Source organism: Type-E symbiont of Plautia stali (genome assembly GCF_059731115.1).
This window is the reverse complement of the sequence record NZ_AP035907.1, coordinates 172,001-630,420: the sequence shown is the minus strand read 5'-3', so window position 1 is coordinate 630,420 and position 458,420 is coordinate 172,001. Positions and strand designations below refer to the sequence as shown.

General features: G+C 52.5%; 439 protein-coding genes and 9 pseudogenes (1 of these 448 cut by a window edge). 235 read left to right on the top strand and 213 right to left on the bottom strand.

What is annotated here, in order from left to right; genetic code table 11:
- Positions 1-300, bottom strand: partial view of a maltose/glucose-specific PTS transporter subunit IIC gene (locus tag AC6I8L_RS22925; RefSeq protein ID WP_058960977.1) — the start only. Its footprint begins 1,257 nt before the window's first position; only the first 300 of its 1,557 coding nucleotides appear in the window; the start codon lies at positions 298-300; its stop codon lies off the left edge, out of view.
- A gap of 174 nt (positions 301-474) precedes the next feature.
- On the opposite strand from AC6I8L_RS22925, the gene AC6I8L_RS22920 reads away from it, so the two are divergent.
- A complete protein-coding gene (locus AC6I8L_RS22920) occupies positions 475-1,302 on the top strand; it encodes a MurR/RpiR family transcriptional regulator (protein ID WP_058960976.1) in 828 nt (275 codons plus the stop codon).
- Positions 1,303-1,378: 76 nt separating this feature from the next.
- On the opposite strand, the gene AC6I8L_RS22915 is transcribed toward AC6I8L_RS22920, so the two are convergent.
- A complete protein-coding gene (locus AC6I8L_RS22915) occupies positions 1,379-3,313 on the bottom strand; it encodes a MacB family efflux pump subunit (protein WP_058960975.1) in 1,935 nt (644 codons plus the stop codon).
- Entirely contained in the window at positions 3,310-4,485 is a 1,176-nt protein-coding gene (locus tag AC6I8L_RS22910; RefSeq protein ID WP_058960974.1) for an efflux RND transporter periplasmic adaptor subunit, read from the bottom strand. The genes AC6I8L_RS22915 and AC6I8L_RS22910 overlap by 4 nt, the downstream gene beginning before the upstream one ends.
- Positions 4,486-4,657: 172 nt before the next feature.
- Here AC6I8L_RS22910 and AC6I8L_RS22905 point away from each other — a divergent pair, with 172 nt between their 5' ends.
- The 4 genes from AC6I8L_RS22905 to AC6I8L_RS22890 all read left to right on the top strand — a co-directional run bounded on the left by AC6I8L_RS22905 (position 4,658) and on the right by AC6I8L_RS22890 (position 7,143).
- Entirely contained in the window at positions 4,658-5,254 is a 597-nt protein-coding gene (locus tag AC6I8L_RS22905; RefSeq protein WP_058960973.1) for a cytochrome b, read from the top strand.
- Positions 5,255-5,257: 3 nt separating this feature from the next.
- Positions 5,258-5,794: a tetratricopeptide repeat protein gene (locus AC6I8L_RS22900; RefSeq protein WP_082678128.1), complete on the top strand. Its 537-nt coding sequence runs from the start codon at positions 5,258-5,260 to the stop codon at positions 5,792-5,794.
- Between the two features lie 75 nt (positions 5,795-5,869).
- Positions 5,870-6,337 carry a sigma-70 family RNA polymerase sigma factor gene (locus tag AC6I8L_RS22895; RefSeq protein ID WP_230599210.1) on the top strand — a complete coding sequence of 156 codons (468 nt, stop codon included), beginning with the start codon at positions 5,870-5,872 and terminating at the stop codon, positions 6,335-6,337.
- Positions 6,334-7,143, top strand: a complete 810-nt coding sequence (locus AC6I8L_RS22890; RefSeq protein WP_058960972.1) for an anti-sigma factor family protein — start codon at positions 6,334-6,336, stop codon at positions 7,141-7,143. The genes AC6I8L_RS22895 and AC6I8L_RS22890 overlap by 4 nt, the downstream gene beginning before the upstream one ends.
- Before the next feature lie 76 nt (positions 7,144-7,219).
- On the opposite strand, the gene AC6I8L_RS22885 is transcribed toward AC6I8L_RS22890, so the two are convergent.
- Entirely contained in the window at positions 7,220-8,935 is a 1,716-nt protein-coding gene (locus AC6I8L_RS22885; protein WP_058960971.1) for an ABC-F family ATP-binding cassette domain-containing protein, read from the bottom strand.
- Positions 8,936-9,290: 355 nt separating this feature from the next.
- On the opposite strand from AC6I8L_RS22885, the gene AC6I8L_RS22880 reads away from it, so the two are divergent.
- On the top strand, positions 9,291-9,992 hold the full coding sequence (locus tag AC6I8L_RS22880; RefSeq protein WP_058960970.1) for an alpha/beta fold hydrolase: 702 nt from the start codon (positions 9,291-9,293) through the stop codon (positions 9,990-9,992).
- Positions 9,993-10,005: 13 nt separating this feature from the next.
- On the opposite strand, the gene AC6I8L_RS22875 is transcribed toward AC6I8L_RS22880, so the two are convergent.
- From AC6I8L_RS22875 to AC6I8L_RS22865, 3 genes are all read right to left on the bottom strand, one after another.
- Positions 10,006-10,554 carry a hypothetical protein gene (locus AC6I8L_RS22875; RefSeq protein ID WP_058960969.1) on the bottom strand — a complete coding sequence of 183 codons (549 nt, stop codon included), beginning with the start codon at positions 10,552-10,554 and terminating at the stop codon, positions 10,006-10,008.
- Between the two features lie 458 nt (positions 10,555-11,012).
- Positions 11,013-11,540 (bottom strand): lipocalin family protein, encoded by a 528-nt coding sequence (locus AC6I8L_RS22870; RefSeq protein ID WP_058960968.1) that lies wholly within the window; start codon positions 11,538-11,540, stop codon positions 11,013-11,015.
- A gap of 100 nt (positions 11,541-11,640) precedes the next feature.
- The gene (locus AC6I8L_RS22865) at positions 11,641-12,324 is read right to left on the bottom strand and encodes a RipA family octameric membrane protein (RefSeq protein WP_058960967.1); all 684 of its coding nucleotides are present in this window, start codon (positions 12,322-12,324) and stop codon (positions 11,641-11,643) included.
- A 178-nt stretch (positions 12,325-12,502) separates the two neighbouring features.
- Between AC6I8L_RS22865 and AC6I8L_RS22860 the strand changes: the two genes are divergently transcribed.
- On the top strand, positions 12,503-12,856 hold the full coding sequence (locus tag AC6I8L_RS22860; protein ID WP_034829871.1) for a DUF1428 domain-containing protein: 354 nt from the start codon (positions 12,503-12,505) through the stop codon (positions 12,854-12,856).
- 56 nt (positions 12,857-12,912) lie between these two features.
- Here AC6I8L_RS22860 and AC6I8L_RS22855 read toward each other — a convergent pair whose 3' ends face one another.
- A complete protein-coding gene (locus AC6I8L_RS22855; protein WP_374754041.1) occupies positions 12,913-13,080 on the bottom strand; it encodes a hypothetical protein in 168 nt (55 codons plus the stop codon).
- Between the two features lie 119 nt (positions 13,081-13,199).
- Here AC6I8L_RS22855 and AC6I8L_RS22850 point away from each other — a divergent pair, with 119 nt between their 5' ends.
- The 3 genes from AC6I8L_RS22850 (at position 13,200) to AC6I8L_RS22840 (ending at position 15,338) form a co-directional block, all read left to right on the top strand.
- Complete coding sequence (locus AC6I8L_RS22850) at positions 13,200-13,646, top strand: NUDIX hydrolase (protein WP_306301160.1); 447 nt, start codon at positions 13,200-13,202, stop codon at positions 13,644-13,646.
- Between the two features lie 67 nt (positions 13,647-13,713).
- On the top strand, positions 13,714-14,355 hold the full coding sequence (locus AC6I8L_RS22845) for a LysE family translocator (RefSeq protein ID WP_058960965.1): 642 nt from the start codon (positions 13,714-13,716) through the stop codon (positions 14,353-14,355).
- A 119-nt stretch (positions 14,356-14,474) separates the two neighbouring features.
- Positions 14,475-15,338 carry a substrate-binding domain-containing protein gene (locus AC6I8L_RS22840; protein ID WP_058960964.1) on the top strand — a complete coding sequence of 288 codons (864 nt, stop codon included), beginning with the start codon at positions 14,475-14,477 and terminating at the stop codon, positions 15,336-15,338.
- Positions 15,339-15,373: 35 nt separating this feature from the next.
- On the opposite strand, the gene AC6I8L_RS22835 is transcribed toward AC6I8L_RS22840, so the two are convergent.
- Both AC6I8L_RS22835 and AC6I8L_RS22830 read right to left on the bottom strand, forming a co-directional pair.
- Entirely contained in the window at positions 15,374-15,916 is a 543-nt protein-coding gene (locus AC6I8L_RS22835; RefSeq protein WP_058960963.1) for a YbhB/YbcL family Raf kinase inhibitor-like protein, read from the bottom strand.
- A 57-nt stretch (positions 15,917-15,973) separates the two neighbouring features.
- Positions 15,974-17,506, bottom strand: a complete 1,533-nt coding sequence (locus tag AC6I8L_RS22830) for an MFS transporter (protein WP_479400199.1) — start codon at positions 17,504-17,506, stop codon at positions 15,974-15,976.
- 178 nt (positions 17,507-17,684) lie between these two features.
- Between AC6I8L_RS22830 and AC6I8L_RS22825 the strand changes: the two genes are divergently transcribed.
- The gene (locus tag AC6I8L_RS22825; RefSeq protein ID WP_058960962.1) at positions 17,685-18,557 is read left to right on the top strand and encodes a LysR family transcriptional regulator; all 873 of its coding nucleotides are present in this window, start codon (positions 17,685-17,687) and stop codon (positions 18,555-18,557) included.
- Here the strand turns inward: AC6I8L_RS22825 and AC6I8L_RS22820 are convergent, their stop codons facing one another.
- Entirely contained in the window at positions 18,558-18,734 is a 177-nt protein-coding gene (locus tag AC6I8L_RS22820) for a DUF1289 domain-containing protein (RefSeq protein ID WP_034829866.1), read from the bottom strand.
- A 12-nt stretch (positions 18,735-18,746) separates the two neighbouring features.
- Entirely contained in the window at positions 18,747-19,682 is a 936-nt protein-coding gene (locus tag AC6I8L_RS22815) for a nickel/cobalt efflux protein RcnA (RefSeq protein WP_058960961.1), read from the bottom strand.
- A gap of 115 nt (positions 19,683-19,797) precedes the next feature.
- Between AC6I8L_RS22815 and AC6I8L_RS22810 the strand changes: the two genes are divergently transcribed.
- Complete coding sequence (locus AC6I8L_RS22810) at positions 19,798-20,073, top strand: metal/formaldehyde-sensitive transcriptional repressor (RefSeq protein ID WP_058960960.1); 276 nt, start codon at positions 19,798-19,800, stop codon at positions 20,071-20,073.
- A 9-nt stretch (positions 20,074-20,082) separates the two neighbouring features.
- On the top strand, positions 20,083-20,433 hold the full coding sequence (locus tag AC6I8L_RS22805; protein WP_034824206.1) for a DUF3147 family protein: 351 nt from the start codon (positions 20,083-20,085) through the stop codon (positions 20,431-20,433).
- A 172-nt stretch (positions 20,434-20,605) separates the two neighbouring features.
- Here the strand turns inward: AC6I8L_RS22805 and AC6I8L_RS22800 are convergent, their stop codons facing one another.
- Positions 20,606-21,142, bottom strand: coding sequence for a cysteine hydrolase family protein (locus AC6I8L_RS22800; RefSeq protein WP_058960959.1), 537 nt, complete (start codon positions 21,140-21,142; stop codon positions 20,606-20,608).
- A 352-nt stretch (positions 21,143-21,494) separates the two neighbouring features.
- On the opposite strand from AC6I8L_RS22800, the gene AC6I8L_RS22795 reads away from it, so the two are divergent.
- The 3 genes from AC6I8L_RS22795 (at position 21,495) to AC6I8L_RS22785 (ending at position 23,245) form a co-directional block, all read left to right on the top strand.
- Positions 21,495-22,241 carry a helix-turn-helix transcriptional regulator gene (locus AC6I8L_RS22795; protein ID WP_236699755.1) on the top strand — a complete coding sequence of 249 codons (747 nt, stop codon included), beginning with the start codon at positions 21,495-21,497 and terminating at the stop codon, positions 22,239-22,241.
- 77 nt (positions 22,242-22,318) lie between these two features.
- The gene (locus AC6I8L_RS22790) at positions 22,319-22,933 is read left to right on the top strand and encodes a LysE family translocator (RefSeq protein ID WP_058960957.1); all 615 of its coding nucleotides are present in this window, start codon (positions 22,319-22,321) and stop codon (positions 22,931-22,933) included.
- Positions 22,934-22,957: 24 nt separating this feature from the next.
- Entirely contained in the window at positions 22,958-23,245 is a 288-nt protein-coding gene (locus AC6I8L_RS22785) for a chorismate mutase (RefSeq protein WP_058960956.1), read from the top strand.
- Positions 23,246-23,340: 95 nt separating this feature from the next.
- On the opposite strand, the gene AC6I8L_RS22780 is transcribed toward AC6I8L_RS22785, so the two are convergent.
- Together AC6I8L_RS22780 and ycgZ (AC6I8L_RS22775) are read right to left on the bottom strand one after the other, a co-directional pair.
- Entirely contained in the window at positions 23,341-23,631 is a 291-nt protein-coding gene (locus tag AC6I8L_RS22780; protein WP_058960955.1) for a hypothetical protein, read from the bottom strand.
- Positions 23,632-23,756: 125 nt separating this feature from the next.
- Entirely contained in the window at positions 23,757-24,002 is a 246-nt protein-coding gene (gene ycgZ, locus AC6I8L_RS22775; protein WP_058960954.1) for a regulatory protein YcgZ, read from the bottom strand.
- Positions 24,003-24,284: 282 nt separating this feature from the next.
- On the opposite strand from ycgZ (AC6I8L_RS22775), the gene AC6I8L_RS22770 reads away from it, so the two are divergent.
- Both AC6I8L_RS22770 and AC6I8L_RS22765 read left to right on the top strand, forming a co-directional pair.
- The gene (locus tag AC6I8L_RS22770; RefSeq protein WP_058960953.1) at positions 24,285-24,668 is read left to right on the top strand and encodes a type II toxin-antitoxin system RelE/ParE family toxin; all 384 of its coding nucleotides are present in this window, start codon (positions 24,285-24,287) and stop codon (positions 24,666-24,668) included.
- Positions 24,661-24,987 (top strand): helix-turn-helix domain-containing protein, encoded by a 327-nt coding sequence (locus AC6I8L_RS22765; RefSeq protein WP_058960952.1) that lies wholly within the window; start codon positions 24,661-24,663, stop codon positions 24,985-24,987. The genes AC6I8L_RS22770 and AC6I8L_RS22765 overlap by 8 nt, the downstream gene beginning before the upstream one ends.
- 91 nt (positions 24,988-25,078) lie before the next feature.
- Here AC6I8L_RS22765 and AC6I8L_RS22760 read toward each other — a convergent pair whose 3' ends face one another.
- Entirely contained in the window at positions 25,079-25,915 is an 837-nt protein-coding gene (locus tag AC6I8L_RS22760; protein ID WP_058960951.1) for an oxidoreductase, read from the bottom strand.
- Between the two features lie 108 nt (positions 25,916-26,023).
- Here AC6I8L_RS22760 and AC6I8L_RS22755 point away from each other — a divergent pair, with 108 nt between their 5' ends.
- A complete protein-coding gene (locus AC6I8L_RS22755; RefSeq protein WP_236699754.1) occupies positions 26,024-26,962 on the top strand; it encodes an AraC family transcriptional regulator in 939 nt (312 codons plus the stop codon).
- A 3-nt stretch (positions 26,963-26,965) separates the two neighbouring features.
- On the opposite strand, the gene AC6I8L_RS22750 is transcribed toward AC6I8L_RS22755, so the two are convergent.
- Complete coding sequence (locus AC6I8L_RS22750; protein WP_058960949.1) at positions 26,966-27,547, bottom strand: XRE family transcriptional regulator; 582 nt, start codon at positions 27,545-27,547, stop codon at positions 26,966-26,968.
- A gap of 55 nt (positions 27,548-27,602) precedes the next feature.
- Here AC6I8L_RS22750 and AC6I8L_RS22745 point away from each other — a divergent pair, with 55 nt between their 5' ends.
- Complete coding sequence (locus AC6I8L_RS22745; RefSeq protein ID WP_058960948.1) at positions 27,603-28,109, top strand: GNAT family N-acetyltransferase; 507 nt, start codon at positions 27,603-27,605, stop codon at positions 28,107-28,109.
- A gap of 102 nt (positions 28,110-28,211) precedes the next feature.
- Here AC6I8L_RS22745 and AC6I8L_RS22740 read toward each other — a convergent pair whose 3' ends face one another.
- Positions 28,212-29,174: an AraC family transcriptional regulator gene (locus AC6I8L_RS22740; RefSeq protein ID WP_072226572.1), complete on the bottom strand. Its 963-nt coding sequence runs from the start codon at positions 29,172-29,174 to the stop codon at positions 28,212-28,214.
- 58 nt (positions 29,175-29,232) lie between these two features.
- Here AC6I8L_RS22740 and AC6I8L_RS22735 point away from each other — a divergent pair, with 58 nt between their 5' ends.
- From AC6I8L_RS22735 to AC6I8L_RS22725, 3 genes are all read left to right on the top strand, one after another.
- Positions 29,233-30,267, top strand: coding sequence for an SDR family oxidoreductase (locus tag AC6I8L_RS22735; RefSeq protein ID WP_058960947.1), 1,035 nt, complete (start codon positions 29,233-29,235; stop codon positions 30,265-30,267).
- A 123-nt stretch (positions 30,268-30,390) separates the two neighbouring features.
- On the top strand, positions 30,391-31,590 hold the full coding sequence (locus AC6I8L_RS22730) for an FAD-dependent oxidoreductase (protein ID WP_058960946.1): 1,200 nt from the start codon (positions 30,391-30,393) through the stop codon (positions 31,588-31,590).
- 455 nt (positions 31,591-32,045) lie between these two features.
- Complete coding sequence (locus AC6I8L_RS22725; protein ID WP_058961009.1) at positions 32,046-33,242, top strand: cupin domain-containing protein; 1,197 nt, start codon at positions 32,046-32,048, stop codon at positions 33,240-33,242.
- A gap of 39 nt (positions 33,243-33,281) precedes the next feature.
- Here AC6I8L_RS22725 and AC6I8L_RS22720 read toward each other — a convergent pair whose 3' ends face one another.
- On the bottom strand, positions 33,282-33,743 hold the full coding sequence (locus AC6I8L_RS22720) for a YlaC family protein (RefSeq protein WP_058960945.1): 462 nt from the start codon (positions 33,741-33,743) through the stop codon (positions 33,282-33,284).
- A gap of 116 nt (positions 33,744-33,859) precedes the next feature.
- On the opposite strand from AC6I8L_RS22720, the gene AC6I8L_RS22715 reads away from it, so the two are divergent.
- Positions 33,860-34,402, top strand: a complete 543-nt coding sequence (locus tag AC6I8L_RS22715; RefSeq protein WP_058960944.1) for a DUF924 family protein — start codon at positions 33,860-33,862, stop codon at positions 34,400-34,402.
- A 225-nt stretch (positions 34,403-34,627) separates the two neighbouring features.
- On the opposite strand, the gene AC6I8L_RS22710 is transcribed toward AC6I8L_RS22715, so the two are convergent.
- From AC6I8L_RS22710 to AC6I8L_RS22695, 4 genes are all read right to left on the bottom strand, one after another.
- On the bottom strand, positions 34,628-35,341 hold the full coding sequence (locus AC6I8L_RS22710) for an ArsR/SmtB family transcription factor (protein ID WP_058960943.1): 714 nt from the start codon (positions 35,339-35,341) through the stop codon (positions 34,628-34,630).
- A complete protein-coding gene (locus AC6I8L_RS22705; RefSeq protein WP_058960942.1) occupies positions 35,317-35,712 on the bottom strand; it encodes an amino acid-binding protein in 396 nt (131 codons plus the stop codon). Before AC6I8L_RS22705 ends, AC6I8L_RS22710 begins: the two co-directional genes overlap by 25 nt.
- Positions 35,705-36,022, bottom strand: a complete 318-nt coding sequence (locus AC6I8L_RS22700; RefSeq protein WP_058960941.1) for an antibiotic biosynthesis monooxygenase family protein — start codon at positions 36,020-36,022, stop codon at positions 35,705-35,707. The genes AC6I8L_RS22705 and AC6I8L_RS22700 overlap by 8 nt, the downstream gene beginning before the upstream one ends.
- Before the next feature lie 107 nt (positions 36,023-36,129).
- Complete coding sequence (locus AC6I8L_RS22695) at positions 36,130-36,771, bottom strand: HD domain-containing protein (protein WP_058960940.1); 642 nt, start codon at positions 36,769-36,771, stop codon at positions 36,130-36,132.
- Positions 36,772-36,885: 114 nt separating this feature from the next.
- Between AC6I8L_RS22695 and AC6I8L_RS22690 the strand changes: the two genes are divergently transcribed.
- Positions 36,886-37,839: a GlxA family transcriptional regulator gene (locus tag AC6I8L_RS22690; protein WP_058960939.1), complete on the top strand. Its 954-nt coding sequence runs from the start codon at positions 36,886-36,888 to the stop codon at positions 37,837-37,839.
- Positions 37,840-38,018: 179 nt separating this feature from the next.
- On the opposite strand, the gene AC6I8L_RS22685 is transcribed toward AC6I8L_RS22690, so the two are convergent.
- Positions 38,019-39,479 carry a UbiD family decarboxylase gene (locus AC6I8L_RS22685; RefSeq protein WP_058960938.1) on the bottom strand — a complete coding sequence of 487 codons (1,461 nt, stop codon included), beginning with the start codon at positions 39,477-39,479 and terminating at the stop codon, positions 38,019-38,021.
- Positions 39,480-39,489: 10 nt separating this feature from the next.
- On the bottom strand, positions 39,490-40,062 hold the full coding sequence (locus AC6I8L_RS22680) for a non-oxidative hydroxyarylic acid decarboxylases subunit B (protein WP_058960937.1): 573 nt from the start codon (positions 40,060-40,062) through the stop codon (positions 39,490-39,492).
- A gap of 203 nt (positions 40,063-40,265) precedes the next feature.
- Here AC6I8L_RS22680 and AC6I8L_RS22675 point away from each other — a divergent pair, with 203 nt between their 5' ends.
- Positions 40,266-40,613 carry a MarR family winged helix-turn-helix transcriptional regulator gene (locus AC6I8L_RS22675; RefSeq protein WP_236699753.1) on the top strand — a complete coding sequence of 116 codons (348 nt, stop codon included), beginning with the start codon at positions 40,266-40,268 and terminating at the stop codon, positions 40,611-40,613.
- Position 40,614: 1 nt separating this feature from the next.
- Positions 40,615-41,643, top strand: a complete 1,029-nt coding sequence (locus tag AC6I8L_RS22670) for a GlxA family transcriptional regulator (protein ID WP_058960935.1) — start codon at positions 40,615-40,617, stop codon at positions 41,641-41,643.
- Between the two features lie 23 nt (positions 41,644-41,666).
- Here AC6I8L_RS22670 and AC6I8L_RS22665 read toward each other — a convergent pair whose 3' ends face one another.
- Complete coding sequence (locus tag AC6I8L_RS22665; protein WP_058960934.1) at positions 41,667-43,043, bottom strand: MFS transporter; 1,377 nt, start codon at positions 43,041-43,043, stop codon at positions 41,667-41,669.
- Positions 43,044-43,337: 294 nt separating this feature from the next.
- Positions 43,338-44,252, bottom strand: a complete 915-nt coding sequence (gene yddG, locus AC6I8L_RS22660) for an aromatic amino acid DMT transporter YddG (RefSeq protein ID WP_058960933.1) — start codon at positions 44,250-44,252, stop codon at positions 43,338-43,340.
- A gap of 383 nt (positions 44,253-44,635) precedes the next feature.
- Here yddG and AC6I8L_RS22655 point away from each other — a divergent pair, with 383 nt between their 5' ends.
- From AC6I8L_RS22655 to AC6I8L_RS22645, 3 genes are all read left to right on the top strand, one after another.
- Entirely contained in the window at positions 44,636-45,535 is a 900-nt protein-coding gene (locus AC6I8L_RS22655; protein ID WP_498014758.1) for a dihydrodipicolinate synthase family protein, read from the top strand.
- A gap of 9 nt (positions 45,536-45,544) precedes the next feature.
- Positions 45,545-47,041: an aldehyde dehydrogenase gene (locus AC6I8L_RS22650; protein WP_058960932.1), complete on the top strand. Its 1,497-nt coding sequence runs from the start codon at positions 45,545-45,547 to the stop codon at positions 47,039-47,041.
- A gap of 202 nt (positions 47,042-47,243) precedes the next feature.
- Complete coding sequence (locus AC6I8L_RS22645) at positions 47,244-47,966, top strand: GntR family transcriptional regulator (RefSeq protein WP_182057531.1); 723 nt, start codon at positions 47,244-47,246, stop codon at positions 47,964-47,966.
- A gap of 81 nt (positions 47,967-48,047) precedes the next feature.
- On the opposite strand, the gene AC6I8L_RS22640 is transcribed toward AC6I8L_RS22645, so the two are convergent.
- Positions 48,048-48,293 (bottom strand): DUF2543 family protein, encoded by a 246-nt coding sequence (locus AC6I8L_RS22640; RefSeq protein ID WP_058960931.1) that lies wholly within the window; start codon positions 48,291-48,293, stop codon positions 48,048-48,050.
- 13 nt (positions 48,294-48,306) lie between these two features.
- A complete protein-coding gene (locus AC6I8L_RS22635; protein ID WP_064511353.1) occupies positions 48,307-48,789 on the bottom strand; it encodes a cold-shock protein in 483 nt (160 codons plus the stop codon).
- Between the two features lie 202 nt (positions 48,790-48,991).
- Between AC6I8L_RS22635 and AC6I8L_RS22630 the strand changes: the two genes are divergently transcribed.
- Positions 48,992-49,690 (top strand): RluA family pseudouridine synthase, encoded by a 699-nt coding sequence (locus AC6I8L_RS22630; RefSeq protein ID WP_058960930.1) that lies wholly within the window; start codon positions 48,992-48,994, stop codon positions 49,688-49,690.
- A 15-nt stretch (positions 49,691-49,705) separates the two neighbouring features.
- Here AC6I8L_RS22630 and AC6I8L_RS22625 read toward each other — a convergent pair whose 3' ends face one another.
- The 5 genes from AC6I8L_RS22625 to AC6I8L_RS22605 form a co-directional block, all read right to left on the bottom strand.
- Entirely contained in the window at positions 49,706-50,245 is a 540-nt protein-coding gene (locus AC6I8L_RS22625) for a DUF2058 domain-containing protein (protein ID WP_058960929.1), read from the bottom strand.
- A 94-nt stretch (positions 50,246-50,339) separates the two neighbouring features.
- Positions 50,340-50,690: a DUF1304 domain-containing protein gene (locus AC6I8L_RS22620; protein WP_058960928.1), complete on the bottom strand. Its 351-nt coding sequence runs from the start codon at positions 50,688-50,690 to the stop codon at positions 50,340-50,342.
- A gap of 60 nt (positions 50,691-50,750) precedes the next feature.
- Positions 50,751-51,020: a hypothetical protein gene (locus AC6I8L_RS22615; RefSeq protein WP_479403173.1), complete on the bottom strand. Its 270-nt coding sequence runs from the start codon at positions 51,018-51,020 to the stop codon at positions 50,751-50,753.
- A 64-nt stretch (positions 51,021-51,084) separates the two neighbouring features.
- A complete protein-coding gene (locus AC6I8L_RS22610; protein WP_058960926.1) occupies positions 51,085-51,510 on the bottom strand; it encodes a GNAT family N-acetyltransferase in 426 nt (141 codons plus the stop codon).
- Between the two features lie 122 nt (positions 51,511-51,632).
- The gene (locus AC6I8L_RS22605) at positions 51,633-52,844 is read right to left on the bottom strand and encodes an MFS transporter (RefSeq protein WP_058960925.1); all 1,212 of its coding nucleotides are present in this window, start codon (positions 52,842-52,844) and stop codon (positions 51,633-51,635) included.
- A 92-nt stretch (positions 52,845-52,936) separates the two neighbouring features.
- On the opposite strand from AC6I8L_RS22605, the gene AC6I8L_RS22600 reads away from it, so the two are divergent.
- Positions 52,937-53,830 (top strand): LysR family transcriptional regulator, encoded by an 894-nt coding sequence (locus AC6I8L_RS22600; RefSeq protein WP_058960924.1) that lies wholly within the window; start codon positions 52,937-52,939, stop codon positions 53,828-53,830.
- Positions 53,831-53,927: 97 nt separating this feature from the next.
- On the top strand, positions 53,928-54,275 hold the full coding sequence (gene yajD, locus AC6I8L_RS22595) for an HNH nuclease YajD (protein ID WP_058960923.1): 348 nt from the start codon (positions 53,928-53,930) through the stop codon (positions 54,273-54,275).
- Positions 54,276-54,338: 63 nt separating this feature from the next.
- Here the strand turns inward: yajD and AC6I8L_RS22590 are convergent, their stop codons facing one another.
- Complete coding sequence (locus tag AC6I8L_RS22590; RefSeq protein WP_153012305.1) at positions 54,339-55,010, bottom strand: DUF3313 domain-containing protein; 672 nt, start codon at positions 55,008-55,010, stop codon at positions 54,339-54,341.
- Positions 55,011-55,182: 172 nt separating this feature from the next.
- Here AC6I8L_RS22590 and AC6I8L_RS22585 point away from each other — a divergent pair, with 172 nt between their 5' ends.
- Positions 55,183-55,404, top strand: coding sequence for a hypothetical protein (locus tag AC6I8L_RS22585; RefSeq protein ID WP_058960922.1), 222 nt, complete (start codon positions 55,183-55,185; stop codon positions 55,402-55,404).
- Here the strand turns inward: AC6I8L_RS22585 and AC6I8L_RS22580 are convergent.
- Both AC6I8L_RS22580 and AC6I8L_RS22575 read right to left on the bottom strand, forming a co-directional pair.
- On the bottom strand, positions 55,392-56,012 hold the full coding sequence (locus AC6I8L_RS22580; protein ID WP_058960921.1) for a TetR/AcrR family transcriptional regulator: 621 nt from the start codon (positions 56,010-56,012) through the stop codon (positions 55,392-55,394). The two genes, AC6I8L_RS22585 and AC6I8L_RS22580, sit on opposite strands and share 13 nt — an antisense overlap.
- Before the next feature lie 100 nt (positions 56,013-56,112).
- Complete coding sequence (locus AC6I8L_RS22575) at positions 56,113-56,985, bottom strand: EamA family transporter (protein WP_058960920.1); 873 nt, start codon at positions 56,983-56,985, stop codon at positions 56,113-56,115.
- Between the two features lie 68 nt (positions 56,986-57,053).
- On the opposite strand from AC6I8L_RS22575, the gene AC6I8L_RS22570 reads away from it, so the two are divergent.
- Positions 57,054-57,575 (top strand): MarR family winged helix-turn-helix transcriptional regulator, encoded by a 522-nt coding sequence (locus tag AC6I8L_RS22570; RefSeq protein WP_058960919.1) that lies wholly within the window; start codon positions 57,054-57,056, stop codon positions 57,573-57,575.
- 356 nt (positions 57,576-57,931) lie between these two features.
- Positions 57,932-59,251: an NAD(P)/FAD-dependent oxidoreductase gene (locus tag AC6I8L_RS22565; protein ID WP_058961007.1), complete on the top strand. Its 1,320-nt coding sequence runs from the start codon at positions 57,932-57,934 to the stop codon at positions 59,249-59,251.
- Between the two features lie 47 nt (positions 59,252-59,298).
- Here AC6I8L_RS22565 and AC6I8L_RS22560 read toward each other — a convergent pair whose 3' ends face one another.
- The gene (locus AC6I8L_RS22560) at positions 59,299-60,150 is read right to left on the bottom strand and encodes a Vmh family MBL fold metallo-hydrolase (protein WP_058960918.1); all 852 of its coding nucleotides are present in this window, start codon (positions 60,148-60,150) and stop codon (positions 59,299-59,301) included.
- A 120-nt stretch (positions 60,151-60,270) separates the two neighbouring features.
- Here AC6I8L_RS22560 and AC6I8L_RS22555 point away from each other — a divergent pair, with 120 nt between their 5' ends.
- The gene (locus AC6I8L_RS22555) at positions 60,271-61,149 is read left to right on the top strand and encodes a LysR family transcriptional regulator (RefSeq protein WP_058960917.1); all 879 of its coding nucleotides are present in this window, start codon (positions 60,271-60,273) and stop codon (positions 61,147-61,149) included.
- Positions 61,150-61,257: 108 nt separating this feature from the next.
- Positions 61,258-62,409 carry a dienelactone hydrolase family protein gene (locus AC6I8L_RS22550; RefSeq protein ID WP_058960916.1) on the top strand — a complete coding sequence of 384 codons (1,152 nt, stop codon included), beginning with the start codon at positions 61,258-61,260 and terminating at the stop codon, positions 62,407-62,409.
- Positions 62,410-62,413: 4 nt separating this feature from the next.
- On the opposite strand, the gene AC6I8L_RS22545 is transcribed toward AC6I8L_RS22550, so the two are convergent.
- A complete protein-coding gene (locus tag AC6I8L_RS22545; RefSeq protein WP_058960915.1) occupies positions 62,414-63,388 on the bottom strand; it encodes an AEC family transporter in 975 nt (324 codons plus the stop codon).
- Between the two features lie 166 nt (positions 63,389-63,554).
- On the opposite strand from AC6I8L_RS22545, the gene AC6I8L_RS22540 reads away from it, so the two are divergent.
- The gene (locus AC6I8L_RS22540) at positions 63,555-64,367 is read left to right on the top strand and encodes a LysR family transcriptional regulator (RefSeq protein ID WP_479403306.1); all 813 of its coding nucleotides are present in this window, start codon (positions 63,555-63,557) and stop codon (positions 64,365-64,367) included.
- Positions 64,368-64,681: 314 nt separating this feature from the next.
- Positions 64,682-66,019 (top strand): DUF4105 domain-containing protein, encoded by a 1,338-nt coding sequence (locus AC6I8L_RS22535; protein WP_058961326.1) that lies wholly within the window; start codon positions 64,682-64,684, stop codon positions 66,017-66,019.
- A gap of 17 nt (positions 66,020-66,036) precedes the next feature.
- Here the strand turns inward: AC6I8L_RS22535 and modA are convergent, their stop codons facing one another.
- Together modA and AC6I8L_RS22525 are read right to left on the bottom strand one after the other, a co-directional pair.
- Complete coding sequence (gene modA, locus AC6I8L_RS22530; RefSeq protein ID WP_058961327.1) at positions 66,037-66,750, bottom strand: molybdate ABC transporter substrate-binding protein; 714 nt, start codon at positions 66,748-66,750, stop codon at positions 66,037-66,039.
- A complete protein-coding gene (locus AC6I8L_RS22525; RefSeq protein WP_058961328.1) occupies positions 66,719-67,789 on the bottom strand; it encodes an ABC transporter substrate-binding protein in 1,071 nt (356 codons plus the stop codon). The genes modA and AC6I8L_RS22525 overlap by 32 nt, the downstream gene beginning before the upstream one ends.
- Positions 67,790-68,008: 219 nt before the next feature.
- Here AC6I8L_RS22525 and leuE point away from each other — a divergent pair, with 219 nt between their 5' ends.
- The 8 genes from leuE (at position 68,009) to AC6I8L_RS22485 (ending at position 75,995) form a co-directional block, all read left to right on the top strand.
- Positions 68,009-68,647 (top strand): leucine efflux protein LeuE, encoded by a 639-nt coding sequence (gene leuE, locus AC6I8L_RS22520; RefSeq protein ID WP_058961387.1) that lies wholly within the window; start codon positions 68,009-68,011, stop codon positions 68,645-68,647.
- A 334-nt stretch (positions 68,648-68,981) separates the two neighbouring features.
- Entirely contained in the window at positions 68,982-69,968 is a 987-nt protein-coding gene (locus tag AC6I8L_RS22515) for an ABC transporter substrate-binding protein (protein WP_058961329.1), read from the top strand.
- Between the two features lie 60 nt (positions 69,969-70,028).
- Positions 70,029-70,874 (top strand): ABC transporter permease, encoded by an 846-nt coding sequence (locus AC6I8L_RS22510; protein ID WP_058961330.1) that lies wholly within the window; start codon positions 70,029-70,031, stop codon positions 70,872-70,874.
- Positions 70,874-71,635 (top strand): ABC transporter ATP-binding protein, encoded by a 762-nt coding sequence (locus AC6I8L_RS22505; protein ID WP_058961331.1) that lies wholly within the window; start codon positions 70,874-70,876, stop codon positions 71,633-71,635. Before AC6I8L_RS22510 ends, AC6I8L_RS22505 begins: the two co-directional genes overlap by 1 nt.
- Before the next feature lie 18 nt (positions 71,636-71,653).
- Positions 71,654-72,982 (top strand): histidinol dehydrogenase, encoded by a 1,329-nt coding sequence (hisD, locus tag AC6I8L_RS22500; RefSeq protein ID WP_058961332.1) that lies wholly within the window; start codon positions 71,654-71,656, stop codon positions 72,980-72,982.
- Positions 72,975-74,270, top strand: a complete 1,296-nt coding sequence (locus tag AC6I8L_RS22495) for a hypothetical protein (RefSeq protein ID WP_058961333.1) — start codon at positions 72,975-72,977, stop codon at positions 74,268-74,270. The genes hisD and AC6I8L_RS22495 overlap by 8 nt, the downstream gene beginning before the upstream one ends.
- 1 nt (position 74,271) lies before the next feature.
- Positions 74,272-75,237, top strand: a complete 966-nt coding sequence (locus AC6I8L_RS22490) for a zinc-dependent alcohol dehydrogenase (RefSeq protein ID WP_058961334.1) — start codon at positions 74,272-74,274, stop codon at positions 75,235-75,237.
- On the top strand, positions 75,234-75,995 hold the full coding sequence (locus tag AC6I8L_RS22485) for an SDR family NAD(P)-dependent oxidoreductase (RefSeq protein ID WP_097119118.1): 762 nt from the start codon (positions 75,234-75,236) through the stop codon (positions 75,993-75,995). The genes AC6I8L_RS22490 and AC6I8L_RS22485 overlap by 4 nt, the downstream gene beginning before the upstream one ends.
- On the opposite strand, the gene AC6I8L_RS22480 is transcribed toward AC6I8L_RS22485, so the two are convergent.
- Both AC6I8L_RS22480 and AC6I8L_RS22475 read right to left on the bottom strand, forming a co-directional pair.
- Positions 75,988-77,124 (bottom strand): alpha-hydroxy acid oxidase, encoded by a 1,137-nt coding sequence (locus tag AC6I8L_RS22480; protein ID WP_058961335.1) that lies wholly within the window; start codon positions 77,122-77,124, stop codon positions 75,988-75,990. The two genes, AC6I8L_RS22485 and AC6I8L_RS22480, sit on opposite strands and share 8 nt — an antisense overlap.
- Before the next feature lie 104 nt (positions 77,125-77,228).
- Complete coding sequence (locus AC6I8L_RS22475) at positions 77,229-78,065, bottom strand: undecaprenyl-diphosphate phosphatase (protein ID WP_058961336.1); 837 nt, start codon at positions 78,063-78,065, stop codon at positions 77,229-77,231.
- Positions 78,066-78,503: 438 nt separating this feature from the next.
- On the opposite strand from AC6I8L_RS22475, the gene AC6I8L_RS22470 reads away from it, so the two are divergent.
- Genes AC6I8L_RS22470 through biuH form a run of 3 tightly spaced genes read left to right on the top strand, consistent with a single transcriptional unit; the run spans position 78,504 to position 81,955 of the window.
- Positions 78,504-79,952 carry an amidase gene (locus tag AC6I8L_RS22470; RefSeq protein ID WP_058961337.1) on the top strand — a complete coding sequence of 483 codons (1,449 nt, stop codon included), beginning with the start codon at positions 78,504-78,506 and terminating at the stop codon, positions 79,950-79,952.
- Positions 79,945-81,255 carry a purine-cytosine permease family protein gene (locus AC6I8L_RS22465; protein WP_058961338.1) on the top strand — a complete coding sequence of 437 codons (1,311 nt, stop codon included), beginning with the start codon at positions 79,945-79,947 and terminating at the stop codon, positions 81,253-81,255. Before AC6I8L_RS22470 ends, AC6I8L_RS22465 begins: the two co-directional genes overlap by 8 nt.
- The gene (biuH, locus tag AC6I8L_RS22460) at positions 81,248-81,955 is read left to right on the top strand and encodes a biuret amidohydrolase (RefSeq protein ID WP_058961339.1); all 708 of its coding nucleotides are present in this window, start codon (positions 81,248-81,250) and stop codon (positions 81,953-81,955) included. Before AC6I8L_RS22465 ends, biuH begins: the two co-directional genes overlap by 8 nt.
- Here biuH and AC6I8L_RS22455 read toward each other — a convergent pair.
- Together AC6I8L_RS22455 and aptA are read right to left on the bottom strand one after the other, a co-directional pair.
- On the bottom strand, positions 81,944-82,846 hold the full coding sequence (locus AC6I8L_RS22455; protein ID WP_058961340.1) for an alpha/beta hydrolase: 903 nt from the start codon (positions 82,844-82,846) through the stop codon (positions 81,944-81,946). The two genes, biuH and AC6I8L_RS22455, sit on opposite strands and share 12 nt — an antisense overlap.
- A gap of 98 nt (positions 82,847-82,944) precedes the next feature.
- Positions 82,945-84,276, bottom strand: a complete 1,332-nt coding sequence (gene aptA, locus AC6I8L_RS22450; RefSeq protein ID WP_058961341.1) for an omega-aminotransferase AptA — start codon at positions 84,274-84,276, stop codon at positions 82,945-82,947.
- A 98-nt stretch (positions 84,277-84,374) separates the two neighbouring features.
- Between aptA and AC6I8L_RS22445 the strand changes: the two genes are divergently transcribed.
- Positions 84,375-85,274, top strand: coding sequence for a LysR family transcriptional regulator (locus AC6I8L_RS22445; RefSeq protein WP_058961342.1), 900 nt, complete (start codon positions 84,375-84,377; stop codon positions 85,272-85,274).
- A gap of 300 nt (positions 85,275-85,574) precedes the next feature.
- Here AC6I8L_RS22445 and betA read toward each other — a convergent pair whose 3' ends face one another.
- The 3 genes from betA to betI are packed head-to-tail and all read right to left on the bottom strand — an operon-like array spanning position 85,575 to position 89,363.
- Entirely contained in the window at positions 85,575-87,254 is a 1,680-nt protein-coding gene (gene betA / locus AC6I8L_RS22440; protein WP_058961343.1) for a choline dehydrogenase, read from the bottom strand.
- Positions 87,255-87,280: 26 nt separating this feature from the next.
- Entirely contained in the window at positions 87,281-88,753 is a 1,473-nt protein-coding gene (gene betB / locus AC6I8L_RS22435; protein WP_058961344.1) for a betaine-aldehyde dehydrogenase, read from the bottom strand.
- A 13-nt stretch (positions 88,754-88,766) separates the two neighbouring features.
- On the bottom strand, positions 88,767-89,363 hold the full coding sequence (gene betI, locus AC6I8L_RS22430) for a transcriptional regulator BetI (RefSeq protein WP_058961345.1): 597 nt from the start codon (positions 89,361-89,363) through the stop codon (positions 88,767-88,769).
- Positions 89,364-89,616: 253 nt separating this feature from the next.
- Between betI and AC6I8L_RS22425 the strand changes: the two genes are divergently transcribed.
- Both AC6I8L_RS22425 and uvsE read left to right on the top strand, forming a co-directional pair.
- Positions 89,617-91,647, top strand: a complete 2,031-nt coding sequence (locus AC6I8L_RS22425; RefSeq protein ID WP_058961346.1) for a choline transporter — start codon at positions 89,617-89,619, stop codon at positions 91,645-91,647.
- 86 nt (positions 91,648-91,733) lie between these two features.
- The gene (gene uvsE, locus AC6I8L_RS22420) at positions 91,734-92,708 is read left to right on the top strand and encodes a UV DNA damage repair endonuclease UvsE (protein ID WP_058961347.1); all 975 of its coding nucleotides are present in this window, start codon (positions 91,734-91,736) and stop codon (positions 92,706-92,708) included.
- On the opposite strand, the gene yfiB is transcribed toward uvsE, so the two are convergent.
- From yfiB to ascF, 5 genes are all read right to left on the bottom strand, one after another.
- Positions 92,695-93,168 (bottom strand): outer membrane lipoprotein YfiB, encoded by a 474-nt coding sequence (gene yfiB, locus AC6I8L_RS22415; protein WP_058961348.1) that lies wholly within the window; start codon positions 93,166-93,168, stop codon positions 92,695-92,697. The genes uvsE and yfiB overlap by 14 nt on opposite strands.
- Entirely contained in the window at positions 93,165-94,379 is a 1,215-nt protein-coding gene (dgcN, locus tag AC6I8L_RS22410) for a diguanylate cyclase DgcN/YfiN (RefSeq protein ID WP_058961349.1), read from the bottom strand. Before dgcN ends, yfiB begins: the two co-directional genes overlap by 4 nt.
- A gap of 1 nt (position 94,380) precedes the next feature.
- Positions 94,381-94,965, bottom strand: a complete 585-nt coding sequence (gene yfiR / locus AC6I8L_RS22405; RefSeq protein ID WP_058961350.1) for a regulatory sequestration protein YfiR — start codon at positions 94,963-94,965, stop codon at positions 94,381-94,383.
- Between the two features lie 195 nt (positions 94,966-95,160).
- Entirely contained in the window at positions 95,161-96,594 is a 1,434-nt protein-coding gene (locus tag AC6I8L_RS22400; RefSeq protein ID WP_480344116.1) for a 6-phospho-beta-glucosidase, read from the bottom strand.
- A 16-nt stretch (positions 96,595-96,610) separates the two neighbouring features.
- Entirely contained in the window at positions 96,611-98,050 is a 1,440-nt protein-coding gene (gene ascF, locus AC6I8L_RS22395) for a PTS cellobiose/arbutin/salicin transporter subunit IIBC (RefSeq protein WP_058961351.1), read from the bottom strand.
- Between the two features lie 254 nt (positions 98,051-98,304).
- Between ascF and AC6I8L_RS22390 the strand changes: the two genes are divergently transcribed.
- The 4 genes from AC6I8L_RS22390 to AC6I8L_RS22375 all read left to right on the top strand — a co-directional run bounded on the left by AC6I8L_RS22390 (position 98,305) and on the right by AC6I8L_RS22375 (position 103,974).
- Positions 98,305-99,318: a LacI family DNA-binding transcriptional regulator gene (locus AC6I8L_RS22390; protein ID WP_058961352.1), complete on the top strand. Its 1,014-nt coding sequence runs from the start codon at positions 98,305-98,307 to the stop codon at positions 99,316-99,318.
- A 129-nt stretch (positions 99,319-99,447) separates the two neighbouring features.
- Positions 99,448-101,562, top strand: coding sequence for a TonB-dependent receptor (locus AC6I8L_RS22385; protein ID WP_058961353.1), 2,115 nt, complete (start codon positions 99,448-99,450; stop codon positions 101,560-101,562).
- Between the two features lie 11 nt (positions 101,563-101,573).
- The gene (locus AC6I8L_RS22380) at positions 101,574-102,581 is read left to right on the top strand and encodes an ABC transporter substrate-binding protein (RefSeq protein WP_058961354.1); all 1,008 of its coding nucleotides are present in this window, start codon (positions 101,574-101,576) and stop codon (positions 102,579-102,581) included.
- 334 nt (positions 102,582-102,915) lie between these two features.
- Positions 102,916-103,974, top strand: coding sequence for an acyltransferase family protein (locus AC6I8L_RS22375; RefSeq protein WP_479400147.1), 1,059 nt, complete (start codon positions 102,916-102,918; stop codon positions 103,972-103,974).
- A 40-nt stretch (positions 103,975-104,014) separates the two neighbouring features.
- On the opposite strand, the gene AC6I8L_RS22370 is transcribed toward AC6I8L_RS22375, so the two are convergent.
- On the bottom strand, positions 104,015-104,338 hold the full coding sequence (locus AC6I8L_RS22370; RefSeq protein ID WP_058961355.1) for an AzlD domain-containing protein: 324 nt from the start codon (positions 104,336-104,338) through the stop codon (positions 104,015-104,017).
- Position 104,339: 1 nt separating this feature from the next.
- Complete coding sequence (locus tag AC6I8L_RS22365) at positions 104,340-105,080, bottom strand: AzlC family ABC transporter permease (RefSeq protein WP_058961356.1); 741 nt, start codon at positions 105,078-105,080, stop codon at positions 104,340-104,342.
- A gap of 104 nt (positions 105,081-105,184) precedes the next feature.
- Here AC6I8L_RS22365 and AC6I8L_RS22360 point away from each other — a divergent pair, with 104 nt between their 5' ends.
- The 23 genes from AC6I8L_RS22360 to AC6I8L_RS22250 all read left to right on the top strand — a co-directional run bounded on the left by AC6I8L_RS22360 (position 105,185) and on the right by AC6I8L_RS22250 (position 129,378).
- Positions 105,185-106,018: a helix-turn-helix transcriptional regulator gene (locus tag AC6I8L_RS22360; RefSeq protein WP_058961357.1), complete on the top strand. Its 834-nt coding sequence runs from the start codon at positions 105,185-105,187 to the stop codon at positions 106,016-106,018.
- A gap of 18 nt (positions 106,019-106,036) precedes the next feature.
- Complete coding sequence (locus tag AC6I8L_RS22355) at positions 106,037-107,089, top strand: GlxA family transcriptional regulator (RefSeq protein WP_034824021.1); 1,053 nt, start codon at positions 106,037-106,039, stop codon at positions 107,087-107,089.
- A 293-nt stretch (positions 107,090-107,382) separates the two neighbouring features.
- Positions 107,383-108,684 carry a serine hydroxymethyltransferase gene (gene glyA, locus AC6I8L_RS22350; RefSeq protein WP_058961358.1) on the top strand — a complete coding sequence of 434 codons (1,302 nt, stop codon included), beginning with the start codon at positions 107,383-107,385 and terminating at the stop codon, positions 108,682-108,684.
- Between the two features lie 41 nt (positions 108,685-108,725).
- Entirely contained in the window at positions 108,726-109,976 is a 1,251-nt protein-coding gene (locus tag AC6I8L_RS22345; protein WP_058961359.1) for a sarcosine oxidase subunit beta family protein, read from the top strand.
- A gap of 23 nt (positions 109,977-109,999) precedes the next feature.
- Positions 110,000-110,368, top strand: coding sequence for a sarcosine oxidase subunit delta (locus AC6I8L_RS22340; RefSeq protein ID WP_034824015.1), 369 nt, complete (start codon positions 110,000-110,002; stop codon positions 110,366-110,368).
- Positions 110,365-113,403, top strand: coding sequence for a sarcosine oxidase subunit alpha family protein (locus AC6I8L_RS22335; protein WP_058961360.1), 3,039 nt, complete (start codon positions 110,365-110,367; stop codon positions 113,401-113,403). The genes AC6I8L_RS22340 and AC6I8L_RS22335 overlap by 4 nt, the downstream gene beginning before the upstream one ends.
- A complete protein-coding gene (locus AC6I8L_RS22330) occupies positions 113,396-114,034 on the top strand; it encodes a sarcosine oxidase subunit gamma (RefSeq protein WP_058961361.1) in 639 nt (212 codons plus the stop codon). The genes AC6I8L_RS22335 and AC6I8L_RS22330 overlap by 8 nt, the downstream gene beginning before the upstream one ends.
- An 81-nt stretch (positions 114,035-114,115) precedes the next feature.
- Positions 114,116-114,982 carry a formyltetrahydrofolate deformylase gene (gene purU / locus AC6I8L_RS22325; RefSeq protein ID WP_058961362.1) on the top strand — a complete coding sequence of 289 codons (867 nt, stop codon included), beginning with the start codon at positions 114,116-114,118 and terminating at the stop codon, positions 114,980-114,982.
- A gap of 12 nt (positions 114,983-114,994) precedes the next feature.
- On the top strand, positions 114,995-116,029 hold the full coding sequence (locus AC6I8L_RS22320; RefSeq protein WP_058961363.1) for a GlxA family transcriptional regulator: 1,035 nt from the start codon (positions 114,995-114,997) through the stop codon (positions 116,027-116,029).
- A 325-nt stretch (positions 116,030-116,354) separates the two neighbouring features.
- Entirely contained in the window at positions 116,355-116,597 is a 243-nt protein-coding gene (locus tag AC6I8L_RS22315; RefSeq protein ID WP_153012315.1) for a hypothetical protein, read from the top strand.
- 187 nt (positions 116,598-116,784) lie between these two features.
- On the top strand, positions 116,785-117,831 hold the full coding sequence (locus AC6I8L_RS22310; RefSeq protein ID WP_058961364.1) for an NAD(P)H-dependent flavin oxidoreductase: 1,047 nt from the start codon (positions 116,785-116,787) through the stop codon (positions 117,829-117,831).
- 388 nt (positions 117,832-118,219) lie between these two features.
- The gene (locus AC6I8L_RS22305; protein WP_058961365.1) at positions 118,220-119,737 is read left to right on the top strand and encodes a BglG family transcription antiterminator; all 1,518 of its coding nucleotides are present in this window, start codon (positions 118,220-118,222) and stop codon (positions 119,735-119,737) included.
- Entirely contained in the window at positions 119,724-120,200 is a 477-nt protein-coding gene (locus AC6I8L_RS22300; protein WP_236699770.1) for a PTS sugar transporter subunit IIA, read from the top strand. The genes AC6I8L_RS22305 and AC6I8L_RS22300 overlap by 14 nt, the downstream gene beginning before the upstream one ends.
- A gap of 23 nt (positions 120,201-120,223) precedes the next feature.
- The gene (locus AC6I8L_RS22295; protein ID WP_058961367.1) at positions 120,224-121,678 is read left to right on the top strand and encodes a PTS fructose transporter subunit IIC; all 1,455 of its coding nucleotides are present in this window, start codon (positions 120,224-120,226) and stop codon (positions 121,676-121,678) included.
- A complete protein-coding gene (locus AC6I8L_RS22290) occupies positions 121,641-122,501 on the top strand; it encodes a ketose-bisphosphate aldolase (RefSeq protein WP_058961368.1) in 861 nt (286 codons plus the stop codon). Before AC6I8L_RS22295 ends, AC6I8L_RS22290 begins: the two co-directional genes overlap by 38 nt.
- A 222-nt stretch (positions 122,502-122,723) precedes the next feature.
- Entirely contained in the window at positions 122,724-123,158 is a 435-nt protein-coding gene (locus AC6I8L_RS22285; RefSeq protein WP_045815588.1) for a RidA family protein, read from the top strand.
- 2 nt (positions 123,159-123,160) lie between these two features.
- Positions 123,161-123,835 (top strand): DUF1028 domain-containing protein, encoded by a 675-nt coding sequence (locus AC6I8L_RS22280; protein WP_058961369.1) that lies wholly within the window; start codon positions 123,161-123,163, stop codon positions 123,833-123,835.
- A gap of 14 nt (positions 123,836-123,849) precedes the next feature.
- Entirely contained in the window at positions 123,850-125,001 is a 1,152-nt protein-coding gene (gene argE / locus AC6I8L_RS22275; protein WP_153012316.1) for an acetylornithine deacetylase, read from the top strand.
- A gap of 230 nt (positions 125,002-125,231) precedes the next feature.
- A complete protein-coding gene (locus tag AC6I8L_RS22270; RefSeq protein WP_058961371.1) occupies positions 125,232-126,380 on the top strand; it encodes an ABC transporter ATP-binding protein in 1,149 nt (382 codons plus the stop codon).
- A gap of 3 nt (positions 126,381-126,383) precedes the next feature.
- The gene (locus tag AC6I8L_RS22265; RefSeq protein ID WP_058961372.1) at positions 126,384-127,379 is read left to right on the top strand and encodes an NAD(P)H-quinone oxidoreductase; all 996 of its coding nucleotides are present in this window, start codon (positions 126,384-126,386) and stop codon (positions 127,377-127,379) included.
- The gene (locus AC6I8L_RS22260; RefSeq protein WP_058961373.1) at positions 127,376-127,990 is read left to right on the top strand and encodes a glutathione S-transferase; all 615 of its coding nucleotides are present in this window, start codon (positions 127,376-127,378) and stop codon (positions 127,988-127,990) included. Before AC6I8L_RS22265 ends, AC6I8L_RS22260 begins: the two co-directional genes overlap by 4 nt.
- A gap of 12 nt (positions 127,991-128,002) precedes the next feature.
- Positions 128,003-128,452 carry a type II 3-dehydroquinate dehydratase gene (locus AC6I8L_RS22255; protein WP_058961374.1) on the top strand — a complete coding sequence of 150 codons (450 nt, stop codon included), beginning with the start codon at positions 128,003-128,005 and terminating at the stop codon, positions 128,450-128,452.
- Positions 128,449-129,378 carry a 2-hydroxyacid dehydrogenase gene (locus AC6I8L_RS22250; protein ID WP_058961375.1) on the top strand — a complete coding sequence of 310 codons (930 nt, stop codon included), beginning with the start codon at positions 128,449-128,451 and terminating at the stop codon, positions 129,376-129,378. The genes AC6I8L_RS22255 and AC6I8L_RS22250 overlap by 4 nt, the downstream gene beginning before the upstream one ends.
- A 6-nt stretch (positions 129,379-129,384) precedes the next feature.
- Here the strand turns inward: AC6I8L_RS22250 and AC6I8L_RS22245 are convergent, their stop codons facing one another.
- Positions 129,385-130,347, bottom strand: coding sequence for a LysR family transcriptional regulator (locus tag AC6I8L_RS22245; RefSeq protein WP_045815580.1), 963 nt, complete (start codon positions 130,345-130,347; stop codon positions 129,385-129,387).
- 344 nt (positions 130,348-130,691) lie between these two features.
- Between AC6I8L_RS22245 and AC6I8L_RS22240 the strand changes: the two genes are divergently transcribed.
- The 5 genes from AC6I8L_RS22240 to AC6I8L_RS22220 all read left to right on the top strand — a co-directional run bounded on the left by AC6I8L_RS22240 (position 130,692) and on the right by AC6I8L_RS22220 (position 136,056).
- Entirely contained in the window at positions 130,692-131,723 is a 1,032-nt protein-coding gene (locus AC6I8L_RS22240; protein ID WP_058961376.1) for an ABC transporter substrate-binding protein, read from the top strand.
- A gap of 64 nt (positions 131,724-131,787) precedes the next feature.
- Complete coding sequence (locus tag AC6I8L_RS22235) at positions 131,788-132,642, top strand: ABC transporter permease (RefSeq protein ID WP_058961377.1); 855 nt, start codon at positions 131,788-131,790, stop codon at positions 132,640-132,642.
- Between the two features lies 1 nt (position 132,643).
- Positions 132,644-133,462, top strand: a complete 819-nt coding sequence (locus AC6I8L_RS22230) for an ABC transporter permease (protein ID WP_058961378.1) — start codon at positions 132,644-132,646, stop codon at positions 133,460-133,462.
- Between the two features lie 124 nt (positions 133,463-133,586).
- The gene (locus AC6I8L_RS22225) at positions 133,587-134,837 is read left to right on the top strand and encodes a flavin-containing monooxygenase (RefSeq protein WP_058961379.1); all 1,251 of its coding nucleotides are present in this window, start codon (positions 133,587-133,589) and stop codon (positions 134,835-134,837) included.
- A gap of 79 nt (positions 134,838-134,916) precedes the next feature.
- Complete coding sequence (locus tag AC6I8L_RS22220; protein ID WP_072226584.1) at positions 134,917-136,056, top strand: alpha-hydroxy acid oxidase; 1,140 nt, start codon at positions 134,917-134,919, stop codon at positions 136,054-136,056.
- Between the two features lie 45 nt (positions 136,057-136,101).
- Here AC6I8L_RS22220 and AC6I8L_RS22215 read toward each other — a convergent pair whose 3' ends face one another.
- The 4 genes from AC6I8L_RS22215 to AC6I8L_RS22200 form a co-directional block, all read right to left on the bottom strand.
- Positions 136,102-136,821, bottom strand: a complete 720-nt coding sequence (locus AC6I8L_RS22215; RefSeq protein ID WP_058961380.1) for a dienelactone hydrolase family protein — start codon at positions 136,819-136,821, stop codon at positions 136,102-136,104.
- Between the two features lie 128 nt (positions 136,822-136,949).
- On the bottom strand, positions 136,950-138,164 hold the full coding sequence (locus AC6I8L_RS22210) for a multidrug effflux MFS transporter (protein ID WP_058961381.1): 1,215 nt from the start codon (positions 138,162-138,164) through the stop codon (positions 136,950-136,952).
- 209 nt (positions 138,165-138,373) lie between these two features.
- On the bottom strand, positions 138,374-139,063 hold the full coding sequence (locus AC6I8L_RS22205; protein WP_058961382.1) for a type 1 glutamine amidotransferase domain-containing protein: 690 nt from the start codon (positions 139,061-139,063) through the stop codon (positions 138,374-138,376).
- A 13-nt stretch (positions 139,064-139,076) separates the two neighbouring features.
- On the bottom strand, positions 139,077-140,495 hold the full coding sequence (locus AC6I8L_RS22200; RefSeq protein ID WP_058961383.1) for a coniferyl aldehyde dehydrogenase: 1,419 nt from the start codon (positions 140,493-140,495) through the stop codon (positions 139,077-139,079).
- Positions 140,496-140,598: 103 nt separating this feature from the next.
- On the opposite strand from AC6I8L_RS22200, the gene AC6I8L_RS22195 reads away from it, so the two are divergent.
- Positions 140,599-141,489 carry a LysR family transcriptional regulator gene (locus AC6I8L_RS22195; protein WP_058961384.1) on the top strand — a complete coding sequence of 297 codons (891 nt, stop codon included), beginning with the start codon at positions 140,599-140,601 and terminating at the stop codon, positions 141,487-141,489.
- Here the strand turns inward: AC6I8L_RS22195 and AC6I8L_RS22190 are convergent.
- The gene (locus AC6I8L_RS22190) at positions 141,486-142,232 is read right to left on the bottom strand and encodes a Fic/DOC family protein (RefSeq protein WP_058961385.1); all 747 of its coding nucleotides are present in this window, start codon (positions 142,230-142,232) and stop codon (positions 141,486-141,488) included. The genes AC6I8L_RS22195 and AC6I8L_RS22190 overlap by 4 nt on opposite strands.
- Entirely contained in the window at positions 142,229-142,492 is a 264-nt protein-coding gene (locus tag AC6I8L_RS22185; RefSeq protein ID WP_058961386.1) for a hypothetical protein, read from the bottom strand. The genes AC6I8L_RS22190 and AC6I8L_RS22185 overlap by 4 nt, the downstream gene beginning before the upstream one ends.
- A 185-nt stretch (positions 142,493-142,677) precedes the next feature.
- Between AC6I8L_RS22185 and AC6I8L_RS22180 the strand changes: the two genes are divergently transcribed.
- Positions 142,678-144,006: an IS4 family transposase gene (locus tag AC6I8L_RS22180; protein ID WP_058962542.1), complete on the top strand. Its 1,329-nt coding sequence runs from the start codon at positions 142,678-142,680 to the stop codon at positions 144,004-144,006.
- A gap of 52 nt (positions 144,007-144,058) precedes the next feature.
- On the opposite strand, the gene mqo is transcribed toward AC6I8L_RS22180, so the two are convergent.
- The 3 genes from mqo to AC6I8L_RS22165 all read right to left on the bottom strand — a co-directional run bounded on the left by mqo (position 144,059) and on the right by AC6I8L_RS22165 (position 148,380).
- Positions 144,059-145,705, bottom strand: a complete 1,647-nt coding sequence (gene mqo, locus AC6I8L_RS22175) for a malate dehydrogenase (quinone) (RefSeq protein WP_034823997.1) — start codon at positions 145,703-145,705, stop codon at positions 144,059-144,061.
- A 306-nt stretch (positions 145,706-146,011) separates the two neighbouring features.
- Complete coding sequence (locus AC6I8L_RS22170) at positions 146,012-147,400, bottom strand: APC family permease (RefSeq protein WP_058962177.1); 1,389 nt, start codon at positions 147,398-147,400, stop codon at positions 146,012-146,014.
- Between the two features lie 149 nt (positions 147,401-147,549).
- Complete coding sequence (locus AC6I8L_RS22165; protein ID WP_034823993.1) at positions 147,550-148,380, bottom strand: helix-turn-helix domain-containing protein; 831 nt, start codon at positions 148,378-148,380, stop codon at positions 147,550-147,552.
- A gap of 231 nt (positions 148,381-148,611) precedes the next feature.
- Here AC6I8L_RS22165 and AC6I8L_RS22160 point away from each other — a divergent pair, with 231 nt between their 5' ends.
- The 7 genes from AC6I8L_RS22160 to AC6I8L_RS22130 all read left to right on the top strand — a co-directional run bounded on the left by AC6I8L_RS22160 (position 148,612) and on the right by AC6I8L_RS22130 (position 155,609).
- The gene (locus AC6I8L_RS22160; protein WP_058962176.1) at positions 148,612-149,751 is read left to right on the top strand and encodes an ornithine cyclodeaminase family protein; all 1,140 of its coding nucleotides are present in this window, start codon (positions 148,612-148,614) and stop codon (positions 149,749-149,751) included.
- Between the two features lie 25 nt (positions 149,752-149,776).
- Positions 149,777-150,199: a RidA family protein gene (locus AC6I8L_RS22155; RefSeq protein WP_058962175.1), complete on the top strand. Its 423-nt coding sequence runs from the start codon at positions 149,777-149,779 to the stop codon at positions 150,197-150,199.
- Positions 150,200-150,215: 16 nt separating this feature from the next.
- On the top strand, positions 150,216-151,511 hold the full coding sequence (locus AC6I8L_RS22150) for an NAD(P)/FAD-dependent oxidoreductase (protein WP_058962174.1): 1,296 nt from the start codon (positions 150,216-150,218) through the stop codon (positions 151,509-151,511).
- A 147-nt stretch (positions 151,512-151,658) separates the two neighbouring features.
- A complete protein-coding gene (leuC, locus tag AC6I8L_RS22145; RefSeq protein ID WP_058962179.1) occupies positions 151,659-153,080 on the top strand; it encodes a 3-isopropylmalate dehydratase large subunit in 1,422 nt (473 codons plus the stop codon).
- A 1-nt stretch (position 153,081) separates the two neighbouring features.
- Positions 153,082-153,708: a 3-isopropylmalate dehydratase small subunit gene (leuD, locus tag AC6I8L_RS22140; protein ID WP_058962173.1), complete on the top strand. Its 627-nt coding sequence runs from the start codon at positions 153,082-153,084 to the stop codon at positions 153,706-153,708.
- Positions 153,705-154,619 (top strand): alpha/beta fold hydrolase, encoded by a 915-nt coding sequence (locus AC6I8L_RS22135; protein ID WP_058962172.1) that lies wholly within the window; start codon positions 153,705-153,707, stop codon positions 154,617-154,619. Before leuD ends, AC6I8L_RS22135 begins: the two co-directional genes overlap by 4 nt.
- A 30-nt stretch (positions 154,620-154,649) precedes the next feature.
- A complete protein-coding gene (locus AC6I8L_RS22130) occupies positions 154,650-155,609 on the top strand; it encodes a LysR family transcriptional regulator (protein WP_058962171.1) in 960 nt (319 codons plus the stop codon).
- Positions 155,610-155,636: 27 nt separating this feature from the next.
- On the opposite strand, the gene AC6I8L_RS22125 is transcribed toward AC6I8L_RS22130, so the two are convergent.
- Together AC6I8L_RS22125 and kup are read right to left on the bottom strand one after the other, a co-directional pair.
- Positions 155,637-155,942 carry a YdgH/BhsA/McbA family protein gene (locus tag AC6I8L_RS22125; RefSeq protein WP_045815559.1) on the bottom strand — a complete coding sequence of 102 codons (306 nt, stop codon included), beginning with the start codon at positions 155,940-155,942 and terminating at the stop codon, positions 155,637-155,639.
- A 279-nt stretch (positions 155,943-156,221) separates the two neighbouring features.
- On the bottom strand, positions 156,222-158,090 hold the full coding sequence (gene kup / locus AC6I8L_RS22120; RefSeq protein ID WP_058962170.1) for a low affinity potassium transporter Kup: 1,869 nt from the start codon (positions 158,088-158,090) through the stop codon (positions 156,222-156,224).
- A gap of 355 nt (positions 158,091-158,445) precedes the next feature.
- On the opposite strand from kup, the gene AC6I8L_RS22115 reads away from it, so the two are divergent.
- A complete protein-coding gene (locus AC6I8L_RS22115) occupies positions 158,446-159,555 on the top strand; it encodes an SDR family oxidoreductase (RefSeq protein WP_058962169.1) in 1,110 nt (369 codons plus the stop codon).
- A gap of 46 nt (positions 159,556-159,601) precedes the next feature.
- Here the strand turns inward: AC6I8L_RS22115 and AC6I8L_RS22110 are convergent, their stop codons facing one another.
- Positions 159,602-160,402: a MetQ/NlpA family ABC transporter substrate-binding protein gene (locus AC6I8L_RS22110; protein ID WP_058962168.1), complete on the bottom strand. Its 801-nt coding sequence runs from the start codon at positions 160,400-160,402 to the stop codon at positions 159,602-159,604.
- A gap of 403 nt (positions 160,403-160,805) precedes the next feature.
- Here AC6I8L_RS22110 and AC6I8L_RS22105 point away from each other — a divergent pair, with 403 nt between their 5' ends.
- Positions 160,806-161,012 carry a hypothetical protein gene (locus tag AC6I8L_RS22105; RefSeq protein WP_153012345.1) on the top strand — a complete coding sequence of 69 codons (207 nt, stop codon included), beginning with the start codon at positions 160,806-160,808 and terminating at the stop codon, positions 161,010-161,012.
- Between the two features lie 19 nt (positions 161,013-161,031).
- Here the strand turns inward: AC6I8L_RS22105 and AC6I8L_RS22100 are convergent, their stop codons facing one another.
- A complete protein-coding gene (locus AC6I8L_RS22100) occupies positions 161,032-161,604 on the bottom strand; it encodes a TetR/AcrR family transcriptional regulator (protein WP_034823968.1) in 573 nt (190 codons plus the stop codon).
- Between the two features lie 90 nt (positions 161,605-161,694).
- Between AC6I8L_RS22100 and AC6I8L_RS22095 the strand changes: the two genes are divergently transcribed.
- Positions 161,695-162,591 carry an ABC transporter six-transmembrane domain-containing protein gene (locus AC6I8L_RS22095; RefSeq protein ID WP_479400113.1) on the top strand — a complete coding sequence of 299 codons (897 nt, stop codon included), beginning with the start codon at positions 161,695-161,697 and terminating at the stop codon, positions 162,589-162,591.
- Here the strand turns inward: AC6I8L_RS22095 and AC6I8L_RS22090 are convergent, their stop codons facing one another.
- Both AC6I8L_RS22090 and AC6I8L_RS22085 read right to left on the bottom strand, forming a co-directional pair.
- Positions 162,592-163,380, bottom strand: coding sequence for an MBL fold metallo-hydrolase (locus tag AC6I8L_RS22090; RefSeq protein ID WP_058962167.1), 789 nt, complete (start codon positions 163,378-163,380; stop codon positions 162,592-162,594).
- Between the two features lie 170 nt (positions 163,381-163,550).
- Positions 163,551-163,883 (bottom strand): gamma-glutamylcyclotransferase family protein, encoded by a 333-nt coding sequence (locus tag AC6I8L_RS22085; protein WP_058962166.1) that lies wholly within the window; start codon positions 163,881-163,883, stop codon positions 163,551-163,553.
- A gap of 156 nt (positions 163,884-164,039) precedes the next feature.
- On the opposite strand from AC6I8L_RS22085, the gene AC6I8L_RS22080 reads away from it, so the two are divergent.
- Positions 164,040-165,059, top strand: coding sequence for an MBL fold metallo-hydrolase (locus AC6I8L_RS22080; RefSeq protein WP_058962165.1), 1,020 nt, complete (start codon positions 164,040-164,042; stop codon positions 165,057-165,059).
- Between the two features lie 78 nt (positions 165,060-165,137).
- Here the strand turns inward: AC6I8L_RS22080 and AC6I8L_RS22075 are convergent, their stop codons facing one another.
- The 11 genes from AC6I8L_RS22075 to AC6I8L_RS22025 all read right to left on the bottom strand — a co-directional run bounded on the left by AC6I8L_RS22075 (position 165,138) and on the right by AC6I8L_RS22025 (position 176,294).
- Positions 165,138-165,686 carry an RNA polymerase sigma factor gene (locus AC6I8L_RS22075; RefSeq protein ID WP_058962164.1) on the bottom strand — a complete coding sequence of 183 codons (549 nt, stop codon included), beginning with the start codon at positions 165,684-165,686 and terminating at the stop codon, positions 165,138-165,140.
- Between the two features lie 5 nt (positions 165,687-165,691).
- Positions 165,692-166,126, bottom strand: coding sequence for a hypothetical protein (locus AC6I8L_RS22070; protein ID WP_034823957.1), 435 nt, complete (start codon positions 166,124-166,126; stop codon positions 165,692-165,694).
- A gap of 220 nt (positions 166,127-166,346) precedes the next feature.
- Complete coding sequence (locus tag AC6I8L_RS22065; RefSeq protein ID WP_058962163.1) at positions 166,347-167,633, bottom strand: MmgE/PrpD family protein; 1,287 nt, start codon at positions 167,631-167,633, stop codon at positions 166,347-166,349.
- On the bottom strand, positions 167,630-168,553 hold the full coding sequence (locus AC6I8L_RS22060) for a serine hydrolase domain-containing protein (protein WP_058962162.1): 924 nt from the start codon (positions 168,551-168,553) through the stop codon (positions 167,630-167,632). Before AC6I8L_RS22060 ends, AC6I8L_RS22065 begins: the two co-directional genes overlap by 4 nt.
- Positions 168,554-168,588: 35 nt before the next feature.
- A complete protein-coding gene (locus AC6I8L_RS22055) occupies positions 168,589-169,353 on the bottom strand; it encodes an ABC transporter ATP-binding protein (protein WP_058962161.1) in 765 nt (254 codons plus the stop codon).
- Positions 169,350-170,213, bottom strand: a complete 864-nt coding sequence (locus tag AC6I8L_RS22050; RefSeq protein WP_058962160.1) for an ABC transporter ATP-binding protein — start codon at positions 170,211-170,213, stop codon at positions 169,350-169,352. Before AC6I8L_RS22050 ends, AC6I8L_RS22055 begins: the two co-directional genes overlap by 4 nt.
- Positions 170,206-171,141, bottom strand: a complete 936-nt coding sequence (locus tag AC6I8L_RS22045) for an ABC transporter permease (RefSeq protein ID WP_058962159.1) — start codon at positions 171,139-171,141, stop codon at positions 170,206-170,208. Before AC6I8L_RS22045 ends, AC6I8L_RS22050 begins: the two co-directional genes overlap by 8 nt.
- A complete protein-coding gene (locus tag AC6I8L_RS22040) occupies positions 171,138-172,208 on the bottom strand; it encodes an ABC transporter permease (protein WP_058962158.1) in 1,071 nt (356 codons plus the stop codon). Before AC6I8L_RS22040 ends, AC6I8L_RS22045 begins: the two co-directional genes overlap by 4 nt.
- 12 nt (positions 172,209-172,220) lie before the next feature.
- Positions 172,221-173,813, bottom strand: coding sequence for an ABC transporter substrate-binding protein (locus AC6I8L_RS22035; protein ID WP_498014746.1), 1,593 nt, complete (start codon positions 173,811-173,813; stop codon positions 172,221-172,223).
- A gap of 17 nt (positions 173,814-173,830) precedes the next feature.
- Positions 173,831-175,258 (bottom strand): M20 family metallopeptidase, encoded by a 1,428-nt coding sequence (locus tag AC6I8L_RS22030; RefSeq protein WP_058962157.1) that lies wholly within the window; start codon positions 175,256-175,258, stop codon positions 173,831-173,833.
- A gap of 121 nt (positions 175,259-175,379) precedes the next feature.
- On the bottom strand, positions 175,380-176,294 hold the full coding sequence (locus AC6I8L_RS22025; protein ID WP_058962178.1) for a LysR family transcriptional regulator: 915 nt from the start codon (positions 176,292-176,294) through the stop codon (positions 175,380-175,382).
- A gap of 259 nt (positions 176,295-176,553) precedes the next feature.
- Between AC6I8L_RS22025 and AC6I8L_RS22020 the strand changes: the two genes are divergently transcribed.
- The gene (locus tag AC6I8L_RS22020) at positions 176,554-177,126 is read left to right on the top strand and encodes a flavin reductase family protein (protein ID WP_058962156.1); all 573 of its coding nucleotides are present in this window, start codon (positions 176,554-176,556) and stop codon (positions 177,124-177,126) included.
- A gap of 11 nt (positions 177,127-177,137) precedes the next feature.
- Here AC6I8L_RS22020 and AC6I8L_RS22015 read toward each other — a convergent pair whose 3' ends face one another.
- Entirely contained in the window at positions 177,138-177,584 is a 447-nt protein-coding gene (locus AC6I8L_RS22015; RefSeq protein WP_058962155.1) for a DUF4174 domain-containing protein, read from the bottom strand.
- Positions 177,585-177,891: 307 nt separating this feature from the next.
- Between AC6I8L_RS22015 and vapB the strand changes: the two genes are divergently transcribed.
- The gene (gene vapB / locus AC6I8L_RS22010; RefSeq protein WP_045815538.1) at positions 177,892-178,122 is read left to right on the top strand and encodes a type II toxin-antitoxin system VapB family antitoxin; all 231 of its coding nucleotides are present in this window, start codon (positions 177,892-177,894) and stop codon (positions 178,120-178,122) included.
- Positions 178,119-178,535 (top strand): type II toxin-antitoxin system VapC family toxin, encoded by a 417-nt coding sequence (locus AC6I8L_RS22005; protein WP_045832538.1) that lies wholly within the window; start codon positions 178,119-178,121, stop codon positions 178,533-178,535. Before vapB ends, AC6I8L_RS22005 begins: the two co-directional genes overlap by 4 nt.
- Positions 178,536-178,660: 125 nt before the next feature.
- Here the strand turns inward: AC6I8L_RS22005 and AC6I8L_RS22000 are convergent.
- Positions 178,661-178,862, bottom strand: a pseudogene (locus tag AC6I8L_RS22000) (helix-turn-helix domain-containing protein); the annotation flags it as partial.
- Between the two features lie 100 nt (positions 178,863-178,962).
- Complete coding sequence (locus tag AC6I8L_RS21995) at positions 178,963-180,495, bottom strand: IS3 family transposase (protein WP_498014742.1); 1,533 nt, start codon at positions 180,493-180,495, stop codon at positions 178,963-178,965.
- A 355-nt stretch (positions 180,496-180,850) separates the two neighbouring features.
- Between AC6I8L_RS21995 and AC6I8L_RS21990 the strand changes: the two genes are divergently transcribed.
- Entirely contained in the window at positions 180,851-182,335 is a 1,485-nt protein-coding gene (locus tag AC6I8L_RS21990) for a sensor domain-containing diguanylate cyclase (RefSeq protein WP_058961012.1), read from the top strand.
- A 46-nt stretch (positions 182,336-182,381) separates the two neighbouring features.
- Here AC6I8L_RS21990 and AC6I8L_RS21985 read toward each other — a convergent pair.
- Positions 182,382-182,726, bottom strand: a pseudogene (locus AC6I8L_RS21985) (Xaa-Pro aminopeptidase); the annotation flags it as partial.
- Between the two features lie 292 nt (positions 182,727-183,018).
- On the opposite strand from AC6I8L_RS21985, the gene AC6I8L_RS21980 reads away from it, so the two are divergent.
- The 4 genes from AC6I8L_RS21980 to AC6I8L_RS21965 all read left to right on the top strand — a co-directional run bounded on the left by AC6I8L_RS21980 (position 183,019) and on the right by AC6I8L_RS21965 (position 187,448).
- Positions 183,019-184,011 carry a sugar phosphate isomerase/epimerase family protein gene (locus AC6I8L_RS21980; protein WP_058961014.1) on the top strand — a complete coding sequence of 331 codons (993 nt, stop codon included), beginning with the start codon at positions 183,019-183,021 and terminating at the stop codon, positions 184,009-184,011.
- A 424-nt stretch (positions 184,012-184,435) separates the two neighbouring features.
- Complete coding sequence (locus AC6I8L_RS21975) at positions 184,436-185,083, top strand: N-acyl amino acid synthase FeeM domain-containing protein (RefSeq protein WP_058961015.1); 648 nt, start codon at positions 184,436-184,438, stop codon at positions 185,081-185,083.
- A gap of 378 nt (positions 185,084-185,461) precedes the next feature.
- The gene (locus AC6I8L_RS21970) at positions 185,462-186,385 is read left to right on the top strand and encodes a substrate-binding domain-containing protein (RefSeq protein WP_058961016.1); all 924 of its coding nucleotides are present in this window, start codon (positions 185,462-185,464) and stop codon (positions 186,383-186,385) included.
- Positions 186,386-186,620: 235 nt separating this feature from the next.
- Positions 186,621-187,448, top strand: coding sequence for a creatininase family protein (locus tag AC6I8L_RS21965; protein ID WP_058961017.1), 828 nt, complete (start codon positions 186,621-186,623; stop codon positions 187,446-187,448).
- 37 nt (positions 187,449-187,485) lie between these two features.
- Here AC6I8L_RS21965 and AC6I8L_RS21960 read toward each other — a convergent pair whose 3' ends face one another.
- A complete protein-coding gene (locus tag AC6I8L_RS21960) occupies positions 187,486-188,385 on the bottom strand; it encodes a LysR family transcriptional regulator (protein ID WP_058961018.1) in 900 nt (299 codons plus the stop codon).
- Positions 188,386-188,491: 106 nt separating this feature from the next.
- Between AC6I8L_RS21960 and AC6I8L_RS21955 the strand changes: the two genes are divergently transcribed.
- Genes AC6I8L_RS21955 through AC6I8L_RS21925 form a run of 7 tightly spaced genes read left to right on the top strand, consistent with a single transcriptional unit; the run spans position 188,492 to position 195,685 of the window.
- Entirely contained in the window at positions 188,492-189,502 is a 1,011-nt protein-coding gene (locus AC6I8L_RS21955; RefSeq protein ID WP_034830133.1) for a BMP family protein, read from the top strand.
- A 16-nt stretch (positions 189,503-189,518) separates the two neighbouring features.
- On the top strand, positions 189,519-191,069 hold the full coding sequence (locus AC6I8L_RS21950; RefSeq protein ID WP_058961019.1) for an ABC transporter ATP-binding protein: 1,551 nt from the start codon (positions 189,519-189,521) through the stop codon (positions 191,067-191,069).
- Complete coding sequence (locus AC6I8L_RS21945; RefSeq protein ID WP_058961020.1) at positions 191,053-192,168, top strand: ABC transporter permease; 1,116 nt, start codon at positions 191,053-191,055, stop codon at positions 192,166-192,168. The genes AC6I8L_RS21950 and AC6I8L_RS21945 overlap by 17 nt, the downstream gene beginning before the upstream one ends.
- Positions 192,165-193,103, top strand: coding sequence for an ABC transporter permease (locus AC6I8L_RS21940; protein ID WP_058961021.1), 939 nt, complete (start codon positions 192,165-192,167; stop codon positions 193,101-193,103). The genes AC6I8L_RS21945 and AC6I8L_RS21940 overlap by 4 nt, the downstream gene beginning before the upstream one ends.
- Positions 193,104-193,105: 2 nt before the next feature.
- Positions 193,106-193,528, top strand: coding sequence for a cupin domain-containing protein (locus AC6I8L_RS21935; RefSeq protein ID WP_034830140.1), 423 nt, complete (start codon positions 193,106-193,108; stop codon positions 193,526-193,528).
- Between the two features lies 1 nt (position 193,529).
- Complete coding sequence (locus AC6I8L_RS21930; protein WP_058961022.1) at positions 193,530-194,300, top strand: cysteine hydrolase family protein; 771 nt, start codon at positions 193,530-193,532, stop codon at positions 194,298-194,300.
- The gene (locus tag AC6I8L_RS21925; RefSeq protein ID WP_058961023.1) at positions 194,300-195,685 is read left to right on the top strand and encodes an amidohydrolase family protein; all 1,386 of its coding nucleotides are present in this window, start codon (positions 194,300-194,302) and stop codon (positions 195,683-195,685) included. The genes AC6I8L_RS21930 and AC6I8L_RS21925 overlap by 1 nt, the downstream gene beginning before the upstream one ends.
- 75 nt (positions 195,686-195,760) lie before the next feature.
- Here AC6I8L_RS21925 and AC6I8L_RS21920 read toward each other — a convergent pair whose 3' ends face one another.
- The 7 genes from AC6I8L_RS21920 to AC6I8L_RS21890 form a co-directional block, all read right to left on the bottom strand.
- Entirely contained in the window at positions 195,761-196,999 is a 1,239-nt protein-coding gene (locus tag AC6I8L_RS21920) for an aromatic amino acid transporter (RefSeq protein ID WP_058961024.1), read from the bottom strand.
- Positions 197,000-197,112: 113 nt separating this feature from the next.
- A complete protein-coding gene (locus tag AC6I8L_RS21915) occupies positions 197,113-197,901 on the bottom strand; it encodes a hypothetical protein (RefSeq protein ID WP_058961025.1) in 789 nt (262 codons plus the stop codon).
- A 9-nt stretch (positions 197,902-197,910) separates the two neighbouring features.
- Positions 197,911-198,162, bottom strand: a complete 252-nt coding sequence (locus AC6I8L_RS21910; RefSeq protein WP_236699759.1) for a hypothetical protein — start codon at positions 198,160-198,162, stop codon at positions 197,911-197,913.
- A gap of 233 nt (positions 198,163-198,395) precedes the next feature.
- Complete coding sequence (gene iolG, locus AC6I8L_RS21905; protein WP_058961026.1) at positions 198,396-199,406, bottom strand: bifunctional inositol 2-dehydrogenase/D-chiro-inositol 1-dehydrogenase; 1,011 nt, start codon at positions 199,404-199,406, stop codon at positions 198,396-198,398.
- Between the two features lie 33 nt (positions 199,407-199,439).
- Complete coding sequence (locus tag AC6I8L_RS21900; RefSeq protein ID WP_058961027.1) at positions 199,440-200,261, bottom strand: TIM barrel protein; 822 nt, start codon at positions 200,259-200,261, stop codon at positions 199,440-199,442.
- 144 nt (positions 200,262-200,405) lie between these two features.
- Positions 200,406-201,851 carry a sugar porter family MFS transporter gene (locus tag AC6I8L_RS21895; protein WP_058961028.1) on the bottom strand — a complete coding sequence of 482 codons (1,446 nt, stop codon included), beginning with the start codon at positions 201,849-201,851 and terminating at the stop codon, positions 200,406-200,408.
- Positions 201,852-202,171: 320 nt separating this feature from the next.
- Positions 202,172-207,718 (bottom strand): autotransporter outer membrane beta-barrel domain-containing protein, encoded by a 5,547-nt coding sequence (locus tag AC6I8L_RS21890; RefSeq protein ID WP_064511354.1) that lies wholly within the window; start codon positions 207,716-207,718, stop codon positions 202,172-202,174.
- A gap of 580 nt (positions 207,719-208,298) precedes the next feature.
- On the opposite strand from AC6I8L_RS21890, the gene AC6I8L_RS21885 reads away from it, so the two are divergent.
- Both AC6I8L_RS21885 and AC6I8L_RS21880 read left to right on the top strand, forming a co-directional pair.
- Entirely contained in the window at positions 208,299-209,642 is a 1,344-nt protein-coding gene (locus AC6I8L_RS21885; protein WP_479400092.1) for an MFS transporter, read from the top strand.
- A 135-nt stretch (positions 209,643-209,777) separates the two neighbouring features.
- Positions 209,778-210,935 (top strand): alpha-hydroxy acid oxidase, encoded by a 1,158-nt coding sequence (locus AC6I8L_RS21880; RefSeq protein WP_058961030.1) that lies wholly within the window; start codon positions 209,778-209,780, stop codon positions 210,933-210,935.
- Positions 210,936-211,021: 86 nt separating this feature from the next.
- Here AC6I8L_RS21880 and arnF read toward each other — a convergent pair whose 3' ends face one another.
- From arnF to arnB, 7 genes are read right to left on the bottom strand one after another with little or no spacing between them, the layout of a single operon-like run.
- Positions 211,022-211,396, bottom strand: coding sequence for a 4-amino-4-deoxy-L-arabinose-phosphoundecaprenol flippase subunit ArnF (gene arnF, locus AC6I8L_RS21875; RefSeq protein ID WP_058961031.1), 375 nt, complete (start codon positions 211,394-211,396; stop codon positions 211,022-211,024).
- Positions 211,393-211,725: a 4-amino-4-deoxy-L-arabinose-phosphoundecaprenol flippase subunit ArnE gene (arnE, locus tag AC6I8L_RS21870; protein ID WP_058961032.1), complete on the bottom strand. Its 333-nt coding sequence runs from the start codon at positions 211,723-211,725 to the stop codon at positions 211,393-211,395. Before arnE ends, arnF begins: the two co-directional genes overlap by 4 nt.
- Complete coding sequence (gene arnT / locus AC6I8L_RS21865; protein WP_058961033.1) at positions 211,722-213,383, bottom strand: lipid IV(A) 4-amino-4-deoxy-L-arabinosyltransferase; 1,662 nt, start codon at positions 213,381-213,383, stop codon at positions 211,722-211,724. The genes arnE and arnT overlap by 4 nt, the downstream gene beginning before the upstream one ends.
- 31 nt (positions 213,384-213,414) lie before the next feature.
- Positions 213,415-214,299 carry a 4-deoxy-4-formamido-L-arabinose-phosphoundecaprenol deformylase gene (gene arnD, locus AC6I8L_RS21860; protein WP_058961034.1) on the bottom strand — a complete coding sequence of 295 codons (885 nt, stop codon included), beginning with the start codon at positions 214,297-214,299 and terminating at the stop codon, positions 213,415-213,417.
- Complete coding sequence (gene arnA / locus AC6I8L_RS21855; RefSeq protein WP_058961035.1) at positions 214,296-216,275, bottom strand: bifunctional UDP-4-amino-4-deoxy-L-arabinose formyltransferase/UDP-glucuronic acid oxidase ArnA; 1,980 nt, start codon at positions 216,273-216,275, stop codon at positions 214,296-214,298. Before arnA ends, arnD begins: the two co-directional genes overlap by 4 nt.
- Positions 216,272-217,258, bottom strand: coding sequence for an undecaprenyl-phosphate 4-deoxy-4-formamido-L-arabinose transferase (arnC, locus tag AC6I8L_RS21850; RefSeq protein WP_034829843.1), 987 nt, complete (start codon positions 217,256-217,258; stop codon positions 216,272-216,274). Before arnC ends, arnA begins: the two co-directional genes overlap by 4 nt.
- A gap of 5 nt (positions 217,259-217,263) precedes the next feature.
- On the bottom strand, positions 217,264-218,400 hold the full coding sequence (gene arnB / locus AC6I8L_RS21845) for a UDP-4-amino-4-deoxy-L-arabinose aminotransferase (protein WP_058961036.1): 1,137 nt from the start codon (positions 218,398-218,400) through the stop codon (positions 217,264-217,266).
- 527 nt (positions 218,401-218,927) lie between these two features.
- Between arnB and AC6I8L_RS21840 the strand changes: the two genes are divergently transcribed.
- The 5 genes from AC6I8L_RS21840 to AC6I8L_RS21820 all read left to right on the top strand — a co-directional run bounded on the left by AC6I8L_RS21840 (position 218,928) and on the right by AC6I8L_RS21820 (position 223,831).
- A complete protein-coding gene (locus tag AC6I8L_RS21840; protein WP_034829841.1) occupies positions 218,928-219,137 on the top strand; it encodes a hypothetical protein in 210 nt (69 codons plus the stop codon).
- Between the two features lie 306 nt (positions 219,138-219,443).
- The gene (locus AC6I8L_RS21835) at positions 219,444-220,208 is read left to right on the top strand and encodes a prepilin peptidase (RefSeq protein ID WP_058961037.1); all 765 of its coding nucleotides are present in this window, start codon (positions 219,444-219,446) and stop codon (positions 220,206-220,208) included.
- Positions 220,209-220,423: 215 nt separating this feature from the next.
- Positions 220,424-221,806 (top strand): diaminobutyrate--2-oxoglutarate transaminase, encoded by a 1,383-nt coding sequence (locus AC6I8L_RS21830; protein ID WP_034829839.1) that lies wholly within the window; start codon positions 220,424-220,426, stop codon positions 221,804-221,806.
- A 12-nt stretch (positions 221,807-221,818) separates the two neighbouring features.
- Positions 221,819-223,285, top strand: coding sequence for a pyridoxal phosphate-dependent decarboxylase family protein (locus AC6I8L_RS21825; protein WP_058961038.1), 1,467 nt, complete (start codon positions 221,819-221,821; stop codon positions 223,283-223,285).
- Between the two features lie 345 nt (positions 223,286-223,630).
- Complete coding sequence (locus AC6I8L_RS21820) at positions 223,631-223,831, top strand: hypothetical protein (RefSeq protein ID WP_479400088.1); 201 nt, start codon at positions 223,631-223,633, stop codon at positions 223,829-223,831.
- Between the two features lie 35 nt (positions 223,832-223,866).
- On the opposite strand, the gene AC6I8L_RS21815 is transcribed toward AC6I8L_RS21820, so the two are convergent.
- Positions 223,867-224,259: a RidA family protein gene (locus AC6I8L_RS21815; RefSeq protein WP_058961040.1), complete on the bottom strand. Its 393-nt coding sequence runs from the start codon at positions 224,257-224,259 to the stop codon at positions 223,867-223,869.
- Between the two features lie 129 nt (positions 224,260-224,388).
- On the opposite strand from AC6I8L_RS21815, the gene AC6I8L_RS21810 reads away from it, so the two are divergent.
- Positions 224,389-224,997 (top strand): TetR/AcrR family transcriptional regulator, encoded by a 609-nt coding sequence (locus AC6I8L_RS21810; RefSeq protein ID WP_034829835.1) that lies wholly within the window; start codon positions 224,389-224,391, stop codon positions 224,995-224,997.
- Here AC6I8L_RS21810 and AC6I8L_RS21805 read toward each other — a convergent pair.
- The gene (locus AC6I8L_RS21805; protein WP_058961041.1) at positions 224,972-225,889 is read right to left on the bottom strand and encodes a LysR substrate-binding domain-containing protein; all 918 of its coding nucleotides are present in this window, start codon (positions 225,887-225,889) and stop codon (positions 224,972-224,974) included. The two genes, AC6I8L_RS21810 and AC6I8L_RS21805, sit on opposite strands and share 26 nt — an antisense overlap.
- 97 nt (positions 225,890-225,986) lie before the next feature.
- Between AC6I8L_RS21805 and AC6I8L_RS21800 the strand changes: the two genes are divergently transcribed.
- The gene (locus AC6I8L_RS21800) at positions 225,987-226,850 is read left to right on the top strand and encodes an aldo/keto reductase family oxidoreductase (RefSeq protein ID WP_058961042.1); all 864 of its coding nucleotides are present in this window, start codon (positions 225,987-225,989) and stop codon (positions 226,848-226,850) included.
- A 49-nt stretch (positions 226,851-226,899) separates the two neighbouring features.
- Here AC6I8L_RS21800 and pdxR read toward each other — a convergent pair whose 3' ends face one another.
- The gene (gene pdxR, locus AC6I8L_RS21795; protein WP_058961043.1) at positions 226,900-228,393 is read right to left on the bottom strand and encodes a MocR-like pyridoxine biosynthesis transcription factor PdxR; all 1,494 of its coding nucleotides are present in this window, start codon (positions 228,391-228,393) and stop codon (positions 226,900-226,902) included.
- Positions 228,394-228,502: 109 nt separating this feature from the next.
- Between pdxR and gabT the strand changes: the two genes are divergently transcribed.
- Together gabT and gabP are read left to right on the top strand one after the other, a co-directional pair.
- The gene (gabT, locus tag AC6I8L_RS21790) at positions 228,503-229,765 is read left to right on the top strand and encodes a 4-aminobutyrate--2-oxoglutarate transaminase (RefSeq protein ID WP_058961044.1); all 1,263 of its coding nucleotides are present in this window, start codon (positions 228,503-228,505) and stop codon (positions 229,763-229,765) included.
- Between the two features lie 96 nt (positions 229,766-229,861).
- Positions 229,862-231,256 (top strand): GABA permease, encoded by a 1,395-nt coding sequence (gabP, locus tag AC6I8L_RS21785; RefSeq protein ID WP_058961045.1) that lies wholly within the window; start codon positions 229,862-229,864, stop codon positions 231,254-231,256.
- Between the two features lie 35 nt (positions 231,257-231,291).
- On the opposite strand, the gene AC6I8L_RS21780 is transcribed toward gabP, so the two are convergent.
- Positions 231,292-231,618: a hypothetical protein gene (locus AC6I8L_RS21780; RefSeq protein WP_045815361.1), complete on the bottom strand. Its 327-nt coding sequence runs from the start codon at positions 231,616-231,618 to the stop codon at positions 231,292-231,294.
- A gap of 138 nt (positions 231,619-231,756) precedes the next feature.
- On the opposite strand from AC6I8L_RS21780, the gene AC6I8L_RS21775 reads away from it, so the two are divergent.
- Positions 231,757-233,094 carry a glycoside hydrolase family 10-like protein gene (locus AC6I8L_RS21775; RefSeq protein ID WP_058961046.1) on the top strand — a complete coding sequence of 446 codons (1,338 nt, stop codon included), beginning with the start codon at positions 231,757-231,759 and terminating at the stop codon, positions 233,092-233,094.
- 91 nt (positions 233,095-233,185) lie between these two features.
- Here AC6I8L_RS21775 and AC6I8L_RS21770 read toward each other — a convergent pair whose 3' ends face one another.
- The 3 genes from AC6I8L_RS21770 to AC6I8L_RS21760 form a co-directional block, all read right to left on the bottom strand.
- On the bottom strand, positions 233,186-235,042 hold the full coding sequence (locus AC6I8L_RS21770; protein WP_058961047.1) for a putative phage tail protein: 1,857 nt from the start codon (positions 235,040-235,042) through the stop codon (positions 233,186-233,188).
- A gap of 343 nt (positions 235,043-235,385) precedes the next feature.
- Entirely contained in the window at positions 235,386-237,356 is a 1,971-nt protein-coding gene (locus tag AC6I8L_RS21765; protein WP_058961048.1) for an autotransporter outer membrane beta-barrel domain-containing protein, read from the bottom strand.
- A 354-nt stretch (positions 237,357-237,710) separates the two neighbouring features.
- A complete protein-coding gene (locus tag AC6I8L_RS21760; RefSeq protein WP_058961049.1) occupies positions 237,711-238,601 on the bottom strand; it encodes a LysR family transcriptional regulator in 891 nt (296 codons plus the stop codon).
- A 114-nt stretch (positions 238,602-238,715) separates the two neighbouring features.
- Here AC6I8L_RS21760 and AC6I8L_RS21755 point away from each other — a divergent pair, with 114 nt between their 5' ends.
- The 3 genes from AC6I8L_RS21755 to AC6I8L_RS21745 all read left to right on the top strand — a co-directional run bounded on the left by AC6I8L_RS21755 (position 238,716) and on the right by AC6I8L_RS21745 (position 243,125).
- Entirely contained in the window at positions 238,716-240,014 is a 1,299-nt protein-coding gene (locus AC6I8L_RS21755) for a serine hydrolase domain-containing protein (RefSeq protein ID WP_058961050.1), read from the top strand.
- A 266-nt stretch (positions 240,015-240,280) separates the two neighbouring features.
- Positions 240,281-241,594 (top strand): MFS transporter, encoded by a 1,314-nt coding sequence (locus AC6I8L_RS21750; protein WP_058961051.1) that lies wholly within the window; start codon positions 240,281-240,283, stop codon positions 241,592-241,594.
- A gap of 244 nt (positions 241,595-241,838) precedes the next feature.
- On the top strand, positions 241,839-243,125 hold the full coding sequence (locus AC6I8L_RS21745; protein ID WP_058961052.1) for a methyl-accepting chemotaxis protein: 1,287 nt from the start codon (positions 241,839-241,841) through the stop codon (positions 243,123-243,125).
- Positions 243,126-243,212: 87 nt separating this feature from the next.
- Here AC6I8L_RS21745 and AC6I8L_RS21740 read toward each other — a convergent pair whose 3' ends face one another.
- Genes AC6I8L_RS21740 through AC6I8L_RS21730 form a run of 3 tightly spaced genes read right to left on the bottom strand, consistent with a single transcriptional unit; the run spans position 243,213 to position 245,966 of the window.
- On the bottom strand, positions 243,213-244,541 hold the full coding sequence (locus AC6I8L_RS21740; protein WP_058961053.1) for an NAD(P)/FAD-dependent oxidoreductase: 1,329 nt from the start codon (positions 244,539-244,541) through the stop codon (positions 243,213-243,215).
- An 18-nt stretch (positions 244,542-244,559) separates the two neighbouring features.
- Positions 244,560-245,165 (bottom strand): cupin domain-containing protein, encoded by a 606-nt coding sequence (locus tag AC6I8L_RS21735; RefSeq protein WP_058961054.1) that lies wholly within the window; start codon positions 245,163-245,165, stop codon positions 244,560-244,562.
- Between the two features lie 51 nt (positions 245,166-245,216).
- Positions 245,217-245,966, bottom strand: a complete 750-nt coding sequence (locus AC6I8L_RS21730; RefSeq protein WP_058961055.1) for an ABC transporter substrate-binding protein — start codon at positions 245,964-245,966, stop codon at positions 245,217-245,219.
- Between the two features lie 288 nt (positions 245,967-246,254).
- Between AC6I8L_RS21730 and AC6I8L_RS21725 the strand changes: the two genes are divergently transcribed.
- The 10 genes from AC6I8L_RS21725 to AC6I8L_RS21680 all read left to right on the top strand — a co-directional run bounded on the left by AC6I8L_RS21725 (position 246,255) and on the right by AC6I8L_RS21680 (position 255,047).
- Entirely contained in the window at positions 246,255-246,905 is a 651-nt protein-coding gene (locus tag AC6I8L_RS21725) for an amino acid ABC transporter permease (RefSeq protein ID WP_058961056.1), read from the top strand.
- A gap of 1 nt (position 246,906) precedes the next feature.
- Positions 246,907-247,674 (top strand): amino acid ABC transporter ATP-binding protein, encoded by a 768-nt coding sequence (locus AC6I8L_RS21720; protein WP_058961057.1) that lies wholly within the window; start codon positions 246,907-246,909, stop codon positions 247,672-247,674.
- A gap of 287 nt (positions 247,675-247,961) precedes the next feature.
- Entirely contained in the window at positions 247,962-248,318 is a 357-nt protein-coding gene (locus tag AC6I8L_RS21715; protein WP_045815471.1) for a cupin domain-containing protein, read from the top strand.
- Between the two features lie 212 nt (positions 248,319-248,530).
- Positions 248,531-249,241, top strand: a complete 711-nt coding sequence (locus tag AC6I8L_RS21710) for a FadR/GntR family transcriptional regulator (protein ID WP_058961058.1) — start codon at positions 248,531-248,533, stop codon at positions 249,239-249,241.
- Complete coding sequence (locus AC6I8L_RS21705; protein WP_058961059.1) at positions 249,228-250,394, top strand: PLP-dependent transferase; 1,167 nt, start codon at positions 249,228-249,230, stop codon at positions 250,392-250,394. Before AC6I8L_RS21710 ends, AC6I8L_RS21705 begins: the two co-directional genes overlap by 14 nt.
- 25 nt (positions 250,395-250,419) lie before the next feature.
- A complete protein-coding gene (locus tag AC6I8L_RS21700) occupies positions 250,420-251,691 on the top strand; it encodes an ABC transporter substrate-binding protein (RefSeq protein ID WP_058961060.1) in 1,272 nt (423 codons plus the stop codon).
- Between the two features lie 24 nt (positions 251,692-251,715).
- Positions 251,716-252,639, top strand: a complete 924-nt coding sequence (locus tag AC6I8L_RS21695) for a carbohydrate ABC transporter permease (protein WP_058961061.1) — start codon at positions 251,716-251,718, stop codon at positions 252,637-252,639.
- Between the two features lie 9 nt (positions 252,640-252,648).
- Positions 252,649-253,473, top strand: coding sequence for a carbohydrate ABC transporter permease (locus AC6I8L_RS21690; protein ID WP_058961062.1), 825 nt, complete (start codon positions 252,649-252,651; stop codon positions 253,471-253,473).
- 2 nt (positions 253,474-253,475) lie between these two features.
- Positions 253,476-254,543, top strand: a complete 1,068-nt coding sequence (locus tag AC6I8L_RS21685; RefSeq protein WP_058961063.1) for an ABC transporter ATP-binding protein — start codon at positions 253,476-253,478, stop codon at positions 254,541-254,543.
- 120 nt (positions 254,544-254,663) lie between these two features.
- Positions 254,664-255,047: a RidA family protein gene (locus tag AC6I8L_RS21680; RefSeq protein WP_058961064.1), complete on the top strand. Its 384-nt coding sequence runs from the start codon at positions 254,664-254,666 to the stop codon at positions 255,045-255,047.
- Between the two features lie 36 nt (positions 255,048-255,083).
- On the opposite strand, the pseudogene AC6I8L_RS21675 reads toward AC6I8L_RS21680, so the two are convergent.
- Positions 255,084-255,254, bottom strand: a pseudogene (locus AC6I8L_RS21675) (flavin reductase); the annotation flags it as partial.
- Between the two features lie 630 nt (positions 255,255-255,884).
- Here AC6I8L_RS21675 and AC6I8L_RS21670 point away from each other — a divergent pair.
- Positions 255,885-256,121: a hypothetical protein gene (locus AC6I8L_RS21670; protein WP_058961066.1), complete on the top strand. Its 237-nt coding sequence runs from the start codon at positions 255,885-255,887 to the stop codon at positions 256,119-256,121.
- 208 nt (positions 256,122-256,329) lie between these two features.
- A pseudogene (locus tag AC6I8L_RS21665) lies at positions 256,330-256,461 on the top strand (DUF2000 family protein); the annotation flags it as partial.
- A gap of 41 nt (positions 256,462-256,502) precedes the next feature.
- On the opposite strand, the gene AC6I8L_RS21660 reads toward AC6I8L_RS21665, so the two are convergent.
- Positions 256,503-257,405, bottom strand: coding sequence for an AraC family transcriptional regulator (locus tag AC6I8L_RS21660; RefSeq protein ID WP_058961067.1), 903 nt, complete (start codon positions 257,403-257,405; stop codon positions 256,503-256,505).
- Between the two features lie 99 nt (positions 257,406-257,504).
- Here AC6I8L_RS21660 and AC6I8L_RS21655 point away from each other — a divergent pair, with 99 nt between their 5' ends.
- The 3 genes from AC6I8L_RS21655 (at position 257,505) to AC6I8L_RS21645 (ending at position 259,184) form a co-directional block, all read left to right on the top strand.
- Positions 257,505-258,251, top strand: a complete 747-nt coding sequence (locus AC6I8L_RS21655; RefSeq protein WP_058961068.1) for an SDR family oxidoreductase — start codon at positions 257,505-257,507, stop codon at positions 258,249-258,251.
- Positions 258,252-258,361: 110 nt separating this feature from the next.
- Positions 258,362-258,802: a GNAT family N-acetyltransferase gene (locus tag AC6I8L_RS21650; protein WP_236699761.1), complete on the top strand. Its 441-nt coding sequence runs from the start codon at positions 258,362-258,364 to the stop codon at positions 258,800-258,802.
- A gap of 10 nt (positions 258,803-258,812) precedes the next feature.
- Entirely contained in the window at positions 258,813-259,184 is a 372-nt protein-coding gene (locus AC6I8L_RS21645) for a RidA family protein (RefSeq protein WP_058961070.1), read from the top strand.
- Here the strand turns inward: AC6I8L_RS21645 and AC6I8L_RS21640 are convergent.
- Both AC6I8L_RS21640 and AC6I8L_RS21635 read right to left on the bottom strand, forming a co-directional pair.
- Positions 259,171-259,599, bottom strand: coding sequence for a nucleotide triphosphate diphosphatase NUDT15 (locus AC6I8L_RS21640; RefSeq protein ID WP_058961071.1), 429 nt, complete (start codon positions 259,597-259,599; stop codon positions 259,171-259,173). The genes AC6I8L_RS21645 and AC6I8L_RS21640 overlap by 14 nt on opposite strands.
- 74 nt (positions 259,600-259,673) lie before the next feature.
- Positions 259,674-260,822 (bottom strand): MFS transporter, encoded by a 1,149-nt coding sequence (locus AC6I8L_RS21635; RefSeq protein ID WP_236699762.1) that lies wholly within the window; start codon positions 260,820-260,822, stop codon positions 259,674-259,676.
- Between the two features lie 98 nt (positions 260,823-260,920).
- Between AC6I8L_RS21635 and AC6I8L_RS21630 the strand changes: the two genes are divergently transcribed.
- Both AC6I8L_RS21630 and cybB read left to right on the top strand, forming a co-directional pair.
- Complete coding sequence (locus tag AC6I8L_RS21630) at positions 260,921-261,415, top strand: MarR family winged helix-turn-helix transcriptional regulator (protein ID WP_058961073.1); 495 nt, start codon at positions 260,921-260,923, stop codon at positions 261,413-261,415.
- 93 nt (positions 261,416-261,508) lie between these two features.
- Positions 261,509-262,048: a cytochrome b561 gene (gene cybB / locus AC6I8L_RS21625; RefSeq protein WP_034829799.1), complete on the top strand. Its 540-nt coding sequence runs from the start codon at positions 261,509-261,511 to the stop codon at positions 262,046-262,048.
- Between the two features lie 64 nt (positions 262,049-262,112).
- Here the strand turns inward: cybB and AC6I8L_RS21620 are convergent, their stop codons facing one another.
- Positions 262,113-263,003, bottom strand: a complete 891-nt coding sequence (locus tag AC6I8L_RS21620; RefSeq protein WP_479401667.1) for a DUF6216 family protein — start codon at positions 263,001-263,003, stop codon at positions 262,113-262,115.
- Positions 263,004-263,212: 209 nt separating this feature from the next.
- Positions 263,213-264,055, bottom strand: a complete 843-nt coding sequence (locus tag AC6I8L_RS21615) for a helix-turn-helix domain-containing protein (protein ID WP_058961075.1) — start codon at positions 264,053-264,055, stop codon at positions 263,213-263,215.
- A gap of 109 nt (positions 264,056-264,164) precedes the next feature.
- Between AC6I8L_RS21615 and AC6I8L_RS21610 the strand changes: the two genes are divergently transcribed.
- Complete coding sequence (locus tag AC6I8L_RS21610) at positions 264,165-265,163, top strand: class I SAM-dependent methyltransferase (protein ID WP_058961076.1); 999 nt, start codon at positions 264,165-264,167, stop codon at positions 265,161-265,163.
- Here AC6I8L_RS21610 and AC6I8L_RS21605 read toward each other — a convergent pair.
- The 8 genes from AC6I8L_RS21605 to AC6I8L_RS21570 form a co-directional block, all read right to left on the bottom strand.
- Positions 265,147-265,500: an MmcQ/YjbR family DNA-binding protein gene (locus AC6I8L_RS21605; RefSeq protein WP_034829796.1), complete on the bottom strand. Its 354-nt coding sequence runs from the start codon at positions 265,498-265,500 to the stop codon at positions 265,147-265,149. The genes AC6I8L_RS21610 and AC6I8L_RS21605 overlap by 17 nt on opposite strands.
- Before the next feature lie 114 nt (positions 265,501-265,614).
- Positions 265,615-267,555 carry a methyl-accepting chemotaxis protein gene (locus AC6I8L_RS21600; protein WP_058961077.1) on the bottom strand — a complete coding sequence of 647 codons (1,941 nt, stop codon included), beginning with the start codon at positions 267,553-267,555 and terminating at the stop codon, positions 265,615-265,617.
- A gap of 240 nt (positions 267,556-267,795) precedes the next feature.
- The gene (locus AC6I8L_RS21595) at positions 267,796-268,263 is read right to left on the bottom strand and encodes a GlcG/HbpS family heme-binding protein (RefSeq protein ID WP_058961078.1); all 468 of its coding nucleotides are present in this window, start codon (positions 268,261-268,263) and stop codon (positions 267,796-267,798) included.
- Positions 268,264-268,328: 65 nt separating this feature from the next.
- Positions 268,329-269,723, bottom strand: coding sequence for a cytochrome c (locus AC6I8L_RS21590; protein ID WP_058961079.1), 1,395 nt, complete (start codon positions 269,721-269,723; stop codon positions 268,329-268,331).
- A 2-nt stretch (positions 269,724-269,725) separates the two neighbouring features.
- Entirely contained in the window at positions 269,726-271,318 is a 1,593-nt protein-coding gene (locus AC6I8L_RS21585; protein WP_058961080.1) for a GMC family oxidoreductase, read from the bottom strand.
- Positions 271,319-271,339: 21 nt separating this feature from the next.
- Positions 271,340-271,996 (bottom strand): sugar dehydrogenase complex small subunit, encoded by a 657-nt coding sequence (locus AC6I8L_RS21580; protein ID WP_058961081.1) that lies wholly within the window; start codon positions 271,994-271,996, stop codon positions 271,340-271,342.
- Positions 271,997-271,998: 2 nt separating this feature from the next.
- Positions 271,999-272,475: a GlcG/HbpS family heme-binding protein gene (locus tag AC6I8L_RS21575; protein WP_034829790.1), complete on the bottom strand. Its 477-nt coding sequence runs from the start codon at positions 272,473-272,475 to the stop codon at positions 271,999-272,001.
- A 39-nt stretch (positions 272,476-272,514) separates the two neighbouring features.
- Positions 272,515-272,913, bottom strand: a complete 399-nt coding sequence (locus AC6I8L_RS21570) for a DoxX family protein (protein WP_058961083.1) — start codon at positions 272,911-272,913, stop codon at positions 272,515-272,517.
- 479 nt (positions 272,914-273,392) lie between these two features.
- Between AC6I8L_RS21570 and AC6I8L_RS21565 the strand changes: the two genes are divergently transcribed.
- The 3 genes from AC6I8L_RS21565 (at position 273,393) to AC6I8L_RS21555 (ending at position 276,616) form a co-directional block, all read left to right on the top strand.
- Positions 273,393-274,370, top strand: coding sequence for a hydroxyacid dehydrogenase (locus tag AC6I8L_RS21565; protein WP_498014718.1), 978 nt, complete (start codon positions 273,393-273,395; stop codon positions 274,368-274,370).
- 3 nt (positions 274,371-274,373) lie between these two features.
- Positions 274,374-275,066: an RraA family protein gene (locus AC6I8L_RS21560; protein ID WP_480344157.1), complete on the top strand. Its 693-nt coding sequence runs from the start codon at positions 274,374-274,376 to the stop codon at positions 275,064-275,066.
- 89 nt (positions 275,067-275,155) lie between these two features.
- Positions 275,156-276,616, top strand: a complete 1,461-nt coding sequence (locus AC6I8L_RS21555; RefSeq protein ID WP_058962358.1) for an MFS transporter — start codon at positions 275,156-275,158, stop codon at positions 276,614-276,616.
- An 81-nt stretch (positions 276,617-276,697) separates the two neighbouring features.
- Here the strand turns inward: AC6I8L_RS21555 and AC6I8L_RS21550 are convergent, their stop codons facing one another.
- Positions 276,698-279,154, bottom strand: a complete 2,457-nt coding sequence (locus tag AC6I8L_RS21550; RefSeq protein WP_082678160.1) for a membrane-bound PQQ-dependent dehydrogenase, glucose/quinate/shikimate family — start codon at positions 279,152-279,154, stop codon at positions 276,698-276,700.
- Positions 279,155-279,896: 742 nt separating this feature from the next.
- Between AC6I8L_RS21550 and AC6I8L_RS21545 the strand changes: the two genes are divergently transcribed.
- Positions 279,897-281,003, top strand: a complete 1,107-nt coding sequence (locus AC6I8L_RS21545; protein WP_479401671.1) for a Fic family protein — start codon at positions 279,897-279,899, stop codon at positions 281,001-281,003.
- A gap of 140 nt (positions 281,004-281,143) precedes the next feature.
- Here the strand turns inward: AC6I8L_RS21545 and AC6I8L_RS21540 are convergent, their stop codons facing one another.
- The 3 genes from AC6I8L_RS21540 to AC6I8L_RS21530 all read right to left on the bottom strand — a co-directional run bounded on the left by AC6I8L_RS21540 (position 281,144) and on the right by AC6I8L_RS21530 (position 282,944).
- Positions 281,144-281,518, bottom strand: coding sequence for a YebG family protein (locus AC6I8L_RS21540; protein ID WP_058962359.1), 375 nt, complete (start codon positions 281,516-281,518; stop codon positions 281,144-281,146).
- 74 nt (positions 281,519-281,592) lie between these two features.
- Positions 281,593-282,387, bottom strand: coding sequence for an SIR2 family protein (locus tag AC6I8L_RS21535; RefSeq protein WP_034829783.1), 795 nt, complete (start codon positions 282,385-282,387; stop codon positions 281,593-281,595).
- Positions 282,384-282,944 (bottom strand): non-canonical purine NTP pyrophosphatase, encoded by a 561-nt coding sequence (locus tag AC6I8L_RS21530; protein ID WP_058962360.1) that lies wholly within the window; start codon positions 282,942-282,944, stop codon positions 282,384-282,386. The genes AC6I8L_RS21535 and AC6I8L_RS21530 overlap by 4 nt, the downstream gene beginning before the upstream one ends.
- 412 nt (positions 282,945-283,356) lie before the next feature.
- Between AC6I8L_RS21530 and AC6I8L_RS21525 the strand changes: the two genes are divergently transcribed.
- The gene (locus tag AC6I8L_RS21525; RefSeq protein ID WP_058962361.1) at positions 283,357-284,718 is read left to right on the top strand and encodes a putative bifunctional diguanylate cyclase/phosphodiesterase; all 1,362 of its coding nucleotides are present in this window, start codon (positions 283,357-283,359) and stop codon (positions 284,716-284,718) included.
- Positions 284,719-284,763: 45 nt separating this feature from the next.
- Here AC6I8L_RS21525 and AC6I8L_RS21520 read toward each other — a convergent pair whose 3' ends face one another.
- The 12 genes from AC6I8L_RS21520 to AC6I8L_RS21465 all read right to left on the bottom strand — a co-directional run bounded on the left by AC6I8L_RS21520 (position 284,764) and on the right by AC6I8L_RS21465 (position 295,768).
- Entirely contained in the window at positions 284,764-285,192 is a 429-nt protein-coding gene (locus AC6I8L_RS21520; protein ID WP_058962362.1) for a hypothetical protein, read from the bottom strand.
- 345 nt (positions 285,193-285,537) lie between these two features.
- Positions 285,538-286,443 carry an ABC transporter substrate-binding protein gene (locus tag AC6I8L_RS21515; RefSeq protein ID WP_160867694.1) on the bottom strand — a complete coding sequence of 302 codons (906 nt, stop codon included), beginning with the start codon at positions 286,441-286,443 and terminating at the stop codon, positions 285,538-285,540.
- Positions 286,443-287,237, bottom strand: a complete 795-nt coding sequence (locus AC6I8L_RS21510; protein ID WP_058962363.1) for an amino acid ABC transporter ATP-binding protein — start codon at positions 287,235-287,237, stop codon at positions 286,443-286,445. The genes AC6I8L_RS21515 and AC6I8L_RS21510 overlap by 1 nt, the downstream gene beginning before the upstream one ends.
- Positions 287,221-288,141 carry an amino acid ABC transporter permease gene (locus tag AC6I8L_RS21505; protein WP_479400062.1) on the bottom strand — a complete coding sequence of 307 codons (921 nt, stop codon included), beginning with the start codon at positions 288,139-288,141 and terminating at the stop codon, positions 287,221-287,223. The genes AC6I8L_RS21510 and AC6I8L_RS21505 overlap by 17 nt, the downstream gene beginning before the upstream one ends.
- Positions 288,142-288,150: 9 nt before the next feature.
- Positions 288,151-288,663, bottom strand: a complete 513-nt coding sequence (locus AC6I8L_RS21500) for a GNAT family N-acetyltransferase (protein ID WP_058961713.1) — start codon at positions 288,661-288,663, stop codon at positions 288,151-288,153.
- Positions 288,664-288,672: 9 nt separating this feature from the next.
- Entirely contained in the window at positions 288,673-289,605 is a 933-nt protein-coding gene (locus AC6I8L_RS21495) for an ABC transporter substrate-binding protein (protein ID WP_058961714.1), read from the bottom strand.
- Between the two features lie 19 nt (positions 289,606-289,624).
- The gene (locus AC6I8L_RS21490; RefSeq protein ID WP_058961715.1) at positions 289,625-290,938 is read right to left on the bottom strand and encodes an LLM class flavin-dependent oxidoreductase; all 1,314 of its coding nucleotides are present in this window, start codon (positions 290,936-290,938) and stop codon (positions 289,625-289,627) included.
- A gap of 81 nt (positions 290,939-291,019) precedes the next feature.
- A complete protein-coding gene (locus AC6I8L_RS21485; RefSeq protein WP_058961716.1) occupies positions 291,020-292,156 on the bottom strand; it encodes an amidohydrolase in 1,137 nt (378 codons plus the stop codon).
- Positions 292,157-292,169: 13 nt separating this feature from the next.
- The gene (locus AC6I8L_RS21480; protein WP_058961717.1) at positions 292,170-293,165 is read right to left on the bottom strand and encodes an MsnO8 family LLM class oxidoreductase; all 996 of its coding nucleotides are present in this window, start codon (positions 293,163-293,165) and stop codon (positions 292,170-292,172) included.
- Positions 293,166-293,481: 316 nt separating this feature from the next.
- Positions 293,482-294,225: a carboxymuconolactone decarboxylase family protein gene (locus AC6I8L_RS21475; RefSeq protein WP_082678143.1), complete on the bottom strand. Its 744-nt coding sequence runs from the start codon at positions 294,223-294,225 to the stop codon at positions 293,482-293,484.
- A gap of 10 nt (positions 294,226-294,235) precedes the next feature.
- The gene (locus AC6I8L_RS21470) at positions 294,236-294,646 is read right to left on the bottom strand and encodes a (R)-mandelonitrile lyase (protein ID WP_498014711.1); all 411 of its coding nucleotides are present in this window, start codon (positions 294,644-294,646) and stop codon (positions 294,236-294,238) included.
- 228 nt (positions 294,647-294,874) lie between these two features.
- A complete protein-coding gene (locus AC6I8L_RS21465) occupies positions 294,875-295,768 on the bottom strand; it encodes a LysR family transcriptional regulator (RefSeq protein ID WP_058961719.1) in 894 nt (297 codons plus the stop codon).
- A gap of 605 nt (positions 295,769-296,373) precedes the next feature.
- Here AC6I8L_RS21465 and AC6I8L_RS21460 point away from each other — a divergent pair.
- The 11 genes and pseudogenes from AC6I8L_RS21460 to AC6I8L_RS21410 all read left to right on the top strand — a co-directional run bounded on the left by AC6I8L_RS21460 (position 296,374) and on the right by AC6I8L_RS21410 (position 309,305).
- Positions 296,374-297,996 (top strand): TIGR04028 family ABC transporter substrate-binding protein, encoded by a 1,623-nt coding sequence (locus AC6I8L_RS21460; protein WP_058961721.1) that lies wholly within the window; start codon positions 296,374-296,376, stop codon positions 297,994-297,996.
- A gap of 12 nt (positions 297,997-298,008) precedes the next feature.
- The gene (locus AC6I8L_RS21455; RefSeq protein WP_200573092.1) at positions 298,009-298,953 is read left to right on the top strand and encodes an ABC transporter permease; all 945 of its coding nucleotides are present in this window, start codon (positions 298,009-298,011) and stop codon (positions 298,951-298,953) included.
- A complete protein-coding gene (locus AC6I8L_RS21450; RefSeq protein ID WP_058961723.1) occupies positions 298,950-299,807 on the top strand; it encodes an ABC transporter permease in 858 nt (285 codons plus the stop codon). Before AC6I8L_RS21455 ends, AC6I8L_RS21450 begins: the two co-directional genes overlap by 4 nt.
- Positions 299,804-301,414 carry a dipeptide ABC transporter ATP-binding protein gene (locus tag AC6I8L_RS21445; RefSeq protein WP_058961724.1) on the top strand — a complete coding sequence of 537 codons (1,611 nt, stop codon included), beginning with the start codon at positions 299,804-299,806 and terminating at the stop codon, positions 301,412-301,414. The genes AC6I8L_RS21450 and AC6I8L_RS21445 overlap by 4 nt, the downstream gene beginning before the upstream one ends.
- Positions 301,411-302,415: a putative FMN-dependent luciferase-like monooxygenase gene (locus AC6I8L_RS21440; RefSeq protein ID WP_058961725.1), complete on the top strand. Its 1,005-nt coding sequence runs from the start codon at positions 301,411-301,413 to the stop codon at positions 302,413-302,415. The genes AC6I8L_RS21445 and AC6I8L_RS21440 overlap by 4 nt, the downstream gene beginning before the upstream one ends.
- A 12-nt stretch (positions 302,416-302,427) precedes the next feature.
- Positions 302,428-303,530: pseudogene (locus AC6I8L_RS21435) on the top strand (alkylhydroperoxidase domain protein).
- 2 nt (positions 303,531-303,532) lie between these two features.
- Positions 303,533-303,904 carry a peptidase dimerization domain-containing protein gene (locus AC6I8L_RS21430; RefSeq protein WP_058961726.1) on the top strand — a complete coding sequence of 124 codons (372 nt, stop codon included), beginning with the start codon at positions 303,533-303,535 and terminating at the stop codon, positions 303,902-303,904.
- A gap of 23 nt (positions 303,905-303,927) precedes the next feature.
- Positions 303,928-304,782, top strand: a complete 855-nt coding sequence (locus AC6I8L_RS21425; protein WP_058961727.1) for a VOC family protein — start codon at positions 303,928-303,930, stop codon at positions 304,780-304,782.
- 528 nt (positions 304,783-305,310) lie between these two features.
- Positions 305,311-306,399, top strand: a complete 1,089-nt coding sequence (locus tag AC6I8L_RS21420) for an ABC transporter substrate-binding protein (RefSeq protein WP_058961728.1) — start codon at positions 305,311-305,313, stop codon at positions 306,397-306,399.
- A 73-nt stretch (positions 306,400-306,472) separates the two neighbouring features.
- The gene (locus AC6I8L_RS21415; RefSeq protein WP_058961729.1) at positions 306,473-308,242 is read left to right on the top strand and encodes an ABC transporter permease; all 1,770 of its coding nucleotides are present in this window, start codon (positions 306,473-306,475) and stop codon (positions 308,240-308,242) included.
- Complete coding sequence (locus AC6I8L_RS21410; RefSeq protein WP_479400045.1) at positions 308,235-309,305, top strand: ABC transporter ATP-binding protein; 1,071 nt, start codon at positions 308,235-308,237, stop codon at positions 309,303-309,305. Before AC6I8L_RS21415 ends, AC6I8L_RS21410 begins: the two co-directional genes overlap by 8 nt.
- A 73-nt stretch (positions 309,306-309,378) precedes the next feature.
- Here AC6I8L_RS21410 and AC6I8L_RS21405 read toward each other — a convergent pair whose 3' ends face one another.
- Positions 309,379-309,891, bottom strand: a complete 513-nt coding sequence (locus AC6I8L_RS21405; RefSeq protein ID WP_058961767.1) for an SRPBCC family protein — start codon at positions 309,889-309,891, stop codon at positions 309,379-309,381.
- 156 nt (positions 309,892-310,047) lie between these two features.
- Between AC6I8L_RS21405 and AC6I8L_RS21400 the strand changes: the two genes are divergently transcribed.
- Positions 310,048-310,947 (top strand): LysR family transcriptional regulator, encoded by a 900-nt coding sequence (locus AC6I8L_RS21400; RefSeq protein ID WP_058961730.1) that lies wholly within the window; start codon positions 310,048-310,050, stop codon positions 310,945-310,947.
- Here the strand turns inward: AC6I8L_RS21400 and AC6I8L_RS21395 are convergent.
- Positions 310,944-311,720, bottom strand: a complete 777-nt coding sequence (locus AC6I8L_RS21395; protein WP_058961731.1) for an ABC transporter ATP-binding protein — start codon at positions 311,718-311,720, stop codon at positions 310,944-310,946. The genes AC6I8L_RS21400 and AC6I8L_RS21395 overlap by 4 nt on opposite strands.
- A 208-nt stretch (positions 311,721-311,928) precedes the next feature.
- On the opposite strand from AC6I8L_RS21395, the gene AC6I8L_RS21390 reads away from it, so the two are divergent.
- From AC6I8L_RS21390 to AC6I8L_RS21380, 3 genes are all read left to right on the top strand, one after another.
- Positions 311,929-313,002 (top strand): ABC transporter substrate-binding protein, encoded by a 1,074-nt coding sequence (locus tag AC6I8L_RS21390; RefSeq protein ID WP_058961732.1) that lies wholly within the window; start codon positions 311,929-311,931, stop codon positions 313,000-313,002.
- A 10-nt stretch (positions 313,003-313,012) separates the two neighbouring features.
- Complete coding sequence (locus tag AC6I8L_RS21385; RefSeq protein WP_058961733.1) at positions 313,013-314,020, top strand: ABC transporter permease; 1,008 nt, start codon at positions 313,013-313,015, stop codon at positions 314,018-314,020.
- A 105-nt stretch (positions 314,021-314,125) separates the two neighbouring features.
- Complete coding sequence (locus AC6I8L_RS21380) at positions 314,126-315,175, top strand: PLP-dependent cysteine synthase family protein (protein WP_058961734.1); 1,050 nt, start codon at positions 314,126-314,128, stop codon at positions 315,173-315,175.
- Between the two features lie 119 nt (positions 315,176-315,294).
- Here the strand turns inward: AC6I8L_RS21380 and AC6I8L_RS21375 are convergent, their stop codons facing one another.
- Positions 315,295-316,353 (bottom strand): ABC transporter substrate-binding protein, encoded by a 1,059-nt coding sequence (locus AC6I8L_RS21375; RefSeq protein ID WP_058961735.1) that lies wholly within the window; start codon positions 316,351-316,353, stop codon positions 315,295-315,297.
- 211 nt (positions 316,354-316,564) lie between these two features.
- On the opposite strand from AC6I8L_RS21375, the gene AC6I8L_RS21370 reads away from it, so the two are divergent.
- Together AC6I8L_RS21370 and AC6I8L_RS21365 are read left to right on the top strand one after the other, a co-directional pair.
- Positions 316,565-317,713, top strand: coding sequence for an acyl-CoA dehydrogenase family protein (locus AC6I8L_RS21370; RefSeq protein ID WP_058961736.1), 1,149 nt, complete (start codon positions 316,565-316,567; stop codon positions 317,711-317,713).
- A 188-nt stretch (positions 317,714-317,901) separates the two neighbouring features.
- On the top strand, positions 317,902-318,864 hold the full coding sequence (locus AC6I8L_RS21365) for a nickel/cobalt transporter (protein WP_058961737.1): 963 nt from the start codon (positions 317,902-317,904) through the stop codon (positions 318,862-318,864).
- Between the two features lie 123 nt (positions 318,865-318,987).
- On the opposite strand, the gene fhuE is transcribed toward AC6I8L_RS21365, so the two are convergent.
- Positions 318,988-321,183 carry a ferric-rhodotorulic acid/ferric-coprogen receptor FhuE gene (fhuE, locus tag AC6I8L_RS21360; RefSeq protein ID WP_082678145.1) on the bottom strand — a complete coding sequence of 732 codons (2,196 nt, stop codon included), beginning with the start codon at positions 321,181-321,183 and terminating at the stop codon, positions 318,988-318,990.
- A 362-nt stretch (positions 321,184-321,545) separates the two neighbouring features.
- Positions 321,546-322,427, bottom strand: a complete 882-nt coding sequence (locus tag AC6I8L_RS21355; RefSeq protein WP_058961738.1) for a LysR family transcriptional regulator — start codon at positions 322,425-322,427, stop codon at positions 321,546-321,548.
- Between the two features lie 136 nt (positions 322,428-322,563).
- On the opposite strand from AC6I8L_RS21355, the gene AC6I8L_RS21350 reads away from it, so the two are divergent.
- From AC6I8L_RS21350 to AC6I8L_RS21340, 3 genes are all read left to right on the top strand, one after another.
- Entirely contained in the window at positions 322,564-323,694 is a 1,131-nt protein-coding gene (locus AC6I8L_RS21350) for an L-dopachrome tautomerase-related protein (RefSeq protein WP_058961739.1), read from the top strand.
- Between the two features lie 240 nt (positions 323,695-323,934).
- The gene (locus AC6I8L_RS21345; protein WP_479400390.1) at positions 323,935-325,323 is read left to right on the top strand and encodes a CitMHS family transporter; all 1,389 of its coding nucleotides are present in this window, start codon (positions 323,935-323,937) and stop codon (positions 325,321-325,323) included.
- A gap of 217 nt (positions 325,324-325,540) precedes the next feature.
- Positions 325,541-325,942: an H-NS family histone-like protein gene (locus AC6I8L_RS21340; protein ID WP_058961741.1), complete on the top strand. Its 402-nt coding sequence runs from the start codon at positions 325,541-325,543 to the stop codon at positions 325,940-325,942.
- Positions 325,943-325,994: 52 nt separating this feature from the next.
- On the opposite strand, the gene AC6I8L_RS21335 is transcribed toward AC6I8L_RS21340, so the two are convergent.
- From AC6I8L_RS21335 to AC6I8L_RS21325, 3 genes are read right to left on the bottom strand one after another with little or no spacing between them, the layout of a single operon-like run.
- Positions 325,995-327,194, bottom strand: a complete 1,200-nt coding sequence (locus AC6I8L_RS21335; RefSeq protein WP_058961742.1) for an aminotransferase class I/II-fold pyridoxal phosphate-dependent enzyme — start codon at positions 327,192-327,194, stop codon at positions 325,995-325,997.
- An 18-nt stretch (positions 327,195-327,212) separates the two neighbouring features.
- A complete protein-coding gene (locus tag AC6I8L_RS21330; protein WP_058961743.1) occupies positions 327,213-328,511 on the bottom strand; it encodes an LLM class flavin-dependent oxidoreductase in 1,299 nt (432 codons plus the stop codon).
- A gap of 31 nt (positions 328,512-328,542) precedes the next feature.
- Positions 328,543-329,613, bottom strand: coding sequence for an iron-containing alcohol dehydrogenase family protein (locus tag AC6I8L_RS21325; protein WP_058961744.1), 1,071 nt, complete (start codon positions 329,611-329,613; stop codon positions 328,543-328,545).
- Between the two features lie 329 nt (positions 329,614-329,942).
- Here AC6I8L_RS21325 and AC6I8L_RS21320 point away from each other — a divergent pair, with 329 nt between their 5' ends.
- From AC6I8L_RS21320 to AC6I8L_RS21305, 4 genes are all read left to right on the top strand, one after another.
- Entirely contained in the window at positions 329,943-330,488 is a 546-nt protein-coding gene (locus tag AC6I8L_RS21320; protein ID WP_058961745.1) for a GNAT family N-acetyltransferase, read from the top strand.
- Positions 330,485-331,633, top strand: a complete 1,149-nt coding sequence (locus tag AC6I8L_RS21315; protein ID WP_058961746.1) for an amidohydrolase — start codon at positions 330,485-330,487, stop codon at positions 331,631-331,633. The genes AC6I8L_RS21320 and AC6I8L_RS21315 overlap by 4 nt, the downstream gene beginning before the upstream one ends.
- Positions 331,630-332,946 carry an MmgE/PrpD family protein gene (locus AC6I8L_RS21310; RefSeq protein ID WP_058961747.1) on the top strand — a complete coding sequence of 439 codons (1,317 nt, stop codon included), beginning with the start codon at positions 331,630-331,632 and terminating at the stop codon, positions 332,944-332,946. Before AC6I8L_RS21315 ends, AC6I8L_RS21310 begins: the two co-directional genes overlap by 4 nt.
- Positions 332,947-333,117: 171 nt before the next feature.
- Positions 333,118-333,813, top strand: coding sequence for a helix-turn-helix transcriptional regulator (locus AC6I8L_RS21305; RefSeq protein WP_058961748.1), 696 nt, complete (start codon positions 333,118-333,120; stop codon positions 333,811-333,813).
- 5 nt (positions 333,814-333,818) lie between these two features.
- On the opposite strand, the gene AC6I8L_RS21300 is transcribed toward AC6I8L_RS21305, so the two are convergent.
- The 4 genes from AC6I8L_RS21300 to AC6I8L_RS21285 form a co-directional block, all read right to left on the bottom strand.
- Complete coding sequence (locus AC6I8L_RS21300; RefSeq protein ID WP_058961749.1) at positions 333,819-334,463, bottom strand: anti-sigma factor; 645 nt, start codon at positions 334,461-334,463, stop codon at positions 333,819-333,821.
- The gene (locus tag AC6I8L_RS21295) at positions 334,460-335,014 is read right to left on the bottom strand and encodes an RNA polymerase sigma factor (RefSeq protein WP_058961769.1); all 555 of its coding nucleotides are present in this window, start codon (positions 335,012-335,014) and stop codon (positions 334,460-334,462) included. Before AC6I8L_RS21295 ends, AC6I8L_RS21300 begins: the two co-directional genes overlap by 4 nt.
- Before the next feature lie 43 nt (positions 335,015-335,057).
- On the bottom strand, positions 335,058-335,621 hold the full coding sequence (locus tag AC6I8L_RS21290) for a fasciclin domain-containing protein (RefSeq protein WP_058961750.1): 564 nt from the start codon (positions 335,619-335,621) through the stop codon (positions 335,058-335,060).
- Between the two features lie 148 nt (positions 335,622-335,769).
- Complete coding sequence (locus AC6I8L_RS21285; RefSeq protein WP_058961751.1) at positions 335,770-335,994, bottom strand: hypothetical protein; 225 nt, start codon at positions 335,992-335,994, stop codon at positions 335,770-335,772.
- A 158-nt stretch (positions 335,995-336,152) separates the two neighbouring features.
- On the opposite strand from AC6I8L_RS21285, the gene AC6I8L_RS21280 reads away from it, so the two are divergent.
- Entirely contained in the window at positions 336,153-336,536 is a 384-nt protein-coding gene (locus tag AC6I8L_RS21280) for a VOC family protein (protein ID WP_058961752.1), read from the top strand.
- A gap of 37 nt (positions 336,537-336,573) precedes the next feature.
- Here AC6I8L_RS21280 and AC6I8L_RS21275 read toward each other — a convergent pair whose 3' ends face one another.
- The 5 genes from AC6I8L_RS21275 to AC6I8L_RS21255 all read right to left on the bottom strand — a co-directional run bounded on the left by AC6I8L_RS21275 (position 336,574) and on the right by AC6I8L_RS21255 (position 342,909).
- Positions 336,574-338,862 (bottom strand): molybdopterin-dependent oxidoreductase, encoded by a 2,289-nt coding sequence (locus tag AC6I8L_RS21275; RefSeq protein WP_058961753.1) that lies wholly within the window; start codon positions 338,860-338,862, stop codon positions 336,574-336,576.
- A 35-nt stretch (positions 338,863-338,897) separates the two neighbouring features.
- Entirely contained in the window at positions 338,898-339,659 is a 762-nt protein-coding gene (locus AC6I8L_RS21270) for an amino acid ABC transporter ATP-binding protein (protein WP_058961754.1), read from the bottom strand.
- Entirely contained in the window at positions 339,652-340,575 is a 924-nt protein-coding gene (locus AC6I8L_RS21265; protein WP_034827514.1) for an amino acid ABC transporter permease, read from the bottom strand. The genes AC6I8L_RS21270 and AC6I8L_RS21265 overlap by 8 nt, the downstream gene beginning before the upstream one ends.
- Complete coding sequence (locus AC6I8L_RS21260; RefSeq protein ID WP_058961755.1) at positions 340,572-341,468, bottom strand: ABC transporter substrate-binding protein; 897 nt, start codon at positions 341,466-341,468, stop codon at positions 340,572-340,574. The genes AC6I8L_RS21265 and AC6I8L_RS21260 overlap by 4 nt, the downstream gene beginning before the upstream one ends.
- Positions 341,469-341,796: 328 nt before the next feature.
- Entirely contained in the window at positions 341,797-342,909 is a 1,113-nt protein-coding gene (locus AC6I8L_RS21255) for a cellulase family glycosylhydrolase (RefSeq protein ID WP_082678146.1), read from the bottom strand.
- A 420-nt stretch (positions 342,910-343,329) separates the two neighbouring features.
- Here AC6I8L_RS21255 and AC6I8L_RS21250 point away from each other — a divergent pair, with 420 nt between their 5' ends.
- The 3 genes from AC6I8L_RS21250 (at position 343,330) to AC6I8L_RS21240 (ending at position 347,819) form a co-directional block, all read left to right on the top strand.
- Positions 343,330-345,498, top strand: coding sequence for a TonB-dependent siderophore receptor (locus tag AC6I8L_RS21250; RefSeq protein ID WP_201785690.1), 2,169 nt, complete (start codon positions 343,330-343,332; stop codon positions 345,496-345,498).
- A 205-nt stretch (positions 345,499-345,703) separates the two neighbouring features.
- Entirely contained in the window at positions 345,704-346,627 is a 924-nt protein-coding gene (iolE, locus tag AC6I8L_RS21245; protein ID WP_058961757.1) for a myo-inosose-2 dehydratase, read from the top strand.
- A 10-nt stretch (positions 346,628-346,637) separates the two neighbouring features.
- A complete protein-coding gene (locus tag AC6I8L_RS21240; protein ID WP_058961758.1) occupies positions 346,638-347,819 on the top strand; it encodes a Gfo/Idh/MocA family protein in 1,182 nt (393 codons plus the stop codon).
- Here AC6I8L_RS21240 and AC6I8L_RS21235 read toward each other — a convergent pair.
- The 3 genes from AC6I8L_RS21235 to AC6I8L_RS21225 all read right to left on the bottom strand — a co-directional run bounded on the left by AC6I8L_RS21235 (position 347,816) and on the right by AC6I8L_RS21225 (position 349,921).
- A complete protein-coding gene (locus AC6I8L_RS21235; protein WP_479400037.1) occupies positions 347,816-348,730 on the bottom strand; it encodes an alpha/beta fold hydrolase in 915 nt (304 codons plus the stop codon). The genes AC6I8L_RS21240 and AC6I8L_RS21235 overlap by 4 nt on opposite strands.
- A gap of 218 nt (positions 348,731-348,948) precedes the next feature.
- Entirely contained in the window at positions 348,949-349,392 is a 444-nt protein-coding gene (locus AC6I8L_RS21230) for a GNAT family N-acetyltransferase (RefSeq protein WP_058961759.1), read from the bottom strand.
- Positions 349,376-349,921: a GNAT family N-acetyltransferase gene (locus tag AC6I8L_RS21225; protein ID WP_058961760.1), complete on the bottom strand. Its 546-nt coding sequence runs from the start codon at positions 349,919-349,921 to the stop codon at positions 349,376-349,378. Before AC6I8L_RS21225 ends, AC6I8L_RS21230 begins: the two co-directional genes overlap by 17 nt.
- A gap of 120 nt (positions 349,922-350,041) precedes the next feature.
- Here AC6I8L_RS21225 and AC6I8L_RS21220 point away from each other — a divergent pair, with 120 nt between their 5' ends.
- Positions 350,042-350,959 (top strand): DMT family transporter, encoded by a 918-nt coding sequence (locus tag AC6I8L_RS21220; RefSeq protein ID WP_058961761.1) that lies wholly within the window; start codon positions 350,042-350,044, stop codon positions 350,957-350,959.
- 2 nt (positions 350,960-350,961) lie between these two features.
- Here AC6I8L_RS21220 and AC6I8L_RS21215 read toward each other — a convergent pair whose 3' ends face one another.
- Positions 350,962-351,849: a MurR/RpiR family transcriptional regulator gene (locus tag AC6I8L_RS21215; RefSeq protein ID WP_058961762.1), complete on the bottom strand. Its 888-nt coding sequence runs from the start codon at positions 351,847-351,849 to the stop codon at positions 350,962-350,964.
- Positions 351,850-352,266: 417 nt separating this feature from the next.
- On the opposite strand from AC6I8L_RS21215, the gene AC6I8L_RS21210 reads away from it, so the two are divergent.
- The 4 genes from AC6I8L_RS21210 to AC6I8L_RS21195 all read left to right on the top strand — a co-directional run bounded on the left by AC6I8L_RS21210 (position 352,267) and on the right by AC6I8L_RS21195 (position 357,119).
- Entirely contained in the window at positions 352,267-354,396 is a 2,130-nt protein-coding gene (locus AC6I8L_RS21210) for a TonB-dependent siderophore receptor (protein ID WP_058961763.1), read from the top strand.
- A 49-nt stretch (positions 354,397-354,445) separates the two neighbouring features.
- A complete protein-coding gene (locus AC6I8L_RS21205; protein WP_058961764.1) occupies positions 354,446-355,546 on the top strand; it encodes an ABC transporter substrate-binding protein in 1,101 nt (366 codons plus the stop codon).
- Between the two features lie 240 nt (positions 355,547-355,786).
- Positions 355,787-355,957 carry a KGG domain-containing protein gene (locus AC6I8L_RS21200; protein ID WP_058961765.1) on the top strand — a complete coding sequence of 57 codons (171 nt, stop codon included), beginning with the start codon at positions 355,787-355,789 and terminating at the stop codon, positions 355,955-355,957.
- A gap of 268 nt (positions 355,958-356,225) precedes the next feature.
- Positions 356,226-357,119 (top strand): SDR family oxidoreductase, encoded by an 894-nt coding sequence (locus AC6I8L_RS21195; protein WP_058961283.1) that lies wholly within the window; start codon positions 356,226-356,228, stop codon positions 357,117-357,119.
- A gap of 43 nt (positions 357,120-357,162) precedes the next feature.
- On the opposite strand, the gene AC6I8L_RS21190 is transcribed toward AC6I8L_RS21195, so the two are convergent.
- Together AC6I8L_RS21190 and AC6I8L_RS21185 are read right to left on the bottom strand one after the other, a co-directional pair.
- Complete coding sequence (locus tag AC6I8L_RS21190) at positions 357,163-358,029, bottom strand: DMT family transporter (RefSeq protein ID WP_374754043.1); 867 nt, start codon at positions 358,027-358,029, stop codon at positions 357,163-357,165.
- A 216-nt stretch (positions 358,030-358,245) separates the two neighbouring features.
- On the bottom strand, positions 358,246-359,151 hold the full coding sequence (locus tag AC6I8L_RS21185; protein WP_058961281.1) for a LysR family transcriptional regulator: 906 nt from the start codon (positions 359,149-359,151) through the stop codon (positions 358,246-358,248).
- Positions 359,152-359,282: 131 nt separating this feature from the next.
- Between AC6I8L_RS21185 and AC6I8L_RS21180 the strand changes: the two genes are divergently transcribed.
- Together AC6I8L_RS21180 and AC6I8L_RS21175 are read left to right on the top strand one after the other, a co-directional pair.
- Positions 359,283-360,032, top strand: coding sequence for an SDR family oxidoreductase (locus AC6I8L_RS21180; RefSeq protein WP_058961280.1), 750 nt, complete (start codon positions 359,283-359,285; stop codon positions 360,030-360,032).
- A gap of 269 nt (positions 360,033-360,301) precedes the next feature.
- On the top strand, positions 360,302-360,844 hold the full coding sequence (locus AC6I8L_RS21175; RefSeq protein WP_058961279.1) for a carbapenem self-resistance protein CarG family protein: 543 nt from the start codon (positions 360,302-360,304) through the stop codon (positions 360,842-360,844).
- A gap of 29 nt (positions 360,845-360,873) precedes the next feature.
- On the opposite strand, the gene AC6I8L_RS21170 is transcribed toward AC6I8L_RS21175, so the two are convergent.
- The 3 genes from AC6I8L_RS21170 to AC6I8L_RS21160 form a co-directional block, all read right to left on the bottom strand.
- Entirely contained in the window at positions 360,874-361,506 is a 633-nt protein-coding gene (locus AC6I8L_RS21170) for an alanyl-tRNA editing protein (RefSeq protein WP_058961287.1), read from the bottom strand.
- A gap of 69 nt (positions 361,507-361,575) precedes the next feature.
- Positions 361,576-361,950 carry an NUDIX hydrolase gene (locus tag AC6I8L_RS21165; protein ID WP_058961278.1) on the bottom strand — a complete coding sequence of 125 codons (375 nt, stop codon included), beginning with the start codon at positions 361,948-361,950 and terminating at the stop codon, positions 361,576-361,578.
- Positions 361,947-362,537: an NUDIX domain-containing protein gene (locus tag AC6I8L_RS21160; RefSeq protein WP_058961277.1), complete on the bottom strand. Its 591-nt coding sequence runs from the start codon at positions 362,535-362,537 to the stop codon at positions 361,947-361,949. Before AC6I8L_RS21160 ends, AC6I8L_RS21165 begins: the two co-directional genes overlap by 4 nt.
- A gap of 82 nt (positions 362,538-362,619) precedes the next feature.
- On the opposite strand from AC6I8L_RS21160, the gene AC6I8L_RS21155 reads away from it, so the two are divergent.
- The 5 genes from AC6I8L_RS21155 to AC6I8L_RS21135 all read left to right on the top strand — a co-directional run bounded on the left by AC6I8L_RS21155 (position 362,620) and on the right by AC6I8L_RS21135 (position 367,351).
- Complete coding sequence (locus AC6I8L_RS21155; RefSeq protein WP_058961276.1) at positions 362,620-363,369, top strand: DeoR/GlpR family DNA-binding transcription regulator; 750 nt, start codon at positions 362,620-362,622, stop codon at positions 363,367-363,369.
- 155 nt (positions 363,370-363,524) lie between these two features.
- Positions 363,525-364,415, top strand: coding sequence for an oxidoreductase (locus AC6I8L_RS21150; RefSeq protein ID WP_058961275.1), 891 nt, complete (start codon positions 363,525-363,527; stop codon positions 364,413-364,415).
- Positions 364,416-364,596: 181 nt separating this feature from the next.
- The gene (locus AC6I8L_RS21145) at positions 364,597-365,568 is read left to right on the top strand and encodes an ABC transporter substrate-binding protein (protein WP_236699765.1); all 972 of its coding nucleotides are present in this window, start codon (positions 364,597-364,599) and stop codon (positions 365,566-365,568) included.
- Position 365,569: 1 nt separating this feature from the next.
- Positions 365,570-366,592, top strand: a complete 1,023-nt coding sequence (locus AC6I8L_RS21140) for a FecCD family ABC transporter permease (RefSeq protein WP_058961271.1) — start codon at positions 365,570-365,572, stop codon at positions 366,590-366,592.
- Positions 366,593-366,595: 3 nt separating this feature from the next.
- Positions 366,596-367,351, top strand: coding sequence for an ABC transporter ATP-binding protein (locus AC6I8L_RS21135; protein WP_058961270.1), 756 nt, complete (start codon positions 366,596-366,598; stop codon positions 367,349-367,351).
- Positions 367,352-367,603: 252 nt separating this feature from the next.
- On the opposite strand, the gene AC6I8L_RS21130 is transcribed toward AC6I8L_RS21135, so the two are convergent.
- From AC6I8L_RS21130 to AC6I8L_RS21115, 4 genes are read right to left on the bottom strand one after another with little or no spacing between them, the layout of a single operon-like run.
- The gene (locus tag AC6I8L_RS21130; protein ID WP_058961268.1) at positions 367,604-368,773 is read right to left on the bottom strand and encodes a dihydrodipicolinate synthase family protein; all 1,170 of its coding nucleotides are present in this window, start codon (positions 368,771-368,773) and stop codon (positions 367,604-367,606) included.
- Positions 368,774-368,789: 16 nt separating this feature from the next.
- Complete coding sequence (locus AC6I8L_RS21125) at positions 368,790-370,031, bottom strand: MFS transporter (RefSeq protein WP_058961267.1); 1,242 nt, start codon at positions 370,029-370,031, stop codon at positions 368,790-368,792.
- A gap of 59 nt (positions 370,032-370,090) precedes the next feature.
- A complete protein-coding gene (locus AC6I8L_RS21120) occupies positions 370,091-370,924 on the bottom strand; it encodes a sugar phosphate isomerase/epimerase family protein (protein ID WP_058961265.1) in 834 nt (277 codons plus the stop codon).
- A 10-nt stretch (positions 370,925-370,934) separates the two neighbouring features.
- On the bottom strand, positions 370,935-372,086 hold the full coding sequence (locus AC6I8L_RS21115) for a Gfo/Idh/MocA family protein (protein WP_058961263.1): 1,152 nt from the start codon (positions 372,084-372,086) through the stop codon (positions 370,935-370,937).
- Positions 372,087-372,333: 247 nt separating this feature from the next.
- Here AC6I8L_RS21115 and AC6I8L_RS21110 point away from each other — a divergent pair, with 247 nt between their 5' ends.
- Entirely contained in the window at positions 372,334-372,969 is a 636-nt protein-coding gene (locus AC6I8L_RS21110; RefSeq protein ID WP_236699764.1) for a TetR/AcrR family transcriptional regulator, read from the top strand.
- 4 nt (positions 372,970-372,973) lie between these two features.
- On the opposite strand, the gene AC6I8L_RS21105 is transcribed toward AC6I8L_RS21110, so the two are convergent.
- From AC6I8L_RS21105 to AC6I8L_RS21085, 5 genes are all read right to left on the bottom strand, one after another.
- Positions 372,974-373,744, bottom strand: a complete 771-nt coding sequence (locus AC6I8L_RS21105) for a 3-hydroxybutyrate dehydrogenase (protein WP_058961260.1) — start codon at positions 373,742-373,744, stop codon at positions 372,974-372,976.
- A 14-nt stretch (positions 373,745-373,758) separates the two neighbouring features.
- Complete coding sequence (locus AC6I8L_RS21100) at positions 373,759-375,150, bottom strand: GntP family permease (RefSeq protein ID WP_058961258.1); 1,392 nt, start codon at positions 375,148-375,150, stop codon at positions 373,759-373,761.
- A gap of 66 nt (positions 375,151-375,216) precedes the next feature.
- Entirely contained in the window at positions 375,217-376,401 is a 1,185-nt protein-coding gene (locus AC6I8L_RS21095) for an acetyl-CoA C-acetyltransferase (RefSeq protein WP_058961256.1), read from the bottom strand.
- A complete protein-coding gene (locus AC6I8L_RS21090; RefSeq protein ID WP_058961255.1) occupies positions 376,398-377,066 on the bottom strand; it encodes a CoA transferase subunit B in 669 nt (222 codons plus the stop codon). Before AC6I8L_RS21090 ends, AC6I8L_RS21095 begins: the two co-directional genes overlap by 4 nt.
- Entirely contained in the window at positions 377,053-377,772 is a 720-nt protein-coding gene (locus tag AC6I8L_RS21085; protein ID WP_058961253.1) for a CoA transferase subunit A, read from the bottom strand. Before AC6I8L_RS21085 ends, AC6I8L_RS21090 begins: the two co-directional genes overlap by 14 nt.
- 146 nt (positions 377,773-377,918) lie before the next feature.
- Between AC6I8L_RS21085 and AC6I8L_RS21080 the strand changes: the two genes are divergently transcribed.
- The 7 genes from AC6I8L_RS21080 to AC6I8L_RS21050 all read left to right on the top strand — a co-directional run bounded on the left by AC6I8L_RS21080 (position 377,919) and on the right by AC6I8L_RS21050 (position 386,068).
- Positions 377,919-378,818: a LysR family transcriptional regulator gene (locus tag AC6I8L_RS21080; RefSeq protein WP_058961251.1), complete on the top strand. Its 900-nt coding sequence runs from the start codon at positions 377,919-377,921 to the stop codon at positions 378,816-378,818.
- A 648-nt stretch (positions 378,819-379,466) separates the two neighbouring features.
- Positions 379,467-380,165 (top strand): LuxR family transcriptional regulator, encoded by a 699-nt coding sequence (locus tag AC6I8L_RS21075; RefSeq protein WP_498014689.1) that lies wholly within the window; start codon positions 379,467-379,469, stop codon positions 380,163-380,165.
- An 18-nt stretch (positions 380,166-380,183) separates the two neighbouring features.
- Positions 380,184-380,726 (top strand): fimbrial protein, encoded by a 543-nt coding sequence (locus tag AC6I8L_RS21070; protein WP_058961250.1) that lies wholly within the window; start codon positions 380,184-380,186, stop codon positions 380,724-380,726.
- Positions 380,727-380,786: 60 nt separating this feature from the next.
- Positions 380,787-381,524, top strand: a complete 738-nt coding sequence (locus tag AC6I8L_RS21065) for a fimbria/pilus periplasmic chaperone (RefSeq protein ID WP_058961248.1) — start codon at positions 380,787-380,789, stop codon at positions 381,522-381,524.
- Positions 381,496-384,060: a fimbrial outer membrane usher protein gene (locus AC6I8L_RS21060; protein ID WP_374754042.1), complete on the top strand. Its 2,565-nt coding sequence runs from the start codon at positions 381,496-381,498 to the stop codon at positions 384,058-384,060. The genes AC6I8L_RS21065 and AC6I8L_RS21060 overlap by 29 nt, the downstream gene beginning before the upstream one ends.
- 36 nt (positions 384,061-384,096) lie before the next feature.
- Positions 384,097-385,383: a fimbrial usher protein StbD gene (stbD, locus tag AC6I8L_RS21055; protein ID WP_058961285.1), complete on the top strand. Its 1,287-nt coding sequence runs from the start codon at positions 384,097-384,099 to the stop codon at positions 385,381-385,383.
- Positions 385,384-385,387: 4 nt separating this feature from the next.
- On the top strand, positions 385,388-386,068 hold the full coding sequence (locus AC6I8L_RS21050; protein ID WP_167347125.1) for a fimbrial assembly chaperone: 681 nt from the start codon (positions 385,388-385,390) through the stop codon (positions 386,066-386,068).
- A gap of 43 nt (positions 386,069-386,111) precedes the next feature.
- Here the strand turns inward: AC6I8L_RS21050 and AC6I8L_RS21045 are convergent, their stop codons facing one another.
- The 4 genes from AC6I8L_RS21045 to AC6I8L_RS21030 all read right to left on the bottom strand — a co-directional run bounded on the left by AC6I8L_RS21045 (position 386,112) and on the right by AC6I8L_RS21030 (position 390,066).
- Positions 386,112-387,431: an MFS transporter gene (locus tag AC6I8L_RS21045; RefSeq protein ID WP_374754044.1), complete on the bottom strand. Its 1,320-nt coding sequence runs from the start codon at positions 387,429-387,431 to the stop codon at positions 386,112-386,114.
- Positions 387,432-387,494: 63 nt separating this feature from the next.
- The gene (locus tag AC6I8L_RS21040; RefSeq protein ID WP_058961243.1) at positions 387,495-388,427 is read right to left on the bottom strand and encodes an SMP-30/gluconolactonase/LRE family protein; all 933 of its coding nucleotides are present in this window, start codon (positions 388,425-388,427) and stop codon (positions 387,495-387,497) included.
- On the bottom strand, positions 388,424-389,374 hold the full coding sequence (locus AC6I8L_RS21035) for a hydroxyacid dehydrogenase (protein WP_058961242.1): 951 nt from the start codon (positions 389,372-389,374) through the stop codon (positions 388,424-388,426). Before AC6I8L_RS21035 ends, AC6I8L_RS21040 begins: the two co-directional genes overlap by 4 nt.
- The gene (locus AC6I8L_RS21030) at positions 389,374-390,066 is read right to left on the bottom strand and encodes an RraA family protein (protein ID WP_058961240.1); all 693 of its coding nucleotides are present in this window, start codon (positions 390,064-390,066) and stop codon (positions 389,374-389,376) included. The genes AC6I8L_RS21035 and AC6I8L_RS21030 overlap by 1 nt, the downstream gene beginning before the upstream one ends.
- 168 nt (positions 390,067-390,234) lie before the next feature.
- Between AC6I8L_RS21030 and AC6I8L_RS21025 the strand changes: the two genes are divergently transcribed.
- On the top strand, positions 390,235-390,966 hold the full coding sequence (locus tag AC6I8L_RS21025; RefSeq protein WP_034822708.1) for an IclR family transcriptional regulator: 732 nt from the start codon (positions 390,235-390,237) through the stop codon (positions 390,964-390,966).
- Between the two features lie 63 nt (positions 390,967-391,029).
- Here AC6I8L_RS21025 and AC6I8L_RS21020 read toward each other — a convergent pair whose 3' ends face one another.
- Both AC6I8L_RS21020 and AC6I8L_RS21015 read right to left on the bottom strand, forming a co-directional pair.
- Entirely contained in the window at positions 391,030-392,370 is a 1,341-nt protein-coding gene (locus AC6I8L_RS21020) for an MFS transporter (RefSeq protein ID WP_058961239.1), read from the bottom strand.
- 334 nt (positions 392,371-392,704) lie between these two features.
- Positions 392,705-393,178 carry a DUF1203 domain-containing protein gene (locus AC6I8L_RS21015; protein WP_058961237.1) on the bottom strand — a complete coding sequence of 158 codons (474 nt, stop codon included), beginning with the start codon at positions 393,176-393,178 and terminating at the stop codon, positions 392,705-392,707.
- A gap of 198 nt (positions 393,179-393,376) precedes the next feature.
- Between AC6I8L_RS21015 and AC6I8L_RS21010 the strand changes: the two genes are divergently transcribed.
- The 5 genes from AC6I8L_RS21010 to glgX all read left to right on the top strand — a co-directional run bounded on the left by AC6I8L_RS21010 (position 393,377) and on the right by glgX (position 402,029).
- Complete coding sequence (locus AC6I8L_RS21010) at positions 393,377-393,619, top strand: hypothetical protein (RefSeq protein ID WP_058961235.1); 243 nt, start codon at positions 393,377-393,379, stop codon at positions 393,617-393,619.
- A gap of 334 nt (positions 393,620-393,953) precedes the next feature.
- Entirely contained in the window at positions 393,954-395,393 is a 1,440-nt protein-coding gene (gene proP, locus AC6I8L_RS21005) for a glycine betaine/L-proline transporter ProP (protein ID WP_058961233.1), read from the top strand.
- A 242-nt stretch (positions 395,394-395,635) separates the two neighbouring features.
- A complete protein-coding gene (treZ, locus tag AC6I8L_RS21000; protein WP_058961232.1) occupies positions 395,636-397,420 on the top strand; it encodes a malto-oligosyltrehalose trehalohydrolase in 1,785 nt (594 codons plus the stop codon).
- A complete protein-coding gene (gene treY, locus AC6I8L_RS20995) occupies positions 397,417-399,912 on the top strand; it encodes a malto-oligosyltrehalose synthase (protein WP_058961230.1) in 2,496 nt (831 codons plus the stop codon). The genes treZ and treY overlap by 4 nt, the downstream gene beginning before the upstream one ends.
- Before the next feature lie 41 nt (positions 399,913-399,953).
- Positions 399,954-402,029, top strand: a complete 2,076-nt coding sequence (glgX, locus tag AC6I8L_RS20990) for a glycogen debranching protein GlgX (protein ID WP_058961228.1) — start codon at positions 399,954-399,956, stop codon at positions 402,027-402,029.
- Positions 402,030-402,062: 33 nt separating this feature from the next.
- On the opposite strand, the gene AC6I8L_RS20985 is transcribed toward glgX, so the two are convergent.
- Positions 402,063-402,401, bottom strand: coding sequence for a helix-turn-helix domain-containing protein (locus AC6I8L_RS20985; protein ID WP_034822694.1), 339 nt, complete (start codon positions 402,399-402,401; stop codon positions 402,063-402,065).
- Positions 402,373-402,779, bottom strand: a pseudogene (locus AC6I8L_RS20980) (type II toxin-antitoxin system RelE/ParE family toxin). Before AC6I8L_RS20980 ends, AC6I8L_RS20985 begins: the two are co-directional and overlap by 29 nt.
- Before the next feature lie 290 nt (positions 402,780-403,069).
- Here AC6I8L_RS20980 and AC6I8L_RS20975 point away from each other — a divergent pair.
- Both AC6I8L_RS20975 and AC6I8L_RS20970 read left to right on the top strand, forming a co-directional pair.
- Entirely contained in the window at positions 403,070-404,707 is a 1,638-nt protein-coding gene (locus AC6I8L_RS20975; protein ID WP_058961227.1) for a methyl-accepting chemotaxis protein, read from the top strand.
- 71 nt (positions 404,708-404,778) lie between these two features.
- Positions 404,779-405,981 carry an MFS transporter gene (locus AC6I8L_RS20970; RefSeq protein ID WP_064511357.1) on the top strand — a complete coding sequence of 401 codons (1,203 nt, stop codon included), beginning with the start codon at positions 404,779-404,781 and terminating at the stop codon, positions 405,979-405,981.
- Positions 405,982-406,052: 71 nt separating this feature from the next.
- Here AC6I8L_RS20970 and AC6I8L_RS20965 read toward each other — a convergent pair whose 3' ends face one another.
- The 4 genes from AC6I8L_RS20965 to fliD all read right to left on the bottom strand — a co-directional run bounded on the left by AC6I8L_RS20965 (position 406,053) and on the right by fliD (position 408,898).
- Entirely contained in the window at positions 406,053-406,388 is a 336-nt protein-coding gene (locus AC6I8L_RS20965) for an SRPBCC family protein (RefSeq protein ID WP_058961225.1), read from the bottom strand.
- A complete protein-coding gene (locus tag AC6I8L_RS20960) occupies positions 406,385-406,699 on the bottom strand; it encodes an ArsR/SmtB family transcription factor (RefSeq protein WP_034822684.1) in 315 nt (104 codons plus the stop codon). The genes AC6I8L_RS20965 and AC6I8L_RS20960 overlap by 4 nt, the downstream gene beginning before the upstream one ends.
- A gap of 25 nt (positions 406,700-406,724) precedes the next feature.
- Positions 406,725-407,333 carry an ATP-dependent Clp protease proteolytic subunit gene (locus AC6I8L_RS20955; protein WP_058961223.1) on the bottom strand — a complete coding sequence of 203 codons (609 nt, stop codon included), beginning with the start codon at positions 407,331-407,333 and terminating at the stop codon, positions 406,725-406,727.
- A gap of 146 nt (positions 407,334-407,479) precedes the next feature.
- Entirely contained in the window at positions 407,480-408,898 is a 1,419-nt protein-coding gene (gene fliD, locus AC6I8L_RS20950) for a flagellar filament capping protein FliD (RefSeq protein ID WP_058961221.1), read from the bottom strand.
- A gap of 340 nt (positions 408,899-409,238) precedes the next feature.
- Between fliD and licT the strand changes: the two genes are divergently transcribed.
- Positions 409,239-410,102, top strand: coding sequence for a BglG family transcription antiterminator LicT (licT, locus tag AC6I8L_RS20945; RefSeq protein ID WP_058961220.1), 864 nt, complete (start codon positions 409,239-409,241; stop codon positions 410,100-410,102).
- A 30-nt stretch (positions 410,103-410,132) separates the two neighbouring features.
- Here licT and AC6I8L_RS20940 read toward each other — a convergent pair whose 3' ends face one another.
- The 4 genes from AC6I8L_RS20940 to AC6I8L_RS20925 form a co-directional block, all read right to left on the bottom strand.
- Complete coding sequence (locus AC6I8L_RS20940) at positions 410,133-411,527, bottom strand: glycoside hydrolase family 1 protein (protein WP_058961218.1); 1,395 nt, start codon at positions 411,525-411,527, stop codon at positions 410,133-410,135.
- 15 nt (positions 411,528-411,542) lie between these two features.
- Positions 411,543-413,411, bottom strand: a complete 1,869-nt coding sequence (gene bglF, locus AC6I8L_RS20935; protein WP_058961217.1) for a PTS beta-glucoside transporter subunit IIABC — start codon at positions 413,409-413,411, stop codon at positions 411,543-411,545.
- Positions 413,412-413,616: 205 nt separating this feature from the next.
- Positions 413,617-414,339 carry a YoaK family protein gene (locus tag AC6I8L_RS20930; RefSeq protein ID WP_058961215.1) on the bottom strand — a complete coding sequence of 241 codons (723 nt, stop codon included), beginning with the start codon at positions 414,337-414,339 and terminating at the stop codon, positions 413,617-413,619.
- A 134-nt stretch (positions 414,340-414,473) separates the two neighbouring features.
- Entirely contained in the window at positions 414,474-415,076 is a 603-nt protein-coding gene (locus AC6I8L_RS20925; RefSeq protein ID WP_082678133.1) for a LuxR C-terminal-related transcriptional regulator, read from the bottom strand.
- Between the two features lie 198 nt (positions 415,077-415,274).
- Between AC6I8L_RS20925 and AC6I8L_RS20920 the strand changes: the two genes are divergently transcribed.
- The gene (locus AC6I8L_RS20920) at positions 415,275-415,460 is read left to right on the top strand and encodes a con-10 family general stress protein (protein ID WP_072016973.1); all 186 of its coding nucleotides are present in this window, start codon (positions 415,275-415,277) and stop codon (positions 415,458-415,460) included.
- 41 nt (positions 415,461-415,501) lie between these two features.
- Here AC6I8L_RS20920 and lepB read toward each other — a convergent pair whose 3' ends face one another.
- Positions 415,502-416,437 (bottom strand): signal peptidase I, encoded by a 936-nt coding sequence (lepB, locus tag AC6I8L_RS20915; RefSeq protein ID WP_058961212.1) that lies wholly within the window; start codon positions 416,435-416,437, stop codon positions 415,502-415,504.
- A 225-nt stretch (positions 416,438-416,662) separates the two neighbouring features.
- On the opposite strand from lepB, the gene AC6I8L_RS20910 reads away from it, so the two are divergent.
- On the top strand, positions 416,663-416,914 hold the full coding sequence (locus tag AC6I8L_RS20910) for a hypothetical protein (protein ID WP_034822671.1): 252 nt from the start codon (positions 416,663-416,665) through the stop codon (positions 416,912-416,914).
- Between the two features lie 69 nt (positions 416,915-416,983).
- Here AC6I8L_RS20910 and AC6I8L_RS20905 read toward each other — a convergent pair whose 3' ends face one another.
- Entirely contained in the window at positions 416,984-417,109 is a 126-nt protein-coding gene (locus AC6I8L_RS20905; protein WP_255492405.1) for a hypothetical protein, read from the bottom strand.
- 263 nt (positions 417,110-417,372) lie between these two features.
- Positions 417,373-417,573: a hypothetical protein gene (locus tag AC6I8L_RS20900; protein ID WP_058961210.1), complete on the bottom strand. Its 201-nt coding sequence runs from the start codon at positions 417,571-417,573 to the stop codon at positions 417,373-417,375.
- 250 nt (positions 417,574-417,823) lie between these two features.
- On the opposite strand from AC6I8L_RS20900, the gene AC6I8L_RS20895 reads away from it, so the two are divergent.
- Positions 417,824-418,021: a hypothetical protein gene (locus AC6I8L_RS20895; RefSeq protein WP_058961208.1), complete on the top strand. Its 198-nt coding sequence runs from the start codon at positions 417,824-417,826 to the stop codon at positions 418,019-418,021.
- Positions 418,022-418,810 carry a hypothetical protein gene (locus AC6I8L_RS20890; protein WP_058961206.1) on the top strand — a complete coding sequence of 263 codons (789 nt, stop codon included), beginning with the start codon at positions 418,022-418,024 and terminating at the stop codon, positions 418,808-418,810.
- Here AC6I8L_RS20890 and AC6I8L_RS20885 read toward each other — a convergent pair.
- On the bottom strand, positions 418,802-420,574 hold the full coding sequence (locus tag AC6I8L_RS20885) for a sensor domain-containing phosphodiesterase (protein WP_058961205.1): 1,773 nt from the start codon (positions 420,572-420,574) through the stop codon (positions 418,802-418,804). The genes AC6I8L_RS20890 and AC6I8L_RS20885 overlap by 9 nt on opposite strands.
- 752 nt (positions 420,575-421,326) lie before the next feature.
- Here AC6I8L_RS20885 and AC6I8L_RS20880 point away from each other — a divergent pair.
- From AC6I8L_RS20880 to msrA, 3 genes are all read left to right on the top strand, one after another.
- A complete protein-coding gene (locus AC6I8L_RS20880; RefSeq protein ID WP_034822655.1) occupies positions 421,327-421,572 on the top strand; it encodes a ParD-like family protein in 246 nt (81 codons plus the stop codon).
- On the top strand, positions 421,569-422,357 hold the full coding sequence (gene map / locus AC6I8L_RS20875; RefSeq protein WP_058961203.1) for a type I methionyl aminopeptidase: 789 nt from the start codon (positions 421,569-421,571) through the stop codon (positions 422,355-422,357). The genes AC6I8L_RS20880 and map overlap by 4 nt, the downstream gene beginning before the upstream one ends.
- A 106-nt stretch (positions 422,358-422,463) precedes the next feature.
- On the top strand, positions 422,464-422,997 hold the full coding sequence (msrA, locus tag AC6I8L_RS20870; protein WP_058961201.1) for a peptide-methionine (S)-S-oxide reductase MsrA: 534 nt from the start codon (positions 422,464-422,466) through the stop codon (positions 422,995-422,997).
- Here msrA and AC6I8L_RS20865 read toward each other — a convergent pair.
- Positions 422,994-423,900, bottom strand: a pseudogene (locus AC6I8L_RS20865) (LysR family transcriptional regulator). The gene msrA and the pseudogene AC6I8L_RS20865 overlap by 4 nt on opposite strands.
- 145 nt (positions 423,901-424,045) lie before the next feature.
- On the opposite strand from AC6I8L_RS20865, the pseudogene AC6I8L_RS20860 reads away from it, so the two are divergent.
- Positions 424,046-424,138: pseudogene (locus AC6I8L_RS20860) on the top strand (hypothetical protein); the annotation flags it as partial.
- 72 nt (positions 424,139-424,210) lie between these two features.
- Here the strand turns inward: AC6I8L_RS20860 and AC6I8L_RS20855 are convergent.
- A complete protein-coding gene (locus AC6I8L_RS20855; RefSeq protein WP_034822646.1) occupies positions 424,211-424,618 on the bottom strand; it encodes a hypothetical protein in 408 nt (135 codons plus the stop codon).
- An 80-nt stretch (positions 424,619-424,698) separates the two neighbouring features.
- On the bottom strand, positions 424,699-425,307 hold the full coding sequence (locus tag AC6I8L_RS20850) for a LysE family translocator (RefSeq protein ID WP_058961200.1): 609 nt from the start codon (positions 425,305-425,307) through the stop codon (positions 424,699-424,701).
- 113 nt (positions 425,308-425,420) lie between these two features.
- Here AC6I8L_RS20850 and AC6I8L_RS20845 point away from each other — a divergent pair, with 113 nt between their 5' ends.
- Positions 425,421-426,317: a LysR substrate-binding domain-containing protein gene (locus AC6I8L_RS20845; RefSeq protein ID WP_058961198.1), complete on the top strand. Its 897-nt coding sequence runs from the start codon at positions 425,421-425,423 to the stop codon at positions 426,315-426,317.
- Between the two features lie 31 nt (positions 426,318-426,348).
- On the opposite strand, the gene AC6I8L_RS20840 is transcribed toward AC6I8L_RS20845, so the two are convergent.
- Together AC6I8L_RS20840 and AC6I8L_RS20835 are read right to left on the bottom strand one after the other, a co-directional pair.
- Positions 426,349-427,914: a methyl-accepting chemotaxis protein gene (locus AC6I8L_RS20840; protein ID WP_058961196.1), complete on the bottom strand. Its 1,566-nt coding sequence runs from the start codon at positions 427,912-427,914 to the stop codon at positions 426,349-426,351.
- A gap of 410 nt (positions 427,915-428,324) precedes the next feature.
- Positions 428,325-428,831, bottom strand: a complete 507-nt coding sequence (locus tag AC6I8L_RS20835; protein ID WP_058961195.1) for a YciE/YciF ferroxidase family protein — start codon at positions 428,829-428,831, stop codon at positions 428,325-428,327.
- 453 nt (positions 428,832-429,284) lie between these two features.
- On the opposite strand from AC6I8L_RS20835, the gene AC6I8L_RS20830 reads away from it, so the two are divergent.
- The 3 genes from AC6I8L_RS20830 to AC6I8L_RS20820 all read left to right on the top strand — a co-directional run bounded on the left by AC6I8L_RS20830 (position 429,285) and on the right by AC6I8L_RS20820 (position 431,776).
- Positions 429,285-429,488, top strand: coding sequence for a con-10 family general stress protein (locus AC6I8L_RS20830; RefSeq protein WP_034822638.1), 204 nt, complete (start codon positions 429,285-429,287; stop codon positions 429,486-429,488).
- 548 nt (positions 429,489-430,036) lie between these two features.
- On the top strand, positions 430,037-430,612 hold the full coding sequence (locus tag AC6I8L_RS20825) for a TetR/AcrR family transcriptional regulator (protein WP_058961193.1): 576 nt from the start codon (positions 430,037-430,039) through the stop codon (positions 430,610-430,612).
- A 687-nt stretch (positions 430,613-431,299) separates the two neighbouring features.
- The gene (locus tag AC6I8L_RS20820; RefSeq protein ID WP_034822635.1) at positions 431,300-431,776 is read left to right on the top strand and encodes a nuclear transport factor 2 family protein; all 477 of its coding nucleotides are present in this window, start codon (positions 431,300-431,302) and stop codon (positions 431,774-431,776) included.
- A gap of 188 nt (positions 431,777-431,964) precedes the next feature.
- On the opposite strand, the gene AC6I8L_RS20815 is transcribed toward AC6I8L_RS20820, so the two are convergent.
- Entirely contained in the window at positions 431,965-432,087 is a 123-nt protein-coding gene (locus tag AC6I8L_RS20815; protein WP_286119899.1) for a hypothetical protein, read from the bottom strand.
- A 337-nt stretch (positions 432,088-432,424) separates the two neighbouring features.
- Between AC6I8L_RS20815 and AC6I8L_RS20810 the strand changes: the two genes are divergently transcribed.
- Positions 432,425-432,817 (top strand): YgiW/YdeI family stress tolerance OB fold protein, encoded by a 393-nt coding sequence (locus tag AC6I8L_RS20810; RefSeq protein ID WP_058961192.1) that lies wholly within the window; start codon positions 432,425-432,427, stop codon positions 432,815-432,817.
- 447 nt (positions 432,818-433,264) lie between these two features.
- Here AC6I8L_RS20810 and AC6I8L_RS20805 read toward each other — a convergent pair whose 3' ends face one another.
- The 5 genes from AC6I8L_RS20805 to AC6I8L_RS20785 form a co-directional block, all read right to left on the bottom strand.
- On the bottom strand, positions 433,265-433,420 hold the full coding sequence (locus tag AC6I8L_RS20805) for a hypothetical protein (protein ID WP_167347124.1): 156 nt from the start codon (positions 433,418-433,420) through the stop codon (positions 433,265-433,267).
- 168 nt (positions 433,421-433,588) lie between these two features.
- Positions 433,589-434,011, bottom strand: coding sequence for a translesion error-prone DNA polymerase V autoproteolytic subunit (gene umuD, locus AC6I8L_RS20800; RefSeq protein WP_058961188.1), 423 nt, complete (start codon positions 434,009-434,011; stop codon positions 433,589-433,591).
- Between the two features lie 1,519 nt (positions 434,012-435,530).
- Positions 435,531-435,710: a hypothetical protein gene (locus AC6I8L_RS20795; RefSeq protein WP_058961187.1), complete on the bottom strand. Its 180-nt coding sequence runs from the start codon at positions 435,708-435,710 to the stop codon at positions 435,531-435,533.
- 642 nt (positions 435,711-436,352) lie between these two features.
- Entirely contained in the window at positions 436,353-436,538 is a 186-nt protein-coding gene (locus AC6I8L_RS20790) for a con-10 family general stress protein (protein ID WP_072016972.1), read from the bottom strand.
- A gap of 407 nt (positions 436,539-436,945) precedes the next feature.
- A complete protein-coding gene (locus AC6I8L_RS20785; RefSeq protein WP_058961183.1) occupies positions 436,946-437,185 on the bottom strand; it encodes a hypothetical protein in 240 nt (79 codons plus the stop codon).
- Positions 437,186-437,657: 472 nt separating this feature from the next.
- On the opposite strand from AC6I8L_RS20785, the gene AC6I8L_RS20780 reads away from it, so the two are divergent.
- Together AC6I8L_RS20780 and AC6I8L_RS20775 are read left to right on the top strand one after the other, a co-directional pair.
- Positions 437,658-438,986: an IS4 family transposase gene (locus AC6I8L_RS20780; RefSeq protein ID WP_058962542.1), complete on the top strand. Its 1,329-nt coding sequence runs from the start codon at positions 437,658-437,660 to the stop codon at positions 438,984-438,986.
- Between the two features lie 639 nt (positions 438,987-439,625).
- A complete protein-coding gene (locus AC6I8L_RS20775; protein WP_058960703.1) occupies positions 439,626-440,315 on the top strand; it encodes a DUF421 domain-containing protein in 690 nt (229 codons plus the stop codon).
- Between the two features lie 817 nt (positions 440,316-441,132).
- Here AC6I8L_RS20775 and budC read toward each other — a convergent pair.
- Both budC and AC6I8L_RS20765 read right to left on the bottom strand, forming a co-directional pair.
- Positions 441,133-441,897, bottom strand: coding sequence for a meso-2,3-butanediol dehydrogenase (budC, locus tag AC6I8L_RS20770; RefSeq protein ID WP_058960704.1), 765 nt, complete (start codon positions 441,895-441,897; stop codon positions 441,133-441,135).
- 181 nt (positions 441,898-442,078) lie between these two features.
- A complete protein-coding gene (locus AC6I8L_RS20765) occupies positions 442,079-443,212 on the bottom strand; it encodes a glutathione-independent formaldehyde dehydrogenase (RefSeq protein WP_058960705.1) in 1,134 nt (377 codons plus the stop codon).
- Positions 443,213-443,443: 231 nt separating this feature from the next.
- On the opposite strand from AC6I8L_RS20765, the gene AC6I8L_RS20760 reads away from it, so the two are divergent.
- The 3 genes from AC6I8L_RS20760 (at position 443,444) to AC6I8L_RS20750 (ending at position 444,767) form a co-directional block, all read left to right on the top strand.
- Positions 443,444-443,611 (top strand): con-10 family general stress protein, encoded by a 168-nt coding sequence (locus AC6I8L_RS20760; RefSeq protein ID WP_182058582.1) that lies wholly within the window; start codon positions 443,444-443,446, stop codon positions 443,609-443,611.
- Positions 443,612-443,753: 142 nt separating this feature from the next.
- Positions 443,754-444,227 (top strand): YciE/YciF ferroxidase family protein, encoded by a 474-nt coding sequence (locus AC6I8L_RS20755; protein WP_479400001.1) that lies wholly within the window; start codon positions 443,754-443,756, stop codon positions 444,225-444,227.
- 24 nt (positions 444,228-444,251) lie between these two features.
- Positions 444,252-444,767 (top strand): ferritin-like domain-containing protein, encoded by a 516-nt coding sequence (locus tag AC6I8L_RS20750; protein ID WP_058960708.1) that lies wholly within the window; start codon positions 444,252-444,254, stop codon positions 444,765-444,767.
- A 91-nt stretch (positions 444,768-444,858) separates the two neighbouring features.
- Here the strand turns inward: AC6I8L_RS20750 and AC6I8L_RS20745 are convergent, their stop codons facing one another.
- From AC6I8L_RS20745 to AC6I8L_RS20735, 3 genes are all read right to left on the bottom strand, one after another.
- A complete protein-coding gene (locus tag AC6I8L_RS20745) occupies positions 444,859-447,210 on the bottom strand; it encodes a phosphoketolase family protein (RefSeq protein WP_058960709.1) in 2,352 nt (783 codons plus the stop codon).
- Positions 447,211-447,280: 70 nt separating this feature from the next.
- The gene (locus tag AC6I8L_RS20740) at positions 447,281-449,062 is read right to left on the bottom strand and encodes a thiamine pyrophosphate-requiring protein (protein WP_479401718.1); all 1,782 of its coding nucleotides are present in this window, start codon (positions 449,060-449,062) and stop codon (positions 447,281-447,283) included.
- Positions 449,063-449,279: 217 nt separating this feature from the next.
- Positions 449,280-449,801 carry a type 1 glutamine amidotransferase domain-containing protein gene (locus AC6I8L_RS20735; protein ID WP_058960710.1) on the bottom strand — a complete coding sequence of 174 codons (522 nt, stop codon included), beginning with the start codon at positions 449,799-449,801 and terminating at the stop codon, positions 449,280-449,282.
- A 482-nt stretch (positions 449,802-450,283) separates the two neighbouring features.
- Here AC6I8L_RS20735 and AC6I8L_RS20730 point away from each other — a divergent pair, with 482 nt between their 5' ends.
- From AC6I8L_RS20730 to AC6I8L_RS20695, 8 genes and pseudogenes are all read left to right on the top strand, one after another.
- Positions 450,284-451,294: a TIGR04086 family membrane protein gene (locus AC6I8L_RS20730; RefSeq protein WP_058960711.1), complete on the top strand. Its 1,011-nt coding sequence runs from the start codon at positions 450,284-450,286 to the stop codon at positions 451,292-451,294.
- Positions 451,295-451,700: 406 nt separating this feature from the next.
- Positions 451,701-453,965 (top strand): annotated as a pseudogene (gene katE / locus AC6I8L_RS20725) (catalase HPII).
- 637 nt (positions 453,966-454,602) lie between these two features.
- On the top strand, positions 454,603-454,848 hold the full coding sequence (gene ycgZ / locus AC6I8L_RS20720; protein WP_058960712.1) for a regulatory protein YcgZ: 246 nt from the start codon (positions 454,603-454,605) through the stop codon (positions 454,846-454,848).
- Positions 454,849-454,906: 58 nt separating this feature from the next.
- On the top strand, positions 454,907-455,281 hold the full coding sequence (locus tag AC6I8L_RS20715) for a hypothetical protein (protein ID WP_153012299.1): 375 nt from the start codon (positions 454,907-454,909) through the stop codon (positions 455,279-455,281).
- A gap of 57 nt (positions 455,282-455,338) precedes the next feature.
- On the top strand, positions 455,339-455,602 hold the full coding sequence (locus AC6I8L_RS20710; protein ID WP_058960713.1) for a biofilm development regulator YmgB/AriR family protein: 264 nt from the start codon (positions 455,339-455,341) through the stop codon (positions 455,600-455,602).
- A gap of 223 nt (positions 455,603-455,825) precedes the next feature.
- Positions 455,826-456,188, top strand: a complete 363-nt coding sequence (locus tag AC6I8L_RS20705; RefSeq protein WP_058960714.1) for a hypothetical protein — start codon at positions 455,826-455,828, stop codon at positions 456,186-456,188.
- A gap of 481 nt (positions 456,189-456,669) precedes the next feature.
- Positions 456,670-456,960: a hypothetical protein gene (locus AC6I8L_RS20700; protein WP_058960715.1), complete on the top strand. Its 291-nt coding sequence runs from the start codon at positions 456,670-456,672 to the stop codon at positions 456,958-456,960.
- Positions 456,961-457,220: 260 nt separating this feature from the next.
- Complete coding sequence (locus AC6I8L_RS20695) at positions 457,221-457,427, top strand: hypothetical protein (RefSeq protein WP_058960716.1); 207 nt, start codon at positions 457,221-457,223, stop codon at positions 457,425-457,427.
- Positions 457,428-457,990: 563 nt separating this feature from the next.
- On the opposite strand, the gene AC6I8L_RS20690 is transcribed toward AC6I8L_RS20695, so the two are convergent.
- Entirely contained in the window at positions 457,991-458,239 is a 249-nt protein-coding gene (locus tag AC6I8L_RS20690) for a hypothetical protein (RefSeq protein ID WP_058960717.1), read from the bottom strand.
- Between the last annotated feature and the right edge of the window lie 181 nt (positions 458,240-458,420).

Below are 458,420 nucleotides of genomic sequence, written 5' to 3'. Positions count from 1 at the left end.
CAGTCCTGCTGTGCCCTTGTCGCTTTTCGCGAGACCTACCGCCACGCCCACCGCAAACAGCACTGCGAGGTTGGCGAAGACCACCGAACCTGCGCTGGCCATGATGGTGAACACCCCTTGTAGCCAGGCGATATCCAAAAACGGATAGGCTTTAACAGTGTTGGGATTGGATAACGCGCCGCCTATGCCCAATAGCAAGCCGGCGGCAGGTAATACCGCGATCGGCAACATAAAGGATTTTCCAAAACGTTGCGCTTTTTCAAACCAGCTTCCAGAGGAAGCGCCACTGAACATTGACATAAATTTTCATCCCCGAATGATTGTTGTGGTAAAAATTATTATCACAACATACTTCATTTGATGAAAATAACTACCATTAGTGTGATAGCTTTCACTTATAATCAATTCTGCTGGCACAAATCAGGGCCTTTACGCACACTAAGCGCCATCAATATTGGCTAATGGAGAGGTGTCATGACGGACAATGGAAATATTTTGCTGCATCTGAAGCAGGGCCTGCCGGGTTACAGTCCGGCGCTGCAAAAGCTGGGCGATTTCATCCTGACCGAACCGCAGCGAGTGCTGTATCTCACTATTACCGAGTTGGCGAAAGAAACGGATACCAGCGAAGCCAGCGTGACACGCTTGTGCCGCAACCTGAGTTGCAAAGGCTACACCGAATTTAAGATGGCGCTGGCGCTGGATGTGCAGCAGAGTCAGCCCGCGCTGGCAGCAACGGGCGATCCGGTTGATGCGCTGGTGGAAGAGTCGGTGCAGGCGCTGCGCGATACCGGAAAATTTATTGATCGCGAGGTCTTACAGCAGGCAGGTGCGGCGGTGCATCAGGCGCGTTCTATCCAAATCTATGGCGTGGCTGCCAGCGCGATAACCGGCGAATATTTGCATTATCGTCTACTACGGCTGGGCAAATCCGCGCAGCTGTTTGGTGATATGCATCGTGCGGCCATGAATGCTTCGACCCTGGGTGAAGGTGATTTGGTCATCGCGATCTCTGCTTCCGGTTCCACCAAAGATCTGATGCATGTGGTCAATGTGGCGAAGAAGCGCAAAGCTCAGGTGCTGATGCTAAGTAATACGCTGCGCAGCCCGATGGGCAATCTGGCGGATATGTTGCTGGTCGCGGCGCGACCGGAAGGTCCACTTAATGCCGGAACGTTGAGTGGGAAGGTAGGGGCGATGTTGCTGGTTGAGGCGTTAATGGGGGAGCTGATGGCACATGATGCGCATTACGCCACAGCCAGTCAGCAAACGGCCAGTGCAACGTTGCCGATGTTAATCTGACCGCTGGGTCATTCGCTCTTAATTCCAACATGACGGAAAAATCGGTGCGCAGCGATGCGCACCCGAGAAGATACATTTACTCACTCGCCAGCGCGGCGACCGGATCCATACGGGCAGCTTTGCGCGCAGGCAAATAACCAAAAATCATGCCGATAATAGTGGAGCAGGCGAAAGCTGCCCCCGCGGATTCCCATGAGTAGATGGCTGTCAGTACACCGCCTGCCATCAGGCTAATCAGCGGACCGATCACCAGTGAGAGTGCCACGCCGAGTGAACCGCCAACCAAACATACCAGCACCGCCTCAATCATAAACTGCTGCATGATATCACCACGCCGCGCACCCACGGCCATACGCACGCCAATCTCATGCGTTCGTTCGGTGACGGACACCAGCATAATATTCATCACGCCGATGCTGCCGATCATCAGCGCAATCGATGCCACCATCAAAATCAGCAAGGTCAAGGTGGCTGCTGCCCCTTCAATCGCTTTGCGGTACTTATCGCGGTTAAACATCAGGAAGTCTTTGGTGCCATGGCGCGCAGTCAATAGTTGCGTGAGAGATTCCACCGCCGGACCGCTGACCACATCATCTTTGAGTTTAACGCTGATACTTGTGAGCGCTGTTTGCCCACTGATGCGGTACATCATGGTGCTCCAGGGCAGCCACACGCTGAGACGATTGGGCGAAATGCCGTTATCTTCGTGCGCCACACCAATGACTCGCACCGGCACAGACCCTAACACGATCATTTTTCCGATGGGGTTTTCATTGGCTGCAAACAGCTTATTGCGCGTATTGGTATCAATGATGATCTCTTGCCGGGCATGGCGTTCATCACTGAAGTTGCTGCCTTCGGTGAGTTTGATGCCCTGAATCTCAAAGTAATCTTTGCCGACGCCCGATACGGATGCTTTCGACGAGTTGGAGAGATAACGGATCGGCTGCGTCGAGAGCAGCTCAGGGCTGACTTTGTCGACAAACTGCTGGCGAGCAATCACATCGGCATCCGCCATCACCAGCGTCAACACCGGATGCGCATCATCTTCGGCGAAATCACCGCCGGCATACACCGAAACCACATTGGTGCCGAGTCCGGAGATGCTCTCAAGCGTTTTTTCTCGTGCGCCTTGTCCGAGCGCCACCACGGTGACCACGGCAGCGATACCAAAAATGATGCCGGTCATGGTCAATGCGGTACGCAAGCGGTGGGTGTTCATGGCATTCAGCGCCATGCGCATAGATTCGCGCAGGCGATCAACAAATCCGCGCAGCTTGCTCTGACTTCTGCTCACCATTGGCTGATAGCGCGATCGCGTCGCCTCTGTTTTTGGCCCGCTGTCAGCAAAAATTTCGCCGTCCTGGATTTCGATGATGCGGTCTGCGTGTTGCGCCACTTTCATATCGTGTGTGACGATAATTACCGTATGACCATCACGATTCAGGTCATGAAGAATGCGTAACACTTCCTCGCCAGAATGCGAATCCAGCGCGCCGGTGGGTTCATCGGCAAGAATAATTTCAGCGCCGTTGATGAGTGCGCGCGCAATACTGACGCGCTGTTGCTGGCCACCAGAGAGTTCACCCGGTTTATGATGTTCACGGCCTTTGAGACCGAGTCGTTCCAGTAATTGAGCAGCACGCGCCCGCCGCGCATGCCCCGGCAAATTGGCATAAATCGCCGGGATTTCGACGTTGCTTAATGCGGTCAGGTCCGGCATTAAGTGGTAGCGCTGAAAAATGAAACCAATATGTTCACGACGGACTTTCGCTAGCGCGTCCGGAGAGAGTGAAGCGGTATTCTGGCCTGAAATAAAATAGTGACCGCTGTCGGCGGCATCCAGGCAGCCGAGAATATTTAGCAATGTGGATTTGCCCGAGCCGGAAGGGCCAATGATCGCGACCATTTCGCCACTGGCGATCTGCAAATTGATATTTTTCAGCACACGCAAAGATTCTGAACCGTTAACATAGCTGCGCTGAATGTTTTTCAGTTCGATCAAGCTCACATCACCACCTTGTCCGCACCGACGGCTTGGGTAGCAAGGATGACTTTTTCACCGGCTTTCAAGCCGCTGAGAACCTGAATATCAACGCTGTCTGAAATACCGGTGGTGATAATACGTTTCTCAGGCTGATTCTCCTTGTTCGCCACCTCGACAAAGGTCTTGCCTTCCGCGTCTTTTTTCGTTGCCTGTACCGGAATCAACAGCGCGTCTTTCGCAGTGTCGCGCAGCAGATTAACTTGCGCGGTCATTGAGATGCGCAGGGTGTTATCGGGATTGGGAACATCGAGTAACGCATTGTAATAAATGGCGGCATTGGTACTGCTGGCCGGCGTACTTTCACTGTTGCCCATCAAGGCATCATCTTTCATCACCGATTCGGGTGCCAGTTCAATGCTACGCAGCGTCGCGCTGTAGCGTTTATCGGGATTGGCGAAGGTGGTAAACCAGGCTTGCTGGCCGGGGTGGATGTTGGTGATGTCCGCTTCGGAAACCTGCACTTTAATGGTCATGGTGCCCAGTTGCGCCAGCTTGGCGATGGTCGGCGCGCTCTGCGCGGCGTTAACCGTCTGGCCCTGTTTGGTCACGATGGCGATCACCGTGCCATCCATTGGTGCCATGATGCGAGTATAGCTGAGATCGAGCTGCTTCTTGTCCACCTCAATTTGTGCCTGAATGACGCGCGCTTTTTGCGCCGTCAACTCAGCACGCGCGGTGCTCCACGCTTCTGCCGCTTCGTCAAAATCCTGGCGCGACACCAGATTGGCTTTGATCATTTGCTGCAAACGTTTGAACTGCGCATCCTGTCGGACTAAGGTCGCTTCGCGTGTCTCCAAATCGGCTTGCGCCACGCTAAGCGCGGCCTGCGCATTGCGTAAATCACTGCGCTGTGGCTGATCGTCAATTTCAGCGATCAGTTCGCCCTTACTGACGTTATCGCCCGCTTTGATATAGAGCTTTTTCACCTGCCCCGATACCTGTGCACCGACGTTGACGCGTTCGATTGCGTCCATTTTGCCCGTCGCAGCGATGACGTTCTCGATGTTGCCTTGACGCACAACGGCGGTGACCAGTGGGTTCGGTTTTGGTCGTGAACTGCTGTAGGCCCAGACCAGAATAATGATCGCCAAAATAACGATCGCGACCAAAAGCCGCTTTTTAGAGGTATTCAACATAAGCATCCCTTTAATGAAGCGAGAATAGTAATCACTAAATGCAACAAACAGGAGAAAATTCGTCGGGATTTCTGCATTAAGTTGGGTACGTTGAGAAAAAAATGAAAATTTTTCGAATAGAAATCGTCGTTGAGTTGTTTACCTCTAAACCACTCACTATTTGGGAAATGCTATGTCCGCTCCGGCCCGCCAAAACTCACGTCAACGCTATGACGCTTTCAGCATGACGCTGCACTGGATCACTGCGTTTAGCGTCATTTTTCTGTTTGCCTCGGCGCACATTTGGGAACAACTGGAAAAGGGCACACCGCTGCGCAAGGGTTTACAGGCGTGGCATATCTCTTTTGGCATTTTGCTGGCTTTGGTGATGATTGTGCGCCCACTGTGGCGTTTCTATTGCCAACGTCAGCCGCATTTGGCCGTGGCGCCAGCTGAAAGCAGCACGTCGATGCGCATCATCGCGCATGCCGTTCATGGCTCGTTGTACCTGTTGTTATTCACTCAGGTTGTATTGGGTTTTCTGTTTCGTTGGTCGCAACAGGAACCGTTTAATTTCTTTGGCCTGTTCGATATTCCAACCTTTATTCATGTCGACACCGCACTGCGTCACACGCTGGCGGGATTACACAATAACGTTGCCTGGCCGCTGATTAGCCTGACAGGCGCGCATGCGCTGGCGGCGTTACTCCATCACTACGTTCTGCGTGACAACGTGCTGCGCCGTATGCTGCCGTTGCGCGATTCGATGCCCCTCCGCGAGGATAAATGAATGATGAAGATGATGAATCAGGTTCGCTGGTTTGCCGTGCCGGTATTGCTGATGGTGTTACATGCACCGACTGCATTCGCCATGGGTGATGACGACAGTGACAAGAAAACCCCGGATTGTCCGAAAGGGCAAGTGTATGACAGTAAAACCAAATCCTGCGTGCCGGAAAAAACCAGCATGCTTAGTGATGAGGATAAGACGAATTACGCCTACCACCTGGCGAAAAAAGGCGAGTATCAAGCTGCGCTGACGTTACTGGATACGTTGCACAATCAGAACACCAAAGAGGCATGGAATTATCGCGGCTACGCCACACGTAAACTGGGCCGCACCGACGAAGGGATGCGTTACTATCAGAAATCGATCGCACTAGACCCCAAATATGCCAAAGTGCGTGAATATTTAGGTGAAGCCTGGATGATCAAAGGCCGTCCGGATCTGGCTAAAGAGCAGCTCACTATCATCAAATCGCTGTGCGGTGTGAAGTGTGAAGAGTATCAGGATTTGCACGCGGCCATTAATGGTCATCCTGAGTCCTGATGACCGCTGTTGACGGAGGATAGAAATATTACCAGCACTGAAGTCCGTCAACATCTGGCGGCGCATCTGACGCGTATGTGGCGTTACGCGATGGTGTTATCGCGTAATAAAGATGTGGCCGAAGAGTTAGTGCAGTCCACTTGTGTGCGGGCGCTGGAACGCAGCGCCCAGTACACACCGGGCACACGCATCGATCGCTGGCTGTTTACCGTGCTGCACTCCGTGTGGATCAACGAACTGCGCGCGCAGCGGGTGCGCATGGGGCAGGGATTCGTCGAGAGTGATGAATTGCTCGCTCCCGACCATCAGCAACACAATGAACAGCGCATGCAATATGCCAAAGTGATGCAACGGGTTGGGCAGTTGCCAGAGGCACAGCGCAACGCGGTATTTTTAGTTTATGTCGAGGGTTTTACCTATCAGGAAGCCGCCGACACGCTGGCCGTGCCGATTGGAACCATCATGAGCCGCCTCGCTGCGGCACGCACTACTTTAGCCAGCGCAGTGACAGCGCGGCCTGCGGTACAGGAGAAACGCTTGTGAATGCACCACGATTTACCTCGCCCTATGCCGACGAAGCTATCGTTGCCTGGCTGGATGGTGAAATGCGCGCGGAGGATGCGCAGGCGTTTGAAACCGAATTAAAGCGCAGTGAAACGTTGTCAGCACGGACGGCTGAGCTAATGAAAAGCAATCAACCTTTTGCGGATGCGTTCGCGCCAATGCTGGATGAGGCGCCGCTGGAGCGTATGGAGTCACGACTGGCGTACCTGCTGGACAACACGCCGTCCGCACCGATAAAAGAGGCTGTTCAGGTTAGCCGCCGTGCGTTGATCGCGGCATCAGTCAGTTTTCTGCTGGTGGGCAGCGGGATTGGGTTTTGGGCGCGACCGCGATTTGTGGCAACCAGTGAGCAGGGCGAAAGCGCGCACATTCGGGAACTTGAAGCGCAATACATGTCGCTCTATAGCCCAGAAACACTGGCCGATGTCGACAGCTCTCCACAAGTGCTGGCACGCTCATTACAACGTACCGCACGTGACCTCGATCTGCATTTAACGGCAGAGCAATTGACGCTTCCTGAAGCGAGCTTGAAAAGTGTGCGTATGTTGCGCTACGACGATTCACTGATCACTCAAATCGCCTGGAATCACAGCAATTACGGTCCGATGGCACTGTGTATTTCGCGGGAAGAGCATGCTCAGCAGAGTGCATTGGCGCAGGAAAAGCGGCACGGTATGAATCTGGTGTGGTGGCATCGCAGCGGATATCAGTACGTGTTGATTGGGCGCAATCCTGCTGATCAGTTAAAACGAGCGGCGCAGGTGTTGAGCGCCGCTCTGGTGTAATTTATCAGTGATCACTCATTATGCCCCTGGGATGCAGGATACAAAAATCGCAGGGGCGTATTGATAGGAAGTTCGCTTAAAGGATGCCCAACTGCTGTTTCAGTTGCGCAATCTCATCGCGCCATTGTGCCTGCAACGCCGGTTTTTGATGTTTGGGCTTACGCTCTCTATCTTCATCTAGCTTGCTTTCCAGATCACACAACGCCAGCAGCAGCGCATCTTCATCGTTGTACGATTCAGACGTCACGGACAGAACATTTACGGTCTCGCTGTCTGACGGTTGTTTGGCACTCAGTTGCTCAATCACCGGTTCAAAGTCATGCCACTCGCTCAGTTGCTGATCCTGAATCAGCCAGAAACGGTTACAGCTGCTGGCGATCAGATTGCGATCGTGCGACACCAGCAACACCGCGCCCTCGAACTGATTGAGGGCGGCTGCCAACTCCTCTTTGCCCAGCATATCCAAATGGTTGGTGGGCTCATCCAGCAGCAATAAGGAATAGCGCGCGAGTGTCAGCCCGACAAACAGCAGGCGTGAGCGTTCACCGCCACTCAGCGAGCCCACTAATTGCTGATGACGGAGATAAGGGAACCCCGCACCTATCAGAGCCATCTTTCGCTGGTCGTCACTTAGAGGGGCAAAATGTGCCAGTGCCTCGTTGAGGCTCTCCTCATCATGCAATTGCGTGAGGCTTTGATCGTAATAACCTAGCTTTGCACGCGGATGAAACAGTGTGGTGGTCTCACGCTGGTATTCCAGCCAGAGTTGGCGCAGCAGCGAAGATTTCCCGCTGCCGTTGCGGCCCACTATGGCGATGCGGTCGCCGCTTTTAACCTGCAGGCGGGGTAACGAAAACAACGCAGGCGCGTTCTCCGCTGGGCGAATGTGCATTTCAGTCAGCGCCAGCACCCGATCGGCATCCAGCGCTTCTCCCAGCAGTTGAAGGCGCCATAAGCTGCCTTCGGTCAAAGTGGTTTGTGCCTCTTTCAACCAACTGGCGCGTTTCTCCATTTGCTGCGCTTTACGCGACAGACCTTCGTTGTCGTAGGTACGTCCCCAAATTGCCAGCCGTTTGGCACTTTTTTCGACGCGCTCAATCTCATTCTGTTCTGCCTGATAACGTTGTGCATCGGTTTCATCCTGCTGGGCCAGCGCTTGTCGGGCCGCAGAGCAGGGCAGGCGGAAGAATTGCAGGGTTTGATCGCGCAGGATCCAGCTGCAATTGGTGACCTGATCCAGCAAGGTGCTGTCATGTGAGACCAGCACAAAGCTGCCTTTCCAATTTATCAGGAACTGTTCCAGCCAAAGCAGCGTTGGAAGATCCAGATGGTTGCTGGGTTCATCCAGTAACAGCAGGTCAGGCTGGAGAATAAGTGCACGCGCCAGCAGTAACCGCACATGTTGACCGCCACTCAACGTGGCTGCCGTTTGGGTACGCTGTTCAGCATCGAACCCCAGCGAAGAGAGTAGCGCTTCCGCTCGCCAGGCTTCACTGACCTGTTGCTGTTCTGGCAGACGCGCAATCACGCTTGTCAGCAGCGTGGCTTGCTGGAGCTCAGGGGGAAGATGTTGCTCAATTCGCGCCAGCAAACAGTGGTTGGCTAACGTAACGCTGCCCTGACTGCTTGCAAGTTCACCGCTGAGGATTTTTAGCAGGGTACTTTTTCCCGTGCCGTTATCACCGAGCAGCCCAATGCGATCACCTTTTTTGAGGCTGAAATTGATGTCGTGAAATAGGGTACCGAAGGCGTTATCAAAGCCGACAGCGTGTGCGGATAGTAATGTGCTCATGTGCTTACTCATAAGTTGCAGGCATGCGAACGCCTGACGTCAAAAACTGCTGACGACAACCCGGTAAGCCGGAGGAAGGGATGAGAATTTCAGTAGACTTCGCTCAGGCGGATTATCGCAGCACGAATGCAGAGATAGCTGAGCGCGGCCAATTACTATAAAAGTGTGAGTAAATAAACAATTCACACGATGGCATAGTAATCCTCCTTATTTATCAGTAGTGAGTAGGGTGGGTTGATGATAGTCACCTTGGCTGGCATTATCCACAGAATATTGCGATGTTGTGAAGCCACAGCCTTTATACGGACTTGATGTCACACATTCTCATTAATTCCCCACACTGAAGGATTCACGGATGAACAATACAACTTTACCTCTCGTACTCATTCCAGGATTTATGCTGGATGAAACACTTTGGGATGATTTTGTGTGCGCCTATCCAGATGACAGAACCTGTATCAGAGCCAGCTTGAGCCACGGCGAAAGCTTCACCGAATATGCTGACAATATCGTGGCAACCTTACCGCCGCGCTTTATTTTGGTCGGTTTCTCACTAGGAGGCTATGTGGCAAGAGCCATCGCCGAAGCCTTTCCCGAGCGTACTGCAGGAATGGTTTTGGTTGCCACTTCACTTCGTGAAGATCCTCCTGAACAACGTGAGTTACTGGATAAGGCATCACAAACGGCCTTAATGGGTGATTTTAATGGCTTTAGCCAGGCGGTGCTGAAGCCATCGTTACATTCCTCGCGACAGAATGATGCTCAACTAATTGATAAAATTCGTGTTATGGGGAAACATCTCGGTGCAAATGTTTTTCGAACACAAGCCATGCTTGATCGCAGTGGTGTCACGCAGCAACCGATTCGTTGCCCAATATTGGTCATTGCATCTGAAGGAGATGGCCTGCGCGGTCTTGAAGAGTCCCGAGAGATTGTCACTTTATTGGGGGGCGATATGGTAATTATCGGTGAAAGTGGTCATATGTTGCCCCTTGAGCAACCTGTTCGACTCACTTCTGTCATCGCCGATTGGCTTGAAAAACAGCACTTTGAATAAAAAAGTGCAGAGCTTATCTAAAGCTCCATTGAATGGTGATAACAAATACCGAGGGGATAATAATCCCCGATTCAATGCCGAAATAGGGTGTGAAATTATATTGAAAGCCATGATAAATATAGGGTGAGAATCCTATTCCGGTGGCCTTTTTAAAGTCGTGATAGGAACCGTGATCGCCACAATCCTTAAAGGCATCGAAAAAAAACTCACCGGTGTAGCCGTAGATACCTTTAAAGGTCCAGCCATCATCCCAGGTTTTCCAGTCTTTTCTCACCCCTAACGCAAGACAGCGATCGTCAAAGCTGTTTTTCATGGTGCCGACCAGTACGCTATAGGTGGAATCTTCGGACAATTTTCTTTCTACCGAAAAGAAATTATTCTCAAAATTTTCAGTATATTGCCCATGATTCCCGGTCAGATGATAAACGTAGGAACCCGTGTTGATGGAATATAGGTTAATTTCGCTCGCTGGGCACTGCAGCGAAATGAGTGTTAATATAATCAGTAAGCCCCATAATAATCTGAGATTTGTTCTGGGGGATTCTTCTGTTATTTCATTCATTTTTCCCTCACCACTGGCAATGCGATAATGAAAAAAAAAGCGAACAGCAGCCTGATGGGTTGACTCAATATGTTGATTGATAAGTCAGAATGATCAGAACTTTGAAATTTCAGATAAAGATATTTTATACTGATAAAAACATAGACGATGACGTATTTTAGCAGGTTTTTTGAAAGGGCAATATTGCGAAGAGAAGCGCATTATAAACATGACTGGTTATATGATTAATAAATAAGGGATTCGTTTAAATGAATCATTTATGTGCAGTTTTCACGGAATGATGTGTTCCTCATCCAATAAGGGGTAACCCGTGATAGGTTGCAAGCCTGCAAGTTATTGGTCATAAGCCGATTGAAGATTCTCCACCCCAACGCTGCAGCATAACCAGAATCTCACGCCCGGTTATGCTGAACTACACAAGAATGGAAAGTAGAATGACTTCATTCCTGAGTGCAGTTTTAACCTTGATCCACCCAGATGAGCTTATCCACATCAAACCCCAGCCTTTGCGCGATAGCCAGGTACTGTTTTTTCACTTGATTCGGAAGCTTCGGCTCTCGCGACAAGATCCATAAATAACCCCGATTTGGACCGCACACTAGCGCGTATTGATAATCATCATCCAATGCGATCACGTTATAGCCGCCATAGAACGGGCCAAAAAAGGAGACTTTAAGCGCTGCGGTATCCGATTTGCCGGTGAAATAGGCCTTGCCCTCACTCTCACTCCACTCTTTTTTCACCGGATCATATCCACGATTCAGCACGTTTATGCCGCCATCGTTGCGTTGAGTATAAGTGGCTGTGACATGATCTTTGCCGCGCTCAAAGCGGTGATCCAGGCGGGCGATTTCGTACCATTTGCCCAAATAGCGGTTGGCATCAAAAGGGCTGATAGGCGTGACACCTTTTGGTGGCGTCGGGGATTTACAGGCAACCAGCGTTAACGATAACGCGGCAACTGCGGCGATGGGCCATATTTTCATTACTGCTCCTTTATCGATCCTGATCCGTATTAAAGGGTATGTCAGCATGATTATAGGCCAGAAATATCGAGGCGGCCCTTAGGCCACCTGCTGCAGGGGATTATTTCTTCTCTTTATCTTCGTCAGCCGGAATCAGTGGCTCATCAATCGCAATAGAGGTGCCTGACTTTAACAACTGAATATCGAGTATCACGTAGGTCATGGTGGTGATAAACAAAGAAATCACGCTGCCAATCACGCCGCTGGTGGTAAAGGTGAAGTAGTTGTACATCACCACCCAGGTCACACAAATAAACAGGGCAAGCGCAACGTTAATGGCTGACTGTGAATAGTTGGTGGTGCGAGCGCCCATCTCATTGATTTGCTTATAGAGGTTGGTGCCAACGTATTTCTCCAGCACAAAAATGCCTTGATCCCAACTGCGCAGGCGTCGCGCGCTGCTGCGGGTGAAGAACAGGAATAACAACGAGACAAACAGACCGGAAAAGGCGATCAGCACGGGGACAGCTTCTAATGCATACACCAAACTTTTGTGGCTGGGTGCTTGTGCGGTGAGATCCAGCGTCAGCGAGGCGCCCAGGACGGCATAGAGGAAAATAAACAACGCTAAAAACACCGCATTGCGTTTCCAGTCGAGTTCCGCTTCGTGATTTTTCTGCTGCCGAGCGATGTCGAGGGCGTGTTGTAAACGCGTGTCGCTGGATTGGGTATCCACTTGTCCTATCTCTTCTCCGAGCAAACGGTGAATAAACGGCTGATCGGCCGAATCAATGGTGATGCGCATAACTATCCTGATGGCGTAACTATCGAGGTGCACAGTGTAACGCAATTTCGGCCGCAGGCAGGAATCTGCGAGACAACACGCAGTTTCAGTGCTGCAGTTGCTCATGATTTGCACATCATTTGTACACTTTACTCTGCGGTCACTGTCGGCCGTGTACAGCACGACGGAGGAATAGCCTATGTCGTACGTAGATGGTTTTGTCGTTGCGGTGCCTGAAGTTAATAAAGAGGATTACCGTGCCATGGCGGCCAAAGCAGCGCCGCTGTTTAAGGAGTTTGGTGCCACCCGCATCGTGGAATGCTGGGCAGATGATGTACCTGAAGGCAAGCTCACGGATTTTTATCGGTCGGTGAAAGCGGAAGAGGGAGAAACAGTGGTGTTCAGCTGGATTGAATATCCCTCACGTGAAGTGCGTGATGCGGCCAATCAGAAAATGATGTCCGATCCGCGGATGAAAGAGATGGGCGAAAACATGCCGTTTGATGGCAAAAGAATGATTTACGGCGGTTTCTCGATTCTACTCGAGGAGTAATGTGCAGGGCGCGTCGGCGCCCTGCACATTTCTGTCGCGGTCAGGCATGCGAGAGGTTACGGCCACTGCTGACACTGTATGACGGTTCGATAACCATCGTGATCTTGATACGTTTTTCCGTTTTGATCCCAATATGGGTTGAACGAATCAATCTGTACAAATCCCGCCAATACCATTTGCTGGCATGTTTGCTGCCACCGATCACGCTCGGGTAAATACAGCACCAACAGATGTTCTGATGACGGTGAAGGGATGACCGGATGCGAAGTGCATTGTGTATTGGCGTTGCTAAATCGTCATGAATTAACGCTATTTTTTCGTAATTCTAAACGGGATGGAGAGCATGATGAGCTATGTCAGTGAGATGAGAACCTTAGTTGGACATCGTATGTTGCTGCTTGCGGGAGCGAACGTCATCATCCTTGACGATAAGCAACGTATTTTACTACAGCAGCGATTAGACGGAAGCTGGGGACTACCCGGTGGGTTGATGGAACCGGGTGAAAGCCTCGAACAAACCGCTGTGCGTGAAGTGAAAGAAGAGACGAACATTGATATCGATGAACTTCATTTTTTGAAAGTCTTTTCTGGCAAAGAATTTACTTTTACGCTTAACAATAACGATGAAATCAATGTTGTCACCGCCCTTTACTGGTCAAAAAAATGGCATGGTAATTTAATAAATGATAAAAGTGAGGGGTTGTCATTGGCATTCTTCACCACTGATGATATGCCCGATAATATGAGCGAAGAGTATCAGCTCTACCTTCGTTACTTTGTATCAAAATAAATCGTCATCAGATTGGATTACGTGGCCATGCTCAGTACAACAAACGCCACGTCAACAAGGAGTTAGCATGCTGGATATCATCCATTTCCCCCTGTTCCTCATTTCGGTATTCCTGCTGTGTATCACGCCGGGGCCGGACCTCGCTTATGTGATCGGGCAAAGCGTGGCCAATGGGCGACGCAGCGGCGTGATATCTGCGAGCGGTGTGGCGCTCGGCAGCTGTACTCATGCGTTGGCCAGTGCAATAGGCTTAACGGCGTTAATTACCGCCTCGCCGATGTTATTCACAGCGATTAAATATATCGGGGCTGCTTATCTTATTTATTTAGGTGGCAAGATGGTGTGGGAAACGTTTATTGCCAAACCTCAGGGATGTCGCTCACAGACTCAGGTGCCACGCTCCAATACACGTAATCTTTTAGTACGCGGTTTTATTACCTCTATCACTAATCCCAAAGTGTTATTGTTTTTCATTTCGTTCTTCCCACAATTCGTCGTGGTAGAGGGTAACTATCATGCGAGTTCCTTCCTGCTGCTGGGACTAACATACGCGGTGATTGGGTTGATCACTGATGTGACGTTTGCCCTGCTGGCGGGCGGTGCTGCGAGTGCAGTATCGCGCAACATTACGCTGCAAAAGCTGCTGGATCGTATCGTCGGTATGACATTTATTGGCCTGGGAATTCGCCTGGCCCTGACCCGACGTTAAAAATGCAGAAGAGACAGCAAGTCTGATGATTGGCGATAGCGACCTAATCGGGTAACGTGAAGTGTCTTACGTTACCTACAAAATAATGACCGCACGCTAAGTTGCAGGAGAGCCCGTTCATGGCAGTTAATCCCAATATCATCGGTATCATCAGCGATGAATTCACCAACCCTAATACCGTCACGCTGCTGAATGAAATGACGCGCCAGTTGAATGCGCGTAGTTTAGTGACGCTGTTGCTGAATGTCGATTCGCCCGAAAACTATCAACGTATGTTGCAGAATGCTGCATCATTGCCGCTGGCGGGGTTAGTGTTTCTGACTTCCCAGTTTGATGATGAATTGCATATCGCAGCTAACATTTTGCCTGGCGTGGCGACAGTGCACCTAAGCCAAAGTCGTGAGGCTAATGCTAAGGTCGTTATGGCCGATGGTTTCGATGCGGGTGCCGAGATGGGGTTATTGTTACTGTCTCAAGGACATCAACGCTTTGGCTTTATGCACAGTCAGCAGCAGGCCGATCCCTCGCGTCAAATGGCAGGCCTGGTGTCCAGCCTTGAGGCAGAACATAAAACGCTGAACATTCAGCTGGTGGCCGGGGCTAACGATCGAGAACTGGCTTATCAGACCATGATGGCCTACCTGAAGAAAACCCGTGCAGCGGAGCGCATTAATGCACTGTTCTGCGAAAGCGATGTGCTGGCCTTTGGTGCATTGCAGGCAGTGCGCGATTTTGGCCAGGGCGCACACGTGGCAGTCGTAGGTTTTGATGATGTGGATGAAGCCCGCGCCTCAACCTGGCATCTGACCAGTTGGGCACAGCGTCGTGACTTGCTGGTCAACGAAGCACTGAATCGTTTACTGGAAAACCGTGCTGATACAGGCAACGCCTGGCAGCAAGGTGAGTTGCAGGTGCGTCACTCCCATCACGGCAAATATGTGCCGGGTGAAATGTCGCAGTGTGGTTGTGCGATTCGACACTAATTTTATTGGGTCGCCAGGCCGGCGACCCGCTGCAATCAATTCTCTAAACGCCCGACCAGGCTAGCAGAACCCAGCGCGTGACCTTTCAATTTTGCGACTAACTCAGTGTGACTGAGTCCTGCGGGTAAAGTGCCGTTCGCAAGGTCGGTCGCCACCAGCACAAAGTTGTAGTGGTGATAGCCCGCGCCTGTGGGTGGACAAGGGCCATAATAGTTTTGCGTGCCGGGCGTATTGGTGCCATAGCTAAAATTTCCCCCTTTGCTTAACTCACCCTGTTGGAATTTATTACGCGTAGCATCAATGTTGTACGCCAGCATATGCGTCACCCCCAAGCCTTTGGCGCCAGCCGGATCGGTCAGCAGTAGCACATAACTCTGGGTGCCCACGGGCGGATTGGCCCAGCTAAGCGCGGGCGACAGGTTTTTGCCGCTGCAGGAGAGATTGTTCTTATCATTGCCACCCAATGCTTTCTTCATCACGCCATTATCGGCGAAGTCTGCTGACTTAAGCGAAAACGCCGCCGCATGGGCAAACAGTGGCAGGCTGCTTAAGCAGAGTAGGGTCATTAACTTCTTCATTATTGCTCCTCAACAAGGACGGGTTGTGCGTGCGACAGTCGATCCCACGCGTGAAAATTAGCGCTGGGCTAGTGCCGTTGGCTGACGCGCCGAATAGAGCACAACGATGGCGGAAAACAGGGCAAATGCGGCAGCACACAACAACATGCTGGCAAATCCATCGGCGTAGCTGGTAATGATGAGTGGTTGTAAAGAGACCTGATGAACGGCGTCATACATCGCCAGTGCATGGCGGAAATCGCCGGCGATAACCTGCGCGCTAAAACCGGGTTGAAGGGGCAACGGCGCGTGTAGCATCGCTGATTGTAATTGCCACTGTGTGCTGGCCGCCAGAATCGCGCCCAGCGTGGCAAATCCTAACAAAATGCCGGAAAAACGGGCTGTTGTGCTGATACCCGATGCCATTCCTGCCTGCTGCGGCGGTACGGTTGCCATAATCGCCTTTTGGGTTTCGCCATTGAGCAGCCCACCGCCACTGCCGAGTAGGGCCATACCCGCCAGGGTCAGCAGCAAATGGTGTTGGTACACGGCAGTCGCAATCATCATGTTGCCAAAGGAGACGGTGACCAGGCCAAGAGCCAGTAAAGTGGCGGCATGCAGGCGTTTGCCGAGCCAGCGCGCCACAACAGGAAACAGCAGCATTGCCAAAGCGAAAGGCAGCATACCCGCTCCGGCCATTAACGGCGTCATTCCCTCAACATTCTGTAATAACAGCGGCAGTAATGAGGTCATAACTTGCGCGGTGGCAGCGTAAGCAAACATCGCTAATACTGCGCCAATAAAGGGGAACGAGCGGAAAAGTTGCAGATTCAACATCGGCCTGCTTTTGCCACTTTCCACACGGATAAACAGGCCAAACCACAACGCGCCGAGACACAATCTGCCCACCACTTCACGGCTCAACCAGCCATGTTGCGGCGCTAATATTAATGCCCAGGTCAAACAGAACATGCCTGCGATAAACAGCGCGATCCCAGGTAAATCGAGTTTACCCGCGTGTTCATGCCTGGATTCCTCAATGTGGCGAGTGACGGCCAGCATCAGCAGGGCACAAATAGGAATATTGACAAAAAATGTCCAGCGCCAGCCAAGCAACGTACTGATCATGCCACCGGCCAACGGTGCCAGCACCATGGTTAATCCCATCACACCGCCCCAAATCGCCCATGCCCGGTTACGTGCCTGACTATCGCGAAAGCTGTGCGCGATAATTGCCAGTGCTGGCGCCAGCAGAAATGCGGAGCCAATACCCTGAACCGCACGGGCAATATTGAGTGCCAAAACGCTGGTCGCCATGCCACAGGCGAGTGAGGCCAGTGCAAACAGTAAAATGCCGCCGAGAAAGAGTCGGCGTCGGCCAAATTTGTCTGCCAGCGACCCTGCCGGCAAAAGGAGTGAGGAAAAGCTCAGCACGTAAGCGCCAATGACCCATTCCATGTCTGCAAAAGAAGCATGCAGACCTTTAGCGATGGTTGGCAACATAACGCCGACGATATTGGTGTCGATTACCGTCAATGCGCACCCGGTTGAGGCTACGAGTAAAACACGATTCAGATGGCGATGGTCGAGCGCGATGGTAGCAGTGGACATCTTTTCTCCCGTGAGCAAGGTAGTGAATGCTTTACAGCTTGAATCCATCACGGAAGTCATTCAATAAACAGTACTGGAGTTATTGTTAGGCAAAAACTAACAACATTTATATTGCTGGTGTTTCCGTTTCAGGTAATGATCGACATTTTCATCACACAAGATAAGTAGGAGGTCAAACGTGGAATTACGCCATCTACGCTATTTTCTGGAACTGGCAAAAACGCTGCATTATGGCGTGGCGGCTGAGAATCTTAATATATCCACGCCGACGCTGTCGGTGCAGATTAATCAATTGGAAGAAGAATTAGGTGCGCCATTATTTTATCGTACTCAACGTAAAGTCGAGTTGACGCAGATTGGAGAAATTTTCCAACAGGAAGCGCGCGAGACTCTACAACATGCCGAGCAGGCCAAATCCCGAGTACGTAGTGCCGCTCGCGGCGAACGCGGTTATATCCGCGTGGGCTATGTGGCATCCGCACTATTATCAGGCATTTTAACCCGGTTATTGACGAGCTTTAGCGCCAGCGCACCTGATATCTCAATCAATGCACGTGAATCAGTCATGGATACACTGGCCACTCAGGTCAGTGAACGTACTATTGATGTTGCCTTTGTGCGCGGTCCTGTGCCGTTACCTGCCGATGTCGGATACATTGAAGTCGAGCAAGATCACTTCGCACTGGCACTGCCGGATAACCACCCGCTGGTTGCGCAGGAACAACCCATCGAACCTGCGCAACTTAAAGGGGAAAACTTTATTTTGCCCGAACAAGTGTCTGGCACCGTGACCTTTGCACAGCGTGGTGGGTTTATTCTTAGTCGTAGCTGGTCGGCGGGCAGTTTAAATGAAGTGCTGGCCAATGTCGCATTAGGTAATGGTGTCGCGGTAATACCGGCTATTCTGGTGACTCAATTAAAATTAACCGGTATCACTTATCGCGAAATACCCGGAGCCGTTATTCCTTCATCCATTTGGTTCTTATATCGTAAACGTGAACGTACTCCCGCAGTGAATAAGCTGGTGCGCATGATTGAACGAAGCACCTGACTATTTTATTTGCAACGTCGCAACGCGATCTTTCAATGCGCGTTCAATCGCCTTGCGGTGATAGGGTGACATTTTGCGCCACTCCTGTGCCTCTTTACGCGTACGGCCACAGGCGCGGCACCAGCCATTTTTTCCCTCAAAAATACAGACATCAGTACAAGGCGATTTTACAGAAATGGAAATAATTCCTTATTGGGTGAGGCCACTGTAGCCATGGAACATCATATAGACGCCCACGATGGCAATCAGGGCACTAGAGAAGTAAGGTGCGCGGCGTGCAATATCGGCGAAACCTCTCCATCGACGTGATACATGCCGAACACTTAGCGCCGCACCTACGCCGACGGTCACCAGCGTAAGCGCCAGGCCGATGCTGAAGCAGACCACCAGCGCCGCACCAAGACTAAACTGCTTCACCTGCAGGCAGAGAAGGAGGACCGTGATCGCTGCGGGACAGGGAATTAATCCCCCCGTCAGGCCGAAGAGAAGAATTTGCAGATTGCTGATTTCACGGCCATCAAAGCGTCGGCGTATGTCTTCCGCGTGCGCGCGCTCGTGTGCATCCTGATATTCCTGAGAACCTTCCGCGAACCTGGCCAATTCGCCATGATGTCCGTGTTCATGATGATGCCCGTGCCCATGATGATGTTCATGCTCATGATGATGCCCATGCTCATGATGATGCCCATGCTCATGATGATGCTCATGTTCATGATGATGCCCGTGCTCATGATGATGATCCTGCGTATGTTCATGATCGTGGTGCTGATGCCACGCTTGTGCTTCAGACCAGGTACGCCAGAACATCCAGGCAGCTGTTGCAATGATAATGAGGCCTGAAATCAGCTGCAGCCAGGGTTCGGCAGCTTCGGCAGTAAACTGCCGACTGATATACATTCCGCCCATCGCAATCAGCCATACCACCGCAGTGTGGGAAAAAGTGGCTGCCAGACCCAGCATCACCGCCTGGCGAACACTGCCACGGATGGCGACGATAAATGCCGCCATCATCGTCTTAGAGTGACCCGGCTCCAGGCCGTGCAACGCCCCAAGCAAGATGGCGCTGGGGATAAACAGCAACGCGCTAGACGTGCCCTGACTCAGCAGGGCAGCGAAATCATTCATGGTGTGCATCTCGTGTCGTGATAAGTTGAAAGCGGCATTGCAGTGCCGTAAAATCAAAAAATTCAAAGAAAATATACTATACCCCAGTATACATTAAGATCAACAGGAGCCGAGAATGGGCCATACACTCAAGCATCAGAAAAGCCTGTTAACCCGCGTACGTCGTATTAAAGGGCAGGCAGCTTCGCTCGAGACCGCATTAGAATCGGGTGAGGAGTGCCTAAAAGTGTTGCAGCAGGTAGCAGCGGTACGCGGGGCAGTTAATGGTCTAATGGCAGAACTGCTGGAGGGGCATATCAGAGAGCACCTGATGAATGAATCTGCCACCGAAGCGGAGCGCGCTCAGGATTTGGAAGAGATTGTCAGCGTTATTCGTTCATATCTGAAGTAGGAGCAAACCATGCTGTGGCTCATCGTAAAATACGCCATCACGGCGGGCATGGTGGTGCTGATTTCTGAAGTGGCGAAACGCAGTGACCGTCTCGGAGGGTTGATTGCGGCGCTGCCATTAGTGACGATATTGGTGCTGATCTGGATGAAGCTGGAAGGTCAGAGCCAGGCAAAGATCGCCAGCCACGCCTGGTATACCTTCTGGTACGTGGTGCCAACCCTGCCGATGTTTGTCGCCTTTCCATTTCTCTATCAGCGCTGGGGATTTTGGCCCACGCTGGTGGCGAGTTGCCTGTTAACTATCGTGCTTTTTGTCCTGTGGGCAACGTTGCTAAAGCGCTTTGGCATACAATTGATGTAGTCTGATTTTTTATGCCTGCACCCGTTTTCTTTACCCCTTTTTTATCTCGCGCTTGATGAATGAGGAGGGAGAATCCAGCACACAGGTTTATCAAAGTATTTTACTGGGTGCGGGATTCAGCGGGCGCGCGCGGTACTGAGGTCAGGGCGCGATATTGACCGCGCCCAAACATTCAAATAAGCGCGTCAGCCGTAGCCGCCAGTTGGGCAAACGGACCCGATAGCGTTTGGTTATGATGGGCAATGATCTGGGATGCACTCATCTGCCCGTTGTCTGTCGTGCTATGTGCATCGCTCATTAATACCACGCGAAAGCCTAAGTCTGCCGCTGCCCGGCAAGTCGTATCCACGCAATATTCTGTTTTCATACCACAAATCACCAACTCTTCAACTCCGGCGAGTTGTAGCGAAGCCAGGAGCGTCGTGCCACGGAAACAGTTGGGGTAGCGTTTCACAAACACACCATCCAACTCGGTATCTATCGCCAACTGTGGAATAAGCTGCGTGAGCGGACTGCTCTCGGCAAGAGGTGTTCCCTCAGGCCCGGTATGGCGAGCAGCAAAGATCGGAGCTTTTGCGTCGCGTGCACGGGCAATCAACGTGTTGATATTGTTCAGCAAAGTTTCTGCGGCAAATGGCTGCTGCGGCGCAAAAAACAAGCCGTGCTGCATATCGACAATCAATAGCGCTTTTTTACTTGAGGATGGCATGGTGTGTCTCCTTTCACTGGGTGATGAACGGAGACAATCCCCGTCCATTGGCTGACGGGGTGAGGATTCTGTACGCTTACGTTTTTGCTACAGATACACTCACGCCGCCGACGAATGCGGTGGTGGTTGTCACTGTGGTCAACGGAATGAACCAAGACATCATCGGCTCGCGGCAGATTGGGGAATAAATCTGACGTTAGCACAACATCGTACAAAATCCCTGCGGTTTTTTTTCTGCTGAGAGGAAAAGGCGCTAAAGTAGAGGGCAGTGTGTATCTGCGGAGAAACGACGTTGGTAAAGCCCGTCCACTTGTCACGCGTTCTGCATAGCCCCATGGCGGGTACAGAGGCCATGGCGCTGCAGAGCGAACATACCTTTCCGCGCCATTCCCATGATCACTTCGGGATTGGTGTCATCTCGCAAGGTGCACAGCGCTCATGGAGCCTGCTGGGGCAGATAGAGGCCGGTCCTGGAGATGTGATTATTGTCAATCCGGGAGAAGTGCACGATGGTATGCCGCTAAAGGGCGCGCGTAGCTGGCAGATGGTCTATCTGGAACCTGAACTGTTGTGGCAGGAGTTACGGATGGAGAGGAGTGATGCCGATGCAGTGCTCAAGCCGTTAGTCAGAGACAACTCTCTGAGCCATCGTCTGTTTCAGCTATTTTTCGCCCTAAATCAGACCAAGGTTGAACCGGGTTTTCTGGAAGAGACGTTATTACAATGCTTAATGCACCTCTGTCATCACCACCTTCTGACCTTGGCTTTCCCGCCCAACATGACACCCACGATACAAAGGGCAAAGCAATATTTAGATGATGCTCCATCACGTCAGACGAGCCTGAGTGAATTGGCAACGTTGTGTGGGCTAAGTCGATTCCAACTTTTGCGCAGTTTTGCTCGTGAAGTTGGAATGACGCCCCATGCCTATCTCATGCAGTTGCGCGTCCGTAATGCAAGACAATGGCTGGCAAAAGGGAATAGTGTGGCTGATGCCGCTGTTATGAGTGGTTTTGCCGATCAAAGCCACCTCACGCGTGCATTCTCGCGCCAAATGGGTATCACGCCGGCACGCTATCAAAAAGCCATTCAGCTGTAATCCTCTGCAATTTTGTTCAAGACGCTGGCATTTCGTGAATTGATACTCAGGCGATACATTCGACTGAGGGATTAAAAATGCACGCTGGAATAGAGTTTTATGTCACTACTTTGGTGGTGGTGATGTCACCGGGCCCTGGGGCTATGTTAACTATCGCCAGCGGTCTGAATCGAGGAATGCGTGTCAGTTTTATTACGGCTTTAGGGTGCACGCTCGGTATTGTGCCGCATCTACTCGCTGCATTGCTGGGATTAGCCGTTATTTTTCATACCAGTGACTTCGCATTCAACATGTTGAAGCTAATCGGCGTTGGCTACCTGCTCTACATGGCGTGGATGGCGCTACGTGAGCGGACGTCACTGACCACGGAGGTGGAGAGTAAAAAATCCGCATTGCGTATTATTAACCATGCTCTGTTACTCAATCTCTTTAACCCTAAGTTATCGCTGTTTTTTCTGGCTTTTTTACCGCAATTTATCGCTTCAGAGAGTTCGACGCCGACACAAGATATGTTAGTACTTAGTGCTATTTTTATGTTGCTCACGCTTTTCATCTTTATGTTGTATGGCGCTTTTGCCGCGCTGATGAGGCGTCGGGTGCTCGAAAAACCGCGCGTGATGCGCTTTTTGAACCGAATCTTTGCGTTGAGCTTTGTTTGCCTGGGCATCAAATTGCTCATCAGTTCGCGATAACCCATTTATAAAGGAGAAATCTTGATGGAATTTGACTCTATTGATGCAGTCAGGGAAGAAATTGATCAAGTGGATCAACAACTGGTGGCACTGATTGCCCGGCGTGGAGAGTGTGTTAAGGCCGCTGCACAGTTTAAACAAGACCGCGCCGCAGTACGCGCTCCCGATCGTGTCCAACAGGTGATTGATAAAGTGAGAGGTCAGGCAAAAGCGCAGGGGTTATCTGAGGAAATTATTGAGCAGGTTTACCGTGCGATGATTACGGCTTTTATCGATTATGAGCTGCAACAGCATGGTGAATTGAAAGCGTAGTGAAGCGTCCGACAAAAAAGGGCTGCAATGGGTTAAAATTGCAGCCTTAAGTTATGAAAATTTCATTAACAAGAGGGTGCCTTGAGGCCCCGATTTCAATGCTGTGTGTCTTTGCCCGTATTATCGCGGTTGCGAAAAATGTGTGTGACGTTATTGGTATCTTTGAGTGCCATGCTTTGCTGAGTAGCGGATTGCATGTTGTTCAGAACTTCTGCCATCGCTCGGCTAAGTGCTTTTTGGCGGCCAGAATCGGGCTCAATGGACGCCATCAAACGAAGCTTATCGAGCAGGGCGCTGTTCGTCACCGGCCCCTTTTTTTTCAGCAGCTGCAGTACGGCATCGCCCATGACGATATCAGTTAATCGTTCATCTTTACTTCTGTTCATACACGTTCTCTGGTTACCGCAACAGACCTGCGACAGGTAACAAAGTGGATTCAGTCTAACGTGAAATAACCTATGAGGCGGAAGCCACTTTGTTCGATGTCAGATCGGTGCGTAAGTTCTCAGGATCATCGCTCGGAGGTAAACATCAGGCCAATTAACTGTTGGTAGTGCAACTCTTCTTCCGGGCTGTTTGCCTGTTCCAGTCGGCAAATCAGCTTGGTGCAGATCGTTTTGCGACTCAGTGAACGGCCTGAGCGCAGTATTTCTCCAACGATTTTACCCAGGATTTCCTGCTGAGAAGGCAGGGAAGCCTCATTAAAATAACGCGTAATCGCATCCGACGTTGATAGCAGGTTTCTACCCTGACGCATGGTTCCATCCTCCAGGTTAACTAATGAGCACCAGGCCCACTAAAGTTATACAAAGAAAAGCCTGTTGTACAGGAATAAGGTTATCCATCAGGGGAGCTGTTTTTGCAAAAAGTGCTAGTCTATTAATTACAAATGCTTATGTAAAAGCACTCTTTTCGGGGCATTTAAACTTGATGTCTGGGCTAATAAGAGAGAGGTTGAGTTAACCTATGGTACTTAGTACTATAGATATTGCATGTGTGGACAAGGAGCGTCCTTATCGAATCACAGTCAGGAGACACCATGGCAATTTATGTTTTAAAACCATTCGACAGAAATACCAAAGCTGATGGGATTGACGACGGCAAGCTATGCATTGCAGCGTTAGAAGTTATCGCGGGTCGATATGAAGCTAATTTAGGCGGTGGGGTATATAAGAAACGCATTCCCTTAACCAAAGGTAAAAGTAGTGGTGCCAGAGCTGTCATTGCTTTCAAAATTGATAAGCACCTCTTCTTTGTAAATGGGTATGCAAAGTCAGCAGTCAAAAGCACAATACGAGAAATGACCGAAACTGAACTGCTACTTTATAAGCAAGTTGCCAAAGAGTTATTCAATCTCACCAGTGAACAAGCAAGACGAGCGATTAGGGCGGGGAAAATGCGAGAGGTGCAGTGTGATGGTTAATTACCTTAAGGATCTTCAGGAAATCGCACATGATTTCAATGAAATTGGCGTTATCTCAGATGATCTTAAAGAAAAAATTGACTCCAGGGTAAGATTGCGCGAGTTGCGAGCGACACTGCCTGTTCTGCCTATGATGTCGGGCCAGGCTATTAGAGAATTGCGTGAGCGCTTGGGCTTAAGTCAAGCAATGCTGGCGGCTTGCGTTGGAATGTCAGTCGCAACGGTAATCAAATGGGAACGTGAAGAGAAAAAACCTAACGGCGCGGCGCTGCGTTTGCTCAATATTATTGATCGTAAAGGTTTGAGTGTTCTTCAGTAATACTAAAGCCCCTAAATTGGGGCTTTAAATTCAATGTTAATCATTTGATCCCGCCAATATTTTAATTGCTATTACATTCCTGCAAAGGTCACTAATCACCATCTGTTGAACGTGTCAGCGTTTCCCACGCCTCGATCTCTGCATTCAACGCCACAAGTTTATCCTTCACCAGCTTTAATGCATCGCTGCCGAGCAGCAAATGCGCAGGTGGGATATCGCTTTCAATAATAGCCAGCATCGCGCGGGCGGCTTTCTGTGGGTCACCAAGCTGCTTACCACTTTTCTCCTCTCGTGCCTGTCGAATAGGATCGAAGAGCGCGTCATAATCACTGATGCTGCGTGCGCTGCGCACCATGGAGCGGCCAGCCCAATCAGTACGGAATGAACCGGGGGCAACGGCCGTTACATGAATATTAAATGCGGCGAGTTCTTTGCTAAGAGTTTCTGAGATTCCTTCCAGCGCAAACTTACTCCCACAGTAATAACTAATGCCCGGCATGGTGATAAATCCGCCCATCGACGTGATGTTAAGGATATGCCCGCGACGCCGTTGGCGCATGAAGGGCAATACGGCTTTGATCATCGCCACGGCACCAAATACATTAACGTCAAATTGGTGGCGCATCTCCTCCAGCGAGGACTCCTCCATAATCCCTTCGTGTCCATAACCCGCGTTATTGACCAAAACATCAATTGGACCCTGATCAGCTTCAATGTCGGCTATAAGGTCATCAATAACAGCGAAATGAGTGACATCGAGTTCAAACGCCAGCGCATTTTGCGGATGGAGTTGTTCAAATGCCAATTTAGCTTCTACATTTCGCACCGTCCCGATCACGCGATAACCTTTGGCTAAGGCCTCCAGCGCCAGCGCACGACCGAAACCGCTGCTTACACCAGTAATCAAAAGTGTTTTAGAGGTAGACATCGTTTTTCTCCCTACATGAATGATGCATGCATAATATTCTCTGGAGGTCAGCGCTATAAGGCCGTATCTTCTGCTTTTATTGCCTAATCTTATGAGTGAGGAGGAGTGGTGGTAGATTCAGAGGTACAACAACGTACGGTGGAATTGCTTAAATCGCTCGCGCCGCATGAGGGCTACAACCTGACGGCACTTTCTGATGTGCGTATTTTGCGTTCAGATCGCCCACTAGCGCGCACGCCGGTGCTTTACGATCCCGGCATTGTGATTGTCTGCCAGGGCACTAAGCGTGGTTTCTTTGGCGATCAAATCTACCTCTACGATGAGCAACATTATCTGGCGGTTTCTGTGCCAGTTCCCTTTACCATGGAAACCGCGGCGAGCGCAGAACACCCGTTGCTGGCGATCTACATGCATCTTGATTTCAGTGTGGCGACAGCATTGTTGCTGGAACTAGAGCAACAGCAAGTGCCTTTCACGGCGAAAGCGGCGCAGAGCATGATGTCGAGTCCCATGGATCAGCCGCTCCGTGATTCAGTGCTACGTTTCCTGACGGCCCTGAGTCATCCTTTGGATGCACAGATCCTCGGCCCCGCACTGGTGCGTGAACTCTATTATCGTGTGTTAACGGGTGCACAAGGTCAGGCACTGCGTGCCGCGCTGACGTTGCAGGGGCAATTCGGCAAGGTGGGTAAAGCGCTGCGCCATATTCATGCCTGCTATGCCCAGACGCTCAATCTGGCGCAGTTGGCGGGTGAAGCAGGCATGAGCGTGCCAACCTTCAGCGCGCATTTTAAAACCATCACCCAGCAGTCACCGATGCAATACGTGAAATCGGTACGCTTACATCAGGCGCGAATGCTGATGGTGCGTCAGGAGATGACGGCGGCCTCGGCGAGCCTTGCGGTGGGTTATGAAAGCGCATCCCAATTTAACCGGGAATTCAAACGTCTGTTCGGGCTGCCACCGGCGGAGGAGATCAAGCGCATGCAGCGCAACTTCGCGGTGGCGCCTGCACAGCAGGCTTCTGCATATGTCTCTTCGCATTAGGGCTCACACAGTGGTTTTAAGCACCATTACCGCATAACAACAAATGTCATCAGTCGCATTGGTAAACACGCAATCCGTGGGATCGCCCAATTCCAGGCAATCACCGACGTTCATTTCAAACAGATTGTCGCCCTCCTGAAAGCGCAAAGTGCCTTCCAGCACCCAGATCAACTGACGACGTGAAAGGTAGGAAATCGCTGGCATTGGCACGTCAGTGTGCGGAGGGAGCTCTACACTCACGACATCCAACGGGATATCGCCAGGTGAAATATGGCGGCGAATGTAGCCGGTTTCTGGGTCTTGCCACACCGGTTGCTGTGCATGACGCAGCAACGTCCCGGGTTGAACTTCCGTGAGGGCGATGAGCTGCGACATGCTCATAGCAAACGAGCCGGCGAGGCGAGCGAGAGACGTCGCAGTTGGGCTGCTCTCACCCCGTTCTATTTTATGGATCATCGCCCGTGAAACACCGGACTGTTCTGCCAGGTCGGTTAAAGACCAGCCGCGCTTCTCACGTTCGATTTTAATGTTCTGACCAATGCGCGCATTGATGTCATCTTCTTTACTGGACAATTCATCTAACATAATGGATAACTACAATAGTAAACGAAACATCCACTATAGTGACGAGGCGGAAATCATGCAAATACGAGCAGCAGAAGAGGGCGATGCCGGGGCGATCGCGGACATCTACAACGACGCACTACTCAACACCACCGCGATTTGGAATGAGAATACCGTGGATATTGCTAACCGCATCCAGTGGATGGCCACACGGCAGGCTGCGGGGTTTCCGGTACTGGTAGCGGTTAATGAACATGGCGTGATCGGTTATGCCTCCTATGGTGACTGGCGCCCCTGGGATGGATATCGTCATACCGTGGAACATTCAATCTATGTTCATAAAAACGGGCGCGGCCAAGGGGTGGGCGGCATGCTGATGACCGCCTTGATTGAGCGGGCGCGCGAGCAGGGCAAACATATGATGATTGCCGGGATTGAGTCAGAGAACAGCGCTTCAATCGCGTTGCACAAGAAGCTGGGTTTCAGTGATGGCGGCAGATTAAATCAGGTAGGCTGCAAATTTGGCCGATGGCTCGACCTGACCTTTTTGCAGCTTCAGCTTGATGCAAGGCCGCAGCCTTAACTTAGTGTTTCTGCAAAACGTATTCACTGGGTAAGCTGTCGATATCCTGCATGATCCGCGATACATGCTTGCGCATGCGATTACGTGCTAAGGCGGCGCCTTTTATCCCATCGAACGTTCAGCCAGTCGCCACGCTTTTGGCGACATCCCCGTCTCGCGTTTAAAGGCATGGCTGAAGGCACTTTCTGAAGTGTAACCCAGCGACTGCGCCACCACGGCCACCTGATCGCACTCCTCACGTAAGGCGCGTTCGGCTAATCGCATGCGCCATTGTGTCAGATAGGCAACCGGTGTCACACCCGCAACAGTACGAAACTGCTGAGCAAAGGTGGTGCGTGACATGGCGCAGGCTTTTGCCAACTCTTCCAGATGCCAATTTCTTGCCGGATCGCCATGCATCAGTTGCAGCGCAGGCGCGAGACGTGCATCGCCAAGGGCTCGCAGCCAACTGGCGGGGAGTGCATCACAGGTTTGCAGATGAGCACGCAAAATCTGAATAAACAGCAGTTGCGCCAACTGTGACGAGGCCAGTTGCGAACCCGGCTGTGTGGTACGACGCTCTTGTACTAAGTGATCCAGTAACCAACGGAACGAGGCCGCTTGCGGTGAGGCGGCAGGGACATGAATCCATGGCGGCAAAACGTGCGTCAATAAACGGCCACTGGTGGGATTCAGCAGGACATGCCCACCGATATGCGCAAAATCATCCCCTTCACCAATGGGGGCATGAGGTTTTCCGGCACCGAAAAACACACTCATGGCATCAACCGGCTCTACGCCGGGCTCGCTGGACAGCACAAAGGCGCGTTTTGCACTCAGTAAACCAACATCGCCGGTTGAGAACAGAATTGGCCTGGCGTCGTCGTCAAACTGAACCCAGCATTGTCCTTTCAGAACGGCGAAAAACTTAATCTTCTCGGGCGCAGGGAAACGTAACGCCCAGCGGCCGCCCGCGCTAAAGCCTCCTGTCACCAGGGATTCCGCGTGGACGAATTTCAGGATGTCAGAAAAAGGGTCGTTTTGCATTTCCGTACTATCACGCAACATACACGCACTATCAAGCATTCACAGTCCGGTCATGGCTGTTTACTCTGTTCAGTATCACAACAGCGAGGCATTTTTCATGACTAAAGAAACCGTTTTGGTGACGGGTGGTACCGGTTTTATCGCGCAACATTGCATTATTTCCCTGCTTAAACAGGGATACAGAGTGCGCACGACGGTGCGTTCAGCCCAGCGAGAGAATGAAGTGCGACAAAATTTACAGCAAGGAGGTGTAGAGCCAGGTGAAAACCTGACATTTGTCGTGGCAGATTTAATGGCCGATCAGGGTTGGGATGCGGCCACTCAAGGCTGTACTTATGTGCTGCATGGCGCATCACCTACACCATCCGGTGAGCAGGCCACCGAGGCCGATTGGATCAACCCCGCGATTGAGGGAAATTTGCGCGTTCTGCGGGCGGCGAGGGATGCAGGCGTTAAACGCGTGGTGTTAACGTCGGCATTTGGTGCGGTCGGAGTCGGTCACGCGGCGGACTACCCGCGCCCATTTAAGGAGACGGACTGGACGAACCTGGACAGCGATTTATGGCCGTATCAACGTTCCAAAACCTTATCGGAACGGGCAGCCTGGGCCTTTATTGAGAAGGAGGGGCGGGGTTTAGAGCTGTCAGCTATCAATCCCGTGGCTGTACTCGGACCTGTGCTGGGCGCAGACTACTCACACTCAACCCGGATTATCAAAGAGATGTTAGAAGGGCAGCCGGGTTGCCCTGATATCAACAGCTGTTTTGTGGATGTACGGGATGTCGCCGATTTACACGTCATCGCCATGAAACACCCAGCAGCCAGAGGGGAGCGATTCCTTGCCAGTTCGGGCCATAGTTTGCGTCTGGTGGAGGTAGCCCATACCTTGAAAACGTCACTGGGTGAGGCCGCCCACTACGTATCAACGATCGAACTCACGGATGAGAGTGTGCGGGCTGCTGCAGATACGAATCCAGTGATGATTGGGATGGTGAAATTGTTGGGGGTAGATATGAACGTCACGGCAGAGAAAGCGATGTCTGTGTTGGGCTGGCAGCCGCGCACACCCCAACAGGCGATTATCGCGACGGCCCAGAGCTTGATTGAGCTGGGTTTGATCTCGCACAGCTAACGTCTGCGGGCAGCATGCAGCGGTGTACCGACAGATACTGCGGCATTTATTCCCACTTAAATCTCATCATGATGCTATATAAATGATAACGATTATCATCAATTGCTTTGTGCTGAGGTCAGGATGCAACCAACAGAACTCACCGCCGACTGTTGTATCGTCGGCGGCGGACCAGCAGGATTAATGCTGGGTTATTTACTGGCGAGATCAGGATTAAGTGTCGTGGTGATTGAAAAACATCCCGACTTCCTGCGCGATTTTCGTGGCGATACCATCCATCCCTCGACGCTGGAGATCATGCGCCATCTCGGGTTGCTGGATGAGCTACTGACCTTACCGCATCAGAGAGCCGAAAAATTACAGGCAGAAGTGGCTGGTCAGGAGATCACGATGGCTGATTTCTCGCGCTTGCCGGTGCAGTGCCGCTTTATTGCCTTTATGCCGCAATGGGAATTCCTCAATTTTCTCGCGAGCAAAGCGGCCGCTTTTCCCGGCTTCACGCTCTTACAATCCACCGCTTTTGATGATTTGATCTATGCAGAGGGTGAGGTATCGGGTATTAAAACGTTACAGGGTAACGATACGCGCATCATTCATACCTCGCTGGTGATTGGCGCGGATGGGCGTAACTCGCAGGTACGTGCCAAAGCCGGACTGCAGAGTAAAAGCTTTGGCTCATCCCGTGATGTGCTGTGGTTCCGGTTGGGCAAACAGGGAAGCGATCCCGAATGGGGTATGGGCCACAAAGGGCCAAAGCAGAATTTCATTGTGATTGATCGCGGTGACTACTGGCAGTGCGGCTACACCATCCAAAAAGGAGAGTTTGACGCATTAAGGCTTGCCGGTCTGGAGACGCTAAAGCAGGCTATGGCTGAAGTGGCGCCCTTCAGCGCTGAGCGTATGGCGGATCTCGACGGTTGGGACAAATTGAAGCTGTTGTCGATTCGCATTGACCGGCTGGATCAGTGGATGAAGCCCGGCGTGCTGTGCATTGGTGATGCAGCCCATGCGATGTCGCCGATTGGTGGCGTTGGCGTCAATCTGGCGATTCAGGATGCGGTGGCAGCGGCCAATTGCCTGACTCTTCCACTGAAAAAAGGTCATGTCACACTACGTGACCTGCAGAAAGTGCAACAGCGCCGACAGTTTCCCACCGTTGCCACGCAATTCCTGCAAATTAAAATGAGCAGTAATAAACGTAAGCGCACTACGCCGAGTAAGGTGCCGCAGATGATCAGCCGTTTCCCGTTCTTGCGCCACCTGTTCGGTCGTTTAATTGGTTTAGGCTTTCGAACTGAAAAACCAGAACATCTCAATGAGTAAGTTTGGCTTTCCAATCCTGAAACCTGCTTCCATTTATCCCGATGCCTCCAGCGGCAACAATAGATTCACAGAGCAGACAACAGTGGGTTGTCTGCTAACCCTCATCAAATTGCAGGTGGGTATAAGCGATCTGTTTGTCATTTGTAACATTTCATTAACTTTATGATGGGTTTTTGATAATTTTTTCTAATGGTTTTTTGGCTGAGTTAACCTCTTCGTGCCTTTTATTCATTTGGATGCGCGCCAGAACCTCAATGTTTAATCAACAATTTGTTTATTTTAACTTGTTGATGAGATTAGTTTCTGTCCTCGATTAAATCCTTGATTTGAAATGACCAGCACGCTGTTACATCGCAATACCACAGTTTCACTATGGTTAATGAGCTCTTTTAAGACCATATGAAACTGAGGAAACAGCAGGTATGAAATTAGAAAACTTATCTCGTCGAACCTTCATGGCATTTGCAGCGGGTGGCACCGTGGCGCTGGCAGCAGGTAAAGTTCATGCCCACGAGGCAACAGTGGCTACTTACCCAGCAAACGATCCCCGCCATCCCCGCGACCCCGGTCCACACGATCCTATCCGTGAGGGGCTCAATCCCGATATTGTCGATCCACCCGCAACAGACAGCGGTACATTACCGAATCTGCGCTTCTCTTTTAGCGATGCACATGTACGCAAAGGCAGCGGAGGTTGGACGCGGCAGGTGACACAACGCGAATTAGGGATTTCCACTACCATCGCTGGTGTAGATATGCGGCTTGATAATGGCGGCATTCGTGAATTGCACTGGCATAAAGAGGGCGAGTGGGCGTACATGCTCTATGGCAATGCACGTATCACTGCACTGGACACCCAAGGTGGATGGTTTATGGATGATGTTGGCGTGGGTGACTTGTGGTATTTCCCGCCCGGTGTGCCGCACTCTATCCAGGGGCTCGGTCCGGACGGCTGCGAGTTTTTACTGGCCTTTGATAACGGTAACTTTGATGAGGACAGTACTTTCCTGCTTAGCGACTGGTTTAAACACATTCCGCCTGAAGTGCTCGCCAAAAATTTTGGCGTATCAGCGAACGTTTTCAACACGCTGCCATCACCGGCCGACGAGTATATTTTTGCCGGGAAAGCGCCGGAGGGCGGGGATTCTGCAGCTGTGAAAGGTGGCGTGAAATCTGTGTTGAATTTCTCGCATAAAATGCTGGCGCAAAAACCGATTACCCTGCCGGGTGGCACTGTACGCATTACCGACACCAGTAATTTCCCCATATCAAAAACCGTCGCCGCTGCATTGGTGGAACTTGAGCCCGGCGCTATGCGGGAATTGCATTGGCATCCAAACAACGATGAGTGGCAATACTATCTGGAAGGTGAAGGGCGCATGGGCGTGTTTGCCTCATCGGGGCAGGCTCGGACCTTCGATTTCCGCGCGGGCGATGTTGGCTATGTTCCTTTCGCCATGGGGCATTACATTGAAAATATCGGTGATAAGCCGCTGCGGTTTTTAGAATTATTTAAAAGCGATTACTACGCGGATATTTCATTGAATCAATGGTTAGCCAGTACGCCAGCAGATTTGGTGCGGCAGCATCTGCATCTGGATGACAAATTTATGCAGGCGCTGCAGTTTGCTAAGCATCCGGTGGTGAAATAGCATTGAAAGCGCGTCGCGGGAGCGGCGCGCAATAAGGGTTTAATGCCTTAAACGATAGATATCAGCAAAGTACAGATAGCCTTTTCTGGCGCGCATCTCGTTTAGCCGTGTTTTTTCACTCTCGGTCAGAATGGCGCTGCCCAGCAGTTCATCGACAAAATCGTCCCGAACATGGACTTCCATATACCAGTCGCCGGTGTAGCAATTCTTCCAGGCACCTTTATCGATATCCTTCGCTTTGTACGACGGATTGACATGGAAGAAGAAGAAGAAATTACACACCGCAAAAATCAGAATGCAAACCACATATTCGATGGTGCCGAAAGAGTCGGAGTACAACAGCAGCGCCATGGTAAGAACAAACAGTATCCACATCAGGCTGAATAAACCGGGATAATTTTTGATAAAGGAGATATCAAAGTAGGGGCGGTCATTACGCTGCTCTTCTACGTTGATTCTATCCAGCTCGGTTTGTAGTCGCTCATCCAGTTGATTACTCATGCATTCACCTCAGTGGTTTCGTTATCCATACTGCGCCCGCGCGAGTCTAACAGATAACCACCACGATTTTAGCCTAACCTTGATGGTGATTAGGGGAATTATCTGTGGGGAAGAGAATGGAGTATGAAACCGTATTGGCATTCTGGTTTAACGCGCGCCATGAAAGCTATTGGTTCAAACAGAATGACGGGTTTGATGAAGCGATACGAGATGGTTTTTATGATAGCTGGGAAGCGGCTCGTCGCGGTGAGCTATCGGCCTGGCGGAAAGACATTCGGGGACGATTGGCAGAAATCATCGTGCTGGATCAATTCTCCCGCAATCTTCACCGGGACAGTGCTCTCGCCTGGCAGCAGGATGGCATGGCGCTATTGCTCGCGCAGGAAGCGGTGAAAATTCCGGGCTATGCGTCACTGAACCTGGATGAAAAAGGCTTTCTCTTGATGCCCTGGATGCATGCCGAGTCTCGTGTTATCCATCAACAAGCCGAAGTGTTGTTCGATGCGCTGAAAGGATCGTCTTACTATCAGAGTGAGTTAGAGCATCGGCAGATTATTGAAGTGTTTGGTCGCTATCCACATCGTAATCAGCGCCTAAATCGCCCATCAACGCCGGCAGAGCAAGCGTTTCTTAATGAGAGGAAACGCTCCTTTTATTGACTCAACATCTGCCTCAGCTATTGGGATGGGGCATACATGGACAAAAAAAAGCCCGCTAAGCGGGCGGGGTAATTAAACCAAGGAAAAATTCTCGTAGGCAACGCATTGCTGTGTGTTGCGTCACTATATTAGCAACGATAAGTGACCAGTACATAAAATGATCGATGATTAAATTTTGCTGATTTGATAAAGGTTATATTTGTGACGAGCGTGTTATTTTGATGTTTACAACTGCACGCAAAATAGGCGTTGAAGCGCCTTTTTCCCGGCTGGTGTGACATTTATCTCTCGATAGCCTGCCGTGCGGCTTAGCCATTGTTTATCAATTAGCAGACTAAGAAGCGCGGCTCCCGCTGCGCCACCGAGATGCATGCGGCGTTCACTCCAGTCGAGGCAGGCACAACAAGGTTTACGTTTACTACGAAGATTTCGCTGCATGCCGATGCTCTCTAACTGCTGTTGGCCTAAGGGGGTAAGAGCACTACCATCGGCAACAACCCACTCGTTTTCTTGCATAAAACTGTATATCTCAACCGCCAGTTCACCTGCCAAATGATCATAACAGGTGCGGGCATGGCGCAGATGGAGGGGTGTAGCGGAAACCAGTGCTCGCTGTGGCTGCATCGATACCCCCATAAGGGTTTCAAGCAGGTGCGCAATTTCGCTGCCCGCCAAACGGAAATAGCGATGGCGGCCCTGAGATAAACACGTCACAAGGCGGGCATCCAGTAGTTTGCCCAGATGTCCGCTGGGGGTGGAAGCGGCGATATCGGCGACGCCGCTTAATTCTGTGGCTGTCCAGGCACGGCCATCCATCAGCGCGCACAAAATGCTGACACGCGAAGGGTCGGCCAGAGCGGCAGCCACAGCAGACATCGCCTGCTGCAAGCCTTGTTCCGCCGTCTCATTGGTGATTATGGGGCTGCTACGGCTTGCCATGCGGTGGTTACCTCTGCTGCACGTTCAGGATTATCGGTAATCAGGATCAACTGGTTGTTGTGGTCACTGTATTGAAGCTGAATGTTAACGCCATTGCGTGCTAGCACGTCAGCAATTTCGCCAAGCTGTCCTGGTCGATCCTGTTTCAGCTTGCGGATCAGCGGCTGTTGTACTGAAACCACCTGAAAACCGGCCGCCATGAGCACTTGTCTGGCTTGCTCCCCTTGCACAACTAAAAAATGCGCGTGACTTTGTTCACCCACCGTGAACACGCCGCCTCCTTCAAGTCCTACACCATGCTTGCCAAGGGTCAAACCTAATGCGGCTAACTCGCCTGGGATATTATTGAGCATCACGTGAATATCAAACATGTTGGCTTGCCTCGTGCGCATATTCCCGCAGTACAGCGGCGATACGGATGTGGTAGAAAGAAAACAAGCTGTTTCGACCTTCCTGTTGAGCCTTTTGGTGCGAGATATTTCTCTTCCATGCCAGCACGGCCTCTTCGTTTTCCCAGTAGGAGAGGGACAGGATCTTTCCAGGATCGTTGAGGCTTGAAAATCGCTCTACTGAAATAAACTCAGGCAAACGGGTAAGTTGAGATTTCAGTGGTGCGGCGAGTTCAAGATAGCGGGCTTGGTGCTCAGGTTGGGTGCGTGCTTCAAACAGGACAGCAATCATGGTTCAGCTCCATCAGTCAGTGATGGCAGCAGTGTAGCGAGTGGAGATGAAGATGCTTCGGCGAACAACGAAGTATGGCGCAGCGCGAGTTCGCTGCGCCAGCCCACTCATCCCACCCAGCTTGACTGACGGATGACGCGACAAAAGTTCATTGGTGAAAAACCAGGCTGCTTATCGGCAATGACTTCGGCTTTGACATTGCCGAAGGTGGTATCAGGCTTGTTTTTAATCCCATCGTAGAAAGCCTGAATAATCTCCTCCTTAAATTGGGCTGGGCGTGGATGCTGTTCTACCACGGCTTCACGCTCCGCATCGCTGAAGTGATCATAGTTGATGCCCAATACATCCATTTCCACGCCAGCGGTGACTAACGCAATTTCCGGGGCCATAAATTGCGGAATGCCCGGGGTGGTATGCAGCGCAATCGCGGTCCAGACTTTATCGATATCGGCCTGCTCTACACCATACTGTTGCAAGAAATCGCGCGCCGCATCGGCGCCATCCACCTCAAAGCGTTTGTCGCAGCTGCAGTGTTCGTGCGTCAGGCCAACATCATGGAACATACAGCCGACATAAAGCAGCTCAGCATCCACCTTAAGATCTAAGCGGCGTCCTGCGAGTGCGCCCCAGTAATAGACGCGGCTGGAGTGGTGAAACAGCAAATCGGATTCGGTATCACGGACGAACGTCGTCGCGTCACGGGTCATTGCAGTATCGGGAATAGTGATGCCGTTAATGGAAAATTTCATGGGAGGTTCTCCGCTCGGTTAAGTTGCAATCAGCTTAATGCCGAGGCAGAATGTCTTAAATAAGCTTTTAGCGACCTTTTAAGACATTAAGACTTTTACAGACGGGAATAGCGCATGAATCACCATCTTGCGATTTTAGCGGTGCCGGGGGCGCAATTGCTCGATGTCTCTGGACCGTTGGATGTGTTTGCCGAAGCTAACCGACTGCTCAATCGTGCCGTTTACCAGCTGCAAGTCATGTCACTGGAAGGGGAACATATTCGTTGTTCCTCGGGCGTGCGCCTGATGGCGGATATCACACTGCACGATATCCAGCAAACTGACACGTTTCTGATCGCGGGGGCACCTGAGGCGCGGGATATGCAGCTAACTGCGCAGCAAACCGCTCGTCTGATTGAGCTATGCCATCACAGCCAGCGCTTTGGCTCGATTTGTACCGGTGCGCTGCTGCTGGCACAAACCGGGTTGCTGAGTGGTAAAAAAGTGACGACCCATTGGGCCTGCGCTGACGCACTGATGGAACAGGTACCGGATGCGCAGGTGGAGGCCGATGCGCTTTATATCGCTGATGGACGATTGCGTACCGCCGCTGGCGTCACGTCGGGGCTCGATCTTGCCCTGAGGTTGGTGGAAGAAGATTTGGGGCGCGAATTGGCTCAGGATATCGCTGCCAATTTGGTGATGTTCTTTCAACGGCCAGTGAATCAAGGGCATTTTGTTCGCAAACAACCACTTTCGCTGGGTGGGCGCAGTGCGTTTCAGGAGATGCAGAGATGGGCTTTGGCCAATCTGGCACAGGTGAGTTCACTCGATGATCTTGCCGCACATATGCAAATTAGCACACGGCATTTAGCGAGGCTTTTCCGTCAGCATATGGATGTACAGGCGGGCAATTGGCTGGAGAATGCGCGAATTGATCAAGCGCGTAAGTTGCTGGAAGCAGGATCAATGCCGCTGAAAGCCATTCCGGCCGCCTGTGGTTACCGCAGTAACGATGTTCTACGACGGGCTTTTGTTAAGGTGACGGGCATGACGCCATCGATGTATCGCAAGATGTTTATGCGCTAGCGGCGCGGCTCTTAGCGCATGCATGAGACGTCAATACTGGCAATATATTGCGTCGCTACGTTTCATGAGTAGAAGAGGCGTTGAGCACCTTAGCGGCGTGATTTATCACGCGTATTCAAAGCCAGGGTGGCACTGGAAGATGCGCAATAAATGTGGCCGCTACGGTTGGTGTGTATTATTTATTCCGGCCAGTTATCCAGAATGCGCTGACGTACTTCTTCCGGATAGCCTTGCGCGAACGACGCATGCAGATGACGTTTGGTCTGCAAGGTATCAAACACCACTTTCGCCCCTTTTCCGGCAACGTACTCTGCTTCGTCGTAGCACTGCGGAAGGCGGATGACACGTTGGTCATCAAACACGGCACGACGTCCGACCGGATGCACGCGCGTTGACAATGCCCAAACCACTTCGCGCAGGTTGGTGGGATCAAAGTCATCATCCACCACGTAGACTTTCGGGATAAATACCATCGCATCGGTTTTGAACAGCACTTCACCAATGCGTTGGGTCAACTCTTCACTGCTGATACCCGGCAGCAGTTCGCGCCAGTTTTCTGGCATCACCACCAGCAACCAGTGAACGGTGGAATCTTCCGGAATCCAGGTTGTTTTGATTGGCAGTTCCGCTTCACGCAGATAAGTCAGCGCATCCGCCGCTAAGCCCATCGCCCATAAGGTGTGCGATTCATCGGTGGGGCGACCGGTAATCGACATCGGCCAGATCGGATCGTCGCGATGGGTAATGGTTTCCACGTGGAACGTGGGCTGAGCCGAAGAACCTTCGCCGAGGTAGCCGCCGTACTCGCCGTAGGGGCCTTCCTGACAATCACGCTCAATCGAGACATGGCCTTCAATCACAATTTCGGCCGTCGCGGGCACATCAAGATCGAGGCTAATGGCTTTCACTACCGGCACTGGCTCTCCCGCCAAAGTGCCAATGTAATCCGCTTCATCCGCGTGGGCTGGGATCGGAATCCCTGACACACATGAGATCGCCGGTGCAGGACCTTGCACGAGTGCATAAGGCATCGGCTCACCGCGCGCTACCCACTGCGTCCAGATCTGACCAATATGCTGACTTGGTACAATCAGACCAACCATGCGCTTGCCATCCACCTTCATCACACGAGCGATCGACCAGTTGACCCATTTTCCATCCGGGGTTTTCACAATCAGCGTGCCCCAGGTGTTGGCGTAACGACCGCCGTCTTTGTCATGAGCGAACGGGATAGGGAAGCGGTCAAGATTCGCCGCATCGCCACGTAAAATATTCTGCTGGCACTCTGCCTGAGCAGACTTAACGCGCAAAGGTGGAATACCGGGCTTAAAGCGGGCAGCGGATAGAGCTTCGATAATCTCCGGGCCGTTGGACTCAGGGGCTAAGCCCAGTGACATCGCGACGCGTGCGTAGGGCATATCGCTGCGCGACGATAATGCCGCAGGCGCACCAAACAGACGAAAACCCGGTGCGACCCCGGCAACATTGTGAAACAGCGGCGCAGGTGACTGGATTTCATAGCTGCGGCGCGTGATGGCGCTGGGTTCGAAATCACCATCCACCTCACGGTGCACGTGCATGATGTCGCCCATTTCATCGAGGGCAGTGATAAAGCTGCGTAAATCGCCGTAATATTTCATCAGGCTCTCCTTAAGCCAGGGTAGATCGTGGACCCGTCCAGCGATGGGTAATGTCGTTATCCAGGCCGAACTGATCAAGAATGCGAGAAACGGTGTGGTTAATGATGTCGTCAACGGACTGCGGGTTGTTGTAGAAGGCAGGCATTGGCGGCAGCATCAACGCGCCCGCGCGAGTGAGCGCCAGCATGTTTTCCAGATGAATGGCGTTGAGCGGGGCTTCGCGAGGCACCAGCACCAGCTTGCGTTGCTCCTTGAGCGTCACGTCAGCAGCGCGTGTGATGAGGCCGTCGCCGTAACCGCTGCGAATCCCGGCCAGGGTTTTCATGCTGCACGGCACCACGATCATGCCATCCACGCGAAATGATCCGCTGGAGATGGCCGCAGCCTGATCGTGTTCGCTGTAAGTCCTGATCGCGAGGGCAGCGACCTCCTGTACACTGTAAGATGTTTCCATTTGAATGGTGGCGCGCGCCCATTTGGAGATGACTAAATGGGTTTCGACTTCAAGTTCACGCAACGCAGACAGCACTCGGACGCCGATTGCTGCACCCGTTGCGCCAGTCATCCCGATAACTAGCTTCATATGTATCCCGAATTATTATATAGTTTAAGTTCAAACTGTTTGTGTTCGAACTATAAGTTCGACGATTTAAGGAGTCAAGTGCACCGATGTCACAAAATCCTGACTTAATTCTTGCCGCCCCCTTGTGGCCGCACGGCGATTGTTCGTTAATGCACCTTGTAAGGCGTGCCGGACAACACTCGACTTTTTGCTGGTCTCAATGTGTGGATACCGGCCTGTCAGCCGTGCAATACGCGATTCTGGTGGTATTGGCTGAGGAGTCAGCCTGTGATCAGCAAACGCTGGGTCAGCGTGCCGGGTTTGATAAAGCCACCGGCACCTATGTTATTGATCGCATGAATAAAAGTGGTTTGCTGAATGTAGTGACAGATGTGAACAACCGTCGTCGTAAACGGGTGTCGATGACCGCAGAAGGGGAAGTGATGCTGAATCGCATGATTGAGCAGGCAAAAAGCGCGGAAAAGATGATCACCACCGGCCTCGACAGCCAGGATATCGCCGATTTGAAGCGCTTATTAAGCAAACTGGGTGGATTGCAGGAACCTGAATAACATGCCGCAAACAGCTTTCGCCGAGCAACCTGGCGAACCGAAACCGGATCTCACCATCGGCTTTTTGCTGATGAAAAGTTTTACCCTGGCCTCTGTCGCGGGGCTGGTAGAGTCACTGCGTTTTGCGGCAGACGAATCGTTTACCAGTCGCCAAATCTTTTGCCGCTGGGAGTGGATGACCTGTGATAACCAGCCGATCACGGCCAGCTGCGGATTACCGGTTTCGCCAACAGCTGACCTCGATTTCACCAAACGCTGGGATTATTTTGTCGTGGCGGGAGGATTGCTGGAAGAAACGCGCCAGTCGCCTCCGTGGCTATTACAGGCGTTACGCGACTTGCATGCGCGAAATATTCCGATCATCACGCTGTGTAGCGGCGCTTTTGTCGCAGGCAACGCAGGCCTGCTGGATGGACGGCATTGCGCGATTCATTTCACCACGCGCGATGAATTTCGTCTGCGATTCCCGAAAGCGATTCCGGTTATCGACAAGACCTATATCAAGGATGGCGGCATCATTTCCTGCCCCGGTGGCACGGCGATCGATCTCGCTGCCGATCTGATCCGCCAGCATTGTGGGCTGGTGCGTTCACAGAAAGTCTTAAAGTATTTGCTGGTGGAAGAACCCGCTGCACCGATCAAAAAGACACAGCAAAAGAACACGCTTAACGAGCCGGATGTGTATGAAAACGAGCTGGTGAATAAGGTCATCGAATTTATGAAACATCATCTCGATTCACCGGTTCCACTGGCCGATGTGGCTGAATTTGCAGGCGTTACCTTCCGTCAGCTCAACTTGATTTTCACTAAATGCACTGGCCATTCGGCTGCCGTTTACTGGCGGCGTATGCGTCTGGAGCAGGCGCGCAAGCTGATGGCGGATTCCAGTAACAGCATCAATGCGATTGCCACCGCGACGGGATTTGCCGATGCCTCACATTTGATTGCCTGGTTCCGTAAGCAGTATGGCGAAACGCCCAGCTCGTTTCGTAAACGGCGGCGTGTGGTGGAGAGATTGGTTAAGGAGTAGGGGCCGAAATGGCCCCTTTTTACTTAGTGCGAATGCTTAGAGAGTTTGCCAGAAACGGATGGTGCTGGGCTTTCTTCCTCCAGTGAGGCTGCATCATCCAGATTGCGCGATGCGGTTTCTGGTGCCAGGAACCACGACACGATCAGGCCGATAAACGTAATGCCTGCAGCAATGTACATCGTGGAACCAATGCCGATGGTTTGCAGTGAAATCGGCACCAGATATGTTCCCACCGCCGCGCCAATGCGCGACATTGAGGTGCCAATGCCGACGGCTCCGGCGCGAATTTCAGTCGGGAAGATCTCATTTGGATAGACCAGCTGCAGCACCTGCGCGCCGCCGATAAACAGGGCGTAAGCACCAAACATCAGCAGGATGATCATTGAAGGACCATCACGCAAGGCACCGAGTAACAGCAGTGCCAGACCTGACCACAAGAAACTGTGCAACAGCAACTTACGGCGTCCCAGTGAGTTCACCAAACGCGTGCCGATCATGCAGCCCACCACGAACAACAGAGTAATCGCGATGGAACCGTATGATGCCCAATCACCACTGAGATGTAGCGCCTGCAAAACTTTGGGTGCAAAGGCGTATACGGCGAACACCGGAATAACCGAGCAGGTCCAGAAAATGGTCACAAACGCCATGCGTTTGCCATAGCCAGAATGCAGCAAGCTACCAAATGACAGGTGATTGTTTTCAGGTTGTGCGGGCAGGTTTTTTAGACTAAAACGGTCGCCATAGACGCGGCGGATAACAGCTTCTGCTTCCTGATGTCGTCCTTTGCTAATCAGCCAGCGCGGTGATTCAGGTGTGCCCATTCTGACAATGAAGAGCAGCGCGCCGATGACTGCCGTGCTCGCCAGCGTATAACGCCATGCTTCTACACCGCCAAAATTCAGCAAAGCTTCACCCACCAGATACGCGGTGGCCGCCCCGGCAAACCACAGAATGGTGAGCGTGGCGAGGCAGGGACCGCGCGACTTCTTCGGCATAAACTCAACCAGAAAAGCGGTAGCAACCGGGTATTCAATGCCCACTGCGACGCCCGTCATAAAGCGTAAGGCAAAGAGCGTTTCTCCGCTTTGTACCCAAAACTGCGCCAGCGAACAGACAATAAAGAGGGTGGGGCCGACGAAGTAGATCATGCGGCGACCCAGGCGATCGGTCAGTACGCCACCCATGAAGCCACCAAAGAAAATCCCGATCAGGGCGGAAGCCGCAATCAGACCTTCCCATAATGGGCTGAGACCCAAGGCCGGCGACACTTTCGTCATGGCTATACCAATAATACTGAGCACATAGCCATCGACGAAAGAGCCGCCGCCTGAGCGCACCGTTAATAAGCGGTGGAAACGGCTGATAGGAACATCTTCAACAGACATGTTATTGGACATGTTTTACTCCTGTTTCTTTTCGGCGTGAGGGAACTTCACTACGCCAATGCGACTGAATTAAGCACAATCTGCGATGGGTGCTTAACATCATCAGGACGCCAGATAAATTTAAACCTGTAGCGGTGATTAAAATGTTATTCAGAACAGAAATTAAAAAAGAAGTGCGTCGATAACGCTAACGGGATTGTTTCATATATCATTTCCTCCGGTGCAGGATAGTCGGATAAATACAACTGAGAGCTTTATCATTTTGATGTGGCTTTTTTGCGGGAGGCGACCATGCCTCCCGAAGCATTATTCAGAAATCTTACTGCTGACACTTTTGGTGGCAACGGTACGTGTTGACCACCAGCAGACTAATGACCCAAGACTGACCATCGCCGTGCCTTGCCAAAACGACAGGGTAAGGTGCGAACTGAGAATAAAGGCCGCTAAAATCGACGAAATGATCGGGATAAAGTAAGACGCGGCAGCTAATACCGTTACATTGCCATGCAAAATGCCGACGTTCCACGCCGCGTAACCGAATCCCATCGCCATCGCCGCCAGCGCCAGTGAAATCCACGTATTAAAAGAGGGTGCAAATTCGGGTTGCGGCGAAATAAGGTATTTAACCAATAATGTTAATGCTGTTAAAACAAAGAACAGCGTAATACCGTTATTACCGTTGGCAATTCTTTTGGTGACCACGCAATAAATGGCCCAAATGATGGCGCCGGTAAATGCCATGCCATAGCTTAACGGGTTTTCCATTATATTGCTCGTCATCTCACTGAGCGAAAACCCTTGATCACCACCCAGTACGCGGCATATTCCTGCCACGGCTAAAATCACGCCCGGAATAATCAGCGGGCTGACTTTTTGCCGGTTAACAATCACCGCCAGCACAATCGTCATACTTGGCCATAGATAATTCACCATGCCCACTTCAATTGCCTGCCGTCCGCTATGGGTAAATCCGAGTGAGAGCGACAGGCAAAGTTCGTAGCAGACAAACAGCACGCTGCCGATAATCACATAACGGCGGGGGAATTTTTTCAGGTTGGGAAATCCGACGCTGAACAGCAGCAATATGGCACTGCAGCTGTAGATCAACGCCGCTCCAGCGATCGGACCGAAGCCTTCGCTGACACTTTTGATTAATCCAACAATCGCGCTCCATAACAGGATGGCAATCAAACCTATGAGCGTCGCTTTCTTTTGGGGCATCACCCGCTACCTCTTCTACACAATGTTCACCTGAAATGCCGGTGCAAGCTAACCTGTTAAATTCAGGTTAAAACCAGCATAAAACTATGCCGCCTGACGCGCAGTGTAAATACGTCAGAGGGGACGATAGTTGTGGAATGTGATCGTTATCTGAATTCATTTAGAAAATTATTACGTCACTAAAAATAATTTAAATTGTTGATTAATAGTGAATATAAGTTAATTCCTGGTAGGAATGTTCCATCTGATAGTATTTCCTTTGTATTTTTCACGTATACAAAAAACTTATCCCGATTGACCTCTCTCCATGCGATATGCAAATTGTTAACAAACGCAACCATACGGCGTTGCATTTGGTCCTGAATTCACCTGGAGATTTCGTGATGACATTTGAAGGTATCTACACCCCGGCAATTACCCCTTACGCAGCAGATGGCAGCGTTGATTTCGCGGCGTTCGCCAACGTCCTCGAATCGCTGATCGAAGCGCGCGTGCACGGCATTATCATCGGTGGATCAACCGGTGAGTATTATGCACAAAGCGCAGAAGAGCGTCTGTCTCTGGTTGAACATGCATGTAAAGTGATTGGCAATCGTCTGCCACTGATTGTGGGTACCGGCGCGATTCGCACTGAAGACGCGGTGGCTTTCGCAACCCACGCTCGTGAGCATAAAGCCGATGCCATTTTGGTGACGTCACCGCCGTATGCGCTGCCAACCGAACTGGAAAACGCCCACCATGCGCTGACTGTCGACAAGGCCGCTCAGCTGCCGATCATGCTGTACAACTATCCGGGCCGTATGGGCATCTCCATGGGAGAAACTTACTTCCGCGAAGTGAGCCGTTCGAAAAATGTGGTGGCGATTAAAGAGAGTTCAGGCGACTTCAACAATCTGCATCTGCTGGCCTGTCAATTCCCGAACATCGCGCTTTCTTGTGGTTGGGATGATCAGGCGCTGGAGTTCTTCGCCTGGGGCGCGCGTAGCTGGGTGTGTGCGGGCTCTAACTTCATTCCACGTGAGCACGTCGCGTTGTACAACGCCTGCGTCGTGGAAAAAGATTTTGATAAAGGACGTAAGATCATGGCTGCGATGATGCCACTGATGAACTTCCTGGATGGCGGAAAATTTGTCCAGTCCATTAAGTACGGTTCAGAACTGGCAGGATTGAAAGCAGGCCCGGTGCGCGCACCACTGCAGGGACTGGAAGAAGATGAGAAAGCGCAGTTGCAGGCCGTGATCGACGGTGTGAAACGCAATGTGGCAGCCGTTGCAGTGCTTTAAGGAGTGCGCATGAAACAGGTACAAACGCTGAGCGATGTGGTGAACGTGGCGCGAGAACTGCGGTTCCCGGATCAGGCGTTCATTAACGGACGTTTTACTGCGGCGGTCTCCGGCAAAACACTGGAAACCACCAATCCTGCGACGGGTGAGATTCTGACGCACATCGCTGCTTGTGAAAGCGCGGATGTGAACCTGGCGGTACAGGGCGCACGCAGTGCCTTTGAAGCCGGCAGCTGGAGCCAGCTTCATCCCGGCGAGCGCAAAGCCGTACTACTCAAGCTGGCTGACTTACTGGAAAACGAAGTCACGCAACTGGCGGTAATGGAAAGCCTCGACAGCGGCAAACCGGTTAGCGAATGCCTGGCAGTCGACGTGCCAGAGACGATTCACGTGATTCGCTGGCATGCTGAAGCCATCGACAAGCTGTACGACCAGACCGCGCCAACCGGCAACGGGGCGATGGCGATGATCGTTCGTGAGCCGATTGGTGTGGTGGGCTGCGTGCTGCCATGGAATTTCCCGCTGCTGATGCTGGCGTGGAAAATCGGCCCAGCGCTGGCTGCTGGCTGCTCGGTGATTGTGAAGCCGGCGGAGCAAACTTCGCTAACGGCATTGCGCGTGGCTGAACTGGCGCATGAAGCGGGTATTCCAGCCGGCGTGCTCAACATCGTCACCGGTACCGGGAAAGAGGTGGGGGAACCCATCGGCCTGCATCCTGATATTGATATGGTGAGCTTCACCGGTTCAACGGCGACCGGACGCCGTTTCCTGCACTATTCCGCGGAATCGAATCTGAAGAAGATTGTGCTGGAATGCGGCGGGAAAAACCCGGCGCTGGTGTTCGATGATGCCGAAGATCTGGCCAGCGTTGCCGCCAATGTGTTAAACGGCGCATTCTGGAATATGGGTGAAAACTGTTCTGCAACTTCCCGACTGCTGGTGCAGGAAGGGGTTAAGGATAAATTACTCGCTCAGATCGCGGAGCAGATCGGTGAATGGCGTATGGGCAATCCGCTGGATCCAGAGAATCGTCTGGGCACCATGATCACCACCGATCATTTCTGCAAAGTCAGTGACTATCTGAAAACCGCGCGCAAAGAAGGATTACGCATCATTCAGGGCGGATTCACCGATCGCGGTATTTACGTGCAGCCGACCATTGTGGATGGCGTGACGCCGAAAAGCGCACTGTTCCGCGAGGAGATCTTCGGGCCGGTGCTGTGTGTCACCACCTTTAAAACGGAAACCGAAGCCATTGCACTGGCAAATGACACTGATTACGGTCTGGCGGCATCGGTTTACACTGGCAAACTAAGCCGTGCTATTCGCGTATCACGTGCAGTGCGTGCGGGAACGGTGACGGTTAACTGTTTCGGTGAAGGTGATGCAACCACGCCATTTGGTGGTTATAAACAGTCTGGTTTTGGTGGACGTGATAAATCTGTATACGCACTTGATCAGTACACCGAGCTGAAAACCATCTGGATTGATGTGCCTGCTGAGTAAGCTTAATGCCCGCCACGGATGGCGGGTATGCCCTGGATATAGGATAATTCTCTGCAGATGACGACTCGTTTTTTCTTCTGTAACTCCTTGTAATATCATCATTCCCTTTTCTGTGATCCACCGCAGAATGCAAAAAATATCCCATAATTATTTTTGCTGTATACACACTTTTTCTGTAGGTTAAGCAGGAATCGCATGCGGAATGTCATCACAGGAGGTCACTTTGAGATCGGGAAAAGCAGCGTTATACGAAGATTTAAAACGCCTAATTTTGACCATGGAACTGGACCCAGACGAGTTGCTGGATGAAGCCAGCCTGACGGGACAATACGGTTTATCTCGCACGCCTGTGCGTGAAGTTTTCCAGCGACTGGCAGGAGAGGGTTACTTAGAAATCGTCGAAAAACGCGGCGTGCGCGTCATCCCGATGAGCCATTCCACATTGCGCAATTTCTTCCTCGTCGCACCGATGATTTACGCCGCTACCGGTCGCCTGGCGGTACAGAATTTTAAACCTTCCCAGCTGAAATCGCTGAAAGAGACGCAAAAGCGCTTCCGTAAAGCGGTGCAGACGCGTGATGCCGAAGCGCTGGCACTGGAGAACAATCGTTTCCATGAGATCATGGGCGAGATGGCTGCCAATCCCTATTTACAGCCTAGCCTGGGGCGCTTACTGATCGACCATTGCCGCATCGGCCACACCTTCTTCCGCCCGCAAAATGAAGACATGGAACGGCGCCTGCAGCTAGCCGCCGAACATCACGATGCCTTTATCAGCGCGATTGAAGCGCGAGATGAGCAGAAGGTGGTGGATCTGGTGTTCGAACATTGGGAACTGTCACGCGAAAATATGGAGATCTTTATCGCGCCGCAGGGGTTAAAAGCGGACGATCTGGTGCAGTCACCGGAAGGGGATAAGCTGTAGTTTCAGGGTTGTCGATTTTGATACGATAAGGCGGCCTTTTGACCGCCTTGAAATGCGCAGAGTATTTTTAAACAACAGGGCTTACTCGTTGCCCCACTCATTCAAAAAATTGGCAATCTCATCGATTCGCACCGCTTGAATACCCGCTTCACGGGCCATCTCTTGCTGCGACTCTTCGCTAATCTCTTCGTTATTGCTAAGACGAGTCAGTAACAGCTGGAAGTAGTGCGCCAGTGCATCGAGTTCTGCTTCGCTCACATCGTGTTCAGATTCCGAAGCGTATTCTTCAGCAATGTCATAATACTTCAGTGGAATATTGTTATTCATTATCAGCTCCCCTTTAAACTTTGAGCATTTTCACTGCGGCATCAATGTCGATCTCATCTTCAGTAAAGATCAGCGTCGTCCCCTGGAAAGTGGTCACCGCCAGTTTTTTCACTGAGCGCATTTCATCAGGCTTTACGTCTGTCTTGGGTTTGATGTTGTTCATCAGAAGGCCCACCGACAGTACGGTGTTTTCTTTATCAATGCGGGTATCAACCGGCTCTTCTTCACTGTAAACCACGAAGGATTTAATCGATGTGAGCTTCAGACGCTCACCGGCGATAAAGATGTATTTGCTGTCCGGTATCACTTTCACCGAAAAGGCCGATAAACCTTTGTTATTGGTGGTCGGTTCGAACGTCACTGCCGCGTCTTTTTTAATCAGATCAGGGTTGGCGACCTTAATCACATGGAAATAACGGTTGTCTCCGTTTTCATCTTTGATAAATCCAAAACCTTTGTCTTCAAACCAGGTTGTGATCGTTCCGTTCATCGCCATTACCGCCTACTTAATCGTTAATCTAATCAGTTTTTTGCAGCGCGCAGTGTAAAGCACATTGCCTGCGCAGACTACGCCTTTGCTGTAAGTCTGGACGATAAATTTCTGCTGTGCGAGCGCGAGCCTGTGAGAAGAGGGCAAAATTCGTCAGCCCGATGAAAATTGGTTATCATCCGCACCCACTTCCCAGCCTGGCAGTCCGATGTCCACCATTAACGATACCTTTATAGCTCCGCCGTGTTCTGAAGAGATCTCGATTCACTATCAGGATGAGCATCTGGTATTGATCGATAAACCCACGGGGCTGCTCAGCCTTTCAGGTAAAAATCCGCAAAATCTGGATTCCGTACACCATCGGTTGGTGAAGTTGTTCCCCGGCTGCACCTTAGTGCATCGCCTCGATTTCGGGACATCCGGATTAATGGTGGTGGCGCGCAACAAAGCGATCAACGCTCTGTTGTGCCAGCAGTTTAGCCAGCGCAGCGTGACTAAAGTCTACACGGCGCTATTATGCGGGCATCTCAACCACGATGAAGGGGTGATTGACGCCGCGATAGCAAAAGACCCGGCGCTGTTTCCGTTGATGTCGATTTGTGCCGAGACGGGGAAGCCTGCGCGTTCGCGCTATCAGGTAATAGAACGGTTAACTCGTGAAGGGGATAATGGCGTGGTATTGCCGGTTACGCGGGTGCAGCTATTGCCAGAGACGGGCCGCACCCATCAATTGCGTATCCATTGCCAGCAATTGGGCCATCCGATTCTTGGCTGTGATCTGTATGGAGGATTGCTGCAGCCGGGTACGGAAAAAACACCCCGGCTGATGCTGCACGCCAGTGAATTGCATTTTGTCCATCCCATTAGCGGGGAGAACATCACTGCGCGTCATGCCAGCCCGTTTTGACACGGGCGGCATGTATTACCACATCAAATCATCAGGCACTTTGAAGTCTGCATACGGATCGTCTTCATCCTGCTCTTCCTGACTCAATGCACTGTTCAATACAATGCTATCTGCGTCACGCTGCGCAATTTTATCAGCCACGCTGGCGGGAATAATCGCGTATTTGCTTTCGCCACTGCTATCCGCCGCCAGGCGCGCAATTGCCAGACGGCCGTTGATCAACTGTGTTTGCGTGGTTTTATCCACGGCGATTTTTTTGATTAAGTTGTTATCGGTGAAGTTGAAATCAATCGTCCCTTTGGCAACGGTGATCGCGTTCATTTCGATCAGTTGCTTAACCTGCGCTTTGTACTCTTTGGACAAAGTGGCTTGCTTCTGCTGCTCACTTAGCTGCTTATCACGCTCAATTTGCGCTTTTTTATTCTCTTCCACCGCTTCGCGCGCTTCACGTGCCTGCACACGAGACTTCTTGGCAGTGCGCTGCACTTTGGCCATTTTCTTGGTGGAAACTAATCCAGCTTTGAGCATCTGCTCTTGTAAGGTGAGTTTTGTCATCTTCGTCTCTAAAATCCGTTAAAACCTGGCCGGATTATACCTGTAATACGAAGGCTGATCACGGCGAGGTTCGAGATCCTGATAAATCGTCGTATCAGCGCAGGAGTACTGCGATCAAGGCAATCAGAGCTGGAAGGGCCTGCACGTAAAGAATTTTCCGGCTGGCGGTCATCGCGCCGAAGATTCCGGCAATCAACACACAGATGAGGAAAAACAGAGTGACAGGCACTCCGTTTTCTCCCAGCCATAACCCCCAGAGTAAACCCGCCGCCAGAAAGCCGTTATAAAGGCCTTGATTGGCCGCGAGCACACGGGTTTCGCGCGCAAAGTCGACGCTGAGTTTGAAGGCTTTCCGGCCCGTTTTCGTCTCCCACAGAAACATTTCCAGCACCAGAATGTAGATGTGAATCACGGCGACGAGAGCAACAAGGATATTGGCTAACACGGAATTCCTTAATTGAGCGTTCTTAAAATGTATGGAAAGTTTAAGCCAGATTAGCGCCGGTTATTTTTTCCGGAAAAAAAGATTAGCGATAGCAGTTAATATCCCAATGAATGGCATCGTGATAGCCCCCGCTCGAAAATTATGCTGATCTATGTGTTTTTCTTTACGGATGTCATTAAAACGTGAAAGTGCTGCCTTTTCATCGGCCGCGCTGACTTCTTCAAACTGTTTTTCGAATCCCTGACGGGTTAACAGAGTAGCTCCTTTAATGTCTGACTTTCGCAGCGCCACGATCTGATTTCCTTTTTTATAAAAAAAATATTCAGGCATTCGATATTCCTTATCAAAAGAGGTAACAGCAACTTATCAGCAGTCGCGAATGTGTACCAATCTTCTAAAGCGTTTTTTTCATGAAAATGCGACTTGCGCCTGCCGGTAGGCAGGCAATGCGGCCAAACTCCTCCCAGCCGTGTTTTTTATAAAACTCAGGAGCCTGAAAACTAATGGTATAGAGAAAAGCTGAAATGCAGCCTCGATTTCTGCCTTCTTCTTCAGCATGTGTAAGAAGTTTTTCTCCTAAACCTTTCGATCTCAGTTCTGAGGGTAAATAAACAAGGTCGATAAACAGTATCCCAAGATAGGTACGCCCGAGTATTCCTCCCAAGACCTCTTGCGTTTCATTGCAACGTATTACCACTGATAGCGGCAAATGGTCATTGTAACCTGTCATATCCGTATTAAATGCCGTCAGCCCAGCATCAATGGGTTGTAAATGTTCTGGCTCGATAACGGCGGATACTTTAACTGAAAAATTTTCCATATATCACCTGATAGGTCAGTTTAAATGCCTTTTAATTTGATGGTCTGGCCCGAACCAGAAAAAAGAAACGGTCAGGGCCTTGCGGTAAAGTTTTCTTCTAGAAGCAAAGATTGCCAGTTCAGTTATCTTACCGACTCTTTTAACCTTATGACCAGAACAACGCTTGCCAGGATGATACCCGATGCAACCAGAACCATCTCTTTCAAGCCCACAGCGGATAACAACATGCCACCGACCAGCGCACCCGTTCCAATAGCTGCATTGAAAATCGCAACATAGATTGCTGACGCAGGTTGCGTAGCATCAGCGGCACTGCGTAGCAGCCAGGTTTGTAGTCCTACGAAAACAATGGCGATACCTGCACCCCAAATGGCGAGTAAAGTGCCAGTCATTGTGACGGGTAGTGATGCGATAAAAGGCATGCCCAGCACGGACATTGAGAGCGAAGATAATATCAGTGAGCCGATGATGAGTTTTTTAAGATGTAGGTCAATCAGTTTACCCGCGACGATATTGCCGCCCAATCCCGACAGGCCTGAAACCAGTAACAGCAGGGAAACAGAGGTTGACGGCACACTCAGCTCTTTAGTTAGTAAAGGCTCAAGATAAGTAAAAGCGGCGAAGTGGGCTGTGATGATGCAAGCTGTAGCAGCATAGAGTGATAGTAAAATTGGATTTTTGACAATACGGTAATAAATACTGACGGATAGGGTGCCAGGTGCTTTCAAGCCAGGAAGCGTCCATAACAGGGCGCAAGCTGTCGCGAGAGAAAGCATTGAAATGGCCATAAATGCGGTTCTCCAACCAGATAAGTCGGCAATCAAACTCGATAATGGCACCCCCAGTACGCTGGCTGCAGAAACACCGCCAAAAACCACAGACGTTGCTAGCCCCAGCTTTTCAACAGGGACGAGTTGAGCGGCTACTGTTCCGATTAACGCCCAGAACGCCCCATGTGCGAGTGCACCGACCATGCGAGCACTCATAAAGGTGTTCATCGTAGTAGCATGAGTCGCCGCCATGCAGGAAAGCGCCAGAATGAGCATCAGCCCCACCAGCAGGCCTTTCCGGGAAATTGTTGTGGGTATTGCCCCGGATAACAGGGCTGCCACAGCAGCAACCCAGCCATAAGCCATTACCACCCGGCCAGTACCTGCTTCGGTCTGATGAAGATCGGCTGCCAGTGAACTCAGCATGCCAACCGGCGCAAGCTCACTGGTGACGATGGAAAATGCGCTTACGCCTAATGCTATAACGGCTAACCATGTGCGCGATGACGTTGAATTTTGAGTCAGTGCAGTGTTGTTCGTGGAACTCAATTTTCGTGATTGCATATTTATCTCCTGTGTTGAGCTGCAGTATCATCTTCTCTAAATTGATAAAAAAGACACGAAAACGGAGAGCCGTTTTCCATAAATGGAAAATCATGAAAACTGAGTTCAACTGGGATGACGCAAGAATTTTTCTGGCTATAGCACGCGCGGGCACGTTAAGCGGTGCGGCAAATGCAATGGACATGGGCATAGCAACGGTGTCGAGAAGACTGGACAGACTCGAACAGACTTTGGCTATGCCGCTGTTTAGCCGACACCAGAATGGGTATCGACTTACCGATGATGGTGAAGCCATGTTGGAAAGAGCAGAGGCTTTGGAACATGCCGTCATTGCATTTGGCGAAACGGCTAAACTTCAGGGGAGCGTTTCGGGGCTCGTTAGGTTGGCGACATCAGATAATCTGGCCACACATTTTATCCTGCCTTCGCTACCTGTATTGTTGGAAACTCATGCGGACCTTCGGATAGAGGTGCTAAGCGGCATTCAATCTCTCAACCTGCATCGCCGTGATGCCGATTTGGCCATCAGAATGGTTAAACCTGATGCAGGAAATTTAACTTTAAAGCGTATCGGTACAGTAGGATTTGGCGTGTACGGTTCTCAGCCTTATCTCGATGCAATAAGCGTTAAGGGCGTTGGCTTTTCGCTTAGTGATGCGCAGTATGTAGGTTGGTCTGAATCTCATCAGCAGCTACCCGCGGCAAAGTGGATCAGCCGAACACTTCGAGGAAGGCCTTGTAAAATTGAAGCCAATACGCTGGTTGCGCAGGTTGCTTCGGTTTCCGCTGGCCTGGGTTTGGGCGTTTTACCGCATTTTATGGCGCGCCAGAAGGGGCTTAAATGTATCGATTTGGACATCGACGTCGAACAAGGTTTATGGCTGGTGATGCATACCGATTTAGCGGGTTCCAGACGTGTCAGAGCAGTCGCTGATCATCTAATCGCACTGTTCGAGGTTAATCAGCATTCACTGCAGCAACCCTGAAACAGCACGGCGAAATCAGCACACGCCTGGCGAAGGTTTTGCGCTATATTGGCAGCACTAACACCCGAATATCTCTGCGAAACAGGTAACATTGGCAATGGCTCTGATCCCGAAAAACTATGCACGGCTGGAAAGCGGCTACCGTGAGAAAGCATTAAAAATCTATCCTTGGGTTTGTGGACGCTGCTCACGTGAATTTGTTTACTCCAACCTGCGTGAACTCACCGTGCATCATATCGATCACGATCATACTAACAACCCGGAAGATGGCAGTAACTGGGAATTGTTGTGTCTCTTTTGTCACGACCATGAGCACTCTAAGTACACCGAAGCTGACATATACGGCACCCGAGTGGTGGCCGGGGAAGATGCGCAGAACGATGTAGAAGCAGCAACCTATAATCCCTTTGCTGATTTAAAATCGATGTTAAATAAGAAGAAATAATCGGCACTGATCATTGATGCTGCCAGCATGCCGAACAGAGGCTGGCAGCCTTTACCGTTTGATTTACTGGCGTAACTTCTCTAAAAGTTGCTCAGCCCCTTTATCAATTCCTGTCTCTGCTGCACTAAGTGAACCAAAAGTCGCACCCACGTTCATCGCATTTGGATATTGTTCCGCAACGTACGCCAGTAAGAGTTCATTCGATCCCGCATCTTTCACCTCCACGGCGAAATTCACGTAGCCACTCATCAAGCCACGCCCTCCACGTACCGACTGAACGATATTGTAAGGGCCGCCGGCTAAATCAAACTTTGTGAATGTACCAATCACTTGCGGCGTGGTATCGGCGCCGGTCAGCGTCAGTTTCAATTTGAGCGCAGGAGCCGCCCCGGCAGGGGGATTGGTGATGAATTTCTCCGCTAGCACGTCTTCAAACTTCTTACGCATATATTCAGCGAGTTGACGACGATCATCCACAGACAAGTCATTGAATTGCGCATCATTGCCGCTGTAAATGTCGACCGGTTCAATGCTGATACTGCGATATTTGCTCCAGTCTACGGGAGCGGCATAACGAAAGGGAATGCGATCGCTATCGTCAGACGTATTCGGCGACATGCGTGATGCTGACGCGATACCAGCATATTTCACCGGGCTGGTGGAGGAACAACCGACAGCGGTAAAAGCGGCCGCTAATACAAGGCTACGACACAACGGGCTGAACAAACGACTCATCTTGATACTCTCCGATAGAAGACATAAATGAACTGTACGGTTTAGTTAATATCAGTTAGCATAAATCTGTCAAGAAGAGGTTTCAGGGTGTGACATCGTGATGCGGGGGCAGAGAGGTGAATGAAAGACGTTCGTTAGTGTCGAGTGAAAGGTTTACCGGAGACCTGGTGGAATGATGGCCGGATTTGCGGCAATTGTATTTTTGCTCATCCGCGCCATCCGCAATCTCGTGGAGTTAATTTATCTATGGCAATCAAGCATAAAACAAAGCCGTTTTTATGCGGTCAGGGTTTGGGGGGCGCGCCGCAAACCCTTAGTGATGCTGCTGATTATCGACACCATTGTGGTGGTGGCGCTTATTTGCATTCTGTCAGCCAGAATTCAGATGTTGTGAGCAGCACCTCTGAGGAACAACGAAACGGCGTTTTGCACCATAGTCGTCACCTCACTTTTGGTATAATTCGGCAACGTTCGCTGAAGGAATAATTCATCGACTTCAGCTTTTACTAAAGCTGAAAATTGTTTGGCGCGTAAGGCTGGTGTGCCGCCAATTAATTCCCCGCTGGCGACGTGATGCTCCATTACCGCCGTCAGGGCGTTCATACTCTCACGTACCCCGGACTCATGAAAAAGCACGCCGATATCGGAATGGCCCGCTTCACCGACCACCATTCTGTACAACTGCAGAGCCTTCCAGTCTGATGTCAGCGCGCCCAGCATACCTTCACCAAAACGCTGCAACTTCTCACTTAACAACAGGGATTGAGTCTCCGGGTGGTTAAGTTCATCAGCCGCACGCATCAGAAAATTTGTACTAAAACATCTGACAACGGCTTCAAACAGGCTCTCTTTAGAAGCGAAGTAATTATAGAGTGTCGCCTTCGAGCAACCGGCCTGCTTTGCTACGCCATCCATTGAGGCTCGCTCATATCCTTGTTCCAGGAACACGGCTGAAGCGGCGTTGATAATGTCAGTTCTCTTTTGTTCGGTTAGCGTGCGCATCACTCTCTCCTCTGTCGGCGATAAATATTAACAAAACCGGCTGGTTCATTAAAGGAGAGAGGATGGTGGATTCGACGTCTGGAAAATGTCGAGTGAAACCTTAACTGCCACGAAGGGATGTGCGCTGCACGAGCAACACGCTGATTAAAACGATGACCAGTCCGACAAAAGCCGTACCGCTCATCACCTGAGATAGCACTATCCAGCCGAGCAGCACGGCGGTGATCGGGCTGAGTAATCCGAGCGATGCCACCGCAACGCTGGGCAGGCGGCCAATTCCCCTGAACCATAACCCATATGCCACGAATGCACCGGCCAGGGAGAGATAGGCATAAGCCGCCCACTGCGGCAGCGTCAGTGTGGGCAGTGGGGCGTCGATCAACCACGCTGCGGGTAGCAACATTATTCCACCCAGTATCAGCTGCCAGCCAGTGAGGTCCATCACCGGCAAATCCATTTTCCAGCGGCGTGTCAGCCATACGCCTGTGGCCATACAGGTCGCGCCCAACAACGCTGCCACAATGCCGACGGGTTCGAACACCGTTTGTGGAGAGAGTAATAGCAAGGCCATACCGACAACCCCGGCCAGCGCTGCCCATAAAGTGATTCTTGCTGGCGCCCGATGTTCAACTCCCCATGCCAGTAACATCACCAGCAGCGGTTGTATCGCGCCTAAGACGGCAGCAAGCCCGCCAGGCAGTCGATAGGCAGCGACAAACAACAGCGCCTGGAAAACACCGATATTCAGCGCACTAAGAATAATGAGCCGTCCAATATCGCGGCTGGCGGGCAGGCGACGAGTGAACAGCAACAACAATACCCCTGCCGGAAGTACCCGAATCAGCGCCGCCGTAAAAGGACGGTCGGGTGGCAGAAATTGTGTTGTGACGATGTAGGTCGATCCCCAGATAGCCGGGGCCAGGGCAGTCAATATCACATCACGCCAGTACGAAAGTGAGAAAGAGGATTGCATCATTTTGCCTTTATCTTCAATTCAAGATAAAATTAGTGTGTCCACCTATTACCTTGAAGTCAAGATAAATGAATAATCTATCTGAAACCCGATCTGATGCCGTCGATCTCATCCTTCAGCAGTGGCAGCGCGAGCGGCCAGATTTAGACTGCAGCCCGATGGGGCCGATTGGACGTCTCAAGCGTTGCACGGCGCTGATTGAACAGCGACTTGAAGAGGCCTTTGCCGAGTTTGAATTGAGCATGTGGGAGTTTGATATGCTGGCAACGCTGCGCCGTGCCGGAGCACCTTACAGTCTGAGTCCCACCGAGTTGTTTTCGACGCTAATGGTCACCTCGGGCACCATGACCCATCGCCTAAAACGTCTTGAATCCAGAGGGCTGATTACCCGACAGGTAAATGCAGAGGATGCACGAAGCATGCTGGTGCAATTAAGTCAGGACGGGCTGGCGTTAATCGACCGTGCGGTAGAAAAACACGTTGATAACGAAAGAAAGATTTTGTCTGGGCTCTCTCCTGAAGTGCTGATGGCACTGGATAGCCACCTGTCGGGCTTGCTGCAATCGCTTGAAGGATCCCATCAGCGCTAGTTGCCCCATTCTCACGCGTCAGCGTTGTGACGTCGTAATGAGTATTCCCCCTTTCAGGCCACCAAATTTATTTCAGGTCCGGTGCTGTGGCGTAAGTTGAGCACACCGGATCCCTCTAACACTTTCATGCCAATCCCCGCGCCTGAACCCCCGATTTTTTGCGATCCATAACACAATCGTATCGTGAACATATTGACAACATTTCATGAGATTCAGTAAAACTTTATACATCAGGTATACATGATAAATACCCGTGAAATGCATTAAATACTTACGCTTTACACCGCTAAAAAACCCTACGTTGTACGGGCAATCCGCCAGTACAAACAATGAAAACGTGTATTGGAGTAACGGAATTGCAAAAGATCACCTCACTGCCTGCCGATGATTCGATGCCGGGTTGGTTTCATACCAGTGCCGCTCGTACGCCACGCCCGGCGCATATTGGTCAGAAAAAAGTACGCTTCGCGATTGTGGGGGCGGGCTTAACAGGTCTGGCAGCTGCGCGACAATTAGCGCTCAATTTCCCCAATGATGAAGTGGTGCTGATTGAGGCGCAGGAAGTGGGATATGGATCGGCAGGACGTAACGCCGGTTTTGCCATCGATGTACCGCATGATATCGGCGCGAAGGATTATATTGGCGACGTCACCATTGCGAATAAAGTCCTCAAGCTGAATACATTAGGGCAAAACTATCTGCGTCAGATTGTGCAGGAACACGGCATCGAATGTCAGATGACCGAATCCGGTAAATATCAGGCATCAGTCGGTGAGCAGGGCACAGCGATTCTCGAAGCCTATCATAGCGGATTGGCAAAGATCGGGCGCGAATCCGAAATGATCTCGGGTAAAGATCTACCGGATCACATTGGCACTTCTTATTACAAGCAGGCGCTGTTTATTCCCGGCACCATCTTGTTGCAGCCTTCAGCATTGGTAAAAGGTCTGGCGGATAATCTGCCCGCGAACGTCACGCTGTACGAGTACACACCCATCACGTCGATTGACTACGGTGACAAAGTGACGTTGGTGCATGACAAAGGGAGCATCACCGCTGATACGTTGATCCTGGCTAATAACGGTTTTGCGTCGCACTTTGGTTTCCTGCAGCGCCGTTTGCTACCGACTTTCCTTTACGGCAGCCTGTCACGTCAGTTGACTGAAGAAGAGCAGGCACGATTGGGTGGCAAAGCGGTGTGGGGGGTGATTCCGGCGCATCCGTTTGGCAGCACCATTCGTCGTACAGTGGATAATCGTATTCTGGTGCGTAACAGTTTTAGTTTCCACCCGGATGGACGACCGCGCGAGAAATACCTTAAGCAGTATCTGGAAAACCATCGCAAATCGTTTGAACGCCGTTTCCCAATGCTGCCGCAGGTGGATTTTGAATACACCTGGAGCGGCGCGATTTGCCTGTCGGAAAACCACGAAGGCTTCTTTGGCAAACTGGCACCGAATGTTTATGGTGCGCTGTGCTGTAACGGATTAGGCATAACGCGCGGCACGGCAACCGGCAAATTGATTGCCGATATGATCGCAGGTGAGAAAAACGAACTGATCGATTTCCTCACCCAATCACCGGGTCCAAACCGCACGCCAGCTGAGCCTTTCCTGTCGATTGGCGTGAACTCGGTGTTGAGGTGGGGCCAATACCGCGCGGGCATGGAAGTTTAAGAAGGATATCGCCGCCATCACTAATGGCGGCTTTTACCCTTGGCTGCCTACCACTTCATCTCGCCAGTATTAACTTTCGCACTCAGCTCCAGTGAACTCTCATCCGGCAAATTCGGATAGGCTTTTTTCATCGCTTCAATCACTTCTGCTGACCCTTTGTGCTGCTGAAGTGCTTTTTCAAAGGTTTGCAGATAATCAAGGGTAAATGTCACCGCGCCATCGCCCGCCGGACGAGCGCCAATGTAGTGTCCTGGAATCACGACTTTCGGCTTAAGCTGCTGAATTTCTTTGAGCACGCTGCGCCACTGCTCACGGCTGGCTGGCGTTTGCGTATCTGCGGTCCAGACGTGGATGCCCGCTGCCACGGCGGTGCCACCCAGCACGGCCTTATTGGCTGGGATCCACAGATAAGCGGATTTATCCCCCGCATGGCGCAGTTCAATACGTTCACCATCCACGCTAAACGAAGTCTGATGGGTGGTCTGTGGTACATAAAGTTGGGTAGGCGCACCACCCGGCATTTTCGGGCCCCAATACGCTAACTTGGCGGCTTTAGTGGCTTCGATATGCTCAACCACTGTTGGTGCTGCGACAATTTTCACCTGAGGGAAAGCTTTGACGATGGGCTCCAGTCCAAAGTAGAAGTCAGGGTCACCTGAGGTAATCAGGATTTGTGTGAGTTTTTTACCGCTGGATTTGATCATCTCCACCAGTTTCTCGCCATCTTTCGGGCTGAACTGTGCATCGACCAGCAGCGCTTCATGTGGCCCGGTAATCAGCGTTGACGATACCGGAAACACCCCTTGTTCCTGTGGATTGTAAACTGCCAATTGCAATGGGGCAGCAAACGCCGGGCCGGCTGCCAGTGCGAGCACCAACGTCAGTGACTTCATCTTCATCTCATTTTCCTTTCAGTGCCAACATGGCTGGTAAGCACATCATTGTAAGGATTTTGCTGTCTGCTAGAATTCCCGCAAATAGAGATGATCAGTTTCATAAAACGATCAGATGGAGAGCAGATGGACAGAGTCACAGCCGCTTCAGTATTTAATCGCATTTGCGAATTAGGCAGCCTGAGCGCCGCAGCGCGGGCGCTGGATATCTCCCGGCCGATGGTCAGCCGTTATCTGGATGAAATGGAGAAATGGGCAGGCGCACGTTTACTACACCGTTCATCACGTCGCCTGACCATCACCCCGGCCGGGGAAAAAGTGCTGGAAAAAACCCGCATGCTGGCACGGCTGGCCGATGAGATAACCGGACAGGGTGAACCGGGAGAACCGCAGGGCACATTGCGCGTCGCCTGTGCGCACTCCACCGCGACCCATATTCTGGGGCCGATGATCTCGGCATTTCTGGCGCGCTATCCATTGTTGCGAATTGAATTAGAAATCAACAATCAGCCGGTGAGCTTAGTGGGAGAGCGCATCGATGTAGCAGTCAGGATCACGGACAATCCGGAACCGGGCGCGATTGCCCGCCGTCTTGGCGAATGTGCTTCTGTGGTGTGCGCATCACCCGATTATTTGCGCAAGCATGGCAATCCTGAAACGCCGCAGGATTTAAGCCAGCATAATTGCCTGCACTATAGCCGCTTTGCCGGGCAGAGTTGGCAGTTCAACGATGCCAATGGCGATGCCCTGAGCACAGCCGTAAGCGGCAATTTCAGTGCCGGCATCTCATCGGTATTGTGCGATGCCGCCATCGCCGGATGTGGGCTGGCCATGGTGCCAGAAATGGAGGCGCGCGCCGGGATAGCTAACGGTCAGTTGCAATGTGTACTGCCGGACTTTACGCCGAAAACCCTCGGCATTTATGGATTGTATATGTCGCGCGAACGCCAACCCGCCGCGCTGCGACTGTTTCTTGATGCGGTGCAGCAACAGCTGGCTTCATAAAATATGGGGTTTGATCTCAAGCAGGGCGTTGTACAGGTTTTAACTCCAGATTAGGTGATAGTATCTCCCGGTAAACATCACCTGGTGTTAATAAGGGAGTATTAACTGATGCGCCGGTATTTTATCCGCAGTTTTCTCATCATCGGTCTATTGGGGAGCAGTTGCCTGAGTCTCGCCGAACAGACAGGCGGCGCTTCGCAACTCGCGGGATTGATACGTGAGCCGCTCTCATTAACCATAACCTTCCCCAACGGGCAACACGCGGTGCTGGATGCGTATGTTACACGACCCGACATACCCGGTGTATTTCCCATCGCGCTGATCACCCACGGCACCGATGGCAGCGAGCAAAGCGATCGCCAGCATCTCACGCCGAACCGTTTCTCAGCTGCCGCCATCACCTTTGCCCGACATGGTTATGCCGCTGTGGTGGTGATGCGACAGGGCTATGGTCAATCCACCGGCCGTAACGATTATCAAGGGAACAGCTGTGCCCAACCGCAGCATGCACTGGCAGGCGAGATGGCACGAAACGATATCCTTGCTGCACTGACGGCGATACGGGTACAGCCCTGGGCGGCAAAACATCAAGCGGTGCTGGTCGGCCAATCATCTGGCGGATTCAGCGTGCTCGCCGCCAGTGCCCTGAATCCACCGGGTGTACAGGCTATCATCAGCTTTTCAGGTGGACGCGGAGCCATGGGTGAAGGCCAGGTTTGTGATAAAACCTCACTGCTGGCGACGCTGAAATCTTATGGTCAAACCGCACGAATCCCAACACTCTGGCTTTACACTGCCAATGATCAGTCGTTTTCACCCCAGCTTGGCGAGGAGATGTTCAAGGCTTACCATCACGCAGAGGCTAAGGGTAAGCTGATCACTCTGCCGGCTTACGGTAACGATGGGCATGATTTACTGATTTCAGCACCGGAAGGATTCTGGTGGCGCAGCGTCTCGTCGTTTCTTAGCCAGCAACATTTGCCGAGCCATGGTGTCGTGTCCCTTGCTGAGGCCGAGCTTGCTGCACCGGCAGGATTAACGTCATCAGGTCTACAGGCTTTCAAACACTATCTGTCAGATCTCGGCTATGAGAAAGCGTTCGCGACCAACGGCGAAGGTGTGTGGGGCCGCGCGTACTGGGCTCGCACCCAGCAGGATGCGAACCATGAAGCTCTGGCAAATTGCGAGCAGTATCGTGAGAAGGAAGAGGCGGCGTGCACCATTTACGCCGCTGGAGATCAACGCTCAGCGGCGAAATGACGCGCTAGGCGATGGGCGTGACTTGCATAAAGTGCATGATCGCCACCAGTGTAACGATCGACAGCACCGTGGAGATGAGGATCGCGCCAGAAGTGATTTGCGCATCACGCCGATAATACTCAGCCAGCATAAAGGGCCCGGTGCCGGTGGGCAGTGCCGCCAGCAGAATCGCCATGTTGGTGAGATCCTGCGGCAGGTGAAACAGCCAGACGGCTAAAATCCAGGTCAGCAGCGGCTGCATCACCAGCTTGGCCACCACGACCAGGCCCACCGTGGTGAAACTCATTTTCGCCGCGGTGGGCAATTCGCTGGCTTTGGCTTTTTGTCGGCTGGCTTGAAACACCCCTAAACACACCAGCGCGCAAGGGCTGGCCGCACCGCCGAGCAGTTTCAGGAAGGTTTCAACGCTGCCGGGCATGGTCAAACCCGCGCTGGAGCAAGCTGCCCCCAACAGCGGTGAGATAATCAGCGGGTTCTTTAAAATGGCGCGCAGTACTTTAATCGCCAGTCGATGAAATTCACGTTCACTCTGCAAACCAATCTCGATCATCGCGATGGCAATCGCGAACAGGATACACGCCACCACAATAGTCGCCGTGGTGGTGGGGATCAGGCTGCTTTTACCAAAAATCAGTAACAACAGCGGAAAACCCAGATAACCGGTGTTGGGATAGGCGGCGGCAACGCCATCGACGCTGGCATCGGCAGTGGATTTGCCTTTGAATTTTTGGCAGGCAAAGACGATAACAAATGAGGCGGCGCAGGAGAGGGCAAACGCCCAGAAGAATCCCGGTTGATAAATGGTGTGCCACGGCGTGTGTGCCATGATGTCAAACAGCAGCGCAGGCAGCGCAAGCCATACCACAAATTTATTCAGTTCCGTCGCCGAGGTTGGCCCTAATACACCTAGCATGCGGCAAGCATATCCCGCCACAATTAAGCCGAAAACCGGCAAAAGAATCAGAAACGTCGCTATCATTGTGTCCTCCCAGTAAGCTGAAGGACTCTAGTGCCTTTAGTGATGCAGATCCAATAGCAAATTTGGCCGGGATTGATACGGAAAATGAATCATGCTTGATATGAAGCCGCTGCGGTACTTTATCGCGCTGGCAGAAGTGAAAAATTTCCACCGTGCCGCGTAGCGTCTGCATCTGTCACAGCCGTCCTTAAGTCGTCACATCGCTGCACTGGAAAAAGCGGTGGGTACACAGCTGGTGGAACGCAATACGCGCCAGCTAATGCTGACGCCCGCCGGTGAGAGCTTCTACCAGGATGCACGTAAGATCCTCGAATCACTCCAGCAGGCGCAACAACTGGCGCGTGACACCGCCGCGGGCAAATCGGGTTTATTGCGCGTGGGTTTCACTATGTACTCTGCACATAGCGTGATCCCGGAGTATGTGCGATTGATTCGCCATCACTTCCCCAACATTGCTCTGGAGTTGGAAGAGGCGGTCACTGAAGACCTGCCGGATAAAGTGCTGGCAGGTGAAGTCGATTTAGCGGTACTGGTGGAAGGAACTGCACGCGTGGGCATGCAGACATTGACCGTGTTAACCGAGCCTTTATGTGTGGCCATGTCGCGCACACATCCTAAAGCGAGAAGTCGGAAATTGCAGATCGAAGATCTGCGCGACGATCCTTTTGTGATGACCTCCGCCAGCGCCGGGAGCCGGTTAACCGCGGTAATTATGGATTATTGCCGGGCTCATGGTTTTGAACCTATGGTCAGTCTGCAGGTTCGTCTGCAACACACCATGCTCAGCCTGGTGAATGATGCCAGCTATGTGGCGCTGGTGCCTTCTTCGGTTCAACAACTCAAAATGGACGGCATTGTCTTCAAACCGCTGGCGGATGCGCCGCAGGTTAATCTTGCCGTTGCCTGGAGCAGCGATAACCGCAATCCCTGCCTTAACAGTTTTATAAAACTGCTGATTCAACGACACGCAGCAGTGTGAAACCTACGCCAGCCGCATAATCATCTGCGGAGCGATAACTACAATGAATTAAATCAATCAGTTAAGATGGGTTGGCCCCACGAGTCAGTGGCGGTTTCAGCCTGAAATCGCCACAAATTCAGCATTGTGTTGTTCAAAAAATAAGCCAATATTTACTTTATCGTTAAGCCAATTTTAATCTTCGCCACGTAGAGTGCCCTCACAGTCACAACCATCAGTAAACGAAGTCAGAATTGCCGAGGCGTAACAGAACTCCTGTTATTTGCCCGCGTCTATAGACCGTGCTGAGCTGTGTTATCCGCTGGAGAGTACCTTTGCTGCGACTATTATTTCTGTTGATGGGTGGACCGGCGCTAAGAGCGGGTTGGCCTTATCTGACCGGGCTGGGCCTGCTGTGTGCTGGTGCGAGTGCCGGGATCCTGATGGATCTGTTGCAACATGGAAGTTTATCGTTCCCCTTGCATGTGTTAGGGGTATTCCTTGCGGTCGAAGGGCTGGCGGAAGCGATGAGTGCAATCTATTCGCCTGCCGGCATTGCCTGGCCACCTTTGATGAAATCTGCAGGGCTGATGCTGTTTGGCCTGTTGGTATTCATTGCACCGCATGATAGCAGCCTCTGCTTCTCACTGGGTTTTGCCTTGATTTTTTTACTGGATGGCGGGTTCCGTGTCATTTCATGCAGCCTGATGCGCTGTCGGCGATGGACGCGGAAATTCAGCCTCGGATGCGCGGAAATCCTGTTCAGCCTCCTGATTGCCATCCATTGGCCGCTGGCTCCGCATGTGATCGTGCCGCTGTGTTTTGCACTTATGCTGGCGGGATGGGGCATCAATCTCTTGTTTATGGGAGCGCAAATTCATGCGCTGCCAGAGAACACCAGTGTCACCGCACTGCCTATCTTTACCCGCAAAGGGCTGCGTGCGCCGCATGGATTGAATTATGAACATCCGCCGCTGCAGGCTGGGCATACCAGTGTGCCGCTCAATGTCTACATCTGGACGCCGTTGGGTTCGGGCGATGTCGCCGGACGTCGTCCATGGTTTGACCGTTGGGTCGCAGCGATTGACCATCGCGGTGAAGTATCAACCGGCCATACATCGTTAGAGATGGGTGATGAACTCTATATCAGCCTCTACCCGGTTGATGACGTTTCACGCAGCTTGCGCGGTTTCCTGAAAACGCTGCGCGCAAAAGAGGAGTTCGACGTTGAGGGTTGTTTGCTGCCATCACTGGAAAGTGAGATCAAAAGGTGGTGTCGTCCGGATAAACGTCTGGTTCTCACGCATTACAATCAGGCAGCCTTGCGCAATTACTGGCGCGCGAATGCAACCGATACCCGCTATAACCTCACATCACGTAACTGTTCGACCAGCGTAATGCAGGCGCTGGACGTTGCTACTGAAGGCTTGTTGGGTGAACACGGTTTGAAAGGGCTTTGGGTCATCCTCAACCCCGATTTTTGGTTGTTGAGTCTGGTACGCAGCCGCGCAGAAGGCATGACGTGGACGCCAGGACTGGTGATGGATTACTGCATTTTGCTGCGCCGTGTGCTGGAAACTCAACAGCGAACCAGCCGCTATCGCAAAATTATTCATCGTTTAAGAGTCGAACTGCTCGGCGCACGCATGGTCGTGCGCAGTTTGTTACGTTGACCGTTTTTGAACAGCATTCAGGCAAAACCATTCTGTTGCAGAATGGCTCTGGCCGCTGTTGTACTGAGAAAGGCGGCAAGGGGATTAGCAGAGTGGGTGAAAGTCGCCCATCCATATTCCGCCTGAATGTTGAACGGTTCCGGGATGCTCAATACCTGCAAATGCGGATGATTTATTAGACGTGGAGCATAGCTGGCGTAGCCAATGAAGAGATCTGCGTGCTGTTGGTCGATTAACCATTGTGCTGCCAGTTCGCCCGTGGGGACAGCCAGGCTATCGATGCCACCCACCAGCTGACGCGCGCGCTGTTTCAACCTTTCACCGCAGTCTGGATAAACCTGTCCGATATTGTCAAACAGCTGCCAGGTGTAATCGCCGGAAGGGTCGCTTAACGGCGTCGATGTTGCCAGCCGCAGGTCGTCACGTTGTAAAAGTGTAAGCCAGGTGTCGTTTTCGGTGACAACGTCACGTCTTGCGGTCAAACATAAGCTGTTAGCGGCAAATTTTCCGGTGCGCATTGCCAGACCGCGCTGTAACAGCGTGGCCGGGTGCTTAAGATTGGCGGATGCAAACAGATCGCAGCGTGCACCTTGTTCAATCCTCTGCCGAAGTAAGCCTGCAGGGCCAAAGTGGGTGTCGGTCGTCAGGCCAGACTGATGATGAAAGGCTGCTATCAGATCCGGCCAGACACCGCGCAGACTACCGGCTGCCAGAATGTGCAGCGTTGTCATGATAGGCGGTCCGATAAAAATGCTGATACCAGCGATCAGCCTGCTGTTGCATATCAATATCGCGGAATTTGTCCGGATAGAGTTTCTTCGCCATCCAGAGCTCACCTAAGCCGATAGCTTCTGGCATTGGATATCCCCAGGCTTTGGCATATTCCGGCATCAGCCAGACCCGATGATGCTTCACCGCGTCAATGGTGCGCCAGCGTGGATCTTGTTGGATCTCATCCACCACTTGAGGATAGCGATCCTGGACAAAAATCACCTGAGGATTCCATGCCACAACTTGCTCCATGCTGACTTGCTTGAAACCCTGAACGGTCGATGCCGCAACGTTGTAGGCGCCCGCGTGCAACATCATCAAACCGGTGTATTTGCCAGAACCATAAGTGGTGAGGTCCGGATTGGCCATGTAAGCACGAACACGCTGTTGCTCAGTTAAACCTTGCAGACGATCGCTCACCAGTTTACGTCCGGCAAACGCCGCGGCAATCAGCGCTTTGGCCTGTTGCTGCTTATTCACCACCTCACCAATCAAGGTAATCCCTTCTTTGATGCCGAGATCGTAAGCTTGATTCTCATTCTGCATGCTGGGGTTAATCTTGCCTTGTTCCCCTGCATCGTCATGGCGTAAGGAAATAGCCAATACCGGAATGCCCAGCGCCGAAATCTGGTCAATCATCTCTTTTGGCGCGTAGTTAGTGACAAAAACCACCTGCGGATGCAGCGCCACCAATTTTTCTAAATCCACATGGGTAAGATCGCCCAGCATGGCTTTCTGTGTCAGTTCAGGCACCAGCTGCGCGTAGCCATCACCCAACTGTTGCTTCCAGTTCGCGAGGATGCCGACGATCTTATCGGTCGCGTTGAGTTGCACCAGCAGGTTCAGCGTTTGGTGCTGTAGCACCACCACGCGATCGACCTGATCGGGGATCGTCACCTGACGACCAATTTGGTCGGTCACCACACGGCTGGCGAAGGTGTTCAAAGAGGTGAAGGTGAGTAAGCCTGCCAGAATCAGGCGGTTAAGCGTTATGTTCATGAGTTATCCCTGCAGCGTAATGCAATGGATTATATAGCGCTAATTGGCAGGCGCCTATGACTCTTTCAGTGATACGCAGTCGTCGGACGACATGGCACAGCGTCATCTGCTACTATATCGGCCCAATTGCAGCGCGATCCGCTGTCAATTTTCACCTGTCAAATCAAAACAAAAGCCATCGGGCGAATCAACCTGCATGGCGGTGGAGTAGTGGTTGTTATGTTGCACGATGTAGGAATTATTAATGTCTGGACGTTTCTGGCGGGTGCGCTGGTGATTATTCTGCTGCCCGGCCCAAACAGTTTATACGTGCTGCGTACCGGGATGAGCCGCGGTGCTAAAGCGGCGTCTAAGGCGATAGCAGGGGTGATGATGGGTGATCTGATTCTGATCTTCCTTGCCTGGGCCGGTGTTGCGACGCTGATTCGCACCAGTCCGCACATTTTTATGGTGGTGAAGTATCTGGGCGCGATGTTCCTGCTCTACTTAGGCGTAAAAATCATTCTGGGTGCATTGCGCAAGCGCGAAGGTAACCAGCCTGCTGAAGCCGTTAAAATAGAAAATTATTTCCTGCGCGCACTGCTGCTGGGCGTGACCAACCCGAAAGCCATTCTGTTCTACGTCTCCTTTTTCATCCAGTTTATTGATCCAGCAGTCACTCACACTGCGCCTGCCTTTGCAGTGCTGGGCTCGATGATTCAACTGATCAGCCTGAGCTATTACCTGATTTTGCTGATGGCGGGCAACGTGATGGTTCGCTTTCTGAAAAACCGCACTCGTCTGGTAAAACTGGGGAATATGCTCACGGGCATGTTGTTCTTTGGTTTTGCTGTGCGCTTAATGAGTGCACAAAGTTAATTTTATCCCCAGCGCTAATATCCAGGAAACAGCAGGAAAACCTGCTGTTTCCCTTTTCGGGTAGCATTTAAATCATCCCGGCTTTCTACTCCCACCAAAATTTGTTGTGACCCGCCCAGCTTTTTTCTTTTAATTTATTCGACGTTCTTAATGAGCAGGATATTGTTTGCCATAGTGCAGTGCACTATTGGCGTGCACCGTTAAGGCGCAGAAAAGATTAATGACTGCGGACACAAGCGGATATTTAACTGGCACCACTCTTGCATACTCTTGTATATACATGAGTGTATCACTTGTCGCTAACACCCCATAATCATAACAGAAGGAAATAACTATGTTTTCTCTCCATGCTGTGAAGAAATCAGTTTCTCATGTTTGCTGCTTAGGTTTATTCACACTCGCGGCACACTCTGTTTATGCAGCGGAAGCAGCGCCTATCAAAATGGGGGTTGAACCCTGGTTGGGCTACGGCCAGTGGCACATAGCCTCGGCAAAGGGCCTTTTTGCCAAATCTGGGTTGAACAAGGTTGAAGTGATTAACTTCGCCGAAGATAAAGATATCAATGCGGCGCTGGCGAGTGGTCAGATTGATGCCGCCAATATTGCTACCCACACCGCTATGGGGATGATCTCCGCCGGGCTGCCGGTAAAAATCGTCCTGGTGCTGGATCAGAGCAACACGGCAGACGCCATCCTGGCGAGCAAAGAGGTCGGCAGCGTTAAGGAGCTCAAAGGCAAGCAGGTCGCATATGAAGAGGGCACCACCAGCGATATCTTGCTGCGCAGCGCGCTGGCATCGGCAGGATTATCCTTTAGTGATATTAAACCGGTGCCGATGCCTGCAGCTTCGGCTGGTAGTGCCATCCTGGCTGGAAGAGTACCCGTAGCAGTCACCTACGAGCCGTATCTCAGCGTGGCGAAGAAATCAGACCCGAGTATTAAAATGCTGTATAGCGGATCTTCCGATCCAGGATTAATCAGTGATGTGCTGGTCGTGCGTGATGATTTTATTAAAAGCCACCCGGATGAAATCAAATCATTAATTAAAACCTGGGGTGCGGCGCTCGATTTTTATAACGCCAATACCACTGAAGGTCGCGCCATTATTTCTAAAGCTGTGGGGGCTACGCCTGCGGATTTAGATACCGCCTTTGATGGGGTTAAATATTTCACCTTGAGTGAAAACAAAGCCTACCTTTCACATGATTTTACCAGCAAGACGTTCCCGCATATTTTAAAAGCGGCAACCGAGGCCGGAATTGTGACCCAACCGGTGACGCCTGCTCAAATCATTGATGCAGAGTTTGCCAATCAGCAGTAAGCGTTAATAGCGCCTCTCTGCCGCACCTGTCAGCGGAGAGGCATGAAAACAGGAGGGGGCATGAGTTCAGTTGAGTTGCAGCGGGTTAATCGGCAGGCGAAGAAAAAACGCCGTCGGAGTCACCTATTAACCATTGGTAAAGAGCCAACGAGGGCGCAATTTTTAACTATCGCGATTCTGGTTTTCGTGTGTCTGATTCTGGCCTGGTGGCTGGCCACCTCCTCAGGGGCCATCAAGCCTATTTTTCTGCCTGGCATTGAGCGCGTCTGGCATCAGATGGTGACGCTGGCACAGAACGGCACTTTGCAAAGTGATATTGCCAGCAGCCTGTATCGCATGGTGATTGCGTTCGCTATCTCTTCGGCGATGGCCATTTTCATTGGTGTTCTGGCGGGTTGCTACGGTTTGTTTAAAGCCATAGTTGAACCTCTGGTCGATTTTATTCGCTATATGCCGGTGGTGGCGTTTGTCCCTCTCACCATTTTATGGACGGGTACTGACGATATTCAGAAATTCCTCGTGATCTGGATTGGTACCTTCTTTCAGCAGGTGCTGATGATGATCGATGCCATCAAACGCGTGCCACCTGATTTCGTCGGGCTGGGTCGTACCCTTGGCTTATCCGATCGCAAAATCTTACTGCGAATTGTCATTCCCTCAGCTTTACCCGCAATTTGGGATGCATTGCGCATCAGCCTCGGTTGGGCATGGACATGGTTAGTGCTGGCCGAATTGGTGGCTTCAACTTCGGGTCTGGGCTATCGCATTGTGGTCTCGCAACGCTATTTCCAGACCGACACTATTATTGGCTACATCCTGTTATTAGGGCTGCTAGGCCTGATTACCGACCAAATCATGCGCGCCGCTGAGCGTGTGTTATTCCGCTACAACCGGAGACGTTCCTGATGGCGAGCTTAACAATAAATCAACTGGAGAAGAGCTTCGCACAGGGCAAATCCCGACGCCGCGTGTTGCACGGTATCGACCTGACGCTCAACGACAACGAGTTTGTCTCGATTGTTGGGGCTTCCGGCTGCGGCAAAAGTACATTGCTATCGATTGCGGCCGGTCTGGACGATTTTGACAGCGGCGATGTGCTGGTGGATGGGCAACCGATTCCCGGCCCAGGACTGGACCGCGGCGTAGTGTTTCAATCTTACACTTTGCTGCCGTGGCTGACGGCGCGCGGCAATATTGAATTTGCCCTGAAAGCCGCAGGCACACCAGCCAGCCAGTGCCGGGAAATCGCGCAGCAGCATCTGGAACTGGTGAAACTGGGTGATGCCGCCGATCGCTGGCCCAGTGAACTCTCGGGAGGGATGAAGCAGCGTGTGGCCATCGCCCGAGCGCTCTCGTATCGCCCCAAAATTCTGTTAATGGATGAGCCTTTTGGCGCGCTGGATGCCATGACGCGTCACCAGATGCAGCAGTTACTGATTGAGATTTGGGAAAAGCATCGCCTGACGGTGATGTTTGTTACGCACGATATTGAAGAAGCCGTCAGGCTGTCGGACCGCATTGTGGTGATGGGCCCAGGAAAAATCGATACCACTTTCGCGGTGAACTTACCGCGCCCCCGTCATGAGGGGATCAATCGCGTACCTGAATTTATCGAGCTGCAGCATCAGGTGCTGAGCCGCATTCACCAACACGAATTCACGCACTGACAATATTGAGGATTTACTATGGCCGTTTCATTTCATGATCTGTCAACGTCTGACGTATTACCTGAGCAGCTATTCAAACGCACCGAATCTGACCTGTCGAGTTTTGCCGAGAAGGTGAAGCCGATTATTGAAGCAGTCAGAACTGAAGGGGATCAGGCGTTAATTCGCTTTGCCCGTGAATTCGATGGCGTGCAGCCAGAAACCTTTACCATCAAGGCTGACGAACAGGAGTTCGATGCGGCATTCGAACGCGTTGATCCGCAGGTGATCGACGCGATCCGTTTCGCGGTGGAGAATATCCGAGCGTTCCATGAAGCACAGAAGCCCGAGGAGATGTGGTGGAAAGAGATGCGTCCTGGCGCTTTTGCCGGTGATCGCCATGTTCCGATTGATGCCGTAGCCTGCTATGTCCCGCGCGGTAAGGGCTCATTTCCCAGCGTGTTGCTGATGACAACCATTCCCGCCATTGTCGCCGGTGTGCCGCTGCCCATTGTGATTACGCCCCCAGGCCCGGATGGCACTGTGGATGATGCGACGCTGGTTGCTGCGCGACTGGTGGGGATTGAGCACGTTTATAAATGTGGCGGTGCACAAGGGGTGGCGGCAGTGGCGTTCGGCACCGAATCCATTCCGAAATGTTTGAAGATTGTCGGCCCCGGCAGTCCCTGGGTGGTAGCGGCCAAACGTCAGCTTGCGCATTTGATCGATCCCGGTGTGCCTGCGGGTCCTAGCGAAAGCCTGATCTTAGCGGATGATTCGGTGAATGGGGCATTGGCGGCGCTCGATCTGATAATTGAATCCGAACACGGCCCGGATAGCTCGGCTTATCTGGTGACGTCCAGCCGTCGCGTGGCGGAAGAGGCCATCGCCGCGCTACCGGGCTACTGGCAGCAGATCGGTGAAAAAAGGGCAGATTTCTCCCAGCGCGTACTCTGTGGCGACCACGGTGGCGTGATCCTCACCAAAGACTTCGCCACGGCGATTGAATTCGTCAACGCGTACGCCCCGGAACATCTCGAAGTGCTGGCACACGAACCGATGGATGTGATGATGAAAATCCGCAATGCGGGTGAAATTCTGCTGGGAGAGCATTCGCCGATTGTGCTGGGTAACTTCGTGCTCGGGCCTAATGCGGTGTTACCAACCAACGGGGCGGCGAAAACCGCAGGACCGCTCTCGGTGTTTGACTATATGAAGCGTATGTCTATCGCTTATGTCACCAGCCGGGGCTATCAGGAATTGGCTCCTAAAGCCAAACGCTTTGCGGAATATGAAGGGTTCCCCGGCCATGCATTGGCGGTGTCAGATATCCGACAGACCTTACTGAAAGGTGGGCGCGATGAATGATCGCCTGCGTCCTCCACTTGCGGCAGAAGCGCGTCGTTTAACCAAAGAAAACCAGTGGGAACGTGCCAGCGAGAAACTTCAGCAGTTGATCGCAGATGTCACCGGGATCGAGGCGATCAGCCTGCAGATCAACCGCGATCAATACAGCCTGAACTCTTTAAATGGTCGCGTGCTGCTCGCGGATGGGCGCACGCTGTTTTTCAAATTCCATCACGAAGAAGGGGAAGAGCACACCATTGATGAGTATTACCGCGCTGAACTGCTGCGTGAGCATGGCTTCGCTGTCGATGTGCCGGTTTACACCTGCGGTGAACCGGGGCGACAAATTCTGCTGTACAGCTTACGCAACGATCAGCGTCTGGCGGATGTGTGCCGTGCAGTGGAATCCACAGCGGACTGGAAGCAATCAGCAGCGATTATTGAGGCTCAGCGTCGCGCCGATAGCGATATTCTCGCTCACACGCTGCCCACGTTGCGTATGGCAACGGCGGCAGAAGTGGCAGCTGAATCTATTCATCAATTGTTCTGGAATCGACTGGTTTCCGAGGGTGATCCGGATGACTTGGGTGGACGAGTAGCGCAGTTCTATATTAGGCAGCGCTTCACGCTGGGTGAGGTGCAGCTCGATTGGGAAACTCTGAGCCAGATGCATTGGCAGGTCAACGGCGTGTTATATCCCCAGACTCTTCACCAGCTGTTCCTGGCTGCGGGAGAAGTGTTGAAACCTGCTGCGCTGGCGTCTCACGGTGTCGTGGTGGCACATGGTGATGCACACAATGCCAACGTATGGTACGAAACGCAGCACGGTGAACCTGAACTGGTGAGTTTCGACCCTGCTTTTGCGGGCAGCAATATTCCCGCTTTACTGGCTGAAATTAAAGCCACGTTCCATAACATTTATGCGCATCCGTGCTGGTTGTATGAACCTGACGATGCCGCCGCCCGCTATCAGGTCAATGTGCGGTGCGATGGCAACACGCTGATTGTTGAACATGACTGGCAACTCAGCCCGCTACGCCGCGCATTTCTGACCAGTAAAGGAGAGCTTTACTGGAAGCCTTTGCTTGCAGCCCTGCAGGAGAAAGGCTGGCTGCCCGGCAACTGGCAACAGATTATGCGGCTGGCGTTGTTCTGCTGTCCGACGCTGGTGATGAATTTACGTGCCGGCTCATCCAGTAACCATAATCCGACAAGCTCAGCGATTGGCTTCTCGGTTGCCGTGATGCTGGCGTGCGGCGGAGAGGATGAATTCACCCACTGGATCAACAGCCTGATCACGGAGAACTGAGATGAAAGCGGTACGCCTCAAAGGTATTGGTCAGGTCACTGTTGAAGAGCGCTCCTCACCCGATTTGCCCGCCGGATGGGCCAGTATCAACGTGCACTCAGCAGGAATCTGTGGCTCCGATTTACATAATTTCAAAACTGGAAAGTGGATTGCTCATCTTCCGGTAACACCGGGACATGAACTATTCGGCGTCATTAGTGAAATCAACGGCGAAAGCGATCGCTTCCAGCCAGGCATGCGCGTGGTGGCTGATTCGCGCGTGTATTGCGGCCATTGCGCATTTTGTTCGTCGGGCGCAATGAACCTGTGCGAGTCCCTGGGCTTTGTTGGAGAAGTGTTTGACGGTGGTTTTGCTGAACAGGTGGCGTTGCCGCTAAGTAGTTTGCTGGCGGTACCCGATGCGATTCCTGATGAGATAGCGGTATTGAGTGAACCGCTAGGCGTGGCGTTGCGAGTGGTGAATCAACTCAATCCCGCAGAAGGTGATGCTGTGTGTGTCACGGGCGGCGGAACCATCGGAGGTTTGACAGCGTTACTTCTGCATCGCTTGAAAAAATGTCAGGTGCAGTTAATCGAACCGAATGCGCAGCGCTATAAATTGATCGCTTCTGTCGTGCCGCTGTCCACGCCCCAAAAATATGCCTTGGGTGTTGAAGCCTCAGGATTTCCTGCCGCACTCTCGCAGCTGATCGCAGGGATAACTTCGGGTGGTCGCATTGCGATGGTCGGAATATTTCACCATACGGACGGCATTGATCTGAATGCTTTAGTGGAGCGGGAGATCACGCTGGTGGGTTGCAGTGTCTTCCAGCATGAACAGCAGGCGGCACTGGATATCATGGCCTTGCTGGCGGACGACTTAACAAGGCTTATCGCGCCACCGGTGCAGCTGGATGATGTGCCTGAAACCTATCAGACGCTGATTGAGGGCAAATCGGCCTTCCTGAAAACGGTAATCAAATTATGAGTGTCATGACGTCATTTTCCTTACAAGGTAAAAACGCATTGGTCACGGGCGGGACACGTGGCATTGGTTATGCGCTGGCACAGGCGTTGGCTCAGGCCGGTGCGCGTGTGACGATCACCGGTCGTGATGCGGTTACACTAAAAGCCGCGGTGGCGCAGTTGCGCGCCTCTGGCGTAGAGGCACAGGGACTGATTCTGGATGTCACTCAGGTTGAAAGCATCCAACAGACGCTAGCCGCTGCGGGGCGGGTGGATATTTTGATTAACAATGCAGGCACCGAACAGATTCGCCCTTCGCTCGAAGTGGATGAAGCGTTGTGGGATACCATTGTTGGCACTAACCTCAAGGGCGCATTTTTTTGTGCTCAGGCGGTGGCGAAAAACATGGTTTCTGCGGCATCCGGCGGTGCGATCATTAATGTGTGCTCGCTGACCACCTGTGTGGGCGTGCCCGGCGCCGTTGCCTATGCCAGCTCCAAGTCAGGATTGGCGGGGATGACGCGCACGCTGAGCGCGGAATGGGCGGCGCATAACATCCGCGTGAATGGCATCGGTCCCGGCTACTTCGAAACGGAAATGACTCAGGTGTTTTATCAGGATGACGCGTGGCGCGACGCGATGCAGAAAAAAATCCCGCTTGGTCGATTTGGTGAATTCGACGATCTGGCCGGCAGTGTGGTTTTTCTTAGCTCGGAGGCTGCCCGATATATCACCGGGCAGATTCTGTATGTCGATGGGGGATATCTGGCCTCTATCTGATCTGCAGCATCTCTTGCCGCAGGTCTGCAAGGGTGTTGCAGCCTAATTGGGCCAGCGTGCGGTCAACTTCCTGAACCAGCGCAGTGATCACCTCGTTCGCCAGTGCTTCGCCACCTGCGGCCACCGCATACAATAAGGGCCGTCCAATCAATACGGCATTAGCCCCGAGGATCAGCGCTTTAATCACATCGGTGCCGCGGCGGAAACCGCTGTCGATCAGAATGATAAATTCATCACCGACCGCCGCACGCACGCTGGCAAGCACAGACATCGGGCTGGCGGTGCCATCCAGTTGTCTGCCGCCATGATTCGACAGGACAATGCCTTGAGCACCGATTTTTTGCGCCATGAGGGCATCGTCAACGGTCATGATGCCTTTCACATACAACGCGCCGTCCCACAGTGAACGAATCCACGCCAGCGTTTCCCAGCTCAGGGTCTGATCCATTTGCTGAGCGAAGTAAGTGGCACCGCCGGCTCCTTGCTGCTGTTCAGCGGGCAGGTAAGGCTTAAGATTGCCGAAGCCCGGCATACCGTGTGGCACCAGAGTGCGCAGCACCCAGCCCGGTTTCATCGCCACGTCACAGAGTGCCGGGAATGAGAGTTTCATGGGCCGTCGATAGTGCTGCTTATCGCGCTCACGATGACCAAAATGCACCGCATCAACGGACACCACCAAAGCAGTACAGCCTGCGTCTTTGGCGCGACTGATCAAATTCTCAGTTACTTGCTTATCTTTAAGGACGTAAAGTTGAAACCAACGTTCCTGATGACCAGTCGCTTGTATATCCTCAATAGAAGCGGTTGAAACGGTGCTCTGAATATGGCCAATGCCCGCCTGAGCCGCAGCGCGGGCGAGCATGAGATCGGATTGATTTCTCAGCATGCCGTTATAGCCAGTGGGAGCAACAAGAAGGGGGGCAGCCAACTGCGTGCGGCCAAGGGCAACACCGATATTCCGCTGACTGGAATCGCGTAATACTGAGGGTAAAAATCGCCACTGTTGAAAGATAGCCCTATTGTGATTGAGCGTCACTTCCCCCTCTGCGCCACCATCAATATAGTCGAAAGCGAAATGGGGCAGTGTGCGTCTCGCTTTTGCGCGCAGTTGTTCTGGATTGAGCTTCATCTTTATCCCTGTCTGTCATTCGAGGTTACCTACCTGTATAGACAACCTGCAAGCAGCATGCCAATGATTTCACTGCTGAGGTTCAGAGAAGCTCAATCCGCGAGTCAGCCCAACCAACCAATCAGTGCCGCAGCGCACAAGCAATAGCCACCGAACAGATGCCAGCGATCATGCTCCAGCCAGCGGGAAAGCCAGCGTAGCGCCAGAAGTCCGGCGACAAAACTCAGTATCATGCCCACCAGGCTGGGCAGAAGCACGCCGCTGCTCACTGCGACCGTACCAGCAGAGCCTGAACTGAAAGCACGCAGGCCCTCTTTAACGATCACCGCCGGTGTCAGCACCACGGCTAACGCAAAACTAAATTCTTCCGCACGTTTACGGGCCACACCCAATGAAAGACCGGTAGAAATCGTGGCGCCAGAACGAGAAAAACCGCGAAATGGCAGGCATAAACCCTGAACGAAACCAATACCTGCAGCGCTTAAGGGCGAAAGTTCGCCGCGATCTTTTTCTTTCAGGCGTGAAGAGAGGATAATTAATAAGCCTGCGGCAGCGAGACCACTGGCGATTATTTTACTATTACTAAACAACGACTCTATTTCAAACGTGTCGGCGTTTGCGGCAAAGAAATATTTAATCAGCTTCATCAGCGCCAAACCCACTACGCCGGTCACTGCGGTGGCGAGAATAATTAAAAATACATTCTTATTAAATGCACGGCCCGAACTGAAATAGGTCTCCCGCCAGTTATTCCAGAAGTAAACAATCACCGCGAACATCGTGCCGGTATGCAGCATCACCAGCAACAGTGTCATATCGGGGGCCGCAGGGTCCAGCCCCAGGAGTTTCTCCGTCATAATGACGTGTGCAGAGCTGGAAACCGGCAGTAACTCTGCCAACCCCTGTATTACGGCCAGAATGGATACATCGAAATAATTCACCCGTTCGCCCTCAGATAAAATAATGGGAAATGAGACCTGACTTAACCTCGCACACCCTGACACATTTCTCATTTTAGCCGTGATAAGTATTATCCTATTCGTGATGTCGTTTATGAAATGTTTACTGAATTAAAAATCGAATAATACGCAGGTTACAACAGCATGACGTGGCGCTGTATTTTCCGATGATGTTTTATCCATCCAGTGACATTTAGCAACGCTGAAAGCAGCCTGCATCGGTGATGACCAAAATGGCGCATTGCTGCGCTATTTTTGTGCTTCCTGTTAAACCGAATGCATTAAAACGAAACATAAGTATTCGATCTTGTATCCAAGTCCGTATCCCATCAGGCGTTATCTCCTCGCCGCTGATTGTTGGCACCTTCTGGCACGCAAACTGCATTAATCCCGTTAAGTGACCAAATCGGGAGATGAATCATGTTTGAGGCTTTACTGGATGAGGATGCTACTACATTGGCAGCGTTGATCCGCAATGGCGAAGTGTCTGCCCGCGAATTGACGCAAGCCGCGTTGGATCGTATGGAAAAACGCGAACCACTGATTCGGGCTTTTTGTACGGCATCACCCGAATTGGCGTTACAGCAGGCATCAGTGGTGGATGCGAAGCGTGCACGCGGTGAAGCGCTGGGGGCTTTTGCGGGTGTGCCATTGGCGGTAAAGGATCTCATTTGCACGGCGGGTGTGAAAACCACCTCCGGTTCGGCAGCCTATGCCGATTTCATTCCTGAAGATGACGACATCACCGTCGAGCGCCTGCTGGCTGCTGATGCTGTGCTGCTGGGGAAAACCACTGCGCCCGAGTTTGGTTATAGCGGCGTTGGGCACAATCCGCTGTTTCCTTCACCGCGCAATCCCTGGGATTTGAGCAAAACGCCCGGCGGTTCCAGTGCCGGATCCGGCGCGGCGCTCGCCGCTCGCCTTTGCCCGATGGCATTGGGCAGTGACGGCGGCGGATCGGTACGTATTCCAGCGGCGCACTGCGGCGTTTATGGATTCAAGGCCTCGATGGGGCGGGTGCCGTTATGGCCTGGCTGCCGCGATGAACGCTTTCCCGGCGTCTCTAGCTGGGAATCACTGGAGCATATTGGCCCCATGACACGCACGGTGCGAGACAGCGCACTGATGATGTCAGTGATGGCAGGCCCGGATATGCGCGATCGTCACTCCATTCCCTGCAGCGACGTGAACTGGATTTCTTCTCTGGAAAAACCCTTAAACGGGCTGCGCATTGCGTTTAGTGCCGATTTTGGCTACATCGCCGTCGATAAAGAGGTGCGTGACGTTGTCACTAAGGCCGCTCGACATTTCGCCCGTGAACTGGGGGCGGAATTAGAAGAGGTTGATCCAGGGATTGCCGATGAAGGCGCCACCTTTGCCGCGCTGGTGGCCTTTGAAAGCGATCTCACAGGCATGCGTCAGATGCAAAGCGAACTGGGCTCACGCATGTCACCTCATCTGAGCGCCATGCTGCAACGCGAATGGCGCGCTGAACACTTTACCGACGCCAATACCGCACGCAAGAAGATCTGCAATCAGCTGTGGCGATTTATGCAGCGTTACGACTTGCTGTTGACGCCAACGCTGGCAGTGCCGCCGTTCCCGCTCAATATGCAGGGACCGGAAATCATCGATGGGCGCATGGTGCGCAGCGATCATTGGTTGTCGTTCTGTTATCCCTTCAATTTCACTGGCCAACCGGCGGCCTCAATCCCTGCGGGCTTCACCGCCAGTGGCTTGCCGATTGGTCTGCAAATCGTGGGTCGTCATCTGGACGATGGCCTGGTGCTGGCGGCAAGTGCCGCTTTCGAGCGCATCCAACCGTGGAATCACCTTTATCCTGACTTAATCGGAGTTGCCCATGAGTAACAAATCCTCCCCTGCGCTGGAGCAGGAATTTGAACACGAACCGGTACCTTTAAGTCACCGTCACTCGACGCGGTCGGTATCAGCTGTCTGGTTCGGTTTCCCGATGATCCTTACCAACGCGTTGTTTGGTGGCATTATTACCTGGCATTTGGGTTTCTGGCCCGCGCTGATTGCCATCCTGCTCGGCAATCTGGTGCTGTTCGCTTATGTTGGCGCACTGAGTTGGTTTGCAGGTAACACCGGGATGAACTTCGCCCTGCAGGCAAAGCGTACCTTTGGCACTAAAGGCTATATCCTCGTTTCCGGTTTTCTCTCGACCGTCGTGATTGGCTGGTATGCGTTTCAAACGGGTTTAACTGGTACAGTCATTAACCAAACCTTTGGCTGGAACGCACTCGCGGTGACCGCTATCGCCATGGTGCTGTATACCGGCGTCACCTTCCTCGGCGTGCGTGCGTTGTCGATCCTGGGCATGATTGCCGCACCGTTGTTTGTGGTGCTCGGTTTGGTCGCACTGTGGTTGATTGGGCAGGATCACGATTTCAGCACCATCACTCAGTTCAAAGGCAGTACTGGTGCAGTCGGCGCCATGAGCATGGGAACGGCGGTGACCATGGTGGTGGCAGGATTCGCCGATTCGGGCACCATGACCGCGGATTTTACCCGCTGGTCGAAAGACGGCAAATCAGCAGTTATCGCCGCGTTTTCCGCCTTTCCTATGGCGAACGTCATCTCATATCTGTTCGGTGTGGTGATTGTAGCGGTGGGCGCGGCGATTGATCCGGTCAATAATGGCGGTAATTTCCTGCCAATGCTGATGAACCATGGCACGTTACTCTCCATCATCGCTTTCCTGTTTGTTTTCATTAACCTCGGCTCTGTTTGTACCCATTGTTTGTACAACGGCGCCGTTGGCTTCAGCCATCTGTTCAGCAGCAAGATGCGAGTCTGGACGTTGATTCTCGGGGCGATCGGCGGAGCGCTGGCGCTGGCGGGCGTGTGGTCCTACTTCCTCGAATGGCTGAGTTTGCTCGGCATCGTGGTACCGCCGTTTGGTGCGGTCATGATCGTTGACCTGATCTTCATGGCAAAAATCAGCGAGCAGCGCAAAACCTGTCGTCTGCGCGGTAGCGCTTTTGCCGCCTGGGCGGTTGGCAGCTTGTGTGCGGTGATTGCCCACATTGAATTCCCGCAGTTTGGTGAAGCGGTGATTGGCCTGGTGACGGCTGCTGCCAGTTACACTTTGATTGTCAAACTGAAACGTGAAAACGCAGCGAGCCTGATGGAGCAGAAAAATGCCTGAATTCACCATTGATTCAACACCTTATCCCTGGCCCTTTGATGGGCGGTGTACGCCTGCGGATACCGCACTGATCATTATCGATATGCAGACCGATTTTTGTGGCAAGGGCGGCTACGTCGAGAGCATGGGGTATGACATCGCACTGACCCGCGCTCCGATAGCGCCTTTGCAGCGCGTGCTGGCACGCATGCGGGAGTTAGGCTTCCCGATCATCCATACGCGTGAAGGCCATCGTCCTGACCTGAGTGATTTGCCGGCCAATAAACGCTGGCGTTCAAAGCGGATGCAGGCGGAAATTGGTGCGCCGGGTCCCTGTGGTCGCATTTTGGTGCGCGGTGAGCCGGGCTGGGAAATTATCCCGGAGCTGGCGCCACTGGCGGGTGAAACCATCATTGATAAGCCAGGCAAAGGCTCTTTTTATGCCACCGATCTTGAACTGATCCTGCGCAGTCGGGGGATGCGTAATCTTATCATCTCGGGTATTACCACCGATGTCTGTGTGCATACCACGCTGCGCGAAGCCAACGATCGCGGCTTCGAATGTCTGGTGCTGTCCGATTGCTGCGCCGCGACCGAGCTAAAACACCACGAAGCGGCACTGAGCATGATTCACATGCAGGGCGGTATTTTTGGTGCGGTGGCCAGTTCGGAGACGTTGCTGGCGGGCCTGGCTCAACCTTCCGCCGCGTTAAGCGTTTAACCATTGCAGATAATGCCCCGGCCACTCAGTCGTTTGTGTGCCGGGCTTACCCAATCCAAAACCATGCCCCCCGCTGGGATAGCGATGCATCTCAACCGGCACATGCTGTTCCTTACACGCGGCAGCCATGATCAAAGTATTGTGCGGATCGGAAACAGGATCGTCTTCGGCCTGAACCAGGAAAAACGGCGGTGATTGCGGATTAACGTAGGATTGAACCGACCAGGCGGTATCCGCGCTGAGTGATGCGTCTTTCCCGACCAACACTTTATGCGTGGAGGTGTGCGTGTAAGGCGGCTCTAGCGTGATAATGGGATAGATCAGCGCGGCACGATCGACCGTCGCGGGGAGATTGTCCAACGCATCACTGGCCTGATAAGCATGAAAATCCGCGCGGTTCGCCGCCATTCCCAGCAGGTGCCCGCCAGCCGAAAAGCCCAATACGCTGACATTGTTCTCACGGTGGCGCACGATACGCAGTGCGCGCTGTGCATCCTGAAGTGACACTAACGCACCATCTTTCCAGCCTTCCTGCGGCAGGCGATAACTCAGCACATACGCTGTGTAGCCTTGAGCCGCCAGCCACGCGGCAGCGGGCCAGGCTTCTTTGCCCATTTCGATACGCGTATAGCCGCCGCCAGCCGCAATCAGTACAGCGCGTCCCTTCGGCTGAACAGGCTTGAAGACGGTGAGCGTCGGCATGGCAATATTCCGCTGCGCGCCTTTGGCACTAAACGTCATCGCCCCTAAAGGTCCACCGCCACCAGGCGGTTGTTTTGGCCACAAGGGCAATACCTGTGCGGGTTTTGCCGCGGAAGCGGCCAGACTAAAGCCGCTGCGTGCGACTAAGGGGGAGAGCAGTAAACCGGTAAGAAAGTGGCGACGGAGCATGGCCGATCCAGACTGAATGCAAAAAGGTATTGAATCAGAAGAATCGGCAGAGAGTATGAAGAAGATGTTGTTAAGTATGACCAATCAACTCATTTTCCTCACGCTATGTGATGCAACGTCTCACCTACAGCGTCAAACAAGCGATCCAACTCGGCAGGCTGTGTATTGAACATCGGGCCAAACTGCAGCGTATCGGCACCGAAGCGCACATAAAAACCAGCTTTCCATAGTGCCATGCCCGCATCAAACGGTCGAATGGTGGCATCGCCGTCGCGCGGAGCAAGCTGGATGGCACCCACCAGACCGCAGTTGCGGATATCGATGACGTTCGGGCAATCACGCAGCGCATGCAGTGCATGGGCAAAATGCGGTGCCAGCTCGGCGGATTGCGCAATCAGCGCGTCATGTTCCAGTAACTCCAGCGTCGCCAGGCCCGCCGCACAGGCCACCGGATGGGCAGAGTAGGTGTAGCCGTGAGCAAATTCAACCGCGTGTTCTGGCAGTTTTTGCGCCATAAAGGTGTTGTAGATTTCGCTGCTGGCGACCACGCCACCCAGCGGCACCGCGCCATTGGTGATCTGCTTGGCGAAATTGAGAATATCGGGCATGACGCCAAAATACTCAGCGCCGCTCCAGCGGCCCATGCGGCCAAAACCGGTAATGACCTCATCGAAGATCAGTAAAATATCGTGCTGGGTGCAGATTTCACGCAAGCGTTGCAGATAGCCTACCGGTGGGATAATCGCCCCCGCAGAGCCGGAAAGAGGCTCAACAATCAGGGCGGCGATGTTAGAAGCATCATGCAGCTCAATCAGTTTCAGCATCTCATTAGCCAAGGCCACACCGCCGGTTTCGGCCTGGCCAGCAGTGAAGGGCAGATCGGTTTGCAGCGTGTGTGGAATATGGTCAACGTCCATAAACTGACCGAACATCTTACGATTGCCGCCAATGCCGCCCAGGCTGGTTCCGGCGATATTTACGCCGTGGTAACCTCGCGCGCGTCCGATAAATTTGGTTTTCGCCGGCTGGCCTTTGATGCGCCAGTATGCGCGCGCCATCTTCACCGCCGTGTCTGCTGATTCCGAGCCCGATCCGGTGAAGAACACATGGTTTAGATCACCCGGCATATGCTGGGCAATCTTGTCTGCCAGCTGAAATGACAGCGGATGGCCGTACTGGAAGCCGGGCGAATAATCGAGCGTACCCAGTTGTTTCGCCACCGCCTGCTGGATTTCACTGCGGCAGTGGCCCGCGCCACAGGTCCATAAACCGGAAAGGCTATCAAAAATCTGCCGTCCTTTATCATTAGTCAGCCAGCGGCCTTGAGCGCCGACAATGATACGGGGATCGCGCTGGAAATTCCGGTTGGCAGTAAACGGCATCCAGTGCGCTTGCAGATTGAGATCGGTAGTGTTGACAGCATCAGACATGATGTTTCTCCAGACAGGTGTATGAAGAGTTTGCATTTAACGGTTAGTTAAGTTAAATCCCTATTAATTCATCTTCAGTTATTGATTTACTCACCTATATGAAAAGCAAATCGCTCGCGCAGGTCACCGACTTTGATCTCAAATTATTGCGCCTGTTTAAAACTGTGAATGAGAGCGGCAGCTTCTCTGCAGCAGAAAGTTTGTTGGGCATGACGCGATCGGCCATTAGCCTGCACATGGGCGATCTTGAAAAGCGACTTGGCATGCGATTGTGTCAACGCGGACGGGCGGGTTTTGCCTTGACCGAAGAAGGGCGTGAGATCCTGCGACACAGCGAAAGTATGATGGCGGCTATCGAGCAGTTTCGCCTGCAGGTTAATCAGATGCATAAGCAGCTGCGCGGGGATTTGAATATCGGGATTATCAATAATCTGGTCACGCAACCACGCATGAAAATTACCCATGCGCTGGAGAAACTGCATGAGATAGGTCCGGATATTCGGCTGAATATCAGCATGATGACGGCCGCAGAGATTGAAAGAGGGCTGATGGATGGTCGCTTGCACGTCGGTGCGCTGCCAGTCACTTCGCCGATTTCCGGCCTGGATTACATGCCGTTATATGATGAGCGGTCGCAGCTTTACTGTAGCAACACCCATGCGTTGTTTTCCCTCGAGCCAGATGAAGCGCAACTGAAGGGATGTGATGCCATCGCACCCGCTTTTCGCATGACGGCAGAAGCGATTGCCATGCACCAGAAACTCAATTGCAATGCCACGGCAACCGACCGCGAAGGCATTGCCTTTTTGATTCTCACCGGCCGCTTTATCGGTTTCTTGCCTGACCATTATGCCGCACAGTGGGTGGAGAAAAAGATGATGCACGCCATCGCACCGGAACGTTTCCACTTCACCAGTAAGATCGCCGTGGTGACACGCAAAGGGCGCAGCCATAATGCCATTCTTGAACGATTTTTACAGGCGATTGATTGGGAATGAGTTTTACCACAAGGCGTAAAAAGAACACGTTACTAGTTACAACATACTTTAAAGCTGCATCAATACGCTAAATGCCGGCTATTGTGCGTCATCAGTCTACAGGAAAGAAGGGAGCGTCAGTCACTGCAGAATATGACGAACCTCCCTGCTTTAAGTTGTAAAAGGGGGTGCATGATGCCGCAAGACGTGATCAACTGGGCTCAGATGACATTAAGCTTGAGTTACAGCGGCTGATTATGGCTTATCTGTAAAGCTAGCCAAAGAAGAGCAGGGTGACGAGAGCCACCCTGATATATACGGTTAGGCGCGCTTCGGCTCACCACGCACCGGCAGATCGCCAGCGACGAAATAATCTGCTTCGCTGCGCGGCAACGGCTGACGTCCACGAATGTTATCCGCGATCTTTTCACCGATCATAATAGTGGTGGCATTCAGGTTGCCAGTGATGATCAGCGGCATAATTGACGCATCTACCACGCGCAACGCCTGCAATCCATGCACACGACCTTCACCATCAACCACCGCCATGCTATCGCTGCCCATTTTGCAGGTGCCGCAGGGGTGATAGGCGGTTTCCGCATGGTTTCGCACAAACTCATCCAACTGTTCATCAGTCTGGCAATCGAGGCCTGGACTGATTTCTTTGCCGCGATACTTATCCAGCGCGGGCTGATTGATGATCTGGCGCGTAATACGAATCGCATCACGAAATTCCTGCCAGTCCTGTTCATGCGCCATGTAGTTGAACAAAATAGCCGGATCACGACGCGGATCGCGCGATTTAATCTGCACATGCCCACGGCTCGGTGAACGCATTGAACCTACGTGACACTGGAAACCGTGCGCTTCAACGGCGTTAGAGCCGTTGTAGTTAATCGCTACTGGCAGGAAGTGATACTGAATGTTCGGCCAGGTAAACTCTTCGCGGCTGCGGATAAAGCCACCACCTTCAAAGTGGTTGCTGGCACCGACGCCAGTGCCGTTGAACAGCCACTCTGCACCGATTTTCGGCTGGTTCCACCATTTCAACGACGGATAGAGTGACACCGGTTCTTTGCACTCGTACTGCAGGTACATTTCGAGGTGATCCTGCAGGTTTTCGCCGACGCCCGGCAGATCATGTACCACCGGAATGTCGAATTTGTTCAGCAGTGCAGCAGCGCCCACGCCAGAACGTTGCAGAATCTGCGGCGAGGCGATGGCACCGGCGCACAGCAACACTTCACGTCGCGCATGCACCTGATGTGGCGTGTTGCCCGATCCCTGCAAATATTCCACGCCCACCGCGCGCTTGCCTTCAAACAGGATGCGATCGGTGGTGGCATGGGTAACGATTTTCAGGTTCGGACGAACTTTGGCGGTATCGAGATAGCCGCGCGCGGTGCTGGATCGACGACCTTTCGGCGTGACGAAGCGATCCATTGGACCGAAGCCTTCCTGCTGGTAGCCGTTCAAATCTTCCGTGCGCGGATAACCTGCTTCAACACCGGCTTCGATCATCGCAGCAAACAGCGGATTATTATCAGGCTTACAGGTGGTGATGCTGACCGGGCCTTCGCCGCCGTGATAATCATTGGCGCCAATATCGCGGGTTTCTGACTTGCGATAGTAGGGCAGGCAGTTCAGGTAGCTCCAGCTTTCCAGCCCAGGCTGCTGAGCCCAGTTATCGAGATCCATCGCGTTGCCGCGGATATAGCACATACCATTGATCAGCGATGATCCGCCCAGACCTTTACCGCGTCCGCACTCCATGCGGCGGTTATTCATATGTGGCTCAGGCTCGGTTTCATACGCCCAGTTATAGCGTTTGCCCTGCAACGGATAAGCCAGCGCGGCTGGCATCTGCGTGCGGAAATCGAAGCGGTAGTCAGGGCCACCCGCTTCTAAAAGCAGCACATTCACGCTGCTGTCTTCGGTCAGTCTTGTTGCCAAAACGTTCCCTGCGGATCCGGCTCCGATAATGATGTAATCAAATTCCATTAGTCGCTCCTCAGGTTAAAGCTCAATTAAAATACGGACTGAAAACGAGATAACTCGACCTGCACCGACTTCACCTGGGTGTAGTTTTGCAAGGTCATCAGGCCATTTTCACGGCCAATACCGGAGTGCTTGTAACCTCCCACCGGCATTTCGGCGGCAGATTCACCCCAGGTGTTGATCCAGCAGATACCCGCTTCGATCTGGTGAATCACGCGGTGTGCGCGGTTCAGGTCTTGCGTGACTACGCCCGCAGCCAGACCGAAATCGGTGGCATTGGCGCGACGTACCACTTCTTCTTCGCTTTCGTAAGTCAGAATCGACATCACCGGCCCGAAGATCTCTTCACGCACGATGGTCATCTCATCGCGGCAATCGGTGAATACGGTCGGTTCAACCCAGGCACCGTTATCAAACCCGGCACCGCTCAGGCGTTTGCCGCCGCACAGCAGACGCGCACCTTCGTTGATACCGGATTCGATATAGCGCATCACGTTGTCACGATGCGGGAAGCTCACCAGCGGACCGAAATTGGTGTCGGGATCGTTGAGATCACCCGCTTTAATGCGTGCAACACGCTCAGCGATTTTCGCTTCAAACGTGGCCTGGAATTTAGCCGGGATAAACACGCGCGTACCGTTGGTGCAGACCTGGCCCGAGCTGTAGAAATTGGCCATCATGGCGATGTCAGCGGCCAGATCGAGATCGGCATCATCAAAAACGATCAGCGGTGACTTGCCACCCAATTCCATAGTGACTTCTTTCAGCGTGGAACCTGCGGCATTCGCCATCACTTTTTTGCCGCTGGCCACGCCGCCGGTAAAAGAGACTTTATCGATGCCCGGATGGTCAGTCAGCAGTTGACCAGTGACCGCGCCACGACCGTTCAGCACATTGAATACGCCGGCAGGCAGGCCCGCTTCGGTGTAAATTTCTGCCAGTTTTAATGCTGTAAGTGGGGTGACTTCGCTCGGCTTAAAGATCATCGCATTACCCGCTGCCAGCGCAGGCGCGGATTTCCACAAAGCGATCTGAATCGGGTAGTTCCACGCACCAATACCAGCGACCACGCCGAGCGGTTCACGGCGGGTATAAACAAACGCCGTGTCGCGCAGCGGGATCTGCTGGCCTTCCAGCGTCGGGATCAGCCCGGCGTAATATTCCAGCACGTCAGCACCGGTCACGATGTCAACATATTGGGTTTCGCTCAGCGGCTTACCGGTGTCGAGGGTTTCCAGCGCGGCCAACTCGTCGTTGCGCTCACGCAGAATATCGACGGCACGGCGCAGAATGCGTGAGCGCTCCATGGCGGTCATCGCGGCCCAAACTTTCTGGCCTTTTTGCGCGGCAGCGACGGCGCGATCAACATCTGCCTGTTCCGCCTCATGTACTTCGGCCAGTACTTCGCCATTGGCCGGGTTGATGGTCTGGAATGTATTACCTGCGCTCGCCGCAATGAACTGACCATCGATATACAGCTGCTGTTCGGTGAATCGGGACATGATTTCTCCTTCCTCAGTGATTCAGTGCGCCAGCAAGTTGCTGACGGATAAATTGGGTGGTGAGCGTTTTGGCCACATCCAGATTGAACGGTTTCCCACTCAAGGCGGCGCGAAGCCAAAGGCCATCAATCAGGGATGCCAAACCGTGTGCCGCTAAGCGTGCCTGCTCACGTGGCAACTCACGACGAAACTCGGCAGCCAGTGTCGAAAACAAACGACGGCTGCTGACGCGCTCTAAACGACCGAGCTGCGGCTGATGCATGCTGCTGGCCCAAAAATCCAGCCAGGCTTTCATTGCTGCGCTGTGCACCTGGGTGTCATCGAAGTTGCCTTCGACAATTGCCAGCAGGCGCGCTTCGGTCTTCGCGCCAGCCAATGGTTTCAAGCGGGCAGCCACGGCATCACGTAATTGACGCGTAATGTCGCGCATCGTTGCTTCCAGCAAACCGTTCTTGTCTTTGAAGTAGTGGCTGATGATGCCGGTTGAGACGCCAGCCCGGCGCGCAATTTGCGCAATGGTTGCGTCGTTGATACCCACTTCGTTGATGGTATCGAGGGTTGCATCAATCAGCTGCCGACGACGAATCGGCTGCATTCCCACCTTTGGCATGACTCCAGCTCCACCACAATGTCAGAGGACTATTTAAACTTTTTTTGATTGCACGTTCAATATAAAAAAGAATTTTGTTAGGATACTGTGCTTCGATTGTTACAAAAGCGCAGCGGTGATCCGGGCTATGCGGCTCATCGTCAGAAGAAAGCACTACAGGGAGGGACAACAGGGGTACTGATAACAACAAGGCCTGGCAGACAGGTCACGCTAATCCATTGAGTCATTACAGGAAATTAACCAGAGGTCATCGATGATTAATCCACCTGCCAGTGAAAAAGACAGAATCAATCCTGTGGTGTTCTACACCTCAGCCGGACTGATTCTGACATTTTCACTTGTCACTATTTTTTACAGCGAGCTGGCTGCCAGCTTAATTCAGACTGCGGTTAACTGGGTTACCGCTACATTTGGCTGGTACTACATGCTGGCCGCGACGCTGTATATCGTGTTCGTTATCTACATGGCCTGTTCACGTTACGGCGCCATCAAGCTCGGGCCAGAGCAATCCAAACCAGAATTCAGCTTATTAAGCTGGTCAGCGATGCTGTTTGCGGCCGGTATCGGAATTGATCTGATGTTCTTCTCGGTGGCCGAACCGGTCACGCAGTACATGCAACCGCCTGAAGGCGCCGGACAAACCATGGAAGCCGCCCGGCAAGCCATGGTGTGGACGTTGTTCCACTACGGCGTAACTGGCTGGTCAATGTACGCGCTGATGGGGATCGCGCTGGGGTACTTTAGCTACCGCTACAATCTGCCGCTCACCATCCGTTCTGCGCTGTATCCAATCTTTGGCAAACGTATTAACGGGCCGATTGGCCATACCGTGGATATTGCAGCGGTAGTGGGGACCATCTTCGGCATCGCCACCACCTTAGGGATTGGCGTGGTTCAGCTCAATTATGGCCTGAACGTGTTGTTTGATATTCCGGAAGGCTTTACCGCGCAGGCGGCGTTGATTGTGCTGTCGGTGATTATCGCCACCATTTCCGTGACCTCTGGCGTGGATAAAGGCATCCGTATTCTGTCGGAACTCAACGTTGCGCTGGCATTGGGGCTGATTCTGTTTGTGCTGTTCATGGGCAAAACCGACTTCCTGCTGAATGCACTGGTGCTCAATGTCGGTGATTACATCAACCGCTTTATGGGCATGACGCTGAACACCTTTGCGTTTGAACAGCCAAGAGAGTGGATGAACAGCTGGACGTTGTTCTTCTGGGCATGGTGGGTCGCCTGGTCCCCGTTTGTTGGCTTGTTCCTGGCGCGCATTTCACGCGGTCGTACTATCCGTGAGTTCGTGCTCGGTACGCTGATTATTCCGTTCACCTTCACGCTTTTGTGGCTGTCGGTCTTTGGTAACGCCGCGCTGTATGAAATTATCCACGGTGATGCCGGCTTTGCTCAGGAAGTGATGGCGCATGCAGAACGTGGCTTCTACAGCCTGCTGGCGCAGTATCCGGCGTTTAAGTTCAGCGCTTCGGTCGCGACCATTACCGGCATGCTGTTCTACGTCACCTCAGCGGATTCCGGTTCACTGGTGTTGGGTAACTTCACTTCGAAGCTGAAAGACATCAACAGTGATGCACCGAACTGGCTGCGTATCTTCTGGTCAGTGGCGATTGGTGTTCTGACCATGGGTATGTTGATGACCAACGGTATCTCTGCGCTGCAGAATGCCACGGTGATCATGGGACTGCCGTTCAGCTTTGTGATCTTCTTTGTGATGGCCGGTTTGTATAAGTCTCTCAAAGTGGAAGACCATCGCCGCGCCAGCGCCAGTCGTGAAACGGCACCGTACATTCCGGCCAGCAACGATCGCCTGAGCTGGAAGAAACGTCTGTCGCGTCTGATGAACTATCCAGGCACACGCTACACCCAGCAAATGATGGAGAACGTCTTGTTCCCGGCAATGCAGGATGTAGCGAAAGAACTGGAGTTGCGCGGCGGTCGGGTTTCACTGGACCGCGTGGAGCCGGAAGAGGGCCATCCGTTAGGTTATCTGGATTTGCGCGTGCTGCTGGGTGAAGAGCAAGACTTCGTGTATCAGATCTGGCCGCAGCAGTATTCGGTGCCGGGCTTTACCTATCGAGCGCGCAGTGGTAAATCGACCTATTACCGTCTGGAGACATTCCTTCTGGAAGGTAGCCAGGGCAACGATTTGATGGACTACAACAAGGAGCAGGTGATTATCGATATTCTCGATCAGTACGAACGTCACCTGAACTTTATCCATTTGCATCGCGAAGCACCGGGCAGCAATATCACTTTCCCAAGCGTATAAGCCCACGGACAGCGGCAGCCCTGCCGCTGTCCGTGCACTTTCCCTGGAGCAAGCTACACTTTCAGCCTGCTCTAAGGGAGACTGAAATGAAATTGGGTTTTGCGTGTAAGTACTTCGATGCACAGGCTAAGCAGCCGTTTCCGTTTAAAATCACCACGCGTACGCGTTTCCTGAGTCTTGATCGCGAGGAACAAGCGCGTTTACTGGCGCAGTTGGCAACCAACAACCTCGAAAACCAATTCCTCACGCTGCAGCAACTGGCAAAACTGCCGGATGCGATGCGCATGATGCGGATTGGCAGCGACCTGTTGCCGCTGTATACCGTGCCAGAGGCCACCGCCATCTACAGCGAATTAATGCCCGATTTAAAACCGTTGTTTGCCGGGTGTGGCGAGATAGCGCGCGCAAACAACATCCGTCTCTCATTCCATCCCGGACAATATTCCGTTCTCGCTTCGGATAATGAAGGGGTAGTGGATCGGGCGATTGAGGATGTGGAGTATCATGCACTGTGTGCCGTGTTAATGGGGTATGGTCGCCAGTTCCAGGATTTCAAAATCAATATCCATATGAACGGCAAAAAAGGCATCGAGGGGTTTCGCGCGGCGTTTCAGCACCTCTCTCCTGAAGCACGCAATATGCTGACGGTTGAAAATGATGAAATCTCTTGTTCGCTGGATGATGTATTACAGGCGCGCGATCTCTGTCCGGTGGTGCTGGATATTCACCATCACTGGGTGAAAGAGAATCAATTTATCAAAGCGGATGATGCGCGTATCCCGTTAATTATCGAATCGTGGCGCGGTGTGCGTCCGGTATTACATTATTCGATTGCGCAGGAAGGATTAATCCCAGAACATGGCTTCCCGGATCAGCACGATTTAACGGTGGCAAAAACCAAACTGCGTGCGCATTCTGAATACTACTTTAATCAGGATTTAAACGACTGGGCGTTATCATTTACTGACTTCGACATTATGTGCGAAGTGAAAATGAAGAATCTGGCGGTCGAGCGCTTATACCGTTATGCGCTCGACCAGGGTGAGATTAAGGCGAGGTAATCACAATCGCCACACGGCGATTCTGCGCGCGGCCTTGTGCACTGTTATTGCTGGCAATGGGGGCGCTCATGCCCAGACCTCGGGTGGTGATGTTGGTTCGCGGTACATCCGCACCCAACGCCCATTGTGTTGCCACAGCATCAGCACGTTTCAGTGACAACTGCTGGTTATAATCCGCCTTGCCGTAATTATCCGTATGACCGTCAATGCGGACATGCTGAATGCCCGTCGCTGAGAGGTTTTTCGCCATATTGGCGATATTGGCTTTACTGGCCGCGGTGAGTTCAGACTCATTTACCCCAAACAGGATTTTGTCGGATAAACCTAATCCCCAGCCTTCCATATTTTCAGTAAAACCTGCGCTTTGCATCGCCGCAATCTGTGCGGCGGAGAAACGACCTTTTGACTGACAGCCCGCACAAGCCAGAATACACAGCAGCAGAAAGAGTTTAATTTTCATACCCGTACCTTACTTATCCCTTTGTTTTTGTACATATGCATATCTGCACGTTCCAGAATTGATTGCACCGTATCGCCATGCTGCGACCAGGCGTAACCAATAGTGACCGAGGTGGTTATCGGTGTGCCTTCCGCGATCATAATCTTCTGCGCAATGGCTTCCCTGATCTCCTCTGTCAGTTGCAGCAGCTGTTTCTCAGTCGCGCGGCTGGTTATTAACATCGCAAACTCATCACCGCCGAGGCGCGCGACCATATCCTGTTTATAGGCCAGTGCAAGCAGGCGGGAACCGATGGCTTTCAGCACCTCATCGCCCGCCGCATGTCCCCAGTTATCATTGATGCTCTTGAATCGATCGCCATCCAGGAACAGCAACACAAAGCGCTCATGAGCGAATTGGCCATCAAGCAATCGGGTTAACTGCGTGACAAAGGCGGCGCGGTTGGCCAGTCCGGTGAGCGGATCTTCCAACGCTTTCGCCGCTAACGACCGGTTATCACGCAGTAACGAAGCCTGTAGTGATTGCATCTCTGCGAGCAACGAGTTGAGATCGTCCGAAAACAGCTGAAACTCTTTGGTCGGGCTTTCGGGAATACGCAGCGAAAAATCACCCGAGCTGATGACGTAATGAATCGAGCTGGTGATATTGCGTAGCGTCTGCAAAATTCCCCGATGCAGAAAAGCGCTCAGCATAAAGGCAACAATCAGTACGCAAAGCATACCGCTGGATAAAATCATCACTGAGTAACGGATAAAATCCGTCGCCCCTTTGACCGTACCCGCCAGCGTCAACGTCCCGACGACATTTTCCGCATGATTAATATTGACGCTCAGCGGGCGCGCGTAGATCCATTCGCGTAAGAAGTTCTCATACCAGCCATCCTGCTGCTGTTGATCTTGCCAGTTAACCAACACGGTTTGATCGTCCGTTACCAGTTTCGCCGTAGCAAACATGCCTTCGTTGCCCAACATGGCAATTTTTTTGTGGGCGTCATAACTGTCTTCAAATACGGTGGCAGCGGTCAGGCTGTTGCTCAGCGTTGCGGCAATCAGCTCCAGGTTGCGCTTTTCATAACGCTTGATGAAAAGTAACGAAGTGGAGGTCAGCAGCAACCAGCACAGCAACAAGATAACGGCGGAGTTGATGATGCTGATCTTGCGCAGCCTGATGCGGATAGATGATTTTTCATTTTTGATTTTTTCAAATTTCATCTTATTGGCTTCCTTTGCGCGACAGCAATAACACATCCGGACTCACGCGAACGCCACTGCGAGCCAGTGAATCAAGGTTTACGGCAAACATCGGATGATCGGCATTAAAAATAAGACAGAAAGCGGCTCCAATGGCGCAATCGGTATTATTTTCAGCCAGAGAGAGAACGGCGTGGCCTTTCTCCAGGCTGAGCAATTCGGTCTGTTGCTGCGGCGACTGATCGCCGAAATAGACGGCATCACAGCGATTGCTGGCTAACTCGGTTTCACTGTTGAGATAGACCACGCTAAAGGGCAGCGATGTCGCGGTGGCGCTGGCAGGAAAATTGACATGGCGCGCAGAATTGAACACACACAACTGTGGAGCGTCGTGCAACGCCGGCCAGCGGGTGAAGCTAATGATACCGCTGACAATACGGTTGGCTTTGTCATCTTTCGTCGCGGGGTTTTGCGCCGCAGCAGCAGGCAGGGATAGCGGCAATATCAACAGTGCCAGCGAACCGATGCAGATCAGCGCGGCTTTAAGCTGAGCCAAAAGCAGAAATAAAACTTCACGAGGGTGAAGACGAGGTTCAAAACGTAACATGCCGCTATTCCGCTGGGTTCAACCCGTAAATAGTACCATCGGCATTTATAAAAGAGTACAGGTGTTCAATAGCGGAAAACGCGGACTATTTACTCTGGCAGGATAATCAGATCCAAACATTAATAGAGAATTTAATGCGGTATTTATATAAACATGCCGGGCGAACTGACATCGCCCGGCAGTGAATCGCAAAGATTATTCACTTAAATCGCGGCCATTGCTGGCAATCACTTTTTTATACCACCAGAAAGATTTTTTGCGAGTGCGTGCCAGTGAGCCATTGCCTTGATCATCACGATCGACGTAAACAAAGCCGTAGCGTTTACTCATCTCGCCCGTTGAGGCTGCGACCAAATCAATGCATCCCCAGGTGGTGTAACCTATCACCGGGATGCCATCGGCTATCGCTTCGCCCATTGCCTGGATGTGCTGCTTCAGGTAGCTGATACGGTAATCGTCATGAATCTCGCCGTTGGCATCGATTTCATCGCGCGCCCCCAGGCCGTTTTCCACCAAAAATAGCGGCTTTTGATAACGGTCATACATCATGTTCATGGTGATGCGCAGGCCTAAGGGATCGATGCCCCAGCCCCAGGCGCTACGGGGAATGTGCGGATTGGTCAGCGATTTCACCACGTTCGCCGCACTGCTGTTTTTCTCGTTCATATCGGCTGAGGCACAGCGCGACGCATAGTAGCTGAAGGAGACAAAATCCACGGTATGACGCAGGAGTTCTGCATCACCGTCCTGCCACTCAATCTCAATGCCTTTCTCGCGGAACACGCGAGCTGCGTAGGAAGGATAAGCACCGCGCGCCTGCACATCGATAAAGAACAGGTTCTCGCGATCTTTTTCCATCGCCGCCCAGACATCTTCAGGGTTACATGACCACGGATAGAAATTGCCGCCCGCCAGCATGCAGCCGACCTGATTTTCGGGGTCAATCTCGTGTGCAATTTTCGTCACCAGCGCACTGGCGACCAGTTCATGATGCGCCGCCTGGTATTTAACCTGCTCTCGATTATCCTTTGGTCCGAAGACCAGGCCAGCGCCAGAGAACGGGCTGTGCAGCAGAATGTTGATCTCGTTAAACGTCAGCCAATATTTCACCAGCCCGTTGAAAGCTTCAAAGCAGGTGCGGGCATAGCGGGCGAAGAATTCAATCATCTTGCGGTTGCGCCATGAACCGTACTCGGTAACCAAATGCATCGGTACGTCAAAATGGCATAACGTCACCAGCGGCGTGATGCCATATTTTTGGCACTCTTCGAACAGGCTGCGATAGAAAGCGATACCTTCAGGATTTGGCGTTAACTCATCACCTTTCGGGTAGATGCGGCTCCAGGCAATGGACGTGCGAAACACCGTGAAGCCCATTTCCGCCATCAACGCGATGTCATCTTTATAGCGACGATAAAAATCGATGGCATCATGGCTCGGATAGTATTCATCATCACGCAAGGTGAAGCGCGGTTCCAGCCCGAGTTTGACCGGCATACGGTGTTCGCCCTGCGGGATCATATCCACCGTGGTTAAGCCTTTACCGCCCGCCAGATAGCTCCCCTCCGACTGATTAGCGGCTAACGCGCCGCCCCATAAAAATCCCTCTGGAAATGTCACTTCAGACATAAAAAACCTCAGTTAATCAATTCACATTGACGGCTTTAGCAGGATCCACAACCGGTTTAGGCTGCGCTGTTTCACTCACCGGAATATCTTCAAAGCCAAGAATCAGGGTCAGAACAAATGAAAGCACCACCGACAACACCATCACACCGCCGACCCATACAATGCTCATCGGATTAGCCGGATCAAAGAATTGTACGCTGGTGAACAAGCCGGGTGAGGCCATGGAGTGACTGGCGAGCCCGCCGATGCCGGCTACCGCGCCACAGATAAATCCGCTGATCAGGCTGGCGATCAGTGGTCGTTTGAGTCGCACCGCAACACCATAGAGAGCGGGTTCCGAGATCCCAGCAACAATCGCTGAAGCCGCTGCGGCAAAAGCGGTCTGACGCAATTCCGGATTCTTGGTTTTAAAGGCTACGGCCAGCGATGATCCACCGAGTGACAGATTGGCGCCGATTTCAGAGGGCATTACCATGCCTTCTTTGCCGGTTTCCGCAATAGTCTGAATGATGGTCGGAGTGAACACACGGTGCATGCCGGTCATCACCAGCAGTGGCCATAACGCCCCCATAATCGCTACGGATAACCAGCCGAGATAGCCATGGATGGTGTAAACCAGCGCAGAAATACCGCTACCAATCCAGATGCCGAGTGGGCCAATCAGCAGAATGGCAATCGGTGCGGCGATCAGCACAATCAACATCGGTTTGAGGAAGTTTTTGGTGACCGCAGGGGTAAAGCGATCCACCCAGTATTCGATGTGCGACAGGATCCAGGTCATCACCAGCGCCGGGATGACGGTGTAAGTGTATTTCACCGCCGTCACCGGGATATAGGCGAACTCCACGGCCTGGCCTTGTGCCGCTTTGGCCATCAAATCAATAAAGTTGGGATGCACCAGTACGCCGGCAATCGCAATCGCCAATGACATATTGGTTTTGAATTTCAGCGCTGCCGAAGCCGCCACCATTACCGGCAGGAAGAAGAAGGCACCATCACCGATCACATTCAGGATCACCAGCGTAGACGAACCTTTCTCCAGTACGCCGCTCATCTCCAGCACCATTGCCAGCAGCTTGACCATCGATCCCCCGATGATCGCCGGGATCAGCGGCGACATGGTGCCCACCAGCGCATCAAGAATGCCCGCGCCAATGCTACGCAGGGTGATTTTGCGTTTCACTGGGGTGCTGTTGTCGCTATTCGGTGTGCCGAGTTTAAGCACTTCCTGATACGCGAGATTAACGTTATTGCCAATGATCACCTGGCATTGCGTATCGGTATGTACCACGCCCATCACGCCTGGAATCGCTTTCAGCGTGGCGTTATCGATCAGGGCAGTGTCGCGAAGTACGAAACGCAGGCGCGTCATGCAGTGCGTAACGGCTTCGATATTGTTCAAGCCGCCGAGCGAAGCCACGATGTCGCGTGAAACGTCAGCATAATTTTTAGCCATGGATTGTAGGTCTCTGATTTTTTTGAGTAGGGGTACGTTTGCCCGCATATCTATTGCGAGTCATGAGAAACCGGTTTCACAAAATCATGAATATGAAATCCTTACCAGGCAAGGAGTTTAAAATTTGATGTTTAAAAGTGTGATAGTGATCGATAACGAAGTGAGGAGCGGGCAAACATTACGGTGAAAAAATTCTCCGCATAATTCGCGACTTAGGTACACTTTAGCGATACGAGCGCAAATCAGAGTGAAATATGGCAACCATTGTTGAGGTGGCGAAGGTCGCAGGCGTATCGAAAGCCACGGTGTCACGTGTGCTGTCCGGCAACGGTTATGTCAGCGAAGAGAAGCGGGAATTGGTGTTTAAGGCCATCGCGGCAACCGGCTTTCGCCCCAATTTACTGGCGCGAAATCTGGCAACCAAGTCGAGCCAGACTATTGGCCTGGTGATCACCAACACCCTCTATTCCGGCAGCTATTTTACTGAGCTCATGCAGCATTCCGCCCGACTGATGGAGCAGCAGGGGCGACAACTGCTATTGGTGGATGGCAAACACAGTGCGGAAGAGGAGCGTGCTGCGATTCAATTTTTGCTCGATTTGCGCTGTGACGGCGTCATCATCTATCCGCGCTTTCTCACCATTGAAGAAATGGACGCTATCATCGATCAGCACTCGCATCCGATTCTGGTGATCAACCGTCGTCTGCGGCAACACGACAGCTACTGTATTTACGCCGATCAACAACGCACCAGCGCCGACGCCGTTGAAGCGTTAATCAAACTGGGGCATCGTGACATTGCCTTTATTACCGGGTCGCTCGATTCGCCCACCGGCCGTGAGCGCCTGGCGGGCTACCAATCGGCGCTGGCAAAACACCAGATTCCGGTTCAGCAAGCGTTGATTATTGAAGGGAAGTGGCAGGCGCAAAACGGCGTAGCGGCGGTAGAAACCTTGTTAAACCAGGGCAGTCCGTTTAGCGCACTGGTGGCCAGTAATGATGATATGGCGGTAGGAGCGTTAAAAGCGTTGGCATCGCACAACATTGCGGTTCCGGCTCAGGTCTCCGTGCTGGGATTTGATGATATTCCGCTGGCCCCCTTCACCGTTCCATCGCTCTCTAGCGTGAAAATGCCGGTGACGGAGATGATTCAGGAAACGCTTGCAAGGCTGATATCGATGCTCGACGGGGGCGAAATGCGCAATCGCCAGCGCTTCTCGGGTGAAGTGATGATGCGAGAATCCGTCGGCCCAGGACCTTTCGCCTGATAAAAAACAGTGACGGTTCAGTAATATAACGCTGATAAACAAGAGGTTGGCAAATCTTATCGATATATAATCGAAAATATAGCGCTAGCTTAATGCGCGCATCCTTTCGTCAGTCATCCTGGAAATGTCATGTTTATCAAGCGTATCACCCTGGTGAAAACAGGTTTCACCAGTGCCATGTTATTGTACGCCGTTCCGCTGTATGCCACATCCGAGCAACCGACCATTGCAGTGACTGCCTCGCCGAATCAACCCCCTGCAGAAACCGATAAAAAAGCCACGCTGGGCAATCTCGGTAAACAGGAAGTGCGCAACACGCCGTGGTCGGTGCAAACCCTGTCACCTGAGTTGATGAAGCGCCAGCAGTTGAAAAGCGTCAGCGATCTTTATCGTTACATGCCATCGGTGCAGGGGGATGGGGCACGCCCGCAAACGCGGGGTATGCAGGGCAGTGTGGTGCAGAACAGCATGATCGATGGGCTGAATGTGGTATCGACCACCGACTACGCCGCTGAACAGTTTGATCAGATTGAGGTGCTGAATGGTCTCGCCGGATCCTTATATGGTCCGGCCAATCCGGCAGGTCTGTTCAATTTCGTGAACAAACGCGCCAGTGACACACCGCAGCACTCCATTACTGTGGGCGCGGGGACCGGGTTAAGCCATCAGCTGGCCGGTGATTTTAGTGGGCCGCTGGATAGCAACGACCGTCTGCGTTATCGCCTTAATTTCCTTGATGATGAGGGCGATGGCTATGTGAAAGGCAGCAAAGTTCGCCGTCAGCTTTTCAGCCTGGCACTCGATGCGAATCTGACCGATCAAACGGTGCTGGAAACCAACTTCAGCTATTACCATTTCTACGACAAAGGCCTGCCGGGCAAATTTGCGCTTGGCAAGGGGTTGTCATTCCCCTCTGCGCCCAATCCGAAAACGGCGCACCTGGGGCAATCTTATGCGGGTGATGATAATCACACGCTGACTGCTGGCCTGCATCTCAAACATGACTTCGACGGAAACTGGCAGGGTGAAATCGGCGTTTTACGTCAGATTGCCGATCGCGAATCCACGGCGGTAACCAACACCTTCACCGACAGCCACGGCGACTACACCGCCACCACTTCATCTGCCACCGCCAGCCGCTTTACGATTAATAGCTACATGGCGAATTTAAATGGGGAAGTGGATACCGGTTGGATTCATCATCAAATTTCAACCGGGCTGCGCGGTTTTGTCTGGAAGAATTACAACCCCCGCAACGGTGCTTCCTCGACCCTGGGCAGCGCTTCGCTGGATAATCCCCAGGCTTTCGCTGAACCGGACTACCCTGATTTTACCGACCGCTATCATTCCGCCACTGCCAGCCAGCATGCATTTCTGCTCAGCGATAATCTGCAGTTTTCCCCGCAATGGAGCCTGTTACTGGCGGGCAGTGAGAGCCTGCTGAGTTCGTCCAACTACAGCAAAACGGGCAGTCGCAGCAGTGATTCTGCTAATAGTGGATTCAGCGGTTCCGCCAGCCTGGTGTATAAGCTGATTGATCCCATGACGCTTTATGTCACTTATGCTGATAGTCTGCAACAAGGGGACACCGCACCGGCCACGGCCAACAATGCCGGTGCGATATTGGCGCCGTATCGTAGCCGTCAGGTGGAAGTGGGCAGCAAGCTGGCGGTTAATAAACTGCTGCTGACCGCCGCGCTGTTCCAGATTAAACGCCCGTTTGCCTACACCCACGCCAGCGGCGATTACGCTATCGATGGCGAACAGCGTAACCGTGGGCTGGAATTGATGGCGGATGGTGACCTCACCAATCGTCTGCATCTGTTTGGCGGCATGACCTGGTTAGATCCGCGTCTGCTGGACACCGCCAGCACACAAACCGATGACAAACAGATTGTCGGCTTGCCTCGCTATACCGCCAGCCTGTTTGCCGCTTACGATTTACCGATGTTCAGCGGTACCGATATTCACGGCGGCATTCACTATGTTGGTCGTCGCACTACCGACAATCAAAATGACGGTTGGGTGGGCAGCTATACCACGCTGGATGCCGGTGCAGCTTACAAGACCCGGCTGTTTGATACCGCCACCACCTTCCGACTTGATGTCACGAACCTGACCAACCGCCATTACTGGACCAATATCGTGCCCGGTGGTCTGAACGGTTACAGCGGTGCAGGCTATGCCAGCGCTTCTCTCGGCGCGCCGCGTATGGTGCAGGTCTCCATGCAACTTAACTTCTAAGGGAGTGAATGATGAGCAAAATGTGGCGTCGGTTATTACCGATGTTGATGGTGAGTACACTGGCTTCAGCCCAAACGGTGATCGATGACACTGGCCATCATGTCGAAATCAGCCAACCGGCGATGCATATTGCTGACGCCTGGTTTGCGCATCACTCGTTGTTGATGACGTTGGGCGCGGGGGATCGCATCGTGGCGACGGTGAATCATCCCGCCGATCGTCCGTGGATGTTTAAGGTTCAGCCATCCCTCAATCAGGCACTGCAGGCGAAGGGGAAAACCTTTGCCAGTGAAGCACTGGTGGTGCGCCATGTTGACGCTATCTTTGTGCCAGCGAATGATCCTGATGCGGAATCGTATCGACTTGCAGGTATTCCGGTACTGGCAATGAACTTCGATGATTTTGCTTCGATGAAGCGTTCACTGATCACGACGGCGCAAGTGCTGGGTACGCCCGAGGCGGCGAAGCGAGCAGAAGCTTATAACCGCTACCTTGATCAGCACATTGCTGACATCAGCGGGAAAACGGCGGGTTTAAGTGAGGCACAACGACCACGGGTGTTGCACATCCAGTCGCTGCATCCATTGAAAGTCGATGGGCGCGATACGCTGATTGATACCTGGATTAATCTCGCCGGTGGTCGAAATGTCGCTGCAGGCATTGTCGGCAATATGAAGCCCATCTCCCTTGAAGACGTGATTCGCTGGAATCCTGATGTGATTATCATCGGTGCGGGCGCCGGATCGCTGGCAGATTCCGACTTTAAGACGTTGTTTGCCAGTGTGAAAGCCGTCCAGCAACATCGTGTGTGGCAGAATCCGGCAGGAGTGTTTCCGTGGGATCGTTATGGCACCGAGGTGGCGTTACAGATTCAATGGGCCGCAAAACAGTTGCATCCGGCGTTGTTCCCACAACTAGATTTAGTGAGTGCTACGCAGGCGTTTTATCAACAATTTTATGACTACTCGCTGACGGCGAATGACGCGCAGCGAATTTTACAGGCGTTGCCACCGGAATAAATCGGGCTTTTTTAAATATGTCATTTTAAATTCATTAGCTCCACTGTTGGAGAATCATGAACAAACCCGTTTAAGCTTTACTTAAAACGGGTTTGTTCAATATCCAGTCAAAGGTTTTTTAAGAAGGTGAATGGTCTTAAGTGCCGGGTAATAATAGGATTAGGATTTGCTCCATCCTGGATTGGTAAGTCCAGTGGAAATTAATGCTTGATGCCTTGAAGCATTAAAAAACGTGGATTAAGAAAAGTTTTAATCAGAATAAGTCTTATTGTGAGTAAATAATTGTCAGTGCTAAGTTGAATTTACACATCCGGACATCTTTCCTGAGGGAATTATGCACGCACGCATCAAGCATCTTGACGGAATGCGCGGTCTTGCCATCTTAATGGTGATTGGTTACCACGCCTATGCACGTTGGCCAGAACTCTTGCCCTATGTAAACCTCACACAACATATTCCAGTTTTTTCTTTCGGCTGGCTTGGTGTTGAGTTGTTTTTCATGATCTCCGGCTTTGTCATATTTATGACGCTGGATAAGTCTGAGAGCTATATCAGCTTCCTGAAAAAACGCTGGCTGCGACTGTTTCCGGCGATGCTGATTGCCAGCTTGTTACTCTATGCTGTGGGTGGTTTTTTCCCGGAATGGTCCGCTATGACGCCCTATGTCAGGAATCTGCTACCTGGGCTGATCTTCACCAATCCTGAAACGTTGGCACAAATAACCGGTATTGAATTTAAATCGATGGCGGGCTCATTTTGGTCGCTGTACGTTGAAGCGGTATTCTATCTGATTATTGGTGCCATCTATTTTACCCTGGGACGGAAATATTGCCTGCCGGGCTTGCTGGTGCCGATGTTACTGCTGTCCGCCTCCTCGGTGTTAAAATCTTTAGGTCATCCCATTTTCATTGATGTTATTTCTAAGTTTGGTTTTATTCACTACGCGTGGTTTATGATCGGCTGCCTGGTGTATGAAAGAATGCATGGCCGTGACAAAGGCTTTCATTATGCGGTTGTGGTTGTCGCGATGCTCATTAACTTCAGCTACTACGTTAAAAATGCGGGCGCCCTAACGGTCATTCCCTTACTGCTGGTCATGCTTTTCTTTATTGCCAGTTTTTATTCAAAACAATTGGAACGTTTGTTATCCGTTCGATTTTTCACTGCGATAGGTTTTGCCAGTTACGCCTACTATCTGATACATGAAAACCTCATGATTGCCATACTGATAAAAATGAATGTGCAGATCAAAAGTGAAACAGTCATGCTGCTCATGCCGATTGTGGTCGCCGCAGGGCTCTATTATTTGGCCTGGTTTATGACTAAATATCTCGAACCAGCGTTGAGAAATATGTTGAAGGGAAAACGGACACCTGCAGCAGAGGCGGGTTGATATCATGGTGCGGAATTCATTCCGCACCCGATGTTTCACGTTACAAACCAAACCCATAACGCAGCGCAGTATACGCCACCATGCCAGCCAGCACGGTGGCGAACAAACCGCGCGTCACGATGCCGGTGATCGCCGCAATCAGCGCCGCCAGTAACGATAAACTCAAACCTGAAGCGGTTAACGCCGGCTTTTCCATCAACTCGGCCGTGACAATGGCCGCCATAATGCCCGCCGGGATAAAGCTCAGCCACTGTTGCGCCAGCGGGGCGAGTCGGAAGCGGGAAAGCAGCAGAATCGGGCCAACGCGCATCACCGCTGTGATCAGCGCGGCAACCACAATGGTCAACAGGACATTACGCTCCATGTTATTTCCCCTCCTTGTATTTCATGCGTAACAGCAGCGTGGCCAGACTGGCGGCAATCGAGGCGGCGATGATCACCACTACGCTGAGATCCAGATGTCCCGCAGAAAAATAGGTCACCAGCACCGCAACCACAATCGCCAGCGTCTCCAGCCATTTGCGTCGGCTGGCAAACCACGTCATTAGAATCAGCCCGATAAACATCGATACCAGACTAAAACTCAATCCGGCCATCAGCGATTCAGGGACGGCAGATGCGGCATAAGCGCCAATCACACAGGCAATAACCCAGTTCAGCCAGGCGGGCAGGTTAAGACCAAACATCCAGGCAAAGGCGATTTTGCCGTGCTGGCTGCCGTGCTGTACCGCGACGCCGAAGGTCTCATCGGTGAGCAGCAGGCCGCTGACGACTTTCTGCCAGCCACTTTGGCCACGGAAGAACACGCTAATCGCTGAACTCATCAGCAAATAGCGCAGATTAACCAGCATCACGCTAAGCACCACCGAGGTCATTTCCGCGCCTGCTGCCCATAGCGAATAAAATAAAAACTGCGCCGAACCGGTGTAGAGCAGCGTCGCCAGCAGCGCGGTTTGCAATACGGAGAAACCGGCCAGCGTGCCAATGGCACCCGCAGCAAAACCGATGCTCAGGTAACCGGGCACGGTAGGTAAACAGGCGATAAAACCCGCGCGAAAACTCAGTGGATCGCTGTGTTTCGGCAGGGTGTGACTATTCAACGACATGACAATTTTCCAAAACCTTCTCAACAGATGCACCAATTTTAAGCCACGATGCGCAAGGCTATAGTAAAATCCTGCTCCCGGAGTACATCAGCGAAGGATTTGTGATGCAGGAAAAACGTGATGACATCAAATTGTGGCGTGACCGTGGTATGCACGGCGGCATGGAAATCCTGCGCGCACGCTGCTACGAGCACAGTTATCCGGCACACTTCCACGACGAATTCGTGATCGCGGCGTTTGCCCGAGGGGCACAACGTACCCGCATTTGCCGTCAACAGGGCATTGCCGCCGCTGGCACGGTGATGGTGATTTTGCCGGGAGAAGTGCACACCGGTGAAGCGGTCCAGCGTGAGGAAGGCTGGGATTACTGCGCGTTTTATCCTTCTGCCGCACTGGTCAATGAGATTGCGGAGTCACAAATCGGCGGCAAAGGTGAACTCAATTTTGGTGCGGAAGGGATGCGTTACGATCCGCTGCTGGCGCAGCAGATGTTGCAGGCTTCCGCCGTGATGCAAGAAAGTCCGGACGCAGTGGAAAAAGAGTGTGCGCTGTTTCAGGTGCTGAGCACGTTAATCCGTCAACACGGCGAACGCACGTTAAAAGGCGGTGAGCGGCATGCGTTACGCGCCGATATTCGGCAGGCGATCGATTATCTGCACAGCGATTACCATCAGCCGCTGGCGGTCAGTGAAATCGCCGCCGTCGCCGGGCTAAGCGAATACCATTTTATGCGCACCTTCCAGAAGCTGACCGGCTTATCGGTACATCAATACCTCACGCAGATTCGTCTGATGCGCGCAAAACGACTGCTGTCGCAGGGCTTCGATGCCGCACACACCGCCAGTGAAGTGGGCTTCTTCGACCAAAGCCACTTCATCAAGAAATTCCGCGCCCATTTTGGCATTACACCGGGTGCATTTGCGGCGGCATCGCAATGATGGAGCGAGGATCTTGCCATGACTTCCCGTAACAAACCCAATGAACAGGCGACGCCGCTGTCGGTCGGTTTCGTCCTGCTGAACCGCTTTACGCTGCTGCCGTTTGCGGCTTTTGTTGACTGCCTGCGTCTCGCCGCCGATGAAGGCGATCGCAGCCGTCAGCTGCGCTGTAGCTGGACGTTTATGTCCAGCTCAGGCAGTGAAGCCACTTCAAGCTGTGGCGCGGTGATCTCGCCCTGTGAAGCCCTAAAGAACCCGGAACATTTTGACTACATCGTGGTGATTGGCGGGGTGCAGGATGAGAAGGACAAAACCGATCATCGCGCGCTGGATTATATTCGCCTCGCCGCGCAGTTTGGCACGCCATTGGTCGGTTTATGTACCGGTGTCTTTGCATTGATTCAGGCTGGCGTGATGAAAGGAAAAGAGTGTTGTGTCAGCTGGTATCACCATGGCGATTTACAGCGGCGTTTTCCCGATATCACCCCGGTAGCCGATCGCATCTTTGTCGATGAAGGCAAGCTGATTACCTGTGCCGGTGGCGTGGCGGCGGCGGATGTTGCCGCGCATCTGATTGAACGCCATCTGGGCCGCGCATGGGCGATAAAAAGTCTGCATATCATGCTGATTGATGAAGCGCGCACCACGCATCATCCGCAGCCGCAACCGGTGATCTTCGAAAAAATAAAAGATCGCATGGTGCGTAGTGCCGTTGATGTGATCTCCCAACATATGGGCGAGGTGATTTCGGTTGAGCAACTCGCGCAACGCCTCAATACCTCGCGGCGCAATATTGAGCGTAAATTCAAAGATGAGCTGGGTGTCAGTCCGCAACGCTTCGCGCGTGACTTACGACTGCGTTATGGTCTTTGGCTACTGCTGTACAGCGCGAAAACAGTGACAGAAATTGGCGAGCGCTGTGGCTTCTCCGATACCGCGCATTTTTCCCGCCATTTCCGCGATGCCTTTGGTTATCCTCCCAGCCTGGCACGCAAGCAGGCCGCATTGCGCGATCAGCAGCATGTCGATCCATTCTTTATTCATATTGATAGTGCAATTGAAGGGCGTTGATTTCAGCGCTCTCGTTATTTCATTGTTGCTGCATAAAATGATTACCCACTGATTTACTTAATTTTTTCCGCCCGCCCGATTTAAGCCTTTCCAATCAGACATCACATTTTCTTATCCAATCGTGATGCACCTCAAACAATACAAATCACCTTCAAAAATTAAATCATTGATAAATAAGGGTTGTCGCGATTTTGTCATATTAAATGTCGCAAACGTTCAAGCTTACACCCGGCGATATTCAGTAGTGTGAAAACGTACTGAATTTGGCCACTAATCCTGATGAGGGTGTAGCAATGAATGCAAATGATTTGAACAGTGCCGATCCACAACTGTTTGCCGCCGTAGTGGGTGAGCTGGTGCGACAGGAAACACACATCGAATTAATCGCCTCGGAAAATTATGCCAGCTCCCAGGTCATGTCGCTGCAGGGCAGCCAGCTCACCAACAAATATGCTGAAGGCTATCCGGGGAAACGTTACTACGGCGGCTGCGAACATGTCGACACCATCGAGCGTTTAGCGATTGAACGTGCCTGCCTGCTGTTTGGTGCGGATTACGCCAACGTGCAGCCCCATTCCGGTGCTCAGGCGAACGCCGCGGTGTTTATGGCGTTGATCAAACCCGGCGACACCATTCTCGGCATGAGCCTGGCGCACGGCGGTCACTTAACCCATGGCGCCGCACCGAATGTCTCCGGTAAGCACTACAACGCCGTGCAATACGGTTTGAATGCTGAAACCGGTGAGATTGATTATCAGGAAGTGGAGCGCCTGGCAAAGGAGCACCATCCGAAACTGATTGTGGCCGGTTTCTCCGCTTATTCGCGCATCGTTGACTGGAAACGCTTCCGCGAAATCGCCGATAGCGTTGGCGCCTGGCTGATGGTGGATATGGCGCACGTGGCGGGTCTGGTCGCTGCGCGCTGTTATCCCAACCCGTTACCGCATGCACATGTGGTGACCACCACCACGCACAAAACCCTGCGCGGTCCGCGCGGTGGTCTGATTCTTTCAGCGAACGGTGATGAAGCGCTGTACAAAAAACTCAACTCCGCGGTGTTCCCTGGCCAGCAGGGCGGCCCGTTGATGCACGTGATTGCTGCCAAAGCGATGGCCTTCCGTGAAGCGATGGAGCAGGACTTCATTCACTACCAGGCCAAGGTGATCGATAACGCCAAAACCATGGCGAAAGTGTTCATCAAACGCGGCTACGACGTGGTGTCAGGCGGCACTGACAACCATCTGTTCCTGGTCTCATTGATTGGTCAGGAGATCACCGGCAAAGAAGCCGATGCTGCCCTGGGCCGCGCGCATATCACCGTGAATAAAAATTCCGTGCCCAACGATCCGCAAAGCCCGTTTGTGACCTCCGGTTTACGCATCGGCACGCCAGCCGTGACCACGCGCGGCTTTGGCGAGAAAGAGTGCGAGACCCTGGCGGGCTGGATTTGCGACATCCTTGATGTGCTGGCGCTGAAACAGAACAGCGACAACATCGAAGCCTGGGTGCGTTTCAACGTATCAGAGCTGTGTGCCAGACATCCGGTGTATGGCGAACATTCACCGCAGGCTATCGCCAAAAAAGCCATTGCCTGACCATTTTTCCCGGCTCAGGCCGGGAGTTTTAGGAGACGAGTATGCAACGTTTTTCTGGTTTCGGGCTGATTAGCCACGGACTGAGTTATCACGAAAACTGGCAGCGCATGTGGCGCAATCCCACGCCGAAAAAGTCCTACGACGTGATCATCATCGGCGGGGGCGGACATGGCTTAGGGACGGCTTATTACCTGGCAAAAGAGTTTGGTATCCGCAATGTAGCAGTGATCGAGAAAGGCTGGCTGGGCGGCGGTAACACCGCGCGTAATACCACCATCGTGCGCTCGAACTATCTGTGGGATGAAGCTGCCGCACTGTTCGAGCATTCCGTGAAATTGTGGGAAGGGCTGACACAGGAGCTGAACTACAACGTGATGTTCTCGCAGCGTGGCGTGTTGAATCTTGGACACACCCTGCAGGACATGCGTGATATCCAGCGCCGCGTCAACGCCAACCGCCTGAATGGCATTGACGGTGAAGTGCTGGATACTCGCGGGGTACAGGATCTTGAACCGCTGCTGGATTGCTCTGCTCGCGCACGTTTTCCGATCATGGGCGCTTCCTGGCAACCGCGCGGCGGTGTGGCGCGCCATGATGCGGTGGCGTGGGGCTTTGCTCGCGGCGCAGATGCGCATGGCGTGGATATCCTGCAACAGACCGAAGTCACCGGCATGATGATCCGTGATGGCCAGATTTACGGCGTGCACACCAATCGCGGTGATATCGAAGCGAAGACGGTGGGCTGTGTGGTGGCGGGTAACTCGGGCGTGCTGGCCAATATGGCCGGTATCAAACTGCCGCTGGAATCTCATCCTTTGCAGGCGCTGGTCTCCGAACCGCTCAAACCGGTGGTGAACACGGTCGTCATGTCGAACCACGTACACGGTTACATCAGCCAGTCCGATAAAGGCGATCTGGTGATTGGTGCGGGCATTGATGGTTACACCGGTTACGGCCAGCGCGGCAGCTATCCGATTATCGAACACACCCTGCAGGCGATTGTTGAGATGTTCCCGGCCTTCTCGCGCGTGCGCATGAACCGCCAGTGGGGCGGCATTGTAGATACCACGCCAGATGCCAGCCCGATCATCTCGAAAACCAAGGTGAACGGCCTCTACTTCAACTGCGGCTGGGGCACCGGCGGCTTCAAAGCGACACCGGGATCGGCGCATGTGTTTGCCGCCAGTCTGGCTAAACGTGAGATGCATCCTCTGGCGGCACCGTTCTCTATTGACCGTTTCCACACCGGTGCTCTGGTGGATGAGCACGGCGCTGCAGCCGTTGCGCACTGATTATTGTTCGGGAGAAAGACAACATGTTTCATATTTATTGCCCGTGGTGCCAGGAGCATCGCGAAGAAGAAGAGTTTCATGCCAAAGGCCCGGCACATCTGGCGCGCCCTAAGGATCCGGAAGCCTGCAGTGACGAAGAGTGGGGCGACTATTTGTTCTTCCGTGATAATCCACGCGGCGTGCATCACGAACTCTGGGTGCACGCGGTGGGTTGCCGAAAATTCTTTAATATCACGCGCAATACCGTGACCTACGAGATCCTGGAAACCTACAAAATCGGTGAGCAGCCAGGCAAAAACGTGCAGGCAGAAGTGGTGACCTTACCGGTGCGCCAGGAAGCACGAGAAGCGGCCAATGAGAACGTAAAAGTGCAGGCCGGAGGCGCATCATGAGCCAGGTCAATCGCCTCAAACAGGGCGGTCGCATCGATCGCAGCCGCAAAATCACTTTCACTTTCAATGGCAAAACGCTGGAAGGTTTTGTCGGGGACACCCTGGCATCAGCGCTGATCGCCAACGGCATTGATGTGGTCAATCGCAGCTTCAAATACTCCCGTCCACGCGGCATCGTTGCGGCTGGCGCGGAAGAGCCTAATGCAGTGGTACAGCTCGGTGGCGCAGAGCAGGAACAGATCCCCAACGTGCGTGCCACTCAGCAAGCGCTTTATCAGGGGCTGGAAGCCGTCAGCACCAACGGCTGGCCGAATGTCGATCGCGATTTGATGGGCGTAGTAGGCAAAATCGGTGGGCGTTTTATGCCGCCAGGTTTCTACTACAAAACCTTTAAACAGCCGGCATCGATGTGGAAAACCTACGAAAAATACATTCGTAAAGGGGCCGGTCTGGGTCGCAGCCCAACCGTCGCCGATCCCGATATTTATGATCACTTCAATCAGCACTGCGATGTGCTGGTGATTGGCGCTGGTCCAGCCGGACTGGCTGCGGCGCTGGCCGCAGGGCGCAGTGGGGTGCGCGTGATCCTGGTGGATGAGCAGGAAGAGATGGGCGGCAGTCTGCTGGATAGCCGCGAAATCATTGATGAGAAAGGTGCCGCGCTGTGGGCCCGCGATGTGCTGCAAACCTTGCAGGCGCTGGACAATGTGCAGCTGCTGGCAAAAACCACCGCCAACGGCTATCACGATCACAACTTTGTCACGCTGCTAGAGCGTCGCACCGATCACCTGTCGATCACTGCGCCAGTTATCAAGGGGCACAAACAGGCGCGTCAACGTATGCACCGGTTACGTGCCGGGCGGGTGGTGCTGGCCACCGGCGCGCATGAGCGTCCATTGGTGTACAGCGTCAACGACATTCCCGGTAACTATCTGGCGGGTGCGGTTTCCACCTATATCCATCGCTATGGCGTCGTGCCGGGCAACAAACTGGTGGTCTCCACCAGCAATGATGACGGCTACCGTGCAGCGCTGGACTGGCTGGATAGCGGGCGTGAAGTGGTGGCAATTGCCGATGCGCGTCTGAGTCCGGACGGCGAGTTGGTGAAACAGGCGCGTCTCAAAGGCATCACCATCATGACCGGCAGCGCGGTAATCGAAGCGCAAGGCGCAACACGCGTGCGCAGTGTCGATATCGCCCGCATCAACAGTGAGAGCTTTGTGGTGGTTGGTAGCGCCACGCGTCTGGTGTGCGACACCGTCGCCAGCTCGGGTGGCTACAGTCCGGTCATCCATCTCGCATCACATACCGGCGGGCGCCCGCAGTGGCGTGACGATATCCTCGGTTTTGTGGCGCCCCAGGTAAAAGGGATGAGGGTAGTGGGAGGCGCGCAGGGCATCTATAGCTTGCCTGACGTGCTCAGCAGCGGTTTCGAGGCGGGAAAACGTGCTGCTGAAGAAACCGGAGGCACACCGCAACCGATGGCGCTGCCGCAAACACGGGCGCGTCGCGATGGCCCGGCGCTGGCGCTGTATCAGGTGCCGCACATGAAAACCACCATGCGCGCACCGAAACAGTTTGTCGATTTGCAGAATGACGTAACGGCCGCTTCCATTGAGCTGGCTACGCGTGAAGGCTTTGAATCGATTGAACATATCAAACGTTACACTGTCATGGGTTTCGGCACTGATCAGGGCAAATTGGGCAATATCAATGGCCTGGCGATTGCGGCGCGGGTATTGAATCACAGCATTCCTGAAGTTGGCACCACCATGTTCCGCCCCAACTACACGCCTGTGGCCTTTGGCGCAGTGACCGGACGCCACTGCAACGAGCTGTTCCAGCCGGAGCGCTTTACCGCGTTGCATCAGTGGCACGTGGAAAAGGGTGCGATATTTGAAGATGTCGGGCAGTGGAAGCGCCCCTGGTATTTCCCGCAGCGCGTCAACGGGCAACTGGAGACGATGCATCAGGCGGTGGTACGTGAATGTCGCGCAGTGCGGGAAAGCGTTGGCGTGCTCGATGCCTCAACCCTCGGCAAAATCGATATTCAGGGGCCGGATGCGCGTGAATTCCTCGAACGCGTCTACACCAACAAATGGGCCAAACTGCCGGTGGGCCGTGTGCGCTACGGCCTGATGTGTCGCGACGATGGCATGGTGTTTGATGACGGCACCACCAGCTGCCTTGGCCAGAATCACTTCCTGATGACCACCAGCACCGGCAATGCCGCCACCGTGCTGGAGTGGCTGGAACTCTGGCATCAAACCGAGTGGCCGGAACTGCAGGTTTACTTCAACTCGGTCACCGATCACTGGGCCACCATCACTGTCACCGGGCCTAAAGCCCGCGATCTGCTGGCGGAGTTCAGCGATATCGATTTAGCGCGAGACAGCTTTAAGTTCATGGACTGGCGTGAAGGCAAGGTGGCGGATGTTCCGGCTCGCGTGTTCCGCATCTCGTTCACCGGCGAGTTGGCGTATGAAATCAACGTGCAAGCCAACTATGCGTTGCATGTCTGGCAGGTACTGTTCGCGCACGGCAAGAAATACAACCTCACCCCTTATGGGACAGAAACCATGCACGTATTGCGTGCGGAGAAGGGGTTCATTATTGGCGGTCAGGACACCGACGGATCAATGACACCGCACGATCTCGGCATGGAGTGGTGCGTGGGTAACGACAAACCGTTCTCGTGGATCGGTAAACGATCGCACACCCGATCCGATGTGCTGCGCGAGGATCGTAAACAGCTGGTGGGGCTGTTACCGAAAGATCCTAAAGTGGTGCTGGAAGAGGGTGCGCAGGTGGTGTTCGATCCACAGCACGCGGTGCCTGTGCCGATGTATGGCCACGTCACCTCCAGTTACTACAGCCCGACGCTGGACAGCGGCTTTGCCATGGCCGTGGTGACACGCGGACATCACCGCATGGGCGAAACCGTCTGGCTTGCCAGTTCAGACGGCCAATTCACTGAAGCCAAAATTGTTAGCTCCGTGTTTATCGATCCAAAAGGAGAGCGCCAGAATGTCTGAGACCCTCACTGCCAACCTCTTTAATGCACATCCTGCGACGCCGGAGATGGGCGAATCTCCGCTGGTGTGGAGCTATATCAAAACGGGTGTTCCCACGGTAGCGGGCGCCTCGGATATCACATTGCGCGAGCGCGCAGACCTCGGTCATCTGACGCTGCGCGGATCGGCTATCGAGTTGGATAAAGCGCTGCGCGCCGTATTACAGCTCTCTCTGCCCGCGCAGCCTTTATCCCTGACGCAAGCCGGTGCATACAGCGCGCAGTGGATGTCACCGGACGAGTGGCTGCTGATTGTGCCGCAGGGTGAAGAGTATGCCATTGAGCAGCAGTTACGCGCTGCGCTCGGCGATGCGCACTACGCGATTGTGAACATTGGCGGCGGGCAAACCTTGCTGGAGTTGCGCGGTGAACAGGTGATCAATCTGCTGAAAAAATCGGTGGTGTATGACGTTCATCCGCAGAATTTCCCGGTAGGTAAAGGTGTGATGACCTGCTTTGCCACCATCACGGTGATCCTGCGTCGCCCAACAGAAGATCGTTGGGAACTGGTGGTGCGCCGCAGTTTTGCGGACTACAGCTATCGCTGGCTGCTGGATGCCGGCGCGGAATATGGCATTAGCGTGCTGTCCTGAGGTGACATCGTCGCCCATTTTACGCGGTGGCCTGCAGGCCGCCGCCATTCGGCTCAGTTGCCAATGATGTGAGGGTCTTTTATGAGTCGTAGTAATGCCAACTGGATTTTGACCGCCCAATGCCCGAGTAAACTGGGCAGCGTGGACGTAGTCACGCGCTTTCTTAAGGAACAGCGTTGTTACATCAATGAGCAGCATAGTTTTGATGACAAATGCGCGCAGCGATTTTTCATCCGCACTGTATTTGAACCGCAGACCGAAAGCTTTGATGCGGCGGCATTTCGTGATGAATTCAGCACGCGCGCGGCTGACTTTGACATGTCATTCGAACTCACCGAACCCGGCTATAAAGTGCCGGTGGTGATCATGGTGTCGAAAACCGATCACTGTCTCAACGATCTGTTATATCGCCATCGCGCCGGTAAGCTGGCGATTGATATCAAAGCGGTGATCTCTAACCATCCGCTGCTGGAGCCCATCGTGGCCTGGCATGGTTTGCCTTACCACTATTTCCCTGTCTCTGCGGCGAATCGTGCGGAACAGGAGCAACAAATCTGGCAGGTGGTGCAGGAGACGGGAGCGGAACTGGTGGTGCTGGCGCGTTACATGCAGGTGATGTCGGCGGAGATGTGTCAGAAGCTGTCGGGTCGTGCCATCAACATCCATCACTCCTTGTTACCCGGGTTTAAAGGCGCTAAGCCTTATCACCAGGCCTACGACAAAGGGGTAAAACTGGTGGGGGCCACCGCGCACTTCATCAATGAAGATCTCGATGAAGGGCCAATCATCAGCCAAAAAGTCGAGGTGGTGAGTCACGCCGATTACGCTGACGATCTGGTGGATAAAGGGCGCGATATCGAGCGCTTAACGCTGGCACATGCGGTCTCGTGTTATGCCGAGCGCAGAGTGTTCCTGTATGAAAATCGCACCGTGGTGTTCTCACGGTAAGGTGCAGTGGAGATGGACAATTATCCGAATCCAGCCACTGACGAACCGGCATTGCCGCTGCGGCCTGACATTCGCATCGGCTTTGTGCTGATCAACAAGTTCACGCTGCACTGCGTGTCAGAACTGATCGAACCCATCCGCTTTGCGGCGGATGTGTCTTTCCTCAGTCGTCAGATTTTCTGTCAGTGGGAGTGGATGAGCAGCGATAATCAGCCCGTGACGTCCAGCTGTGGCTTGCAGATTACGCCAACCGCGCCTTTTAACCTGGACGATCAGTGGGATTACGTGGTGTTTGCCGGTGGCCTGCTCGATGAGACGCGCGATTCGCCAGCGTGGCTGCTGGAGACGATGCGGTCACTACAGGCGCGACGTATCCCCATTATTACCCTTTGCAGTGCGACCTTTATGGCGGCCCAGGCTGGCTTGCTGGAAGGCAAGAAGTGTGCGATTCACTTTACGACGCGCGATGAATTTCGACAGCGCTTCCCTTCGGTGACGCCGGTGATCGATCAAACCTACCTGAGTGACGGCGGGGTCATTTCCTGTCCGGTTGGCACCGCGCGCGATTTGGCCATGGATATCATCCTGCAGCATTGTGGTGAGTTGCGGGCGAAGAAAGTGCAGAAGTACCTGTTGATGGAAGAGAGTAAAAAGCGGCAAGTCTCCACAGCACGCTCCAGCATGGGCGGGGAGCTAAAAAACTATGATGACGAGTTGGTGAAGCGCACCGTTGCGTACATGCAGCAGCATCTGTCTTCGCCTGAGCCGTTGCAAACCCTGACGCATGCCATGCAGATTAACCTTCGTCAGCTGAACCAGGCATTTTTGCACAGCACCGGTGATACCGCAGCCGTTCACTGGCGTAAAATGCGGCTAGAGCATGCGCGAAAATTAATGACCAGCAGTAATGTGAGTATTAACAGTGTCGCGAAATCATGCGGTTTTTCTGATGCTTCACATCTTATTTCCTGGTTCCGAAAACAGTATGGTGAAACGCCCGCCGATTATCGCAAACGACGGCGGGATGTTGAGAGATTAATTCAATAATCCTCACTTTTTTGATGTAAAGCCCACACGCTATCAATGCGGGATGGGCTTTATTATTTTCACCGCTTATCTGAATTTCAAAGCGTGAGATTCGGTATAAAGAAAAACATCAATCATGTCCCATTTCACAAAAATAAGAAAAGGATATGAATGAATTGTTAATTAATTATCTTGTTGATTACGCTGATTTTTACGTGGCAGTGGGTGATAAACATTATATTGATGTGAATTTTTATATTATTTCCACTTTGGTGTCAGGTTGACCAACATTGCGTGCTGGTGCAATTATTCCCTTACGAATTCACGGATATACTGTGAGGCTGAAATGAAAGGGTCAACCTGTAATCTGATAGCGCGCACGGCACTCCCGCATAAGGCATATGGAAGGCATCGCGCCAAAGGAAGTGTGAAGAAAATTGATGTGATATTCTGCGCGGTAAGTAATGGCATCATTGAAAATTCCTACATCAAACCGGGTAAAAGTCTGTTGCGTCTCGGCAAAGCGTTGTGGAATTTAATTGCCGCGCCCAATGCAAAAGATGAAGAGAAACGTAAATTCAATTATTAACTCTCCAGAGGGCGCAACTTGCCCTCTCTGTTTATCTCCTGCGAATTAGTCTCATTCCCTCGTTTGGTTTACCGTTCTACGTTGCACGCTGTGCTGTTGAGGTTCCTGGTCTACATTTGGGGTTGATTTCTCTGCCGCAGAAGGGGACTTTAGGTTTGCCCAACTGCAAAATCAAAGGAATAGCAACATGACGAACGCCCTGTGTCAGGCGCTTCAGCTGGAATACCCGCTTATTCAGGCACCGATGGCGGGCGTCTCCACCCCTGAAATGGCCGCCGCCGTCACCAATGCCGGTGCGCTAGGTTCTATCGGTGTGGGGGCCTCCACTCCGGAACAGGCAGCTGTGATGATCGCGCAAACGCAGGCGCTCACCCGAGGCCCCATCAACGTCAACCTCTTTTGCCATGCGCCAGCGGTACGCGACGTTGAACGCGAGCAAGCGTGGATTAATCGCTTTGCGCCGTTGTTTGTGCGTTATGAAGCCGAGTTACCTTCGGCTCTCTCGGAGATCTATCAAACCTTCCTGAATAATGACGCGATGCTCAGTGTGATTGAGCAGGCGGCCCCGGCAGCAGTGAGCTTTCATTTTGGCATCCCTTCCGCGGCAGTGATTCAACGATTCAAGGAGCGTGGGATCGTGTTGCTGGCCACCGCGACCAGTGTGGCAGAAGCATTGACCATCGCGCGCAGCGGCATTGATTTCATCGTGGCGCAGGGGATTGAAGCAGGCGGGCATCGAGGACATTTTGATCCTCAGGCTTTCGACCATCAAATGTCGACCTTCACCCTGGTGCAGGCGATCCGTCAGCAAACTGCGCATCCGGTGATTGCGGCGGGTGGCATCATGGAGGGTTCAGGTATCGCTGCCATGTTGCAACTGGGCGCAAACGGTGTGCAGTTGGGTACCGCCTTTGTGTTATGCCCGGAATCGGCGGCAAACGCGGCATATCGCGCGGCAATGAAACAGGCCAGAGCAACCGGCACCGAACTTACTGCTGCGATTTCTGGACGTCAGGCGCGCTGTTTACGCAATGATTTCTGCGATTTTAGTCGTGACTTCGCCAACAGTGATGTACCGGATTATCCGTTGACCTATTCGCTGGGCAAAGCGCTTGCCGCTGTCGCTGCGGCGAAACAGCACCACGGCTTTGGCGCGCAGTGGGCTGGGCAGGGAGCGGCGCTGGCACGTGAAATGCCTGCGGGTGAGCTGGTCAGGTCGTTAATGCGTGCATAGCCTGCTGTCACTCTCTGTATCTGACCGCGTAATGGCGGTCAGATTTTCGCAAATCAGCTGAACTATTTGGTTAACGATATTAATGTCACCTGATTCGGCAGGTTGAAAGGTGTAGTGCGGAAACGATGCATTGCCAGTTTGAATGTCACATTTTTAAAATTTAGAGACGCTTTAAAGCGACAAGATTTCTCAAATTGATAACCCCGTCATTATTAATCCTTCATCCGCAATTCCTGAGTACGCCAACAACTTTCTTTTATCGGGAACACCCACAAAAAGAAATTTAAGTGTTCAACGATATGTCCACAATCTGTCCATCATTTAGTATTTAAGCCAGGATCAAAACCTTTTATAAAGCTATTCATGGAATGGCGCAGGGTCTTCAATAATGACAACACTGAACAAGAGACAAAGCGGAATTATCGATTATCTTGCGGCTGAAAATGATTGGGTAGCCGCTAATCGTGTTGCGGAATCATTTGCGATCTCAGTGAGCACCTTACGTCGTGATATTGAAGTGATTAATACGTCTCTTGGTGATCAGAATAGCCACATTAAAAGTAAGCCAGGCCTTGGGCTGCGTTATGATGGCGGTTCGCCATTTAATCGTGTCTATGTCAGTGTGACAGGAATAGAGGGTGAGATTTTTACGACCAAGCGTTTAGTAGGCATTGCGACGGATTTATTAACGCAGTCGCCTCAGCCGATTTCCATCAGTGCGTTGGCCGAAAAGTATTACGTGAGTCGCTCTTCCATTGTCGAAGACCTGAAGAAAGTTGAGCTTTGGGTTGCTGGTTTTGCTTTGAGGATGGTGAAAGACCACTCCGGCACGCATCTCTGCGGTGACGACCTGAATATTCGGATGGCGTTAAAAGAGATTATTACTAATAGTGTATTCAGCCACTATCAAATGGTAGATAGCCGCATTGACCGCTTTTCTCGCACAAAATTAGTGGATCAGTTTGGGAAAGTGAATGTCGAAAATTGTACCTCTTTAATTGGCTTTATTGAAAGCGAACTCTCAATAGCCATCAGTGAGCCTTACTACACTAATTTGTTCTCTCATCTGTTGGTCACTATTCAGCGCGTCTCTGGTTTAGCGGAGCAACCCACGATCACAAGCTTTCATCGACACAGTTGTAAAGAGTGGATGATCGCAGAGAAAGCCGTGTCATGGCTGGAACAAGAGTACAATTTACGCCTGCCAGAAATCGAAGTCAGTTATATCTATCAATATATTATTTCATCCGGCCATCATGTATTAAAGGCTGATGCAGGAAATTCATTACCGCAACACAGTGAAGCAGATGAATATGCTAGCAGATTTATCGCTGCCTGCTCGCAGGAGCTCGGTCTCAATCTTATCCTGGACGCAAAACTACGCCGTGATTTGGCTCAGCATATTAAGCCGATGCTCAACCGCCTCGCATATGGCATCGCTATTCATAATCCTCTATTAGAGGACATCAAATTGGAATTTGGCCGCGCGTTTGAAACTGTCAGATGTGCCACGGAAAAACTCAGCGTGAATTTTGATTATCCGGCCACTTCTGACGATGAAGTCGCTTACCTTACGCTTTATATTCAGACTGCGTTAGAGAAATTCAGTGCCTGTAAGAAAATCATTATTGTTTGTTCCAGCGGCGTCGGCACCTCTCAGCTATTAGCCAGCCGTATTAATCGTGCATTCCCTGAGTGGGAAATCGTCGACATTGTGCCTGGAAGCCAGTTAAGTGCCACGTTAGGCATAAAAAACTGCGATCTCATTGTATCAACCATCAAATTAGAAGGCGTTGAGTTACCCATTGCCTATGTCTCAGCGCTTTTTTCAAAAAAAGATATTGCAAGAGTTTCTGAAAAGATAATTTTCACTAAAATTATAAAGGAGAGTGATGATGCTCGATAAGGTGGTAGTCTCAGATATTCTTAGCCGCTCCTGTGTTGTTACCGATTTAGTGGCAGGCAATAAGGTAGAGGTGATCGAGTATCTGTCACAATTGCTATTTGCAGAGAATATTATTAGCGATAAAGCCCTCTTTATTCGCGATGTCCTGGCACGTGAAGAACTTGGCCCAACCGGCTTTGATAATCAGGTTGCCATCCCCCACGGTAAGTCACCAGCCGTGCGCGAAACGCGAATGGCGGTGGCCCAATTACGGCACCCTGTTGACTGGGAAACAGAAGATGAGGTTGCCGTCCGGCTGGTTATTCTGTTTGCCGTCAGAAACGCGGATAGCGGCATCGGGCATATCAAAGTATTAGCCAGTGTATCAGTCGCACTTGGTGATGATGAAATTGTTGAGCAACTTATGCAGGCTGAGAGTCGTGAAGCGTTGTACCGCTTAATTGTCAACAATACCGGATTATAAACTTATCTATCTGGAGTTTTCTCATGAGACTCATTGCAATTACCGCCTGTCCAACAGGCGTAGCACACACCTATATAGCTGAAGCGAATCTGAAAAAGAGCGCGGCTAAAATGGGCATAGATATCTTAGTGGAAACCCATGGAGCAGTGGAGAGTGAATACCATTTCACTGACGAGGATATTAATAATGCCGACGCGGTGCTGATTGCGGCAGATAAAATGATTGATACCGGAAGGTTTAAAGGAAAGCGTATATTCAAAGTTCCGGTGGCACGTGCGGCCAAGGATGCCACTGGCTTGTTGAATAATATTGTGAACGGTGCACTAAAACCCGAATTAGCCGGGGAGACCTCCTCAGTCAGGATTGATGATGCCCCCAATTTCTCTGGTGGAAAGTCATTAGCCTCTCAACTTTATATCCATCTGATCACCGGCGTGAATCTGATGATCCCCTTTGTGGTGGCCGGCGGAATATTGATTGCACTCAGTTTCTCATTCGGCATCACGGCCGCTACGCCGGGTGATGCGAATTTCAGCCCCATCGCCAAAATGTTATCCGATGTCGGAGGCGGCGCGGCTTTCGCGCTGATGCTGCCGATATTGTCCCTCGGGATCAGCAAATCCATCAGCGGTAACCTCGGTATTGTTTCTGGCGCGGTAGGCGGCATGTTAGCGGTGCATACCGGTGCGGGTTTTTTAGGTGCCTTGTTTGCAGGGTTCCTCGCCGGGTATATCACGTTATTTGTAGTAAAATATATTCAATTGCCAAAAGCACTGGCCGGGCTCAAACCTATTCTGATCGTACCATTATTGACGGTGCTGCTGACCGGAGCACTGATGATTCTGGTTATTGGTCAGCCTATCAAATTGTTGCTAGAGGCATTAACCACCTTCTTGCAAACCATGGGAAATATGAATGCTGCGGTGATGGGCTTAATGATTGGCATCATGGTGGCATTTGATATGGGGGGACCGTTAAATAAAACCGTCTGCATGTTTGCTATCGGATTAATGTCGACCGGAATCTATGAACCCATTGCGGCCTGCATGGCAGCGGGCATGGTTCCTCCAATCGGTATTGCGCTGGCGACCACGTTATTCAAACGTAAATTTACCGCGCAAGAGCGTGAAACCGGAAAAGTCACCTATGTATTAGGGCTCTCATTTATCACCGAGGGGGCCATTCCCTACGCTGTTTCTGATCCTCTGCGTGTGATTCCTGCTATCTGTGCGGGTTCTGGCTTGGCCGGGGCACTTTCGATGGGGCTCGGCTGTGCTTCTCGCGCACCGCACGGTGGGGTGTTCGTGCTGTTTATCCCCAATGTGATTACACATGTATTGGCTTATATCTTCGCAATTGCTGCCGGTGCGTTATTCACGGCAGTGATCCTACGTGTCATCAAAAAAGACGTTAATCAGACCCTGACTGAAGGAGTGAAAGATGTTAATCAACATGAAGAATCTTTTGAGCGTGGCTAAAAATAATAAGTTTGGCGTAGGCGCTTTTAATATCGCTTCAGCAGAATTCGCGCGCCTGGTGATTGAGGTTGCAGAAGAGTTACGTTCCCCCGTGATTCTTGAAGTGCATCCGGTTGAGCATGATTTCTGTGGTGATGCCTTTATTGTTTATTTACGCGAATTAGCCGCCAAAGCCAGCGTGCCGGTGGTTATTCATCAGGATCATGGTCAGTCACTGGAACACAATATCAAAGCGATTCAGACCGGTTATACCTCGGTGATGATTGATGCCTCTTTGCTGGCATTTGAAGACAACATCGCCCTGACGCGAAAAATGACGGAAATAGCGCATGCAGCAGGGGTTTCTGTCGAAGCGGAGTTGGGCACCATCGGTGTTGCTGAAGGCAGTTCAGAAGGGGGGCACAGTGAGATCCTCTATACCGATCCTGACCAGGCCGCGCGATTCGTCAAAGAAACAGGCGTTGATACCCTTGCAGTCGCTATTGGCACCTCACATGGCCTTTATCCTGTGGGCAAACAGCCGAAACTGGATATCCCACGACTCAAAGAGATCGCTGCACGGGTGGATATTCCCCTGGTATTACATGGCGGGTCGGGCAATAAAGACAGTGAAGTGGCAGAAGCTATTCAGCACGGTGTAGGAAAAATTAATATCTCAAGCGATATGAAGAAAGCATTCTTTGTGGCGCTCGAAGATGAGATTAAACGCGGCAGTCATGAACCCAGTGAATTGTTCCTGAAACCGATGGCGGCAGCGAGAGAAGTTGTCGCTCACAAAATGCGCTTATTCTCTTCGGCGGGTAAAGCAGAGCTTTACGCTTGAGCGATGGTAATCAGTGAAGGGTAATGCATCACTCTTCACATTATTCACTAAGGCCGTAGCGAAAGGTACGGCCCCCTCAAATTATTGATGGCAGATGCCTGCCTGCATAACGAAATAAACGGGTTAGGATTTACTTAACCAACACCTCGGTTAATGCTGTTTTGTCTGCTGCGCGTCGCGCGGTATACCTTGCGGGACATCCATTCATCTCCGCAGGCAGACATGAGCACACATACACGCATCCGCAAATTCAACACCAAAGAAACGTACCCTAACCAAAACCTCGACAACGATCTTTGCCAGGCTGTGCGTGCCGGGAATACCGTTTACGTACGCGGTCAGATTGGCACTGACTTCGAGGGCAATCTGATTGGGCTTGGCGATCCGGCTGCACAGGCCGATCAGGCGATGAAAAACGTCAAGCAGCTGCTGGAAGAGGCGGGCAGCGACCTGTCACACATCGTCAAAACCACCACCTATATTATTGACCCGCGTTATCGTGAGCCGGTTTATCAGGTCGTGGGTAAATGGCTGAAGGGTGTGTATCCGATCTCAACCGGACTGGTGATTTCAGGGCTGGGTCAGCCGCAGTGGCTGATGGAAATTGATGTAATCGCGGTTATCCCGGACGACTGGCAGCCACAAGCAGGAGCCTGATCATGACGTTATCAATTGTAGGACGCTGTGCCGAGACCGGTCAGATGGGTATCGCCATTAGCTCATCCAGTATTGCCGTCGGCGCGCGCTGCCCTTGGTTACGCACCCAGGTGGGCGCCGTTTCCACACAGAACATCACCTTACCGGCGCTGGGCCCGCGCATTCTTGACCAGTTGCAGCAGGGAAAATCTGCTCAGGCCGCCTTAGCCGCCGGGCTGGCGTCTGACGAATATCATCAATATCGCCAGGTCACCGTGCTGGCGGCTGATGGGCAAAGTGCCTGCTTCAGCGGAGAAAAAACCTTGGGAGTGAACCATGCGTTGAGTGGTGTGGATTGCGTGGCGGCAGGAAATTTACTCGCCAATCCCGAGGTAATCGTCGCGATGGTAAACGCCTTTGAGCGGAGCGAGGGGCACCTCGCCGATCGCCTGATCTGTGCCATGCAGGCAGGTATGAAGGCGGGAGGTGAGGCCGGGCCAGTACATTCGGCTGCGCTGTCGATAATAGCTGAACCAGTCTGGCCTATTGTTGATCTGCGCGTTGACTGGACCGAGGCCGATCCCATCGAGGAGCTCAACACCCTGTGGCAGGCTTATCAGCCTCAGATGCAGGATTACGTGATCCGCGCATTGGATCCCACCAAAGCCCCCAGCTATGGCGTACCCGGCGACGAGTGATGCAAGGAGCTTCTATGGTGACCAGCCGTACGTTACTGGCTCAGTTGGTGGCCTTTGATACCACCAGCCGTGAGTCCAATCTGGCGCTGATCGATTTTGTCTGGCGCTATCTGACCGATCTGGGTGTGAACTGCGAACTGATTCATAACGCTGAGCGCAGCAAAGCCAATCTGTATGCGAGGCTCGGTCCCGCAGGCAAGGGCGGCGTGATGCTCTCAGGGCACAGCGATGTGGTGCCTGTAGATGGGCAAGCGTGGAGCGTTCCGCCTTTTGCGCTGACCGAGCATGACGGCAAACTCTACGGGCGCGGCACCGCGGATATGAAGGGATTTATCGCCTGTATGCTGTCGGCCGTACCGCATTTTCTGGCACAACCTCTCACTCAGCCGCTGCATCTGGCGATCTCTTATGACGAAGAAGTGGGTTGCCTCGGCGTCAGAACCTTGCTGGATGCGTTAGCGCAGCGCCCGGAAAAGCCGGACATTTGCCTCATCGGCGAACCCACCGAGCTGCAACCGGTTTTAGGCCACAAAGGCAAACTGGGCATGCGATGTGAAGTGCAGGGCGCGGCGTGCCACTCTGCTTATGCGCCACAAGGCGTGAATGCTATCGAGTACGCAGCGAAATTGATTCATCGACTAACCGAGATGGGTGAGCGACTGGCTGCTGCGGAAAATCAGGATGCGCGTTTTGATCCGCCTTATACCACCGTGCAAACCGGCGTGATTCAGGGCGGGCGGGCGCTGAATATTGTGCCTGCAGAATGTAGTTTTGATTTTGAAGTTCGCACCTTACCCAAAGATGATGCGCAACAGGTAGCAGACGAACTGGAGCGTTACGCACAGCGCGACCTGTTGCCCCTTATGCAGGCCGTCAATCGCGACACGTCGATTCGTTTCACATCTATCAGTGGTTATCCCGGTTTATATACTGACGCGGAGAGTCCCGCAGCGCGTTTGATTGCGCACCTGACCGGTACCGACAGCTTTAGCACGGTGGCCTTTGGCACCGAGGGCGGCTTGTTCCATCAGGCTGGTATCCCAAGTGTTATCTGCGGTCCTGGCAGTATGGCGCAAGGGCACAAACCCGATGAGTTTATCAGCCTGGAACAGCTAACCGCCTGCGATGCCATGTTGCGGAGGTTAGCGGAGTGGATGTGTCTATAAAGTGACACTGTCACTCATTGCACGTGCTTATTGAGCCGCACCCTTCATTTATCTCGTTCTTGTTTTCATCAATCACACATCAGGCTGAAGGGCGCGGTTATCAGGCCGCGCCCAGTCAATTTGCCTGCTTTAACTTTTCCAAACACCAGCTTCAGGAAGCACTAACCGCATGATGCACGCATTCACCGTATGCTGGTGGTAAGCAAAGATAGCCCGTTTCTGGAGAGTCCATGGTCAGTGCAGAAGTCACCCCGTTCCCGCAGCCCGATGTGCTGCATCCTGTAGCCCACAAAGCCAACGTTGCCGTGCAACTGGATGGCGTACTTAAACGCTTTGGCGATGCCATAGCGCTACACAAAATTTCATTAACCATCGAAGAGGGTGAGTTTATTACGCTGCTCGGCCCATCAGGCTGTGGCAAAACCACACTGTTAAACCTGATGGCAGGCTTTGCCGAAGCAGATGGCGGAGAGATCTTTATTGATGGCGATCTGGTCACCGAGATCCCTCCTTACCAGCGTGAAATCGGTATCGTCTTCCAGAACTACGCACTGTTCCCGCATATGACCGTGGAGAAGAATGTTGGCTATGGTTTGCGTATGCGCGGTGTGCCCAAGGCGGAAATCGCTGAGCGTGTAGAACAGGCATTAGCGCTGGTTAAACTGGCGGGCTACGGTCAGCGTAAGCCGCGTGAACTTTCTGGTGGGCAGCAGCAGCGTGTTGCCCTGGCGCGCGCTCTGGTGATTCGCCCGAAAGTGCTGCTGCTGGATGAGCCGTTTTCCGCACTCGATAAAAATCTGCGTTTATCGATGCAGGTTGAGTTAAAAGCTATTCAGCGCAAACTCGGCGTCACCACGGTATTTGTCACCCACGATCAGGGCGAAGCGCTGAGCATGAGTGACCGGGTAGTGGTGATGTCTGCTGGACACGTTCGCCAGATTGGTACCCCGGATGACATCTATCGCCGTCCGCAGGATCCTTTTGTCGCGGGATTTGTCGGCGATGTGAATATCTTGCCAGGCCATTACGCTGGCCGCGACAGCACCGCCGTTATTGAGCTAGGTGGCAATAAACTGCGCCTGCCGGCAGAGCGAGTAAATGCCCATGTGGGCGAACGTCTTGATGTCTACATGCGCCCAGAAAACCTGCAACTGGCACCGCTGAGCCCCCACTCCCTGTTCAGTGCCACGGTGATTACCCATGTTTTCCAGGGTGATCATGTGGATGTACATCTTGATGCGCCAGCACTGGGCAGCGCGGCATTATTTGCGCGCCAATCGGGACTCGAATCCCTGACGCGCTGGCCGGTAGGCAGTGTGGTGGGCGTGAGCGTTGATGATGAAGGTGTTTGTGCGTTTAGCGCGGCGAAGCAAGGATAATCGATGTTACCTGAAATGATGAACGCCGTAATAGCACGCCAGCCCGGCGGTCCTGAAGTACTGGCATCAGTCAGCCGTCCTGTGCCGCAACCGGCGGCTGGAGAAGTGTTGATTCGCGTCAGCTGTGCCGGCGTTAATCGCCCGGATATTATGCAGCGTAACGGTATGCCGCTACCGCCAGGCACCACCGATATTCTCGGGCTGGAAGTCTCAGGCACCGTGGTCGCACTCGGCGCGGGTGTCGAATACCCGAGAATCGGGAGCGCCGTGATGGCGTTACTCAACGGTGGCGGATACGCCGACTATTGTGTCGCGCGTGCCGAACTCTGCCTGATCGTCCCGCATACCTTGCCGCTGAATCATGCCGCTGGCGTGCCGGAAGCCGCATTTACCGTCTGGCATAACCTGTTTGAGCTGGGCCGTCTGCAACCGGGGGAAACGGTATTGATCCATGGTGCTGCCAGCGGCGTCGGGACCTTTGCGATTCAATGCGCTCAGGCGTGCGGAGCAAAGGTATTCGCCACCGCAGGCGGTGCCGATAAAATCGCCGCGCTACAGCAACTCGGGGTTTGTCGTGCCATTGACCGACATCACGAAGACTTTGTTTCCGTTATTGAGGATGAAACCCAGGGCCGCGGTGTGGATGTGGTGCTGGATAACGTAGGCGGCGATTACGTGGTGCGTAACCTCAGCGCTCTGGCACCAGGCGGACGCCACGTGAGTTTGTCGTTTATGCAGGGGGCGAAAGTTGAGCTCGACTTACAGCTGGTGATGCGCAAAGGGTTAAGCCTGACGTCATCCACGTTGCGTCCCAAAAGCGCCGCAGAGAAAGCACGGCTGGCGCAAAACATCAGCAAACACCTGTTGCCACTGATGGCGAGCGGAAAAATTTCCCCGATCATTCATACGACATTACCGCTGGCACAGGCCGCCGACGCCCATCGCATTCTTGAAGCCAACGCCAACATCGGCAAAGTGCTGTTAAAGGTGGCGCCATGATGCAGCTCTTCTACGCCAGCACCTCGGCGTATGTACGTAAAGTCATGGTCTGTGCGCAGGTGCTGGGGTTAGCTGACGCGATCGCGTGGCTGGATTCGGCGGCACATCCTGTCGAACGGGATGAACGCATCGCGGCATTTAATCCTCTGGCGAAAGTGCCCGCATTGCGAACCCATCATGGACTTTGTCTGTATGACAGCCGCGTCATTTGTGAATATCTGAACACGCTGTCACAAGGCGCGCTGTTCCCCGCAACCGGGGATGCACGCTGGCAAAGCCTGACAAGACAGTCATTGGGCGATGGCTTAATCGATGCCGCTTTATTGGCACGCTATGAATTTAGCGCGCGTCCGGAAGAGAAACAGTGGCAAAACTGGGCCGACGCGCAGTTAAAAAAAGTCACCGCCGCTCTGGCAGAAATCGAACGACAGGTTTCGCAATTCAGCCCGCAGCCTGATGATATTGGTTTGATTGCGATTGGCTGTGCACTGGGCTATCTCGATTTTCGTTTCGCAACGCTTAACTGGCGTGATAGCTATCCGCTGACTGCCGCATGGTTCGCCGGTTTTGATGCTCATCCGGCAATGGCCGCAACGCGTCCGCACGTTTAATCAGGAGTTTTCATGTCACAGCAAATCTATTTTCTGAATGGACCCAATGCCAATTTGTACGGCCTGGATAAAAACGGCACCTACGGCAGCGAAAGTTTTGTCAGCATCGGTGAACGTTGCCAGCGCCGCGCAGCATCACATGGCGTGGAATTGCACTTTCGTCAAAGTAACCATGAGGGCGTACTGGTCGACTGGATTCAGGAAGCGCGACAAAACGCCGCTGGGCTGATCATCAATGCCGCCGGTTTGACCTACAGCTCAGTGCCAATTCTGGATGCATTGCTGATGTTTGATGGCCCGATCATCGAAGCGCACATGAGCAATATCTGGAAGCGTGAGCCGTTCCGCCATCACTCCATGGTGTCAAAAGCGGCAACCGGTGTGATTGCTGGACTCGGCGTGTTGGGCTACGAACTGGCCATTGATGCGGTGGTTACGCTAATTAAGGCGGATGTGGCATGACAACTCTGGTGTTTTACAGCGAGTTTGACAGTTTCTCCGAGTGGTCAGCACTGCTGGCCCCACATCTCCCCGGTGTCACAATTTGCCGAGCAGAGGAGGTTTTGGACGCCAATGACGTGCATTTCGCGCTGGCGTGGAAACCGCCGCACGGTTTTTTTGCCCCGTACCGCAATCTTAAGCTGTTGGTGAATCTCGGTGCGGGTGTTGATTCGCTGGTAGGTCGCGATGACCTGCCGGATATCCCGATTATCCGCCTGTCCGATCCTGATATGGCCAGGATGATGGCTGGCTATGTGCTGTTCGCGGTGCTGCGCTATGCGCGCGACATCCCGGCATTTGAACGGGCGCAACGCCAGCGGCGCTGGCACTACCTTCATCCTCGGGTGCCATCAAGCGTACGGGTTGGCGTGATGGGTTTGGGAGAGTTGGGGGCTTTTGCGGCGCAGGAATTAGCACGGCAGGGGTTTGCTGTGCGCGGCTGGTCACGCTCACAAAAAACCATTGCCGGTATTGAATGCAGCAGCGGGCTGGCATCGCTGGATGATTTCCTCAATCAGAGCGACATTTTGGTCGTGATGTTGCCATTAACGCCGAGTACCACCGGTTTGCTCAGCCAACAACGGCTGGCGCAACTGCCAAAGGGGGCGGCCTTTATTAATGTGTCTCGCGGCGCGATTGTTGATCAGGCTGCGCTGACCTGCGCGCTGCAATCGGGAGATATTGCCCAAGCCACGCTGGATGTGTTTGACCGCGAACCGTTGCCGCCGGAAGATCCGCTGTGGCGTATGGAGAATGTGTTAATTACCCCCCATCTGGCCTCGGTCGCCATTCCGGCCAGCGCAGCGTTACAGGTTGCTGAAAATATTCAGCGTGCTGCGCGAGGGGAAGCGGTATCCAATCAGGTGTTCCCGGAACGCGGTTACTAAGCGGGTTCAGGCCACGCGCACCACTTGCGGGTCGAAATAGCTCGGGGCTGCCATGCCCGGAATGTATTGATCGGAGATGAACATCTGGCAACGTTCGGCAAAGGCGTTCACCACCATGGATTGCTGGGTGTTAGCCATGGTGGCATAGCCGAGTTGCATCGGCTTGTTCACGCCTGCCAGACGCACGCGGATCAGCCGTTTGCCATCCTGTGACAGGTGCGCTTTCGGGCGCACGTTGGCAATGCCAAATCCGACGCCGTTGGCCACCATGGCGCGCACCACTTCCATATTGCTCGAGCGCATCACCACATTCGGCGCCACACCCGCTTCACTGAACAGGCCGAGGAAATATTCGCGGCTCCATGGCATATCCAGCAACACCATCGGCATCGTTGCCAGGTCCTGAATGGTTACCGCCGATTGTGTCGCCAATGGATGATGTTCGCCCACCATCACATACGGCGGCAACTGCGCCAGGGATTTAAACGCCACGTCATTGGCCGGCACTAAATCATAAGTGAGGGCGATGTCGATATCTGCCGAGCGTAATTGCTTCAGCAATTGCTCGTGGTTGCCTTCGACGAGGGTGATACGTACGCCAGGAAATGCGCGACCAAAGCCAAACACCAGTTCCGGCGTCAGCATCGGTGCCAGCGTATCCAGACAGCCCACACGCAGAGGACCACGCACGTTGTTGAGTGACTCAGAGGCGATGGTATAGAGATTGTTCATCTGATCCAGAATCAGCTTGGCCTCTTTTAACACTTGATGACCAATAGCCGTCAGGGAGACGCCCTGAGCATGGTGGCGGACAAACAGCTGCACCCCCAGCTCAGATTCAATATGTGTAATAGCTGCGGAAATCGACGGTGATGAAACGTGAATACGTTCCGAGGCACCAATAATGCTTCCGGCCTCACCTGACGCGACAAAGTATTCCAGCTGACGCTGGGTGATGCGACTGAGCATGCAGATTCTCCTGGGATCGCCGACGCGATCATGTCGCGCCAGTCATTCTAATAGTCCCGATGACCCTGCATTAATCATGCCAGAGGCCGGTTAACAGCATAATCGCCTGACCGCTCTGTCACGCCCATTCGCTTCTGCCTCATCACTGGTTAAGAAAATCCGTTGTAAAGCAGCGTCCTTTTTAGCCTCAGAAATTCTGATGCAAGGGCGAGGAAAAGGCTGTTTTACCGAATCACCTCGCGACGGCATTATCCCAGCAACACCAGAAGAGTCCGATAGCACTGTTTTGGTGCATCGCGTTTCACATTGCTGTTACAGCCATTTCATTCATTGGGGACGAGAATATGTTGCGTAAGATTTTTGCCTTAACGTTGCTGACGACGAGTGTATTAACTGCAGGTAATGCAATGGCCGCCGACAAGCTGATTGTCAGCACCTGGGGCGGCAGCTTTAAAGACCTGATTGATGAAACCATCGCCAAAGAGTTCACCAAAGAAACCGGCGTCGAGGTGCAGTTTGTCACCGGCGGCACCATTGACCGTTTGAACAAAGCCAAGCTGGCGGGTGGCACTCCGGAGACGGATGTGACCTTTACCACCGCGCACGTCGGCTATCTGTATGCCAACAGCGGCCTGTTTGAAAAGCTCGATATGAGCAAAATTCCTAACGCGGTGAATCTGGTTGAGCAGGCGAAGGTCAGCCCGTATCACCTTGGCGTGTGGGGCTATGTCTATACCATCGGCTATCGCCCGGATCTGGTACCGAAAGGTGAAACCTTCACCAGCTGGAATGACCTGTGGAAACCAGAGCTGAAGGGCACGCTGGCCCTGCCAGATTGGGACCCAAGCCATATCATTGCCGTTTCCGCCAAACTCTCCGGGGCTGATGCCGCACACTGGCAGCAGGGCGAAGCGAAGATGAAAGCGCTGATTCCGAACATCAAATCCTTCTATACCGATGACGCCAACAGCCAGCAGTTGATCTCCACCGGTGAAACACCAGTGCAGGTGATGCTGTCGATGAATGCCTACAGCATGATGGCCGAAGGGGTGAACATCAAACTGGCGATACCGAAAGAGGGTGCCATTTTGGGTGTGGACACCGTGGGCATCAACAAAGGGACCAAACACGCCGATCTGGCCTACAAGTTTATGAATATCGCGCTGAAACCGGAAATTCAGGAGCAGGTGGCGAAAATCTATCGTGGCAGCCCAACGGTGACCAACGCGCATATCGATCCAGAACTGGCGAAATTGCCTGGCATGTTGACCACGCCAGCGCAGTGGAATGCCACCATCAACACCGATCCACAACTGCGTGCCGAGAAAACAGCCGAATGGCGCCAGTGGTTCTCTGAAAACATCATGTCTCACTGATTGGTTCATCACGGGCGGCCACCAGGCCGCCCACAAGCAACACTTTATTCAGGCAGCAACGTCTATGACGAGAAAACCGACATTCTTACCCTGGTTCATTATTCCCGCCACACTGACAGCACTCGGACTGGTTGTGGCCATGTTCGCGGTGATGCAGTTTAGCGTGCGGGCTTATATTCCCGGTTCGCTCGACGTGGGCGGATTTACCCTGGCTAACTTTAACGGACTGCTGAAAAGCATTTACGCCGATGCTTTTATTAACACGGTGATGTTAAGTGCCAAAACTGCCATCTTTGGCCTGCTGATGAGTTACCCATTGGCCTATGCGCTGGTGCGCACGCGCACCACTTGGATCAAATCGACGATTCTGATTATCGCGATTACGCCGCTGTTTCTCGGTGAAGTGGTGCGTACCTACTCGTGGATTATCGTGTTGGGAAACAGTGGCTTCCTGAACAGCCTGCTGCTGGCCCTCGGCATCATCTCAAAACCGATTCAGTTTATGTTCACCCAGAGCGGCGTGGTGGTAGCACTGGTGCACGTCACCATGCCGATCATGGTGCTGATGCTGGCCACTGCGCTGTCACATATCAACCCTGACTATGAAAAAGCAGCAACCAGTCTCGGTGCCGGACCCGTTCGTACCTTATTGACGGTGACGATTCCCTTATCAATCCCGGGTATCGTGGCCAGTCTGACCACGGCATTTGCCTGGACCTTCAGTGCCTTCGCCACGCCTCAGTTGATTGGTGGCGGACGTGTGAGCACCGTGGCAACCATGGTTTATCAACTTGGTTTCTCGTCAATGAACTTCCCGTTTGCCGCCGCGCTGAGTATTGCCGGCTTGATTCTGACCATCCTGCTGCTGATGACATTGAAACGCCTGACCCGCTTCCTGCACGCTATGGGAGAACATTAATATGACCCGTTCGATGAACGATAAACTGGTGACGCTGGCCGGACGTTTGCTGGTGGCCGCCATCCTCATTTTTGTCATGCTGCCCACCATTGTGGTGTTTATCTCTTCGTTCAGCAGCACTGCGGTGCTGTTCTTCCCGCCAAAGGGGTGGTCGCTGCGCTGGTTCGAGCGAGCGGTGAATTACGATGATTTTCGTCACGGCTTTTATTCCGGACTGATCGTCACCGCGTGGGCATCTTCGCTGGCAGTGATCATTGGTGCAACGCTGGCGATTGCCATTGAGCGCTATTCCTTTCCGTGTAAGCGCGTGCTGGAAGGCATTTTACTGTCGCCACTGTTTATCCCGCATTTCACTATCGGTTTAGGACTGCTGATGCTGGTCTCACAGCTGGGCCTCGGGCGCGGCTATCCGCTGGTGATTTTCTGCCATATTGTGCTGGTGCTGCCATTTGTATTGCGCAGCGTCTACGTTTCGCTCAAGAACCTCGAACAGCGTATTGAAATGGCGGCAGCCAGTCTGGGTGCTTCGCCACTGCGGGTGGTGTGGACCATTACGGTGCCGTTGATTTTACCGGGCCTGTTTGGTGGCTGGATGTTTGCTGCGATTCTCTCTTTTAATGAATTTACCGCGTCGCTGTTTATTACCACCCAGGCAACACAAACCTTGCCGGTCGCCATGTACAACTATGTGCGTGAATTTGCCGACCCAACGCTGGCCGCGCTGTCAGTGATTTATATTGCGGTAACGGCAGCCATGCTGATTATTGCGAATAAGTTTTTGGGCCTTGGGAAGATATTAAACGTTGAAGCCCGCCACTAATCATGAATCTGTGCGCTTTGGTTTTACCGAAGCGCTGAATTAAAAAAGCTTGCTTAGCGTTAACACGAACAATGATTACGATGATGAATAACCCATCGCGTTAAAATCTATTTAGGGATTCCACATGTCAGTAGAAAAAATTAATACCGTAATTGTCGGTGCAGGTCAGGCGGGCATTGCAATGAGTGAACATCTTTCATTGATGGGTGTCCCGCATATTGTATTTGAGCGTAACCGCATTGCAGAGCGCTGGCGTTCAGAGCGTTGGGATTCACTGGTCGCCAATGGCCCCGCCTGGCACGATCGTTTTCCTTCAATGAAATTCGATAATATTTCTCAGGAAGCTTTTCCTCCTAAAGAGCGCATGGCTCAATATTTCGAAGATTATGCCAAAATGCTCAATGCGCCGGTGCGCACTGGCGTTGAAGTGCATCAGGTTGAACGTCTGCCGGGACGTAGCGGCTTCAAAGTGCTGACCTCTATTGGAGAATTTGAAGCAGATAATGTGGTGGCGGCAACAGGGCCGTTCCAGAAGCCTTCATTCCCGCAAATCGTGCCGGACAGTGCCAACCTGCATCAGATTCATTCCTCTTCCTATAAGAACCCGCAGCAGTTGCCAGAAGGCGGCGTGCTGGTGGTGGGCGCGGGGGCGTCAGGCTCACAAATCGCTGAAGAGCTGGGTAAAACGGGCCGCAAAGTCTATCTGTCGGTCGGCGAACATTATCGTCCACCACGCTCTTATCGTGACCGAGATTACTGCTGGTGGCTGGGTGCTTTAGGCTTGTGGGATGAAGTGAAAATCAAGCCGAAAAAACAGCACGTTGCCTTTGCCGTGAGCGGCTATGAAGGCGGTAAAACGGTTGATTTTCGTCGTCTGGCTCATATGGGCATTACCCTGGTGGGTATTACTCAGAAATGGGATAACGGCGTGTTGAGCTTTGCTGATGGCCTGGCTGAGAATATTGCAGAAGGTGATAAAGCTTATTTCGACGTACTACGTGATGCCGATGCTTATATCGAGCGTAATGGTCTGGATCTGCCGCTGGAGCCACAGGCCTGGGCATTATTATCCGATCCAGACTGCCTGATTAATCCTTTAACGAAATTAAACCTGGCCGAGGCCGGTATCACTTCTATTATCTGGGCGACAGGGTTTAAATTTGATTTTAGCTGGTTGCAGGCGGATGCATTTGATGAGAAAGGCGTGCCTTTCCATAAGCGTGGTATTTCTGCGGAGCGGGGTGTTTATTTCCTTGGTTTACCGAATCTGGTGAATCGCGCCTCCTCCTTTATTTATGGCGTGTGGCATGATGCAAAATATATTGCCGATCATATCGTGCTACAGAATGCCTATACCGACTACGAGAAATCGTAAGTTATCTGTGTGTGTATTTGCGTGATCGCAGGCGGCTAAATGTTATTTTATTTGGCCGCTTTTTTTATCAGGTGGAAAAGTGACCATTACCTGTATTGAAGAATTGCGGCAACTGGCGCGAAAACGTGTGCCAAAGATGTTTTATGACTATGTCGATGCAGGTTCCTGGACGGAATATAGCTATCGCGCCAACGAAGCTGATCTACGCCGCATCGAATTTCGTCAGCGTGTCGCGGTGGATATTGCGGAACGCAGCACGGCAAGCCGAATGATGGGGCACGATGTCGCGATGCCGGTGGCGATTGCCCCCACCGGACTGACCGGCATGATCCATCCCGATGGTGAAATTCATGCGGCACGCGCAGCCAAAAAATTTGGTATTCCCTTTACGCTCTCTTCCATGAGCATCTGTTCGCTGGAAGCTGTATCTCAGGCCACGCAGGGGCATCCATTTTGGTTCCAGCTCTATGTATTGCGTGACCGGCAGTTTGTGGCAAATCTGATCGATCGCGCTAAAGCGGCTAACTGCAGCGCGTTGGTGGTGACCATGGACTTACAGGTCTTCGGTCAGCGTCATAAAGACATCAAGAATGGCCTCTCCACGCCGCCCAAAATGACGCTGCGCAATGTGCTCAATATTGCCACTAAACCGCGCTGGTGCTGGCAGATGCTGAATACGAAGCATCGTAATTTTGGCAATATTATCGGGCATGTAAGCGGTGTGGATAACATTGACTCGATGGTGGAGTGGACGGCACAACAGTATGATCCGCGGCTCTCCTGGAAAGATATCGAATGGATTAAACGGCACTGGGGCGGCAAGTTGATTGTGAAGGGCATAATGGATGCCACTGACGCGCAACTGGCGATCGAAGCGGGTGCCGATGCGTTGATTGTTTCCAACCACGGTGGGCGTCAGCTGGACGGCGTGTCTTCGTCAATTACACTGCTGCCGGAAATTGTGGCGGCGGTCGGCGATCGAATAGAAGTGCATTTTGATGGCGGCATTCGTTCCGGGCAGGATGTATTAAAAGCCATAGCGTTAGGCGCCAAAGGCACCTACATCGGGCGTAGTATGCTGTATGGATTGGGGGCGCTAGGTGAAGAAGGGGTGACCACAGCGCTAAGCATCATCCGTAACGAGTTTGATCTGTCGATGGCGTTTTGTGGCAAAACCAGTGTAGCGGCCATTGATGGCGGGATTTTACGCGTGCGCTGAAAGACGGGGAAATAGCGGGAGGCTAGTCATCCTCCCGCCGCGTCATTAAAACACTTCATCCAGCAATTGATACAGGCGTTTGAAGGCACGCTGCGTCACTTCCGGATGATACTGCGATACGCCAGCATTATCGGCTTTTGGATCGGTGAAGGAGTGCACCGCACCGGCAAAGCTCACCAGCTGCCAGTCAACGCCTTTGCTGTTCATCTCATTGGCGAAGGCGGCTAGCTGCTCGCGCGGCACAAGAGGATCGGCCGCGCCGTCCAGTACCAGCAGTGAAGCCTGGATAGTATGACTGTCATAAGCGCCCTGGGTATCCAGCGTGCCGTGGAAAGAGGCGGCCGCTTTGATGTCCGCGCCGCTACGTGCCAGTTCAAGCGCACAATGGCCGCCGAAGCAGAAACCGATAGCCGCAACCTTATCCGCGTTGACGGGGGCGGTGGTTTGGGTGCGCAATGCGCTGAGGGCTGCCTGCATGCGCGCCACTTCGGCGGGGGTGTCTTTCACTGCCATCATCATCGCACCCGCTTCTTCGCCGTTAGTGGGGCGTTGACCCTGACCGTACAGGTCAGCTACCAGCACCACATAGCCGTGGGCGGCAATGGCTTTGGCTTGTTCAGCAGCATCAGTAGTGGCCCCCATCCAATTGGGCGCAATAACAATGCCCGGTTGAGCAGTGTTATTATCAGCCTGGTAAACTAAATAACCTTCAAATGTCTCGTTGTCCACGGTGTAAGAAAGGAATGAAGACTGGATGTTGCTCATTAATTAAGCTCGCTTATTTTTATTAGCAGAGGAAGCCACGACGTTACCGACTATTTTGAATTTAGCAATTGCATGCTGGGCTCACCGCACCAAATGTTTAATGTCATATTTAACATTTCACTTCAGCATTAAATTTCTGCCATTTTTGGCTGGGCTTTTCCTCCGCCAAGCGTGCTAAGAAAACTGAGCAGGGTGAATACCGTCATAATGCTCACCATAATCCAGGGCGTACCGTTGTTAAGCCCTGCCAGCAGCAGTGAGGAAACAATCCCGCTGCCGTATTGCAATGAACCTATTAGCGCGGAGGCTGAACCGGTGGCATTCGGCACGGCATCCAGCGCGGCTGCGGTAGCGGAGGCGGCAATAATTCCGTTCATTGAGAAGAAAATGAAGATGCAGATGACCAATCCTGCCAACGCTGCCGGATGCGTTTTCAGTACAAAACACATCACGAAAGTCATCAGTGCGGCGATAAAAGAGGCGGATTTCAGCAGCGTCTCAAGCCGTACCTTTTGCACTAAACGTTTATTGACGGTGCTGACCGTCACCAGTCCAAGGATATTAATGGCGAACAGCCAACCATAATGTTGCGGATCGATACCGAAATAGCTGATATACACCGCGGGCGATCCGACAATAAAGGCGTAAGCGGCAACGTAATAAAAAGTCACGCATAAGGTAAAACGTATAAATTTTTTATTTTGCAACAATGCGCGATAATTACCCATTATTTGCCGAGGTGACGCCGTTACCCTTTTTTCTGCCGGCAGTGTTTCAGGAGGCCAGAGCAGTGATATGAACATCAATGCGCCGACTACCGCCAGAAACCAGAAAATCACCGGCCATTGCGAGTAACGAATGATTTGCCCACCCATTAATGGCCCCGCGATAGGGGCAATTGCCATGACAATGATCAGCGTCGACAGCATTTGCGCAGCACGCGTGCGGCTGAAAAGGTCGCGGATCATGGCACGCGCCAGCATCGGGCCGGTGCAGGCGCCAGCGGCCTGAATGACACGCCAGAAGACAATCTGAGGCATGTCGCTGGAGAGTGCGCATCCCGCTGAGCCGACAGCAAAGATAATCATCCCGATATATAGCGGTGTTTTTCGGCCGAGTTGATCGCTAATCGGACCCCAGATTAGCTGCGCGATGGCAAAGCCAATCAGAAATCCGGTGACCGTCAGTTCCGAATCGCCGTGTAACGCGGCTGACATCGCGGGCATCGCCGGAAGATAGATGTCGGTTGAGAGCGAGGTAAATGCCATCAGCGCGCTAAGAATAATAATAAAAGCGATGCCGGTTTTCATATCCGGAGGATGCGTTGCAGTTTTGATATCCATAGTGTCTTTTTATAAGAAAAGGATGGGGCCTGTGCGGTGCCAGGGCTTGAATACAGTGATGGAAAAGGGACTGCGGGGTAGCTTAACAAAGGCGGAAGGGATTGATTAGGTGCGCCAGTCTACTAGCACCTATGAGCAAAATTCATTAATGGGAGGGTTAATAAGACGAGGGCGCATCACCGCCAGAGCAGTGATGCGCTTTAACGCGATTAAGGCTGTTGTGCTGCCAGTTGCAGCAGCAGCGCTTTCGCCACATCTTCTGAGCTGGCCGGATTTTGCCCGGTGATCAACTGACCGTCTTGTACGACAAACGGTGCCCAGTCCGTGCCTTTTTGATAATGCGCGCCCAGTTTGATGAACTCATCCTCAATCAGGAAAGGCACCACGTCGGTCAGCTCAACGGCTGCTTCTTCGCTATTGGTAAAGCCGGTGACCTGCTTACCCTGAATTAACGGGGCGCCGCTCGCAGCTTTCACATGGCGCAATGCGCCAGGTGCATGGCAGACAAAACCCATCGGCTTACCCGCACGATCGAAAGATTCGATCAACTGGATGGAGTCTGCTGACTCCGCCAGATCCCACAGTGGACCGTGGCCGCCAGGATAAAAGACCGTATCGAAATCCTGCTGATCAATGCTTGCCAACTTCACGGTATTGGCCAGCGCCTGCTGTGCCGCCGCATCGGATTTGAAACGTTCGGTCATAGCAGTCTGAAATTCAGGTAAATCACTTTTTGGATCCAGCGGCGGTTGTCCACCCGCCGGAGAAGCCAACACCACTTCGGCACCCGCATCTTTAAACACGAAGTAGGGTGCGGCGAACTCTTCCAGCCAGAACCCGGTTTTTTTGCCGGTGTTGCCCAACGCGTCATGTGATGTCAGAACCATCAAAATTTTCATTGTCTGTCCTCGATTAATGTTGGTTATTCAGTAATGCAGTCAATGCTGCGCTTTTGTCCTGATAGGGCGCACGCAGCCGTAAATTTGTGGTGCCCGCCTCATCCTGGATCACAATCGGCTTGGCGTGGCTGAAACGACGGAATCCATGAACCCCGTGATACGCGCCGATACCGGATGCGCCCACGCCACCAAATGGCAGGCTGTCTAGAGAAGCATGGGTCATGACATCATTTATCACCAGTGCGCCAGAAGTGGTGTGCTGAGCCATCAGCTTTTGACGCTGTTCATCGTGGCCAAAATAGTAGGCGGCCAGTGGACGTGGATGCGCATTGATATAACGAATCGCTTCCTCTACCTCTCCGTTATAGCTTTTGACTGGCAGCAGCGGGCCAAAAATCTCTTCCTGCATGACCGTCATCTCTTCGGTGACATTGAGGATCAAATGCGGCGCGATTTTGCGGCTTTGCGCATCAAAGTCCGGCTCACCCGCAGGGGCCAGGCTAACGATCCGGGCTCCTTTAGCTCGGGCATCTTCGATCAGATCGATCAATCGCTGATAATGACGAGCACTGATTATGGCGGTGTAATCCTCGTTGCTTTGCAGCGTTGGGTACGTCTGCTGCATGAACTGCTGTGACGCGGTGATAAATTCCGCTTCAGCGGCATACGGAAGTAATAGGTAATCCGGTGAGATACAAATTTGCCCGGCGTTGAAGGTTTTTATGGTCAGGGTTCGGGCTGCTGCCATTGCCACATCCGCATCAGCGTCAATCACCACCGGCGACTTTCCACCCAGTTCCAGCGTAACAGGCACCAGATTCTCTGCCGCTGCACGCATCACATGCTTACCGACGGCGGTGCTGCCGGTGAAGACCAGATGGTCGAATGGCAGAGCGCTAAACGCTTGTCCCACGCTGGCGTCACCCAGAACCACGCTGAGTTCATCGGCGGCGAAGTAACGCGGCACTAACTCCGCCAGTAATGCGGAGGTGTGGGGTGTCAGCTCAGAAGGTTTCAGCATCGCGGTGTTACCCGCAGCAAACACACCGGCCAATGGGCCAAATGCCAGGTTAATCGGGAAATTCCACGGGCTGATAATGCCAACGACACCTAAAGGTTGAGCTTCGATACGCGCCTGCATACCCGCAACCGGGACTTCGGCGATCTCCGGCTGCATCCACTGCTCCAGATGTTCAGCGGAGTGCTGCAACATATTGATGGTGGTCATCAGGTCGGCCGCCTGGGTTTGATAGGCACTGCGATGACCAAAATCGGCGCTGATAGCCGCAGTAAACGCGGCATGATTCTCGCGAATTAATGCCACGCTGCGTAATAAGCGATCGCGGCGAAGTTCGGCGCTAGCAGGTTCGTTCTGTAGATGAGCCTGTTTCATTGTGTGCAGCACATGCAGTAATTCTTGCTGAAGTGACATGATTTTTCCCGTGCGTTTCAAGATGTGGGCAGCTTACTCGCGCTGGTGTTTGACGGCTAACAAGGCTATTTTGGCAGGGGTATAAAATAATTTATGGAGCACTATGTCACTGGTTCGCTTACGAACGTTTATGGAAGTGTATCGCCAGCGCTCAATTTCCGGTGCGGCGCGCGCACTGAATCTGACGCAGCCTGCGGTTTCGCAACATATTAGCGGCCTGGAAGTCGCAGTGGGTCGACCGCTGTTTGAACGTCAGGCCCATGGCGTAATGCCGACGGCCGCTGCCGACGATTTGGCCGCTGATATAGGCAACTCTCTGGATACCGCAGAGTCCGCTTTAGCATCCGCGCGTGCCCGATCGATGGATGTGAGTGGAACGTTGCAGATTATTGGACATGCTGATTTTATGGCGGAGAAATTATCGGCTGAATTGCTGCCACTGCTTGAAAGCGGCATTCGCGTGCATATGCACAGCGGTGATGGTCCGCTCGTTGCGCAGATGGTGATTGAAGGGCACTGTGATCTTGGCGTGACGGCACATCCGGTGACCGATCAACGTTTAAAGGGGGAAGTGATTTTTCAAGACCGAGTGATTGCTGTGGCTGCACCGGTCGTGGCGGCTCGCTTACACAACAGTGCAGATTTTTCCGCGGATTTGATTAAAGAACCTCTGCTGGCTTATGACCTGAAACTGTCATTAATTGATCATTGGCTGGATAAAAATCGCATTAAATACCAGACGCTGTTACCTGCGGTAGTTGGGCAGGATTTACGTGGTTTGCGAAGTTTACTCTGCGGCGGATTTGGCTGGTCGGTGATGCCAGCATTTTTATGTCAGGCGCAAATCGCGCAAGGGGAGTTGGTGGTGCTGGACGCGCCGGTGGGGGATACGGAAATTCGTTATCACCTTATCTGGTTACCCAGCGCTCTGCGCCAACCGCGTATTGCCCATGCAAGACAGGCACTGGTTTGGGGGATGAATAACAGCCATTAAGATTTATTATCTAAATGTTGTGACTGGTAGCTTTTATAATGTTTCCTGACTAACGGATCGTCAATGTCGCTATAACTGATTTGCCCTTTATCCAATCCATCCAGGCCTTTAATACTACCGATGGTTAAAGGCCATTCGTCCCTGCTATGAATCTCGATAATGAACGGTTGGAGATAACGATCCAGATGTCCTTTCCCAGGTTCACGAATTTCTCTACTCAATGTGCGAAGGTAATCGTCTTTATTTGTTTTAGACCAGTCGACAGAAAAACCTGCACGGAAACTTAATTCCATGAAAGTTAGCAAAATTGTACGTCCGTTACCATCAAGAAAAGGGTGAGCAAAAGCCAGCTGCCCCATCACTTCTCCTGGCTTTTGTCGAAATTTGTCCCTGTCACTGGCAAGCTTAAGCGCATACTCCACTGCACGCTGAATAAGATGTGGATATTCAAATACCGTAAAGTGTTCGTCTTCACGCGCGCCTTTAAAGATCGATAGGTGAGGAACTAACTCGTTTCGGTCTTTTCCTGCCCAGTGATAGAAGTCACCGAAAAGAATTTCGTGAACTTTAAGTATGGAAGAATATTTTACGTGTTTTAGCGTTGATAGGTACAGCAGCGCATCTTCCAGACTCAGTTCGAATGAAAGATGTTCAGAAGCTTTAACTTCATCAGGATCTTTTAAATGTAAGGCATTCTGTAAATAACCCGCTGTTTCATAGTCGCCGAAAGGATCAAAAATCATGCAGAAAAATTCTGTTTAATTTGTCTTTTCTCACGCAGATAGTCGCCTTGCATCTCCAGCGTTTCTGCCTTGGTTAAAATGCCTTTTTTCTTCAGATTAACCAGAAGTTGTTCGATGACATCAAGTTCTACGATGTCATCGGCCAGGCGAGTAATTGCAACAGCCATGCGACTCATACCATCACGGTCAGCCGTTACGTGGTGTACTTTAGCCAGTTCACGTACCTGATTAGCAACACTTAATGATGCAGATTTATTCATGTCTTTGCCTCATTCAATGATACCCAATTTTAGCACGCAGAAGGTTGAGTGTCTGCTATGCGATTTGACCTTATTCCAGACACAAAAAAAGCCGGACATTGTCCTAATGCCGATCAGTTAAGGATCAGTTGAACGATCCAGTGGCTGTGTAAGAATCCGGAAACGCTTCGTTTCCGGATTTTTTTATGCAGCTCAGTCAGGCCCTTGATATCGTCTCTCGTTACGATTCTCTTCGTAATCCTCTGAATACGCTCGCGGATGTTCTTGACCCTGCGCTCATCAGCCGCTGCCTTGAGGAAGCTGGCACGGTCACGCTCCGTAAGCGCAGACTCACTACAGATATGATGGTCTGGTGTCTCATCGGCATGGCCCTTGAGCGCAAAGAACCCCTTCACGCCATCGTTAATCGCCTTGATATTCTTTTACCGGGAAACCGTCCTTTCGTTGCGCCCAGTGCCGTAGTGCAGGCAAGGCAGCGGCTGGGGGACGACGCTGTACGGCGGGTTTTCGAACAGAGCAGCGAGCTCTGGAATGCACAGACTTCCCACCCTGACTGGTGTGGTCTGACGCTGTACGCTGTTGACGGCGTTGTCTGGCGCACGCCAGAAACACCTGATAATGAGAAGGCTTTCGTCCGTTCAGGCACGGTGGCAGGCGCCTCTCCTTATCCGCAGGTTCGCATGGTCTGCCTGATGGAACTCACCAGCCATCTTATCAGCGGCGCCGCGATGGGCTGCCAGAACGAGAATGAGATGGTGCTGGCAGAAGGTCTCATTGAACGCGCGTGCGACAACAGCCTGACCCTCTTCGATAAGGGCTACACGTCATTCGGTCTGCTTAGCGCCTGGCATGAGGCCGGCGAAAATCGTCACTGGATGATAGCGGCACGTAAAGACCTGCAGTACGAAGAGGTACGTCGTCTGGGGAAGGGAGACATACTTATCCGGGTAAAAACCTCCGCTCATTCACGGAAGAAATGGCCACATCTGGCGGCGCACACAGAGATGAGGATGATAAGCCGGGAAATAAAAGGCCGGACGTGGCGGTTCCTGACGTCGATGACGGATGCGATGCGTTACCCGGGTAAAGAAATAGCGGATCTCTACAGTCATCGCTGGGAGATAGAGCTGGGATATCGTGAAATAAAGCAGGGTCTCCAGGACAGCAGGCTCACGCTTCGCAGCAGGAAGCCGGAGATGATAAGGCAGGAGCTGTGGGGCGTGCTGCTGGCCTACAATCTGGTGAGATATCAGATGATAAGAATGGCCTCAACGCTGAAGGGATACTGGCCTAACCAGCTCAGCTTCAGGGAATCGACAGCGTGGGTGATGAAACTGCTCTGGACACTTGAAGGCGCATCGCCTGGGCGTATCCCGGAACTGGTAAAGGACGTAAGTTCGATAGCAGAGATGGTCAGACTACCGGGACGACGGGAGCGCTCGTTCCCAAGGGTGGTGAAAGAGAGACCCTATAAATATCCGACAGCCAGAAGAAAAAATGCCAGTCAGGCTTAACTGACTGGCATTACGGACATTGTCCGGCTTTCTTCATTAGCGCGAGGGAGAATTACAGCGCCATATCCTGCTTAGCGGATTCTGCGCGGGGCTTAGCCTGCGTAGGGGCAACTGACTGATCACCCATGTTGATGACCGGTGGTTTAGTCAACTGCAGCGTGGCTGCGGTGTTGTCCCAAACCTGCTGAGTCAATGCGGTGTTGCCATTCAGTTTCTGACCGAAGCTTGGGATGATGCCACGGATCTTCTCTTGCCACTCAGGAGAAGCAAACTGCTCCGGGAACAACTTCTTCATCACGTCGAGGGTGATTGGCGCAGCAGTTGAAGCACCTGGTGATGCACCCAACAGGGCCGCCACGGTTTTCTGCTGATCGGTCACGATTTCGGTGCCGAGTTTCAGCACGCCGCCTTTATCCGCATCTTTCTTGATGATCTGTACGCGTTGACCCGCCTGGATCAGTTTCCAGTCTTCTTTACGTGCGTTCGGGTAGTACTCTTTCAGCGCGGCAAAACGATCGTCGTCGTTCAGCATCACCTGACCAATCAGGTACTTCACCAGGTCAAAGTTATCGATACCGACGTGAGTCATCGGCATGATATTGCTGGTGGTAGTAGCGCTTAACAGATCGAACAGTGAGCCATTTTTCAGGTATTTGGTGGAGAAGGTCGCGAACGGCCCAAACAGCACCACGCGTTTACCGTCCAGATTACGGGCATCGATGTGTGGAACAGACATCGGTGGCGCACCGACTGAAGCCTGGCCGTACACTTTTTCCAGGTGACGACTGGTCACTTCTGGATTCTCGGTCATCAGGAACGAACCACCGACCGGGAAGCCGCCGTAGTTATCCGCTTCAGGAATACCGGTTTTCTGCAGCAGTTTGATGGCCGCGCCGCCTGCACCGATAAACACATATTTCGCGTCAACCGAACGGTTCTCACCGCTCTTCACATCTTTGATGGTGACGTGCCATGAATTATCGCTGTTACGTTTGAAATCAGTAACTTCTGAAGAGGTTTCTAATTTGAAGTTCTGATCTTTCTTCAGGCTTCCAATCAACTGACGGGTGATTTCACCGTAGTTAACGTCAGTACCGACTGGCGTCCAGGTGGCTGCCACTTTCTGATTAGGATCGCGACCTTCCATCACCAGCGGAGCCCACTGCTCAATCTGCTTGTGATCGGTTGAGAACTTCATGCCCTGGAACAGGGTGGTTTTCTGCAGTGCATCGTAACGCTTAGTCAGATACTCAACGTTTTTATCGCCCCAGACAAAGCTCATGTGCGGGGTGGAGTTGATGAATGAACGCGGGTCATGCATTACGCCGCGCTGTACCTGAGAGGTCCAGAACTGACGGGAAATCATGAAAGCTTCGTTAATTTCCAGCGCCTTGCTCACGTCGATTGAACCGTCTGCACGCTCTGGCGTGTAGTTCAGTTCCATGTTCGCAGAGTGACCGGTACCGGCGTTGTTCCAGCCGTTAGACGATTCCAGTGCGACGCCATCCAGACGCTCAACCATCAGCTGCTTCCAGCCTGGTTGCAGTTCCTGTAGCCAGGTTCCCAGTGAGGCGCTCATGACGCCGCCGCCAATCAACAGAACATCGGTTTTTTCTGGTGCGTTTTCAGCGTGGACCACTGAAGAAACAAGCAGCGCTGCCAGTGAAAGGGCAGACACGATTTTTTTAGAGTGAGTCATTCTGATCCTGATCTTTGTACTTTGCAGGTGAACGTTAAAATTTCGGTTTGCAAATTAAAAGATTGTTACGAAAAGATTAACTTGTTTTTAGTTAATAAAGTATTGGTGTTAATTACTTAACTTACATAAAACCAATATGGCGGGAATTTAAGCAATGAATGCGAAAGGTAGGGAGATATATCCGTGAGTACTGCGCGGTTATTCTTTATAGCGAGCATCGCGACTTAGGTCAAATAAAACACCATAACGCCAGGTTAAATATTTACTTGCTAACTGGGTGCGCATGGCTGCGCACCACGACGATGACTAAGCGCGAGCTTTAAAATTGCGTTTCAGCGACATGCCGTATCCCATCAATGCGCAGCCAGCAATGAACCAGGGAATCATCTTCACCACGCTGGAATCACTGCCGCTTAAGGATTGCAGATTATTAACCACCAAAATAATCGTCACGCTCATGCACACCATTGACAGTAACGGTGCCCAGAATACGGTGAATGGATTTTCGCTATTCTCCATCCGACGGAAGAACAGTATCACGGCAGCGGAAACGCCCAGTTGTAAAATCAAAATACACAGTGTGGCGACGGCAGAACCGATAGCGAAGATGTGCACCATCGGGTCCAATCCCGCGCTGCCCATACCTGCCAGTAGCATCAGCATGATCACGCTGTGAACGTGGCTGGCATTATGTGGCGTGCCGTTAGTGGGATGAGTTTTGCACAACTCTTTCCAGATCAGACCATCACGGCTAATGCTGAACAAATACCGTGAAATATTGTTATGAAACGCCAGCGCCGCTGCAAATAAACTGGTGATCAGCAATACCGACATGGTTTCTACAGCCCACTGTCCAACATATTGTCGGGTAATGTTAAACACGAAGTTGCCGGGATCTTTGCTGGCAATCGCGACAATCTGATCAAAACCGTATGCCTGCACCAGTGACCAACTGGTGAAACAGAAAAATGCCGTGATCAGTAACAAGGCACAAACTGTGGCACGCGGCACAGTTTTATGTGGGGCACGGCACTCTTCCGCATATATGGCGGTAGATTCAAAACCGATAAAAGCGGCGATGGTGAAAATAAAGGCGATGCCAAGGTTGCCCTGCATAAACACTGACGGCTCGAACGATTGGAAGCTGTAAGGACCGACTTTTTTGATTAACAGCATCACGTCGGTGAGTAACACAATAGCCACTTCCGCCAGCATTAATATGCCGAGTAATTTTCCACCGACTTCGACGCGTTTAATGCTCAATACCCAGCATACCAGCACAAATAGCATGCTCAATGCCCACCAGGGAATATGGGCTGAAAAGTGCTCTTCAATAAATAACTGCGTGAAGAATCCCAGCATTGCGACGATGGCTATCTGAATAGAGATATACGCCATCAACGCTAATACTGACGCGGAAGCGCCCCAGTTTTCGCCGATTCCTTTAGAGATATAGGTATAAAAGGCCCCCGCATTATTGACATGACGGCTCATGGCAATAAAGCCCACGGCGAATAACATCAAAATAATACACGAGAGAATATAAAACACCGGAATGCCACCGCCGTTGCCAGAAATAATCGCCTCCGGCAAGCCGCCCACCACGCCTGTCAGCGGCGAGGCTGCCGCGACGACAAAAAAGACCAGAGAAAACAAACCCAACGTATTTTTGCGTAAGCCGGAATCCTTATTCATCGCCAAAGCCCTCAACCGCTAAGAGAAAGTTCTCAGGCAATCTGTGCCGCCTGAGGCCGGTAACATAGCGGCATCATTTCTCAGCTGAGCATCTGGCGGATAGAAAAAATCGGACAGCGTCACAGTGCAACGCTGCACCCTTTTAGTGCTCAGTGGAAACGCAAACGATGGAAATAGGCATCATGCGAAATACGCCGCTGATAATCACAGGGCGTGGTGCTGACAAACTTTTTAAACTCGCGCAGGAAGTGCGACTGATCGCTAAATCCAAGATCAAAGGCCAGATCGCTAAACGATACTTCCTGCTGTAAGTGAATGCTGCCCAGCGCCGACTGGCAGCGCAAAATGCGGCTAAAAGCCTTGGGTGACATCCCGGTATCCTGGCGAAACTGGCGCTGGATAGTGCGGCAGGTGTAGCCGGTCAGCGCTTCCAGTTGATCAATGCGAATGTTGCCTTTCTGCTGGCGCATGGTGTGGATGATCAAGGATGTGACGGCGGAAGCTTTGCGCACCAGGCGCGGCGTGAAACTGGCGTTGAACAAAGCAATCTGCCGCGAAAAATCGCGCGTCTGCACGATCTGTTCAAAGGCTAACCGTGCATCCGGCACCACATCGAGGAAATTAAACTCACGATCGGGAATCTCTTCTGCCATCACATCGAGGAAATCAGGAATGATGCCCGGTGCGAAGCGCACACCAAAATAGTGGTGGTTATGCTGCATATCGGCACCGCGCGCTTCCAGCGTGGTGCCACACACGCGTGCTGCAGGCCGCTGCGCATCGCAATCAAACACGATATCCACGCAGCCGTCGGGAATCGCCAGCGTCATGCTGGCACTCTGCGCCACATCAAAACTGTAGAAATGGGAAATAGCCGGGTTGTCTGACGCAATCAGCGAATAATGCTGCGCGGCGTTCAGCACAAACCATGGCTGCTCGGGTTGAAATCCACTGTGGCGATAGAGAGGCAATTGTGTCATGGCGGGCTCCGCTGCGGGCTATTTACTGTCTGTGTGATGCAAGGGCTGTGCCACGCACGAATTTCGTCATGTCGCAAATATTCAATACAGCTCGACAACTGACGCGCTATTTCTATTTCACCCAGCGAAGACCATCGACACCTAAGACGGTTTTAGCCAGTGAAATCGCTAGTTATGGCAGCGCTCGCCACGGCGGGAAATAGACCAAAAGACTGATTGATGAGGCGACTTATGAGTGATTCAACCCGGATTGATTTTATTTACCTGTCGGAGCAAGACATGATTCGTGCGGGCGTGACCGATATGGCCGCCTGTGTCGATACCATGGAAGAGATGTTTGGCCTGTTGTATCACGGCGACTATCGCATGGCCGGATCCAACAATGATTCACACGGCGCGATGGTGACCTTCCCGGAAAATTCGCCGTTCCCGACGATGCCAAAACCCACTGCCGATCGCCGCATGATGGCGATGCCTGCCTACCTTGGCGGCAATTTCGGCACGGCTGGGGTCAAGTGGTATGGCTCCAACATCGCCAACCGTGAGAAAGGGCTGCCACGCTCGATTCTGATGTTCACCCTCAATGATGCGGATACCGGCGCGCCGCTGGCGCATATGTCAGCCAATCTGCTGTCGGCGTATCGCACCGGGGCGGTGCCGGGCGTCGGCGCACGTCATCTGGCGCGAAAGGATTCTCGCGTGATCGGTTTGCTCGGACCGGGCGTGATGGGAAAAACCGCTGTAGCGGCATTTATTGCTGTGTGCCCACACATCGACACCATCAAAGTCAAAGGACGCGGCCAGCGCAGCCTCGATAACTTCATTACCTGGGTGCAGGAGACCTATCCGCAAATTAAGCAGATAGAAATTGTCGACTCGCTGGAAGCGGTAGTGCGCGACAGTGACATTGTCACTTATTGCAGCTCAGGTGAAGTCGGTGATCCCGCCACTTATCCGCTGGTGAAACGTGAATGGGTGAAAGCTGGCGCGTTCCTCGCCATGCCCGCGCTGTGCAATATCGATGAAGGCATGGAACTACCCGATGTGCGCAAGGTGCTGGATAACACCGGACTCTATCATGCCTGGTTTGATGAAGTTCCCAAGCCTGCGCATCGCTGCGTGCCGATTATCGGTGTGCGCTTTATGGATATGGTCGCTGAAGGGCAGCTGCAGGCGGAGCAACTGGAAGATATCGGCAAGATCGTCGCCGGCGAGGCGCCAGGCCGCCAAAACGATAGCGAGATCATCATCATGTCTGTCGGTGGTATGCCGGTGGAAGATGTGGCCTGGGGCACGGTGTTGTATCGCAACGCACTGGAAAAAGGCATTGGCGTCAAACTCAACCTGTGGGAATCACCGGTTTTAAGCTAAATCATTCATTAATAGAGAAAACATCATGACCAATATCATTAAAGTAAAAACCGGTTCGAAATTTGAAGAGCAGGCGAGTTATTCGCGCATCGTGGCCGTGGATAACTGGATTTATGTCTCCAACACTGCCGGTCGCAACCCACAAACCAAAGAAATTCCCGAAGACCTGCGCGAGCAGACTTTGCAGGTGTTTGCCAATATCGAAGCCGCACTGGCAGCCATCGATGCCTCATTACAGGATGTGGTGTGCTCGCGCGTGTTTATTCAGGATCCGGCGGATGTACCTGCAGTGATGGCGATCATTGGTGAGAAGTTCCGCGGAATTAATCCCGCCTCGACAGTGACTTGCCCGCCGCTGGGATCGACCGTTTATAAAGTTGAACTGGAAGTTACGGCCTATCGCGGGGCCGGTAACGCTCAGGTTCAGGAAATTACCGTAGCCCTGTAAGGGTGGGAGACGCGCTATGGCACCTGTTATTTCTCCGGTTACGCCTTCGCCAACGTTGCCGGATGCCACCACGGTGGTCGTTATTGGCGGCGGGATGGTAGGGTTGACCGCCGCACTGACGCTGGCGGAGCGCAATATTCCCGTCGTGGTGTTGGAAAAGGGGCGGATTGCGGGCGAACAGTCTTCCCGCAATCTCGGCTGGATCCGTAAAACCAGCCGTGCGCTGGAGGATATCCCGCTGGCGCAGGCCGCCGATCGTCTGTGGGCGGGGATGGCCGCGCGGGTTGGCAGCGATGTAGGCTATCGTCAGGCTGGCATTATGTTTGTGGCACGCAACGAGCAGCAGATGTCACTGCATGAAAAATGGTTAAGCGGGGTTAGTGCCGCTGGCCTGGATACGCGCTTGCTCAGCCACGCACAAATTGCAGCACAAGTGCCAGGCGGTGCGGAGAAATGGGCAGGCGGGATTTACACTGCTTCCGACGGGCGAGCCGAACCCACGCTGGCGGCCAGCGCGATGGCGAATGCCGCCATCGCCAGGGGGGCGATTATCATGGATCACTGTGCGGTGCGTGGCCTGGTCACCAGCAACGGCAAGGTCAGTGGTGTGATGACCGAACGCGGTGAGATTCGTTGTGACCAGGTGTTGCTGGCGGCAGGTGCCTGGTCGCGTCGTTTCCTTGGCAATCACGGTATTAATCTGCCGACGCTGCCGCTGATTTGTTCGGTGATGCGTACCAAACCGCTGGAAGGACCGGCCAATATAGCGGTGGGCGCTCCTGACTTCTCATTCCGAAAACACCAGGACGGTGGCTTTATCATCACTCAACGCGGTGCGCTGGATGCGCCAATAACGCTTGATCATCTATTGATCGGCACACGTTATATGCCTCAGCTACGGCAGGCGCGTGACAACCTGCGGATTTCGCTGGGCAAATACTTTGTGAAGGATCTTGCACTGGCACGTCGCTGGCGCAACGATCGGCGTTCACCTTTTGAGCAGGTCCGCACGCTGGACCCTCTTGCCAATCCAGCACTGAACCAGGAAGCGATGCGCAACCTGCGCGCGGCGTGGCCGGTGTTCCAGCAGGCGGAGATGGCGGAGTCATGGGCTGGCGTGATAGATGTTACCCCGGATTCGAACCCGGTGATTGGCCCAGTGGCATCGATACCTGGGCTAACTTTGGCGACGGGCTTTTCAGGGCATGGTTTCGGGACATCACCCGCAGCCGGGCAGTTAGCCGCAGATTTGGTGACCGGGCATACGCCGCTTATCGATCCCGCACCTTATCGCTTCGAACGCTTGCAGTAGCATCATACTTCTATCGGCGGCTGTGAGGTCGCCCATTAAACACACTTCATAAACCATCACTTCACGTACTGTGTTCATAGTCTTAACCACAACTGTATTACCCTAGAGTCTCTAATGACTTGTTGATACTTTTATGTGGGCAATCGCATGGCTAACAAAACACTGTATGAAAAACTGATCGATCAGCATGTGGTACGTCAGTTAGACGATGAAGGGCATGTGTTGCTCTATATTGATCGATCAATACTCAACGAATACACCAGCCCGCAGGCCTTTAGCGGGCTGCGTGAACATCATCGCCCGGTACGTCGTCCGGCGACTATCTTATTCAATGTCGATCACGTAAATCCCACGCGTCCTGAGCGTGACGATGCGATGACCGATGCCGGCGGGCAGCTGCAGGTGGATTACTTCCGTCAAAATGCCGCCCATTTTGGCATCGAACTGTTTGATGTCATGGACCCGCGCCAGGGCATCGAGCATGTGGTTGCGCATGAGCAGGGGCTGGTCATGCCCGGTATGGTGATTGCCGCCGGTGACAGCCACACCACCACCTATGGCGCATTTGGTGCGTTGGGTTTCGGCATCGGAACGTCAGAAATTGAACATCTTCTCGCTACGCAAACTCTGATTTATCGCACGCTGAAAACCATGCGCGTCACGGTAACGGGTGAGCTGCCTTATGGCTGTTCGGCTAAAGACATCATTCTGGCGTTGATTGAAGATATTGGCGCCTCAGGGGCAACCGGTTATGCCATCGAGTTTGACGGCCCGGCGATTGACGCGCTGAGTATGGAAGGGCGCATGACGCTGTGCAATATGGCTGTCGAGGCCGGTGCACGCGGAGCGATTATTGCGCCAGATGAGAAGGTATTCGCCTACATCCAGGGCAAACCGCAAATGCCAACGGGTGCATTGTGGGAGCAGGCAAAGGCCGAATGGATGACTTTGCGCAGTGATGACGGGGCCAAATTCGACCGTGCGATTGAGCTGGATTGCAGCGACCTTGAACCTAAAGTGACCTGGGGCATCAGCCCGGATCAGACCTGTGCTATTGGCGGCTGTGTACCTGATCCGCAATACGAACCCGATTTGATTAAACAGCAGGCAATACAAGCCGCACTGAAATATATGGGGCTGGAACCTGGCATGCGCCTGTCTGACATCGCCATCACCCATGCGTTTATTGGCTCCTGTACCAACGGCAGAATCGAAGATTTGCGCGCTGCAGCAGCGGTGATTGGCGAGCGCAAAATCGCCCGACACGTGCGCGGGATCATCGTGCCAGGCTCCACACAGGTGCGTCAGCAAGCAGAGGCTGAAGGCTTAGCCGACATTTTTATCAATGCAGGTTTTGAGTGGCGGCAGTCGGGGTGCTCAATGTGCCTGGCAATGAATGAAGATGTCCTGGAACCCGGCGATCGCTGTGCTTCAGGAACCAACCGCAATTTTGCGGGCCGCCAGGGTGCAGGAGCACGAACCCATTTAATGAGCCCGGCGATGGTCGCCGCCGCTGCGGTGGCCGGTCATCTGGTCGATGTACGCAACTTCACGACAGTAGAGGTTTAATATGGACGCTTTTCACAGCATCACCGGACGCATTGCCCATTTACCGGCGGCCAACATTGATACGGATGTGATCATGCCAAAGCAGTTTCTGAAAGGCATCGATCGCCAGGGTTTGGATCGGGGCGTGTTCTTTGACCTGCGATTTTTGCCCGACGGCAGTGCGAATCCCGCGTTTATCCTCAACCAGCCTGCCGGAAAGAACGCGGCATTCTTGCTGGTAGGACCCAACTTTGGCTGTGGTTCCAGTCGCGAACATGCGGTGTGGGGACTCAATCAGCTGGGCATTCGCGCCATCATCGGCACCAGTTTTGCCGGCATCTTTGACGATAACTGCCAGCGCAACGGCGTATTGACGCTAACGCTAAGTGAGGAGGCGTATCAGCAGCTCAGCGCTGCTAGCGCTGATGCAGAACACAACCAAATTACGGTTTCTCTGGAAGATAAGACCCTCACCTTCAATCAGCAGGTGTTGCATTTTGAGGTCAGCGCGCTCAAACGTGAGATGTTAATGGGCGGCGGCAGCGCGGTAGACTGGACGCTCCAATACGAGACTGACATTACGCAGTTTGAACATCGGCACTTTGCTCAGCGCCCCTGGCTGCAGCGGGTTAAAGGACCAACAGCATGAGTGATATCAAGGATTGCGGCGCATCGCCGTTTATCGACGGATTTGCCTTGAAAGCGGTCACGCTGAGCAACGGTATCACACTACGCGTGGCAATCGGGGGCGAAGGACCGCCGTTGCTGATGCTGCACGGGCATCCACAAAATCATCTGGCGTGGCGTAAAATCGCTCCGCAGCTGGCGCAAAAATACCAGGTGATCCTGCCTGATCTGCGCGGCTACGGCGACAGCGACAAACCCGCCAGCGACGAACGCCATCTGGCCTATTCAAAACGCGCCATGGCTGAAGATATCAGCCAGTTGATTGATGCACTGGGTCTTTCGCGTGTGGCGTTTGTCGGACACGATCGCGGTGCGCGGGTGGGTCATCGTCTGGCGCTTGACCATCCGGAGAAAGTGGCTTGCGGCACTTTCGTCGATATCGCCCCGACTGCCACCATGTATGCGCAGACCGATAAGGCGTTTGCTACGCGCTATTTTTGGTGGTTCTTTCTGATCCAGCCTTATCCACTGCCGGAGACAATGATCGGACACGATCCGGCTTTCTTCCTGCGAAAACATATTGATGGTCAACTCAAGACAGCGGGGGCGACTTCAGAAGCGGTATTCAATGATTATTTGCGCTGCTATCAGCAACCCGAGATGATCCACGCCGTCTGCGAAGATTATCGCGCGGCCGCCACGGTGGATTTAGAGCACGATGCAGAGGACAGCGACAAACGCATCGCTTGCCCATTGCAGTTGCTGTGGGGGGAAAAGGGCACGGTCGGTCAGCTATACGATGTAGTTGTCACCTGGCAGGACAAGGCCATCAATGTGCAGGGCAGTGCGCTGCCTTGCGGACATTCTCCTCAGGAAGAAGTCCCTGAGGTGTTTTTAATGCAGCTTCAGGGCTTTCTCGATTCTGTGCTATAACCGCTCGATGTTGGCTTACCGCGTGATGATATGAAGCTATTGCTTGCTGGAAAAAATGTCCAGAAACCGCTGCAGGGCTGGCCCTCTGTCGAAGATCTCTATGTATTTATCAGCGTGGCGCGCCATGGCGGCTTTGCTCGTGCTGCCGTGGAGCTGGGCCAGTCTCCCTCGTACATCAGTAAGCGTATTGCCATTCTTGAGAAGCAACTCGACACGCGGCTTTTTTTCCGTACTAACCGCGTGATGCGACTCACACCGGAGGGTGAGAAAGCGCTGGAGGGCGCGCGGCAAGTGGTGCAAGAGATGGATGCGTTTCTAAGCAATTTTCAGCAATGGCGTGGTGAATTAAGTGGTGAGTTGACCGTCGGCTGTTCGTTGGGTTTTGGTCAGGCCTATCTTTCAGATGCCATTTCGGCGTTTATTACTCAGCATCCGTCTTTAAATATCAAACTAATTCTGAGCGATCGAGAGATTGATCTGATGCAGTCCGGTACCGATGTGGATATTCAGGTCGGCGATAATCTGAATCACTCTTATATTGCGCGTAAACTGGCCGTGAATCGGCGTATTCTTTGCGCATCCTCTGAATATTTAGCCCGTTCAGGTGCCGTCAATTCGCTGGATGACTTAATTAATCACAGCTGTCTTATTATTAATGAAAAGAACAATTCCTTCGGCAATTGGGCGCTGACTGACGGTGAGCAACAGGTATTGTGCCGCCTTAATAGCCATTATTCTTCAAACAGTGGCAAGGTCATTTTAAACTGGGCGTTGAAGTCACACGGGATTGCGCTCCGCTCGGCATGGGATGTAACGCCTTATCTCAGCACTGGCGAATTGGTCCATGTTTTACCGCAGTGGTATCAGCAGGCGAATATCTGGGCGGTGTATACGCAACGGACATCGGAATCGCCGCGCATGAAAGTGTTTATTGATTTTCTCGCCGAATACTTTGCAGATAAAAGCCTGTCACAAGAGTGGCAGGCTTAAATGCAACAGCGAAGGGGGTGGTTAACATCAGCCGTACGCCACTTTGCTATTGATATGGTACAGGGTTGCGGTAGCCGCCATTACATGTTGACCATCGTGGCCCGGCTCATGGGATTCAACATCAGTGATGTGATAACCCACGGCCCCTGCAGCGAGCGTTTTTTTCACAATCGCATCAGTCAGTTCTTCCATCGAAGTGGCCCAGCTCACGGAAGTAAAGCCCACAGGATGAATCGATGATAATTCACGATGGGTCAAATCCGCACGGACTAAAACGGGTTTAACATTTTGCGGTGTGAAAATAGAGATAACGTCATTAATAAGTTCTTTCATGGTCTTACTCCTCAAAATAACTGCTGAGCCGATTTCGAAGCTATGCATTTTATTGTTGATGGTGATTTTATACATTCCGACAGTTGCGCACGGCAGGTAATGAGTGCCGGTAGGCTTAATAAACACCTTTTGAGGTTATGCGTTTTAGCTTTAATTGCTAATTAGTTGTTAAGAAAAGTTCAGGCACAACTCCGTTAAACTTTCGGGAATATTCTTTCATCTGGTTACATTTGTGGCAGGGCAATAAGTTGATTGGGGCGTCATGCACGCCCCATTTTGTTAAAACTCGCGTTGTCCACCCAGTTCGATAACGCGATTGGGTGGAATATTAAATTGCTCATGCGCACGCAGCGCATTGCGTTGGCAGAAGTGAAAGATGCCGCCTTTTATTCTTGCCAGTCCGCGGCGTTTTTTCATCACCAGGGTGTCGTGTGAGGTAAAGAAAGACGCTTCATTCAGCGTGCAGCCAAAACCTTCCAGTCCGCACAGGTGTAAAACCTCCGCCATTGAAGGGACTTCTCGCCAGCCGTATGCCGCGGTTACCTGCCAAAAGGACGGCGAAAGTTGGGTGATGGTGATGCGCTTCTGATTGTGCACGCGTGGCGTATCTGTCGTGCGGATGTTCAGCAACACCACGCGCTTATGCAGCACCCGGTTATGCTTGAGGTTATGCAGCAGCGCCTGTGGAATCTCAAACTCTTTACGCGCCAGGAAGATGGCAGTACCCGGTACACGACTGGGCGGATTGGTTTCCAGTGATTTCACCAGCGCCTGCAGGCTTTCCGGATCGTTGTTCAATTTTTTGATTAACCGATTACGCTCGGTGCTCCAGATCAGCATCAACCCCATCATGGTCAGCGCCATCAGTACCGGAACCCAACCGCCTGACAGCAGTTTCATCAGGTTCGCCGCAAACAGCGGCACGTCAATGCTCAGCATACATAGCAGGAAAATCACCGCCAGCGGCAGTGGCCATTTCCAGTTACGCAGCGCCACCACGCCGGCCAGACAGGCGGTGATCACCATAGTGCCGGTCACCACGATACCGTAAGCGGAGGAGAGGGCCGAGGACTGACGGAACGCCAGCACAATCACCGTTACCGCAACAAACAGCAGCCAGTTCACCACGGGAATGTAGATTTGGCCAGATTCAGTATGCGAGGTGAACACAATACGCATGGGTGGCAGAAACCCCTGACGAATCGCTTGATGCGTCAGGGTGTAAACGCCGGTAATCACCGACTGGGCTGCGATCACCGTGGCGAGCGTTGACAGCACAATCAAGGGTATCTGTCCCCAGCCCGGCGCGAGGTTGAAGAACGGGTTATTGATCGTCTTCGCATCCGCAATCACCAGTGCACCCTGGCCAAAGTAATTGAGCACCAGGGCAGGCATGGCAATTACTAGCCACGCCAGGCGGATCGGCGCTTTGCCGAGATGTCCCATATCCGCATACAGCGCTTCAGCACCGGTGACGGCCAGCACCACCATGCCCATCGCGGCAAAGGCGAGAGCCTCGTGCGTCATTAAGAAGGTCAGGGCATAGCTGGGGTTAAGCGCCTGCAATACTGTGGGATTGAGTGCGATACCACGAATGCCCAGTAAGCCAATCGAAACAAACCAGATAAACATCACCGGCCCAAACACCTTACTGACTTTTTCCGTACCGTGTTTCTGGATGAAGAACAACAGCGTGAGTATGAGTACCGCCAGTGGGACCACGTATTTGTCGAGATGCGGAGAAACCACCTCAATCCCTTCAATGGCGGAGAGCACCGAAATCGCCGGCGTGATGATGCCATCACCGTAAAAGAAGGCGCCACCCGTCAAACCGGCCAGAATGATGATGTGACCAATCTTCGGACCGACGTTACGACGCGCCAGTGACATCAGCGTTAAAATACCGCCTTCACCATCATGGTCGGCACGCATGACAAAGCAGACATATTTCAGGGTAACGATCAGGGTTAACGCCCAGAAAATCAGTGACAGAAAACCCATCACGGCAGTGGTTGAGATTGATCCATCCGGTAAGATCGACAGGCACTCTTTCAGGGTGTAAAGCGGGCTGGTACCGATATCCCCAAACACGATCCCTGCGGCGGCCAACATGCCAGCAGGCAGAGACTGTTTCTCGGTCTGACTCATATATTTCCTGTTTCTTATCAGCGTGGAACGGCGATGGCTGTGTCTATGACGGCGAACATACCTGTTTACCCGAATGGTTAATAGCGGGTGGTGGTTTTGTGACCTGCATTTTTACGCCTGGCGGCGAAATTTTTACGACATTTTTATATCGCGGCGGTTTTTTAATCTCAGAATAGACGAACGGTGAGAAATAAAATGACGGAGGGTTATCAGAGATAAACGAAAGCTAACTGGACCGCTTTTTCCCTCACCTTGTGCAGATCGCATTTATTCGCCATTTATCTTCGCTGGCATACATTCGAAGCCACGCTCAATGGACCGTTTTCGTCCAGAAACCAACTGATAACTGAATACTATGAATACGATTTTAATTACTGGCGCAACCGGATTTTTAGGCGGAGCAGTAACGGTTAACTTATTGAAGAAAAGCGAGAATAATCGACTGTTACTGCTGGTGCGCGGTGATTCACCCGCCGAAGGACTGAGTCGGTTGCAATCCAATCTGGCTAAATTTGGCGTGGCACAAAATCTGTTGGATACACTGACCACAGATAATATTCTTATTGGCGATCTCGCGGAACCAGAGCGGTTTACTGCCGACCCGCGTCTGGATAGCGTTACACATGTGCTCAACTGTGCGGCTGTGGCTTCGTTTGGGGCGAATCCTTACATCTGGAAAGTTAACGTTGAAGGAGCTTTCACCTTCGCGAGTCGTATGAATCAGGTCAGCGGACTTAAGCGCTTTATTCATGTCGGAACGGCAATGTCTTGTGCGCCGGAAGCTAACACCCTGGTGACCGAGAGCAAACTGAATACGCTGCGCGATCAGCACATAGTTGAGTACACCTGGAGTAAAGCCACGGTGGAAAAAATGATGAGCGAGATGTTGCCCGAACTGCCGCTGGTTATTGCGCGTCCCTCTATTGTTGTGGGCCATTCCGATCATGGCTGCACGCCATCGCCGAGTATTTTCTGGGTGTTCCGCATGGCACTGACATTGGGTAAGTTTATGTGTGAGCTGGACGATCGTATTGATGTGGTGCCTGTGGATTATTGTGCAGATGCGCTGGAGCTGTTGTTGACCGCTGAAAACGTCGATAAAAGCATTATTCACATTTCGGCGGGCCTCAACAGCAGTGTCACCTTCGCGGAGATTGATAAAGCGATGGCGAAAGCCTCAGGCAATGTGCCCGTGGGCGAGAGTTATCAGAAAGTGAATTATCGCGAACTGGCCGAAAGTAAGAAAAACTTCGCGTCGTTATTTGGGCCGTGCAATGAGCGGATTGTGTTGCGCGCCATGAATCTTTACGGCCATTTCTCCAAACTCAACGTGGTGTTCTGCAATGAGAAGTTGCTGGAGTTAGGCATGCCGCCCTCTTCGAAATTTACTGATTACCTGCACCGCTGCGTGACCTCGACACAGGATTCAACCATCGCTGAATTGATGGCAGTGGATTTTAAATAATAAAAAGCCGAGCAACACGCCTGTTGCGCGGCTTATTAAGCGGCTATTACCAACCCTTAATAATGTCGCCTTTGTAAATCTCGTTAGCTTTATCCAGCACTTCCTGCGACTGGAAAGCCTCTTTCAGCTTCTGCACATTCGCGCTGTCTTTGTTATCTTCGCGCGCCACAATCGCATTCACATACGGCGACGCTTTGCCTTCCATAAACATGCCATCCTTCGACGCGGAGAGGTTAACCAGCGCGGCAAAGTTGTTATTGATGATGGAGATATACACCTGCGGATCGTCGAGAGTGCGGGCCAGTTGCGGGGTATCCACTTCAACGATTTTAAGCTTCTTCGGATTATCCGTGATATCCAGCGTGGTAGGCAGCAGGCCGGCTTCAGGTTTCACCTTGATTAGTCCCTGAGCTTGTAACAGCAGCAGGCTGCGACCGAGAGTGGTCGCTTCGTTAGAGATGGTGATGGTCGCGCCATCTGGCAGTGCATCGAGCGCTTTGATCTTGCGGGAATAGCCGGCAATAGGGAACACAAACGTGTTGGTGACCACGTCGAACTTATAGCCACGCTCTTTCGACTGCATCTTCAGATAAGGCAGGCTCTGGAAGGCGTTGGCATCGACATCTTTATTGAACAGGGCTTCGTTCGGTTGTACATAATCGTTAAATGCCACCACATCGACATCCAGATGATATTTATCATGAGCGACCTGTTTAACGGTCTGCCAGAGCGCTTCGTCAGGACCGGTGTTAATGGCGACTTTGATGGCATTGTCTTTGTTGTTGTCGCAGGCGCTCAGCAGTGAAACCGCAGCGGCGAGAAGGGTGGTAACGAGTAATTTGTTCATAGTACGAGTCCCTGGGTAACGTAGGAGACGGACTATAATATACGTCTGGACGTCTGTACATCCGTGATTGATTCGTTCGTCGAAATTTCGTCCGGTCTAAAAAGCACCGATGTATAGCAAATAATAATTAATATCGGTGAGTGACGTTGTGCGTTGTTGATATATCCAGCAAGCAATCATCAAGAAAACCCGCAGTTTTTACGTTTCGCTTTAAGGGTAAATTGCACTCTTCAGAGCTGAGATCGATCTCATTAATCAGAGAATCTGCGGGTTTTAAAGCGGGTGACCGCAATCCTTCATCGGATTTTTTGCAGATTGTAATATTAATATAACTGCATTGTGCATCAAGAGACTTACAAGATAATCTGTTGAAGCAGATTATCTTGTTATAGATCGGGAGAAGATGATGGAGTCTGTTAAAGCGTTGGATATGGAGCAGTTAAACTCGTTTCTGAGTAGCGGTAAACACCCTTCAGTTATTATTGGCTTCAATTTAACCAGTGATGCGTTTTTCAATATGGCAGCATACTGGCGTGAACGCGGCGTCACGATTGAAAAACACGATAACTATTTTGTCGCCAAATCGGACAGTTCAGTGACCACGTCCTGAATCGAAAAATTTCTATTATTCAAAGCGCGAGTTTAATAAAGGCATGCAGATCGCTGATTGCCTGTTCCCGCGCTTCAGCTTCCTGCACCACAATGAGTAAATCCGCATAGCCGTTCAGCATAGCACTGAGCTGCCGCGCTACCTGTTCTGCATCAGCCTGACGAAAAACACCTGCATTTATCCCATCACGTATGATGTCGGTCATCAGTGCATGCCACTGCTTTGTTACCTGAGTGGCCAGTTCGGCATAGTCGACTTCCGTAGTGGCTTTTCGCCAAAGTGAGCTGTAAAGCTGCCATACCGCATCCGGTTCCAGCGGCAGATAATCGGCAATAAAGGCTTCCAGTCTTTCATGAAAGGGCAGCATTCCAATTTGCTGCGTAAATTCCTGAAGATCTTTTTGTGCGAAGCGCGCGCACGCCTCCAGACTCAATGACGCCCAGCCTGAAAAGTAGTGATAAATGTGGCTACGGGATAATCCCAACTGTGTCGTCAGTTCGCGGGTTTTCACATTCTCTAAACCTTTTTCGATGAACAGTGCCACCGCTGTATCCAGAATCTTTTCACGCAATTCTGCTGTTGTCTCTTTCATCACCACCGCCGTTGACTTTGAGCAAGTGCTCAAATACACTTTTGCCACTTTTGAGCAACCGCTCAAAAGTATCAATTTGAACGTAATCTAATGCAAATCATACCTGAAAATATATCAAGCGGGGCCTCACGCAGCGCCCTTAATACACTGAAAGTGCTGGCGAAACGTAATAAGAAAAAATTACTGCTAACCCTGATGCTGGTGATCGCTGAAAATGTGGTTTACCTGCTTTACCCGTTGCTGGCGGGTTTCGCGATCAACGCCATCATGCATGGCAACGCACTTCACGGCCTGTTTTATGCCGGTTTAGTGATGATTATGTGGTTGATTGGCGCAGCGCGCCGCACCATGGACACCCGCACTTTTGCACGCATTTATGCCGGTCTGGCAGTGCCCGTGATCCTCGCTCAGCGTGAAGAGGCGCACAGCCATTCCGCCATTGCGGCAAGGGTGACGCTTTCACGCCAGTTTGTGGATTTTTTTGAAACGCATCTTCCGATGTTGATCACCTCCGCGGCCTCGATGTGTGGTGCCGTGGTGATGTTACTCACCATTGAACCCTGGGCCGGATTGGCGTGTTTAGCGGTTTTGCTGCTGTTTGCCGGATTCTTGCCGGGCTACACACGAAAAAATGAATCGCTTATCGGGCGGATGAATGATCGACTGGAGCGGGAAGTGGGTTTTGTCAGTACCGCAGGCAAACAGAAGCTTAATCGCCATTATCACTTTCTGGCGCAAGTGCGGATTCGTTTGTCTGACCGCGAAGCGATTGGCTATTTGTCGATTGGTATTGCCTCCGCACTGCTGTTTGGCATCACGATCAGCGTGATGGCGTTAAAAGGCGGTATGAGCGCAGGCCATATTTATTCGGTCATGACCTATTTATGGATGTTTGCCATGAGCCTTGATGATGGCCCGTCCTTGCTGGAAAAGTATTCTCAGCTAAAAGAAATCGGTAAACGGGTGAATACCGGGCTGGCAGGTTAATTATTGCAGGCAGCGGATATAACGTTTAGCTGCCTGTCTGACAATGGATTGTGCCTGCTGTGTCATTTCCCGACCGGCAAAAGCGCCATAAATCTGCGAGAAGGTGACCTTATCCAGTCGGTGAATCAGCTTATTCACCGTAGCTGCTGAAAGCGGCAACATGTTGGGATAGCTCCACATAAATGACACGGAATTTGCACCGGGTGTCACTTGCACAACATCACCACTCAACAGCACGCCATCATGTTGCGACCAGTGCAGTACACAGCCTCCTTTAAAATGCCCACCCAGGCGTAATAACGTGACATCGGGCAGTAAATCCAATTCGTCACCTTGCCAGAGATGAATATGCGAGCTCTGGCGCATAATCCATTCCCGATCATCCTCATGCAAATAGATGGGCGCATCAAATGCCGCAGCCCAGTCTTGCATGGTGCTGTAGTAATGGGGATGAGAAATGGCAATGGCATCAATACCGCCGAGTGCGTGTATCAATGATTCCGTGGCGTCATCCAGATTCGCAATGCAGTCCCAGAGAATATTCCCCTGCGCGCTTTGCAGTAAAAAAGCACGTTGGTTGATGGCGAAACTCGGGACAGTTTGCAGGCTGAATAATCCCTTTAGATGCTGCTGCCATTTATTTTGATGTGTGGCACGCAGAGCCGAGAATGCCAACCATTGCTGCCCTTTGACAGGCACAAACTGCCGATCGTCTTCGCAAATTTTGCAATTTGAGATGCCTGGATCATCTTCATAAGAAGTACTGCAGGCGGTGCAGAGTTTGCTCATCTGAATGCTCCTTGATGCGGTTTGCATTCATTTTAGCCTGGCTTATTAAGTGCGAGCGTGCTGCAACCCATACCGCAGAGAATACCTGTGCCACAGTAGCCAGATGTATTCTCATTTCGCAAGGTATCGTGGGTATTGCGCTTGCTTTGGCTGGAAAAGAGCAGGGCAGATTAGGCCTGTGGCGGCTGTAACTGATAAATCCACGCTGTGATTTTCTCTCCTTCGAGGGTGGTGACTTCAACATCAACACGATCATAGCCCTCCTCGAACTCATCCAGCATTGGCCAGTGCGCGGTCAGATGCTCTGAGAAGAAGAGTGAGCCTTTGACAAGGCCCGCATTGTTGTCCAGCACAATGCCGGGAAAATCCGCTGCCGCGCCCCAACCGCGTTCATAGAAGATGCCGTTGACCGTTCCGGGCAGCCACTCTCCACCGATACTGTCCAGAATATGCGCATTTGAATGACCTGGTTGCAAGGTGCCGTATACAAATAAAGGTTTCATTTTCCCTCGAAAAATCAAACAAAAGAGTGACTTTAGCGCTCAGGAAATGAAAAGTCATCTGAAGGTTGAATATCATGACCAGACCGCCCGTTATGCCATATAGGGTTCACTAAAACACGGTATTGTGAGCCATCGTATCCGGCCAGGAAAAGATCAATGTTGAATTGTTCAGGCATCTCCCGCAGTGCCATCAAGGGTTATCCGCAATCCGCACAGTTCGATGGCAAGCGTTTCACCAATGCTGCTCCCCGGCAGCCGTTGAAATTCAGCGAATATATGAAGATGTTCTGGGATTTGGCGTTCAACAAGCCAAAAGAAACGGTACCTCAGCAGCAATTACCTGTGCAGCCCATCACGTCCGAGGCGCTCGCCATTGCAGCCGACAACAGTGTGTTTCGACTGGGGCATTCATCGCTGCTGCTCAAATTGAAAGGCAAGTATTGGCTTACTGATCCAGTATTTAATCTGCGAGCGTCTCCCTTTAAGTGGCTCGGGCCAAAGCGTTTTCAGGCTGCACCCATCGAGCTGAGCGATTTACCGCCTATTGAGGGCATTATTTTATCCCATGACCATTATGATCATCTGGATTACCAGACGATCATGCAGTTGAAAGATCGTGTTCGCTATTTCCTCGCTCCGCTGGGCGTCGGCGATTTGCTGGCGAAGTGGGGAGTGGCTGAGGAGAAGATCACCCAACTGGATTGGTGGCAATCTACGGAGGTGGGCGAGGTGCATTTTGTCGCCACACCGTCGCAGCACTTTTCCGGACGTGGTTTGTTTGACGGCAATAAACGTTTGTGGTGTTCATGGAGCATCATCACCGATGAATTTCGTTTATTTTTTGGCGGTGACTCCGGCTATTTTCCGGGCTTTAAAGAAATCGGTAATAAATACGGTCCATTTGATGTTGCCTGCCTTGAAAATGGGGCTTATGACAGCCGATGGGCGGATATTCACATGATGCCAGGGGATACCATCCGTGCGTTTCAGGATCTAAAGGGAAAATGGTTAATGCCCATTCATAACGCGGCCTTCGATCTTGCTTTCCATCACTGGAATGACCCCCTGATACAAATAGCGGCGCTGGCGCGTGAGCAAAAAATTAAATTATCTTTACCGGTCATCGGACAAGCCGTGAACATTGTGCAACCAAGGGAAGAAGCGGTCTGGTGGTAGCTGGAAATATAGGCTGCTATTTACGATAAGTAGCAGCCATTCTGTTTACGATTCAGTCAGTAAAACGCCATGTTTTCATTACTCAGCGGTAAGCTCATCATAAAGACTGCGCAATCGCGTACGCAGAGAAAGCACCGCTTTGTGTTTGCGTGATAACAGCGCCTGGACGCTGATGCCGCTCTCTTCAGACAGCTCGTTGTAGCTGTAACCCAACAACTCCGTTTTTTCGAACACTTTGCGCTGAGCGAGTGGCAGTTCCGCTAAGGCTTCCTCCAGTTCTTCCCATAGCAGTGCTTTGAGATACTCATCTTCCGGCGTTTCCGGCACGCCAAATAGCGTTTCAGCCAGCTCATCTTCGGGAAAATCCGCCTCCTCATCGCCGTTCATCAGATCGGCTAGCGGCAGTTCACGCTTCTTTCGCGCCCGGTCGGTCATTTCATTGCGTGCGGCACGGAATAACCAGGCCGCGACATTTTCCACCGGTTGCTCAACCTGCATGAGCTTATAGGTCACTTCCTGCAGGATATCGTCGGCATCTTCACGGATCGAGGTGCGGCCGCGAATAAATGCGCTCAATTTTGCCCGACAGGCGTTCAACGCGGACATCAGCAGAGAATCCTGCGCCATGTCGTTTACTCTGCGTCTGACGATTTAGCGGGAGCCTCGTCGGAGGGTGAGCGCGCATCATCGCGACGGCCATGCCAGTCACAGCGATCGCGGCGTCCACGGTGCGAACGTTCACGGCGGTGTTGCATAAACTCTTCGCGCTGTTCTGGGGTCATCTGCATCCAGCGTTCGTGCATGCGACGACGTGCCATACCGAACATGCCGGGGCGGAAACCTAAGCCACCAAACAGTATGCGGCACAATACCAGTAGCCCGATCGCCTGCCAGAACCCAATCGCCTTCACGCCGATGATGGCTGGCAGCACGGCATTCCACAGCGACATCACCAGCAGCCCAAGTGCCGCGATGATCACCACGCCGAGCAACAAGGGTTTCATCATGCGATGACCACCAAAATGGTGGTCACGGCGGTGTTGTCTGCGCATATCGAAATCTCTCATTGTTGTTATTCCTCATTACAGTAGCCGATATTGGCTCGTACTGAGGTAGACGAATGAGCGATGTGAATATTGCCAAAGAAGTGAAAATATTTTCCGAGCTTATAAATTTAGCGGTGATTCGGTGTTGTTCTACCGATCCGATTCACCGCTGCTCCCGAAGCGTATTCTCCTGCGATGAACGGGATCCATCCAACGATGGCTGCTACCCATACTGTCAGGGTTAAACCATAAGCTGACGTATAAACGTTAAATCAGCTTGCTGCGCTAATTCCTTCAGGCGCTGATAAAGCAATTCTGCCTGGGGTAGCGCTGCACAACAATCTAAGAACTTTGCCTGGCGATCGTCGGTGCTGAAAGGTTCGTCTAACGCACCACGCGCCCGCAATCTGGCGTGGACAATTTCCTGACCATTCCTGAAACGCAAAGTGAGGATATGCGGCAAGTTTCTGTCTTCAGCCTCCTGTTCCGCTGTCCAGGGCGCAAGGGTAATCATCGCCAACAGTTGTGCATCTGCCTGTTGTTTTACGCTGGCGGCGGTAAAGTCCTGCACGCTCAACGTGCCATTCCTGAGCATCATGGCAACGCAATATTGCATTGAGAAGCGCGCTTGCATTTCATCCTTCGGCTGGTGGTAGGCAAGATTGCGCCAGTTGGCGATCCCCACCTGGCAGTGCACGCTTTCAATGTCGTCAATCTGCAATGTTTGCTGTTGCTGGATATCGGCAATCGCATCGAGAATGCGGTGGGTAGACCCGCAGCACGGATATTTTTTCGGCATCACACCGATTTGTTCAATGACATGCTGCTCAGCGCCGGGCAGCGACGGTTGGCTTAACAGACCGGCATAGAGTTCCGCAAAACCCTGTGCGCACTCAAGAATATCCAGACGACCTTGCATGCCGGTTTGCGCCAGCGTCGCGGCTTCAACGGCATTGCGCGCCGCCATTCCGGCATGAAACGGTTTCAGAGGCGTGCCAAACTGGCCTTTGACCCCACTGGCCAGACTTACCGCAATGCTCAACGTACGGGCAATCCCTGCTGCATCCTGGCCGAGCAGGGCAGCAACACCTGCCGCGCTGCCAATGCAACCCACGGTGGATGTACCATGCCAGCCAGCAGTGTAGTGCTGATAGCCGATGGCTTCGCCTATATAGGCTTGTGCCTGCAGACCAATTAAATAAGCGTGTATCAACGATGCGCCGTCGCTGTTTTGCGCCACGGCCAGCAGGGCCGGTACCAACACGGCCGATGCGTGACTCATGCCCGGTGCAAAGTTGTCGTCAAAGTCGATAGCGTGAGCGGCCGTGGCGTTGAACAACGCATCGAGCGCCTGGCTACGGGGTATCTGAGGCCATGCCTGCTGCACCGCCTGGGTAGAAAAGTCGCTACGGCCAGCTACCATGCAACCCAGGGAATCAATGATGGCGTCAATCGCCAGTTCACGAGCACGAAGAGTAAAGGGCGGTGGATTGGCACACCACTGTGCCAGAGATTCGATGAGCGTCATGATGATGTCTCCCTGTCCAATACGGTGAGCAGCCTGTGCAACAACGAGCCAATCTGGAAACGATTCACCTCTTGCCCCGGTGTGCGGGTGTCAACACGATGTACGATCACCCTATTCTGTTGCGGCATCACCAGGCAGAAGTGACCTCCTGCACCACGCGCTGAGTAACTGCCCGCTGGCAGGATCACCTCTGGCCAGGCCACGCCATCGCGCGTGATCCACCACATATTGCCGTAGCCCCCGCGATCGCCCGCATGCGAAACAGGCAAGGTGCTGGTGCGAACCCACTGTTGCGGGATGATTTGTCGATCGCCCCAGCGCCCCTGCTGCAGAAAGAGCTGGCCGAATCGCAGCAGGTCGCGACTTGAGAGCGTAAAGGGATAGGCAGGGTGATCAGAAAATTCTCCGGGTTCCAGCCAACTGTCCTGATCAACGCGATAATCCTGCATCCCCAGCGGGTCGGCAATGCGCTGCGCAAACGCCTGGTTGATCTCCTCTCCCGTGAGCTGACGGTAGGCACTGCCCAGCACATTAAAATCCCAGTTGCTATAGCACCAGTTCTCGCCTGGCGCATGCAGGTGGCGCGGGGGTTTAATACGCTGCATCCAGGCGGTTTCATAGTTCGCCGGATGATAAATGCCAGAACGGGCGGTCAACAGATCGTATAGCGTGGCCTGTTTCTCGCTGACGCTCAGTCCTTCACGGTCATCGATTCCCAGCGTCTGCAAGGTTAAGGAGAGATCAAAACGGCCTTCTGCCACTGCGCAGCCGATCAGCGCACTAAGAAAGCTTTTGCGCATCGAGTGGCAGGGGTAACGCTGGGCAGCATCGCCGTAACTGAACAGGATTTCATCACCCTGCGCCACCAGCAGCACGGCAGTGGCCTGGCCTTCAAGTTGTTGCTGAAGTGATTCAAACATGGCAAAGCCTCATCGTTTTAGTGTGGATCAGAGGTTCACGCCTCACTCGCCGCCAGAAACTCGCGGGTATAGATTTCCCGTGCTCCGCCCTGACGCACGCTATCCGCACTGAGTTCTTCCAGCAATTTGCCGTGATGCATGATGCCGATGCGACGGCAAAGGTGTGTCACGACCGCCAAATCATGCGTCACCATTAAATAAGTGAGGCTGCGCTGCCGTTGCATGCTGCTGAGTAAATTGAGGATTTCAGCCTGAACTGAGACGTCCAGTGCTGAGGTCGGCTCATCCAGTAACAGCACGGAAGGTTCCAGAATGAGGGCCCGCGCGATGGCCACACGCTGACGTTGACCACCAGAAAGTTGATGGGGATAACGATAACGGTAGGCATTGGAAAGTCCGACCGCATGCAGCACATCGCTGATGCGCGCTTCATGGTGGTCCATAGCATGCAGCTTCAGCGGTTCACGCAGACTGGCCCACACCATTTTTCTCGGATGGAGCGAGGCGTAAGGGTCCTGAAACACCATCTGCACCTGGCGATAAAAGGCTTTATCTCGCTGCGGCTGCTGTTCACGATTATTGAACAGAATATGGCCCTGATAATCGTGATTCAGGCCAGCCAGTGCGCGTAAAATGGTGGATTTTCCGCAGCCCGATTCCCCAATCAGGCCGTAACAATCTCCTTGTGCCAGCGTCAGGCTAACGTTATCAACCACCTGTCGCCGATGTGCTCCCTGACCGAATGCGATACTGACATCCACCATTTCAATGCTGCGTTGTGCGGTTGGAATGGGATTCATAATGCGACTCCATCACGAAAACAGGGGCCGGTGAGCCAGCTGGCATCTCGGGTCGGCACACGCAGCGTATCAAGGGGATGATGCAGACGTGGCTGACTGGCAAGTAATGCCTGCGTGTAAAGATGCTGCGCCTGTTCCAGACGTTCGGCACGAATCTCTTCGACAATACGCCCGGCGTACATCACCAGCACGCGATCGCAGAAACGAGAGACCAGATTAAGGTCATGACTGATAAACAGCAGGCCGGTTTGACGCCGCGCCAGCTGTTCATTCAGGATGTTCAGCACCTGCTGGCGCACCGTCACGTCCAGTGCGGAGGTGGGTTCGTCGGCGATGATCAAATCCGGCTCGGGGATCAGCATCATCGCGATCATCACGCGCTGGCCCATACCGCCAGAAATCTCGTGGGGATAGAGGCGTGCCACTTTCGCCACGTCGCGAATATGCACCGATTCCAGCATCGTTAGCGCGCGATCTCTGGCTTCGCGTTTACTCACCCGGCGATGCAACCTGAACGCTTCCGCCACCTGATCGCCAATGCGCATTAGCGGATTAAGCGAGAAGCGGGGATCCTGCAGGATCATTGAAATACGATTTCCGCGAATCTGGCGCATCTGCTTTTCACTGCTATTGAGCAGATCAATATCACCGAAATGCATCTGATCGGCGGTGACGCGACCGATTTTGGGCGTCAGCTGTAGCAATGCACGGCAGGTCTGTGATTTTCCCGAACCGGATTCACCGACAATCGCCACTTTCTCACGTCCAACATGAAAAGAGACGTCACGTACCGCGCGGTGCTCCCCGTGCGCGCTGCGAAATACGATATTGAGGTTTTTCACCTGAAGCAGATTATTCATGGCGGATATCCATTACGTCGCGCAGGCCATCACCCAACAGGTTGAAGGCGAGACTGGTGAACAATATTGCTAATCCAGGGATGGCAGCGATCCAGCCATTGTTCAGCATGAACTCGCGGCCGGAAGCCAGCATTGCGCCCCATTCCGGACTAGGCGCTTGAGCGCCAAGCCCCAGGAAACCCAGTCCAGCGGCGGTAAGGATAATCGCCGCCATGTTAAGGGTGACGCGCACGATGACAGAAGGCAGGCACATGGGGATGATATGTCGCACGATGATGTGCCAGGCGGATGCCCCTTGTAAGCGTACCGCCGCGATGTAATCCATCTTACGGATGGCCAGAGTTTCGGCGCGCGCAAGGCGGGCAATCGGCGGCCAGGCGGAGAGAGAAATCGCGATGATCGCATTCTCGATGCCTGGCCCCAATGCCGCGACAAACGCCAGCGCCAGAATCAAACTGGGGAAGGCAAGGAAGATATCCACCAGACGCATGAGCAGCGTATCGACCCAACCGCCGAGATAACCTGCACTGGTGCCGACCAGTAAGCCAATCGGTGTGATGATCAGCGCGGTTAAGCCTGCGATATATAGTGTGATGCGCGCGCCATACAGCAGACGGCTGTAAATATCTCGTCCCAATTCGTCGGTGCCCAGCCAGTGCTCAGCAGAAAACGGTTGCAGGCGGAAGGCGAGGTTTTGGGCATAGATATCGTGAGTGGCTAACCAGGGCGCGAACACCGCCGCGCCAGCAATCATCAACAGCACCAGCAAACCAAAGAGCGCTGAGTGGTTAGCGCAAAAGCGTTGCCACTGAATCCATAACAGCTGCATGTGCGCCTGAAACGGTGACTGTGGCGCAGGATCGCGCAGCCAGGCGCGTAAGTGACGCGAAGGATTAACGCGCATCGATTTGTTGACGGAATCGGTCATGCTTCCTCCTGACGCGTGCGCGGATCGAACAGACGATAAAGCAGATCGCACAGCAGATTGATTGCGACAAAAATTGCGCCGATCAGCAGTGTGCAGCCCACCACCGCATTCATATCGCCCGCCAGCAGTGCGTTGGTCAGATAGCGGCCAAAACCGGGCCAGGCAAATACGGTTTCGGTGAGTACCGCGCCTTCCAGCAGCCAGGCCCAGGAAAGGGCCACCACTGTCAGCGTGGGCACGGCGATATTGCGCAGAGCATGCACCCAAACACATCGCGCCCACGACAAACCCTTCACGCGAGCGGTAATGATGTATTCCTGCGACAGTTGTTCCAGCATGAAGCTACGCGTCATACGGCTGATGTAAGCCAGCGCGCTCAAGCCAAGAATCGACGCGGGCAAAATGATGTGACCAAACACGTTGCGGAACATTTCCCAGTTTCCGCTCAGCGCGCTGTCGATCAGCCAGAATCCCGTCACCGGATGTAAATCGAACTCGTAGATAAAATCGATGCGTCCTGGTCCGCCAATCCAGCCGAGCGTGGCGTAAAACAGCAGCAATCCCATCAGACCCAGCCAGAAGTGCGGGGTGGAATAGCTGAGTAGCCCCACGAAGCGGATCAGATGATCGAACCAGGTGTTGCGGTACATTGCCGCCAGCACGCCCGCCGGAATACCGAAACCGACGCCGATAATGGCCGCCACGGTGGCCAGTTCCAGCGTAGCGGGGAAGACGCGCGCGATATCTTGCGCCACCGGATGGCTGGTGGTCAGAGCGATACCAAAATCGAGGTGCAGCAGTTGCCAGACGTAGTCGGCAAATTGGTGCCACAACGGTTGATCCAGCCCCAACTGATGAAACATCTTGTCGTAGGCTTCCTGACTGGCGTTATCGCCGATGATCGCGACCACCGGGTCGATAGGCAGTAAGCGACCAATAAAGAAGGTCAGGGCCGCTAACCCCAGTAGCGTGCAAACAATCGAGATAAGCCCACGAGCAAGGCGTCTTATCAGACGCCAGCCAGCGGAAGGGGGGTTGTGTGCAACGGGTATCATGACCTGTGACATCTGCCACCTCCGTTATTTACTTGCGGCACCGTACCAAACGCGAAAACCGTTCCAGGTCCAGTTTTTCACCGTGGGGCTAATTCCCGCGGTGTTGTACATCTGGAACATGATCGCCATAGGCCCTTTTTGCATCTGCTCTTTCTGCAGATCGCCATAGAGTGCAGCGCGTTTGGTGTCATCCGGTTCTAACAGTGCGGTTTCTACTTTCTGATTCATCTGCGGATCGTAATAAGCGGCACGCCAGCTTGGATATTGCGTGGCACGCGCTTCTTTACGATTGTCAGGGTTATAAACCAGACGCGAGGCATTGCCGTAGGCATCGGGCACCGAGGTTTGCCACGCCATCATTGCGCTCTGGAATTCCCGGCCACGTACCCGGCTGAACAACTGCGCGTTAGCCATGCGTTCCAGATTGAGTTTCACGCCGATTTTGGCGGCATTCTGCTGTACGCTTTGCGCGATTGGCGCCGAATGCGGCAGGGTGCCAAACAACACCGCCGTACTGAAACCATTGGGATAACCGGCTTCCGTCAGCAACTGTTTGGCTTTATCCAGATCGAGATGGAAAGGCTGACCTTGTTTGGCATCCAGCGCACCAAACGACCCTTGTTGAACGAAACTGGCGCGCGGCACGCCGAGATAAGGCATGACGCTCTTCGCTAACCCGTCGTAATCGATCAGATAGCGCATAGCGAGACGGACTTTTTCGTTTTGGAAAATGGGGTCTTCATTATTGAAGGTCCAGAAAAACAGCTGTGGCTTCAACACTTTTTCCACTTTCACTTTGCCGCCCTGATCCAGCGTTTTCAGATCGTCAGCTGAGAGATCGCGAGCGATATCCACATCGCCCTGCGTCACCAGCAGACGCTGAGTGCCGGTTTCAGCCACATGACGAATCAGAATGCGCTTCAGTACCGGCGCTTTTCCCCAGTAGTTTAGGGTGGCCTGGAGCACCACACCTTCACCGGCATTCCAGCGCACCAGTTGATAAGGCCCAACACAGGCGGTATGAGTGGAAAGGTATTTGTGACCCAGATCGCCATCCACTGCCTGTTTTTCGACTTCTTTGCGGTTAAGCAGGGAAGAGACGTTATTGGCGGCAATCGCCTGCAACACCAGATTGGTGGGATAAGCTTTATCGAAGCTCATCACCAGCGTTTTGTCATCGGGCGCGCTAATGCGTGAGTCGACGTTATCTTTATCAAAGCCATACTCCTTGATAGCGGCTGCATTGCCGTAGCCCAGTTTCACTACGCGCTGCATCGACCACGCCAGGTCGCTGGCAGTTGCGGCTGAGCCATCGGCAAATTTCAGGTTGTCCTGTAAATGAAAGGTGATGGTCTTGCGATCGGCAGAGACATCCCAACTTTTGGCCAATGCGGGATCGAGTTGCGTTTCATCACTGACACGAAAATCAACCAGTGTGTCACAGGTGTTTGAATAGATTTCACTGGTGACCACTTCACCAATCTGCGCCGGATCCCAGGTACTGATGGCATCAATGTTCCACGCCATCACTAAAGAATCGGCGGGCGTTGCGGCCTGTGCTGAAGCGCAGCAGGTCGCTGCCAGCGTCAATGCGGCAGTTAACATCTTGTTTTTCATCTATCTCTCCTGAGGCGTTACAGAGTATCCGGGCGCGGCTGAATGGGTGGTTTCACCTCAGCTGGAATAGGGCAGTGATAGGGTTTTTCACTGACCTGCTCGAAATGGGCTTTCTTCATCTGGGCCATCAGTATTTTGTCGGTTAGCACGTCCACCGCCGTCGCGGCCATGACTTTCGCGACATGGCCCAGCGCTTTGTGTGCGGCCGGCATTTTGCCTTGCGCGGTCAGTTGCCATGAGTGACCAGGGGTTCCAATAGCCATGGTGGGTACGTGCGCCTGCACTGTCGGGATCACCCAACTGACATCACCGACATCGGTCGAGCCAATCATGACCTCTCCGTGGGTATCGAGCGGAATGATGTAATCGCTGAGGGGTTTAGGATCGGCGGGTTTCACACCGGTTTTGCGGTAGCAGTTATCAATCTCTTCCGCTGTTAGCGTGGCCTGAATTTCAGCTGCAAAGGCGAGGTCAGCCTGATCAAATGGCACCGGACCAAGCGCTTCCAGATTCCGCTGCATCGCTTCTTCTAACGGACGATTGCCAAGCAGGTTGGATACCGCGCTCATGATGCTGATATCCACTTCGGTATCGGTCATGATGGCGGCACCCTGAGCCACGCGCTTGACCCGCTCATTCAGTTCAAACATCGCGTGGACATCGCGCGAGCGAATGGCATAGCGCACGGTAGATTTTGCCTGTACCACATTGGGAGCCACACCACCGGCATCGAGGAAGGCGTAATGGATGCGGGAATCTTGCGGCACGTGCTCGCGCAGGAACTGTACGCCAACGTTCATCAATTCGGCGGCATCCAGCGCACTGCGCCCAAGATGTGGTGAAGCCGCAGCGTGTGATGAGCGGCCACGGAAAGCGAAATCCATGCGGGTGTTAGCGAGAGAAAGCGGTTTCGCCACTTCATGATGCGCGCCTGGATGCCAGGTGATGGCGACATCGACGCCATCGAATGCGCCAGCACGCGCCATAAAGGATTTGGCCGCACCGCCTTCTTCTGCCGGACAGCCATAATAACGAACGCGGCCCGGTGTGCCGCTCTCTTCAAGCCAGGACTTCAACGCAGTAGCCGCCAGCATGGCAGCCGATCCCAGCAAGTTATGCCCGCAGCCATGACCATGGCCGTTGCCCGGCAGTGGAGAATAACGCGCCACGCCTGCTTCCTGACTCAACCCTGGCAAGGCATCATATTCTCCGAGGAAAGCGATGATGGGACCGCCTTCACCGGCTTCACCCATCACCGCCGTGGGGATATCGGCCACGTTTTCTGTGACGCGGAATCCTTGCTGTTTTAGCATCGCGGTGTGTTCAGCCACCGAACGATACTCGGTATAGCAAATTTCCGGCATGCCCCAGACGCGATCGCTCAGTTCACAAAATACCCCTTGATATTCTTCTACCCACTTCCAGACTAACGCTTTGTTTTCCATGATAGTCCCCAGCTTGATTGATCAGGTTTTCGTCTCTCTGAAGCCCCAGCATGGAGTAAATCATCAGCGTAAGGCCAATGAGCAATTCACACTCCCCATTCCAAAACGGCATAGTTTTATGTCAGGCCGCATTAGCCGTCTCGCTGGCACATGCTCGCAGCCACAGTTGTTCAGCCTGAGAATTTTGCAGAATCGGTTGACGATAGAGCCGAATCGCCAGCGACATATCCCAGCTGCTGTCATCGGCGCGCACTAAACTGCCGCTGGCCAGTTCTTCATGTACCAGACTCAGAGGCAACCACGCCACGCCGCCACCGGCCAGGACCATGGCTTTGAGATTCACCGACATACCATTTTCATATACCGCTTCAAGAGGAAGCGGGCGTTTGCTGAGCATTTGCGCCAGCGCATGAGCAAAGAAGGTATGTTGTCCATAGCTCAACCACGGAATCGGACCGCCATCCGCGCGCACCGGATAGAGTGGCTTGCCACTGCTATCCGGGCGACACACGGCAATGGCACGCTCACGGCCCAGTTGCACCATGGGATACGCCGCCAGCTGATGTATTAGCGACACCGCATCGTGCGCGTAAGTCAGTAGAAAATCGGTTTCACCGCTGTGTAAGGTGGAGATGTGCTCAGCGAAAGTCGGTTTTTGATTACACAGGCGGATATAGCTGAGATTGGGCTGCAGATTTAATCGCTGTATCCAGTCAGGGAAGAACGTCAGAGAAAGGGTATTTAGCATCGCAAAACGTAACACCGCAGTGCGCGAACTGTAGCGCTGGTGCAGATCATTGCGCAGATGCGACATGGAAAATACCGTTTCGCTGGCGGTTGCGAGGAAGGTTTGTCCCTCTGGCGTGAGCGTAACCGGATAGGTTTTACGATCGAATAACGGCACACCCAGCCACTCTTCCAGTTGCCGGATGCGCCGACTGAGCGCCGATTGCGTGATATGCCGCTCATCCGCGGCACGGGTAAAACTATAACAGCGTGCAACACTGAGAAAATCTTCAAACCATTTCAATTCCATAGCAAAGACCTCTTTGGATGAATGGGAAAGCAACGTCAGCGGTGGGAAACCTTTTGTTACACGCAAGAAACGCGCCATGCTGAATTACAGCGTTACAGGCACTGGCACAGCCATGACGCCGTCATAAACGCTTAAGATGGAGCAACCACTGCACTCGTGGGGTGCAGTGGATTTGCCCTGATGATGGCTGGAGATTGGCAAAGTCGAATTGACCAGGCGACAATAAAGGCCTTTGAAATTTGAGCGATGAAATGAATCTATGAATGCCAATATTGAATCTGTTGAGCTGGAAAAAGCCTATCGCCTGATCAACCATGGCCCAACGACCTTGGTTTCCTCCCGCCATGACGGGATTGACAATGTGATGTCTGCATCCTGGGTATGTGGATTAGAGTTCAAACCGGCAAAATTGACGGTTGTGCTGGATAAATCCACCTTCACGCGTAAGTTGATTGAGCAAAGCCTGAAATTCGTTATACATGTCCCAACCGTCAGCCAGGCGCAGATGGTTCATTATCTCGGTACGCATTCCCGCACTGAGCAGTCAGATAAGCTAGCCACAGCTGGCGTCGAGTTCTTCCAGTTACCGGAAAGTCATCTCCCTTTGGTGGTTGGCTGTGCGGCTTGGTTGTACTGCGAGTTGATACCTATCGAACAAAATCAGATCGACCACGATTTGTTCATCGGTGAAATCAAGGGTGCCTGGGCGGATAGCCGGGTGTTTAAAGAAGGGCGCTGGTTATTCGAGGACGCACCAGACGAGATGCGCAGTTTGCATTACATCGCCGGGAAACGTTTTTATAAGACGGGCTCACTGCTGGACGTCGAGTGAACCCGTCCAATTCATTCATTGAGTTTGGCCTGGCGCATGGGCATTTTATCAATGGTTGAGAGCAACACCTCAGTATTCAGAGGTGTTGTTTCACGTAGTTTCATTCCACCATCTTTTCCAACCAGCACCACTTCAAATCCTTTCGGATTGAGTTGCTTACGCAAAGTGCCATTGGCTGTGGGTGAAGTATCACTGAACACAATGATATCGCGATCGGCCAGTTCCGCTTTCTGCTTCTCCAGCATCGCCATCTGCGCGACATAAGCAGGATCTGTTTTTGATGGGGCAAAGATCACCAGAGGGCGGTTGTGCCAGCGATATTGAGTGAGGTCTGAGACCTTCGGCGATAAAGGCTGGAACAGGGGCTCTTCAGCCGCACGAACGTTGTTAAGGCTCATTATTGAACAAATGGTCAACAGCAGCAGTGGCGTCTTCAGCAGTAAACTCGTCTTCGACATGATGGTTTCCCCGGCAGGTTAAAGATCGCGTACTACCAAGGTTAGTGGAACCGTGCGCGTGCGTAAGTTACTTCACGTTTCTTTACCCACAGTGGTAAAAATGAAAACAAGAAATGTCTTTCGTGTTGCTAATGTCACCCGGAACTTAAGGCTTCGTATGTCACATTCTGATGTTTTTCTAAAGAAGAGAACAGGGCATATACATATGTCAAAGCTGGGCATATACTAGACATATGCTGAGTGATAAAGCTCAAAACATAAAGCCGGAGACGGCACCGTGCCGGAAGTCCGTTCAGGAGGATTGATCATGCGAACTGTTTCTGTATTTAAAAATGGCAATAACCGCGCCATTCGCTTGCCACGCGATATGGATTTTGAAGGGGTGAGTGAGTTAGAGATTGTCCGGGAAGGTGACAGCATCATACTGCGTCCCGTACGGCCGACCTGGGGCTCATTTATGCAGCTTGAGAAAGCGGACCCGGATTTTATGATGGATCGCGGGGATGTTGTCAGTGATGAGGGAAGATTTGATCTGTGAACAAAACCTACATGCTGGATACTTGTATCTGTTCGTTTATTATGCGCGAGCAACCGGAGGACGTGATCAGACGGCTTGAACAAGCGGTGCTGCGCAACCATCGCATTGTAGTTTCGGCTATTACTTACGCAGAAATGCGCTTTGGTGCTATTGGAAAGAAAGCCTCGCCGCGTCATGGTCAACTGGTTGACGAATTCTGCGCCCGACTTGATGCGATTGTGCCCTGGGATCGGGCGGCGGTGGACGCCACTGCTGTAATTAAGGCCACCCTAAGCGCAGCCGGAACACCGATAGGCCCAAATGACACGGCGATTGCCGGCCATGCCATTGCGGCCGGCGTTATCTTGGTGACAAATAATACCAGGGAATTTGCGAGGGTACCGGGTTTGGTGCTGGAAGACTGGGTGAAGTAAGCCGCTTATCAATCTCGGAAAGTACCTGAAGCATTTCTGCGGTAATTTGTGGGCAAAACCCACGTAATTTACACGTAGCAGCGTCAGGATGTGGTGGCGCAGACTCTCATCGATGCGATGTGTGCCGGGCTTTCCACGCCGTGCATCGGTTAGACCGGCTGCACCAGACTCGCGGTAGCGCGCAAGCAGACGCCGGCAGTGGCGGTCCATGAGGCCAAGTCGTTGTGATGCAAGCGAAGTGGTGAGCCTGCCATCAATGACATCCTGCAGGATCTTGAGGCGGTCAACTTCATTCATCGTAAAGCACTCCGAACCGTAAGCCGTCATCAGTTGCGTCCTCAGCCGGGAAACCCTGAAAAAAAGGACGATAAAGCGGACCTCTCAAAATAGCCAGAGGGGGGTGCGGACGATTTCCTGGACTGATTTATTATAATAACCCCAGTTTTTGCCGGTACATATCTGGACTCACTCCACCCAGCGACAGCTTGATCCGATGACTATTGTACCAGCGGATGTAACCATCCACCTTCTTCATGAAGTCTTCAAGCGTTACACCAGACCAGTTGCGACCATAATACATCTCGTTTTTCAGCCGCCCGAAGAACCCTTCACATGCCGCATTATCTGGCGAGCACCCTTTACGAGACATTGAACGAGTGAGCCCCGAGGAGGATATTTGCTGTAACCACCCCGGCCACCGGTAATGCCCGCCACGATCGCTATGTATGATCGGGCGTTCGTTGGGTTGTAGCGTCTCGATCGCACTTTCCAGCATGCTGTTTGCAAGCATTGCGTCTGGCCTTGTGCCTACCGACCAGCTAACCACTTTACCGTCAAAGCAGTCCACCACCGGTGACAGCCACACTTTACCCGCAGGCAGCTGGAACTCCGTGATATCCGTCAGCCACTTCTGATTGGGCAGCACTGCATTAAAGTCTCTCGCAAGAAGATTATCAGGGGCTGGGCCGATTTCTCCACAGTACGAGCTGTAGCGTCGGCGGCGTGCTTTGCTCACAACAAGTGTTTCTTCTGACATCAGCCTGCGTACGACTTTTTCAGAGAGCCGGACGCCTTCATGACGGAGCATGGCGTGCAGGCGGCGGTAGCCGTAACACCGGTAGTTGGTGTGGAAGAGACCGGCCAGGGTCACACGAACAACAGCGTGCTTATCACCGGCCTGCAGCGCAGCGCGGTGATAAAAATAGCTGCTACGGGCGAGCCTCAGTGTGCTTAGCAGCGCCGACAGCGGATATGTTTCTCTCAGGGCATCAGCGACCTTAGTCTTTTCCCTGTTTGTCAGGAGACCTGCGCTGATGCCCGGGTCTTTTTTTATTATTTCATCCGCTTTCTTCAGGATATCGTGTTCCATCTGTAACCGCTGGATTTCCTGCCTGAGCCTGTCCCGCTCATTTCGCAGCTTATCGATATCTTCTGTTTCGGATGCTGTTTTGAGTTTGCGCATTGAACGATAGGCCTCGTCACCAACAAGTTCATCCTTCCACATATACAACAGTTGGCGGCTGACACCCACATGCTGAGCGATTTCCCGGGCGGGTTTGTTACGCGTGCACAGCTCACCAACGGCTTTACGCTTAACCTCTGATGTAAAGGGCGCTGCAGGATTTGAGGTGCTGGTCATGATACGACGCTTTCCCGGCAGAAGTTCATCCAGCCAGCAGTTGAGTATTGCGGTGCAGGGGTAGCCCAGCTCACGGCACGTGAAGGCCAGGCAACGCCCGTGTGTTAGATAATGATCAATAGCAGCCTGTTTTTGCGCAGTGGAGTAGCGTGGTTTGCGCTTAACACTCTTTATAGTACCGTCACCTGCCTTCCATGCTTCTATCCAGCGTCTGAGATGACGTTCTGTGGGATAACCCAGCTCACGAACAACGGCTACGATCTTTTTGCCATATTTAAAGTACAGCTCGATTGCACGAAGGCGATCCGCTTCGGAATACATAACTTATCTCCTGAGAGTCCAGGAAATCGTCCGCACCCCCGAGGCGGACATCTGAATTTAGCCACTACAATCAAAGTGCGCATAATCATGATTATGTTAAATTGTATGTTTTGATGCACACCACACATCATGCTGGGCTTTCTGATGCTCACTTCTACGGCGCCAATTCTCGCTCATCAGATTTATTCCACAAATGCATAAAATTTTCTTTACTCAGCTTATGACAGTTACATGAATCCTGTAATATCCCTATCCACTCTGCCCACCTTTTCAGCATGCACAAAGAGTATCAATGCGTAAAAGTGTCCTCTCAGATAGCACCCCTCGTCTGCTAAAGACTTCTCTTGGAAGAAGTATGGCCGTATTTCTGCTTTCCATCAGTTTACTGGTGGTGGCTATTAATGCCTGGTCTCTTTGGCACTCCTGGCAGCAACACCTGACAGAAAAAGAAGAGGATGCACGCAATCTCTCGCTCTCATTAGCCAAACAAGCTGAAGATGCCTTTTTACAGGTTGATATTACCCTCGCGGATGCTGTGCGCCAGTTACGTCAAAACGGCAACAGCTTTGCTGCAACACCGCAGTTCCTGCATCAAATCAAAGACCAGCAAAGCAAGCTCCCTCAGCTGCACGGACTGTTTGTTTACGATACCAAGGGACATTGGGTGGCTTCATCGGGCAACTTCACGCCAACCAATGCCAGTAACGCCGATCGTGATTACTTTGTCTGGCATCGGACGCATCCCAGTCTGGATATCCATATCAGCCATGTCATCCGCAGTCGCTCCACCGGTGATCTGGTGATTCCTGTTTCGGTACGCCTAAATGATAATGCGGGGAATTTTGCTGGTGTCGCCCTTGCGACGGTCAAAGTGGATTATTTCCGGCAGTACTACAGCTACTACACGCTTGGCGATAAAGATGCGTTGGGATTGATCCTGGCGGATGCCACGGCCCTTTATATTCGCCCTTTTCCTGACTCTTATATTGGCCGGACCCTTTCCGGCAGCCCGCTGTTTCAAACCGAGCTTAAATCGGCGTCGAGCGGCAGCGCGACCTGGCGTTCGACGCTCGACGGTGTTGAACGTGTGTTCGGCTATGCTCGACTAGAGCGTTATCCACTGATTGTGACGGCTGGCTATGACCGTGACCGGCTTCGCATGGAGTGGATGACGGCCAACCTGACGAATGTTTTGCTCAACATTGTGCTGCTCTTAACCATTACCGGCATGGGCGTCTTTGTATTGCGTCAGGTGGGTACCAATGTGCGTAATCAAATTGAACTGACCCATGTTCGTGATGAACTGACCACCATCAACCATACGCTGCAATCCCTGGCGTTGGTCGATGGTTTGACCGGGCTGGCGAATCGCCGTCAGTTCGATGCTCTGCTGGAGCAAGCCCTGCTTCGTTCAGAAAAGCACGCTGAGCCGCTCTCGCTGGTGATGATCGATATCGATTATTTCAAACGCTATAACGACACCTACGGGCATGTTGCGGGTGATGAGTGTTTGCAGGATGTCGGCCTGGCGTTAAAGGATAGCGTGCATTATCAAGGCGATATCGTGGCACGTTATGGCGGTGAAGAGTTTGCGATCATTCTGCCCAGCACCTCAGCCTTTGATGCCAAAAAAGTGGCTGAGCGCGCGGTCAGATTTGTTGCAGAAACCGGCATTGCACATGAAAGCTCAGATGTTCCAGCTGGCGTAGTGACCATCAGCGCTGGCTACAGCACGCTGACGTCAACTGGTAAAACAGGCGAAGCAGACCAGCTGAAACAGGACGCCGACAAAGCTCTTTATCTGGCAAAACGCAGCGGGCGTAATCAAATTAAGCCCTGATGTTCGCTATCAGTGCGCTCTATTTCTTCACGCTGAGAGACAGGTGGTTAGGCAGCGAAAACAACGGGCAGTGAAGCAACGTGACAGATACGCGTGAAAAGCGAGCCAGTTTGAGATTCTCATTCCCGAGAATAGCGGTACATTTTCCATTGGCATCAACGATCAACAGCCCCTCTTCAAAACGCGGGATAAACCCTGTTAAGTATTCAAAATTCCCGCCGTGTTCTTTGTCTGCATAAATGACCAGCGCATCAAAACCGCCGTCGACCATCCCTTGTATAACCTTATTTTTTCGCTCCAGCATAGTTTCGTCGGAGAGAAAAACGGGTTCAACCTGGGTAAATTTTATCGGTGCTTTAGTCGGGCCAAGCTGAATTGGGGGAGACATCATGATGAATGACCTCAGGTTAACGTGTTTAAGGCTGGAGTGGCGGAAACTGATTGCCGCAGGATTAAGCAAGGTAGCACCTGTTGATTTTAATTGTGCACGGATAATGTCTTTCCCGATTCCTTTATCACTTCAGACACACAAATTTTGTGTGAGGCCACCCTCAATTTTTTCACTCAATGCTGGTTAAGCAAGAAGCTCAAGGCGCAGAATGGAATATATAACCGTTAGTGAATATATATTCATACATTATTGTAGCGCCTCGGATTACCCTAATCCCTAAGGAGAATGTCTTATGAGTGGTTACACCTACCCGAAATTTGGTGCCGGTTTGTGGCATTTTGCTAACTACATAGATCGTTATGCCGTCGACGGATACGGTCCGGCGCTCAGCACGCTAGACCAGATCAAACTGGCTGGCAGTGTTGAAGACTTATCGTATGTTGATGTGCCCTATCCCTTTACTGAAGGTGTTACCGTTGCTCAGGTTAAAGAAGCCTTAGGCCAGGCTGGGCTGAAAGCGATTGGCGTGACGCCTGAAATCTATCTGCGCCGCTTTTCTCGCGGTGCCTTTACTAATCCTGATCCCGCACTGCGCAAACAGGCCTTCGACCTGATGCATGAAGCGGCCACAGTCGTGCGGGAATTGGGTGCTAATTATGTGAAAATCTGGCCGGGACAAGATGGATGGGATTATCCCTTCCAGGTTGATCATAAAAATCTTTGGAAACTGGCGGTTGATGGCATGCGCGAACTGGCGAGTGCCAATCCTGATGTCAAATTTGCCATCGAGTATAAACCGCGTGAACCACGCGTTAAAATGACCTGGGATTCCGCTGCACGCACCTTACTAGGGATTGAAGATATTGGACTCGATAACGTCGGCGTGTTGCTGGACTTTGGCCACGCGCTATTTGCCGGTGAATCACCAGCGGACTCAGCCCAGCTGATTATTGATCGTGGAAGACTGTTTGGGATGGACGTGAACGATAACTTACGTGGTTGGGATGACGATCTCGTTGTCGGCACAGTGCACATGACAGAAATTTTTGAGTTCTTCTATGTGCTCAAAATCAATAATTGGGATGGCGTATGGCAACTGGACCAATTTCCCTTCCGCGAAGACCATGTTGAAGCCGCCAATCTGTCGATTCGATTCCTGAAGCATATTTACCGTGCCCTGGATAAGCTGGATATTGCCGCATTGCAAGCGGCGCAAAGTGAACAAAATCCACTCAAAGCCCAGAAAATCATTCAAAATGCGCTGTTAAGCAGTATTGAAGACTAGCCATGTAGTGCCCGGCACTTTTTTGCCGGGCAACCCTATAACCTCCGCTCGCCACCACCAAAATCAATAAACCCTGCTAATATGTAAACCCACTAAAATGTAGGGCTTCATCACATTTATCTCGCGAATCAGTCCAATTCTTCGTTTAAGCCATATCCAACTAGCAAAACACATAAGTGGATCTAAATTTTCATCTCAAAGTAATTCCATTGTTCACTTTTGTTTATTATATTAGCGATACTTTAACGTGGATAGGTTGAGGTATACCGTGTATTTATCAAGGAAATCAGTTATTAGCAGTGCGATATCTGATGGCGTACTTAATAAGAGAACGCATAAAATCTGCAAAATACTTAATGATATTGATGACAGGATCAGCATTGCACCTGCCACCGGTTTTATAGAGTTTCTCAAAGGAATGGAAATGACCAACGGCGAGTATCGCCGCACTGGCATAGTTAAAGACAGCCGCTCTATTTTCCTCTACAACGAAGGTCTTCTTAATCCTAACAGCACCCTATTCCTCGCGAGAAAAGAACAAGATATTTTGGGCACCATCAGCGTGATAGGCCGCCATGAAAACAACATCCCTTGTGCCACGTTGTTTCGTGAAGAACTTGACGCGTTGCGCCTGGAACAACGCAAAGTGGTTGAGTTAGGCACCCTCTCAGTAAAATACCAATCAGATAGCGACAATTTGGTGTTTATGCTTTATCTCAAGATCATGATTTACACCATATTTGTTGAAAAAGTGGATGATATATTCATTCAGGTTAAGGCAAATGTGGCCTCATTTTATGTGCGTAATTTCTTGTTCAAAAAGGTAGGGAAGAACAAGCTGCATCCGGATTACAGCAATCTTGAAGCCTCCCTACTACGTGTGGACGTGAAAAGCATTCGCGAAAAAATCTATGAGCAGAAGTGTTATGGCTCAAGGGGTTGGCTGCGCATCCTGAACGAACTTGGGTTGTTGAAGCAATATCGGGTTATCTCTCACCAATGCCGGCAGTGCTCTCGATTCACGCCAGATAAACGCGATGCTGAAGTTTATCAATACCTATGTAATCTTTAACTGCCCCCCGATGACAGATCTTTAGATGCGCGCGATAAACTGCTGTTTAGCTTCAATCGACGCAGTGGCTTACTGATGCGCATCTTTCAGTGATTTTATTGGATGTTGTAACTTAAGCCCGTCATAAACAAACGGAGCATTGCCAGAAAAATTTGCACCCGGTAGCATTTCTATTCTCTTTTTAGGATGCTTCGCCCAAATTTTGTGATCCAGATGAAGGAATCAATTTTTAGCGCGTTGACTAATTTCTAACCTCATCTGAAAGTAATGTTAAGCGCTCAGGGTCACAGCGAAAAATATACACAGCACTGTGTGTTGATACGCAATTTATTGCACCCGGGTGCACAAATGCCCTATCCACCTTACAGAGATACAAACATGAATATAATCAAAGCAATAATAATCGCCTGTGGTTTGCTCAGTGTGTTTGTCGTGCAAGCCAAAACGTATATGGTGGGCGTTGCTCTGGCTAATCTGGATCTTAACTTTGTTTCAATCCTTCGCAGTCAAATGGAAACGCAGTTGAAAGAGAAAGGATTGAATAGCCAGTTTGCCGATGCCAAAGGCGATGTTTCACTGCAAATCCAGCAGGTTGATGATTTTATTAATCAGGGTGCCGACGCGATTATCGTGAACCCGGTAGACACGCAAGGTGTTATGCCTGTGATTGCGGCAGCAAAGAAAGCCAACATCCCTCTGATTTTCGTCAACCGTAAACCTGAAGTGCCCCTGAGCGGTAAGATGGCTTACGTTGGCTCCGACTCTGCTTTGAGTGGAAAAATGGAGATTGAAGCGCTGGCAAAACGCATGAACAACCAGGGGAACATCGCCATCCTGATGGGTTCACTCTCTACCGAGGAAGCTCGCCAACGCACTAAAGCCGTTGAAGATTATGTCAGCGCCCATCCAGGTCTTAAAGTCATTCAAAAGCAGACCGCTAACTGGCAACGCAATGAAGCCGTCGATAAAACCCTCTCCTGGTTACAGGATGGCAATTCGATCAACGCCATTGTTGCTAACAACGATGAGATGGCAATCGGTGCGATTATGGCACTGGATCAGCTGAAGAAGAGCGATGTGTTAGTGGCTGGCATTGATGGCACACCGGATGGTTTGCAATTCATCAAGAATGGCAAAATGGCGGTGACCATTTTCCAGGATGCGAAAGGCCAGGCCATTGGCGCAGTTAATGTGGCAAGCGATATGCTAACCGGCAAGAAAACCGAAGCCTATAACTGGGTGCCCTATCAGACCGTCACGAAGGAAAATTACCAGGCGTTTACAGACAAGAATCAAAAATGAAACTGAAGGCGGCCCGCAGGGCCGCCGGGAATGACCTTCGCTTCCGCAGGCAGAGTTTATCCTGCTTCAGGGGCCTGATCATGACAGCAGCAAAGCCAAAACGTGTGCCGCTTTCAGTGAGATTTTGAAGAGCACCTTGTCAGGAAGGATGACTTAAAGGCAACGATCAGTACGAATTTTGTTGCTTCCATTGCAGTGGCAACCCGCTATGTTGAGCTAAAAAATGGAGGTTAACATGGTAAAACCGTCTTCGCCCTGGTGGTGGGATCTTTCCACTCGGGAATTTAGTGAACTCGATATGGCAAACATAGTGGCTGTCTTACCGATTGGAGCCGTTGAGCAGCATGGTCCACATCTGCCGGTACGCGTGGATGCCGCCATAAATGCGGGCATAATTCAACGCGCCGTTAAACTCATGCCCGACGACCTGCCAATGTTGGTGTTACCCGCCCTGCCGATTGGCAAATCAGACGAACACCTGGCTTATCCTGGTACGCTTTCACTGCCGTATGAAGTGCTGGGCAAAGTGTGGTTTGAAGTAGCAAAAAGCGCCTGGCGGGCGGGCATTCGCAAAATCATTTTCTGGAATTCCCACGGCGGCCAACCGCAATTAATGGAGATTGTTTGCCGTCAACTGCGCATCGAACTGGGGATGTTTGCCGTTGGGGCCAGCTGGTTCCGGACAATTGATGCATCAGACCTGTATAGCGAAAAAGAGATGCAGCACGGCATTCACGGTGGAGAATCAGAGACCAGTATGATGCTGCATCTGCATCCCGAATTGGTGCAGATGGCATATGCTGATGATTTCGTCTCAACCTCAGTGGCGTTGGAGGCCAGTGGCGGGATACTCAAACCTGAAGGCGGTATAGGATTCGGCTGGATGGCACAAGACCTTCATCTCTCAGGCACCACAGGCAATGCAGCCGCTGCAGATGCGGAACGGGGTCAGATTGCCACCGACCGTGCAGCACAAGCCTTAATCACCCTGGTTCGTGAGGTGCAAGCGTTTAACCTGGACTTCCTCAAAGGTGAAACTGCCTTCCGATCAAAGAAGGTTTAAGCAGACGTTGAGGGCAAACAGACGGATGCCCTCAACGCTAACGCAACGTCGACATCATACCTTTTAGTGTCTCCGCAAATACGCTACCAATAGCGCTTGTTCCGCGATCGTGACCAATCAACATCAGCGTCTGTGTATGCTGCGCAAGCTCACGGACCGGGATATAGATCAATCGCCCGCTTCGTTGATCTGATTCGATATCAATCGGTGTCAGGAAAGTCAGCGTCTGGTCCATCATCGCTGACTGGCGCATCACCTCAATGGAATTAGTTTCGATGACTGTTTGCAGATTGATCGATGCTCGCGCGAAAACCTCATTCAAGTATGGCCTGATGACCATAGATTTATCAGCAATCACCACGGGATAAGGCAGACAGTCACTAAGACGTAGGCTGGCTTTTTCAGCCAGTGGATGACCGGTGCCCACCACGGCCCCCAGTCGCACCGGTACACTGGCAAGTTTTCGATGCACAGGCTGCAGTTCAAAATCAAACCCAATCCCCAAATCTGCTTTACCGCTTGCTACTGCATTGGTGATGTTTTCACCCGTGGTGAGTTGCTGAAGATGCAATTTCACTCGTGGATTAGCACGGCGAAACTCCGCCGCCGTAAGGGGGATGAGATTGGCTGCCAGCCCGCTCATCATTGCTACTGTGACTTCACCGCGCCGCAGTCCTTTCAATTCCTCAATCTTCATCTGCGCTATTTCAATTTCTTTAAAACTCTGACGCACGTGATGAATCAAGGCTTCGCCCGCTGCGGTTAGCACCATCTTACGTGGCAGTCTCTTGAACAAGGGTGTGCCTAGCTCTTCTTCCAGCGCAATCAGTTGGCGATTAATGGCTGAGGCCGAAATATGTAAACGCTCAGCGGCTTTGCGAATCGAACCACTGCGCGCTATTTGGTCGATATAGATAAACAAACGGTGCTGAAGCATGCTTTCCTCTGCGTTGCCTTTAAGTCATCGGTAAGTGCGAAAAATGATGCTTTTAAGATAATGCTCTTCCGGTAATTAATACAACAAAACCACACCAGGAGAACACATGATGGCAGACGTATCCCGCAGAAAATTTGCGAAATTAGTGGCTGGCGCGCTGTTGTTACCGGCTCTGGCTCCCATGCTGTCGCGCAGCGCAATGGCTGCGAATAACACCATAAAAATTGCCCTGCTGCTGCCAGGCTCTGTTGCCGATGGTGGCTGGAGTTCACTGGCATTTGCTGGATTACAGAGCCTGAAAAAGGCCGGTTTTAGCGTCGCCTACAGTGAAAGCGTACCGCAAGCTCAAATGGAACAAGTGATCCGAGGTTACGCTGACGATGGTTACACCCTGATCATTGGTCACAGCTTCGAATACGGTTCCGCATTTGCCGAAATTGCGCCGGAATACCCAGAAACCTACTTCTTCGCCTCAACGTTCAAACCTGGTGAGAAATCACCTGGTAACGTTGAATACGTCAACCTCGCGTATTTACAAGGCGCCTATGCTGCAGGGGCACTGGCGGCACTGATCTCCGATAAAGGTAAAGCCGTCGGCTTTGTTGGCGGAGGCGATAACCCCACTCAGCAAGCCATGATGCGGGCCTTCATTCAGGCTGCAGAAAAGACCCGCCCCGGCATCAAAGGTATGGGTGTGGTCACTGGCGATTATGACAACGCCGCCAAAGGCCGTGAAGCGGCCACCACCATGATTGGCAATGGAGCAGATGTCATTTGGCATGCCGCTGATGTGACCGGCTTAGGCGCAATGCAAGGCGCTGCCGCGGGTAAAGTGAAGGCCATCGGTTGTTATGTCGATCAGCGTGATGTCGCACCAGATTATGTCGCGTGCAGCTTCCGTCAGAACCTCGACTGGATGGTTGAACAAGTCGGAGAGTCAGTCGCCAATAAAACCTTCAAAGGGGGTGATGAATGGCATCCAACGGTGGGTAAAGCCTGGTCGGTGGTCAGCGGCAATGAACACTACAACAGCAAACTCGTCAGCGCGGATGCATGGGCTAAATTCCAGACCATTTGGCAGCAGCTCGACAGTGGCGCGTTGAAACCAACTGTTTAATCGGCGGGAACTTGTTATGACAGCAACAGCACCTGTTCGCGTGGCACTCAATCACATCACCAAACGCTTTGCTCGCGTCGTGGCCAACGATGGCGTTTCACTCAGCATAAAAGCCGGTGAAATCCACGCCTTGCTGGGAGAAAACGGTGCAGGTAAAAGCACCTTGATGCAGATTCTGTATGGCCTGTATCAGGCAGATGAAGGTGAGATTGTCGTGGATGGATTACCCCGGCGTTTTCGCGATCCAAGTGATGCCATCCACTGCGGCATCGGTATGGTTCACCAGGAATTCATGCTGGTACAGCCAATGACCGTGGTCGAGAACGTGGTGCTGGGGTTGAAAGAGAATCGTAGTGGTGCGCTCAATCTGCAAGCCGCGGCTCAGAGGTTACAGGCGCTATCTGACAAACACGGTCTGGCCATCGATCCCTGGGCGAGCGTGCAACATTTACCCATTGGCGTGCAGCAGCGCGTTGAGATCCTCAAATTATTGTACCGCGACGCCCAGGTACTGATTCTTGATGAACCCACTGCAGTGCTTACGCCACAAGAAAAAGAAGGCCTGTTTGCCACGTTAAAATCACTGTGCGCTGAAGGGCGTTCCGTCGTGATCGTGACACATAAATTGTATGAAATCATGGCTATCGCCCATCATGTTTCGGTGATGCGCGGCGGCAGGATGATCGATTCGGTCGATATCAATGACACTTCAGAGCGCGATTTGGCCCGCCGCATGGTGGGCCGTGATGTGATACTTCGCGTGGAGAAATCCCCCTGTCAGCCGGGTAAAACGGTATTGCATGTCGACAATATTGCGGTCCGGGATGCCAGCGGTCAGCAAAAAATCTGGCGCGTTTCTTTGCAGGTTGCAGCCGGAGAAATTCTGGGCATTGCTGGGGTCGAAGGTAACGGCCAGTCCGAGCTTGCTGAAGCATTACTCAATCTGCGCAAGCTGGAGGCCGGGCGCATTTTGTTAAATGGGGCCGATATCAGCGAGGATTCCCCGGCAGTCCGTCGTCATAAAGGGATGGGATTTATCCCCGCCGATCGTCGTGGCGTCGGTTCAGTCACAGCGTTATCAATCACTGACAACGCCTTGTTAGGCCGCCAACACCGTTTCACTCGGGCAGGTGGTTGGTTGCTGGACCGACAGCGCATCAGCCAGCATGCCCGCGATATTATTGCACGTTTCGCTGTACGCACACCCGATGCGGATTTCGAAGCGGGAAAACTCTCTGGCGGAAATTTGCAGAAATTAATACTAGGACGAGAAGTAGCGAGCGATCCCTGCTTACTGGTGGTTGAACAACCGACACGTGGATTGGATGTCGGAGCGATTGAGAGCGTGTGGCAAGGGTTAATTGCGGCGCGCGATCGCGGCTGCGCCATTCTGATGATTTCCGCAGAACTGGAAGAGATTCTTAACCTGTCCGATCGCATCGCCGTGATGTACAGCGGACAAATCGCGGGCGAACTACCTGCTCATGAAGCAACAGCAGAAAAACTGGGTGAGCTTATGGCGGGCGCTCATCTGCAAAAAGGAGGCGAACGTGAAGAAGCTGCTTGAGAGACGTCTCGCCCCTGCAGAATCGACTGGCGCGCTGATGCTGACCAGTATCTGCGGCATTATCGCCGCTTTCGCTATCGTGGGATTGTTGTTTATCCCCTTCGGCGGTAACCCGCTATCAGCTTATGGTTTCCTGTTCAATGAAGCATTCGGCTCTCTGCGCAGTCTTGGTCTGAGCATAGTCCAGGCCACGCCACTCATGCTCATCGCGCTGGCGACCATTGTGGTATGGCGAGCTGGACTGGGTTATATCGGCTTTGAGGGTTGCTTTTTACTGGGCGCTGCAGCAGCCAGTTGGATCGCGCTTTCAGGTACACCACAGGGTTTTCCGTGGGCCATCCCCCCTCTGTTGTATTGGCCGATGGTTTTATTGGCCGCGTTTCTAGCGGGTGCCATTTGGGCCGGATGGGTCGGTGCGCTTCGCGTCAAATTCGGCGGCAACGACGTCCTGATTTCATTAATGGCAAATTACGTTGCGTTATTCATCGTGCAATTCCTTGTTTCCGGACCGATGCGTGCCCCGGGCGACCTTCCACAAACGCCACGTTTGCCCGCCGATAGCTGGTTACCCTTTGTGATGAACGGTATGCGTGCGCATTGGGGAATCGCCATTGCTCTGGTCGCTAGCCTGTTTGTTTACTGGCTGTTGCGTGCCACGCCGGCGGGCTTTGAAATAAAAATTGCTGGCCTGAATCCACGTGCTGCACGCTATAGCGGAGTTGATGTTAACCGTCGTCAGATGGGGGCCGTATTGCTCGGCGGAGGATTAGCTGCGCTTGCCGGGTTGTGTGCGGTGCTTGGCGTTCAACATCGCTTAATGGATGGCATTTCCGGAGGGGTGGGTTTTATCGGCGTGGTCGTCGCTTTGCTGGCGCGTCTGAATCCGTTGCTGGTGATCCCTACTGCGATTTTATACGGCGGGCTCGAAGTGGGCGGCAGTGCCATGCAGCGCCAAACCGGTTTACCCACATCGGTGGTGTTGATCCTGCAAAGTCTGGTGGTGTTACTAATCCTTGCCGGTGATTTGCTGCGCTACTACCGCATTAACTTACCGGGTTTACGCAGATCCAGCCGTCCATTTGTGGAGGAGCAATCATGAATTTGCTGGCTAATCTCGATACCGCGTTCTTTATCAGCTGGCTTGCCGCCGCGGTACGACTTGCCGGACCGGTGCTACTTGCTGCGCTAGGTGAAATCTACTCCGAACGTTCCGGCGTGCTCAATATTGGCATTGAGGGCACCATCTTACTTGGCGCGCTGGCCAGTTACATGATGGCGGTTGAAAGTGGTTCCACGGCGCTGGGTTTTATCGCGGGTGGCGTTGGCGGCTTGATCGTTGGCTGTGTGCTGGCCGCGCTCTATCTGCGCGCACATGCCAGCCAGGTCGTGGTTGGCATTGTGTTTAATATTCTCGCTGCCGGGCTTGCATCGTGGATCTATGCCTTGGTGATGGGCAATGGGTCGTCGCCAACCATTCCTATGCTGGAGCCCTGGCATATTCCGGTGCTCTCATCCATTCCCGTCGTTGGACCGATTCTGTTCCAGCAGCCGCTGCCCCTTTACCTCACGCTGATTCTGGCCGTATTGGCACAGTATTGTCTGTTTCATACGCGCTTTGGTCTTTCGCTGCGCGCCGTTGGAGAAAACCCGCGAGCTGCACATGCTGCCGGCCTGAACGTACTGAAAATCCGAACCTGGGGCGTGCTGTTTTCCTGTGTCGGAGCGGGTTTAGCAGGTGGCTATCTGGTCACCGCGCAAATTGGCCTGTTTCGCGACAATATCGTCAGTGGTCAAGGGTTTATCGCGCTTGCTATTGTGATTTTTGGCCGCTGGAGCCCACTAAAAGCCCTGCTCGCCGCCTTTATCTTTGGTGCGGCTGATGCACTGCAACTCTCTTTACAGCTGTTTGAAAACACGCTGCCACCGCAGGTGCTGCTCGCTCTGCCTTATCTGCTCACGATTCTGGCGATGTCAGGTGTCGTGGGACGCACATTACAACCCGGCGCACTGACGCAGCCTTATCGAAAGGAATAATGATGAAAACGTTTCGTTTCAATAATCTGAAAGATGTTCAGGCTTTCCGTATTAGTCCGGACAGCACCAACTACTTCGCCATCCTGTGCGATAAAACCCTCGATGGCATTGAGAATATCTTTGTTGTAGAGATCTTTAACGTCGGCGGCGCGACGCCTCCTAATGAACATGCCACTGCCCATGAGTTTTTCTATGTTCTTCATGGCGAAGGCGTGGCGCGCTGTAATGATGACGAGTTGGTGATCAGGAAAGGTGATTCACTGCTGTTACATCCAGGTAACGATCATGCCATACGTAATACGGGAACTGAAAAGCTGTATACGCTGACGGTCATGACACCAAACGAGGGCTTTTCCGAACTGATTCGCAGCGGTGACCCTGTCACATTAGACAGTGAAGATTTGCGTATTCTGACGGGAGCCTGAAATGGGGTTAAACGTATTGGGCAGCAACCGATTTAACCAATGGCGTGTTTCAAAAGAACTCATTGATACACGTCGACCAACGCAAGTTTCACGCCCGGTCGAGCTGAGCACTGGCGAAAGGTCTGTGATTTTTGATTTGCAGCACACCGCGATCGTCGTGATTGATATGCAGAACGATTTTTGTCATCCCAATGGCTGGCTTGGCCACATCGGGGTTGATATCACGCCTGCACGCGCGCCCATCGCGCCGCTACAACATTTGCTACCGGTACTGCGTCAAGCTGAGGTGCCGGTGATCTGGCTTAACTGGGGTAATCGACCCGATAAGCTCAATCTCAGCCCTGCGCTATTGCATGTTTATAACCCCTATGGCGATGGCGTTGGCTTAGGTGATCCTCTCCCCCTTTCCGGTGCGCCTGTGCTGGAAGCCGGCAGTTGGGCGGCTGAAATTGTTGAAGAGTTAACGCCGGACTCACGCGATATCCGCATCAACAAATATCGTATGTCCGGCTTTCATGACAGCGAACTCGACAGCATTCTGCGTAACCTTGGCATGACAACACTGCTGTTTGCTGGCGTGAACCTCGATCAATGTGTGCTTTGCACCCTTCAAGACGCTAACTTCCGGGGTTATGACTGCCTGCTTCTTGAGGATTGCAGCGCAACCACTTCACCCTCTTATTGCCGCGACGCCACGCTGTACAACGTGCAACAGTGCTTCGGTTTTGTCGTTCAGGCATCGCAATTACAACAGCAGTTGGAGTGTGATTGATGAGTTATTTATTGTCCGACGGCTGGATTATCACCATGAACCCACAGCGTGAAATCCTGGAACAAGCCAGTTTGGTGATTGAAGGCCAGCATATCCGTGCCATCGGAACACGCGAGACGCTCAGCCTGCAATATCCTGAGGCAGAGGTTATCGATTGCCGTCAACGCATTATTATTCCGGGTATGGTCAACACGCATACGCACCTGTTTCAGACGCTCATAAAAGGGTTGGGCGACGACATGGTGCTGAAAAAATGGTTTACCTGTATGACCGGACCGAGTGCTGTCGCGTTAACGGAAGAGGATGTTTATGCCGCAGCCCTGCACGGCTGCATGGAGTCTCTGCGCTCAGGCGTCACTTCTCTGGTCGATTTTATGTATGCTCATCCCCGGCCGGGTTTGACCGCAAAAGTCATTGAAGCTTTTGAGGTCAGTGGTATTCGCGGTCATGTATGCCGTGGATTCCTGACCACTGGCGCTGAACATGGCATCCCTGAAGCACTTATCGAAACGCCGGAAGCCGCGCTGGCAGACGCACGTCAGGTTATTCATCGATATCATAAAGCCGACGGCCGCGTCAAAGTGGGCCTGGCACCCAGTATGATTTGGGCTCTGGATGAGAAAGTGCTGCGCGGTACCCGTGAGCTAGCCAATGAAACTGGCGTACTCATCACTACGCATGTGGCGGAAACTGATTTTGAAATTGAACAAGCCAAACTGCGTTTTCAGGGAACAGACACCGAATTCCTGAGTGATATCGGTTTCCTTGGTTCTGATGTATTGGCCGTGCACTGTGTGCAGTGCAGTTCTCGTGATATCCGCGCGCTAAAACATCACGACACACGCGTCTCGCACAATCCATGCAGTAACTTATATCTCGCGTCCGGCGTGCCTCCCATACCTGAAATGCTGGCGGCTGGATTGACGGTGGGACTCGGCTCCGACGGCCCTGCCAGTAGCAATAATCACAGCCTTTTTCAGGCGATGAAAGTTGCCGCACTCCTGCAAAAAGGGGTACACCGCGATCCCACCATTATGACCGCGGAGAAGGTGCTGGAGATGGCCACCATTGATGGTGCCCGAGCCATTGGTCTTGATCATCTGGTCGGTTCATTAGAAGTCGGTAAGCGCGCGGATGTGGTTATTGTTGATACTTCGCATCCGGCGATGACACCCATCCACCACCCAGTCTCATCGCTGGTATATTCCGCATTAGGTCATGAAGTCAGTGATGTATTTGTTGACGGTGCGCATTTGCTGCGAAATGGCGAATTTACTCAGATCAACCAGCAAGCCGTAATGGCGCGTTCACAACGTGCGGCACAATCACTGGCCGCACGAACCGGCAATGACACGCCACGAGGCTGGCGTTCAATGGCATTTTAATCGGTGTTTCTTTTGGCTTTGAATGACCCAATAAACACCCCCTTCAATCAGCAGGTGAGATTGAATTGCGTTAAATCAAGCGCCACCGAAGGTGGGCAGCCAGCCCACCCAGCTCAGTAACCAGGCGACGATATTCAGCACACCGAAAATCATCACAAGCACAATCGGAAGCGTGGAACGCGGCATCCCGGCAAAACGCTGTTGTGCTTTCCATGCCAGCATTGCCGGGATAAACACGGCCCAAAGCGTAGCAAACAGTCCTGCGAAGCCAATCGCGGCGACAAAGCCATGTGGCCAGAGTAATGACGCCATCAAGGGTGGCAGAAAGGTCAGGCAGGCGGTTTTCAGCCGTGCAGCTGGAGAATTGCCCCAGCCTAAACGATCGGCGATGAAGTCAAACAGACCGGCTGTAACGCCGAGAAAGGACGCAATCACAGCGAAATGCGAAAAGATCGACATCATCAATGCCAGTGCGCTGACGTGCAGATGATTGCTCAGCGCCGCCATAAGCGCGGCGATATCGCCACCCTGCTGCACGATTGCAGGAAATGCCGCGCGCGGCAAATTGCCCATGGTGCTGGTAACCCAGAATAGATAGAGTGCCAGCGACATTAGGGTGCCGAGCACCAGCGCTTGAGTGATATGCCGTTTGTTACCATCGTAATAACTCACCAGCCCGGTGATATTGCCGTGATAACCAAAAGACGCCAGACAAAACGGTAATACGCCGAGAGCATAAGGCCAATAGCTTTCCCCAACTGGCGCCGCGCTGATCAACGAAGGCAAACTGACCTGCGTGAGCAAACCACCAAAGAGCAGGATCAATAGCAGGATTTTCGCCAGTACGCAGAAGGTCATTAAACGACTCACGCCAGTGGTACCGAGCCACACCACGGCGGCAACGCAGAGCGTTAGCGTGATTTTCGCACCGGCGGTGGAGAGCGGCAACCCCGCCAGGTTGAGCGAGTGCTGATACACCGGACCGCTGGCGGAAATGTAGGCATAGGTCAGGATGCCCAGCACAAACAGAATACTGAGACCGTTAAGCGTTGCCCAACCGCGACCCAGCAGGTCTTTAGTTAAGGTGTCATATCCCGAACCCTGTGGGTAATGCAGGCTGGTGCGCATAAACAGCAAACCGGATAGCAACATCGCGCCCCACGTCACCAATAACAGCAGCAGCGCCCAACCAAACCATGCACCGGCCATCACAATTGGCAAGGTGAACATACCCGCACCCACCACCGTGCCGCAGATAATCATCGCGCCCCACCAAACAGAGGGTTGGCGACGGCTCAAGGTTAAATCCGTCATTATGTAAAATCCCTGCAAACATCAAAGGCGGCGATATTACACGGAAAGCGGCGTGAGGGAGAGGCTACGGCAGCAGGTCGTGGTGCGGTGAGTGTCAGCTTAGGGTGACAGCGTCATTCGTCAGAGAGGTGTTCAGACTTGTTGTTGATGAATTCATCGAAACATTGGTAAGTGCTGGTATCAAATAACGAAATGGCCTCTACTTCATTCATTGGTATCACATGTCGGAAATGTTGCAGGTTCAATCCCTTTGAGTCCGCCGTAATCCCCTTCTTCAGATAGAGTTCGTAATAACGATGTTGTTCGTGATAATACAACGTGTCCTTATCCCGGTAGCCACTGATACAAGGGATGATAGACAGGTGCTGGGTGAGACTGTGCTCTATACGAGGTGCGGCGACATAACCAATGTAGACCTTGCGTGATTTAAGCGTAACGAAAATCAACATGTCCTCATCAATAGCCTGAACCAGCAGGGATTCAATCGCATCCAGGGCTGCCATTTCACGATAGGCGGCCTGACGGACGCGTTCGTCACGCAATGATTTTTGTGCGGCATCACCTGCCCTCCAGGCGATAAAACACCCTGCACACAAAGAGAGAATGAAAAACAGTGGATATGAGAGAGCCGTTTTGTTCGTTAACCACGAATAGAAGTCTTGGATGCCATAGGTGGACACAAACAGATGGGGGATTGAAATAATGAGACTAACAATGAGTAAAAACAGGTAGATGAACAGAACCAGGCAAAATCCCTGAATGACAAACTTGCAACCATGCATGGCAACATAAAAGTACGATGTCCAGCCATTAGTTCTGGCCTGGCGTATGCGTGATTGATAATGATTTTCTGTAAACCAAAAGCCACAGACCAATACCACCATAATCACCAACGGACCCATCGTTAATCCTTAACGTTTCGCGGCCAATTCCTTCATGCGAGCCTGCATGGAATCGCGGACCTGAGGATTACTCATATTTAACCAGGCATTACCGTTCGCATCAGTGATAATTTTACTGTCATTTGACTGCTCAATATCCTGCTGGTTGATTGATTGCATCAATCGCCCCGGCATGCTGAGAAAACGCTCCAGAAATTTTGGCATATGATCTCCTGACTTCACGAAGTTTAAACCGTCAACGGGCATCAACCGTTTCAACATGATGCCTCCTCAAAGTAAAAACTCAACCTTTCCTGAAATTTCGACATTTAAATGTGGGCAACATTCAATTCAAGTCTGAAAAAGTAGCCCTTTTAGAAGGCAAAACAAGCCATCTCGCTTTAAATGAACTGAATATTTATACAGCACTTAGCGGTGAATCTCCAACGATAAATCAAGCACACTTTCTGACGCTGGCTACTGACACGGGCGCATCTGGTGCACCCGTGTATCCATCATTGATAAAACGCAGGGCGTGGTGGCATGGTAATCGGCACAATCTCACCGTTGTTCTGCGCGGCAACACAAGCATCGGCAGCAACCGCCGCAGCATAGCCATCCCAGGCCGATGGGCCCGTCATGTTGTCAGACAACACATTATTAATGAAATCCTGCAATTCCACATCATAGGCATCGATAAAGCGCTTTTTCCAGTCGGTCAGAATTCCCGTGGAGAGTTTAGCCGCGCTTCGCGTCTGAACGGACATCGGCTCAGGTAAGCTCGCAATCCCGGTCTCACCCACCACTTCACACTGGATATCATAGCCATAGGCACAGTTGACGAAAATTTCGACGTCAATACGCACACCTTTCGCCGTTTCCAGCAGCACTATCTGTGGGTCTTTCAGATGCGATGAGGCTTTACGGGTTTTACGCGGATAAATCACCTGAGCACTGACGTAATCGTCTTTCAGCAACCAGCGCAGAACATCCAGTTCATGGATCAGCGTATCGGTAATCGCCATGTCCGTGGTGTAGGCATCGCCGACTTCCGGGTTACGGTGTGCGCAGTGCAGCATCAAGGGTTCGCCAATGTCTCCGCTATCAATAACGCTTTTCAATGCACGATAGCCGCTATCGTACGGGCGCATGAAGCCAACCTGCACGCGCTTTTTACCACTCGCGATCTCCGCCTCCACAATGTTCATACAACCCTGCGCCGTCACCGCCAGCGGCTTTTCACAAAATACCGCTTTCCCGGCTTTAATCGCTGCCAGCACAAATTCTTCATGTGTCGGGCCCCATGATGTCACCAGAACCGCCTGTACATCGGGAGCATTAATCAGGTCATGTGCATTGTCATAGATCTCGGCTTTGAGCGCGAAATCGGTCAGGATCTGCTCGCAGTTAGCACGGTTGATGTCATTCAGTGCAACCACGCGAGCGTGTTGCAGCACCTGACTGCAACGACGAATGTGTTCGCGCCCGATTGCGCCAGTGCCAATTACACCAATATTCAGCGTCATGGTTTGTTCCTTCGTTCTTCTGTACGAGTAAAATTAATGGTTCAGATAGTCAATGCTGGTACGAATCTCACGCGCGATATCCGCTTCGCTCCACGCTTCCATCACTGACGAGAAGGGTTCAAACGCGTAAGTACCGGTGTAACCTCTCTCCTCCAGGCGCTGGACTTGTCGTTTCGATTGCAACATGTCATCAGCGCTGAGCATGATGCGTTCTTCATCAGTCAATTCTGCAACTGGACGTGTGTCCGTTACGCCAGACAGGTGCACCAACCCAATGTGGTTAACGTCAACGCCTTCGGCGAAGTCCTGCTCTGCCCCTTCATACAAATGATGATGGAAGGTATCGAGCACGATCTTAAATGGCACACCCGCCTGTTTAATCAGCTGTTGTGCCAGCGCCGCAGAACGCAGCGAGCTCTGCGGAAAGCCCAACGGCTCCACCAGCCCTTCAATGCCGTATTCGGCGAACAGCGGCGCGAGCGTTTTTAAAGCGGCAACCGTTTGTTCACTTGAGACCACCGTTCCGTCATTGAGTGGGCACAGCACCAGCGCTTTCGCCCCGGTTTCACGTGCGTCTTTTAATAAACCCCGTGTTTTTTCCAATATCTCAGCGGATAACTGGTTAAAGGGATACACCGCATTGATTGTTTCGATGGTCAGCGCATGTTGATTTGCCAATTCACGAATTTTCTCGCCCCCTAAACCATCCGTCACACTTCCGCCCTTCATATCATTACGAATCTCGACCTTATTTATCCCTAAATCTTTCACCAAGGTGAAAAACTGATTAACAGTTAAGTTCGGCGCAATTTTTCGATTAATACAAAAACGGTCACAGCTTATTTTCTGGCTCATGTTATTTCCTGAAATGATTATCAGCGCATTGTGTTTTGGTTATTCTGTTTTGCTGCAGTGTTTTGCGTGTTTTGATAGTAATTTATCTTCTGGATTTATACTGCGTCATCGTTGAGTGATTTACATCAAGCTCGCGAATCCATCCTAAGGCTTGCCGTCATACAGCGCGAAGAAGTAATGCTCGACCTGTTCCAGACTACGCCCTCGCGTTTCCGGAATGGTGCGCAGCACAAACATCGAGCCACCAATACCGATGATCGCGAAGGTGAGGAATGCGCCTGCAAGACCAAAAGCAGCCAGCAATATCGGAAATGCCATTGAAATAGCAAAGTTGGCCATCCACAGTGCGAACACCGCGCCGCCCATGCAGATCCCACGCATGCGCGCCGGGAAGATCTCCGAAAGCAGCAGCCAGGTCACCGGGGAAAGTGCGCCTTGCTGGAAACACAGGAACATCAGCATGCCAGTCAATACCAGATAGGCACGCAGCAGATTGACCTCTCCGCCTGCCAGATATTCCGGCATGAAGAAGCACACGGCGGCAATAAAGAACAGGCATGCCGTACAGCCCATCTGTCCCACCAGCACCAGCGGTCGACGACCGATTTTGCCTATCATCCAAATCCCGACCAGGGTCATCAACACGGAAATGACGCCGTTGGCAATGGTGGCAAACAGCGCGGCATCATTGCTCAGCCCCGTTGCTGTCAGCATGGTCGGGGCGTAGTACATAATGGTGTTCACGCCGGTCAACTGCTGGATGGCAGCGATACCAATACCCAACAGAAACACCTTACGTAGCCAGGGTGTGCGCAGATCGCGCAATCGACCTTTGCCTTTCTGACGATTTTCTTCAATGGTCTCTTCAATCTCTTCCAACTCCCACTCAACATCCTCTGCTGCGCGGGTCTTCTCCAATACTCGCCTGGCTTCGCGGGCATTGCCGCGCATGACAAGCCAGCGCGGACTTTCTGGCATAAAAATCATGCCCAGCCACAACAGCACGGCGGGAACAGTCGAGAGTGCCAGCATCCAGCGCCAGGTATGTTCACCCCCCCAGATTTCATTGAAGGTTGCATTCGAGACATACGCCAGCAGTTGACCCGATACAATCATCAACTCCTGTAAGGTCACCAGTTGGCCGCGTTTATTGGCTGGCGCGATTTCAGCGATATACACCGGCACAGTCGCCGCAGCACCGCCCACGGCAATGCCGAGGAAAAGTCGTGACATAATCATCGACACAACATCCGGCGCAAAGGCTGAACCGACTGCGCCAAGGGCAAAAATAAACGCCAGAGTGATGATGATTTTGCGCCGGCCCATGGCATCGGCGAAATGTCCGGCCAGTAAAGCGCCGAATGCGGCTCCAAACAGTAACGAGCTGGTCACCAGGCCCGTGGTGAAGGGCGTTAATTGCAGGTCACTGCGCATAAATAACAGCGCACCCGATACCACCCCAGTATCGTAGCCAAATAATAATCCGCCGAGCGTTGCCACCAGCGCAATAATCTTCACAAAAGGCTCAGTTCGCGTCACGCTATTCGGGCCTGACGCGGTATTGGTCGAGATATACAGTTCTTTTTCCATAACCTCTCCTGGTAAAAACGCATTTGGAAATACAGCAGAACAAAACAGAAAATGACGCTATCGGTATTTTTATTTCATGTTAATTTTTATTTGAAATTCATTTTCCGAAATGTGATATCAAGCATTCTGGCTGATTTATTTTGATGGTTAAACATCAAAAGGGAGCGTTAATTTAAAGAGTGAGAGGCGAAGATGGGTTCGAATAACCCTAAATTGAGGTGGGCGATATTGATTAATAGCGGCGTATATGTATTTAAACATTCGAGAGAGGAAATAAGAAAAACCTTACGCCAATGGGTATTGGCGTAAGGTAAACGCGATCAGAATTGCCAGCGAACCCCGCCGTTATAGCGCCAGCCTTTCGTACCGTTACCGTCAATTTCCTGACGATAGTCGGCCTCGGCATACAATGAGAGATTCCCTTTTAGCGCGGCCGTACCACCGATGCCCACATCCCACATCTGTCCGAACTTCCCGCTGTCGAAACTGACACTGTCCGCGCCGCCGTTAATGCTCGCTCGCGTAGTGGCCGCCCCTCCCCAACCACGCGTATAGCTGGTGTGCAGATAAGGCGTATATTGCTGGCCGGTTGTATCTTGCCAGGTGCGATCCAAACGCGCGCCCACGCGGCCAATGGTTTGATCGTAATTGCCCCAACTGACGCGTGTGTTATCTCGATCCACCAGAGCATCCATGTTAAGTTGCAAGTACATTAACTGCGCCTGCGGTTCGAGACGTACGCCATTGCCCAACTGCCACGGATAGCCGGTTTCCAGTGAGGCGCCCCAACCATTGCCTTTCAGTTTGCCCACCTCTTTTTGCCGCGCAATATCGGTATCGCCACGATGCCAGTCGAATGACAGTGCCCCATCAACATAGAAGCCACTGTCACGCAGCCAGGTGCCGTACAGCGACAAGGTATCGCTATCGAAAGTGGTCGAGCTGTAACCGTCCGCTGCATCAGGACGAATACGGGCATTACCGCGCGTATAGGCCACCCCGGCTCGCAAACTGTCGCTGGCGCCTTGAAGATGAATCAGATTGCCGCCCAGTTGCACTGCGCTGTAATCAAGATCGAAATCGTAGCCGTTTTGACTCAGGCTGCGATCCGTCTTGTAGGTGAGATTGGAGCCCAGATAACGGATAAACATCTCACCACCGTTGCCCGCGCTGCTGCCCGAATCCTGACGTAGCTCTCCCAGTCGCTTATGAAGATCGTCCATCACCGCCATGTTGTAGTAGGCCAGCCCGACCGGCGCAGAAATATAAGATGGCATCTGAGGCGTAAGTTGTGGGCGCACCGCATTACCTGCTGCATCGCTGACAAAGTTACTCGCGAGACGAAAATCCTGACCGGTTCCGTTAGAACCGCTGTAAAGACCATATTGATAAGGACCCGCGGCGACATAGCCCTTTGCCAGCGCGAAGCTGTTAGCACTGGCATTGCCGTTTACCTGCGCCAGTGCAATGCCCTGTTCAGGCGTCATCACCGCCAGACGGTTCCCCGTCGGGTTAACATTCAGCAGAGTGGTGCCGCTGGTATTGCCATTCACACGCACACTGTCACTAACGCCTGTATTAATTTGCGTATTGAGCTTCACGCGTCCGCCAGCTGAATTGAGATCGCCATCGATGGTTAGCGTGTTGCCGGGAACACCATTGCCATTAGTCAGATCCAGCGTACCGGCATTATTCACTACCAGCGAACCGTCGGTGGCGCCACTCAGCAGTGGATTGACGCCGTTGCCCGCATACAACGTTGAACCTTCACCGATATTAATGGTGCTGTGCGCCAGTTTCAGGTTATCGGTCAACGTCCATTGGGTGTTATTGAAGTTAATAGTGCTCCAGCCACCGCCAAGGTTGGTGCCTTTGCTCAGGTCATCGGCGCTAAATGACCCGCCGCGCGCATTAATGTCATTAAAATAGAGCGTGCTGCCTGCGCCATTCTGCGTGGTGATGTGCCGGGTATTGGCCAGATCAACCTTCTCCACCAGCGCCTGGTTAGTGCCGCTCCCCATTGTCACGCTGCCATTAAGCGTGCCGCCGGACACCTGCACGATGTCGTTACCGGCCCCCGTATTCACATCCCCCACCACGCTGCCTGACATCAGTGCAATGCGGTCGTTGGTCGCGCCGCCCGCCACCACCTCAATATCCGGGAAGGTGGCGCTGATTTGCCCCTGGTTGATAAACAGTGTTTGCCCTCCGCGCAGATCAATCACCGGTGAGACTTTACTGTTTGAGACGATACTGCCCCGGTTAATCACCTCACTGGCGGTGTCAGTGACAATCGCCGATCCGCTACTAAAGTCATACACACCGATAAAGCCTTCGTTGATCACTCTGCCGGTCGTATTAGCGCGTACGCCGGTAGTATTGGCACCCGAAAGGAAAATGGTGTAATTGGGACCGAGGGTCAAATCGTTGTGGGTGACAGAACCATCTTCATTAGCAAACAGATAGCCGATGCCGGGCGCGTTGGTCAGGCTGTTGCTGCTGACGTTGATATAAACATGGTCGTCATAGCCGAACGACGTTGCCGAGCGAATGCCATTACCGCCATTGACGTCCAGTCGCACATAATTCAGTGCAATATTGCTGGTTTCAGCGCGGTTATTAATAAGATTGCGGGCACCACTCAATTCCACATGATCGGCGATAAATCCTGCGGCACCGTTATCAATCAACACCGTGTCTGCGTCACCGCTGGACCAGATATTGCTGCTATAACTGTTGTACTGTTCGCCTTGCCCATCACCAATAATGTCAAGCGAACCGCCATTGCCAACACGAATGGCAGCGGTCCCTTCGGAATAGATCTGTCCACTGTTTTGCCAATAAGTTGACGCTCCTGATGAGGCATCCAAAGCCACACCTTTATAAGCGGAAATCGAACCACTGTTGACCAGAAGGCCGCCATCCGTCAGTGCAACCGCGCGGCTGTTGTTGCCATTGACGGTGACGGTACCCTGGTTATTGATATAGCCGCCGTCACCTGCACTCAGTAACGAGATGTTCTCCGCATCCGTCGTCAGATTGGAGCTGTTGCTGATGCTGCTAAAGCCTTCAAGCGCCTGATAACCGATTTGATTGGCAGCATGGAATGCAATTTGACTGCCTTCACCAATCACTACCGTACCGCCATTGCCCGCCTGCGCGCCTACCGCGTGTTCACCGTGCAGATTGATGGTGCCATTTTGGTAGAAATAAGCTGCGTCCCCAAAAGCCACGCCGCCCACGGAAGGCTGTGTCGCGCTGGCATTGCCGGCGGAGACATTGATCGTGCCGTTGTTGGTCGCACGAGCGCCAACCGAATAGGTATAACCCTCGGTGTAAAGCCCGCTACTGCCATTCGTGATCGACACAGTGCCATTGTTGGTGGCATTCCCGCCGAGCGAGCCAATCCCCACCGTGTTGCTGCCTTCCAGCGCGATATCACCGTTATTGATCAGCTGCCCAGAGCTACTGGCAATAAAACCAATCTGCCGATCCTGCGAGCCATAGATATTGGCATTGTTAGTCAGCAGCGTGTTGGTGTAAGGCAGCGTTGTGGAGTTGGTAATATTGCCATTGAGGTCGGTACGATTGCCTTGTACCTGTGCCACGATGCTATGTATGCCATTCATATTGACGGTGGTAGCAGCGTCAATTGTGCCCTGCGCAGCACCCTCAATACGCAACCCGATGCCATTTTCGCCGAGATTAAAGATGGCATTGCCAGTGGTGACCGTGGTGTTATCACCACTGCCCAGGACGGCGGTGGAAAGGTTGCCGTTTGAAATTAACGTCATGCCACTGCCATCAAAGCTCGCGCCATCCTGCACACGAAAGATGGATGCGTTATCTCCCGTTACGCCGTAGTGGCCATTCTCGGGCAGTAAAATTTTTGCGTTCGGCCCCATAGCGAGAAAGGTGATTTGATCGGCACCGCTATTACCCGTGGGTAGAGCCGCCTGCGACACATTCACCGTGGCATTGCCTTCCGCGCGTATCCCAATCGCGCCAACTCCGTTTAAGGTGATCGGTCCGCTGATCTCCGCCGAAGCGACGCCATCGATACCGTTCACCCATACTGCGGTGTTACGTGTTCCTTCCGTGACATTTGCATTGCCAGCAATATTGATTGGGCCACTCGACCAGGCGTGCGAAAGAGCACCGTCATTCGCCGTCACCAACAGGCCGGTACCGTTATCGCCATTCAGGTTAATCACTCCGGCATTGCCCACCTGACCGCCGCTGCCAGAGTCCATCACCGCCAGTCCAGTGCCGCGACCATTGACATCAATGACGCCATTATTCAGGGTGACGGCATCCGCGCCGCCAGACACGCTCATCGCCGCGCCGCTTTGTACGCCCGAACCCATGATGATGTGGCCGTTGTTGACTACGCTGTTGCGACCCAACTGAAGGATACCGGTGGCGCTATCCAGCATAATGTCAGACGTTGCATCACCGGGATGATTTTGCGGCGTACGACCAAGATAGATTGTGCCGTTGTTAGTAAAGGTGCTCGCATCGCCGCTCAGCGTCACCGCTGTTGCACTGCCGTTGTCGCCGACCAGATTGATGGTGCCGTTATTCACCCCTTCGCTGTTATCCAGCACAACGGCTGATCCCGCGCTGTTGATAATGCCGTTGTTGATAAAGTGACTATCACTGGCATTTACCGCTAATCCGTTAATGCCGAGCGTGCTGTTATCAATGCCACTCCCATCGGCGTTATTAAAGAAACCGCTATTAATCACACCGTTGTTGATGCCGCTGCTGCCATTGGTTAATACCAGAGCATCATTATCGGTGATTCCGCTGCCGGTACTGGCGAGCTTGCCGTTTATGGTTGCGGTAGCGCCATTGTCCGCACGCATGGCCCCGCCATTGGCATTCGCCACCTCAAGGGTTTTTCCTGCCTCAATAGTGGCACGCGCATTCGCACCGTCAGCACTGAGCACCACGCGTTCGCCTATTGGCAGAAAGGCTTCATCGTCATCCGGAGTATTCACTCCCCACACCACCTGCCCGCTGCTGAGCGTCACTGCTTTATTAAATTCGTTGTTGTAGTCAGCGGAACTGATTTGGCCATTCTGCAATTGCTCAATCAGCCAGTCGTTGTAGTTTTGCAGATCGGTCAACGACGTCACGTTAAAGTCGGTGGTATCGCCATAGAGGCTGGTCACACTGAATGCGCCGTTATACGCCACCAGATTGTCCACATTCAGACCCCACCGCGACACGGCAGGAATCTGCGTCGCGGTGAATGTGACACGGTTATCCGAATCCCAGTTCATGTTGCCTTTGTTGCTGGCAGTGAATAAGCGGCTCTGCTTTGCCGCCATCTCCCAACCATTTGCCACCGTGCTGGCTCCCTCAGTGCCTGGTTGCACGTTGATAGTGCCATTACTCACTGAGGTAACACGCGCATCAATGTACTGCTGATTCTTCACCTCTTCGAAATCGGTGACCAGGGTGCTGCTATCGACCGGGGCGAGATTGCTTAACGCGGCAGTGTTGTAAGTCTGAAAATTGCTGTAAGAGCGGTGATCCTCATTAGGCACGGAGATCGTGAAATCCTGCGCCCCCAGACTCAACCTCTCTTTACCTAATAAGTTGTTATCTGTCACCAATCGGCCTTGATCCTGTAACTCGCCAATGGAGACCTGCAATTCGCCACTTTTACCCGGCGTAAATTGCGGCAACCCCGTTAGCGATTGTGTGCTGCCGTTGCACACGCAAAACACCCCCACTTTGTTGTCATTTTTCGCAGGGTCAAAGGGTTGAATCACGGCGGCATTGGTTTGCATCGCAGGAATCATAATGCCTTGTGCAGCCAGCAAACTGATAACCAGCGGTTTTAATTTAAATAACACCCTTTCCTCCAGAGAGAAAATAATATTTTCCGCGCGGCAAAAACTAATACCGCGCATGACGATTGGTTTAATAAACGTGAGAACAAGAATGGAGAGTGCATTATGTCGAGTTATCTCACCATTTCGTAAAGAAAACGTCTAGCTGGAGTTAAGGTGAACAGGAAGGTTTAAGTCAAATTAAGAATTAACCCTTGAAAATCAGCAGGTAACGCGGGGTAACTTAATGCATTCATCTTCATTTATATCAATGCATTAGTCTAAATTTAAAGTCCATTCATTACTGAGTTTATTGAGGTTTATATATTCTTATTATGGATATTCGCAGATAACAGAAAAAACGATTTCCCAGTGAAACAGATCCATTCTATTTTGAATATTAATGTTATGAAGATTAATAAGCGCAGCGCTGTAGCGGGTCGGAAATAATTGACTCAAAATTGATATGCTGTCGATTCTCGAAGGCAGGAATCAAAGCGAGGATGTAAATTCGCGCCATCGTAAATTTGTGATCGTTCGCGCAACAAACCAACAAACATCCTTGTATGGTAGTCTAAAATTATAAACCTGCAGGATTTTGACTATGGCATCTTCCACTTTTACTCAGACCCAAACGGCACAGGGAAATCACACCTCACTCATTCGTCGTGTCGCTAGCGCATCGGCGATTGGTACCGCGGCGGAATATTATGATTTCTTTGCCTATGGCACGGCTGCAGTGCTGTTTTTTGGCCACCTGTTCTTCCCCAGCCACGACCCTTTGATCAGCACCCTCGCCGCATTTGCGACTTATGCGGTAGGCTTCCTCGCCCGGCCGATTGGCGGCATTGTTTTTGGCCATATTGGTGACAAAGTGGGACGTAAAAAAGCGCTGGTGGCCACCATCCTGATCGTGGGTCTCGGTACTTTTTGTATTGGCTTGCTGCCAACCTATGAAAAGATCGGCATCTGGGCACCGGTGTTGTTGATCGCCATACGTCTGTTGCAAGGTTTTGGCGTGGGCGGCGAACAAGCTGGCGCGGTCCTGATGACCGCAGAATATTCGCAAGCGTCACGTCGTGGTTTCTTTGCCAGCTGGGTACAAATCGGTGCGCCGGTTGGGTTCCTGCTGCCGCTGGCACTGTTCGCGATTCTTAATGCCTCCCTGAGCGCGGAACAAATGATGGATTGGGGCTGGCGCGTACCCTTCTTACTGAGTGCAGTGCTGGTCATCGTGGGTTTGTTTATTCGTTTACGCATCGATGAATCGCCAGTGTTCGCCGCCATTCGCGCAACCAAGGCCGCCGAATCGCGTCCGTTAAAAGAAGTGATTCGCGGTAATCCGAAATTAGTCATCAATGGTGTGGCGGCTAAATTAATTGAAGCTTGCGCCTTTGCCCTCTTCACGGTGATTATCCTGGCGTGGGGCAAAGCCAACAATCTCGACGCCGGCATACTGATGAACAGCATGATTGTAGCGGTGATTCTCGAGGTGTTTGCCATTCCGCTAATGGGGGCGTTATCCGATAAGATCGGTCGCAAACCGGTATACATGATGGGTGCACTGCTGATTTTGATTTCCATCGTGCCGTTCTTTTATGCCCTGTCCCAAAACAGCTACTGGCTAACGCAAATTGCGATGATTGTCGCGCTGACGCTGGGCCACAGTATGTGCTACGCCCCACAGGCTTCCTGGTTCCCGGAACAGTTCCCGACGCATATTCGCTGCAGCGGCATTGCAGTGATTTGGCAGGTGGGATCGTTAATTGGCAGTGGCGTGCTTGGCTTAGTCGCGGTGAAAATCCTGCAGGCCACCGATGGGCACTGGTATGGCCTGGCGCTGTATGTTGCGGTACTGGGGGTGATTTCCGTTGTAGGCCTGCTGCGATTGCCTGAAACGGCTCCAGGCCGACGTGATGGCGAATATCATACCTGGGAACAACATTAATTAACGATGGGCGCACTAAGGTGCGCCCATATGCTTTATTCAGATATGCAATGCCATTTAAAGCATTTGCCAGATCCCCTTCTTGCAATAGCATGACTTTTCTCTTCTTTATCCTCACAGCTGAATGGCTAGCCCATGCGCAAACTGTACCAACGTTGCCTCTCGTTAAATGATTTCGAGAAATATGCCCAAAAGCGTCTGCCCCATCCGCTGTTCGCTTATGTGTCCGGTGGTGTTGAGGACAACATTGCGCTCCATCACACTCAGCAATCCTATGCTCATTACGGCCTGATACCGGAAAACATGGTCGATGTGTCGCAACGTAATACTGAGGTAGATCTGTTTGGGCATCACTATGCGGCGCCTGTGGGTATTGCGCCGATGGGCATCTCTGCCATCACCGGTTTTCAGGGCGATATTGCTTTAGCGCGGGCAGCGGCGAGCAAGAACGTGCCCTTTATTATGAGCGGTTCCTCGTTGATTCCACTGGAGGACGTGGCTGCGGCTAATCCGGCAATGTGGTTCCAGGCCTATTTGCCAAAGACGCTGGAAGAGATTGATGCGTTGGTGGATCGCGTCAAGCGTGCGCGCATATCCGTACTGGTCGTGACGGTGGATACGCCGGTCAAAGCTAACCGGGAAAACAACGTGCGCGCCGGATTTTCCACGCCATTCCGCCCCAGTCTGGCCCTGGCGTGGCAAGGCGTCACTCATCCCCGCTGGCTTTACGGCACGCTGTTGAAAACCTTACTGACCTCGGGCATACCTTATTTCGAGAACAACAACGCAGTGCGTGGCGCACCGCTGTTTTCCAAAAATGCCGTGCGTGACTTCAGTGGGCGCAGCCATCTCACCTGGCAGCATATCGAACATATTCGTCAGCGCTGGACGGGCGCGATGGTGATTAAAGGCATTCTCAGTCGTAACGATGCATTACGTTGTAAATCCATCGGCATCGACGGCATTGTGGTCTCGAATCACGGTGGGCGTCAGTTGGATACGGTGATCCCGCCGATTTATGTTTTGCCCGAGATTGTCGCCGCAGCGGGAAATATGACGGTGATGATGGACAGCGGCATCCGGCGTGGCACTGATGTGATTAAAGCGCTGGCACTGGGGGCAAAGGCCTGCTTTGTTGGCAGGCCTTTTAACTATGCAAGTGCAGTAGGCGGAACATCGGGCGTTGAGTGGGCCATTGACCTTATCACTAATGAAGTCAGTCGCGATCTGGGCATGCTGGGTGCACCCTCGCTCACTGACCTCAGTGAAAAGCATTTACGCCTGATAAAGTGACAGCGTCACGCAATGCAGCTCGTCTACGAGATGTGGTCCCCGCTTTGGTTCCATGGGGCTCGCCTGTCACATCTAACGTTCTGCGGCTAAGGTTTGCGCGGCAGTGAAACGCACAACAATCCAAACACAATCAATATAACACCGGCAAAACTGCTCCAGCGGAAGGCTTCACCGAACATTGGCAACGAAATAGCTGCCAGCCACACCAGCACATAACTCAGGCTCAGCAACGGATAGAGGCGGTTAAGCTGCATATGACGCAGCGCCAGCATCCAGCACAGCATCGATAATGCGTACGCACCAAGTCCCAGACTGAGCAGGAGCAGCGGCTGCAGATGCTGCCAGAATTGCGGGCTAAGGATTGCAGTCAATGGCGGGAAATGTAGCATCGCGGCACGCAGGACCAATTGCGCCAGCGACACCAGCAGCACGCTACACAGCGCGAGGATCACCCCTTTCATAGGTGGCACCCCATCAGCGCGACCCCGGCAACAATCGCCAGCGTACCGAACCATTGTTGTAAGGTGTATGTCTCACGCCAGATCAACTTAGCTGCGATGGCCACCAACACGAAGTTGAGACTCAGCATCGGATAGGCCACGCTGACCGGCACCACACGCAATACCAGTAGCCACAGCAACATCGCCACGCCGAGCAAAAAGAGGCTCAGCGCAATCCACAAGATGAGCTGCTTCTTGCCGTGGCGCATCCCCAGATACGCCGCCTGCTTTTGACAAAGCTGGGCGGCGCAGCTCAACAAACTGACCAGAAGAATAAGCAACAGGTTCATGGTGTCGCGTTATAACCGTAATAGACCAGTCGACCTTGACGATAAACGTCATCCGGCGTTGGTATTGCAGGGTCAGGCCCGTTCTCGCCCGAGTTGAGCATCATCACTACGGACACTTTGCCATGGCGACGATGTTCACGCAGCCAGTCAGCAAATGCTGCGCCATCAACATAGCGCGTTTTCGCATCGGGATAGCTAAGACCGTATTGCAGTTCGCCTTTGGCATCATAGAAAGTGATATCACTGCGCTCAGTTTCCCACGCCACCGCAGCCGCGATGCCAGGATTGTCAGCCAGCAGATAACGGCTTTCTGCCAGTTGATGATGCACAGCCTGTACAAAACTCTGCGGCTGTTTGGAATCACGAACCTTCTGCGGTATCGCGAAGCCGATCAGTAGCGCCAGCGTTAACGGACAAAGCGCCGCCAGTTGCCAACGGCAGGCACCCGGTTTGAGACTGAACCACCCCATAATGCCCCAGCCGGCAAAGGCCAGTGCGCCACAGATTAACGGCAGTATTTCATCATGGGTATAAACGGGCTTGTGCGCCAATCCCCATGGCGCAACCACCACCAACAGGACTAAGGTGGTTATGGCGCCAAACAGCAGGTTTATCCAGCCATTAACTTTAAACACCCTCACTAACTGTGCAGAACCACTGTGGGCGTAATGCGCCATCAACAGTGCTAAAGGTGCAAAGCACGGCAGAATGTAGGTCGGCAGTTTGCCTTTAGCGATGCTAAAGAACAGCAGTGGCAAGATCACCCAACTTAACAGGTAAACGGCTCCCGCATGTTGACGACGCTGGCGCCATGCGCCCATCAGTGAGCCCGGCAGCAGCGCCAGCCATGGCAGGCATCCCGCCAGCAACACCGGCAGGTAATACCAGAAGGGGGCTTTGTGCTGTGCATCTTTCTCTGCAAAGCGCTGAATATGCTCAACCCAGAAGAAGTAATGCCAGAAATCCCCTTCCTGGCGATAAATGGCCAGCGCCCACGGCGCACTGAGCAGTGCGGCAACGATGATCGTCAAAGGTCCCCAGCGTAATAGCTCGCCGAAGCGTTTTTGCCAAATCGCCCAGGGCACTATCGCCAATACCGGCACCGCCAGCGCAAGGAAGCCCTTGGTCATGAAGCCCATCGCGCAGGCTGCGCCCAGCAGCACATAGCCGCAGAGACGCTGTTGCGTAGTAGAAGCTTGCGCCACCAGCCAATAGCAGCACATCGCGGCAACCATCCACAACAGCAGAATAGGATCCAGCACCGCGTAAGTGCCAATGCCATACACCAGAAGCGAAGTGAGAAAAATGATGCTGCCGGTCAGAGCGATTTTCCGGCTGGCAAACATCTGATGACCCAGCCAATAAATCAGCACTGCACTGAGCGTGGTGCAAAAAATCGAACCGGCGCGTACACCGAAGTTGGTATGGCCAAACAAGAGCTGGCCGATATTGTTGACCCAATAACCCGCTATGGGCTTTTCGAAATAACGCAAATCAAAGAAGTGCGGTACCAACCAATTGCCATTGACCAGCATTTCACGGCTGATTTCAGCGTAGCGGGTTTCATCCGGCTGCCATAAAGCGCGGAATTCGATCGGGATAAGATAATAAAGCGCGAAAAGCGCCAGCAGCAGCGCCGTTTTGGTGCCTGTACGCATCCGTGGTTCCTATAAAGTTTCCTGTTAACGTTTAGCGCTGGCAGCCCAGCCAGCCTTCGCGTCCGGGTATATGTCCACGTACCAGATTGCCCTGCGGGAGTGTGCTGAGATCGTCAGGTAACAACTCGCTCAGAGGACAGAAGTGAATGCCTTGTTGCTCCGCGCGGGTTAATAACTCGCCAAACGCCTTAGAACCGATAATGCCTTCAACTTCAGCATGAATGGTGTACACCGGCGATCCTTCGGCTGCGAGCATCTGCTCAAGAATGAAATCGTTATAGTCAGCGGCGCTAACCGACTGTCCGACTACTTCATCCCAGGTAGGCAATGTCACGGGGATTTGCACCGTGCCTAAGCTGCCATCACGCAGACGCGGCAAGAAGGGTCCAGTACCACGACAATCACTGTTGTAGCTGAAACCGAAGGTCTGCTTAGCGGCGACAACGCGGCCATCCGCCCGCCATCCGGCCACGGCAGAGCAAGTGACAGCGTCACCGATAATCGCTTCCAGTGCGGCTTTCCCACGCGAAATCTGTTCCAGCAACTTCTCTTCTGACCACACGCCTGCCCAGGTTTGCCAGGCAAAGTGATCCCAGGCGTGCAGACCGACTTCATGATGATCGGCTGTGGCGCTGATGATCTCCTCCAGACCGCGGCCAATCACACGTCCTGGCCAGGCCGTACCAGCCAACAAAATATCCCACCCGTAGAGTGAAGCTGCGCGCGAGCGCAGCATTTTCCATAAGAAGCGCGGTTTCATCAGGCGCCACAAGTGGCGCCCCATGTTATCCGGCCCAACGCTAAAGAAGAAACTGGCCTGCAACTGATGCAGGCTAAACTGCTCTAGCAGCGCCGGAACGCCGAGTTTGGTTCCACGCCAGGTATCAACATCTACGCGCAAACCAATTTTCTTCATGGCTTATCCTGCAACTCAACGGTGCGCAGGAAGAAATCCAGCGTGTTATCGATCGTGGTATCCATCTCAATGGTCGGCGTCCAGTCCAGCAAGCGACGCGCATTTTTGATTGACGGCTTACGATGCTCGACGTCCTGATAACCTTTACCGTAGTAGCTGCTGCTCTCTACTTCGCGGAAACCGGCGAACGGCGGGAATTGGTTGCGCAGCGGATGACGTTCGAAGCTTGCCAGCAGACGTTCCGCCAGCTCTTTGATGCTCGCCTCGTTTTCCGGGTTACCGACGTTGACGATCTGACCGTCGCAGTTGTTGTTCTTGTTCTCAATGATGCGGAACAAAGCTTCAATACCATCACGAATGTCAGTGAAGCAGCGCTTCTGTGCACCACCGTCGATTAACTTGATCGGCGAACCTTCCACCAGGTTGAGGATCAATTGGGTGATCGCACGGGAGCTACCAATACGCGCAGCGTTGAGGTTATCAAGACGCGGGCCCATCCAGTTGAAAGGACGGAACAGCGTGAAACGCAGCCCTTCTTTTTCGCCATAGGCCCAAATCACGCGGTCCAGCAGCTGTTTGGAAACCGAATAGATCCAGCGCTGTTTGTTGATCGGCCCCACCACCAGGTTGGAGTGATCTTCATCGAAGTGTTTATCGGTGCACATGCCGTACACTTCTGACGTGGAAGGGAAGATGATGCGCTTTTTGTATTTGACGCAATCGCGGATGATCTTGAGGTTCTCTTCAAAATCGAGTTCGAACACGCGCAGCGGGTTGCGGGTGTATTCAATTGGCGTAGCAATCGCCACCAGTGGCAACACCACGTCACATTTTTTGATGTGATATTCGATCCACTCTGAGTGAATGCTGATATCACCTTCAACAAAGTGGAAGCGCGGCTGATCGAGGAAACGGCTGATAGCATCAGAGCCGATATCCAGACCGTAAACTTCAAAGTTGTCATCCTGCAGCAAACGTTCGGTCAAGTGGTTACCGATAAATCCGTTTACACCCAGGATCAGTACACGCGTACGACGTTTAACGGCTGCAACTGGCTGAGAGTACAACAGTGCGCCCGGCACCATCCCCAGACTCTGCGCCAACTGGCTGCCGTTCATATAGACGCCATTTTCACTTTGTCCGGTCACCACTTCCAGTGCACCCTCCCCGCAAGCAATCAGGAAAGGCTCAACGGAAATCACTGTGCCTGGCTTCGCTTTTGGCGCATCAGCATGTACGCGCCCTTTCCACACGACAAACTTCACGGTTCCCGCGAAAGCAAATGCGCCCGGCCATGGATCGGTGACCGCACGGACCAGGTTGTTGATTGACTGTGCAGACTGCTCCCACTTAATGCGACCGTCTTCTGGTGTGCGACGTCCCACCACCGTCGCCTGGCTGTGATCCTGAGGAATTGCCGCAATTTCACCACGTTTCATCGCTGGCAGTGCCTGCTCCAGCAGTTGTGTAGCACAGGCTGTCAGTTTGCGATGCAGAGTTAAGGCGTTTTCTTGTTCATCAATGGCGACACGCTGATGTGCCACGATATCGCCTGCATCCGCGCGTTTTACCATGCGATGCAGGGTCACGCCGGTTTCAGTCTCGCCATTCACTAACGCCCAGTTAAGTGGCGCGCGCCCACGATATTTAGGCAGCAGTGAACCATGCAGGTTGAAAGCGCCCAGGCGCGCGCTGCTGAGGATGCTGTCATTGAGCAGATTGCGATAGTAGAAGGAGAAAATGTAATCCGGTGCCATGGATTTAATGCGGTCGACCCACAGCGGATGGTTAGCATCTTCCGGCGCATACACCGCGATACCCTGCTCTGCCGCCAAACGGGCGACAGAACCAAAGAAGTGGTTCTCATTAGCAGAATCAGCATGAGTGAAGATCGCGCTGATTTCGAAACCCGCATTTAACAGCGCAGTAATACCTGCACAGCCCATATCGTGATAGGCGAAGACGATAGTTTTCATTGCTCAATTTCCTGTACAGAGGAGACATCTTTCTGCGAGTTAATAACACGTTGAATGAAGTAGCGCGGACGAGCGCGGACGTCGTTGTAAATTCGGCCGATGTATTCGCCGAGTAGGCCCATACCGATAAATTGCGCGCCGACAAAAATAAACAGCACCGCAAACAGCATGAACACCCCGTCTCCGGCCCAGTCGGCACCGAGGAACAGACGCAATACGATCAGTACCAGTGAGAAGGCGAAACCGGCCAATGCAATCAGACTGCCAACAATACTCAGCAGGCGCAGTGGCGTGGTGGTCAGGCAAGTCACCAGGTCGTACATCAAATTGATCAGCTTCATAAAGCTGTATTTCGAATCACCAAATTCGCGCTCGGCGTGGGCGACAGGCAGCTCAATCGTGCGGCGCGCAAAGGTGTTGGCCAGGATAGGAATAAAAGTGCTGCGCTCGTGACAGTTGAGCATGGCATCGACAATGTGACGGCGATAAGCACGTAACATGCAGCCATAGTCACCCATCGCTTTACCGGTGACGCGTTGAATCAGCTGGTTGATGGTGCGGGAAGCGCGGCGACGAAACCAACTGTCCTGACGATTTTGACGCACAGTACCGACCACGTCATACCCCTGCTGAGCGGCTTGCACCAGATTGGGGATCTCTTCGGGTGGATTCTGCAAATCCGCATCCAGTGTGATAATCAGGTCGCCTGATACATGGCTAAAACCCGCCATGATTGCCGAGTGCTGTCCATAGTTGCGGTTCAGCAATACGCCGACCACATGGCTTCCGGGCATGTCAGCAGCATCGGCGATCATCTCACCTGAGCGGTCGCTACTGCCGTCATCCACCAGCAAAATCTCATAATCGAGATTCAGCACAGCACATGCCGCATCGGTGCGACGCACCAACTCTGGCAGGCTCTCCTCTTCGTTGTAAACCGGGATCACCACGGAGACTTTACGAATATCTTTTTCTTCGAGCATGTCAATCAAACTCCAGCGATATGACGTAATGCGCTGATCACGCGGCTAACGTCGTCATCGCTCATATCTGGAAACAGCGGTATTGAGCAAATGCGGTCGCTATTCCATTCCGTGTTTGGCAAGGAAAGTTGTGGGTAGCGTTCGCGATAATATTTGTGGGTATGTGCCGCGCGGAAATGCAAACCAGTGCCGATGTCTTGTGCTTTCAGCGTTTCCATCAACGCATCGCGGCTGAGTCCACACTGTGCTTCATCAACGCGAATGATGAACAAATGCCAGGCGTGTTGATGCGCCCAGGTGGGTTGAGACAATGGCAGGAATGGCGTATCAGCCAGTTCTTTTAAATAGCGTTGGGCAATCTCTGCACGGCGAGCATTGATGGCGGGCAGTTTGTTCAACTGAACCAGAGCAATCGCAGCGCTAATGTCCGGCAAGTTATATTTGAACCCAGGCATAATCACTTCAGCCTGCGGTTTACGGCCATGCGTGTGACGGTCATAAGCATCAACACCCAAGCCGTGGAATTTCAGGCTGCGCATGCGATCGGCCAACTCAGCGTCATCGGTAACAATTAAGCCACCTTCCGCGCAGGTCATGTTTTTAATGGCATGGAAAGAGAAAATAGCCGTGCCCTTATTACCGACATGCTGACCTTTGTAATAACAACCTGCAGAGTGTGCCGCATCTTCGATCACTGCGATGCCATGGCGTTTACCAATGGCGCGAATGGCGTCAATGTCCGCAGGAGCACCGGCATAATGCACCGGAATGATGGCACGCGTCTGTGGCGTGATGGCCGCTTCAATTTGCTCAGGCGTGACCATCAGCGTATCGCGGTCAACATCAATCATCACTGGCGTTGCACCCAGCAGCGTAATGATGTTGATGGTGGATACCCACGTCAGTGAAGGTGTGATCACCTCATCACCCGGCTGGATGTCTAACGCGAGGAGGGTGACGTGCATGCCTGCCGTGGCGGAACTGACAGCAATCGCATGTTGATTGCCGGTTAACTGGCAAAAGGCTTGTTCCAACGCCGCATTTTTCGGGCCGGTGGTGATCCAACCTGATTCAAAAACCTCTTTTACTGCCGCTAACTCTTCCTCGCCCAAAGCGGGGCGCGAGAATGGAAGAAAAGTCATAAGTTTACCTTAACGTTTTACACCTAAAATTGCCTGCAACAGGACCAGTTGCAGTGTGCAGTGATTCAGATCCATAACAACTTTCAGTAACTTGCTGTTTAAACTTAGATTACACAGAAAAAATTAGATGGCACTAAGTGTTAATTTTTTAACCTACAGCAAAAAACTTAAGCACACCTGTCTTATTGCTTGTAGAACAAAATACGGATGAAAACTTAACTGAACATTAAATGGGTAACGCGCAAGGTGGCTTTTTTCTTAAATGTTGAGGATTGGTAGAAGATGTACGTTCAACCGTTATGTGCCGCTATTTAGTCGTCAACAAAGTTTCATCAAGATGACTAAACTCGTGAAACATTTCGTTTGCAGCTTTTCTGAACACCAAAAATTGAAATCTGAAGATGAAGGAAAAATGACAATTAAACAGTGTGTTAGCAAAGTCGCAGCGCTGTTCTTAAGGTTAAGCTAAGCTTCAAACCATACTCTATGTCGGGATATTGGCGTTGAAACGATTGGAGGGGATGAAGATGAACACCGGAGCTGACAGACTGGCGCAGGCCGCCCTGCGTCGCCATCATATTGGGGTGAAAACCAAAGGGTTACGTTTCCGCGGAGACCTCTATGTCTTCCGCTACAATGCGGGTCACTATGACGTGTTCCTCAATAATGACCGTGTGATGTCCCTGGCGACCAGCAACGTGCAGGAAGCTATCCAGATGTTCAAACAGCAGTCATGATGCATGGGTTGCTGTTAGCACGGTAAGCTGTGCGCCTTGCGCTAAACGCATCCCTCCTCGCCACGGACGCCGTCCCATTTCCACTGCTCTGCACCACCTGTTTATCTGCTGAAAAGTTTTTGGCACACCTCCTCCCAACGGGGAAGCGGTAACGGTTCAGTCGCGATCGGCATTTGCTCCTCATCGCCTGAACACCGATCGTGAAACGCGATGTAAAACACCGTAATTACCCTTTTATACTCGCCTCCTTCGCGCTTCAGGCGTAGGTTTCTTTTCGATAAAACCGGAAAGGAACAAGAGGTCAACATGGAGTGGATACTGTGGTTGCTGGCAACGGTGATAGCCTTGAGCATCGGTAGCTTTATTAATGTCGTTATTTATCGCGTGCCTCTGCAGCTTTTACAGCCCGGCAATAGCGTGAATTTAAGGCAACCGGCTTCACACTGCACTGTTTGCAAAAAATGTTTGCGCTGGCGAGACAATATGCCGTTAGTGAGTTGGGTGTTACTACGCGGTCGGTGTCATTTTTGCCGTTGTGCTATCAGCCTGCGCTATCCGTTAACAGAAACTGCCTGTGCAACAATCAGCCTGGTATTTGTCGCGCTCCTCCCGGTTGATAAATCATTGCTCGCCTTACTCGTGCTGTTTTGGCTACTGCTGACCGTCGCGATCATCGATTACGAGCATTATTTGTTGCCAGATGTAATCACCCTGCCTTTGCTATGGCTTGGACTATTATTAAAGGCAGGAGAATGGCTACCAGGCTCACTCCATGATGCCGTCTTTGGTGCGGTGATGGGTTACAGCGCGCTTTGGCTAATCCGCTATATATATCAATATTTTAGCGGGAGACTGGCATTGGGTTTAGGAGACGCAAAGTTAGTGGCAGCATTAGGCGCGTGGTTGGGTTGGGCACTCTTACCCTATGTACTATTACTGGCTTGTAGCGGGGCAATTTGTGCGCTGTTTATCGCCAAACTGGTCTGCAAACGTGCCCTTAATCAACCCCTTGCTTTTGGTCCCTGGATTGCTCTGGCGGGCATAAGTCTTTTTATTAACACGATTATTTAATAACCACTTCATCTGCTGGCGCTAAAATAGCCGGCCAATTAGTGGGCAACGCCCTGATTCCTATATGAAAAGAATAAACAAATCTAAACAAAATAAATCATTGTGATGTACGTCAAAAGGCTCTATATTGGCCGCGTTTTTTAAACCACTGATACTTTTTTGTTCAACTAGTCAATCGGCCAGCCATCACGAGCCCCGGTTGAAGGAGAGATATGATGACGGATAAAGTCCGTATTGATAATTTTGGTGCCAACGCATTCAATGGAAACAACGACGCTTTCTTAGCCCGTCAGGCTGAGTTTGAATCAAACGTCAGGAGCTACCCGCGCAAGTTGCCTTTAGCGATTGCCAAAGCCAACGGCGTGTGGATCACAGATGTCGAGAATAAACAATATCTTGACTGCCTGGCTGGCGCAGGGACGCTGGCACTTGGTCATAACCATCCTGATGTTCTGCAGAGCATCCAAAATGTCATTACCAGCGGCTTGCCGTTACATACTCTTGATCTGACGACACCTCTTAAAGATCAATTCTCAGAATCTCTGCTCTCGCTGCTGCCTGGCCAGGGTAAAGAATATTGCCTGCAGTTCACCGGTCCTTCCGGTGCGGATGCGGTTGAAGCAGCACTGAAGCTGGCGAAGAAAGTCACTGGCCGTAGCGGCGTGATCAGCTTCTCTGGTGGTTACCATGGTATGACTCATGGTGCGCTGGCTGTGACTGGCAACCTGTCACCGAAAGAAGCCGTTAACGGCATGATGCCAGAAGTGCAGTTCATGCCTTACCCGCATCTGTACCGTTGCCCACTGGGTCTCGGCGGTGAAGCGGGTGTGAAAGCCCTGACTTACTACTTCGAAAACCTGATAAACGACGTGGAAAGCGGCGTACGCAAGCCTGCAGCCGTTATCCTTGAAGCCGTTCAGGGTGAAGGCGGTGTGAACCCTGCTCCGGTCGAGTGGCTGCAGCGCATCCGTAAAGTCACTCAGGAACACGGTATTCTGCTGATTCTTGATGAAGTTCAGGCAGGCTTTGCCCGTACCGGCAAATTCTTTGCCTTCGAACACGCAGGCATTGAGCCAGACATTATCGTGATGTCTAAAGCCGTAGGCGGTGGTCTGCCACTGGCTGTTCTGGGTATCAAAAAGCAGTTCGACGCCTGGTCTCCAGGTCACCACACTGGTACCTTCCGCGGCAACCAGCTGGCGATGGCAACCGGTCTGGCCACCCTGAAAGTCCTGACCGAGCAGAACATCGCCGGTAAAGTGGCTGAACAAGGTGAATGGCTGAAAGCACAGCTGGCTGAGATGCAGAAACGCTTCCCGGTTATCGGTCACATCCGCGGTCTGGGCATGATGATCGGTATCGAGATCGTTAAACCAAACGAAGCGGCTGACCATATGGGTAGCCTGCCGGCTGATGGTGAACTTTCGGCACTGCTGCAGAAGAAGTGCTTCGAAGCAGGTCTGATTCTGGAGCGTGGCGGTCGTCACGGTGCAGTGCTGCGTCTGTTGCCGTCACTGCTGATCACCAACGAAGAGCTGGCGATTTTCCTGGATAAATTTGAGCAGGCGCTGATTGGCGCTGGTGTCAAACCTGTTTGATTGGAAGAGTAAATGTCTGAAGTAAACCCGATTCTGGCCGCCTCTGCACAAAGCATTGAGGCGTACCAGCAGGCGATTGCCCAAAGCAGCGCCGCGGTTGTGCAGTGGCTGCAACAGCCTGAGATGTATCAAGGCAAAAGCGTTGCCGAACTGCGCGAGCGTATCACGCTCGACTTCAATCCAAACGGCCTGGGTAACCAGGCCGCGATTGAACGCGCGATTGAGTATTTCCTGAAAGACAGCCTGTCAGTGCACCACCCACAATGTGTGGCGCACCTGCACTGCCCTAGCCTGGTGGTTAGCCAGGCTGCCGAAGTGTTGATTAACGCCACCAACCAGAGTATGGACTCATGGGATCAGAGCCCATCTGCCACCATCATTGAGGTCAAACTGATCGAATGGTTGCGTGCACAGGTGGGTTATCCAGCAGGCGATGCTGGCGTGTTCACCAGTGGTGGCACCCAAAGCAACCTGATGGGTCTGATGCTGGCGCGTGATGCGTTCTATCAGCGTCAAGGTCATTCAGTGCAGTTGGACGGCATCACTGGCGATCTGCGTAAGATCAAAGTGTTGTGTTCTGAGAACGCGCACTTCTCGGTACAGAAAAACATGGCGCTGCTTGGCCACGGCTACAATTCTGTGGTGCAGGTGAAGTCTGATCAGTTCGCACGCATGGACGTTAACGACCTGAAAGCCAAACTGGCACAGGCCGAAGCCAATGGCGAGCAGATTCTAGCGATTGTCGCGACGGCTGGTACTACCGATGCGGGTGCGATTGATCCACTTCGCGAAATCGCGGGCATCGCGGCTGAGCACAACATTTGGATGCATGTCGATGCAGCCTGGGGCGGTGCACTGCTGCTGTCTGAAAAGTATCGTGACTATCTGGACGGCCTGGAGTTAGTGGATTCGGTGACTCTCGACTTCCACAAACAGTATTTCCAGACCATCAGCTGTGGCGCATTCCTGTTGAAAGACGAGCGTCACTACGAGCTGATGCGTTATCAGGCGGCTTACCTGAACTCTGAGTTCGATGAAGAAGCGGGTGTTCCTAACCTGGTTTCAAAATCTCTGCAGACCACGCGTCGTTTCGATGCATTGAAACTGTGGATGGGTCTGGAAGCGTTGGGCCAGAAACAGTATGCCGCGATCATCGACCATGGTGTGACGCTGGCACAGGAAGTGGCGAAGTTTGTTGCGTCAGAACCACGCCTTGAGCTGGTGATGCAGCCACAGCTGGCAAGCGTACTGTTCCGCTACCGTCCAGAGCAACTGACCGATACCGCGCAGATTGCTCTGTTCAACCAGCGCATCGGCGATGCTCTGCTGGATTCAGGCCGCGCTAACGTTGGCGTGACTGAAAACCAGGGCGTTACCTGCCTGAAACTGACGCTGCTGAACCCAACCGTGACGCTGGAAGACATCAAAGTCCTGCTGGCGCTGGTGGAGAAAACCGCGAATCAGATGCTGAACGCGTAATTTCGCTTCAAACGAAAAGCCGATAACTGGCAACAGTCATCGGCTTTTTTATTGCCTGCCATCTTTAATTATAAATATCCCGCACCCTATTTCCAGGATGATTCTGATAACCGATTGATCGGTCGAATAATTCCCTTCTTGTCACTTAATAGCCATATACCTTTGTGTAAACTCCCTCTAATCCTGACTGGTATAAACGCCTTCATTCTGCGCTGCCATTCACCGGACATTGATGACAGGAGTGTTGCTGATGCAGGTTTGCACCATGGATTACAAGAAGCTGTCGCGAGATGGTAAAACGTTGCCGCTCGAATGCTATGGGATTGGTTCTTTTGACGTATTCAAATGAAAATACTTATTTTCTTTATCATCCTTATTGCAGGCATCGTGTTGATTCCCGGTGGACTCATTAGCCATGTAGTCCGCGTATCCGGTGATGGTGAAACAGCGATGGATAAATACGATTTCACCCTTCTGCTGATTAAGGCAGCCATTTCTGCACTCATTGCCCTGGCAGTATTGCAGATTGTTCGCCGGGTGCGCTGATTCAACAGACACACCTCCCTGTGCGGCACGCTGAACTATTGAGGAATTCGCGCGATCACCTTGATTTCAAAATCAAACCCCGCCAACCAGTTTACCCCCACTGCCGTCCAGTTTGGGTACGGCGCTTCACCAAAATGCCGTAAACGTATCTCATTCACGATGGCAAATTGGTTTTCAGGATCGGTATGAAAACTGGTGACATCCACCACATCACCCAGCGTACATCCCGCTGCTTTCAGCACAGCCTGCAGGTTTCCAAACGCCAGATTAACCTGACCTGCAAAATCAGGTTCCGCAGAACCGTCCTCCCGACTTCCTACCTGCCCCGAAACAAATAACAGGTCACCGGAACGTATTGCGGCAGAATATTGGTTAATTTCATACAGCGCCTGACGTCCCGCTGGAAAAATGGCATTGCGATTGTTCATAATCGCACTCCTGATGGAAAAAAGGGTGAAACCGGGTAGCTAAGCCGGTTATCGATTTAACATACGCCGCGTATGTATTAATATGGATAACATACGCATCGTATGTCAATGCAAATTTTTGGAGTTGCTATGGCAGCCAAACGGCGAACAGAACAGGTAGAAGAAACGCGGGCAAAATTGATTGAGGCTGCTCGAAGGGCCTTCGCAGAGAAAGGATATAACGCCGCATCAATGGATGATCTGACCGCTGAAGCAGGGCTGACGCGGGGAGCGCTTTATCACAATTTCGGCGATAAAAAGGGCCTATTGCAAGCCGTTATCGACCAGATCGACGCAGAGATTTTGGTGCAGATGCATGCCGCTGGGCAGCAGTTTGAATCAAAGTGGCATGCCTTTCTGGCTGAAGCGATAACCTACATTGAGATGTCACTGGAGCCAGAGGTGCAACGCATCATGCTGCTTGATGGTCCCGCTGTGCTCGGCGATCCTTCACAGTGGCCCAATCAGACTGCCTGTCTGCGCACCACTGCAGACAGGCTCTCTGTACTGATTGCAGAGGGCACGGTGAAGCCGATGGATACTGAAGCGGCCGCACATTTAGTCAATGGCGCCGCATTAAATGCCGCGCTGTGGATTGCCGCCTCCAGCGAACCGGTAGCTGCGCTTCCGCGCGCGGTTGATGCGTTTCGCGTATTGATGTCCGGACTGCTGGTTAACCCGCCTGCTGCTGCGCATTGAGTTCGCGCACATAGTCGAGGAAGGCTTGTAACGGTGCCGGGATCAGCCGGCGATCGTTATAGTAGAGCCACAGACCGGAAAATCTCTGCCACCACTCAGGTAAAATCGGCTGCAAACTACCGTCATTCAAGGCGGGTTTGATCCAGTCTTCGAACAAATAAACCACTCCCACGCCTGCAACAGCAGCAGAAACCGTGAGATCCATTGCCGCACCAATACTGCAAATCAATGGACCTTTTGGCTGTAAGCGCACGACCTCATCCCCATTTTCGAACTCCCAATCGGCAATGACACCCGTCGCGTAGCGACCATACAAGCAGCGGTGCTGCATTAAATCGCGGGGGTGTTGCGGCATGCCATGCTTCGCCAGATAGCCAGGCGCAGCGGCGGCAGCAAAACGTTGGCTGCGCGGACCAATTGGCAATGCCACCATATCCTGTTCAAGGTGGTCATCGTAACGAATGCCGGCATCACAGCCATCGCGGAAAATATCCTGCACGTTGCTCTCCGCCACGACCTCCAACTGAATGTCGGGATAGCGCTCAAGGAAGCCGGGCACGATGGAGGGCAGCACCAACCGGGCAGCGCTAACGGGGACATTCAAACGCAGTGTCCCTCCCGGCGTATTACGAAAATTATTCAGTGCATCCAGAGCAGCATCAACTTCGTTCATCGCTGGCATCAAGCGCGACATTAACGCTCTGCCCGCTTCGGTGAGCACCACGGTGCGTGTGGTGCGGTTAAATAACCGAACGCCTAGTTGTTCTTCCGCTCGTCTTACGGCGTCACTTAAACGAGAAGGATTGCTTCCCGTCATGCGGGCGGCTTCACGAAATCCGCCCGCTTTTGCCACGGCCACCACCGAATGTAGCAGTGCAATATCCAATGCCATTGTTCGCCATTCCGCACACTGTGTCCTGATTTAACCGGATAGTTGCACAGCCATGCGTCGATTACAATCTGTACACACATCGACGAAGGAGGTTTCCATGTCTCACAACGCAAATACCTATACTTTGGGTGATCGTCAGGTTAAACGCCTCGGTTATGGCGCCATGCAGCTGGCCGGCAAAGGCGTGTTTGGGCCGCCAGCCGATGAGAATCGGGCATTACAGGTACTACGTGATGCGGTGGCTGCTGGCGTCAATCATATCGATACCAGCGACTTTTATGGCCCGCACATTACTAACCAACTGATAAAGAAAGCTCTGTATCCCTATTCCGACGATCTGGTGATCGTCACCAAAGTCGGTGCTCGTCGTGATGCGAAAGGAGGCTGGTTGCCCGCTTTCTCCCCCGATGAGTTGACTCAGGCGGTAGAAGACAATCTGCGCCATCTTGGTCTGGAGGTGATGGAAGTCGTGAATCTGCGTTCGATGCTCGACGTGCACGCACCTGCAGAAGGCTCACTGGAACCGCAGGTCGAAGCGATGATCAAGCTTAAAGAGCGCGGACTGGTTAAGCATATTGGTCTGAGCAACGTAACGGCCAAACAAGTGGAAGATGCGCAGGAAATGACGCCCATCGCCTGTGTGCAGAATCTCTACAATCTGGCAAATCGCCAGGATGAAGCGTTGGTCGATCAACTGGCTGCGCAGGGCATTCCTTATGTGCCGTTCTTCCCATTGGGTGGTTTCTCACCGCTGCAATCCGAGCAGCTTACCGCCGTGGCCGAAGAGTTGAATGCCACTACATTGCAGGTTGCCCTGGCCTGGTTACTTCAGCGTTCGCCAAACATTCTGTTGATTCCTGGCACATCATCACCAGAACATCTCCAGCAGAATCTCGCCAGTGGCGATCTGGTGTTGAGTGCCGATGTCGTGCAACGTTTAAACGGTATCGCTCAGTCCTGAATGACGCGGCCCCCGGGCCGCCCAACATTATGATTGCATGCGCACACGTCTATGAACGCGCTAAAATCCCGCTCTCCATCAGACATGCCTTCAATACACCAAACGCATCCTGACACTGACGCTCATCCACGCAGGCATAACCCAGCAGCAATCCTCGTCGCTCCTGCTGGTGCATGTAATATTGCGACAGCGGTCTAACCTTCACACCGCGCCGCAGCGCCAGTGCAGCAATCGCCACATCATCACATCCAGCCGGTAAATTCACCACCAGATGCAAGCCCGCTTCATGATTGACGCGCGGCATAAAATCAGCGCCAAGATAACGCTCAATCAGACCCGCTAAAAATCGACGACGCTGGCTGTAGAGTTTGCGCATACGGCGGATATGCGCCATGTAATGCCCTTTCTGGATAAATTCCGCCAGCGCCCGCTGCACCAGCAGATGCCCGCCACGATAGAGTTCCGCCGCCGCCACGCGTAAAGGTTGAGCCAGCGCTTTTGGCACCACCAGATAACCCAGTCGCAGTGCCGGATAGAGCGTTTTGCTGAACGTGCCCATGTAAATCACCGGCGCATCGGGCTCAAAACCTTGCAGCGAGGGAAATGGCTGACCCGCGAAGCGAAACTCACTGTCGTAGTCATCCTCTATCAACCAGGTTTTATGTTTGCTGGCTAAATCCAGCAACTGCTTACGTCTTTCAAGGCTGAGATGAACGCCCAATGGGTATTGGTGTGACGGTGTCACAAATATCACTTTTGGCGCCCGACTGCGCGGCGGTAAGTCAGGAATAATGCCCTGATCGTCGACCGGCATGGCCTGTATTTTCAACCCATTGATGCGTAAAAGATTACGGGTTCCCCAGTAGCCAGGCTCTTCAATCCATGCGGTATCACCCGGATCGCAGAGTACGCGCGTGACCAGATCAACCGCCTGATGGATGCCTTCGGTGATGATGATTTGATCCGCATCCGCACGCACCGATCGGGCCACGCTGAGATAGTCCGCCAGTGCCTGTCGCAATAGCGGACAGCCGCCATTGCTGCTGTAAATTAGTCGATCAACATCGGGCTCGCGATTTAATCGCGCCTGAATCTGGCTAAAGAGTTTGTGCGGAAACTGCGTGACATCCGGCGCGCCTGGCACAAACGCGCCCCATTGATAAGGCGAGGCGTTGGCATGGCCCAACAGCGATGCACCGCGTTTAGAAATCGCCGCCGTTTTCACGCTCAGCGGCAGCGTCAGGTCATCGCCGCGCGGGCTGTTTAAACACCCTTCAGGCAGCGTTTCGGCGATCCAGGTTCCGCTGCCGGTGCGCGCGGTAACATAGCCCTGTGACATCAAATTTTCATAAACGTTAAGTACGGTATTACGTGACACCGATAACTCCCGTGCCATATCGCGCGTGGCCGGTAATCGCGTGGCGCGTGGAAAAATCCCCTCAACAATCGCCGCCTGCATACACGCCAACAGGCGCTGCTGCAACGTCCCTTCCGGCATAAACTGCAAACGTTCTAATACATGATCGGCGTACAAACTCCGCAATTGGCTCCATCCTTTTCTGTAAAAGTGGCTCTGGCAACTAACCTTAGCGCAGGGATAAATAAGCGTGTTTGTCGTGATTTGTAAAGACGCTTATCGCTAAGGAAAGGTTATGGAAGGTAAAAACAGCCAGCTGCAGCAACGCAAAGATGACGCACTCCCACGTGGCACCGGTAATCTTTGCCAGTGGTATGTCGATCAGGCAGAGAATGCGACGTTGCGTGACGTTGAAGGCAACAGCTGGATTGATTTCGCTGGTGGTATCGCAGTGCTCAACACCGGCCACCGTCATCCGCGCATCGTGAAAGCCATCGCGGAACAGTTAGAAAAATTCACCCATACCGCGTTCCAGGTGACGCCTTACGAGAGCTATGTCGGCCTGGCAGAGCGCATCAACAGCGTGGTGCCCATAGCCGGTAAAGCCAAAACCGCCTTTTTCTCAACCGGTGCTGAAGCGGTTGAGAATGCCGTTAAAGTTGCGCGCGCCGCCACACGCCGTCACGGCATTATCACCTTCGGTAACGCGTTCCATGGTCGTACGTTTATGACGATGGCGATGACCGGTAAAGTGGCCCCCTATAAGCGTGACTTTGGCCCGATGCCTGCTTCCGTGTGGCACGCTCGTTACCCCAACAACGTGACCGGTATCAGCGTTGATGATGCTTTGGCGAGCCTGCAAGACATCTTCACTCAGGACATCGCGCCGCAAGACGTGGCAGCCATTGTGCTGGAGCCAGTACAAGGCGAAGGCGGTTTCCACATCGCCCCTGCTGAGTTCTTCGTTCGCCTGCGCCAACTGGCCGATCAACACGGCATTCTGCTGATTGCCGACGAAGTGCAAACCGGCTTTGGTCGTACTGGCAAGCTGTTTGCCATGGACCATTACACCGTTAAACCAGACTTGATCACTATGGCGAAAAGTCTGGCGGGCGGCATGCCGTTGTCTGCGGTGAGTGGTCGCGCAGAGATCATGGATGCGCCCGGCCCCGGTGGGTTGGGTGGCACTTACGCCGGAAACCCGCTAGCGATTGCCGCCGCGCATGCGGTGCTGGATATTATTGCTGAAGAACAACTGTGTGAGCGCTCAGTGAAACTGGGTGCGCAACTGGTCGAATTCCTCAATGAGGCACGTCGCCACTGCTCTGCGATCACCGATATCCGCGCATTAGGTTCGATGGTCGCGGTGGAGTTTGCCGAGGCGCAAACCGCTCAGGCCATCCAGCAACACGCCATGGCGCGCGGTTTACTGTTGTTGACCTGTGGTCCGCAGGGCAACGTGATTCGCTTCCTCTATCCGCTCACTATTCCGGATGCGCAATTCAGCCAGGCGCTGGAGATTCTCAGCCATGTGCTGAGCGCGCACCAGGATTCGTAGGCCCCCAGCTTAGCCAGCCCGTATGCGGGCTGGTCATCCACCTGCTGCAGCCAGGCTGTGTCAAATCACAGCCCGAGAGACAATCTGGAGAAAACAATGAGTTCACAGAATGCTGATGCGCTTGCGCAAGGCTTAAAGCCGCGTCATGTCCGCATGTTATCCATTGCCGGTGTAATAGGTGCCGGCCTGTTTGTCGGTTCCGGTCATGCTATCGCCGAAGCAGGCCCCGCCGTGTTACTGGCCTACATCGCAGCCGGTGCGCTGGTGGTGCTGATTATGCGCATGTTAGCGGAAATGGCCGTTGCCTCACCGGACTCCGGCTCTTTCTCCACCTATGCAGATAAATCACTGGGACGCTGGGCTGGATTTACCATTGGCTGGCTCTACTGGTGGTTTTGGGTGCTGGTCATTCCGCTTGAAGCCAATGCCGCAGGCACGATATTGCACAGTTGGTTCCCGCAGATTGCCGTGTGGGAATATACACTGGCGATCACCACGTTTCTGACGGTCAGCAACCTGTTCAGCGTCAAGAATTACGGTGAGTTCGAATTCTGGTTTGCGCTGCTGAAAGTGGTCGCCATTGTCGCCTTCCTGATTGTCGGCAGCCTGGCGATATTCGGCCTGATGCCCGGTAGCAGCACACAAGGCATTTCCCATCTCTATGACACGCACGGGTTTATGCCAAACGGCATCGGTGCCGTACTGGCTGCCATTCTGACCACCATGTTCTCCTTTATGGGAACGGAAATCGTCACCATCGCGGCAGCGGAATCACGTGAACCGAAAAAGCAGATAACGCAGGCCACCAACTCCGTGATCTGGCGTATTGCGCTGTTTTATTTGCTGTCGATCTTCATTGTTATCTCGCTGGTGCCGTGGAATACCCCATCGCTGATGAAAGCCGGTTCGTATCAAACGGCGATGGAGATGATGAATATTCCTTACGCGCGGCAAATCGTCGATGTAGTGGTGTTGATCGCGGTGTGCAGCTGTCTTAACTCTGCGCTCTATACGGCTTCACGCATGCTGTATTCGCTTTCTCGACGTCAGGATGCCCCTGCCGCGGCATCAAAAACCACGCGCAGCGGTACGCCCTGGGTTGCAGTCATCGCCTCAACTGCCGCTGCATTTCTCGCGGTGATCGCCAATTATCTGGCACCCGCAGCAGTATTTGAGTTCCTGCTAGCCAGTTCCGGCGCGATTGCGTTACTGGTTTACCTGGTGATAGCGGCCTCGCATCTGGTGTTGCGCAAAAAGCGCGAGGCACGGGGTGAGATCTTAAGTTATCGCATGTGGCTGTTCCCAGGCTTAACCTGGGCAACCATGGTGTTCATCGTGGGAGTGTTGGTCTCAATGCTGTTTATGCCGGCGCATCGCTCTGAGATCATAGCCACCGGTCTACTCACGTTGGCGGTGTTGATCACCAGCCGCATCGTGCATCGTAAACGCGCTTTGCGCGAGCGCGAGGCGTTAGTGGCAGTGCGTTCATAATGCCAGAAATTTCCGGGCTGGGAGGCCCGGAAGCCTTACTCATATTGCACATCGATACTGATCGACTCTTCCGGCACGTTAATCACCACAACGCATTTATTCCACACCGGCTTCCCTTCGGTCATATCGTGCTCAACGAAGTAGTGTTGGAAATCTTTCAATGCTTCAGTTAAATCACCAATTGCCTGTGCATCCGGTTCAAACCAGTCTGGCTCGCCGTTTTCATCCAGATAATCGAACTGGTATTCACCGCCCTCGTCATCGGCAAACAGTTCAGCTTTTACGATTAATTCGCGTGCACCTTGCGGTCCACAGCTGAAAACAATCATCGCGATGCGGCGGTAAAGGTCTTCATAGGTCATAGCAGTGTATTCCTGTTTTTGGTGAGTTCCCGTGGGCAGCGTTCGTCATGGATGGCATAACAACGTTACCGAGGGCTCTTATTGACTTTAAGGCTGATGAGAAGAGAATGAGGCTCTTCGAACAGTAAATTGAAAAAAATGGAGTTTATCATAGCCTGTTCCGCGCGTTTTCCCCGTATAACTACCGTGAATAAAATGGCCACGCTATTGGCTGCACTGCTTTTAGCCAGCTGCAGTTCCGAGCCGCCTAAATCACTGGTCACCCCGTTCCCGACAGTAACGCCGAAACCGCATCCTGTTCAGCCCGTTGCCAGCGCAGAACCGGTGCGTGGTGTGTGGCTCACCACGGTGTCGCGCCTTGACTGGCCACCCATAGCCTCAGTGAATGCCAGCCCGGCAAATCGCATCAGCCAGCAACAAAAGGCGTTGACCGATAAGCTGGATAAACTCAAAAGCCTCGGCATTAATACCGTCTTCTTCCAGGTGAAACCTGACGGCACGGCACTGTGGCGTTCTAAAATCTTACCCTGGTCAGATATGATGACCGGGAAGATTGGGGAAGATCCCGGTTACGATCCGCTGCAGTTTATGCTGGATGAAGCACACAAACGCGGTATCAAAGTGCATGCGTGGTTTAACCCATATCGCGTTTCTACCAACGTGAAACCCTCGACGGTGGCAGAACTCAACAACACACTCTCCCTGCATCCAGCCAGCGTTTTTGTGCTCCATCGTGACTGGATCCGCACCGCAGGTGATCGCTTTGTGCTGGACCCAGGCATTCCTGATGCCCGCGACTGGATTACCAGCATCGTGGCCGAGGTGGTTGCAAATTATGATATCGATGGCGTGCAGTTTGATGACTATTTCTATGCGGAATCGCCCGGCTCAACGCTGAATGACAGCACCACCTTCCGCCAGTATGGTCAGGGATATGCCTCGAAAGCGGACTGGCGACGTCACAATACTCAGCAGCTGATTGAACAAGTGTCCCGCACCATTAAGCAGTTAAAACCGCATGTCGAATTCGGCGTCAGCCCCGCTGGTGTGTGGCGCAACGTATCCCACGATCCCGCAGGCTCAGACACGCGCGGTGCAGCGGCCTACGACGAAGCTTACGCCGATACACGCAAATGGGTGCAGATGGGCCTGTTAGATTACATCGCGCCACAGATCTACTGGCCATTTTCACGCCAGGCTGCACGTTATGATGTTCTCGCGAACTGGTGGGCCAATGTAGTCAAACCCACGCACACCCGGCTCTATATCGGTGTAGCGCTGTATAAAGTCGGTGAAATCTCCAAAATGGAGCCAGACTGGACCATTGATGGTGGTGTGCCGGAACTGAAAAAACAGCTCGACCTTAATGACTCTCTGCCACAAATTAACGGCACTATTCTGTTCCGCGAAAACTACCTTAATCAACCGCAAACTCAGCAGGCGGTGAATTATTTACGCAGCCGTTGGGGGAGTTGATTTTCAAGCCCAATCACTGCCGGATTTCCCGGCATATTTCAACCAAATTATTCAATGATAATTCGCCAGCAACGGATGTTGCTGGCTTTTTTCAGATAAACGGCTCTGTTGCACTATTTAATGGAATGCTCCATTCATCACCATTAACCCGAACTTTCAAATAACGCCGGGTACGCCATTTGCCTGGCTCGTACTCTTCGGGCTTACCCAGAATAAGCGTCCCGTTCAACAGCAACTCTTTGTCGTTATTGTAGCCTATACCCACTTTTTCATTGCCAATCCAGTGCTGTTGGAAAGCCACAACAGGGGCTGCATCGAACTTTTGCGCATCGGCTTCAGAGCAGGCGGTATAGCTTTTGCGGAAGATAAAACATAATCCCGCCTTGTAGCGATCTTTACCATTGGTTTCCACCAGCGCGGTGGCAAATCCAGTGAATTGCGCCAATTTAACGTAGAGCTTCGTGCGGGTGGCACCGCCTTCAATATGCACTTTCGTCACCGGGCAGGAACCTTCGCCATACCAGCTGCCAATGGTATTGGCATTGTTGCGCGCCTGAAGGTAAATATTGGCCACCCCTTCTGGCGTTCGTCCAGAATACTGAGTTTGCGTGGCGCTTTGCGATAATATTTGCGATGTCCCCACCACACGCACGTGAATCTGCGTCCCTTCATCGGAGAAATTAAATTCGCCAATGTAGAACCATTTCTCTTTATCGCTACGGTTATCCATATGGTGTTGCGAGGTAATATAATCATAGTTTAGCGAGCCCTGAATGATGGCACCCCAATCCGATATTTCCATCAGCCCGCGATCACCTTCCGCCAGCAGTGACCAGGGTTCGATACCTTCGGTGCTGTAATCAAACCCGGCGCTTTGGTTATGAATACTCTTCTGAATGATCAACGCGCGGCAATAGCCCAATTTTAACGGATTAGTCGTTGATTCAATTGCGAGCCCCTCAATCACCCACTGGCCATTGGTTAAATCCCCGGCGAATTCTGAATGTTCAATCCAGCCATTACGAATAAAGGATTGGGTGCAGCGCGGTAAATCCAACACCGGCCTTAGGGTATTTTCTTGCAAATTGAAGTTGGATAATTCAATGGCCGTGCTGTGGTCCCAGGCACCTGCTGCACGATCGGACCAGCGCGCATACACAATGCTGTCCTGACAGCCTCTTGAATAAAACTGATCAATCTTACAATCCAGCGTATCGATCAGATCCAGTGCTCGTCCGCCCAGATAGCGAAACTCCATACTGCTCACGCGCAGAAACTGCCCGCCAGTAATAATGTTGGCGTAAAAGCCGACTTTATTAAATGCGGTACCGCCGTCTCCGCCGTTATTTGAGCTCATGCCTTTCACCACAATGCCCGAAATCTCTGCATAGCGCGCATTCACTTTAAAAAAATGGAGCCCTCGTGGCTGGGTCTCCCAATTGAAAACCAACGTGGTTGTCGGAAAGTAGCCAAAATTGACATTGGCACCCGAGACTTTAAAACGGTTGATCTCTTTATCTGAGATGTCGAAAGTTGACATGCTAAACACCCCGGCCGTAAAGCGGATGCCGGCTGCGGGCAGCACGCGCTGCGACCAGGTAAACATGCGTCTTACGGCCGTAATACAATCGGTCTTGCCATCGGCAATCGCACCAAAATCCAGCACCGTGACAGTGCTGTAGTCCTGTATGACACGCTTCCAGCGCTTTTTGCCGGCAGTGATAAAAACAATCCCACCATCGTCTTCACTGGTGGTGTCGGTGGAGTCATAAACAAACACCCCTCCGCCCATTTTGCTGCCTTTGGTGTACTCCAGCACCGAAGCGATTTCCCCGGCGGATGTCGGTTCAGTAGCACGTAATTCATCAATGGTTTTTAACTGCACAACGGTACCCGTTGCGGCGTTGACGGCATTTTGCGGCGAGGTGTTATTGGACGTACTTACCATGGTGGACCCCTTAAATATTAAGAGAAAATAACTGCACCCATGGAGTATAAGTAGCTGATAGTTAATGTGTTGATGTGTGCCAGTGAAATTAGAGACGTTAAACATCCAACAGATAAATGGAATTAACCAAGATAATGATAGCAGAAAGAAAGCGCAGCGGTAAGGGCGAGATTTTACAGAATAATCGCAGGAACATTAGTGCTTATCGCGGCCGCAAAAATGAGCAATCTACGCATGATTCCGATCGAATACCTTAAGCCGGTAACTGATTTATTCACTTATTTATGAAATTTAAGGGAAGCTAAAACGGTGCCAGCAAGCCACGACTTGCTGGCACATCATCCTAGAATGTGGCATTCACCCCGACGTTCCAGGTCACCTGATGGTAATCGCTGTGACTGGCGACGGTGGACACGCCAGCAAAGGCATTGACCGTATCGCCCAACGGCACATTGGCACCGACCGCCACATCCAGCCAGTTTTTATCACCCGCTTCAACCGTGCGTTCAAACGAGGTTTGGGTGGATTTCAAACCCGCGCGTACGGTGGCATCCGTGTCACCAAATTGATGGTTATAACTCACCTGCGCCCAGGGATTGATCACCCACTCCCGGCTATCAATACGCCAGCCGACTGAACCTATCTGCGAATGAAGTGTTTGGTCCGAATAACGCATTGAAGTACTGGTGTTGCCATTTTCCTGATAGCCACCCACGCGACCATAATCCAACGCATAGCTGACTACCGGGCCGGTCGTGATATGGTTCCCCAAGGGTAAATCCCAGCCGGTTTGTACCCGCATGCCCAGTAATTTACCGCTGCTGTTGCCTTGTTCAGTCCGGGTGGCAGGGCCGATGTTGATGTTACGCTCGATACTGTCGAAATCGAGATCGGCATAATGGAGATCGGCGTTGATCCAGCCTTGATCGAACAAGGTGAGCTGACTGTAGAGCGCCACCAGATTACCGCGCAGCTTGTAGTCATAGTTTGATGAAGGATCCATGCGCTGATTGCTGTTTGAGAACAACAAACCCGTTTGCCAGTTATCGGTTAGCTGATAGCCGATCCCCAACGTCAGATTGGTGGTGTTTGCATCACCGTTGCTCCAGGCATCACCTTGATAATCAACGTGCTGCCCGGCGTAGCCACCAAACACCGTGAACTGGCCTGCGCTGGCCGGTTGTTGACGCTGCTGTTGCAAATGACCATCCAGCGTATTGTGCATGTCGCGCGACATTAGCAGCGTGGATTGCGACAGTGCCGCGACCTGCGCAGGGGCATCAAGAATCGATTGAATATAATCTGCCAGCATAGCGTGCACTGCCGGGCTGGGATGCAGGCGATCGGCAAACAGATAATCTTGTGCGCTGCTAAAACCGGCATCAGAGGAGCGACATTCATCTGCAGAGGTGCCCACCGGACAGGCAATGCCGATGGTGTTAGTCAAACCATAACGTACGGGGTTCGCCACCACCTCACTAAACAGTCCTGCAATATCTACCCGAACGATATTGCCCTTCAGCGCTGCTAGCTGGGCTTCTTCCTGCTGGTTGTAGCCATCAGAAAGTGCGGTGACCTGCGTGCTAAGTGTTTGCCATGCATCGTACAGTTGTTGTGCCAACACATCCCGTACCGCAGGGATACCCGAAATTTGCCCGGCGGCGGCTGTAAAGGCCTCTTTCACCGCCTGTTGACGGGCGGCATCATCCGGTGTTTCAGCGTTATCGAGCGACTGAAAAGCCGCGACCATGGCTGATGTTCCTAACGTGCTCAAGACGATCTGCACCATGTAGGGCGTTAGACCCAATTGTGGAACATTGGGCACGATGACCGCTCCCGCGCCCGCATCCAGTAGCGTTTTGACCTGGGAAGCCGTAGAAATTGCGCTGTTGCTGATGGTTTCACGTGCGGTGAGCGGATTGGTGACGGCGGCGGCAATATCGTTTGCACCGACCCAATGAATGTACAAGCCGTTGCTATCAGCGCGTCCACCTGTGGATTGCAGATAGGCCGCCAGCTGATCCTGGGTGTTCAAATCAGGATCCAGTTTAGGTACTGCCACAGCACCACCTTGCGCATAGTTGCTGCCACCCAAATCTGAAGGCTGTAAATTTTCACCCAGATGCGCAGCCAGGATTTCATCGTATAGCGGATGCTGCGCGCCATCGGCCGTAAAACGACCAATGTTGCCGCTGTCGCTTAGGCTATCGCCAAACACCGTCAGACTATCCCATGCACGTGCAGGAGAGGCAGCCAAAAGCGCCCCAAGAGTGGCTACGGCGACAGCGGAAAGTGCAGATTTGCGCTTTATCATCATCAACTCCGTGATGGCCCAGACGGATCGCGTCTGGTCGCTTTAAAGGTAGGCCGTGCGCATCATGCAGCAGCAACGCAGGCCAGCAAGGTCGCATCAAGAATGCGAAAAGTAGCAAAGAGAAATAACAAGGACGTTTAAGGTGTAGCCAGTCATGGAAGGTAATACCAGTTTGCGCACAGAAGATTACGGCAGGCATTTTTAGGAATTTAACCTCGCTCACAGTAATGCTCTGATAAAGCATATCTTTTTTGATAGAGCTGCCAGGCGAGGTATCGGCATATAAGTATTAGGATTTGAAGCTTTTGAACGCGACTGAAGAGGCAGAGATCCGTCGCTGGGTTTGGCTTAACCTCACCCCATCTGCAACCAAAGCTGTTGCAGCCTGCCAGATAGATGATGGATCAATGGATGCTTTCTTCCACCAGGCGCCCACAACGCCACAAGCGTAATATTCAGTCCTTGATGCCCTACCTCAGTAGGCAGCACCTCGACCTGATGCCATTTCTGCGGCTGAAAGTGCGTAGGTAAAAATCCCCAGCCTTGTCCCTGCTCCATCAGACTTTTCAGCATGGCCCGTTCGTTGATAAATAGCGATTGCCCCGAAAGCTGCAGGCGCTGCGTGATTTGCTCATCAGCTTGCGCATGCATAACTAATTGCGGCTCGAGTGCGAGGTTAAGTAATGTCAGCGGTGTTTCCTGTCCGGCAAATAAAGCTTTTGCTGCGTAAAAATTCAGTTCAATTGCGCCTAACGCGCTCCACTCCATCTCATTACCCAGCGTGCGGTTCACAGCCTGACAAATTGCCATGTCGGCTTTGCCCGATTTCAGTGCTTCTTCAGCCTCTGAACGCGAAGCGCACCACAGACTTAAACGCACCTGCGCCCTGCTGCACTCACTGATGAATGCCTGCAAAAATAACTGCGGGACAAAAGGGTCATACACCAGCGTGATTTGCTGCATGCGCGACTCCGGCAAGGTCTGCGCGAAAGCTTCAAATGCATGAGCCTGACGCACCAGCAAATGCGCCTGACGATGTAACTGCTCCCCCCTGGATGTCAGCACCAATTTGCGCCCTTCACGCTCAAACAACGAGTAGCCAAGGGCATCCTCCAGGTAATCGATGAGATCGCGCACGGTGGTGCGATCTTTCCTCAGTTTCTCTGCTGCACGGGAAACCGTGCCGAACTCTGCAATCGCCGCAAAGGCTTCAATTTGTGAAAAGGAATAGCGCAGCGCATTCATCTGAAATCCTATGTCTAACATTTGGGGGGAATTTCCCCCATGGGGTGATTTTAACCTCGCCCCATAGATTTCTATACTCGCCGCACTCTTAACTGCACTACAAAGGCACTTTTCATGCAACGTCACACCGTGATTAAACCCCTGCTGTTTTCTCTCTCACTAGCTGTGAGTGGCTATGCAACTGCTGCGACAGAGTGCGATGGCGTGGCGCTCACGCCCTGTCCTGCACCCTTTGATCATCAGTTACCTGACCCTCACCAGATGCTGAGCTGGAGTCAAAAAGATCGAGTAGTCGGTTTCCGTAATGATTACCGAAATTATGCGGGAGATGTGTTTCATCATGGGCAAGCGAAGCCACTGGCGCGTGCCAATAACCTGTTAGTCGATGCGCAGTATCAGGTTAATGGCCACACCTATCACCTCGCTGATTACTTAAAACGTGAAAATGTCGCGGGCATGCTGGTGCTGAAAAACGGCAAAGTCGCCTACAAATATTTTGCCGAGGATAATACCGACAGCACACTGTGGACCTCGCGTTCGGTGGGGAAATCGGTGGTATCTACACTGGTGGGCATCGCCATCAAGCAAGGAAAAATTCATTCACTGGATGACAACATCACTGTATATGAACCCGAACTGAAGGGAACCGCGTGGGATGGCGTGACGCTTAAACAGCTCATTCAGCATACCTCCGGCGTGGCGTGGAATGAGGATTACACCAACCCGAAATCTGACTTTGCGCAGTTGACTCAGTGCGAGGCGCAAGCTGGTACCTATGCCTGTGTGCGTCATATCGTCACTCACCTGAAACGCGCGCATCCTGCGGGTGAACAGTGGTCTTACTCTTCCGGCGGCGCATGGTTGTTGGGGGATGTGCTGGAACGGGCAACAGGCATGTCATTGGCTGCTTACCTGCAGCAAACCGTATGGCAACCCAATGGCATGGCCAGTGACGGCGTCTGGCATGCTTACCAGGCTGGAAAGCATGACGTGGGTGCTCATGGTGTCAACGCCACGCTGGAAGATTGGGGTCGCTTTGGTGAATTTATTCTCAACGAGGGTCGCCTGCCCGATGGTAAGCAAATCTTGCCTGACAATTGGGTGAATGACGCTGCAATCTGGACACAGGCAAAAGACTCTGTCAGTGCGGCCCATCCGGAGGGTATTTATGGTTATCAATGGTGGAATAATGCTATCCCTACCAATGCACAACATGTCGTGCCCACTGCAGCAGAGGGGCTGAAGCACTCACTCTGGGCTCTGGGCATTTATGGGCAAATCATTATGGTTAACCGTGCAGAAAACCTGGTCATCGTACAATGGTCAATCTGGCCTCAGGCTGAACCCTCCTTCAGCGCGCAGCCACTCGAAGCGGCTCTGATGTACAGCGCGATTGCGCAACAGTTGCATTAAGCCGCATTTATTCGCGCCATATATGTGATGTGGCGCGGTAAATTGCTTGTTGGTATTAGTTTACTTTTCCTCTCATTTTGTGATCTATATTGTAGTACAATCCAGATTCATAGTACTACAATACTCCTCGTGTTGTTATTTGTTCCTACGCCAGTTTTTCGTCCTGATAATAATAAAAACAACAACTCCATCTTATTTACCTGCATGCCTGGCGGGCGGTATGACTGCTGCCTGAAGAAGGCCAAACCGATTACGAGGTCGTTATCATGAGCAACGATTTATATGCCTCTACCCTTAAACAATTGAATAGCAAAATCATCCCTTTCATCGTCATCTGCTATTTTGTTGCTAATCTCGATAAGACCAATATATCCATTGCCGCACTCCAGATGAATGCAGATCTCGGCCTCACCACCAGCATGTATGGTCTGGGCGTGGGGATGTTTTATATCTCTTATATTCTGTTCGAAATTCCCAGCAATGTGATCATGACCAAGGTTGGCGCCCGACGCTGGATAGCGCGCATTATGATTACCTGGGGCATCGTCAGCACTGGCATGGCGTTTGTTCACACCGCCAATCAACTCTATGTGATGCGTTTTTTGCTAGGGATGGCTGAGGCAGGTTTTGCGCCAGGCATTATTTACTACATTTCATGCTGGTTTCCCAAAAGCAATCGAGCACGGGCCATGTCGTTTTTCTACATGGGCTCAGTCAGCGCATCCATAATTGGTTTACCGGTCTCTGGTGCGATATTGAATATGCATGGCATCGCCGATATTGCTGGGTGGCGTTGGTTGTTTGCTCTTGAAGGTATTCCCGCGCTGATTCTTGGCTGTCTGGTGTTATGGCGCCTGCCCGATTCGCCGGAGCAAGCCCCGTGGTTGAACCCAAAACAAAAATCCTGGCTGCGTGAACGTCTGCAGCAAGACAATGCTGGGGTAGAAATCGGAAAAAACCATTCCTGGTGGAGTGCCCTAAAAGATAAAACAGTGCTGCTGTTGAGTCTGGTGTGGTTTCTGCAGGCGTTTGGCTCCATCGGCATTACGCTGTTTATGCCGCTGATCATTAAAAGCATGGCGGCGGATCAGAGCAATTTCGTCATCAGCCTTTTGTCGGCGGTGCCCTTCATTATGGCGTGCCTCTTCATGTATCTGAATGGCCGTCACTCTGACAGAACACGTGAGCGCAGCTGGCATTTAGGGTTGCCGTTAATCCTCTCCGGACTGGCATTGGCGACGGCAATATTCACCACTAATCTCTGGATTGCTTATCTGCTCCTGGTTCTGACCGTGGGTTTCAACTTTGCGCTGACGCCGATATTCTGGGCGGTAACCACGGAGAAACTGGCAGGCGTGGCCGCAGCGGCCTCCATCGCTTTTATCAATACGGTCGCCAACTTTGTCGGATTAGGATTGCCGCCCGTACTGGGAAAACTCAAGGATATGACCCACAGTTATCATTCAGGTTTACTGGTGGTGGCGGTGGCACTGATCGCGGGTGGCGTAATTGGCATTATCGTCTCGCGACCACCAAATGATCGGTTGAAAACCCTTGCTTATCCGCAGTCTGGCAAGTGAAACGCTTTTTCATGCATTTTAGTTAAATGTTCTGGAAACCGCGCCGATAATTAAGCTACCTTTATCAAAGCGGACCGTAACCGGTCCGTTTACCACAACATCAGGCAATCAAAACTCAATACACCCAGCCTGCGTACGCGCAGAGAAGCACATCGCAAGAAAAGTGTTCAGCTGAGGAAATTCAGCGGAGCGGCAAAAGCTGCACGCATTATGTTCAATGACATAATATCGCCTGAGGTCACACATGTTTGGGGTGAAGAAATCCAGCCTTTCTCTGCCATTTTATAAAAGTGGCGATGTACTCAAAGATATCAATGCAATCAAACAACATGTGGCATGGATTGAGTTTTCGCCCAGCGGTGAAATCCTCAGCGCCAATCCGCAATTCCTTGAGGTGACCGGCTACAGCCTGCATGAGATTCAGGGACAGCATCATCGCATTTTCTGCAGCCCGGCCTACAGCCAGTCATCGGAGTACTTTGCTTTCTGGCAGACGCTGGCCTCAGGTGAATCCGTCACAGGAATCTTTGAGCGCTTTAATAAACAACGCCAACGTTTCTACCTGAGCGCAACGTATTTCCCGGTGAGCGATGATAAGGGCAAAGTCTATAAGGTGATTAAAGTCGCCAGTGATATCACTGCCCGACATGAAGAACTCGAGCATAAAGAGGCAGTGATCACCGCCCTCGACCGCTCTATGGCCGTCATTGAATTCACGCCCGATGGTCATATTTTGACAGCCAACGCGAATTTCCTGACACACATGGGTTACGAGCTTAAAACGATTGTCGGTCAGCATCATCGCTTGTTCTGTTTCGATAACTTTTATCGGGAAAATCCCGAGTTCTGGCGCAAAATCGCTAAGGGACAACACTTTGTCGGGCGCTTTGAGCGGAAGACCGCCGCAGGCGAACGTATCTGGCTGGAGGCGAGCTACAATCCGGTGTTTGATGCCGACGGCAAAGTGTACAAGGTGATCAAAATTGCTTCCGATATCACCACGCGGGTTGAAGCGGCAAAACGGGTCGCTGATATTGCCCTCACCACCTCAGAACAAACTTCGCAAATAACGGATAACGCCAACGAAGTGCTGGATGAAACCATCCGCAACTCCGGTCTGGTGGCAGTGCAGGTCAATGCCGCCACCGATATTGGCACCCAGTTAAATGCCTCGGCGAAAAGCATCAACGAAGTGGTGGAAACCATCAATCTGATTGCTTCACAAACCAATATCCTGGCGTTAAATGCCGCGATTGAAGCCGCGCGCGCGGGTGAAGCGGGGCGTGGATTTAGTGTGGTAGCGGATGAAGTGCGGCGTCTGGCGGCTTCCACCTCCAGCGCAACCAAAAAGATCACTCAAGTCGTGGAGCACAACGCCATGCTGATTCATCAGATGGAGCAGCAGTTAGGTGAAGTGAAACAGTTCGTGGTGACCGAGCAGGATAAAATCAGCGTGCTGTCACGCAGCCTGCGAGAAATAAACAGTGGCGTACATGAGTTTGTGAATGTGATTCATCGACTGGATGTTTAAGTGATCCCCCATCAGCGATGCTCAGGCGGCCTGAAGGCCGCCTTTCACTTTTAACGATGCCACGATCGGTCAGTACCTGGCAGGCTTTTACATCATCTGCGGTTCGCGAATCGCATTACCTTTAGCAAAACGCGCCAGACTGTAAGGTTCAGCATCCGTAAACAGCGGTTGGTTATTCACCATCTGCGCACACAATAAGCCCGCTCCAGGACCGATGCCGAAACCATGGCCGCTGAAGCCTGAGGCGATAAACAGGCCCGGCACCGTATCCATCTCATCAATCACTGGCACCAGGTCCGGCGTGGTGTCGATCCAGCCCCCCCAGGCATGATCCACTTTGATCCCGGCAAGTTCCGGGTAAAACTGAACCAGCAGTTGCATCGCTTCCTGTACAATCGACGGATCGCCGGCGGGATCGAGCACACGGATCTTTTCAAATGGCGATAAGCTCTGATTCGACCAGGAACCCGCGGCTTCCGGACCATTAAAGAAAGAGCCGTTGATGCGCACTTTGAGTTTTTTGGCAATTTTGCTGCGATACATCGGATAAAATTTGGTGGCATAGCGGATATTTTGCGGAGCCAGGTCGATCTGCCCACGACCGGAGAGTGCCACGGTGTAACTGCCATCCTGACGACGGCGAATGCACAATCCGCCGATGCTCAGACACCCTTTAATCACTTCCGGCGCCACCGTGGTTTTAAACGCTGTACCCAAAATATTGGCGCTCGGCAGTTCAACACCATACTGTTTGCAGAAACGTGAACTCCAGGCACCACCACAGCAGATCACCCGGTTCGCTTTCACTAAGCCGCGCTCGGTCCACACACCGGCGACGCGCCCGCCACTGATATCCAATCCACGCACCGCGCAGTTTTGATGGACTGAAGCACCCAGATTTTTCGCGCCCGTGGCGATGGCCGGTGCGGCCATGGAGGGTTCGGCACGCGCATCGCTCGGTGACCACACGCCGCCCACCCATTGGGCCTGTTCACCAATGCGCTCGCGCGTCTCTTTGCCCGTCAATAAGTGGCTAACAAAGCCGATTTGTTTCGCCTGCTTGCCCCAGGCTTCCCAGCGCGCCACATCCGCTTCACTCAATGTGCCGTAGGTGATTCCCTGGCGGCTAAAGCCAAGATCGAGTCCGATTTCCCCGCTCAACGCTTCCCAACGCTGCAAACTGCGTATCGCCATCGGCAGCTCATACAGATCGCGATTCTGCTGGCGGACCCAGCCCCAGTTGCGTCCCGACTGCTCACCGCCAATCACGCCTTTTTCAAACAGCGCCACGGAAACGCCCTGCTTTGCCAGTTCATAACTGACGGAAGTACCAATAATCCCGCCGCCAATGACGATGACATCCACCGCGCTGGGGAAAGTTTCACTGTCTGCTACGGTATTCACGTTGATGCGCATGATGTTCAATCCTGATCTTTATAAATGTTGCTCAGAGGAAATATGCATGATCCACAACACAGTGGCGTCACTGGACGTCGGATTAAAAATGTTGTGCGGTAGATGGCTCTGAAATTGAAAACTGTCACCGGGTGTCAAAAGCACGGTATCGCCGTCAATCTCCAGCGTCAGTTCACCCGCCATCACTAAGCCTGCTTTTTCCCCCTTCCCCATTAACATCTCAGCGGACTGCACGCCTGCCGGGATGTTGATGAACATGAACTGCAAATCATGGTCGCCCGAGGGGGAAAGCATCTGTTTAGAAATGCCCTGTTTACCCACGTTAAAGTGCGGGCGTTCCGCTGCGCGCCGGACATAATGCTCAGCACCACGAGTGTGAGCTTCGGCCTCTTCCAGAAAGGCCGAAAGGGGGACTTTTAAGACCAGACGCAGTTGTTCCAGCATACGCACTGTCGGATTCGTCAGATTGCGTTCGATCTGACTGATCGCGCCAGCGGAGACATTCGCCAGCAGCGCCAGTTCAGTAATGGTCATATTCCGCGCCTTGCGCACACGTTTTACGCGGGAGCCGATATCCGCTTCCTGCGCGCCTGACTCCCCTTTGATGATCGGTTCTTTATTCATCGGCTGAATTCCATTCGCATCCCTGTCAGCTGAGCTTAAGGGTGTCATCAATCAGGGCATGCCCCATTTGGTTTTAATCGTCTGCAACGTGCCATCCTCTTTCATGCTGGTTAACGCGCTATTAATCTGCGCCATTAACGCATCGTTGCCTTTCTTCACGCCGAATGCCATTGGGGAAACATGCTCCGGTTTATAACCATCCACCACGTGCATGCCTTTTAGTCCACCGGCTTTTTCCTGCGCTTTTAATATCGGATAGTCATTTAACCCGGCCGCCACGCGACCCAGTGACAAATCTCGCGTCAGATCCGCAGGGCTGTCGTAGACCTTCACTTCTTTCGCAATACCGCTGGCCATCAGGCTTTGGGTATAATCAGTACCGGCCATGGTGCCTACCACTTCACCCTTAAGATCCTGCCAGGAGTTATACGCTTTTTTATTGTCATCCCGCACGATCAATCCCGCGCCAAAAGCCGTCACCGGTTGAGAGAACGTAATACGTTTCGCGCGCTCTTCAGTCGGTGTCATTCCCGCCACTATCATGTCAATCTTTCCGGCAATAACAGATTGTATCAGCGTGGAAAAAGGGATTGCGCTGTATTGGATGTCCAAATGCTCACGTTTAGCCACTTCTGCGGCCACATCCGGCATAAAACCCTCAATCTTGCCCGTTTGGGTATTGAGAAAGGTAGTGGGTGCACTCGATGGCGGAGAACCCGCGGTTAACACCGCTGCACTGGCATTGAAACTCAACGCAGCCGTAAGGCCGAGGATCATCAACGGGGAACGAATGGCAGACATGGCTCACTCCTGGGTGCAATGAAAGGGATAATGCTCTTTTTCACTATAATGAAAATTGCACACCTGCTGTCAACGATTTATTTAATGAAAATGCGCCAACTCACAAATTAGCAATAAAGCCTTTGATTTCACTAAATATCACACCTATAGCTTGTTCGTATGAGCGTAATAAGTAAATGCTATCTCTGTCATGAGAGTAAAGATTGACAGCGATTTGCTATCAACGATATTCATTATAATGAATTTATCGCCTGATTTTAGGGTGACACTACAAGCCAGGAGAACAAAATGGACTGGAGCAGCATCCACCAGTATCTGCCCTTTTTATTGAAAGGGGCTGAAATGACGATCTATATCACCCTTTTGTCTCTGATAATCAGTACGCCATTGGGGTTGATTTTTGCCGCAGCCAAAATGTGTCCGTGGAAAATCATTTCATGGCCGATCGCCACCATCATTAATATCACGCGCGGTCTGCCGATGATTGTGGTGCTGTTTTATATCTACTTTGTCTTCCCGGATATCGGCATCACCCTCACCTCGTTTCAGGCCAGTGTTATTGGTATCGCCTTTTGCTTTTCCACTTACATCGCAGAAATATTTCGTTCCGGCATTGAATCGGTTGATCGCGGGCAGCTTGAAGCCGCGCGATCAATGGGCATGAGTTATGGCAAAGCCATGCGCCGCGTGGTGCTGCCTCAGGCTTTCCATGTTGCCTTACCCCCGTTCAGCAATACGCTCGTGATGATGCTCAAGGACTCTGCGCTTGCCTCGACCATTGCGGTGACGGAAATGACACGTCAGGGCCAGCTGATTGCTGCCTCAACCTTCGATAACACCACGGTGTACACGCTGGTGGCACTGCTGTATCTGGTGCTTTGCCTGCCGCTGCTGGCACTCACTAAGAAGCTGGAAAAACGTCAGATGAAAGGGGCTTGAGATGATTGAAATTCATGAGGTACACAAAAAATTCGGCCCCATTGAGGTGCTGAAAGGCGTGAGTTTCAAGGTCAGCGAAGGCGAAGTGGTTTGCCTGATTGGCCCTTCGGGTTCAGGTAAATCAACCATACTGCGCTGCATCAACGGCCTTGAAACCTATGAAGGCGGCGATATCACCGTACTGGGCCAGCGCGTCAACAACAAGCACAAGAGCATTAACGACCTGCGGCGTCAGATTGGCATGGTGTTTCAGCGTTTCAACCTTTTCCCGCATCGCAGCGTGCTGGAAAACGTGATGGAGGGTCCGATTCACGTCAATGGTGAATCTCGCAACGTGGCGGAAAAGCGCACCAAAGACTTACTGGCAATGGTGGGTCTGGCTGAGAAAATCAACGCATGGCCAACCCAGTTATCTGGCGGACAGCAACAGCGCGTGGCGATTGCCCGCACGCTGGCCCTTCAGCCCAAAGCAATTCTGTTTGATGAGCCCACCTCTGCGCTTGATCCCGAATTAGTGGGTGAAGTGCTGCAGGTCATGCGCAATCTCGCCCGTGAAGGGATGACCATGATCGTGGTCACCCATGAGATGCAGTTCGCGCGTGAAGTGGCCGATCGCGTCTGCTTCCTGCACAGCGGACAGATTGTAGAACAAGGTCCCGCTGACAACCTGTTACTGCGGCCACAAGAAGCGCGCACGCAAGATTTCCTGCGCCGTGTTCTGGGTAACACCGTTGCGCAGCCCTGCCCATGCTGCCAAACGCTGAGTTAGGCGGCGCTCTCACCCCCTTTCAAAGTGCAGGCAGGCGTCGCCTGGAACCGACTCAGATGACTGATCGGGGGTGAATGGACGCCGCCCCCCACTTGCAGCGTGAAGCATGGTGAGGAAACAAAAGTTTCTGCCAAAGCCGTGCGAATAATCATTCAAATATGTTATTCGCACGGCAATAAGTCCCCTCAGGTTTTACTGCAATCGCTTAATCTGAATTGAGTTTTTCCCCAATGCACTTTGCCATTGTGGTGAGTGCTATTTGTCACTGCTTACAGGAAAAAGAACTGATGAAAGTGCAAAAAATTGAACAACCGGCGTTAATTGAAACAATGGAACCCTGGGGCAGCGTGGAAGGCTTACCGGGCAGCGGCACTATTGCCCTTTCCGGTATCCAGAAAGTGATTCCCGGCAAAGAAGATATCGATACGGGCATATTTGAATGCGCAGCAGGTTCCTATCGTCGCTCAGTGAAACAGGCTGAAATTATGCATTTTCTTAACGGCACAGGTTCATTTACTCCTGATGGCGAAGCAACCTTAAATTTTAAACCGGGTGATTCCTTTTTCTTCGAAGCCAATACTGAAGGGACCTGGGTAATTGAAAACACGATGCGTAAACTGTATGTGATTTTTGATGCCAGCTAATTTATTTCCGCATTTATAAATGGCGCGTTAATTCGCGCCTTTTTTATATCCTCGCTGTGACATCCCGGTGCATATTTTTTCGCCTTGCACCAGTAAAACTCAGATCTCCTGCTTATTACTGCCCAGAAACGTCAATTAAATCAGGCATAAAAATAATGGCACGCGCCTTGCTATGAAATTGGTAGAGATGTTGGACCAATTAAGGCAGCGCTATGCAATCTCCTTTTGAGCTTCAACCGATAACCACACCGCGCAGTGACACGTTGATTCTTGATGCACTCACGCGTTTTATGGCGCAATCCGGCGCGCAGCCGGGGAGTCGCTTACCGCCTGAACGCGAGCTGGCGGAAAAACTCGGGGTGAGCCGCAACACCGTGCGTGAGGCGTTAAAACGCTGGGAAGCACTGGGCATCATTCTGCGTAAGAAAGGCAGCGGCACGTTTTTGCAGGCAGATGTCGGCATCAACGACAGCTTTCTCTCGCTGCGATTCAAAAATGACTCCGCCAATATGCTGCACGCGCTGGAGGTCCGTCGCATTATCGAATCAGAATCCTGTGTGCTCGCTGCACAGCGTGCAAGCGCCGAAGACCTGCTGGAAATTGAACAGCGGTTGATTGAAATGGAGCGCGTGCATCTGGCGGTAGGCTCAGCCGGTGCCGAAGACTGGGCCTTTCATACCAGCATTTATCGCGCTTCCGGCAATCCTTTACTGCTGCAAATGCTCAACGGCATCTACGACAGCATGCACGCCTTTTTTGAATCACCACCGGAGCAGGCACTGTTTGCCGACTCCTTCCCGTTACACCGCGATCTCTTCAATGCCATTTGCCAGCGGGATGGTGAAGCCGCGCGCGCCATTTGCCATCAAATTCTCGATATCACTGAACGCGACATGAAGGATGTCATCAATGCCAAACGATAAACCTGTCTCGCAACAAACGCTTTTGTCCCATGATTTACGCCATGAAAAAGGCGCGGTCACCCCGCCGATCTACCAATCGTCACTGTTCACCTTCAGCGATTACGACAGCATGATTGCCCGCTTCCGTGGCGAAAGCGATCAACCGCTCTATTCGCGCGTCGATAATCCCACGGTCCGAGCGCTGCAGGAGAAAGTTGCCGCATTGGAAGGGGGCGAGGCTTGCCTGGCGTTCGGCAGTGGCATGGCCGCCATCAGCAATGCCATTCTCAGCGTGCTACAACCCGGCGCAAAAGTGGTGTGTGTCAATCACGTCTATCCCGATACGTATCGCTTCCTGCGTGGCTTCTGCCAGCGTTTTGGTATCACCACCGAGTTCGTCGATGGTGATGATGAAGAGGCAATTCGTGCCGCGCTGCCGGGTGCCAGCCTGCTCTACCTGGAAAGTCCGGTGAGTTGGGTGATGAGCGAGTTGGACCTGAATAAACTGGCCACGCTGGCGCGTGATGCTGGTGCGGTCACCATTATCGATAACAGCTGGGCGTCGCCGATTTTCCAGCAGCCGTTGCAGTGTGGGATCGACATCGTGGTGCACTCGGCATCGAAATACATCAGCGGGCACAGTGATGTGGTGGCCGGCCTGGTCATTGCCAGTCAACAGCACATCAGCAATATCGCACGCCACATCAGCCCCTTCCTCGGCGGCAAGCTATCGGCGCATGAAGCCTCATTGCTGATACGTGGTCTGCGCACGCTGCCCCTGCGCATGAAGCAGCACCACCAAAGCGGCATGGAACTGGCACAGAAGCTGAGTGCCCATCCACAGGTTACGGCAGTGTGCCATCCCGGTTTGGCCCCCAAATCCTGGTCATCGCTGCGCGGTTACAGTGGCCTGTTTGCATTTGAAGTAACCGAACAAATCGATATCCCCGCCTTCTGCAACGCCTTGCACTATTTCCATATGGGGGTGAGTTGGGGTGGATTCGAAAGTCTGGTGATGCCCGCCATCTCAGTCATCAATCAAGCCAGCGAATTTAACTCAGCCGTTGATTTCGGCGTCTCGCCACGTTTGATCCGCATCTCGATTGGTCTGGAAGAGACCGAAGACCTCTGGAACGACCTGCAACAGGCGCTGGCTACCGCAACCCGCGCATAATCACTCACTCCCAGGAGAAGCTGCAATGACGACTCGTTTTGCGATTAACGCACTGGTTTTAGCCATTGGATTGGGTTCAGCACTCAGCAGTATGGCGGCAAAATTAACCGTGGTGGAAGTGATTACCAGCCCGCCCCGCACTGAACTGCTGCAGAAGATGCTGACCGAATACAAAACCCAGCATCCCGGCACGGAAATTGAGCTGATCTCGCTGCCGTGGGGTCAGGCGTTTGAGAAGTTGGGTACCATGCTGCAAAGCGGGCAAGTACCCGATGTGGTGGAAATGCCCGACACCTGGCAAGGGCTGTATGCCAGCAACAATATGCTGGAAGATTTAGAACCGCGCCTGAAAAATTGGGATGGCACCGCCCAGTTAACCGATAAAACGCTGGCGATGGCGCGTGCCGCCAATGGCAAAGCCACCATGATCCCTTACGGCTTCTACCTGCGCGCCCTGTTCTGGAATAAGAAACTGTTCCAGCAGGCCGGATTGAGTGAGCCGCCAAAAACCATGGATGAGTTTGCCAGCGATGCTAAACGCATCAGCCAGTTGGGTAACGGCATCAGCGGCTACTGTATGCGCGGCGGCGTCGGCGGCACCAACGCCTGGATGATGTTTATGGCGGCAATGAAAGGCTCACCGGATTTCTTCGATAAATCCGGCAACAGTACTCTGACTCAGCCAGGAGCGATCAAAGGGGCGCAGTTGCTGGTCGACATGTACAAACAAGGCGGCGCGCCAAAAGACAGTGTGAACTGGGGCTTTAACGAAATCGTCTCCGGTTTCTATTCCGGCAAGTGCGCCATGCTCGATCAGGACCCCGATGCGCTGATTGCGATTAAAAACAGCATGGCCGCCGATGATTTTGCCGTTGCACCGATGCCTGTCGGGCCGTCGGGTAAAGCTTTCCCTACCATTGGTTATACCGGCTGGGCGATGTTTAAACAGGGCAAACAAAAAGATCTCGCCTGGCCACTCATCACCTTCCTGAGTAATAAGACCAACAACCTCGCATGGGCAAAATTTGTTGGCACCCTGCCGATTTATAAAGGTGCAGAGCAGGATCCTTTCTATCAAACACCGCAGTTTGCCGGCTGGTTTAAAGAGTTAAACGATCCGAACTATGTGCCCTTAACCATGCCGACACATCTGAAAGGCTGGGGTTACTTTAACTCGGTGATTGTGAAAGAGAGCAGCCAGGAAACCCTGCTGGGTGAAAACGACACTGAAGACATGGTGAAAGACTGGGCTAAATATTTGACCAAAGAGCAGAAAAGCTGGCTCGCCACGCAGTAATCACCGATCGCGCGGAGAACAATGATGATGTTAGAAACCTCACTTGATGCCCGCTCGCCGCGCCTGCGCTACACGCGCTGGCTGCGGCTGGCTGAGCCGTGGTTTTATCTTTCGCCGGGACTGTTGCTGATCGCCTTGTTTATTTTTGTGCCGATGGCGATCGGCATTTCCTACGCGTTTCAGAGCATGAATCTGCTCAATCCGATGGATAGCGGGTGGGTGGGCTGGGATAACTTTGCCGAAATGTTTGACGATCGGCGCTTTTTTAAAGCACTCGGTCACACGCTGAACTGGACGCTCAGCTCACTGCTGTTGCAGTTTTTCTTCGGTCTGGCGTTAGCGCTGCTGCTCAACCGCGAATTTCGTTTTCGTCGCTGGGTGCAGGCGCTGGTGTTTCTGCCCTGGGCGGTGCCCGCCTTTCTATCCGGCCTGACCTGGTCCTGGCTGCTTAACCCGGTGGTCGGCCCGTTACCACAGTGGCTGAGCGATCTCGGATTACTGAGCGAGCCATACAATATCTTGTCCGATCCTCAGTTGGCCATGTGGGGACCGATCATTGCTAACGTCTGGTTTGGTATTCCGTTTTTTGCCATTACCTTGCTGGCCGCTTTGCAATCCATCCCGAAAGATCTGTATGAAGCGGCTTCGATTGACGGTGCCAGCGGCTGGCAACAATTCTGTCGCGTCACGCTGCCCTTCCTGGCACCGATGATTGCCATCACCGTGATGCTACGTACCATCTGGATCGCCAACTTCGCCGATCTGATCGTGGTGATGACCGACGGTGGCCCCGCCGGATCCACCTCGATTCTGTCCAGCTACATCTTCACCACCGCCTATCGCAAACTCGATTTTGGCTATGCCTCGGCAATGGCGGTGTTTCTGTTACTGCTGATGACCTGCTACGCGCTGGTTCTGCTGCGCATTCGTCATCAACTGTTGAAATAAGGAGGCGAAATGAAACTGTTACCCATGATTGGCCATCGCCTGAGTGTTGGCCTCTACCTGCTGTTTGCCCTGTTTCCGCTCTACTGGATCATCAAGATTTCAGTCACACCGGATCAGCTGCTGTTCAGCCAGGGCGTGACACTGTTGCCTGGCGGCTTCACTTTAGGCCACTTTCAAAAAGTGCTCACCGACAGTGATTTCCCCACCTTCTTCAGCAATAGTCTGATCGTCTCTTTCAGCACCGCTTTCCTGACCACGCTGATTGCTGCTGGTGCCGGCTATGCATTTTCGCGTTTTCTCTTTCACGGCAAGATGGTGATGGCGGCGCTGCTGTTGTTCACGCAGATGTTCCCGTTGGTGATGATCATCGCCCCGATTTATCGCGTGATGGCCCCGCTCGGCCTGACCAACAGTCTTCTGGGTCTGGTGCTGATTTACACCGCCTTTAACGTCCCGTTTGCCACCTTTTTGATGCAGTCATTCTTTGATGCCATTCCCAAAGATCTGGAAGAGTCTGCGATGCTCGAGGGCTGCACACGTTTTCAGGCGCTGTATCGGGTACTGGTTCCGCTGACGTTACCGGGAATGGCGGCAACGCTCGGCTTCGTGTTTACCGCGGCATGGAGCGAACTGCTGTTCTCGCTGATGCTGATCAACAAAAACGAAGTGATGACCTTCCCGGTGGGTTTACTCAGCTTCGTCTCCAAATTTGCCGTTTCATGGGGTGAAATGATGGCAGCCGCCGTAATGGCGCTGATTCCTGCCTGTCTGTTCTTTGCCTTTATTCAACGATATCTGGTTCAGGGTCTGACCGCTGGCGCGGTTAAGGGGTAAACATGGCAGAAATTACACTGGCGCAGATCGACAAACGCTACGGCAATGTTGAAGTCCTGCGCGATATCAACCTCACGATTAACGATGGTGAATTCGTGGTGTTGGTCGGGCCGTCCGGCTGTGGTAAATCCACCTTACTGCGCACCATTGCGGGTCTGGAACTGGCGAGCAGCGGCGATCTCCGCATCGGAAAACGACTGATGAATGATGTCGCCCCGAAAGATCGTGATATCTCAATGGTGTTTCAGAGTTATGCGCTCTACCCGCACCTGACGGTGGCACGCAACATGGGCTTTAGCCTCGAAATCCAGAAACGTCCGCGTGCGGAGATTGAGGAGAAAGTGAAGCGAGCGGCGGATATCCTTAATCTTTCACATCTTCTGGATCGTCGTCCCAAAGAACTGTCCGGCGGCCAGCGCCAGCGTGTGGCGATGGGACGCGCGATCGTGCGCCAGCCGCAGGTCTTTCTGTTTGATGAACCGCTCTCCAATCTGGATGCACAACTGCGCGGCAAGATGCGCGTCGAGATTAAACGCCTGCATCAGCAGATGAACAACACTATCGTGTATGTCACGCATGATCAGGTTGAGGCGATGACGCTGGCCGACCGGATTGTGGTGCTGAACCACGGAGTTATCCAACAAGTCGGCACACCACTGGAACTGTATGACACGCCAGCCAACAAGTTTGTCGCCAGCTTTATCGGTTCACCGTCCATGAACTTTATCAATGGCGTCGTCACAACAAACGGCGTGCGTATCGGCGACAGCGCGCTGTTGTCCGCTAACCCGGCATGGGCCAATCAGCCTGAAGGTCGTGAAGTCATTTATGGCATCAGACCTGAAAACATCGCACTGGCTTCAGCAGGTTCTCCACACGCGCTGCCACTGGAGGTTTCTCTCGTCGAACCCACCGGTTTATCCGAGCTCATCCACGGCAACTTATTCGGGCATGAGGTGATGCTGTTTACCACCCAACGTTCCGGTGCCGCAGCAGGCGATATGATTGCCGTTGAAGTGAATTATGCGCGTGCGATGCTGTTCGATGCCGCGTCACAAAAGCGTTTGTAACCGCCGCCGTGTTGCTTTAGCGGCAATGCGGCGTTGCCAGGATACCTTTACCCGGCAACGCGCACGAGTGATAGCCTTGAAGCGAGAACATTCGCTAACGAAACAGGGTTAAGGAGCGTTATGAGCATTATCAATCCCGCCGGTTTGAAGGCACGCAGCTATTACAATCACGTCAAAATTCGTCCCGGAACGCCGGTATTCCCGACCGGGCAAGTCGCGTGGGATGAAGAAGGAAACGTGGTCGGCGTTGGGGATATGCAGCAGCAGGTCGAGCAGGTATATGCCAATATCGATCGCCTCCTGGAGGGGTTGGGGGCACAGCGTGACTGGATTGTGCGCACCACCACTTATGTCACCGACCTGGCGCTGGTGCCGCATATTCATCCGGTACGCCAGCGCTTCTTTGAAGGACTTGAGTTACCTGCCAGCACGCTGTTTCAGATCTCTGCGCTCGCCGAACCGGAATTGCTGTTGGAAATTGATGTGGTGATTATGTTGCCCTGAACATAACGGGAGGCACTTGCCCTCCCGTTCATTAAGTTACAGCGCAGAGAGTTGATGGAACCCCCGGTCGTGATACAACAGCGGTTGCCCATCACTATTGGGGTGTGCCACGCGGATCAACTCGCCAAGAAATATCGCGTGCGTATGCCAGTCAACGGTATTAACTAATTTGCAGCTAAAGGCCACCAGCGCATCCGCCGCCACTGGCGAACCTTCAGCGCCGCAGGCGGTGGCGCAACGATATCATTGATTACCTGCTGTCACTGCTGAAGCCAGAGTGGAATCCGCCAGATCCCCTGCTGACCATGGGCGTGAACTTCACGCTGCGCCGCGGGATGCATAATGCGGGGTTAGAGGCGTAATACATCAATTATACAGGCGACCTCTGCGCCGCCTGTTTGAATGAATTAATCCCAGCCGGCACATTGCTATCATTTAAAACGATGATCCTGTCTGCCGTCGCAACGGTGCTTTCTCGGGGCGAAATAATGACGCGAGTGATGGCGTCAAGTATAAAAACTCCACTAACTCTCTGGCTTCGCAGGAATGGCATATAAAACAGACTATCCGGGGCTGCGGGCATTTAGTGATGATGCCTGCCATAAAAGATGGTAGTTCCCTTTCCAAAGTCAGTTTCTGATGATAAATCAGCAAGATGTTTAAAAAGGGGCGAGTTAAAGGTGCAGCGGATTACACCCATGTTGTTAACAGTGGCCTGGTTGATGCCGCTATTAAGGACCTTTCAGCGATAGCAATAATAGATAAATGTGAACTGAATCGATTAATCTAACACATTAAAATCAACTCTCAATTATTTGACGAGCAGAAGCCTCCCCAATGCAAATTCATGATGTTCTTACCCTTACCATCGCCTCGGTCTGCGCACTTTTTATGACCAATGGCATTGCGGCTTTTCGCACCATCCTTAACTCCACTGATGACGAACAACGCGAAAAAATCCAAGTAGGTCAATTTGAGATGACCATGCGCCGCTATATGACAGGTGAAGGTGTGGGATATATTCTCACATCTACTTTAAGCATCATGGGATGGGTAATGTACATTGCGGGTTAAACAGCGTTTTTAATCAGTACCCTAAAGCAGCTGAGGACTTGAATTTCTAGACCGAACATGCCGGTCATGTCTCATGCCTGTGGAGATACAGGACAGTGGTTCTACCATGAAAGCGGTATCAGCACCCTAAGACGACTTTACTTTAATGCAGCATCGCTCCACAAACGACCTGTCCTTCCTGATTATCAGGATAAAGAGCCGCGCGTAGGACGAAATCGTTACCATGCCGTTTAGCGCATTGGCGCAATCCTGCAAAACCTATGACGAATACGGCGAGCGCATTGCCAGCGCGAACAGTGGCAACATTGAGCTCGTGGCAATTGTCTTGATTGGCCCTTAAAAAAAAATCACCAGCCTTACAGGTAATTTTAAGCTTTATCGCTAAATATCCTGACCTGCGGCAAACCATGCGGGTGGTTGCCCCACATAACGGGTGAAGGCCACACTAAACGCGCTGGCGGAACGATAGCCGACGCGTTCTGCGACATCCGCTACCGCCATATTTTTGCCACGCAGTAAATTTTTGGCCAAAGCCATGCGCCAGGTGAGCAGATAAACCATCGGTGCTACGCCCACTGCTGCGCGGAAACGCACAAAGAATGCCGAACGGGATAGCGCGGAAACTTTGGCTAATTGCGCCACGGTCCAGGGATGCGCCGGGTTGGCGTGAATGTCGCGGATGGCCGCCGCCAGACGTTCGTCGGCTAAACCACTCATCACGCCAGGGTAAGCATCACAGATTGGCATCGAACGCAGCGCCTCAATCAGCAGCAGTTCCAGCAAACGTTCCAATACCACATGGCGCGCGGGCCGCTGCGCACGACACTCATCCATCACCAGTTGTACCAGCGTGGTCAACCGTGACTCCCCGCGAATATGAATAAATTGGGGTAACAGCGAGACGATCAATCCCGCGTCGGGCGCACCGAACTGGCAATAACCAATCAGCGTTTGCACTTCGGCAGGCTGCTGCTGATCGCCAATCCAGAATTCACCGGGGCTAAGCATTTCGGGTAGTGTTTCAGGCGCATCGTCATCGGGTGGCTCGGCACTGCTCATGCAGAACTCCCACGCCGCCGGGATCAGGATAAAATCGCCCTGCTCAAGTGAGATGGGTTCATGCCCTTTCATCTTCAATTGACTGCGCCCAGCCAGTACCAGGCAGTAAAACGGCTGTCCTGTTTCACTGCGATTGACGCGCCAGCGACCATTGGCGCGTGCACGTTTGGAAAAGGCCGCCTGAGGTTGCAGCAGCGACACTATCTCAGCAAGGGGATCGATCATTATGGACTCCTCCGAATGAAACGTGGACTTTGCATTGTAGTGAGTCCATCTCGCTGACTCTATAGTGAGCATCTACCCAATGCAATGCAGGAGTGAAAGATGAAAACGATCCTTATCACCGGCTGTTCTTCCGGCTTTGGTCACGCCACCGCGCTCTATTTTCTGGAACGCGGCTGGAAAGTGATTGCCACTATGCGTCATCCTCGCCCCGAGCTATTCCCGGCTTCGGAAAATTTGCGCCTGTTGCCGTTGGACGTCAGCAACGCCGAAAGCATCAGTCAGGCAATCGCTGACGCAGGCGAGGTCGACGTGCTGGTGAACAACGCCGGAATAGGCGTGCTGACCTCACTGGAAGGCATGCCGATGTCAACGGCACGAGAAGTGTTTGAGACTAACACGCTGGGCACTATCGCCATGACGCAGGCGGTGCTGCCTCAGTTCCGCGCCAGACGGGGCGGTACGGTGATCAATGTGACCTCAACCGTGACGCTGAAATCTCTGCCGTTGCTGGCGGTGTATACCGGCAGTAAAGCCGCCGTCAATGCGTTTACCGAATCACTGGCGCTGGAGTTGCAGCCGTTTAATGTTAATGTGCGGCTGGTGTTGCCAGGCATGGCGCCCACCACCGATTTCGGCAAGAACGCCATGCCGCGCATGGAGCAAACCTTCCTCGACGCCTACCAACCGATGCTGGATGGGATTATGGCGGGCATGCACCAACCGCAGCCCACCACCAAAGCCGAAGATGTCGCCGCCGCGATATGGCAAGCGGCAACCGATCCCAACGCACCAATGCGCATTCCTGCCGGGGAAGATGCGGTGGCTTTGGCCAACCAGACAACCTAAGCATAAGAACCAGGCGAATAGCCTGGTTCCTTTCGAGGTTAACGGTTATGTTGTTTGACTCCTCTGTTAGCCTAGAAGAATAATGGATGCAGATACACTGTCTGGCCCAAATGTCACATTTCTATGATGAGATTGCTGACATGCTACACCGCGAATGGTCCGAGCTACCTAACTGGCATGACCTCGATGTGATCCGCCAACGGCTGCAATCACGCAATGCCGCTGATGCCCAAACGATGACGCTGTTTGCCACCACGCACGAGGGCGAATTGATGGCCACCGCCAGCATCATCCATTACGAATTGAGTGACATCCCCGAGCGTGAATTTTGGCTGGGTGAAGTGATCACCGCTCGCGAACATCGCGGCAAAGGGTTGGCCAGTGCATTAGTGACCCGCCTGATTGCCGAAGCGCGAGCAAAATCGATCCCTGCACTTTGGCTGTATACACCTGACCAACAGGCCATGTATCGCCGCTTTGGCTGGCAGGACGTGGAACAGCAAAATATCGCCGATGAGGACGTCACGGTGATGGTGTTAAAACTGGATTAAGGAGCAATCGATGTTGATACGCAAAAATTACCCGGAACTGGGCGAAGTGAAAGCGCCCTATGTGCACGCGGTGAAGCATGGCAACACCTTATATGTTTCAGGTTTAACAGCCTTTGCCACACCCGCGCAGCAAGGCGATATTGCCTCACAGGCTGAGGCTATCTTTCAGCAGCTGCACCTGATTGCGGCTTCCGAAAATACCTCGCTGAGCCATCTGATTAAAGTGACCATTTTCATCACCTCCTTTGCCCAGATTAATGATCTTCGGGCCGTACTCTTTAAACATTATGGCGGGCATCTACCCGCCAGTTCGCTGGTGCAAATTAGCCAGCTGTTCTCACCGGATCTGAAGGTTGAGATTGAGGCGATTATCGCGCTGTAACCTGTGCGAGATGTTGCAACGCGGCTAAGCCATCGCGAACAATCCATGTGCGCAGCGGCGCGAACAGCGGCTGCGGCAAGGCTTCAGGTGCAAACCACTGCCAGCCTTCGCACTTTTCCGGCTCCATCAACTGCGGTTCCCCCTGCGGGTGATGTGCCACCAGCAGCAAGGTGATGTAGTGCTTGTTGGCCTCAGGGAACACATCACTGGTGAATGCGCCGTTTTGCAATTCGGTCAGGGTTAATCCGGTTTCTTCAAACACTTCACGTCGTGCGCACTCATCCGGAGATTCACCAAACTCCAGATGCCCGCCCGGTGCTGACCAATTCCCTGCACCGTGGCTGCCCTTGCGGCGGCCCAGCAGCAGTTTTCCTTCACGGAAAATCAAAACGCCTACACCCACTTGTGGTGACATAAAAGCTCCTGATTGTGTTAATCGCTCGCAATGGTATGCGCTGCCTTGTACCTTCTGCAAGCAGACAAGCCCGGTTATCGCTGGGGTTTAAAACACAATGCCATCACCATTAAAACCACCATCCCGACGCTCATAATGGCCCATGCGCTATCCAGTGAGTCGGCACGATCGCGGACAATGCCGGCCATCAAGGGCATTAGCGCGGCCAGCAAATAGCCGCCGCCTTGCACAAAGGATAACATTCCCGCCGCCTCTTCAGGGGAATGCGCATGGTCGAGCGTCACGATCAGTGATAGCGGAAACAGTGCACCAATCCCCAATCCGAGCAGCACAGTGGGCAACCAGGCCAGCGCGCCACCCAGCCACATCAGGCTGATTAATCCCAGCAGCAGGGAGGTCAGCACCAGCAACAGCGGAAAACGGCGGTCACGGTAGCGATGGATTAAGCCCGACACGATAAAGCCCGCCACCACTTCCGTTAGCGTCAGTGCACCGAGCACATAGCCGCTGTGCTGCGGCGTCCAGCCATGCTGCATATAAAACGGCGGCAGCCAGGCTAATACCAGCGTGTAAGCCCCCGTACCAATTCCGAAGAACACCATGAGTAACCAGGTACGGCCCGTTCGCGCAGTTGTAGCACGATGAACGTGAGCAGCGGGAACGATATTGCGCAACGTGATTAACCACAGCAGTACCGCAACAATCGCGGGCACAACGGGTATGGCAAGCGCCATGCCCAACCCCTGCGCATCCGCCAATGGGGCGGCCGTCGCGGCAGCCAGCGCTGCACCCGCCATAATCCCGGTGGTAAACAGTGCCATTAGCGTGCCGGCCTGTGCAGCAAAGTGCCGTTTAATCAGCGCCGGCATCAAGGCCTGAATTAAGCCTATGCCGATACCCGCCACCAGCGCACTGGCAATCAGCATCTCAGCAGTTGGGACAGCACCGCGCACAAGGCAAGCTAACGCCAAAAGAATCAAACCGGCAGCGATCCCGCGCACCTCACCAACGCAACGCAGCAACCACGGCCCCACCAGGGCAGACAACCCCATCATCACCACCGGCAAGGTGGTGAGTAAACTGAGTTGCGTGGCGTTGAGGTGGGATTCGCGTTGCAGTAGCGGAAACAACGGTCCGATGGCGGCCATGATCGGTCTTAAATTCAGTGCGATGATGAAAACCAGTAAAGCAAACATGCCTAAAGCAGGTAAGGTACGAGTCACTTTGCATCTCCATGTGCGTCGAAAGTATCTTAACGTTAAGATACTTTGCGGCATTTCGATAGAGGGATGCGCACAAAGCAACACATTCGAGGGGAAATATGACCGACCACGTTGATTTTGTTATCGAGCAGTGGGCCAACGCCATGCCGGAGTTGGATGCCTCGTCAATGGCGATATTTGGCCGCATGTTGCGCATCATGAAGCACCTCGCCACCCGACGCGCGGAGGCACTGGCTCCTTTCCATTTTCGCGATGGGGAGTTTGATGTGCTCGCTACGTTGCGTCGTGCGGGCCCTCCCTATTGCCTTTCCCCCACGCAGTTGTACAAATCGCTGCTGATTACTTCTGGCGCAATGACTAATCGGCTCAATCGTCTTGAGGAGGTGGGATCCATTGAACGCGTGGCCGATCCCGAGGATAAACGCAGCATGCTGGTTGCCTTAACCGATGCCGGACGTGAAAAGATTGAGCAAGCCCTGCTGGTTCATACTGAGACGCAGCGTGATCAACTGGCAACGTTAAGTGCTGATCAGCAACAGCAACTGCAGTCTTTACTCAGCCAACTGATGCAGGCATCGGAAGCCCAGCGGTAAGCATTTCGTCGGGGGATGTGTCAAAATATGAATTAATTCAGTACGCTTTCCGCTATGTTAGCGCTTCTGCTACGCCTTTTGATGGAATAAATGATGAGCACCAAATACGCCCCTTCGCAGATTTTTCTCCACTGGCTGACCTTCTTGCTGGTCGTCACGGCCTATTGCACCATGGAATTTCGCGGATTAGCGACGCGCGGATCCTGGCAGGGCTTTGCCATGATCATTGGTCATTTCAGCGCAGGGAGTTGTGTGCTGGTGCTGATGCTGTCACGCGTCATTCTGCGCTTTCGTCATCGCAGCCCGGCGATAGTCCCTAAACCGCCACACTGGCAAACCGGCCTCGCTCACCTGATGCATCTGGCGATCTACCTGTTCTTTATTGTGTTGCCGATTCTCGGCATTTTGTCGCGCTTCTATATGGGCCGCACCTGGTGGATTTTTGGTATTCCGATGCCGGTGAGCGGCGATCCCGATCCTGATTTTGCTGACAGCATTGCAGACTGGCATGAAACACTCGCCCCTTACGGCTACTGGCTGATTGGTATTCATGCCGTTGCGGCACTGGCGCATCATTATTTATTCAAAGACAACACGTTACTGCGCATGATGCCGTCTCGTCGTTCACGCTAATCCTGCTTTCTGCGCCCGGTAATCGCACTGGCCGGGCGTCCAATAAACGTTGTTTTTAAAATTGTTAATTTTTTAATGATTCATTAGGATCATTCGTGTTTTTAGTATTATCTCTTCTCAAATGTCGCCATGATCTTTGATTTCTATATCTGCGAATCTTGGCAAAAACCATCCTTCTAACTTCATAAGTCACTAATACGACGACTGCATGCCTAAACATAGAATACAAAATAACTCCGATTAAGAATGTCAGACCGCCAAAAAACCACCTCTGTTTTTTTATAAGTTTGCTTATGTAAATCTTATCCTTTTCTTTATTAAATGAATTGCAGATAACCTCGACTGTTTTAGATGGTAGTGTGCTTCGAATTGATTTTTGATTTTCACAATCTTTTGGGGTAAAACCCCAATCCCCTTTACCAAAAAAATCATATTCTTCAGCTCCTTGTTCATTGAACCAAAACCAGCCAGTATTATTTATGTTGATCAGGCCCGCAGGCTTTATTGCTACAATTGCACTTCCGAATGACGAAGTGAAAATTAGCAATATAATGGCTAACAGAATTGTCAGATATCGCCAGGAATACTTAGTAATTTTCAAATTATCCATATTCAAGTTATTTTTAAGCTTGCCAATGATTTTAAAATCAAGCTCATATTTCTTTATCCATTTTTCAAATGATTTCTTTTGAGAAATGGATATCGCTCGAGTATTAAAAAAGAAATTAAACTGCTCAATGCTATTTATTTCATGTATGAGGTCTTTTTTGTTCTGAAGCCCAGTGCCAAACAAAAATTTATGAAACCTATAGGCTAATGAAAAACCTGAACCTGCCTTCCTTTTAAAATAATAAAGTGTCAAAATCAATACGATAGTGACAATTAATATAAATAATGGTTTATTTTCAAGCAAATCAGATATATAACTAAATATTGAATCAAAAGAAAAGTTCATTTCGCAGCCTTAATGTTATAACTAACAATTACAATCATAAGTTAATTAAATTCCATGAGAAATTTGAAAACAATGTGTTACATCACGTTCATTGTTTCTTTCTATTACGTTCTAATCATATCAATCCATACATTCAATACCCTACTTCAGTCCTTTCAAAAACAGCCGAGCATGATTTATCAATAGACATTGTCGTTTTATAGCCTGCATTACCATTCTCTTCTGCGCCCGGTAATCGCACTGGCCGGGCGTCCAAAATAGCGTTGAAACGCGACGCTGAAATTGCGCGGATGTTGATATCCCACCTGCCATGCCGCCTGAGCCACCTGAAATCCCTCCTCCAGCAAGCGATACGCGTGCTCCATGCGCATCTGTAACAGCATCGCGCCCGGCGTGCAGTGAAAATGCTGCTGAAACCCTGTTTTCAACTGGTGGTCACTTAACCCTGCCGCCAGCGCCAGCGCACTCAGCGAGAAAGCATCAGCCAGATGATTGCGCATCCAGTCGCGTGCCTGTTCCAGCCGTTCAACCCTCTGTGGATGCAGTTTGTGTTGAGTATTCGTGGGTTGGAGCTGATGACGATGCAACGCCAACAGGCTGAGCGCCTGAATTTCCAGTAACAACGGATCCTCATGCACCTGGCTGAGTTGCGCCGCGGTGGCGTGGCCGAAACGGCTAAAAAGATGGCGCTTAAGCTGAGGCTGTAACAATCCTTCTGCAGCCTGTTCACCAAAATAATGGCGCACATTCGCCGCACTGAGAATCAGGCGCACCTGCTGCACCCGCTCACCCGCGCGATACAAACGCTCGCCCTGGCTGGCCTGAAAACTGGTCACGGTAAGATGCCCGGCACTGAAAGCAATCTCACGTCCGTTGCTTTCCCTAAAGCGCGATTCTCCCTGCACACCAAAAGTCAGCACCAGCTGTGGCTGCTCGTTAGCGGGTTGTGAGGACTCGCAGAGTGCCTGCACCGGCCAGTAATCCGATTGCACCATGCGCATCTCTCGCGACAGTTGATGCTGGCGCACACGCATTTCACCTGGTTTTTGCATCCTTTCTCCTCACGCAGAGTTAAATCACCGTATCGCAGACAAATGAGAATAAATTGCATTTACGCCAAAGGCTAGTCTGATGTTTACGTTACCTGTTCAGGAGATTGCCATGCGTTCACCGCTTCCTACCCTCGATCATCTGCTGGCTCAGCACGCCCTCAACGGCGCTGTGGCGTTTGCATTTGAACATCGCTTGTTTGATTTCATGGCGCTACCCGCCACCGCTGCGCAAGTCTCTCAACATTATGACTGGCAGCCGCATCAGACCTATCATTTGTTACGCCTGTTATGGAGCACCGAACTGCTCACGCATGAAGCTGACTGCTTTGTGCTGGCGCCCAATGTCCATACTTATCTGTGTCACGACAGTCACTGCTATATCGGTGACGCCTGGCGCTATCGTCATCAGGTGTTACAGCAGTTCGCTCAGCGGATGCCACAACTGCTGACGCAGGCGGAACCCGGCTGGCAGGATCCTTTGCAAATCGATACCGCGTGGGCGGATGCCGCCTTGCATCAAATCGCCCAGGAGCAGCGTGCGCTGAGCGCGGACACCGCATGCGCAATCGCTGATACCCTGGCTGATTTTCAATGTCCGGCGCTACTGCTGGATATGGGTGGCGGTCCGGGGTTGATCAGCATTGCGTTAGCGCAACGCTTTCCGCAGCTTTCGGTGATCGTGCTCGACCTGCCTCAAACCGCCACCGTTGCACAGCGCAATATCGAAAAAGCCGGCCTGAGCGATCGCTGTTGCGCGCTGGCGAAATTGCCTGAAGGGCGTCAGGTGGACATTATCTGGAGTTCATCATTTCTTTACTTTATGGCGGACAGACAGGCGATGCTGCGCGAGTGGTTCACACGCTTAAAGCCAGGCGGATTGCTGCTCAGCGCCCATGCAGAAGTCCCTGAGCAGCCAGAGGAAGCACGGCAGGTACTGCCATTTTTTACCCCGTTAATGATGCGAGGTTACAACGTCACGAATGAGGGTGTGTTGTGCGAGGAATTGCGGCAGGCAGGATTTGATATTGAGCGCGTCCAACGGATGCAGCCGTTCCCGATGTCACCGCTCAATGTCATCCTGGCGCGAAAACCTAAAACGTTAAGCTAAAGCTCTCATCCAGCAGTGCAATGATCTCGCTATCCGGCAAGCCATTTTCCAGCGTCAGGCTGATCCAGTGCTCTTTGTTCATGTGATAAGCCGGATAGACGCCGTGCTGCTGGCGCAGTGAACCGGTGAGTTCGGGACGGGTTTTGATATTCATCACCTGAACCACCGGGCCTGCGTCCAATCCGAGTTTGTGGCTCTCCAGCGGGAACACCAGCGCAAACCATTTACGGTGGCGCGGATGCCGCAGAACCGCGTATTCACTGTGTTTTTTCCACGGATAGTCGGGTTCAATTTGGTAGGTTCGGCTGATGTGTTCGAACAGTTGCTGGCGATTCATGAGGGTTCCCGATGTGTGGAAGTCATTGTCGGCCATGAGCAAATAGCACAAGGCCGCGCCTTACGTTATAAGGCGCGGCCCGTTGTGACAAGGTCTTCAACGCAGACGGCTGGCTCAACTCAACTGAAAACGCCCTACCGTTTGCGCCAGTTGTGCAGCCTGGTCTTCCAGCGAACTGGCCGCCGCCGACATCTGTTGCACCAGCGCGGCGTTCTGCTGGGTGGTGCCGTCCATTTCATTCACCGCGATGGTGACCTGGCTGATACCGCGCGCCTGCTCATCGGATGCCACCACGATCTCACCGATGATAGTCCGCACTGAATTCACTGCCTGGGTCATCTCCTGCATGGTCTTACCGGCGTCCTGCACCAGCTGAACACCGCTGCCGACACGCTGGCTCGACTCCTCAATCAGCGCCGCAATCTCTTTCACGGCGTTAGCACTGCGCTGCGCCAGATTACGCACTTCAGAAGCCACCACCGCGAAACCACGCCCCTGCTCGCCGGCACGCGCCGCTTCCACCGCCGCATTCAATGCAAGGATGTTAGTCTGGAAAGCGATGCTGTTGATGATGGCAGTGATATCGCCAATCTTCTTCGCACTGTCATCGATCTGCGCCATGGTCTGTACCACCTCACCCACCAGCGATTCACCCCGGCTGGCGATCTGCGTGGCGTTTTCCGTCAACGCCGTGGCCTGATGCGCATTAGTGGCGTTGTGTTTCACTGTGGCGGTGATTTGCTCCATACTGGCGGCGGTTTGTTCCAGGGCTGCCGCCTGTTCTTCCGTGCGCGAGGCCAGATTAAGGTTGCCGCTGGCAATTTCGCCTGCGCCCTGACGAACGGAGGAACTGGCGTCCTGAATTTGCCCAACAATCTCACGCAGCTGGTTTTGCATAGTATGCAGCGCATAGAACAGGCTGCTGTTATCGCGCCCTTTCAGTGTGATGACGTTATCCAGCTTGCCGTCCGCCACCGCCAACGCAATGGTCGCGGCTTCCAGCGGCTCGCCACCGATCGGTTTCAATACTTTGCGGCTGAATAACAGCCCCAGCAGGGCGCAGACCACCAGAATGCTAATGATCATCAGGATCACGGCGTTGACCAGTTGGCGATGCGCTGCAGCCATCACTTTGCTCACCGGCGCGACCACGCCGAGATACCATTTCTGATCGCTGTTGCCGATCACGATGGGCTGCCAGGTGACCATGCCATCTTCACCCAATAACGCGTCATGTTGCTCTACCACTGACGTGCTGTAGTTGTGTGTGTCGCCCTTCCACGGCTTACTGGTCTGGTTTTTGTCCGGATAGGACACCACATTGCCCGCGCTGGACAGCAGCATGGCGTAACCCGTGCCATCCCATGGTCTGATTTTGTTGACCTTTTCTTGCAATGACGCGAGGGAAATGTCGGATGTGACGACACCCCAAAGTTTCCCCTGACTGACAATCGGGGCAGCTACGGATGTCAGCAATGTAGGAATGCCGTTGTAAGCATAGGTATAAGGTTCAATCAGCGTGTCTTTCTGGCTCTTCTGCGGCAGCAGATAGTAGTCTCCCTGACCAGGGGTAAAGATTGAGGTCAGCGGATGAATGTTAAAAGTACCGCTCTGATCGCGATCGACAAAGTAGGCATAACGCCCCTTCGGTGCGGCATTCGGTTGGGTAGCGAACTCTGCGTCACGTCCATCGAAGGCGTTCTCTTCAAAGGTCACCGAAATCGACAAGTAGTCTGGGTTATCACGCAACGCAGACTCCATCACTTTGTCAGCCACCTTTCGATCCATAATCCCTGCCGCAGGCAGCGCGATCAGGCTGTGTCCAAGGTTATGGGCGACATCTCGTGCATAACTCAGCTCATGCTGGATTTGCAGCGCCTGCGTTTCTGCAATTTTCTTGAGATAGTTTTCAGCCAGTGACTTTTGTTCGTTACTGGACTGCCAGCTCAACACGCCGATGGTGACGGCAAAACCAAGGGTGATGGTTAAGGCGCCCGTCAGCAGCATCTGCGTGCGGGTGCTCATTGTTTTCTTAGGTGATGCGTGTTTGGCCATTATGGCGCTCCTGGGTTGACACTTATTCAGTTAGAAATGAACCACTCCCTGTGCACGTACATCCTGCTTAAAAGACTATCGGCGTCCGGTGCAGTAACTTGATGGGTGCGCAGGTCGGAGGAGCGCGTAATGAAATGGGGTTCTGCAGAGTGTTTTGTTACGCGGGCGCCGCTCAGGCCGCCCGCCGGTGCTTTAGGGTGCACCTTAATGTCATCAATATCTTCGCAACGAAATACGTCGTTATTTAAAACTCTCGCTTGCTGCTTTTGCGATGGCGATCTCATTCGGGTTAGCAGAACCGCTGACGCCCACCGCACCAATGGTGTTGTTCTGCCACACCACCGGTGAGCCGCCGCCGAGCGGAATGACGCCCGGTAAGGTCGCGATAGCCGGTTCTTTACCGTTGGCGCGATCCATATATTTGTCTGTTGGCGTGCGATACAACGCAGCCGCACGGCCTTTCAGAATGGAAGAATCGATACAGCCGACCGGTGCATTGTCCATACGGTTAAATGCCAGCAGCTGGCCTGACTGATCCAACACGGCAATACAGACGTTGGCGTTCAGCGCGTGCGCTTTTTCCTGCGCGGCCGCGATCAGCTTCTGCGCATCGCCCTGGGAAAGAATGGTTTGCGTCAGGGTGGCATGCGCGGCAGCAGAACCGAACAGCGCGGCGCTCAACAGCGCAAGGGATAAAGCCTTTTTCATTGAAGTTACTCCTTAAAGGGTCATACCGTTTTGAATGCGGGCGACGTCAACGCCGCCCGTAAAAGTTATTTCCGGCGGCGCAGGAAAAGGATCAATGCCATCACGATCACCAGCAGCGCAACGACGCCACCGATGATGCTTAACGCATGCGCGTATCGCACCAGCCAGCTGCCGCTTTCGCCTTTCAGCGTTTGCTCAACGTCAGCTGGCGTAATCGCATGCTGCGGGTTGCCGAAGTTGGTAGAGACGTAGTCCGCCACTTTGGCCAGTTCGGCCTGACTAAACTGCGTACGAAATTCCGGCATAAAGGCGTGATCGTTACCAGTCTGGCGATCGACCCCTTCCGCAATCGTCATGATCAGGTTGGCGGGATCATCCGACAGCACCGCTGAAGATCCCACCAGCGAGGGATAGAAACGCTGAGCATCGTGGGTTCCGCGCCCGTCACTGGCGTGGCAGGTGGCACAGGCTCCGTTGTACAGCTGCGCCCCGCTCATCGCATCGCCGGAGACATAATCGGCGATCTCATCTTTCATGCCGGTTTCAATGGCCGACAGCGGTGTAGGCTGTGGCGCTACCGAAGGCGCTTTACGATCCGCGCCGCCAATCGCAGGCACCTGCTTCAGGTAGTGCGCCATTGCCTCCAGATCGCTCTGCTGCATTTTGGAGAACGAGTTCTGCACCGCGGTGCCCATCTCACCCGCGGCAATTGCTTTACCGTGCAGCGCACCAGTGCGCAGGTAAGTGACAATCTCCGCTTCGCTCCAGTCACCGATACCTGCCTGTGCATCTGGCGTGATATTCGGTGCTGTCCAGCTGCCAACCTTACCGCCCGACAGGAAACGATCGCCCTGTTCCGCCATCATGCCGTTACGTGGGGTATGGCAGGTGGAACAGTGCGCCAGCGTACGGACCAAATATTCGCCCCGTTCTGCACTGCCTGATGCCGCATTGCTGCCCGGCACGGCCTTGCTATCCAGGAACAGCAGATTCCACATCGCCATCACCGGACGGAAGGAGAACGGGAATGGCAGATCGGTTTCGGGGGCCGGATGATTATCGGCTGGCACGCCCAGCATCAGATAGGAGTAAAGCGCGTGGATATCCTCATCTGACAGCCCGGCAAATGAGGTATAAGGCATCGCCGGATAGAGGTAATGATTGCCCGGTGCTTTGCCTTTGCGCATCACCGCAGTGAAATCCGCCAGGCTATAGTTGCCAATCCCAGCGGTTTTCGACGGCGTAATGTTGGAACCGTAAATCATTCCCATCGGTGACTGAATCGCGTAACCGCCCGAGAAAGGTTTGCCGCTGTGCGGATCGCGATGACAGGCCGAGCAGTCACCGGCGGTGGCCAGATATTCCCCTCGTTTGACCAGATCCGGCGAGGCGTCCTGCGCCTGCACAGCGCCGGCCAGCAACAGGCTTGCCGCAGCCAGATGTCTGATATGTTTGCGCATGATCAGATCTCCCTCGCGATGGTATCAGCCATGCGCAGTGCCAACGCGATGCCCGTCAACGTAGGGTTTACCGTGGCAGAGGTGGGCATCACGCCGGTGGTGGCGAGGAACAGATTGGGATGATCCCAGCTACGGCAATGCGCATCGACCACTGAATCTCGCGGGTTATCCCCCATGATGGTGGTGCCCATGATGTGATACTGATTACGCCAGCCAGTCGGTGCTTCAATCACTTCACCGTTAAAGGCCTGCAGGAAGTTAGCGAAATCCTTGTACGCCTGCGGGCGCATACCACGCACGTAATCATCGAGATGGTAATTGACGTTGAGCATCGGCAGGCCGATTGAATCTTTGCGATCGTAATTTGGCGTCACGCGGTTGGTGGGACTGGGCAGCGTTTCACTCATGGTACTGATGTTCATGATGCGCGAGGCACGGTCACGAATTGCATCATCCAGCGCTTGCCCCATCATGCCTTGCTTCAGCAGCGGCACAGTGACATCAACGTTGGGCACCAGGTTACGCAGTGAATAACGGATCGCAGAGTGCTGTGCACGACTGGCTTCATCGCGGCGATTGGCGATAGTACCGTGCTGCACGGATCCACGCCCGGTCCACAGCGGTTCGTCTGCAAGGAACGTCAGGCTCAAACCGGTGTGATCCATCAGGTTACGACCGACCTGATCGGAGCTATTGGCCACGTCATTCATCAGCAGCAGCTTCGGCGTTTCCAGCCCGTGTGCGGCGATGATGAAAGTTTTAGCGGTGAGGCGCGTGTCTTTGCCATCAGGCTGGCGATAATGCAGCGCGACGATCTTGTTACCTGCGCCTTTCTCCAGCTTCCAGGCCACACATTCGGTGCGCAACTGCACACCCAGCGCCACCGCTTTATCGACGTGCATATCGCCGGAGTACATCGCGCCAATCGGGCAGATCGGTTCGCAGTTGTTGTTACCCGCGCAAGCCGGACGGCCATCATAGGGACGTGACACGCGGGCGTGCGGCTCATGGATCACCTGATAACCCATCGGGCCCAGCTTTGATTGCATGCGCTGCACCATATACGGCTTGGCTTCCGGCGGCAGCGGATATTCCGCTGAACGTGGCGGATAATGACCGCGCCCTTGCCCGCTTTGGTCCTCATCGGCGGTGCCGACGACCCCTACTTCGCGCTCGGCTTTGACATACCAGGGCTCCAGCTCGCTGTATTCAAACGGCCAGTCGCGGCCAACGCCGTAGACGCTTTTCAGCTTGAAGTCGTTGGGTAACAAGCGCCAGCAGGCAGATGCCCAGTGACGCGTACTGCCGCCGGCTACGCGTAAGTAGCTGGTGACGTATTCGAAATCGTCATCTCCTTTGGCATCGATATAACCTTCGGTGTAAGAGTTCGGTGCCCACGGCAGATTCGGATACGGCGCGCACCAGTTACGTTTACTGGCACCGTTTCGGTAGTTTTCCACCACTTTCCAGCGTGGAATATAAGGCCCTGCTTCCAGCATAATCACCGATTTGCCCGCTTTCGCCAGCTGATAAGCGGCGTTGGCGCCCAGCGCACCGGAGCCGACGATCACCACGTCAGCATCAAATTCACTCATGATGTACCTGCTCGATTCTTGTTATAGGGTATTGTGCTGCGCCAGCATCGCCTCGGCTTCCACGAGGGTTTTGGCTTTGCCCTGCACCATCAGTAACCAGGGTGCATCAGGCTGTTTAATCTGCTTTGCGGCGAGGGGCGATTGATCGCCCCATTCGCGGATCAAGGTGGACATCGGTGGCGCTGTGACGCCCGGAGGCACTTCGGCCCAATAATCTCCGCCCGCTCTGGCATAACTTGGGCGAATGGTGTGATCACGCGTGGGCTCATACATCAGCGCCGACAGGAAGGTCACGAAGTGCGCGTCATCCACCGCTTTGGTCGTAGACGGATGACCGGTATAGCCGAGATACCACGGCGAGATAATTGTCAGCGCGGTTTTCACATCCGCGTCATCCAGCTGCGCGACGATCTGCTCACGATCTTCGCTGTGCAGCGCGTTGAGACGCGTCATCAGGCGCGCTAGCTGAGCCGGAAACCCTGCATCCTGTTCACACAGCAGCGTCCATAACCGTTCAGAGATGCCGATATCGAGGCCACGGCGTCCGGTTAACAGTTCACTGGCACGCAAGAGCAGCGCTTGTGAGGCATCAGCAGGTGCGGCCAACAGCGGTTGCAACGGGATAGAAACGATGACCGGTGTGGCCATCATCAGTTGTAAAAAACGTCTTCTTTCCATGGCTAACCTGCTTTCAACGCCGACAGCGCGCCCTGCGCCGCTTCCGCATCCACGTTGCCATCTGGCGTGCTGACACCAATGGCACCCACTACCACACCGTTCACTTTCACTGGCTCACCGCCTGGCAGCGGCACCACCACCGGGTTACCCAGCATGCCGACATTACCGGCAGCGATTTTCTGCTGGAAGCTGGACGTTGGCACGCCAAAGGCGGCGGCCGAGTGCGCTTTCTTCGGCGCGAGTTCGCTGTTGGCCAGCGTGGCACCATCCAGACGCTCATAAGCGATCAGCTGACCAAAAGGATCGACCACCGCAATCGCGCCGCCGATGTGATGACTGCCAATAATCTGCTCAGCTTTCTCCACCAGCTGCTGCGCCTGGTGATGGGTTAATACGGCGACCTGGTTAACGGGTTCGGCGGCCTGGCTCGCGGCACAGAAAAGTCCACCGCACAGCAGCACTGTCGGGAGTTTTTTCATGGGTTTTATCCTGAATAATTAAAGGTTTAGGTGAAAATCTTAATGACGTGCTAGACGTTGCTGAATCAGATGATCGAGGCTCCATTTACCGCCGCCGTTCAGACACAGCATCAGGAAACCGGCAGCGCAGGAGATATTTTTTAACCACACCATCAGGTGTGCGTGGCTGTATCCCTGATAGAACAGGAATCCGGCCAGAACCGAGAACACCGCCATAAAAATGGCTGTGAACCGTGTCAGAAAACCAAAGGCAATGGCCAGACCGCCCCCCACTTCCAGCAGGATCACCAGCGGCAGGAAAAAGGCCGGAACACCGTTGTTCGCCATGGTTTGCAGGTTGTCTGCGTAGTGGGTGATTTTGTCGAGACCGGAAGCGAAGAACAGACCCACCGCCATGACGCGGCCGAGCACAGCGAAGAGATCTTTTGAGTGAGACATGATGTAAGCGTTCTATTATGTAGTTGTTAATGAACCAAACGGTACACTCTATAACTTTAGTTACATTTATCATTTCGTGCGGCTAAAAAACGCGCAATGCATGAGTTGTGCAACTTTGCGGCGCACTTTGCTCAAAACAACGACGATAAAATAACTGAGGGGTGTCAGGGTACCGAGGGAGGTTTTTGAAGTAGATCACACTATTTGTTCGGTCTTTAGCCTGCTGATATACGGCCGCTGCGCTCCGCTAACTCTGCGTTTTTAACGATTTTTTAGGTAAAAATCCTAAAGCGTATAGCAGAACACAATCCCAGCAACATGCGATCTGTTTGTTAACAAAATTCCAACATTATGGCGTGTGACGATTCAGCTTCCGTCTCAGGTCATTATTCCTGTCAGGAATGAATTAATAACCTTCGCAGAATATTTTTTATCGGTTGTCGATGCCAGGATGACGTAAACCCTATCGGAGAACCGACATGACTTATCGCTTTCTCGTGACCACTACCAGCCTCGGCCAGGGCGGCCGTGAACTGCTCGCTGAAGCAGGCTGTGTGGTCGATTATCTGGATGACGCCAATGACGTTGCGGAAGTTGAACAGCGTATGAGCAGCGTGGCGTATGACGCGGTGATCTCGCGCACCGTTGAATTGAACGCGAAAGCCATCAACGCTTGTCCAACGCTGAAAATCATCTGCAAACACGGCGTGGGCGTCACCAATATTGATGTGGTTGCCGCTACCGAACGTGGCATTCCGGTGCTGACCACGCCCGCCACCAATGCGCAATCTGTTGCCGAACTGACGCTGGCGCTGATGCTGAACTGCGCGCGCCGTCTGCCCTATTTTCAGCAGGAAGTCGCCGCCGGGCGCTGGACCCGCAGCGGTGATGGCGAAGAACTACAGGGCAAAACCCTGGGTCTGATCGGCTTTGGCGAAATCGGCCGCCGCGTGGCGCGCTTCGCGAGTGTGATTGGGATGCAAGTCGCATTTTTCGATCCCGCTGCTCCGGCTGATGGTGACTTTGAAGGGGCGCAACGCTGTGATTCACTCGACGATTTACTGCCACTGGCAAATATGCTGAGTCTGCACTGTCCGGTCACGCCCAAAACCCGTTTGATGATCAACGCGCAACGCCTGGCACAGTTGCCTGCTCAAGCCACGCTGATCAACACCGCACGCGGTGAATTGATTGATGAAGAGGCGCTGGCTGCCGCATTACAAAGCGGGCAACTGCGTGCCGCAGCGCTGGACACGGTGACCCTTGAGCCGCTGGCTGCCGATCATCCCTTCCGCGCGCTCAGCAACCTGATCGTGACTCCGCATATTGGCGGTTCCACCCCGCAGGCATTGGATGCCGTTGCACAGAGCGCAGCACGTCAGTGTCTGGCTTTTCTTGATAACCAACAGATCAACCCATCCGCCTGCGTTAATCCGCAGGTGTTAAACCGGAGTTAACTTATGACCATCCACAAAGACTGGCCGATTGGCTATTTCATCGGTGAGCGCGGCGCACAGATTGATGCGGGCGTGATTGATGCCTTCCGTGCCTTGCCGGTGCCGAACATTGGCGACTCCATGGGGCGCAGTGTTGGTGCACTTGGCTTACAGGCGTATCACAACGATGCCAACCTGATGCTGTGCGGCCCGGCGATCACCGTGAAAGTACGTCCTGGCGATAACCTGATGATCCATAAGGCCATCGAAATGGCGCAACCGGGCGATGTGATTGTGGTCGATGGCTCGGGCGATCTGACTCAGGCGCTGATCGGTGGCTTGATGCGCACCTCTGCCGTCACCAAAAAGATTGCCGGTTTCGTGATTGATGGCGCCGTGCGCGACCTGAATGAATGGGCAGAAGGCGGTATTGCCTGCTGGGCTCGGGGTAACACTCTGCGCGGCCCTTCCAAAGAAGGCCCTGGTGAAGTGAACACCACGGTGCACTGTGCAGGACTGGTGGTGTCACCCGGCGATTTGATCGTGGCCGATGCCGACGGTGTGATTGCGATCCCGCAGGATGAGCTGAGTGTGCTGCTGCCTCGCGTACAGCAACATGCACAGCGTGAGGAGAAGATCCGCGCCAGCAACGTGGCAGGCAACAACGACCCTGAGCGCTTCAACGCGATTCTGCGTGCGAAAGGCTGCCCGGTTTAACGTTAAATCCCTGAATCACCTGTGTTATCGGGCATGGCCATCCGGCCAGCCCTTAGCAAACCATTATAAAAACAACGGAGTACCCTACCGTGCTGAAAAAAATTTCGCTGAGCGAGTCGATCCCTCCGCCGATGACCTGGCGTGACAACTTCACACCAGAAGAAGGCAAAGCATTTGGTGCGCAACTCTCTGCGCGTCTGGAACGCTTACCTGCCGCCCGCCCGCTGTGGCTGATTATTTTTGCGCTGGCATTGGGTGGTTGGTTTGAAGTGTATGACGTGTTCCTGACCGCCTATATCGGTCCCGGTATGGTGCGTGAGGGGATTTTTTCCCACGGCAGCCATAACTTTTTTGATCCCCATAGCCTGGGGGCGTTTGTCGCGGCGATGTTCCTCGGGGTTTTCCTCGGCACCTTGTTGATTGCCAATCTGGCCGACCGCATCGGGCGCAAAAAGGTGTTTATTATCTCATTACTGGTTTACGCGATCGCCAGTGGCATTATGGCGTTTCAGCACCATCCGTTTTCCATTGTGTTCTGGCGCATTGTGTCGGGGATTGGCGTTGGTGCTGAACTGGTCACTATTGATGCCTATGTCTCCGAATTCATCCCGGCGCGTCTGCGCGGCAGATCTTATGCCTTCGTGCAGGCCATCCAGTACACCTCGATTCCGACCATCGCTTTCCTCTCATGGCAGCTGGTCCCCCAGGAAATTCTCGGCCTGAGCGGCTGGCGTTGGGTGGTGTTGTTTGGCTGTATCGGCGCGGTGCTGGTGTGGATCCTGCGCATGGGATTACCCGAAAGCCCGCGCTGGCTGGTTGAGCAAGGCCGTTACAAAGAAGCGGAAGACGTGGTACGCAGACTCGAAGCGCGCGTGGCTAAATCCACTGGCGCGGCGCTGCCTGCCATTGATAACCATTTGTTGCAGCCCATTGAATCTAAACCTGTAGTGAAAAATGAGATGTGGCGTCCGCCTTATCGTCGTCGCACTATCATGCTGCTGGTGTTCAACTTCTTTCAGTCGATTGGCTATTACGGTTTTGCCAGCTGGATCCCGACACTGCTGGCAGCAAAAGGTGTGACCTTTACCCACAGCTTGCTCTATTCCTTCCTGATCGCTTTTGCCAGCCCGTTGGGGCCGCTGCTGGCAATGACCTTTGCCGATCGCATTGAGCGTAAGTGGCTGGTGAGTGGATCCGCGCTGGCCATTGCCCTCGTCGGCACGGTGTTTTCCTGGCAGTCGCAACCGGTGATGCTGGTGACGTTGGGACTGCTGCTGTCGCTGGCCAGCACCTGTATGACCTTCTCCTACCGAGCCTATCAGGCGGAACTGTTCCCGACGCGTTTCCGCGCTAAAGCGATTGGATTGGTCTATTCGGTGAGCCGTATCAGCGGCATGTTGTCAGGCTTTACCATTGCCTGGGTACTGAGTGAGATGGGTGTCAGTTCAGTGTTTGCCGTGATTTCCGGCGCGATGGCGATTGTGGTGTTTACCATTGGTGTATTTGGTCCACGCACGCTGAATCGTCGCCTGGAAGAGGTGAACCCCTGAGGGCGTGATGACCAAAGGGATGTGATGACAATGTGTTTATGGCGGGATTAGGCCGCAGCCTAATCCCGTTTTGAATGGTGGTTATTTCTGTTCAGGCAGCGCGTATGCCAGCACATAATCGCCCACCGGCGTCTCCATAAAGTGATGCCCTGCTGCGACAATCACCAGATACTCGCGCCCATTTTGCGTGTAGATCATCGGGTTGGCCTGGCCCCCTGCAGGCAGTTCCGTGCTCCACACTTCCTTACCGGTTTTCATGTCGATGGCGCGAATTAAGTCATCGGTGGCCGCCGCGACAAAGATTAGCCCGCTGGATGTCACCACGGAACCGCCATTATTCGGCGTACCAATGTTAATCGGCAATCCGGTTGGCAGACCAAATGGGCCATTGCGACGTGCAGTGCCCAGTGGACGATCCCAGATAGTGCGGCCATCACGCAGGTCAATGGCGCGGATGCCACCATATGGCGGCTCTTTACACAGCATGCCGGTGTACGGCAAGCGCCAACCCGCATTCACGTTCACCGCGTAAGGCACGCCGATTTGTGGATCGCCTGCCCCTTCCGCATGACCGGTATCGTGTGGGTTATACGGGACTTCATCGCGGGGTTTCCAACCCATCGCATCGGCTTTCGCACGCGGCACCAGAATGTTGTAGTTCGGCATATCGTTGTAGTTTGCAATGATGATGCCGCGAGTCGGATCCACTGCCACACTGCCCCAGTCAGAACCGCCGTTATAACCCGGATACTCAATCGAATGACGATCGGCTTCCGGTGGTGTGTACTGCCCTTTATAACTGGCTTGCTGGAACTGAATGCGACACACCAACTGATCCACCGGTGTTAAGCCCCACATATCCTGCGGCGTAAGATCCGGTTTGCTCAGATGATGGAATAGCGAATAAGGCTGGGTAGGCGAACGCTGATCCGGCTCGACGCCGCCACCGGGCACTGGTCGCTCCTCAACGCCAAATAGCGATTTACCGGTACGGCGATCCAGCACATAAATTTCGCCCTGTTTGGTCGGCATGATAATTGCCGGTGTCTTACCGCCGTTTTTATCCGGATAATCCACCAGCGTGGGCTGAGAACCGGGATCGTAATCCCACACATCTTTGTGTGCTGTCTGGAAAGTCCAGGCCGGTAAGCCGGTATCGATATTTAATGCCGTCAGTGAGACCGAATACTTGTTTTCGGCAGGCGAGCGCGTACCGCTCCAATAGTCACCGGAGGAGTTCCCGACCGGCAGATACACTAATCCTAACTTGTCATCACCGGTGAACGAGGTCCAGACATCCGGTGAACCGCGTTTATAGGCATTAGGTCCTTTCTTCGGTGTCGCCGTATCCGGGTCGGCAGCATCCCATGCCCATTTCAGCGCGCCCGTGCGCACATCATAGGCTTTGATGACGCCCGGCGGGCCAAATGCGCGCTGTCCATCGATCGTCTGATGTCCCACTACCAACGTGTCACGTATCACCACCGGCGCGGAGTTAATGGCCACATAGCCGTCATAGGTTTCCCCCATATCTTCCGCGAGATTGACCGTGCCCTGATTGCCGAAACTGCGGCACACTTCACCAGTTTTAGCGTTCAACTCAATGATGCGGGCATCCAGCGTACCGAGAATGATGCGCTGCTGGCAGTCACTGTTATCACTGTTCGGTGCAACAGCCGCTTCCTGTCCAGTGGTTGCATGGCTGTTGGTCTGGCTGTCATACCAGGTTAACCCTCGACAGGCGGCGGTGTACGGAATAGATTTGTCGCTGACCTTCGGATCAAAGTGCCACTTCTCTTTGCCGGTAGCGGCATCCAGCGCGAACACCATATTGCGTGCGGTACAGGTATAGAGCGTATCGCCCACTTTGATTGGGGTGTTTTCACCGCCCCAACGCGCTTTGGGTAAATCGCCGGTGCGGAATTGCCAGGCCAGCTTGAGGTCTTTTACGTTATCCGGGGTAATCTGGCTGGCATTGGCGAAACGCTGCGACGCCAGAGAACCGCCGTAGGTATACCAGTCACCATTGTCTGGCGTGGAGGCTTTCCCATTACCGGTATCCGCCATGAAGTTGGCCGAACCCGCAGCGGGTACATCGGTGGCCGGCGTTTCATTAAGTGGCGCAAAGGGCAGCGCAGCGGCGACCACAAAGGCGACAATCAGCACCGCCGCCAGCGCGCGTGAAGCACCCCGACTGACGCGCGGTGCCAGATTGGGCAACTGAAAGGCAAACACAATGCCAAGAATCAGCATTAGCGCAAAGCGCGGAACCCAGCGCCAGTAATCCAGCCCCGATTCCTGGATGGTCCAGATCAGCGTACCGACAAACACCAGCGCGAACCAGCCTGCACCGCTGGTGCGCTTCATGAATATCAGTACAGCAGAGATGATCAGCCCTATACCCGCCAGCACGTAGTACCAGTTTCCGCCTACGGCCACCAGCCAGCCCCCGCCTGCGGCCAGAATAATCCCCAACAACAGCAGAATAAGAGCAAATAGTTTATTCCAGAACGAAAGTCTGGGTATTGGGTTTGCGATGTTCAAAATAATGTCCTTTGCCATAAACGATTGCAGGATTGTGTATTTTTTAAACTTCGCGATTAACTCTAGAATATCTGGAGGGTTATGCCGGGATATTTGGCAAATATGTTCAATAAGCGGCACTTTTTATCCGCTTAAATTCCTTATAATTTCTGTGATAAATAGTTTGTTGAGGCGGGGGCAAACACCCATATCTAATCCCGATCAATTTTTGTCTGCGCATTTCCGCGACAAAATCCTGCTGTTTTTGATCTGGCGCAAGATCGCTATCTCACCATCCTGTCAGCTTATTCGTTACAGGGCGCATGACGCCAAATAACAAGAGGAATGCATCATGACAGGTAAATTAGGCTTAACAGGATTGCTATTGGTTTGGCTGGTGTATGTGGCGTGGATGGTGATCTACTACTCTGGAACATTTTCACTTTTCACCCATTGATCTGCTCTCCATCACTGCTATAGCGATAGTCACTTCATTTTCCCAGATGGCGGCGCTCAGGTCGCCATCTGGCACACAGACCCTTTCCTGGCTCACCTAAAATTTCAGCCTGAAATCGCCACCCATTTCGCCTTCTCATGCGGCTTACATTCGTTGGTGGGCTGAATGAACTGGCGTTTGAGCCAATTAGGCAGTATCATTCAACTCATTATGTGAGCCGAATAAAGCGGCTTTATGGCTCAGTAATTGAGCCTAATCACCAGACTGTTTGGCTCACTGGCAAAGGATATGAGGCAATATATGTGGATATGGCAGAAACCTGATTGGCCAAGTTTTCGCTGGCAAGAGGAAAAACTCCTGCCACGATTGCGCTATCTCCAGCAGCAGCGCGGCATTTTGCTGGGCCGCGCAAGCATATCCAATAACACCGATACGCAAACGTTGAATACTTTGCTCACCAACATCCTGTCTTCCTCCGCCATTGAAGATGAGCGTGTTAACGCCGAATCGGTCAGGTCTTCCCTTGCGCGGCGATTAGGTGTCTCGCTGGAGCAGCCCTATCCCGTTTCCGAACGATCTGAAGGACTGGCCACTATGATGATGGATGCCATCACTCAGCGCGATGAGCCTCTCACGTTTGAGCGGCTGTGTCTGTGGCATCAGTGGCTTTTCCCGGCGAGTGAATGGACGATTAAGCGTTTAAACGTAGGTGGTTTGCGAGGCGAGGAGCCGATGCAGGTGGTATCCGGGCGCATCGATCGCCCAACCGTGCATTTCGAAGCACCACCACGCGACGGGCTTGAACGGCAGCTTGATCAGTTTATTTGCTGGTTTAATCACAGCCATAACGAGGTTCAACTCGATCCACTGCTGCGCGCTGCCATCTGTCATCTGTGGTTTGTTACGCTGCATCCATTCGATGATGGCAACGGTCGTATTACGCGCGCGCTGACTGATTTGGCGCTGGCACAAGCAGACAGCCAAAGCATCCGTTTATATGCCATGTCGTCATCGATTCTGACCCGGCGCGCGGATTATTATCGGATTTTGCAAGAGACACAGCGTGGCGATTTGGACATCACGGCCTGGATGCTGTGGTTCCTCGATGTGCTCAATGACAGTCTGGAAGAGGCGCTGGCATCGGTCACGCGGATACAGAACAAAGCGAAATTCTGGCTGATTCACCACAATGCCCAATTGAACGCTGAGCAAAACCGCGTATTGAATCGCTTACTGGATGGTGGTGAACAAGGGTTTGAGGACGGTATCAGCGCCAGCCAATATCAAAAAGTGGCAAAGGTCAGTAAAGCCACGGCGACGCGTCATTTAACGGAATTGCTGGAGAAAGGTTGTCTGGAGAAACTACCGGGCGGTGGGCGTAGTACGCGTTATCAGATCAAGCTGTAGAGTTTAGTGAGGCAACAGGAGCGACCTTCTCGTCGCTCCCAGTTATCAGCTTTCAGCTCTCAGCTCTCAGCTCTCAGCTCTCAGCTCTCAGCTCTCAGCTCTCAGCTCTCAGCTCTCAGCTCTCAGCTCTCAGCAAAGTATCAGGCAGCTTTAACCGCGCGCACTTTCTTTTCGGGTTTACCGGTGTCTGCTTCTGCAGAGGCTTCAGATTCCGCAGAGATTTCAGATTCCGCAGAAGCCTCAGTCTCGACTTCGGCTGTCGCTTCTTCCTTTACCGCATCCGGTAATTTGCTGGTACGCAGGATATGCTGCACCGCATCCTTCTGTTCAGCCAGTAACATGCCTAACGCTTCAGCCTGTGCTTCACCCAGCTCAGGCTGATGCTGCTGCAGCCAGTCGGTGAAGGCGTCCGCCATATCGAGCATTTTGTCCCAGGCATCCGCGTCTTTTTTATTGGCAAACGTCATTTTTTCTTCACCCTTTCTGACAACAACATATTTGGTTTCGACTGCCATGATGCACCTCGGTTAACTGTATTTATATACAGTATATTCTAAGCAAACTTTTTTGAGCAAACGTTTTCTGCTCATTAAGCCAGTAATTCTTCCAGGAACGTCGCCAGCGCTTTGCGCGGATCGTCCTCTTCTGAAACGATCATTTCGATACCCCACTGCCCCAGCACCTCTTTGGCCACCGGATTATTGCGGTTGGTGAACAAGTAGGATTTGGGGCGCGCGGTAGCCAATCCGGTACGGCCCCACATCTTGGTCAGCCGGTAGAATAACAGACGAATGTTAAAGTCACTGATGCTGTACCCGACAAACAACACCGAGTTGCCCATCACGTCATGCGTCAGTTTGATATCCAGCGGCGAATCGAAATAGAGGCGCTCAAAGTAGCTGCTCTCATCCAGCACGATGGAAGTATCATCGTCAAAATCACCATGAAGTTTTATGATATGACGCTTGTCTTCGGTTAATGACACCAAATCTGCCGCATTCGCCACTTTGCTGTACGGCACATTGTGAGCTTCGTGCGCCATCTCCAGCCAGCGATCGTAATTGGTGGTGTAGATGCGTGAAAAGTTACCTTGGGTGATCATGGTGTGAATTTCAGAGCTGCGCACGTCAATATCCGGGCGATGCCATTCACGATCCATCCAGCTGCGTAATGGTCCGAGCGAACCTTTGCGTTGCTTGTAATACTCCGCCAGCGAAAGATGTGTGCCATAAGTATTAAAGATCTTCGGGTCGTAACCCAGTTCTTTGGCCAGATGCGCAATCAGCTCATGCCACTCCGGCAAACCCAGATTGCGTGAAATACCCGCACCCGCAAACAGGATCAGTTTGCCTGCATCGTAGGCGCGTTTGAGTTCCGGTTTCATGCCAGTCCCCGTGATGTTTTAAGAAAGGTGGCGAAGCGATCCAGTGCCAGGCGGCGCATGGATATTTCGTTTTTGAATTCACCCATTTCAGCGAAGGTCTGCGAATGGCCTTCTGGAATGAATACGCAGTCCCACTGAAACTCGCGCGGTCCGGCCGGCGCTGGTGCGATGGTGCCGCGCAGTTCACCCTCAAACTGGTACATTTTACGACCATCGCAATAGCCCAGCACGGTTTTGGCGGTCACGCTGGGGCTATCCAGACCGCTAACCAGTTTAGTGAAGCGTTCAGCGTTCAGTCGGCTCCAGAAAATGCGCGTCAATCCGGCAGGCAAACCATTCAACCCATCCAGATACAGGCCGGTGTGCTCAACAAACAGTGGACGCCCAATGATGGAAAAGGCTTTGGTGAGTTTGTCACGTACCAGTTCAACTTCATTTTCTGTTTGGATCTCTTCGATGCGGCGGGCGATGGGAATGACTTCGACGCCGACCGGCTCCAGGATGGTGCGCACTTCGGCAAGCTTTAGCTCATTGGCAGATAGAAAGCGTATTTTCATTGCAACCAGTCGTTTTAAAGTGGGTTTCACATTCGGGTCAGGCCAGGCTGAATACGTGTCCAGCGCTTGTTGTTTTTGCCTCTGGCACTGCAACTACCTTAAGGCACTGAGGTTTCATTCTAACGTGTGCACTTGCCATAGGGTAGGCGCAATCGCGGTAATCATAAAATGCGCTGCGAGCTTTCAACCTCTTTTAACGCGCCGTATGCAGGCGGAAATAATCGACTTAAGTCACCTCAATCGGCCAGTTTTACCCGGATAAATGCTCATTTCCTCTAACATAGGTCAAATCATAATGCAGCTTGAATGAGTGTAAATAACGTGAAAACAGTTATGACAGCCGTCACGCTTTTCCTTAATATACCTGACTGAAAACATTAAATAATTATGACTATAAAACTGAGAATAGCTAATGATCTCTTATTTCAGCTCAGGATTTTCAATCATTCGCAATCTGCCGTTTATTTTGAAAGGCGATAGCCTGGAAAAGAAACTGCGTTTAACCTTGTTGATCGCCGGGACATCCAGCATTGTGGCCGGGATCTACATGGTGTTGTTTAACGTTGTCAGGGATCACCATGACATTGCCTGGTTATATGCTGCCAGCACATTACTGGGCGGTTACATCACCAGTGCGGCCTTCTGCAGTGGCTTAAAACGCAACCTTTACATCATCGTGCATGCACTCTTATTCAGTATTATCCTGCTACTATTACTGGATAATTATCATTCAATTGTTAAGCGCTCGGAATACAATTATCTGATGGCTCTGACCATCGGTTCCGCGCTGGTGCTACGCCAGCAATCGAATTACCTCAGTAAAATTTTTCCTCTCATTTGCCTGGCGTTTTATCTGCTGTTTATCGCCACGGGATTAACCTGGCAAAGTGGGGCTTTCAGGCTGAGCATACCTGAGGAACCTGGTTTCTATATTGTTAACTGCAGTGTGTCGATTATCGCGCTACTGTTAACCGTGTTTACGTCACGCGGTGATTATTCGGAGACCGACCTGATTAAACGGGAGCTTTCCAACGCCATCGAAAAGAACCAACTGGAGCTGTACTATCAGCCACAGGTGGATACCAATAAAAAGTTGATAGGCTTCGAAGCCTTACTGCGCTGGAAGCATCCGGTTAAAGGTTTTATCTCGCCGGAGGTGTTTATTCCTGTGGCGGAGAAAAGTGGGCTGATTATTGAGATTGGCAAATGGGTGATGGAAAGAACCTTGCAGCAAATGTCTGACTGGGATCGCATGTATAATCTCAGCAATCTGAAGTTTTCGATCAATATCAGTCCACTGCAGTTGATGCATCGGGATTTTACCCAGGATACTTTGCTGACGCTCTCACATCACAAAATCAGTCCGGAAAGATTAAAGTTTGAAATAACTGAAACCACCTTTATTTACGATCAAAAAAGAATCAGCAGTGTCATTGAGCACTTCAGTCAATTAGGCATTAAATGGGCGATCGATGATTTTGGCGTAGGCTATTCATCGCTGAAATCGATCAGTGATTTCGCGATTGATGATATCAAGATCGATAAATCGCTTATCATGCATATTTTTGACAACGAATCTGCAGCGATAGTAGTGCACAAGACAATTGAACTGTCGCGTGAAATGGGATTAAACGTGCTGGCTGAAGGCATCGAAAGTGAAGAGTATTTCGACTACCTGCGCGACAAAGGCTGTAACTTGTTCCAGGGGTATCACTTTGCCCGTCCACTCCCAGCGGGAGAGGCTGCGCTTTGGATCCGTAAAGCCACAACGTAAGAGACTTTTGCCATGGCGGCGGCTGAGCCGCCATTGTGCTCAGGATTAAAATATCGCTTTGGCGATCGTTAACGCCAGTCCTAACGTGACGAGTTGCATTGAAACCATCCATTTGGTTTGTTTGTTCAGCGCCTGGTACAGATCGCCCCTGATCGCCAGTACATCCGCCTTGGTCGCGTAATTTTCCTTTATGGACGCAACATCGGCTTTCACTTCACGAACCTCGGACCGTAATTCTGCTATTTCTAATTTGACTTCAGCGATTTCAGTCCTGACTCCAGCCATATCCTGTTTAGTGGCGTAATTCGATGTAATAACGGCAACACCTGTAGCGATGATGGCAACCGTCTCTTCCAGTTTCCTGACCCTTGACTCCATGAAAACGCCCCCCAATCTCGGCCGCTTAATTTCTCTGTACTGTAGGGATTGCGCGTGGCAGATATTAAGTTGACCTCTTATATTTTCAACTAACATGTTAACCCCAATCTTTTATACGTTGATTGGGTAATGCAGGTTAAGCCAGACTCATTCAAAATCCTTTTTACTCTTTTTCAACCTCACATTCCCTCTGGAAACACCAATATGACACCTTACCGACAGGCTAAACAATACCGATCCTTGTAAGAGAAGATAAAAAACCATCTGAAGCGATTAATTAAATGCAAGGCGAGTTTATTTCACGGTCAAAAATCGAGATTTACCGTTTAATTCATGCCAAAAAAAATAAATAAAAGAATGAATAGGTTCACAACAACGCTGAAAAGAAAAAACTCACAACAATCAAGCTGTGAGTTTTCTCTCAATTAACAAAAAAATTATTTATTGATAAACAATCCCAGGCGGATTGACCTGTGATGCCTCCACGCCCTCCTCCTGTTCTCCCCAGCGTGCCAGCACTTGTTGGTACTGTCCGCTGGTTATCGCTCCATTGATCGCTTGCTGTAATGCCACATCCAGCCCATTACCTTTTTTAGTCGTCACTGCCACCCAGGCGCGGAACGGACCGTGACCGACGATTTTGGTTTGACCGCGTGACGCCACTTTCCATGCCGCCATGGCTTGTGGGCCAAATGAAGCATCGGCGCGCCCGGAGAGCAACGCCAGCGTCGCTGAGGCATCATCATTGAGATATATCGGCTGAACCGGAGCCAACCCCTGTGCACGGTTTTTCGCATCCCAACTCAGCAAAATTTTCTCCTGGTTGGTACCGGAGCCCACAATGATGCGTTTACCCGCCACGTCCTCGCGCCCTTTGATCGCCGTGATTGCACTGTCCGTTTTCACGGCGAACGCATGGTTATCCGCGCGGTAAGTCGCGAAATCGAACTTCTGTTTCCGTTCTTCTGTCACCGCGATATTAAACATCGCCACATCATAACGTCCGGCGGTGAGGCCCAGCGGCCAGTCTTCCCAGGCGGCAGGCACCAGCTTGAGTTTCAACCCCAAACTGTCGGCCAGCAGCCGGGCGAAATCAGGGTCGCTACCAATCAGCGTTTTATTGTCTGATGCCCACAAGCCAATCGGCGGTGAATTGGATGCGGAAGTCGCCACCGTCAAATATCCCGGCGTCACAAAATGAAATCCGGCCGGAATTTTGGCGATGGCTTGCGGGTTAGCCGGAATGTGGATTGGCGTTTCGTTGTTTTTTGCATCCAGCGTTTCTGCGGCAAACAGTGGCGAGCTGAACAACCATGCGGCCAGCGCGCTGACTATCACTCTTTCCATTACAGCACCCGCGCCAAAAATCGTTTCGTACGCTCATGACGCGGTTGATTCAGCACCTGGTGCGTACTGCCCTGCTCGACGATGCGGCCATCAACCATAAATACCACCTGATCCGCCACTTCGCGCGCAAAGCCAATCTCGTGCGTCACTATCACTAACGTCGTACCGGATCGTGCCAGCTTCTTAATCACGTCCAGCACCTCACCCACCAACTCGGGATCGAGCGCCGAGGTCGGTTCATCAAACAGCATCACGCGTGGATTCAGCATCAAGGCACGTGCAATGGCGATGCGTTGCTGCTGGCCACCCGAAAGATGTCGCGGCCAGGCATCAGCTTTATGGCGCAATCCCACGATATCCAGCAATTCTCCCGCACGCTCAATCGCCTCGCGTCGTGACAATTGACGATGGGCAATCGGTGCTTCAATCAGGTTATCCAGTACCGTCAGATGGGGAAACAAATTGAAGTTCTGAAACACGTAACCGACGTTGATGCGCTGGCGCAAAATCGCCTTCTCTTTCAGCTCATACAACTTGTCACCACGACGTTGATAACCGATGTAATCGCCGTCGATTTGAATAAACCCTTCATCCACGCGCTCAAGATGATTAATGGTACGCAGCAGCGTGGATTTCCCTGATCCCGACGGGCCAAGAATCACCGTCACCGAGCCAGGTTCCAGCTCCAGCGAGACGTCATCCAGCGCTTTGTGTTTACCAAACGACTTGCTGACGCCGGTAATGCTGATGGCACCGGTGGTATGCAGATTGCGATAATCAATGGCTTCGGACATGAGAAAGCTCCTCATTGGCGGTAACAGAGCGATTGCGCCATTGACGCCAGCGCGATGGTTGCGGTTCACGCGTCACGCTGCGGGCCAGCCAACGTTCAACGCTGTGCTGCAGCAGTGACAATACGGTGGTGATAATCAGATACCAGGCAGCCCCCACCATTAACAGTGGGATCACCTGCTGCGTGCGGTTGTAGATCATCTGGATGGTGTAAAACAGTTCCGGCATCGCCAGCACGTACACCATGGAAGTCCCTTTGGCGAGGCTGATGATTTCGTTAAACGTGGTGGGAATAATGGCGCGCAGAGCTTGCGGCAGAATGATGCGGAAGGTACGACGGGACGAGGACAAACCCAGTGCCGACGCTGCCTCAAACTGACCGTGATCGACACCCAAGAAACCGCCGCGAATAATCTCCGCACTGTAGGCGCTCTGCACCAGCGTCAATCCAATCACCGCTGCCGGGAACTGCCCCAGCACATTGATGGTCTGGAAATGCCCCCACGACAATGCCGTGAAAGGCACGCCGAGCGACAGCGTGTCGTACAGGTAGGAGAAGTTATAGAGAATAATCAGCACCACAATTAGCGGCAGCGAGCGAAATAGCCAGATGTAGCCAAACGCCAGTGTGCTCAATAACCATGACGAAGAGAGCCGCGCCAGCGCCAGCAGGCCGCCAAAAATCAAACTCAGCACCGTGCCGAACAACGTCAGTAATAGCGTTTGCCCCAGCCCTGTGAGAATTACCGGATCAAAGAACCAGCGGGCAAACACGCTCCACTCCCAACGGGGATTGAAGGCCACCGAATCAATCACGCTGGCGAGAATAAACAGCGCAACAAATGCCCCGATGATCCGCCCCGGATAGCGTGCGGGCACCACGGTTAAATGTTTTTCCTGACTCATCTCAACTCCTTAGCTGGCTTGCGCCACACTGTGCACATCAATCACCTTGAAGAAGCGTAAACGTCCGTCATGAGGTGGCTGACTGTAGATTTCCATATCTTCGAGTAGCGTAAACTGCGGCTGATAACCGTGGCCGATATACAGCTGCACGGCTTCTGGCTGACGAAATCCGGTGGTCAGGAACACGCGCTGATAACCGGCGCGCAACGCACGCCGTTCAAGCTCCTGCAAAATCAGCAGCGCCAATCCCTGACGGCGCAGATCGCTACGCGTCCAGATGCGTTTAAATTCCGCGGTTACGTCGTCATAAGGTTTATAGGCGCCCATGGCGATGATCTCGCCGTCACGCTCCAGCACGATAAACAGCCCACGCGGCGGCAAGTACCACTCGGTTAATTCCACCTCGTTGGAGCTTTTGAAGAAATCGCCGTAACGTGCCGCATACTCGCCAAACAGACCGGTGATAATCGGCTGCAACTCAGCGGCTTCAGGATGCACTTCGCGGAAAAATTGCTGGCTCATGCAGCCTCCTTAGTCGCCAAGACCGGCCGGGTTGATTTCAGAGTGATCCAGACGCTCCACGCCTTCACCCCAACGGTTCAGCACCTTGTCGTAGTCACCGTTTTTGATCACGCCGTTGAGCGCGGTGTTAATCGGTTGAACCAGACCGTTGTCTTTTTTCACTGTCACCGCGATATGAGCGGCTTTCGGCCAACCCCCATCCACGCTGCCCACCAGTTTGGTTTGATGAGTTAACGCGGCTTTCCAGGCTCCAATCACATTCGGACCGAAGTAGGCATCGGCGCGACCGGACTGCAACGCCAGCGTTTGTGCGGCATCATCTTTGGTGTACACCGGCGTGAAAGGCTTCAGTCCTTTCGCCTGATTCTCTTTGTCCCACGCCAGCAGGATCGCTTCCTGGTTAGTGCCGGAGCCCACAATGATGCGCAGCCCGGCGATGTCTTCGGCCTTGTTCAATGATTTAATCTGGCTGCTGGATTTCACGTAAAAACCCAGGGAATCTTTGCGATAGGTGGCGAAATCGAAGCGCTCTTTACGCTCTTTGGTCACGGTGACATTGGTAATCGCCGCGTCATATTTGCCGGAAGCCACGCCCAGCGGCCAGTCTTCCCACGAGGTCGGCACCACATTGAGTTTCAATCCCAGGCTGTCGGCCACCAGACGGGCGATATCCACTTCACTGCCGAGCAAGGTTTTATTGTCATCGCTGAAAACGGTTAACGGCGGAGAATTCTGCGCGGCCACAGCCACAGTAAATGAGCCTGGCACAGCAAACTTATGTCCGGCCGGAATTTGCGCCACCGCAGCGGGATTTGCCGCAGTGTTCACCGGTGTTTTATTGGCTTCGATACTGATCTGCTGACCGTTCACCGACACTTCTTCAGCCAAAGCCGCACTGCTTAAACTCAGCAACATCAGCGCAATAAGGGATTTTTTCTGCATAGCGTGTTTTCTCTTTAATTTATTGTTGTGTGAACTGATTAACCGGGTCTTTCAGACCGAAGCTGGCACGCAGCGTGGTGCCAGGATATTCGCTGCGGGTCAGGCCGCGCGCTTGCAAGAGAGGGATGACGCGATCAACAAAGCGTTCGAAGGTATCCGGCGTGCCGCCCTGAATAATGAAGCCATCGGTGGCCTCGGTTTCAAACCACAGCTGTAAGCCATCTGCCACCTCTTCTGGCGTGCCAAAGAACAGCGGACGCGGCGTGGCCGCTTCCAGTGCTGCCTGACGCAGTGTGTGACCGTGCTCTTGCGCCTTACGTTTGATTTCATCGGTGGTGCTGCGGAAGCTGTTTTGGCCGATATCGCCAATATCCGGGAAGGGCTCATCAAGCGGGTATTGTGAGAAGTCGTGGTGATCGAAGAAGCGACCGAGATAGTTCAATGCATCTTTGATAGACACCAGTGCGGCGGTGGTTTGGTACTGGCGCTCAACGTCTTCAGCATCGTCGCCAACAATGACGCCAACACCCTGGAAGATATGCAGATCCTGCGGCTCACGTCCGTTTGCCACCAGCTGCTTTTTCACATCTTTATAGAAAGCCTGTGCCTCTTCGCGCGTCGGCTGGTGGGTGAAAATGGCATCGGCGTGGCGCGCTGCCAGCTTTTTCCCATCCTCTGACGCACCGGCCTGAAACACGATCGGGCGTCCCTGCGGCGTGCGTTCGATGTTCAGTGGCCCCTGCACCTGGAAGAAATCACCGTGGTGATTAAGGGTATGAAGTTTGGCAGCATCAAAGAACTGACCGCTCTCTTTGTTCCGCACAAAGGCATCGCTTTCCCACGAATCCCACAGCCCTTTCACTACCTGCAAATACTCATCGGCGATGCGATAGCGCAGCGCGTGCTCGGGATGCTGCTGGCGCGAAAAGTTTTTTGCCGATCCTTCCAATGGCGAGGTCACCACGTTCCAGCCCGCGCGTCCGCCGCTAAGGTGATCGAGACTGGCAAACTGACGGGCAACGGTAAAGGGTTCGCTGTAAGAAGTGGAGACCGTACCCACCAATCCTAAATGCTCAGTGACTCCCGCCAGCGCCGACAGCAGCGTCAACGGCTCGAAGCGATTAAGAAAATGGGGAATGGATTTTTCATTGATAAACAAACCGTCGGCGACAAACAGAAAATCCAGCTTGCCGGCTTCCGCTTTGCGCGCGATGTGCTTCGCATAGTCAAAATTGATGCTGGCATTGGCCTGCGCCGCCGGATGACGCCATGCGGACATATTGCCGGACGCGCCATGCAGAATAGTGCCAAGTCGCAGTTGTCTTGCAGTCATAGTGTTCTCTCTTTTCCATGGCATAGCCTGACGGCGACGGATTCGTCGCCATACAGAGCGGAGGATATTGGGTTAAATGGGCTAACTCAGAACGGCGTCACGACATCGTGCATTGAGGTGCTGTAAGGCCTGCTGCGCCAGTTGGGTGAAATAGTGCGCGGCAGGGGCGATCAGTGCTTCGTCGGGATTGAAACCGCCGTGATGCAGACCAAATTCACTGGCGCTGCCAATGCTGACAAACGCACCAGGGACCTGCTGTAAGTAATAGGCAAAATCTTCGCCGCCGAGGTGCAGTTCTGCGGTTTGCACCCGATACCCCACCTGCTGAGCAATCTCACTGGCAAACTGCGCCCAGCGTGCATCGTTTTCTAGCACCGGCGGGCCCTGATGCCAGCTGAAGGTCGCGGTCGCACCGTTTGCCGCGGCAATGTGCTCGACAATCTGACGCGCGCGCTGTTCCAGTTGTGCCCGCACCTGCTTGTCATGGGTGCGTACCGTGCCGCCAAACTCGGCTTCTCTCGGTGAAGTGTTGCCAGATTGACCGGCATCGATGCGCGTCACGCTCAACACCAGGCTATCCAGGGTGTTAAAACTGCGGCTGGTGAGTGATTGCAGTGCCTGAATGATCTGGCTGGACACGAGAATGGCATCCACTCCCTGTTCAGGGCTGGCGACGCGCACCACAAACTTATCGGCATTGGCATAAAACGCCCCGCCGCGCGTGGCGAAGGCACCCGTCGGTAAGCCTGGTTCGTTGTGCATACCAAAGATCGCCTGCACATCTTGCAACACGCCAGCATGGATAAACTTGCGCGCACCGGTGGCATTTTCTTCGGCTGGCTGGAACAGAATACGGATGCGTCCCGGCAGTTGATCTCCCAGCGCATGCAGTTGCAGCGCCGCGCCCAGCATCACCGCGCTATGCACATCATGGCCGCAGGCGTGCATCACACCCGCATTACGCGAACGGTATGGGAGGCCGGTGGCTTCATGAATCGGCAGGGCATCAATATCAGCTCGCAACGCAATCAGCGTTTCACCCTGACCCACTTCCACCACCAGACCGGTTTCCAGCGGATAATCGAGCAACCGCAAGCCAGCGTCCTGTAGCCAGCGGCGCAAACGCGCCGTGGTTTCCACCTCATATCCAGACAGCTCAGGCCAGCTGTGCAGCTCGCGTCGCCAGTCAATCAGTTGCTGTTCGCTTGTGTGAGTCATGGTTATCTCCGAATTACGCCGCAACCAGTCGATGCGTTGCCAGCAGTTCGAGAGATTTCACTCGCGCCTGCTCCTCAGCAATCGGGGTATCAATCACGAACTCTTCAATGCCGAAATTCTGGTGCAAGGCGTCCAGTTTGGCGTGCACCTGCGCGGCAGTCCCTTTTAGCAACGATGGCGTGCGCGGCTCAATGACATAATCGGTATAACCGCCCTGTCGCACGTAACGTTCAGCTTGCTCAACGCTGCCCACGTTGACGCTTGGGCCATCTTTCACACTGACGTGATAGATGCGCAGGTTATCCACCAGCAAATCAGCCTCCGCCGGGGAATCGGCGACCACCACCTGCACGGCCACCAGCGCCTGCTTGCCGTTGCTGTATTGGCGATAGCTGTTAAGCACCTGTTCCATTAACAGCGGATCACCGTTGTGATGTGCCGCAAACACCAGTTGCCAGCCCAGTTCTGCTGCCAGCCTGGCACTTTGTTCGCTGGCACCCAGCAGGAATCGGTTTGCCGGACGTGGCGGCTGCGGCGTGGCGCGCAGGATCTCTTCATCGCCCACCGGCGGAACATCCAGCCAGCTATCCAGCAGTGAAAGCTGCTCAGCAAAAGTGCCCTTCTCATCCTGATGGATGCCCTGCTGTAAGGCGCGGGTGGAGAGTGGCAGACCGCCTGGCGCTTTACCGATACCGAGATCGATACGGCCCGGCGCAATTGAAGCTAGCAGGTTAAAATTTTCAGCGACTTTGTAAGGACTGTAGTGTTGCAACATCACGCCACCGGACCCGACGCGAATATGCTGGGTCTGCCCAATGATCCAGGCGATCAGCAATTCAGGAGAGGGGCTCGCCAGGCGGTCAGTGTTGTGATGCTCTGCCAGCCAGAAGCGGTGATAGCCCCAGGCCTCAGCCTGCTGCGCCAGCTGTAATGTGCGATGCAGGGCATGCGAAGCGCTCTCTCCATCGGCAATCGGCGATTTATCTAACAAGCTCAGTCGATATGACATACGCCAAATCCTTTTCCTCAATGATGATGGCGAGCAGTGTGTGATGGCGGCGGGTAATGGGTAAAACATATTATTGTCGTATGCATTTGTAATTAATGCATATCAGAGGGACGCGGAATATTGATGGATAAATAAATAATGTAAAACAGAGGGTTGCGCATCAAACAGCGTTGTGAATAACGGTTGGCTGTGCGTAATAAACTAATCGGGAAAGGTTTGCACTAATGGATATAAGTCTGACGGAATACACTCTTCGTTATTATATTGAACAGCAAAACGCACCGGAATAAATACCGGTGCGTTTTCAAGGGATTTATTATTTTATCTGTGCCAACGCCGCTTCAATTCGCTGAGCGATCGCTTCTTCTCCCTGCACGTTAAACACAGTCTGAAGTTCCGCCAGTTGTGATTTGTCGAAGCCGACATTTATACTGATGCGCAGATGCGATTGCAGTTGCGACTCGACACCGCTCATTCCGGCTAAAGCGCCCACAGTAGCTAACTCACGGCTTTTCCAGTCGAGATTGTCGCGCGCGAAAATGTCGCCAAACAAATGCGCTTTGAGGAACTGATCGATCGCCGGGGCGAATTCAAACAATGGCCCTTTCACCGGACTGCCCACCAGCGCCGTCTGATTGCGCGTACCGGCGGAAAGCATGTTTTCGGGCGCAGGAACCGGCCCGGCCTCGTTGCCTGGCTGATCATTTTTGCCCTGTAAGCGGCGGGCATCAATCACTTTCATCAATTCTCCCAGCGCGTTGAGGCTGCGAGGGAAACCGGCATAAGCATAAAGTTGCACCAGCACCTCACGGCACTGGCTGAGGGTCAGGCCTTCATCTAAACCCTGATTCAGCGCGTTGTTGAGTTTGGCAATATTGCCTGTGGCGGCATGGGCCGCGATCACCGCGATACTCTTTTGTTGCAGGGTCAATGGATGAGTCTGTTTTTGCCGTAGCGCGACATATTTTTTCTGTTCTGGCTCGGAGGGTTCATCAGCCAGACTCACTGAAGAGGCGAGCGCAGCGCACATCATTAATGAGGCATTGATGCTTTTCGTCATCTTTTACTCCTTACAGAGAGGCCGTGGAACCGTACTGCTCATCGCTGACTTTCTCCAGCCACTCCACCACCTGGCCATTTTCAGCTTCAGCGATAGCAATGTGCGACATGCTGTTTTCCGGTGCAGCACCGTGCCAATGTTTTACGCCTGCCGGGATCCACACAATATCGCCCGGACGGATATCACGTGCTTCACCGCCCCACTCCTGCACACGCCCCAGACCTGCTGTCACAATCAGCGTTTGCCCGAGCGGATGGATATGCCATGCCGTGCGCGCGGAGGGTTCAAAGGTCACCGTTGCGCCGCCAATACGTGCAGGTTCGCTTCCCTGAAACGGCGCATCAATACGCACCGTACCGGTGAAATACTCTGAGTTGCCTTTAACCGAAGGTTTTTCACCACTTTGCCAGACAGTGATCATCGATGTGTTCTCCTTTGCAGAAACAGCTGAGACAGATAACGCCAGTATGAGGGCAACAGCCATTCTCATTATGTCGGCTCCGTGCTTCAGGTTCGGGTGATGACCGCTCTGGAACGGGCGGCCACATTGATTGCAGCTAAAAGTGTAGGATCACGCGGATTGATTGATAAGGTAGTCAAATCAGGATGGGTTTATGAACAAAACTCACCAATAGGTGTAACTCGTCGGTCAGCCCTGATAGCGCACTGCTTCAATCAATTTAGAGAAGGCTGCGGTGTGCTGTTTACGGCTGGGATAATATAAATAGTAACCACTAAAAGGTTCGCACCAGTCTATCAGCACACACTGCAACAGACCTTCATCAATATATTTCCGCACAGAATCTTCCGGCGCATACAAAATCCCCATGCCGCTAAGTGCCGCTTCAATACGCGAACTGAGGTTATTGAAAATAAGCTGGCCTTCCACTTTGACGCGAATCTCTTTTTTATCTTTGGTGAACTCCCAGTTATACAATCCACCCAGTGTCGGCAAGCGCATATTGATACAGTTGTGATGCTGCAATTCATACGGCGTTTCAGGAATACCGTGATGTTTAAAATACTCGGGGGTCGCAACCACCAGCATTCTCCAGTCAGGACCGATACGCACCGCCACCATATCCTTTTCCACCTGCTCGCCTAATCTCACCCCGGCATCGAAACGCCCGCTCACAATATCGGTCAGGGTGTTATCGACGGAGAGTTCAATGTTCACGTCAGGGTATTGCTGAAGATAGGGTTTAATTAATGGCCACAGGGTGGAGTGCAGCGCATGTTCACCGGCGGTAATGCGTATATTACCCGAGGTGCGCGTCTGGTGTTCAGTCAATGACACCAGCGCTTTTTCAATATCTGACATCAAGGGCGCAATATTCTGGATAAGTTGCTCGCCAGCTTCCGTGGGTGCCACGCTGCGGGTGGTGCGCGTCAACAGACGCGTCTTAAGCCGCTCTTCAAGACCGCGCATGGCATGGCTTAGCGCGGATTGAGAGACACCCAATTTGGCGGCGGCACGGGTAAAACTGCGTTCCCGGGCGACCATCACCAGATAAACCAGATCGCTGAAATTTTCTCTTAGCATCGCCTACTCACATCTCTTTCCGGGTTCAATAACACGCTCAAAAACACGAAGAATTCGGGCTGCTGTAGCACGAACATATCGTTTCCCTGCCCTCAACTCTTACTCAATGTGTAAGTAAATACCCGGCCATTCCTGGTTTGCACGGTAAGTGTCTTGCCTGCGGTAGTATCCAGCGTACGGGCTTCGCTGTATTTCCACATCATAAGGCGTTGCCCTTCCGGATAAGGGGATTCAGAATCAGGCGGCCCAAACATATTTATCAACTCGGCTCTGGTGGTTTTACCGGTCTGTATTTTCTGAATGTTCGCGGTATCGAAATTATGCCCGACGGAGCTTGAGCACGCTGACAGCATAAACATTAAACCCGGGATCCAATATGCTCTCATTAAACTCCCCCCTCATGCTGTAAGCCATAAATATAAAACCTCTACATTATAGAGAGTTAACGCCACTTTTAATCGGCGAAGAATCTTAATTATTTCCCACAAGTCCATTCATTTTATTTTTTTCGCAAAAGCTTAGTGCAATTCCTTGGTTCTCCTCGCGGGTGCGGCATTTGATGATGAAATCCGCCCGCCGGGCTATTGAATCATAAGGAATTCACCATGAATAAGCATTTTCACTTGCAGGCATTAAGCTTAGCCCTGCTGACAGGGATATTTAGCGCACACGCGGCGGACACTCCGGTCAAGGGAGGTACGCTGGTGTATCTTGAACAGCAACCGCATACCAACCTCTATCCGCCTGCCGGTGGTTTCTACCCCAACGGCGGTATCCTCAACCAGATCACCGATAAACTGACGTGGCAGAATCCAAAGACGCTGCAGGTTGAACCCTGGGTAGCGGAAAGCTGGAGCAGCAACGCCGATAAAACTGAATACACTTTTAAAATTCGTCCGGGCGTCACCTTCTCTGATGGCACGCCACTGGATGCCAACGCGGTGGCCAAAAACTTTGATACCTACGGTCTCGGTAATAAAGCCCTGCGCTTGCCGGTTTCGGAAGTGATCAATAACTACGACCACAGTGAAGTCATCGATCCGCTGACGGTGAAGTTTTATTTTAAAAAACCCTCTCCGGGATTTTTACAGGGCACCGCAACCATCGGATCTGGCTTAGTGTCTCTGAGCACCCTGCAACGAAGCTTCGATCAACTGGGTGACGCACGCCATATTATTGGCTCCGGTCCGTTTGTGGTCAGTGATGAAAAACTCGGGCGTGAAGTCGATCTCACCGCGCGTAAAGATTATCAGTGGGGGCCGAAAAATATCGCCCAGCAAGGCCCGGCCAATCTCGATGGCATCAAAATTATCGTCACGCCGGAAGACAGCGTGCGTATCGGCGCATTGTTGGCGGGCCAGGCAGACTTTATCCGCCAGGTGCAAGCCTATGACGAAAAACAGGCGCAGCAGCAAAACTTCCCGATATATGCAGCCCCCACACGCGGAATCAATGACAGTATCAGCTTCCGCCCCGATAACTCGCTGGTGAGTGATGTGAATGTGCGACAGGCGTTGCTGCATGCAACAAACGCCCAACAAGTGGTAAAAACACTCTTCTCGCCAAACTATCCGCAAGCCACCTCGGTCATTGCCAACTCAGCAGCAGGTTACGTCAACCTGTCCGACAAGCTGAAGTATGATCCTGCTTTGGCAAAGCAGTTGCTGGATAAAGCTGGCTGGCAAGTCGGCAGTGACGGTATCCGCGAGAAAGACGGTAAAAAGCTTGCACTGACAATCTATGAATCACTGCCACAGCCTCAAAACAAAGAAGTCCTGCAACTGGTGGCACAGCAGTGGCGTCAGGTCGGTGTAGCGCTGGCAGTCAAAGCCGGTGATGCGGGCAGCCGTACGCTAGACAATCTCGAGCCCCTGAAAACACCATTGACGGTCTCGGAAGTGGGTCGTGCCGATCCGGATGTGATCAAAAGCCAGTTCTACCCCACTAACCGTGATGCGCTGCTGCAAAAAGGCGGCTCCAGCGACAAGGTGCAAAACTTCCGCGACGACAAGCTGAATGCACTGCTGGTGGATATCTCGGCGGAAGTGGATCCGGCTAAACGTTTGGCTCTGACCGGTGATGTCCAACGCTATCTGCTCGATCAGGCTTACGTGATCCCCATCTTCGAAGAGCCGCAAGTGTTCGCAGGTGCTCCCTGGTTCAAAGGCGTGAGCTTTGAAGCGGTGGGCCGTCCTTCGTTCTACGGCGCATGGCTGGAAAAAAACTAAGGCAGGCTGATGATGCAACGTTCTCTGCTGCGAAGAGTGGGTCAAAGCGTGTTGGTATTGTGGGCCGCATTTACCCTGTCGTTCTTGCTGCTGCAGGTGCTGCCGGGCGATGCGGTGCTGATTAAATTTCAGAACCCGGATCTGGGCTTAAGCCCGGATCAGATCGCTGAGATGCGGCTGGCTTATGGCGCGGATAACCCACTGTGGCAGCAATATTTCCATACGCTGCTGGCGATGCTGCACGGTGATTTTGGCTATTCGGTACAGGCTGGCGTGTCAGTGAGCGATCTGTTGATCAGCAATCTGCCCGCCACCCTGCAGCTGGCGGTGCTGGGTTTTGCGCTGGCCACGTTACTGGCCTTTGCGCTGGCGGCACTGTCTCGCTTGCCCGCACTGCGTCTGCTGCGTTCGTTGCTGCAATCCGTTCCTGCGCTGTTTATCTCGCTGCCGACCTTTTGGCTCGGCATCGCGTTAATTCAGCTGTTCTCCTTCCAGTTGCGCTGGATACCGGTGATCAACCCGTCGCCGTTGCAGGGTTTAATCCTGCCGGTGATCACCGTGGCGATCCCGATCTCCGCGCCGCTGGCACAAATCCTGCTGCGCAGTATTGACCAGATCTCAACGCAGCCCTTTGTGGCGGTGGCGCGAGCCAAAGGCGCCAGCGCCAGTCGCGTGCTGTGGCGACACGTGATGCGCAATGCGCTGCTGCCGGTGCTCAACGTGGCCGGTCTGCTTTTAGGCGAGTTAATCGCCGGCGCGCTGATCACCGAAACCGTATTTGGCCTCAGCGGTATCGGTCAACTGACGCAGCAGGCGGTCAATAATCAGGATGTCGCCGTATTACAGGCGGTAGTGATGATCTCTGCACTGGCCTTTGTCCTGATCAATCTGCTGGTCGATGTGCTGATGCCACTGTTCGATCCCCGTTTGCAACCTATCGCCGGAGGAAGCCGATGAGCCTCGTCGATTACGCTACCGCTCGCCAACACGGCGCCCCCCCTCGTACTCAACGCAGCTGGCAGATTCAGCCCGGACTCTGGCTGGCCTGGGCGGTGATGCTGCTGGCCCTATTAGCGGCATTCGCGCCAGGATTATTGACTCATTACAACCCGACCCAAGGGGTGTCCGGTGCGCAACGTTTAGCGCCGCAGGCCGCGTATTGGCTCGGGACCGATCAGCTCGGCCGCGATCTGTTTACCCGTATTGTTTACGGTGCTTCACAGTCACTGGCCGCCGCCTTTGCCGCCGTGGCGATGGGCCTGATTGGCGGCACCACGCTGGGCGTATTGGCGGGCGCTGTGGGCGGGCGCACGGAAAACACCTTGATGCGCCTTGTCGATGTGCTGCTTTCCATCCCCTCATTACTGCTGTCACTTAGCGTACTGATTCTGCTGGAATTTGGCACAGTGCATGCCGCGCTGGCCGTGGGGATTGCCTCCATCGCCAGTTTTGCCCGGCTGGCGCGTGGTGAAGTGGTGCGTGTGCGTCGCAGCGAATATGTCGAAGCGGCCTACGGCAGTGGCGGCAGCTTTTGGCTGGTGCTGTGGCGCCACATTTTACCCAACTCGCTGACGGCGGTAATTGCCTTTGCCGCACTGCAGTTTGGTCAGGCAATTCTGGCGCTCTCCACCCTCAGTTTCCTGGGCTACGGCACACCGCCACCTTCACCAGAATGGGGATTACTGATTGCTGAAGGGCGTAACTACCTGGCCACCGCCTGGTGGCTCACCACTTTCCCCGGCATCGTGGTGGTGGCCGTGGTGCTGGCGGCGAATCGCATTAGTCAACAGATCGCCGGAGGTGGCGCATGAGTGCATTACTCGCAATAGAAAATCTTTCCCTGAGCTATCAACAGCGCGGGCAGTGGCGTGAAGTGGTGCACAACGTGAGCTTCACCTTGCAGGCAGGTGAAATGGTGGCATTAGTCGGCGAATCCGGCTCCGGTAAAACCACCACCGCACAGGCGATTATTGGCCTGCTGGCCGAAAATGGTCGTCGCGACAGCGGCAAGATCGTGTTAAACGGCACCGATATTGCCGACTGGTCAGCCAAACGTATGGACAGCCTGCGCGGCGTCAGTATCAGCCTGGTGCCGCAGGATCCCGGCAACTCACTCAACCCGGTGAAAACCATCGGCGATCAGGTGGGTGAGATGCTGCAACTGCATCAGAAAATCAGCAAGTCTGAGCGCCAGCAGCGTGTACTGGAACTGCTGGAAAAAGTCGGGTTGAGCCATCCGCAACAGCGACTGACGCAGTATCCGCATCAGCTTTCTGGCGGCATGAAGCAGCGGGTATTGATTGCGATCGCCCTCGCCTTGCGACCGCAAATTATCATCGCGGATGAGCCCACCAGCGCGCTGGATGTCACGGTGCAGAAACGCATTCTGGATCTGCTGGATGTGCTGCGCCGTGAGTCGGGCACCGCGGTGTTGTTTGTCACGCACGATCTGGCGCTGGCGGCTGAACGAGCCGACCGGTTGCTGGTATTCCGTCACGGCGAGATTCAGGAACAAGGGCCAGCCGCTCAGGTGTTTAACGCGCCACAACATCCCTACACGCGCCAGCTGCTGCAGGATGCTTCACCAGACCACACGGCGCTGGCGATTTTACCTGAAGCAAAGTTTTCGACACCCGCGATCCAGCTTTCAGCCATCAACAAGCAGTTCTCACTCGGTAAACAGCAGCAGTTACAGGTCGCCAGACAGGTCAGCCTGACAGTGCCACGCGGCACCACGCACGCACTGGTCGGTGAATCCGGCTCCGGTAAAACCACGCTGGCGCGCATTCTGATGGGATTTGAACAGGCTGACAGTGGACGCGTGGTGATCGACGGCATTGATGCCAGTGCGCTGCGCGGTGAAGCGCTGCGCCAACTCCGACGCAAAATCCAGTTCGTGTATCAGAATCCGTTTGCATCACTTGATCCGCGCCAGACGCTGTTTGCCATTATCGAAGAACCGCTGCGTAATTTCGAAAAACTCAGTGCCGATGTTCGTCGTCAGCGGGTTGAAGCCGTGGCTCAGCGAGTGGCATTGCCAGTGGAATTACTCACGCGTAAACCGCGTGAACTCTCCGGGGGTCAACGTCAGCGCGTGGCGATTGCGCGCGCACTGATCCTGCAACCGGCGATACTGGTGCTGGATGAAGCCACCTCGGCACTGGATGTCACCGTACAGGCGCAAATCCTGCAGTTGTTGCAACAGCTGCAACAGGAACTGGGATTAACCTATCTGTTTATCACCCACGATCTCGCTACGGTACGCCGCATTGCGCATAGCGTGACCGTACTGAGAGCGGGCGAAGTGGTCGAGCAAGATGACACCGTCACATTATTTAACGCACCTCAGCATACTTACACCCGTGCACTGATTGACGCCATCCCCGCTATCCGTCCGCTGATTAAGGAGTCTGCATGACGCGTAAACGCATTGGCTTTTTCACTCGCCTGCTGGATGAGGTATCGGCGCAAGAGCGTTATCGCCTTGCGACCGAACAGATTCAGCACGCCGAACGTTTGGGATTCGACAGCGCCTGGATCGCTCAGCATCATTTTCATGAGAAGGAAGGCGGTCTGCCTGCGCCACTGGTTTTCCTCGCCCACGTGGCCGCGCACACCCGCACGATTCGTCTTGGCACTGGCATTATTACGCTGGCGATGGAAAACGCGCTGCGCGTGGCAGAGGACGCCGCCGTATTAGACCTGCTCAGTCATGAGCGGCTGGAAGTCGGATTGGGATCGGGCGGCACAAAAACCTCTTTCCTGCCCTTTGGCTTGACCATCGATCAACGCGCCAGTGTGTTTGCCGACCAGCTGCACACGCTGCTTAGCGCCTGGCGAGGCGATACCCTCGCGCACCCGGACAATCATCTCTACCCGCCCGCGCCAACGCTGGCACAGCGCGTGTGGATCGCCACATTCTCAGTTGAGGGTGCGGCGCGAGCGGGCGCCGCTGGCCATGGCTTGATGTTGTCACGCACGCAACCGCGTCCGCCAGGCCAGCCTGATTTGCCGCTGGAGGCGATACAAAATCCGATGATCGATGCCTATCTGGCCGCGCTGCCGGCCGGTATTGCACCGCGCATCCTCGCCTCACGCACCGCGTTTGTTGCCGATTCAAATGACTATGCGCGTCGTCTCGCAGAGCCAGGATTGCGGCGCCAGGCTGAGCAGTTCCAGGCTGCTGGCCACGTCATCACCGGCCATTCGCTGGAAAGCCATGCGCGCCAGCTTGATGCGCACTTTGGCGATGCACCTGCGGTGTTGGCGTCATTACGCGCCGACTCGACCTTGCAACGTGTCACCGATATCACCTTCCAGGTGCACTCAATCGATCCGCCACACGCCGACATTCTGCGTTCCATTGAATTAATCGCTGATCACATCGCCCCAGAGCTACGTGCTCTGGAACAGGCTTAACAGGAGAATATGATGTCTCAACCCATTGATTTACTTGCCGCCTTAGCGGATATCGATCCCGCATCAGAACTCGCGTTAGCACGCAATGAGCGCCACGCTGCCACTCAACACACGCAAGGCAGCTATGAGGTGCTGTTTGGTGAAGATGATGCGGACCTTCCGCTGCAATGGCGGTTTGCCTTCGCCGCGCAGGTCGCCGACTGGCACGGCGCCACCCGCTTACAGGCACATTATCAGCAACAGGTGAACAACAAGGCACATGACGCGCGCTTTGCGGCCGGTCACGCCTTTGCCGAACTGCTCAGCCTGCACCCGGTGGATGCAGCGCCCAAACACATTCAAAACCTGCAAAGCGCTGGCTGGACGCCACGTGGCATCGTCACCCTCGCACAGTTAATCGCATTTGTGAGCTTTCAAAGTCGTTTACTGACCGGCTTACGCCTGCTCAACGGCGAGCAGAGTGACGTGCAAGCGCACGCCGTGGCTGGCAAGTGGCACGATGCACCGTTGACGTTGAGTGGCCAAACCGCCCTCACCGCCTTTACCCAGCAAGAGTTAGGCTGGGAACCCTGGCTGGCAGCCAAACCGCTCCACGAATTCACCGCCGATGAACAGGCTACCTTGAAGAAAAATGGCCACAGCGACTCCGATTATTTCCGTCTGCTGGCACGTCATCTGCCGCTGCTGGAACAGCGTACGCTGACCGACAAGGGCATCTTTTACACCGCTGGCGGATTGCCGCGTGCCGAGCGTGAACTGGCAGCCACCGTGGTCAGTAAAGTGAATGGCTGCATCTTCTGCGCTTCGGTCCACGCGCGTAAAGCCAGCCAATTATCAAAAGACGATGCGGCAGTACAAAAGCTGCTGAATGTTGCACCGGGCGCAGAGTTGGCACACGGCCAGTCACCACGCTGGGCCGCGATTATTGACCTGGTCGCGACGCTTTCCATTACCCCGCTGCCGCCAGCCTGCAGCAGGTGCAGACGTTACGCGATCAGGGCTTGAGTACGCTGGAACTGCTTGATGTGATCCAGTCCGCCGCTTTCTTTGCCTGGGCAAACCGTTTGATGTTGACACTGGGCGAGCCATTTTTACCTGAACAATCACAAGGATGACCATGACCGGGCAAACCCACTCCACGCAGCGTTTTCACATCACCCTGACCGGTAAAGGCGCGCATGCCGCACGGCCACATGAAGGCATTGATGTGATTGTGATCGGCAGCCATATCGTTTCCGCGCTCTATGCACTCCCCAGTCGTCATCGCCAATGGACGCTGGGCATCACGCGCTTAACGGCCGGTAACAGCTGGAATGTGCTGCCTCAGACGGCGGAGATCGAGGGCATCGTGCGCAGTCTGGATCAGCACACCGATACGCAAATCACCACCCTGATTGCCGGCATTGCCGCCGGTTTTGGCGCGGAAACGCACGTCAACTGGCAGCCACTGTCAGCATCCGAACCGGACGCGCCAACATGGGCGCAGTGACTATGAGAGCAAGGAGGAAAGCGATGGCGATTTCCGTACCGATTCCCCGTCTGGGTCATGTGGTGATCAACGTGGCCGATCAGTTAGATGAGGCCAGTGCGCTGTTTCGTCGGTTGGGGTTTCAGCTCACCGAACGCGGCCATCATTCACTCGGATCCAGTAACCATCTGGCCGTGTTTGGTGATAACTATCTTGAGCTGCTCGGCTTCGAGCCGGGGCGCGCCAGTTTACGTCAGGATGTGTGGCAGTCACCCATTGGCCTGAGCGGGTTGGTGTGGAAGACCGACGATGCCGATGCGGTATGGCGTTATCTTGAGAGCCAGGACATTGATGGCGCTGTGCCTGCCAGCTTCTTCCGTCCGGTACAGTTGCCGGATGGCAATGAGGATCAGGCGCGTTTCCGCACCGTGCCGTTACGACCGGCGCTGGTGCCGAATGGGCGCAGTTTCTTTTGCCAGCACGAGACGCCACACGCGGTGTGGCAGGATGCATGGCGTCAGCATCCCAACGGCGTGACCGATATTGTCGAATTTGTGGTGGTGGCACAGGATCCTGCGGCGGCAGCACAACCTTACAGTCGGTTATTTGGGGCTAATGCGCTCACCGCCTGCCAGGAAGGTGCCTTCGTATTAAAAGCTGGCGTGGCGACGGTGCGCTTCGCGGCTGCCGGCTATGTCACACAGCGTTTCGCTGGATTACCACCCGATTACAACGGCAGTGCACGCATGGCGGCGTTAAGCTTACGCAGCGTGGATCTGCGCAAGGTGAAAGCCAGCTTATTACTGGGCGATATCCCGTTCCACGAAGAGGAATCCGCGCTTATCGTCAGCGCTGAGCATGCTTTTGGCGTGGCGCTGCGGTTTCAGCAGTCAGCTTGAGCTTTGCGGGCGGCCCATGGGCCGCACCTCTTAAATAGCGCTCTTGAGCTGTGATCGCGGCTAACCCTGGTATCAGAAGATCTTTACCCATTGCCCCTTTATGCCATTTCGTCACTTCCCTAAGGTTCTGTTAATCTTTAAACCTCAATATGCCCTCACTAACATGAGGGTATGAATGATATGAAATCGTTTTTTTTTCAGTTTGATGGATGGATTGCCATATTGATGAGTGTTTTTACCATTACAGCCTTTTTTATTATTTGGTTTTCAACCTAACAACATCAATGAATTTTATCACTGGGCATTTTAACATCACTCATGCATTTAATCATTCCATCGTAGATATTAATAACACCTTTTAAAAGCTTGTTTAATTTATAACGCCAATCAAGTAGCCCCCCATTTAAACATCAGATTAATAACCTAACTAACTTCACAGATCCTGAAAAAAATTGACACTCTGATTGCATCGGGGTCGCAATGGGTTACTGTTAAATTCTTGTAACAAATGTAACCAAAAGGATCCGTATGAAAACCTCTCTGCGTTTTTTAACAACCTCTGTACTGGCAGGACTCTCCTTCTCTGCGTTTGCGGCTGTACCTGCAGGTTATCCCGCTGAGTATCAGAAAGTCATTGATGCAGCGACAAAAGAGGGCAAAGTGGTGGTGTATTCTACCACTGACACCAAAGCAGCGGGCCCGTTGATCAAAGGCTTTGAGTCACTGTATCCGGGCATCAAAGTTGAATATAACGACATGAACAGCACCGAACTCTATAACCGTTACATCAGTGAGCAGGCCTCGGGTAGCGGCAGCGGTGATGTGGTATGGAGTTCATCCATGGATACCGCGCTAAAGCTGGCCACGGAATATGCGGCGGAATATGCCTCGCCTGAGCAAAGCAAAATACCAAAATGGGCAGTGTGGCAAAATAAAGCTTACGGCACGACCTACGAACCGGTGGTGTTTATTTACAACAATAAACTCATCCCAAAAGACACCGCGCCTGACTCTCACACCGCACTGGCTAAAATGATTGCAGCCGATCCGGCTAAATTCAAAAATAAAGTGACCACTTACGATATTGAAAAATCAGGATTAGGTTTCATGCTGACGGTTCAGGACAGCAAAGTGGATCCGCAATACAAAGAAAACCTGGCGGGGATGGCGAAAGGGGGTCTGACGGTACAATCTTCGACTGGCACGATGATGGAGCGCGTCTCTTCAGGTGAGAATTTGATTGGCTTTAATATTCTCGGTTCTTATGCCGAAGCCCGAGCGAAGAACGATCCGGCATTGGGCATCGCTTACCCGAAAGATTATATCCTGGTGCTGTCTCGCGTTTCGTTTATCACCGAAGATGGTGAGCATGAGAACGCCGCTAAATTGTGGCTGGATTATGTATTGTCAGAAAAGGGACAGAATATCCTGGCAAATCAGGCGGACATCCCTTCCCTGCGCAATGATATTGAAGGCAAAAACGATATTGACGGTATGACCAAAATGCTGGGCGATGCTCTGAAGCCGATTCCGGTGGATGAATCACTGCTGGAATATCTGGAACCGGCAAAACGCCTGGAATTTATTAAACAGTGGCGTACCGCCGCCGGGAAATAATGCTCCCCACGTTATGCGCCCGTCGCGGCGCATAACATCTCCTTTCGCCTCCGGTGTTTGATAGGGTTGGCATATGAGCAGGTTACTAAAAAAGTGGCAGAGTTTGCCACGTGCATTGATTGTTCTGATCACGGCATTGGTTATTTACGTGCCGCTGATGTTTATTGTGGTGCAGAGTTTTCTCTCCGCGCCGTTCTTTGCCAAAAAGAAAGAGCTGACGCTCGGTTCATTTGGATTTATTTTCTCCGATCCTGATTTTTATAAGGCGCTGGAGTCGGGCTTTATTCTGGCGTTTGGTCTGGTGATCATTGCTATTCCACTCGGCGGTATTTTGGCCTTCCTGATGGTCAGAACCAACCTGCCAGGACGCCGCCTGATTGAGCCATTGATTCTGGTGCCGATCTTTGTCTCGCCGATGGTGCTGGCCTTTGGCTATGTGGTTGCCGCCGGCCCGGTGGGCTTCTTGTCGCAATGGGCGAATCAACTGTTTGGCGTGGTGCCGTGGAACATCTACTCGATGACCAGCATCGTGGTGATCGCCGGACTCACTCACGTGCCGCACGCCTATCTCTACATCTCATCGGCACTGCGCAGCGTCAGCTCCGATGTGGAGGAAGCCGCGCGCACGGTCGGCGCTTCACCGTTGCAGGTGATGACTTCTGTCAGCCTGCCGATGGTGCGCCCTTCGATTCTGTATGCCTGTGTGCTGCTGTTCTTCCTGGGATTAGAGGTGTTCGGCCTGATGCTGGTATTGGGCGATCCGGAAGGCAACATGGTGCTTGCCACCTATCTGTATAAGCTGACCAACAAGCTCGGCACGCCTTCCTACCACCTGATGGCCGCTGTCGCCGTGGTGCTGATCTGTTTTACCGTGCCACTGGTGATGCTGCAGCGCTGGCTGATGCGCACCGCCAACCGTTTTGTCACCATGAAAGGCAAAGCATCACAAGCGCGTGCCCTGCCGCTGGGCAAATGGCGCTGGATTGCCGGTGCGGTGGTGTTGACCTGGCTCACCGTCACTATCGGCGTGCCGCTTCTGGGTGTGGTGATGCGCGCATTCATCTCGCATTGGGGCGTCGGCGTCTCACTGTGGGATGAAATATCCATCGCGACCTTCCGCAGTATCTGGGATCAACCCAATCTGTTGCGTGCCATCGTCAACTCGATGCTGATTGGGGTGATCGGTGGCGCGGTGGCGGTGATCTGTTATTTGTTTGTCGGCATCGCCATGCATCGCAAGCAGGATCAGGTTACACGTTTCCTGGATTACAGCGTGCTGGTGCCACGCGCCGTGCCGGGTCTGTTAGCCGGTCTGGCTTTTCTCTGGGTGTTCCTGTTCATTCCGATGTGGCTCGATCAGTCCCTGAAAAATGGCTGGCTCTCCAGCCTGCCCGTTGCTGACTGGCTGAGGGAAAACTTCATTGTTTGGCTGCGTTCCCTGCGTCAAACCATTTTTAGCGTCTGGCTGGCCTATACCGTGGTGTGGATGGCTTATGGCTTGCGCCTGATCTCTTCAACGCTGTTGCAGGTCGGCCCGGAACTGGAAGAAGCCGCACGCAGCGTGGGTGCCACCCCGGGACAAACCACGCGTCACGTGACCGTACCGCTGTCACGCCATGGCCTGATTGGCTCGTGGTTGCTGATGTTCCTGATTTTTGAGCGCGAATACTCAACGGGCGTGTATCTGCTGTCACCCGGCACCGAAACCATCGGTTCAATGCTGGTCTCACTGTGGTCAGCGGGCGCCATTGATATCGTGGCTGCGCTCTCCCTGATTAATATCGTGCTGGTGGTGATCGGCCTCGGCATCGCGTTACGCTTTGGAGTGAAATTACATGATTGAATTATCGGTAGATAACTTGCATCTGATGTACGGCGATAATCCTGTATTGAAAGGCGTATCAATGCAGTTAAAAAAAGGCGAAGTGGTTTCACTGCTGGGCCCATCGGGCAGCGGCAAAACCACCCTGCTGCGCGCCGTGGCCGGCCTGGAAAAACCGTCTCAGGGGCGCATTACTATCGGCAAAAATGTGGTTTTTGATGGCACGCCGAAAAGTGAAATCCCAGCTGAAGAGCGCAATCTCGGCCTGGTTTTTCAGTCCTACGCGCTGTGGCCGCACAAAACCGTATTTGAGAACGTGGCCTACCCGCTGAAATTGCGCAAAGTGGCCACAGCAGAGATTAATCAACGCGTTCAGGCGGTGTTGGATCAACTGGGGCTCGGGCATCTTGGCAAACGCCACCCGCATCAGCTTTCCGGCGGTCAACAGCAACGCGTGGCGATTGGCCGTGCGCTGGTCTACAACCCGCCGGTGATTCTGCTGGATGAACCGCTCTCTAACCTCGATGCCAAACTGCGTGAAGAGGCGCGCGTGTTCTTGCGCGAGCTGATTATTCGTCTCGGACTGTCTGCCTTAATGGTGACACATGACCAGAACGAAGCCATGGCGATCTCCGACCGTATTCTGTTGCTGAATAACGGCGTGATTGAACAGCAAGGCACACCGCAAGAGATGTACAGCCAGCCTTCAACGCTGTTTGCCGCTGAGTTTATGGGCAGCAATAACCGTCTGCACGGCAAAATCACCCACGTTGAGGGCGGCCGGGCGCGCATTGCCGGGGCAAAATGGGCGCTGTGGGGTAAACCAAGTGGCGATGTGCGTGTTGGACAGGAAGGCACAGCGGTGATTCGCGTCGAACGCATGAATATCGCTGATACCGCTGATGACAACGCACTTGAGTTGCCCTTGCTCACCAGTATGTATTTAGGCGATCGCTGGGAATATCTGTTCCGTACCGAGGGGGATGATTTTGCATTGAGGGCGTATGGCAAAGAGTTCCGCGGCAATCAGCGTTTCCGCATCTCGCTGCCGAAAGAGGATCTGTGGATTTTCGCTAAAGATTGATTGCTAGCAGCAGGGTCGATTATGGTGAAGGCGGCCTTTCGGCCGCTTTATGGAGGTTTTGACCCTGCATTAATTATTTGCGCGCTTTCGCAGCCGCGACCAGTCCATCCAGCCAATCCTGATGGCCATTGATCATCGGATTAGGTTTAGCGCTAGCCAGCACAACCGCCGGTTTGCCGTTTTGCGTTTCCTGGGTCAGGATGCGTACGCGATTGTCAGAGAGATCTTCAATCAGCCAGGCATGCAGAACATCTAAACGGTCCTCGCTACCCACTTCACCCGCCCAGCCATGCCAGGAAACACGGGCTGCTTCACCGGCTATGGGTGCCACGTACTCGGTGACCTGCGCTTCCACCGGGAAGCCAAAGGTTTCGAAATAGAAGCGGACGCCCTGCTCCAGTTCGGGACCTTTGTTGTCATAGAAGCGCGCATTCGCCGAGTTCTGATAATAGGTCGGCCAGAGTGACGGGGTATTCAGCAGCGGCCAGATATCCTGGGTGCTCAAACCTGCAACGATCACTTCGTTGGAACAGTAGTTATCGCTAAAGCCCGGTACAAATCCCTCTGGCCAGTTAATCGCGTTCATTTTCATTTCATTCGCCTCACCGTGGATAAATCGTGGGTGAAGTATCTGACTCCCTATGAAATAAGACCAATCGCCATTATTTATTTTTAATATACATTTTCGTGATATCTGGTGGCAGCGTATGATGAGGCATTGTCACACTATCGCCGGAAGATGATGAAAACCGATATCCGCAACCTCGACCTCAATTTGCTTAAAGCGCTGGATGCCTTACTGGATGAACGCAGCGTCACCCGCGCGGCTGAGCGTTTAGCCCTGACGCAACCCGCAGTCAGCGGCATGTTAACGCGTCTGAGGGAGTGTTTTGATGATCCGCTGTTCACGCGGGTGCAGCGCGGCGTTGTCCCGACGATGCGGGCACTGGAGTTGGCTCAGCCCGTGAAGGCCATCCTGGCGGAAGTGTCAGAACTGTTGCAGCCCAAAGCCTTTGACGCTGCGACCGCCGAAATGACCATCAAAATCGCGGCCACCGATTATGCCCTGCGTGCGGTCATTGTGCCTTTTATGGCCGCATTACGAGTGCAGGCACCGGGTATCCGCGTGGCGGTATTGCCCGTTAACAACGAGCAGTTATCTGCGCAGTTTGAACGAGGTGACATCGATATCGCGTTGATCACGCCAGACAGTGCCCCACCCGATCTGCACGCCCGCTCGCTGTACGATGAAGAGTATGTGTGTCTCATGCGCGAGGACCACCCGCTGTCTGCGCAGAAAGATTTAACGATCGACAGTTTCTGCGCACAGGACCACGCCCTTGTTTCCTACGTGGGAGGCAACTTCAAGGGCGTGACGGATGAGGCGTTAGCCGCGGTTGGACGTTCGCGACGTGTGACACTTTCGGTGTGCAGTTTTTTAGTTTTACCTGAGATCTTACGCGTCAGTGATTTGATCAGCGTGGTGCCGCGTCGCTTAACGCACGACTTACCCGGTTTGAAGGTTTTGCCTCCTCCGTTAGCGATCCAGGGTTTTAACAAAATCGTGGTCTGGCATGAACGCACGCACCGCGATGCCGGACATCGCTGGTTGCGTGAATTACTGTTCTCTACGGCGATTTAAGCGGCCGCCTGCTCATTCCCCAGCAGATTCAATATATGGCTGCGCAGCGCCACCAGCTGCGGATCATCACGCCGGCGCGGCCAGGGCAGATCCACCTCAATCACATCCACCACTTTCGCCGGTCTTGGGCTGAACACCACCACACGATTCGCCATCACCAGCGCCTCTTCAACGTCATGCGTTACCATTAGCGTGGTGAACTGCTGCTCCTGCCAGAGGTCAACAATCTCCTGCTGCATGCGCAACCGCGTCAACGAGTCGAGCTTGCCTAGTGGTTCATCGAGGATCAGTAAACGCGGTACATTCACCAACGCTCTGGCTAACGCAGCACGTTGAGCCATACCGCCAGACAGCTGATGCGGCCAGGCGCGAGCGAACTGCTTGAGCCCGACACGATCTAGCATCGCGTTGATGCGTTTATCGCGTATTGCGCGGCTCTCACCGCGAATCTGCAATCCCAGACCGACGTTGTCATACACCGTGCGCCATGGATAGAGAGTGGGGTCCTGAAACACCACCACGCGTGAGGGATCAGGGGCTGTAATGGTTTTACCTTCTTCCGCCAGCAAACCGCTGGCTGGAGGTTCCAGCCCGGCGAGCAAACGTAATAAAGTGGATTTCCCGCAACCGGAAGGCCCTAGCAGAGCGACAAATTCACCGGCCTTCACCTGTAAATTGATATTCTCCAGTACCGGTAAGTCACTGCCTTCAAGCGTGAAATGGTGATTCACTTTTTCAATAGCAATATTCACGCCTGCAGAGGTCATGGCCATATTTCGCTCCTGCTAAATAATAGTGTGCCGACAGTCATCAGCAAATAACCATAAGCGTCTCTCTCTCCTGATTGAAATAGCCTTTTCGGCAAACCTATCCGTCATCTTTCATAAAGAAAAACTGCATGACCTCATGCGGGATTGTTATTTGGTGGCGGGAAATCGCTAAGCGATAGTGCCCGTGATCTTTAATGACAAGGAAAGCAGAATGGCAATGCAAAAATACTTTCTGAGCCGGCGCGCATTATTGCGCGGCCTGGGTTTATTCAGCGCCGGTGTAGCGGTGAATCCATTGTTGAGCAGCAATGTGTTCGCCGACGACAAACCGCTTAAAACCATCAAACTGGCGTGGGGACAAACGGCGGTGTGTCAGGCGCCGATTTCCGTTGCCCTGAAACAGGGCTTCTTCAAAAAATATGGCCTTAACGTTGAACCGGTTAACTTCAGCGGCCCGACCGATGCCCTGCTGCAGGCGATCGCGACCGGGCAGGCCGATGGTGGTATTGGTATGGCGCTGCGCTGGCTAAAACCGCTGGAGCAAGGCTTTGACGTCGACCTGACCGTCGGCACGCACGGCGGCTGTATGCGTTTACTGACCCCGCAAAACAGCGGCATCCGCGATGTAAAAGATTTGGTAGGTAAATCTGTCGCGGTCAGCGATCAGGCCAGCCCGATTCGTAATTTCTTCGCGGTGCAGCTGGCGAAACAGGGCATCGATCCTGATAAACAAGTCAACTGGCTGCAGTATCCGCCCGATCTGTTTGGCGAGGCGCTGCGCAAAGGCGAAGTACAGGCACTGGCCACCGATGATCCACAGGGTTGGCTGCTGAAGAAACAGCACAACCTGCTGGAAGTCGACAACAACCTCAAAGGCGAATACGCCAGCATGACCTGCTGCGTGCTGGGTCTGCGCGGTTCACTGGTGCTTGACGATCCTGCCACCGCGCGGGCCATTACCCAGGCAATTGTGGATGCACAGCAGTGGACCGCCGATCATCCCGCCGAAACCGCCAAAATCTTCCAGCCTTTTGTGCCAGGTTCGGTGCCGGTGGAGGACATCACCGCGATGCTCAAAGAGCACACTCACCACCACCACTCCACCGGCGCCCAGCTGCGCAGTGAAGTCGCGACCTATGTTGAGGAGTTGAAGAAGATCAACGTGATTCGCCCGGATACCGATGCGCAGCAGTTTGCCGAACACTATGTGCCGCAACTGCTGCCCGCCGAATCCGCCCATCAGCACGCCAATAACATGGCGCATATGAGCAACATGTCGAGTTAAGGAGAGAGTCATGGCCAGTGAAACCCTCACGATTGCCCAACACCGTGCAGCACCGCGCCGCCTGCAACCCGCCGTCTGGGGCGCGCTGTTGCTGTGGTGGGCGTTAGTGGCGCTGATGGTGGCGGTACCGGATAAGCCACAGGGTTTTGCTGCCCCGCGCTTTGTCGATCAAACCCATGAACTGTTTGCCGGGATTGCGTTGTTACTCACCGTGTTGGCAATAGCCTCTGGCGTGTTTCCGCGTCTGGCGCTGCTGGCTCCGTTGAAACGTAGCGGGCCGTGGTTGATTGTGCTGGCGCTGCTGATTGGCGTGTGGGAAACCGTGACCGTTAAACTGGCGCTGTTGCCCGCGCCCTTCTTTGCACCGCCGCGCGCACTGGTCGAAGCCTACGCCACTGACTGGCCACGTCTGCTGGACAGCGTGCTCAATTCGCTGCGTTTGCTGGCCTTTGGTTTTCTCTACGGCAGCGTGGTGGGCTTTGTGACCGGCGTGGCGATAGGCTGGTCGCGAGGACTCGGTTATTGGGTACATCCGATTTTACGCTTCCTGGGTCCCGTGCCATCCACGGCGTTGCTGCCGCTGTCACTTTACTTCTTCCCCTCCAGTTTCTCCGCTGCGGTGTTTCTCATCGCCCTGGCCACCTGGTTCCCGGTGACCGTGCTGACCTGGTCCGGCGTTTCCAGCGTCGATACCCGTTACTACGATGTGGCGCGCACGCTGGGCGCCAATTCGATGTTCCTGGTGCTGCGCGTGGCGGTACCCGCCGCATTGCCGCACCTGTTTGTCGGCCTATTTATGGGGCTGGGCGCATCGTTCTCGGTGCTGGTTGCCGCAGAGATGATGGGAGTGAAATCGGGCCTGGGTTGGTATCTCCAGTGGGCACAGGGCTGGGCGGCCTACGCCAATATGTATGCGGCGCTGATCGTGATGGCGCTGCTGTTCTCTTCCCTGATCTCCCTGTTATTCCTGGTGCGTGACCGTTTGCTTTCGTGGCAGCGCTGCGCGGTGAAATGGTAACGGCATGGTGATGCGCCTGAAGGCGCACCTTTTAGAAACGTTGCCACATCTCAAGGGGCGTCAATCATGGCGCCCAGGCAGGCTACTCCACCACAGAGGTGAACTATGGTTGCAAAAATTTCCTCGTCAATCACCGAACTGATTGGTAATACGCCGCTGCTGCGGCTCTCACGTTATGCTCAGCAACAAGAGATTAAGGCCGAAGTGATCGCCAAACTGGAGCTGTTTAATCCTAATCACAGCGTCAAGGATCGCATCGCACTCAGCATGATCGAAGCCGCTGAGCGCAACGGCACCATTCAGCCTGGTGACACGCTGGTTGAAACCACCAGCGGCAATACCGGGATTGGATTGGCGGCGATTGCCGCCGCTAAGGGCTACAAATTCCGCGTCTATATCAATGACTTTGTTAGCATCGAACGCACGCAACTGATTCAGGCTTACGGTGCTGAAGTGGTGCCGTTCAGCACCATTGAGGGCTTCCGAGAGTTTTATGAAGCCAGCAATGGCGATTTTGTCGCCGCCACCAAATGGCTGGCTGAAAAGGTCACCGCCGCGGAGCCGGAAGTCCATTTTTTGTTACAGCTGGAGAATCCCGCCAACCCGGCCGTGCACGTTCAGACTACCGGGCCAGAGATCTGGCGCGACAGCGGCGGCAAGCTGGATATCTTTATTGCGGCAGTGGGAACCGGCGGCACACTGTCGGGAACCGGACGCTATCTCAAACAGCAGTACCCAAGCCTGCAGGTGATCGCGGTGGAGCCTGGCGTGGGTTCACAACCCAGCGAATTGCGTCCGGAACCGCTGGAGATCACCGGGGTGCACGCCTTTAGCAATCAGCCGCCCGAACGCATCCCGGCGAATCTGGACCACCGCGTGTATGACGAAGTGATCGCCGTAGAAACCTGGCAAGCGTATGCGTCGGCACGTCAACTGGCGCTCAGCGAAGGCGTGTTGGTGGGTGACTCTTCCGGGGCCGTATTGTGGGCGGCAGAACAGGTGGCGGCGCGGCCGGAGAATCACGGCAAGCGTATCGTGGTTTTGTTGGCAGATGGCGGCAGCAGCTACCTGTCGACGCAGTTATTTGCGCATCAGGTGCCTGCTGAGACCTTCAAGCTAGCAAATGCGATTCAGACATCACAAAAGATTGCCTGATTCGCCGGGTTTTCTTTATCACGATGTCATTTATGGCGCATTCCTGAGCAACAACGCTGCTCGATGAATGCGCGATAAATCACTCCGCCACATCAAATTGCGCGTTATAAGATCGCCCCTCACACCAGCACATTGCTGGTGATACCCTTAGCGAACAGCAGCGGATCGGTTTCTGGCCGCAGCACGTTAATAGCCTTCAAATCTCGCGCATAAACATCGATCTCTTTGACGAAGGCATTGCCCACCGAATAGTGCCCATGGGTATGGGTTTTCAGTACGCTGGCGATCTCCTGCGGCGTGGTATTCAGCGCCTGACCGTTGAACTCGCTACCGATCGCTTCGGGATGCTGCGCAGCATAGGCGTGCGCTTGCAGGATGGCATGGGTAATCGCGGCAGCCACCTCTGGCTGTTCGCGAATCAAACTGCCACGCGTGCCCACCACACAGCAACTCAGGTTGGCGTACTCATCCATCAAATTAGTACCGACTTCGCGATAGCCCGGCTTCTGCGCCAGGCGCCACATAATCGGATCTGAACCGCTGGCGGCCTGAATTTCCCCTTTCTCCAACACCATTGGCAGCAAATCTTGGGGGAATACACGCCAGTTCACGTCGGTATTGGGATCGACGCCGTGCTTTTTCAGCATCAGTGAAAAGAAGTTCTTATCTGCGCCCGCCATATCGGTAACGCCGATGGTTTTGCCTTTTAGCTGCTCCAGCGTGGCGGGACCGTCACTGCGCGCTAATAAGCGCATGCAGCCACCGTGCGTGCCTGCGGTGAGTTTCACATCGAAGCCTTGCTCCAGCGCTTTTAACCAGCGCAGTGCCATGCCGATGGCGGCTTCCGCTTTCCCCGTGGCAATCGACTCCAGCAATAATTCGGTGGAATTGCCAAAGTTGACGAATTCCACTTGAAGGTTGTGAGCTTTGAAGAAATTATGTTGATCGGCCACCACAACCGGTGCCAGGCAAATGGCATTAAGGTTCACCGCGAGGCGAATGTGCGTGGGTTTCGCCAGTGCCCACTTACCCGCACCACCCTGCAACAGGTCGCCGGACATCGGCATATTGTGCATCTGATCTTCGGCGAAACTGCGCCCTGGTAAAGTAGACGCCATCATCGCTGCGGCGGAATACCCAAGAAAGCGACGACGCGAAAGTAAATAATTTTCTGGCATGATTTTACTCCCCAAAATATATACAGGTGAAAGAGTGAGCGTTGTAATAATTCATTTCAGGAGCAGGCAGATTAATCGTTAATTAACAGCGCAACCAGTTGTGTAATTATGCCGATTACGCATGTGTTAAGCGGTTTTATTGCTTTTACAGCCTTGCCATATCAGGAAACAATCGACCCTATGTTATTCATCGATAAGCAAGGTTTTCTTAATGGCAAATAACACGCCTTTTCTCGCTGAATTATTGCCAGCCCTCACCGAACGATTGGCTGAACATGCTGAAGAAGTTGATCGAAGCGGTGAATTTCCGCGCGCGGCTTTTGCTCATCTGCAACAACTTGGATTGTTGTATTTCGCTTTGCCCGTCTCCGCAGGCGGCGGTGGTGGCGATTTACGCGATTGTCAGGCGATCATTCAGGCAGTCGCGCGCGGCGAACCCTCCGCAGCACTGATTCTGATCATGCAGTATCTCAATACGCGGAGGCTGAGTGAGGAATCTGATTGGCCCGTAAGTGTGCGCGCGACGGTGGCGAGCAGCGTGGCAACCGAGGGCGCGTTAATCAATGCGCTGCGCGTCGAGCCGGAACTGGGTACGCCTGCGCGTGGCGGTTTGCCCGCAACCCGAGCGCGAAGAACCGCCGAGGGCTGGCGCATCAGTGGCGAGAAGATTTACTCCACCGGCAGCTATGGGCTGAGCTGGTTTCTCGTCTGGGCCAGCAGTGATGATGTCGATCCGCTGGTCGGCGGTTATTTGGTGCCCGCCAATGCGCCTGGCATCCGAATCGTCGATGAATGGGATCATCTGGGAATGCGCGGCACCTGTAGCCATCGCGTGGTGTTAGATGAGGTGTTGATTCCGCTCAATCACGCAGTCAGCGTTGCACCCTGGAGCACGCCGAAACCCGGGCTAAATGAAGAAGAGTCTGTGTGGTTAGCCGTCCTACTCGGCTCGCTATATGACGCCATTGCCCAAAGCGCACGCGACTGGTTTATCGGCTTTTTACAACAGCGCGCTCCTGCCAACCTCGGTGCACCGCTGGCATCCTTGCCACGTTTTCAGGAGTTAGTCGGACAGATTGATACACTGCTGTTCACTAATCACACGCTGCTTAACAGTGCCGCACGCGGTCAGGTTGCCAGCGGCCATACAGCACAGATCAAACAGGTGGTGACAGAAAATGCCATCCGTGCCGTTGAGCTGATGGTGGAAAGCATTGGTAATCATGCGTTAACGCGCCACCATCCGTTACAACGTCACTATCGTAATGTGTTGTGTGGTCGCATTCACACTCCGCAGAGTGACGCCATTTTCACTTCCGTGGGCAAAACCGCCCTGGCTGCTGCGAGGAATACTTCATAGCGTTACGTTTGCGCAGGTGACATGGGCACTGATGCTTTTGAGCAAGGTTGCTGCTTCCAGCATCGCCAACCTGTGTTTTCACGTTTAATGGCTATTGCAGCGCCCAGATTACTTCCGCCTTACACCCTATAAAATCGCACTAAAATCCTGCATGCTGTCCGTTTTAAGGGCCGCGATATCTGATAGCTATGACTGCCACTAAAACTGGATTTACTCTTGTAGCGCTGGCAATTTTTGCCGCGCTCGCCTTGCTGTTTTCCCACTGGACGGCGTTTCTCGCCTGGTCACTGCAAACGCAGATCCAACTCCACCGCCTGCTGGTGACGCATCTGCTGCAAATCAATAGCGGGCAATACAGCGCGGGGTTGTGGTTGATTGGCGTGACCTTCATTTATGGCATCCTGCACGCGGTTGGCCCCGGCCATGGCAAATTTATCGTCACCACCTGGCTCACCACTCATCAACCGCCGCGCGGTGTCGCGCTTAGCGTGCCGTTTCTTGGCAGCCTGGTGCAGGGCCTCAGCGCCATCGCCTTTATGTTTATCCTGGCCGTTGGCTTTAACCTGACGACTGGCGATCTCAGCACCAGTCGCTGGTATCTGGAAAAAGCCAGCGCGCTGTTTATCGCCGCGCTCGGCGTGATGATGATGGTGCAAGCCTGGCGAGGCCGCAATAAGCATCTGTACCAACATCAGCATCAGCATCAAGACGAACATGAGCATGAACATGAACATGAACATGAACAGCATCATAACGGCTGCGGCCATCATCACGGCATTACTGCGGATTCAGTGGATAACTGGAAAGCGTGGATCGGCATTATTATTGCCACGGGCGTGCGGCCTTGCAGCGGCTCACTCACGGTGCTGCTGTTTGCCAGCGTGATTGGCATCACCCGTTGGGGCATGTTTGCGGTGATGACCATGGCACTCGGCACCGGTATGGCACTGGTCGCGCTGGCTCTTTTCGTACGTCATTTTCGTCATCGCGCGGGAGAGTTATGGTTGGCTGAGTCATCGCCACGCACGCAGCAAATACTGGGGATAGTACGTATTGCCGGAGGCGCGTTGCTGATCTTATGTGCGCTGGTACTGTTTTTAACCGTGGTGCCGATCAGTACGAACGGGGATTATATTGCGGCGGGATGTTAATAATTTTTCAAGTCTGATGCGAATAACGCCGGGCCGGCATCCTTGCCGTCCCTGCCAGTGACTCACGAACATCAGCGTGAACCCCGGCAGAGCACGCATTGCTGCGCGCCCGGTTGGTTGAAATCAGAAACGGTAAGACGCAGTCACCGAGAAGCTACGAGGTTCGCCATAAACGATGCCGCCACTACCGACGTTTTCGTCATACTCTTTGTCGAACAGGTTGTTCAGATTTCCCTGCACGCTCAGGTTTTTCGTCACGTCGTAACGTGCGAAAAGATCAACCAACGCATAGCTGCCCTGACGTGCGCGCCAGGTGCCATTGCCGTCCGGTGCGCCAACGTCTTTGTACGTCTTCGACTGCCAGTTCACACCGCCGCCCAGCGTCAGCTGATCCAGCATCGGCAGACGATAGCTGGTGAACAGGTTGAACGAGGTGCGTGGCAGCTGTGAGTTGTAGTTCTCACCATCACGGTCTTCAGCCACATAGGTGGTGCCACCGAAGGTCATCTGCCAGTTATCCGTCAGCGCACCGTTCACTTCGAACTCGACGCCACGGCTGACTACGCCACTCTTACCAACGTAGATGGCATTACCGGTATCCGGGTTGGTCGCCCCAGTTGCTTCCGCAACGTTGTCCAGTTCTGAACGGAATACTGAAATTGAAGTGGTCAGACGGCTGTTCAACCAATCAGACTTAACACCAGCTTCATAGTTCTTACCAATGACAGGTGAAAGGTAACCACCCGAAGCATCCTGATAATCTTGTGGCTGGAATACTGAGGTATAGCTCGCGTAAGCTGACCAGTTATCATAGAAGTCCCAAATCACACCGCCGTAAGGAGTGGTGTTGTTCTTCTCCATCTCTGAACTCAGCGTCTCACGATTCCAGTTGGTATAACGCGCACCTAAAATAACATGCAGCGGATCGGCCAGTGAAATGCGAGTGGCGACATAAGCGGATTTCTGACGCACCAATTGCGTGTCTGATGCCGGCTCACGAGGGTTCCAGTCGGTTTCCGGGAAGTTGCCATTGAAGTTATTGAAATTGCCCAGCTCGGCCGGCGAAATATTTGCCCACGCGCTGTAGTATTTATTATCCTGACGGCTGTAATTCACACCCACCATCAGTTCATGTTGGCGACCTAACAATTCATACGGGCCGCTGGCGAACGCATCGACGGCATCGACTTTACGTTTACCGGTGTTGTATCCAGTGCCACCTACGACTGGGTAATTAGCATATGGCGAGGTGCCGATACCGGTGTTCTTATCGAAGTAACCATCGATGTAGAGTTGCTTACTGTCGAGAAGCATCTCGTTATGAGTACCGTTAAGGGTGATATTCCAGCTGTTATCGAAGTTCTGCTGCAGGTTAACAAAGACCTTTTTATTTTCTTTGTTATTGTAAGCCCACTCCGGTGAGGTGTTATACCCGCGACGCAGATGCGTTTGTGAACCGTCGGTATACCAACGCGGCGAACCACTCCACATTGGGGAGTCAGTGTCGACTTGAGTAAATTCATAGCCCACAGACAGCTTGGTTTTATCGGTCAGGTCAGCATCCACCACACCGTAGATGAATTTCTTCTCGAAGCCATAACGCTCGATAAAGCTGTTTTTATCTTCGTAACCCGCCACTACGCGGCCACGCACGTTGCCTTCGGGCGACAGCGGCGCAGAGAGATCGGCGACATAGCGCTGTTTGTCCCAGCTACCGTAGCTCGCTTCCAGATTCCCGGTGAACTCTTTGCTGTCAGCGTGTTTACGTACCATGTTGATGGAAGCTGACGGGTTACCTGGGCCGGTCAACAGGCCGGTGGCACCGCGCACCACTTCAACGCGCTCGTATAACGCCATATCGGTTTGCGCATCGCCAAGGTTCCAGCGAGAAGCGAAAGCGGTAGGGATGCCATCAACCATGTAATTGTCGATGATAAAACCGCGTGAATAATAATTCGTACGATCCATATCGCTGCTGACGCCTCGAATACCAGTGGTATTCGACAGTACGTCATTCAGGGATTGCAGCTGCTGGTCTTGCATACGCTGCTTGCTGACAATGCTGACCGATTGCGGAATATCACGCGCGGTCAATGCCATTTTGGTACCGGCACGGGTGACCGGGACGCTGTAATCTTTTGCTGCCTGCTCTTGCATATCGCTGCTGGCGCTGGCATCCACGGTCAGGGTTTGTTCTGTTTTGGTGCTATCTGCGGCCTGGGCAATACCTGACGCCACCATCATTGCCAGCACAGAGATACGCAATGCTCGCTGCGGCGCACGGCCAGATTCCCTGACGCGCTTTTCTTTGAAAGACATAATATTCCTCAATCAACTTATCGTTATTTTGTGTTGGCGGCATAGCTGCTGACGTCTGTTAGATCCAGCCATAAATAACGTGCTGAAAAGGAATATCAGGATGAGGTATTTCCCGACCGTGCCGTCCTGGCACAAACAGAACGACCGTAAAGATGCCGTTAAGAAAGCAAATGAGAAATATACGCATTAAGATTACTATTGCAAGAGATTGTTACCGGTTATCCGGCAATTTTACATTTGGATATTTCCTTATTCTTCAATGATTAATAATACAGGTGGGTTATTTTCGGACATTATCACGCAGATTATTGGAGCAAACCTGTGATAAATCACAGGTTCTCGTCGTGATGGTATTCAACGGATCACCAGGGCCAGCGTTTTTCCGCCAAATCCACCAGAAGACGTGACGCGGGGGAAAGTTCACTGAGTGAGCGGAATTGCCAGCCGAAGGTACGCGGCATCATTACCAACGGCAGTGGAATTTCAATCAACTCGCCGCCCTCACCTTTTAATAATCGGCGGGAAATAAAACTCAATAACTGGGTTTGCGCCAGCACGGCACGCAGGGGTGACAGCGTATTGCTTTCCATTTGTGCACGCGGCGCCGCATAGCCACCGCTGCGTAGGCGTTGTTCCAGCCACTGACGCGTCGCGACATTATCCGAGGGCAATAACCAGTTGTATTCATCAAGCTGTTCAGGCGTCGGATGTATATTGGCCAGTGGATGATGGCGGCTGGCGGCAATCACCACCGGATCCTCAATCAGCGGGCGGGTAATAAATTCGCTGTTCCCCTGCGGTAGAAAACCCAGAATCAAATCAACCTTGTTCTCACGCAGCAGTTTTTGCAGCAGATCATTCATCCCGACCGTCACTTCGAGTCTGGCGGTGGGGGCTTTGTGCAACAGGTCTTTACTCAGCACTGGCAGCATAAATTCCGCTGCCGTGGCCGCCACGCCCAACCGGATTACGCCCGCCGTTCCCGCACCCAGCGCCTGTAAATCCTGTCGGGTGACCTGCATCATGTGCACGACTTTTTGAGCACGTTCACAAAGTAGTAGTCCCGCTTCGGTGAGTTGCATCCCACGCCCCACCTTGAGAATTAACCGCGTGGCGTAAAACTTCTCCAGACGTTGCAGACATTTGGTTAAGGCGGGCTGAGTGATACCAAGGGATTGCGCCGCCTTACCCAGATGTCCTGTTTCCTTCACCGCCAGCAGATAATGCAGATCTTTCAGTTCCATTCATTCCCACCAGGAATCAATTGATAAAATTCAGAGAATATAATTTATCACTCTACGCTGCCAGGATGGAATGACATTAACAACAGAGCAACACGCCGTTCGCGTCACCTTGTGGCGCTTAACAAGGGAGTAAAGGATGAAACATTCACTGAAAGCACTGGTTACGATGATCGCTTTGGCCAGCAGCGCACAGGTTTTGGCACAAGACACGCTGCCCGTGACGTTACCGACGCAACAGGACAGTCGTCTGGAGCAGGTCGCCACCTCGCCACGCGTGTGGAATGGCATTACCGTGAGTCATGACAACCGCCTGTTCGCCTCGTTAACGCAATCGGAAGGTGCGGGTTTGCAGCTGGCGGAAGTGATCAATAATCAGCTGAAAGCCTTTCCCGATGACAGCTGGAATCAGTGGAACGCTAACGATCCGGAGCATCATTTTTACCACGTGAATGCGCTGCGTATCGGACCGGATGGCGATCTATGGGTGATGGATTCGGGCAACAAAGGGATTGGTACCGGCGATCAGGCCGTGGCTGGTGGCGCCAAGCTGGTCCACATCAATCTGGCCACTGGCAAAGTGGTGAACAGCTATGTGTTTAAGGCACCAACGCTGCAACCCACAAGCTATCTGGATGATGTGCGTTTTAATGGCGATTTCGCCTATATCACCGATCCCGGCGCGGTGGGATTAGTGGTGCTGAACCTGAAAAGCGGCAAAAGCTGGCGGGTGCTTGATAACCATCCTCTTTCCATTGATCACCAGCCAATTTACGCGGATGGCAAGAAGTTGATTCTGCGCGATGGCCGCGAAAAACGCGTCGGCCTCGATCAGCTGGAAGTTTCGCCGGATGGCAAATGGCTCTATTACCAGGCGATTCCGGGTCCTCTGGCTCGCATTGAAACCCGTTATCTGAACGACAGCGCCCTTTCAGCGGCGGAAGTGGCGAAGCATGCGGAGAAAGTGCGCGAAACCTGGAGCACCGGCGGAACAGCCATTGATGCCGAAGGCAATATTTATGCGTCGGATATCAATACCCGCAGCATTAAACGCATCGCGCCTGATGGCAAAGTGACCACCGTGGTGCAGGATCCCCGCCTGGTATGGATTGACGCAATGTGGGTATCCGACGGCGCACTGTGGATGCCGTCCGGACAGATCAATCGCACGCCCGCGACCACCGGCGGCAAACCGTCAACCGTGGAATATCCGGTGAAGCTGTACCGTCTGCCGTTACCGATTAAGCCTTCGCCGCGGGATCATCAATAAGCCATAACGTGCCCATTAAAGCTATTTAGCGCGGTAGTCACGCCGCGCTTATTCAACGTCCTCTCTATTGATAAACAGGAGGGAATAACACCAGGATAAATCATCACCGTACGCTATTTTAAATTTATTAAAACTAAGAGGTTCCGCACAACTTTCGCGTAAACCTAACCTTGTGCATGCCGAAAAAAAAACTGGATAATATTGCCAGATTGACGAGGTTGCAGAAGGTTAATTTGAACAATAAATAATCATTCGCTGTTTTTTATTTATTCCGAATACGTTGCGTTTGCTACCCACAAACGTGCTCTATCCCTCTGGACAGGAACTTTCGTCATGCTGCTGATCATCAGTCTGCTTATGATAATCTGCTTTATTGGCTTATTAATGAGCAAAAAGCTTTCCGCTCTGACCGCATTAATCCTCATTCCCACGCTATTCGCATTGTTATCTGGCCATGGCGCGGATATGGGCGCCATGGTGATTAAAGGATTGCGTACCGTTGCGCCCACTGGCGTCATGTTGATATTCGCGATGCTCTATTTTATGAGCGTAACGGATGCCGGGATGTTTGATCCGATTATTAAAAGAATCGTTTCTGCAGTCGATGGCGATCCGGTGAAGATATTTGTCGGCACCGCACTGCTTGGCTTTATTGTTGCCCTGGATGGTGATGGCGCGACCGTATATATGATCGTGCTTTCCGCGTTTATGCCGATATATGAACGCATTGGATTATCAAAGCTCAGCGTTGCCGCTCTGCTATTACAGTGCACCGGGCTGGGCAATATGTTTCCGTGGGGTGGACCCACGGCGCGTGCGGCCGCCGCCGTTCAGGCTGACGTCTCTGCTCTGTTTGTCCCGCTGCTGATTCCGCTGCTGGCCTGCGTGGCATGGACTTTTATCCTGGCGGTGATGCTCGGCAGAAGTGAACGCAAACGTCTGGGTTTCCAGCCGCATGTCCCGGTGGAACCTGCCGTGCTGCAGTTTGAAGAGAAACGCTGCGTGGCCTGGCGTTTCTGGTTTAACTGGGCGCTGACCATTGCATTGATGACCTTCCTGGTTCTGGATGTGATGCCCATGGCGTACCTGTTTATGCTGGCCACCGCCATCATGTTCGTTGTCAATTATCCGCAACTGAGCCAACAGCAGGAGCAGATCGGCCGCCATGCGCCCGCCATCCTTGCCGTAGCCGGATTGATTTTCGCTGCGGCGGTGTTTACCGGCATTTTTGCTGAAACCGGTATGGCGAACGCCCTGGCACAGGCGATTGTGCAGACTATTCCCGCTGCACTCGGCCCTTATCTGGCGGTGATTACTGCCTTGATCAGTATTCCCGTCACCTGGATGGTATCGAACGATGTGTTCTATTTCGGCATGCTGCCGGTGCTGGTGCAGGCTGCGGGACATTATGGTATCGAACCGATTGAAATGGCTCGCGCCGCCCTGGTCGGTCAACCGGTTCATATTCTCAGCCCACTGGTCGCCTCGACCTATTTATTGGTCGGCATGCTGAAACTGGATTATGCACAGACACAACGGTTCACGCTGCGTTGGTCGTTTATCAACTCAATTGTATTATTAGTGGTCGCACTGATCACCGGTTGCTTCCCGTTTTATCGCAGTCTATAGAATATATTTATCCCCTTGTAGCCGCTATTTTCCGCGGCTACACCTCGACTGGCTTGAGTGAAATATCTGCTTTATGTCTTATTGTTCGATATTGACACCACTCTGCTGAAAGCTTATTTTCCGGACAATTCTGCATTATGGGTAATATTTTCATTTGATTAAAATTGACGTAGAATGCGCCCTTTCATCTTCGTTATAAAAGTAATAAGGGTTATTCATGAGCGATGCACTCAAAGCATTGAACAATCTTCGTACACTGCGCGCCCATGCGCGTGATGTTGAGATTGCGGTATTAGACGAAATGCTGGAAAAGTTCGCCGTGGTGGTTGCAGAACGCCGTGAAGAAGCGGAAGCGAATAATGCCGCTCAGCGCGAAAAAGAAGAAAAACTGGCGCTGTATAAAGAGATGCTGCTGAATGATGGCATCGATATTAGTGAATTAACGAAATTAAACCAGAGCGAAACCAAACCGAAAGCGAAACGCGCTCCACGTCCGGCGAAATATAAGTTCACCGACGAAAACGGTCAGGAAAAATTCTGGACTGGCCAGGGTCGTACGCCTTCACCGATCAAATCCGTATTAGATGCGGGCGGTTCGATTGATGAGTTTCTGATTTAAACGATCCGCATGGATATTGTAGGGTCGCCAATCCTGGCGACCGATTAAATCCCTATTTCAACGCTGCACAGGCTGCCGCAATGCGTTTTGCGGCTTCGCGCACGCTTTCAATATCCGTGGCAATCGACAAACGGAAATACGGTGACAAGCCATACGCACTGCCGGCAACGCCGGATACGCCGCTCTCCAGCAGATAATTCAGCACATCCTGTTCGCTTTCCAGCGTACGTCCATCAGCACGCGATTTGCCCAACAGGCCAGCACAGCGACAGAAGATAAAGAACGCCCCTTCGGGATTCAGCACCTCAATGCCTTCAACCGGGCTTAGCTGCGCCATAATCGCATCGCGACGCGCCTGATAGGCCGCACGTTGCGGTGGCAGGAAATCCAGGCCGCCGTTCAGCGCCGCTACCGCTGCCGCCTGACTGATGGCGCAGGCACCAGAACTGTTCTGCGACTGCACTACCACCATGGCATCAATCAGCGCTTGCGGACCGGCACCAAAGCCGATGCGCCAGCCGGTCATGGCATAGGTTTTCGACACGCCCCCCACCAGCAGAATGCGCTCGGCTAAATCTGGCGCTACCTGCAACAGGCTGACGTGTTCACGTCCATCAAACAGAACGTGTTCATACAGTTCATCCAGCATGATCCATACGTTGGGATGGTCACGTAGCACCGCCGCCAGTGCAGTTAATTCTGCTGCGTTATACACCGCACCGGATGGATTGCCGGGATTATTCAGCACCAGCCAGCGGGTTTTGTCGGTGATCGCTTGCGCCAGCTGCTGCGGCTGCAGCTTGTACTCTTGCTCCAGCGGGCACTCCAGCAGCACCGCGTCGCCGCCGTTAAAACGCACGCTATCCGGGAACGTCGGCCAGTATGGCACCGGCACAATCACCTCATCGCCGTCATTCAAGGTGGCGGCGAAGGCGTTGAAGATGATCTGCTTCGCCCCGTTGGCGATACAAATCTGCCCCAACGCATAATCCAGCTGATTTTCACGTGCCAGTTTGGCCTGCACCGCTTTACGCAGCGGCGTGGTGCCATTGGTCGGCGTATAGCGCGTCTCACCATTATTCATGGCTTCAACGGCAGCATCACGGATGTGCTGTGGCGTATCAAAATCCGGCTCACCGGTGGTGAGATCCAGAATATCTACGCCCTGCTCTTTCAGCTGGCGCGTCAACTGGCGCGCCGCGGCATTGGCAGAGAGCGACACAGACTGCACACGCTTTGATAAGGTGACCATGTTCAGCTCCTAAAGGGTTTACAGCGCAGGCAGACCGAGGTTCTCGCGCAACGTAGCGAATTCGTAATCATCGCGGAACAGACCACGGCGACGCAGTTCCGGGATCACCAGCTCAACGAACAGATCCAGTTGCTCTGACATGATGGCAGGCATGATATTGAAACCATCGGCTCCGCCCTCTTTCAGCCACAGCTCAAAGTCATCGGCGATGTCTTCTGCGGTGCCGACAATCACGCGATGGCCACGCGAACCGGCTGCCACGGCGGCCAGCTCACGCAAGGTCAGGTTTTCGCGCTTCGCCATATCCGTCATCAGCTTGACGCGGCTCTGATTACCTTCGCCGAGCGGCACTTCAGGAACCGGACCATCCAGCGGATACTGGCTCAGATCCATGCTGAAACGCAGCGATAGCTGACGCAGACCGTTTTCGATATCCACCAGCGTGTTCAGCTCTTTCCACAGCGCTTTGGCTTCTTCACGGGTACGTCCGACAATCGGCATTACGCCCGGCATGATCACTACATGCTCTGGATTACGCCCGGCAGCAATCACCTGATCTTTCTGCGAGCGGTAGAAGGTTTGCGCTTCTTCCAGGCTGGCGGCAGCGGTGAAGATCACTTCTGCAGTTTCGGCCGCCAGTTTTTGACCATCTGCTGATGAACCCGCTTCGATGATCACCGGACGTCCCTGCGGAGAACGCGTGATGTTCAGCGGACCCTGTACCTGGAAGTGCTCGCCGTCATGATCAATCGACTTAATTTTGTCATTAACAAAGTATTCACCGGTCTCTTTGTTTGGCTGCACGGCCCCCGCTTCCCAACCTTCCCACAGCTTGTTGGTCACTTCGAGGAACTCCCGCGCACGCGCATAGCGCTCGGCGTGGTTTGGCATATCGCTGCGGCTAAAGTTACGTGCCACGTCGGTGGAGAATGACGTCACCACGTTCCACGCTGCGCGACCACGGCTGATGTGATCCAGCGACGAGAAGCTGCGCGCCATGGTGAATGGATCGCTAAAAGTGGTGGATGCCGTCGCTGCCAGGCCAATACGTTTGGTATTCACCGCCAGCGCCGACAGCATGGTCAGCGGCTCAAGGCGTGCCATGGTCGAAGGCAAACGGTACATGCTGGTGGCTAACGCATCGCCAACAAAGAACAGGTCAAATTTACCGGCTTCGGCTTTCTTCGCGATGGTGATTAACCAGTCAATGTCAGTGGGATCGCCGAGCTTTTCCGTGAGACGCCAGCCGCTGACGTGTTGCCCGACCGGTTGTACAAAGAGTCCTAAGCGGATGCGTTGTGTTTGTGCAGTAGCCATGAAGTTGTCCTGGTCGATAAAAGAGTAAAAGTTAGAAACGGTTTTCGGTTGCCAGCAGCGCCTGCTCTAACGCATCCGCATGGATACGGAACGGCAGACGTTCAGCGCTGGCCGCCGGGAATTTAATCTGTTCTGCAATAGTGCGAATTGCCACCGCGCGGTCGCCAGTCAGCGGCGCCAGCGTCAATGGCATCGCGTACTGACGCAGCAGTGCCAGCAGTTCTGCATCAGGCACACCATGGTTTTCAATCAGCGATTGCACCAGCAGGCTATAGCCAACCTTCTCGCCGTGCAGCCAATGATGCAGCTCGGGCTGGTGAGTGAGACGGTTATGAATCGCATGAGCAAAGCCGGGGGTGGGAAGTTGATCGCGCACGCTGTTGGCCAGGCCTGCCAGTACGATGTTGGCATCAATCACCTTCAACAGCTCCGGCGTGACTTGCTGTTTTTCATTGGCGCTGACGGCGGCTTCACCCAGTTGGCGATAAACATCCAGCGCTCGTTGCGCCGTCATCACTTTGAGATCGAGCGCCAGATCGTGAGGGTTACTGCGCAGGTAAGGGGCAAATTCGTAGTACTTCGCGAGCGCATCGACAATACCCGCTTTGAGATAGCGCACATCGCTGCAGGCGATCACTTCACTGTCCACCAGCACCAGCTCCGGCATTTTCCCCAGCGGCTGGCTGCGCACGTGGCCGCCCTGCTCGTTATAAATGATGGCAACCGGTGACCATGCAGCGCAGGTCGCCGCCAAAGTAGCGAAGTTAATCACCTTCAGATCCGGTAACTGGCTGCCCACCGCTTTGGCAGCATCCAGCACGCGGCCACCGCCCACGGCAAACAGCAGCTCTGCTTGCTGTTGCTCAACGTTGGTTTTGAGCGCTTCGATCACGGCATCGGTGCATTCACCGTGCAGATATTCCAACTCCCAGCGGATACCGTTGGCTTCTAAACTCTGGCTTAATTCCGGGTTAACCGCTTGCCAGGCATTGGGAGAAGTGAAAATGCGGATATGCGTGGCATAAGGTTTGATAAATTCACCAGCACGCTTACGCAGGCCAGCTTCATGTGCATAAGCACGCGGAGATTTGATCGCTAACACGTCGTCACCCTGATTAAGAATAAGGCTATAACGAGAAAAGTTATTTTATTTCATGGGGTTAATGCCAAATAGTTATAGCGCTATGTAATTTATGCATACTACGGTAAATCGCGATATAAGCAATGGAAAAGCCGCCATTTCATTTTCACAAATTCGCATTAGCTTAGTCATTTTTCACATATAGAAGCGCAAGGCATTACTGATATTCTGAGTTGCTTAGCACGCTGGGTATTTTGAATTAGCGCTCTAAATTGCGCTGTTTCAACCGCTATGCGCTGCTCAATCTGCATTCAGTTTACCGCTTCCATGCGGTTTTTCCGGGGATAGTTATGTCACTTGAATTTCGTCAGGTTAGAGAAGATGAGGTTGAAACCTATCAGGCGCTGATGCACGCCGCGTATGCGCCGACGCTGGCACTGGGCATCAAATTTGATGCCGCCACCGCAGATCGCGAAAAGACGCTGCGCCACCTGCAAAGTCACGGCGTTTATGCGCTTTACGCACAAGGCGTGATGGTTTCCTCGGTCACCGTGCGCTATCCATGGGGACCGCTGCCTGGGCCGTTAGGCCTGCCGCATATTGGCTGGTTCGGTGCCCATCCCGACTATCCCGGTAAACAGTATGGCCGCCAGGTGCAGGATCGGCTGGAACAGGAGATCCTGCTGGGTAAACTGCGGGCGCCAGCGGTATCACTGGGTACCGCCACCAGCCATCCCTGGCTGATCGAGATGTATAAAAAGCGCGGCTTCCAGCTGATGCACACCACCGATCTCGGCAAAGGCCACATCACCCAATATATGAAGAAAGTGCTGGATGACAGCGCGCATGATACGTGGATGACACGTCAGGCCGCACAACAAGGAAGCAAAGCATGAGTTTTGATGAGAGCGCATTGGGCCAGCATTTGATTGCCTTCCGCCATGAGTTACACCGTTTTCCTGAACTCTCTAATGAAGAGTTTGAAACCACCGCGCGTATTCGCCAGCAACTGGATCAGCACCAGATCCGCGTGTTGGATCTGCCGCTGAAAACCGGGTTGGTGGCGGAAGTTGGCCCCGAAAATGGGCCACTGATCGTGCTGCGTTCCGACATTGATGCACTGCCGATTGAAGAGCAGTCTGATGTGACGTTCCGTTCTGAGCGTCCGGGCGTGATGCACGCGTGCGGCCACGATTTCCACAGTTCCGCAGCCTTAGGCGCGGCGATTCTGCTGAAACAGCAGGAAGCGAGCTTAGCGGGCCGCGTGCGTATTTTGTTCCAGGCCGCCGAAGAGACCGGCCAGGGCGCGCCGGATGTGATTGCTACCGGTGCACTGCAGGATGCGATAACTATTTTCGGCATTCATAACGACCCTTCATTACCACCGGGCGTGATTGGCAGCAAAGCCGGCCCACTGACCGCCGCCGTCGACCGCTTTGATATCAAAATTATCGGCACCGGTAGCCACGCTGCGAAGCCGCATCAGGGCAACGATCCGATTGTGATCGCCGCGCAGATTGTTTCTGCCGCGCAAACGCTGATCAGCCGTAATGCCCCTTCCGGCGACAATGCGGTGGTCTCGATTACCCAGATTCACAGCGGCAGTACCTGGAACGTCATCCCGGACAGCGCGTGGCTGGAAGGCACGGTGCGTTCATTCTCACAGGAGACGCGCGAGCGACTGGAGCAACGCTTCCGCGAGATCGTGCAGGGAATTGGCGCGGCCTTTGCTGCCAACGTTGAGTTCAACTGGCATGCAGGTCCACCGTCGGTGGTGAATGATGCACACTGGGCCGATTTCGCGCTGCAACAGGCAGCGGCCAGCGGCTTTGAAGCGCGCGTCGTTGAAGCCAGCCCAATCGGTGAAGATTTTGCCTTCTATCAACAGCAGTTGCCAGGTGCGTTTATGATGATTGGCACCGGCGAACCTTACGCGCTGCATCATCCGGCGTTTCGCATCAATGATGATGTACTGCTGCCAACATCACGCTATCTGGCCAATCTGGCTGTGGCAGCACTGAACAGTGTGGCGCCGCAATGAGTATCACCGCTGCCCTCGCTGAGCTTATCGTCCATAGCCAACCCGATGCCGCTGCACGTGAAGCCGCGCGCGAAGGGGTAAAGGATTTTCTCGCTGTCAGCTGGCCGGTGCTGAAAGGCCAGGTGCCGGATAGCGGCTTGCCGGCACTACGAACCGTTTATGGCGACGGCGGCCTACGTTCTCAGGCGTTGCTGCTTGGTTATGCCGCTCACGCGCTGGATTACGATGATTTCCACGCTGATTTTCGCGGTCATCCCAGCGTGGTGATTTTGCCTGCGCTGTTTGCCTGGCTGCAGCAACAGGCGGCAGCGATTGATGATTTCCTTGATGCTTACGCCATCGGTGTGGAAATGGCCGGACGGCTTGGCTTAGCTGCCAGCCAGCAGCATTACGCTTTGGGTTATCACAACACCGCAACGCTGGGCACCATTGCCGCCGCCGCCGCGCTGGCTCGTCTATTAAAACTGGATGTCGGCGCAACGGCCAACATGCTCGGCATCGCCACCACTCAGGCCAGCGGGCTGCGTGCGCAATTCGGTTCCGCTGTCAAACCGCTCCACGCGGGTTTAGCGGCGGAACGTGCAGTTACGGCGGCACAGCTGACGCTGGCCGGTTTCGATGGCAAACAGGAGGGCGTGATTGAGGCTTTCCTTGCGGCCAGCAGCAACGGCGCAGCTCAACCTGAAAAATTGGTCGCGCATTGGGGCGTGCCATGGCGCGTCGTGACGCCGGGTCTGGAGTACAAACCCTTCCCGACCTGCGCCGGAACGCATAGCGCAGCGGAAGCCGCGCGCATTCTGCGTGATGGCTGGTTAGCCAGCGGCAATTCGCTGGAAGCGCTGCTGGATAACATCACCGATATCAGCGTAGCTTTCCCGCCAGGTGGCGATATTGCCGCTTCCGTCACATCGCCCACCAATGGGATTGAAGCGCGTTTCAGTCTGGAATACGTGATTGCCGCAATGCTGATCTATAACGATCTGCGGCTGGAAGATTTTGCGGAAGGCGATCTTAATCATGCTGTGATGCCACTGGCAGCCAAAGTAAGACGAGTGCCTGACGACACCGCTCCGCCAGATGCCATTAATCCCGCACTGCGTTTTCATCTGGTCACTCTTAACTTGCGCGATGGCACTCGGCTGCAACAGCGACGCACCCGTCAGCAATCGCTGGCCGATGGCGTGGACGTTGAAGGTAAATTGCGTCTGGCACTGCGTCAGGAATCGGGCGAGCGATGGCAACAGGTGCAGCAAAGCAGCGCATTGCAGACAACCGCTGATCTGGCGATGCTGCAGCAGTTATTACGCGTTTAATATCACGTTCGTTGCAGCGCTTTTAGTTCACCACATTACAGACGAAGTTGCGTCTATCGGGATGGCGAGTGCCGTATTAAACTACAGGTCGCCGCACTTGCGCTGGAGTCAACGCTGGTGCGTGCGGCTGGACCGCTCCTGACTGCCAGACTCTTAGCTTAGGCACACACCATGACCAAAACCCAGCGACTGATGGAGCTTGTGCAATTGTTACGTTGTCACCACTATCCGGTGACTGCGCAGCATCTTGCGGAGCAACTCAGCATTAGCGTGCGCACCGTCTATCGCGACATCATCTGCCTGCAGCAGCAAGGCGTGGAAATCGAGGGCAGCGCCGGACTGGGGTATTTGCTGAAATCCGACGGTCATTTACCGCCCTTGATGTTTTCCCGTCATGAGATTGATGCGCTGGCGTTGGGCCTTGACTGGGTCAGCCGCCACACTGATGCTGAATTGAAATCCGCCGCACAACACGCGCTGGCAAAAATCTATGCCGTAATGCCAGCGCATTTATCGCAAGGCATCGATCATCAATCACTGCTGATCGCTTCACGGGGAGAAGCCCTGTTTGAGCAGCATCTGCCGGAACTGCGTCAGGCAATCCATACCCGCAACAAAATCTCGCTGCGTTATAAAGATCTTAAAGACGTGTCATCCACTCGTGTCATCTGGCCCGTGGTGCTGGGGTATTTTGACCGCGTGCGTCTGCTGTGTGGCTGGTGCGAACTGCGCCAGGATTTTCGTAATTTCCGCGTCGACCGCATTGAAGAGATTGTGGTTGAGGATGAAAACTATCCCGGGACGCGCCATCAGTTGCTTAAGCGCTGGAAGGATTATCAGCAAGCACGCTATCCCGATGCCCGATAATGGCTTTACAGCATACCGCTGTAAAGCACCGGTCCGGTGGGTTGCCCCGTTGGCGAACCGCCCTGCGGTTCCAGGCTGATGGCAAGGGTTGCCCCTGCTTCCAGGGCGCGATTATCCATTTCAATTTGCGTTGCCGCATGGTCTGCCAGTAAACCCAGCGAGACCGGGGATTGCCCCGCAGGAATCAGCCAAAGTTGCAAACTCCTGGACGCATTAATGGCGACAGGTTTAATTGGCGATAATTGCAGATAACGGCGATCGCTGCTGCGGCTCACGACCCATTGCCCCTGATGCTGCGAATCCCCCAGAATCACCAACGGTGCGAATTCATCAGGACGATGGTTGTAATACGATACCAGGGTGAATGCCGCAAGACCCGCAGCAACCAGCCAGCCAACATAAGGATTGGCGCGTTTCACCGGGGTTTTAGCCGGAAGACTCAAGGCAATTTTTTTCCACACGCGTTCAGGCGGGACTTCAGGTCGCAAATGGGTGTCCATTCCTGCCAGCATTGTCTGCCAGCTTGCCACTTTCGCCGCCAGTTCCGGCTCTTGTTGCAGCCGCCTCTCGAAACGCAACCGTGCATTGCCGCGTAATGTTCCCAGGGCATATTCGGCGGCGAGCGCATCATCATGTTTATTGTTTTTCATAAGCCCACGCACTCCCGAAGATGCTCCATCGCACGACGGATCCAACTTTTTACTGACCCTACCGGTTGCTGCATCCAGGCAGCAATATCGCTGTGCGACATCCCCTGATAATAAGCCAGCGTCACACTCTGCCGCTGCTCACTGCTGAGATGCTGCAAGCAATGTTGTAATCGGGCGGTCTGTGAATCATCAAAGGGTTCATCTGGCCCTTCCACTTCGCCCTCTGAAACGTTATCGGTGTATTCTTCAGACAGGATTGCATCACGCGCCTGTCCACTGCGCAGCCAGTCAATACAGCGATTGCGCACGATATGCGTCATCCAGGTCATGGGGGCGCTAAGTGCGGCATCATAGCTGTCGGCTCGATTCCAAATAGTGAGGAAACAATCGTGCAGCACCTCTTCCGCCCAGGCTCGCTGGCGTAATGTGCGCAAAGCCAGGGCGAAAAGATGAGGCGAAGCGAGTCGATACAATTGTTCAAATGCCTGGCGATCGCCTTGCGCAATCGCCCGCATTAATTTCACCTGCTGTTCAGCCAAAACGTTATCCATGTTTTTCCCGGAAGGCATTGAAATGCCTTCCGAGTATAGACAATTACTTAGGCATCAGGACGGTATCAATGACATCGATTACACCGTTTTTCTGATTCACATCATAAGTACTGATATTGGCCACATTGCCCATGCCATCTTTTAACTGAATATTGTGAGGACCGTTGCTCATAATCCACAGCGGCTGACCGTTGACGGTTTTCAGTTCAGCATGGCCGCCACCTTGTTTGATTTTCATTTCCAGCGCTTTCATGTCGTATTTACCCGCCACAACATGGTAAGTCAGGATGCTGGTCAACTTAGCTTTGTTTTCCGGTTTAACCAGACTATCCACGGTGCCAGCAGGCAATTTCGCAAACGCGGCATTGGTTGGCGCGAACACCGTGAACGGACCTTTACCCTGCAGCGTGTCGACTAATCCCGCCGCTTTTACTGCTGCTACCAAAGTGGTGTGATCTTTAGAATTGAGGGCATTTTCAATGATGTTTTTCTGCGGGTACATGGCGGCACCGCCGACCATGACAGAATCAGAATTCATGGCTGCGAAGGTGGTGGCAGTGAACATTAACGCGCCTGAGATGACTGCAGTGGTGATTAGCTTTTTCATCATAAATCCTCGTTGTAGGGGAGCGAAGGAGTTGCTCACAACGGGATATACGTAAGGAGGGTCACAACTGGATGCAGGCTGGAGAAAATATTTTTAAAAAAAATCACAAGACGGCCAAAACAGCCGTCATGTGTGCAGTCACCTGCGGTTAAATCTGGTCTTCTGGCTCGAGCGCGTCCTGAATCGCATCCGCCAGGTTGGAGATCTCATTAGCAACCGCCTGAAGATCCCATGACGCTTTTGAACCGCTGGCGGAGGTTGAGGCACTGACGGATTCCTTCGCCACAGTTAAAGCGGCCGCCACAGCGATGGTCCGCTTGTGTTGTTCCGGCGTCATGCCCATTGGGGGTGGTGCAAAGTAGTCATTGACCATTTCATCTCTCCATTTACAGCGTTCAATAAAAATAAAACCTGCGTGCATTATCAGGATATTGAGCGCGAGTGCGACTAAAAGTTTACACCACACTCCTGACAGTTTCTGTCACAGCTCTCTCGTAATCTACAGCGGTAAACACACAAGGAGAAAAAACCATGTTCACTGCTGATATGACCATTCTTTACGTTCCCAACGTTGTGAAGAGTGCCGACTTTTATGCATCGCTGTTTGATATCAAGCCAATTAACGTCGCGCCCACTTTTGCGATGTTTGTTTTTGAGAATGGATTCAAACTGGGTTTGTGGTCGAAATATACCGTTCAACCGCCGGTGGAGACGCAACATTTTACGGCCAACGGTGAAATCACTTTTAAAGTGCAGCACAAAGCCGACGTCGATTTCCTCTACAACGAATGGGGCGCGTTCCGTGAGATCACCATTGTACAGTCTCCGACCGAGATGGATTTTGGCTACACCTTCACGGCTATCGATCCTGATGGGCATCGTCTGCGCGTAATGTGGTTGCAGTTAGAAGATTAATGTTCTGGGGCGGCCATGCGGCCGCCCATTGAGAACGCTAACTTTGCGGCGGGATGAATGCCTGCACCGGCGTCAGTTCCCCGGTGTATTTACGCACCTGCACTACGGTGATTTGGCCACTGCAGCCTTGAGTCAACGACGAGGTGCCAATATCCAGCGTCAGCACATTCGGGTTGCCGTGACGGCATAACGGCCGCAGCGCGGTGGGATCGACGGGATCGTACCAGGCACCCGTCGGCAACTGCACCACGCCCGGCATCACCGTGTCGGTCACACGCGCGCTGGCGAGTACGTGACCACGTTGGTTATAAAGCTCAATAATCTCGCCATCTTGAATACCCAAAGATGCCGCATCATCCGAATTCAGGCTGCACACTTCACGCCCATCACGTTTGCCGCTCAGGCTGTAATCACCAAAATCCAACTGACTGTGCAGACGCGTCGCGGGCTGGTTAGCGATCAGCCAGAACGGATGGTCGGCATCGGGCTTTTGCTGCGGCTCTCGCCACACTGGATGTCCCGGACAGTTTTCATAATCGAAGCTGGCAATCGTCGCCGAATAGATTTCGATTTTTCCGCTCGGTGTTGGCAGTGGTGAAGCATCCGGATCGGCACGGAAGGCGTTCATCATCCGTCCACCGTCTTTGAGCTGCGGCAATTCCAGCACGCCCTGCTGCCAGAACTGTTCAAAATCGGGAATGTCGACCTGATGCGTTGCCAGCTTTTGCTGCAATTGCGCGTAATGGTGTTTCAGCCAGCCACGCGTATCGCGACCTTCGGTAAACGCCTCTTCATGTCCCAGCCTGCGCGCCAGCTCAGCAAAAATGGCGTAATCGTCTTTGGCTTCGCCGTGCGGTTGCGCGACCGGCTGCATAGCAAACAGATGGCGATCGGTTGGCGCACCGCCGATATCTTCTCGCTCCAGTGTCATGGTCGCGGGCAACACGATATCGGCATGGCGTGCACTGGCCGTCCACGCAATCTCATGCACAATCAGCGTATCCAGCTGGCAAAATGCCTGACGGAGTCGCGCTAAATCCTGATGGTGGTGGAACGGATTACCGCCCGCCCAGTAAGCCAGACGGATATGTGGATAGGTTAAACGACGGCCGTTGTAGTCGAACGGTTTGCCAGGATTGAGCAACATGTCCGAAATACGCGCCACCGGGATGAGACGATCGATGCCATTCTTACCCTGCGGCAAAGCCGGGAAACTCACCAGGTTGTGATGCTTACCGTAGTGACCCAACGCACCCAGCGCATAGGTATAACCGCCGCCCGGTAAACCCGGTTGGCCCAGCGCGGCGGCCAGCACCAGCCCGAGCCACACGGGTTGTTCACCGTGTTCCGAACGTTGCAGCGCATGCGCAACGGTCACCAGCACGCGTTTACCGGGTAGCTGGCGGGCAAAATCAGTGATAAATGCCGCGCTGACGCCGCAGATCTCTGCTGCCCAGGCGGCATCACGCGGTGTGCCATCCTCTTCACCACGGATATAGGCAACCATTTCCGGCCAACCCACGGTGTAGCGACTCAGGAAGGCTTCATCCGTCAGCTGTTCTTCAATCAATACGGACAGAACACCGAGAATAAAAGCGGCATCGGTGCCTGGACGCAAGGCCAGCCACTCCCCTTTGGCTTCGTCGGGCAGATCGCTTTTCAATGGGCTTACTGAGATAAAACGTGTGCCGCGTTGCGCGGCCTGATGCATAAAACCGCGCTCGGTGTGTTCACTTAATCCACCGCTCGCCACCTGCGAGTTTTTCAGCGCCAGACCACCAAAGGCGATAACAATTTTACTGTGCTGGGCAATCTCTTCCCAACTCACGCCACGTCGCGCAATCTCGTTCATGTCGCCGACGATATGTGGCAGCAGCACCGAAGCAGAGCCCGAACTGTAGCTGTTTACCGAACGCACATAGCCGCCCAGCGTGGTGTTCAGGAATCGGTGTACCTGGCTTTGCGCATGATGAAATCGCCCGGCACTCGACCAGCCATAAGAACCGCCAAAAATGCCTTCCGGGCCATGAGTGTCGCCCACGCGCTTCAATTCACGCGAGACCAGTTCGTAAGCCTGCTCCCAGCTAACAGCAACGTATTCGTCATTGCCACGGCGCTGATCGGGGCCGGGGCCCTCTTCCAGCCAGCCACGACGCACCATCGGGCGCGAGACGCGTGCCGGATGATTTAAAGCGGTGCGGAAATTTTGCAGCAGCGGGCTGGGATCGGGATCGCCTTTAAAGGGTTCGATAGTGAGCTGGTCGCCCGATTGCTGGGCATGAAAAGCGCCCCAGTGGGCGCTGTGTATTACCGGTTTTTGCGTCATCACTGTTCCTGGCTGTCAAAAATGAAAAACGGTGCTTAGAGCACCGTTGCAATAAAGTTTCTTACGCGCCCGTTTTCCGGGTCGTCGAGGACTTGTTGAGTGGGTCCAGCTGCCACGATTTTGCCGTCTTCCATAAAGACAATGTTGTCGGCAACCTCGCGCGCGAAACCAATCTCGTGCGTCACAATTACCATGGTGATGCCGGAGTGCGCCAGTTGCTTAATCACTTGCAACACTTCGCCCACCAGTTCTGGATCCAGTGCCGATGTCGGCTCATCGAACAGCATCACACCCGGGTCCATCGCCAGCGCGCGCGCAATGGCCACACGCTGTTGCTGTCCGCCGGAAAGATTCTGCGGCCACTCCTCTTCGCGCCCTGCCAGCCCCACCTGCTTAAGCAGTGACAGCGCTTTGCTGGTCGCCTGTTGGCGGTTCTGTTTTTTCACGCGCATCGGTGCATCAACGATGTTCTGTAACACCGTGCGATGCGGGAACAGGTTGAACTGCTGGAACACCATGCCAATTTGCGCACGCTGACGCGCAATCTCACTGCTGCTTAACTCATGCAGCGCCTGGCCTTTTTGTTTGTAGCCAATGATTTCGCCACCAATCCGAATGGTGCCGCCATCCAGCTTTTCCAGGTGGTTAATGCAGCGCAGCAAGGTGGATTTCCCCGAACCAGAAGGCCCGAGGATCACCGTCACCGAACCAGCGGGAATATCCAGATTCACTTCATCCAGAATCGTGACGCCAGAGAAGCGTTTAGTGACTTTACGTAAGGCGATCGCTTCAGCCATTGCTTACGCTCCTTTCAGGTTTTTGCGCGCTAAAGCCCGGCAAGGATTTAAACAGACTGCGTTTTTCACGACGCGTAACGCCACGACCAAAATAGCGTTCAACGTAGAACTGACCAATCGACAGTACCGAGGTCATCAGCAGATACCACAGCGTCGCCACCAGCAGCAGCGGAATCACTTCATAAGTACGCTGATAAATGATCTGCGCGGAGAACAGCACATCCTGCAGCGAAATGACTGACACGACGGCAGTGGTTTTCAACTGACCGATAATTTCATTACCAGCAGGTGGCATGATGGCGCGCATCGCCTGTGGCAACACCGTGTGTCGGAAAATCTGCGCGGGGCGGTAACCCAGCGCACGTGCGGCTTCCAGTTGTCCGTTTCCTACGCTTTGGATACCGGCACGCACAATTTCAGCGGCATAGGCAGACTGATGCATCACCAGCGCGATCACCGCCGCACTGAATGGACTCACCAGCGCATTAGATTGGGTGCTCCACAGCTCGCCCAGGCCTGGGATTGAGAGTGAAATCGTCGGATAAAGTGCGGCAATGTTGTACCACAGGAACAGCTGCACCAGCATCGGCACACCCCGGAAGAACCAGGTATAGAACCAACTCACGCCCACCAGCACGGGGTTGGATGAGAGGCGCATCAGCGCCAGCACCGTACCAAACGCAAAGCCCAGCACCACCGAAATCGCCGTCAGTTGCAGCGTCATTAATACGCCCTGCAAGATCGATTCGCCGGTGAAATTTTCCGCAATCACGCTCCATTCGAAGCGTGGATTGTTAATCATCGAGTGCGCCATTGCCACGACGCACAACAGCACCACCAGCGCACTCAGCCAGCGTCCGTAGTAACGTTTGCCGACAATTTTCAAATCATCGGTGTGGTCACGTACATCACTCATTGAAAGATTTCCTGGTTACGTTTGGATTCTTTAACCGCGCCAAAACCGATGCCCCAGTTGTCGAGGATCTTCTGGTAGCTACCATCTTTGATCAGCGAGTTAAGTGCCGCTTGCACCGCAGGCTCAAGCGCAGAATCTTTCGGGAAAGCCACAGAAACAGGCGCGTCATGCACGGTGATTTCGCCGCTCAGGGTGATAGGTTTAATCACTTTCGCCTGCCACAGCAGACCTTCGTACGGGCCAAGGAACATCGGCACGCGACCGCTGACGACAGCCTGAACACCGGCTGGACGATCCGGGAATACGGATACTTTGATCGGCTTTTTACCCGCTGCTTCACAGGCTTTGCTGGCTTCTTCCAGACGCGTCACCTGCGTAGTGCCTGAACCTGCGCCAACTTCCAGGCCGCACACGGCGTCCAGGGTTTTGAACGGTGCCACATTGGCATCTTTGCGCGAGATAATGCCCAACAGGCTGGCATCGTAATAGCTCACGAAATCGATAATTTTGGCGCGGGTCGCGGTGGCATTAATGTTCGAGAGCGCAACATCGTAACGACCGGTTTTCAGGCCGGGAATGATGTTGTCGAAACCGCCGGTGTCACGCCACTGGACCTGGATCCCTAAGCGTTCGCCCACGGCGTTCATCACGTCAATTTCACGTCCGGCCAGGGTTTTGTTGTCTTCTTTATAGAAGGTGGTCGGCGGCGTGTTTGGGTTGGTTCCTGCCACGATGTAGCCGCGCTTAACCACATCCGCCGGCAGCAAGCTTTTCAGTGCCGGGTCGGCCTTAACATGGAGTGAGCTGTCAGTTGGGACGGATTGATCGGCGGCAAACGCGGTGTGCGCACTCAATGCAAGTGCAAGCAAGGTGATACCTTTGGCGAGTTTCACTGGAACCTTCTCCTGATATATATAAATGTTTCCCTGTAGGGAAAAGGCGTTGAGGTAGCGATGTATTTTTCTTCTTTCTCACCTTACGGCGGAAAGAAATTTTCATCCTCTGAACGTCCCGGAGCCATTCTCAGTAAGATGTGCAGCGATCACAAATGCGAAAAACGGATATCTATTGCCATAATTCGGGAATAGAACGTAGTGCCCGTGGTGCCGGGGATGACCGCGCCAGCGATGGCGCGGTTTCAGGTGAGGTATTCAGATTTAGTCAGGTATTCGGCAGCCTGCTTTTGCCATGGCTTATGAACGTATTCTTCTTACCAAGACATTATTGTTCTAAGCGTTTGCGTATAGGCTCAAACTCTTTAGTCGCATGGCGTGGAACGATATCGGGTAAATTCTGCTCGGCTGCCTGCCAGTATTGCCACGACACTTTCTTGTCGCCCAGTTCGTAATCCATACCATCCCAGCTGTCTTCACGGAAGCTGTAGAACGCCCAATGTGCCTGCTGCTGATCCAATACCGTTAATACATCCTCCAGATATTGTGTGCAGCCTGGCAAGGTGCGCACACAACCGAACTCCCCTACCACCATTTGATGGCGAGCCACGCCGCGCGCTTTCGCCCACTCAAACGGCAGCGCTAAATATTCTGCCACGCGTTGTGCATCCCACTGTTGCTGCAATCCCGCAAACGGGACTTTACCCGGGTAAGGCCAGGGCGCTTTGCGTTTGGCATTCGGTGCACTGGTGGCGGAATAAGGCTCATACATGTGCACGCTATATAACACCCGTTTATCTTCGAGCGGCTGTGGCCAATACGTGAAGGCATCGGCGGCAGCGTACCAGCCACTGTCGACCATCACCGGCGTCTGCTGATCGACTTCGCGAATCGCCGCAATCACGGTGCGGTAAAACTCCGGTAAATCCCGCGCGGTACCCTTGTGCTGCAGATACCAGCTTTTCATGGTTGCGGCAGACGCATGTTCGTCCAGACCACCCATTTTCTCCGGTGCGGGTTCATTAATGATGTTGTATGCCGCTACTGCAGGGTGGTCTTGCAATGCAGCCGCAAGGTCACGCCAATAACGGGCACTTTGCTGCCAGAAAGCGTTGTCTTGCCACAGCCGGTCGTCGAACTGTCCGCCGTTATTTTGTGACCATCGCATGCCGGGTAAGGAAAGCGGCGTAATCACCACTTTCAACCCTGCTGCCTCAGCGTTATCCAGCACATTTCTCAAAGTGGCGACATCTTCCGCCACTAATCCCTGGTAGCGATCCGCACTGCCCAGCAGAAAATCACGCTGTTTGGTGGGCCATTTATCCCAGGAGAGCCGCACCCAAGAGGCACCGTAAGTGTGGAGAGCATTGAAATAAGCAGTATTGGGTGGAATGCGATTAAAACTGTTGCCGCCATGTTGAGGTTGCAGCCAGAAATCCATCTTATCGGCGGCTCTGGCAACAGAAATAGTGAACGAAATCAGTAACAGGAATGTAAAGGTTTGTATGATCTGGCGCACACTTTCTCCTTGATTTATGAGAGTCCCAGGCACCCTTTTTGGTGCAGGCTCGAAGCTAAACGGATTCCCATGTAGTTACTGTGCGTTATCACTGATTTTAGTCTACTGATTTGCAAGGAATTGATGACAGTTTGATGAACGCTTTTCCTCCGCAACGTTTTTTAAGCACAAACGTCACTCTGGCTTTACGTTTCTTCACGTTTCCCCCGCATTTAGCACCAATCATGGAGAAAAAAAGGAGACGCCGGTTTGTCGCATATACAATGAGAAACATTCTCATTATCATGCGCATTTGCTTACATATGTTAATACTTCAGGGAGAAGATTTAAGTGAATGTAACTTTGTATGTCAGGAAGCGCCCTCTTGCACTGATTGTGGCAGCCTTGCTCACCTCACCTGCTTATGCCGCAGAACCCACGGAAAAACTGGCTGACGATGAATCGATGATCGTCACTGCAGAACAGGGTCTGAAACAACAGCCTGGCGTTTCCACCATTACCGCTGAGGACATTAAGAAAAGTCCACCGGTTAACGACCTCTCCGATATCATCCGCAAAATGCCGGGCGTCAACCTGACCGGTAACGGGGCCAGCGGTAGTCGTGGTAACAACCGTCAGATTGATATTCGCGGCATGGGCCCGGAAAACACCTTAATCCTGATAGATGGCGTGCCGGTCAGTTCGCGTAACTCCGTGCGTTACAGCTGGCGCGGCGAACGTGACTCGCGTGGTGATACCAACTGGGTGCCCGCGGAGATGGTAGAACGTATTGAAGTGATTCGCGGCCCAGCCGCCGCGCGTTACGGTTCCGGTGCGGCTGGCGGCGTGGTGAACATCATCACAAAGCGCCCGACCAATGACTGGCATGGATCGCTGTCACTGTTCACCAATCAGCCCGAAAACAGTAAAGAGGGTGACACGCGTCGCGCCAACTTCAATTTGAGTGGCCCACTGGCTGGCGATGCATTAACCATGCGTTTGTATGGCAATATCAACCGCACCGATGCGGATGCTTATGATATCAATACCGCTCAAAACGGCTCTTATGCTGCGGGACGGGAAGGGGTACGTAATAAAGATATTAACGGTGTACTGTCATGGAAAATCACCCCTACTCAGATCGTTGATTTCTCCTACGGCTATAGCCGTCAGGGCAATATCTATGCGGGCGACACGCAGAACAGCAATGGAAATAGCAGTGCAGGTGGTTTAGTTGAATCTCTGTACGGCAGTGAAACAAACCGCTTATATCGTCAGAGCTATGGCGTCACTCATAACGGTATCTGGGATTGGGGCACATCCAAACTTAATTTCAACTACGAGAAGACCAATAACACTCGCTTGAAAGAAGGCACTGCCGGAAGTGTTGAAGGGATGATTAACAGTAATGTTTATTCGACCAGTCGTCTGGAAAGTTATCGTGCTGGCGGAGAAATAAACTTCCCACTGGAATTATTGGTGGACCAAACCGTGACGTTGGGAGCGGAATGGAACCACGATGAGCTTAATGACCCTGCGTCAATGCAATCTGCAAGTACAAACCTTTACTTGCCAGGTAGTTCAGGCGATCCGTCTCAGCGCAGCAGTACTAACTCCGCCACGATAAGTTCTCTTTATTTTGAAGATAATATTGCCGCCACTGACAGCACTGAAATTATTCCGGGTTTACGCTTTGATTATCATGATGCTTTTGGTGCTAACTGGAGTCCAAGCCTGAATATTTCGCAAGGATTGGGCGACTATTTTACGCTCAAAGCGGGTATTGCGAGGGCATTCAAGGCGCCTAACTTATATCAATCAACTCCCGGCTACCTACTATCAACACGTGGCAATGGCTGCCCAATTGGCCTATCCCAATGTTATTTATTAGGGAATGACAATCTCGATCCTGAAGTGAGCGTCAATAAAGAAGTGGGACTAGAGTTTAACCACGCGGGTTATGTCGCTGGTATCACCTACTTCCGTAACGATTACAAAAACAAAATTGTATCCGGTACTGATGTTGTCTACACCAATGGTACTTACAACGTGCTTCAGTGGGAGAATGGAGGCAAAGCCATTGTAGAGGGGCTGGAAGGGAACCTGACTATTCCATTGATTGCGGACACACTTGAGTGGCGGTCTAATGCGACTTACATGTTCCGTTCAGAAAGTAAGAAGACCGGAAATCCTCTATCGGTCATTCCTGAATTTACTATCAACTCACAATTAGAGTGGCAAGCAACTGATAGCCTTAGCGCCAATATCAACTGGACGCAGTATGGCCGCCAAAAACCGCGCCAAAATGCAGAAACAGTTATTGAGGGAAGACCTGGAGGTCTTTCACAACGTGAAATCAAGCCATATTCCATCGTCGGCTTGAACCTCAATTACGACATCACTAAAAATTTGCGTGCTAATGCGGGTATTAACAACCTGTTTGATAAGCGCATTTATCGTGAAGATGAAGGTGCTTCAACTTACAACGAACCGGGCCGCGCCTATTACGCTGGCGTCACCCTGTCGTTCTGAGTCCTGATGGGTGGCCTTCTAAGGGCCACCTCTATTGACTTGCATTCCTATCTCCCTGTTAACCCATCAATTTCCATCCAAAATCACATCAATATTTTTTTGACGTTTAGCCTGCAAATTTTGATGGTTTTACGTCAAATAACCGCTCGCCGCTGCACATCGCATCCGCTAATTTCATCGCTATCTCCCCTACAGGATATAACCGATGATCAAAGAAGCGTTTTATCGCACAGGTCACCCCGCACCTCAACTCGGCGTCAGCCCACTCTCCTGGGTCAATGAAGTGCTGCAATACCTCGGCGCAGGGACCTCGGCCGAACACTGTTTGAAAGAAGCGAAACAGGCCGGATTTCAGGGCGTCGAGCTAAGTCGCATATTCCCGCGTGAACCGGGTGCATTGAAGCAGCTGTTGGCACAACATCAACTGCAACTGGTGTCAGGCTGGCATGACGGATTTCTCACCGAACGCAGCGTTGAGCAGGAGCTGGATGCGGTGCACAACCATGCCGCCCTGCTGCAGGAAAATGGCGCCAACGTGATGGTGTACGGCGAATGCGGCTGGATGGCTGACAACGCGCTGGATGTGCCACTGAGCACCCGACGTTTGTTGCCGGAGAGTCAGGTCGCCGACTATGCCGATCGCCTTTCCCACTTTGCCGAAGCCCTGTTTGATCGATACGGTTTACGCCTCGCCTATCACCACCATCTCATGATGGTGGCCGAAACGCTGCCGGAAATTCGTGCGCTGTTAAATGCCTGTTCGCCCGCCGTTGGCCTGTTACTGGATACCGGTCACGCCACCGCTGCCGGATTCTCCTATACGCAACTTATTGAGGAATTCGCTGACCGCATTTGCCACATCCATCTAAAAGATGTGCGGTTGGATCGCCTGCAACAGGTGCGAGCCAGCGGTATGACTTTCAACGAAGCCGTGCTCGCAGGGATGTTTACCGTGCCAGGCGACGGCGGCATTGATTATCGACCGCTGGCAGAGTTTATCGCTCGCAGCGGTTATCAGGGCTGGATGGTGGTGGAAGCCGAGCAGGATCCGGCGAAAGCGCCCCCATTGGAGACCGTGACTCGCGCACAACGTTTTGTTGCCCAACACATTTTACCTGCAAACGCTTAAGGAGCCGCTGATGGCTGGAAAAACACTGAATGTTGGCCTGATCGGTTCAGGCTTTATGGGCCAGGCACATGCCGATGCATGGCGCCGCGCGAGTTTACTGTATCGTAACCTGGCGCTGCAACCCGTTCTGCATACGCTGGCAGATGTCACGCCCGCACTGGCCGAAGAAGCGGCTCGACGCTACGGCTTTCAACACAGCACGGCGGACTGGCAGTCGCTGGTGAACAACCCTGAAATCGATATTGTTGATATCACCACGCCTAATAGCATGCACTTCGACATGGCGCTGGCCGCGATTCGTGCAGGTAAACACGTCTACTGCGAAAAGCCGCTCACCGTTTCGTTGCAGGAAGCGCAAACCCTGACCCAGGAAGCTGAGCGAGCAGGTGTGAAAACCATCATGGCGTTCAATAACATCAAAACGCCGGCAGCGCAGTTGGCGAAGCAGATGATCGATCGCGGTGACATCGGCACACCGACACGCTTCCGTGGCTGGTTCGATCAGGGATTTTTCAACGATCCCGAGCTGCCATGGAGTTGGCGTTGCTCGCGCGAACAGGCCGGGTCTGGCTCACTCGGTGACTTAGGCTCACACGTGGTGAGCGTGGCGCAATATTTGATGGGGCCGATCAAGAGCGTGGTAGGACAGGAGCAGCTGTTTATTGACACGCGTCCTGCTGCAGGTGGTGGTTCAGGCTATGGGGCCCAGGCAGATAAACAGGCGGCGCGTTTGAAAGTGGAAAACGACGATCAGTTCCAGGCGCTCGTCACTTTCGAGAACCGCGCCGGTGGCGTGATTGAATCTTCACGCATCTCCGCAGGAAAAGTGTTCGGCATTGCCTGGGAAATCTCGGGCACCGAAGGCACCATCATCATGGACGGTGAGCGCTTTAACGAACTGAAGATTGCACGTTATGGCGATGCGAAACACGATCGCGGCTTTAAAACCATTTATGCCGGTTCTCAGGTCGAGCAGTTTGGAGGCTTCTTTGGCTTCGATTTCGCTGGCGGTGGCCTGGGATACTTCGATGTGAAAGTGATCGAAATTTACGACCTGATTAAAGGCCTCAGCAGCGAAGCCGGTTGTTTCCCGGATTTCCGCTTTGGCCTGGAGAATCAGCAGATCATTGAAGCGATGGTGCGCTCATCTGCCAGTGGTCAACGTGTGGAGATCGCCAGTCTGCGCAACTAACTAAAAAACTCGCGCAGTGCTTCAGCCAGCGCCTGCGGTTGCTCATCCGGGATGAAGTGACCGCAGTGCGCGATTTTGATGCCTGAAACCTCAGCCGCAAACTCCTGAAACGGAATCGCCATATCGGGGATCGAACCCTGATCGGCACTGACCGCCAGCAACGGCACCGTCAGTTTGCCGTTATCATGCAGCCATGCACGGTTTTGTTCCGCCGAGGCGCTCACTTCGCGATAGGCCGCCATGCCTGCGCGCAATGCCCCGTTCTGTTGCAACAAGCGCACATATTCCGCCATATCTTCCGCGTCAAAAACCATTGGGCTGACGGCTTTGCGTTTCAGGAACCAATCCAGATAGATCTCTTCGCGCCCGGCAATTAAGGCTTCAGGCAGATCCGGCAGCAGATGGAAGGCGAAATGCCAGGTTTTCCAGGCCTTATCGGGCGTGGCAGGCAGCGCATCCGGCAAGGTGACGCCCGGAATGCCGGCATCAAGCAGTGCCAGTTTTTTTATCTGATTGGCATAACGCAGGGCAAACGGCCAGGCCACCCACGCACCGACATCATGCGCCGCAAGATAGTAGTGATGGATGTTCAGTTGCAGCAGCAGGCCCTGTACTTTTTCTGCCAGAGAAGTGGTGTCATAGCCGCTGTAAGGCTTATCGGAATCACCCTGACCGGGGAGATCGGGCGCGATAATGAAGTAACGATCGCCAAGCAGAGCCATTACCTTGCGCCACGCAAACCAGCTTTGTGGGAACCCGGCTAACAGCACCAGGGTTTCACCTTGTGGGTTGCCGCCGCTAACGTAGTGGATGCGAACACCGTCTACGGTGGCGTAATGATGGGAAAAATCAGGCAGGTTGGTGACAGGTTGTGACCAGCGCGATGTTATTTTTAATTCTGAGGCATTCATCCGTTACTCCTAAAATTGGAAATGGTTACTTCCTAATTGGTCAAATTTTTGGTTGGATAGGTCGAAATCATAATCGTTCCTGGGCTGGCATGGTTGGCCGCGTTCTCGTATCAAGATTTGAGTTTGCGGTAGGGGAAATACCATTTAGGAAATGATCGATTCCCAAATGGTACAGGATGGTAGGAAGAATTGACAAGCGGTGTGAGTGAAATTGCTGATTAGGGTGCAACACGATATTGCACAAAATCCGTCTTCGTCGCGACCTGATCATACAGTGCCCGGGCTCGGTAATTATTCTCGCGCGTCATCCAATACACTTTCGAGCAGTTCAACGCCTCAGCGGCAGCATTCACCGCTGCGATTAACGCGCGACCCGTACCTTGTTTACGCCCGTCTGGGCTGACGAACAGATCCTGCAGGTAACAATAGTCACCCTGGGTCCAGGTGCTGCGATGGCAAATAAAATGCACCAGCCCAGTCAATTTGCCCTGCTCCTCCGCCACCAGACAATGCATCGGTTCGCCTTCCGCAACCAATCGTTGAAATGTCGTATTGGTGACTTCTTCCGTGACCTCACTGACATAAAAGTCGAGATAGCCCAACCACAGCGATTTCCACTGTGCGTAATCCTCTGCAGTGAGTTTTCTAATCACCTGTTCCATTTCTTTCTCTCCATTGTTGGCGTGTGATGGTGAACATCAAACTGGCGGGCGGATCTTGCGGATTAAACACCCTTTCGAGGAAAGTCATCCCGACCTTTTCCAGTACGCGGCGTGATGCGGTGTGGTTTTCTCTCACCACACCGACAATTTCTTTCAGTTTTAGATCTTCAAAACCGTGGCGGATAGCGCAATGCGCGAGTTCTGTCGCATAGCCTTTTCCCCAGGCATCCGGTTCAAAACGGTAACCCAGATTGTTGGTTCTGCGCCCGTTGAATTCGCTGACGAATACGCCACCGAAACCAATCACATGTTGCGGATTGCTTTTCTCCATGATGACCCAGTCATCGAAACCATGAATAGCGCGGTCTTTGATTCTGCGTAATAACACTTCTCGCGCATGTTCAAGGCTTGGATAAGGCCCGCGTGGGTTGAATTGATGTGTTCGTGCATCGCCATAGATGCGAAAAAGCGCCTGCAAATCCGTGCGCTCAATCGGCCGATACAGCAGCCTTTCAGACTCCCAATGCATTCATTTCCTCGCCGTTTGTTTTGTGATGCAGTGAAGTAACATAGCACCGCGACATCGCTTTGAGTGTTAAGAATTTTTGCTATGATGTCAGCCCATCTTGCTAATGATTGAATCTGAACCATGCGAACATCGGACTCGTTGCGACTTTTGCTGCTGGCGGCTATCTGGGGAGCCAGTTTTCTTTTTATGCGTATTGCCGTTCCCGCGCTGGGTGCGATAAATACGGCTTTTTTGCGCGTGTTATGTGGCGCATTGGGTTTAATCATTGTGATGGCAGTACTGCGCATTCCGCGTCGCTTCGAAGGCAAACTGGGTTGGGCAATGTTGCTGGGTGTGATTAACTCAGGATTACCTTTCCTGATGTATTGCCTTGCCGCTCGCGTGCTGCCCGCAGGCTACTCCGCAATACTCAACGCTACTGCGCCGTTAATGGGTGTCGTGATTGGTGCGGCGTTCTTCAATGAACAACTGACCGTGAGTAAAGTGCTGGGTATGGTGGCCGGTGTTGTCGGCATTATGTTAATCAGCACCACTGGCGAAGTCGTACTCTCGCACGCGCTGGTGCTCGGTATCGCGGCTTGTCTGGTCGCCACCACCTGTTATGGTTTTGCTGGCTTTCTCGCTAAGCGCTGGATTGGGTCGCGCGGTGGGCTTGATGCCACGAAAGTCGCGTTCGGCAGCCAGTTGGGCGCCTCGCTTTTCCTGCTGCCTTTCTTTGCCTTCAGCGCCCCGCAAACGCCGGCGGCGAACTGGCAAATACCTGAAGTCTGGGCCTGTATTTTGGCCGTCGGCTTTATTTGCACCGCGCTGGCCTACATCATCTATTTCCGCTTGCTGGCCGATATTGGCCCGCTGCGCACCCTCACCGTCACCTTCCTGATTCCGCCTTTTGGCATCCTGTGGGGCTGGTTAGTGCTGGACGAGCAGATCAACCAGGGCTTTATGGGCGGTGCATTGTTGATAGTGCTGGCGGTATGGCTTGTCACGCGCAGCGGAATGGTCAAAGCTGCCAGGCCGACTACCACTGGCAGTCAATAGCGCTATTTTTTACTGGTGGGCTTTAGCGACCGATTGAGATCCTGAATACGCTTCATGGTTTTTACCGTGCGCGAAGAAGTCGCTGAAGCCACTGATAAAGTCAACATCTCTAAGCACACCAGCACGGTGCCATGCAGCGGCATGCGGCCGTTTTCCCCACCGCGCGGCACGTTGATAATCACATCCGCTTCTTTAGCGAAGGCTGAATCTAAGGCATTGGTCAGCAAAATCACCGGCATCCCCAGCCGCTTCGCCTCTTTCAGGGTAGTCAGCCCTTCTTTATGGGCAGATTTCTGCGCCATCATAATCAGCACATCACCACGCTGTAAGGTGATCAACTGTTCAGCGAGGGCAATACCCGAACGATTGAGCGTGACGGCAGGAATGCCAATGCGCGTGAACAGCCGAGCACTGTAATCCGCCAGAATCCCTGAAGCATTAATGCCAAACAGCGCGACCTGACGCGCGTCGATCAACATCGCGACAGCCTGCGCGACCGCTTGCCGATTGTGAGGTTCCGAGAGGGCATCGCAGGCGCGTTTATGGCCACCCAGTACGAAATCGATCCCCGAATTGATGTCACACGACAGTTCGCTGACGGTGGCGCTCATCTTCTCTTCTGAATTCATCGCCGGGCCGAACCAGGCTTTCAACGTGGTTTTCAAATCACGCAAACCGGCAAATCCCAATGCCTGAACGGCACGCACCACGGTGGCATCTGAGGTATGAGTCGCATCCGCTATTTCCATGGCGGTGGCATCTAATATTGCCTCACGATTATCGTGGATATATCGCGCGACGGATTGAAGGCTGGACGATAATGACGGAGCGCGTGCGCGATAGCGTTCACCTAATACATCAACCCGATTTTTAATTTTATTTATGGCCATCTTTTTACCTGTTTATCATCAGGGCGTGATTTCGTCCCCCATTTAGGCACGGTATTGTAGTGATATTTCTTGTTTAATCCAGCACCCTGATCGCTATCACTCCTTTGGGGTGGAACGTTTGATTACAGCAAGAAATCTATTTATCTAACTGTTTTTGTTGTATTTATAACAATTAAACCTCAAATGGAAATGGCGTTGATGGACTCTATTCCTGCTGTAGTATCCACGCCATTATTTCCGTTTACTACTACATTCTTTCATGTTTGAATGATTCTTAATAACATCACGCCATCTCAGTTAAGGCGCACGATCCACAGAGAATGCTTATTTCATGCACTTTTCTCTGCTGAAAATAATTTAATCCTAGCTTCGTTTCATGGACGAGATTAATTCCGCACCAACACCAGGTTTATTTAAATGAATAACAACAAAACTTTCGCTTTTAAACCCACATGCCATCCGGCCATTATCGCCGCTATATACGGTGTCAGCGTTTTCACTGCAGCAGGCAGTCTGGCAGCGGAGAGCAGTAATACCCTGACGGTGTCCGCGCAGGAAAGTCGCCCGCAAGGCTATAACGCCACCAGCAGTTCCGTCGCCAGCAAAACGCCCACGCCGCGTCTGAACGAAGCGCAATCGGTGAGTGTGGTGACCCAACAGCAGCTTGAAGACTATCAGGCCGCTAGTCTCACTGATGCGATGCGCTTTGTCAGTGGTGTCACAGAGGGCAATACTCTGGCAGGCACCGAAGATGGCTTTGTGCGTCGCGGATTTGGCAGCAACTCTGATGGGTCAATCTATCGTGATGGCATTCGCAGCAGCCAGGGGTTGAACTTCGATGCCACCACCGAACGCGTCGAAGTGCTAAAAGGCTCGGCATCCCTGCTCTATGGCATTCAAAATCCGGGCGGCGTGATCAACGTGGTGAGCAAAAAACCGCAATATGACTGGCACACCAAAGTCAGCGGCCGTTCCTCCAGCGAAGGTGGCGGCGCTGGCACCGTCGATGTCACCGGCCCGCTGGGCAACGGCCTGGCTTTCCGCTTGATCGCCGAAAAGCAGAATCAGGATTACTGGCGCAACTTTGGCAGCGACAAACATACGCTGATCGCGCCTTCGTTGCAGTGGTACGGTGAAAAAGCCAGCTTCCTCGTAAGCTATGAAGATTATCAATACGATATTCCCTACGACCGTGGCACCGCCTTTATCAATGGCAAGCCGCTGGATATCGGCTACAAAGATCGTCTCGACGACAAGGCGAATCATGCCTGGGGTCACAACAAAACCCTTAATGCGCACTATGACTGGCAGTTTAATGATGACTGGAGCACGCGCGTCACTTTTGGCTGGAATCAGCGTCAATACGACAACAACGAAGTGCGCGTCACCGCCATTAACCCCACCACCGGCGTCGTGACGCGTCGTGCCGATGCTAACCGTGGCTTTAACCACAAAACGAAATACGTTTCATGGGATCTGCTCGGCTCACAACAGCTGTTGGGCATGACCCACGATGTGGTGATTGGGACAGATTATGAGATGAACCAGACTTATCGCGCGCATCAGTATCAAGGAAAATCCAACACCGGGTTTAACTTTACCGATCCGCAATACGATATCCTGTCACCGGTCACCAATAGCACCACGGAAAACACCGCCAACGCCAATAACCTGAACCGCATTCATAGCCGTTCGGTTTACGCCAAAGACAGTATTTCACTGACGGAACAGTGGATTGCGGTATTTGGCGGACGTTATCAGCATTACGAGCAGCGCGCGTCCAAAGGCTTCGATCCGGTGGTGGAAACACTGAACAGTGAAGGCAATAAATTCCTGCCACAAGCGGGTCTGATTTATAAAATCACCCCTGATGTCTCGCTTTACAGCAGCGTCAGCAAATCCTTTACGCCTTCCACCGATGTGGACGATGACGGCAATGTCGGTAAACCCGAACAGGGCACGACCTGGGAAGTCGGCAGTAAATGGCAGATCTCGCCAAAGCTGTTTGCCAGCGTCGCGTTGTACCGCATTGATGAACGCGACATGTCGCTCAGCATTAACGGTTCAACGCGGGCAATTGATAAAGCACGTTCCAGTGGCGCAGAGTTTGAGCTGAACGGCGAAGTGTTGCCGGGTTGGGATCTCAGCGCTAACTACAGCTACGATAAGGCTGAGATTGTTGATGATGGCGTAAATTCTGCTAACAATGGCAATCGGCTGCAAAATGCACCGCGTCATTCGGGCGCGCTCTATCTCAGCCACAATCTCAGTATCAGCGGCATTCCCGGTGATTTCCGCGTCGGGGGCGGCGCACGCTATGTCGGCTCGCGAGCGGGCGATCCTGAAAATAGCTTCACCATGCCGGATTACGTGGTGGCGGACAGCTTTATCGCCTGGAACAATCAGCTGTTTGGTGAAAAGACACAGCTTAAACTTAATCTGAACAACCTGTTCAACAAGCACTATTACACTTCCAGCGGCGGCAATTTGCGCGTGCGTGAAGGTGAAACCCGCAATCTGATGGTCGAGGCCAGCGTTGAGTTCTGATTCTGTGGTTAAAGCGGGCGCCCGTCGCGCCCCTTCCCTTTGGGGGCCAATGCTGATTGTTCTGGCCTGCTTCTTACTGGTGCTTAGTAGCGCCGCGCTGGCAAAAAACGTCACGGATATTGACGGTAATCAGGTGGATATCCCTGACCATCCGCAGCGCATTGTGCTGGGAGAAAGTCGCATGCTCTACACGCTGGCGCTGCTGGAATCGGGCAATCCTTTTCAGCATATCGTTGCCTGGCCTCAGGATTTGAAAAAGTACGATAGCCAGACGTGGAACAGTTTTGCGCGCCAGTTCCCGCAAATGTTAAAAATCCCTTCCCTCGGTTCAGGCGGCCCGAATGCCATCAATCCTGAGCAGATCCTGGCACTCAAACCGGATGTGGTGATCCTGCCGAGCCTGGCGCGCTACGATGATGCCGATCTGCGCCTGGTGAGTATGCTGAAAGCCGCCCATATTCCGGTGGTGAAAATCGATCTGCGCGTGCATCTGCTGAAGAATACCCGTCGCAGCGTGGAGATTTTTGGCGAGGTGCTGAATCAGCAGGCTCGCGCGCAGGCCTTTAACCGTTTTTATGACGCACATATGCAGGTGATTCGTGATCGGCTGGCCAGTTATCACGGTGCGAAGCCTTCAGTGTTGTTGCAGTTGCATCTTGGCCGCCGTAATGAGTGCTGTGTCACCGCCATCAACGGCAGCCTTGGCGAACTGTTAAACGCCGCAGGCGGCGATAATATCGCGGCTAAAACGCAGCACGGCGTGTTTGGTCGCTTGAGTGAAGAAATGGTGATTGCGGCGCAACCGGATTACTACTTCGCCACCGGATTTGGCGATAACGAGGCGCAGGGTTTGCTGAAGCTGGGGCCAGAAGTGGCATTGCCAGCGGTGCAAAGCAGCTTCGCCCAACTGACCGCGCAGCAAAACGGATTGCGTGAATTAGCCGCGCTACGTAACGGCCACTCCGCCGTCATCTGGATGAATTTTTACCTCAGCCCCTGGCACATCGCGGCAACGGAATTTATGGCAAAAACACTTTATCCTCAGCTGTTCGCGGATGTCGAACCCGAGCAAACGTTAAAGCAAATCTTCCATGATTTCCTGCCCATACCTTATAGCGGGACCTATTTCACTCAAATCCCTGCGAGTTAGTCGGCCTTATTTATAATCGAAGCGTTAAATACGCTTCGATTATATTAATAATTAATTATTAACCTTCATAATTCATTTGCTTAAAAAATAAGATACGAAAAAATACTCGATAATCCACTTATACGCTGCCGCCGCGCTTGTTAATATTCACAGTGGCACTAACCTTAATTCTGCAGTCTGGACATAACGTGTGACGCTATCCACGATTATGTAATCGCAATGCATGAATGAGGGCATTTTATGGTCGAGCATAGAGGCGGTTCCGGTAACTTCGCAGATGATAAACAAAAGGCATCTGAAGCAGGTAAAAAAGGTGGGCAAAGCAGCGGCGGCGGTAGTTTTAAAGACAACCCTGAGAAAGCCTCCGAAGCCGGGAAAAAAGGCGGAAAAAGCAGTAACAAAGGCTCTTAAGCCGCATCGGGCGTGCTAGTCGCCTCAACGACAAGGATGCCAATACGTTCTACTGGCAATTGAATAAGTGCAATGACGATATATGACTGACGTCTTGCGCTTATTCTGCTCTCCCCTCTCATTCCAGTCACGCCTTTTATTTCCATCGCCGCAGCCATAATAACGCCTCGCTTAAGCTGAAAAATTTCAATTGGTCATTTTTTGACGTGACATATATCACATTTATGCCAGGCTTAATTTATCACTAGCGAAGAACATGGAGATTAAGATGAGTTCATTGACTAATAAAACGCTGCTCACCCATCAATATCCGACACCTCCCTTTAAAAAACAATTACAGGATTTTCCTGGGCTGGCGGCAAAAATGGAACCGCGCCCGGATCATGGTGAAACCAGCTATCGTGGCACCGGCCGTTTAACCGGTCGTAAAGCGCTGATTACCGGCGGCGATTCCGGGATTGGTCGTGCGGTGGCGATTGCTTACGCGCGTGAAGGTGCCGACGTGGCGATAAATTACCTGCCCGACGAAGAACAGGATGCGGCAGAGGTGATAAAACTGATTGAAGCGGAAGGTCGTAAAGCGATTGCCATACCGGGAGATATTCGCTCCGAATCCTTTTGCCAGCAGCTGGTAAAGGAAGCGGCGACGAAACTTGATGGTCTGGATATTTTGGTCAACAACGCCGGTCGTCAGCAGTTCAATGAATCGATTCGTACCCTCTCGACAGAAGATTTTGATGCGACCTTTAAGACTAACGTGTATGCCATGTTTTGGATCACGAAGGCGGCGCTGGAGTACCTACCGGCGGGTTCATCGATCATTAACACGTCATCAGTGCAGGCCTACGATCCCAGCGCTATCCTGCTGGATTATGCCCAGACCAAAGCATCGATTGCGGCCTTTACTAAAGCTTTAGCCAAGCAGTTGGGTAAAGACCAAATCCGCGTCAACGCCGTGGCACCCGGCCCTTACTGGACTGCATTGCAGGTGTGTGGCGGCCAACCGCAGGAGAAAGTGGAGAAATTTGGTGCTTCCGCACCACTGGGTCGGCCCGGTCAGCCTGCTGAAATCGCGCCGCTCTACGTGACGTTTGCGGAAACCACCAATAGCTTCACCTCCGGACAAGTCTGGTGTTCTGATGGCGGCACCGGCACGGTTTAATCCCGATGAAGGGCGCATCACGATTGATGCGCCCTATTCGATCTTAGCCCAAGGTTTTCAGGCGCGGAGCGCGGAATACAAGCATAATGCCGAGCAGAATAGCCAGCATTCCCATCATCCCCGACCACGGCAGCGCATTACCTAACAACAGGTAATCCAGTACTGCCGTTATCACTGGAACCAGATAAAACAAACTGGTGACGTTAACGATGCTTCCCGCACTCAGCAGCCGATACAGCAGCAGCTGCGCCACCACCGAGATCATCACCCCAAGAAACAGCACGGAAATCCAGAAGTGCAACGTAAAGTCGATATGGAAGGCTTTAACCGGAAGCAGAAGAGCACACAGCGCCAGGCTCACCGCATATTGCAGCGGCAGTACCTGCGCGGGATGCTGGGACACCTTTTTCTGCATGATGGCACCAAACGTCATACACAGCAGTGCGCCGAGAGCGAAGACTATGCCGCTCAACGGCAACTGCGATGCCGCCAGACTGCGCCACACCAGCAGTATCAATCCTGCTAACGCGATCAGTAATCCCAGTAATCGCGTGCCCTGCATGCGCCTTTCCACAATGCAGAGCGTCAGGATAGGTTGTATGCCCATGATGGTGGCGATTAAACCTGGCGTCACCCCCTCGGCCATCGCCTGGAAGTAACACACTGAATAGGCACCAATCAAAATCAGACCGGTAAACATCACCGTTTTTCGGCTGCCCGCATCGGGTAACCAGCCACTCCGAAAAATGCCCACCAGCATTAATGCAACCAGCGCCACACCGAAGCGCACGATCAACAGCGCCATCGGTGAGGCATTGTCTAAACCAAGGCGAGAGAAGATGGCCGCACTGCCCCACAGCAGCACGAAGCCCGACGTCGCCGCTTGCGACGCCAAAGACGAAGAACGCATGAAAATGCTCCTAAAACAAACGTTGGAAATTTAAGCGTGAAGACTTCCGGTTCTTAATGAACCACAACGCGTGCAGGAGGCGGTGGCGGACAGCAGATCGCATACAGGCCATGTTCGTATGACGGGGAAAATGCAGCTGAATGTGTCATTTACGCTGGCCTGTAGTGAAAATGGGGGAGTTAAGAAACAAAAAGTTAACAGATCGCTGTGTGCTTGTCATCCATTGAGTCGCGCAGGAAATACCTCACGCAACCATTCGATAAACACCCGTAAACGCTGGGTCAGATGGCGGTTTTGCGGATACACCACGTGAAACGGATAGCTGGCGGGCCGCCAATCCTTCAGTATCTCCACCAGCGCGCCTGACGCTAAATCTGCCGCTGCTGCGTACCGGAATGTCTGAATGATGCCTAATCCTGCCACTGCAGCTGCCAGATGCGCGTTGCTCTCATTGATGCCAATGCGATGCTCGATTTTCATTTCCTGTTTCTCATTCCCTTGCATGAAGCGCAGGGGAAAAGCGCGTCCGCTTTGCGGGGATAAATAGCTAATCCAGCGGTGGCCATTTTTAAGCTCTTGCGGATAGGCTGGCACGCCGTAAGTTTTGAGATAAGCGGGTGCCGCGCAGGTGATCATCTCAGCATTACCAAGATGACGCGCCACCAGCGATGAATCACCGAGCGGACCGCCACGAATCACGCAATCGACATTGTCGCTAATCAGATCCACAGCCCGGTCTGATACGCCGAGATCGAGGCTAATCTCAGGAAATCGCGCGACGAAATCAGGTAACAGTGGGATGAGGACGTCACGCGCCGTTGAGCCGCCAATATCAATGCGCAGATACCCGCGAGGCGTTCCGTTTACCGCGTTAAATGCGCCATCAATATCTTCCAGGTCACGCACGATACGCAGTGCTTTATCGTAATAATCTCGTCCTTCAGGCGTGACGGTGACGCGACGCGTGGTGCGCTGTAACAGGCGCACGCCCAGATGCCCCTCTAACTCCTGCACCAGTTTGCTCAACGTGGCATTCGGCATATCCAGTGAATCGGCCGCACGGGTGAAGTTCCCCGCTTCCACCACGCGCGCAAACGCCTTTATCGCCAACAGCTGGTCCATTTTTATTATCCATGCAGAGGAATAGTGATTTCGATTTTACACCATTTATCACTAAACCGCGCAGGGTTACATTGCCTCCCATGCACTGCAACGCAGTCATTACACACTTAAATCCATTTGGGAGAACACTCATGAACACATCATTAAACGGTAAAATTGCATTAGTCACCGGCGGCACCAGCGGGATTGGTTTAGCCTCTGCCCAGGCGCTGGCAGCACAGGGCGCACGGGTGTTTATCACCGGTCGTCGCCAGCCGGAACTGGATGCCGCCGTGACGCTGATTGGCGCGCAGGCAACCGGTATCCGCGCTGATGCTTCTGTGCTGAGCGATCTGGATGCGGTGTATGCCCAGATTGCACGCCAGGCAGGCCGGCTCGATATCCTGTTCGCCAATGCTGGCGGCGGCGATATGTTACCGCTCGGTGCGATTACTGAAGAGCACTTTGACCGTATCTTTGGCACCAACGTGCGAGGCGTGCTGTTTACCGTGCAAAAAGCGTTACCGCTGCTGAGCGACAAAGCCTCGGTGATTTTGACCTCGTCCACCACTTCGGTTCAGGGCACCGCAGGATTCAGTGTTTACAGCGCCAGTAAAGCCGCCGTGCGCAACTTTGCCCGCTCATGGGCGCTGGATGTGAAAGATCGCGGAATTCGTGTCAACGTGGTGAGCCCTGGTCCGGTGCGCACGCCGGGTTTGGGCGATTTAGTGCCCGAAGATCAACGTCAGGGATTGTTCGATGCATTAGCTGCCCAGGTGCCATTGGGCCGATTGGGTGAACCCGGTGAGATTGGTCAGGTTGTCGCGTTTCTCGCATCCGATGCTTCGAGCTTTATTAATGCCACCGAACTGTTCGTGGATGGCGGCATGGCGCAAGTATGAGTTGATGGTTCAGGAAAGACGTTCACATTAGGTCTGTTTTCCTCTAACGAAGTGCGTAATGGATGACGCACTTCGTCGGTTAATCTCTTTTCTTTTAATTATTCCGTTCCCCCTTTCACATCACAGAAAAAACACCCATAATTCAGCGCGATTGGAGAGCAAAATTTTTAAAATACGCCATGATGGCCATCAGGCAGCAATACCATGCTGTCTTTCAATATTCAGGTGTTAATCCCTGATATTGTCTTAACCAGTGAGGAAAGCGTGCAGTGAAATTAAAAACTTTCGCGTTTATCGTTCTGTCATTAAGTACCGTTTTCGGTGCGCAGGGTGCTACGCGGGTCGGGTTGCTGGCAGGGGCGAATAATATCGATCTTAATCAGGATGGCATCCCGGATTTGCTGGTCTCAGCGACCTTTGACAATAACACCTCGCATCCCAGCCAGACGCTATCTGCCTTCATCAATAAAAACGGCAACTGGTTTATTTTACCGGTTCCGGATGATGATGGTTTTACCTGGTCTGATTTTCGTCTTGCGGGTTCCTCTGACAAAATCATTGGTTTTGAACTGCACAATATCCAGGGCGTTTATTACCTGATCCGCGCGATGAAATTCTCGTCAAATCAGGACAATGATGATCTGACTGAAGCCGCGCTAATAAAATTCTCTCGCTATCGGGTAGCGGAAAGCAGCGAAGAACCTGGCGCTCCGGTTTTTTATTGGCAGCTGTCTGGCACTTATACCACCTCACAAGCGTATAGCGATGTTGATCAGGCTTTCGCACAATTAAAAATAGATGAATTTAAGTAGCGCAGTGCAGGCGTTAATCCGCCTGCTCATCAATCCCGCACTTCATACTGCACCGAAAGTTCGCCCTTCTTCTCTTTCACTCGGGTAATGACAATATCGCCAACGTCACCGGTGCGCTGCACATGTGTGCCGCCACAGGCATAAGGTTTGAGATCGCCCCAGCTGACCATTCTGCGTCCGGCGTCATCCTGCAGCACGCGTGCTAAATCCTGCGCCACTAGTGCATCTACACCCTCAGCGATGATCGCTTCATCAACGGCTTGTGGTTCGCCCTGCGGTTTAAAAACGATACGTCCATTGCCGGGCCGATGATCGCCTTTGTAACCTAACCAGCCAAACTTCTCTCCGGCATAAGCAATCAGATGCCCTGCAGAATGGTAACGGGTATGCAGCTTACGCAGTGCCGCATCAATTTGGATATGCACGCAGCCCAGCGCCACTTCGCGGTCAGTGATATGGATTAACTCACCCTCGTCCTGGATGAGCTGAAGCACGTTGGCATCGCCTATCGTGCCCTTGTCAGCGGGTTGCCCACCGCCTTGCGGATGAAATAGTGTTGCCGCCAGCTGTACACGAAACTGGCCGTCTTCCTGCACTTCACAACGCAACACTTCCGTATCCATCTCCAGCAGATCGCTGAAATAGTAGGCTCTCTCCGTCATCACTTCCTCCATAACACTATCCTCCGCCCTTGGTGTTCAAATCGGCAAAACAGAGCTTGCCCTATCTGTCTATATGTATCCTGCCTGGGCCTGAACCAAGGGGATCTGTTCGATATCGTAAAAAATACTCAAACCCAAATCCTTGCCAACTTGCACATCCTGATCCGCTCCCGTTGATGCGCCAGGCATGCGTAAAATGGCATCACAACTCTGAATAAGACGATGCGCAACGGGATAAAGGAAGGCTTCGCTGATTTCATCCCCGATCCGCTGCGAACCCGCCGCATTGGCGAGCGGTAACGCCAGCCATTCACCTATCACCGGGGTATGGCCCTTTTGATAAACCTGCAACGCCATGTGATCAAGTTTCTGCATATTTTGCTCAATCAGTTGCTGATCACCGTGAGTGCCACTGCGAACCGGACCTGCGATCAGAATCATCATTGCACTTTCTCCTCAAATTGAATGTTTAATGCCAGGTGTTGCAGCAACATGATGGTTTTGGCATCTTCGATTTCACCGTTTCGGATCGCGTCCATCGCGCGTGCGAAAGGCCACTCCAGTACTTCGATATCTTCCCCCTCTTCCTCCAGACCGCCGCCAGCATGCTTTCGGTCGCCATCGTGATATTCCGCGATAAAGAAAAACAACTTCTCCGTCACCGAACCCGGGCTCATATAAGCCTCCATCACCTTCTCAATATTTGTGACAGTGTAACCAGTTTCTTCTTCTGCCTCGGCAATAATGCGCGTTTCCGGCGAGGCGTTATCCAGCAAACCGGCTGCGGCCTCGATCAAAAAGCCATCATGCCCATGGATAAAGATGGGAAAGCGGAATTGCCGTGTCAGGACGACTGTCTGTTTATGGCGGTTATAAAGTAGGATCACCGCACCATTGCCACGGTCGTAAGCTTCGCGGCTTTGCTGTTGCCAACTGCCGTCGGCACGCTGTAAATCGAAGGTGTATTTTTTTAAGGTGTACCAGTTGTCGGATAACAACTGCTCACGAATATTGCGCACTTTATGCTGCATGTTTGGTCTCCCGATGGCTGACAAAACAGACGTTATCATGCATAATCGTGCACATACAAGCAAAAACACGAATGAGAGAATTATGCTTTCCAGTCAACGTAAACAGCAGATATTGACGATTCTTGCCGATGAGCAGCAAGTGATGTCAAGCGAGCTCAGCCAGCGCTTTAGCGTCTCTGAGGACTCGATTCGCCGTGACTTAAGGGAGTTGGCCAGCGAGGGTTTACTGCAACGTGTCCACGGGGGTGCGCTGCCGGTTTCTGCTGCTATTGCCCCTTTCGAAACACGCAAAAACGTGCAAATCAGTTCTAAGCGCCTGATCGCGCAAAAAGCGGTGCAACTGATTCAACCGGGTCAGGTGGTGATTATTGATGGCGGTACAACCACAGCGGAAATGGTGCAACTGCTGCCCAAAGAACTGGCTTTTACCGTGGTGACCCACAGTCCGAGTATTGCCGTCGCCCTGGTTGATTTTCCTCTGGTTGAGGTGATTCTGATTGGCGGCCAACTGTATCGTCACTCGGTGGTTGCCGTGGGATCAGCGGTGATCGAAGCCATTGCACACATCAATGCAGACCTGTTCTTTATGGGCGTCACCGGAGTACACAAAACCGCAGGGTTAACCACGGGTAATTACGAAGAAGCCGGTGTGAAACGTGCACTGGCGGCGCGTGCGGCGGAAACGGTGGTGATGGTCTCTAAAGAGAAACTCAACTCAGCATCGGCGTTCGCCATTGGCGATCTGTCACTGGCCAGCACACTGATTGTTGATGGAGAACCTGATGCTGAGATGCAGCAACTGCTGCAACAGAAACAGATAGCCCTGCTGTAATTCGCCCTTTCAATGCAGGCATTGAGTGATTATCCCGCGCTATGATTTTTCTATCTGGCCGATGGAACGCACATCATTCAGTCACAATGCCAGGCTGTAATAGAGAGTTTTCGCTGACCCTGAGGGCAGCACTGGATAAACAGGAGAATAGCTGCATGACTGAGTTTCCAACCATCGCCCTTGTCGGACCCGGCGCCATCGGCACCACTGTGGCTGCCGCGCTGCATGAAATGAATCGCACGCCAACACTGTGTGGGCGTACGGCACATACACAATTGCTGCTGCGCCACGGAGACGGTGAGGTTGTGGTGCCTGGCCCGGTGCTGAGCAATCCTGAAGCGATCGCCAGGCCCTTTGATTTGGTGTTTGTGGCGGTCAAAACTACCCAGGTGGCGGAAATTGCACCCTGGCTGGCGGTGTTGTGCGATGAGAATACGGTGGTGTGCGCGCTGCAAAATGGCGTGGAGCAAGTTGAACAGCTGTCCCCATTAGTCAATGGCGCAACGGTACTGCCTTCTGTGGTGTGGTTCCCGGCTCAGCGCGAGCCTGATGCCTCGGTGTGGTTACGCGCGAAGCCGCGCCTGACTGTGCCCGACGTCGCGCCAGCACAGCGTATTGTGCAAGCACTGCAAGACTCGCGCTGTGCGGTCGAATTGGAGGCAGATTTCCTCACCATTGCCTGGCGCAAACTGTTGCAAAACGCCGTCGCCGGTTTAATGGTGCTCGCCAATCGCCGCGCCGGGATGTTTCAGCGCGAAGATATCACCGAGCTGGGTCTGGCCTATCTGCGGGAGTGTCTGACTGTGGCGCGTGCGGAAGGCGCCAATCTGAGCGACAACGTGCCGCAGGAAATTATGGCTGGCTTCCATCGCGCCCCGGCAGATTTAGGCACCTCGATCCTGGCGGATCGTCAGGCCAATCGCCCGCTTGAGTGGGACATCCGTAATGGCGTGGTGCAGCGACGCGGCAAAGCACAAGGCATCGCGACACCGATCAGTGATGTGGTGGTGCCTCTGCTGGCGGCAGGAAGTGATGGTCCGGGTTAAGATCAGAGTGAAGTCCGGGCCACGGACTTCGCTTCAATAGCCTTAACACTTAACACTCACAATGGGTATCAGAATCAATTGACATGAATACATCAGACTTGCCATTATGTTACGTTATAACATAACACTACGTAATCGGTAAATCATGCGCACTTTTTCGACCCGCCTTTTAGCACTCATAATGGTATTCAGCAGTTCAGCCGCACTGGCTTCCGCCTTTCCACTCAACATTGAAAACTGCGGTAAAACGGAAACCTTTTCACGACCACCTGCACGCGTGGTGACCATTGGTCAGCATGAAACAGAACTCCTTCTGGCACTTGGCCTGGAGAGTAAAATCGCGGGAACCGCCGTCTGGTTCGGCCCTCTCCCCTCTGAATTAGCACAGGCTGGCAGTGGTATTAAACGCCTCGCGGACAACTCACCGGGGTTTGAAGCCGTCGTCGCGCAAAAACCTGATTTGGTTTTGGCGCAGTACAGTTGGCATGTTGGGCCTCAGGGTGAAGTCGCTACTCGCGATCAATTTGAACAACCTGGCATCAAAACCTGGATTTCACCTGCTGATTGTCAGGGCAAATCGGTCACCGCCACTTCAAACGGCGACGGTGCGCGCGTGAAACCTTACTCGATTGAGGTGATTTATGATGAAATCACCGCGCTTGCCAACATCTTCGATGTGACGGAGCGTGGTGATGCCTTAAAGGAGAAGTTATCTGCACGAATCGCTCAGGCACAACAACAGGCGGCGCTTCACACCAGCAAACCCCTTAAGGTGGTGTATTGGTTCTCAAGCACACGCCTTAAAGGCGATCCGTGGATCGCAGGCAGTGATGGTGCGCCGGGCTGGATCACTCAGACTCTAGGCCTCAAAAATATCATTGTTTCCTCCGATGAATGGCCCGCCGTGAGTTGGGAACATATCGCACAATCTCAGCCCGATATCATCGTCATCGCCAGCATGGATAGAAGGCTGTATCCAGCCGATGATGTCGCCATAAAACAGGCTTTTCTCACCAGCGATCCCGTTACACGAGAAATGAACGCGGTTAAGCAGGGTCATATCGTGGTCGTGCCTGCGATGTCACTCAATCCGTCCCTGCGCAATGTCGATGCGGTTGAGCTGATCGGTCAAAAGATTGCCGCGTTTAAATAGTATGAATCGGGCTTACCCATTTAAGATCGGCTTTATTTTCATCACGGGCCTTATCAGCCTGCCCGTGATGATGATCTTCTCATCCAGCATTGGCGATATGTCCATTTCATTGAGCGCCACTTTCCAGGCGATCACCAACGGGGTGGGCTTGACGCATTATGATCTCCCTCCCGTTGAAGCTGGCATCGTCTGGCAATATCGGATGAGCCGGGCCTTTATGGCTGCCTGCAGTGGAGGTGGCTTAGCGATTTGTGGCCTGGTGTTGCAATCGCTGTTAAGAAACCCGCTGGCGGAACCTTATCTGTTGGGTATCTCTGCGGGTGCTTCCACCGGGGCCGTAATGGTGATGCTGCTGGGTATTGGCAGCGGCGTGTTGACGGTTGGCAGTGGTGCCTTTGCCGGCGCTTGCCTGGCATTTGGCTTGATCATATTGCTCTCACGAGGGATGGGGGAAAACACCGGGCGCATCATTTTGGCCGGGATTGCCGGAACACAGCTGTTCAATGCGCTCACGTCTTACATCGTCAGCACATCAGCCAATGCGGAGCAATCGCGCGGTGTGATGTTTTGGCTCTTAGGCAGTTTAAGCGGCGTTCGCTGGCCAGATGCCGTTCTGTGCGCCATCGTCATCGTCAGCGGATTTGGGGTGATCATGTGCTATGCACGCACGCTGGACACGTTTTCATTTGGTGTCGATGTCTCGGTAACGTTAGGTACTCCGGTTGTGAAAGTGCGGGTGGTGTTGCTGTTGATTACGGCATTCATCACGGCGGTGATTGTCAGCTCAATTGGGGCGGTGGGATTTATCGGATTGGTCATCCCGCACGTGACCCGCATGCTGGTTGGACAGCGACACCTTATCACCCTTCCCGTGACATTCCTGTCGGGCTGCCATTTCATGATCCTTGCCGACTTGATGTCAAGAACGTTGATCGCACATCAGGTTTTACCCATTGGCGTGGTGACTGCATTAGTGGGCGCCCCTGCTTTTGCCTTCCTTCTCTATCAACGAAAGGGCAACTAAACGATGACGATATCGGTCAGTGACCTCAGCGTCCAACTTCAAGCGCGTCGCATCCTCACCACGGTCTCCTTCGACGCAGCTCAGTCTGCAACCGTAGGTTTGCTTGGGCCCAACGGTTCAGGAAAATCAACGCTACTGCGTGCGCTGGCTGGGCTAATGCCTGATTCGGGCGCGAAGATAACGCTCGGAAAAGTAAAGCTGAACCAACTTTCGCGCAATCAGCTGGCGCGCAAACTGGCCTTTGTCCCGCAACACGCCGAGGCCGATGATGAACTCACGGTGATTGACATTATTCGTCTCGGGCGCACACCTCATCGTGGCGCATTCCAGTTCTGGACGGCAGAGGATGCCAGCGCCATTGACGAGGCGGTGGCGTTAATGCAACTGGAAAATTTGGTCGACCGCTGCTGGCAACGATTATCCGGCGGTGAGCGCCAGCGTTGCCAAATCGCCCGCGCCTTGGCGCAAAAACCGGATGTTTTACTGCTGGATGAACCCGTCAATCACCTCGACATCCAATTCCAGCTTGAATTGATGCGTCTTATCTCTTCGCTGCCCGTGACGGTGGTGATTGCTCTTCACGATCTGAATCTGGCGGCAAAATATTGCCAACACCTTGTGGTACTCGATCAGGGTCGCGTGGTTTCAACGGGTAAGCCCAAAGCCGTCCTCACACCCGAACGCATACACACAACGTGGCGGGTTCAGGCGCAGATCACGACATCAGCACAGGGGGCGCTCAATATTCAATACGTATGAGTCAGCGCTTGAAGCCCACGGCTATACAGCCATCAGGAAACGGTATGTTCAGTAACAAAATATTCCTGCAATAATGGACTGCCACAATCGTGGTTGCAGTACCTACACGCGCGTCACCTACGAGATTATTCGATAGCCGCTGCTATCAAGCCCGCCAATGGCGGGCTTTTTTTCGCTCTAACCGAGTGAGTCTTCTTTTCCGTCAGAAATCCGGACGGCTTAAATAGCCTATAATCGCGTTAGGTCGAAAGGCTAAATACCGTGCATTTTCGCCAGTAGCCACATGCGTTCAGCAGCCACATCCGCGTTATTCAGCAAACCAGCCTCATCCGCCAGTCTGAACGCTTCAGAGTAGTGCGTCAGACTGCGCGCACTCTGCATGCCGCCAAGCAAGGTGAAATGCTTCTGATGGCCATTCAACCAGGCCAGGAACACGATGCCCGCCTTGTAATACTGCGTGGGTGCCGAGAACAAATGGCGTGCCAGCGGCACTGTCGGTGCCAGAATCCGTTCAAAGCTGGCGCGATCGCCCTGTGCTAATGCATGCAGTGCGCTGGTGGCGGCCGGTGCAATGCCGTCGAGAATGCCCAGCAGCGCATGCGAGAAGCCTTGCTCATCACCGGCGATCAGTTCGGGATAGTTAAAGTCATCGCCGGTATACATTTTGACGGAAGCCGGCAGCTGGCGCCGCATCTCAATTTCACGATCTTTATCCAGCAGTGAGATCTTTATCCCCTCTACTTTTGCCTGATTTTCGCGTATCACCGCCAGACAGACCTCCATCGCACTGTGAATCGTCGCGCCGCCCCAGTAACCGCGTAGTGCGGGATCAAACATGTCCCCCAGCCAGTGCAAAATAACCGGCTCACGCACCTGGCGAAGAAGCGTGCTGTAAACGGTGATGTAATCCTCTGGCCCTTTAGCAATGGCGGCGAGCGCGCGACTGGCCATTAAGATAATACGGCCGCCACAGGCTTCGATTGCTGAGATTTGCTGCTCATACGCGGCAATCACATCCTGTAAGGTCAGTTGGGAAAAGTCCGTCAGATGATCGGTGCCAGCCCCGCTGGCGACCCGTGCCCCCGGATACGCTTTCGCTTGCTCAACGCTGCGTTTTATAAGCTCCAGCGCGGTTGGCCAATCCAGCCCCATGCCGCGTTGCGCGGTATCCATGGCTTCCGCGATGCCCAATCCCAGCGACATTAAATGATCGCGATATTCCAGCGTGCTGTCCCAGTCAATCGCCATATCGCTATGTGGATTTTGCATGCGCTGCGGGTCGGCAACCACATGCGCAGCGGCATACACGTCACGGTTAAATAGCGGTTTCGCCGGTACGCTCCAGTGGCGCTCACCCTGCATGATGTAGCTGTAGGGCTGACCGTTGCGATCCAGTAAACGCACTTTATTGCTCACAGACATGGTTCTGTTCCTTATTTCAGTGTTTTGCCAGATGCCCGGACGGCATCACATTCTGCGAACTGTTGTGGCTTCCGATAGGCAGGCGACGCACCCCCAGCAATACCAGGCTGCTGCAGATAATGACGCAGGCGGCGACCAGCCAGACCGGTTGCAGGGTGTAATGCTGCGCGTAATAACCCGCCACAATTGGCGAGATGCCGCCCGCCGCCATCCCCATATTCATCACAAAGCCGATGGCGGAACCGCGCAGAGAAGGCGGCACCAGTTCAGCAGTGAGCGAGAGAACAATGGGTGTAATCGGATAGCCAAGGAAACCAAGGATCAGCACCAGCACAATCACCAACGGCACCGAAAGATTGAATGCCATGGCGGCCATCACCAGCCCGCTGATAAAAGTAATGGTCATCAGAATGGTGCGACGGCGTTTGAAATCGCCTTTATCACAGTAGCGTCCCAGCACAAAGCCGCCCAAAGCCCCGGTAATGCCGAGCAGGCTGGCGATGGTGCCTGCGGCACCAATCGACAGATTTTTTACCTGCATCAAATAGCTCGGTGCCCACAGCAGCACAATCCACCAGCCTGCCAGCAGCACGAAATAGAACGCAGCCATCAGCAACACCGGCGCATGGCGGAACAAGGTTTTTAATGGCACTTTTTCCGCTGCCTGGCGTGCAATCAACTCGGCAGGTTTACGATCATTTTTCACCAGCACCAGATACAACAGCGCCACCAGCATGCCCATCGCGCCCGCCACGTAGAACACCACGCGCCAGCCAAAGATCGGACCGAGCATGGCGCCCATCCAGGTGCCAAGGAATCCGCCAATCGGATACCCCATCCAATAGAGCGACATGACCGTTGTGCGCTGTTTTTCGCTGGTCACGTTGGCCACTTCGAGCGAGGCGGCAGGCCAGAAGATGCCCTCACCGATGCCCGTCATCACGCGGTAAAAAATCAGGCTGGTCATGCTGCCGGCGACACCCGTTAACAGTGTCGCCAGTGAAAACATCATCAGGCCGAGAATCAATACCGGTTTGCCGCTTAACTTGTCGGCGATAATGCCGGAAATGAACAGAAAGACGATGAAGCCAAAAAAGAAGGAGGAGAGCAGAATGCCACTCTCCGCTTTACCGAGACCAAACTCTCCAGCGATCAGCCCGATGGCTGATGACACCGTCATGCGATCCACCGAGTACATCATGTAGCCAAGGCCGCACAGCACGGTGACCAGAATCATTTTGCGGGTATCTGTATTCATCTTTTCCTCGACAATGTCTGTGACCGACGAAAACAGCTTTTCAGCTCTGTCAGATACGGTTAACCGTGCGCCAGATGGCGAGCCTTGCAGGTCTTAAGCACCTCATCTGGATCCTGAGTCCACCAGTTCAGGCGGGAGAAAATTTCCACTTCATGTAATCCGCGATAACCCTGGGCTTCTACCGCTTCCCGCATGGCGGGGATATCGATAACGCCATCGCCCATCATGCCGCGATCCTCCAGCAGGTCCCGCGTAGGCGTGAGCCAGTCGCAGATATGAAACGCCAGCAGCCGTTTCAGACCCGCACGGGCGATTTCCTGATAAAACTCAGCATCCCACCAGGTGTGATAGACATCGACGGCAATCCCCAGTCCGTCGTCGCCCAGCTCATCGCAGAGGTCGTTAGCCTGTTTCAGCGTGTTGATGCAGGCACGATCCGCCGCGTACATGGGATGCAGCGGTTCAATCGCCAGCGGCATGCCGCCCGCGCGGGCGTACTCCAGCAGAGCGCTGAGTCCATCACGCACTTGCTGTCGCGCCCCCGGCAGATCTTTCGAACCTGGCGGCAAACCGCCGACCACCAGCACAAGGCACTCTGCGCCCAATTCCAGCGCTTCATCCACCGCTCGCTGGTTGTCGGCCAGGGTCGCCTGGCGTGTTTGCTGATTAACGCCGGGAAACATGCCACCTCTGCAGTAGCCACTCACCCGCAGATCGTGATGACGAATCAGCCGCGCCGCTTCTGCTAAACCGATGTTTGCTACCTGATCGCGCCACGGCGAGATGCCGCGAATCTCATGGCGCGCACAACCTTCAATGATTTGGCGTAAATCCCACTGCTGGCGCACGGTCGCCGTGTTGAGCGAAAGCTGTTCGGAATGGGGACGACTCATGTTCGGCTCCTTAGCGTTCCAGCGATGGCACATCAACCCAGCGGCGCTCTTTCCAGCTTTTCAGAGCCAGATCGACTAGTTGCAGACCTTTGGCTCCTTCCAACAGATCCCAGCGATATTCCCCTTCGCCCCAGACGTGGCGTAAAAACAGCTCCCACTGCACTTTGAATGCATTGTCGTAGACCTGGGTATCCGGCACGCTGGCCCAGTCATCGAAGAAGTTATGGGTTTGACGGATATCCGGATTCCAGACCGGCTTTGGCGTATTGACGCTAGCCTGCGTAAAGCAATCGCTAAGGCCAGCCACCGCTGAACCGTTGACGCCATCCACCTGGAATGTCACCAGATCATCGCGGCGCACGCGCACGCACCATGAACTGTTGATCTGAACAATCGCGCCGTTGTGCAGTTCGAAGGTGGCGTACACCGCGTCATCCGCCGTGGCGTCATAAGGTTGCTGCTGTTCATCCCAGCGCTGTGGAATGTGGGTTGCGCCGATGCAGCTCAGGCTTTTGATTTCACCGAACAGGTTGTCGATGACGTAGCGCCAGTGGCAAATCATGTCGAGGATAATGCCGCCGCCATCTTCGCTGCGGTAGTTCCAGGATGGACGCTGGGCCGGTTGGCGATCGCCTTCAAATACCCAGTAACCAAATTCACCGCGCACCGATAACACGCGACCAAAGAAGCCGGATTCATTTAGCAAACGCAGCTTTTGCAGACCCGGCAGCCATAGCTTGTCCTGCACCACGCCGTGACACACGCCTTTTTCTAGTGCGAAATGGTATAGATCCAGCGCATCATCCAGCCCCATCGCTACCGGCTTTTCCGAATAAACGTGTTTCCCCTTGCTGATGGCTTTCTTCAGCAAAGCCGGACGTGCCTGGGTGGTGGCTGCATCAAAAAAGATGATGTCATGCGGATTATTCAGTGCTTCATCAATGTTGGTTCCCCAACGTTCGATACCAAATTCCCGCGCCAGCGCAGCCATTTTTTCCGCGTTGCGGCCAATCAGAATCGGATCGGGCATCAATCGGTCGCCATTGGCCAGCGCCACACCGCCCTGCTGCCGAATCTGCACAATCGAACGGATGAGATGTTGATTTTTACCCATTCGCCCGGTCACGCCGTGCATGATGATGCCCACTGGAATCTGCGCCATGTATTCACCTCAAAGTCGTTTGTGATGGAAGTAACACGTTCAACATCTATTTCAACGCTCCGCCGTTCGCTGATTCATAATCAATCAACTAACTGGTTGATGACGTCACTATAATGGGCAGAAAGAGACCTGACTTTGATCGAATTCACATAACCAACTAGTTAGTTGAAAATCTTTTGCCCTTGTTTTATGCGCAAAAAGAGGCACTATAATGCTCAGTAAAACAGTGATATGTGGGGATTCTGCTTTGGTTGATCGTGTTGCGAGTAACATTGAGGATGTCACGGATAAGCAGGTGCGGATACTGATGGCCGCGCGCGCAGAGTTCGCTGAGAAAGGATTCGACGGTGCACGCGTTGATAGCATCGCCGAACGCGCTCATGCCAATAAGCAACTGATTTACTACTACTTCACTAACAAAGACATACTGTTTACCCGCGTGCTGGAAGAAGCCTATCGTGACATTCGCGAGCAGGAAGCAGCCTTAATGCTCGATCACCTCCCCGCCGATCAGGCAATTTTGCAGCTGGTGGAGTTCACCTGGCACTATTACCTGAAAAATCCCGAATTCATTCGCCTACTCAACAGCGAAAATCAGCTCAAGGCGCGGCATCTCAAAGATTCTGACATCACCGTGCAGATTAATCAGAGCTGGAGCAGTATCACCCAGCAATTGCTGCAACGAGGACGCGTCGAAGGAAACGTGCGCGAGGATATCGATGTGATGCAACTCAACATCAATATCTCCGCGCTGGGCTTTTTCTATCTGATCAATCAGTCAACGCTGTCGATTATCTACCAGCAGGATCTCAGTGCCAAAGCGGCGCTGGATGAGCGCCTGCGCGTGATGAAAGAGTGTATTGCCGCGTGGATAAAGCCGTGATGCATTACTGCGCCAGCCAGCCGCCATCCATGTTCCAGGCCGCGCCGCGCACCTGCGCACCGCCCTCACTGCACAGAAACAGCACCAATGCTCCCAACTGCTCAGGTGTAACAAAAGCCTGAGCAGGTTGTTTTTCTGACAATAACGCCAGGCGCGCGGTTTCGGCATCCTCGCCGGCTGCAATGCGTTTATCGATCTGCTGCTGCACCAGCGGCGTTAGCACCCAGCCCGGACAGATGGCGTTGCAGGTGATCGGTGATTGCGCGTTCTCCAGCGCAATCACTTTTGTCAGCCCTACCACCCCATGCTTCGCAGCGACATAAGCGGCTTTCTCTTTCGATGCTACCAGCCCATGCACGGAGGCGATATTAATGATGCGCCCCCAGTGACGTGCCTGCATACCGGGTAATACGGCGCGACTGGTGTGGAACACCGAAGAGAGATTGATGGCAATAATCGCATCCCACTTCTCTACCGGGAAAGATTCCACCGGCGCGGTGTACTGAATACCGGCATTATTTACCAGAATATCTACCGCACCATAGTGTGCCTCTGCCCACTCAATCATCGCGGCGATTTGGTGCGGATCGGACATGTCTGCCGCGTGATAGTCCACTGTTGCCCCGGTGGCCGTGATAATCGCTTTCGCGTGTTCCACTTCGCCAAAACCGTTGAGTATCACCGTGGCGCCCGCTAGTGCCAGTTGCTCCGCGATACCTAATCCGATACCGCTGGTAGACCCGGTCACCAGTGCCACTTTTCCCGTTAATTGCATCGATTCATCCTCCTTCAGACAATGCCGGTGAGGTAAAACACCCCAATCACAAACAGCACGGCCAGACTTTTGATAATGGTGATGGCGAAGATGCCACCATACGCTTCTTTATGTGTTAACCCTGTGATCGCCAGCAAGGTGATCACCGCGCCATTGTGTGGCAGTGTGTCCATCCCGCCGCTGGCCATCGCCGCCACGCGGTGCAGCACTTCCATCGGAATCCCCGTGGCCTGCGCCGCCTGCACGAAGTGTTCTGCCATCGCTGCCAGCGCAATACTCATCCCACCCGATGCCGAACCGGTGATCCCCGCCAGCACGGTAATACTGATCGCTTCATTGAGAAGCGGGTTGGGAATCGCCTGCAGCACGCCAGACAGCACGACAAAGCCCGGCAACGCAGCGATTACCGCACCAAAACCGTACTCGGAGGCGGTATTCATCGCCGCCAGTAACGCACCGGCGACCGCCGTACGACTGCCTTCTGCCAGACGACCACGAATGTTGCGCCAGCCAAAAATCAGCACCACCAGAATGCCGCTGAGCAGCGCCGCCTGTACTGCCCAAATCGCGGTGGTTTTCTTAATATCGGTGAGGATCGGCGTGGGATTTCCCGGTAGCGTGATGCTGCTCTGCGCGCCGTACCACGACGGGATCCACCAGGTGAAGCAGAGATTGAGCACTCCGACCAGAATCAGCGGCAGAATGGCGATCAGCGGATGCGGCAAACGAACATCTTCCGCCGTTTCTGGCTCATTCTTCAGGTTAGTGCCATAGGGTTCCTGGTTGGCCTGTGCCCGACGGCGTTGCCGATCCAGCCACAGCAAGCCCACCACGATAATAAACAGCGATCCGATCAATCCCAGCCACGGTGCTGCCCAGGCGTTAGTGCCGAAGAAACTACCGGGAATGATGTTCTGGATTTGTGGTGTGCCGGGCAGTGCATCCATGGTGAAGGAGAACGCACCCAGAGCCACCGTTGCCGGAATCAAGCGCTTAGGGATATTGCTCTGACGAAACAGTTCTGCGGCAAACGGATAAACGGCAAAGGCCACCACAAACAGCGACACGCCGCCGTACGTCAGCAGTGCGCACACCAGTACAATCACCGGGATGGCATGGCGACGCCCTAGCAGCGCAATGGCCGCCGTGACGATCGAGCGTGAGAAGCCGGATAGCTCAATCAACTTGCCAAAGATGGCACCCAGCAGAAACACCGGGAAGTAGAGCTTCACAAAGCCCACCATCTTATCCATAAACAGACCGCTGAACACCGGCGCGACCGCAGCCGGTTCGGTTAACAGCACCGCTAACAGCGCGGCAATCGGGGCGAACAAAATTACGCTATAGCCGCGATAGGCGGCTAACATCAGCAACCCAAGCGCAGCGAGGGCAATAACGACACTCATGTTGCTTCCTTATTATTTTGTAGGGTTGAAGGTAAAGACATTGCCAATAATTTGAATCGGTCCGCCTCAATCCGGGCGTTCAACCGCCAGGGCGACGCCCATGCCGCCGCCAACACACAGCGTTGCCAGACCGCGCTTCAGCTCACGCTGCTGCAAGGCATGAATGAGCGTCACCAGAATGCGGCAGCCGGAGGCACCAATCGGATGACCCAGCGCAATGGCACCGCCGTTGACATTGACCCGTTCCGGCTGCCAGTTAAGCGCTTTGCCTACCGCCAGAGCCTGAGCGGCAAAGGCTTCGTTAGCTTCGATTAAGTCCACTTGATCCAGCTCCCAACCAGCCTGTTTCAGGGCTTTGTTGGTCGCAGCCACCGGGCCGATACCCATCACCGCCGGATCCACGCCAGCAATGCCGCTTCCGGTCAATCGCGCCAGCACCGGTAACCCCAATGCGGCGGCGCGTGATGCTGACATCAACAGCACGGCGGCCGCGCCATCATTCAGGCTGGAAGCATTACCTGCGGTCACGCTGCCGTCCTTTTTAAAGGCGGGATGCAAACGCGCCAGCCGCTCGGCTGAACTGTCCGCGCGTGGCTGTTCATCTTCACCGATCACCAATGTCTCGCCTTTAGCCTGCGCCACCGTGACGGGCGTGATTTCTGCACGGAAGGCGCCCTGCTGCTGTGCCGCTACCGCTTTCTGTTGGGATTGCAAGGCAAAGGCATCCTGATCGGCACGGCTAATGTGGTATTCGTCGGCAAGATTCTCGGCAGTGATCCCCATGTGGTAGTCGTTAAACGCATCCCACAAACCATCGTGGATCACGCTGTCCATCAGTTGACTGTGACCCAAACGACAGCCGCCACGCGCCTCCGGCAGCAGATAAGGGGATTGGCTCATACTCTCCTGACCGCCCGCGATAATGATCTCGGCGGCACCGCTTTGAATGGCTTGCGCGGCCTGAATCACCGCTTTCAGCCCTGAGCCACATACCATGTTCAGCGTGCTGGCTGGCACGCTGTAAGGCACACCCGCCGCCACAGCCGCCTGGCGCGCAGGGTTTTGCCCGCATCCAGCGGTGAGTACCTGCCCCATAATGACCTCATCGATTAGCGTGGGATCGAGCGCGGTTTGTTTCAGCAGTGTGGCAATCACCTGCTGGCCCAGTTCTGCAGCAGTAAGAGACGCCAGCGCACCGTGAAAACGGCCGATGGGCGTGCGGGTGGCTGCCACAATCACACATTCGTTCATGATGCCTCCTGGGAAAAACGCATTTCACGGACATCATCGGCGATGCGTAATTGCCCGGCCGTCTTTGCACGGATCTCATCGAGCGTGACGCCCGGCGCATACTCACGCAGCACAAAAGCGCCCTCTTCAATCTCCAGCCAGCCGAGTTCAGTAATCACTTTACGAATACAGCCGACGCCGGTAAGCGGCAAAGTGCATTCGGACAGCAGTTTTGATTCGCCATGCTTTGATGCGTGCGTCATCATCACGATGATGTTTTCCGCACCCGCCACCAGATCCATCGCACCGCCCATGCCCTTGACCATTTTTCCGGGGATCATCCACGACGCGATGTTGCCGCTGACGTCCACTTCCAGCGCGCCCAGCACGGTAAGATCAACATGGCCGCCGCGGATCATGGCGAAAGACTGTGCCGAATCGAAGATTGCCGCACCCTTTCTTGCGGTCACCGTCTGTTTGCCGGCATTGATCATGTCGGCATCCAGTTCGGCTTCGGTGGGAAACGCCCCCATGCCCAACAAACCGTTTTCCGACTGCATCATTACGTCCATGCCCTCAGGTACGTAGTTGGCCACCAGCGTCGGCATACCAATGCCGAGATTGACGTAATCACCATCGCGTAGCTCCTGTGCCACGCGCTGCGCCATCTGTTCACGCGTGAGCATGTGCGCCTCCTTCACTCAGGGTGCGTTTCTCAATGCGTTTCTCGAAGTTGCCCTGTATCAGGCGATCGACATAAATGCCCGGCGTATGAATAGCTGCTGGATCCAGTTCACCTGGCGCCACAATCTCTTCAACTTCAACAACGGTGACACGGGCAGCCATTGCCATCAGTGGGTTGAAATTCTGCGCGGTGTGGCGATAGATCACATTGCCGTACCAGTCCGCTTTCCAGCCTTTGACGATGGCGAAGTCACCGCGTATCGCCTGTTCCAGAATGTAGTGGCGCCCATCGAATTCTCTGACTTCTTTACCTTCTGCGACTGGCGTGCCATAGCCGGTGGCCGTATAAAATGCGGGGATACCCGCGCCGCCTGCGCGCACTTTTTCCGCCAGCGTACCCTGCGGCGTGAGAATCACTTCCAGTTCACCGCTGAGCATCTGCTGCTCGAACAACGCGTTCTCACCGACGTAAGAGGCGATCATGGTTTTGATCTGCCGATTCTCCAGCAGCAGCCCGAGGCCAAAGCCATCCACCCCGCAGTTATTCGAGACCACGGTCAGCCCCTTAATGCCCTGCTGACGAATTTCGGCGATGAGATTTTCTGGAATACCGCACAGGCCAAATCCCCCCGCCAGCAGCGTCATGTTGTCTTGCAATCCAGCCAGCGCCTGCTGATAACTGGTGACGCGTTTGTCTAATCCTGCCATTGCTGTACATCTCCTCAGCTCACCGAATAAAGCCATCCTCGCGTCACAAAAATGATTTGTTAATTTTGTTTTTATTGGCCTTTCATTTACTTTTCTTATTAATATTCTGTTAATCGTTGTTTTACATAAAGTTAACAAAAAGAAAAATGAAAATGACTATCAAGCAGTTACGCGCGTTCTTAGCGGTCGCTCACACTTTGAGTTTTGCCCAGGCCAGCGAACGTCTGGCGATTTCGCAACCGGCGCTGAGCCTGGCGATCAGCGGATTAGAAGAAGCGTTGGGTGGACCGTTGTTTATGCGCACCACCCGCCACGTATCACTGACGCCGGAAGGTGAGATCTTTTTTCCCATGGCACGACGGCTGCTGGCGGATTGGGAAAATGCCGAAGAGGCGATGCATCTGCGTTTTACGCTGCAACTGGGGAAAGTGTCGATTGCCGCCATGCCCTCTTTTGCTGGCAACCTGCTGCCTGCGGTGCTGAAGGCTTTTCGCCAGCGCTATCCCGGCGTCAATATCGCGGTGCATGACGTGATCAATGAAACGGTGCTGGAGATGGTGCAGGAGGGACGCGTGGAGATGGGTGTCGCCTTTGAACCCGAACTGGCCGATGCGCTGCACTTCACCCCGCTGGGTAGCGACCGCTTTGTTGCCGTGGTGCCCGCTGATAGCCCGTTAGCGGATAAGCCACAGCTGAGCTGGCGTGAACTGCTGCATCTGGATTTCATTACCTTGCAGCGTCCTTCGGCGGTGCGTCTGCTGCTTGAGCAGTCACTGGCACAGGCAGGAAGAAGACTCGACGTCGCTTACGAAAGTCATCAATTGGTCACCGTTGGAAAAATGGTCGCCAGTGGATTGGGGGCCAGCGCCGTACCTGCACTCTGCATTCAGCAGATGCGCGAGTTGGGTGCGGTCTGTGTGCCGCTGGTCTCACCACTGATTGAGCGGCGAGTGGGCATTTTGCGCTTGAAGCAGCACCAGCTCTCCCATGCTGCCGCCGCACTGGCACAAACCATGAGTGACGAATGTCGCTGGCCCGACTCATAATTCAGCGTTAATTCACAACGTAACCTCAACCAGACAATATTTGTCGCCTGGTCCTCCTAAATGCACAGTCGTTTTTTATCAATTAAATAAACACCAGATGTTAACAATTGATTTAGCCAAATAAAATATTTCGTAGATAAATCATAGCCAGTAAGCTGAACCTTCATCCGATTTGATTAATTGCACTAATCAAAGCGGCCACAAGATTGCTAATGATATGTAAAAATCTTCTCCGCGCGGACATTTTAAGATCAAATCCACCCTGCATTAGATGTAAGAATAATCCTAAGAGAAATAAATATCCCCTTCCGCAAGGTGAACTTCATTACTCAATTACCTCGCCGCATCACAACCCACAGACCAGAGGCAGTTTTCATTACATCAAATAAAAATTAAAAACCCTGAAATCTCACTTTTCACACCAAAGATAATCAGGCTCAACACTGACGAACATTCAATTATTTAGCAATTAATGCTATCTAAATTTTGATCCCAAAAGCCGATTTTCACCATTAATCCTGGGGGATTTAGAAAGTTCTTAACTCTATAGGGGTATGAAACGATGACGATCATGCCAAGTTGAGAAAATACAATGGAATTTTAAAAATCACCATCCCGTACAACCTAAGACTTTTCTGAGGGTAAGAAATGACTTATTTTCTTAACTCGTTGAATAAAAACAATTATCCTGCCAGGATATCCGCAGCTCTTACAGGAGCGGATGAGTTTGTTATGAAAAATACCACACGAGAGGACTTACGCTGTGCCAGTTGCAAATATGGCTGCCAGCTGACGAACCGAAACAACGATATTCTTAATCGCTGTCCAATACAAAAAATTGCGATTTGGCCGGGGAACAATCATTTCTTGATTAAAGGTGTACTTTCATTAGTCGCTGGCCGCTATGAAAGTGTGTTTTGCCGGGGATGTATATTCGTTGATTTTTCGCGAGAAAACTTACGTTATCTCACCAATAAAAACTGGATTGATTATCTGAAATCCACCGGGCTAACGATCGTTTTAGTCTCCGATCGTCCGCTGGCCGCTCTGGCTGCACACTGGATAAAGAGAGAGGGAATCCACTCCGTTATTTATTGTGAAGACCGGTTAGAGGATATCAAGAAGGTGATTAACAGCACCTATTATGGTTTAAAAGGAGGCGCAACAAGGAGAGTTAATGCACTGTCGAATGAGGAAGTGACCTTTCTGGATTTAGCCTTGAAAGGTAATTCACTGTCTGCCATTTCGATAGCAATGAACCATGAGATGAAAAAAATTTACAACATCAAAGATTCGGTTCGACGAAAGACCGGTACCAGCCTTAATCAGCTGATCTCGGGTCACTAAGTAAAAGGATTACACGAAATGACGCAAACACATAAAACACTGCTTTCACTGGTTATCACCGGTGCCCTTTTCTCGGCCTCTGCCGTTGCAGCGTCCGATAACACCATTAATTTCCAGGGTGAAGTGGCTGATGAAACCTGTTCCATCTCGGTGAATGGCAATGCGGCCTCACCGGTGGTGCTGATGCCCACCGTGAGTAAATCCGATCTGGCTGCCAGCGGTGATGTCGCCGGACAAACCGCCTTTACCGTAGGTTTGACCGGTTGTACCGGCAACTCAGCTTCCTCAACAAAAATTTCAACGGTGTTTGTCGGTAATAACGTGACGGCCAATGGCAACCTGGCGAATACCGGCACTGCAAAAAATGTTGAGGTCCAACTGGTGGACAGTAAAGACGCGGTGATTAACCTGACGGGCGGCTATACCGGTGATGGCGACCTGACGCTTGCCGCCGATGAGACCGAATCCTCGGCCACTTATAACGCGCAATATTATGCCAATGGTGTCGCCGCTGCCGGAACCGTGGCTGCTTCATTACAATACGCGGTGACTTACCAGTAATAATTAATGAGCGTACGTTCGGATATCCGGGCGTGCGCTGCATGCCATGAGATCGTCTGTATGTATTTACGCAATGCCCTGGGCGCGTTATTTCTCAGCGTGATGTCAGCGACGGCAACAGCAAGCGTCACGCTGCTGGGCAGTCGGATCATTTATCCGGCACCGGTCAGCTCCATCAACATTCAATTTAAAAACGACGATAGCATTCCCTATGTTATTCAGACCTGGTTTGATGAGGGTGATATGGATGCCAAACCACAGCAGATTAATCGCGTGCCCTTTATCACTACGCCGCCGGTATTTCGTATTCAGCCGAAATCAGGGCAGGTCGCGCGTATTGTCGTCAGCCAGCCAGACAAACTGCCTCAGGATCGAGAGTCCGTTTACTGGTTTAACATGCTGCAAATTCCGCCTGCATCACAGGCTGCCGCCGATAAGAATGCCATGACGGTCATGCTGCGCAATCGGGTGAAATTGTTTTATCGCCCTGCGGCAATAGGCAAACCGGGCAATATTTTATCGGGTATTAAAGTCCGCACTCTAATCGATTCCCAAAAAGGCAGCGGATTACAGATCGATAATGCGCAGCCCTGGCATGCTTCATTCGTCGCTATTTCCCTGCGTATCGCGGGAAAAAATTATGAGTGTGAACCTGTAATGGTTGCCCCGTTCTCCATGCATACCTGCTGGTTCAGTCATACCAAACAACGCTTACAGGGTGTAGGCAGCGTCAGACTCGACGCGATTAACGATCAGGGAGCCAGAATAAGTGAAAATTACCCCATCAACTCCCAATGAATTAAAATTCCCCTTATTCTTTCTGACCGTTTCATTCTATTTCTCAACAGCCGTGCACAGTGAAGAATATTATTTCGATCCGTCGCTGTTTAAAGGCTCTGCTTTCGGTCAGAACATCGCGCAATTCAACCAAAGCGAGTTGCCCGCGGGGCATTATCTGGTCGATGTTTATGTCAATAATGCCCTCGTGTCATCCAGCGTGAAGCTGGAATTTTTGCCCCCGGCACAAGGAAAAGAGGTCGAGCCATGCTTACCCTTTTCCCTGGTGAAAATGTTGCCGTTAAAAAAGGTTCCAACACAGCCAATAAATCGCGAGTGCGCCCCGCTTGCTGACTGGACGCCACAAGGGAGCTGGGCTTTTGATGCCGCCGCGTTACGCCTGAATATCACGCTGCCCCTGTCAGCGCTTAAGCGCACGCCGCGTGGTTATATTCCGCCCGAACAGTGGGATGGCGGGATGACCGCGTTATTTCTGCGCCACAACACCAATTACACCTGGACGGAAAACAGCGCGGCTGCCTACCGCTATCAATATTTGTGGAGCGGGATCACCGCAGGCACTAATGTCGCCAACTGGCAGCTGCGTCATCAGGGCAATCTTCGCTATCTCAGCAGCAGTGTGGGTGGTAGCAGCTATCGCTACAACAAGGTACGAACCTGGGTGCAACGGCCACTGACGTCGATCAATAGCCAGCTTTCCCTTGGCGATAGCTACACAGACAGCTCGCTGTTTGGCAGCCTGCCGTTTAATGGCGTAAAACTCGCCACTGACGAACGTATGTGGCCGCAAGGCAGACGCGGTTATGCCCCTGAAATTCGAGGCATCGCCTCATCTAACGCCCGTGTTATTGTGAAACAGTTGAACAAGGTCATCTATGAAACCGTGGTGCCGCCTGGCCCGTTTATCATTGATGATTTGAACAACACCCGCAGTCAGGGGGATTTTGAAGTCGAGGTAATTGAAGCCAACGGTAAAATCGCCACCTTTACGGTGCCCTACTCCTCGGTTCCTGATTCGGTGCGTCCGGGCAACTGGCATTACTCGCTGGCGCTGGGCCGTGTGCGCCAATATTACGCTGTGAATAACGCTTTTTTTGAGGGTGTGATGCAGCGCGGCGTCAGTAATAGTTTGACGGCAACCGTCGGTTCACGGCTGGCGGAAGATTACCAGGCGTGGCTTCTGGGAGGTGTCTGGGCAACCGGCGCAGGTGCATTTGGTCTCAACACCACGTTTTCCCAGGCAAAGGCCGAAAATGACCAGCGCACCTCGGGCTGGCGCGCAGAGTTAAGCTACAGCAAAACCTTTCAAACTGGCACCAACCTGGTCCTGGCCGCTTATCGATATTCGACTCGTGGATTTCGCGACCTGCAGGATGTTTTAGGGGTTCGACGCCAGCAACAAGCGGAAATCAACTACTACTCAGACTCGCTCAACCAGCGTAATCGCTTATCGGCGACACTCAGCCAATCAATGGATGCGTATGGCCTGGTCAGTTTAAGCGCCAGCACCGCCGACTATTACAACAACCAGTCGCGTATCACCCAGTTGCAGTTCGGCTATAGCAACAGCTGGCGCAATATCAGTTACGGTATCAATGTGGCGCGTCAACGCACCTGGTGGAATACCCAGCAAGGCAATGTGAGCGTCAACGATAATCTCAACAGCAGCCGTCAGCAGCGCTACAGCGAAAATACCCTTTCAGTGAATATTTCAGTACCGCTTAACTGGGGTGCGGGTCTTTCATCTGTGGCCTACAACTACAACCAGTCAAAACAGAGCCAGTCTTCGATGGCGACACTAACAGGTTCGGCAGGCGAACAGCGCGATTTCTCCTATTCGCTCTACGGAGGAACGGAGCATTACCGCAATGGCGTCAATGGAGAAGCCAGCTCCTTTGGGGGCAACCTGCAGCAAAACACCCGTTTTGGCGCCATCCACGCCAACTACGGCCAGGGAGATCACTATCGCCAGGTCGGTTTAGGCACGTCTGGCACTTTACTGCTGCATCGTGGCGGTCTCACTGCGGGGCCTTACACCAGCGATACGTTCGCGTTGATCCATGCCGAGGGCGCCCAAGGTGCGACGGTACAAAACGGACAAGGAGCCGTCATTGACTACAACGGTTATGCGCTGCTGCCCTCGCTCACCCCTTATCGTGAAAACACGGTCAGCCTCAATACGTTGCACATGCGCGCCGATGCTGAGTTAAACGGCGGAAGCCAGCGTGTGGTTCCTTATGCCGGTGCCGTGAGTCAGGTGAGTTTTGCCACCTTACGCGGCACCGCGGTGTTGATTTCACTGAATACCACCGAGGGGATGGCACCGCCGATGGGCGCCGAAGTGCGTGATGCCTCCAACACCGTGATTGGCGTTGTCGGTCAGGGAAACCAGCTTTACGCACGCGTTCCACATGACTCCGGCAGTCTGCAAATCAGCTGGGATGGCAAAACCCAACGCTGTGCCGTCAATTATCAAATCACCGGAAAGACGCAACAGGCGCTTATCCTCCTCAATGGTATTTGCAGGACGCTATAACTCGTGAAAATTAAATATCTCCTCGTTGTGCTGCTGATGCTGCCGCTGACGTTATGGGCAAACTGCATCAAAGTCACCAGCACCTCATCGCTTTCAGCCGCCGCTCTGGCAGCCGGCTACACCGCATCGTCCTGGACGGGTGCCTGTGATACCTGTTCAGGCAACCTGGGTTTGCCATCGGTGATCAGCATCAACAGCGGTACATCCTTTCAGCCCGCAGGATCGTTGCTGGCCAGTTCAGTCGGTTCGTTTCTCACCTCCGCCAGCAACACCGCTTACAGCCCGAATCAGATCCTCTACCGCTGTGCAGTAGCGGATGCGGGCAGTTTGTATGAGATGTACGCCACCAACGGTGACAGCGCCTATGCTGGCATGTATGCCAGCAGCGAGGTTAGCGGCGCTTATTACGACGTGGCGAAAAACGTGGCAGTGCGCATGACCAATCTGACCACCGGTGAGTATTACAGCCGCTACTGGAAGTCACGCCAGTTTACCGCCGACAGTTGGTACTCTGACGGCACCTACCTTTACATTCCGGCCAGCGCGTTTAGCAACGTGTTGTACGAAATGTTCAAAATCAGTTCAACCAGCTATTACGCCAATGGCGATAATCGCTACAGCGATCTTTGGACGCAGCCGCGCGGCTATATTGCATTTAAAGGCCCAGGTCTGGACACCAACAGTCTGGCAGTAGGCCAGGACAGCGCCAGCTATTGGTACGGGTTTTACGGCAACTGGCCCGCCGCCTGGAGTACGTATCGCAACGTGACCTATGTGCGGGGCGCGTTGTGTGAAGTCCAGAATTACCCGTCTGTGGTGCTGCTGCCAACCATCAGTGTGAACGCGCTCAAAGCAGGCGGTAGCAGTCAGGTACCGTTTTCGATCTCGCTGCAGTGCGAATCGGGCGCGCGATCCAGCACCAGCACATCCACCAGCACTGCCGCCAATGTCGCGATGGGCTTACTGGTGAATCAACCTAACGCGGTGTCACAAGCGACACAGTTGGGTTTGACCACCAGCGGCGGCGGATTGACCTGGCTGCTGGATAATCAATATGGCAGCAGCGGCGTGGCCTCGGGTGTGGGCATCAAAATTTATAACGCCAGTGGTTCTGCCATTAACTTATTACCTAACCTCGCCAGCACCGGCACCGGGAATACGCGCGGCTGGTATGCCTATACGGATCTCACCTCGCTGGTCTCTTCCGGTAGCAGCAATATTTACAGCGGTGATTTTTTGGCTTCGCTCGAAGCCATAAGTGGACAAACAGTAACAGCAGGGACAGTCAATGCGCAGTTGCAAGTGGTGGTCAGTTTTCAGTAACACAATGGCATTGAGCAGCCTGTTATTCGCTGCTCACGCCATGGCCGTGGTGAATGTGGATAGAACACGCATCATTTTTAATGCCGGTGAGAGCAGCCAGGCGCTAAATATAAAGAACGGTGCGGAAACCCCCTCCGTGGTACAGATCTGGAGCGATGACGGTGATTTGATGCAGTCCCCGGAATTGAGCAGTGCACCCATTTTTGCCATGCCGCCGATGATGAAACTCGCACCTGATGAGCAGCGTGCAATTCGTCTGGTGCTCACTTCACGCCAGTCGTTGCCGGAGGATCGTGAGAGCCTTTACTGGCTGAATATTTATCAGATTCCCGCGCTGAGCAGGCAAACAGGCAGCGCAGAACAAAAAATCCTGTTGCCGCTGCGGTTGCGGCTTAAGGTTTTTATCCGACCGGCGGCGCTGGGCGTGCCTCAGCCTGAAGATGTGCAGAAGCTGCGTTTTATCGTGCACGAACGCCAGCTAACACTAGAGAATCCAACGGCGTGGTATATGAGCTTAAGATTACAGATTGCCAATAAGCTTAAAGTGGATGATGTGCTGGTGGCGCCGTTTGGTTCGGTCACCCTCCCAATAGCGCAACCGGTTCAGGTGGGTGAGAGCGTGATTTATGAGGTGTTTGACGACAACGGTAACCCGGTGGGATATCAGAGCCATACCGGCACCTAAGTTACCTTGCCGCGCCCTGAAGGGCGCGGCAATCTTGTGTCATTCATGAGGCGTTTTTGTAAGGATCGCGAACCTGAGCCACCGCCAGTGCGCCGAATAGCAATATTGCCGATACTGCTAACAGTGCCCACATAAAGCCGCCTGACATCTGTTTAACGTATCCAATCAGTGAAGGGCCAAAGAAACCGCCCAGATTGCCCACTGAAACAATCACGGCCAACCCAGCCGCTGCGGCATTGCCGGTTAGAAAACCCGATGGCAGCGCCCAAAACGATGCCTGAAAGGCCAGAATGCCGCTGACAGTGATGCAAAGTGCCAGCATTTTTAGCACCGGTTCTGACACCACCGCGCTGCAAGATAATGCTATGGCAGCCATCACTAACGCTCCACTGATCCAACGAATGCGATGTGGTGAAAGGTTTGCTCTTCGTGCCCAGAACAACATACTGAGTGCCCCGCAAACGTACGGTAAAGCAGTGAGAAAACCGGTCGCTGTGTGACTGACGCCCATCTGTTTGATGATCTGTGGCATCCACAAGCCGACACCAATCGAACCGACTATCCCACAAAAATTGATCAATGCCAGCAGCCACAGCAGCGGATTACGCATCGCGTGCCGCATGCTGTCGCCATGTTTGTCAGCGATGCGCTGTTGTTCTTCATCCAATCTGCGTTGCAACAGGCTTTTTTCATCGTCAGTCAGCCATTTCGCCTTAGCCGGTTTATCGTCGAGGAAGAACAAACACGCGATGCCAAGTAACACGGCTGGCACGCCTTCAATCAAGAGCAACCACTGCCAGTTATGGATGTGTTCATGGCTGGTGATCTGCATCAGCGCCCCCGAAATAGGGGCACCGATGATGTTTGCCACCGGGATGCCCACCAAAAACGCAGCAGTGATTTTTGCTCGCCAGGTGCCGGGAAACCAGTAAGTGAAAAACAGATAGATGCCTGGCGTAAAGCCTGCTTCAGCCATGCCGAGACAAAAACGCGCGACGGCAAAACTGGTTGGCCCCGTCACAAACGCCGTCGCCATCGAAATCAACCCCCACGAAATCATGATGCGCGCAATCCAGATGCGTGCCCCGGTTTTCTGCATAATCAAATTACTGAGGATCTCAAACAGGAAATAACCGATAAAGAACATCCCTGCGCCAAAACCAAACTGCTCCGCCGTTATCCCTAGATCGGCATTCATGCCCAGCGCGGCAAAGCTGACATTGGTCCTGTCCAGATAACTGATCACGTAACAGATAAAGATGAAAGGCAGGATTCGCCTGAATGCTTTAGCCGCCGCGTGTTCGCTGCGATCCATTTCTTGGGGATTCAGGGTTTTCTCAGGCGCAGCGGGCGCGCCTGGCATGGCGTCAGGTAAGGTATGCAGGGTCATGCGATGCTCCATGGTGCTCTGTGGCACCTGTTGTTGTTAGCTTGCTGGAGTGGAACGACCTGACAGCGCGGCACCGGGAACAGCCATGTCGCAGGTCAGGATTGAGCCAGTGACCGACTCGGTGATAAACAGTCGCCGGCGCTCGGCTCCGCCATAACAGACATTGGTGGTTGAGCGACCCGCTGGGCTGATAATGATTTGGATGGGTTCCGCCATCGCATTCAATAACCACAGACGGCCTAATCCGGGATTGGCAATCAGCAATTCGCCTTCGGTGTTGATGGCGAGTCCATCGGGTCCGCTTGGGCCGTGTAAAGTGAAGAACTGCCCGACCTTGCTCACCGAACCGTCCTTTTGCAGCGGTACGCGCCAGATACAATTTCCCCGCGTCATCGCTACATACATCAGGCTCTCATCCGGCGATAGCACCAGCCCGTTTGGGCTCGGGCAATTATCCAGCAACAAATCGAGACGCCCATCCACCGATAAGCGGTATACGCGTCCCGTCGGATCGTGCAGACCCGTTTGCCCCTGATCGGTGAAATAGAGATTGCCATGACGGTCAAACGTCAGATCGTTGACGCCTTTAAAACTCTCGCTGTTGCGACGCGTCAGCCATGGCGTGACACTTCGGTCATTAAGGGAGAGTTTCATCAATCCGTTTTGGTAATCGGTGATCAGCAACGTGTCCTCATCCAGCAACTTCATACCGTTGGGTTCGCCCTGATACTGAACGATCAACTCCCACTCGCCCTGCCTATCCACCCGAAAGATTCTGCCGTACGGGATATCGGTGACGTAAAGGCAGCCAGAAGGATGCCAGACAGGCCCTTCCAGAAAGGAGTCAACAGCCTGACCACCGCGATTGGCGGCTGACCAGGCATTCGCCGGATCGGGTTTTCTGAATCGGTCGGGCAAGCGGCTGAACACCTCGGCCTGGCGGATTTCCGGTTGAGTCAGACTGATCATGGTGACACGCCCTCTTCCAGCGGCGTATCTGCCAGTGCCTGCAAAATATTCTGTGCCGCCACCGTTCCCATGCGGATGTAAGAAGCATCACTCACGCCACCAATATGCGGAGAAAGAATCACGTTACTGATGCCCTGCCAGCGATGCGGCGCGGTCAGCGGCTCAGCGCTGAAACTGTCCAATGCTGCCCAATGTAACTTGCCTGATTGCAGCGCATCAGCGAGTGCCGCCTCGTTGATTAACCCGCCGCGCGCGGTGTTAACCAGGATTGCGCCGGGCTTGCAGTTCGCCAGCGTGTCGGCGTTGATCATTTCACGATTGGACTCTGTCAGTGGGCAGTGCAGCGACACCACATCAGCCTGTGCCAGAAGTGATTCAAGGCTATTAACCAATTCACAGGCCGGGGGGAATTCACGCGCAAAAGGATCATAAGCCACGACCCGCATGCCCATTGCATTCCCGATGCGAGCCACGCGACTGCCGATCGCACCTAAGCCAATTAACCCTAATACACGTCCTTCCAGCTCAATCGATTTGTGTGTCGATTTATCCCAGAATCCTGCACGCAGGCGCGCATCGAGCGGCATCACAGATTTGGCGCAGGCCAATATCAATGCCCAGGTATGTTCCGCCACAGCCGCGGCATTAGCTCCTGGTGCAGAACAGACACGAATCTGTCGTGCGGTGGCGGCTTGCTGGTCAATGACATCAATACCACTGCCGTGTTTGGAGATCACCCGCAAGGCCGGTGCGGCATCCATCACGGCGGCGTTGATCTTGCCGTAACGCACCAGAATCGCGACCGGATTGAGCTGGTGGCACAGGTCAATCAACTGCGTCTCAGTGGGTTGTTTTCCCGCAAAGACCAACTCAAACTCACGAAGTATGGCTACCGCGTCGGCAGCCAGATCGCTGCCGGTAATCAGAATGACAGGGGCTTTAGCCATCACAGCGTCTCCCCTTCTGCCAGCATACCTGCCTGGCGCAGTGCGTTCTCAAGCCATGGCGCGCGCGCATCGCCAGCTCGGATAGCGGCAATGCGCTGGGTTTCGCCGTCCAGCTTTTTCTTCGCTAAGGCAATGATGGCCTGTACTTCATTACGCGGTATCACCACCACGCCATCAACATCACCCACCACCAAATCACCGGCCTGAATCTGAGCTCCGGCAATGGAAATAGGATGATTAACGCGCCCCGGAATCAGTTTGGTGGGGCCACAAGGATTCAATCCCGCAGCAAACACCGGATATGACTGCTTGCTTAGCATATCGGCATCTCGCACTGCGCCATCAATGATGATGCCCGCGATGCCGGAAGCCTCTGCCTGGGTCGCCATAATCTCCCCCAGCAACGCGCAACTGAGGTCGCCCTTGCCATCCACCACAATCACATCGCCCGGTTGGGCAATCGCCAGTGCAGCATGGATGGCCAGATTGTCACCCGGACGTACCTCAACGGTGATGGCCGGACCCGCCACTTTCATCTGTGGTGAAAGCGGTTTGATTCGGCCGTGCAGCGTGCCGCGACGCCCGGCAACATCAGCCAGGATCGCCGCCTGATACTCAGCCGCTTGTTGCACTTCTTCCGGGGTCACGCGGCTGATATTTCGTTGGATCATTGCAGTAGTGTGAATGCTCATCTCTTCCTCGCTTTGTTTTACTCTGTAAAACACGTGTGTACAATATAAAACAACTATAGCCAGGGCGAGGCAGATTTAGCCATAGCCTTATCGGCGTTTGTGACGTAAACACGAGGTGACTCACAAAAATTCAGGTACACTCGTTGTCGTTCAAAACAGGAGGAATGCATGGGAAATGAAGGCGTTATTGCGGTGGAGAAGGCGCTAGCGCTACTGGACTGTTTCCGTCCAGGCGACGATAGCCTGACGCTGACTGCGTTGTCGCAGGCGTCGGGTTACCACAAAACCACGGTTTATCGCCTGATGAATTCTCTCGAACGAATGAACTACGTGGTGCGCCATGAAAATGGGAGCTATGGACTGGGACCACGCTTGCTGTATCTGGGCAAGTTGTATGAGCAATCTTTCCATCTGGCCAGCGTGGTACAGCCCGAGCTGCAACAACTGGCGCTGGCTACCCATGAGAGTGCTAGTTGGTATGTGATTGAAGGCGGCCAGCGCATGTGCTTATTCCGCGCCGAGGCTTCGGAAGGATTACGACACAGCCGTTTGCCCGGCACGATTTTCCCTCTCGATCAGTCTGCGATTAGTCAGGTGCTGCGCTTCTGGGGGCTCAATGAAGCCCTGTTTGATAAGCATCCACGCCTGCCGTTATATACCTCAGGCGCACGCGATCCGCATACCGCCGCCTTCGCGATGCCGGTATTTGGCGTGAACGATAAATTGATTGCTGCCTTAGCGTTAACCGGCCCGGCCTCGCGCCTGGTGGAATCGCGCCGTGATGATGGCCTGACGCAGCAAATGAGCCAGAGTGCCGCACGACTCTCTTTAAAACTGGGTGCATCAAAGCCGTTTTGCAGTGCGCAATACGGTGAAGACGCACTGACGACCGATAACTGATCGTTGTGTCAGATAGCTTCCGGGCTCACCACAGTGTGCCCGGAAGTCTCACACTGAGTCAGTTCAGGATGAGTGACTCGACAAGCGACCTTCCGCCTTCTGGCCTTGCGAAAGATTACGCCCCATCATCACTACTGCAATCCCCCCTGACAGGCAAAGCGCAGCCAGAGGCAACAGTGCCAAAGTGTGACTACCGGTCTTTTCATTGATGATGCCGTAAGCATTGACCATTACCGCGCCACCAATCAGGTTGGCGATCGCCCCTATCGCCGCCAGCCCTGCCGCAGCGGATTGACTGCTCATCCAGCCCGCCGCCAGTGCCCAGAATGGCCCTTTCATAGAATAAGCGCCGACCAGAATCAGACACATGATAATTATGGTTGCCGGTAACGAAAGGCTGACAAACGCGGCGAAAATCCCTCCAGCGATCATGAACAACGTTAATGCCGTGTGCCAGCGTCGTTCGCCCGTGCGGTCTGAGCTTCTTCCCCACACAATCATCAATATCGACGCCAAACCATAAGGAATCGCATTGAGCATTCCGGTGGTGAGATTATCAAGATGGAATGATTTCAGCAGTTGAGGTGACCAGACGCTGAGGGTGGTGCCGGCTGATGATGCGCCAGAATAGATCAGTGCCATCAGCCAGATATGTTTGTGCTTCAGTAATTGCCAGGTAGAAATATGACCGATATTTTTTTGCTTCTGGCGCTCGGCCTGCAGCGTGGATTCCAGCCACTGCTTCTGCTCACCGCTGAGCCAGCGCGCTTCGTGTGGGCGATTGCTCAGGACAAAATAGGCGGCAATACCGAGCAATACGGCAGGCAATCCTTCAATAATGAACAGCAGATGCCAGCCGCGCAGTCCCATCCATCCGTCGAGTGTGAGTATCAAGCCAGAAAGCGGTGAGCCGATAAAGTTCGCCAGCGGGATCGCCACCATAAACGAGGCAATAATACGCGCGCGATAACGCGCAGGGATCCACCAGGTCAGATACAACACCACGCCAGGGAAGAAGCCGGCTTCAGCCGCACCAAGTAAAAAACGCAGCACATATAAAGACGAAGAGGTTTCCACCAGTGCCATACACATTGAAACTATGCCCCAGCTGATCATGATGCGCGGGATCCACAAGCGCGCGCCGAACTTCTGCATCGCCAGATTACTGGGCACCTCAAACAGGAAATACGCCACGAAGTACAGACTGCTGGCGAAACCAAAGGCGGCCTTGCTCAGACCAAGATCCTCATTCATCTGGAGAGCGGCCATGCCGATATTGCCGCGATCGATAATAGACACCAGATAGCTCACCACCAGGAACGGCAGGATGCGCCAGATCACGCGACGCATGGTTTCGCGTTCCAGCGCCGAGACCGCCGTCTGTTTCAGGGTTTGTTCAGTCATTCTTTCCTCGCAGGGTCTGATTATGGTTATCAGGAGAAGATGCTTTGTTTTATTCTGTAAAACCAGGTTGTACAATATAAACTATCAGAAACGCTGCGAAGCAAACTGTCCGGTGATTGGGGATGCGGAGCCAATCACAAAATCGCCAGTGACTGTAGATTGAATTGTGATCGAAGACAGGTCTTTAAAACGAAAAAACCTGCTTCGCTCCCTTTGGATGCTAAGCAGGTCATTAATACGGAGACGGGCGGAAAATGCTATTGGCTTTCGGCTACACCACACCAGCGCACCAGCGTCAGCGCTATGGCTTTGGTGCAGGCCGTCAAAGGCAGAGTTAGTCTTGATGCTTGTGGATTGCCGCCAAATAGCAGCCAAATCGCGCACTATGGGCGTGGATATACACGGCTTCTGGCCGCTGTAGCAGATCTAAAACGGTTGGCTCCACTTCATCACCTGTCACCAGCTCTGCCGTAATAATGCAGTGCTCAAGATTGAAGGCTCGCAGTGAGAGTTGACGCTTAGCGAGATATTCCGGGATCTCGCTGTAGAAGATGCCGGACTGCATACAACCTTCATGAATGAAAATTGCGTGTTTTCCCTGATATGGTGATTGCGCGGGTTGATAGGTGTGATTAAGCAAGATTGCATGAGCTCCTGGTGGAACATCCTTCAAGCCAATACGATCTGGCAAAGCCGAGGCTTGGCTAGCTAACACTCGGCGTGCGCTGTACTGTGCCAGGTACTCATCATCCTTTCCGTATAAATGTGCAAAATCGCTGCTATTCAATCCGCTAATAATGTAATGCATACTGCCTCCTGCTAATAACATGGGTTCATCAGCAGTAAACGTTATCGAGCCCATCCTTGCTCGCTGGAAACGGACAGAGAATTATTGATCGCAACCGCAATGGCATTCACCGCCTTAGCTCAATCAGCCAGGGTTTGCTAAAGTAGTGGACATCAAGTATCAAGCGCTGCACTTGCATGTTTACACGGGAATTTGACCATGCCAGATTACATTTTCTATAAAAAAGATCAGGTCGTTGCCACTGTTGAAAGAACAGATGTCGAGAGCGCCGTAATGCTCATTTCACAAAGCTATAAAAAGTTAAATGAAGAGGTCGAAGCAGCGACGCCAGAAGCGGCGTTAAAGCGGTTAGCGGATGTTCAAAATCAAGACAATATTATTCATCATGCTTTCGTTACAGGGTCAGTATTTACCTCCATCGTGAATGTGCTGTTCAAATGATTTTCCTTCACCAGCCTTGTGCCGCTGAATCTTATGCGGCGTGAATGACTGCAGCATAATTAACTCACTAGCACAGTGTCACCGCATAATATAGCGCAGAATAAAACCCACCCCCTCCCCCACGACACAATCAATTATTTCACCCCTCAAGCACTTTGACAGAATATACCTTCATCGCTACGCTTTAATGCAAGGATATATGTCACAAACTTGCACATCTTAGAAAGTTTACCTAAGGTGTCCGCCTTCAGCTTCTTATAGCTTTCATTTCCATTGGTGAATTTTTCGGCTGCGAAAGCTATAAGATCGCTCTAATTTTTACTCATGGAGGTTTATGAGCACCGGAACGATTTCTAAACAATCTGACTTAACCGTTGATGATATTACGGTCATCGATAACAAATTATTAAAACGCGCTGTGAGTGCTGCGGCATTAGGCAACACCATGGAATGGTTTGATTTTGGCGTATATAGCTATCTTGCCGTGATTATTGGCCAGGTCTTTTTTCCTGGTGCCAGTAATACCGCGCAATTAATCGCCTCTTTCGGCACCTTTGCCGCCGCGTTTTTAGTTCGTCCGATCGGGGGCATGGTCTTTGGTCCCTTAGGTGATCGCTTTGGGCGGCAGAAAGTGCTCGCCTTCACCATGATCATGATGTCGATTGGCACCTTCTGTATCGGCCTGATTCCCAGCTATGCCAGTATTGGTATCGCGGCACCGATCCTGTTGCTGGCCGCTCGCCTGATGCAGGGCTTCTCGACCGGCGGCGAATACGGTGGTGCAGCGACCTTTATCGCAGAATATTCCACCGATAAGCGCCGTGGCTTTATGGGCAGTTTCCTTGAGTTCGGCACGCTGGCGGGTTATCTGCTCGGTGCCAGTCTGGTCACCGGCATGATTGCACTATTACCGCATCAAGCAATGATGGATTGGGGCTGGCGTATTCCGTTTTTCCTGGCCGCACCTTTAGGTTTATTTGGCCTGTATATTCGCCTGAAACTGGAAGAGACGCCGGCGTTTAAAGAGCATATGGATAAGCGCGAAGAGCTTGAGCACAATAAGCCTCAACTGACCTTGCTGCAGATGCTGCGTGTACAGAGTAAACCGCTGTTGAAATGTATTGGCCTGGTGCTGTTATTTAACGTATCCAATTATATGTTGACTGCTTATATGCCCAGCTATTTAACCGGCGTATTGGGCATGAGTGAACTATCCGGGCTCATGTTAGTCATGGTCATTATGTTTATTATGATGCCATTGACGTTGATGTGGGGACATTTAACCGACCGTATGGGCCGTAAGCCGGTCATTGGCTTAGGGGCTCTGGGCTTAATATTGCTGGCTATTCCCAGCTATATGCTGATTGGTTCTGGCAATATGATGTTGGTATTTGCCGGTCTGGCGGTATTAGGTTTATTGCATACCTGCTTTAGCGGCACCATGCCCGCCACATTACCGGCCCTGTTTGTCACCGATATTCGCTACAGCGCATTAGCGATAGGCTTTAACCTCTCCGTGTCACTGTTCGGCGGCACTACGCCGTTAATCACTGCATGGCTGGTGGACACCACGCACAATGCGATGATGCCCGCTTATTACATGATGGGCGCCGGAATTGTCGGTTTGATTACGGTGCTAACGTTGAGTGAAACCGCGCGTAAACCGCTGAAAGGCTCTTCACCTGCAGTCGCCACCAAAGCGGAGGCGCATAAGCTGATTGATAAATTACGTAAGCAACGCGGCCGCAAGGTCCAGCAGCACAAACCAGCATAATCTTCGGGGCGACCATCAGGTCGCCTTTCTTCTATTCACCTTCCTGATTAGCGAAGCGTAAGGCGTCGATAATTTCCTAAACCCATCTGTTCGCGCCAGAAAAGCGCAAAATATCGACTATGATCTGTTCTCAGTCTTTCTTGTCGTCCCACTGTATATCGTACTCAGTCAGCATCTTTAAACGGAACGTGTACCGCTTGATGTCGTCCATTGCCCTTGCGAGGGTTAAACGAGGCAATTGAATGGAATTCAGATCATTTGAGAAATCCTGGGGAGCTGAGATTCAGGCAGATGGCAGCGTGCTATTCCGCTTGTGGGCACCGGGTCAGCAACAGATTACCTTGCGTCTCGCCGATGGCGATCATCTTATGTCAGCCTCGGACGATGGCTGGTATCAACGGCAACTGGGCGGCATACAACCTGGTGCGACTTACAACTTTGTACTGGCGGATGGCACGGTGGTGCCCGATCCCGCCGCTCGCGCGCAACAATCCGGGGTCAATGGCCCTTCCGTGGTCGTCGATCCTCGTCATTATGCATGGCAGCACACGGATTGGCGCGGACACGCCTGGCAAGAAACCGTGGTGTACGAACTGCATATCGGGACTTTCACACCCGAAGGCACTTTCGAGGCCGCCATTACCCGCTTGCCCTATTTGCAGGCACTCGGCATTACCATGATTGAGGTGTTGCCGGTGTCGCAGTTTGGGGGCAATCGCGGTTGGGGCTATGACGGCGTATTGCTGTACGCACCGCACTCCGCTTACGGCTCGCCGGATGATTTCAAAGCCTTCGTGGATGCTGCACATGGACACGGCCTGTCGGTGGTGCTCGATATTGTGCTCAATCACTTTGGTCCGGAAGGTAACTATCTGCCGCTGCTGGCCCCTGATTTCTTCCACAAAGAGCGCATGACACCCTGGGGCGCGGGCATCGCATATGATGTTGATGCCGCACGTCGTTACATCGTGGAAGCGCCACTCTACTGGTTGCAGGAATATCACCTCGATGGCCTGCGCTTTGATGCCATCGATCAAATCGAAGATACCTCCAGCAAACATGCGTTGATTGAGATTGCTGAACGTATTCGTCGTGAGATAACGGACCGCCCTATCCACCTCACCACGGAAGATTCACGCAATGTCACCTTCCTGCACCCGCGTGACAAACAGGGCCATGCGCCGCTGTTTACCGGCGAATGGAATGACGATTTCCACAATGCCATTCATGTGTTTGCCACCGGTGAAACCCATGCCTACTACCAGGATTTCGCCGACGTACCTGAAAAGCAGATCGCGCGCATTTTGACGGAAGGTTTTGCCTATCAGGGAGAAATCTCGCCGCAGAGCGGTCAACGGCGCGGCGTGCCCAGTGCGGCACAGCCTCCGATTGCCTTTGTTGATTTTATCCAGAACCACGATCAGGTCGGCAATCGTGCGCAGGGTGACCGCTTAATCACGCTGGCAGGCACCGACCGCACCAAAGTGCTGCTGGCCACGCTGTTACTGTCACCGCATATCCCGCTGCTGTTTATGGGCGAGGAGTATGGCGAAACCAACCCGTTCCTGTTCTTCACCGATTTTCATGGCGATTTGGCTAAAGCGGTACGTGAAGGACGCGCCCGCGAGTTTACCGGCCATGCGGGGCATGACGACAGCGTGCCCGATCCCAACGCGGAAGAGACCTTTAACCGCTCGAAACTCGACTGGAGCAAACTGGAAAGTGAGAAAGGCAAAGCCTGGCTGGCGTTCACTCAGCAATTGCTGGCATTGCGTCAGCGCCACATTGTGCCGCTGCTCGCCACGGCGGGCGGTCACAGTGGCAAAGTGCTGAAAACGGCCAAAGGTTTTATCGCGGTGAGCTGGCAGTTCCCGCAGGGTGAACTCTCGCTGGCGCTGAATATCAGCAAGCAGGCGCAGCCCTTACCCACTATGGCAGGCAAAACCCTCTTTGCCTGGCCGCAGGAGAATGATGTGTTGCCGCAACATGCCATTGTGGTGCGTCTGGCAAAGGGAGAAAAAGCATGACGATTCCTTCAGCGACCTACCGTATTCAGTTCCGCAACGGCATGACCTTTGACCGCGCCATCACCTTGTTACCTTATTTGCAGCGGCTCGGTATCAGCCATCTCTATGCCTCACCTATTTTCACTGCCACCACGGACTCCACGCATGGCTACGATGTCACCGACGCCAATGAGATCGATCCTGCGCTGGGCGGACGTGACGGTTTTAACCGACTGTCGGCGGCATTACAGCAGGCCGGCCTCGGTTTAATTCTGGATATCGTGCCAAACCATATGGCGGCATCACTGGAAAATGCCTGGTGGCGCGATGTGATTGAGCATGGAGAAAACAGTCAGTATGCGCGCTATTTCGATATCGACTGGTCGCGTCCCCTCACATTGCCGTTCCTCGGCGATGATTTTGAACGCGTGCTGCAAAACGACGAATTGAGCATTAAGCCCCATCCGCAAACTGGCCATCCGGCGCTGGCTTACTACGACAGCTTCTATCCGCTGACGCCTGCCAGTTGGCAAGGACGCGCCGATGAGGTGCTGGCCATCAACGATCGCGCAGCGATTGCCGAATTGCATCAGCAGCAGCCCTGGCAGCTGATCAACTGGCGTGACGCACGAAAAGATCTCTCTTACCGACGCTTCTTTGAAATCACTGGGCTAGTCGGCGTGCGGGTCGAGGATGAAGCCGTGTTCAACGCCTCACACGCACTGATTCTGGAACTGGTTCACAGCGGTGCTGTGAGTGGTTTGCGTGTCGATCACATTGATGGTCTGGCCGATCCGCAGGGTTATCTTCAGCGTTTGCGCAGAGCCGCAGGTGCGGATTGCTACATCACGGTAGAGAAGATTCTGGCAGAAGAGGAGCAGATTCCGGTTGAATGGCCCATTTCCGGCACCACTGGCTATGAGTTTATCGCTGCGCTTTCACATGCGTTGATCGACGATACCCAGATTGATGCGTTGCATCTGGCCTATGAAGCCGTCACCGAAGAGCGGAATGATGTCAGTGCTGGTCTGCGCGCCGCCCGTGAATTGATGGTTGATCGTAACTTCGCTGGTGAATTTTCACGCCTGCTGGCGATATTGACCGGGGTGGCACATTTAGAACAGCGCAATTTTGGCGAAGCTGAGTTGCATGTCGCCCTTCGCGAGATGCTGATCGCCTTCCCGGTTTACCGCACCTATGGTCGCCCGGCGGGCATGCCTTTGGCGGGTGAAGCGCTGCTGCAACAGGTACTGGAAGCGGTGAAGTTCAGTGCTTTTCCCGCTGCACTCAGCTTCCTGCAGGCCATATTACTCGGTGCGGTCTCGGAACAAAGTGAACCGGATGCCGCTGAATTCCGTACGCGCTTCCAGCAACTCACCGGCCCGTTGATGGCGAAATCGGTGGAAGACACCCTGTTCTTCCGAAATCACGCCATCCTTGCCATCAACGAAGTCGGCGCGGAACCGCTGCCGCACCCCTTCTCTGTGGAACACTTCCACCAGCAGATGCAAACCCGGTTACATCATCAACCCGACGCACTTTCGACGACGTCAACCCACGATACCAAACGTGGGGAAGATGCCCGTGCCCGACTCTATTCACTGAGCGAAGCACCCGCACTCTGGGCAGAGAACGTCACGCGCTGGCGGGAGCTGAATCAATCCAAAGTGCTCACTATGAACGAAGGCCCGGCCCCCGAACCGGCGGTAGAATGGATGCTGTATCAGGCGCTGGCCGGTGCGTGGCCCACGACCTTACGACCAGATGACCACGACGGGTTGCGTACCCTTGAGGCACGCTTTATACCGTTTGTGGAGAAAGCGCTGCGTGAAGCCAAGCTTCGTACTGACTGGGCGGATGGCGACGAAACTTACGAACAGGCGGTGCTGGAATATGCAAAACATCTGCTATCCGCAGAAAACCCAGCATTCCTGACGGACTTCGTCACAGCCATTCAACCTTTCGTTGATGCCGGCCTGGTTAACAGCCTGTCACAGACCGTGATTAAGCTCACCGCACCAGGCGTCCCGGATATTTATCAGGGCAGCGAAGCGCTGGATTTCAGCCTCGTCGATCCCGATAACCGCCGTGAGCCCGATTACGCCGTGCTGGAGGCGCAACTTGTTGATCGCAGCCGTCCTGATTTCACTCAGCCCTCTGACTGGCGCAGCGGCAAACTCAAACAGCAGGTCATCGCATGCTTATTACACCTGCGCCTTGATAAGCCGCAGCTATTCCGTTTCGGCGATTATCAACCGTTGTACGCCACAGGCGCGCATCCAGAGCACCTGATTGCCTATGCGCGACAGGACAGTGAAAACAGCCTCATCGTTGTGGTGCCTCGATTAATGCTGGAGGGCACTTCCTGGGCTGAAACGTCCATTCCCTTACCTGAGTCACTGGCCCACCGGCACTATCGCAATCTGTTAAGTGGTGCAACCTTAGCGCTTAACGAACAACTTTCTTTAGATAACTTACCGCCTTACGCGCCACTGGTGCTGATTGCCAGTTAATAACAAGCCTGTATTTCTGTTCATGGGATGGAGAGGAATGAATGTCTAACGCAAAGCCTTTAGAAATTATCGCGGGTTCGGGTCAAACGCTTGGCGCAAATTATGATGGCGAGGGCGTCAATTTTGCCCTGTTTTCAGCGTTCGCCGAGCGTGTGGAATTGTGTCTTTACGATGAGAGCGGTCAGCACGAAATCGCGCGTTTTGATCTGCCGGAAAATACCCATGAAGTCTGGCATGGCTACATTCCCGGTCTGCAGCCCGGTGCACTTTACGGCTACCGGGTGCATGGCCCGTTTGAACCGGAAAACGGCCATCGATTCAACGCCAACAAACTGCTGCTCGACCCGTATGCTCGTGAACTGCGCGGCGACATCCAGTGGAACGATGCGCATTTTGCCTATGACCTGCTGCATGAAGATAAAGACCTGACTTTCGATGAACGTGACAGCGCACCGTTTACGCCAAAATGTCGGGTGATCGATCCCAACGAATTTGACTGGCAGGACCGCAATCGCCCGGTTATCCCGTGGTCGCAGACCGTTATCTATGAGACACACGTTAAGGGCTTCAGCCAGTTGAACCCGGCAGTGCCCCCTGAAATGCGCGGCACTTACGATGGCATGAGCAACAAAGCCACCGTCGAGTACATTAAAAGCCTCGGTGTCACGTCGGTTGAGTTGCTACCGGTGCACTGGTTCCCGGACGATCAGCATTTGCTTGATAAAGGACTGAAAAACTTCTGGGGCTATAACTCACTGGCGTTTTTTGCCCCGGCCTCGCGCTACTTCGGCCCGCGTGGCATTCAGGGCTTTCGTGACATGGTGCGCGCCTTCCACGATGCCGGTATCGAAGTGATCCTCGATGTGGTTTACAACCATACGGCGGAAGGCAATGAACTGGGTCCGACGCTGTCGTTCAAAGGCATCGATAACTTCTCCTATTACCGCACCTTGCCGGATCAGCATCGCTACTACATCAACGATACCGGTACTGGCAACACCGTGAACACCTCCCATCCACGCGTGTTGCAGATGGTGATGGATTCTCTGCGCTACTGGGCGGAATCGATGCATATCGACGGTTTTCGCTTCGATTTGGGCACCATTCTCGGGCGCGAACCGGAAGGTTTCGACCAGCGTGGCGGCTTTTTTGATGCCATGACGCAGGACCCGGTACTGTCGAAATTGAAACTGATTGGCGAACCCTGGGATATCGGCCCCGGCGGCTATCAGGTTGGGGGCTTCCCGCCAGGCTGGGCCGAATGGAATGATAAGTATCGCGACACGGTGCGTGAATACTGGAAAGGCGACAACGTCTCAACCGACTTTGCTGCACGCCTGCTCGGTTCAGGCGATCTCTATGATCAACGTGGCCGCCGTCCATGGGCCAGCATCAATTTCCTTTCCGCACACGATGGCTTCACGCTCAATGATTTAGTGTCTTACAACGAGAAGCACAACGACGCGAACGGTGAAGATAACAATGACGGTCATAACGATAATCGTTCGTACAATTACGGCGCGGAAGGCCCGACCGATGACGAAGGCATCAATGCGGTGCGTGAGCGGCAAAAGCGTAACTTCCTCGCGACGCTGCTGTTCTCACACGGCACGCCGATGCTGCTGGCGGGTGACGAGTTTGGCCGCAGTCAGATGGGCAACAACAACGGTTATTGTCAGGACAGTGAAATCTCCTGGCTGCATTGGGAAAACTTGCCGGAGTCCGCGGATGCATTACGCAAATTCACTCGACATCTGCTGGCGTTAAGGGCGAAACAGCCGTTGCTGCGCCGTGAAAACTGGCGCGACGGTATGGACATAAAATGGTTTAACGCTGGCGGCGGCTTCCAGCAGGAAGACCAATGGGATGAGGGCAGCACGCTTGGCGTCTATATCGGTCGTCCGGATCTGCAAACCGAAGAAGGTATCTGGCACGATGTGCTGATGCTGTTCAATCCGTTTGAAGGCAACGTGCCCTTCCGCATCCCACAATTTGGCGAAGGCGGCTGGGTGCTGGAACTCACCACCTCCGATACCGCTAAAAAAGGGCTGGTGATTACCAAAGAGAAGGATTTTGAACTGGAAGGCCGCAGCATGGCGCTGTTTAGAAGGCCATAATTTTAAAGGGGAAACTGGAGTCCAGTTTCCCCTTTAAACAACAAATGCATCAGGGCCTTTAGCAGCCAGTGTATTTAAGATACGCAGTGCCGGGCCACTCGGCTTGATTTCTCCTCGCTCCCACTTTGAAACGCTATCCACTGTCATGCCTAAGGTATAAGCCAGTAATGCCTGACTCAGGCCATACTGTTTACGCATGAGTTTAATTTCCAGACCGGTCATATCATGTACAGCTGCAACACGCTTGCGATACTCACTTGCAGAGATTCGCGTGGCAATCTGAGAGACATCTTCATCAGAAAGTAGGCCTAATCCTCGCAACTCTTCCGCATCTTCAATCATCTCATCCAATGTTGCTGGTGTAGTTTTCATCGCAGTTTACCTCACTGAATGTCCCACGATTTTTAAGCTGTAGCAGGTCTGCCGCACTCGCTTGTAAGTACCCTTTCGCAAGGATTTTATACGTTGCCAACACGTCATCCTCGATCTCTTTGGCATTTTTCTTATGCAACTCGCCTTTAGTCCAGCCATCATAAAAAAATAGTGCGTTTCCTCTTTTGAAGAAAATCACCGACCGGGCACCACCACTTTTCCCCTTACTCAGTGCTATACGCTTTTTAATCACGCCTCCCCTAGGTCAGCTTCAAACTCGCCCCTTTTGACTTCCGGAGCAGCATGGCAAAGGTCAGCATCATGAAGACTGGCCTTTTTGAAATTCCGATCAAAACGTCTATGTACATAAATCGCCATTCCTTAGCCCTTAACCTTTGCCCGTAATGATTATTATAATAACGATTACGACCTCGCGACAATATCGGCTTGTTAGGATTTCTGAATCTGTCGCACAACATATTTCACTGGATCTATTTAAGATCGTGAGAATGGCTAAAAATGTTGCGCCTTCGCTACGTATGATTTGATCTCCATCACCGTGCAATAAAAAATAATTAACTAAATCTCGCATTCTGCCGATGGTTATTAATCTGCCCTATTCCCTGATTTTCCTGAACCAGGGGTGCTTTTAGATTAAGGATAATTAGATGAACATCTCCCAGCGTCTCTTGCTGACCCTTTCCATGTTGTTTGGCGCCATCATCCTGCAGGCGATTCTTGCACTCTCGCTACTGTCAGGATTTCAGGACCGTTTTGAATTTGTGCAAACTAACGCCATTCCTTCGATTAAGGACATCGGCAAATTGATCGACCAAAGTAACCAGCTGGCCATTACGCTGTACAAACACCATAGCCAGATTCACGACAGCAACATGCCTGCCGTAGAAAAACAGATCGATGAGCAAATCAATGGACTGAAAGCGCTGACCGATTACTACATGGCGAACGATATTTCAAATGAGGAAGACAAACGCCTGACTAATGTCGCTTTTGATAATATCCAGCACGTGGCATCGCAGTTACCTGCATTTCTCACAGCGTCACGTGCTCACCAGAATGAAGTGAGCCTGAGTTTGCTGGAAGGAGATAGTGGTGTGGGTGCCGCCATTCGTCAGATGATCGCTGATTTTCAAACTCAGTTGGCACTCAATATTACTGCGGGCGACGCATTGCGCGCCACCAATCAAAGCACCTTCCATTTTGTCTTTTGGGCCACCGTTGCAGGTGTCGCGGCGACAGTGGTGATCTTCGGTCTGTTCTCGCTGTTTACCGTGATGCGTATTCGCCGCAGTTTGGGCGCGGTAGGCAAGGTCATGCTGACAGCCAGCGAGAACCTCGATCTGACTTTAAGCGCCGATGAAAGCCGGCGAGATGAAGTGGGCAATATGGCACACTCCTTCAATATTTTGATGCAGCGCGTCTCTGAAGCCCTCTCTTCAGTGCGTAAAGCGTCTCAGTCCGTGAGCAGCGCTTCGGTGCAGATTTCAGCGGGCAATGAAGATCTCTCTTCACGCACCGAACAGCAAGCGGCATCGCTGGAGCAAACGGCTGCCAGCATGACGGAACTCAGTGAGACGGTGCGCCAAACGGCGGACAACACCCATCAGGCGAGCCAGCTGGCAGCCAATGCCAGCGCGCTGTCAGAGAAAAATGGAACCTCGCTCACCACCATGCTGTCGACCATGGACGAGATTCGTGGCAGCTCGCGCAAAGTGACTGAGATTGTCTCGATCATAGAAGGTATCGCTTTCCAGACCAACATTCTGGCCTTGAACGCGGCGGTTGAAGCAGCGCGCGCCGGTGAACACGGTAAAGGCTTTGCGGTGGTTGCCGGTGAAGTGCGTAGCCTGTCTCAGCGCTCAAGCAACGCAGCGCGCGAGATCAAAGTGCTGATTGAGGAATCTCATCGTTTAACCGAATCGGGTGCCACGCAAGCCAGTGATGTGGGCCGCAATATGGACGTGATGAATGATGCCATTCACCAGGTGAGTCAACTGGTGAGTGAGATCGCTGCGGCAGCCGTGGAGCAGAGCCAGGGCATCGTTCAGGTGCAGCAAGCGGTTAATCAGATGGATGATGTTACCCAGCAGAACGCCGCCCTTGTGGAACAAGCCGCGGCCGCTTCGCAATCGCTGCAAGAGCAGGCGGGTAACCTGAATCAGCTGGTCGGTAAATTCCATGTCAGCGATGTCATTGACGTTCCACAGACCATCATCCGAACGCCATCGCACCCCAAGCCACAGCGTTTAGCGGTGGTTAATGACGCCGACTGGCAGAGTTTTTAATCACTGCTTCTCCCCGCGTCGCGCACGCGGGGAGCCTTTCTGTTACCCTTTCCGATAATTTATGGATGGGGATGAATATGGATTTACAGCAACAGCTACGCGGTAAATGGGCGATCTACGGCCTGATGTTTTTACCCGGTTTCACCTGGGCTTCGTGGGTGAGTCGTACGCCTTACATGCGCGATATTCTGCATGCTTCCACTGAAATGATGGGCATGATCCTGTTCGGCTTTTCCTGTGGCTCAATGTTATGCGTTCTGCTGGCAGGCAAACTCATCACCCACTTTGGCACTAGCCGTGTCATGCGTTATGGCTTTGTGCTGCTGATGAGTGGCGTCGCTGTCATGTTAGCTGCCCTTCTACTGCACAGCGCGTACGGTGTCTTCGCCAGCCTGGTGTTACTGGGCGGAGGGACAGCGTTAATCGATGTCGTGATAAACGTTGAAGGCGCAGCGTTTGAGCGTCTGATTGGCAAATCGATCATGACCACCATTCACGGCTTCTTTAGCTTTGGCACGCTGATTGGCGCGCTTTCAGGACTTGCCATGACAGCAGTTGATGTCAGCATCACCTGGCACTTTGCCTTCGTGGTTCTGGTGAACCTGCTAATTGTCTCCGCAGCCCTGCGTCATTTACCCGCCTCCAGCGACAGCGAACGACATGAACAGGCGCACAGCGGCGGCTTCCTCGCTCAGGTCGGACGCGAGCTGCGCGATCGCCAACTGCTGATCCTTGGGGTGGTGATTTTGGCGATGGCGCTGGCAGAAGGCTCTGCCAATGACTGGCTACCGTTACTGATGATCGATGGTCATAATCTTAATCACACGCAAAGCACGCTGGTGTACGCGGGGTTCACTGCGGGCATGACGGTGGGTCGTTTCCTTGGCGGATATGTGGTGGATCGCCTGGGCCGTGTGCTGGTATTACGCGCCAGCGCATTCTCAGCCGCATTGGGTCTGGCGATGGTGATTTTCTCCAACAACCAATGGCTAGCGGCGGCGGCAGTGTTGTTCTGGGGGATTGGCGCTTCGCTCGGCTTCCCACTGACCGTGTCGGCAGCTGGCGATGGCAAAAACAGCGCGATTCGCGTGACCATCGCCGCAACGCTTGGTTATCTGGCCTTTCTGGTGGGACCGCCAGGACTGGGGTTTATTGGTGAACACGCGGGTCTGCGCATGGCGATGTTGCCGGTGCTGGTGATGGTGTTGCTGGCGTTAGTTTGTGCAGGCGCGGCAGGATCTCGTGATGCTAATAAGGCTGATCAACCCGTGTAAAGCTGGCGGCCTTCGGGCCGCCAGAAATGTACGTTTTGGGAATAAGGCGCGCTAAAAAAATTAGCCCGAGGCTATGCCGCCAGCATCAATGGACCATTTTCATCATTTGCGGCCTGCAAGTGCAGATCAGCAAGGCGATGGACGATAGTCAATCGGGTGCCACCCGCGTCATCGGGCGCGATTAGAAACGTCACGTCACTCTTCAGGTAAGGTGGCGCGTCATCACGTAACCGGTAATGGATCGATTTTCCAGGATCGCTGGCAATAGGTTCAGCCTGCGTTAATACGGCGTTGGGTAGCCAGGCTTCCCGGTACTCCGCAATACTGATAGCGCGCCACACTTTCTCCGGCGGCGCATCCAGTTGATACTCTTGTACCAGTTCGTTGGATTTTTCGGCTTTACTCATTGGTCCATATCCTTCAGCAAACTTTTCAGGGCATCAATGCGTGTCGGCCAAAACGCGCGATATTTGGCTAGCCAGTTGACCAGAAACGTCATGCCAACCGGGTCGACTTCATAGTTCACAAAGCGCCCTTGCCGCTCTTCACGCACCAGCCCCGCCCCCCGTAACACCGCGAGATGTTGAGACATCGCCGATTGGCTGATCTCCATCCCGTCGCGCAATGCCGTGGCATTCATGCGCCCCACCGACAGCTTTTCAAATATGGCACGGCGGGTCGGATCCGCCAGTGCTTTGAATATCGCATTTTCAATCATACTGATGACATTAGCACTGGCTTATTTAAGCAGCAAGATAATGCGCAGCGATCTCTTGCTCGGTGACGATCACTTTCGACACCAAACCGTATTCCACCGCCTGCTCCGCACTCAACCAGAAATCACGCTGAGTATCTTGCTCAATCCTCTCAATCGCCTGCCCGGTGGCATCCGCGAAAATATGATTGAGGCGATTTTTCATGCGCACGATTTCATTGCTGTAAATCTGCATATTGCTGGCGGGGCCTTGCATGCCGCCGGAAGGCTGATGCAGAAGGAAGCGGGTGTTGGGCAACGCATAGCGATTTGCTTTGTTGGCGGCAACATAAATCAACGCACCTGCGCTGGCCACACAACCAGAACCAATCAGGATCACTTCGGGTGTGATAAAGCGTATGGCATCAAAAATCATATCGCCCGATTCAGCATGACCGCCAGGAGAGTTGATGAAGATCGTGATCGGTCGATCGCTGAGAGCGGCGAGGATGTGCAGATGCTGAACCACCTCTTTGGCCATTTTTTCATCCACGGTGCCGGTAATGAAAATCTTGCGTGCGTTGATCAGATGTTCCATCAGCGATGGGTTAAGTGGCGGTGCTGCCGGTTCAGAAGGTTCGGTGTTACTGTCGCGCATGGAATCACTCCGCAAAAGATAGGGACACCAAACACATTAGCACTTACTTATCCATTAGGCGAATATGATGCAACGTCAATCGATGACGATGTTAATCAGTAGGGCACCGAAAAGTGCCCTGACACGCCGCTATTGGCGGGGAATAATTATTTTTTGCTGTTGCTGCTGGTCATATTATCAAACTGCTGTGTGAGATAGTTGCTGGTGCTATTCAGTACGCTGACCACTTTATCCAGATTGGTGAACTGAGTTTTGTAGCGTGCGATTTTGTCATCAATGCGTTTACTGGTGGTGTTGTACTGATCGGTCAGCTGGTTCAGTTTTTTACTGATGCTGTCCGTCGCCCCCTGAATCACGCCTTTACTGCTGAGAAACGCGGTAAAAGTGGTATCCAATACCGTGCTGACGCCGGTTTTCTTACCATCGCCGGTGTACATATCACGAATGGCGTCAGGCCTGACTTTCAGTGCACTGGAAAGTTTGTCCGCATCCAGCTTCAATTTCCCATCGGTGGGATCAGTGGTAATACCCGCCTGGCTGAGCGTTTTGTAAACTCCCGAACCAGAGGCGTTGGCAAGAATGCTCTTTAACTGGGTCTGGATGTTACGCAGCGTGCCGTCACCCAGCAGTGCACCGTTTTTGCTGTCCGGTTCTTTACCCGCATCCACCGCTGTGTAGCGGGTAAGATTGCCCATCGTATCTTGCAGCGAATTGTAGGCATTCACCCAATCGGTGATGGCGCTTTTCGCCTTGCTGGTGTCAGCGCTGACGGTCAACGTCTGAGTGCCGGTCGTCTGATCGTTCAGCTTGAGCGTAATCCCTTCCACGGCGTCTTCAATGGTGTTGCTGCTGCTTTGAATTGCCACATTGTTGACGGTCAGGCTGGCATTTTGCGCTTCCACACTCTGAACCATGTGACTGTTAGCTTGATCGGATTTATCAAATCCAACAAAACCGTGCAGCGTATCATCACCCGTTACGCTTAAAGAGGTCACTGCGTGGTCGGTTCCCGTCGCCTTCGAGGTTAATGACAGACGGTATTCTGTTCCTGACACTTTGATCAAACTGGCGCTGATCCCCACATCGGACTTGTTAATGGTGTCACGCAGCGCTGTCAGGGATGTCTGATCTTTGGTTAACGAAATGCTCTTCTCTTTGCCATCCGCAGTGACAAATTTCAGGGTACGCGATGCCGCATCGCTGCCTAGAGCCGCTTTGACATCGGTTTTCGCATCGCTGGTCAGCGTTTGCGATTGCGCCAGATGATCCACGCTGATGGTGTATTTTCCTGCCAGCGCGCTGCCATTGGTATCCGCGCTAAATGCACTCGAACTGGAAGTGGTACTGGTCGCGGTATAGAGACTCGCATCCTTTAATTTGGTGTTAGCCGTCTGAAAAGCCTGAATCGCGGTTTTAAGTGTGCCGTAAGCAGAAAGCTTCGCCGTGGCGGCAGATTGCTGCTTCGAAATCGGTGTCAGTGACTGTTTTTCAGCGGCGGTCAGCTTATCCAAAATGGTACTTAAACCCAGTCCTGAACCCACACCTAAAGTTGAAATCCCGGCCATGTACGTAACTCCTGTTATTTTGACGTTACGGTACTATCGGCGACTTAACGCAAACCTTTAAGAAAACCTGATCATTTCTTTACTATTTCCTTACGAATATCCTTACAGTTTGCACAACATCAGTGCAGACGCGGCTTCAGGGGCCATTGCCCTGTTTTTCCTCCATCACTTCGCGACGCAATAAAACATGATGTGTCTCACATTTAACGGTCAGTATGCTTGTCGGAATCACAGAGCGGCTTATGATCACGCCAGATTGTTACTGCGCACAAACGCAGGCAAAACCTGACACGCCGCCCTCCCGGTGGGTCAGGTTTTTTCTTTTTCAGGGCTGATAAAAATGAAAATCGCGAAGATCCTCAATAACAATGTCGTGGTCGTACTGGGCGAGAACGGCAAAGAACAGGTCGTGATGGGTCGCGGGCTGGCTTTTCAGAAGCGTGTGGGCGATGCGCTGGATGCGCAGCAGATTGAAAAAGTCTTCGCACTGCAGAGTGACACCCTGACAGGAAGGCTAAGCGAGTTGCTTTCTGATATCCCGCTGGAAGTCATCACAACCAGCGAGTTAATCATCGCCAGCGCACGTCAACAGTTGGGTCAGCCGCTGCATGAGAGCCTCTCGATTGCGCTGTGCGATCACTGCCATTTCGCGATTGAACGCCATCAGCAAGGCATTCCGATTCGTAATGTATTGAAGTGGGAGATCAAAACGCTCTACCCCAAAGAGTTCGCGATTGGCATGGAAGCACTGGCCTTGATCAACAAACGCCTCGGGGTGGCGTTGCCTGACGATGAAGCAGGCTTTATCGCCCTGCACTTAGTCAACGCGCAACTGGGCAGCAACTTTGCCGATGTCTCTCATGTGACGCAATTTATGCAGGAGATTTTGCATATCGTGAAGTATCGGTTGCAGCTGGATTACCGCACCGACAGCCTGAGCTATAACCGCTTCGTTAACCATTTGAAGTTTTTTGCCCAGCGCATGCTGGGCAAACGCGGCGTGTGCAGTGAAGATGAGTCATTGCATGATGTGGTGCGCGACAAATATCCGATTGCTTATCAATGCGCGGTGAAGATCGACAGCCATATCCAGCAAAAATATCTCTATGCCCTCTCGGCGGAAGAGCGCATGTTTCTCACCATCCATATTGAGCGAGTTCGCAAAGAGACATTAGCGTTGCAGGAAGATGCCGACGAGGCGTAAAAACGGGCGCCAGCACGCCCGTTAGCGGGTTTATTTCAATGCCGCGCCGTGGCTACGGATCACATCCTGATACCAGAAGAAGCTCTTTTTACGCGAGCGTTCCAGCGTGCCGTTGCCCGCATCATCACGATCAACGTGAATGAAACCGTAACGCTTCGAGAACTCGGCTTTAGAGGCGCTGACCAGGTCAATCGGTCCCCAGCAGGTGTAGCCCATCACTTCCACACCATCCTCAATCGCTTCCCGCACCTGCACTAAGTGATCATTGAGATACTGGATGCGGTAATCGTCATTGATGCTGCCATCGGCCTCAACCACATCTTTGGCACCCAGGCCATTTTCCACAATAAATAGCGGCTTCTGATAACGGTCGTACAAGATGTTAAGCAGAATACGCAGACCTTCCGGATCAATCTGCCATCCCCACTCTGAGCTGGCGAGATGCGGATTCGGCACCATCGACAAGATATTACCCTGCGCTTTCTGGTTCTCTTCTTCATTGGTGGTGACGCAACCGGTCATGTAATAACTGAAGGAGATGTAATCCACAGTGTTGCGCAGGTCGCGTTTGTCCTCATCCGGGATGCTGACGGTGATTCCGCGATCGGCGAAGAAGCGTTTCATGTAAGCCGGATAGGCACCGCGCACCTGCACATCACCAAAGAATAACCACTCGCGATTCTGCTGCAACGTTTCCAACACATCGGCAGGACGGCAGCTGAGCGGATAGAGCAACGCACCCAGCAGCATGTTGCCGATCTTACCGTCCTTAACAATCTCATGGCAGGCTTGTACGGCGCGGCCGCTTGCCACCAGTTGATGATGAATCGCCTGATAGATCGCCTGTTGATCGCTCTCTTCCGGTAGTCCAACGCCAGTAAAGGGCGCATGCAATGACATGTTGATTTCATTGAACGTCAGCCACAGCTTCACTTTATGCTGGAAGCGAGTGAATACCGCGCGCGCATAGCGTTCAAAACAATCAATAGTGATGCGATTGCCCCAGCCGCCGTATTTTTTGATCAAACCGTATGGCATTTCGTAATGTGACAACGTCACTAGCGGAGTGATGTTGTACTTTGCCATTTCATCAAACAAACGATCGTAAAAGGCCAACCCCTCCTCGTTTGGCTGAGCTTCGTCTCCCTGCGGGAAAATACGCGTCCATGCAATCGAGGTGCGCAGAACGGTAAAGCCCATCTCTGCGAACAGCTTGATGTCTTCCGGGAAGCGATGATAGAAATCAATCGCCGTGTCTTTGATGCCAAAATCATTGCCGCTGCGTTCAACGCGCGCGCCAAAAATACCTTTGGGTTGCAGATCCGAGGTCGATAGCCCTTTACCGCCCTCCTGCCAGGCGCCTTCCACCTGATTGGCGGCCACGGCGCCACCCCATAAAAATGCATCCGGGAAACGTGTAGTCATTTACTTGCTCCTTGGTTATTTCAGCACGGCCAGCAGCGGCGAGCCTTCACTCACTGCGCTGTTGTTCAGGGTTATTACATCAATAAATTCATCGCTGTTGCTCACCAGCACCGGTGTGGTGAGGTCGAATCCAGCGTTTTTGATCGCCTCGATATCAAACTCCAATAGCACATCGCCCACTTTCACTGGCTGATCGTTTTGTACCTGAGGATGGAAATATTGCCCGTCGAGTTTGACGGTATCGAGTCCAACATGAATCAGCACTTCCGCGCCTTGATCTGACGTCAGGCCAATCGCATGTCCGGTGCGGAACATGGAGGAAACTACGCCATTGACCGGCGATACTACACGGCCCACGTGCGGCAGAATGGCCGCGCCCTTGCCGAGTAAACCGCTGGCGAAAGTTTCATCTTTGACTTTATCCAGCGGCAATACGTCACCCGCAATCGGGCTCACCACGCTTTCACGGCGCGTTAATGTCGCAGGCGCGGGAACGGCAACGGGTTCAGCCAAAGCGGGTTGTGGCGCTGACTCTCGTAAACCAAACACATAGGTCATGGCACAGGCGAAAACTAACGCGACCGCCGCACCGGCAAAGGACGCCAGCACGCTGGCATCAATACCCGTGCTGGGCACGACCTGAATAAACGTGAAAATACTGGGGAAGCCAAAGGAGTAAATGGTGGTGTGCCAGAAGCCCAGAATGGCGGCACCCAGCGCGCCACCGATACAGCCGAAGATAAACGGACGACGACGTGGCAGCGTAACGCCATACACTGCGGGTTCAGTGATACCAAAAATGCTGGCAGTGAATGCCGAGCCAGCCATCGCTTTGAGTTTGATATCACGCGTGCGCAGGAAGATCCCCAATGTCGCGCCCGCCTGTCCTAATACCGCCGGCATCAGTAATGGCAGTAAGGTATCGTGACCGAAGTTGGCCAGATTGTTGAGCATGATCGGCACCAGTCCCCAGTGCAAACCAAATATCACACAGATTTGCCAGATGGCGCCCATCACCGCACCTGCAACCATGGGGCTGAGGCTGTAAATCCACAGATAGCCCTCCGCCAGCAAGCGACTGAGCCAGGTGGCTGCCGGGCCAATCGCCAGAAAAGTGAGCGGTACGGTGATTAGCAAGCACACCAGCGGCGTAGTGAAGTTACGCACCGCACCGGGAGAACGCGGATGTACCCAACGCTCAATCAGGCTTGAGACCCACGCAGCAAAGATAATCGGGATCACCGAGGAGCTGTAATTGAGTATTTCCAGCGGGATGCCGACAAAGGTCAGTGGCTTTCCTGCCTGCTGCTGTTGCATCGCTTCAAGTATCAACGGATGTACCAGCGCTGCGGCAATCGCCATGCTGACAAAGGGGTTACCGCCAAATTTTTTCCCGGCGCTGTAGCCGAGCAGAATCGGCAGGAAATAGAACAGGCCATCGCTGGCGACAAACAACACTTTGTAGCTGCCGCTGCTCGCGTCCATCACACCGAGCACCAGCGCCAACGCCAGCAGTCCCTTGATGATGCCTGTCGCAATCATCACACCAATAAAGGGTGTAAAAATGCCGGAAACCAGATCGATAAAACGGGCAAACAGGTTTTGTGGCGTAGTGTCCTCCACGTTATCGGCATGATCGAGGGCATAGCGTGCCGTTAACGCGCGGTAGACCTCCGCAACCTGGTTGCCGATCACCACCTGATACTGTCCCCCGCTCTCCACCACCATGATCACGCCTGGGTTATTTTTCAACTCGGCGGTATGCGCTTTTTGGCTCTCTTTTAATTTGAAGCGCAGGCGCGTTGCGCAGTGCATCACGCTGATAATGTTATCTTTTCCCCCCACGCCAGCCACAATGTCATCTGCCAGTTCCTGATATTGCATCTTCCTTTCTCCTGCAAAACGCCTCGAATTTCGCGCAAAAAAAAACCTGAGGCGCGCCCTCTGCTATCGAGAAAGGGCGCGCCTCAGGTTTTGCCTGCCGAACAGTAACAATCCTTAACGCTGGTTATCTTGCTTAGCATTGCCAAAAAGTAGCAAGCAGTTTTCAAAAATCGCGCTGAAATATGTGAAGCGCGTCAATCATTGTTCAGGAGTGCAGCGCATGTCCGGCACGTTGTAATGCTGACAAAGCGAGGGCAGATAGCATCACACCAATCAAAATTAACAGTTTATAGCTCAGCGCGTTCAGCAGCAGAATACCCAGCACGCCGCCGAACAGGAATGCCATCACCGTGAAGAAGTGCAGTTTTAAACGCTCGATATAGAGCGGCGCATCTTTCGGGGATTCTTTACGGCGTAGCACATCAAACAACATGGCCAATTCAATGCCAATGTCGGTAGCGGTACCGGAGACATGGGTGGTGCGCACGCGTGCGTTGGAAATCCGGGTCACCACGGCGTTTTGTAATCCCATCAAAAAACTCAAACTGAGCACCAGCAATACGCCCGATTCACTAAAGCTGAACCAACTCTCAATGACGCCCAGCGCGAATAATGCCACGCCTTCCAGCAGGATGTTGATGGCATAAATCCCGCGAATTTGTCGCCTGCGTCCGGAGTTGATAATCAGGGTCGAGACAGAAGAACCCGCTATAAAGAGCAGCACGATGAGCAGGAAGAACAATCCGACATGCAGATTTGCTTTCGCCAGATGATCGGAAAGTGACGAGACGTTGCCCGTCATGTTGGCAGAGAAAAAACCGACGGTTTCAAATGCAGCTGTGTTCAGCGCGCCCGCCACAGCCGCCAGCGTGCAGGCGAGTCGGGTATCCGTATTAAAAGTGCGCGTGTTTTCGGAGGTGATCAGCATGGCTATTCCCGGCCCTGGCAAAGGGGAATATCTTCCTCCTGCGGGCCGGAATTCTCAAGCCTCAGGCAAAAAGCACCCTTTACTGACCGGGCATAACAGGGAGTTATGAGCGAGGGATATAGTCAGTAGAGGTATTAATCGACATGGGTTCGATTAAACCCGTATTGCGTAAGCCGTTGATGAAACTGAACATTATTCTCACAATTCAGTTTAGTGTAAATCGATCGCTTATAGTGACTGATGGTTTTGTTATTCAGTCTGACACGCAAGGCAATGTCCTGCTGACTGCTGTATCGGGCAAGCCATTTCAGCATGTGAAATTCTTGCAGCGAGAGCGAAGGAACACGGCTGCGTGTTGATGTATGCGGTCTCTTCTCAGCAAGTGTACTGACGTTTTGAACAATGCTGGCTAATGAGGATCTTTTTGTCAGAAATAAAACCGAGTGAAATTCATGGGCAAGAAAATTAAGCAGCGCAGCATCATTAATGTCGGTCAGTACCAACACGCGGATACAAGGATAAAGTGCCTGCAACAGGCGTAAAAACGCATAGGAAGATTCAATATCATCCGCTTCGGTTTTTAACTCAATAATCATTACTTCGATAGATTGATCGATTAATATTTTTTTTGCATCACTTAAAGATGAGCATGATATGAATTGGTAACCTACAGATATTAATAACTTTTCTAAGCCAAATGCGGCCCAGAAATTGGCTTCAACACATAATATTTTCATGTTTATTACTTAAACAATTAAAAAACCATTTAATCGTGATTAGTGGCTATTTTAAATCGGACAACATTTCTTTTTTTGTGCGATAAAGACTACAAAATATTAATTATCCCGCGCTGGCGAAGCCGCAATCGCGCACTAAAATTATGGAGTGACTAGCTAGTCCTTATCTCTCACGGAACATTGATATGAGGTCTTCCTATGAAACAACAGAGCTACAGAGGCGGTGCAGGGAATTTTGCTAACGATCCGGCACGCGCAAGAGAAGCTGGCAAAGCGGGAGGCAAAGCCAGTGGAGGCAACTTCAGAAACGATCCTGAACGCGCCGTTGAAGCGGGTCGGAAAGGAGGTAAGATAAGTCGCCGTCCTCCAACAAAGTCTGAGTAAAGCGCTTTAGGATTTGTTCTGCCAGGGACTGGCATCTTCTCTTAATGGATCCGCCCGATGCGACCTGGCCTCAACCCCGTTGGCCACTGCCCTTCCTGTTTTTCCATACTAAATCCAATCGCCACCGCTTTGCCCACCAGATTACGCTCAGGGACAAAACCCCAATAGCGGCTGTCATAGCTGTTGTTACGATTATCTCCCATCATAAAATAGCTATCCGCCGGCACCACCCACTCTCCAGGCTGCTGACCTGGCTGATGGAAAAATGCCGATGCTGAAACAGTCAATTCAGGCTTCTGCAAAATGCGATGCGTCACCCCCGCCAGCGTTTCAGTGCCCATCAGTAGACGCTGTTCATCAGGCTTTTCCTCGCCAATCGGTCTGGCATAAAAGCCCGGATGCATTCCGGCAGTCTCGACGAATTCGCCCGCTTTGAGCGCACCGTAATGAATGGCTAGCGCAGGTGCACAAGATTGATGGTCCTGGCAAAAAGGGAAAATAGTGAGCTGTTGTGCGGCTGGATTGAATATGACTTTGTCACCGGGCAAACCAATAACTCTTTTAATGAACAACTGTGTTTCGTCCTGAGGAAACGTAAATATCGCAATATCACCACGTTTAGGGTGTCCGGTGGCAAGCAACGTTTTCTGATTGAATGGATTTCGAAGCCCGTATGAATATTTATCTGCCAGCACCCAGTCGCCGGTGAGGAGAGTTGGCATCATGGAACCAGAAGGAATGCGAAAAGGCTCCCAGCCAAAGGCCCGAACCAGTAACACGATGACCAGTAACGGAAAGAGCGATGCGGGCGTATCCAGCCAACTCGGGAGGCGCTGAGTTTTACCCTGCTGTATGAGCGAAGATTCTGCCTGGTTTTTCTCAACGGTGATGCGCGTCAAAGCCCAAAGCCTGTATGTCCAACTCAGGCCGCTAAAAACCACAGCAATGGCCAGTATCAGGGCGAAGATGTTCATCATAAGAGGGTTCCAGCGCTGCCGCGTTATTCATCCGCATCAATCATTGCGGCTCGTTAATTTGCGCCGTCAATATAAACCAAATGTTAGGTTATCGCTCTCGTATCTGTGCTTTACGGCTCGCTTAATATGATGCGAATGTTGAGGCTTGAGTTATAGGCTTTTCAATGCCATATTCTTTTCAATAATGTGGCTTGCTTAATCTACATAACTTAATAGGGAGTGATAATGTCCACCGAAGAGAGAATAAAGGAACTTGAAGAAACGGTTCAGCGTTTAAAAATCGAAACTGAGGTGTTGCGTGAACTGATGATTAAACAGGTCGCGGTGAATAACATCACCTTTAAAGGGAAATATGATGAAGTCATTATTAACATGGCTAAAGAGTATGAAGAGCGCGGACTGGAAGTTGACCGTAACCGAGCCATGCATGAAGCGATACGGCAATACATCAAAGATGATGCATCATCCAATGATTGAAATGCTGTACCGCAATAATACCCTTACAAATCACGAAAAAGAGCCGCTTCCGCGGCTCTGAATTGAGAATCAGATCATCGGTTTTTGATCATCAGGTAAATCACGATCGTCAGTCTCATCATCCTCTTCATCGGGTAAGGGTAAATCGTCGCCAGGCAGCGGCTTAACATCATCTGGATCTGGACGTTCTGACATATATACCTCCATTCACCCTGATTGGGTATAAGTAGTTTAGTGGGGTGATGATTGATACGGTGCAGAAAATAACCGATTTTGTGAATCAAGCGTAGGATATTTTATAAAATATTTTAACCACTAGAAAAGCTTACTTTATAAACTACATGCTTCGTTTATTTCGAAATTACAGGGTGATTAATCAACAATTTCAATTGATTAAGCACACCCTAAAATTAGAGAGATGTTTTTTAAATGTCGGGTGAGATTAATTCTCAGCGGGACTATTTATCCTGATAAGGATCATGCTTGTGATCTTTACTATCATCGCGCGTGCGCGGAATCTCTCCATGATCTTCAGGGTTGTCTTTTGCCGGATGGTCATCCTCTTCATACGCATTGCCGACATTGGGGGCGGCTTCGGGAAGTCCCTTATGCACATCCCCTTCTTTATTACGTTGTTCATTCGTATGATGTTCTTTCATAATTAACCTCATATTTAATGTCTTTCTTATTGTAGTCTATTTTTAACGACAGGAAATGAATGCTGAACGTTTAAGCCAGTCATTATTAAAAGTGTTAAATTTTTCCGTTCACCTATGGTCTCGCTTACTTCAGCTTTTTAGACAGATTAATCCGTAAGTTCGAAAACACGCCTCTTATTCAAGTCACTAACCCAAATTCACATCGAAAAGTGTGCCATACTCTCGCTACCCAAATTAATTGGAACATAACATGTTTCACTTTGTTATCGCCCTCTTCAAGAGCCCTGAGTCATTGCTACAAGTGATGAGCCAGCAAGATATGAATGAATCCATTCAGGAGGGTGACAGGATCATTATTGATGAAGATGGCAACGCTTCGGTTAATCCGTTAAGTCCCAAAGTTCAGCGCGATTTTGCCCATCATGTCAAAACCTTGAAGGATATCTAAGTGGGAACGGCAATATTTATGGTGCTGATGGTGTGTGGCTATTGGTACACCAGCCGGGACATGTCGAGTCGGTTAAAAATAAAGCGTTCCTTTGGCTGGGATGTTTACTTTTTAATTGCCCTTTATGGTTGTATTTTTGTCTTACAGGGCGTGTTTGCCACCGGGATTGTCTGGCTGATATTACTCGCCGCTTCCGCAATCAATAATACTTTTGCACTTACCAGCCTGGTGCATGCCCGTTGGCATGTGGATTTTATGACCTGGAGCTTCCTGGGTATTCAGGCACCGGTCGTGATTATGCTCGCCTTTGCCGTGCTGTTTTGTGTGTATCGCTCAAACTGGGCTGGCAGCGCGCGATTAACCGCCAGCAGCCGCCGCGACCTCTATCAGCGATTGTCACGTTCGAACGGTATTGAACAGATGTTGTTGCAGTGTATGGAAGAAGGTGAGTTAGCCTGGATAACGCTAAAATCCCGACGCATCTACATTGGCATGATTCATGCCGCCACCTTCGAATATGCCAGCACGGCCAATATTGTATTAATACCGATGCTCAGCGGTTATCGCGATTCACGTACGTTGAATCTCGCCATTGAGCACAATTACAGCCGTTGGTACCATCAGCACCAAATTGATTTCATGTCGAAACCCAAAACAGCTTTAGCGTTTCGTAAAGTGATTATGGTGGAACAAATCGAGAGTCTGTCACTATTTGATCCCGCCAGCGCCAGTGCTCTGGCAATGGGTGAGGCAGGAACCGATGAAGTCAGGACAGACGCATCACCCTAACTTCCAGCGTAACCAATTATCCAGTTCGCTTTCAGGTAATGGGCGAGAATGAAAGAACCCCTGCGCCTGATCGCAACCGAACTCTTTTAACGCTTCGAGCGTCTCAATATTTTCCACGCCTTCCGCTAACACCACATAATCCAGTTCTTTGAGCATAGCGATAATGCTGCGGGTGATGATGCGTGACGCGGTATCCGTGGCAAGTCCGCCGACAATCGAACGGTCAAGTTTGACCACATCCAGAGGCATTTTTCGCAGATAACTGATATTGCTGTAACCGGTGCCGAAATCATCCAGCGCAATACCAAAACCGCGCAGTTTCAACATTTCCAGTCCCTTAATGGCCGCCGCGCTTTCGATGATGCGCTCAGTTTCCAGACACTCAATGCCGAGCAGATTCGTCGGCAGACGTGCCTTGATCATCTTATTCTCGAGCCTGTCAGCAAAACTTTCATGGATAAAGTCGCGCACGCTAACGTTCACGGTGACAGGCAACTGGATACCTTGCCCGTTGAGCCGTTTCAATCGCTCAATGGTTTTATCAATGACCCATTCGGTGATCTCTTGCAGCAACGTGGTTTGTTCCGCGAGCGGGATGAAAACTGAAGGAGAAAGTTCACCTCGGGTGGGATGGCGCCATCGGATCAGCGCTTCGAGCCCAATCGGTAAACCGCTGCTCAGACAGATTTTCGGCTGGAACACCAGATACAAGCCATGATTGTGCCGTACAGCAGTGGCCAGGTCGTTGACGAGAGTAAAGTCATCCGTTCGCCGCTCATCGTTTTCCTCACTGAAGTTCATACACGGGATCCCGCGACAAATGGCTTCATGCAAGGCGCTAACGGCTCGACGCAGCGCTTCCTGAGCGGAAATTTCTGACGGCGAAAAGAGGGTTTCACCGGTATGAGTCGCCAAATCGACCGATAAACCTTCGCCAATCTCGGCGCGTACGCCCTCCATGCGTCGCGCAACCCACTCGGCGCACAATGGACTTTCTTGTTGAGTTAATAGCGCAAACCGCCCGGTTGCCACGGTATAGAGCAGTTCATTTTTGCCGGGACGCAGACGTAGCGGCAGTAACGTTGCCATATCTTTGAGGAGCCCTTCGACAGGTGCCATGCCCAACGAACGCGCCAGCTCATAGGCTCGCGGCATATCGATGCAGTCGATCAACACCAGTCGATACCGCGTGTTATCACCCGCATTACGCAAGGCTTGCAGGTCTCTAATCAGTTGCTGTCGGTTAGGCAATCCTGTAACCAAATCGGTAAAACCGACAGAATGCCAGGCTTCAAGAAAGGAAATCACCAGCTGTGATAGCAACGTCATCGTCGCCAGCTTTTCAGCGCTAAAGGTATGTGGTTTTCTATCCACCACGCACAGCGTGCCTAAGACCAGCCCTTCCTGGCTCTTTAGTGGCACGCCCGCATAAAAGCGAACAAAAGGTTCACCTATAACAAAAGGATTGACGGAAAAACAGGCGTCCAGTTGGGTATCGGGCACCACCAGCGGTTGGTCCCCCTCGACCACGTACTGGCACAATGAATCGGCACGCAACGTTTCACCGACGTTAAAGTTGTGCGCAGCTTTGATGTATTGGAAATCATCGTCAAGGACAGAGATGAAACTGCTGGGAACATCCAGCGTTTTACTGACCAAATCAGTGAATTTACTCAGTACATCGTCACGGCAGATATCCGGATTACGAAGTGCCTGGAGCGTGATGCAGCCTGGCTTCAATTCGTTAGTTATGCTCATTTGCACTCGCCCATTCCATTGGCACGGATAGCAATGCTGAACTCAAAAGAATAACTTCATTATCATTAAGGAGAATATCCGCCATTTTGCGTCTATTTTGCTCATTATTAACCGGTGAATATCACCATATTATGCCCGCCATCACTGTTTGTCATGCTGAAATATCTTTACAAAAATCTTACATGAAAACTGAGTAAAGGTATCCTTCATCCCATTCAAGCGAGGCGTAAATTGATAACAAGGATTACGGCTGCCCAGAGATCTTATCAATAGCGCACGCATTAATAGAATTTAATGATTACCGCATAAAAATTCAGTCTGTTGTCCGTAGTTCAACAAGCACAGAAAACAATCAAATAAGCGATGCATCACGGCATATGTATTTCTGTCACATCGCTAAGTCGGTCCAGGTTTTCTCTTAATGATGCGTCTCGATTATTAGATTAATCTCTCTATCAAAGGATTATTTTATTTTAGCTGAGGTTTCAAATCCCGAACTTTCAACACCCTGCTCTGGGGAAATCCAGAGATATTACTCTGCAACGAATATTAAGCCGCTTCGCAGGGTATTTTTTCTTTAGTCTATCTTTTCCTCCACACATCACGCCACCCTGTCACGCCGTAGCAGGCTTAAACGGTTAAGAGGTGGAGATGCTGTACAGGGTCACGGCAAACTTCCCAACATCTCCCCTTTCATCTTATCCGGACGCAGCGTAATCTATATGCAAAACGACTATGTTTCATATACGGATCGCATAATGGGTATCGTAAAAATTTCTGATCTGATGCATGAGAATCTGCGTATCGCGAGCACGGCGTTAAGCCGTTCCATCAATGCGCAGGCAGAACACTGGATGAAGATTGGCATGCTGGCTGAGCTTTATCCTGACCTCAACCTTCAGGAACTGACGCGCCTGTTGATGCGTGTCGAACGTGACGGCGGCGCAGATTTAGCGCAGCTGCTTGACCAGCCTACATTAACCTCGCAGGGAATCGCGCAATGACCATCAAACTCCATTCTGCTGAAGAGATCGAACTGGCACGCGCTGCCGGACACGCCGCGGCAAAAGTGCTGGAAATCATCACCCCTTACGTCAAACCCGGCGTGACCACAGATGAACTGGACGCCATTTGCCATGACTATATTGTCAATGAACTGAAGGTTGTTCCCGCGAATATTGGTTATCACGGCTATACACGCACCACCTGTACCTCGGTAAACCACGTGGTGTGCCATGGCATTCCAGGTGAGAAGAAGCTCAAGAATGGCGATATCGTCAACATCGACGTCGGCATCATCAAAGATGGCTGGTACGGTGATACCAGCCGCATGTATTACGTGGGTGAGCCATCGGTGCGCGCTAAACGTCTGGTCGATATCACCTACGAATCGATGGTGGCGGGCATTAAAGTCGTCAAACCCGGTGCGACATTGGGTGATATCGGCGCCGCGATCCAACAGGTGGCGGAGAAAGCCGGATTTTCAGTGGTGCGTGAATATTGCGGACACGGTGTTGGTGAGATTTATCACGACGAGCCTCAGATTCTGCACTACGGTACGCCGGGCACAGGGATTGAGCTGCAGGCAGGCATGATCTTCACCATCGAGCCAATGATCAATGCCGGCAAAGCAGGCACCAGTGTTTTATCTGATGGCTGGACGGTGGTGACAAAAGATCGCTCGCTGTCGGCGCAGTGGGAACACACTATTGCTGTGACCGAGACCGGCTTCGATTTGCTTACGCCATGGCCTGAAGGCACAGGCGATTACGCAGCAATAGAAGCCTGAATGCGGCTTAGCGCGCTGACAGGCATTCAGGATGCGCCAATGCAGTGGCGTTACTTTTCACCGCCGTGTAAGGTAACGTCACTTTTTTTATCCGAAACTTAGACTGATGCGTGAACAAGCCATTTTTGCCGGCGGCTGCTTTTGGTGTACTGAAGCGATTTTCCAATCCATCCATGGTGTATTGAGCGTGGAAAGTGGTTATATCGGCGGCCATGTCTCGTCACCCACTTACGATCAAGTTTACAGCGACACCACCGGTCACGCCGAAGCGGTGAAAATCGAGTTCGATCCCGATCTCGTCAGTTACGACGATTTGCTCGACATCCACTTCGCGACACATGATGCCACGCAGGAAAACATCAAAGACGGCGTGGTGCGTTCACGTTATCGTTCCGCACTGTTTCCGACCAGCGATGCACAGCGCATTGCCGCTGAACAAGGGATAGCGCGTGCCGCTGCCGAACTCAGCAAGCCGCTGGTGACAAAGCTGGAACCGTTAGCCGAGTGGTACGCAGCCGAAGACTATCATCAAAACTTCTGGGAGAAAGAAGGACAGGAAAACGCCTTCTGTATGATGAATATCCCGGCAAAACTGCAGAAACTGCGCAATAAATTTCCGAAACAGGCATCGGACGCTTAACGCGCCATCTCATCGATAACCTGTGTGATGCGCTGAATCACCCTCTGCGCCGCCCGCGATAACTGTCGGGATGGCGCAGTACAAAGGGCCAACGTCAGCGGACGCATCACGCTGTTTTTCAGCGGCACAAAGCACAGTTGCTGCTCCTGCACTTCAGTCATCACATCCAACAAACTCAGCACGCTTACGCCAGTGCCCTGAGCAACCAAACTGCGTATCAGGCGAATATCGTTACAGGCAATAATGTTATCCGGCGCCATGCCCTGCTTGCGGTATAGCGCATCGACCCGTTCATGGACCACCAGCGAATCACCAGGAATGATATGCCGCTCCTGGCTCAATTGACAGAGCGATAGCGCATCGCACTGGCTCAATGGATGATCGGGCGCCATGACTATACCCATATCCAGTTCAGCAAACGCCAACACATCCAGTCCACTCTGTCCCGCCGGATCCAGGATCAAGCCAAAATCAATCGCAGACTGTCGAATCAATTGGCTGATGGCGTGGCTGTTGTCGACGGTAAGTTCCAGCCGCAGCCACTGATGTTCACGTGCAATATCCGCAATCGCATCAGCCACCGGTCCCTTAGTCAGTGATTGCACCAGATCCGCGCTGACGTTACCGCGCTTCAAACCCCTGTATATCGTCGAAACGCTGGCACGTAACGCGAAACTCGCGCTGCCAGCGCATCACATCGTCGTACAACAACTCACCGGCGGTGGTCATCCGCAGCCCATCCGGCAAACGCTCAAACAGCGGCGTACCAAAGCTCTCTTCCGCCTGCAGGATCTGCCGGTTAATGGCGGACGCGGAGACGTGCAGTTTCTAGGCGGCTTTACGTAAGCTGCCGCTGCGAGCCACTTCTGCAAAGTAAACGGAAAAGCGGGAAAACGGACTCATGCATCACCTGTACTGTTTTTTACAACACTTGATTGAATTCTGTCGGATGGATTTGTACAGAGCTAATTATTCACAATGTCCTGATAAAAATGAAGTCTTTCAGTCGCCCTCGTGAGCCAATGGCAGGAACATCATCATGAATACCCGCAACGTCGAGCTGCGGGTCCAGGTAGAAGATGTGCACGCTTTCAATCTGCGGGTATTTGAAGAGGATTGCCTGATGGTGGAAACAAAAAAAACGAGCGCCCGCCGCTGAACAGTTTATCGCGCTGTGCTGCTCACGCAGTCAATCGGGTGATTGACCTGTAACTTATTTAGTGCGCCACATGCGGTACTGTCCCCAGAAGCCTACTTCTGTGGCGTACTCCTGTGGCGTGCCGTCAGCCACAATATCCAGCGACTTGCGCATCCCCAGACTCATCACTGAACAGTCATTACTGACACGCAACTTGTGCAGACCATTTTCCAGATAAGCAGTGACAAACTGGTTTTGACGCAACATCGCGACATCCTGACCATCCACGTTCACCACGAATTTGCAGGTTCCACCGCTGGCACTTCCAATAAACTGCTTGAGGCGGGTAACAGTCACCGGTGTCTGCTTCTTGCTGGCATCCGGTGTCACCATTTGCTGATTGATGATGGTATCGGCTGATCCATAAGGTCTGGCGCACCCTGCCAGGGTTAAAACCGCTAACGCTATCAATGCTTTTTTCATTACTTTCCCTTTAGTCTGCTGCTCCATGCAGCCATTCACTATGCGTTATCGGCGTTTTGGGTAAAATCTTCAATACCACGCTATAACAACAAATGCCTCAGGTTGTAGAACGCTCCCGCCAGCGCGATCAGCAACAACATCAGCATTGATATTCGCTCCAGGCGCTGCTGATGTGCTCCCGGCAGCCAGCGCTTTACGGTGATGACATAAAACGCCAGCACCGCAAAATCGAAGGCCATCCACACCAGCGCCAGGGTGATCAGGCTGCTGCTCAGATCGGGCGTGATGGCGATAAACTGTGGAAAGAGCGCGGCAAAAAACAGAATATCTTTTGGATTAGAGATGCCCACCACAAAGCCTTTCAGCAATCCCCCCTGTGCTGCAGGCCGGTGGGCGGTTGCACTTGTCGCAGCACGTAAGCCTCGCCATGCAATCACGCCAATAAACAGGGAACCCAGCACCCCGGCGACTTGCAAACTCAAGGGATTGAGAGAGACCAAACCCGTCAACATCAGTGCAGCCAGCGCAATCAACACCAGTGATGCCGCGTTAGTGCCCACCACTGTGGCAAAAGCGCGTCGATAACCATGACGCGCGGCCGTGCCCGTGATCAGCGCCACCACAGGTCCGGGCGTCATTAACAGCAATAAAATCGCCAGCATATACGCCAGCAGCAGTGAGAGGTTCATGGTAACGACCTGAAACGTATTAGAAGGTCGCCAGTATGGCTTCTCGTTTCCACATTGAAAAACGCTTTAAAATGCCGTTGAATGTGAGTTTTACTCAATTTTGAGTTTGCCTTATGACGCTTCCTCCACTTTATGCGTTGCGCGCCTTTGCCAGTGCGGCGCAATTGGGGTCTTTTAGCCAGGCCGCTGCGGCACTCAACGTCACCCCTGGGGCGATTAGCCGCCACATCCGCACCCTTGAAGCGTGGTTCGATTGCCAACTGTTTGTCCGTAAAGGCCCCAGGGTCGAAATCAGCGCTGCCGGTAGCGTATTAGCGGCACAATTACAGGCCGGATTTGCCTCTTTAGAGCAAGCTTGCGCCGCCTTCACGCAGCAGGGTCATCAACTCCGTCTCAAGGCCCCTTCGACACTGACCATGCGGTGGCTGCTGGATGCACTCCAACTCTATCGCGAGCAAAACTCAACATCTGAAGTGCAGATTACCAGCGTTTGGATGGACACTGACAACGTCGATTTTGCCCGTGAACCTTTTGACTGCGCCATCTTGTTGGGCAACGGTCATTTTGGTGCAGACACCGAATGCCATTTGCTGTTTCAGGAGTGGTTAATTCCGATTTGCGCACCCGCACTGGAACGACAGGCACAAACGCAACTGGCAAGTTGTGAATTGATTCACCCCTCACACGATCGCCGCGACTGGCTGAGGTGGTCACAGGGGGCAGTTGATGCACCAGCTATCAATCTGTGGCAAGGCAAACTGTTTGATACGCTGGAACAGGGCACGATGGCGGCGATCAGTGGACACGGCGTTTCAATTGGTGACTTGCTGCTCAGCCAGGAGGCGATTAATAACGGCTTACTGGTGCTGCCATTTAACCAGCCGGTGGCGACAGGTGACGGTTATTATCTGGTGTGGCCGAAAACCCGGCAGGAAGCGCCCAACATCAAGCTATTGCTTCAATGGTTGCTTGATCAGGTGCCCGTGTTAAATAGCAAGAATTTAGAGTAATGGCGGCCTTAACACCGCCTGTCACTTCTGGTTATGCGCTCTGACGCAGGGTAAACACACTGACGCTGTTCACCATGTTTGCCGCTTGCTCGCTGAGCATGGCGGAAGCAGCCAGGGATTGCTCCACCAGCGAGGCATTTTGTTGTGTCGTGATGTCAATTTGGCTGATAGCAGTGTTGATCTGACTGATCCCATCGGCCTGTTCGGTGCTGGCCTGGTTAATCTGTGACAGCACTTCCTTCATGTTCACCACGTTGTTCATCATTTCCGACATCAGTTTGTTGGCATCCGCTACCATGTCACGGCCATCAACGATGCGCATGGAAGACTCCTCAATCAGATGCCGAATCTCATGCGATGAGGTGGCGGTTTTTTGCGCCAGCGCGCGCACTTCCTGCGCGACTACCGCAAAACCGCGACCGTGCTCCCCTGCTCGTGCCGCCTCAACAGCCGCATTGAGCGCCAGGATATTGGTCTGGAAAGCAATCGAATCAATCAGATTGATAATATCTGCCATGCGACCGGCTGAATCATGGATCTCAGCCATTTTGGTCGACACATTGTTCATCATGGTGGCGTTCTGCCCCACGGCGCTTTCCGCCTTTTCAGACAGATCGGCAGCAAAGTGGGTGTTATTGCGAGTGTTGCTAATGGTGGCAGTGAATTCTTCAACCGAAGCTGCCGTTTGTTCAACCGAACTGGCTTGTTCTTCAGTGCGCGCGGCCAAATCATGTGTACCCGACATAATTTCGCTGGCACCTCCTGAGATTTGCTCTGCGCTGATACGAATATGACTGACAATGGTCGACATTTTATCCTGCATCTGCTGAATGGCGTTTATTAACTGGCCCATTTCGTCTTTACGTTTTTCATAGAAGCTCGTACTGAGATCGCCATCAGCAACACGGCCAAGAAACGCAATCACGTTTTTTAATGGCACAGTAATGGATCGGATAATAATCCAGCCAATCAACGCAGAGAGAATAACCGCCGCAATAAATATCACCACCATTGAAATTTTAGTGGTGTGATAGGAATCCATAAAGTGTGTGTAGGAACCATTCATCTGCTGCTCTTGCAGTGCAATAAAACGCTGCACTTCGACCGTATAATCCTTTTGTTTACTCGCCAATGCTGTAAGATAATAATCCAGCGCTTTATTAGGATCCTGACTAGCGAGTTGCAAAAATTCATTACGGCCTTCTAAATAAGCTTTGCGTTTATCATCCAAAATTTTGAGATAAGCAATTGAATCGTCATCTGTTGACAGTGCATGGAGTTGACGATAAATCTCCGTAATTTGCCCGGTTGCCCCCTGAAGCTCATTCATGATGGCGCTGCGGCGCTCCGCATTGATTGGGCTGAGCAGCAAAGCCTGTCGCTGAATGGTAGTGTTAATCTCATTGATTAACTGATTGCCCAACGCAATGGTTGGGTAATCATCTTTCATCATGCCGTTGACGCCGGTTTGTGCCATAAACAGCGAATTTAAACCCAGTACCGCGACCAAAAGCAGCATACCGATATTGATGAGCGAAGAAATAATGAGTTTGCTGCGCAATTTAATATTGCGTGAAAATCCTTGAACTATGTCCATTTAGAAACCTCAATGATTTTTATTAGTGAGTCATGAAATCCAGGTGTTATTAAAACAAAGAAATGGAGACGCTCCGCGTTCTCATCGGCAGCATCCCTGCTGTTATCGTCAGCATGCTCACTAACCTTAATGCTTTTACTTAAATATAACTTACTCGTGCAAAACAATTCACTTCCTGTGGAGTTGCGCAATTAAAAAATTTGATCAGTTCTATTAAATTGTTGGCAATAATAGTCACCCGAGTGATCAGTGTGCTTTACTTATTAAACTGAGTTTGTAGCGCTTAATCCTACGTTTGGATAAACGTAGCGGCCTTTTACTGCCGTTTATGCAATTGCCGTTAACGTGTAATCATTAATAATGCTGGCCATTTTCTCTGCGGGCAGCCAGCAAGCTGCCCGCAGAAAACACTACACCGCGCTTGATGCTTCACTTTCAGCCAGCGAGTCTATCGATTGATTCGCTGCTTCAGGCAAGTCCGCAAGCAGTCTGGCCGCCATTTTCCCTTCCTGTTGCAAGATCCGCTGAAAAATGTCCACGCCTTCACGGTCATCAGCCTGTCTGGCGGCGGCAATTAACGTGGTGTAAGTCGCAACTTTATAACTACAAAAGACATAGACGCTGACGGCCATCCGTGCGTCCTGCTCAACACGCAGCAAATCGCTCGCTGCCTGCCCCACCACAGACAGGCGGCCTAATGCCTCTTTCAATGCCGACCAACTATCGTCATGGCATTTCAGAACCTCTTTCACCCGCAACTGCTGTGCGCGTGACTGCGCAAGATAATGCGCGATGTGACTCCCGATGGAAGAATCACTGTCGAGACGCTCCATCGCTTGTTTTAATAACGTTTCACCGTGCTTCTCCATCGCGTGTGCATCACGTAGCCAATCCAGATAAACAGATTCCCTCGTCATTCATTCACTCCTGGTTGATGTGCTTTTAATGAACTACCTTTGGGGATGGTATGCAGTTGCTTAGCAAGCTAACCGATTCAACACCGTCGCTGATGGAATTATCTGGAAATAAGCGAAGCGTTAATTAACGGATTAACAATCATCTTAATTAAACGTAGCAAGTAAGCCCTTCTGCGCAAGCCAATCGACGCAAAACTGAGAGAGGGGATTAATATCACCACCTTGCCGCTTCGCTTATATTTAACCTCACGACACTCTTTACTCAACATCTAAAGTGCGCTAACAATCATCATTCAAGTGAGTTTCATCCGCTTATAAACAAAAATCGACTTATCCTTAAACAAACAGTCCGCAAAATAATAAAACTTAAGATTAATCCTGACTTGATTATGGTAAAAACAACGCTACATTTATTTTTGCTTTATGTTGGTACAAATATAATGAGGAGAACGCATGACGGACCCTAACAAGCATCCTGAAGAGGAAGAGAAAAAGACGCAACGTCGTGGGGGCACAGGGAACTTCGCCGAGGACAAGGAGCGTGCTGCTGAAGCAGGCCGCAAAGGCGGTCAGGTAAGTGGCGGCAATTTTAAAAACGATCCGAACCGCGCCGTTGAAGCTGGCCGGAAGGGAGGAAAGATCAGCCGCCGGAAATAACACTATCAATAATTCAACACTGGGTTACGTTCGCTAGCCTTCATCACAACACTCTCCTGACGTGTATTAGCGCTTCGCTTAAATGCATAATTCGCTACGTCAGGAGGGTTATTCCCATCGCTAACAACAAAAAATCGATCATTTCTTGATCAATCGTGCATCATTTGCCGCTTCGCTTATCCAGAACTTTTCCTATATATATTAATGATCAATTTAGATCCCAGAATAAATAACTAAACACGAATTAACCAACATATTTGTACACGAAGATTCAAGTTGTACACCTTAGTCAAAATTAAGATTGGTGATGATTAAGTTAATTACGAAAGTGAAGGGACAATGACCTTGTTGTCGGTGAGGGGATGAAATAGCTATTCACTAAAAAGACTTTCCCTCTCCCTCATTCATACTGACGGGTATCTGCAAAGCCTTCCGATCAACGTCCGTTCCTTCGGGTCCTTCCAGCTTTCGCAAGGATCGCATGACTTTTTTACAGGCTCTTTGATAAAAGCGTTGACGTGGTAGAACGATAATTCTACTTTTAACCCATGATCAAAAAAACAACTGATACACGGGATAAAATCCTGAAAACCGCCGAAGAGCTCATCTACCAGAACGGTATCCACGCTATGGGCATGGACCTTTTGGTCAAGACCTCTGGTGTCGCCAGAAAGAGTATTTACCGCCATTTCGCGAACAAGGAAGACGTGGCATCCGCCGCGTTAACAGAGCGCGACGAACGGTGGATGCAATGGTTCAGAACAGAGTCTGACAAAGGCAAGACTCCTCAAGAGCGTATCCTGAACATGTTCACTGTTCTGAAGAGCTGGTTCGAGTCCGACGGATTCCGGGGTTGCGCGTTTATCAACACGGCGGGTGAGGTTGGCGATCCTGAAGACCCTGTGCGTCAGATAGCCAAGATGCATAAACAGAAGTTGCTGGATTACGCTCTGGAACTTGCCGAACAGTTGAACGTTGAGCATCCGGATGATTTGGCTCGACAGTTGCTGATCCTGCTGGAAGGCGCGATCACCATGTCATACGTCATGGGCGACGGGGGTGCTGCCGACAACGCTCAGGACATCGCGAAACTCATGCTGGAACGAGCCTCCTCCCGGCCCTGAGGATCGCAAACGCTTTTCCCCTGAATGAAGATTTAAATGCGTTTTTGAATTCGATTTATCTTCAGACAGGCGGGACCGATAAACGGTCTCGCCTTCAATCTGTGCGTATACCCGCAGCCATCATCATACACAACAGCGATGTCACCACACCGCCTGCCCGGACGTTCGCGCCGCACATACAGTCAACAGTCAAAGTCTTCTTCTGCAACGGGATAGTTAATTTTCTAGGGATAACCCACAGCTCGATGGTGTTTCTTCTTATCGACGTTTGAGTATATCGGGCACTTCCCTGGCGCATTCATAAGCGACATTTTGTTCCCTTACCCTTCCCTGTTCAAACCTGAAACGGGCGAATCTCAGTTAATTTAAAACCAATTAAAAACAATATCTTATTTCGATTTTAATGCCGAATATTCTCTGCTCCCGGCATTCATTTCAGAAAAAATCATTGACGAGGTAGAACGACCGTTCTACCTTTAAGCCACAGACAGGACGCCGCGCGATACCAAAGGGGAATCCCTGTATTTGTTGAAAGGTCTCTTATCAGAACGGTATTGATGCCACCGATGTGAGCCTTCTGGTCAATGCATCAAAAGTAGCGAAGTTTTTGCTGGAACAGGTCTTTCACTGAGTCCTAAGTCACGAGAACGATCTTTAGACTGAAACTAAATTTACAGGAGTTTTACCATGACTGATTCACAAGTTCGTCCACCGCTCCCGCCTTTCACACTGGAAACGGCCATCGAGAAAGTTCGTCTGGCTGAAGACGGCTGGAATAGTCGCGATGCTGCAAAAGTGGCTCTGGCTTACTCACTGGACACCAAATGGCGTAACCGCGCCGAGTTCGCCAACAATCGTGAAGAAGCGCAGAGCTTCCTCGACCGTAAATGGAAGAAAGAGCACGAATACCGCCTGATTAAGGAACTATGGGCATTTGGCGGTAACCGCATCGCCGTCCGCTATGCTTACGAATGGCACGATGACTCCGGCAATTGGTTCCGCTCTTATGGAAACGAAAACTGGGAGTTTGGCGCTGATGGCCTGATGGAGCGTCGCTTCGCCTGCATCAACGACATGCCAATCAAAGAGAGCGAGCGTAAGTACTTCTGGCCGCTGGGCCGACGTCCGGACGATCATCCTGGCCTGTCAGATCTGGGGCTGTAAGTCAGTATTTTTGCCGCATGAAGCCCGGGCTGCTGATGCATTGAAACCGCCCCTGAAATCACTACCCCATGGCCAGCCGCTATCAGCCGGCCAGTTTTCCCTGAATTTAAAATTCATTTTGAGGAAGAATTTTGGAGGAGTTTTGAATCACAGGCCGCCCTTCCGGACGGCCTGTGATTCAGACCTGATTAATGCGCGGCCATCTGCGGAGGCAGGCGCAGCAGGGCTCGCTTGTCTGCCACCTCATCCGATGTCACTGGTTTTGCCGCATTCCCCCAGCTGTTGTGCAGGTAGGTCGCCACGGCTGCCACCTATTCATCCGGCACACCTTAAAAAATCATATTAACTTCATTATATTCATAAGGTTAGAATCAATTTTACAGTACAATTTAGTTCAGTCTCGCTCGTGTCACTTTGCTCATATATCAATGTATTACAACGGATATTGTAGAAGGAGCTAACTTTCTTAAGCGGGATACGCTTAAAAAAAGCCTATTCGGTGTTTGTACCTCACCTGAAATCTTGTGATCTGGGTTCTCATGCATTGACTCCCTGCGCTGAGATCAAATATTTATTTCACACCCGTTCCGTTTACTTTCCAGGCACTGTGCCAGGCTTACTCCTGAAGACACATCAATGGAGAATGAAATGAATAAGGTCGCCTGGATTGCAGTAATGTTACCTCTGAGCTTCGGTGCGTATGCCGAAACGGGTGGATATGAAGCAGGTAAGACGCCCCCACCTCAGAATAAGGAGGATGCCGGGTATAAGGGGTCGGAAGATACGGCAGAAACACCGGTTACGCTGATCAAAGATTTTCGTCAGGGGGGATATGTCACGCTGGAGGGCTATATCGCTAAAAAGATCAAAGGCGACACTTATCAGTTCCGTGACAGCTCTGGCACGGTCAACATCGATGCCCCGGTGAGCACTTTCAAAGGTAAAACCTACAGTGCAGAAGATAAAGTGCGCGTGAGTGGCAAAGTCTACGGTAAGGGCGAAAGCGCGCATCTGAAAGTTTCACGCATCGACGAACCTTAACCATGCATTTTAGGGCCTCCGCTTAAGTTTCAGCAGGGGGCCGAATGTTTTCACCTTACACCAGCGTCAATTTTCAAACGCTAAGCGTTAACTTCATCGTTCCCTGCCCTAAGCAACTTTGCGGCATCTAATGCAAACGCTTTTACCTGCAGGTCTGATGACTCCGTAGCGATACGTTCAAGTTCAATGATGATACTGACCCTGCTGAGCGGCACACCTTTTGCCGCCAGCTCGACTACAGCCGATCCGATGGCACATCCAATCATTCCTGCGCGGTGAGAATTTATATCTTTCATATCATGTAAAGGCAACGCCGGTTTGGTTTAAGTACAAAGTTAGTCGGAAAATATGAACTTTCAAATCATCCTAACGTCATAACTTATATGGAGATTATCCCATGTAACGAATTTCGCCCGCCGATGCGGGCCTTTTTTTGCCCGATGAAGTTCAAACGGGGGAAGAATTCGACACGTTCAAAGCACTTACTACATGCGTCACCAGCCCCACAACGGTCACATCCTCAAGCAAATCATCCTCTAAAAGCAGTCCGTCTTCCGTCAGGATCCGGTTGGGGTGAAACATCGTCACACCCCATTCCAGCATCCCCGCCACCTTCAGAAGCACGGTGCTGCCGTTACCAGGCTGCCTGAGTACATTCACAATGCAGCTTCGCCCTCTTAACTCGACCAGATACCGGCTTACCGCGCAGATCAGGTCGGAACACCGTATCGCAGCTGGCATAGAATGAGATCACATCCACCAGGGCAAACATTAACGGCCCATCGTCTTAATCGAGTGCCGGACCACGCCGAAGATTTCAAACTGATCGGCATCGGGGATCGGGATAATGGCGTGCGCGGCGTTCATCGGTTTCAGGTGCAGGAAAGGTCTTGTCATCAGCTGCTTGACCGTAAACTCGCCGGAGATGGCGGCCACGATGATATCCCCATGCTCAGCAGTGACGGAGCTGTCCACCACCAGCATGTCGCCATCGTTGATGCCGCCTTCAATCATCGAATCTCCGCTGACCCGGATGAAGTAGGTTGAGCTGGGATGACTGACCAGTAGATTATTAAGGTCCAGCCGCTGTTCGACATAGTCCTGAGCCGGCGAAGGAAAGCCACACGGAACTCTGGCAATGAAAAGCGGTAACTCAAGAATGGCGCGGATTTCCGCAGGTCTGAAAAACTCCATGATGATAGCCCTGATAAATACTGTATATATAAACAGTAATCGTAATCAGCACAATCGATCAAGTCGGGGATGAAGACTTTTTCCAAACGCGTTGTTGGCAAAGGGGATTTAATCTGAGGTGGACATGGCATTTCAGTTTGACCGGGCCGGTTGCCATAAGCACAGTAGTTTTAAATTTGAGCATTATTCAGGCCGACATAAACCAGAGATAATTAGCAGCAATCTCTTGCCGCTTCGGTTAAATCTCTGAAATTTCGTTTATAAGTCGTTAATTCAAATAACTTATTGTAAATTACTGGAATTTTATCGCTTTTGTTAACACATCCTACCATTCATTAATTAATGGTCTAAGTTATGTGGGTCAGTCGTTGACTGGCAGCACAGCACACAGGATGCGTTTCATACGAGAGAGACATTCCTTAGCCACTGCTTTTTGCCCGCCCTGAGCGGGCTTTTTTTAGCTTAACCTCTCACCTGCACCGCGCGGTTGAAAACCGGCAGCTCGTTTGAGTGGCGTTTAGCTGTGGGGCTGCCCGTCAATTTCCGCACCCTGTAAAAAAAACCCTGACTTCGCTATACGGCTACGCTTTTGGTCTGTGAAGACCTGCACTACGCTTAATGAGCAAAATGCCTGTGCGGTAACGCTGGGATACATGCTGCGTGCTCAGTAGGTGAATTATCAGCACGGCAGTGTCGGTGATTTCAGCGATGACCAACTGGCCAGCAGCCCGATGTCGTGTCTTGCTGAATGCCGCTCGTTTACCTGAGGTGACTTATGGATGTTTCACCAGGATTCGTTGTTGTACTGAATATCGTGGCCATTACAGTGTTAGCGATAGGTTTACCGATATATCTGAACGGGTTTTAAAGCGCCAAGCCCGGCGCTTTGCTGGCCATAACACGACATTAGTATCCATCGCCAGGCTGCCGATGCCACTGAGCAGTTGGTGTTGAATACGGGCGGGTTTTTCATCGTTTCAAATTCTCGTGGTCATACAGACAGGAGATTGAACATGCGATACCTGATCATACCGGCCGTCACCACTTTACTGGTTCTGGTGATTGTGTTTCTGGTACAAACCCAGTGGGGACCCACGCCCTGGTGACTCGACGCATCAGAGCGGGCAAATAAAAAGAAAACTAAGTAGTCAGCACTCTGCATGAACCGGACTCACGTCTGGTTCATGCTTTTTTTTGCTGGCGATGCCCCCCTACCGAGAGTAATCAGGATAATTGCTCAGCACCCGTTGGGATTGAACACCTTGAGAGATTACTCATCACCCAACAGCCATACCTGAAAGTTATCTGGTGCATCCCGATCTACTTTTACTAAATACCTGCGACTTATTTCATGTAGCCGAAAGCAGAACCTGAAACAGGTTAAAGCACTCGGTTTGCGTCTACAGGAGAAATACCTACCGCATGTAGGCCGTCCCAGGCGGGCATTTCAAATGGCAATGCCTCGTTTCCATACGACTTCCTTTGCCAGGGGGGGAGGTAGGTCGTACAGGTGTTGTCATTATTCTGCCGGGGGTTCGAGGCGATCACTGATGACATTGTACCCCTGCTCGTTAAAATCATCAGGGTGAACGGGCAGACTTCGGCTTGGCTTGAACCATCCTCCCCCTTCACCATCGGCGAAGTACCAGACTTCAGGTTGAGTCTCGCCCTTCTGGACCCAATAAAAACCCTGTTCCATTTGTTCACTCCCAACGAAATTAATGTTCGTCCAGTCTCAGAAAAAACAGACAATATGTTTCGTCTGCGAATAGGTGAATGATTCATGAATGAAGCACGGGAAGATGGGGTGTCGGAAAGCGACATCAGATCAGAAGTGCCAGTCACCGCGCAATTCGGTGCGCAACAGGTTTTTGACCTTTGAGATTTCATATTTGCCCCTTGTCAGAGGGGGAATGGCCCAGGCATAGCACCGGGGAAGAGATTAAAGCATGCGCTAAAAGGACGTAAAAGGACAGGACGTTTGGGTGTTACTTAACAGAATTGTTATCTGAGCCGCTTAATAATCAGGCATCCACCAACTTATCTTACCGGTCGGTCACCTGAACGCTTTTTGTGTCTGACCTCTGGTGAATCCGTTGCTTTTACCGTGTCATCCTCTACACATAGAATTTTATAGAGATTTACACAAGTACTTTGAGGTGTGCCACGGGTGGCAACAGGATCTGCACAGTGACATATTCCGCCTCCTCTGCTCAGTAAGGTATTAACTTGTTCAGCAAAATGTCTGGATGCAAGGATGGATGAGAACCTCATACTTCCTCCTGTTTCTGTTTTCCGAAGCAAGGCCGGTATGATTCTAACCGGCCGACTGTCTGGCGGATTAACTTTCCTCTATTACCGGTTTGCGCCTGCGGCTGATTTGTCCGCCCTTGCGACCGGCCTCGACTGCGCGATCAGGACAATTTTTGAAATTCCCCCCGCTTGCGCTTCCTCCTTTACGTCCGGCCTCACGCGCTCGGTCTGCATCCTCAGCAAAATTACCGGCTCCACCTCTTCTCGATGGCATGTCTCCCCCTTATATATCAGTCGAATATTTAGCGTGCTAACGTTCCCAACAAGAAATAATATGGCTGAAATTCTCGATAAAACCACATTTAAAATGCATGTTTATCGCTTCGCTTGTTTCTGTTTTAAAACAATAAGTTACCCGTTACGCTTATATTCAATTGCTTTTAAAAGGGAAATTTTTGAAGTTGTACAAAACCAAAACAAGCTGTACAAAATTGTTGGATTTGCTTTTTTTGTGACACATATCACGGTTTTTAATTTTGTAATTATATTGATCTGGATTTTTCATTTATTTCAGCAAGATAGAAAAATCAATGTCTCGCTGTTCACGATTTAGTCCCATTGATTAACGCATAAACAATTGCCTGCTACAGAAAGTACCCAATTGAACGTGGCACACGTTGCTCAATTCCTTCCATTCGGATTAAAGATCTGAAACATGCGTTCCTCCCCCTCACTTGTCGAGATGTCCCGGAAGGTCGTTGTGTGCATCTCGATCCACTTGTTAGCGGCACGTAGCGAGTAGCGCCAGTTCAGACGATCGAGTTCTTTCACAAAATCGAGTGTGCTGATGGTGAAACGGCCCGCAGCATCGCGTTTAACCGCCTGCCTGAAGGCAATCATAATTTCATAGTCGCGGGGCATGTCGGTGCCCTCCAATAAATAACTGTATATATATACAGTAATTGCAATCTCTGAGAGTGAGCAAGTGCTTTAAGGGCGTTTTATCAGAACTCATTGGCAGTAAAAAGGATTTACTTTTCCGGCTTCGCTTTCATATGTGGACAGATGTGACCAGGCTTTGTAAGCAACGCTGGGTTGCCTGATTTCTGGAAAGGAATGTTATGAAGAGTTTTTTAGGTGGGATTTTTATCGTTGCAAGTCTGATGACTCTGGCAGGCTGTCAGGAACCCGGTCCTGCAGTAGGGCCGGATGGCCGTCCTCACGCACCAAGCCAGCAATCCGTGCCCGGAGGTCCTCAGGGCCAGGGTCCCATCGGTCAGCCACAGTCATAAAAAAGTCCGGCCGGTGTGCCTAATGCCGATCAGTTAAGGATCAGTTGAACGATCCAGTGGCTGTGTAAGAATCCGGAAACGCTTCGTTTCCGGATTTTTTTATGCAGCTCAGTCAGGCCCTTGATATCGTCTCTCGTTACGATTCTCTTCGTAATCCTCTGAATACGCTCGCGGATGTTCTTGACCCTGCGCTCATCAGCCGCTGCCTTGAGGAAGCTGGCACGGTCACGCTCCGTAAGCGCAGACTCACTACAGATATGATGGTCTGGTGTCTCATCGGCATGGCCCTTGAGCGCAAAGAACCCCTTCACGCCATCGTTAATCGCCTTGATATTCTTTTACCGGGAAACCGTCCTTTCGTTGCGCCCAGTGCCGTAGTGCAGGCAAGGCAGCGGCTGGGGGACGACGCTGTACGGCGGGTTTTCGAACAGAGCAGCGAGCTCTGGAATGCACAGACTTCCCACCCTGACTGGTGTGGTCTGACGCTGTACGCTGTTGACGGCGTTGTCTGGCGCACGCCAGAAACACCTGATAATGAGAAGGCTTTCGTCCGTTCAGGCACGGTGGCAGGCGCCTCTCCTTATCCGCAGGTTCGCATGGTCTGCCTGATGGAACTCACCAGCCATCTTATCAGCGGCGCCGCGATGGGCTGCCAGAACGAGAATGAGATGGTGCTGGCAGAAGGTCTCATTGAACGCGCGTGCGACAACAGCCTGACCCTCTTCGATAAGGGCTACACGTCATTCGGTCTGCTTAGCGCCTGGCATGAGGCCGGCGAAAATCGTCACTGGATGATAGCGGCACGTAAAGACCTGCAGTACGAAGAGGTACGTCGTCTGGGGAAGGGAGACATACTTATCCGGGTAAAAACCTCCGCTCATTCACGGAAGAAATGGCCACATCTGGCGGCGCACACAGAGATGAGGATGATAAGCCGGGAAATAAAAGGCCGGACGTGGCGGTTCCTGACGTCGATGACGGATGCGATGCGTTACCCGGGTAAAGAAATAGCGGATCTCTACAGTCATCGCTGGGAGATAGAGCTGGGATATCGTGAAATAAAGCAGGGTCTCCAGGACAGCAGGCTCACGCTTCGCAGCAGGAAGCCGGAGATGATAAGGCAGGAGCTGTGGGGCGTGCTGCTGGCCTACAATCTGGTGAGATATCAGATGATAAGAATGGCCTCAACGCTGAAGGGATACTGGCCTAACCAGCTCAGCTTCAGGGAATCGACAGCGTGGGTGATGAAACTGCTCTGGACACTTGAAGGCGCATCGCCTGGGCGTATCCCGGAACTGGTAAAGGACGTAAGTTCGATAGCAGAGATGGTCAGACTACCGGGACGACGGGAGCGCTCGTTCCCAAGGGTGGTGAAAGAGAGACCCTATAAATATCCGACAGCCAGAAGAAAAAATGCCAGTCAGGCTTAACTGACTGGCATTAGGCCGGTGTGCCGGACTGTATTAACTAAGTAACGACATTAACTGTTCAAATTAATGAAATCCACTTTCTTCCCTGTATTATCTCCTCCCACACATTCTATGTCGAATGAAGTCATTTAAGTGAACAACCATTCATTTAACTTGTCCTGCGTCTCTCATGAAAGAGACTTAACTAATTATCCTCATTTTTATTTTACGCCAAGATAAACAATGCCATTCAATCAAGGGGGAAGTTTTAGCCTATTTGTTGTAGAGGGGTGTGAATGGGTCGGCGGGTTTTTTGAATCAGTTTGCATTGAGCGCGGGCGAAACTTTTTCATTTCTATCATGCTTCGTGAACTGTTTAAGGTATAGAAGCGAACCGTTGTAAAAATAAAATATTGTTAGCCATAATGAATAAACGAAGCGCCAAATCATCACTTTAAAGGAGAAAACCTTCATTAATTTTTCAACTTTGATTTTAAAACCCAAAGCCCGTTTGAAACGTCCCACTCACTCCTATTCAAGCTAATCCCTTGATTGAAAGCTATCCGGCTATAATTTATAGGTATCAGTAATCTTCATTACATAGCTCACGTTCCAAGTCGATTCAGGGCTCGATTCAGGTTTAACGTTCAGGGGTGAACTATGGCAGATTTCGACCTCCATAAATTTCTCATTAACGATCAGCCTTACACTTTCCTCTTTGAAGTCGTTGTACGCGTACTCATTGCATATATCGTCGTTTTCACCTTTTTGAAAATTTCAGGCAGGCGCGGTGTCCAGCAGCTCTCACTCTTCGAAGTTGTAGTGATCCTGACACTAGGATCAGCTTCAGGGGATGTGACTTTTTACGATGATGTCCCCGTTCTACCTGTCATTTTGGTATTTGTCATATTGTTATTACTGTATCGCCTAACCACCTGGGCAATGACCAAATCTTCCTGGTTCTCAACTCTGATTGAAGGAGAAGTGGTAACGCTAATCGCTGAGGGTAAGTACGTTTCTGAGAATCTGGACCGGCTGAACATTTCAGAAGATGAGTTTCTGATGGAGTTACGCCTTAAAGGGGCCGAACACCTTGGTCAGATACGGCTGGGGCTGGTAGAGGTCGATGGCCAGCTCAGCCTCTACTTTTATCCGGACGAAGAAGTGCGGGCCGGGTTATCTGTACTTCCTGAAGCACATCGTCAATGTTTCACCCAAATCCCTGAAACAGGTTTATATGCCTGTAACCGCTGCGGGACAACCCAAGAAATACCTCGATATGAAGAACGAAAATGCCACGAATGCGGACGCAATACCTGGTCACTCGCACTGAACAAAAAGCGCGTTTGAAGCACAGGTGCAGCATATTTTTGGTATCTCATAAAATTCTGAACCGGCGTCAAGCCACTCAGGATCAGATATTCAGGAAACTTTTTTTCTGGCGGTTTAACCTAAAGAGACTATTAATGTTCCGTTGTGACGATTTTACCTGGACAGAAATTTACCTTCGCTCACTAAGTTTCACACCGTATGCCTGCCTTTATTCAGGTTAGCCTCTTCCCTCTATCTCAATCACCTTTGAGGCAAAAAAAAGCCCGCCGAAGCGGGTGTCATATGATAGTGACAACACCAGGGAAAATCGTTGTGACAACACATCCGTAGATTCAGTTGACACATATATAGTTTAGCCTTTCTTATGAACAGATTTTGTAAATTGCAGTAAATATCTGATTTGATATGAACAATCATGATTAATCATAAATTTTATAAACAAGTTAGCAAGCTATTTTGTTATACTTCAGCAAGATAGTAAAAATTGCCCGAACAGCGCGTTGACCCGCCCTTGTTGTCTCAGTACGCGTTCTGAAAATGGCTTTCCTGATGTCCCTGCCCCCTTTTCTCAAATGAGCACTACACTCATCACCACCATATAAATTTTATGCATTTGCACCCAACTGAGTCGACTCCAGCTATATATCGGCTCTGCGTGTGACTTTGACCGATAAAGAGCGTTGAGACTGTCAGGGACTAACATATATGTATGCACTGAAGATGTACCTGATATCTTTTTCAAGGTGGTCAGGAAAGCGTCCTTGCATTGCATAACCGAACTCACACGCATTTTGAAGAATTGATAGGGGAACGTTGATGGCTCCCCTTTTATAGATTAAGCCTGTTTGGGTTGGCCATTAGACGCCGTCAGCCCGCCGTCGACCGGGAGGTTCACCCCTGTAATATAACGCGCATCATCGCTGGCAATGAAGGCGATGGCACTGGCGATATCTTCAGCCTGCCCTGCCCGCTGGAGGGGAATGCGGTCATAGAACTTGTTTAACAGTTCCTGATTGTCCTTCATATCTTCGGTAAGATCGGTCAGCGTAAATCCCGGGCAGATGGCATTTACGCGAACACCGTCCGCACCATAATCCATCGCCAGTGCGCGCGTAAAATTAGTTACGCCGCCCTTAGCAGCGTTATAAACGCTCATTCCCCAGTCTCCACCCAGCCCTGAAACCGAAGACGTGTTCACCACATTCCCTTGAGTTTTGAGCAATGAGGGCATGAAGTAATGGACGCAATGAAATACCCCATCCAGATCAGCCCCAATCAGCTTTTTCCAATCTTCAACGGCCACTTCATGTATTTTTCCCTGAACGACACTCCCCGCATTGTTCACCAGGACGTCGACTCTGCCATAGGTTTGCTCGACCAGTTCCGCCAGCTGTTTAACCTGGACGGAATCAGACACATCACAAGGCGCGATCAGGTGCTCCCCTTTCGGAAGCGAATGCAGCGTGGTTTCGAGTTTTTCACGGGTTCTTCCCACCAGCACCACCGAAGCACCTTCACTGGCAAAACGCTTTGCTGAGGCCGCCCCTATTCCTGAACCCGCACCGGTGATCACGACAACTTTTTCCAAAAATCGTGACATCGTTATTCTCCTTTTGGCCTTTTTTATGAGTGATAAGCCTGGCAGCCATGAGGGGATGATCAAGCGAAGCAGGCTCGCCAGGATGGGACATCAATGGAAGTGGATACCCGTGGGCATACCCGGTAAGCCCTTACCCTTTTGATTAGGGTAAAGGGCTTATCGAAAACCTAAAGAGCCGGGTTTAAGGTTTAAGAATGACTTTTGTCCAGCCGGGCGCTCGGCTGTCAAAATTTTTATAGCCTTCAGGAGCCTCATCGAGGCTCAGACGATGCGAAATAATTCGGCCAGGGCTGGCTTTATCATGGTGAATAAGCCGTGCGAGCTGCCGGTTGTAGGCCTTCACGTTTGCCTGACCAGTGCGGATGGACTGCCCCTTGAACCAGAAGCTGCCAAAATCAAACGGCATTTTACCCTCTTTTGCCAGGTCGCTTTCCGCTGCAGGATCCTGGGGCACGAAGACCCCCACCACGCCTATTCCGCCTGTCGCCTTGGTGGACGCGACCAGGCTGTTCATAGTTGCACTGTTGTCTTCATGGCCGTGTTTATTGCAGCACTGGTAACCAACACATTCACAACCGCAGTCTGTGCCCCTGCCGTCAGTCAGCTCAAGGATTTTCTGTACGGCTTCATCCCCGGCAGCATTAACCGGTGTGGCACCGAATTGCTCAGCAAGGGCCAGACGATCGCTGTGAGTATCAATAACAAAGACCTGGGAGGCACCTTTGATGATGGCTGAGTGCGCGGCCATCAGTCCCACCGGCCCCGCCCCGTAGATGGCGACGCTTTCTCCCGGACGCAGCCCCGCCAGTTCGGTTGCATGCCAGCCGGTCGGGAAGATATCTGAAAGCATGACGTAATCTTCTTCTTTCTCCGCCGCATCCTCTGGGAGGACCAGGCAGTTGAAATCGGCAAAAGGAACCCGCAATAATTCCGCCTGACCACCGTCCCACGGCCCCATTTCAGCAAAACCATAAGCGGCGCCCGCACTCCCCGGGTTAGCTGTCAGACAAAATCCGGTCAGGCCTTTTTCACAGTTTTCACAGAAGCCGCAGCCTACATTGAAGGGCATACACACGCGGTCACCCACTTTGATACGCTCGACTCCCTGGCCAACTTCAACGACCTCGCCCATGTTTTCATGGCCAAAAATCCGTCCTTCTTCGAAGCTGGTACGTCCTTCATACATATGCAGATCCGAACCGCATATATTCGTGGTGGTTATCCGGATTAATGCATCACCGGGACGCTCAATTTTTGCATCAGGAACATTTTTTACCGTTACGTTAAATGGGCCGTTGTAAATAATTGCTTTCATATGATCGCCTTAGCCATTATCTGAGTGGTTACAAAGTTAACTGAAGTATTTAATCGTTGCGCTTATATCATTTACCTGTCAATTCTCCACAACAAATATGGCACATATTCCAGATTATGATTTAAATGGTGCCGACGCGCTTGCATGAAGTTGATTGTGAATTACAATTAAAATGCTATATGCATATTTTCACTTAATCATCACGTTAACAGTTCATGTAGAGGAAGTATTATGGCTCAACATAGAGGCGGTTCAGGAAACTTTGCAGAAGACCCAAAAAGAGCATCTGAAGCTGGAAGGAAAGGCGGTCAGGCAAGCGGTGGTAATTTCAAAAATGATCGTGAGAGAGCTTCCACAGCAGGTAAGAAAGGTGGTAAGAACAGACATCAAAGTTCGTGAGAAGGCTTGTTATATCGTTAATAATTAAGGAAGCGTTTTTTATAATTACATTTCTGATTACCTAACCATTAATTTTATTTTTTTGCCCACTTACCTGTTACGGTAATTGCCAACCCGTCAAGAACTCGCTGGAGTTTACCCTATGAAAGTTAAAACACTTCTCGATTTATTTATCCATGACCTGTCCGATGTTTATAGTGCTGAAAAACAAATCACCCGCGCCCTGCCAAAAATGATCCGTGCTGCATCCGAGCCAAAACTTAAAGAGGCCTTTCAGCATCACCTTGAAGAAACCCAGGGTCAGATTGAGCGTCTCGATCAACTCGTGGAAGCACATGAGGAAGTGCGGATTGTGCGTATGAAATGCCACGCGCTGGAAGGTTTAGTTGAAGAAGCGCAGGAACTTATCGAAGCGACTGAAGCCGGTCCCGTCAGAGATGCAGGCCTCATTGGCGCCGCCCAGAAAGTGGAACATTACGAGATCGCGACGTACGGCACGCTGATTGCACTGGCCATCAAGCTTCAGCTTGGAGAAGCCTCCACGCTTTTGAAAAAGACGCTGGATGAAGAAAAAAATACCGATCAGAAACTGACATCAATCGCTGAAAAACAGTGACACGGCCACCATCTGGAGATACCTATGTCATCGACCTCTGCACATTCGCATTATCATGACTGGCTGCGTGACGCGTATGCCATGGAAAAGCAGGCTGAAACGATGCTTGAGCAAATGGCAAAACGACTTGAACATTATCCCCAGCTGCAATTGCGCATTGAGCAGCATATTGAAGAGACGCGTCAGCAGCAGACGCTTCTTGAAGGCATTCTGGACAGGCATGGAATAGCACACTCAAGCGTAAAAGATGTGATGGGAAAGATGGCTGCGATGGGACAGGCATTTGGTGGCATGTTTACGGATGATGAAGTTATTAAAGGTGCTATCGCCGGATATGTCTTTGAAAATGCCGAAGTGGGAAGCTATACCAGTCTGATTAGCGCGGCAAAGCGCGTCGGCGACACAGAAAGCGTCCCTGTACTGAAGCAAATATGCGAGCAGGAACTGGCGATGTCTGACTGGCTGATCAGTCATATGCCGGAGTTAACCGAACAGTTCCTGACGTTGAGTGAGGATCCCGATTCAAAGGCCAAACGCTGAAATCCCTGACGTGATAAATTCCATATCTTTAAAGTGAAGCGGGTAAATACTTACCCGCTTTCATTTGGCCCAATCCCCCGTGTAAGCGACTTTATCCGCCCCAAACCCAGTTGCGCACTTCAGGCACATCCTCGCCATGCTCTCTTACATAACGATGATGCTCAGCGATTCGCTCCTGCAGGTCGTCGAGGAGTTCCGGATGACGATCAGCTAAGCCCGGCACATGCAAAATGGCCGACTGAGCCAGATGATAGCGATCCAGCTCGTTGATTACCGCCATATCAAACGGCGTCGTGGTAGTGCCCTCTTCGTTAAATCCGTGCACATGGAAATTGCCGTGATTATTGCGCTGATACGTCAGGCGATGCACCAGACTTGGATAACCATGGAAGGCAAAGATGACGGGTTTATCCGTGGTGAAAAGGGCATCGAACTCTTCTTCGGCTTTGCCATGCGGATGCTGCTCCTGCGTCTGCAACGCCAGTAAATCCACCACATTGACGACTCTGATACGCAATTCCGGCAGATAGCCCCTCAGTAAATCTACTGCCGCCAGGGTTTCCATGGTAGGCACGTCCCCCGCGCAGGCCATAACAACGTCTGGTTCACCCTCACAGCTCGCCCAGTTCCATATGCCCATGCCTGCCTCACAGTGAGAAATGGCACTCTCTATATCCAGCCACTGGGGTGAAGGTTGTTTACCTGCAACAATGACATTGATCCGGTCCCATGTTCGCAGGCAGTGGTCCCCGACCCACAGCAGCGTATTAGCATCGGGTGGCAGGTATATACGCACTATGTCGGCTTTCTTGTTCGCGACATGATCAATAAATCCCGGATCCTGATGGCTGTATCCATTATGGTCCTGACGCCAGACGTGGGACGACAGCAGATAGTTCAGCGAGGAGATCGGCTGTCGCCAGCCCAGCTTGCGGGTGACCTTCAGCCATTTAGCGTGCTGGTTAAACATCGAATCGACGATATGAATAAAGGCTTCATAGCAGTTAAACAGCCCGTGGCGCCCTGTAAGCAGATAGCCCTCCAGCCAGCCCTGACACTGATGCTCACTGAGGATCTCCATGACACGACCGTCACGTGACAGCTGTTCATCGTAATCCTTAATGGGTTCCATCCAGGTACGGGAGGTGACGTCAAACACGGGTGACAGACGGTTGGATGCCGTTTCGTCCGGGCCAAACAGCCTGAAGTTATCAAGATTCTTTTGGAAGATTGCACTCAGGTAACGACCAAACTGTTCGGTGGCCTGTCCCTGTGTGCTGCCGGGCTGACCCGTCTCCAGCGCAAAGTCGTGAATATCGGGCGTGATAAGTTCACGTCGCAACCTTCCCCCGTTGGCATAGGGCGTTGCCCCCATACGCTTATTACCCTTCGGGGCCAGCGCGCGCAGTTCAGGGGCAAGCGATCCGCTCGGGTCAAAGAGTTCCTGCGGCTGATAGCTGCGCATCCATTGTTCAAGGATCTGGCGATGGCCATCATCCTCACGGCAAGCGGAAACCGGTACCTGATGGGCTCGCCAGAATCCCTCCACTTTTTTGCCATCCACCTCACGCGGGCCGGTCCATCCTTTCGGGCTGCGCAGAATAATCATGGGCCAGCGTGGCACAGCATCAGTTGCATTACCGCTGCGCGCCTGGTGCTGGATATCAGCGATGATGTCAAACGCCGTGTCCAGCGCGGTGGCCATCTGCTGATGCATGGCAAGCGGCTCGTGGCCGCTGACAAAGAGCGGGGCATATCCATAACCACTAAAAAGCTGCTGAAGATCTTCTTCACTGCTGCGTCCCAGCAACGTAGGGTTCGCGATTTTATAACCGTTGAGATGCAGAATTGGCAGCACCGCACCGTCTCGTTGGGCATTCAGAAATTTAATGCCGTGCCAGCTGGCAGCCAGTGGCCCCGTCTCCGCTTCACCGTCTCCGATGACACAGGGCACCACCAGTTCAGGATTATCGAAGGCCGCGCCAAACGCATGCGACAGCGAATAGCCAAGCTCTCCACCTTCATTAATCGACCCCGGTGTTTCAGGGGCAGCGTGGCTCGGTATCCCGCCCGGGAAAGAAAACTGTTTAAACAGCCTCTGCATTCCCTCTTCGTCTTCACTGACGTGAGGATAAATTTCGCTATAGCTACCTTCCAGCCAGCTGTTGGCCACCATGCCGGGGCCGCCATGCCCGGGCCCGCAGACGTAAAGGAGATCACGGTCGCGCTGGCGAATAATGCGGTTGAGATGAGCATAAATAAAATTAAGGCCCGGCGTGGTTCCCCAGTGCCCCAGCAAACGAGGTTTGATATGTTCTGGCTTCAGGGGTTCCCGCAGAAGCGGGTTTTCCATGAGATAGATTTGTCCCACAGAGAGGTAATTAGCCGCGCGCCAGTATCTGTCTATCAGAGCAAGTTCATTGGCCCCGGTGACTGTCGTCATACCTGTTCCTCCGATGTTGCGTTCGTCGTTGACTTGTGAAGATGCGGCCCCCTTTCAGGACCGCCTTTCGTTACCTTTTTTTTGAAAACAGCTGGCTTGCCGTATCTTTGAGTATCTGCGAGGTTCCCTGATCGCCCTTTGCCATCGATGACATAAAGGCTTTAGCCTGTTTAAAGGTGATATGCGGTGGGAGCGGAGCCACTTCGGGGTCAGTTTTGACCTCCAGCAATACGGGGCGATCTGCGCTTAGCGCACGTTGCCAGGCGCTGGCCAGCTGTTCCGGGTTGTCGACATAAATGCCCACCAGCCCCAGTGATTCAGCAAACTCAGCGTATTTCACATCAGGCAATTGTTGCGTGGCTTTGAAGCGGGGATTCCCCTCCATGACGCGCTGCTCCCAGGTTACCTGATTCAGATCCTGATTATTGAACACGCAGACAATCAAACGGCTATCCGTCCACTGCTGCCAGTATTTCTGGATGGTAATCAGCTCTGCCATGTTGTTCATCTGCATGGCACCATCACCCACCAGCGCGACAACCGGGCGTTCAGGGTGCGCAAATTTGGCCGCGATCGCATAAGGAACGGCTGCGCCCATGCAGGCCAGCCCCCCTGACAGCGTAGCCCGTTGTCCCTGCTTCACGCGATAATCGCGCGCAAACCAGTTTGCACAGGATCCGGAATCAGAAGTGACGATAGCGTTATCCGGCAGCTGCGGAGACATCTCCCATACCACCCGCTGGGGATTGACGGGATTGGCTGGTGCCAGCGCTCGCTCTTCCATCTGCTTCCACCAGTCCTGAACCTGCACCGCAATCTCTTCCTGCCAGCTGCGATCCTCTTTGTGATCCAGTAATGGCAGGAGTGCTCGCAGGGTTTCAGCTGCATCGCCGTTAAGATTCACCTCACAGGGATAGCGTAAGCCGAGCATGGCCGGGTCGATATCGATTTGCACGGCACATGCCTGCCCCTCTTTTGGCAGGAACTCCGTCCAGGGAAAACCGCTGCCAATCATCAGCAGCGTGTCGCAGTTCTGCATCAACTCCCAGGAAGGTTTAGTGCCCAGCAGACCTATCGAGCCGGTCACAAAAGGGGCGTCATCGGGCAGGACATCTTTGCCCAGTAACGCTTTGGCGACGCCTGCACCCAGTTGATTTGCCGCCTGCACGACTTCAACCGCCGCGCCGCGTGCGCCAGAGCCAATAAGGATTGCCACTTTACTACCCGCATTGAGTACATCGGCGGCGCGCTGCAAATCGGCTTCATAGGGCATAATTTTGGGGCGATGATAGCCACTGCCTGAATGGGTAAACCCGTGCAGATGAGGCGGTGACTGCCACTCTTCATCCTGTATATCTTTCGGGATGATCAGCACGGCAACGCCGTTCTGCGCTTTGGCAATACGCACGCCACGATCGACGAGATGCCGCACCTGACCCGGTGCAGCCGCTTCCTGTACAAAATTCGCCACATCCGCAAACACGCGATCCAGGTTCATCTCCTGCTGATAGCTTGCGCCTCTCGCCGTTGCCTCTGCCTGCCCGGCAATGGCCAGTACAGGAGCATGATCCATTTTGGCATCATAAAGCCCGGTTAAAAGGTGGGTCGCACCCGGCCCGCCCGTGGACAGGCAGACGCCAATCTCGCCGGTAAACTTAGCGTGACCGGCGGCCATAAAGGCCGCCATTTCCTCGTGGCGCACCTGAATAAACTCAATGCCATCGTCCTTTTCATTTGCGCGTTGTATCGCACCCAGCACCCCATTGATTCCGTCCCCCGGGTAACCGTAAATGCGCGTCACGCCCCACTCTTTCAGGCGCTGGACAAAAAAATCGCTGGTCTTGATGCTCATCGTTTTCATCCCTCTTTATTCATGCAATTCGTGAGGAGAGTTAGCAAAAAGTTGTCGGGTTTCCCCCATCATTCAAAGCATTGGTTCGCATTGAAGCGCTAAACTCTGAGAAAGATTTATCTGGCAAACGTTGACCGGTATTAACCAGTCTGCTTCGGAAGGGATGTGACCGCTCTGTAAAGCGGCCACCTGACAAATAGCAGGATGAAGATGTCTCTCAGGCCGCATTGAGAATGCGCAGCGCTTCCCGATTGAACGCAGGTAGATCATCCGGCGTACGGCTGGTGACCAGTTTATCGTCATCCACAACGACTTCTTTGTCATAAAAGTCAGCACCTGCATTACGCAGATCAATAGCGATGGCTTTTACACTGGTCATCTTGCGGCCGCGCACACCATTAGCACTGATAAGCAACTGAGGTCCATGACAGATGGCAAACACCGGTTTGCCGCTGGCAACAAATTCTTTGGTGAAATTCACGAAACGATCATCACCGCGCAGTGAGTCAGGTGAGTGACCGCCAGGCAAAAGTAAGGCATCAAATTCTGCAGGAGTAACGTGATCGATGTCCCTGTCGATTTTGACTTCCGCCTTACCCTGTTTACCTTTCACAACCTTCCCCGCCTGCATCTCAATAGTCACGACTTCGTGGCCGGCTTTGGCATAGGCATCGGCGGGTGAGGTGAACTCTGAGTCTTCGAATTCATCGGTGATCAGGACAGCTATTTTCTTACCCATATGTTTCTCCTTGCGGTTAAAAACGCTCAGCGTTTGGGGCTCGGTTAACCCAATAAGTCTGGTCGCCATGGCATAAAACACAAGCCAGGCGGTTGGTGCTAAGCAGAAGAAAATGAAGGAGAGGAAAATTACAGACACCTAAACACAACGAGTCATCAGATATTTATGCAGGATTTAACAACCGTTTATGTATCCATGGCAAAATTCATCACTGAAACTGTAAACAGCATTTTGATGAGCTGCCTTGTAAAGGTTAGCTCTGTTTTCATGTTAAGAGTCGTAAAGGAAAAGAAATATACGCTCTAAGTATCCCGCCTCATCGAGATTTTGTTAGATGCGCCTTACAAGATTGTTAACCGTCTCGTTTAATGCAGATCAATCCCCAAAATAAACTTGGTGAGCTTTTTATTTAGTGACTACGCTAAATCATAACGTCTGTTTCGTGATGTTGGATAATTATCATAAATTACCGGAGAAATATCATGGCTGAGCCTTGGGTAAATGATGGTGCAATCGTCACAGATTCTTATGGCGGCCTGCCGCTGAAACGTATCTCATGGAGCGCGGTATTTGCGGGTGTTATCGCCGCGCTTATTGTTCATATTTTATTAGGATTACTCGGCACTGCGATTGGTGCTTCTGTCATTGACCCTCAACAGGAACGCAATCCGCTTGAACATTTAGGGACGGGTGCGCTGATATGGACCGGTGTCAGTATGCTTATCGCCATCATTGCCGGCGGTTACGTCGCTGGCAGACTGGCTCAACGTGAGGGCGCACTACACGGTTTATTGATGTTTGGCGTCAGTACACTTATCACCCTCTGGCTGGCATTTTCACTGGCAACTGGGATTATCGGAGGCGCATTTAATATCCTGGGTGCCGGAGCCAGTGCGCTAGGCAGTGGTGTTTCGGCCGTTGCCCCGTCTGTCGGGAACATGGCCAAAGAGAAACTTCAGGAGAATAATATTAATTTAGATTCGCTCCAGAATGAGTTACAGGCCACCCTCCGTCAGACAGGTAAACCTGAACTTCAGCCGGATAAGCTTCAGCAGGATGTGAACAGTGAGGCAAATAGCGCACAAGATCAGGCTAAACAAACGGCTCAGAACCCGCAAAATGCGGATAACGATATCGTGAACTGGATCCGTGGGGTTATTAATCGTCATTCAGACACCCTTCAGGCTGCCGACCGGGATGCGCTCAAAAACATTATCAAAGCCCGTACAGGTAAGAGTGATCAGGAAGTTGAGCAGATCGTTAACCAGACGGTTGAGAGTTATCAGAAAGCCATGGCACAGTTTCAGCAACTAAAACAGCAGGCTGAGCAGAAAGCCCGTGAAGCTGCAGAGAAAGCCGCCGCTGCAACCGCCAGAGCCAGCTGGTTCACCTTCTTCGTATTGATTATTGAGGGCGTGCTGGCTGCTGTATTCGGACGCATTGGCAGACGCACACAACCCCATACCGTCTTGGCCAGCGAAAGATCTCTCTGACAAAGTGGGGGTTGATGTATTGTTTAAATAATTAGAGCATCCTGATAAACAACATGCCGTCATGTGCAGTAAAAACACATGGCGGCATGTGAGTGAAATCTATACCGCTTGATTCGCAAGTCAATGAATCTCTCTGGAGAAAAGTTGAGCAATAAAATTTCTCGTTTCGCTTTGTGAATTAAAGCGAAACGAATTAACGAACCTTCTCATATATTAATCGATGGAAAATACTCTCTTCCCTCCGCCTTTAACTTAAACCGAAGCGATCTTTCTGCCCCCTGCATTAAGGTGAAAGAAGCCATGGTAATAAGCAAAGCGCGAGAAAAGCATTCACTTAAAATTCCCCGCTCTTCGTTTTGACCTGTATTAATTAGGGTCATTCAATTAATGAAATGGGAATATAGCAATGTCGAAGCCAGTAAAAAATAAAGAATTGACTCATCAGGCTCCTTCAAAGGGGCCAGAGTCGTCGCAGCCTTCCCGTGGATCTCTGGCACCTGCAGATGGTTCACATCAGCCTGCAGCAGAACCTACACCACCCGGCAAACAACCTACTGCCCCCGGAAGTTTAAAGGCGCCTGATACCCAGAACAACAAACTAAAGCAACTTGAGGTTCACAGATAAAATGGCGCTGATCAGTCGCTGACCACAAATCAGGGAACAAAGATTGCAAACGATCAAAACTCTTTACGCGCGGGAGCACGAGGGCCGACCCTGCTTGAAGATTTTATTATGCGAGAGAAAATCACGCATTTTGATCACGAACGCATCCCGGAGCGCATCGTGCATGCGCGTGGTTCGGCAGCGCACGGATATTTACAACCTTACCGCTCATTGAAAGATCTGACCAAAGCGCATTTCCTGTCCGACCCAGACCAAATCACACCTGTCTTCGTGCGTTTTTCAACGGTTCAGGGCGGTGCAGGATCGGCTGATACCGTGCGCGATATACGTGGTTTTGCCACTAAGTTTTATACCGATGACGGTGTATTTGATTTAGTCGGAAACAACACTCCCGTGTTCTTTATCCAGGATGCCCATAAATTCCCTGATTTTGTGCATGCCGTAAAACCCGAACCACACAATGAAATTCCTCAGGGTCAAAGCGCACACGACACCTTCTGGGACTATGTCTCCCTGCAGCCTGAAACCTTACATAACGTTATCTGGGCGATGTCCGACCGTGGTATCCCACGCAGCTACCGCACCATGGAAGATTTCGGTATCCATACTTTCCGTCTGATCAATGCAGAGGGGAAAGCGACCTTTGTCCGCTTTCACTGGAAACCTGTTGCAGGAAAAGCGTCATTACTTTGGGACGAGTCACAAAAACTGACCGGGCGCGATCCTGATTTTCACCGACGCGATTTGTGGGAAGCCATTGAAGCCGGCGATTTTCCGGAATATGAGTTAGGCCTGCAACTCATTTCCGAAGAAGACGAATTCAGTTTCGATTTCGATATCCTGGATGCCACCAAACTGATTTCGGAAGAGCTGGTGCCGGTGGAAATTGTCGGCAAGATGGTGTTGAACCGCAATCCCGATAACTTCTTTGCTGAAACCGAACAGGTGGCCTTCCACCCCGGACATATCGTACCAGGCCTGGACTTCACCAACGATCCTTTATTGCAGGGCAGACTTTTCTCCTACACAGATACCCAGATCAGCCGCCTGGGCGGACCTAACTTCCACGAAATTCCTATTAACCGCCCGGTTTGCCCCTATCATAATTTTCAGCGGCAGGGCATGCATCGTCAGGACATCGACGCCAATCCGGCAAATTACGAACCTAATTCGATTAATGATAACTGGCCGAGAGAAACGCCGCCGTCAGCCGAAAGTGGCGGGTTCGAGAGCTTTCAGGAGCGCGTGGAAGGCCATAAAGTACGCGAGCGCAGTCCTTCCTTTGGCGAGTATTACTCTCAGCCTCGATTGTTCTGGTTAAGTCAGACGCCTGTCGAGCAACAGCACATCATTGGGGCCTACTCCTTTGAAATGAGTAAAGTCGCCCGTCCCTACATACGTGAGCGCGTGATAGACCACCTGTTGAATATCGATATTGCACTCGCTCAGGGTGTGGCTGATAACCTGGGGATTGCACTGACTGCAGATCAGTTAAATACCCCACCCGCTCCCGACGTCCACGGTCTGAAAAAAGATGACAGTCTGAGTTTGTATGCCGTGCCAGGTGGGGAGATAAAAGGTCGGCAGGTTGCCCTGCTGTTGAGCGATGGGGTGAAGTCGGCTGATGTACTGGCCGTGTTGCAGTCGCTTAATGCGGCGGGTGTACATACAAAATTGCTGGCTCCCCATATGGGTCAGGTGGTGGCGGATGACGGTTCAATTTTGCCCGTTGATGCCACGTTTGCCGGATTGCCGTCGCTGACGTTTGATGCCGTTTTTGTGCCAGACGGTAACATTGATGCGCTGCTGTTAAGTGGCGACAGCCGCTACTATCTGCTGGAAGCTTACAAGCACCTGAAAGTCATTGGCCTGAGTGGCGAGGCCAGGCGATTCAAAACACAGTTCGCCTTGCAGGACGATGAAGAAGAGGAAGGTATTGTTGATGGTCTGAAAGCAGACAGCGCGATGATGGGTGCTTTTATTGATGCAATGAAAGCCCATCGGGTCTGGGCAAGGAGTCAAAAAGCGCTATCAGTACCGGCTTGATCAGGCGGATTAAAGTCACATTCTGAGTTTCCCTTGGAGGGCTTAACTCATTTATTACTGGAAATGCCTGACGAAGGACCCCTGTCGAGTCGAAGTTTCTTGTATCAATGTGTTAAGCGGTTTTCATTTAGAAAGCTCAAACAGAAATGTGGACTTCGTAGTTAGATTGTCGTCAGACACCAGCCGGGAAAACTTTCTTAGCTGGTGCTGACAATTCGCTTTATCCGAATACTCCAGCATAAGCGCCAAAAGAACAAATACCACAAAGGATAACGGATACCACGGCGGCTGATAGCGTGTAGTTTTTCATTTCCTGACCTCATTTTTACGTTTAAAACCTTAGTTTGGCAGGAAATTCCATTCTGTAAACCTGAGAATTTTTTCCAGGAAAAATCCTTATCTTCATACCTCATCAGTTTTCATAATTTGGCCGAGTGAGCGTCAACTTCTTGATTGATTTAAAGTGTGATTGAAAAGTATGTCTGGCTTAGCTATCCATGGCCCTGAACATTAAACCCTGTGTAAATAACTTGTTTTCAAAGGAAGCAAAAACCACGGGACTACTAATTCTTGTACAAGTTCTAGAAAGCGTGTACAACTTTTAAGTCGCTTGAATTTATCATTGGAGGATCAACAAATGCGCCAGAATCGTTCTGCTTCGATCTCTTCTGAAGCCATTAATCAGTATTTCAGTAAAGCCTCTTTGCCATCTCAGCAGGAATCGCTTGGACTAATTGTGGTGGAGATCCTGAAGGAAGGTCGCAATCTGAACCGCAAGTCACTTTGTAGCAAACTGCTTCATCGTCTTGAACTCTCTTCATGCGCTGAAGAAGAACGTCATTACCACCAGTTGATTGGCCTCCTCTTAGACCGGGAGGGTTGAAATCGGCGACCCAGACGATGACACCTGTGGCGGTGTAATGCCCCCATCAGGTGTTGTTGTGATCATCAGCATTACGCACTTCGGCCAAACATGTCATCTTCACACCGTGATCGAAGCATCTTGCAGTAAAGAGAAACCTATGAACAGAAGTGACCAGCAGAAAGCTATTGACGAAATTATCGGAGAAGCAGCATTTGCATTACTACAGCGGCCTGGACGCATATCCCTGCGAGCTTTGATGGATCAGCTGAATTCAATGCAAAGATTATCAGAGGATGCTGACAGGCAGGCGCTGATTGCGCTTTCCATAACCGATATCAGAAAACACCGTTCTGAGGGTGATGCGCATATGAGGGAGCACAATGAAGGATCCGACAAGGTTCGCGCCTTATTTTCAGGCTCTGGCGTCCCAGGAAATAACAGTAAGCATTGAAGCCTTATTTTAGGTCTGATCATTAACTCCTATCCATCAAGCACGGAACGAATAAGAATGCCAACGCCAGATGATATTTTTAGCGTGATTACCGACATTGAACTGGCTGAACGCTTTCGCAATGCGGGAAATGACATCAAGGATGAATCGGCCGTACTCGGATTTGTCATTCGAAGCCTCCTTCAGTCGGGAGAACAGGTGACCCGTAAAGCTATTATTCTCAGCCTGATTGGTGCACTGGAAAGCGTGCAAGGTACACCACAGGCTGACGTTTTACGAAGAACGCTTGAGATTGTTGTCGGATGTAACGCTGAGGACTAGATACTCTTTAGGGTGCTTATTGAAGAGAGGTATTAATCAGAAAGTGGCGCTGCGACAATTCAATCAGGCTTTCTCGCGTAAAACTGAAATTGAGCTATGTTTTGTAATATGTCTTTTTTAAGCGCAGCGTTATAAGTGGTCAGCGGTGCAGCAGCTGGCCGGTAACCATCATGTTGTGGGTCGTCTGCTGTTTCCAACGCATCGGATAACGTCAGGAGAGCCCATGCACAATCAACTTCTCAGCTTTGACGCCGTGTACCGAATGGTGCGTCAACATAGCCTTATCGAATTTCCACAGCATGCTGAATGTAGCTCGCAGAAAACGGTCAACGCCTATCTCAAATCTTCAGGGTCATCTTTGCACGCACCTGGTCCCGGTCTTAACTTCAGCCATCGCACTGGAGACGTCATTTCAGAGTTCGACCATTTTATCATCACCGATAAAAACCGGGAGGCGCTGTACGCAGACATTGCAGACATGGTGCGCTGGCTGAGGGACAACGGTTACCTGCTGCGCAGCTTAGAAGATGAATTATGTTTCTACCCTACCGATAAACTTCTTCGAACAAGTTCACTCGTCTTCTGATTTTCACCGTGAAGAATTTTAAATAGCCAACGCGGCTGCCGACGCGGCTGAAAAGCCGCAGTGCAGCTGCCCTAATCTTCTGAATACCAGAAGGTTTATCTGTTCTTAGCCTTGCGCTTAAGTTGCTTTTCATCATGAGTTTATCCGGAAGCTTGCACCTGCCCCAGCCAAAAAATAACTACGATCACTGAATGATTTCACTTTTCATCGGCAAAAGGTGTTACGCTACTGCTGTCTGAAAAATAGCCAGACCTTATCCTTCAACAGGCTTGTTGCCGACGAATCGATGCGGGTGCAACTTACCTCTCATGAGCTGACCAAGCAGCTTCCACCACTACTCCTAAGTCAAATGAAGCGCGCTCGATAGCGCTGGTGTGCGATAGCTCGCAAGGACACATCACGCCATTTGTCATTTACATTCCAAAATAGCGCAATGTTAATCGCGGACGAGTGACATGCCTTCTGTGTAGTCAGGAATTACATGGCCATATCCAAAGATATCAATGCCAGCAGTAAACACTTCAAGCCGGCCACACTCCCTGTAACCGAGTGTGGAAATCATGTTCCGCTAACGTTACGGCTGAAGTTCACCAGTGCAGTAGAGGCGATCGGCGCAATGTGCCAGGCCGTTCTCAAAACAAGGGGGGTTGTCTCTATACCTGAAGTTCAGCTTATGCTGGCAGTCAGGCTGGAGCTTTGCTCTGAAGAGATCGACAGAAAAATTCTTCAGGAATCCCTGATGCTGCTGGCCGATCAATCTACCTGTAACTGAGAGACTGTAGTCATCTCAGGCACATCGGAAGTGAACGCTTTTCAAAATTTGCTTATAGATCAATATCTCTCTGAGCGACTTACCTCGGGGAGCTATGGACCCATATCCGCTTGCGTCGTGCTCATAGATTTTGAGCGATACCTGTTTGTTTTATGAAAAACGGGTTTCACCTGTTCCTTTTTCAAGCAAATTCTTATTGCAGGTAAGAGGTCTTATCAGTATAAATCCCTGATAATCACATCATATAAAGGGATGTTCCAATGAAAAAACTATACGCAGACCTCTCTTCAGCCCCTCTGTTGACTGGCATAATTGGTGAGGCGGTGCTGGAGCTTGTTGAACGCAGCATGAATATTAGCCGGGATAGCATCATAGCTATGCTTGAAAAGAAAAAGCGTGAGAGCACTATTCCGGCGATTATTCGCGTAACTGAGGATGCTCTTTTCTGGATGCGCAAAGGAAGCTAAAGCTGATAAAGACTTGCGTGCTAAGTGGAATATAGTGAGTGATTCCTCTTAAACCTTGTAAGTATTTTAAAGACAGCCGGAAAAAATTTTTTGATGCGGGTATTGGTCTTGTAAGACGTCAAAACGTATCGGCTGTCTATACCAGGCTTAGATGATTATGCGAACCCTCTGATGCAGCGAAGTATAAAGTTTCACGCTAATGGCATGATTTCATTTCGACATGAGTTTACTTTTCATGGTGACTCTATCTGATAAGGGAACCGGAGCAGAAAAACCGAAAGAGGGGTTTGCCTGAGTACCCCCTGAAACTCATGCACGACCCGGCACCGCCCCTGACGTAACTTCACATCAACGATAATGGTGACAGCAGAAGGCAAAGGTTGGTCTGTAGAGGCAAACTGCTTTCCCCTGAATTCAGCCAACTGCTCACTGGTTACTTAAAACTTATCATGGATTGCGGCACCAAATATGAGTTGTGGTTAAATCCTGAGCATGAGTAATTCAGCACCGCCCGCTTCCTAAATTTTCATACAGGCAAATACATTCGATTTGCTCGTTCAAAGTCAGGAAGCTAATTTCTTTCCGAACCTTTTGTTTCTCTTTTCGGTTATCTGGTCCAGCTCCAACTGGAGCTGCTCATGTTCACGATTGGCTTCCGACAAACGTCTCGCATGCAGCAGAGATTTGCCCGCTGCGACCTCCTGTCCTGTAAGAGAACGAATGATCAAGCCGACTTCCTGCAAATAGGATTCAAGCGTTTCAATCTGGTTTTCGATATCAAAACGGGTACGTCTTTTAGTGGTGCGAAGCATAGTGAAGTCCAGCGCAGAAGCAAAGGTCGCCCAAACATTAGATAATAGTTTACAAATCTCTGAACTGCCATCATACCTCTGTAGCCAGAATCAGATCATGTTATAAGGTTTGCCAACACTCCCCTGTATGGAGATAGTCGTGATGACTAATCCAGCAGGGCATGCTTCTTAATTTCAATTT

Excerpts from the sequence above, each read along its gene's own strand:
- AC6I8L_RS20910 (WP_034822671.1), top strand. The coding sequence starts at position 416,663 with ATGTCCACCGAAGAGAGAATAAAGGAACTTGAAGAAACGGTTCAGCGT.
- AC6I8L_RS20930 (WP_058961215.1), bottom strand. The coding sequence starts at position 414,339 with ATGCTGATCACCTCCGAAAACACGCGCACTTTTAATACGGATACCCGA.
- fhuE (WP_082678145.1), bottom strand. The coding sequence starts at position 321,183 with ATGTCTTTCAAAGAAAAGCGCGTCAGGGAATCTGGCCGTGCGCCGCAG.
- AC6I8L_RS22300 (WP_236699770.1), top strand. The coding sequence starts at position 119,724 with ATGATGCTCGATAAGGTGGTAGTCTCAGATATTCTTAGCCGCTCCTGT.
- AC6I8L_RS21610 (WP_058961076.1), top strand. The coding sequence starts at position 264,165 with ATGCGTTCACCGCTTCCTACCCTCGATCATCTGCTGGCTCAGCACGCC.
- AC6I8L_RS22765 (WP_058960952.1), top strand. The coding sequence starts at position 24,661 with ATGGTTAATTACCTTAAGGATCTTCAGGAAATCGCACATGATTTCAAT.
- AC6I8L_RS21145 (WP_236699765.1), top strand. The coding sequence starts at position 364,597 with ATGGTATTCAGCAGTTCAGCCGCACTGGCTTCCGCCTTTCCACTCAAC.
- AC6I8L_RS22780 (WP_058960955.1), bottom strand. The coding sequence starts at position 23,631 with ATGAACAGAAGTAAAGATGAACGATTAACTGATATCGTCATGGGCGAT.
- AC6I8L_RS22245 (WP_045815580.1), bottom strand. The coding sequence starts at position 130,347 with ATGCTCAGTCGCATCACCCAGCGTCAGCTGGAATACTTTGTCGCGTCA.
- AC6I8L_RS21715 (WP_045815471.1), top strand. The coding sequence starts at position 247,962 with ATGAAAGTGCAAAAAATTGAACAACCGGCGTTAATTGAAACAATGGAA.
- AC6I8L_RS22225 (WP_058961379.1), top strand. The coding sequence starts at position 133,587 with ATGTCAGTAGAAAAAATTAATACCGTAATTGTCGGTGCAGGTCAGGCG.
- AC6I8L_RS22800 (WP_058960959.1), bottom strand. The coding sequence starts at position 21,142 with ATGCCATCCTCAAGTAAAAAAGCGCTATTGATTGTCGATATGCAGCAC.
- AC6I8L_RS20765 (WP_058960705.1), bottom strand. The coding sequence starts at position 443,212 with ATGAAAGCAATTATTTACAACGGCCCATTTAACGTAACGGTAAAAAAT.
- AC6I8L_RS22095 (WP_479400113.1), top strand. The coding sequence starts at position 161,695 with ATGCAAATCATACCTGAAAATATATCAAGCGGGGCCTCACGCAGCGCC.
- AC6I8L_RS21195 (WP_058961283.1), top strand. The coding sequence starts at position 356,226 with ATGAGTTCATTGACTAATAAAACGCTGCTCACCCATCAATATCCGACA.
- AC6I8L_RS20855 (WP_034822646.1), bottom strand. The coding sequence starts at position 424,618 with ATGAAAAAAGCATTGATAGCGTTAGCGGTTTTAACCCTGGCAGGGTGC.
- AC6I8L_RS21680 (WP_058961064.1), top strand. The coding sequence starts at position 254,664 with ATGAGCATTATCAATCCCGCCGGTTTGAAGGCACGCAGCTATTACAAT.
- AC6I8L_RS20835 (WP_058961195.1), bottom strand. The coding sequence starts at position 428,831 with ATGACGAGGGAATCTGTTTATCTGGATTGGCTACGTGATGCACACGCG.
- AC6I8L_RS21365 (WP_058961737.1), top strand. The coding sequence starts at position 317,902 with ATGACTGCCACTAAAACTGGATTTACTCTTGTAGCGCTGGCAATTTTT.
- AC6I8L_RS21090 (WP_058961255.1), bottom strand. The coding sequence starts at position 377,066 with ATGCTCACGCGTGAACAGATGGCGCAGCGCGTGGCACAGGAGCTACGC.
- AC6I8L_RS22115 (WP_058962169.1), top strand. The coding sequence starts at position 158,446 with ATGAATACGATTTTAATTACTGGCGCAACCGGATTTTTAGGCGGAGCA.
- AC6I8L_RS20895 (WP_058961208.1), top strand. The coding sequence starts at position 417,824 with ATGTTTCACTTTGTTATCGCCCTCTTCAAGAGCCCTGAGTCATTGCTA.
- AC6I8L_RS21585 (WP_058961080.1), bottom strand. The coding sequence starts at position 271,318 with ATGAGTGAATTTGATGCTGACGTGGTGATCGTCGGCTCCGGTGCGCTG.
- AC6I8L_RS21595 (WP_058961078.1), bottom strand. The coding sequence starts at position 268,263 with ATGAAAAAGGCTTTATCCCTTGCGCTGTTGAGCGCCGCGCTGTTCGGT.
- AC6I8L_RS20920 (WP_072016973.1), top strand. The coding sequence starts at position 415,275 with ATGAAACAACAGAGCTACAGAGGCGGTGCAGGGAATTTTGCTAACGAT.
- AC6I8L_RS21980 (WP_058961014.1), top strand. The coding sequence starts at position 183,019 with ATGAGTGGTTACACCTACCCGAAATTTGGTGCCGGTTTGTGGCATTTT.
- AC6I8L_RS21200 (WP_058961765.1), top strand. The coding sequence starts at position 355,787 with ATGGTCGAGCATAGAGGCGGTTCCGGTAACTTCGCAGATGATAAACAA.
- ycgZ (WP_058960712.1), top strand. The coding sequence starts at position 454,603 with ATGCGCCAGAATCGTTCTGCTTCGATCTCTTCTGAAGCCATTAATCAG.
- AC6I8L_RS21660 (WP_058961067.1), bottom strand. The coding sequence starts at position 257,405 with ATGATCGATCCCCTTGCTGAGATAGTGTCGCTGCTGCAACCTCAGGCG.
- AC6I8L_RS22490 (WP_058961334.1), top strand. The coding sequence starts at position 74,272 with ATGAAAGCGGTACGCCTCAAAGGTATTGGTCAGGTCACTGTTGAAGAG.
- AC6I8L_RS21995 (WP_498014742.1), bottom strand. The coding sequence starts at position 180,495 with ATGTATTCCGAAGCGGATCGCCTTCGTGCAATCGAGCTGTACTTTAAA.
- AC6I8L_RS22360 (WP_058961357.1), top strand. The coding sequence starts at position 105,185 with ATGCAGGAAAAACGTGATGACATCAAATTGTGGCGTGACCGTGGTATG.
- AC6I8L_RS22900 (WP_082678128.1), top strand. The coding sequence starts at position 5,258 with ATGAAGATGATGAATCAGGTTCGCTGGTTTGCCGTGCCGGTATTGCTG.
- AC6I8L_RS21075 (WP_498014689.1), top strand. The coding sequence starts at position 379,467 with ATGACTTATTTTCTTAACTCGTTGAATAAAAACAATTATCCTGCCAGG.
- AC6I8L_RS21900 (WP_058961027.1), bottom strand. The coding sequence starts at position 200,261 with ATGAGCCAGAAAATAAGCTGTGACCGTTTTTGTATTAATCGAAAAATT.
- arnT (WP_058961033.1), bottom strand. The coding sequence starts at position 213,383 with ATGCGTACAGGCACCAAAACGGCGCTGCTGCTGGCGCTTTTCGCGCTT.
- AC6I8L_RS20780 (WP_058962542.1), top strand. The coding sequence starts at position 437,658 with ATGCAGCTCAGTCAGGCCCTTGATATCGTCTCTCGTTACGATTCTCTT.
- AC6I8L_RS21640 (WP_058961071.1), bottom strand. The coding sequence starts at position 259,599 with ATGTCACCACAAGTGGGTGTAGGCGTTTTGATTTTCCGTGAAGGAAAA.
- AC6I8L_RS21070 (WP_058961250.1), top strand. The coding sequence starts at position 380,184 with ATGACGCAAACACATAAAACACTGCTTTCACTGGTTATCACCGGTGCC.
- AC6I8L_RS22385 (WP_058961353.1), top strand. The coding sequence starts at position 99,448 with ATGTTTATCAAGCGTATCACCCTGGTGAAAACAGGTTTCACCAGTGCC.
- AC6I8L_RS21880 (WP_058961030.1), top strand. The coding sequence starts at position 209,778 with ATGCGCAAACTGTACCAACGTTGCCTCTCGTTAAATGATTTCGAGAAA.
- AC6I8L_RS20690 (WP_058960717.1), bottom strand. The coding sequence starts at position 458,239 with ATGCTTCGCACCACTAAAAGACGTACCCGTTTTGATATCGAAAACCAG.
- AC6I8L_RS21470 (WP_498014711.1), bottom strand. The coding sequence starts at position 294,646 with ATGATCACTGTCTGGCAAAGTGGTGAAAAACCTTCGGTTAAAGGCAAC.
- AC6I8L_RS21210 (WP_058961763.1), top strand. The coding sequence starts at position 352,267 with ATGAATAACAACAAAACTTTCGCTTTTAAACCCACATGCCATCCGGCC.
- AC6I8L_RS21515 (WP_160867694.1), bottom strand. The coding sequence starts at position 286,443 with ATGGAAAGAGTGATAGTCAGCGCGCTGGCCGCATGGTTGTTCAGCTCG.
- AC6I8L_RS22215 (WP_058961380.1), bottom strand. The coding sequence starts at position 136,821 with ATGAGCAACATCCAGTCTTCATTCCTTTCTTACACCGTGGACAACGAG.
- AC6I8L_RS22390 (WP_058961352.1), top strand. The coding sequence starts at position 98,305 with ATGGCAACCATTGTTGAGGTGGCGAAGGTCGCAGGCGTATCGAAAGCC.
- AC6I8L_RS21740 (WP_058961053.1), bottom strand. The coding sequence starts at position 244,541 with ATGCGCATCAACGTGAATACCGTAGCAGACAGTGAAACTTTCCCCAGC.
- AC6I8L_RS21805 (WP_058961041.1), bottom strand. The coding sequence starts at position 225,889 with ATGGCATTGGATATTGCACTGCTACATTCGGTGGTGGCCGTGGCAAAA.
- AC6I8L_RS21560 (WP_480344157.1), top strand. The coding sequence starts at position 274,374 with ATGACCATCCACAAAGACTGGCCGATTGGCTATTTCATCGGTGAGCGC.
- stbD (WP_058961285.1), top strand. The coding sequence starts at position 384,097 with ATGCTGCCGCTGACGTTATGGGCAAACTGCATCAAAGTCACCAGCACC.
- AC6I8L_RS22495 (WP_058961333.1), top strand. The coding sequence starts at position 72,975 with ATGAATGATCGCCTGCGTCCTCCACTTGCGGCAGAAGCGCGTCGTTTA.
- AC6I8L_RS22015 (WP_058962155.1), bottom strand. The coding sequence starts at position 177,584 with ATGTCGAAGACGAGTTTACTGCTGAAGACGCCACTGCTGCTGTTGACC.
- AC6I8L_RS21455 (WP_200573092.1), top strand. The coding sequence starts at position 298,009 with ATGCAACGTTCTCTGCTGCGAAGAGTGGGTCAAAGCGTGTTGGTATTG.
- AC6I8L_RS21970 (WP_058961016.1), top strand. The coding sequence starts at position 185,462 with ATGAATATAATCAAAGCAATAATAATCGCCTGTGGTTTGCTCAGTGTG.
- purU (WP_058961362.1), top strand. The coding sequence starts at position 114,116 with ATGAGTCGTAGTAATGCCAACTGGATTTTGACCGCCCAATGCCCGAGT.
- umuD (WP_058961188.1), bottom strand. The coding sequence starts at position 434,011 with ATGGAGTTTTTCAGACCTGCGGAAATCCGCGCCATTCTTGAGTTACCG.
- AC6I8L_RS21300 (WP_058961749.1), bottom strand. The coding sequence starts at position 334,463 with ATGAAAAACAATAAACATGATGATGCGCTCGCCGCCGAATATGCCCTG.
- AC6I8L_RS22075 (WP_058962164.1), bottom strand. The coding sequence starts at position 165,686 with ATGGCGCAGGATTCTCTGCTGATGTCCGCGTTGAACGCCTGTCGGGCA.
- AC6I8L_RS21375 (WP_058961735.1), bottom strand. The coding sequence starts at position 316,353 with ATGCCAGAAAATTATTTACTTTCGCGTCGTCGCTTTCTTGGGTATTCC.
- AC6I8L_RS22730 (WP_058960946.1), top strand. The coding sequence starts at position 30,391 with ATGCAACCAACAGAACTCACCGCCGACTGTTGTATCGTCGGCGGCGGA.
- AC6I8L_RS22630 (WP_058960930.1), top strand. The coding sequence starts at position 48,992 with ATGTCCACCATTAACGATACCTTTATAGCTCCGCCGTGTTCTGAAGAG.
- AC6I8L_RS21770 (WP_058961047.1), bottom strand. The coding sequence starts at position 235,042 with ATGGTAAGTACGTCCAATAACACCTCGCCGCAAAATGCCGTCAACGCC.
- AC6I8L_RS21420 (WP_058961728.1), top strand. The coding sequence starts at position 305,311 with ATGAAAACCTCTCTGCGTTTTTTAACAACCTCTGTACTGGCAGGACTC.
- AC6I8L_RS22210 (WP_058961381.1), bottom strand. The coding sequence starts at position 138,164 with ATGGATATCAAAACTGCAACGCATCCTCCGGATATGAAAACCGGCATC.
- AC6I8L_RS21030 (WP_058961240.1), bottom strand. The coding sequence starts at position 390,066 with ATGAGCATTCACACTACTGCAATGATCCAACGAAATATCAGCCGCGTG.
- AC6I8L_RS21650 (WP_236699761.1), top strand. The coding sequence starts at position 258,362 with ATGTCACATTTCTATGATGAGATTGCTGACATGCTACACCGCGAATGG.
- AC6I8L_RS22735 (WP_058960947.1), top strand. The coding sequence starts at position 29,233 with ATGACTAAAGAAACCGTTTTGGTGACGGGTGGTACCGGTTTTATCGCG.
- AC6I8L_RS22260 (WP_058961373.1), top strand. The coding sequence starts at position 127,376 with ATGATGCAGCTCTTCTACGCCAGCACCTCGGCGTATGTACGTAAAGTC.
- AC6I8L_RS20960 (WP_034822684.1), bottom strand. The coding sequence starts at position 406,699 with ATGATTGAAAATGCGATATTCAAAGCACTGGCGGATCCGACCCGCCGT.
- AC6I8L_RS22885 (WP_058960971.1), bottom strand. The coding sequence starts at position 8,935 with ATGAGCACATTACTATCCGCACACGCTGTCGGCTTTGATAACGCCTTC.
- AC6I8L_RS22185 (WP_058961386.1), bottom strand. The coding sequence starts at position 142,492 with ATGAATAAATCTGCATCATTAAGTGTTGCTAATCAGGTACGTGAACTG.
- AC6I8L_RS21750 (WP_058961051.1), top strand. The coding sequence starts at position 240,281 with ATGAGCAACGATTTATATGCCTCTACCCTTAAACAATTGAATAGCAAA.
- dgcN (WP_058961349.1), bottom strand. The coding sequence starts at position 94,379 with ATGAAATTTGAAAAAATCAAAAATGAAAAATCATCTATCCGCATCAGG.
- AC6I8L_RS21800 (WP_058961042.1), top strand. The coding sequence starts at position 225,987 with ATGTCTCACAACGCAAATACCTATACTTTGGGTGATCGTCAGGTTAAA.
- AC6I8L_RS20795 (WP_058961187.1), bottom strand. The coding sequence starts at position 435,710 with ATGGAACAGGGTTTTTATTGGGTCCAGAAGGGCGAGACTCAACCTGAA.
- AC6I8L_RS22635 (WP_064511353.1), bottom strand. The coding sequence starts at position 48,789 with ATGGCGATGAACGGAACGATCACAACCTGGTTTGAAGACAAAGGTTTT.
- leuE (WP_058961387.1), top strand. The coding sequence starts at position 68,009 with ATGTTGCACGATGTAGGAATTATTAATGTCTGGACGTTTCTGGCGGGT.
- arnD (WP_058961034.1), bottom strand. The coding sequence starts at position 214,299 with ATGAAGAAAATTGGTTTGCGCGTAGATGTTGATACCTGGCGTGGAACC.
- AC6I8L_RS22705 (WP_058960942.1), bottom strand. The coding sequence starts at position 35,712 with ATGTTTGATATTCACGTGATGCTCAATAATATCCCAGGCGAGTTAGCC.
- AC6I8L_RS21780 (WP_045815361.1), bottom strand. The coding sequence starts at position 231,618 with ATGACCTATGAAGACCTTTACCGCCGCATCGCGATGATTGTTTTCAGC.
- AC6I8L_RS22740 (WP_072226572.1), bottom strand. The coding sequence starts at position 29,174 with ATGCTTGATAGTGCGTGTATGTTGCGTGATAGTACGGAAATGCAAAAC.
- AC6I8L_RS21215 (WP_058961762.1), bottom strand. The coding sequence starts at position 351,849 with ATGGCCATAAATAAAATTAAAAATCGGGTTGATGTATTAGGTGAACGC.
- AC6I8L_RS21580 (WP_058961081.1), bottom strand. The coding sequence starts at position 271,996 with ATGGAAAGAAGACGTTTTTTACAACTGATGATGGCCACACCGGTCATC.
- AC6I8L_RS21105 (WP_058961260.1), bottom strand. The coding sequence starts at position 373,744 with ATGCAATTAACGGGAAAAGTGGCACTGGTGACCGGGTCTACCAGCGGT.
- AC6I8L_RS22355 (WP_034824021.1), top strand. The coding sequence starts at position 106,037 with ATGACTTCCCGTAACAAACCCAATGAACAGGCGACGCCGCTGTCGGTC.
- AC6I8L_RS22815 (WP_058960961.1), bottom strand. The coding sequence starts at position 19,682 with ATGAATGATTTCGCTGCCCTGCTGAGTCAGGGCACGTCTAGCGCGTTG.
- AC6I8L_RS21710 (WP_058961058.1), top strand. The coding sequence starts at position 248,531 with ATGCAATCTCCTTTTGAGCTTCAACCGATAACCACACCGCGCAGTGAC.
- AC6I8L_RS21670 (WP_058961066.1), top strand. The coding sequence starts at position 255,885 with ATGCAAATTCATGATGTTCTTACCCTTACCATCGCCTCGGTCTGCGCA.
- AC6I8L_RS21130 (WP_058961268.1), bottom strand. The coding sequence starts at position 368,773 with ATGTCTGTGAGCAATAAAGTGCGTTTACTGGATCGCAACGGTCAGCCC.
- AC6I8L_RS22030 (WP_058962157.1), bottom strand. The coding sequence starts at position 175,258 with ATGGAAAACAAAGCGTTAGTCTGGAAGTGGGTAGAAGAATATCAAGGG.
- arnE (WP_058961032.1), bottom strand. The coding sequence starts at position 211,725 with ATGAACCTGTTGCTTATTCTTCTGGTCAGTTTGTTGAGCTGCGCCGCC.
- AC6I8L_RS21620 (WP_479401667.1), bottom strand. The coding sequence starts at position 263,003 with ATGAACTTTTCTTTTGATTCAATATTTAGTTATATATCTGATTTGCTT.
- aptA (WP_058961341.1), bottom strand. The coding sequence starts at position 84,276 with ATGTCTGATGCTGTCAACACTACCGATCTCAATCTGCAAGCGCACTGG.
- AC6I8L_RS22485 (WP_097119118.1), top strand. The coding sequence starts at position 75,234 with ATGAGTGTCATGACGTCATTTTCCTTACAAGGTAAAAACGCATTGGTC.
- AC6I8L_RS22560 (WP_058960918.1), bottom strand. The coding sequence starts at position 60,150 with ATGAAGATGAAGTCACTGACGTTGGTGCTCGCACTGGCAGCCGGCCCG.
- AC6I8L_RS22600 (WP_058960924.1), top strand. The coding sequence starts at position 52,937 with ATGAAAACTGAGTTCAACTGGGATGACGCAAGAATTTTTCTGGCTATA.
- AC6I8L_RS22835 (WP_058960963.1), bottom strand. The coding sequence starts at position 15,916 with ATGAAGAAGTTAATGACCCTACTCTGCTTAAGCAGCCTGCCACTGTTT.
- AC6I8L_RS22795 (WP_236699755.1), top strand. The coding sequence starts at position 21,495 with ATGGCGCTGCAGAGCGAACATACCTTTCCGCGCCATTCCCATGATCAC.
- AC6I8L_RS21485 (WP_058961716.1), bottom strand. The coding sequence starts at position 292,156 with ATGACTCACACAAGCGAACAGCAACTGATTGACTGGCGACGCGAGCTG.
- AC6I8L_RS22870 (WP_058960968.1), bottom strand. The coding sequence starts at position 11,540 with ATGAAAATATGGCCCATCGCCGCAGTTGCCGCGTTATCGTTAACGCTG.
- AC6I8L_RS21930 (WP_058961022.1), top strand. The coding sequence starts at position 193,530 with ATGGGGTTAAACGTATTGGGCAGCAACCGATTTAACCAATGGCGTGTT.
- AC6I8L_RS22280 (WP_058961369.1), top strand. The coding sequence starts at position 123,161 with ATGACGTTATCAATTGTAGGACGCTGTGCCGAGACCGGTCAGATGGGT.
- AC6I8L_RS22305 (WP_058961365.1), top strand. The coding sequence starts at position 118,220 with ATGACAACACTGAACAAGAGACAAAGCGGAATTATCGATTATCTTGCG.
- AC6I8L_RS22470 (WP_058961337.1), top strand. The coding sequence starts at position 78,504 with ATGTTTGAGGCTTTACTGGATGAGGATGCTACTACATTGGCAGCGTTG.
- AC6I8L_RS22750 (WP_058960949.1), bottom strand. The coding sequence starts at position 27,547 with ATGTTAGATGAATTGTCCAGTAAAGAAGATGACATCAATGCGCGCATT.
- AC6I8L_RS21160 (WP_058961277.1), bottom strand. The coding sequence starts at position 362,537 with ATGCAGCATAAAGTGCGCAATATTCGTGAGCAGTTGTTATCCGACAAC.
- AC6I8L_RS21185 (WP_058961281.1), bottom strand. The coding sequence starts at position 359,151 with ATGGACCAGCTGTTGGCGATAAAGGCGTTTGCGCGCGTGGTGGAAGCG.
- lepB (WP_058961212.1), bottom strand. The coding sequence starts at position 416,437 with ATGATGAACATCTTCGCCCTGATACTGGCCATTGCTGTGGTTTTTAGC.
- AC6I8L_RS21705 (WP_058961059.1), top strand. The coding sequence starts at position 249,228 with ATGCCAAACGATAAACCTGTCTCGCAACAAACGCTTTTGTCCCATGAT.
- AC6I8L_RS22725 (WP_058961009.1), top strand. The coding sequence starts at position 32,046 with ATGGCATTTGCAGCGGGTGGCACCGTGGCGCTGGCAGCAGGTAAAGTT.
- AC6I8L_RS21315 (WP_058961746.1), top strand. The coding sequence starts at position 330,485 with ATGAGTTTTGATGAGAGCGCATTGGGCCAGCATTTGATTGCCTTCCGC.
- AC6I8L_RS22035 (WP_498014746.1), bottom strand. The coding sequence starts at position 173,813 with ATGAAAAACAAGATGTTAACTGCCGCATTGACGCTGGCAGCGACCTGC.
- treY (WP_058961230.1), top strand. The coding sequence starts at position 397,417 with ATGACGATTCCTTCAGCGACCTACCGTATTCAGTTCCGCAACGGCATG.
- licT (WP_058961220.1), top strand. The coding sequence starts at position 409,239 with ATGAAAATCGCGAAGATCCTCAATAACAATGTCGTGGTCGTACTGGGC.
- AC6I8L_RS21400 (WP_058961730.1), top strand. The coding sequence starts at position 310,048 with ATGAAAACCGATATCCGCAACCTCGACCTCAATTTGCTTAAAGCGCTG.
- AC6I8L_RS22180 (WP_058962542.1), top strand. The coding sequence starts at position 142,678 with ATGCAGCTCAGTCAGGCCCTTGATATCGTCTCTCGTTACGATTCTCTT.
- AC6I8L_RS21490 (WP_058961715.1), bottom strand. The coding sequence starts at position 290,938 with ATGACTGCAAGACAACTGCGACTTGGCACTATTCTGCATGGCGCGTCC.
- betA (WP_058961343.1), bottom strand. The coding sequence starts at position 87,254 with ATGGAATTTGATTACATCATTATCGGAGCCGGATCCGCAGGGAACGTT.
- yajD (WP_058960923.1), top strand. The coding sequence starts at position 53,928 with ATGGCTCTGATCCCGAAAAACTATGCACGGCTGGAAAGCGGCTACCGT.
- AC6I8L_RS20905 (WP_255492405.1), bottom strand. The coding sequence starts at position 417,109 with ATGTCAGAACGTCCAGATCCAGATGATGTTAAGCCGCTGCCTGGCGAC.
- AC6I8L_RS21285 (WP_058961751.1), bottom strand. The coding sequence starts at position 335,994 with ATGGTCAATGACTACTTTGCACCACCCCCAATGGGCATGACGCCGGAA.
- AC6I8L_RS22290 (WP_058961368.1), top strand. The coding sequence starts at position 121,641 with ATGTTAATCAACATGAAGAATCTTTTGAGCGTGGCTAAAAATAATAAG.
- AC6I8L_RS22070 (WP_034823957.1), bottom strand. The coding sequence starts at position 166,126 with ATGAGAGATTTCGATATGCGCAGACAACACCGCCGTGACCACCATTTT.
- AC6I8L_RS21170 (WP_058961287.1), bottom strand. The coding sequence starts at position 361,506 with ATGACGGAGAGAGCCTACTATTTCAGCGATCTGCTGGAGATGGATACG.
- AC6I8L_RS20955 (WP_058961223.1), bottom strand. The coding sequence starts at position 407,333 with ATGCGCGACAGTAACACCGAACCTTCTGAACCGGCAGCACCGCCACTT.
- AC6I8L_RS20830 (WP_034822638.1), top strand. The coding sequence starts at position 429,285 with ATGACGGACCCTAACAAGCATCCTGAAGAGGAAGAGAAAAAGACGCAA.
- AC6I8L_RS21535 (WP_034829783.1), bottom strand. The coding sequence starts at position 282,387 with ATGAAACCGGAACTCAAACGCGCCTACGATGCAGGCAAACTGATCCTG.
- yddG (WP_058960933.1), bottom strand. The coding sequence starts at position 44,252 with ATGCCCCAAAAGAAAGCGACGCTCATAGGTTTGATTGCCATCCTGTTA.
- AC6I8L_RS22205 (WP_058961382.1), bottom strand. The coding sequence starts at position 139,063 with ATGAAAATTTTGATGGTTCTGACATCACATGACGCGTTGGGCAACACC.
- AC6I8L_RS22425 (WP_058961346.1), top strand. The coding sequence starts at position 89,617 with ATGATTAATCCACCTGCCAGTGAAAAAGACAGAATCAATCCTGTGGTG.
- AC6I8L_RS22525 (WP_058961328.1), bottom strand. The coding sequence starts at position 67,789 with ATGAACATAACGCTTAACCGCCTGATTCTGGCAGGCTTACTCACCTTC.
- AC6I8L_RS21540 (WP_058962359.1), bottom strand. The coding sequence starts at position 281,518 with ATGGCAGTCGAAACCAAATATGTTGTTGTCAGAAAGGGTGAAGAAAAA.
- AC6I8L_RS21205 (WP_058961764.1), top strand. The coding sequence starts at position 354,446 with ATGCTGATTGTTCTGGCCTGCTTCTTACTGGTGCTTAGTAGCGCCGCG.
- AC6I8L_RS20970 (WP_064511357.1), top strand. The coding sequence starts at position 404,779 with ATGAATATGGATTTACAGCAACAGCTACGCGGTAAATGGGCGATCTAC.
- AC6I8L_RS22250 (WP_058961375.1), top strand. The coding sequence starts at position 128,449 with ATGACAACTCTGGTGTTTTACAGCGAGTTTGACAGTTTCTCCGAGTGG.
- AC6I8L_RS22330 (WP_058961361.1), top strand. The coding sequence starts at position 113,396 with ATGTCTGAGACCCTCACTGCCAACCTCTTTAATGCACATCCTGCGACG.
- AC6I8L_RS22240 (WP_058961376.1), top strand. The coding sequence starts at position 130,692 with ATGTTGCGTAAGATTTTTGCCTTAACGTTGCTGACGACGAGTGTATTA.
- AC6I8L_RS22110 (WP_058962168.1), bottom strand. The coding sequence starts at position 160,402 with ATGAACAAATTACTCGTTACCACCCTTCTCGCCGCTGCGGTTTCACTG.
- AC6I8L_RS22020 (WP_058962156.1), top strand. The coding sequence starts at position 176,554 with ATGAATGCCAATATTGAATCTGTTGAGCTGGAAAAAGCCTATCGCCTG.
- AC6I8L_RS21480 (WP_058961717.1), bottom strand. The coding sequence starts at position 293,165 with ATGTCATATCGACTGAGCTTGTTAGATAAATCGCCGATTGCCGATGGA.
- arnB (WP_058961036.1), bottom strand. The coding sequence starts at position 218,400 with ATGACTTTTCTTCCATTCTCGCGCCCCGCTTTGGGCGAGGAAGAGTTA.
- AC6I8L_RS21605 (WP_034829796.1), bottom strand. The coding sequence starts at position 265,500 with ATGAATCGCCAGCAACTGTTCGAACACATCAGCCGAACCTACCAAATT.
- AC6I8L_RS21440 (WP_058961725.1), top strand. The coding sequence starts at position 301,411 with ATGACGCGTAAACGCATTGGCTTTTTCACTCGCCTGCTGGATGAGGTA.
- AC6I8L_RS21600 (WP_058961077.1), bottom strand. The coding sequence starts at position 267,555 with ATGGCCAAACACGCATCACCTAAGAAAACAATGAGCACCCGCACGCAG.
- biuH (WP_058961339.1), top strand. The coding sequence starts at position 81,248 with ATGCCTGAATTCACCATTGATTCAACACCTTATCCCTGGCCCTTTGAT.
- arnA (WP_058961035.1), bottom strand. The coding sequence starts at position 216,275 with ATGAAAACTATCGTCTTCGCCTATCACGATATGGGCTGTGCAGGTATT.
- AC6I8L_RS22100 (WP_034823968.1), bottom strand. The coding sequence starts at position 161,604 with ATGAAAGAGACAACAGCAGAATTGCGTGAAAAGATTCTGGATACAGCG.
- AC6I8L_RS22745 (WP_058960948.1), top strand. The coding sequence starts at position 27,603 with ATGCAAATACGAGCAGCAGAAGAGGGCGATGCCGGGGCGATCGCGGAC.
- AC6I8L_RS21155 (WP_058961276.1), top strand. The coding sequence starts at position 362,620 with ATGCTTTCCAGTCAACGTAAACAGCAGATATTGACGATTCTTGCCGAT.
- AC6I8L_RS21025 (WP_034822708.1), top strand. The coding sequence starts at position 390,235 with ATGGGAAATGAAGGCGTTATTGCGGTGGAGAAGGCGCTAGCGCTACTG.
- uvsE (WP_058961347.1), top strand. The coding sequence starts at position 91,734 with ATGAAATTGGGTTTTGCGTGTAAGTACTTCGATGCACAGGCTAAGCAG.
- AC6I8L_RS21445 (WP_058961724.1), top strand. The coding sequence starts at position 299,804 with ATGAGTGCATTACTCGCAATAGAAAATCTTTCCCTGAGCTATCAACAG.
- AC6I8L_RS21415 (WP_058961729.1), top strand. The coding sequence starts at position 306,473 with ATGAGCAGGTTACTAAAAAAGTGGCAGAGTTTGCCACGTGCATTGATT.
- AC6I8L_RS21190 (WP_374754043.1), bottom strand. The coding sequence starts at position 358,029 with ATGCGTTCTTCGTCTTTGGCGTCGCAAGCGGCGACGTCGGGCTTCGTG.
- AC6I8L_RS22685 (WP_058960938.1), bottom strand. The coding sequence starts at position 39,479 with ATGAAATATTACGGCGATTTACGCAGCTTTATCACTGCCCTCGATGAA.
- AC6I8L_RS22370 (WP_058961355.1), bottom strand. The coding sequence starts at position 104,338 with ATGGAGCGTAATGTCCTGTTGACCATTGTGGTTGCCGCGCTGATCACA.
- AC6I8L_RS22480 (WP_058961335.1), bottom strand. The coding sequence starts at position 77,124 with ATGAAGCTCAATCCAGAACAACTGCGCGCAAAAGCGAGACGCACACTG.
- budC (WP_058960704.1), bottom strand. The coding sequence starts at position 441,897 with ATGTCACGATTTTTGGAAAAAGTTGTCGTGATCACCGGTGCGGGTTCA.
- AC6I8L_RS22085 (WP_058962166.1), bottom strand. The coding sequence starts at position 163,883 with ATGAAACCTTTATTTGTATACGGCACCTTGCAACCAGGTCATTCAAAT.
- AC6I8L_RS21150 (WP_058961275.1), top strand. The coding sequence starts at position 363,525 with ATGACTGAGTTTCCAACCATCGCCCTTGTCGGACCCGGCGCCATCGGC.
- AC6I8L_RS21080 (WP_058961251.1), top strand. The coding sequence starts at position 377,919 with ATGAAAATGACTATCAAGCAGTTACGCGCGTTCTTAGCGGTCGCTCAC.
- AC6I8L_RS22645 (WP_182057531.1), top strand. The coding sequence starts at position 47,244 with ATGTCATCACAGGAGGTCACTTTGAGATCGGGAAAAGCAGCGTTATAC.
- AC6I8L_RS21165 (WP_058961278.1), bottom strand. The coding sequence starts at position 361,950 with ATGATGATTCTGATCGCAGGTCCGGTTCGCAGTGGCACTCACGGTGAT.
- AC6I8L_RS21050 (WP_167347125.1), top strand. The coding sequence starts at position 385,388 with ATGGCATTGAGCAGCCTGTTATTCGCTGCTCACGCCATGGCCGTGGTG.
- AC6I8L_RS21525 (WP_058962361.1), top strand. The coding sequence starts at position 283,357 with ATGATCTCTTATTTCAGCTCAGGATTTTCAATCATTCGCAATCTGCCG.
- AC6I8L_RS22065 (WP_058962163.1), bottom strand. The coding sequence starts at position 167,633 with ATGACGCTCATCGAATCTCTGGCACAGTGGTGTGCCAATCCACCGCCC.
- AC6I8L_RS21450 (WP_058961723.1), top strand. The coding sequence starts at position 298,950 with ATGAGCCTCGTCGATTACGCTACCGCTCGCCAACACGGCGCCCCCCCT.
- AC6I8L_RS20760 (WP_182058582.1), top strand. The coding sequence starts at position 443,444 with ATGGCTCAACATAGAGGCGGTTCAGGAAACTTTGCAGAAGACCCAAAA.
- AC6I8L_RS22715 (WP_058960944.1), top strand. The coding sequence starts at position 33,860 with ATGGAGTATGAAACCGTATTGGCATTCTGGTTTAACGCGCGCCATGAA.
- AC6I8L_RS20775 (WP_058960703.1), top strand. The coding sequence starts at position 439,626 with ATGGCAGATTTCGACCTCCATAAATTTCTCATTAACGATCAGCCTTAC.
- AC6I8L_RS21700 (WP_058961060.1), top strand. The coding sequence starts at position 250,420 with ATGACGACTCGTTTTGCGATTAACGCACTGGTTTTAGCCATTGGATTG.
- AC6I8L_RS21430 (WP_058961726.1), top strand. The coding sequence starts at position 303,533 with ATGACCGGGCAAACCCACTCCACGCAGCGTTTTCACATCACCCTGACC.
- AC6I8L_RS21370 (WP_058961736.1), top strand. The coding sequence starts at position 316,565 with ATGGCAAATAACACGCCTTTTCTCGCTGAATTATTGCCAGCCCTCACC.
- AC6I8L_RS21275 (WP_058961753.1), bottom strand. The coding sequence starts at position 338,862 with ATGACGCAAAAACCGGTAATACACAGCGCCCACTGGGGCGCTTTTCAT.
- AC6I8L_RS22105 (WP_153012345.1), top strand. The coding sequence starts at position 160,806 with ATGATGGAGTCTGTTAAAGCGTTGGATATGGAGCAGTTAAACTCGTTT.
- AC6I8L_RS22445 (WP_058961342.1), top strand. The coding sequence starts at position 84,375 with ATGAAAAGCAAATCGCTCGCGCAGGTCACCGACTTTGATCTCAAATTA.
- AC6I8L_RS22920 (WP_058960976.1), top strand. The coding sequence starts at position 475 with ATGACGGACAATGGAAATATTTTGCTGCATCTGAAGCAGGGCCTGCCG.
- AC6I8L_RS21955 (WP_034830133.1), top strand. The coding sequence starts at position 188,492 with ATGATGGCAGACGTATCCCGCAGAAAATTTGCGAAATTAGTGGCTGGC.
- AC6I8L_RS21340 (WP_058961741.1), top strand. The coding sequence starts at position 325,541 with ATGAGCGATGCACTCAAAGCATTGAACAATCTTCGTACACTGCGCGCC.
- AC6I8L_RS21220 (WP_058961761.1), top strand. The coding sequence starts at position 350,042 with ATGCGAACATCGGACTCGTTGCGACTTTTGCTGCTGGCGGCTATCTGG.
- AC6I8L_RS21295 (WP_058961769.1), bottom strand. The coding sequence starts at position 335,014 with ATGGATAACGTTTTGGCTGAACAGCAGGTGAAATTAATGCGGGCGATT.
- AC6I8L_RS21015 (WP_058961237.1), bottom strand. The coding sequence starts at position 393,178 with ATGCATTACATTATTAGCGGATTGAATAGCAGCGATTTTGCACATTTA.
- AC6I8L_RS21565 (WP_498014718.1), top strand. The coding sequence starts at position 273,393 with ATGACTTATCGCTTTCTCGTGACCACTACCAGCCTCGGCCAGGGCGGC.
- AC6I8L_RS21320 (WP_058961745.1), top strand. The coding sequence starts at position 329,943 with ATGTCACTTGAATTTCGTCAGGTTAGAGAAGATGAGGTTGAAACCTAT.
- AC6I8L_RS21135 (WP_058961270.1), top strand. The coding sequence starts at position 366,596 with ATGACGATATCGGTCAGTGACCTCAGCGTCCAACTTCAAGCGCGTCGC.
- AC6I8L_RS21095 (WP_058961256.1), bottom strand. The coding sequence starts at position 376,401 with ATGAACGAATGTGTGATTGTGGCAGCCACCCGCACGCCCATCGGCCGT.
- AC6I8L_RS20925 (WP_082678133.1), bottom strand. The coding sequence starts at position 415,076 with ATGAAAATATTATGTGTTGAAGCCAATTTCTGGGCCGCATTTGGCTTA.
- AC6I8L_RS21960 (WP_058961018.1), bottom strand. The coding sequence starts at position 188,385 with ATGCTTCAGCACCGTTTGTTTATCTATATCGACCAAATAGCGCGCAGT.
- AC6I8L_RS22265 (WP_058961372.1), top strand. The coding sequence starts at position 126,384 with ATGTTACCTGAAATGATGAACGCCGTAATAGCACGCCAGCCCGGCGGT.
- AC6I8L_RS20880 (WP_034822655.1), top strand. The coding sequence starts at position 421,327 with ATGGGTATCGTAAAAATTTCTGATCTGATGCATGAGAATCTGCGTATC.
- AC6I8L_RS22905 (WP_058960973.1), top strand. The coding sequence starts at position 4,658 with ATGTCCGCTCCGGCCCGCCAAAACTCACGTCAACGCTATGACGCTTTC.
- AC6I8L_RS22050 (WP_058962160.1), bottom strand. The coding sequence starts at position 170,213 with ATGAATAATCTGCTTCAGGTGAAAAACCTCAATATCGTATTTCGCAGC.
- AC6I8L_RS21410 (WP_479400045.1), top strand. The coding sequence starts at position 308,235 with ATGATTGAATTATCGGTAGATAACTTGCATCTGATGTACGGCGATAAT.
- AC6I8L_RS21085 (WP_058961253.1), bottom strand. The coding sequence starts at position 377,772 with ATGGCAGGATTAGACAAACGCGTCACCAGTTATCAGCAGGCGCTGGCT.
- betB (WP_058961344.1), bottom strand. The coding sequence starts at position 88,753 with ATGTCCCGATTCACCGAACAGCAGCTGTATATCGATGGTCAGTTCATT.
- AC6I8L_RS21475 (WP_082678143.1), bottom strand. The coding sequence starts at position 294,225 with ATGACGAAAAGCATCAATGCCTCATTAATGATGTGCGCTGCGCTCGCC.
- AC6I8L_RS22665 (WP_058960934.1), bottom strand. The coding sequence starts at position 43,043 with ATGTCCAATAACATGTCTGTTGAAGATGTTCCTATCAGCCGTTTCCAC.
- AC6I8L_RS22860 (WP_034829871.1), top strand. The coding sequence starts at position 12,503 with ATGTCGTACGTAGATGGTTTTGTCGTTGCGGTGCCTGAAGTTAATAAA.
- AC6I8L_RS21940 (WP_058961021.1), top strand. The coding sequence starts at position 192,165 with ATGAATTTGCTGGCTAATCTCGATACCGCGTTCTTTATCAGCTGGCTT.
- modA (WP_058961327.1), bottom strand. The coding sequence starts at position 66,750 with ATGACAACGCTGCACATTCTGGCAGCCGGTAGTCTGCGCGGTGTCTGG.
- AC6I8L_RS21180 (WP_058961280.1), top strand. The coding sequence starts at position 359,283 with ATGAACACATCATTAAACGGTAAAATTGCATTAGTCACCGGCGGCACC.
- AC6I8L_RS21745 (WP_058961052.1), top strand. The coding sequence starts at position 241,839 with ATGTTTGGGGTGAAGAAATCCAGCCTTTCTCTGCCATTTTATAAAAGT.
- AC6I8L_RS21730 (WP_058961055.1), bottom strand. The coding sequence starts at position 245,966 with ATGTCTGCCATTCGTTCCCCGTTGATGATCCTCGGCCTTACGGCTGCG.
- AC6I8L_RS20695 (WP_058960716.1), top strand. The coding sequence starts at position 457,221 with ATGAAAAAACTATACGCAGACCTCTCTTCAGCCCCTCTGTTGACTGGC.
- AC6I8L_RS20985 (WP_034822694.1), bottom strand. The coding sequence starts at position 402,401 with ATGAAAACTACACCAGCAACATTGGATGAGATGATTGAAGATGCGGAA.
- AC6I8L_RS22045 (WP_058962159.1), bottom strand. The coding sequence starts at position 171,141 with ATGACCGATTCCGTCAACAAATCGATGCGCGTTAATCCTTCGCGTCAC.
- AC6I8L_RS22270 (WP_058961371.1), top strand. The coding sequence starts at position 125,232 with ATGGTCAGTGCAGAAGTCACCCCGTTCCCGCAGCCCGATGTGCTGCAT.
- argE (WP_153012316.1), top strand. The coding sequence starts at position 123,850 with ATGGTGACCAGCCGTACGTTACTGGCTCAGTTGGTGGCCTTTGATACC.
- AC6I8L_RS22195 (WP_058961384.1), top strand. The coding sequence starts at position 140,599 with ATGTCACTGGTTCGCTTACGAACGTTTATGGAAGTGTATCGCCAGCGC.
- AC6I8L_RS22865 (WP_058960967.1), bottom strand. The coding sequence starts at position 12,324 with ATGCGCATCACCATTGATTCGGCCGATCAGCCGTTTATTCACCGTTTG.
- AC6I8L_RS21465 (WP_058961719.1), bottom strand. The coding sequence starts at position 295,768 with ATGCTAAGAGAAAATTTCAGCGATCTGGTTTATCTGGTGATGGTCGCC.
- AC6I8L_RS20755 (WP_479400001.1), top strand. The coding sequence starts at position 443,754 with ATGAAAGTTAAAACACTTCTCGATTTATTTATCCATGACCTGTCCGAT.
- AC6I8L_RS20745 (WP_058960709.1), bottom strand. The coding sequence starts at position 447,210 with ATGACGACAGTCACCGGGGCCAATGAACTTGCTCTGATAGACAGATAC.
- AC6I8L_RS22845 (WP_058960965.1), top strand. The coding sequence starts at position 13,714 with ATGCTGGATATCATCCATTTCCCCCTGTTCCTCATTTCGGTATTCCTG.
- AC6I8L_RS22880 (WP_058960970.1), top strand. The coding sequence starts at position 9,291 with ATGAACAATACAACTTTACCTCTCGTACTCATTCCAGGATTTATGCTG.
- AC6I8L_RS22505 (WP_058961331.1), top strand. The coding sequence starts at position 70,874 with ATGGCGAGCTTAACAATAAATCAACTGGAGAAGAGCTTCGCACAGGGC.
- AC6I8L_RS21010 (WP_058961235.1), top strand. The coding sequence starts at position 393,377 with ATGCCAGATTACATTTTCTATAAAAAAGATCAGGTCGTTGCCACTGTT.
- msrA (WP_058961201.1), top strand. The coding sequence starts at position 422,464 with ATGCGTGAACAAGCCATTTTTGCCGGCGGCTGCTTTTGGTGTACTGAA.
- AC6I8L_RS22680 (WP_058960937.1), bottom strand. The coding sequence starts at position 40,062 with ATGAAGCTAGTTATCGGGATGACTGGCGCAACGGGTGCAGCAATCGGC.
- AC6I8L_RS21840 (WP_034829841.1), top strand. The coding sequence starts at position 218,928 with ATGAACACCGGAGCTGACAGACTGGCGCAGGCCGCCCTGCGTCGCCAT.
- AC6I8L_RS21590 (WP_058961079.1), bottom strand. The coding sequence starts at position 269,723 with ATGCGCAAACATATCAGACATCTGGCTGCGGCAAGCCTGTTGCTGGCC.
- AC6I8L_RS21305 (WP_058961748.1), top strand. The coding sequence starts at position 333,118 with ATGACCAAAACCCAGCGACTGATGGAGCTTGTGCAATTGTTACGTTGT.
- AC6I8L_RS21255 (WP_082678146.1), bottom strand. The coding sequence starts at position 342,909 with ATGGATTTCTGGCTGCAACCTCAACATGGCGGCAACAGTTTTAATCGC.
- AC6I8L_RS22465 (WP_058961338.1), top strand. The coding sequence starts at position 79,945 with ATGAGTAACAAATCCTCCCCTGCGCTGGAGCAGGAATTTGAACACGAA.
- AC6I8L_RS21390 (WP_058961732.1), top strand. The coding sequence starts at position 311,929 with ATGGCAATGCAAAAATACTTTCTGAGCCGGCGCGCATTATTGCGCGGC.
- AC6I8L_RS22135 (WP_058962172.1), top strand. The coding sequence starts at position 153,705 with ATGAGTGATATCAAGGATTGCGGCGCATCGCCGTTTATCGACGGATTT.
- AC6I8L_RS20840 (WP_058961196.1), bottom strand. The coding sequence starts at position 427,914 with ATGGACATAGTTCAAGGATTTTCACGCAATATTAAATTGCGCAGCAAA.
- AC6I8L_RS21405 (WP_058961767.1), bottom strand. The coding sequence starts at position 309,891 with ATGAACGCGATTAACTGGCCAGAGGGATTTGTACCGGGCTTTAGCGAT.
- AC6I8L_RS20750 (WP_058960708.1), top strand. The coding sequence starts at position 444,252 with ATGTCATCGACCTCTGCACATTCGCATTATCATGACTGGCTGCGTGAC.
- AC6I8L_RS22850 (WP_306301160.1), top strand. The coding sequence starts at position 13,200 with ATGATGAGCTATGTCAGTGAGATGAGAACCTTAGTTGGACATCGTATG.
- AC6I8L_RS21380 (WP_058961734.1), top strand. The coding sequence starts at position 314,126 with ATGGTTGCAAAAATTTCCTCGTCAATCACCGAACTGATTGGTAATACG.
- AC6I8L_RS21950 (WP_058961019.1), top strand. The coding sequence starts at position 189,519 with ATGACAGCAACAGCACCTGTTCGCGTGGCACTCAATCACATCACCAAA.
- AC6I8L_RS22625 (WP_058960929.1), bottom strand. The coding sequence starts at position 50,245 with ATGACAAAACTCACCTTACAAGAGCAGATGCTCAAAGCTGGATTAGTT.
- AC6I8L_RS21760 (WP_058961049.1), bottom strand. The coding sequence starts at position 238,601 with ATGAATGCGCTGCGCTATTCCTTTTCACAAATTGAAGCCTTTGCGGCG.
- AC6I8L_RS22515 (WP_058961329.1), top strand. The coding sequence starts at position 68,982 with ATGTTTTCTCTCCATGCTGTGAAGAAATCAGTTTCTCATGTTTGCTGC.
- glgX (WP_058961228.1), top strand. The coding sequence starts at position 399,954 with ATGTCTAACGCAAAGCCTTTAGAAATTATCGCGGGTTCGGGTCAAACG.
- AC6I8L_RS21775 (WP_058961046.1), top strand. The coding sequence starts at position 231,757 with ATGGAGTTTATCATAGCCTGTTCCGCGCGTTTTCCCCGTATAACTACC.
- AC6I8L_RS22320 (WP_058961363.1), top strand. The coding sequence starts at position 114,995 with ATGGACAATTATCCGAATCCAGCCACTGACGAACCGGCATTGCCGCTG.
- AC6I8L_RS22335 (WP_058961360.1), top strand. The coding sequence starts at position 110,365 with ATGAGCCAGGTCAATCGCCTCAAACAGGGCGGTCGCATCGATCGCAGC.
- AC6I8L_RS21065 (WP_058961248.1), top strand. The coding sequence starts at position 380,787 with ATGTATTTACGCAATGCCCTGGGCGCGTTATTTCTCAGCGTGATGTCA.
- AC6I8L_RS22230 (WP_058961378.1), top strand. The coding sequence starts at position 132,644 with ATGACCCGTTCGATGAACGATAAACTGGTGACGCTGGCCGGACGTTTG.
- glyA (WP_058961358.1), top strand. The coding sequence starts at position 107,383 with ATGAATGCAAATGATTTGAACAGTGCCGATCCACAACTGTTTGCCGCC.
- AC6I8L_RS22720 (WP_058960945.1), bottom strand. The coding sequence starts at position 33,743 with ATGAGTAATCAACTGGATGAGCGACTACAAACCGAGCTGGATAGAATC.
- AC6I8L_RS22760 (WP_058960951.1), bottom strand. The coding sequence starts at position 25,915 with ATGTCTACCTCTAAAACACTTTTGATTACTGGTGTAAGCAGCGGTTTC.
- AC6I8L_RS22640 (WP_058960931.1), bottom strand. The coding sequence starts at position 48,293 with ATGAATAACAATATTCCACTGAAGTATTATGACATTGCTGAAGAATAC.
- AC6I8L_RS21020 (WP_058961239.1), bottom strand. The coding sequence starts at position 392,370 with ATGACTGAACAAACCCTGAAACAGACGGCGGTCTCGGCGCTGGAACGC.
- AC6I8L_RS21825 (WP_058961038.1), top strand. The coding sequence starts at position 221,819 with ATGTCTGAAGTAAACCCGATTCTGGCCGCCTCTGCACAAAGCATTGAG.
- AC6I8L_RS22310 (WP_058961364.1), top strand. The coding sequence starts at position 116,785 with ATGACGAACGCCCTGTGTCAGGCGCTTCAGCTGGAATACCCGCTTATT.
- fliD (WP_058961221.1), bottom strand. The coding sequence starts at position 408,898 with ATGGCCGGGATTTCAACTTTAGGTGTGGGTTCAGGACTGGGTTTAAGT.
- AC6I8L_RS22585 (WP_058960922.1), top strand. The coding sequence starts at position 55,183 with ATGATGGCCGGATTTGCGGCAATTGTATTTTTGCTCATCCGCGCCATC.
- AC6I8L_RS22910 (WP_058960974.1), bottom strand. The coding sequence starts at position 4,485 with ATGTTGAATACCTCTAAAAAGCGGCTTTTGGTCGCGATCGTTATTTTG.
- AC6I8L_RS22170 (WP_058962177.1), bottom strand. The coding sequence starts at position 147,400 with ATGAATAAGGATTCCGGCTTACGCAAAAATACGTTGGGTTTGTTTTCT.
- AC6I8L_RS22040 (WP_058962158.1), bottom strand. The coding sequence starts at position 172,208 with ATGTCACAGGTCATGATACCCGTTGCACACAACCCCCCTTCCGCTGGC.
- AC6I8L_RS21240 (WP_058961758.1), top strand. The coding sequence starts at position 346,638 with ATGGCTGGAAAAACACTGAATGTTGGCCTGATCGGTTCAGGCTTTATG.
- AC6I8L_RS22375 (WP_479400147.1), top strand. The coding sequence starts at position 102,916 with ATGCACGCACGCATCAAGCATCTTGACGGAATGCGCGGTCTTGCCATC.
- AC6I8L_RS22570 (WP_058960919.1), top strand. The coding sequence starts at position 57,054 with ATGAATAATCTATCTGAAACCCGATCTGATGCCGTCGATCTCATCCTT.
- AC6I8L_RS20700 (WP_058960715.1), top strand. The coding sequence starts at position 456,670 with ATGGCCATATCCAAAGATATCAATGCCAGCAGTAAACACTTCAAGCCG.
- AC6I8L_RS21735 (WP_058961054.1), bottom strand. The coding sequence starts at position 245,165 with ATGAATAAAGAACCGATCATCAAAGGGGAGTCAGGCGCGCAGGAAGCG.
- AC6I8L_RS21655 (WP_058961068.1), top strand. The coding sequence starts at position 257,505 with ATGAAAACGATCCTTATCACCGGCTGTTCTTCCGGCTTTGGTCACGCC.
- AC6I8L_RS22255 (WP_058961374.1), top strand. The coding sequence starts at position 128,003 with ATGTCACAGCAAATCTATTTTCTGAATGGACCCAATGCCAATTTGTAC.
- AC6I8L_RS22090 (WP_058962167.1), bottom strand. The coding sequence starts at position 163,380 with ATGAGCAAACTCTGCACCGCCTGCAGTACTTCTTATGAAGATGATCCA.
- AC6I8L_RS22610 (WP_058960926.1), bottom strand. The coding sequence starts at position 51,510 with ATGGAAAATTTTTCAGTTAAAGTATCCGCCGTTATCGAGCCAGAACAT.
- AC6I8L_RS22345 (WP_058961359.1), top strand. The coding sequence starts at position 108,726 with ATGCAACGTTTTTCTGGTTTCGGGCTGATTAGCCACGGACTGAGTTAT.
- AC6I8L_RS22510 (WP_058961330.1), top strand. The coding sequence starts at position 70,029 with ATGAGTTCAGTTGAGTTGCAGCGGGTTAATCGGCAGGCGAAGAAAAAA.
- AC6I8L_RS20810 (WP_058961192.1), top strand. The coding sequence starts at position 432,425 with ATGAATAAGGTCGCCTGGATTGCAGTAATGTTACCTCTGAGCTTCGGT.
- AC6I8L_RS20965 (WP_058961225.1), bottom strand. The coding sequence starts at position 406,388 with ATGAGTAAAGCCGAAAAATCCAACGAACTGGTACAAGAGTATCAACTG.
- AC6I8L_RS22810 (WP_058960960.1), top strand. The coding sequence starts at position 19,798 with ATGGGCCATACACTCAAGCATCAGAAAAGCCTGTTAACCCGCGTACGT.
- AC6I8L_RS22895 (WP_230599210.1), top strand. The coding sequence starts at position 5,870 with ATGTGGCGTTACGCGATGGTGTTATCGCGTAATAAAGATGTGGCCGAA.
- AC6I8L_RS20785 (WP_058961183.1), bottom strand. The coding sequence starts at position 437,185 with ATGCCCCGCGACTATGAAATTATGATTGCCTTCAGGCAGGCGGTTAAA.
- AC6I8L_RS21725 (WP_058961056.1), top strand. The coding sequence starts at position 246,255 with ATGGACTGGAGCAGCATCCACCAGTATCTGCCCTTTTTATTGAAAGGG.
- AC6I8L_RS21350 (WP_058961739.1), top strand. The coding sequence starts at position 322,564 with ATGAAACATTCACTGAAAGCACTGGTTACGATGATCGCTTTGGCCAGC.
- AC6I8L_RS21500 (WP_058961713.1), bottom strand. The coding sequence starts at position 288,663 with ATGAGCCAGCAATTTTTCCGCGAAGTGCATCCTGAAGCCGCTGAGTTG.
- AC6I8L_RS21505 (WP_479400062.1), bottom strand. The coding sequence starts at position 288,141 with ATGAGTCAGGAAAAACATTTAACCGTGGTGCCCGCACGCTATCCGGGG.
- AC6I8L_RS20820 (WP_034822635.1), top strand. The coding sequence starts at position 431,300 with ATGACTGATTCACAAGTTCGTCCACCGCTCCCGCCTTTCACACTGGAA.
- AC6I8L_RS22080 (WP_058962165.1), top strand. The coding sequence starts at position 164,040 with ATGTTGAATTGTTCAGGCATCTCCCGCAGTGCCATCAAGGGTTATCCG.
- AC6I8L_RS21925 (WP_058961023.1), top strand. The coding sequence starts at position 194,300 with ATGAGTTATTTATTGTCCGACGGCTGGATTATCACCATGAACCCACAG.
- AC6I8L_RS22655 (WP_498014758.1), top strand. The coding sequence starts at position 44,636 with ATGACATTTGAAGGTATCTACACCCCGGCAATTACCCCTTACGCAGCA.
- AC6I8L_RS22875 (WP_058960969.1), bottom strand. The coding sequence starts at position 10,554 with ATGAATGAAATAACAGAAGAATCCCCCAGAACAAATCTCAGATTATTA.
- AC6I8L_RS21820 (WP_479400088.1), top strand. The coding sequence starts at position 223,631 with ATGAAAATACTTATTTTCTTTATCATCCTTATTGCAGGCATCGTGTTG.
- AC6I8L_RS22545 (WP_058960915.1), bottom strand. The coding sequence starts at position 63,388 with ATGATAGCGACGTTTCTGATTCTTTTGCCGGTTTTCGGCTTAATTGTG.
- AC6I8L_RS20705 (WP_058960714.1), top strand. The coding sequence starts at position 455,826 with ATGCACAATCAACTTCTCAGCTTTGACGCCGTGTACCGAATGGTGCGT.
- AC6I8L_RS21615 (WP_058961075.1), bottom strand. The coding sequence starts at position 264,055 with ATGCAAAAACCAGGTGAAATGCGTGTGCGCCAGCATCAACTGTCGCGA.
- AC6I8L_RS20975 (WP_058961227.1), top strand. The coding sequence starts at position 403,070 with ATGAACATCTCCCAGCGTCTCTTGCTGACCCTTTCCATGTTGTTTGGC.
- AC6I8L_RS21140 (WP_058961271.1), top strand. The coding sequence starts at position 365,570 with ATGAATCGGGCTTACCCATTTAAGATCGGCTTTATTTTCATCACGGGC.
- AC6I8L_RS22150 (WP_058962174.1), top strand. The coding sequence starts at position 150,216 with ATGGCACCTGTTATTTCTCCGGTTACGCCTTCGCCAACGTTGCCGGAT.
- AC6I8L_RS22805 (WP_034824206.1), top strand. The coding sequence starts at position 20,083 with ATGCTGTGGCTCATCGTAAAATACGCCATCACGGCGGGCATGGTGGTG.
- AC6I8L_RS20740 (WP_479401718.1), bottom strand. The coding sequence starts at position 449,062 with ATGAGCATCAAGACCAGCGATTTTTTTGTCCAGCGCCTGAAAGAGTGG.
- AC6I8L_RS20710 (WP_058960713.1), top strand. The coding sequence starts at position 455,339 with ATGCCAACGCCAGATGATATTTTTAGCGTGATTACCGACATTGAACTG.
- AC6I8L_RS21990 (WP_058961012.1), top strand. The coding sequence starts at position 180,851 with ATGGCCGTATTTCTGCTTTCCATCAGTTTACTGGTGGTGGCTATTAAT.
- AC6I8L_RS21045 (WP_374754044.1), bottom strand. The coding sequence starts at position 387,431 with ATGCCAGGCGCGCCCGCTGCGCCTGAGAAAACCCTGAATCCCCAAGAA.
- AC6I8L_RS21545 (WP_479401671.1), top strand. The coding sequence starts at position 279,897 with ATGTGGATATGGCAGAAACCTGATTGGCCAAGTTTTCGCTGGCAAGAG.
- AC6I8L_RS21040 (WP_058961243.1), bottom strand. The coding sequence starts at position 388,427 with ATGATCAGTCTGACTCAACCGGAAATCCGCCAGGCCGAGGTGTTCAGC.
- AC6I8L_RS21115 (WP_058961263.1), bottom strand. The coding sequence starts at position 372,086 with ATGGCGCAGATTCCAGTGGGCATCATCATGCACGGCGTGACCGGGCGA.
- AC6I8L_RS22340 (WP_034824015.1), top strand. The coding sequence starts at position 110,000 with ATGTTTCATATTTATTGCCCGTGGTGCCAGGAGCATCGCGAAGAAGAA.
- AC6I8L_RS22580 (WP_058960921.1), bottom strand. The coding sequence starts at position 56,012 with ATGCGCACGCTAACCGAACAAAAGAGAACTGACATTATCAACGCCGCT.
- AC6I8L_RS21265 (WP_034827514.1), bottom strand. The coding sequence starts at position 340,575 with ATGAGTGATGTACGTGACCACACCGATGATTTGAAAATTGTCGGCAAA.
- leuC (WP_058962179.1), top strand. The coding sequence starts at position 151,659 with ATGGCTAACAAAACACTGTATGAAAAACTGATCGATCAGCATGTGGTA.
- AC6I8L_RS20845 (WP_058961198.1), top strand. The coding sequence starts at position 425,421 with ATGACGCTTCCTCCACTTTATGCGTTGCGCGCCTTTGCCAGTGCGGCG.
- mqo (WP_034823997.1), bottom strand. The coding sequence starts at position 145,705 with ATGACTCACTCTAAAAAAATCGTGTCTGCCCTTTCACTGGCAGCGCTG.
- AC6I8L_RS21765 (WP_058961048.1), bottom strand. The coding sequence starts at position 237,356 with ATGATAAAGCGCAAATCTGCACTTTCCGCTGTCGCCGTAGCCACTCTT.
- AC6I8L_RS21830 (WP_034829839.1), top strand. The coding sequence starts at position 220,424 with ATGACGGATAAAGTCCGTATTGATAATTTTGGTGCCAACGCATTCAAT.
- AC6I8L_RS21330 (WP_058961743.1), bottom strand. The coding sequence starts at position 328,511 with ATGGCTACTGCACAAACACAACGCATCCGCTTAGGACTCTTTGTACAA.
- AC6I8L_RS22605 (WP_058960925.1), bottom strand. The coding sequence starts at position 52,844 with ATGCAATCACGAAAATTGAGTTCCACGAACAACACTGCACTGACTCAA.
- AC6I8L_RS22190 (WP_058961385.1), bottom strand. The coding sequence starts at position 142,232 with ATGATTTTTGATCCTTTCGGCGACTATGAAACAGCGGGTTATTTACAG.
- yfiR (WP_058961350.1), bottom strand. The coding sequence starts at position 94,965 with ATGTTACGTTTTGAACCTCGTCTTCACCCTCGTGAAGTTTTATTTCTG.
- AC6I8L_RS21520 (WP_058962362.1), bottom strand. The coding sequence starts at position 285,192 with ATGTTAGTTGAAAATATAAGAGGTCAACTTAATATCTGCCACGCGCAA.
- AC6I8L_RS21815 (WP_058961040.1), bottom strand. The coding sequence starts at position 224,259 with ATGAACAATCGCAATGCCATTTTTCCAGCGGGACGTCAGGCGCTGTAT.
- AC6I8L_RS22650 (WP_058960932.1), top strand. The coding sequence starts at position 45,545 with ATGAAACAGGTACAAACGCTGAGCGATGTGGTGAACGTGGCGCGAGAA.
- AC6I8L_RS22285 (WP_045815588.1), top strand. The coding sequence starts at position 122,724 with ATGAGCACACATACACGCATCCGCAAATTCAACACCAAAGAAACGTAC.
- AC6I8L_RS22590 (WP_153012305.1), bottom strand. The coding sequence starts at position 55,010 with ATGAGTCGTTTGTTCAGCCCGTTGTGTCGTAGCCTTGTATTAGCGGCC.
- AC6I8L_RS21570 (WP_058961083.1), bottom strand. The coding sequence starts at position 272,913 with ATGTCTCACTCAAAAGATCTCTTCGCTGTGCTCGGCCGCGTCATGGCG.
- proP (WP_058961233.1), top strand. The coding sequence starts at position 393,954 with ATGAGCACCGGAACGATTTCTAAACAATCTGACTTAACCGTTGATGAT.
- AC6I8L_RS21720 (WP_058961057.1), top strand. The coding sequence starts at position 246,907 with ATGATTGAAATTCATGAGGTACACAAAAAATTCGGCCCCATTGAGGTG.
- AC6I8L_RS21230 (WP_058961759.1), bottom strand. The coding sequence starts at position 349,392 with ATGGAACAGGTGATTAGAAAACTCACTGCAGAGGATTACGCACAGTGG.
- AC6I8L_RS21035 (WP_058961242.1), bottom strand. The coding sequence starts at position 389,374 with ATGGCTAAAGCCCCTGTCATTCTGATTACCGGCAGCGATCTGGCTGCC.
- AC6I8L_RS21575 (WP_034829790.1), bottom strand. The coding sequence starts at position 272,475 with ATGAAAAAACTCCCGACAGTGCTGCTGTGCGGTGGACTTTTCTGTGCC.
- AC6I8L_RS21225 (WP_058961760.1), bottom strand. The coding sequence starts at position 349,921 with ATGCATTGGGAGTCTGAAAGGCTGCTGTATCGGCCGATTGAGCGCACG.
- AC6I8L_RS22690 (WP_058960939.1), top strand. The coding sequence starts at position 36,886 with ATGAATCACCATCTTGCGATTTTAGCGGTGCCGGGGGCGCAATTGCTC.
- leuD (WP_058962173.1), top strand. The coding sequence starts at position 153,082 with ATGGACGCTTTTCACAGCATCACCGGACGCATTGCCCATTTACCGGCG.
- AC6I8L_RS21915 (WP_058961025.1), bottom strand. The coding sequence starts at position 197,901 with ATGGGTCCGTTGGTGATTATGGTGGTATTGGTCTGTGGCTTTTGGTTT.
- AC6I8L_RS21835 (WP_058961037.1), top strand. The coding sequence starts at position 219,444 with ATGGAGTGGATACTGTGGTTGCTGGCAACGGTGATAGCCTTGAGCATC.
- AC6I8L_RS22790 (WP_058960957.1), top strand. The coding sequence starts at position 22,319 with ATGCACGCTGGAATAGAGTTTTATGTCACTACTTTGGTGGTGGTGATG.
- AC6I8L_RS22200 (WP_058961383.1), bottom strand. The coding sequence starts at position 140,495 with ATGTCACTTCAGCAAGAATTACTGCATGTGCTGCACACAATGAAACAG.
- treZ (WP_058961232.1), top strand. The coding sequence starts at position 395,636 with ATGGAATTCAGATCATTTGAGAAATCCTGGGGAGCTGAGATTCAGGCA.
- AC6I8L_RS22785 (WP_058960956.1), top strand. The coding sequence starts at position 22,958 with ATGGAATTTGACTCTATTGATGCAGTCAGGGAAGAAATTGATCAAGTG.
- iolE (WP_058961757.1), top strand. The coding sequence starts at position 345,704 with ATGATCAAAGAAGCGTTTTATCGCACAGGTCACCCCGCACCTCAACTC.
- yfiB (WP_058961348.1), bottom strand. The coding sequence starts at position 93,168 with ATGAAAATTAAACTCTTTCTGCTGCTGTGTATTCTGGCTTGTGCGGGC.
- AC6I8L_RS21290 (WP_058961750.1), bottom strand. The coding sequence starts at position 335,621 with ATGAAAAAGCTAATCACCACTGCAGTCATCTCAGGCGCGTTAATGTTC.
- AC6I8L_RS20735 (WP_058960710.1), bottom strand. The coding sequence starts at position 449,801 with ATGGGTAAGAAAATAGCTGTCCTGATCACCGATGAATTCGAAGACTCA.
- AC6I8L_RS21530 (WP_058962360.1), bottom strand. The coding sequence starts at position 282,944 with ATGAAAATACGCTTTCTATCTGCCAATGAGCTAAAGCTTGCCGAAGTG.
- AC6I8L_RS21755 (WP_058961050.1), top strand. The coding sequence starts at position 238,716 with ATGCAACGTCACACCGTGATTAAACCCCTGCTGTTTTCTCTCTCACTA.
- AC6I8L_RS21885 (WP_479400092.1), top strand. The coding sequence starts at position 208,299 with ATGGCATCTTCCACTTTTACTCAGACCCAAACGGCACAGGGAAATCAC.
- cybB (WP_034829799.1), top strand. The coding sequence starts at position 261,509 with ATGAGCACCAAATACGCCCCTTCGCAGATTTTTCTCCACTGGCTGACC.
- AC6I8L_RS22160 (WP_058962176.1), top strand. The coding sequence starts at position 148,612 with ATGAGTGATTCAACCCGGATTGATTTTATTTACCTGTCGGAGCAAGAC.
- AC6I8L_RS22695 (WP_058960940.1), bottom strand. The coding sequence starts at position 36,771 with ATGAAATTTTCCATTAACGGCATCACTATTCCCGATACTGCAATGACC.
- AC6I8L_RS22295 (WP_058961367.1), top strand. The coding sequence starts at position 120,224 with ATGAGACTCATTGCAATTACCGCCTGTCCAACAGGCGTAGCACACACC.
- AC6I8L_RS21975 (WP_058961015.1), top strand. The coding sequence starts at position 184,436 with ATGACCAACGGCGAGTATCGCCGCACTGGCATAGTTAAAGACAGCCGC.
- AC6I8L_RS22840 (WP_058960964.1), top strand. The coding sequence starts at position 14,475 with ATGGCAGTTAATCCCAATATCATCGGTATCATCAGCGATGAATTCACC.
- arnF (WP_058961031.1), bottom strand. The coding sequence starts at position 211,396 with ATGAAAGGGGTGATCCTCGCGCTGTGTAGCGTGCTGCTGGTGTCGCTG.
- AC6I8L_RS22400 (WP_480344116.1), bottom strand. The coding sequence starts at position 96,594 with ATGTCTGAAGTGACATTTCCAGAGGGATTTTTATGGGGCGGCGCGTTA.
- AC6I8L_RS22365 (WP_058961356.1), bottom strand. The coding sequence starts at position 105,080 with ATGTCGTTGAATAGTCACACCCTGCCGAAACACAGCGATCCACTGAGT.
- AC6I8L_RS21630 (WP_058961073.1), top strand. The coding sequence starts at position 260,921 with ATGACCGACCACGTTGATTTTGTTATCGAGCAGTGGGCCAACGCCATG.
- ycgZ (WP_058960954.1), bottom strand. The coding sequence starts at position 24,002 with ATGCGTCAGGGTAGAAACCTGCTATCAACGTCGGATGCGATTACGCGT.
- AC6I8L_RS21280 (WP_058961752.1), top strand. The coding sequence starts at position 336,153 with ATGTTCACTGCTGATATGACCATTCTTTACGTTCCCAACGTTGTGAAG.
- AC6I8L_RS20730 (WP_058960711.1), top strand. The coding sequence starts at position 450,284 with ATGGCTGAGCCTTGGGTAAATGATGGTGCAATCGTCACAGATTCTTAT.
- AC6I8L_RS21125 (WP_058961267.1), bottom strand. The coding sequence starts at position 370,031 with ATGAATACAGATACCCGCAAAATGATTCTGGTCACCGTGCTGTGCGGC.
- AC6I8L_RS21235 (WP_479400037.1), bottom strand. The coding sequence starts at position 348,730 with ATGAATGCCTCAGAATTAAAAATAACATCGCGCTGGTCACAACCTGTC.
- AC6I8L_RS22830 (WP_479400199.1), bottom strand. The coding sequence starts at position 17,506 with ATGTCCACTGCTACCATCGCGCTCGACCATCGCCATCTGAATCGTGTT.
- AC6I8L_RS20805 (WP_167347124.1), bottom strand. The coding sequence starts at position 433,420 with ATGCTGGAATGGGGTGTGACGATGTTTCACCCCAACCGGATCCTGACG.
- AC6I8L_RS22025 (WP_058962178.1), bottom strand. The coding sequence starts at position 176,294 with ATGGAATTGAAATGGTTTGAAGATTTTCTCAGTGTTGCACGCTGTTAT.
- iolG (WP_058961026.1), bottom strand. The coding sequence starts at position 199,406 with ATGACGCTGAATATTGGTGTAATTGGCACTGGCGCAATCGGGCGCGAA.
- AC6I8L_RS21895 (WP_058961028.1), bottom strand. The coding sequence starts at position 201,851 with ATGGAAAAAGAACTGTATATCTCGACCAATACCGCGTCAGGCCCGAAT.
- AC6I8L_RS22155 (WP_058962175.1), top strand. The coding sequence starts at position 149,777 with ATGACCAATATCATTAAAGTAAAAACCGGTTCGAAATTTGAAGAGCAG.
- AC6I8L_RS21690 (WP_058961062.1), top strand. The coding sequence starts at position 252,649 with ATGAAACTGTTACCCATGATTGGCCATCGCCTGAGTGTTGGCCTCTAC.
- kup (WP_058962170.1), bottom strand. The coding sequence starts at position 158,090 with ATGAGTCAGACCGAGAAACAGTCTCTGCCTGCTGGCATGTTGGCCGCC.
- AC6I8L_RS21310 (WP_058961747.1), top strand. The coding sequence starts at position 331,630 with ATGAGTATCACCGCTGCCCTCGCTGAGCTTATCGTCCATAGCCAACCC.
- AC6I8L_RS22060 (WP_058962162.1), bottom strand. The coding sequence starts at position 168,553 with ATGTTTGAATCACTTCAGCAACAACTTGAAGGCCAGGCCACTGCCGTG.
- gabT (WP_058961044.1), top strand. The coding sequence starts at position 228,503 with ATGGAAGGTAAAAACAGCCAGCTGCAGCAACGCAAAGATGACGCACTC.
- AC6I8L_RS22235 (WP_058961377.1), top strand. The coding sequence starts at position 131,788 with ATGACGAGAAAACCGACATTCTTACCCTGGTTCATTATTCCCGCCACA.
- AC6I8L_RS22770 (WP_058960953.1), top strand. The coding sequence starts at position 24,285 with ATGGCAATTTATGTTTTAAAACCATTCGACAGAAATACCAAAGCTGAT.
- AC6I8L_RS22130 (WP_058962171.1), top strand. The coding sequence starts at position 154,650 with ATGAAGCTATTGCTTGCTGGAAAAAATGTCCAGAAACCGCTGCAGGGC.
- arnC (WP_034829843.1), bottom strand. The coding sequence starts at position 217,258 with ATGCTCGAAGAAAAAGATATTCGTAAAGTCTCCGTGGTGATCCCGGTT.
- betI (WP_058961345.1), bottom strand. The coding sequence starts at position 89,363 with ATGCCAAAGGTGGGAATGCAGCCGATTCGTCGTCGGCAGCTGATTGAT.
- AC6I8L_RS21910 (WP_236699759.1), bottom strand. The coding sequence starts at position 198,162 with ATGTTGAAACGGTTGATGCCCGTTGACGGTTTAAACTTCGTGAAGTCA.
- AC6I8L_RS22710 (WP_058960943.1), bottom strand. The coding sequence starts at position 35,341 with ATGGCAAGCCGTAGCAGCCCCATAATCACCAATGAGACGGCGGAACAA.
- AC6I8L_RS22165 (WP_034823993.1), bottom strand. The coding sequence starts at position 148,380 with ATGACACAATTGCCTCTCTATCGCCACAGTGGATTTCAACCCGAGCAG.
- AC6I8L_RS21460 (WP_058961721.1), top strand. The coding sequence starts at position 296,374 with ATGAATAAGCATTTTCACTTGCAGGCATTAAGCTTAGCCCTGCTGACA.
- AC6I8L_RS20900 (WP_058961210.1), bottom strand. The coding sequence starts at position 417,573 with ATGAAAGAACATCATACGAATGAACAACGTAATAAAGAAGGGGATGTG.
- AC6I8L_RS21100 (WP_058961258.1), bottom strand. The coding sequence starts at position 375,150 with ATGAGTGTCGTTATTGCCCTCGCTGCGCTTGGGTTGCTGATGTTAGCC.
- AC6I8L_RS22670 (WP_058960935.1), top strand. The coding sequence starts at position 40,615 with ATGCCGCAAACAGCTTTCGCCGAGCAACCTGGCGAACCGAAACCGGAT.
- AC6I8L_RS22575 (WP_058960920.1), bottom strand. The coding sequence starts at position 56,985 with ATGCAATCCTCTTTCTCACTTTCGTACTGGCGTGATGTGATATTGACT.
- ascF (WP_058961351.1), bottom strand. The coding sequence starts at position 98,050 with ATGGCTAAAAATTATGCTGACGTTTCACGCGACATCGTGGCTTCGCTC.
- AC6I8L_RS20790 (WP_072016972.1), bottom strand. The coding sequence starts at position 436,538 with ATGCCATCGAGAAGAGGTGGAGCCGGTAATTTTGCTGAGGATGCAGAC.
- AC6I8L_RS21920 (WP_058961024.1), bottom strand. The coding sequence starts at position 196,999 with ATGACGGATTTAACCTTGAGCCGTCGCCAACCCTCTGTTTGGTGGGGC.
- AC6I8L_RS21425 (WP_058961727.1), top strand. The coding sequence starts at position 303,928 with ATGGCGATTTCCGTACCGATTCCCCGTCTGGGTCATGTGGTGATCAAC.
- AC6I8L_RS21810 (WP_034829835.1), top strand. The coding sequence starts at position 224,389 with ATGGCAGCCAAACGGCGAACAGAACAGGTAGAAGAAACGCGGGCAAAA.
- vapB (WP_045815538.1), top strand. The coding sequence starts at position 177,892 with ATGCGAACTGTTTCTGTATTTAAAAATGGCAATAACCGCGCCATTCGC.
- AC6I8L_RS21385 (WP_058961733.1), top strand. The coding sequence starts at position 313,013 with ATGGCCAGTGAAACCCTCACGATTGCCCAACACCGTGCAGCACCGCGC.
- AC6I8L_RS21120 (WP_058961265.1), bottom strand. The coding sequence starts at position 370,924 with ATGAGTCGTCCCCATTCCGAACAGCTTTCGCTCAACACGGCGACCGTG.
- AC6I8L_RS21355 (WP_058961738.1), bottom strand. The coding sequence starts at position 322,427 with ATGGAACTGAAAGATCTGCATTATCTGCTGGCGGTGAAGGAAACAGGA.
- AC6I8L_RS20825 (WP_058961193.1), top strand. The coding sequence starts at position 430,037 with ATGATCAAAAAAACAACTGATACACGGGATAAAATCCTGAAAACCGCC.
- hisD (WP_058961332.1), top strand. The coding sequence starts at position 71,654 with ATGGCCGTTTCATTTCATGATCTGTCAACGTCTGACGTATTACCTGAG.
- AC6I8L_RS21935 (WP_034830140.1), top strand. The coding sequence starts at position 193,106 with ATGAAAACGTTTCGTTTCAATAATCTGAAAGATGTTCAGGCTTTCCGT.
- AC6I8L_RS22700 (WP_058960941.1), bottom strand. The coding sequence starts at position 36,022 with ATGATTGCTGTCCTGTTTGAAGCACGCACCCAACCTGAGCACCAAGCC.
- AC6I8L_RS22055 (WP_058962161.1), bottom strand. The coding sequence starts at position 169,353 with ATGAATCCCATTCCAACCGCACAACGCAGCATTGAAATGGTGGATGTC.
- gabP (WP_058961045.1), top strand. The coding sequence starts at position 229,862 with ATGAGTTCACAGAATGCTGATGCGCTTGCGCAAGGCTTAAAGCCGCGT.
- AC6I8L_RS22455 (WP_058961340.1), bottom strand. The coding sequence starts at position 82,846 with ATGCTCCGTCGCCACTTTCTTACCGGTTTACTGCTCTCCCCCTTAGTC.
- AC6I8L_RS20850 (WP_058961200.1), bottom strand. The coding sequence starts at position 425,307 with ATGAACCTCTCACTGCTGCTGGCGTATATGCTGGCGATTTTATTGCTG.
- AC6I8L_RS21645 (WP_058961070.1), top strand. The coding sequence starts at position 258,813 with ATGTTGATACGCAAAAATTACCCGGAACTGGGCGAAGTGAAAGCGCCC.
- AC6I8L_RS21270 (WP_058961754.1), bottom strand. The coding sequence starts at position 339,659 with ATGGCTGAAGCGATCGCCTTACGTAAAGTCACTAAACGCTTCTCTGGC.
- AC6I8L_RS22550 (WP_058960916.1), top strand. The coding sequence starts at position 61,258 with ATGCGCCGGTATTTTATCCGCAGTTTTCTCATCATCGGTCTATTGGGG.
- AC6I8L_RS21395 (WP_058961731.1), bottom strand. The coding sequence starts at position 311,720 with ATGGCCATGACCTCTGCAGGCGTGAATATTGCTATTGAAAAAGTGAAT.
- AC6I8L_RS21965 (WP_058961017.1), top strand. The coding sequence starts at position 186,621 with ATGGTAAAACCGTCTTCGCCCTGGTGGTGGGATCTTTCCACTCGGGAA.
- AC6I8L_RS21695 (WP_058961061.1), top strand. The coding sequence starts at position 251,716 with ATGATGTTAGAAACCTCACTTGATGCCCGCTCGCCGCGCCTGCGCTAC.
- AC6I8L_RS21510 (WP_058962363.1), bottom strand. The coding sequence starts at position 287,237 with ATGTCCGAAGCCATTGATTATCGCAATCTGCATACCACCGGTGCCATC.
- bglF (WP_058961217.1), bottom strand. The coding sequence starts at position 413,411 with ATGCAATATCAGGAACTGGCAGATGACATTGTGGCTGGCGTGGGGGGA.
- AC6I8L_RS22125 (WP_045815559.1), bottom strand. The coding sequence starts at position 155,942 with ATGAAAGAACTTATTAATGACGTTATCTCTATTTTCACACCGCAAAAT.
- AC6I8L_RS22555 (WP_058960917.1), top strand. The coding sequence starts at position 60,271 with ATGGACAGAGTCACAGCCGCTTCAGTATTTAATCGCATTTGCGAATTA.
- AC6I8L_RS21685 (WP_058961063.1), top strand. The coding sequence starts at position 253,476 with ATGGCAGAAATTACACTGGCGCAGATCGACAAACGCTACGGCAATGTT.
- AC6I8L_RS21495 (WP_058961714.1), bottom strand. The coding sequence starts at position 289,605 with ATGCAGAAAAAATCCCTTATTGCGCTGATGTTGCTGAGTTTAAGCAGT.
- AC6I8L_RS22315 (WP_153012315.1), top strand. The coding sequence starts at position 116,355 with ATGAAAGGGTCAACCTGTAATCTGATAGCGCGCACGGCACTCCCGCAT.
- AC6I8L_RS22380 (WP_058961354.1), top strand. The coding sequence starts at position 101,574 with ATGAGCAAAATGTGGCGTCGGTTATTACCGATGTTGATGGTGAGTACA.
- map (WP_058961203.1), top strand. The coding sequence starts at position 421,569 with ATGACCATCAAACTCCATTCTGCTGAAGAGATCGAACTGGCACGCGCT.
- AC6I8L_RS21335 (WP_058961742.1), bottom strand. The coding sequence starts at position 327,194 with ATGGTCACCTTATCAAAGCGTGTGCAGTCTGTGTCGCTCTCTGCCAAT.
- AC6I8L_RS20940 (WP_058961218.1), bottom strand. The coding sequence starts at position 411,527 with ATGACTACACGTTTCCCGGATGCATTTTTATGGGGTGGCGCCGTGGCC.
- AC6I8L_RS22615 (WP_479403173.1), bottom strand. The coding sequence starts at position 51,020 with ATGCCTGAATATTTTTTTTATAAAAAAGGAAATCAGATCGTGGCGCTG.